Genomic DNA, 451,996 nt, shown 5'->3' with positions numbered 1-451,996 from the left:
GAGATCATGCGGCTGTGCGGCGGGCGGTATGAGCGCGCCAACGTAGCGATGTCGTATCGGGGCTAATCGATGCCCGCCAGCACCGAGCGGATCGTCTCGACGATGCGGTCGATGTGCGCTTTCTCCAGGATCAGCGGCGGCGACAGGGCGATGATGTCGCCTGTCACACGCACCAGCAGGCCCTGGTCGAAGCTGGTCTCGAAGGCTTCCGTCGCGCGGGCGGTCGGCGCGCCGGGGCGGGGCTCCAGCTCGATGCCGCCGATCAGGCCCAGGTTACGGATGTCGATGACGTGGCGCGCGTCGGCCAGGCTGTGCAGGGCGTCCTGCCAGTAGCCTTCGATGCCGGCGGCCCGGGCGAACAGGTCTTCTTCCTGGTAGGTCTCCAGCGTCGCCAGGCCCGCTGCGCAGGCCAGAGGGTGGGCCGAATAGGTATAGCCGTGGAACAGCTCGATCGGCGCGTCGGCGCCGTCGAGCATGGCGTCGTAGATCTTCCGCGAGGCGGCCACGGCGCCGGCGGGGACGGCGGCGTTGGTCAGGCCCTTGGCCATGCAGATCAGGTCGGGCATGATCCCGAAGCGCTCGGCCGCGAACGGCGCGCCCAGGCGGCCAAAGCCGGTGATGACCTCGTCGAAGATCAGCAGGATGTCATGCTTGTCGCAGATCGCCCGCAGGCGTTCGAGATAGCCCTTGGGCGGGACCAGCACGCCGGCCGAACCGGCGACCGGCTCGACGATGACGGCGGCGATGTTGGAGGCGTCGTGCAGGGCGACGATTCGCTCCAGCTCGTCTGCCAGCTGAGCGCCGTGCTCGGGCTGGCCCTTGGCGAAGCTGTTGCCCGGCTGGCCGTGGGTGTGGGGCAGGTGGTCGACGCCGGTCAGCAAGGACCCGAAATACATCCGGTTCTTGGGAATGCCGCCGACCGAAATGCCGCCGAAGCCCACGCCGTGATAGCCGCGCTCGCGGCCGATCAGCCGTGTCTTGGTCCCCTTGCCTCGGGCGCGGTGATAGGCGAGCGCGATCTTCAGGGCGGTGTCGACCGACTCCGAGCCTGAGTTGGTGAAGAAGATGCGGTCCAGGCCTGGCGGGGTGATCTGGGCCAGGCGCGAGGCGAACTGGAAAGCCAGGGGGTGGCCCAGGTTGAAGCTGGGCGCGAAGTCCATGGTCGCGGCCTGCTTCTGGATCGCCTCGCGGATCTTGGGGCGGTCGTGGCCGGCGTTGACGCACCACAGGCCCGAGGTGCCGTCCAGGATCTCGCGGCCTTCGGGCGTGCGGTAGAACATGCCGCTGGCGCTGGCCAGCAGCCGCGGATTGGCCTTGAAACGCCGGTTGGCCGTGAAGGGCATCCAGTAGGCGTCGAGATCGTTGGCGAGCAGGTCGGACATGTCGCGAATTTCCTTACAGCGCCTTGCATTGTGACCGCAGTTGCGCCCCTCTCGTAAAGGGCTCTTCGCCGCCCGTCGCGGCGAAACCCTAGCGCCGAAGTGGAGAAATCTTGGGGTGGGCTCCAGAAGCTTTGTGCGCGTTGTCGTCAGCATCTGACCTTGAAGTGAGCCCGTCATGACCTCCCAAGCGCTAAGCCTCGTCGAAACCGCCGCCTTCATCGACGGCCTGTGGATCGAGGGAGACGACAGCTTCGACGTGACCAATCCGGCCGACGGGACGCTGATCGCCCAGGTCGCCGACCTGGGGGCCAGCGAGACGCGGGTGGCGATAGGGGCCGCGCACCGGGCCTTGCCGGCCTGGTCGGCCAAGACGGCCAAGGAACGCGGGGCGATCCTGCGCCGGTGGAGCGACCTGATGCTGGCCCACGCCGACGACCTGGCGCGGCTGATGACCGCCGAGCAGGGCAAGCCGCTGGCGGAGTCGAAGGGCGAGGTGGCCTATGGCGCGGCGTTCATCGACTGGTTCGCCGACGAGGCCAAGCGCGCCTACGGCCACACCATTCCAACGCCCATGCCGGGCAAGCGGCTGGCGTCGATCAAGCAGCCGATCGGCGTCTGCGCGGCCATTGCGCCGTGGAACTTCCCGATCGCCATGATCACCCGCAAGGTGGGGCCAGCGCTGGCCGCCGGCTGCACCGTGGTGGTCAAGCCGGCCGCCGAGACGCCGCTGTGCGCCCTGGCCATCGCCCGGCTGGCGGTTGAGGCCGGCGTGCCGGCCGGCGTGCTGAACGTCGTCACCGGCAAGGACTCGAGCGCCATCGGCAAGGCCCTGTGCGACGACAGCCGGGTGCGCAAGCTGTCGTTCACTGGCTCCACCCCCGTCGGCAAGATCCTGTACGAACAGTGCGCCGGCACGATGAAGAAGCTCTCTCTCGAGCTGGGCGGCAATGCGCCTTTCATCGTCTTCGACGACGCCGACCTGGAGGCCGCCGTCGACGGCGCGATCGCCAGCAAGTACCGCAATACCGGCCAGACCTGCGTGTGCGCCAACCGCCTGATCGTCCAGGCCGGCATCCACGATGCTTTCGTGGCGCGGCTAAGCGAGAAGGTTGACGTTCTGAAGGTCGGTAACGGTATGACCGAAGGGGTTCAGATCGGTCCCCTTATTAATGCGAAGGCAATGCGGAAGGTCGGAGACCTCGTCAACGAAGCGGTCCTCGCGGGCGCATATGTGACAGTCGGTGGCGGAGACGATCCCTTCGATCCGCAGCGGTTCTTCTCTCCTACGGTGCTTGTCAACGTGACGCCGGACATGCGCCTCTTCCAGGAAGAGATCTTCGGCCCGGTCGCCCCGATCGTGAAATTCACCACCGAGGAGCAAGCCATCGAACTGGCCAACGCCACGCCGTTCGGCCTGGCGGCCTATTTCTACAGCCGCGACGTCGGCCGCTGCTGGCGCGTGGCAGAGGCGATCGAGGCGGGCATGGTCGGCATCAACGAGGGCCTGATCTCGACGGAAGTCGCGCCGTTCGGCGGCGTGAAGGAATCGGGCCTGGGCCGCGAGGGGGCCTCCGAGGGTCTCGATGAGTATCTGGAGACCAAGTATCTGTGTTTCGGCGGGGTGGGATGATCCCAGCCTTCCTCGCCGCCGAACGCGCTCGCTTCCTCGCCGAGCATCCCCGTTCCGTCGCCATGGCCAAGGCCGCCGCTGCGGTCTGGCGCGGCGGAGCGCCGATGCACTGGATGAACGACTGGGCTTCGCCGTCGCCGATCTTCGCGGCGCAGGGCGTCGGCGCGCAGGTCACCGATGTCGATGGGCGGCTCTATGACGACTTCTGCCTGGGCGACACGCCGGCGATGTTCGGGCACGGCGACGCCTCGGTGGCGGCCGCCGTCGCCGACCAGGCCAGGCGCGGCGCGGGGTTCATGCTGCCGACCGCCTCGGCGGTGATCGTCGGCAAGCTCCTGGCCGAGCGGTTCGGCCTGCCGCTGTGGCAGGCGGCGACCACGGCCAGCGACGCCAACCGCGCGGCGATCCGCTGGGCGCGGGCGGTGACGCAGCGACCGGTGATCGTGGTGTTCGACGGCTGCTATCACGGCATGGTCGAGGATGCGTTCGTGGCGCTCAGCGACGGCGTCGCGACGATGAAGCCGGGCCTGCTGGGCCAGGTCCATGACCTGACGGCCACCACGCGCGTCGTGCCGTTCAACGACCTCGAAGCGCTGGAAGCCGCGCTGGCATCCGGCGACGTCGCCGCCGTGCTGGCCGAGCCGGTGATGACCAACTGCGGGATGATCCTGCCCGAGCCCGGCTTCCACGACGCCCTGCGCCGGCTGAGCCGCGACGCCGGGACCCTGCTGGTCATCGACGAGACCCACACCATGTCGACCGGTCCCGGCGGCTATACCAAGGCCCACGGCCTGGAGCCTGACATCTTCGTGCTGGGCAAGGCCGTCGCCGGCGGCGTGCCGGCCGCCGTCTGGGGCGTCACGGCAGAACTCTCGGCGCGGATGGACGAAGCGCAGCAGCAGATAGGCCCGGGCCAGTCCGGCATCGGCACCACGCTGTCGGGCAATGCGCTGGCCATGGCCGCCATGCGGGCCATGCTGTCGGAGGTGATGACCGACGCGGCCTACGCCAGGATGCTGGCCGGCGCCGCGCGGCTGGTGGCGGGCCTGGAAGGCGTCATCGCCGCGCGCGGCCTGCCGTGGTCGGTGGTCCATGTCGGCGCGCGGGTCGAACTGGTGTTCGCAAGCAATCCACCGAAGAACGCCGCCGCGATGCGAAAAGTGCTGGACCACGACCGTGTGGAAGCGCTGCATCTGTGGCTGATCAACCGGGGCGTGCTGATCGCGCCCTTCCACACCATGATGCTGGTCTCGCCCGTCACCGACGACGCGGCGATCGACCGGTTGGTCGCGGCCATTGACGGCTTCGCGATCGCGACGAGGGAAGCATGAGCCAAGTGGCCGACATCCAGGAATGCCGCGACTTCCTGGCCGCCCATCCGCAGGTCAAGTTCGTCGAGGTGTTCTTCACCAGCATGACCGGCGTGCCCCGCGGCAAGCGGCTGCGCGTGCACGAGCTGGAGGCGATCTACGAGTACGGCCGCTTCCTGCCCGGCTCGGTGCTGGTGATCGACACCACCGGAGCCGACTGCGAGGACACCGGTCTGGTCTGGGAAGACGGCGACGCCGACCGCCGCGCGCGGCCCGTGCCCGGGAGCCTGACCCTGGCCCCGTGGCTGGGCCCCGACGTCGCCCAGGTCATGCTGTCGATGTACGAGCTGGACGGGACGCCCAACGACCTGGACCCGCGCCACGTGCTGCAGCGTGTCCTGAACCGCTACGCCGCCGACGGCCTGACGCCCGTCGCGGCCTGCGAGCTGGAATACTACCTCGTCGATCAGCGGCGTGGTCCTGGCGGCCAGCTGATGCCGGCCAAGTCGATGCAGACCGGCCAGCATCCGACCGGCATCCAGGTCTATGGTCTGCCCGAACTGGAGGCCCACGCCCCGTTTCTGCGCGAGTTGTGGGACACCGCCGACATCCTGGGCGTGCCGCTGGAAGGCGCCATCTCGGAATTCGCCCCGGGTCAGGTCGAGCTGACCCTGAAGCACAAGCCCGACGCGCTGCGGGCCGCCGATGACGCCGTGCTGTACAAGCGCGCCGCCAAGGGCGTGGCCCTGCGCCACGGCTGCGAGGCGACCTTCATGGCCAAGCCGTGGAGCGACCGGGCCGGCAACGGCTTCCACGTCCATCTCAGCGTCAATGACGCGGACGGGAACAACCTTTGCGCCGCCGAGGATCTGGAGGGTTCGCCCCTGCTGAAGCAGGCGATCGCCGGCATGAAGGTTCTGCTGGGCGAGGGCATGGCGATCCTGGCGCCGAACGCCAACAGCTATCGCCGCTTCAAGGCCAACTCTTACGCGCCGGTGGCCCCGACCTGGGGCGTCAACAACCGCACCGTATCACTGCGCGTGCCGGCCGGTCCGCCAAAGACGCGTCATGTCGAGCACCGCGTGGCCGGGGCCGACGCCAATCCGTACCTGGTGCTGGCCGTGCTGCTGGCCAGCGCCCACCACGGCATCGCCAGTAAGCTGGATCCCGGCCCGGCGGTGGTCGGCGACGGCTATGCCGCGGCGGCCAAGGAAAACAGCCGGTTGCCGACCCACTGGTTCGCGGCCGTCGACCTGTTCGAGAAGTCCGACGTTCTGCGCGACTATCTGGGCGATCGCTTCGTGGACATGTTCGTGGCGGTAAAGCGTACGGAACAGGCGCGGTTCTTCGAGGTCGTCACCGAGCTGGATTTCGACTGGTACCTGCGCAACGCCTGACAAAAACTAGAACGAAACAGGAGGGAGTTTCGGATGGGTAGCTTTCAGAATGGCGCTTCGCGGCGCTCGCTTCTCACGGCCTTCGGCGCGGCCGCCATTGGCATGACCTTCACCGCCTGCGGCGAGAAGCCCAAGGCGACCCCCGGCGGCGAAGAAGCCAAGCTGAACTTCTACAACTGGGACACCTATATCGGCGAGACGACGCTGGGCGACTTCAAGAAGGCCTCGGGCGTCGACGTGAACATGAGCCTGTTCGCGACCAACGACGAGCTGTTCGCCAAGCTGAAGGCCGGCAATCCCGGCTTCGACGTCATCGTGCCGTCCAACGAGTTCGTGACCCGGATGGGCCAGGCCGGTCTGCTGGAGCCGCTGGACCATGCCAAGATCCCCAACCTGAAGAACGTCGATCCGACCTTCATGAACCCGGACTACGACCCGGGGCGGAAGTTCTCGATGCCCTACACCTGGCTGGCTCTGGGCATCGGCTATCGCAAGAGCAAGGTGAAGGGCGTTCCCGACAGCTGGAAGTGGCTGCTGGACAGCGACCAGTACAAGGGGCGCATCGCCCTGCTGTCGGAAAGCGCCGATCTGGTGCGGCTGTCGGCCAAGTATCTCGGCCACAGCGTCAACGACATCCCTGCCGACATGCTGGTGCGCATCGAGCAGATGCTGATCAAGCAGAAGCCGAACGTGAAGGCCTTCCACGACGACAACGGCCAGGATCTGCTGCTGTCGGGCGAGGTCGACCTGGTGCTGGAGTACAACGGCGACATCGCCCAGGTGATGAAGGAGGATCCGGACCTCGACTTCGTGATCCCCAAGGAGGGCAGCTTGCTGAACTCCGACACCCTGTGCATCCCGAAAGGCGCGCCGCGGCCCAACAACGCCCACGCCTTCATCAACTACCTGCTGGACGCGCAGGCCGGGGCCGAGATCAGCAAGACGATCCTCTACCCGACCCCCAATGCGGCGGCGAAAGCGCTGATGCCCGACGACTACAAGAACAATCCGGTGATCTTCCCGCCGGCCGCCATCCTGGCCAAGTGCGAGTACGGCGCGTTCGAGGGGGCCGAGAAGGCGAGCTTGTACGAGGAAGTCATCACCCGGGTGCGGGCGGCTTGATGCCGACGTAAATGCTCCCCCGCGTTGCGGGGGAGCTGTCGCGGAGCGACTGAGGGGGCAAATGCGGCCTAGGCCGGGCTAGCCCCCTCCGGCCCTCTGGGCCACCTCCCCCGCAACGCGGGGGAGGATCTTGGGAGACGGGGGACCTTGATGGAGCAATCCTGGAAACAGGCCAAGGCCGTCTTCGCCGCGGCGCTGGGACCGCCGCTGGTGTGGCTGGCGCTGTTCTTCCTGGCGCCGCTGGCGATCGTCTGGGCCTACAGCTTCGGCCACAACGATGGCCTGACGGAGATCGCCATCAGCGGCACTTTCGGCAACTACGCCCGGGCGATCGAGCCGCTGTACCTGAAGATCTTCCTGAAATCGGCCTGGGTCGCGGCCCTGACGACGGGCCTGTGCCTGGCAGTCGGTTTTCCGGTGGCGCTGGCCATCACCTTCGCCTCCGACAAGGCCAAGACCTGGCTGCTGCTGCTGATCATGCTGCCGTTCTGGACGAACCTCCTGATCCGGACCTACGCCCTGATCGCCGTGCTGCGCACCGAGGGCTACGTCAATCAGGGCTTTGAGTGGCTGTGGAACCTGGCGAGCGTTTTCGCGCCGCTGGGCGACTTCCAGCCGCTGCAACTGCTGCACAACAATTTCGCGGTGATCCTGGGCCTGGTCTACGTCCACCTGCCGTTCATGGTGCTGCCGCTCTATTCGGCGCTGGACCGGCTGGACAAGTCGCTGCTGGAGGCCAGTCTCGACCTGGGCGCCGGGCACCTGCGGACCCTGTTCAAGGTGGTCGTGCCGCTGGCCCTGCCGGGCATCGCCTCGGGGATCCTGATCACCTTCATCCCGGCGCTGGGCGCCTATCTGACGCCGGACCTGCTGGGCGGCCCCGACAGCCAGATGATAGCAAACGTCATCGAGCGCCAGTTCAAGCGCGCCAACGACTGGCCGTTCGGCGCGGCCATGTCCTTCGTGCTGATGTACCTGACCTTCATCGCCATCGCGATCCAGGCGCTGCTGGCGAAGAAGACGCCGGAGGCCAGGGGATGAGCAAGCGCAGCGCTCCTGGTCCCCTCGAATATCTCCGCCGCTGGCAGATGCAGGCCTGGCTGGCGGCCGTGGCGATATTTCTCTACGCGCCGCTGGTCGCGCTGATGGCGTTCAGCTTCAACGACAGCCGGCGCAACATCGTCTGGAAGGGCTTCACGCTCAAATATTACGACAAGCTGTTCAACGACTCCGCCCTTCTGGAGGCGTTCGGCAACAGCCTGACCATCGCGGCGGTCTCGACGGTGCTGAGCCTATTCCTGGGCGCGGCGGCGGCGCTCGTTTTGTGGCGCTTCCGGTTCCCCGGCAAGACGGCCCTGGACGGGGCGCTGGCCCTGCCGATCGTGGTGCCCGAAATCTGCATGGGCGTGGCCATGTTGGTGTTCTTCGCCCGGGTCATGCCGTGGCCGCAGGGGCTGCCGTGGCCGCTGAACCTCGGGGCGATCATCATCGCCCACGTGTCGTTCTCGTTTCCGTTCGTGGCGGTGGTGGTGCGCGCCCGCATGGCCAGCTTCAACCGCGAGATGGAGGAGGCCGCCCGCGACCTGGGCGCCGGCGAGTTCCGCACCATCAAGGATGTGATCCTGCCGCACATGGCCCCGTCGCTGGTGGCCGGAGCGCTCTTGGCCTTCACGCTCAGCCTGGACGACTTCGTCATCACCTTCTTCACCGCAGGGCCGGACACCGTGACCTTCCCGGTGAAGGTCTATTCGATGGTCCGCTTCTCGGTGACGCCGGAAGTCAATGCGGCCTCGACGGTGCTGATCGTGCTGACCGTGCTGCTGACCGCGGCGGCGCTGAAACTGCAGGGGGACCCGGCCGCAACCGCGGGGCATGGGGCGGGGGACGCTAAATGAGCAAGCCGATCATCACTTTCGAGAACGTCAGCAAACGGTTCGGCAAGATGACCGCCGTCGACGACGTCTCCCTGACCATCCACGAGGGCGAGTTCTTCTCGCTGCTGGGGCCGTCGGGCTGCGGCAAGACCACCCTGCTGCGGATGCTGGCCGGCTTCGAGACGCCCACCGAGGGCCGGATCCTGATCGACGGCCAGGACATCTCCAATACGCCGCCCAACAGGCGGCCGGTGAACATGGTGTTCCAGTCCTACGCCGTGTTTCCGCACATCAGCGTGGCCGACAACGTCGCCTACGGCCTGGTGGTCGACAAGGTCGCCAAGGCCGAACGCGACCGTCGCGTCGAAGAGGCGCTGGAGCTGGTGCAGCTGGGTGGCCTGGGCCACCGCAAGCCTGACCAGCTGTCGGGCGGCCAACGCCAGCGGGTGGCTCTGGCCCGGGCGCTGGTCAAGCGGCCGCGCGTGCTGCTGCTGGACGAGCCGCTGTCGGCCCTGGACGCCAAGCTGCGCGAGCAGATGCGCACCGAGCTGTGCACCCTGCAGGAGAAGGTCGGCATCACCTTCATCATGGTCACTCACGACCAGGACGAGGCCCTGGCCCTGGCGACGCGCTGCGCGGTGATGAGCCGGGGCGTGCTGCAGCAGGTCGCCACGCCCAATGACCTCTACGAATTCCCCGCCAGTCGGTTCGTGGCCGACTTCATCGGCAGCGTGAATCTGTTCGAGGGCGTGCTGGCCGTCGACGAACCCAGCCACGCAGTGATCCGCTCGCCCGATCTGCCGGTCGACATCTTCCTGGACCACGGCGTCACCGGCGCGCGCGGCGGCGCGGTCTGGGCGGCCATCCGGCCCGAGAAGATCGAGCTTCACAAGAAGGACGGCGACGCAGCCCCCAATCTCGGCGACGCGCCGAAGGGGACCAACGCGGTTGCCGGTGTCATCAAGCACGAGGCCTATCTGGGCGGCTCATCCACCTATGAAGTCGAGATCGCCAGCGGGCGCCGTGTGAAAGTCCAGCGCTCGAACCTGACCCGATGGGACCAGGAGGATTTCAAGCTGGGCGAGACGGTGTGGCTGTGCTGGCATGCGTGTTCGCCGGCTGTGCTGCTGAGCTGAGCTTTACGCGTTTCAAGCAAGAAGAAAGTTCGTCAGGAGCCACGATGACCGTCCCGATCCGCAACCACGACATCGCCGAGCTCAAGCGCCTGGATCTCGCCCACCACTTGCCAGCCCAGGCCGACCACAAGGTCATCGCGCAGATGGGCGGCAGCCGGATCATCACCCGCGCCGACGGCGTCTACATCCACGACGGAGAAGGCCACCAGATCCTGGACGGCATGGCCGGCCTGTGGTGCGTCAATGTCGGCTACGGCCGCAAGGAGCTGGCCGACGCGGCGTACGAGCAGATGCTGGAGCTGCCGTACTACAACACCTTCTTCAAGACCGCGACGCCGCCCACTGTGACCCTCGCGGCCAAGATCGCGCAGAAGATGGGCGATCACCTGACCCACGTGTTCTTCAACTCGTCGGGGTCGGAGGCCAACGACACGGTCTTCCGCCTGGTCCGCCACTACTGGAAGCTCAAGGAGCAGCCGCAGCGGAAGGTCTTCATCAGCCGCTGGAACGCCTATCACGGCTCGACCGTGGCCGGCGTCTCGCTAGGCGGCATGAAGCACATGCATGCCCAGGGCGACCTGCCGATCGATGGCGTCGAGCACGTCATGCAGCCCTATCTGTTCGGCGACGGCTTCGGCGAGGACCCGGCCGCCTTCCGCGATCGCGCGGTGCAGGAGATCGAGGACAAGATCCTTGAGGTCGGGCCCGAGAACGTCGCGGCCTTCATCGGCGAGCCGGTGCAGGGCGCGGGCGGGGTGATCATCCCGCCGGACGGCTACTGGCCGGCGGTCGAGGCGCTGTGCCGCAAGTACGGGATCCTGCTGGTCTGCGATGAGGTGATCTGCGGCTTTGGGCGGTTGGGCCAATGGTTCGGCCACCAGCACTACGGCATCAAGCCGGACCTGATCGCCATGGCCAAGGGCCTGTCGTCCGGCTACCTGCCGATCAGCGCCGTGGGCGTGGCGGACCACATCGTCGCCGAGTTGCGCGAAAAGGGCGGCGACTTCATCCACGGCTTTACCTATTCGGGCCACCCGACCTGCGCGGCCGTGGCGCTGAAGAACATCGAGATCCTGGAGCGCGAGGCCCTGGTCGAGCGCACCCGCGACGACACCGGACCCTATCTCGCCAAGGCGCTCGCCACCCTGAACGACCATCCGCTGGTCGGGGAGACCCGCTCGCTGGGCCTGATCGGCGCGGTCGAGATCGTCCGCGAAAAAGGCACGAACCTGCGCTTCCTCGACAAGGAGGGCGAGGCAGGCCCGATCGTCCGCGACCTATGTATCGAGGGTGGCCTGATGGTCCGCGCCATCCGCGACAGCATCGTCTGCTGCCCGCCGCTGATCATCACCCACGCCCAGATCGACGAGCTGGTGGCGATCATCCGCAAGGCGCTGGACGCAGCGGAGCCGGTGCTGCGAGCATTGAAGCCGGAGGTCGTCGCATGAAGCCCAAGCACAACAAGGCCAAGCGCGAGACGACGCTGGATCGGGGCGTCTCGACGCTGGAGGAAGCCCAGGCCTGGTTCGCGCGGCAGAGCATCGAGGAGATCGAGTGCGTCGTGCCCGACCTGGCCGGGGTGGCGCGCGGCAAGATTATGCCGGTGCGCAAGTTCTTAGGGACCCCTTCGATGAACCTGCCGCTGGCCGTGTTCTACCAGACCATCGCCGGCGAGTTTCCCGCCTTCGAAGGCTCGGTGACCGCGGTGCAGGCCGACACCGACATCTTCCTGACCCCGGACTTCGCCACCCTGGCCGCCGTGCCGTGGGCTCAGGACCCGACAGCCCAGGTGATCCACGACGCCTTCCACCCCGACGGCCGCCCCGTCGAGGAGGCTCCGCGCCAGGTGCTGCGCAGGGTGCTGGCGCTTTACGCCGAGAAGGGCTGGAACCCGATCGTCGCGCCGGAGATCGAGTTCTACCTGGTCGAGCGCAACACCGATCCGGACTATCCGCTCAAGCCGCCCATCGGGCGCTCGGGCCGTCCGGAGACGGGCCGCCAGGGCTATTCGATCAGCGCGGTCAACGAGTTCGACGCCCTGTTCGAGGACATGTACGAATATTCCGAGCGCCAGGGCCTGGAGATCGACACCCTGATCCACGAGAGCGGGGTGGCGCAGATGGAGATCAACCTGCGTCACGGCCATCCGCTGGAGCTGGCCGATCAGGTGTTCATGATGAAGCGCACCATCCGCGAGGCGGCGTTGGAGCACGAGATCTACGCCACCTTCATGGCCAAGCCGATGGCGTCGGAGCCGGGCAGCGCCATGCACATCCACCAGTCGATCGTCGACCGGAAGGGCCGTAACCTGTTCTCCGACGAGGACGGCGCCGAGACCGAGCTGTTCCACGGCTTCATCGGCGGCCAGCAGAAATACCTGCCGGCGATCATGGCCATCCTGGCGCCGTACGTGAATTCCTATCGCCGGATCGCGCGCGACAGCGGCGCGCCGGTCAACACCCAGTGGGGCTACGACAACCGCACCTGCGGCCTACGGGTGCCGCCGTCGGATCCGGCCAACCGCCGCCTGGAGAACCGCATCCCCTCGTCGGACGCCAATCCCTATCTGGCGATCGCGGCGGTGCTGGCCAGCGGCTATCTGGGCATGACCCAGAACCTCAAGCCCAGCGCGCCGGTGGCGACCGACGCCGGAGCCGAGGGCGTGCAGCTGCCGCGCAGCCTGTCGGAATCGCTGCATCTGTTCGAAGCCTGCCAGCCGCTGGTCGAGATCCTGGGACCGATCTTCTGCCAGGCCTATGACCGCGTGAAGCAGGCCGAGTACGAGACCTTCATGCGCACGATCAGCCCGTGGGAGCGGGAGTTCCTGCTGCTGAATGTCTGACGTCTACGGACAGGGGAACTGGTACGCGGCCTCCGCGAGCCAGGCTCCGGAGTTTCCGCCGCTGGCGGGGGATGTCTCGGTCGATGTCTGCGTCGTTGGCGCGGGCTTCACCGGCCTGGGCGCGGCCATGGCCTTGGCCGGGCGGGCGAACGTCGTGGTGCTGGAGGCTGGCCGGGTTGGCTGCGCGGCCACGGGGCGTAATGGCGGCCAGCTCCATACCGGCCAGCGGCGTGACCAGGCCTGGCTGGAAAAGGTCGTCGGCCGTGACGACGCCCTGGCCCTTTGGCGGCTGGCCGAGGACGCGCGAGCGCACTTCCGCACCCTGACCGATACGATCGACTGCGACTGGCGGCCGGGCATGATCCATGCCCGCCACAAGCCTGGCGGCGAGGCCGAGGACGCGGCCCACATCGCCCTGATGGCCGAGCGCTATGGCTACGACCAACTCGCGCTGATCGACGAGGCAGACCTCGCCGCCGAGCTGGGGACGAACGTCTATCACGGCGGCATGATCGATCGCGGCGGTGGCCATGTGCATCCGCTGAAGCTGGCGCTGGGCATGGCGCGCGGCCTGACGATCCACGAGAATACCCGGGCCGAGCGCTGGGGGCGTGAGGACGGCAAGATCGTCGTCGAGACGGTTCAAGGCCGGGTGATCTGCGACCAGCTGATCCTCTCCGGCGACGGTTCGCTGAACGCCATGGCCGGCCCGGCCCGCGCCCGGGTCATGCCGATCAACAACTTCATCGCCGTCACCGCGCCGCTGGGGGGGCTGGCCGACGAGATCATCCGCTCCGGCGCGGCGGTGTCGGACAGCCGCTTCGTCGTGAACTACTTCCGCAAGACCCCCGATGGCCGGTTGCTGTTCGGCGGCGGCGAGAACTATCGGCCCGGCTTTCCAAGCGACATCGCAGGGATGGTCCGGAAGAACCTCGCCAAGGTCTATCCGCAGCTGGCCGACATCCCGATCACCCATGCGTGGGGCGGAACCCTGGGCATCACGATGAGTCGCATGCCGTTCGTCGGCGAGATCGCGTCCAATGTCCGCGTGGCGTCCGGCTATTCCGGCCAGGGCGTGATGCTGGCGCCCTATGTCGGCAAGCTGCTGGCGCAGGCGGCGCTGGGCGACACGGCCGGCGTGGATCTGCTCTCCCGCGCGCCGACCCCGTCGTTTCCGGGCGGGCGGTTGCTGCGCTGGCCGCTGACGGTCGCAGGCTTGACCTGGTACGCCTTGAGGGATCGTCTCTAGTCAGGGCAGGGGAGGCCCTTCGACATGACGATCCGATCGCTGATCCTGGGCGCTTGCGCTCTCGTCCTGACCGCCGGCGCCGCCAACGCCCAGGCCGGCAAGAGCTGGCGTGATTTCCCGGGTGTTTCCAACACCAGCTATGTCGACGCCGCAGGCGAGCGGGCCTTGCAGCTGTCGATGGACATTCCCGCTGCGCCGCACGATGTGTTCCAGGCCTTCGCCACCGCCGAGGGCTTCAAACGCTGGGCGGTCGCCGTGGCGCGCGTCGACCTGCGCACCGGCGGCGAGATCGAGGCCAGCTACGACCCCAAGGCCGCGATCGGCGATCCGAACAACATCAAGAACCAGATCGTCACCTTTATCCCCGACCGGCTGCTGGTGATCCGCAACGTCCAGGCGCCCGCGGGCTTTCCAGGGAAGGACGCTTTCCAGAAGACCGTCACGGTGATCGAGTTCGAGGCGATCACGACGGGCACGCGGGTGCGGCTGACCAACACCGGTTACGGGACCGGCCCCGAAGCCGACACAGTCTACGGGCACTTCGAGTGGGGGAACGCCTACACCCTGGCCGAGCTGCGCAAGCGGTTCGCCGGAAACTGAGCGATCAAGGATCGGTCAGCGGTTCTTGGCCTCGTTCATGCATTGTGCATCGCAGCGCATTTCCGTTGTGCGATAGCGAAACAACTGTCATGTCAGCGTGGTTAGAACCATGTTGAGTACGTCCAAGGAGGTCGCCATGACCGAGAATCACTACTACGTCCGCCCGGTCGCCGGCGTGTGGCACGTGACCTGGAACGACTCGGCCGAACTGATCGGCTGCTTCCCCTCGCAACACGAAGCCGAAGGCCTGGCCCAGCTGCTGGCCCGACACATGCGCGCCCAGGGCCGCAAGGGCGAGGTCCATGTCGACGAGCCGGAAGAGCGCGTGCCCGCCTGGCGCCGCAACCGCGTCGCACATCAGATCGCGGCGGCCTAACCCCTTCGCTCATCCCCGCGAAAGCGGGGACCCAAGCGGGCTTTCGGCTCGCGGCAAGGCCCAGGATTTGGACTGCAATCTCAGCTTGGATCCCCGCTTTCGCGGGGATGAGCGGTGGTTGGGTTGCAGCAAGATTGTCACCGCCCCACCACCGACAGCCTGACCGCTGTCACGAAGTCCTTGTCGCGCAGGATCTCCCGCGCGGCGTTGCGGCCCGGATTGCCCGACACGCCGCCGCCAGGATGGGTCCCGGCGCCGCACATATAGAGCCCCTTGATCGGCGCGCGGTGGCTGGCGTGGCCCAGGAACGGCCGCGTCGCCCACAGCTGATCCAGCGACAGCCTTCCGTGCATGATGTCGCCGCCGATCAGGCCGAAGGTCCGCTCCAGATCCAGCGGCGACAGGATCTGGCGACCCAGCACCGAGGCCTTGAAGTTCGGCGCCCAGCGATCGACCGTGGCGATGATCAGGTCGGCCGCCGCCTCGCGCACCTCGTCCCATGAGTGACCGTTCGGCAGCTCCGGCGCGAACTGCTGGCAGAACAGGCTGGCCACGTGCTGGCCAGGCGGGGCCAGGGACGTGTCGATGGTCGAGGGGATCAGCATCTCGACGATCGGGGCCTTGCTCAGGCCCTCGGCCTTCGCGTCGCGATAGGCGGCGTCCATGTAGTCCAGGCTGGGGGCGATCACGATCCCGGCCTGGTGATGCTCAGCGGTCGCGGTTCCGGGCAGGCAGGTGAAGTCCGGCAGCTGCGACAGCGCCACGTTCATGCGGAACGTGCCCGAGCCGTTCTTGTAGCCGTCGACGGCGCGGCGGAAGTCGGCGGTCAGGGCCGAGGGCGGGACCAGCTTGCGGAAGAGCAGGGCCGGATTGACGTTGGCCGCCACGATCGGGGCCATCAGCTGCCGGCCGTCGACGAGCTGGACGCCTACCGCCTTGCCGGCGTCGACATGCACGCCCTCGACCGGGGTGTTCAGCAGGATTTCGACCCCGGCCGCGTCGCACGCTTTGCCCATCGCCTGGGTGATCGCGCCCATGCCGCCGACCGCGTGACCCCAGGCGCCCCTCTTGCCGTTCACCTCGCCGAAGGTGTGATGCAGCAGCACATAGGCCGAGCCCGGCGTGTCGGGACTGGCGAAGGCGCCGACCACGGAATCGAAGCCGAAAGCGGCCTTGACTGGGTCGCTCTCGAACCAGCCGTCCAGCATCTCGCGGGCGCTCTTGGTGAAGAGGTCGATCAGGTCGCGCTTGCGCTCGCGGGGCAGCATGGCCAAGCGCCCGCCCTGGCGTAGTGTGCGCAACAGGCCGGGCAGACCATCGCCCAGGTTCGGCGGCGTCTCTTGCGCCAACGCCCGCAGGACGTCGCCGATCTCGTCCAGCATGGCGTAGTAGGCCGGCAGGATCTCGGCGTCGCGGCGGCTGAACTTGCGGAACTCTTCTTGCGTCCGCTCCAGGCCGCCACCCAGCTTCAGATAGCGGTCGTCGGCCAGCGGCAGGAAGTTCGAGATCGGCCGCTCCAGGAAGGTCAGGCCCAGCTCGCGCAGGCCCATGTCGGCGATGACACGCGGGTTCAGCAGGCTGACCGTGTAGCTGGCCACCGAGTTGCGAAAGCCGGGGTGGAACTCCTCGGTCACCGCCGCGCCGCCGACGATGGGACGGGCTTCGCAGACGGTGACCTTCAGCCCGGCCTTGGCCAGGTAGAAGGCGCAGACGAGACCGTTATGGCCGCCGCCGATGATGACGGCGTCGCGGGAGGTGGGGGATGTCATGATGGGGAGGGTGCGGTGTGGCGAAGGGATGGGCAAGGGCTGCTTGCCCCCTCCGCGCTGACGCGCTCCTCCCCCGGAGGGGGAAGACGGATCACCGTCTGCCCCCCTTCGGGGGCGGACGACCTGCGTAAGCGGGTCAGGTGCGGGCCTGCGGCCGCTCCGCCTTCCCGCGCGCCGTCAGCCAGTACATCACCGGCGTCGCGACCCGGCTCAGCAGCGTGCTGGTGATCAGCCCGCCGATGATCGCGATGGCCAGCGGCGAGTAAAGGCCCGACTGTTCGAGCGCCAGCGGCAGCAGCCCGCCGATCGCCGTGACGCTGGTCAGCAGCACCGGCAGGAAGCGCACCTCGCCGGCCTTCTCGATGGCGTCGTGCAGGTTCATGCCTTCGCGGCGCAGCTGTTCGGTGAAGTCCACCAGCAGGATCGAGTTCTTAATCTCGATGCCGATCAGCGCGATCAGGCCGATGGTCGCCGTGAACGACAGCGAGTGGCCCGTCACGGCTAGCGCCAAGACAGCGCCGAACAGGCCGAACGGGATGATGCCCGCCACCACGAGCGCGGTCTTGAACTTCTGGAACTCCAGGACCAGCACGGCGAGAATGCCGAACACCGCCACCAGCACCGCTGCGCCCAAGCCGGCGAAGCTTTCTTCCTGCGCCTCGGCCTGGCCGCCCAGCGACAGGCGGTAGCCGGGAGGCATGGGGACCTCGCGGGCCAGGCGCGCGACGGCGTCTTCGTTGACCTTGGCGGTGAGGAAGCCCGTCCGCACGAACGAGGTCACTGTCACCGTCCGCTCGCGATCGAAGCGGTCGATGCGGGCGGGGCTGGACTTTAGGGTTGGCGCAGCGATCGCGCCCAGGGGAGCAGCCTCGCCGTCGGCCGTGGGAACATAGACGCCCTTCAGCGCCGAGAGCGGATTGCGGGCCGCGCCGTCGGCCTGGGCCATCGGCAGGCGCACCCGCACGGCATAGTCGTCGCCGTCGGCGTCGCGATAGCGGCTGGTTTCCTCGCCCGACAGCGCCAGTCGGGCCACGCGGCGGGCCGCGCCGGCCGGCACGCCCAAGGCGGCGGCCTTGGCCTCGTCGACGCCGAGGTCGAGGTCGGTGCGGTCCAGGCGGACGGGATTGTTGACGTCGCGCGTACCCGGGGTCGCCTTCAGCACGCCTTCGGTCCGCGCGGCCAGGGCCTTGAGGACTTCCAGGTTCTGGCCGGTGATGCGGATGGCGATCGGCGCATCGATCGGCGGGCCGTTCTCGAAGGCCACCACGCTGATCCGCGCGCCGGGATACTTGGCGAAGTCGCGGCGCAGGCCGTCCAGCATGGCCTCGCTGCGGCCGGGCCGCCAGGCGCCCATGCTGGCATAGACCTCGGCATAGGTCGTGGCGCTCTCACGCTGGCTTTGGTTGTAGAAGATCTGCGGGTTGCCGCGCCCCAGATTGTCAGCGCGCCACAGGATATCGGGCTCCTTGGCCAGGCGGGCGTCGACGAAGCGGAGGGCCTGGTCGGTGCGGGCCAGGGACGAGCCGTCCGGCGTCTCGATGCGGACCAGGAACTCCGGCGTCTCGGCCGAAGGGAATAGCGACGACCCGATCATCTTGGCCAGCGGCACGGTCGTGGCGCACAGGGCCAGCAGCAGGGCGAGCGTCAGCCAGGGCCGCGCCAGGGCCCGGTGCAGCACGGGGCTGTAGACGCGATGGATGAAGCCGTTGACCGCCTGCAACAGGGCGTTGCCCTCGGGATCGGAGTGCTTGTCCAGGATGCGGCTGGCCAGGAACGGGATGATGGTCAGCGACACGAAGAGGGACGCGCCCACCGTGCACAGCACCGTCACCGGCAGCGACTTGATGTAGGCGCCCGAGCCGGCGGGCAGGGCCATCAGCGGCAGGAAGGCCAGCATCAGGGTGGCCGTGCAGCCGATCACCGCCAGGCCGATCTGCTGTGTGCCGTTGATGGCCGCGGCGGTGCGTTCCTCGCCTTCTCGGATGCGGCGGGCGATGTTCTCGGTGATGACGATGCTGTCGTCGACCAGCAGGCCCAGCGACAGCACGAAGCCGGCGATCGACAGCTGGTTCAGGGTGAAGCCGAACGCCTGCAGCATCGTCAGGCCGATCAGCAAGGATAGCGGGATCGACACCATGACCACGATCCCGGCGCGCGGCCCCAGCGGCAGCAGGGTGATCAATACCAGAACCAGCGCAATGCCGAAGTCGCGGAACAGGTTCTGCAGCCGATGGTCGACATTGCGCGACTGGTAGAAGGCTTTCTCCAGCTTCACACCGGCCGGCAAGGTCTTGGCGTAGTCGTCCAGCACCTTGTCGACCGCTTGTGTGATCTTGCCGACGTCCTGGCCGTCTTTCTGGTTGACGGTCAGGAACACGGCGCGGCGGCCGTTGAAGCGGGTCAGATGGTTGGGCTCGGCCTGGGCCCAGGCCACGGTAGCGACGTCGCCGACACGCGTGACCTGGCCGCCGATGGCGCGCACCGGCGTGTTCTTGACCGTCTCGATGTCGCGGAAGGCCCCGCCGGACTTGACGTTGAAGCGTCGTTCTCCGGCCTGGACGGCGCCGATGGGCGCCTCGGCGCCGGCTTGGCGTAGGGCGTCGGCCACGGCCGAGGCCGGCAGGCGCAGGGCGGCCAGGCGGGCCAGGTCCAGGGTCACCTGCACCTCGGAGGCCGGCGCGCCCCAATAGCGGGCCTGGCGCACGCCGGGCACGCGGTCCAGCCGCTCGCGCAGGCGGTCGGCGACCTTCTCCAGGCGGCGCATCGGCAGGATGTCGCTGACCAGGGCGGCCTGGACGATCGACACCTCGGTGGTGCGCACCCGCTCGATCTCCAGCCGCTGGACGCCGGCCGGCAGGGCGCCGCGAATGGCGTTCACCTCGCGCACGACCTGGTCGAACTTGCGCTCGGTGTCGACGTCCCAGGTGAAGTGGATGCGGACGATCGCCGCGCCGTCGACGGCGGTGGACTCGACCTTGTCGATGTCGTCCAGCCCGTCGACCGCATCCTCGATCGGGTCGATGATCAGCTGCTCGACTTCCGAGGGCTCTGCGCCTGGCAGCACAGCGCGGACCAGCACGATCGGCACCGGGAAGTGGGGGTCTTCCGAGCGCGGCACGCTCAGGAAGGCGTTGACGCCCAGCATGACCAAGAGGCCGAAGGCGACCAGGGTGAACTGCCAGCGGCGGACGGCGAAGGCCGAGAGGTCGAACTTCACGACTAACGCCCCGTCGGGGCCGCGAGGGCCTTGGGATCGATGACCCGCACGGCCTCGCCATCGGCCACGAAGCCGGCGCCGGCGGTGATCACCCGCGTCCCGCCGGGCAGGCCGGAGACCAGGGCGTCGTCGCCGTCGAAGCCGCCGAAGGTCACGGCCGTGCGCCGGGCCTTGCCGCCGTCATAGCGCAGGACGAAGGCGCGCTGGCCGCTGGCCTCCAGCACCGCCTCGGCCGGGATGCGGGCGAAGGCGCTCGCCGTACCAGGCGCGGCGCGCACGGCCAGGGTCGCATGCGCCACCTGGCCGCTGCGCAAGGTCGGCGGGGGGGCCGAGATCTCGATCTCGACATTGATCGCGCCGGTGCGGGTGTCGGCGGCCTGGCCCACGCGGGTGACGCGGGCCGAGAGCGCCTGGTCGCCCAGCTCCTCGACGGTCACCTGGGCGGCGTCGCCGACCTGCACGCGGGCGGCGTCGCGGGCGGGCAGGGGCAGGCGCAGGATCAGCGGGCTGGAAAGGTCGGCGACCCGCGCCACCACCTGGCCGGCGGCGACTACCTCGCCGGCCTGGGCCTGGCGGGTTAGCACCACGCCCGAGACCGGCGAGACCAGGCTGGCCCAGCGGCGGTCGAAGCGGGCGGCGTCGTAAGACGCTTGGGCGGCCTTCAGCGCGCTCTGCCGGTCGTCGATGCGCTGGCGGGCGACGAAGCCCTTCTCGAACAGGGTCTTGTCGCGGTCGAGGTCGCGGCGGGCGCGCTCCAGGTCGGCGACGGTCTGTTGCTGGCGGGCGTCGACGCCCGCCGGATCGATGGCGGCGACCAGTTGGCCGGCGCTGACCCGGTCACCGGCCTCGACCTTCATCGCGGTCAGCACGCCGGGGATGCGGAACGACAGCGCCATCTCGCGCCGGCGTTCCAGCGCGCCCGCGCCGCCGACCGAGCCGCTGGTTCCGGGCGCGGCGACCAGCACGGCCTCGACCGGTGTCGGGGCGGCGGCGTCCTCGGTCTTGGGCTTGGCCCCACACGCAGAAAGCGCTGCCGTCGCCAGGACTGCCGCGGAAGCCAGCAACCGGTTGCGCCACATGGTCGGTTCCAAATCGATCGATGATAAGTTATCAGTGATCGATAGTGCGCGCTTGTCAAGCTTCGACAGCGATGCTGAAGGACGTTCGATGCAGTCTCCGAAGCCGCGTTCCCCGCGTAAACCCAAAGGCCAGGGCGCCGAGCGCCGCGAGGAAATCCTCGACGCCGCCCTGACCCTGTTCAGCCAGAAAGGCGTCCACGCCGTTTCGACCCGGCAGATCGCCGAGCTAGCCGGCATCAGCCAGCCGGCGCTCTACGCCTATTTCGCCACCAAGGACCACATTGCGGCTGAGCTGTGCGTCCGGGCCTTCGCGATCCTGCGCCAGCGGATGTCCGATGCGGGCGTCACCTGCCAGCCGACGCCTCAGACCTTCGAGCGCGCCTTGCGGGTCTATATCGATTTCGGCCTGGAGGAGCCCAACGCCTATCGCGTGGCGTTCATGCTGGAAAAGGGGGCTGGCTTCATCGAGCAGACCGACGGTCGTCCCATGGAGGCGGGGCTGGACGTCTTCCAGGTGTTCCACGAGATCGTCAGCGGCTTTCACGCCCAGGGCGTGATGGCGGGCGATGACCCCCTGGCTGTCACCCAAAGCCTGTGGGCTGGCCTGCACGGCTTGGTCGCCCTGCTGATCGCCCGGGCGGACTTCCCCTGGGTCGAACGCGAGACGCTGATCGCGACCCATGTGGCCATGCTGCGAAGAGGGGCGTTGAAGTAGGGGCCGTGCGTCTCTAGATGACGCCCTCGCTTTCTCGGGAAGGATTCCTCATGGCCAAGCTGCTGCCGCTCCAATCGTTCAGCCTGCAGGAAACCGAGGACGGCTACCGCCTGCTGGTCTCGGCCATCGGCGGCGAGTCCATCTATGTCTCGATCACCGCCGACCAGATGGACGACATCATCGACAGCCTCGAGAACGCCATGGGCGGCGAGGGTGAAGGCGACGGCAATGAGGACGACGCCGAGTTCTAGGCGCTCAAGGTCGCCAGCGCCTTCAGCCCCCTGACCAGCGTCCCGCGCTTGCCGGCCGCGCCCAATGAGATCCGCAGGCCTTCGCCGACGGCCCCCGGCGCCCTGAACGCCTCGGCCCCGACCAGGGCCAGGCCGCGTTCGCGGGCGGCGGGGCTGTTCACGGCGCCGGGGAGCCACACGTGCAGGCTCTCGGGCCCGCCGACCGCCGTCGGCAGCAGTTCGGCCGCCAGCGTCCGGCGCGCGACAGCCTCTTCCCGCACGCCCGCCAGAACCTCTGCGGCCACGCCCTCTCGTATCCAGTTCGTCACCACGGCGGCCATCAGCGGCGCCGGCATCTGGGCGATCGTGTGCAGCGCCGCCGCGAAGCCTTCGGCCTTGCCGGGCGGGCAGGCGACATAGGCCAGGCGCAGGCCCGGCGACAGGGTCTTGGCGGTGGTGGCGACATGGAACACCCCTTCCGGCCACAGCGACGCCAGGGCCGGCGGCGGCGCGGCGGGCAGCAGGCCGTAGGCGTCGTCCTCGATGATCGTCACGCCGGCCGTGCGGGCGATCTCGACGACCGCCTGCCGCCGCGCCAGGCCCATGGTCGCCGCCGTCGGGTTCTGGAAGGTCGGGGTGCAGCACAGCAGGCGCGGACGATGCTGGGCGATCAGCCGTTCGAGCGCTTCAGGCGCCAGCCCTTCGGCGTCCATCGGGCAGGCGACGACGGCGACGCCTCGCCGGGCGGCGGTGGCCAGCAGGCCCGGATAGGCGAAGGTCTCGGCCAGGATCATGTCGCCCGGCGCCGTCAGATGATCCAGCAGGGCCGACAACGCCGTCTGGGCCCCGCTGGCCACGACCATTCGCGCCGGATCGATTTCGCCCAATGCCTGCGCCAGCCAGGTCGCGCCGGCCGAGCGCTGAGCCAATGAGCCCGCGCCGGGGTGATAGGCCATCAAGGTCGCCGGATCGGTCCGCGCCAGGATCGCGCCCGTCGTCTCGCGCAGCAGGGCCGCCAGGTTCAGGCCTGCGGGCGGCGGCGGCAGGTTCATCGACAGGTCGACCAGCCCCGCCTCGTCCTCGTTGGTCCGGGAGCGGATGAAAGTTCCGCGCCCGGCCGTCCCCTCGATCAGGCCGCGCTCGCGGGCCAGGGCGTAGGCGCGGGTGACGGTGGTGAAGTCGATCCCGACCAGACGGGCGACCTCGCGTTGGGCGGGGATCTGGTCGCCGGCCTGCAGCTCGCCCTCGGCCACGGCGGTTTCCAAGGCCTGGGCGATGCGGCGATAGGCAGGGCCCTCCAGCGCGGCGATCCGGCGCAGCCACGCGGGCGGGGTTGCTATCATCGGCGTTGATCCATACATTGTATCTGTAATGTATGGATCAATCCTGCGATTGTAGGAAGGGGTCTTCGATGACCGACCCGAATTTCGAGATGTCTTACGACTCCCCGACCCCCATCGAGGCCGGTCTCAAGTGCTGCTGCCCGCGCTGCGGCGAGGGCAAGCTGTATGCCGGCTTTCTGAAGCTGGCGCCGTCGTGCGAGCGCTGCAGCCTGGACTACGGCTTTGCCGACCCGGCCGATGGTCCGGCCTTCTTCGTGATGAGCGGCGTGGGCATCGTCATCGTCTCGATCTTCGCCTGGGTCGAGGTCGCGTTCCATCCGCCGATCTGGGTGCATTTTGCGACGGTCTTCCCGGCCCTGATCATCGGCTGTCTGGCGACCCTGCGACCCGTGAAGGCCTGGCTGGTCGCCTCGCAGTACATCAACAAGGCCGAGGAAGGCCGCTTCGAAAGCCTGGGCCGCCACGACTACGATCCGCGGCGGCTCTAGGCTCCAAGGCTTTAGAACCCCAGCGTGCCCGCGACCTGGTGGGTCGCCGCGTTCAGGCGGTTCCACACGTTGATGGCGCTGATGGATAGCAAGAGGCCCGCCAGCGCCTTCTCGTCGTAGTGTCGGGCCGCCTCGTTCCAGACCTCGTCCGAGACCGGATCGGCCTTGTCGGCGATGCGGGTCACGGCTTCAGCCAAGGCCAAGGCGGCGCGTTCGGCCTCGGTGAAGTAGGGCGTGTCGCGCCAGCCGGCGACCGTGGCCAGGCGCTCGGGCGTCTCGCCGGCCTTCAGCGCGCCGCGGGCGTGCATCTCCAGGCAGACGCCGCAGTTGTTGATCTGGCTGACCCGCAGGTGCAGCAGGTCGTGCAGGCCGGCGGGGACGCCCTCGACATGGGCGGACTTGGACAGGGCCATCATCGCCTTCATGGCTTCGGGAACGAGGAAGGCGGGCTGGGTCATTCTGGCTTGCATCGGGGTCTCCTTGCGGTTTGCTGACGCCGCCGGTCACATCCGGCGATTTCGTTTCGTCGAAGAGCTGACGAAGCCCGACGGAGCGATGTGACCGATGCCCGAGCAGAATTTTCTGGCCGACCGATTCGAGGCCGACCGCGCCCGTCTGCGGGGCGTCGCCTACCGGATGTTGGGCTCGCTGCCCGAGGCCGAGGACGCCGTGCAGGAGGCCTGGCTGCGCCTGTCGCGCGCCGACACCGCCGGCGTCGACAATCTGTCGGCCTGGCTGACCACCGTCACCTCGCGCGTGTGTCTGGACATGCTGCGCAGCAAGAAGGCCCGCCGTGAGGACGCCATCGGCGAAGGCGCGCCTGAGCCGGCCGTCACCGCCGAGGAGGCCATCGAACGCGAGACCATCCTGGCCGATTCCGTGGGTCTGGCGCTGCTGGTCGTGCTGCAGGCCCTGAACCCCGCCGAGCGCATCGCCTTCGTGCTGCACGACCTGTTCGACATGCCGTTCGATACGATCGCGCCGATCGTTGATCGCAGTCCCGAGGCGGCCCGCCAGCTGGCCAGCCGGGCCCGTCGCCGCGTGCGGGGCGGGGAGGCGCTGGATCCTGTCCAGGTCGCGCAGAAGAGCGTGGTCGACGCGTTTCTCACCGCCTCGCGCACCGGCGACCTGGCCGGACTGATGGCGGTGCTGGATCCTGATGTCGTGGTGCGGGCCGATGTCTTCGCCGGCGGCGGCCAGACCCGTGAACTGCGCGGCGCGCCCAAGGTGGCGGCCTTCTATGACGGCCTGGCGGTCAACGCCCGCACGGTGCTCATAAACGGCGCGGTCGGCGCGGTCGTGGTCCCGCGCGGCAAGCTCTACGCCATGCTGGCCATCCGCATCGAGAACGGCAAGGTGGTGGAGATCGAGGTCACGGGCGATCCCGAACGCCTGGCGGCGGTCGAGATCGCGACCCTCTGAGCTACTTCAGCAGGGTCTGGCCGCGGCGGGTCAGCTCGTCCTTGATCTTGCCGGCGGCCATGCCCAGCAGGCCGGGCAAGGTGATGTCGAGGCGGGCGTGGTCCTCCAGCACCTGGACTACGCCGGTGATGGTCGAGCCCATGGCCACGGCCGAGAAGTTCAGCACGTCGCCGGCCCAGCTCTGGGTGAAGCCCTTGGCGTCGCCGCCGGGGATCTGGCTGGCCAGCTGCGCCAGGCCCTGCTCCAGGCGGCGCTTGGCTTCGGCCGCGCCCAGCTGGTGGGGGATGTTGATGCTGACGGTCTTGGCCATGGCGGGTCCTCGCGAAACACTCCCGGCCGAAACGCGATCGACCGGAGCTTGGCTGCATACGTCCGTTTCTGGCGCAAGGCCAGGGCAAGGTGTCTGCATCAGACGAGGACGCCGCCATGACCGACTACGCCATGCCCCTGACCGCCCCGCGCTTTGCCAAGTCGCGCTTCGTGCGTCCTGGTCGTCCGGGCGGCGTGCTCGGGGCCGTTCACTATGCGGGCGTGCTGCTGGTCTGGGCGGTGGTGTTCGTCGTCGACCGTCCTCTGGCGCTGAAGGTGATGGCCGAGCGCCGCGCCGACTCGCCCATTCCCCGCCGCTGGGGCTGGTAGGACACGCCGAACGGCGCCATCCCTTCGGGCATGTCGATCGCCGTCACCGCCCGCCCGGTCTCGCACCTGCTGAAGGCCCCGTTCCGCATCTCGCGCGGGGTCAAGACGGCGGCCGAGGTGGTCGAGGTTCTGGTGTCGGCCGACGGCCATGTCGGGCGCGGCGAGAGCGTGCCCTACGGTCGATACGGCGAGGCGGTCGACAGCGTGCTGGCCCAGTTGGCGCCGGTGCTGGTGACCGGTGATGTCGAGGCCGCTCTGCCGCCCGGCGCGGCGCGCAATGCGCTGGATCTGGCCCTGTGGGACCTGCGGGCTAGGCGCACCGGGGTCAGCGTTTCAGAGGCTACGGGCCTGCCGGTTCCCGCCGACCTGATCACCGCCGTGACTGTCAGCCTGGATGCGCCCGAGGCCATGGGCGCGGCTGCTCGCGCGGTGGCCGACGCGCCGCTGATCAAGATCAAGCTTTCTTCGGACGACCCCGCCGCTCGCCTGCGCGCCGTGGCCGCCGCCGCGCCGGACGCGCGCTTTATCGTCGATCCCAACGAAGGCTGGACCTTCGCGATCCTCAAGGACCTCAAGCCCCTGCTGGCCGATCTGCCGATCGCTCTGGTCGAGCAACCGCTGCCGGCCGACGCGGACCATGAGCTGGAGGGCTGGGATCCGCCGTTCACCGTCTGCGCCGACGAGTCGGTGCATGTCGGCGGCGACTTGGCGGCTCTGCGCGGCCGCTATCAGGCGGTGAACCTCAAGCTGGACAAGACTGGCGGCCTGACCGAGGCCGTGGCCATGCTGAAGGCTGCGCGAGCCCTGGGCTTCCAGGTGATGACCGGCTGCATGGTCGCCTCGTCGCTCGGCGTCGCGCCGGCGCTGCATCTGGGCGGAGCCAGCGACTTCGCCGACCTGGACGGGCCGTGGTGGCTGAAGACGGATCATCCCGGCGGGCTGCGGGTCGAGCGCGGGCGGATCACGCCGCCGAAGGCGGGGTTCTGGGGCGATGGGGGAGAGGCCGAGGGGCTGTGGCTCTGCTGACCCAGTAGATCCTCCCCCGCGATGCGGGGGAGGTGGCCCAGAGGGCCGGAGGGGCTAATGCGGCATGCGTCCAGCTTGCCCCCTCAGTCGCTTCGCGACAGCTCCCCCGCATCGCGGGGGAGCATCAATGACGTCGTGCCCAGATCCGCCTGTTCCCCACATGCGCCGCACACCACCACCGGCTCCAACCTTGCCCCGCAGCTATGTGTCAGGATTTCCGGCGTTCCCTCATCTCCTGCCAGCCACCGATCGCCCCAGGCCATCAGCGCCGCCACCAGCGGGAAGAGGTCGCGGCCCTCCTTGGTCAGCCGATATTCCCACCGCTCCGGCCGTTCCTGGTACCGCACCTTCTCCAGCATCCCGCGCGCCACCAGCCGTTCCAGGCGGTCGGTGAGAATGTTGCTGGCGACCTTCAGTTCGTCCTGCAGGTCCTTGAAGCGCCGCTTGCCGTAGAAGGCGGCGGCCAGGAGGTGAGCGGTCCAGCGGTCGCCCAGCACCTCGACCGAGCGCTCCAGCATCGGGTGCAGGGCCGCGCCGCCGACGTCGTCGGAGCTGGCGCGGCGCGAGTGGCGGGCGCGGGGCGCGGGCTCCAGGCCGGCGCCAGGGCCGGGCGACAGGGCGATGTCGCGCACCTTCACCGCCTCTCCGCAGGCCTTGCACGCCAGCACTGGCCGCAGCGGCTGACCGCACGGCGTGTGGAGGATGCGGTGCGAGGGGCACTCCGGATCCAGCCGCCAGCGCATCTCCCAGCCCAGCAGCACCAGGGCCGAGTCGTAGAGATCGCGGCCCATGGCTGTCAGCCGGTATTCATAGCGCGGCGGGCGATCCTGGTAGAGCCGCTTTTCCAGCACGCCGCCGGCTTCCAGCCGCTTGAGGCGATCGGTCAGCAGCGAGCGGGCCACGCCGGTCATGGCCACGAAGCCGTCGAACCGGGTCACGCCCATGAAGGCGGCGTATAGGGTCAGCAAGGTCCAGCGGTCGCCGATCAGGTTCAGCGCGCGGGCGGCTGAACTCTTGCGGACGAGGGCCGTCCTTTCTTGTGTGGGGACCTTCTGCGGGACCATGCGGCTTGGTGGGGCGCTTCGGTTCGAACTGTCAACGGCGTGGACACGGCGTCAGTCACTTGTATAGTTGGACTCACTAACGGGCGCGAGCGACAGGGAGGTCGGCGCATGGTCTATGTGCTGGGCGGCTGGCAGAGCGATTTCGCCGCCAACTGGAGCCGTGAGGGTCGCGACCTGGCCGACGCCTTCGCCGAGGCGGTGGGCGAGGGGCTGGCGGCTGTCGACCTGGAGCCGTCCGACGTCGAGACCGGCCATGTCGGCAATTTCGCCGCCGAGCTGTTCGCGGGGCAGGGCCTGCTGGGCGGGATGTTCGGCCTGGTTCACCCGGCCTTCGACGGCCTGCCGACCGCGCGGCACGAGGCGGCCTGCGCCTCGGGCAGCGTGGCGATCCTGGCGGCGACGGCCGAGATCGAGGCCGGACGCTACGACCTGGCTTGCGTCGTCGGCGTCGAGCAGATGCGCAACGTCCCTGGCCAGAAAGCCGCCGAGAACCTGGGCAGCGCCGCCTGGGCCGGCCACGAATTTCAGGACGCCCGCTTTCTGTGGCCGCGCGCCTTCTCCGACCTCGCCGACGAGTACGACCGCCGTTACGGGCTGAAGTACGAGCACCTGATGGGCATCGCCGAGGTCAATTTCGCCAACGGCAGGCGCAATCCCAACAGCCAGACGCGGAGCTGGAACTTCGGCCCGGACGCCTTCACCGCCGACGACGTCGCCAATCCAGTGGTCGAGGGGCGCACGCGCAAGCAGGACTGCGGCCAGGTCACCGACGGCAGCGCCGTGGTGTTTCTGGCGTCCGAAAAGCGGGCCCGCGCCTATGCGGCCAAGCGCGGGATCGCGCTGGAGAGCATCCCGCGCATCAAGGGCTGGGGCCATCGCTCGGCTCCGATCAGCTATGCCCGCAAGGTCGAGGCGTCGCGTGACCAGGACTATGTCTTCCCGCAGGTGCGCCGCGCCATCCTCGACGCCCGGTCGCGGGCCGGGATCGCGCCGGATGTCTCGGGCGTCGACGCCGTCGAGACCCACGACTGCTTCACCGCCACCGAATACATGGCCATCGACCACCTGGGTCTGACCGCGCCGGGCGAGAGCTGGAAGGCGGTCGAGGCCGGCGACATCGCCATCGGCGGCAAGCTGCCGATCAATCCGTCCGGCGGGCTGATCGGGACCGGCCATCCCGTCGGCGCGACCGGCGTGCGAATGTTGCTGGACGCCTGGAAACAGACCTCCGATCGCGCTGGCGACTACCAGGTCGAGGGCGCCAAGACCGTCCAGACTCTGAACATAGGCGGCTCGACCACGACGACAGTGAGCTTCGTGGTCGGCGTCTAGAGCCCGAGGGGGCTGCGCCTCTCCTTCGGGGGGAGGAGGACCGTCGCAAGACGGTAGAGGCTGCCGGCGGGGCGGCTTCGGCGCGGCCCCTCGGCATCCATTTCCGTTTCCCGTCCGTATCCCTCGCGACCCATCGCTCAAGGTTCCGAATGCCGATCCTGACTGTCCTGGCGATCAACGCCGCCGTCTCCGCCGTCGCCTTCCTGGCCCTGTGGGCCGTGTCCCTGAAGATCCGCGATGTCAGCTTCATCGACGCCTGGTGGGGACCGAGCATGGCGCTGCTGGCCTGGAGCACGCTGCGGCAAGGTCCGGTCACGCCGCATGGCCTGCTGTTGACGGGGGTCTGCACCCTGTGGGCGGCGCGCCTGGGCGGCTATCTGTTCTGGCGGTGGCGTCAGCACGGCGCGGACCGGCGCTATGTCTCAATGCTGGCCCATGCCGAGAAGCACCGCGGCTGGAGCTTCGCCAAGACCGCGCTGCTGTTCGTGTTCTCGACGCAGTACGCCCTGGGCTTCGTGGTCGCCTTGCCGGTGCAACTGGGCCAGCAGCCGGGCGCGCTGGGACCCTTGGCCATAACCGGCGCAGTGCTGGCGGCGACCGGGATCTTCTTCGAGACCATCGGCGACTGGCAGCTGACCCGCTTCAAGGCCGACCCGGCCAACGCCGGCAAGGTCATGGATCAGGGCCTGTGGCGCTATACCCGCCACCCGAACTATTTCGGCGACGCCTGCGTCTGGTGGGGCCTCTACCTGATCGCCGCCGAGACCGGCCTGGGCGCCTGGAGCCTGCCGGGGCCGGTGCTGATCACCGTGCTGTTGACGCGCTGGAGCGGGGTGCCGACCACGGAAGGCCGGATGAAGAAGAGCAAGCCGGGGTATGAGGCCTATGTGGCGCGGACCAGTGGGTTCGTGCCGTGGTTTCCGAAGAACACCCCTCTCCCATAGGGAGAGGGAGGGGCCCGCCGCTGAAAGCGGTGGGAGGGTGAGGGGTTACAGTGGCAGCCGGAGTGCCGGCACGCCGGCTGACCTCGTAACCCCTCACCCCAACCCTCTCCCTATGGGAGAGGGAGCCTTTAAGCCCCCAACTTCTCGATCAGCGCCATCGCCGCCGCGGGGTTTCTCACCTTCGCGCCGGCGATGAAGTAGGCGAATACGTCACCACGCGCCGCCCAGGCCCGCGTCTGCTGCGCCACCCCGTCCAGCTCGTCCGAGCTCATGCCCGTCGGCTCGTCTTCCTTGCTCGACATCAGGCGAGCATAGGTGAAGTCGGCGGTCGGCTGGTCGATGCAGGGCCAGGTCGGCTCCTCGTCATCGACGGCGTAGACGATGGCCGCGCCATACTTGGCGGCCAGGTCGTAGAACGCCTGGCAGGCGAAGGTCGGGCTGCGAACCTCCAAGGCGTGACGGAGCGGCACGCCCTTCTGCTCCTTTGGCAGTAATTTCAGGAAGCCCTCGAAGTCGACCGGGTCGAATTTCTTGGTCGCCATGAACTGCCAGTTGATGGGACCCAGCTTGGGACCCAGCTCTTCCAGCCCCTGGGACAGGAACTTTTCCAGCGAGTCATTGCCCTCCGACAGCACCTTGCGGTTGGTGCAGTAGCGGCTGGCCTTGACCGCGAACACAAAGTCGTCGGGCGTCTCGTCGCGCCACTTCTGCCAGCTGTTGGGCTTGAAGGTCGAATAATAGGTGCCGTTGATCTCGATGCTGGTCAGCTTGGACGCGGCGTATTTCAGCTCGTCCTTCTGCTTGACGTCATCGCCATAGAAGGTCCCGCGCCAGGGCTCGAAGGTCCAGCCGCCGATGCCTGTCCGGATCACGCCCTTGGCCATGATGTTCCCTTCCTGTTCTCGGCGCGCACCCTAGCATCGCCGCCGGGTTCGGCAAGGGCGACAGGGACGACTGCTGACTCCTGCGGTCAGCACTCCACGCGGTTGACCGACAGACCCACCGCCAAGCCGCCCATCGAGGTTTCCTTGTAGATCTCGTTCATGTCCTCGCCGGTGCGCTTCATCGTGGCGATGACCTTGTCGAGGCTGACCGAATGCTGGCCGTCGCCCAGCAGGGCCAGGCGGGCGGCGTCGATGGCCTTGATGGCGCCCATGGCGTTGCGTTCGATGCAGGGGATCTGCACCAGGCCGCCGATCGGGTCGCAGGTCAGGCCCAGATTGTGCTCCATGCCGATCTCGGCGGCGTTCTCGATCTGGGCGTTGGTGCCGCCCAGGGCCGCGGCGAGGCCCGCCGCCGCCATCGAGCAGGCCACCCCGACCTCGCCTTGGCAGCCGACCTCGGCGCCGCTGATCGAGGCGTTGCGCTTGTAGAGCGCGCCGATCGCCGCCGCCGTCAGCAGGAAGGTGCGGATCTGCTCGGGGCTGCCCTTGTGGAAGCGCACGAAGAACCGCAGCACGGCCGGGACCAGGCCCGCGGCGCCATTGGTCGGGGCGGTGACCACGCGGCCGCCGGCGGCGTTCTCCTCGTTGACCGCCATGGCCCACAGGTTGACGAAGTCCATGGCCGCCAGGGGATCGCTCATCTGGCGCTCCATCCGGCCCTGGATGGTCTGGTGGATCTGGCGGGCGCGGCGCTTGACCGTCAGGCCGCCGGGCAGGACGCCCTCCTGGCGCATGCCGCGGTCGATACAGGCCTCCATGGCCCCGAAGATGCGGTCGATGCCGGCGTTCATCTCGCCTTCGCTCATCCGGGCCAGTTCGTTGGCGGCCATCACTTCGGCGATCGTCAGGCCGGCGTCATGGGCCCGCTGTAGCAGGTCCTCGCCGCTCTCGAACGGGTAGGGGACAGTCGGGCCGTCCTCGGGCGGGGCGTTGCGGCCCATCTCGCTTTCGTCGCGCACGAAGCCGCCGCCGATCGAGAAATAGGTGCGCTCGGCCAGCACGACGCCGGCGGCGTCGAAGGCCGTGAAGGTCAGGCCGTTGGGATGCTGGGGCAGGCGCTCGTGGCCCAGCCAGACGATGTCCTTGGCCTCGTCGAAGGCGATGGCGTGGTCGCCGCCCAGATTCAGGGACTGGGTGGCCTGGCTCTCCAGCAGCGCGGCCTCGCCGGCGTCGGGATCGAGGTCGGCGGGCACGAAGCCCATCAGGCCCAGGATCACGGCGCGGTCGGTGGCGTGGCCGCGGCCGGTCAGGGCCAGGGAGGCGTAGAGCTTGGTCTCGATCCGCGCCACGGCCGGCAGCTTCCCGGCGTCGCGCAGCCGGTCGATGAACATCACCGCGGCCGTCATAGGCCCCATGGTGTGGCTGCTAGACGGGCCGACGCCGAGTTTGAAGAGGTCGAAGACGGAGGCGGTCATGCAAAAACTCCCGCTCATCCCCGCGAAAGCGGGGACCCAAGCGGCACGTCAGAATGGGTCCCCGCTTTCGCGGGGATAGGCGATGGTTCGGTTACTTCCGCTTCGATGCGGTCTGGTCGCGCAGGGCCTTGAACTCCGAGCCCGCCTGCCACTGCGGCCAGACGCGGCTGTTGGCCAGGTCGGCGCCGATCTCGTAGACGAGGCCCAGGTCCATGGCCTGGCCCGAGAGATCCCAGTCCGCCGACCATTCGTCGGCCGGCTGGTGGTAGCGCTTCTCGTTGTAGTCGGCCTCGGCCTTCTCGCCGGCCTCCTTGCCGCCCTTGATCAGGTCATTGCCCGAGCCGATCGAGATGGCCGGCACGCCGCGCTTGGCGAACGGGAAGTGGTCCGAGCGGTAGAAGTGACCCGCTTGCGGGGTCGGGTCAGGCGTGAAGTAGCGGCCGTGCGCCTTGGCCTTGGCGGCCAGCATGTCCTGCAGGTCGACCTTGCCGTCGCCCGAGGTGGTGACGTCCTTGGCCGGACCGGCGGCCGACAGGGCGTCGATATTGATGTCGGCCACGGTTGTGGCGACCGGGAACAGCGGATTGTCCGAATAGTACTCAGAGCCCAGCAGGCCCTTCTCCTCGGCGGTCACGGCCAGGAACAGGATCGAGCGCTGCGGGGCGGGCTGGCTCTTGAAGGCGCGGGCCAGTTCCAGGATGCCGGCGATGCCGTCGGCGTTGTCCACGGCGCCGTTGTAGATCTTGTCGCCCTTCGCATCCGGCGCGCCGATCCCCAGGTGGTCCCAGTGGCCGCTGTAGATGATGGTCTCGTCCGGATATTTCGAGCCGACGATGCGACCGGCGATGTTCTTGGAGACGATGGTCTCGTGCTTGACCTTGAAGTCGGCCGAGAAGGTCGCGCCCTTTAGCTCCACCGGCTTGAAGTCGCGGGTCTGGGCCTGCGTCTTCAGGGCGTCGAAATCCAGGCCGGCCTTCTTGAACAGATCGACGGCGACGTCGCGCTGGATCCAGGCCTCCAGCTTGGGGTGGGTCTTCTCCGGATCCTTGCGGACGATGTCGAACATCGTGTTGGTGTTGGAGTTCTTGACCGTGTTCCAGCCATACGAGGCGGGGGCCGTCTCGTGGACGATCAGCACGCCGGCGGCGCCCAGGCGCGCGGCCTCCTCGAACTTGTAGGTCCAGCGGCCGTAGTAGGTCATGGCCTTGCCGCCGAAGTCACCCTCACCCGTCTCGAAGTCCGGGTCGTTGATCAGCACGACCAGGATCTTGCCCTTGACGTCCAGGCCCTTGAAGTCGTCCCAGTTGCGCTCGGGAGCATTCACGCCATAGCCGGCGAAGACGATGGGCGCGTCCTTGATCGAGACGGCGTCGACATTGGTCATGGCCGCGCGGATGGCGATCTGCTCGCCCTGGTTCAGCATCACGTGCTGGCCGCCGACCATGGCGTGGGCGGTCACCGGACCGGCGATCTCGAACTTGGCCAGCGGCACGTTTTGCGTCCACGAGCGCGAACCGCTCTTCTGGACGTCGCCCGCCGGGGTCAGGCCGATGGCCACCATCTGGTCGACGATGTAGCCGACCGCCTTGGTCTCGCCGGCCGTACCGGGACCGCGGCCCTCGAAGTCGTCGGACGACAGGATCTTGATGTGGTTCGACAGCTTGGCGGGGTCGATCTTGGGCGCGTCCGCGGCGTGAGCCAGCATGGGCGCGGCGATCAGAACGGTGGCGAGCAACAGGCGTTTCATCGGCGGCCCTTTTGAGGAGCAAATCTTGGCGCGGAACCTAGAGGCTCACCCGACGGCCGTCCACCGCCCAGCGCTCCAGCCTTTCGCCGTCCCAGACGTGCAGGGCGTCGTAGAGGTTGATGGTCGGGTCGCAGTGCCCCGGCTGCAGCCAGACGACGTCGCCGACGCGGGGCGCGTCGGCGGGTTCTTCTCGTGAGGGATCGGCGTCGGCGGCGGTCACGGCCTCGGCGAAACCCAGCGGCGCGCGGCCCGCGGCCTTCAGCACATCCAGGGTGGCGGGGTGGGCGATCATGCCGTGCTCGTCGCCCATCGGCCGCCACAGCGAACCTGGCGCGGCGCCAGCGACCACGCGGGCCGGCGGGCCGTCCATCGACATCGCCTTGAAGCCGGCGTCGCAGACGACGTGGCTCTTGTGGCGGGCCGAAACAATGCTGGCGGCGACGTAGAGCGCCGGCTCGAACGGCCAGTCGCCGCCGCCCGGCGCGCCGCAGGCGTCGTACTCGACGTCCATGACCGCGTAGGAGCCGGCCTGAAGCTCGGTGAACACGCCGGACGCCAGGTCGAAGGCGTGGGTTCCGGTGCCGCCGCCCGTCACCACCGGCGGCGGCAGGCCGGCAGCGGTCAGCTCGGCGACCAGGGCCTTCAGCGTGGCGAAGGCGGCCTCGTCGGCGGATTGGCGCAGGGCACCGTCGTCCAGGTGCTGCAGATGGCCGAGATAGGCCTGGACGCCAGCGAAGCGCAGGCCCGGCGAGGCGTCGGCGGCGCGGGCCAGAGCCAGGGCCTCGTGCGGATAGACGCCGGTGCGGTGAGTGCCCAGGTCCAGATCGACGACCAGGTCCAGCATGGTCCCGGCCGCGACGGCGGCGTCGGACAGGCGGTCGATTTGGCCCTCGTCGTCGGCCACGACCCCGACCTTGGCGCCGGCCTTCGCCAAGGCGGCCAGACGCGGACCGGCCCAGGCGGGCGGCGGGGCGGTGACCAGCACGTCCTGGATGCCGCCGGCCACGAAGGCCTCGGCCTCGCCGACCGTCTGGCAGCACAGGCCCACGGCCCCGCCCTCGACGATGAGGCGACCGAGTGTGCTGCACTTGTGGGTCTTGCCGTGAGCGCGGAGGCGCACGCCGGCGGCGTCGCACAGGGCCTGCATCTTGCGGAGATTACGATCGAGCGCGGCGCGGTCGACGACGAGGAGGGGGGTCTGGGGGAGGGCGCTGGCGGGCGGCAGGTTCATTTTGTTTCCTCTTTGCCGCGACCCTAGCGCCCCCTCCGTCACGCGGCTACGCCGCGCGCCACCTCCCCCGCTTCGCGGGTGAGGATGATGCTGTCTTTCCTCCCCCGCGAAGCGGGGGAGGTGGCCCAGAGGGCCGGAGGGGGCGCTCGCGGCGCTAGAGTTCGCCCTGAAGAATCCGCGCAAACAACCCCGGATCCACGTTACCGCCAGACAGCACGATCGCCGCCGTCTTCCCCTTCAGGTCGATCTTGCCGGTCAGAGCCGCGGTGAGGGCGACGCAGCCGCCGGGCTCGACCACCAGCTTCAGGACCGAGAAGGCGTAACGCATCGCTTCGGCGACTTCGGCGTCGGTGACGGCGACGACGCCCGACAGCGTCCTGGAATTGATCGGCCAGGTCAGGTCGCCCGGGATCGGGGTCAGCAGGGCGTCGCAGATCGAGCGCGCGTCCTTGTCGATGGTCTCGCGCTGACCGCTTTCCAGCGAGCGGCGGGTCTCGTCGAAGCCGGCCGGCTCGGCGCCCCACACTTCCGTCGACGGAGAAAGACCCTTTACCGCCGTCGAGGTCCCGGCGATCAGGCCGCCGCCGCCGACGGGCGACAGTACGCGGTCCAGCTCGACGCCCTGGGCGCGAGCCTGCTCAACCAGTTCGATGCCCAGCGTGCCCTGGCCGGCGATGATGTGCGGATCGTCGTAGGACGGCACGACCGTGCAGCCGCGCTCGGCGGCGATCTGGTCGGCGATGGCGACGCGGTCCTCGGTGAAGCGATCGTAGAAGCGGATCTCGGCGCCGAAGCCCTTGGTCGCCTCGACCTTCACGCTGGGCGCGTCGGTCGGCATGACGATCAGCGCCGGCAGACCCAGCAGCTTCGCCGCCAGCGCCACGCCCTGGGCGTGGTTGCCTGACGAGAACGCCACGACGCCGCGCGTCTTTTCTTCGTCGGTCAGCTGGCTGAGACGGTTGTAGGCGCCGCGGAACTTGAAGGCCCCGGCGCGCTGCAGGGTTTCGGGCTTGAGGAACACCCGGCCGCCCAGCCGCGCGTTGAGCGCCGGGCTTTCGATCAGCGGAGTCTCGACGGCCTGTCCCTTGAGGCGTCCGGCGGCGGCTTGGATGTCGGCGAGGGTGATGGTCATGGCGTTGGTTCTAGAGCCGAAGAGCGGCCTTTTGAATACTCCGGACGCGAAGCGAATGTTGCAGTCGCGAAACTCTTTCCGACCTTTGCCGTTAGGCCCATATATGAGCTGGGGGCTCAGCTGTTCAGGACCATTCGATGAAGACCGCCATGTTCGCCGCCGCGGCGTTTGCCGCGCTTGGCTGCGCCGCGCCTGCTTGGGCCGGCGAGGTGTATGCAGGCCTTTTCAAGCATGACGTGACCTTCATCGGCGAGGCGGTTGGTCTGGGCGCGGCCGGTCGCGAGAAGGGCGTCGATGTTCACCTGGGCTATCGCACCGACCGCATCGAGAGCCTGCGCTGGCTGGGGCGTCCGCAAGCCCACGCCATGGTGTCGATCAACAGCAAGAACACCTCCAACTTCGTAGCCGCCGGCCTGAACTGGAAGATCGATCTGGGCCAGCCGGGCGGGTTCTATCTGCGTCCCGGCATGGGTCTGGCCTATACGGACGGCGAGGCGGGCCTGCCGCCCGCCAACGCCCCGAACCTGACGCCGGAAGAGCGCGCGCGCCGCACGCACCTCTACTACACGCGCATCGATTTCGGCTCGAAGGTGCTGTTCGAACCCGAACTGGCTCTGGGCTATCAGGTCAGCGACCGCGTGTCGGTGGAGCTGAGCTACACCCACCTGTCGAATGGCCAGATCTTCCACCGCGGCAAGAACCAGGGGCTTGACGACGCAGGGGTTCGGCTGGTTTACGCCTTCTGACTTCGTGAGGCGCGTTTCGACGCCGCCCGCGACGCCGCCTAAAATCTGCGAAACGTCCTGGGTCGAGTCCTGTCGAAGGACCCTGTGACGTCACCCGGCGGGCGATAAGGCGTATCTCCATCATGGCCAACGTGACCGTCGTCGGCGCCCAGTGGGGCGATGAAGGCAAGGGCAAGATCGTCGACTGGCTCAGCAACCGAGCCGATGTCGTCGTTCGCTTCCAGGGCGGCCACAACGCCGGCCACACGCTGGTGGTGGACGGCAAGGTCTACAAGCTGGCCCTGCTGCCCTCGGGCGTCGTCCAGGGCAAGCTGTCGGTGATCGGCAACGGCGTCGTGGTCGATCCGTGGCACCTGCTGGGCGAGATCGACAAGATCGCCGACCAGGGCGTCAACATTTCGCCCGAGCTGCTGATCCTGGCTGACAACGCCTGCCTGATCCTGCCGCTGCACCGCGACCTGGACCAGGCTCGCGAAGCCGCCTCGACCCAGAAGATCGGCACCACCGGCCGCGGCATCGGTCCGGCCTATGAGGACAAGGTCGGCCGTCGCGCCATCCGCGTCGCCGACCTGGCCGATCCGGAAGCGCTGAAGCCGAAGATCGAGCGCCTGCTCAGCCACCACGGCGCCCTGCGTCGCGGCCTGAACCTGCCGGAGGCCAATGCTCAGGAGCTGTTCGACGCCCTGATGGAGCTGGCCCCGCGCATCCTGCCCTACGCCCAGCCGGCGTGGCGGGTGCTGGACCAGGCCCACAAGGCCGGCCGCAAGATCCTGTTCGAAGGCGCGCAAGGCTCGCTGCTGGACGTCGACCACGGCACCTATCCGTTCGTCACCTCCTCCAACACCGCCGCGGGTCAGGCCTCGGCCGGCTCGGGCATGGGCCCGTCGGCGACCGGTTTCGTGCTGGGCATCGTCAAGGCCTACACGACCCGCGTCGGCGAAGGCCCGTTCCCGGCCGAGCTGTTCGATGAGGTCGGCCAGCACCTGTCGACGGTCGGCCGCGAGGTCGGGGTCAATACCGGCCGCGCCCGCCGCTGCGGCTGGTTCGACTCGGTGCTGGTGCGCCAGTCGGTGGCGATCAACGGCATCCACGGCGTGGCCCTGACCAAGCTGGACGTGCTGGACGGCCTGAAGACGCTGAAGATCTGCGTCGGCTACAAGATCGGCGACAAGGTCGTCGACTACCTCCCGGCCGGCCTGCGCGACCAGGCCGCCGCCACGCCGATCTACGAGGAGATCGAAGGCTGGACGGAAAGCACCGCCGGCGCCCGTTCGTTCAAGGATCTCAACGCCAACGCCATCAAGTATGTGCGCCGCGTCGAGGAGCTGATCGGCGCCCCGGTGGCCCTGCTGTCGACCAGCCCCGAGCGAGACGACACCATCCTGATGCGCGACCCCTTCCAGGGCTGAGCAAAGCGCGCGGCCGGCGTCTAAATCGGCGCCGGTCGGCCATTTGGTAAAGTTTGCTGAACGTTGTGCGCCTAGCGTCCGCCACAACTGTGGTGACGAAAGGTCGGCCGTTGGGTCTGCGTGAGGTTCTGGACGACGGGGCGGATGAGGCGATTCTCATCATGAGCCGCCGTAGCCGCCTGGCGCGCGTCATCGTCATGCTGGTGGCCGCCGGCCTCCTGGCGTTCCACTTCGGTCCGCGCCAGGCCTTGATCTGGGTTCTGGCCAATTTCCTGCTGGAAGGCTGGCTGGTCTATCTGCAGCTGTCGTTCAAGCCGGACGTGGCGGTGCGCCATCCGGTCCTGCGTCTGGGACCTTCGGCGGCGTTCACCACCGTCTGGTCGGTGATGGCCTGTCTGGTGGCGATCCACGGCCCGACCTCGATGAAGTTCGCGGCGCTGATCGTCCTGTTCGGCCTGATGATCGAGGCGATGAAGTACGCCGCCGTCAGCCGGGCGGCGATGCTGGCCATCCTGCCGGGGCCATTCATCGCCCTGACCCTGGCGCCCCTGATGGGGACCAAGTTCAACACTTGGGACAAGACTATCGCCCTGGTCGCCATCGTCGGCCTGGCCGGCTACATGGCCGACGCCGTGCGGCTGATGCGTGACGCCGCCCGGGCGCTGGAGAAGGCCGAGGCCGACGCTCTCGAGGCCAGCCGCGCCAAGTCGGCCTTCCTGGCGATGATGAGCCACGAGCTGCGCACGCCGATGAACGGGGTGCTGGGCCTGGCCCATGCCCTGCGCGGCACGCGCCTGGACCAGCGTCAGGCCGACTATCTGGAGATGATCGAACAGTCGGGCCACGGCCTGCTGACCATCCTCAACGACATTCTGGACCTCTCCAAGGTCGAGGCGGGCAAGCTGGAGCTGGAGAGCGCGCCGTTCGACATCCGCAAGTCGGCCGCCCAGATCCTGCTGGTCTGGGGTGAGACCGCGCGGCTGAAGGGCGTGGACCTGGTCCTGGAAGTGGACCCCGAGACTCCCGCCTGGCTGGCCGGCGACGACGCCCGGGTTCGTCAGATCCTGCGCAATCTGGTCTCGAACGCCCTGAAGTTCACCGAGACCGGCCGCGTGGCCGTCCATATCGTGGCGACGCCCGGCGGCATCCTGCTGGCCGTCTCGGACACCGGCGTCGGCATGAGCGCCGAGCAGTGCTCGCGCCTGTTCATCCCGTTCTCGCAAGGCGATCGCTCGACCGCCCGCCGGTTTGGCGGCACGGGCCTGGGCCTGGCCATCTGCCGGCAGCTGGCGACGATGATGGGTGGCGAGATCGGCGTCGAGAGCACGCCGGGGCAGGGCTCGACCTTCACAGTCCGCCTGGCCCTGCCGACCGCCGCCGCGCCGGGCGAAGGGATCGACGTCGCGCCCAGCCTCGACCTGACGGGCGTGCGGGTGCTGGTGGTCGACGACAATCGCGTCAACCAGATGGTGGCTCGCGCCATTCTCGAGGCCGCCGACGTCTCGGTGGCCACGGTCGATGACGGCCACACCGCCCTGGCCCGCCTGCGCGGCGAGGACTTCGACGTCGTGCTGATGGATGTGCACATGCCGGTGATGGACGGTGTCGAAACCGTCCGCCGCATCCGGGCGGGCGAGGGCGGCCGCGTCGACATGCCGGTGGTGGCCCTGACCGCCGACGCCATGGTCGGCGACGCCGAGCGCCTGCTGAGCCAGGGCTTCGACGACGCCCACCCCAAGCCGATCCAGCCGGCGGGCCTGTTGGCCACGGTGGCCGGCCTGTGCCGGGCCAGCGCGCCGCCCGAAACGCGCTTGACGGCCTGATACCCACTTTCGGTTGCGTACGGACGGTCGGACGCCGCTTGGTTAGCGTTTGTTAGCCGACTTGGCCGTATCCAGGACCCCTTACAGACCTAGGGGGTTCCGTGTCCGCACTCGCGCGTCGTCACAAGCCGAAGCCGCTCAACAAGGCTGATCGGGTGATGCGCAGCCTGCGCGCTCTCGAGCGCACGGCCTCGACCAGTCGCGTGCTGAACCTGATCGCCGTCGAGGCCGACAGCAGCAAGCGTCCCGAATATCTGCAGGCCCCGCTGTTCCGCAACCGCGTGCTGAACACCGCCCTCGTGCTGAAGCACCGCCTGCGCAACGACGACTTCTATCTGTTCGACGAAGCGCGGCCGACGGCGACCAAGATCATCATTCCCTTCGACCGCACCGACCTTGGCCTGGGCGGCCAGTCTGTGTTCGTGGGCCAGCGCGGCTGGACCGACCTCATCATCGAGGCGACTAACGCCTCCAGCGACATGAGCCGGGATCTGGCGACCCTGCGCCTGATCGACATGCTGCCGTCGCTGGATCCGTTCCTGATGCGCGAGCACCTGCGCCAGCACGGCGTGTTGGTGGCCAACTGCTATTTCGCGCTGTCCATGGCCGATCTCGAGGCCATGCAAGGCTTCGTGACGATGGAGATCTCGCGGCTGATCGAGCTGGCCTATCGCGGCTCGCGCGGCGTCGGCCGAGCCCATGCCGCGCGTCTGGTCGAGGCCCTGCTGTCCACCGACGTCGACGAGCGTCTCGAACCTCTGCGCCAGACCCTGGTCATGGAAGGCGAGAGCTTCAAGGAAGGCGTCTTCAGCTGGAAGGGCTTCCTCTACTACAAGTGGATGCTGACCCGCCTTTGGCCTCAGCTGACCGCCGTGGGCCAGGAGCTGGGCCGGGTCATCGTCACCGGTAATCGCGACGCCGAAACCGGCCGCTATGTCGACGACGCCCGCCGCCGCCTGCAAGGCGGGGTGCTGGTCGAGCGCTCGGCGATCATGCGCACGCTCAAGGTCTATGACGACGCCTTCGAGGACCTGATCGAGAACGGCCGCCCTCAGGCCTTCCGCGAGTTCCTGATGCGCGCCCCGGAAATGTTCCTGTCGCTGGGCGAGCGGGTGGGAGTGATCTCACACATCTCCAGCTATTGGCGTTATCGTTTCCCGGCGGGCGAAGCCCTGACCGTCGACGTCGAAGAGGCGATCGACATCTTCCAGGACTTCGAGGCGGGCCTCTCCGTACCGATGGCCAGCTAAGGCAGTTAACGCCCGAAAATCATCAAGGCGTTTTTTACGAACTAGGCCTAAAGCTCTTGGTCTAGATTCGAGGAGCCCCAGGTCCGTGTTCGACGGGAACGTGCGCAATCTTCAGCGTGTCGCCTCTAAGGTGCAGCGGGTGCTGGTCGTGGACCCCAATCCGGCGACCGCGCGCTTGTTGGCCGAGCACCTGCGTCCGCTGGGCGCGGTGCAGATGTTCGCCGCGCCCAGCGCGGAGAAGGGCTACGCCATGGCCCGGGCGACCGATCCGCAGCTGATCTTCATCGAGCACGCCCAGCAGGGCGTCGACGGCCTGGCTTTCACCCGCAAGATCCGCCGCAGCGACCTGAGCTGCCGCGAGGCGCCGATCATCATGTGCACGGCCGAAGCGACGGCCGAGACCATCTTCGGCGCGCGCGATTCGGGCGTGCACGAGTTCATGCGCAAGCCGTTCACGATCAAGGATCTGGAGCGCCGCCTGGAAGCGGTGGCCCTGAAGCCGCGCGACTGGATCGAGGCCGTAGCCTATGTCGGCCCCGATCGCCGTCGCTTCAACTCGGCCGACTACAAGGGTCCGCGCAAGCGCAAGGCCGATGCGGCCGGCACGCCCGCCGCGCGCCTGTCCCAGGCCCTGCGCATCGTCAAGTCGGCCGCCACGGCGCTGGACACCGATCCGGCCCAGGCCCGCCGCGCCCTCGCCGCCCAGGCGGTGGAGCTGCGTCGCGTCGGCGAAGCGGTCAAGGACGCCCGCCTGATCCAGGCCGCCGAGGCGCTGGGAACCTTCATGGGCGCGGATCTGGCCGGCACGAGCGGCCGCGTCGAACTGCTCAAGCGGATCGACGCCCTGATGGGCTTCATGACCGACGAGGGCGGCCGCGCGGCCTAGTTGAGCTTCGCTGTCACGAGTCTGTCGTGGAACTGTCGCGTACTAGCCGCGTCTAGTCGGTAACAGCCCGTCCGAGGCCTTCAATCGCGCAAAGCGAGGGGTTCTCGGGGGTTATTTCATGATCATTCGTCAACAGACGGCGCTGCTGCGCCGTGTGAGCGCGCTCGCGCTCGTCATCGCCGCCACCGCCGTGGGCGCCGCCCGCGCTGAAGTGACCACTGTCGGCGCAGAGGACGACAACACGTCCGTCAGCGACGTCATCGTCACGGGCCGCCGCCCGATGGCCGAGAGCCAGGCCGTGGCGCTGCAGATTCAGAAGAACTCGGACTCGCTGGTCAGCGTCCTGTCGGCCGACGCGGTCGGCGCCCTGCCGGACCAGAACATCGCCTTCGCCGTCGGCCGCCTGCCGGGCGTGGGCGTCGAGCGCGACCAGGGTCAGGCCCGCTACATCAACCTGCGCGGCGCGCCGGTCTACTGGACGACCCTGTCGTTCGACGGCCTCAGCGTCGTCAGCCCGGAAGGCCGTTCGACCCGCTTCGACAACATTCCGTCGGCCATCGCCAGCCTGATCACCGTCGAGAAGGCTATCGTGCCGTCGATGCCGGGCGACACCGTCGCCGGTAACGTCGACATCCGCACGCGCCGTGCGTTCGACTACAACGGCCAGCGCATCAACGGTAAGCTGGGCCTGGGCCGTGTGAAGCTGGGCGGCGGCGACGAGATCGACGCCAATCTGGTCTATTCGAACGTCTTCGCCGACAAGCTGGGCGTCGTGGCCCAGGCTTCGTACTATTCGCGCGAGATGGCGACCGACAACTGGGAAACCGATCCCTACCTGTTCAACGCCTTCGATTCCAACAAGCACTTCGCGCGCGAGCACGAGAACAAGCACTATCGCCTGACCCGCGAGAACATGTCGGCGACGGTCCGCCTGGACTACAAGTTCGACGACAACAATTCGGTCTTCTTCAGCACCGTCAACACCTACTTCCACGACGACGAGCTGCGCGACAATTTCATCTTCCGTCTGGACCAGGGCACGAACGCGGCCGGCGCCGGCTATCTCACTGCCGCCTATGTCAACGGCAATGACCCGACCTTCGGGACCAGCTACGGCGCGCGCATCAACGCCCGCATCGACTATCGCGACACCAAGGAAGCGATGTCGACCAACACGATCGGCGGCGAGCACAAGTGGAACAAGCTCAGCGCCACCTGGCGCCTGAACTACACCTTCACCCAGGACGGCCGCGACACCCCGGTGACGGTGGCCTTCCAGAGCCCGTCCAGCTTCCTGCTGCGCCCGACTGTGGAATATGACTTCCGCAACGGCGACGTGAACACCGTGAAGCTGTTCCAGACCGGCGGCGTCACCGGCGCCCGCACCAAGGGCGCCCAGGTGATGAACATCGAGGACTTCCAGTTCCCGATGAACAGCGCCGGCAACCTCAAGGGCGGCGATTTCACCAACGCCTACACCGCCAAGGCCGACTTCGACTATGAAGCCGAGCTGGGCGGCCACGAGACCAAGTTCGAGTTCGGCGGCCTGTGGACCGACCGCACCAAGAAGTCGCGCGAAAGCAGCTTCACCAACCTTCCCTTCTCAGGCGTGACGCCGACCTGGGCGCAACTGGCCAGCGACATCGACTATCTGGGCAGCCAGAAGCTCAACTACACCTTCCGCTACACCGACAAGGACGTCACCAAGGCGTTCGTGGACAACCTGATCGCAACCGGTGGGGCGCGGAAGAACGACACGACCGGCAACTACTGGCGCGTGGGCGAGACGATCACCGCCGGCTACGCCATGGGCACCACCCGTTTCGACTGGGGTAACGTGGTCTACGGCCTGCGCGTCGAGCACATCCAGAACCACGGCCAAGCCTTTGTCGACTTTACGCCTAACGCGACGACGCGCGACTGGCGTGCGGTCAAGACCAAGAACGACGTGACGCTGTTCTACCCCAGCGCCCACGTGAACTGGAACCTGCGCGAAGACCTCAAGCTGCGCGTCGGCGTCACCACCTCGGCCTCGCGCGCCGACTTCGACGATCTGCGTCCGAACTACACCTTCGTCGACGCCGACGAGGCGATCTCGGGCGGCAACCCGGACGCCAAGCCTGAGCGCCAGATCGGCCTCGACACCTATCTGGAATGGTACGCCGGCCGCGAGACCTTCATCTCGGCGGGTCTGTTCTACAAGGACCTGAAGGATGTGCTGGTCCAGACCACGCGTCCATTCGGCAGCACCGCGCTCAACAGCGGTGGCGTCGATCGCTCCGACTACACGGTCACCCAGATCGGCAACGCCGGCTCGGGTCACCTGAAGGGCCTGGAAGTGTTCTTCAGCGGCACGGCCGAAACCTTCGTCCAGGAGCGCGGCCTGCCCAGCTGGCTGGGCGGCTTCGGCACGCGCCTGTCGGGCACCTGGACCTCGTCGGAAGTCGACCTGGCGGCGGTTGGTCCCGTGCCGGCCCGTACGATCTCGGTGCTGGGCACCTCGGACGCCGTCTACAACGTCCAGGCCATCTACGAAAAGTACGGCATGACCCTGCGTCTGGCCTACCAGTACCGCACGCCGTGGGGCCAGTCGGTGGGCGCGCGCCGCGTCAGCAATGGCGTGTCCTACGCCAGCGACAACGGCGACATCTTCTGGGACAGCGACGAGGAGCTGGACTTCTCGGCCCGCTATCGGGTCAACAAGAACGTCGAAGTGTTCTTCGACGCCAGCAACCTGACCAACCAGGGCTCGCGCCGCTACGGCGACCAGTCGCGCTATCCGATCGAGTACGAGAAGTTCGGTCGCCGCTACGTCGGCGGCGTGCGCTTCAACTTCTAGAGCGCGTCAGGCGAAGTGTGGGCGGTTCGCCGCCCGGACGCGCTCAAAGCAAAAGCGCGGAGCCTTTCTGGAACAGAAAGGCTCTGAGGGCTTGGGGTAGACACCCGGTCTGCAAGAGCCTCCCCGGAGCGATCCGGGGAGGTTTTTTGTTGGCTAGCGGTGGCCGGCAGGACGTGACAGCCAGTGACGCAGGGCGCCGTTGACCGGGCCGGGCGCTTCCATCGGCGTCATGTGGCCGGTGTTCGGGATGACCAGCAGATGCGAGCAGCCGATCGCCCGGGCCATCTCGCGGTGCCCCTCGGCGGGCGTGATCTGGTCGTTCTCGCCGACGACGATCGCCAGCGGCACGCGCAGGGCCTTCAGCGCCGCCTCGCCATCCTCGCGCTCCAGGCTGTTCTGGCGCAGGAACACGTCGCGGCCCAGGCGCTGGGTCATCTCGACGATGCGGCCGGTCAGGTCGGCGTCGTCCAGGCGCGAGGCGTCGACATAGCTCTTCAGGATGGCCTGGCCGATGCCCAGGAACGTCCCGCCCTTGGCGGCGGCCTTGTTCAGCGCCCGGCGCTGGGCGGCGCGTTCAGGGGTGTCGACCCGGATGGCGGTGTCCAGCAGCGCCAGGCGTTCGATGCGCTCGGGCGCCAAGCGGGCGATCTCTTGGGCGACATAGCCGCCCATCGAAAAGCCGGCCAGGGCGAAGGTCGGCTCGGCCTGTTCCAGGACGCTCTGGGCCAGCGCATGGATCGTCTCGCCCTGGGTCAGGTCCGGGACCCAGCAGCGGGCGACATCGGACAGTCCCGCGATCTGGTCGCGCCACAGTTCGGCGTCGTTCAGCAGGCCGGGAAGGAGAATAAGCTGGGGCAGGGCGGTGGTCATGGCCGCGACCATTAGCCGTTTCGCACCGGCGCTCGAAGCGCTAAACCCGCCGCATGACCCTGACTCTCGTGAAAGCCTGGACCGCCGCCAAGGATCGTCTGAAGGACGCCGGCATCGATCAGCCGTCCATCGACGCGCGCCTGATGCTGGAGGTGGCCGCCGACGTCACCCGCACCGAGATCGTCACCGATCCCTATCGCGAACTGACGCCCGAGCAGGAAGCGACTCTGGAAAACTACCTGGATCGCCGCGCCAAGCGCGAGCCGGTCAGCCAGATCATCGGCCGCAAGGGCTTCTGGAAGATCCTGCTGCAGGTCAACAAGAACGTCCTGACCCCGCGTCCCGAGACCGAGGTCATCGTCGACGAGGTGCTGAAGGCCTTCCCCGAGCAGATGGGCTTCTCGATGCTGGACCTGGGCGTCGGCTCGGGCACCATCCTGCTGGCGGTGCTGGCCGAGCGCCCGGCGGCCAAGGGGCTGGGTGTCGACGCCTCGGACGAAGCCCTGGCCGTGGCGCGCGAAAACGCCGCCAGTCTGGACCTGAACAACCGCGCCGCCTTCATGCACGGCGACTGGACCGCCGGTCTGGGCGACGCCAGCTTCGACCTGGTGGTCTCCAACCCGCCCTATATTCCGACCAAGGTCATCGAGACCCTGGAGCCGGAGGTTCGCGACCACGAACCGCGCCTGGCCCTGGATGGCGGCGAGGATGGTCTGGACGCCTATCGCCTGCTGGCCCCGGAGATCCTGCGCGTGCTCAAGCCCGCCGGCATGTTCGCCGTCGAGATCGGCTTCGACCAGTCCAAGGACGTCGAAGCCCTGTTCCGCGAGGCGGGCGCCCAGCAGGTCACGACGATCAAGGATCTGTCCACCCACGACCGTGTTGTCACGGGGGTGAAAAATCCCTTGGAAACCGGGGCGTGAACCGTTAGACGAGTCTTGTCTCCTTCCAGATCGCCGGGTGACGGGAAAGACGAGCGTCGCTGACGTTCGCCAGGCTCCCCCGGCAGGCGCTCCCGGTCCGCCGGTCGTCGCGCCGAACGGCAGGGCGGAGGCTCTACGGAAACCAGTGTCTCTGACGTCTACCAGGGTTCGACCCGCCCAGAGACCAGCAAGGCCGGGTGCGCCAGCACAAGACTGACCTCCGGACAGGTTCAGAAGAAGACCATGAGAGATTTCAAGGGCATGAAGCGCCAGCGCGGCCGCAACAATCGCGGCGGCAGCGGTGGCAAGCCTCAGCAGCACAACGCCAACCGCGCGTTCGATTCGAACGGCCCGGAAGGCATCAAGGTGCGCGGCGCGGCCCAGAGCGTGTACGAAAAGTACCAGCAGCTGGCGCGTGACGCGACGTCGTCCGGCGACCGCGTGCTGGCCGAGAACTATCTGCAGCACGCCGAGCACTATTTCCGCGTCCTGCGCGCCATCCAGCCGAATCGTCCGGTGTCCGACATCATCGGCAAGGACGTCTACGCGGCCTACGAGATCGACTTCGAGGCCGAGCCCGAGGAAGTCGAAGCTGTCGAGACGCCGGCTCCGGCCGAGTCTCAGCAGGGCGAGGCTGGTGAAGGCGGCGAAGGCGGCGAGCAGCGCCGTGATCGTTTCGAAAACCGCGATCGCAACCGTGATCGGGACCGCAATCGCGACAACCGCGATAACCGGGACGGGGGCGAAGGCCGCCGCGACCGCTGGCGCGACCGCGACGACCGCGATCGTGATCGCAACCGCGATGACCGTCCGCGCGATGATCGGCCGCGTGAGGATCGTCCCCGTGATGATCGCCCGCGGGATGACCGTCCTCGCGACGACCGGCCTCGTGAAGACCGTTTCCGCGACCGTGACGACCGTCCGCGCGACGATCGTCCCCGTGAGGATCGGGTGCGTGAAGAGCGCCCCCGTGAAGACCGGGCGGCCGCCGAGGGAGACCAGCCGCAGGCCGAGGGCGAGTTCCGCGAGGGCCGCCGTCCGCGCCGCGAACGCAACCGCGACCGCGATCGTGACTGGCAGCCGCGCGGCGAGCGCGACCCGATGGCCGTGATCGAACCGGAAGCCTCGCCGCTGCCGACCGCCAGCGAAGCCCCGGCCAGCGAGGGTTCGCCCCTGCTGCGTGGCCAGGACGGCACGGTCAGCGAGGCTCCGGCCTTCCTGGGCCGCAAGACCCGCGCCGCGCCCGCCGCTGCTGCTGCTCCGGCCGAGGAGGCTCCGGCCCCCGCCGCGGCCGAAGGCGGCGAAGAGGTCAAGAAGCCCCGCCGTCGCCGCGCTCCGCGCAGCTTCGAGGCGGGCGAGGGGGCCCCGGCTTCGTCGGAGTCCGAAGAGGCCTGAGCCTCGGGAGATTGAAGTTCAAAGGGAGCCGTGAAAGCAGCTCCCTTTTTCTTTGAGCGGCGCCTAAGCTCCCGGCCGAGTTTGGTCGGGGAGTTTCCATGAGACAGGCGATGCGGCTTCTGGCGCTGGCGAGCGTCCTGGTGCTGGCGACGGCAACCCCCTGCGCGGCCGAGCGGCGCGGGCCCTGGGTCAGCGCCTGGTCGACGGCGGTGGTCGCCGCCGAGCCCGACAAGCCCCCGCCGTTCCCGCAAGGCCCGTTCGTGTTGCGCCAGGTCGTGCGCCTGACCGCCGGCGGACCGCGCGTGCGCCTGCGCCTGTCCAACGCCTTTGGGACCACGCCGCTGCGCATCGACGCCGCCCATGTGGCGCTGTCGACGGCGCGGGCCAGCGCCGCCATCGTCGCCGGCAGCGATCGCAAGGTCACCTTTGACGGCCGCGACGGCGTCACCATCCCGGCTGGAGCGGTCTATCTGTCCGATCCGATCGCCCTGCGGGCCAAGGCCCTGGACCGCCTCGCCGTCAGCCTGCAGCTGCCCGCGCCGCCCAGTCTGTCGACCCAGCACCGAGCCTCGCGCACCACCAGCTACCTGGCCGCCGGCGCGGCGCCCGACGCCGCCGACCTGCCGGGGGCGACCAAGACCGTTCAATGGCTGCAACTGGCTGGGATCGAGGTCGAGAACGCCAAGGTCAACGCCATCGCGACCTTCGGCGATTCCATCACGGACGGAGCTGGCACAGGCGTCGACGTCGACGAGCGCTGGCCCGACATCCTGGCCGAACGGCTGCAGGCTGATCCCCGCACCCGAGGTCTGTCGGTGATCAACGCCGGCATCGGCGGCAACCGCCTGCTGACCGACGGCAACAGCCCCAGCGGCCTGGCCCGTCTGGACCGCGATGTGCTGATGCATCCAGGCGTCACCACTCTGATCGTGCTGATCGGCGTCAACGACATCGGCAACCTGTCGCGCGAGGGGCCGGTGACGCCGGAGAAGCGCCAGGCGGTCGTCCAGGGCCTGATTGCCGGCTACCGCCAGGTGATCGAGCGCGCCCACGGGCTGGGGATCCGCGTGATCGGCACGACGATCCTGCCGTTCGGCGGCACCAAGGTCTATCGCTCCGACGCGGACGCCGACGCCGACCGCCAGGCCGTGAACCAGTGGATCCGCACGTCCGGCGCTTTTTACGCGGTAATCGACTTCGACGCCGCCACCCGCGACCCCGCCAACCCCGCGCGCCTGAAGGCCGAGTACGACAGCGGCGACCAACTGCACCCGTCGCCGGCCGGCTATCGGGCCATGGCCGCGGCCGTCCCGCTGTCGCTGCTGGCCCCGCGCAAGTGATCGCGGCCCTGACCCTGGCCCTGACGATCACGGCGGCGCCAGACGTCTACCTTCTGACCGGCCAGTCCAACATGTCCGGCCGTGGCCTGGTCGAGGCGCTGACGGCGGCGGAGCGAACCGCCGATCCGGCCATACAGGTCTATGGCAACGACGAGCAGGTCCGTCCGGCCCTGGACCCGCTGGACGACGCGACCGGGCAGGTCGACGCGGTCTCGTCCGACGCCGGCCTGGCGGCGGTGGGGCCGGGCCTGTTCTTCGCTCGTGCGACGCAGACCTTGAGGCCCAAGCCGATCCTGCTGGTCCCCTGCGCCAAGGGCGGCTCGTCGATGGCGCAATGGACGCCTGGCGGCGGTCGCGACACCTTGTACGGCTCGTGCCTGGCCCGGGCTCGCGCGGTGGGCGGAAAGCCGAAGGGGATCCTCTGGTATCAAGGCGAGACCGACGCCGGCCAGGCGGACTCGGCGCAGGCCTGGCGCGCGGCCTTCGAGACCCTGGTCGCCCGCTTCCGCGCAGACCTGGGCGCTAAGCTTCTGCCGATCGTCATCGTTCAACTGGCCGATCCGCCGTCGCCCGCGATCAGCGCGCCCAAGACCTATCCCGGCTGGGCGGCGATCCAGGCGGTTCAGGCCGGACCGCTGCCGACGTGCGTGGCCATGGTCTCGGCCCAGGGTTTGCCCAAGAAGCCCGACGACCTGCACCTGACCACGGCGGCCCAGCGTGACCTGGGTCCGCGTCTGGCCCAAGCCATGGACAAGCTGCGCCGCGCCGGTTGCCGATAGAACCGCGGGGCGCCTTCGGGAGTTCTTCTCGGACCCGAAACTCCAGGAGCCGCCCATGCGCGTCGCGTCCGTTCTCGCTCTCTCCCTACTGACCGCCGCCCCGGCATTGGCGGCGTCCGGCGACTGGCGCGCCGACGCCAAGCGCGCGGACGTGCGGCGGATCGAGCGGCTGGACGAGGCGTGGACGCAAGCGCTGGCGGAAGTTCGTCGTGATGGCTACGGCCGTGACCTGAAGGCGCTGGGCCCTCTGGCCGATCCGCGCGTCTCCCTGGCCCGCCCGCAGCCGACGCCAGGGACTTATCGCTGCCGGACCATCAAGCTGGGGACGCAGGGCGTCGGCCCGTCCTACATCGCCTACGGCTGGTTCCGCTGCCGGGTCGAGCTGACCCCGGGCGGCGACCTGATCCTGGAGAAGACCACAGGCTCGCAGCGCCAGGCCGGCAACCTCTATCCCGACGCCGCCAAGCGCCTGGTGTTCCTGGGCGCGGTGGCCTGGGGAACCGGCGAGGGCCGGGCTCAGTACGGCCGCAGCCCCGAGCGCGATCAGGTGGGCGTGTTCGAGAGGGTCGGCGCCAATCAGTACCGCCTGGCGATGCCGTGGCCGCAGCAGGAGTCGAAGCTCGACATCCTGGAGCTTCGCCGCTAGCGGCCCAGGTTGCGCAAGGGAAGGTCGGCGCGATAAGGCTGCGTTTCACGTCTGAAACAAAGCCGACGGAGCCCATGGCCTTTCCTAGCCGACTGACCTTGCCCCTCCTGATGGCCGCCGCCTGCGCGATGTCGGGCTGCGCCTACAACGCCGATCTGGGGCGCGACCAACTGCTGATCGTCGGCGACGACAACCTGGCGGCCGAGGGCGAGAAGGCCTGGGCCGAGACCCTGCGCACCGGCAATGTCTCGCGCGAGCCGGTCAAGGTCGGCCGGGTGCGGGCGATCGGCCAGCGGGTGATCCAGGCGGCGGGCCTGGCCGACCGGCCTTGGGACTATGCGGTGTTCCTGGACGAGGCCCCCAACGCCTTCGTGCTGCCGGGCGGCCATGTCGGGGTTACGGTGGGCCTGCTGGCCGTCGTCGAGAACGACGATCAGCTGGCGGCGGTGATCGGCCACGAGGCCGGCCACGTCGTCGCCCGTCACGCCGCCGAGCGGGTCTCCCAGCAGCGCACTTCGCAGATCCTGCTGGGCATCGCCGGGGCGGCGGCTGGCAGCAGCGATTTCGGGCGATTGGTCAAGGATCACGGCGGCGACGCGGCCAAGTTCGGGGTTCTGCTGCCGTTCTCCCGCAAGCAGGAGCTGGAGGCCGACAAGCTGGGCGTCGACTACATGCAGCGGGCCGGCTATCGCCCCCGTGAGGCGGTGACCTTGTGGCGCAACATGCAGGCGCTGGACATCGCCCAAGGCAAGGCTTCCGGCGGCGAGCTGAGCTCGACCCACCCGTCCGACGCGGTGCGGATCCAGGCGCTGGAAGCTTATCTCTCCGGCAAGGGCTGGTAGGCCTTGTGTGGCTCATCAGCCACACCTAAATGCCCCTCTGGAACTCACCGTGCTTCGTGAAGGCGGTGGGTCCAGATCCGCCTAGGAAGGGGACACCATGAACATCGATCTCTATTCGGACCGCGCCAAACAGGCCGTCCAGTCGGCCCAGAGCCTGGCGCTCGCCCGTGGTCACCAGCAATTCGCGCCCGAACACATTCTCAAGGTCCTGCTCGAGGAAAAGGACGGCCTCAGCCGCGCCCTGATCCAGAGCGCCGGCGGCCGCCCCGACCAGCTGGACGGCGGCGTCGAGACCCTGTTGGCCAAGACCCCGCGCGTCGACGGCGCCGGCGGCCAGCTTTACATGAAACCCGACACGGCCCGCGTCTTCGCCGAAGCCGAGAAGGGCGCCAAGACGGCCGGCGACGCCTTCGTCACCACCGAACGCCTGCTGATCGCCATCGCCAAGGAAGGCGCCGAGGCCGCCAAGCTCTTCAAGGAAGCCGGCGTTTCGGCCCAGGCCCTGGAGACCGCCGCCAACGCCCTGCGCAAGGGCCGCACCGCCGACAGCGCCAATGCCGAGGAAGGCTATGAGGCGCTCAAGCGCTACGCACGCGATCTGACCGCCGCCGCCCGCGACGGCAAGCTGGACCCGGTGATCGGCCGCGACGAGGAAATCCGCCGCACGATCCAAGTCCTGTCGCGCCGCACCAAGAACAACCCCGTCCTGATCGGCGAACCCGGCGTCGGCAAGACCGCCATCGTCGAGGGCCTGGCCCTGCGCATCATCAATGGCGACGTGCCGGAAAGCCTGAAGGACAAGAAGCTCCTCTCGCTGGACATGGGCAGCCTGATCGCTGGCGCGAAGTATCGCGGCGAGTTCGAGGAGCGCCTGAAGGCCGTGCTGGCCGAGACCACGGCGGCCGAAGGCTCGATCATCCTGTTCATCGACGAGATGCACACGCTGGTCGGGGCCGGCAAGGGCGATGGGGCGATGGACGCCTCCAACCTGCTGAAGCCCGCCCTGGCGCGCGGCGAGCTGCACTGCGTCGGCGCCACCACGCTGGACGAGTACCGCAAGCACGTCGAGAAGGACGCGGCTCTGGCCCGTCGCTTCCAGCCGGTGTTCGTCGGTGAGCCCACGGTGGAGGACACCGTCTCGATCCTGCGCGGCCTGAAGGAGAAGTACGAGGTCCACCACGGGGTGCGCATCTCGGACTCGGCCCTGGTCGCCGCCGCCACGCTCAGCAATCGCTACATCGCCGACCGTTTCCTGCCCGACAAGGCGATCGACCTGATGGACGAGGCTTCCAGCCGCGTGCGCATGGCGATCGACAGCAAACCCGAGGAACTGGACGAGATCGACCGCCGCCTGGTGCAGCTGAAGATCGAGCGCGAGGCCTTGTCGAGGGAAACCGACGCCGCCTCCAAGCATCGCCTGGAGAACCTGGAGGTCGAGGTCGACGATCTGCAGTTCCGGTCGGACGAGATGACCGCCCGCTGGAAGGCCGAGAAGGACAAGGTCGGCGGCGCTGCGCAAGCGCGTGAAGCGCTCGACCGTCTGCGCGCCGACCTCGCAACCGCGCAGCGCGCCGGCGACTTCGCTCGCGCCGGCCAGATCCAGTACGGCGAGATCCCGGCCCTGGAGCGCCGCCTGGAGGAGGCTGAGGAAGGCGACACTGCCGCCCTGACGCCCGAGGTCGTCGACGCCGAGCAGATCGCCGCTGTCGTCAGCCGCTGGACGGGCGTGCCGGTCGAGAAGATGCTGGAAGGCGAGCGCGAGAAGCTCTTGAAGATGGAGGACGAACTGCGCGGTCGCGTGGTCGGCCAGGACGAGGCCCTGACCGCCGTGTCCGACGCCGTCCGCCGCGCGCGGGCCGGCCTCCAGGATCCGTCCAAGCCGATCGGCTCGTTCCTATTCCTGGGCCCGACGGGCGTGGGCAAGACCGAACTGACCAAGAGCCTGGCCGAGTTCCTGTTCGCTGACGAGCACGCCATCACCCGGATGGACATGTCCGAGTACATGGAGAAGCACTCGGTCAGCCGTCTGATCGGCGCGCCTCCCGGCTATGTCGGCTACGACGAGGGCGGGGCGCTGACCGAGGCCGTTCGTCGCCGTCCATACCAGGTGGTGCTGTTCGACGAGATCGAGAAGGCCCACCCGGATGTCTTCAACGTGCTGCTTCAGGTGCTGGACGACGGTCGCCTGACCGATGGTCAGGGCCGCACGGTCGACTTCCGCAACACGCTGATCATCATGACCAGCAACCTCGGCGCCGAATTCCTGGCCAACCAGGAAGAGGGCCCCAATGGCGAAAGCGCCGACGTGGAAGCCGTCCGCCCGCTGGTGATGAACATGGTGCGGGGCCACTTCCGGCCTGAGTTCCTCAACCGGATCGACGAGGTCATCCTGTTCAAGCGCCTGTCGCGCCCGCACATGGGGGACATCGTCCGCATCCAGCTGCAGCGGGTCGAGAAGCTGCTGACCGACCGTCGCATGGCGCTGTCGATCGACGCCGAGGCCCTGAACTGGATCGCCGACAAGGGCTACGACCCGGTCTATGGCGCGCGTCCCTTGAAGCGCGTGATCCAGAAGGAGCTGGTCGACCCGATCGCCCGCAAGCTGCTGGCCGGCGAGATCGAGGACGGCGGCGTCATCGCCGTCGGGGTCGAGGATGGCGGCCTGTCGTTCGGCAAGGCTACCTTGCAGTAATCAAGGCGAAGGGCCGCTCCGAAAGGGGCGGCCCTTTTTCTTGAGCCCAGGCTGAGGTATTCCCCGGCATGGCCAAAACCACCAAGCTGACCGTTGAGTTCGACATCGAGGTCGACGGCGAATTCTATGTCTGGCGGCTGCACCGTCTGCCGCAATGGAACTACGACCCGTCGGAGCGGCACGGCAAGGTGCTGGCCGTCCGCCACAAGGAGGGCCAGCGCGAGGCCTTGGTGGAGTTCCCGCCTGGCCCCAAGCCCAAGTTCAGCGCCCCGCCGCTGAAGCCTTCGCAGGTCCCCGTGCGCATCGTCGCCAAGGCCATCGCCTCGGCTATCGAAGCCGGCTGGGAGCCGCTGTCGCGCGGCAAGCCCGTGCTGATCTACGTGGATGAGGAAGGGCTATAAGCGACGGACGTAGCGTCCGTTCGCAATGCGCGTGTCTTTGAGATCAATTCTCTTACTGGTTGACTGATGTCTCCTCGCTCGTCCCAATAGCGGTGCTTTGGGGGAAGCCAGTATGGACGCGAGCGCGGCGGGCGGAATCACGATCATCGAGGCGGCGCCGCCGCAGGGCGATGTCATCTTCATGTCGTGCGACTCGGCGGGGACGCCAGGGGCGCTGAATACCGCCGTCCTGGAGAGCCTCAATCTCACGACCCGCGTCATCCCCACCGCCAGGGATCTCGCGCAGGGCTACGCGATCGTCAGCATAGGGGGGAACCTCCTGTGCTTTGTCGTGACCGTCGGCCTGAAGATGGACACGGATGAAGCCCTCTTCGTCAATCTTACGAGCGCCCTGAACGACTTCAGGATCACCAGAGCGAGCAGCCTTTGGCTGCCCTTGATGGGGATGGGCTCCGGCGGGTTGAGCCTGGACCAGAGCCTTCAGGTCACGCGACGCGCGCTGGAGGCGACGAGGTGGGCTGAACGGCCCGGCGTCGGTGTCGTCATTTCGACGCCGGAAGTCGAGGCGCGGCCCTCTCCGCCGCCGCTCGGCGCCAAGGCCCCTGCCGACGGCGGCGCGGCTCCTTCGCGGTCTCGGCCGCCTCGCGATCGCGTGAGCGTCAATGCCTCGGTGTTCTACGCCAATCCCGACCAGCGCAACGCCGACTGGTTGATGGCGCTGGAGACCGGCAAGATCCTGTTCTGGATCAAGAACGGCCAGCCCCATCTCCTGCGATTCAGGCGCGGTCATACCGTCGTGCTCCTGTCCGGTGAGGAAGGCGGTCGCGGGGCGATTGTCGCGGTTGGTGTGCTGGCGGCTGGTCCCGAGCGGGAGTTCACCGACAATCAGGGGCGTCGTCGCTGGCCGGTTCTGATCACGCAAGTCTTCGATCGGAACCTGTTCCCGCGCGCCCGTGTCGAGGCGCAGGCAGGCCCGTTGTTGAAGAGCGCCGGCGGGGGCGTCCATGCGATCGACAGCGCTCAGGCCGCCATCCTGTCGAGGGCTCTGGGGGAGGCCGGTGTCCCAAGCATCCCTCTGTCCGACATCGATGCGGAGGGCGCCCTTGCGGCCGGCGAGACGATCGACGCCGCTCTGCGGCGGCATCCGCATATCGGGCCGCAGCCTCCGCCCGACGCGACCTTCGATGGCGCTTCCGACTACCTGACCGATGCGCCGGCCGAGGAGGTTGATCTGCTGGAGCGGGGAAGCCTGGCCTTGGCGTTGGCGCGGCGGCTGCATCTGATCTGGTGCAAGCGCAACCGCATCGGGTCGAGCGCCGATGACCCGCCGGATGGCCGATCCGGTCGTGGGGGCGGGGGCGATGACACCTTCATCATCCATGTCGACGCGCCGTGGGGCGGGGGCAAGACAACCTTCGCCAATTTCGTCGCTCGGGCGCTGAATCCGCGCGGGGCCAAGGTCGCGGCCGATCACTTCCTGTACGGGCAACTGGGCTTGAAGGCCGGGGACCAGCCGCCCGAGAAGGCCTCGTTCGACGGGATCTTCCTGGGCGACTATTCGGCGACGACGTGGGAGCCGCATCCGCGCGAGGGGCGGCGGCCGTGGATCATCGTGCGCTCCAATGCCTGGCGCTATCAGGATGTCGAGCCGCCCTGGTGGCAGATCTATCTGGACGTCGCCAAGGCGGTGCGCGACGGGATGCTGGAGGACTTCCGCCACTGCGCGAAGGTTCTGATCGCCTCCCGCGCGACGCCCAGCGAGCGCCTTCGTGCGCTCGTTGGCATGACACGGGCTTTGGGCCGATGGGGATGGGCGCTTGTCCTCGGACTGGTCTATCGGATCACCAACACTCGGCTGATCAAGCAACTGGCATGGACCGCCCTTGCTGGGGGCGGCGTGTGGTTTTTGCTGACGATTATCCCTCTGACCGCCAGCGCCTGCCCGACCGCCCTCCCGAACTGTACGCCGGGCCGGGTGCTTGGCGGCATGACGTTGGATGACTTCAAGAAGATGGCCGAGCTGGTGATGCTGGGTCTCACCCTTCTGGGCGGAGGATTGGTGACCTTGGGTTCTGCCCTGTCGCAATCGCTGGCCCCCGATATCGACTTCTCGGGCGAGACGCGGCGTGTCGGCGTCGGCGATCCGATCGCGCGCTTCCGTCGGACGATCCAGGGAATCCTGGCCGTAGGCCGACGACCGATCCTGCTGATCGTCGACGACCTGGATCGTTGCCCGCCTAAGATGGTGGTCGAGATGCTGCGTGGCTTCCAGACCATCCTGCAGTCGCCCCGGATGTTCGTGATGATCCTGGGCGACCGCAACTGGATCGAGACGGCTCACTCGGTGGCCCACGCCGACATGGGCAGCCTGGCGGTCGGGCCGGAGACCAAGCTGGGCGCGCGTTTCGTGGAGAAGATTTTCCAGCTCTCGTTCGTCCTGCCGGCCATGACCCCCGAGAGCCGCGCCCTATTCACCCTCAAACAGGTGGGCGGTCGAAAGCACGACTACCCGCTCCCATCACCGCCGCCCGCACCCAACGCTGCGACCCAGGCCGTGGAGGCGGTGCTGACCGGGGGCGGGTCCGCATCCGAGCAAGAGCAAGTTCTGAAGACTGTTCTGGAGGAGCAGGAAGCGCTAGGCGAAGACATCGAGGCGGCTCGCGTCGCGGCGTCCAGCGGGGTGACCCAGGCCACCAACAGCGACGCCGCCCTGACCCAGCGGGTCGAGAAGGTGCTGGGCGGCCTGGCGCCGCTGCTGCCCAACAACCCTCGGCAGATCAAGCGGGTGATCAACGCCTTCCCGCTGTTCGCCACCGTCGGCGCGCAGTATTTCCAGTACGAACAGCCCGGTCCGCTCTCGACGACCGAGAGCACCTCGCGCTGGCGGCAGCTGGCCCTGTGGGTGGCGCTCTCGACGGAATGGCCCGATACCTGGCGCAAGCTGGCGCGCTCGCCGCTGCTGCTGGACGCTGCCTACGGGTCAAGCGCGGAGGCGAAGGCGGCGATGAAAGCCCTGACCGATGGCGAGGACAAGAACGGCAAGGCTGCGGTCGAGGCCGAGGTCAAACGCCTGCGGGCCGATCCGGCGCTGGCCAGGTTGCTGGGGGTCTGCGAACTGAAGGATCCCACCTCCGCGTCGACCCTGTTCGCCAAGACCCGCGTCGAGCCCGACGCCGTGCGGCAATTCAACCGCATCATCTGGGAGCACGGGTTCGAGTTGGCAGAGTAGGCCTCGACGCCGAGGCGATCGTTTAGCTCGGCCTGGCCCGCAGCCCCGCCATCATCACGCTGAGCAGGCGTCGGGCGCCGGCTTCCCAACCGGGCTGTTCGAAGCCTTGGGACAGGCCGCTCATCATGCGCAGGATGTCCTCGAAGCCGATGTCGGGGCGGATGTCGCCGGCGGCGTGGGCGGCCTCTGTCAGGCGTTGCAGGGTCGAGAGGATAGTCGCGCCGGAGCTGGCGTAAATCCGTGAGCCCTCGCCGGGATCGGCGCGCAGGGCCGGCGCCACCACGCGCTTGGTGGCCATGTAATCGATCAGGAGGTCCAGCCAGGCCCCGAGGGCGTCGCCCGCCGTGCGCTCGGCCAGCAGGCTGTCGGCCGAGGCGGCCAGCTGTTCGATCTCGCGCGCATAGACCGCGGCCACCAGCGCCTCGCGAGTGGGGAAGTGGCGATAGAGCGTGCCGATGCCCACGCCTGCGCGCCGGGCGACATCCTCCAGGGGGGCGTCGGCGCTGGTTTCCGTGAAGGCCGCCTTGGCCGCAGTCAGCAGCAGCTCGCGATTGCGCAGGCTGTCGGCGCGAGGCTTTCGGATCTTGAGCTCGGAATCTTCGGACATCGGCCTTGAAAAGCGGAGGGTGCCTCCGAATATGTATCCGGAGCCTTCCTCCATTTAATCCTCCGGAACGGCTCGGACAACACTTCCTTCAAGGGACGAGAGAGTCATGAGCAATCCATTCGGCGCCCAATCCACCACTGACGACGTCCTGGCCGGCGTCGATCTTTCCGGCAAGCGCGTGCTGGTCACCGGCGTTTCGGCCGGCCTGGGCGTGGAGACCGCCCGCGTCCTGGCCGCCCATGGCGCGGATGTCGTCGGCGCCGCCCGCGACCTGGCCAAGGCCGAAGGCGCGACCGCCGTTGTCCGTGAGGCCGCCGCCGCCCATGGCGGCTCGCTGCAGCTGATCCAACTGGACTTGGCCGATCTCGCCAGCGTCCGGGCCGCCGCCGACGCCCTGGTCGCGGACGGCAAGACCTTCGATCTGGTCATCGCCAACGCCGGCGTCATGGCGCCGCCGTTCGGCAAGACCGCCGACGGCTTCGAGACCCAGTTCGGCACCAATCACCTGGGCCACTTCGTGTTCATCAATCGCATCGCCAGCCTGCTGAAGGCCGGCTCACGCGTGGTGTCCCTGGCCTCGTCGGGCCACCGGTTCGCGGACGTGAACCTGGAAGACCCCACCTTCGAGACCACCGAATACGTGCCGTTCGAGGCTTATGGCCGCTCGAAGACCGCCAACATCCTGTTCGCCGTCGAGTTCGATCGTCGGCACAAGGACCGCGGCGTGCGGGCGACCGCCGTGCATCCGGGCGGCATCCAGACCGAGCTGGCGCGTCACCTGGAGCCGAGCTTCATTCAGCAATGGATCGACCAGCTGAACGCCCAGGCGGCCGCCCAGGGCCAGCCGCCGATCGAGTGGAAGACCATCCCGCAGGGCGCGGCGACCAGCGTCTGGGCCGGGGTCAAGGCGCCGGTGGAAGAGGTCGCGGGGCGCTACTGCGAGGATTGCCACGTCGCGGAACTGGTCGAGGACGCCTCGCAGATCCGCGCCGGCGTGCGCAGCTACGCCCTCGATCCGGCCCGCGCCCAGGCCCTTTGGGCGCTGAGCGAGACCATGGTCGGCGAGACCTTCTAAGGCTGCCAGGCGGGAGTGGATGTCACTCCCGCCGCACACCGTTGACGACGTCGTAGCAGTGGCGGCGGCCTTGGGCGCTGCTGCAGAAGCCCGGCTCGGCCGGGCCCGAATTCAGGGTCACATAAGGATCGCGGCGGCACTCGAACCAGGCGCGCTGGAAGGCGACGTGGTCGGCGTCGCGGTGGAACACCGGCTGTCGGTCGACGGTGTAGAACCGCACCATGCTGGCCAGCCCGCCGAAGCTGCCCCGGCCGTTGACCAGGCCGCAAATCTGGCCGGCGCGGGTGGACCAGACCGCGCCCAGCTCCAGCGGCGTGTTCTGGTCCAGTCGGGCTTCCAGGCGCGGACGTACGATCCGCCATTCCGCCTCGGCCCGGATCCGCGCTGGAGCGATGTCTTCAGGGGAGGCCGGCGGCTTGATGGCGTTGGCCCGCTCGAACCGCACCAGATCCTTGACCGTGAAGGCCAGGGCGCCCAGCAGCCCGACGACCGCAATGGCGGAAATGACTCTGGGCGTCAGCGATCGCCTCGCGCTTGGCGTCCCGAAGTTTCGCAAAGCCATGGCCGCGCCTCCCGTCTCATTCGATGGGAGGTTCGAATCCGGCAGCGAAAATTACAAGTATAAAATTTACGAAAGTAATTTCAGGGCTTGCGAGCGATCACGGCGATCGAGAGTCCGAACGGCAGGCCGCCGCCCACGGCCAGCGGCGCCTCCAGCGAGAAGACGCCGGCCAGGGTCTTGTTCAGCCAGGCGGGCGGCATGGCGTCGTCGGCGCTCTCGTCCTTGAGCAGCTTCTTGGCCGTCCGCCGCACGGCGGCCAGCGGGAACAGCAGGGTGTTGAAGTAGGTCGCGGTCTCGACCTTCAGCCCGGCCTGGTCGAACAGGGCGCGATAGGCCGGCAGTAGATAGCGGCGCTTGTGGTGATGGGCCACGTCGTGGTGGCTCCACATCCACTGATAGGCCGGCACCGTGGTCAGGATCGCGCCGCCCGGCTTGACCAGGCGGGCCAGGGCCTTGACCGAGCCGGCGTCGTCGTCGACGTGCTCGACCACGTCGAAGGCGCAGACGAGGTCGAAGCTTTCGGGCGCATAGGGCAGGCCGTCGGGCAGCAGGCCGGAGTCGATCTTCAGATCCAGGCGCTCGGAGGCGTAGGCGCGCGACTCGTCGTCGGGCTCCAGGGCCGCGACGGAGCCGAACTCGCGCAGCAGCGGGACATTGCCGCCTGCGCCGCAGCCGACTTCCAGGATCCGGGCGCCGGCGGGCGTGCCGATGCGGCGCAGCAGCTGACGCAGGATCTTACGCCGGCCGACGAACCACCAGTGGTCGGTCTCCAGGTCGCGGATGCGGTCGTAGATCAGGCGTTCCATGGCGAGTCCTGGTCTTTAGGCGTCCGGCTGGTGGGCGAAGACCCAGAAGTGGCTCAGCAGGAACAGCGTCGCGGTATAGCTGACCACGGCTGCACCCTGGGCTGCAACATCGAACACCGCGCCCGGCGGAACCACGAAGCGCGCCAGGGTCAGGACGCCTTGGTTGATCGCGAACGCCAGGGCCACGGCGGTGAGGTAGCGCAGCGGCGCGCGGGCCTTGGTCTGCCGGTCCTTGAACACGAAGAGCTTGCTGAGGGCGAAGCTGACACAGATGCCGACCGCATAGCCGACGGCGTTGGCCAGGTGCGCGTCCAGGCCCAGGCCGACGTCCAGGGCGATGATGATCGAGAAGCCGACCAGGGTGTTGATGACGCCCGCCAGGCCGTAGCGCAGCGCGGACAGTAGGAAATCCCGTCGGGCCGGGGTCAGCATCGCGGCCACGCTCAAGCGTCCGCTCCGGGCGTGGCGTCGAAGCCGTAGCGGTCCATGACCACGTACAGCGGGCGGCCTTTCACCTCCTGATAGATGCGGGCGACGTATTCGCCCAGCGAGCCGATGGCCAGCATCTGGATGGCGAAGCCGGTCAGGATCACCACCATCAGCGAGGGGTAGCCGGGGACCTTGTTGCCCTCCAGAAGCGTGCGCAGCACCAGGAACAGCGCAGCCAGGGCGGCCAGCACGCCGGCCACGACGCCGACATAGCTCCACACCCGGATCGGCGCGGTGCTGAACGAGGTGATGCCGTCCAGGGCGAAGTTCCAGAGTTTCCAGTAGCGCCACGAGCTGGAGCCGGCCGCGCGCTCGGGGCGCGCATACGGCACGGCCTCCTGGCGGAAGCCGACCCAGGCGAACAGGCCCTTCATGAAGCGGTTGCGCTCGGGCAGCTGGCGCAACACGTCCACCACCCGCTTGTCCATCAGCCGATAGTCGCCGGCGTTGTAGGGCAGGTCGACGTCCGACAGGCGGTTGAAGGCCTTGTAGAAGCCCTGGGCGGTGAAGCGCTTGAGGGCTGTGTCGCTGCTGCGATCGATGCGAACGCCATAGGCGACGTCGGCGCCGTTCTCCCAGGCGGTGATGAACTGGCCGATCAGCTCGGGCGGGTCCTGCAGGTCGACGTCGATCGGCACGATCATGTCACCGATCACCGCGTCCAGACCGGCCGACAGGGCGGTCTCCTTGCCGAAGTTGCGGGCCAGGTTGATGACCTTGATCTTCGGGTTGCGCTGATGATGGCGCAGCAGCACGGCCAGGGTGTGGTCGCGGCTGCCGTCGTTGACGCAGACGATCTCGTAGTCGACGCCCAGCTGGGCCAGCTCGTCCTCGATGCGGCCGAAGAACAGGTCCAGCACCTCCTGCTCGTTGTAGCAGGGGGCTACGATCGACAGGCGCTTGCCCGCGCGTGAACGGGCGACGACGACGGGCAGGGGCGGAATGGAAACGGGCGATACGACAGGCTGAACCATGGCGATGGTTTAACCGCGTTGCGCGCGAAGGGGGAGGGGGCGCGTGCTAGTCGTTGTCTTCCGGAGGCGACGGAATAGCGTAGACGATCGGGATGACGCAGCCGCGATAGCCGCTGGCCGGCGGACTGGGGCGGGCGGACTGCACGAGGCTGCGAGCCGCATCGCCGAAGGCGGCGCTGGGCTGGGCTTCCAGCACCTCGATGGCCCCGACCTGGCCCCAGGGGGCGACGTCGAACCGCACGATCGCCCAGCCGGAAACGCGCTGCTTGGCGTAGGCCGGCGGGTAGAACTTCGCCGCCGGGATGTTCAGCGCCTCGCGGGTCACCTTGCAAGCGTCGTCGGGGCGATCGAAGCGCTTGGCGTCCGGCCGGGCGGGCGCCTCCGTAGCGCGCGGGGAGGCCTTGAAGGCCGCGTAGCAGCCGGTGCGCGCCGGACCCGGGAAGAACCGGGCCTCTGCAACGGCCGAGGCGGCGGCGTCGGCGAAGGCGGGCTCTCCGTGCTGGGCCGCGACCCGGACATTGCGGACCGCGCCGCTGGCGTCGATGTCGTAGCGTACGCCAGCCCAGGCCGGATCGAGGGTCTTGTTCTCGAAGGGGCGCAGGTCGGGATAGATCACCATCTGCGGGCGACGGCGCGGCGTTGCCTCGCCACAGTCGCCGCCAGCGGCGAGCGCCTTGCGGACGGGGAGCGGCGTATTGCGGCCCTCGGCGGCCAGCAGGGCGAACAGCCGGGCCGGCGAGGCCGCGGTCACCGGGACGTAGGTCGGCGCCAGATCGACGCTGCAGCCGCTGGCGGGCGCGCCCGGCGCGAACCGCCAGCTGACGATGGCGGCAGCCTGTTCCTGGGCCAGCCACTGCGTCGAGGGGGTCGTGCTCTTCAGATCCAGAACCCGGCCCTCGGCGTTGATCGAGAAGGTATGGGCGGCGAGCGTCGGCGGAACGGGGGCGGGCGCGCCCGGCGGCCGCCAGGGCTGCCAGGTCCGTGGCGAGGGCGGTGCGCCCTCGACCAGGCGGGCGGTTCCCTGGGCGCAGGTGACGACTGGTGCGGCGGCGAAGCTGACCAGCTGCATCTCCGCCGCGTTTTCGGTGACGGGCGGCGGTGGGACGCTCGCCAGGGCGGTGACGGGCGACACGACAGCCAGGGCCAGCAGCAAACCGCGCATGGGCGCTCCGCGATCTAAGGTTGAGCTAGCTATCCCCGCCGCCTGCGCGACCGTCAAGTGAACCTTCTACCCCTTGCGGAAAAAGCCGTGAATGCGTTCGGCCAGGGCCTGGCTCACGCCCTCGACCTTGACCAGGTCCTCGACGCTGGCGCGGCCCACGCCCTTGGCCGAGCCGAAGGCGTGCAGCAGGGCCTTCTTGCGGCCGGGCCCGACGCCCTCGATCTCGTCCAGCGGGTTCTTCTTCAGGTCCATGCTGCGGCGGGTGCGATGGGCCCCGATGGCGAAGCGGTGGGCCTCGTCGCGCAGGCGCTGCAGGTAGTAGAGCACCGGCGACTTGGGCTCGAGCATGAACGGCGTCTGGCCGGGGATGAAGAAGCGCTCCAAGCCGGCGTCGCGGTCCGGGCCCTTGGCGACGCCCACGACGGCGATGTCGTCGACGCCAAGATCGGCCATGATCTCCAGCGCCGCGTCCAGCTGGCCCTTGCCGCCGTCGACCAGCACGAGGTCGGGGCGGTTGTCGCTGTCGCCTTCCTCCTCTTCCTTGACCAGGCGGGCGAAGCGGCGCTTCAGCACCTCCTTCATCATGCCGTAGTCGTCGCCGGGGGTGAGCTCGGTGCTCTTGATGTTGAACTTGCGGTACTGGCCTTTCATGAAGCCTTCCGGCCCGGCCACGATCATGCCGCCCACGGCGTTGGTGCCCTGGATGTGGCTGTTGTCGTAGACCTCGATCCGCTCGGGCGGGGCTTCCAGCTTGAACGCTTCGCACACACCGGCCAGCAGCTTGGTCTGGGCCGAGCCCTCGGCCATCTTGCGGCCCAGGGCCTCGCGGGCATTGGTCAGGGCGTGGCCGACCAGATCGGCCTTTTCACCGCGCCTGGGCACGGCGATCTCGACCTTGCGGCCGCTCTTCAGGGCGAAGGCCTCGGACAGCAGCCCGATCTCGGCCGGCTCCAGATTGGCCAGGATCAGGCGCGGGATCGGCTTGTCGTCATAGAACTGGCCCAGGAACGCGGTCAGGATCCGTTGTTCCTCGGTGGTCGTCTCGTCCTCGGACTCGTCGGCTGCGCCGGCGACCCGCGGGAAATAGGCGCGGTTGCCCCAGTTCTGGCCGGCGCGGAAGAAGAACACCTGCACGCAGGCCTGGCCGCCCTCGACGTGCAGGGCCACGACGTCGGCCTCGTCCACGGTCTCGGGATTGATCTGGGTCTCCTGGGCGACGGCCGACAGGGCGCGGATGCGGTCGCGCAGGCGGGCCGCGCGCTCGAATTCCAGCTCCTCGGCCGCCTCTTCCATCTGCTTGGCCATGGACGCCATGACCGCGCGGGACTTTCCTCTCAAGAAAGCCTCGGCCTGGTCGACCAGGGCCTGATAGTCGTCCTTGCCGATCAGGCCGGTGCACGGCGCGGCGCAGCGCTTGATCTGGTGCAGCATGCAGGGCCGGTCGCGAGCGTCGTAGACGCTGTCGCTGCATGAGCGCAGCAGGAAGGCCTTCTGCAGGGTGTTCAGCGTCCGGTTGACCGCCCAGGCGCTGGCGAACGGTCCGAAATAGTCGCCCTTGATCGTGTGCGCGCCGCGATGCTTGCGCAGCTGCGGAGCGTCGTGATCGCGGCGGATAACGATCTCTGGGAAGCTCTTGTCATCGCGCAGCAGCACGTTGAAGCGCGGCTTCAGCTGCTTGATCAGGTTGATCTCGAGCAGCAGGGCGTCGGCTTCGGTGCGGGTGGTGACGAACTCCATGGACCGCGTCGCATCGACCATGTGGGCGATGCGGTTGGTGTGGAAGCGGCCTTGTGCGTACTGCACCACGCGTTTTTTCAGGCTCTTGGCCTTGCCGACGTACAGCACTTCCTCGGCGTCGCCGATCATGCGGTAGACGCCCGGCGCGTCAGGCAGGCGCGTGACCTCGTCCTTGATCAGGGCGGCGCCGATGAGGCGGGGCGGGGTAGGGGAGTCGTCAGTCGTGTCGGTCACGCCCGACATATAGGCGAGTCCGAGGAAGGCGGCGACGGGCGCGATGGGGCAGAGTTGTCTACTCGGCTGCGGGGACCTCGATCAACGCCGTGATCGTATAGGTTTCTCCGGTCTTGACGGCGTCCACCTTGATCGCCTTGCTCAGCCAGAGAATGCGAATCACAGTCGGGCGGCGCTCTTCCGTAACGCCTTCATAGACGACTTGCTTGAGCTTCTTTTCGCTGGCGGGTGTCTCGTGCAGCTCGGACATTCCAGGCTCCTATTGGATGAGGTTCTTGCCCTTGAGGCAGCCGACGATCTCCGCGCGTTCAACAGGGCTCCCGGCTTCGGAGACGCGCAGCGCTTCCAACTGAGCATCCATCGGCGTCATGCGGGCGGCGGAAGATGTGCATTTGACTATTTCACTTAGTCTTGCACCGTCGCCGGGAGTGTTGGCGGCGAAGTAGGCGTATATTTTGTCGGTCTGCGCATCCGCCGTGGACTTGTAACGGAACTCCTTGATTTCGGCCTTCGCCTCTTTGCTCTTCTCTCCGGCGTCGGCGGTGACGGCGGTGATCGCGCTGTTGATGCTGCCGGCCTCATAGAGTTCCTGAAGGTCCAGAAGCGCGGTATCGAGTGAATAGTCGCTGTCGGGTTCGTTCCGGCCGATGATGATGTCGACCATCACGACCTTGCGGGAGGCGTCCATCTGGGCGGTCAGGGCGGTGAGGGTCTTCCCGAGGAAAACCTCTTTGTCGACGCTGCTGCGAAGGCCAAGGATCGTGGTCGCATAGGCCGCCAGGAAGGTCTTGGTTCTGGCGCTCTTCGCCAGGGTCGCGGCCGTCGTGAAGCCCCCCGCGGCCACATCGGTTCCGACATTGAAATACTTCTGATCACCGGTCAGCTCGCGGGCGAACGCGCGATAGCTCGCATTGATCGCGCCCATGCAGCTATCGATGAAGATGTTTCGCAGCCTCCGCCGCTCGGCGTCGCTCGTGCTGGCGCTTTTGCGGGCGGTGTCGTAGTCGGTTCGCTGAAGGGTCGCGAGTGTTCCGGCCGAAACCGGGCACGCCGACACCTCATCCGCGGCCACGCTGTGGGAGGGATATCCCTCGAAACTTGCGCAGCCACCCAGCCCGAGCGCCGCCGCCAGCAAAACCGTCGTCATGAAAGCTGTACGCATTCCCCGCCCCCGCTGGAAGAACACTGATATTCCACTCTCGCATTAATCTTTTTGTGAAACAACTATAAAGTGTCTTTGACATCCTTGAACCGGGTGGACTACGCCGCGCTCCATGACCATGCGCTCGCTCTTCGTCACGCCGCTCTATGAAGCTTCCCTGGCTGGGGAGAAGGGTTTCGACACCTTCATCGACGACCTGCATGACGCGTGCATCGCCATCGCCGAGGACGACGACGCCGGCCAGGCCTGGGCCTACAACAAAGGCTATCTGGGCTATACGTCCTACGCCTCGCTGAACGACTTGGCGCAGCGCGACAGCCTGTTCGACGACCTCAAGCGCAAGCTGGACAAGCACGCCCTGGCCTTCGCCAAGGAGCTGCGCTTCGACCTGGCCGGCGGCAAGCTGGTCATGGACAGCTACTGGATCAACATCCTGGAGCCGGGCGGCCAGCACACCAGCCACATCCACCCGCACAGCGTCATCTCCGGCACGGTCTACATCACCATCCCGCCGGGCGCCTCGGCCTTGAAGCTGGAAGATCCGCGCCTGGCGATGATGATGGCCGCCCCGACCCGCGAGGCCGACGCGCCCGAGGGCCTGCAGCCGTTCGTCTACGTCCAGCCCGCGCCCGGCACGGTGCTGATGTGGGAGAGCTGGCTGCGTCACGAGGTGACGCCCAATCGCGCCGACGAGCAGCGGATCAGCGTCAGCTTCAACTACGCCTGGCGTTAAGGGGGGCGTTAAGCGGTCGCGGCCTCAGGCTCGGCGGTCAGCGACGCCTTCCAGCCCTTCTCCAGGGTCCAGGCGGCGATGGCCAGCCACAGCAGGCCCAGGAAGGCGTGGCCGCGCTGCCAGAAGCCGACGTCGTTGCCGGTGCGCACGTTCCAAACCCCGGTCAGCAGGGCGAAGACCAGCAGCAGGCCGAGGAACCAGCCCAGCGAGAAGCTGGCCAGCCGGCGGTAGCCCGGCTTTCCCCACAGCGCCCACGCCGTGAACAGCGGCGCGAACTGGATGGCCAGGCCCACGCCGCAGGCGCGGTGCATCGGATCGGGCCAGTGGAACACGCCGGCGAAGAAGGCGCCCAGGCCCGTCAGCGCCACGAACAGCCCTGCGAAGGCCGACACCGCGCGGCGGCTGCCGGCCTGTTCCAGCGCATGGGCGAAGCCGGCCCCGGCCAAGAGGCCCGCGATGCCGGCGATCATCATGCCGTAGTTGAAGACCTCGGGCAGGGGCGCGGCTGGGCCGCCCAGCTCGCTGATGAACTGAGCGCCGGCGTCGAAGCCCGGAAACAGCCGCTGCGCCAGCCACACGTCTGCCACCATGATGGCCGGCGCGATCACCCCGATCTTCAGGAAGGCGCCGGTGCGGAGAGTCACGCGAAATCCAGAGGTCCGAAAAGCAAGAGGGCGGCAGAATCCCTTCCGCCGCCCTCCGGGTCAATCAAGCTTTTCAGCGCAGCTTATTTCGCCGCGGACGGATGACCCGCCGGGGCGAAGGCGCCGCCGAAGAAGTCGCCCTTCTTCCACACCGGACGCTCGGGCTGATTGGCCAGTTCGCGGGCGATCTCGTAGTTCACGAGCGCGAACTTGGCGGCCGCCTGGTAGTCGATCGGCTGGTTCAGGTCGTCGCCCGGGTGGTGGTAGTTGGTCTTCAGGAACGTGGTGAAGGCCTTCTCGCCGCCGTTCTGGAAGCCGGTCATCAGGAACACCGACGGCACGCCCTGCTCGACGAAGCGGTAGTGGTCCGAGCGGGTGAACAGGCCTTCTTCCGGCATCGGGTCGCCTGACAGCGCCACGCCCACGCGGCCGGCGGCGCGGCTCACGGTGGCGCCGATGGTCGAGCGGTCGGCGCCGAACGCGATGACGTCGGTGAACGGATACAGCAGCACCGGCATGTCCAGGTTCACGTCGGCGGTGATGTCGGCCTTCTTCACCGTCGGGTTGGTGGCGAAGTAGTCCGAGCCGACCAGGCCCTTTTCCTCGGCGGTCACGGCCAGCAGCACGATCGAGCGCTTGGGGCGCACCTTGCTGTTCTTGAAGCCGCGCGCGACCTCCAGCAGGGTGGCGATGCCCGAGGCGTTATCCAGAGCGCCGTTGTTGATGCGGTCTTCGCCCGGCTTGGCGTTGTCCTTGATCCCGATGTGGTCGAGGTGGGCCGACAGGATGATGGTCTGGGCCTTCAGCGTCGGGTCAGAGCCTTCGATCAGGCCGACCACGTTGCTGCTCTCGCGCTTCTCGATCTCGGTCTTCAGGGCGATCTGGGCCTTGAAGGGCAGGGCGAAGCCCTTGACCGCGCCGGCCGGGGTCTCGGCCTCGGCCAGGACGGTCGCCAGCGGCGTCGGGGCGCCGGCGAACAGCTTCTCGGCGCCGGCCAGGCTGATACTGGCCAGGGCGGGAGCGCCCGGCGCACGGATGGAGCCGACGTCCTGGGCGTTGCGCCACACCACGCGCCATTCCTTCATGCCCGACAGGCCGCGCACGAACGGACGGCGCTTCTCGCCGCTGGTGGTCGGGATGGTGAGAACGCCGATGGCGCCGCGCTTCTGGGCTTCGGTGCGCTTGGTGTTGGGGCTGCTGAGGTGAGCGCGCTCTTCCGTCTGGATCGAGGTCGGGGCGCCGGTCAGCATGACGACGATCTTGCCCTTCACGTCCAGGCCCGCGAAGTCGTCGCGGTTGCGGCTGGGATCAACGACGCCGTAGCCAACGAAGACCAGCGGCGCGTCCAGGTTCAGCTCGGCGGCCTGGGCCTGGCCCGAGGGCAGGTAGTCCTCGCCGTACTTCAGAGCGACCGGCTTGCCGTCGGCGCCGGTGATGGTCAGCACGCCTTCGCCGACCGGGCGGAAGGCCAGCAGCGGCACGGGCTGCAGGTAGGACCCCGCGCCGCCGGCCGGCTTGACGCCGAGCAGGGCGTACTGGGCGGCGACATAGTTGGCGGCGATGTCGTAGCCGCGAGTGCCGGCTTCGCGGCCTTCCATGGCGTCATCGGCCAGGAAGCCCATGTGAGCCTTGATGGCTTCGGCCGACGGGACGAAGTCCGACGTAGCGGTCTTGACCGTCTTCTGAGCGGCAGGCTTGGCCGGAGTGGCCGCGAGGACCGGTTGCGCAACCATGAGCAAGGCTGCGCTGGCGAGCGCGGCGCGACGCGTAAACGACATAGGCAGGGAAACTCCTAGGGCGCGGGCGCCGCCCCTCGGGGCCCGCAGCAGGGGGCGAACCATGTCGGTGTGCTGACGGCTTGTCGAGGGTCGCAACCTGAACGTTTTGTAATGTGGGGCAGGATTTCCCATGCGGAACGTCGTTCCGGCAAGGCGCGGCCAAGGCTTGGCGCTGCAAGGGCTTGAGATGTTCCAAGCAGGTTTCGGTTAGCGACAGATTCACCCTGTTTCCAGCGCCGTTCGGGTGTCCCCGAAAAGGGTTAACGCGCGCTAAAAAAGATGACCAGAGTATGAATTTTACCATTTTTGGTTGCAGCTGCTTAACCCAACCGCCGCGATAACCAACGTCAACAACAGCAACTTTGCTGACGCCAATCTTTGAGGGGGACATCCTCATGCAGGCTCTTTCGATCGCCGCCGCCGGAATGATGGCAGCCGCCGACCGTCTCAGCTCCAGCGCCCAGCGCGTGGCCGCGGCGGGCGCTCAGGCCGACCGGGTCGAGCAGGTGAATGACGTCGACTACGTGAAGGAACGGGTCGGGCAGATCAGTGCGGAGGTCGACTTCAAGGCCAACGCCGCGGTCATCCGCACAGCCGACCAGATGTCCGGCGCGCTGCTGAACCTCAAGGTCTAGCGCGCCGAAGGGAGCGCTCGCGCTCCACCAGGTTTCGACATAACGCCCGACCTGATCGCCGGACCAAGCTGTCCGGCGAAGCGGACGGGTGCGAGCCGCCGGATACCTCCGAAGCGCCCCCCTATTGCCCCGGGGGTGTCCGGCCGCCGCCTCCCGCAAGCGCCCCTAGTCTCGCGGGAGGCGGCACCACGCCTGGAGCTGACATCCGGGAATAACGACGACGAGACCTTTAACTCGCCATTCCGCAGCCGGTGGGGCCGTCGGTAATGGCGAGTCTTTTTGCGTTGGGCGGGTCTTACTTCGCCTTGTCCATCAGGCCGGCGAAGCGCTCGAACAGATAGAGGCTGTCGGTCGGGCCGGGCGAGGCTTCCGGGTGGTGCTGCACCGAGAACACCGGCTTGTCGGCCAGCTGGATGCCGGCGTTGGTGCCGTCGAATAGCGAGACATGGGTCTCCTGCACCGGAGCCGGCAGCGAGGACGAGTCCACGGTGAAGCCGTGGTTCATCGACACGATCTCGACCTTGCCGGTGGTCAGGTCCTTGACCGGGTGGTTGGCGCCATGGTGGCCCTGTTCCATCTTCACGGTCTTGGCGCCCAGAGCCAGGGCCAACATCTGGTGACCCAGGCAGATGCCGAACACCGGCTTTCCGCTCTGCACCAGCTTCTGGATTTCCGGCACGGCGTAGGCGCCGGTCGCGGCCGGGTCGCCCGGGCCGTTGCTCAGCAGCACGCCGTCGGGATTGCGAGCCAGGATGTCCTCGGCCGAAGTCGAGGCCGGCACCACCGTGGCGCGGGCGCCGACATGGGCCAGGGCGCGCAGGATGTTACGCTTGACGCCATAGTCGATGACCACGACGTCGTACTTGGGCTTGTCCAGCTTGGCGTAGCCTTCCGGCCACGACCACAGGCCCTCGTCCCAGGTGAAGGTCTGGGTGGTCGAGGCGTCCTTGGCCAGGTCCAGGCCTTCCAGGCCGGCCCAGGCCTTGGCCTTGGCGACCAGGGCGTCCAGGTCGAACTGGCCGTCGGGCGAATGGGCGATGACGCCGTGCGGCATGCCGGTCTCGCGGATCTTGCGGGTCAGGGCGCGGGTGTCGACGCCGGCCAGGCCGACCATGCCGCGCGCCTTCATCCAGGCGTCGAAGTCGCCGCCGGCGCGCCAGTTGGCCTGCTGCGTCGGGACTTCGCGGAAGAGGGCGCCACGGGCGGCGGTCTCGGCGACGCCGGTGATCTGCTCGACGTCCTCGACGTTCGTGCCGACATTGCCCACGTGCGGGAAGGTGAAGGCGACGATCTGGGCCATGTAGGACGGGTCGGTCAGGATCTCCTGATAGCCCGTCATGGCGGTGTTGAAGCACACCTCGCCGACCGCGTCGCCGACCGCGCCGCAGCCCACGCCTTGCAGGATGGTGCCGTCGGCCAGGGCCAGAACGCCGGTAACGCCGGGGAGAAGGTCTTGGGACATTCTTGGAAGCGCTCCTGGACGCGGTCGGGCCCGGAATTGGGCGGTCTATTTTTGCAAAAAAGCGGGCAGGGAGTAACCCCGGCCCGCCGCGCAAACGGCGCGGTGTCTAGGGGGTATGAGAGGGGGGGTCAACCCCTCGCGATCACGCGGATTTCGCTTGGCTCCACATTCCCGTGATATGCGACCGCGCGGCCTCGCGCGACGGAGCGAAAAGCCCTTATGGTGCGGGGCTTCCAAGCCAAGATCAGACGAACACGGGAGGACGGACCCATGCTCGAACTGCGCCCCAATTGCGAGTCCTGCGACGCCGACCTGCCGCCGGCCAGCGACGCGGCCCGAATCTGCACCTTCGAGCACACCTTCTGCTCGGCATGCGCGGACGAGCGGTTCGATGCGGCCTGTCCCGATTGCGGGGGCGGGCTGGTCGCCAGACCGATCCGGCCCGAGAACCAGCTGCACCGTTTCCCGGCCTCTCTGCGTCGGGTGAGCCGCGGCCACAGACTGCCGCATTAAGCCGAAGAACGCTGGTCTCGGGACAATCTGTCGCAAGGCCAATGTGGCCCATGCTTTCAGGTCATTAACCGCTCCCGGTGCAAGCTCCAGCGTCAAAGGAGCCCCACCGAATGATTCCCGCCCAATCCCAGGCCAAGATTTCCGAGCTGTCGTCCCGCGTCGTGCTCGGCGTCGGCGAGACGCTGCTGAACCTGGCCCTGTCGGCGGCGGTGCCGGTGTCGATCGTGGTGTTCGCCGTCCTCACCTTCTGAAGACGGCGCGCCGGAGCGCAAAACGCCCCGGCGCGAGCATGAACTCTAGCCCTTGATCAGCCGGCGCAGTTGCGCCAGCGCCATGTCGGGCGGGGACTGGTAGCCGATCGGCGCCACGAAGGTCCCCTTGCGGTCGAACAGATAGATCGCCGACGAGTGGTCGATCGTGTACTCGCCGCCGTCCTGCGGGACCTTCTGATAATAGACTCGATAGGCCTTGGCGGTCTTGGCGATCTCGTCCGGCGTGCCGGTCAGCCCGCGGATGTGCGGGTCGAAATTCGACAGATAGAGCTTCAGCTGCTGGGGCGTGTCGCGCTCGGGATCGACCGAGACGAACACGACATTCAGCTTGTCGGCGTCGGGGCCCAGCGCCTTCAGCCACGCCGTCAGGTCGGTCAGGGTGGTGGGACAGACCTCCGGACAATAGGTGAAGCCGAAGAAGACCGCCGTGGGCTTGCCCAGCAGATCCTTCTCGGTGACCGGCTTGCCGTCCTGGTCGACCAGATTGAACGGCCCGCCGATCTGTACCGAGGCCTTGGGCGTTTCGGTCGCGTCCTTGGCTCCGCAGCCCGCCAGCGGCAGCACGCAGAGGCCCAGGGCCAGAACCAGCCCGCGCATCAGTGCGCCATCCCCGGCATGGCGGGCATGCGGACGACGGCGTCCAGCTTGACCGGCGGCGCGTTGCGGAACTTCAGCACCAGCGGAACCTTGGCGCCGGCCGTCAGGGCGATCTTCGGGCCGATGATCATCAGGTGCTCGGCGCCGGGCTTCAGCGCTACGCTCGTACCGGCCGGCAGGGCGATGCCGTCGGCCAGCTTGCGCATGCGCATGACGCCGCCGTCCATCGACATGGTGTGGATCTCGCCACGATCGGCGGCGGCGGTCTCGACCGACACCAGACGGTCGTCGGCGGCGGCCTTCAGGGTGACGTAGCAGCCGCCGGCCAGGGCGCCGGCGGGGGCGGGGCGGCACCAGGCGTCGGTGGCGACCACCTTGGCGGCGGGCGCGGCTTGAGCGCAGGCGGACATGGCGAGGGCGGCCAAGATCGAGGAGGAGAGGGTCGTGAAAGCGAAGGTCTTCATGATCGGGCTCCGGGGATCAGAAACGATAGGCCAGGCTGACGGAGGCATTGCGCCCCTGGGCCGGCAGGATGTAGCGGGCGACATGCACGTGGCTGCCGGCGAAGTAGTCCTGGTCGAGCAGGTTCTCGATATTGAGCTGGACCTCCAGCGGCCGGCCCTGAACCGCGAATTTCACGGCCTGGACCAGGTCGACGCGAACATAGCCCGGCAGGCGCGTGGTGTTGGCGCCATCGGCATAGCGGGCGCCCTGGGCGGCCAGGCCCAGGCCCGTGCGCCAATGGGCGTCCCACCGCATGTTGGCCCAGACGCTGCCGGAGTCGCGGGCGACATTGGGGATATGCCGGCCGGGATAGAGGCTGGCCGCGCGATACTTGGCGTCGGTGTTGGCGTAGGCGAGGTTCAGCGACAGCCGGTCGGTGACCTGGCCGTTGACCGAGACCTCCAGCCCCTGCGAGCGCGCCTCGCCGCCGATCAGGAAGCGGCCGAAGAAGGCGGGATCGCCGGCGATCATGTTGCTGTGGTCCAGGCGGAACAGGGCTGCGTCGGCGCGCAGCCGGCCCTCGCCCAGATCCAGCTTCCAGCCGGCCTCATATTGCTTTGAGTGCCGCATCGGCGCGGACTGGCCAGACGTGGTCATCACCGGCTGGAAGGCGCTGCCGGTGCTGAAGCTGGCATAGAGGCTCTGGTTCGGCGTCAGCGCATAGGTCAGCCCCAGCTTGGGCGACCAGCGCTTCTCGCTGACCGGCTTGACCACCCCGACCACGCCATAGGCCGAGTCCAGGTCGACATACTGGATCCCGGCGACCAGGTTGAAGCGGCCGATCTCGATGCGGTCCTGCACGGTGACCAGCCAGCTCTTCGTGTCCTGGATCGTCAGGCTGCGCGGCAGGACGCCGGTCGGGGCGACGACCAGGCCGTAGACCGGGTTGTAGACATTGATCCGCGGATTGCTGGCGGCCGGCACGGTTAGCGACGGCAGGTTCAGGTCCTCGGCATAGTACTCGGCGCCGACATAGAGGTTGTGGGTCGCGGCGCCGGTCCGGAGGATCGAGGTCGCCCCAAGCGCTAGCGAGTCGATGATCCGCTTGCCGCCGGGCTCGTAGGCCGTGGCGCGGTTGTAGGTCCCGACCGGCTGGCCAGCAGCGATCGAGAACACCGAGTTGCGCACCGACGTCGTCTTGCCGTCGAGGTGGGTATAGTCGAGCGACAGGCGGGTGTTGTCGGTCAGGCGGTAGTCGCCATGCAGGCTGTAGACCCGGTTGTCGGTCGTCGAGTCCGCGAACGGCTCGCCCAGCTGGCGGTCGCGCGGCACGGCGACGACCTTGCCGTTCAGGGCGGGCAGGCCGAAGTCGGGATTGTAGGTCTGGTTGGTGGCTTCGAAATCCAGGGTCAGATGATAGCGGTCGCCGTCGGTCTTGGAGACGCCCAGCTTGACGCCCTGCAGCTCGTCCTTGACGTGGCGCCACTCGCTTTCGGTGGAATGGACCAGCACGACGCGGCCGGCGACGCCGTGGCGCTCGGACAGCACTCGGTTGACGTCGATCCAGGCCTCGCGAGCATTGTGCGCGCCGACCCGGGCATAGGCGGTTCCGAAGTCGCTCATCTGCGGGGCCTTGGTGACCAGGGCCACTGTGCCGCCGGGCTCTGAACGGGTCGAGGCCGCCGCGCCGGGGCCGCGCAGCACCTGCACTTCGTCCACGAAGGCGGGCGTGAACGCGTAGTTCGAGAGGCGCGCGCCGTCACGCAGGATGCGGCTGCTCTGAGTGCCGCTGTCGGCGATCGAGCCGCGCAGCACGACGACCTGCGAATGGCTGCCGCTGAAGCTGAGGTCGGCCTGGGCGCCGGGCACGTTGCGCAGGGCGTCCAGCAGGGTCGTACCGCCTTGGTCCAGCACCAGGTCGGTCGGCACGCTGGAGGTCGACATCGGCGTGTCGAGATAGGCGGCGGGCGCGCCCAGCAGCAGGCTCTGGTCCTTGCGGGCCTGGGTGATGGTCACCGAGGAGACGGTGGAGTCGGCGTCGTCGGCATGGGCGGTGGTCGCGAAGGCAAGCCAGGCGGCGCCCACGAGGAGGGCGCGGCGGGTCGATAGAGAGGACATGAAAAATCCGATCGTCAGACAGCATCTGCCGCTCGCGAGCGCGGGCGGCGGCGAAGGGTCAGGCGATCGAAGGGGGCCCGGTCTTGGGCGGCGGCGGGGCGGCAAGGCCGCGCCCAGGCATGACGGTGCGCGCGAGCGGGGCAGGCGCCTCGACATAGGCGACGGCCAGGGTCTCGCCGACGCTGGCGACGGTCGGTGGCGGCACGACCGCGCCCTGGGTCGCGAACGGACAGGGCTGGTCGTGCGTCGCGCCAGCGGGTTCGTCCGACGTCTTGTGGGCCTCGCCGGGCTCGACGACCTTGGCGCCGTCGGCGGTGCAGAGCACTAGCGCGAAGGGCAAGCCGTTGACCGGCGTCGCGCCCGGCATGAACCCGGCCGGCAACATGATCTTCAGCGCGATCGCCAGGGTCGCGAGCACCAGGAAGGCGTCGCGGGCGATCGGTCTGACGAGGGCGGTCAGGCGGGGCACGAGGGCGATTTAACGCACCGCGCGACGGATGTCTTGAGGCGTGATGTCTCGCCCCATCCTTAAGGGTTGGCGGCCTTAAGGGTCAGCGCCCGCGATAGGCGTCCGCATCCGGCGTCAGGTAGCGCTGCGCCGTCCAGCAGGGCGGATGACCGTTCGTGCGGATCCTCGCCCAGGCCGCGCTATGCCCGACGACCCGTACCCGCTCGCCACGACGCAGCTTGGCGACGACCTGGCCGGCGGGCTCGGGCGTGGCGCGGCATTTCAGGCTGGAGACCCGGACACGGGCGCGTTCCTCGGCATGGGTCGAAGTCGCGGCCATCAGCGCCGTGACGGCCACCGCGACCAGGGCAAATCTCATCTGCATCCGTCCCTAGTAGCAAGTGGACGTGTTCAGTTCGAGGCCGGAGGCATCGCCGCCGCCGCTTGCGGCGGTTCGGCGAGACGATAGAAAGGCCCCATGACTTCGATCACCACCGTCGGCGTGGACGCCGACGACACCCTCTGGCACTGCGAAAGCCTGTTTCGCCTGTCCCATCAGCGCTTCATCGACCTGCTGGCCGAGCATGGCGATACCGACAAGATCGAGGCCCAGCTGACGGCCGTCGAGAAGCGCAACCTGCGAGTCTATGGCTACGGGGCCAAGGGCTTCACCCTGTCGATGATCGAGACGGCGCTGGAGCTGACCGACGGCCGGGTCGACACGCGGGTGATCCGCGAGATCCTGGCCGTGGGCCGCGAGATGCTGACCGAGCCGATCGAGCCGCTGCCGGGCGTCGAGAAGGCGCTGGCGACGCTGTCGGAACGCTATCGTCTGATCCTGGTCACCAAGGGTGACTTGCTGCACCAGGAGCAGAAGCTGGCCTCGTCGGGCTTGGGCGACTTCTTCGTGGCGGTCGAGATCGTGTCCGAGAAGGACGCGGGCACCTATCGCCGGGTGTTCGAGCGTTATGGCACGGGCGCGGAGCAGGCGGTGATGGCCGGCAACTCGATGCGCTCGGACGTGCTGCCGGCGCTGGAGGCCGGCTGCTGGGGCGCGCTGATCCCCTATCCCCTGGTCTGGGCTCACGAGGCCGCCGAGGCGCCCGTGGGGCATGCGCGTTATGCGGAGTTGGGCAGCATCAGCGAGCTGCCGGCCTGGGTGGACAGCCTGCGTTAGGCCTTGCGGCCCAGCTTGGCGATCCAGTCGCGGGCTGGGCGCTCGAAGCCAATCAGCGACAGGTATGCGATCGGGAAGAGGGCGATCACCCAGACGAGGCACCACAGCCGCATGGCGTCGCCGTTCAGATGCCACATCCCGAAGCCGACCCAGTTCAGGGCGATCTTCAGTGCGATCGGGTGCAGCAGGTAGAGGCTGAAGCTGAGTTGCGCCCACGGCGCCAGGGCGCGGCTGATCCCGCCTTGGACGCCGGCGGCGTCGGCTGCGACCGCGGCCAGGCCGACCGCGTAGATCACCAGCAGCAGGCTGGTCCGCGACGCGCCCAGCCCTGAGGCGATGACGAACGCCGCCAGCAGCGCCCACATCACGAACCGCGCCTGCGGGATCTTGGCCAGTACGTCCTTCATCTGGAAGGCCAGCATGCCCAGCATGAAGCCAGGCACGGCGCGGGCGACGCCGAAGTTGAAGGTCCACTGCGAGAAGGTTTCGCCGTCGCGCGAGATCCACAGCAGCACGGCGAGGCTGCCGAACGCCACGGCGGCCGTGGGCCAGCGGCCCAAAGCGGTAATCTTAAAAAGGAGCGGCAGGGCCAGGTACAGCCCCATCTCGGCGCTGATCGCCCAGCTGGCGAAGTTCCAGGTCTGGGCCTTGCAGGTCCCCCAGGCGTGGATGAACAGCACGTTTTGCGGAATGCAGGTCACGTCGTAGCGCGAGGCGTCGCGCTCGTTGATCAGGCCCGCCCAGCCCAGGGCGGCGATGACCACGAAGACCAGCATCGTGGCCCAGTGCAACGGCCCCAGTCTCGCCACGCGCTTCTGCAGGAAGTCGCGATACTTGGCGAAGGTGGTCAGGCGGCCGGTATAGATCGCCGCCATCACGTAGCCGGAGATCAGGAAGAACAGGTCGACGATCAGGCTGAAGCTCTTGATCGTGTCGTCGGCCAGCTGCCAGCGGCCGTCCAGATTGATGAACCGGTTGAAGTGGAACACCACGATCATCACCGCCCCCACGATGCGCAGGGCGTCGAGGTGCAGCATCTGGTCGGAGTCGGGCTTCAGGGGCGGCAGGCGCATGGCGCAAGCTGTGCCACGCGCCGCCGCCGTCTGCCAGGGGCCTCTAGGCGGCCGCGGGTCGCGTCCCCGCAGGCCGGTACTTTTCCGCGTCGCTGGTGAACTCGGCGTGGCCGTAGCGCTTGAGCTGGCGGCGCAGCTTTCCGACCAGGTGGGCGTCCGCCAGGGTCGAGAGCACCGGGACCTCGCGCGCCATGCGGAAGGCCAGAAGCTGGCTGGTGATCAGCGTCGCCACCAGACCGAACAGGGCGAAGTCGCGCGGGCCGATCTCGACGCCCATGCGCCGGGCCGCCGCCATGTCGCCGTTCATGAAGTTGCGCAGGAAGAACACCTTGGAGAAGCCGCGCTCGACCTTGTCGAACAGGCGATTGTCGGGGCGCTCGTCCGGCGGCAGGTAGGCGCTGAGCGTGGCGCGGACCAGCTCGCCGCAGGTCTCGTCGTCGAAGCCGGCGCGCAAGGTGCCGCTGCGGGCGTTCATGGTGTCGACGACCCCTTGCGGGGTGTCGGCCAGCAGGTCCTCGGGCAGGCCCAGGAGGAAGCAGCGATAGCGAGCCAGCTCGACCCGGGCGCGCTCGTCGGCGGTGAAGGTCGTGCGGCCCTTGGCGACGATCTTGTAGCTCATCAGGAAGATCGGGATCAGGCCAGCCGGCATCTGGTCGACCTGGGGGATCGGGATGCCATAGACGCCGACATCCCAACGGTCCGAGCGCTTGAGGGCGTTGAAGCGCACCATCGAGTGCATCAGCCGCACCATGGCCGCGGCCTTGAAGCCGGCGCCGTGCCGCTCCAGCGAACCGGGCAGCAAAGTGGTGGTGAAGAAGGTCGCCGTCTCGTTGACCCGGCGGGCGGCCGTGTCGTTCGACAGGGTCCCCGTCAGGGCCATCGGCAGGGCGGCGTACTTGTTCATGAAGGTGGCGATGAACGCGCCGCGGATCGCGAACGGACCGAGATTGGCGGCGGCGTTGCGGTCCAGCCGCTGGCCCTCGCGGACCAGGTCCATGTCGACCCAGGCCGGCGTGGCCTCCATGTCGGCGATGAAGGCGGCCAGTTCCGGCGGGGCGTCGGGCACAGCCGCAATCCCCTGGTCGCAGGCCTTGGTCAGCATCTGGATCAGCGGCCGGAAGCCGTATTTCGGCATCAGGGCGGCATAGGCGTCGGCCACCCCGTCCCCCAGCATGGTGTAGGCCTTGATCAGGGCGACCTTGTCGGGGTCCAGCGCGGCCTTGCCCAGCTTGGGCGCGACGCTGGCCTTGGGATCGTCTGTGAAGCGCTCGGGCGTGCGGTCGAAGTCGACGTCGCCATAGAGCTCGGGCAGGGCGGTCTTCTGCGACGCGACCTTGGCCCGGACGCGATCCAGCGGCGTTTGCATCTCATCCTCGTGACGTAGCGGACCCATGACGGATCCTTCGATTACGTCTTAGGTTAGAGGGCTGAGCGGCAGGGACTACTCGCCTTGCCATCCAGCGGAGCGGACGCAGGAGCGACGCAACAAGTGACTGAAAAGACGAGGCGAACGCCGCGCCAGTCGCGGTCCGAGGCGACGGTCGAGGCGATTCTCGAAGCGGCCTTTCAACTTCTGGAGCAGGATGGTCCCGACGCCCTGACCACCAACCACGTCGCCGAGCGGGCAGGGGTCAGCATCGGCACGCTCTATCAGTATTTCGGCGGCAAGCAGGCGATCCTGGCGGCCCTGGCCCAGCGCCGGGCCGAGGCGGCGCGGGACCGTATCGCCGATCTCGTCATCACCCGGCCGGAACTGGGCGCGGTGCGTCTGATCGTACGCACCCTGATCACGGCCTTCGAAGGCGCGCCCGCCACCCGTCGGGCCTTGCTGGATGCGCTGTTCCTGGAGGGCGGCGATCAGGTGATCATGCGCCATCACCAGTCGTTTCTGGAGGCCATCGCCGGCAAGGCCAGCCTGGGGTTTGACCTGTCGCCCGAGGCTGGCTTCGTGCTGACCCACGCGGTGGTCGGCCTGCTGCGCGCGGCCACCATCGAAGCCGACCTGCAGCTGGATCCCGAGCGCCTGGAAGACGAACTGGTGCGGCTGATGGAGGCCTATGTCTTCGCCCTGCTGAGCGCCCGGAACGCGCGGGAGTAGAGCGCTGCGTCGACTCGCCGACGGAACCCCCGCCGCAAGGTGACGTTGTTTCTGCAACGGGTGGGGCCCCGACGGAGAGAGAGTGAACATGACCAACAAGATCGCGCTGCTCGCCGCCGCTGCGTCCCTGACGTTCGCTGGCGCTGCTTTCGCCCAGGAAATGACGGCTCCGGCCGCGCCGCAGGCTACGCCGCCCGCTGCGACCACGCCTGACCCGACCGCCCCGGCTTCGCCGACCGCGCCCGCGCAGTCGATGACGCCGGCCCCGACGACCGAGAGTGCGGCTCCGGCCGCTGCGACTCAGCCTTCGGCCACCCCGGCCGAGAGCGCTGCGACGCCGAGCTCGGCCACCGCCGCTGACATCAAGGTCGGCGCGGCCGTGAAGGACGCCCAAGGCGTCTCGGTCGGCCAGATCACCGGCACCAGCACCGGCGCAGACGGCTCGACCAACGTCATCGTCACCAACGGCGGTGTGAAGTTCGCCCTGCCGGGCAACAGCCTCAGTGCGGCCGCCGACGGCAGCGTCTCGACCACCGCCACCAAGGCTCAGATTGACGCCACGGTTGCGGGCGCCAAGCCTCAGTAACCCATCTTCGATCTGATCTAAGACAAACGCGAGCCCGCCCGGCATTGCCGAGCGGGCTTCTCGCTGCTAGCGATGGAGCCTCAAAACGGGGCGGTTCTCGCCGACTTGGGGTTCAGTATGCCTCCGGCCAATAAGACCAAGCGTGCGTCGAACTCGCTGCTTTGGGATCTGCTGACGTTCGACCGCCTGGTGACCGGGCCGGTGATCCACTTCATCTATTGGGCTGGGCTGGGCGTCGTGACGCTGTTCGGCTTCTCGGTCGTCGGCGCCGCCGTCGGCCTGGCGCTCAAGGAGCCGGGCGTGGGCTCGCTGCTGCTGGCCTTCCCGATGTTGATCGCAGGCCTGCTGGTCGCGGGCGCCCTGGTGCTGCTGTGGCGCGCGTTCTGCGAGTTCTACGTCGCCATCTTCCGAATCAGCGAGGATTTGCGGGCCCTGCGTCAGACCAGCGACGCCGATCACGCCGCGCTCCTGGCGCGGCGTCAGCAACCGCAAGCGACTCAACCGCCGCCGCGCCAGCTGTAACGCGGCTTACCGGGCCAGGACCTTCAGGCGCTCGCGCAGGGTCGAGATGGCGTCCATCTGCAGGTCCAGCGCGCAGATCATCTGTTCCGGGATCGCCTTGGCCTGTTCGCGCAGCGCGCGGCCAGCTTCGCTGAGATCGACGATCACCCGGCGCTCGTCCTCGGGATCGCGGTGGCGTTCGACCAGGCCAGCAGCTTCCAGCCGCTTGAGCAGCGGGGTCAAGGTGCTGGAATCCAGATCCAGCGCCTCGCCCAGCGCGCCGACGGTGCGGGGGCTGCTTTCCCACAGCACCAGCATCACCAGATATTGCGGATAGGTCAGGCCCATGGCGTCCAGCAAGGGACGGTAGAGCCGCGTCATCCGATTGGCCGCCCCGTACAGGGCAAAGCACAGCTGGTTGTCGAGCTTGAGGGCTTCGACGGACGGATCGGATGACGCGTTATTCTTGCTCATTACAGTACTAGTTACGCCGCCTTGACGGTGATGGCCACGTCAACATTGCCTCGCGTGGCGTTCGAATACGGACAAACCTGGTGTGCGGTGGCCACCAAGGCTTCGGCGTCGGCCTGGCTGAGGCCTTGGGTCTCGACTTCGAGCGCCACTTCCAACTTGAAGCCGACCTCTTGCGTCGCCAGGCCAACCTGGCCGGTGACGGTCGAGCCGGTCAGGGCGATCTTCTGGGTGCGGGCGACGTGGGCCAGCGCGCTCTGGAAGCAGGCGGCGTAGCCGGCGGCGAACAGCTGCTCGGGATTGGTCCCGGTCTCCTTGCCGCCCAGGGCCTTGGGCATCGACAGTTGCAGATCCAGCAGACCGTCGTCAGTGCGGACATGGCCTTCGCGGCCGCCGACGACCGTGGCGCGGGTGGAGTAGAGAGTGCTCATCGGGAAGCTCCAAGGCTTGAGTTATGAGTGCGATTTAATCGCGCGCAATATAACTTCAAGTGGCGGAGCTTCGAAAAATCGCGCTTGGCGTCGGAATTAGGCGGCCCAGGCCGCCGCGAAGCGCTTCAGCAGCGAGCGGGCTGGGCTTTCGGCGCCGGCTTCGGCGGCTTCCAGGCGCAGGAAGAGGTCGCCGGCCTTGTGCTCAGCGCGGGCCGGCAGGCCCTGACCGGGCAGGCGGACCAGGCCGCGGGCGGCGGCCTTGGTCGAGATCCAGGCCAGGCGCGGACCAAGCGGGGTGTCGGCCTCGACGCGGCCGCCTTCGGCCAGCACGCGCGGATCGACCTTGCCGGTCAGCCACAGGTCCGAGCCGCGCAGCAGGGCGCCGTCCTGGGCGCGGATGCGGGCTTCGAACAGCACGCCGTCGACGCGGACCTTGTCGCCGTCGCGCAGGCCGGCGGGCAGCTTCAGCCGCAGGCGGCGGCCGTCGATATCCAGGTCCTCGGCCCCGCCGGCGAAGGCGGTGGCGATGTCGATGTCCAGAAACACGCGATCGACCAGAGGCGCGGCCTGGGCCACGACCGGCGGAAAGCTCGCGCGGACGATGGGCGTGTCCTGCAGCAGGCGATAGGCGGCCAGCACGTCGCGGAACAGGGCCGCGTCGCCGGTCGGACGATCGGGGTGGGCCCGCTTGGCGGCTTCGCGGTAGGCCTTGCGCAACTCGCGCTCGTCAGCGTCCGGCGTCACGCCCAGGAGGGCGCGGGCGGCCGAGAGCGACAGGGCGGAGGGGCGGGCAGTCATTGTCCGACCCTTGCGCCGGGATGGTCAACGACGGGTTAAGTTAAGACTTTAGGTGATGATCCCGGTGTGGCCCCTGGCGCGGCGGCGGCCTATATCGGTGGCATGAGCGCCGACCCGACCCTGATCCCCGCCTCGCCCAGCGAAGACGACTATGTCCGCCAGGTCACCGAGGCCACGCCGCCGGCCCTGCTGAGCGAGGAAGATCCGTTCGCCCTGTTCGCCGAGTGGCTGGAGGAGGCGGGCAAGAAGGAGCCAAACGATCCCAACGCCATGACGGTCTCGACCGTCGACGCCGAGGGGATGCCGGACTCGCGCATGGTGCTGCTGAAGGACTTCGACGCCCGCGGCTTCGTCTTCTACACCAACACCCACAGCGCCAAGGGTCAGGAACTGACGGGGCAGCCCAAGGCCGCCCTGCTGTTCCATTGGAAGTCGCTGCGCCGCCAGGTGCGGATCCGCGGGATCGTCGAGCCGGTCAGCGAGGTCGAGGCCGACGCCTATTTCGCCAGCCGCGCCCGCCACAGCCAGATCGGCGCCTGGGCCAGCGACCAGTCGCGACCGCTGCCCGACCGCCTGGCGCTGGAGAAACGGGTCGCCGAGATGGGCCTGAAGTTCGGCCTGGGAAAGGTGCCGCGTCCGCCGCACTGGTCGGGCTATCGCATCGTCCCCGTCGCCATCGAGTTCTGGCGCGATCGGCCGTTCCGGCTGCACGAGCGCCTGGTGTTCGATCGCGTGGTCGAGGGCTGGACGACCAAGCGCCTGTTCCCCTAGGGGGCATTTCTAGACCAAAGTCTATGGGTTGAGCGTTTGCGCTCGCCACATCCTTGAGGGGCGATTAACCGTGATGGCCTAGGTTTTCGGGTGAAATCCGGAAGACCCATAAGCAATGCGGCTGAACTCGATTTTCACAGGCCTGGCTGCGGCGTGCGCGCTGCTGTTCGCCGCGTCCGGGGCGTCGGCGGCCTCTTGCGGCGCCGCGGCGACCTCGTCGGTGACGCTCTCCCAGTCGCCCAACGCCGTCTTTACAGACGTTGCGCCCTACACCGGCTTTCCGGGAGGCTTCGGCTGTCCGACGGGCAGTCCGGTTCTCACCCTGCTCGGGGCCAACTTTCTGAAGGCCACGATCAGCAATACGACCTACAAGGTGACCCATACGAATGGGACCAACACCGTCGACTTTCTGCTAGCCGCCCAGTCATCGGGCACGCCGCAGCTGTCGGGCACTACCACCTTTTTCATCAATGGAACGGTCCTGGACTTGCTGGGCCTGACGGGCAGCGCGCCCACCAGCATCCCGATCTACATCAAGCCCCGCCTGACGACCCCCGTGCTCGCGCCTCTGCCGGGAACCTATTCCGGGACCTTCAGGGTGAAGTGGGAGTGGAGCTTCTGCACCGCGATCAGCGTCGCCAATCTCTGCATCCTCGGAAAGACGGAGACAGGCACGGTGAACACCGACGTCACCGTGACCCTGAATGTCGGCGGCGTCGCCCCGACGATTTCGACCGTCACCACCACCACCTGGGACGATTTGAACGGGACCAGCAATCCTAAGGCCATTCCCGCCAGCAAGCGGCGGGTGACGGCGACGGTCGGCAATCCCGACATCGCAGCTCAGGACAGCAATGTGGTGGCCGTGGTGATCGCCACGCCGCCGAACACCACCATCGCGCTGAACGGTGACGGCGCTGGCGGCGCGTTCGCTACCTTCACCGAGGGCAGCCCGACCTCGGGCCTGGCCTTCACCTATAGCGGCAGCACCAGCACGACCGACGATGTCGAGTTCTCCGACACCACCGACCAGGTCTTCACCTTCCAGCCCACGGCGGCGACGCAGAGCCAGGTGAAGTACGTCCGGCTGAAGACCCGCGGGGCCATGGCGGCCAAGTCGAATTTCAAGGTCTCGCTCGCCTACGAAGTGAAGTGAGCCTTCAGGCGTAGGCGATCAACCGGCCCAGCGCCGCCACGGTCAGCCACAGCAGCAGCGACAGCGCCGCCAGGCTGCGCGCCGCTGGCGGCACGGTCTCGCCCCAGCGGTCCAGTCGCGCGCCCCAGGCCCGCCGGAAGGCGACGGCGTTGGTGACGGCCAGGACGATCATCACGATCTTCCAGCGAAACAGCGGCGAGCCGGCCAGCGCCCGGGCGTCGGCGGCGAACATCGTGAAGCCACTGGGAAGCATCAGGATCAGGCCCGTGATGGCCAGCGGCGTCAGGGCCCGCGACAGCGGCGCGACGGGCAGGCTGCGCCAGAGACCGGCGACCCGCAGGTCCAGTACGCCGATACCGCCGACCAACAGCACCAAGCCCAGCAGGTGCGCCAGATTGGCGATGGGGTAGGCATAGGCCGACCCCCGCGCCCAGGTCGCGAACCCGGAATTCTGCAGCATCGTGGCGGCGTCGATCAGTCCGCTCACCTAGCGCAGCTCGACCGTCTTGCCGTCGACGGTGACGCGCTCAATGCGCATTTCCGCCACGCCGTCCTTGCGAGGATAGCCTTCCAGCGTGACCGGCTTGTCGGAGGCGAGCATGGCCCGGGTTAGGCCCCGGGCCTCCATGCGTGTCACCGGCGCCAGGACGACGTCCCAGGTCCTGCCCTCGTGACGCACCTTGGCCGCGCCATGGGGATTGCCCCAGGTGATGTCGCTGACGGGCGCCGTGATCTTGATGACCTTGGTGGCGTCGTAGGCGCTCCAGCCGTGGTGAGCGAGGGTGGCCGCGGGCAGGGCCAGAACCGGCAGGGCAAAGACTATCGCCAAGAGGGGCGGCGGTGCGAACACAGGCCTGAACATGAGCATTACCTCCGTCTACCCCGACGGCCCAGAGGGCCACGAAGCGCGGGCAAGCTCAAGGGGGAGGGGCGGAGGACGTTTCGATTTCCTCCGCCGCGCCCAAGTCGTCGAGCCGCGGCGACGCCTCAGGCCTCGTCCACCGACTTCTTGCCGTTGGACGACAGCAGGTAGGTCTTCGCTGTGCTGGGCTTATTGTTATAGGGCGGCTGACGGACCGCGTAGAGGCGCTCCTTGTCGATGCGGGTGATGCTGACGGCGTCGCCCTGGTTGCCGCCCAGCACGTGGTAGCATTCGCTGTCTTCGCCGATATAGAGGCCGACGTGGCCGCCACCCTTGCGGACGAAGACCAGAACGTCGCCCAGCTCGGGCTGGCCGCCGTCTTCGCCGAACTTCGACCAGTTCAGCGCCCAGAGCGGGTCCTTCGGGAACGCCTTGCCGCTGCTCTTGGCCACGTAGGCCATGAACAGCCCGCACCACGGGATGGCGTCGGCGTTGTACGAGGATCTGAGCCCCGTCTGCGTCGCCCAGGCCATGATCTCGGGCGTATTGCCGGGGCCTTGGGTCTCCTTGACGCCATAGCTCTCGAGAGCGGACGTCACCATCTTGGGCAGCAGATCGAGTTGTTTAAGCCACTGATATTCCTTGGCCAGCGTGGGCATGTGCGTCTCCGAATGAGGATGCATTCATCCTTTCGCCGGGGACGCAAAGTCCGCACGCACACAACTTGAAGGCCCCCCGGCTATCGGCAGGGATTAACTCACGGCGGCGGAAGAAAGAAAAGTATAAATTGTATTGAATGATTAAATCTACCTCAAAGGGTTTTTCCGCGACGCTCCGTACCGCGCCAGGAAGGTCTCTACGGCGTCTTCGGCGATGTCCTGGACCGGGCGGCGGGACTGGATGTCGTCGCCGGCCGAAAGGCCCAGCACCAGGGTGACGTGGTCCAGCATGCCCATCAGCTGGCCGGCGGCCCAGGAAGGCTTGTCGACCTTCAGCTCGCCGGCGCGGATCAGGTCGTTGATCACCGCCAGCATGGCCCCGCCCAGCTCGTCGCGAGCGCTTTGCAGGAAGTATTCCGCCACGTCCTCGAACCGGCGGCGCTCGGCCGTGACCATGCGGAACAGGCCTCGCACGTCGGAGCGGGCGAAGAAGGCGGCGTAGGCGCAGGCGAGCGCCGTCAACCGGGTGCGCGCGTCGCCCTTGGCGCGGGCGGCCTCTCGCACGGGGGCCGCCACGTCGGTCACCGTCTCCATGACGATAGCCTTGAACAGGTCGGCCTTGCTGGGGAAGTAGGCGTACAAGGTCGCGGTCGACACCCCCGCCGTGCGGGCGACCACCTCCATGCCGGCGTCCGAATAGCCGGTGCGCAGGAACAGACTTCGCGCCGAGGCGAGGATCTCCTCTCGCTTGAGGCTAGACCGCTTCAGACCCGCACCGACAAGCATGCGCCCCTCACGCTGATGACCGTGAATACAATCTAACCGCGAAATTGAAGGTGTGGCAAGGAGGGCGTGAGGCGACTTGCGCCGCGGTTTCGGCTATGGAGCGCCCGCGCCGGAATTTCGGGGCGCGAAAGATGGGAACACCAGCGTGATCAAGGACGTGGAAGCCGCGCGCGAGCAGGAAGTGGCCGCCTGGTTCGGCGAGCGGGCGGAAAACACGATCGAGACCTCGTGCGCCCGGGTGTTCCTGATTGGCGGTTCGGCCTTCAAGGTGAAGCGCCCGGTCGACTTCGGTTTCCTGGACTACTCGACGCTGGAGCTGCGTCGCTGGGCGCTGGAGCGCGAGCTGACCTTCAACCGCGCCGCCGCGCCGGACATCTATCGCGAGGTGCGCTGCCTGACGCGCATGGCCGACGGCGGCATCGAGATCGACGGCGAAGGCGAGATCGTCGAGTACCTGCTGGAGATGCGCCGCTTCGACCAGAACGGGGTGCTGGCCACCCAGCCGTGGGCGATCGACGACGCGCTGGAGGATTCGCTGGGCCGGACCGTGGCCCGCTTCCACGCCGGCTCGACCTTGCGCCCGGAAGGCGGCGGCGTCTCTGCCCTGGGCTACACCATCCGCTCGAACGCCAACCTGCTGCGCGGCCTGGCTCCTCGTCTGGGCAAGCAGGCCGTCGAGCGCCTGGTGCACGAGACCGACATTGCGCTGGAACGCCTGGGTCCGCTGCTGGACGGTCGCGCCAAGGACGGCTTCGCCCGCCACTGTCACGGCGACCTGCACCTGGGCAACATCCTGATCGAGGAAGGTCAGCCGATCCTGTTCGACTGCATCGAGTTCAACGACACCCTGTCGGACATCGATGTGCAGTATGATCTGGCCTTCCTGTTGATGGATCTGGACTTCCGTCGCCGCCGCGACGCCGCGGGCCGGGTGCTGAACGCCTATCTGGACGAGGCCGCCCGCACCTTCGGCGAAGGTCTGTGGTCGGGCCTGGCGGCTCTGCCGCTGATGCTCAGCGTCCGCGCCGCCGTGCGCACCCACGTCTGGGCCTACACCGGCGACGACGAGGCCGCGCGGGCCTATCTGCAGACCGCCTTGGAGCACCTGGCGCCGCGCCCGGTCAGCTTGGTGGCGGCCGGCGGTCTGTCGGGCTCGGGCAAGTCGACCTTCTCGCGCGTCTGCGCTCCCGGCCTGGGCTCGGCCCCTGGCGCGGTGGTCCTGCGCACCGACGAGATCCGCAAGCGCCTGTGGGGCGTGCCGTCTCTGCAGCGCCTGCCGCGCGAGGCTTACACGCCGGAAGTCAGCGCCCAGGTCTACGATCGCCTGTTCGGCGACGCAGAGCTGTGCCTGAAGGCTGGCCGGTCGGTGGTGCTGGACGCGGTGTTCCTGAAGGCCGAGGAGCGAGCCCGCGCCGAAGCCCTGGCCGAGCGCGCCGGCGTCGCCTTCCAGGGCGCGTGGCTGGAAGCGCCGCCCGAAGTGTTGCGCGCTCGCGTGGCGGCTCGGGTCAACGACGCCTCGGACGCCGACGTGGCGGTGTTGGAGAACCAGCTGACCCGCGACACCGGCGAGATCACCTGGCGCAAGGTCGACACCGTCAGCGCGTTCGAAGATGAAGCCCGTGCGCTGGCCGAGGCGATGGGCTAGGCCGCCTTCAGCCCGTTCGTCGGCGGTTCCGGACCAACAGCCCGCGCGATCGCCGTGATCAGGTCGATCGGCTTGACCGGCTTGCCGACGTGGTCGTCGAAGCCCAGCCCCAGGAAGCGTTCGCGGTCGCCGGCCATGGCCGAGGCCGTCAGGGCGATGACCGGCAGGGCCGGGTCGCCGGCCTGACCGTTGCGGATCGCCTCCAGCGCGGTGATGCCGTCCATCACCGGCATGTTGATGTCCATCAGCACGCAGTCGTAGCGGCCCTCGGTCATCGCTTTGAGCGCTTCGGCGCCGTTCTCGACCACGGTCAGGTTGACGCCGGCGGGCTCGAGCATGGTGCGTACGACCAGTTGGTTGATGGCGTTGTCTTCAGCCATCAGCACGCGCAACTGCTCCAGCGGCTCTTCTTCGTTCAGATCCGGCTGCGGTTCGGCTCGGACCGGCGCGGCGACTTCGGGAGCCAGCAGGCTGAACTGGAAGCAGGCGCCGTCCGGATCGGGGCGCAGCACCAGGTCGCCGCCCATCTGCCGGGCCAGGGCGCGCGAGATGGCCAGGCCCAGGCCCGCGCCGCCATACCGGCGCGACACCGTCTCGTCGGCCTGGGTGAAGGTGTCGAACACCCGCTCGGCGGCGTCTTCCGGCACGCCCGGCCCGGTGTCGCAGACCGACAGGCGCACCAGCCAGTCGCTCCCCACAGGCTCGGCGTCGACGGCCACGCAGACATGGCCCTGGGGCGTGAACTTGATGGCGTTGGAAATGAGGTTGGCCAACACTTGGCGGATGCGCAGCGGGTCAGCGGCGATGCCGGCGGGCAGCTCGGCGCCGAAGCGGCATTGCAGGGCCAGGCCCCGGGCCTGAGCCGCGTCGCGCCAGGCGTCGACGATGTCTGAGACCACGACGCGCGGATCGATCGGTTCGGGAACCAGCTCGACCTTGCCGGCGTCGATGCGCGACATGTCCAGCACGTCGTTGAGCAGTTGCATCAGGCTGTCGCCCGACTTGATCATCAGCTCCACATGCTCGCGCTGCACCGGGTCGAGGTCCGAGCGGCGCAAGGCGTGGGCCATGCCCAGCAGGCCGTTCATCGGGGTGCGCAGCTCGTGGCTGGTGACGGCGATGAAGGTCGACTTGGCGCGGGCCGCCTCCAGGGCCTTTTCCCGCTCCTCGCGCAGGCGGCGGGTCAGGGTGTCCATCTGCTGGGCGGCGGCGCGGTTTCGCAGCGACACGTTGATGGTCACGCCGATCAGCAGCACCAGCGACCAGCGCGTGGCCAGGGTCACCGGATCGTTGCCGTCGAGGTAGAAGAAGGGGAAGACGATCAGGCACAGCACCGGCGTCAGGCCGCTGATGGCCAGCAGCGCGAGGGGCTGGTGGCGATATTGCTGGGCGAAGACCAGCTGGCCGCACCAGATGGCCACCGCCGCGATCTTCAGCCGGTCGGGGCCGTGAATCCACAGCAGGGTGGCCAGGGCCGCCCAACTGGCGTTGACGGGGATGGCGGCGAGGATGAAACCGGCGCGATCGCGGGCCGAGCCGGGACGACCCTGGCCGAAGTTGCGCGTAGCGAGCGTGGCCAGGCCTTCGGCGGCGATGAAGCTGGCCAGCCAGCCCAGGGCGACGCCGTAACCGAGGCCCAGGCCGATGACGCCGGCGGCCAGGCAGCCGGAGATGAGGCGCGAGACGCCCAGCCGTCGAATGTCGGCTGCAACCTCGTCCAGTCGCTCGTCCGCCAATGTGTCGGCCACCCAACCCAAGCGCTAAGTCTCCACCAACGAACCACTTTCGCCTCGGGTGGGACTATCCTCCCATCGCAACCAAGAGTCTCCTTACAGGCGCTGCGACCGATCACCGCGTGCGGTCAAGGCGGCTGAGGGCCAGGGATTTTCCCGCTTTGGGCGCTGCGCGTTGCGCGTTGGGCCGTGCGCCTTTAGCCTCGCCTGAACGACGATAAGACAGACCGGGAGAGCAGGAAGCCGATGCAAGGCCTGATGCAGCACGGGGCGCTGACCCTCGACAAGATCATCGACCACGCCGCCAAGTGGAACGGCGGCCGCGAGGTGGTCAGTCGCTCGGTCGAGGGGCCGATCGTGCGCACGACCTATGGTGAGATCCGCGACCGGGCCAAGCGCGTGTCCAACGCCTTGCTGGCCATGGGGATCAAGCCTGGCGACCGAGTCGGGACTCTCGCCTGGAACACCGGCCGCCACATGGAGGTGTGGTACGGGATCATGGGCATCGGGGCGGTGTGCCACACGCTGAACCCGCGCCTGTTCCCCGAGCAGATCGCCTGGATCGCCGACCACGCCGGCGACCGCGCCATCTTCACCGACCTGACCTTCCTGCCGATCATCGCCGGCATCCTGCCGCGCCTGCCGCATGTCGAGCATGTGATCGTTCTGACCGACCGCGCCCACATGCCGGCCGACTTCGCGCCCGCCGGCGAGGCGCCGCACTTCAAGGGGCTGCTGGCCTATGAGGATCTGGTCGAGCAGAATAGCGCCGAATGCGCCTGGGGCGGGTTCGACGAGGGCACGGCCGCGGGTCTTTGCTACACCTCCGGCACGACGGGCGACCCCAAGGGCGTGCTCTATTCGCACCGCTCGAACTTCCTGCACACCCTGATCACCATGCAGCCGGACGTGATGGGTCTGTCCCAGAAGGACGTCATTCTGCCCGTGGTGCCGATGTTCCACGCCAACGCCTGGGGCGTGGCGTTCTCGGCCCCAGGGGCCGGGGCCAAGATGGTCATGCCGGGCGCCAAGATGGACGGCGCCTCGATCTTCGAACTTTTGGACACTGAGGGCGTCACCTTCTCGGCCGCCGTGCCCACGGTCTGGCAGATGCTGCTGCAGCACCTGGAGGCCAGCGGCGCCAAGCTGCCGGTGCTGAAGAAGGTGGTGATCGGCGGGGCGGCCTGCCCCGAGAGCATCATCCGCGCCTTCCAGGAGAAGTACGACGTCGAGGTGGTCCATGCCTGGGGCATGACCGAGACTTCGCCGGTCGGGACCCTGTCGGTGATGACCGACGAGCTTTCCAAGCTGCCCTACGACCAGCAGATGCCCTATCGCCTCAAACAGGGGCGGCCCCCGCTCGGCGTCGAAATCTGCCTGAAGGACGACGAGGGCCAGCGCCTGCCGCACGACGGCCAGGCGTTCGGCAATCTGAAGATCCGCGGTCCGATCATCGCCGCCGAATACTTCCGCGGCGCCGGCGGCAAGATCCTCGACGACGAGGGCTTCTTCGACACGGGCGACGTGGCCACGATCGACGACCACGGCTTCATGCAGATCACCGACCGCGCCAAGGACGTCGTGAAGTCCGGCGGCGAGTGGATCAGCACCATCGAGATCGAGAACATCGCCGTCGGCCACCCGAAGGTCGCCCTGGCGGCGGTGGTCGGCGCAGCACATCCCAAGTGGGACGAGCGTCCGGTGCTGTTGATCAAGCTGAAGGACGGCGAGACCGCCAGCAAGGCGGAGTTCATCGACTATCTCCAGGGCAAGATCGCCAAGTGGTGGATGCCCGACGACGTGCTGTTCGTCGACGACATCCCGCTGGGCGCGACCGGCAAGATCGACAAGAAGCTGATCCGCAAGCGCCTGGCCGAGCAGGGCTACACGCTGCCCGAGGCGCCGGTGCAGGGCACGCCCCCGGAAGCGCCCCCCGAAGCGTCAAAGGCCCAGACCCTGGCCGCCGCTGACGGTTCGCACGGCGCGGTGATCTATGCCCCCGAGCCGGTCGAGGCTCCCGAAGACGTCCAGCAGGTCATGGCTCCGGAGCCAGAGCCCCAGATCCAGCCCGAACCCGAGCCGGTGGCGACCGAGGTCGTCCACGCGCCCGAGCCGGTGGTCGAGGTGGAAAAGCCCGTTGAAGACACCAGCCAGGCGGACGCCCTGATCGCCGCGGCAGCCGCCGTTGCGGCCGCAACGCCGGTGATCGCGCCGCCCGAGCCGGAACCGCCCAAGCCTGCGCCCAGGCCCGAACCGGTCGCCGAGACGCCGCTGCGCCTGCATGAGCCCGCTGCGCCCAAGCCGACGCTGATCGTCGATCCCTCGGCCGAGGACGACCTGCCGTTCGCCATGCCGATCACGCCTCGCAAGGGTGGCAAGAAGGCCAAGGCGCGGTCGAAGGCGGAAAGCGCCGAGCCCGCCAAAACCAAGTCGGGCAAGCCGCCGCTCTGGGCTTCGCTCTATGTCGATCTGGCCGTACTGGCGGCGTTGGCGCCGGCCATCCTGGTCGCCGGCGGTGCGCTGGGCGTGAAGCTGGGCTTCCTCGACCTGCCCTTGGGCTACACGGCCATGACCCTGGACTGGGCGCCGAAGGCCGCCTTCGTCAGCGTGGCCACCAGCCTGCTGGCGCTGGTGATCGCGCTGGTTGGCGGTTTTTCCAAGCTGGGCAAGGGCGCGCTGCTGGCTCTGGCTCTGACGGCCGCGAGCTTTGCGGCGATGTTCGGGGCCAAGGCGCTGTCGGGCCAGTCGCCGCCGATCCACGACGTCGCCACCGACTGGAAGACGCCGCTGGCCTTCTCGGACGTGGCCCTGGCCGCGCGCGGCGGTTCGGCCCAGATCGTCGACGATGACCCCAGCCTGCCTGTCGGCTCGGCCGCCTATGCCGGCCGCAGCATCGCCGACGTCAACGCCGAGACCTGCCCGGCCGCCCGTCCGCTGGTCAGCCCCCGCACGCCCGGCGACGCCTACGAGGCGGTCAAGGCCGCGGTCATGGCCGCAGGGCTCACCTTGGTCACCGACGATCCGGCGGACGGCCGCCTGGAAGCCACCGGCAGCAGCTTCTGGTACGGCCTGACCGACGACCTGGTGGTCCGTGTGCGCCCCGACGCCCAAGGCTCGCGCGTCGACATGCGCTCCATCGGCCGCGACGCCGGCCCCGACCAGGGGCGCAACTGCGCGCGGATCGGCGACCTGATCACGGCGGTGCGCGGCGCGTAGAGGTCAGTCCTCGATCGCTTCCACGCCTTGTCGTTTGAGCGTCTCCAGGTGGTCCTGCATCGCCTGGAGCTGCTCGGGCGGATGGCCGGTCCAGTCCGTCACCTCGCCGACGATCCTTAGCGGGTCGCGGGTGCGGTAGGACCGCGTCGGATTGCCCGGGAATTTCTTGTCCGTGAGGTTTGGGTCGTCCTCATAGGGACCGGTGGGCTCGACGACATAGATCCGTCCAGGGGTCTCGCCCTGGGCCAGTTCCGCGCCCCAGGTCGCCGCGTCCAGGGTAGCGCTGAAATAGACGAAGGCCGCGGCTTTGCGCTGACCGTAGTTGGACGCATAGCCCGCGCCGATCAGGTCGCCGGCTTTCAGATCGGCCTTTGTGCCGTGGTAGAAGGGTGTGTCGCTCATGAACGGCATGACGACGCAGAATTCATTCGCCGCCAATTCTTGAACTGAAGTTTTTCGGCCCCAGTTTTCCAGAGGGCGAGGGGCTCACGCCAACCGATATTCCGCGTCCAGTCCCGCTGTTCCCGCGCTAACGACCCGTCCTTCGCGCACCAGCTGCAGCATGTGGGCCAGCACCGAGTGGGCCGCCGCCGGATGCAGGCGCGGATCCACCGCCGCGTAGAGGCTGGGCACCATGGCCTTGATGGTGGTGAGGCCGGCGGCCAGGGCGTCCAGGATCTGGGCCTCACGCGCCCGGCGATGGGCGACATAGGCGTCGATGAACGGCGCGACGTCGCGGATGGGCGCGCCGTGGGTCGGCCACAGGACGTCGAAGTCCCGCGCTCGCACCTTGGCCAGGCTGGCGAAGTAGTCGCCCATGTCGCCGTCCGGCGGCGTGATGACCGTGGTCGACCAGCCCATGATGTGGTCGCCGGCGAACAGGGCGTTCTCTTCCTTCAGCGCAAAGCAGACATGGTTGGACGTGTGGCCGGGGGTGGTGATCGCCTCCAGCGTCCAGCCGGGACCGCTCAGCACGTCGCCGTCGGCCAGGGTGACGTCGGGCCGGAAGCGGTCGTCGCCGCCTTCCTCCAGCGCTGGCGCATCGCTCGCGTAGGGCGAGGGCGCGGGCAGGCCATAGACCTTGGCCCCATGCAGCCGGGCCAGCGGATGGGCGAGGGGAGAGTGGTCCAGGTGATGGTGGGTGACCAGCACATGGGTCACCCGCTCTCCGGACAGAGCCGCCTGCAAGGCTTCCAGGTGCTCGGTCTGGTCGGGGCCGGGGTCGATCACCGCCACCTCGCCGGAGCCCACGATATAGACGCCGGTGCCGGTATAGGTGAACGGTCCCGGATTACGGGCGATCACGCGGCGGATCAGCGGCGAGACCTGGTCGCAGCGGCCATACTCGAACGCGAGCTCGCGGACGAAGGGGATCATCTTGGGCTCCCAGAGCGCGGCGCCAGTCTTGCGATTTAACACTCCAGTAACCCTGGAGGACCGGCCATGGCGGCGGACGCGGCGATTTTTGTCTCAAAACGGCTCCAGCGCGCCGCCTTTGCTGTTCTGTGTATCATCATGGCGCAGTTCGCGCTGGCCAGCTGCCAGCCCGAACCGACGCCGATGGCGGCCCGCCAAGCACTGGGCCAATAGGATCAGCCGGGCAGTACGCCCGACAGATCATAGCCCGCCTGACGGCCCTGGCTGATCAGGGTCTCGCGGTCTTCACCCGCCAGGGCCTGGCCGATCGACCAGGTCACGATCGAGCGCGTGCCCGAGCGGCAGAACGCCAGCACCTTGCCATCGGCCGATTCTATCGCCGCCTTGACGGCGTCGACCTGCTCCTGGGTCGGGCCCCCGCGCACGGGCGCGTGCAGATAGTCCATCCCCGCCGCGCGGACCGCCGACTCGATCGTCGCGCTCGAAGGCTGGCTGGGGTCTTCGCCATCCGGGCGATTGTTGATGACCAGGACGAATCCCTCCGACGCGGCCTGCGCCATGTCGGCCTCGCTCACCTGCGGGGCGACCGAGAAAGAGTCGGTGACGGGGCGGAAGTCGCTCATGGACGGGTCGAGGCTCGTACTGCCGCGGCGCATTTCGCCGCTGACGCATCTTCACGGCCATGCGGCGCCTAGGCAATGGTCAGGGGCGCTCGAATGGCGCCCACAAACCCATCTTTTGAGGGCGGAAAATACTTTCGGTTAGCGGTGTCTTCAAAAAACTTTCACACATGTGAGGGTGTTCGGGGGATCGATTTCTCCCAAGTCAACATGCGGGCGCAATTAATCTTCAGATTTCTGGCCGTGCGCGCTGGTCGGAATCCACGTTCTTTGAATGTGAAATTTACCCGCTAAATCATGGTCCTGGGCAAGATCGTCCTCGCCTGCGTCTGTCTGGCGATCGCCGATCATCGGAAAAGCGGCGACGCTGTGGCGTTTTTGCGACAGCTGAGCGCGATGTCGATTACAAATTTGCAATGACAATTGACCCTGAGCAGCAGGCGCTCCTAACGTCGCCTCAACCGGGGGAAATCTTTTCCGGGACACCAGTGATCTCGTGGCGCACTTCGGCGGATTTCCGCTCCAGGTCGGACAAAGTTTCTAGGGGGACATGTCCGATTTGCCGCCTGCGCCGCGTTCAGAGGGGATATTGATGAATACGAATTCCACCAAGGGTAGCGCGCGCTCGCGCCTGCTGACGTCCACGCTGCTCGCCGGCATCGCCACCGTGGCGGCGCCGATGGCTGCGTTGACGGTCGCTACCTTCGCTCCGGCCGTGGCCAGCGCGCAGGACTATCAAAACGGTACGCTGGTCGGCACCGTCAACGACACCTCGGGCGCTCCGATCGCCGGCGCGACCGTCGTCGTGAAGTCGCTGGCCCAGGGCTTCGAGCGTAACCTGACGACCAACTCGTCGGGCGAATTCCGCGCTGCCCTGATCCCGTCGGGCGGCTACTCGGTTTCGATCAACAAGGGTGGCTTCGTCGCCGCCAACGACGGCAACGTCCGCGTCCGCGCCGGCTCGGCCTCGAACTACAGCTTCACCCTGGCGGGTGAAGGCGAAGCCGTTTCGGAAATCGTCATCACCGGCACCGCCAACCCGCAGCTGGACTTCGCCAACACCACGACCGGCCTCGTCGTCGACGTCGAAACCCTGGCCAAGCAAGTCCCGATCGCCCGGAACGTCACCGCTCTGACGCTGCTGGCTCCGTCGGCCATCCCCGGCGACTCGGCCGCGGCCTTCACGCAGCAGGGCCAGTCGCAAGCCGCCATCGGTGGTTCGTCGCTCGGCGAAAACGTTTTCTACGTCAACGGCCTGAACATCACGAACTTCGTCAACGGCATCGGTGGCGCTACCGTTCCGTTCGAATTCTACAAGTCGGTTGAAGTGAAGACCGGCGGCTTCCCCGCCGAATTCGGCCGCGGCACCGGCGCCATGATCAACGCCGTCACCAAGTCGGGCTCGAACGACTTCACCTTCGCCCTGCACGGCAACTACGAGCCCAACTCGCTGCGCGAGCAGGCTCCGAACGCTCTGACCACGCGCAACTCGATGTCCAAGCGCACGGACAAGAGCCTGATCGTCGAAGCCGGCGGCCCGATCATCCCGGACCACCTGTTCTTCTACGGCCTGGCCTCGTTCAACAGCCTGGAAACCCAGTCGGCCACCAACATCTTCCAGCCGGCCGCTGGCGCTCAAAGCAACGTGAGCAAGTTCCGTACGTCGGACCCGTTCTACGCCTTCAAGCTGGACGGCTACATCACCGACCGTCAGCACCTGGAATTCACCTACTTCGACACCAGCCGTAAGCAAAAGAGCGACGTCTATCGCTACTCGCTGGACACCGACCAGATCGTCGGCGGCCGCACGGCGGCGAACACGCTGTACCAAGGTGGTGAGAACTACGTCGCTCGCTACACCGGCAGCTTCACCGACTGGCTGACCGTTTCGGCCGCCTACGGCCGCAGCGAAGTCGACAACGCCAACGTCGGCAACCTGATCGGCGAACCGCTGGTTCAAGACGCCCGTGGCTCCACGACGACCCTGAGCCGTCAGACCGCCGCCGCCAGCACCTTCCCGTTCATCGCCGAACGTGAATTCTATCGCGGCGACGTCGACCTGTACTTCAAGCTGTTCGGTTCGCACCACATTCGCGCCGGTTACGACCGCGAAAACACCACGCTGACCGAGTTCACCCGTCGTAACGGCGGCTACAACTACATCTATCGTCGCGCTCCGGCCGGCGGCGCTCTCGGCGGTCTGGTTGCTGCGAACCAGGAATATGTCGAGCTGCGTAAGTTCGAAACCGGTGGCGGCTTCGACGGCGTCAACAAGGCGATCTACATCCAGGACGCCTGGGACATCACCGATCGTCTGACCCTGAACCTGGGCGTGCGTCGCGACCAGTTCGCCGTCGCCGACCCGAACGGCCAAGTGTTCTCCAGCTTCGACAACGAAGTTGGTCTGCGCATGGGCTTCGCTTACGACGTCTTCGGCGATCGTAACGACAAGATCTATGGCTCGTACGGCCGCACCTTCGTGCCGGTCGCCTCGAACACCGCGTTCCGCGCGGCTTCGCCGGCCATCGACAACTCGCAGTTCTTCCTGCCGGCTGGCGGCGCTCTGGCGTTCACCAACCTGAGCACCACCACGGGCCTGCCCACCGCGGGTCTCGGCGCTCAGATCATCGGTTCCGCCTCGAACCCCGGCACGCTGCAGCCCTGCGTCGCGGCCGTCGGTTCGATCGCTCCGGTCAACTCGTATGCCTGCGTCACCCGTAACAACGGTCGCTCGCCGGATCCGGAAGCCGTCGCCGCCAAGAACCTGGGTTCGACCTATCAGGACGAATACATCCTGGGTTACGAGCACCGCTTCGGCCCGCTGTGGCGCGCTGGCGTCAACCTGACCTACCGCACCCTGGGCCGCGTGTCGGAAGACGCCCTGCTCGACTACGGCATCCAAAACTGGTGCTTGGCCAACGGTTATCCGTCGGTCCGCGGCGCCAGCGGCGCCGGCGGTACGGGCTGCGCCGCCATCTGGGGTGGTGAGCACCAGTACCTGATCATCAACCCGGGCAAGGACGCTGTGATCACCCTCAGCGACCCGCTGCCGGGCGAGACCCAGATCCGCACCATCACCGTCACGGCCGCCCAACTGGGCTTCCCGAAGGTGAAGCGCGAATACCTCGGCCTCGAGTTCAACTTCGAGCGTTCGTTCGATGGCAAGTGGGGCCTGCAAGGGTCGTACGTCGTCTCGGAATCGAAGGGTAACTTCGAAGGTCAGGCGCGTTCGGACAACGGCCAAGCCGACGCCGGCATCACCGTCGACTTCGACCACCTGGCGTTCGTCCCCGGTTCGTACGGCCTGCTGCCGAACCACCGTGGTCACCAGCTGAAGCTGTTCGGTTCGTATGCTCTGACCGACAACCTGCTGTTCGGTGGCAACCTGTCGGTGATCTCGCCGCGTAAGTACGGCTGCATCGGCTTCGCGCCGGACGGCTCGGCTCCGGACTCGCAAGTGGCTAACTCGAGCTACGGTGCGGCTTCGCGCTACTGCGGCAGCAAGCTCGTGAACCGCGGTACGGCCTTCGACAGCGATTGGGTCACGCGTTTCGACGCTTCGGTGCGCTACACCGTGCCGTCGAAGTTCGTCCCGGGCCTGCCGATGATCGGCTCGGATGACAGCTCGCTGGTCCTGCGCGCCGACATCTTCAACGTCTTCAACCTGAAGGGCGTGTCGGAGCGTAACGAGTTCGGGGAAAGCGCCCTGAACACGGCTCGTTTGGACTACATGGCTCCGACGACCTACCAGACGCCGCGGTCGATCCGCTTCGGCTTCGATCTGCAGTTCTAATCCGCTCCAGCGGAAGCGAACGGAAGGCGGCGGGCTCGCAAGAGCCCGCCGTTTTTCTTTGCGCGTTGATCAGCGAGGCGATGGCCGGCCACGTCCTTGCGCAGAGGCGTAGGCGCAAGCCAGGAGAAGAGCTGGCTGGGTTCCTGCGTCATCTGAAGCCTGGCGAGGCGCACTACACCCCGCGCCTTCGCGCGGGGGCTGAACGGGGCGGGGAGGGGCAGGGGCCGCTCATCCGAACACGACTGCCTCACGCACACGAAAAAGCCGCCCGACGGACGCCGGGCGGCTTTCTGTGGTCTTGGGCTGTGGAGCGCTCTACCGCACCGGCGTATCGGCCAGGACCGCGGCGCCGCCGGGCGCAGCGCGCAGGCGGGCCTTGGCCATCTCGTCGAGGATCGCCTGCGAGCGCGGATCGCCCATCACCCAGGCCGCAGCGGCCAAGGTGCGGGCCGAGGTCTCGCTGACCCCCAGAAACTGCTCGAAGGCCTCGAACGGCGACTTGGCGCCGTCCATGCGCTTGAGGCGCACGTCGTCCTTCAGCTTGGCCAGGGCGCGGGCCTTGTCGACGGCGTCATAGAAGCCGCCCAACTCGTCCACGAGGCCGATCTGCTTGGCCTGCTCGCCGGTCCAGACGCGGCCCTTGGCGATCTCGCGCACACGGGCCGGCGGCAGCTTGCGGCCCTCGGCCACGCGATTGATGAAGCCGGCATAGATATGGTCCATCCAGCCGGCGAACTTGGCGCGCTGTTCGGGCGTGAAGCCCTGACCGGCGGCGAAGGCTTCCGAGTAGTCGCCGCCGACGTGCAGCGGCCGGCTGTCGACGCCGAACCGGGCGAGAGCGTCGCCGACAGCGAACTTGCCGCCGTAGACGCCGATGGAGCCCGTCAGGGTGGAGGGCTGGGCGACGATCGAGTCGGCCGCACTGCTGATCCAGTAGCCGCCCGAGGCCGCATAGGTCCCCATGCTGACGACGACGGGCTTACCGGCCGCCTTGGCCGCCTTGACGGCCGCCAGGATCTGCTCGGAGGCTGTGTCGGAGCCGCCGGGCGAGGAGACGCGAAAGACGATCGCCTTGACGTCCTTGTCCTCGGTCGCGTCGCGGAAGGCCTTGGCCACGTCGTCGGAATAGACGTTGCTGTCGCCGCCGAACGGCGAGCCGCCGCCGCCTGCGCCCGTGACGATCGCGCCCTCGGCCCCGATCACTGCGATGGCAGGGCCCGTCTTGACGGTCGGCGGCTTGGACCGCGAGGCGTAGTCGCCGAAGTCGATCAGCTTGGCGTTCTTGCCGGCCTTTTCCAGCGCCAGGGCCTGGATGTCGCTGACCTGGCCAACCTTGTCGATCAAGCCCTTCTCCACGGCCTCCTCGGCGCTGTAGGGGCCGCTCTCGAGGGTCTTGATCAGTTGGGCGGGCTCGCGCTTGCGATCGATCGCCGCGTGAGTCAGGGCCGAGCCGTAGACCGAGCCCATCCAGGACAGCGTCGATTCCCGGTGGGCCGGGGTGTAGTCGCTGTAGAGATAGGGGTTTACGGCGTTCTTGTACTCGTAGCGCTGCTCGTAGTCGGCCTTGACGCCGTACTTGTCGAAGAAGCGCTTGAAGAACATCGACTCCGACGACACGCCGACGGCCTGGAAGCTGGAATCAGGCTGCATCCAGAATTCGCTGGCGGCCGCGCCGACCATGTAGGTCGAGGTGATCATGCCGGAGGGATAGAGCCCCTGGCTGTGAGCATAGACGGGCTTCTTGCCCGTCTCGCGGAAATGCTTGAGGGCCAGGCGCAGCTCGTCGGCGGCGGCCGGCGCCAGGCCGCCCTCGGGCAGGCGCACCAGGATCGCCTTGACCTTGTCGTCCTTCTCGGCGCGCCGCATCGTCTCGATGATCGACAGCACCGACGTGCCTCCCGAGCCCAGGGCCGCGAACGGGCTCTTAGGCGCCTGGTCGGTCAGGCCGCTGCGGAGGTCCAGCTGCAGCACCGCCTGGGCGGGAACCGGCGTCGGACGTGTCGCGCCCGCGGCCATCACGATCAGCAGGAAGGGAACCCCGACCACAAACAGCAAGAGGCCGACGAAGACGCCGGCGACGGTCAGGAAGAACTGCTTCATCGGGAAACCCGCTCTCGAAAATTCGCGACAAGCTAAACACGGTTCGCGTTGCGACCAAATGAAGAGCGCGCAATGCGAGAGCGTTCCCTGCAGGCGCAGGCAAGGCGCCGCTTTCGCGACGCCTAAGCTTCTGTTTTCTTGGAAAGTTTCCCGCTTCTGGTTAGCGGGGGAAAATGGTCGGAGTGGCAGGATTTGAACCTGCGACCCCTGCGTCCCGAACGCAGTGCTCTACCAGACTGAGCCACACTCCGACTTGGAGGCCGGCCTTATAGGTGTGGGTTTCAGAGGACGCAAGCGCCTTTTTCGACGTTCGTGCGACAGGCCGAAAAAACTTCTGAAATGGCCTGTTGCATCCATCCGAGTCGTGAGCTATTTCCACCGCCTCGCCGGGCCCCACGGGGTTTAGCCGTTCCTGCTGGGGAATGGTGTAATGGTAACACAGCGGTTTTTGGTACCGTCATTCTAGGTTCGAGTCCTAGTTCCCCAGCCACTTCTCTCCGAATAGTCAGCATTCGAAGCGACCTCACCGGAGGCTTCGCTTGCCTTGCGAGAGGCCTGCGCTTGGCTGTGCTGAGGCCGTCCTCGATCCCGTGAATCTGCCAAGGCTACGGGCGGATTTACCGCGCCTCGCTTCAAGTTGAGTTGTGCAATCGTTTAGTCGACGCATGAGTGTATGGCGGCGTTGGGGTTCAACGCTTGCGTGCTCATCGAATTTCGATTCGCATTGCATCGGTATTGGCGCGCGGGAAGCCTGTTCAGGCGTCAGTCGAGTTCGCAGTTGCGAGATAGAGCGGTGTCGCAACGAGGCCCGCTGAGTCGGCGGTGTCTGAAATCAAGATCATCGTGGCTATAGTTGACGGGAAATTTGCCTCGTTGATCGATCTCAATGACAGTCAATTGTTACGATATGTCACGAACTTGGAGAGTTTCTGCCATCGCACTACTTGTTTTTCTGATGAGAGGGTGTAACTCCGGACGAATAGGGGAATGGAGTTGTGATCGTGGAAGACAAAGCGACCCTGATCGAGCTTACGGCTGAAATCGTCGCCAATTATGTGGCCAACAATTCTACGCCGGTGTCGGACCTGCCTGCGCTGATCCGCGCGACGCACGATGCTCTGGCCAATATCGGCGCCCCGCCCGCGCCGACCGTCGAGGCGGTCAGCAAGGCGACGCCGGCTCAGATCCGCAAGAGCATCACGCCCGAAGCCCTGATCAGCTTCGAGGACGGCAAGCCCTACAAGACGCTGAAGCGCCACCTGACCACGCACGGCATGACCGTGGCCGAGTACAAGGCCAAGTGGGGCCTGCCCAACGACTATCCGACCACGGCGCCCGCCTACAGCGAGGCCCGGTCGCAAATGGCCAAGGCCCTCGGCCTGGGCCAGGGCGGCCGCAAGACCAAGGCGCCGCGCGGTCGCAAGGGTTGATCGTTCGATCAATCTCTTGAGAACACGAGAAAGGGGACGCTCTAGGGGCGTCCCCTTTTTTTGTCTGTGGATCAGGTTTGTCGGCGGATCAGGCCGCGCCGGCCTGGTCTTCGGCGGGGCTTTCCTCGACCGCCAGCACCCTGGCGAGGGTCTCGACCAGGCGAGGCACCTCCACAGGCTTGGCGACCAGGGCGTCCATGCCGGCGTCGACATAGAGCTTGCGCTCATGGCTCAGCACGCTGGCGGTGACGGCGATGATCGGGGTGCGAGGGCGTCCGGTCTGGCGCTCGCGCTCTCGGATGATGCGGCTGGCCTGAACGCCGTCCATGACGGGCATGTGGATGTCCATCAGGATCGCGTCCCAATGGCGGCGCTCCCACATGGCGACGGCGTCATGGCCGTCGACCGCGAACTGGCCGACCACGCCCAAATGGCCCAGCAGGGTCAGCAGGACGGCGCGGTTGGTCTGATTGTCGTCCACCACCAGGATCTGCGGCGCGCCGGCCTCGCCCAGGTCGGGGGCGGCGATCTCCGGCTGCGGGGTATCGGTCGACGCGACGCGGGGCAGCGGCAGGCTGACGGTGAAGCGTGCGCCGCCTTCCTGGGGCGCGGAAAAGGCGATCGCGCCGCCCATCAGCTCGGTCAGGGTCTTGCAGATCGCCAGGCCCAGGCCTGAACCCCCGGCCTGGCGGGTGCTGGAGCTGTCCAGCTGGGCGAACTTGGTGAACAGGCGCTCGCGCTGATTTTCCGGGATGCCGGCGCCGGTGTCGGTCACATGCGCGGTCAGGCTGGTTGCGTCGCCCTCGACCAGGACATGGACCCCGCCGAAGCTGGTGAACTTCACGGCGTTGGAGATCAGGTTCGACAGCACTTGGCGCAGGCGCTCGGCGTCGCCCAGCCGCCAGCCTTGGGCCTCGGGAGCGACGTCCAGGCTGAAGCTCAGGTCCTTGTCGCGCGCCAGGCCGTCATAGAGCTGGCGCAGCGCGTCGAGCTGGGCGCACAGGTCGAACGGCTCGGAAACGATCTCGACCTTGCCGGCTTCGATCTTGGAGATGTCCAGGATGGCGTTGATCACGCTGAGCAGCGACTTGCCCGAGGCGGTGATGGTGTCGAGGCGCAGGCGCTGGTCGGAGGCCAGTTCGCCTGAGGCCATGATCTGGGCCATGCCCAGCACGCCGTTCAGCGGCGTGCGAATCTCGTGGCTCATGGTGGCCAGGAACTCGGTCTTGGCGCGGTTGGCGGTCTCGGCCGCCAGGGCCAGCTCCTGAGCCTCGGCCTGCAGGCGGCGGTTGTTGGTCAGTTCGCGCTGCAGGTCCTCGGTCAGGGCCTCGCTGGCCAGGCGCGCGCGCACCTCGCGGCCGACGACGCCGCGCATCAGGCTGGACATGCCGACGGCCGCGAAGGCGCCGGCCAGGCCGATGAACATGTATTGGCCCACGGCGTCGCCCGGGGCGTGACGGCACATCCAGACCAGACTGGCGGTCGCCGCGGCGACGCTGACCATGGCGACGCGGCGCGTGGGGGCCGAGGTCGCGAACACCAGGGCCATCAGCACGAAATAGACCAGCTTGGCCGGTTCGAAATGCAGCAGCTGATAGGCCAGGGTGTTGCCCAGGAAGAGGGCGTTCATGCCCAGGACCAGCAGCTCCAGCCCAGGACCCGCCAGCTTGCCCCGGCCCAGCGCGAACCAGCTGGCGAAGGCGTAGAGCGCCGAGATCGCCGACAGGCCTTCCAGCACGGCAAACGCTGCGCCGGTCTCGTAGTAGGGGTGGGACAGGCTGATCAGGGCGTAGTAAATCGCCGCGGCGATCAGGTAGCCGCGCGCGATCGGCACATAAGCGCGCATCAGCGCAACCTGCGCCGGCCGCGTTTCTTCTGTCCGCGAAGTCGCCAAACCTGTTCCCCGACTGATCTCGGGGCGAGGTCTAGACCCTACAGGTTAAACTTTGCTTGGAACGCCGGTATCTCAAACGCCGCTGAGCGACATCCCCGGGGCGTCGGGCGCGGTTTCACTCCCGCCGTTCAGCGAGCGCTGCATCCAGACCAGATCCACCCAGCGGCCGAACTTGTAGCCCATGGCCGGGAAAACGCCTTGCTTTTCAAAGCCCATGGCGGCGTGCAGGCCGATCGAAGCGGCGTTTTCGCTGTCGCCGATCACCGCGCACATTTGTCGCAGGCCCAAAGCTTCGCAAGACTGGATCAGGGCCGCCAGCAGCGCCTTGCCGACGCCCTTGCCCACGGCGTTGGGCGAGACGTAGACGCTGTCCTCGACCGTGTAGCGATAGGCCGCGCGCAGGCGGAACGGGCCAGCGTAGCAGTAGCCCAGAATCTCTCCGTCCAGTTCGGCGACGAGGTAGGGCAGGCCGCGGTCCAGGAACGCCGCCCGGCGACGGGCCATCTCGGCCTCGTCGGGCGGGATCTCTTCGAACGTGCCGAAGCCGTTCAGGACGTTCCAGGCATAGACGGCGGTGATCGCCGGTACGTCGGCGTCGGCTGACGCCCTGATCACTAAGCTCACGCCTTGGTCCAACCCTTGTCGACCGCCCAGACGGCGAAGGCGTAGTCCAGGGCGATCTCCTTCAGGAAGTCGAAGCGCCCCGACGCGCCGCCGTGGCCGGCGTCCATGTTGATCTTCAGGAGCACCGGATTGCCGCTGGTGGTGGCCGGCCGCAGCTTGGCGACCCACTTCTCGGGCTCCCAGTAGGTGACGCGCGGGTCCGACAGGCCGCCAGTGGCCAGCACGGCCGGATAGGGCTTGGCTGTCACGTTGTCGTAAGGCGAGTAGCTGGCGATGTAGTCGTAGGCCGCCTTGTCCTCCAGTGGATTGCCCCATTCGGGCCATTCCGGCGGGGTGAGCGGCAGGGTGGTGTCGCTCATGGTGTTGACCACGTCGACGAACGGCACGGCGGCGATGATCCCGGCGAACAGGTCCGGCCGCATGTTGGTGATCGCGCCCATCAGCAGGCCGCCGGCCGAGCCGCCATAGGCGACCGTGTTGGCCGGCTTGCCGTAGCCGGCCCCGTGCAGGTGTTCGGCGCAGGCGATGAAGTCGGTGAAGGTGTTCTTCTTCTTGAACTTCTTGCCGTCCAGGAACCAGCCCCAGCCCTTCTCGGAACCGCCGCGCGGGCAGGCCGTGGCCCAGATCCAGCCGCGATCAACCAGGGACAGGTTCCGGATCGAGAAGCTGGGCTCCATGGCGATGCCGTAGCTGCCGTAGCCGTACAGCAGCAGCGGGGCCGTGCCGTCCAGCTTGGTCCCCTTCTTCATCAGGATGAAGATCGGCACGTCGGTCCCGTCGCTGGCCTTGGCGTTCAGGCGGCGGGTTTCGTACTGGGCGGGATCGTGGCCCGAGGGGATCTCCTGCGTCTTGCGCAGGGTTCGGGTTCGGGCGGCCATGTCGTAGTCGAACCACTGCCGGGGCGTGGTCATCGAATTGTAGACGAAGCGCAGGGTGTCGGTGTCGTATTCGTAGCCGCCTTCCAGCGACAGGGCGTAGGCCTGCTCGTCGAAGGCGATGGCGTGTTCGGCGCCGTCCGCGGCGGTGACGGTGACGCGGTTCAGCGCGTCGACCTTCTCCAGGCGCACGAACCATTTCTTGAAGGCCATGGTCCCGGAGATCAGGCGGCCCGGCTTGTGGGCGACCCAGTCCTTCCAGTTGGCCTTGGCGGTGGCGGTCTCAGGCGCCGTGACCAGCTTCCAGTCCACAGCGCCGTCAGCGTTGGTGCGGATCACGAAGTGGTCGTTCCAGTGCTCCACCTCGTAGCGCACGCCCACTTCGCGCGGCTGGAAGACCGCCGGCGTCGCGGTCGGCGTCGCGGCCGGGATGATCAGCGCCTCGCTGGTCTCCTGGTTGCCGCACGAGATGACGACGAACTTGTCCGAGCTGGTGACGCCGACGCCGATGAAGAAGCCTTCGTCCGGCTCGTCATAGATCAGCACGTCGTCCTTGGCCGAACCCTTGGCCGGGCGACGATAGATCTTGGCCGGGCGGCCGTTGTCGTCGCGGAACGTCCAGAACAGCCACTGGCTGTCGGGCGAGAAGCAGAAGTCGCCGGTAGAGCTTTCCACCGGGCTTTCCAGGACCGCGCCGCTGGCCAGATCCTTGACGTGGACGCGGTAGACTTCCGAACCCTGCTCGTCGACGGCATAGGCGTAGAGCTTGTGGTCGGGCGAGTGGCCGGCTGCGCCGACCTGGTAGAAGGCCTTGCCCTTCGACTCTTTCTCTTCGTCCAGCAGCACCGTCTCGGCGCCGCCGCCCATTCCTGTCTTTTGGGCAGGCTTTCGGGCATGGATCGGGTGCTGCGCGCCCTTGTCGTAGCGGGTGTAGTACTCGAACGCGCCGTCAGGCGCCGGCACGGAGGCGTCGTCCTCTTTGATCCGCCCCTTCATTTCTGCAAACATTTTGGCCTGCAGGTCCTCGGTCGAGGCCAGCATCGCCTTGGTGTAGGCATTCTCCTCGGTCAGGTGCGCCTTGATGTCGGCCTTGATCAGGCTGGGGTCGCGCAGGACCTTTTGCCAGTTGTCGTCTTTCATCCAGGCATAGTCGTCGACGCGCGTGCGGCCCAACTGCTCGATGGTCTTGGGGACTTTCTTGGCGACCGGCGGCTTGGGGCGTGCGGCGTCTGAGGACATGGGAAATCCGAAAGCTGTTCCAGAGAGGACTGTGGAGGCAGACGTAAGCGTCGCGGCGGCGCTCGTCATCATTTGGCGGCGGTTCATGCGCAAATTTCCCCCGATCGGACACAACGCGCGACTGCGTCAGAACGACAACTTGCGGCGAGAGAATCCTGTGGTCAAACTCTCCCAAGCGTCGGGTTCGTAGTTCTCCAGTAAGCGTAACAAGGGGGCGACATGGTTTGGGATTTGTCCGTCGACTTGATCAAGGCGACGGTCCAGCTCGAGCAGCCGTTGGGCGATGGTTCGCGCACGGTCGGCACGGGTTTTCTGATTTCCGATCCGACCCCGGACGGCAAGCCGCGCACCATTCTGGTCACCGCCGCCCACGTCTTCGAGAAAATGCCGTCGATGTCGGCTCGGATCGGCTACCGCGTGCAGGGCTCGGAAGGCGCTTGGCGCTATGACCCTGAGACCTTGAAGATCCGCGACGGCGACCATCCGCTGTGGGTCAAGCACCCGACCCGCGACGTCGCGGTCATGGTGGTCGAGGCGCCGGCCGAGTTCGTCAAGGCGGCGATCCCGATCAACTATCTGGCCCAGGACGACACCTTCAACCAGTACAACCTGGGTCCGGGCGACGAGATGATGGCCCTGGGCTTCCCGCGGGGCCTGGCCGCCAATCCGGCCGGCTTCCCGATCCTGCGTTCCGGCCGCGTGGCCAGCTATCCCCTGGCTCCGGCGACCAGCTTCCCCACCTTCCTGATGGACTTCGCGGTGTTCCCCGGCAATTCCGGCGGCCCTGTATTCATGGCCCAGGGCGCGCGCCGACGGCCGGGCGGCAGCGAGAGCCAGGAAGTCCAGTTCGTGGCCGGCCTCTTGACCCAGCAGGTCGAGCTGTCGGGTGAACGGCTGGAGATCGGCATCGTCACCCACGCCAAGTTCATCCGCGAGGCTCTGGCCATTCTCGACAAGATCCCGGGCGCGACCATCACCCAGGCGCGGGCCGCCAAGCCCGAGCCCGTCATGCCGGGCGCGACCCCGGCGGCGGCGGTCTCGGCCCTGGCGATGGGTGCGTCACACTAAGCTCTGCCGGAGGAACAAGTTTCCGGCCAGGCCCGTTCTTTCTGCAACGCAACATCGCGCAGCAAACAGGAGCGAGAGCCATGAGCACCAATCGTGTGGAAGGCGCTATCGACAAGGGCATCGGCGCAGTCAAGGAAGCCGCTGGCAAGGCCACGGGCAACGAACGCCTCGAAGCCGAAGGCGCCGTCCAGAAGGCCAAGGGCGACGTTCAGAACAAGGTCGGCAAGGCCCAGGACAAGATCGGCGACGCGATCAAACACTGAACGCCCAGTTACGACTAACGGAGCGGCCGCCGGAGTGATCTGGCGGCCGTTTTGCTGTTCAGCGTCTACTTGACGATCCCGTCCACGGTCTGCCGCGTCACGGCGTGATAGAGCGGTCGGGTCTTGGCGTAGAGGCGCTTGGCGATCGGCTGGCCCCAGTCGCCCTGCGCCATCAGGTCCTTGAACAGCGGCGCGACAAACTTGCGGCGGCCTTGGTCGGTGAGGAAGGCCTCCAGCGAAGGCGTGGCCGGCGCGTAGCGATTGGCGACGGCCAGCTCCAGCCAGACGAAGCGGATCTCGCTGTTGCCCTGGGCCGAGAGGCCGAAGGCTTTGTCCAGGGTCGCCAGGCGCTCCACCGGCAGAGCGCGCGGCAGGCTGGCGATGAAGCGGGTGCGCTCGGGCGTGCTCCAGGCTTTCCATCGGGCGAGCGGAGCGCCCCCGCCCTTGGCGTAGACAGCAGCCAGGGCGTCCACGGCCGGGAAGGCGGCCGACTGGATATGCACGGCGTTGTTCGGCAGCCCGACCTCATAGACCCATCGGTCGATGCCAATCGCCGCTTCCAGCTTGGTGTCGCCCTTGATCAGGTTCTGGCGCAGGTCGGCGACAAAGCCGGCCGTGGTCTGGCTCTGGAAGGCGTGGCGGGCGAAATAGGCTTTCAGGTAGGCGTCCCAGGCCGGGCGGCCGACGGCCTTCTCGATGGTGCGCAGGAAGGTTGCGCCCTTCTGATAGGCGATGTCGGTCATGCCGTCGTCGGGATCGCGGCCGGTCAGGTCCAGATGCAGGCGGGTATCGGCGCCGGTCAGGCCGCCGGCGTCCTTGATCGCCGCCTGCAGGTCGCTCCAGCCCAGGTCGGCCAGCATGTCGGCGCGCGGCTTGCCGTACAGCCGCTCCATGATCCGGTTCTCGAAATAGTCGGTGAAGCCCTCGTTCAGCCAGAAGTCCGACCATGTGGCGTTGTTCACGAGGTTGCCCGACCACGAATGCGCCAGTTCGTGCGCCACCAGGCTGACCAGCGAGCGGTCGCCGGCGATGATGGTCGGGGTGGCGAAGGTCAGGCGGGGGTTTTCCATGCCGCCGAACGGGAACGACGGCGGCAGCACCAGCAGATCGTAGCGGCCCCAGGCGTAGGGGCCGTACAGGCCCTCGGCGGCCTCGACCATCTTCTCGACATCGACCAGCTCATTGGCCGTCTTCTTCATCACCGACGGCTCGGTATAGACGCCGGTGCGCTTGCCCAGCGGCGTGAACGTCAGGTCGCCGATCGCGATGGCGATCAGGTACGAGGCGACCGGCTTGTCCATCTTGAAGCGATAGGCGCGGCCGCCGCCTGCGACAGGCTCGCCGTCGGGCGTCAGCATCTCTGCGCTCATCACCGCCTTGAGGCCGGCGGGCGCGACGATGCGGGCGGTCCAGGTTTGGCGGATGCCGGGGCTGTCCTGCGTGGGGATCCAGGTGCGGTTCAGGATCGCCTCGCCCTGGCTGAACAGATAGGGACTCTTCTTGCCGGCGGTCTGGGCCGGCGTCAGCCACTGCAAGGCCGCCCCGTCAGGCGCGCTGTCGTAGGACACAACGATGCGGCCCGCGCCATTCAAGGTGATGGTCAGGGGCGCGCCCAGGATCGGGTCGGCTTTGCCCAGGATGTAGGGCAGGGCGGTTCCCTTGGCGTCCGTGACGCCGTGGATGATCAGGCCCTTGGTGTCGAGGACGACGGCCTTGGCGTCCGATGCGGCGGCGATGTCGAGGGCGGCCGTGCCGGTCATCTTCCGGTTGGCGAAATCCGCCGTCAGGTCCAGGTCGACATGCGTGACCCGCGCCACCAGCGGCTGGGCGTAGGAGTGGATGTCGCGCGCCTCGGGCGTGGCCAGGATCGCCGGAACCGGCGGGGTCTGGGCCAGCGCCGGCAAGGCGGCGCCGCAGAGCAGAAGCGACAGCAGGACGGCGCGGCCGCGGGCTTGGAAGGTCATGGGTCATCCCTGTGCGAGGGCCTGGCAAGGGGATGACTCATGCGCCCTTCGGCCGCTAGGCGTCCACCTCTTCATAGGTTGCCGCGTAGTCGACCGGGAAGTTCACCGAGCGGGCAATGAAGCAGACCTTGTGGATCTCGTGGTGGATGGCGTTGGCCTTGGCCAGGTCCGCGCCGCGTTCGACGGCGATGTGCGGCTTCAGGGTCGCGCGAATGAACCGGCCGGCGCCGTCGGGCGTGCTTTCGCCCACCCCGATCGGCTGGTCGCGATAGCCGCGCACCACGATCCCGGCGACCGAGGCCAGATGCAGGTACCACAGCATGTGGCAGGCGCTCAGCGACGAGATCAGCAGGTCTTCGGGATTGTGCAGCGTCGGGTCGCCGCCCAGCAGCGGATCGTTGGAGCAGGGCACCGGCGGCTTGCCCGGCGTGGCGATGGTCCAGGTGCGGTCATAGCCGCGATAGGTGCGCGTGCCGTCGCCACGATCGCCGGTCCACTCGACCAGGCTGGTGTAGTCGTGCTGCTTGGCCATGGTTCAACGCTCCTCTGGTGGTACGCCCTTCAGCCGCGCGGTCATGGCGGCGATCTCGTCCCGACTCCAACGGCTGTGTTTGCGCGTGGCGCCCGCTGGATGGAAGCCCAGGCCCAGTGAAATGTCCGGATGGCGATAGGCGCCGCGCGGCCGGATCGGGCGCCGCGTCAGCCCACCGCCACAGGTGGCGCAGACGTTCTCCAGCACCGTGTCGGCGCAATCCGCGCAATAGGTGCACTCGTAGCTGCAGATGCGCGCGTTCGTGGCGTCGGGCGCCAGGTCAACGTCGCACAGTTCGCAGTTGGGACGCAGTTCGAGCATGCAAAACCCCTGGCGGTAGGCCCGCTCGCTAGCGCGAACGGCCGCCAGGGGAAATGACAGCTATCCCTCGATTTCAGCCGGGGTGGGATCAGGCTCCGTAGATCACCGAGATCGTCTCGGCCACGCAGGCCGGACGTTCCTCGCCCTCGATCTCGATGGTGCACTCGTTCTTCATCTGCAGGCCGCCCGACTTGGGCTCGGCGGAGAGCAGCTTCTGGCGCATGCGCACGCGCTTGCCGACCCGGACCATGCCGGTGAAGCGGACCTTGTCGCAGCCGTAGTTGATGCCGCGCGTGACGCCGGTGACGCGCAGGATGTCGGCTCCCAGCATCGGGATCAGCGACAGGGTCAGATAGCCGTGGGCGATCGGGCCGCCGATCTCCTTGGTGGCGCGCTCGACGTCGACGTGGATCCACTGGTGGTCGCCGGTGGCCTCGGCGAACTGGTTCACGCGCTCCTGGCTCACCTCGACCCAATCGGACACGCCGATTTCCTGGCCGACCAGCGACGCGACGTCGGCATACGCGACTTCCTTCATGATGCTTCTCTCCCTCGAACAGTTGTTTGGATAGAGACCAGCCCAGGCGAGGAAGGTCAACCGGGGACGGCGTGTCTAAACGATCCGGCTCTCGTCCTTGCCCCAGTAGGCGTCCCGGATCAGCCGCTTGTAGAGCTTGCCGGTCGGGTGGCGCGGCAGCTCGGCCATGAAGTCGATGCGGCGGGGCGACTTGACGTGGCTGAGATTGGCGCGGGCGAAGGCCATCAGTTCGGCGGCCAGTTCGTCGTGATCGCCAGTCCAGGCCAGGGGCTGGATCACCGCCACGACCTGCTCGCCCATCTCCTCGTGCGGGGCGCCGACCACGGCGGCGTCGGCGACCTTGGGGTGGGTGATCAGCAGGTTTTCGATCTCCTGCGGATAGATGTTCACCCCGCCGGAGATGATCATGAAGCTCTTGCGGTCGGTCAGGTAGAGGTAGCCCTCTTCGTCGATCCAGCCCACGTCGCCCAGCGTCGTCCAGCCATGCTGGTTGTAGCTCTCGGCGGTCTTGTCCGGGGCGTTGTGATAGTTCACCGCCGGACCGTTGGCGAAGTAGACGGCGCCTTCGGTGCGCGGGGGCAGGGCGTTGCCGTCCTCGTCGCAGATGCGCAGTTCGCCCAGCACCGCCTGGCCGACGCTGCCCTTGTGGGCCAACCAGTTCTCGGAATTGATCCAGCAGAAACCGTTGCCCTCGGTGCCGGCATAGTACTCGTAGATCACCGGGCCCCACCAGGCGATCATCTGTTCCTTGACCGGGACGGGGCAGGGCGCGGCGGCGTGGACCGCCGACTTCATCGACGAGACGTCGTATTTCGCCCGGACTTCCTCAGGCAGTTTCAGCATCCGCACGAAGTGGGTCGGGACGAACTGGCCACGGTCGATTTTGTATTTCTCGATCAGCGCCAGGGCGGCTTCCGGATCGAATTTCTCCATCACGATCACCGTGCCGCCCAGCTTGTGGACGGTCATGCACCAACGCAGCGGGGCGGCGTGATAGAGCGGGGCCGGCGAGAGATAGACGCTGTCGCCCGAGAAGCCGAACAGGCCTTGGGCCATCATCTGCAAGGCGTGCGGAGCGTCGATCGGGCCGCCGCTCAGGGCCGGCTTGACCCCTTTGGGGCGGCCGGTGGTGCCCGACGAATAGAGCATGTCCGAGCCGGCCGTCTCGTCGGCCACCGGCGTGGTCGGGCAGCCGGCGCGGGCCTCCTCGAAGCCGGCATAGGCGCCGTGCGGGCCGCCGACGGCGAACAGGCGAAGGTCCGGAGCCAGGGCGGCGATCTCGTCGATCAGCGGATCCATGGCGGTGGAGGTGATGAACACCTTGGCCCCGCAATCCTGCAGGATGTACTCGGTCTCGCCGGCCGTCAGCTTGGTCGAGACGCAGACGAAATAGAGCCCCGCGCGCTGGGCCGCCCAGGCGACCTCGAAGAAGCGGGCGTTGTTCTCCATCAAGATGGCGATCACGTCGCCGGTCACCAGGCCCAGCGACCGGAAGAGGTGCGCCCCTTGGTTCGAGCGCTGGTCCAGCTGGGCGTAGGTCACGACCTCGCCGGAGCCTGCCATGATGTAGGCCGGCTTGTCGCCCTGGCTCTGGGCGTGGAGGTAGGGGTGCATTTCGATACCTCTCTGGCTTAGGCCGCGACCGGCGCGCGGGCGGCTTCGCGGATCATGTCGCTGGCCTTCTCGGCGATCATGATCGTGGGGGCGTTGGTGTTGCCGGAGACGAGGCGCGGCATGACCGAGGCGTCGACGACGCGTAAGGCTTCCAGGCCCTTCACGCGCAGCTGGGCGTCGACCACGGCCATCGGTCCCTGGCCTATCTGGCAGGTGCCGACCGGGTGATAGATGGTCGAGCCGCTGAGACGGGCGAAGTCCAGCAGCTGCTCGTCGGTGCGGACCTCACCGCCCGGATTCATCTCGCTGTCGATATAGGGCGCCAAGGCCGGGGCCTCGCCGATCTTGCGGCCCCACTTCAGGCCCGCCACCGCCACCTCCTGGTCCAGCGGATCGGCCAGGTAGTTGGCGAAGATGGCCGGATAGGTCGACGGATCGGCCGACTTGATACGCACGTGGCCGCGGCTCTCGGGGCGCAGCTGGCACGGGGCGATGGTCAGGCCAGGCGCGCCCTCCAGCTCCATCTTCTGCTCGTTGACCAGCTTCTCCAGGTCCATGGTCGCCGGCAGGATGTGGAATTGGATGTCCGGCCCCGCGAGATCCGGACGCGACTTACAAAAGGCGGCGATGTGGGCGGCCGACAGGGTCAGCAGGCCCTTGCGCTGGAAGAGGTAGCGCAGCGCCTCGCCGGCCAGGCGGCCGCCCTTGGACAGCTCGTTGACCGAGACGACGCCGGGCTTGAGCCGATAGCGCACGCTCATCACGTAGTGGTCTTGCAGGTTCTCGCCGACGCCGGGCAGGTCGGCGACGACGGGGATGCCGTGACGCGCCAGAAGCTCGGCCGGGCCGACGCCCGACAGCTGCAGCAGCTGCGGCGAGTTGATCGCTCCGCCGGCCAGGATCACCTCGGCGCGGGCCTTGGCCACGCGCTTGACGCCGTTCTGGGTGAACTCGACGCCGACCGCGCGCTTGCCTTCGAACAGGACCTTGCCGGCTAGTGCGTTGGTCACGACCTGCAGGTTCGGGCGGGTCATGGCCGGGTGCAGATAGGCCACGGCGGCCGAGCAGCGCTGGCCGTTCTTGACCGTCAGCTGGTAGTAGGTCGCGCCTTCCTGGGCCGAGCCGTTGACGTCGTCGTTGCGTGGGATGCCGGCCTGGGCGCAGGCCTCGACAACGGCGTCGGAGATCGGGTTCTTCTCGGTGACGTCCGAGACGTTCAGCGGGCCGCCGGTGGCGTGCCACTCGCAGCCGCCGCGTTCCTGGTGCTCGGCGCGGCGGAAGTAGGGGGCCACGTCGTCCCACGCCCAGCCCTCGCAGCCCAGCTGCCGCCAGCCGTCGTAGTCGGCGTGCTGGCCGCGGATGTAGAGCAGACCGTTGATCGAGGACGAGCCGCCCAGCACCTTGCCGCGCGGCCAGACGTGGGTGCGGCCGCCCGTGCCGGGGTCGGGCTCGGTGGTGTACAGCCAGTTGACCTTGGGATCCTTCAGCGTCGACGAATAGCCGACCGGGATGTGGATCATCATGTTCGAGGCGAACTGGCCAAGGTTCTTGGTCGGCCGGTCGTCGCCGCCGGCCTCCAGCAGCACGACCTTGAACTTTCCGCCCTCGGACAGTCGCGCGGCCAGCACGCAGCCGGCCGAGCCTGCGCCCACGATCACGTAGTCGGCCTCGATGATCCCAGCCATCGTTTCTCTCCCTGTCAGTGTCTGCGTGTGGTCCGCATGATCACCGTTCAGTTGAGAGCATGCGCCCAGCTTCCGCGATCGCGCAAGTTGCCGTCGCGGCGCCGTTGGCGGGGCAGGGGGCTTGTCTATCGTCACGTCAACGAACGACGTTCGTGAAAAGCGTGGGAGGAACGCCATGGACCTGATCAGCCAGACGGTGGTGGACGGCATAGCCGGTCCCGGCGCGCCGCCGACCTATCCGACATTGGGCGATATCGACCTCGCCGACATCTTCCGCTTCACCCAGGGCCAGCCCTGGGCCGACTTCGCGCGAATGCGCCACGACGCACCGGTGATGTGGCACCCCGAGCCGTTCGGCGGGCCGGGCTTCTGGGCTCTGACGCGCTATGAGGATGTCCAGCGGGTCAATGGCGATCCGGAGGCCTTTTCGTCCCAGCGCGGCGGCATCCTGATGTCGATGGGGCCGCCGGACAAGCGCCACGCCCTGCTGTTCCGGGCGTCGATGGATACCATGATCAATCTCGACGCGCCGCATCACCTGCAGCTGCGCCGCGAGCACATGCCCTATTTCACGCCCGGCTATCTGCGCGGTCTGACCGACCGGGTGAAGGGCGAGGTCACGCGGCTGCTGGACGGCATGGAGCCGCAGCTCGCCGGCGGCGCGGCGATCGACATGGTCGAGAACTTCAGCTCGATCCTGCCGCTGTTCACCCTGTGCGAGATCCTGAGTGTGCCGCCGGAGGATCGTCCGCGCTTCCTGAAATGGATGCACTATCTGGAGCGCGCCCAGGACTTGGCGGTGCAGAACGCCGCCGCGCCCGTCGCGCCGACGCTGGAGCTGATGCAGTTCGTCCAGGACTTCAACAACGGCGTCGAGGAGATGTTCGACTACGGCCGAACGATGCTGAAGAAGCGGCGCGAGGATCCGAAGGAAGACCTGATGACCGCGATCGCGCGGGCCCAGGTCGACGGTTCTCTGCTGGCTGACGAATATCTGGACGGCTCGTGGCTGCTGATCGTGTTCGCCGGCAACGACACCACCCGCAACACCCTGTCGGGCGCGATGAAGCTGCTGACGCAGTTCCCGGAGCAGAAGCAACGGCTGATCGCCGATCCGTCGCTGCTGGGCGGGGCGGTCGACGAGTTCATCCGCATGGTCAGCCCGGTCATCTACATGCGCCGCACGGCGACCCGCGACGTCGAGGTCAATGGCCAGCTGATCCGCGAGGGCGAGAAGGCCGTGATGTACTACGGCGCGGCCAACCGCGATCCGGCCATGTTCGAGAATCCCGACCAGCTGGATGTTACCCGCGCCAATGCTGGCAAGCACATCGCCTTCGGCTACGGCCCCCATACCTGCATCGGCAAGCGCGTGGCCCAGATCCAGCTGGAGGAGGCCTATCGGCAGATCCTGGCCCGCTTCCCCGATCTGGCCTGGACCGGCGAGATCGAGATCGCGCCGAACAACTTCGTCCACGCGATCAGCAAGCTGGGGGTGCGGCGGGGGTGAGCGCCCCCTCCGTCGGCTTCGCCGCCACCTCCCCCGCAGGCGGGGGAGGAGAAGCTGCCTCTTCCTCACCCGTGAAACGGGGGAGGTGGCGCGGCGCCGATAGGCGACGTGACGGAGGGGGCGCTAAGTCGTTGCCGCCCGTTCATACGCATGTTTGACTGGCCCTAAAGCCAGGAGAGGAAACGTCCCATGTCGCAACCGACCTTCGAGACCCTGCTGTATGATGTCGAGGACGGGATCGCGACGATCACCCTCAACCGCCCGGACCGGATGAACGCCTTCACCGCCCGGATGATGAAGGACATGATCGAGGTGTTCGACGTCACCGACGCCGACGACGCGGTGAAGGCGGTGATCGTCACGGGCGCGGGCCGCGCGTTCTGCGCTGGGGCTGATCTGGGCGGCGGCGGCGGCACCTTCGACCGCTCCTCGCCCCAGGCCGTAGAGCGTGAAGAGGGCAAGGTCGGCGACGTCTATCGCGACGGCGGCGGCCGCGTGACCCTGCGCATGTACGACAGCCTGAAGCCCATCATCGGCGCGATCAACGGCGCAGCCGTGGGCGTGGGCGTGACCATGCAGCTGCCGATGGACATCCGCATGGCCTCGACGGCCGCCAAGTTCGGCTTCGTCTTTGCGCGTCGGGGCATCAATCCCGAGGCCGCGTCCAGCTGGTTCCTGCCGCGCTTGGTCGGCCTGCAGACGGCGCTGGAGTGGTGCTACACCGGCCGGGTGTTCGACGCCCAGGAGGCGCTGGATCGGGGCCTCGTCCGCTCGCTGCACGCGCCGGAAGACCTGCTGCCCGCCGCCCGCGCCCTGGCCCGCGAGATCGCCGACAACACCGCCCCGGTCTCGGTGGCCATCACTCGCCAGCTGCTGTGGCGCATGGCGGGCGCGGCCCATCCGATGGACGCCCACATGGCCGACAGCCGGGCCATTCAGTCGCGCGGCGCGTCGGGCGACGCCAAGGAGGGCGTCACCTCGTTCCTGGAGAAGCGCGCGCCGATTTATCCGAACAAGGTCTCGGCCGACCTTCCGGACATCTGGCCCGAGTGGAAGGAGCCGGAGTTCCGCTGAGGCGAACACTGCGCGGGGGCGCTTTGTCGCGTTCCCGCTCACGGCCCGTTAATCACGATCTGCTCTCTTCCGACGCATGAGCGATCCCGGCCTGACATCGTCGTTCGAAGAGGCCGCCAAGCCCGCGCCGCGCTCACGCACGACCCTGCTCAAGCGCCTGGCCGACGTGGTCTGCCTGCCGACCAGCCGCATCAACGCTTTCGAGCGGTCGATGACCGCCGACCTGCTGGTCGAGATGCTGCGCGACGCCAATGTCACCGAGCGCGAAAAGGTCGCCCGTCGCCTGGCCATGCTCAACGAAATGCCCGGGGTGCTGGTGCGTCTGCTGCTGCGCGACGAGCTGCCGGTGGCCCGTTGTCTGCTGGTCGACGCCGAGAAGCTGTCGGACGCCGACCTGATCAGCTGCCTCTACAACGCTTCGATGGAGCACCGCCGGCTGATCGCCCAGCGACGCGGCGTCAGCGAGGTCGTGGCCGACGCCCTGATCGACATGGCCGAGGCGCCGGTCATCGAGACCCTGCTGCGCAACGAACTGGTCAAGATCAGCCACCAGGGCGTCGAGAACGTCGTCGCCGCCACCCGCGACGCCCAGCACCTGATCCCGCTGCTGCTGCGCAGGGCCGAGCTGCGCCCCAGCCATGCCTATGTCATGTTCTGGTGGGCCGACGCCGAGGCCCGCAAGACCATCCTCCAGCGCTTCGCCGTCTCGCGGGAGATCCTGCAGGACGCCGTCGGCGACGTCTTCGCCCTGGCCTCGGCCGAGGGCTGGCAGGATCCGCTGTCGCGCAAGGCCCTGCAATTCATCGAGCGCCGTCAGCGCAATCGCGCCGCCATCGCCAAGAGCCCGTTCGAGAGCCTGGACGCCGCCGTCGCCGCGGCCGAGGGCGGGGTGACCCGCGAGATCGCCGAAGAGATCTCGTACCTCTCGGGCCTCAAGCCGATGACCGGCGCCAAGATCTTCACCGATCCGGGCGGCGAGCCTCTGGCCATCCTGTGCAAGGCCACCGGCCTGCCGCGCGCTTGCGTGCGCCAGTTGTGGCGTGGCCTGCGCCGGCAGGAGGTCGATCGCAGCGGCGTGATCGACCACGCCCTGGAGCGGGTGCTGACGGTCTACGACACCATCGCCGTCGATCGCGCCCAGACGGTGCTGCGTTACTGGAACTGGTCTCTGACCTCGGCCCTGACCCCCGCGCTGATCAAGGCCATCCGCGAAGGCGACGAGGCGGCGATCGACGAGTACTCGACGCCCCAGCGTGCGGCTATGCTGGCGCTTGCCCGCGACTTCGGGCGATAAATAGGGATATCGCTGATCTTCGAGTTGGTCGGCGGTTTAGGTTCAGGAACTCAACCTCCCTTACTCATCATATGATGGGTTGAGCGTTTGTCGTGAACACTGCACCATTACAGATGATCTCTTGATGCCCGCGTATTGATCGGCGCAGACAATCTTTGTATGCACGCCTCGATTGGTGTCGGAATCAATCCGGATACCCGCAAGATTTTGCGACTGGCGAGGCCTTATGGAAGATCAATCGGATCTCATCGAGATGACGGCGGGTATCGTCTCCGCCTATGTTGGCAACAACGCGGTCTCGACCGCCGACCTGCCGGCCCTGATCAAGCAAGTCCATAGCGCCCTGGCCGCCGTCGGCTCGCCGGTCGCCGAGCCGATCGCGCCGCCGAAGGAGCCCGCGGTTCCGCTGAAGAAGTCGATCACGCCGGACTATCTGATCTGTCTGGAGGACGGCCGGAAGTTCAAGTCGCTGAAGCGCCACCTGCGCACCAAGTACGACATGACCCCCGAAGACTACCGCGCCAAGTGGGGTCTGCCGAAAGATTACCCGATGGTCGCCCCGAACTACGCAGAGGCCCGCTCGAACCTCGCCAAGCAGATGGGCCTGGGCCAGGGCGGACGTAAGCCTGCGCGCAAGGGCAAATAGCCGAGTCTGAACAATAGCTTGGCCGTGTCGCACGGTTCGAGCCGCTAGCGCCCGTCGTCCGAACCCGGACGGCGGGCGTTTCCGTTCTCGGTTGACTCTCCCCGGGAATCTCTCTGTGCGGGCCGTTTTTCGCTGGACGCCGATTCGTTCCTTAAGCGATAGTGAATCGAAGTGATTCCAAAGGCTTGTTAAGGACTCTGAAGATGTCCGCGCAACTGAGCGCATCCGCCACAGCGGCGCGCGCTCACCAGGAGATGTTCGCCTATTGGGCGTCCCTCCGCCGGGGGGCGAGCCTCCCGGCGCGCGTCGACCTGCACCCTTCGAGCATGAAGCGGCTGCTGCCGACGGTGTCGTTGATCGACGTCGTGAACCAGCCGCGCGACTACCGTCTGCGTCTGGCCGGCACGGGTCTCTACGGCGTCTATGGGCGCGAGATCACCGGCCGCATGATCGGCGACGTCTACAACACCGCCGCCTTCGACTACTGGCGCAAGGAGCTGGACAAGGTCGTCGACGAGCGCCGGCCCGGCGTCGGGGTTCACAGCCTGGCCTGGCGCGGCACGCCGCACATGTCGATCCTGTGGCTGCGTCTGCCGCTGGCCAGCAACGGCAAGGACGTCGACATGATCCTGGGCTACGACGCGGTGGTCGGCTCGCAGTCCGAAGGCGTCTCGGGCATCCGCGCGGCTTAAGCGCCGCCCTCTACCCTTCCAGGAACGCTTCCACCTCGCGGCGGCTCGGCATCGAGGGCGCGGCGCCGGCCTTCTGCACCGACAGGGCGGCGGCGGCGTTGGCCATCTCGACCGCTTCGCGCAGGTCCATGTTGGCGGCGAGGGCTGCCGCCAGAGCGCCGCAGAAGCAGTCGCCAGCCCCGACGGTGTCGATCGCCTTGACCTTGCGGCCCTCGACCAGGAAGGCCTCGTCGCGGCGCACGGCGGCCACGCCGGCCGCGCCCAGGGTGACGATGATCGTCTGGTCCGGGCGGCTCATCAGCTTGCGGGCGGCGACCGAGACCTGCTCCAGGCGCACCGGCTCGTGGTCGAGCTTGGCGTAGGTCGCCAGCTCGGTCTGGTTCAGGATCAGGATGTCGGTCAGCGGGAACAGCGCTGCGCCCTGCGGCAGGGCCGGAGCGGTGTTGAGGATGCGTAGCGCCCCCTTGGCCGCGCCCGTGCGGAACAGGGCCTCGATGGCGTGGGCCGGGGTCTCCAGCTGGCAGAGCAGCACGCGCTGGCCCTCCAGCGGCGTGGCCGTGACCTGCTGCGGGGTGACCGTGGCGTTGGCGCCGGCGGTGACCACGATCATGTTCTCGGCGCTGTTGGCGACCCAGACGTGGGCCTGGCCGGTGGGCACGCCCTCAAGTTCGACGACGTCGGCGACCTGCACGCCGTAGCCGGCCAGCTTGGCCTTCAGGCTCTTGCCGCTGTCGTCGCCGCCGACCGCGCCCATCAGGCGGGTGGGCGCGCCCATTCGTGCGGCGGCGACCGCCTGGTTGGCGCCCTTGCCGCCCAGGAACAGCTCCAGGGACAGGCCGGCGACGGTCTCGCCAGGACGTGGCAGGTCATCGACCCGCGCCACAGCGTCCAGATTGATCGAGCCGAGAACGAAAACGGTCATGAGCTTTAGTCTTCTAAGGTCCTGGAGCGGCTAGCCGCCGCCGCCTCCGCGCTGGAAGCTTTCGACGAGGCTGCCGGCGACGAGTCGCCATCCGTCCACTAGCACGAAGAAGATCAGCTTGAATGGCAAGCTGATGGTGGCGGGCGGCAGCATCATCATGCCCATGCTCATCAGCACGCTGGCCACGACGAGGTCGATGACCAGGAACGGGATGAACAGCAGGAAGCCGATCGAGAAGGCGCGCTTCAGCTCCGAGATCATGAAGGCCGGGGTGACCACCTGCAGCGGCAGCTCCTGGGCGTTCTGGGTGCGGGGCGTCTTGGACAGGCGTACGAACAGGGCCAGGTCGTCGCGCCCCACCTGGCTGAGCATGAACTGCTTGACCGGGCCGCCGGCGGCGTCGATCGCGGCGGGCAGCTCCATCTGGTTGTCCAGCAGGGGCTTGATGCCCGCGTCGTACGAGCGCTCGAAGGTCGGGCCCATGACGATGGCGGTCAGGAACAGAGCCAGGCTGATGATCACCGGGTTGGGCGGGCTCTGCTGCACGCCGATGGCGGTGCGCAATAGGCTCAGGACGACCACGATCCGCACGAACGAGGTGGTCATGATCACGATCGACGGGGCTAGCGACAGCACCGTCATCAGGCCGACCAACTGCACGACCCGCTCGGTCAGGCCCGCGCCGGTGCCGAGGTTGACGTTGATCGCCGACTGCCCGGCCTGGGCGAGGGCGACGGCCGGCATGACGGCGCAGGCGAACGCCGCCAGCACCGAGATGATCGCGGCGCGCCGCAGGTCTTCGGCATTGGCGCCGGTCACCGCCTTGAGGAGGTCGCGCATCAGGCCACGGGCTCCGGATCGGAAACGGTTTGAACAGGCGTCTTGGGCGGCTGCGGGATCCAGTCCAGCAGCTTGCCGTCACCCAGCAGCACCATGCGCTCCTCGCCGTCCAGGCTGACGATCAGCAGGCGGCGGGTCGGATCCAGGACCAGGCTCTCGACCACCCGCATGCGGCGGTCCTGCCGCGCGGCGATCATCCGGCCCACGGCGTCGGGGCCGAACTTGCGCAAGGCCCAGGCGGCCAGGCCGATCAGGCCCAGGGTGATCGCCAGCGCCGCCAGGGCGCGGATGAATTCGAGAGGGTCCATGAACGGCCCGAAGCAGCGAGGTGGGTGAGACGAGATGGCGCAGGGGATCGCCCCCACATGCCCTGGTGTGCCTGAGGCTTCTTAATGCGGGATTAACCCTGTTTCTTCACCATGATCGCCATGGGTCCGGACGATCTTCCCCTTTTCGGCATGCTCAAGAGCCGCCTCGGTTATCTGACCGAACGGCAGAAGCTTGTCTCCCAGAACGTGGCCAATGCGGACACGCCTGGCTACCGTCCGGCGGACCTCAAGGCCTACAGCTTCCAGGCCTCGCTGATGAACCAGTCCTCGGGCGCGCCCTATCGTGGCGGCGCAGCGGCCCCGACCGGCGGCGTTCGCATGATGGAGACCTCGGCCTCGCACATGGCGCCGTCCAAGGCGCCCAGCGCCTGGCGCTCGTCGGCCGGCGTCGACTCCGAGGTCACCCTCGACGGCAATGCGGTGTCGCTCGAAGACCAGATGCTGAAGATGACCGACGCGCGGATGAACTACGACGCGGCGATCACCTTCTACCAGAAATCCATGAACATGCTGCGCACCGCCGCGCGCAAGCCCGGCGGCTAAGGAGCTAGGCGATGCCCGAGATCAAATCCAACGCGCTCGCGACCATGGCGGTGGCCTCGTCGGCCCTGCGCGCCCAGCAGGGCCGCATGCGCGTCATCGCGGAAAACATCGCCAACGCCAACTCGACGGCGCGCACCGCCGGCGGCGACCCCTATCGCCGTCAGGTTCCGGTGTTCAAGCCGACCAGAGTGTCGGGCGCCGAGGGCGTGCAGATGCTGCGCGTCGATCCCGACCGCGCCGACTTCAAGACCGAATACGACCCGGGCAACCCGGCCGCCGACGCCAAGGGCTACGTCAAGCTGCCCAACGTCAACACGCTGGTCGAGGCGCTGGACATGAAGGACGCCCAGCGCGCCTACGAAGCCAACCTCAACGTGATCGAGACGGCCCGCGCCATGGAAGCGCGCACCCTCGACATCATCAAGAAGTAGGGGACTAGGCGATGATCACCGCACTGGCGGCCGCCAAGGCCTATGCCTCGCAAGGCGCGATGGGGGTCGGCTCGATCGGCTCGCTCAGCGGCTCGGACAAGAAGGGCGTCGACTTCGGCGACATGCTGAAGTCGGCCATGGAGGGTGCGGCCAAGACCTCGAAGGTCGCCGAGAGCAAGATCGCCGCCCAGGTCGCCGGCAAGGCCGAACTGGTCGACGTCGTCACCGCCATCAGCTCGGCCGAGGCCAGCCTGGAAACGGTGATGGCTGTCCGCGACCAGGTGATCTCGGCCTATCAGGAAATCATGCGGATGCCGATCTGACGGCTGTTTCGCTTCTCCCTTGTAGCGACCAAAGAAAATGGGCCGCGTCCGAAGAGGACGCGGCCCAAGTTGCTTCAGGGGAGGGGATTACGCTTACGCCTACTCAACAAACGGGTGGCTCTGGCGTCGGGGCCTAGAAGTTGAGAAACGTCTTGGCGACCGTGAACAGACCGCCCCACACGACCGCGTTCAGCACGGCGGCCACCAGCACCGCAAAACCCAGCGGCCATTGACGCACGGGGCGACGAACTGGACGGGGATCGAACGGGCGGGCTTGCGTGATGACGGACATGAGGCGCTCCTTGAACCTGCCCTCATGGTCGAGATTGACTCGGCCTTTGCGAACCTGACGACCTGTCGCGCGCCGCCTTGTCGCACCTGGGCGTTGAGTCAACGCTTGGGTTGGCGAACGGTTGATTCTCTCGCCCTTCCGGAGTTCCGATGAGCGCCATCATCCTCGACCAGGTCAGCAAGTCCTACGACGGCCGGATCGTGCTGCGGGAGACCTCGCTCGAGATCGCCAAGGGGCGGTTCGTGGCCCTGGTCGGCGGCTCGGGGGCGGGCAAGACCACGCTGCTGAAGCTGATGAACGGACTGTCGACCCCAAGCTCCGGGCGGGTGCTGATCGAGGGCGCGGACATTGCGCAGAGGCCAGGGGCGCAACTGCGGCGGGGCATCGGCTACGTGTTTCAGGAGATCGGCCTCTTCCCGCACATGACCGTCGCCCAGAACATTGGGATCACGCCGACGCTGCTGGGCTGGCCGCCGGCCGAGATCGCCGCGCGGGTCGACGCGCTTCTGGATCTGGTGGCCTTGCCGCGCGAGGTGGCCGGCCGGGCGCCGTCGCAGCTGTCGGGCGGCCAGCGCCAGCGGGTCGGCGTGGCGAGGGCCCTGGCGGCGCGGCCCTCGATCCTCCTGATGGACGAACCCTTCGGGGCGCTGGACCCGGTGACCCGCGTCGCCCTGGCCGACGATGTCCGGGCGCTGCACGATCAGCTGGGCCTGACCACGGTGATGGTCACCCACGACGTCGGCGAGGCCTTGCTGCTGGCCGATGAGGTGGTGGTCATGGCGGACGGCTGGGCGCTGGCCCATGCGTCGCCGCGAGAGCTGCTGGCGGGGCACCCGGACCCCGTCGTCGCCGATCTGATCGCTGCGCCCAAGGCCCAGGCCGAACGTCTCGCGGAGCTGGCCCGTGGCTGATCGTCTGAACGCCGCCCTCGCGGTCCTGCCCGAGCGCCTGGGCTGGCACGTCGCGCTTTCGGCTTCGGCCTTGGCGCTGGGCCTGGCTGTCGCCCTGCCGCTGGGGATCGCCGCCGCGCGCAACCCGCGCCTGAAATGGATTGCTCTGGGCGCGGCCGGTCTCGTCCAAACGATCCCGAGCCTGGCCTTGCTGGCCCTGTTCTATCCGCTGCTGTTGCTGCTCTCGGGCCTTGCCGTGAAGGCCTTCGGCCACGGCTTCCCCGCCCTGGCTTCCTGCCGTCGCTGCTGGCCCTGACGCTCTACTCGATGCTGCCGATCCTGCGGAACGCGGCGGCGGGCGTGTCCGGTGTCGACCCGGCCGTGGTCGAGGCCGCGCGGGGCGTGGGCATGACCGACCGCCAGCGGCTGTGGCGGGTGGAGCTGCCCCTGGCCGCGCCGGTGATCATGGCCGGCGTGCGCACGGCCGCGGTCTGGACGATTGGCGCCGCGACCCTCTCCACGCCCGTCGGCCAGACCTCGCTGGGCGACCACATCTTTTCAGGGTTACAGACCGAGGACTGGGTGGCGGTGCTGGTCGGCTGCGCGGCCTCTGCGGGTCTGGCTTTGGTCGTCGACGGCCTGCTGGCTCTGATCGAGACCGGTGTGGCCCGAGGCAGGCGTCGGCGCCTGTGGAGCGGTGGCGCGGGCCTGCTGATCGGTCTCCTGGCGGCGCTGGCGCCCCTGGCCGGCCGGGCGCTGTCGCAGGGCCAGGCGGCCTATGTGATCGGCGCCAAGAACTTCTCCGAACAGTACATCCTGGCTGAGCTGATGGCTGGGCGACTGGAGGCCGAAGGGGCGAGCGTGCAGCGCCGCGTCAATCTCGGCTCGGTCATCGCCTACCGCGCCTTGGCCAGCGGCGAGATCGACGCCTATGTCGACTATTCCGGCACCCTGTGGGCCAACATCCTGAACCGCCAGGACAATCCTGGCCGCCAGGCGGTGCTGGAGGGGTTGCGCACCGAACTGAAGGCCCGGGACGGCGTGGTGCTGCTGAACGCCCTGGGCTTCGAGAACGCCTACGCCCTGGCCATGCGCCGCGAGCGCGCCGAGCAACTGGGGATCAAGACCCTGGCCGACCTGGCGGCGAAGGCTCCGCAACTGACCATGGGCGGCGACCTGGAGTTCTTCTCGCGGCCCGAGTGGAAAAGCGTCGAGAGCGCCTACGGCCTGAAGTTCAAGACCAAGCGCCAGTTCCAGCCGACCTTCATGTATCGGGCGCTGGCGGGCCGCGAGGCGGACGTGATCTCGGCCTTTTCCTCGGACGGCCGGATCGCCGCCGACGATCTGGTGCTGCTGGCCGACCCCAAGGGCGCGCTGCCGCCCTATGACGCGGTGATCCTGGTCTCGCCGAAGCGGGCGGACGATCGCCGCTTGCTCGACGCTCTGGGCCCGCTGGGCGGGAGTATCGGCGTGCAGGCAATGCAGGCCGCCAACTATGCCGTCGACCGCGATACAGACAAGAAAAGTCCGACCGAAGCCGCCAGGATGCTGCGTCGATAACACCGCCTAGCGCGGTTTGGGCTTGGCTGTCGCGGTTCAAAAATGGAAACTATAAATTTCTATCATTTCCATTTCTAACGCATTTGATCCCGGTCAAGTTCTTCACATCACAGCAAGCGCGGCGGCCAAAGCGGTTCGCCCAAAGGCCAAGAAGGACATCCGATCATGACCCCGCAAGCCAAGGCCGCTCCCGGCGCCCGCCTCCTGACCCCGACCGACCACACCCTGGTCATGATCGACTTCCAGTCGCAGATGGCCTTCGCCACCAAGTCGATCGACGCCAGCCTGCTGCGCACCAATGCGGCCCTGGTCGCCAACGCCGCCGCCGGTTTCGGCGTCTCGACCATCCTGACGACCGTCGCCGAGAAGAGCTTCTCGGGCCCGATGTTCTCGGAAATCACCGACGCTTTCCCGGGCCAGCCGCTGCTGGACCGCACCTCGATGAACACCTGGGAAGACGAGGCGGTGATCGCTCAGGTCAACGCCCTGGGCAAGCCGCGCATCGTGCTGGCTGGTCTGTGGACCTCGGTCTGCATCGTCGGTCCGGCGCTGTCGGCCATCGACCAGGGCTTCGAGGTCTTCGTGATCACCGACGCCTGCGGTGACATCTCGGACGAGGCGCACGAGCGCGCCGTGACCCGGATGATCCAGGCCGGCGCCCAGCCGATCACTTCGCTGCAATACCTGCTGGAGATGCAGCGCGACTGGGCCCGCGGCGAGACCTACGAGATGACGACCGGTGTGGCCAAGAAGTTCGGCGGCGCCTACGGCCTGGGCATCACCTACGCCAAGACCATGTTCGGCGCGTCCGAAGGCTGAGCCTTCGCCTGACGATCGCTTTCCGGGGCGGGACCTTTCGTCGGTTCCGCCCCGGCTCTCCAGCCCGGAAGACGCCATGAAACCCTATCTGCTCTCGCTGGGGGCCGGCCTGTTGGCGGGCGTCCTCTATTCGCTGCTCAACGTCCGCTCGCCCGCCCCGCCGGCCATCGCGCTACTGGGCCTTCTGGGCATGCTGCTAGGCGAGCAGATGCTCCCGGTCGCCAAGCATCTGGTGGCCAAAACGCCAGTCGAAACCTCCAGCCCCAAGGATCCCGCATGACCCCGCTCAGCCGTCGTCGCGCCCTCGCGCTGGGAGCCTCGCTCCTGCCCAGTTCCGCCTTCGCCGCCCCTTGGAAGCCAGACATGCCCGCTCCGACCGACCTGCTGCTGATCAACGGCAAATTCACCACCCTGGACCGCAGCAATCCGCGCGCCGACGCCGCCCTGATCCGTGACGGCCGCTTCGCCGCGGTCGGCGAGGAGGGCGAGGTCCGCGCCGCCGCCGGTCCGAACCCGACGATCATCGATCTTGCCGGCCGCCGGGTGATCCCGGGCCTGATCGACAGCCACATGCACATCATCCGCGGCGGGCTGAACTACAATATGGAGCTGCGCTGGGACGGGGTGCCGACCCTCGCCGACGCCATGGCCATGCTGAAGAAGCAGGCCCAGAACACGCCGCCGCCGCAGTGGGTGCGCGTCGTGGGCGGCTTCACCGAGCACCAGTTCGTCGAGAAGCGCCTGCCGACCCTGGACGAGATCAACGCCGCCGCGCCCGAGACGCCGGTGTTTATCCTCCACCTCTATGACCGCGCTCTGCTCAACCGCGCCGCCCTGCGCGCCGTCGGCTATACCAAGGACACGCCCAATCCGCCCGGCGGCGAGATCCAGCGCGACGCGTCCGGCGAGCCCACCGGCCTGCTGCTGGCCCAGCCGAACGCGACGATCCTCTACGCCACCCTGGCCAAGGGGCCTAAGTTGCCGGAAGAGTACCAGCTGAACTCCACGCGCCACTTCATGCGCGAGATGAACCGCCTGGGCGTGACCGGCGTGATCGACGCCGGCGGCGGCTTCCAGAACTATCCCGACGACTATGCGATCATCGAGAAGCTGCATGCCGACGACCAGCTGACCCTGCGCATCAGCTACAACCTGTTCACCCAGAAGCCGAAGGCCGAGCTGTCGGACTTCCAGAGTTGGTCCAAGCAGGTCAAGCCGGGTCAGGGCGACGACAAGTACCGCCACAACGGCGCGGGCGAGATGCTGGTCTATAGCGCGGCCGACTTCGAAGACTTCCGGGTCGAGCGTCCCGAAATGCCGGCCAATATGGAGAGCGACCTGGAGCCGGTGATCCGTCACCTGGTCGAGAACCGCTGGCCCTGGCGGCTGCACGCCACCTATGACGAGACCATCACGCGGGCGCTGGACGTCTACGAGAAGGTCAATCGCGACATGCCGTTCGAGGGACTGCACTGGTTCTTCGACCACGCCGAGACGATCAGCGATCGCAACATCGACCGCATCGCGGCCCTGGGCGGCGGTATCGCTGTGCAGCACCGCATGGCGTTCCAGGGCGAGTACTTCATGGAGCGCTACGGGGCCAAGGCCGCCGAGGCCACGCCGCCGATCAACAAGATGCTGAAGGCCGGGATCCCCGTCGGCGCGGGCACCGACGCCACCCGCGTGGCCAGCTACAATCCGTGGGTTTCGCTGAACTGGCTGGTGACCGGCAAGACCGTGGGCGGCACGCGCCTCTATCCGCCAGCCAACCGGCTGGACCGCGAGGAAGCTCTGCGCCTGTGGACCACGGCCAATACCTGGTTCTCCAATGAGGAGGGCAAGAAGGGTCAGATCGCCGTCGGCCAACTGGCCGACCTGGCGGTGCTGTCGGACGACTACATGACCGTGTCCGAGGATCAGATCCCGCACCTGTCGGCGGTGCTGACCATTCTGGGCGGCAAGGTGGTGCATGGCGAGGGTGGCTATTCCAAGCTTGCCCCCAATCTGCCGCCCGCCATGCCCGACTGGTCGCCGGTCCGGACCTTCGGCGGCTATCAGAACCGGTCGAAGAAGACCGCCATGGCGCTGGCCAGCGCATGCGGCTGCGCCAGCAGCTGCAACGTTCACGGCCACGACCACGCCTCGGCCTATGAGCGAGAGGCTCCGACCAGCGATGCGCGCTCCTTCTGGGGCGCCATGGGCTGCGGCTGCTGGGCGGTTTGATCATGAGCAGCCCCAAACCCATCGCGGCGCTGCTGCGCCAGCCGGCCTTTGGCGTCTTCGCCCGCGCGGTCCTGACCTTGCCCTACTGGGCCAGCGGGATCGCCAAGCTGACCGACCTGCCCGACGCCCTGGCCGAGGCCGGCCACTTCGGTCTCAAGCTCGCCGGTTTCGTCGTGGCCGCCACCATCCTGGTCCAGTTGGGCGGTTCGCTGCTGCTGATCCTGGGCCGGCTGAGCTGGCTGGCGGCCGGCGCCCTGGCGACCTTCACCGCCCTGGCCACCGTGATCGCCCACCCGTTCTGGACGGTCGAGGATCCCATGGCGCGCTTCCACGCCACCAACACCTTCCTGGAGCACATCGGCCTGATCGGCGGCTTCATGCTGGCCGCCGCGCTGGTCGAGCGGGAGCGCGCAGGGCGATGAGCGCCGCGGCCGCTCTCATGGCCCTGGGTCTGGCCGGCGCGGGCGCTGTTGCCCCGCCGCCGGCCTTCAAGCCGGTGCGCTCGGACGAGGACTACGGCTATCTGCGCAACGTCGCCGATCGCACGGGTCTGGATCCGCTGCGCTACATCCCGTTGGGCGGGCAGGCCTATCTGAGCCTCGGCGGCGAGGCGCGCCTGCGCGTGGATGCGATCGACGCGCCGCACTTCGGCGTCGACGGCGAGCAGCCCGACACCTTCGCCCTGGGCCGACTGCTGCTCAGCGCTGACGTGCATCTGGCGCCGGCGCTGCGGATCTATGGCGAGGTGGGCTTGCATCGGGATATCGGCAAGCGTGATCCAGCCACGCCGCTGGACCGCAACGGCGTCGACGCCCAGGTGCTGTTCGTCGACGTCGCGCCCGCCGCCGGCTGGCGCGTGCGCCTGGGCCGTCAGGAGCTGCAACTGAACCCGACACAGCGCTTCATCGCCGTGCGGGAGTCGCCTAACATCCGCCAGAGCTTCGACGGGGTGCGGGTCACCCATAACCGCGGCGCGATGAAGCTGGACGCCTTCTACCTGCAACCTGTCACGGTCTCGCCCGGCGCCTTCAACGACACGCGCAACCGCCGGCAGCGCTTCTACGGCCTTTATGCTTCGACCAGGCTGTCGCCGCGCCAGACGCTGGACGTCTACGCCCTGGGCTTCGACCGCGATCGTGTGCGGTTCGGGACGGTGACCGGCGATGAGCGCCGCACCAGCTTTGGCGCGCGCTTGGCCGGGACCGCCGGGGCCTTCGACTACGACACCGAGGGTGTGGTGCAGGGCGGGCGCTTCGCCGGCCGGAAGATCCGCGCCTGGTCGGCTTCGGCGGCCGGCGGCTATACGCTGGACCAGCCGTGGAAACCGCGCCTGGGCCTGCGTCTGGACCTGGGTTCGGGCGACACCGACCCAACCGACGACCGGCTGGAAACCTTCAACCCGCTGTTCCCAAAAGGCGGCTATTTCAACGAGACCACGCTGATGAGCTGGGGCAACCTGGTGTCGCTGCGTCCCAGCCTGGGCGTGACGCCGACGAAGGGCGTCAGCCTGGAGGCCAGCTACACCCTGCATCGCCGGATGAGCGGGGCCGACGCCATCTACATCCAGCCCCTGGCCACCCTGGCGCCTGCCGGGTCGGACCCTTCCAAGGACGTCGGCGGCGCAAGCCAGCTGGACGGAACCTGGCAGGTCAATCGCAACCTGAAGCTCCAGGCTCAGCTGGTCCACCAGGAGGCCGGGCCCGCTGTCCGTGCGCTGGGCGGCAAGCCGGTCGATCTGGCGGTGCTGTTCGCCCAGTTCCGGTTCTGACCGGACGTCAGGGCTGGGCGCGGCGCGGCGTCAGATAGACCCGCGCGCCTTCCGGACGGGCCTGCATGTCCAGCAGCGCAGCGATCATGGTCAGCGACTCCGTCGGCCGATCCAGCTTGAAGCGACCGGTGACTTTCAGCTCGCCAAGAGCGGGGTCGTGCAGAGCCACGTGCTGAGTGGTGTAGCGGTTCAGGCGGGCGACCACGTACTTCAGCGGCAGGCCGTCGGCGTCCAGCCAGTCCGAGCGCCAGGCCGCGTAACTGTCGGCGTCCAGGCGGCCGCCGACTGGGGCCTGGTTGGAGGCCAGCATCAGCCATTGGCCTTTGCCCAGGCGTTGTTCGGACCCGTTGCGAGAGACCCGGACGACGCCTTCGAACACGCGCACTTGCACCGCGTCGCTGACCCGCTCGACCTCGAAGGTCGTGCCGACGGCGGTGACCTGGGTGTCGCCGGCCTGGACGCGGAACGGACGCTTGGCGTCCTTGGTCACGTCGAACACGGCGTCGCCCTTGGTCAAGGCGATGTCGCGGCCGTCGCGGCCGTAGCGAACCGAGACGCCGCTGTCGGCGGCCAGGGTGACGACGGACTTGTCGCTGAGCTGGTGCTCGGCGCGCTGGCCCACGGTCGTGGCCAGTTCGAGCGGCTTCTCGGCCAGATAGGGACGGACCAGGACGACGGCCGACAGTCCGGCAACCAGGGCTACGCCGGCGGCGATCAGGCTCAGGCGGAACGAGCGCTTGGCGGCCGGCGCGGCGCGCACGCGCTCGGCGGCGTCCAGCAGGGCGGTGTCGCGCTGGGTGTCACGCATCAGGGCGAAGGCGGTCGCATGGCGCGGCTTGGCGGCCAGCCAGGCTTCCAGTTCGGCGCGCTGGGTCTCGGTCAGGTCGGGCAGGCGGTCGGCCCAGTCGGCGGCGATCTCGAGTTCTTCGTCTGACGGCAGTCGCCAGTTGTCGTTAGCGCGCATCGCGGCCGTTCCCTTCCCGCGCAGCGTTGACCGCCGCGTCCTGCATCGCGCCGGCCAGTTCGGCCATGGCCCGCACGAGGTGTTTCTTGACGGCCTCGACGTTGATCCGGAGATCGTCGGCGATGGCCTGGCGTGATTGGCCGTCCAGATGACGACGCATGAAGATGTCGCGGCGCAGCGGCGACAGCCGCTGCAGCGCAGCCTCGAACACGGCGGCGCGCTGCTTGTGCTCCAAGACGGCGTCGGGAAGAGGCAGGTCGCAGCCGAAGTCCTCGTCGCCGATCGGCTCCTCGCGCTTGTCGCGGCGCGCCTGGGCGTAGATCAGCGAGTCCGCCACGCGATAGGCATAGGCCAGAGGCTGGGTGATCTCCTGCTTCTGGGCCTGGCGCATGACGGTGAGAAAGGTCTCCTGCAGGATGTCCTCGGCCCGGCCGGGATCCTTGGAGCGTCGCACGATATAGGCCGCCAGCTTGCGCTCATGGGGCCGCAGCACCGCGATCACGTCGGTCATGGCGCTTCCGGTCGGCATGGTCGTGCGCGCGTCCATGGACCGTAGAGACGCAGGTCGGCTGAACGGGGACAGCGACAGCAGCTTTTTTCGCAGGGCGTCAGAACTCATAGGTCACGCCCAGGGTGAAGGTGCGGCCGCTGACGGTGCGGGCCAGCAGTCGCTTGGCCGTCCGGTCGGAGTACTGGGTGATCGGGGCGTCCGTCAGATTGACGCCCTCGACCACGATCTTAAGACCGGCGGCGGTGTTGTAGTGGGCGGCGAAGTCGATGTTGTTGCTGGCCTTGTAGCCCGCGCCGATCGCGCCATTGCCGCCCGCGCCGTCCAGATAGCCCGACCGGTAGGCCGAAGACACCCGAGCGCCCCAGCGCGGCGTCTCGTAGTAGAGCGTGGCGTTTGAGGTCCAGCGCGACAGCTGGAAGAGGTCCATCGCCACCGCGCGGTTCTCGATCAGCACGTTCGAGCGGCCGGCGGCATGGGTGAGATTGCCGACGAAGCCCAGCTTGTCGAATGGGGCGGGCAGGAAGGTGAAGTCGCGCTGCAGGGCCAGCTCCACGCCCTTGATCGCCGCGCCGTCGCCGTTCACCGGCCGCACGAAGTTGTAGATGGTGTTGGGGCCATTGCCCGGCGACAGGAAGGCCAGGGGATAACCCGTGGACCCGTAGGGCACGGCGCTGGTGGCGGTGGTGATGAAGGAGTCCATCCGCTTGTAGAATAGGCTGACGGCGAAGTAGCCGGTGCGGCCCTGATAGACCTCGATCGCCCCTTCGACCGCGTCAGCCAGGAACGGGCGCAGGTTGGGATTGCCCGAGGACACCGTACCGCCGAACGGGGCGGAGTTGACGTTGCCGGCCGCCCGCAGGTCCGACAGGCTGGGCCGACTGATGTTGCGGTTGGCCGAGACCCGGGCCACGACCGACGGCGACAGGTCCATGGCCAGGTTCACGGCCGGCAGCACGCCGTCATAGGAACTGCGGATCACGGCCGGCTCCAGGCGCGTCCCGGTGTTGACCATGCCCGCCGAGGTCAGGTCGGTGGCGTACCAGCGCAGGCCCAGGTCGCCGCGCCAGGACCGTCCTGCAGCGACGCCGGCCATGCGCGCCAGGACGTAGGCCGACCAGGTCTTCTCGTTGATCGAATAGTGCGAGCCAGGCTGGTCGTCGGCGGCGGACAGGTCGCGGGGCAGGCCCAGACGGGCGAAGGCACCGTCGATGTCGGCGACGGCGTAGGGGATCAGCGAGGTCTCGAAGACCGGGATCTTGGGGATCTCAGGACCGCCGGTCGGATAGTCGGTGCGGGCGCGGCGGGTGTAGCCGTCGTTGCGGAACGCCTTGTATTGCGCGCCGCCCAGCACCGAGAGCGTCGGCGCGAGCTTGTAGTCCAGGTCGAGGCGGCCGGTGGAGAAGGCGTTGACCACCCGGTCCTCGCGGACGTCGGCGCGCATCAGGCTCCAGACGGCCGGGTCGGTGGGATCGAAGCCATAGGTGCTGCGGGCGTCCCTGTCGGCGCCGCGCAGATCGTAGGCGAAGGCCTTGTCGCGGGTCTGCAGGAAGATCTTGTCGAAGATCGGCCCTTCGAAATCGGACTTCGAATAGCCTGCCATGCCGCGTACGCGCAGGCGGTCGGTCGCCTGGATCTCGCCGTTCAGCGCGCCCTGCAGGAAGACCGTCGTGTCCTCCGACCGCTTGTGCTCGCTGCGCAGATCGACCCCGCCGGCATAGTCGGCATAGACGAGGCCGCCGTTCCGGATCTCCGCGGCACGCAGGCGCTGGGCGCCGCGGACGTCGCCGGTCAGCGGATTGTCGCCGGCCGCGGCCAGGGAGAACTCCGCGCGGTCGTTGGAGAGGCGGCCGTACAGCAGGTCCGCCCCCAGCTTCAGACGGGCGCCGGGCTCGTACTGCAGGGCCAGGGTTACGCCCAGCCGGGTGCGGTGGTCGAACCAGCTGGAATAGGTGGCGGCCATCGGGGCGACGACGCGGTTGTCGCCCGTGGCGTTGATCAGTCGATCTGCGACATCGCGCGCCACGCCCGGGCCGATATTGGCCGCGCCGAACGTGACCGGCGACCAGCCCCAGTTGCGATAGCCGTACTCGTTGGCGTCGTTCTCGCTGTAGGCCACCGAGACCAGCGCGCCCAGGTCGCCCCAGCGTTTCGAGGCCAGAGCGGCGAAGCGGGGGCTGACCGCGTCGGTGGCGCTGTTGGTCAACGCCTTGGCCGAGAAGGCCAGCTTGTCGCCCGCATAGTCGAACGGCTTGGCGGTGCGCAGCTCGACCGTGCCACCTATGCCGCCCTCGTCCTGGTCGGCGGCGTAGGACTTCCAGACCGTGACCCGGTTGAAGAGCTCGCTGGCGAAGATCGAATAGTCGAAGGCCCGCGTGCGGGTGACCGAGCCGCGATTGTCCATGCCCGAGGCGGTCGAGGCCGAGACCTCCATGCCGTTCAGCTGGGCGCGGGTGAAGTCGGGCCCCAGGCCGCGCAGGGCGATCTGCCGTCCTTCGCCGGTGTCGCGCGAGATGGTCATGCCCGGCACGCGCTGCAGGGACTCCGCCAGGTTCAGGTCCGGGAAGGCGGCGATGTCCTCGGAAAGGATCACTTCCTGGGCGCCGTTGGCCTGACGTTTCAGGTCGCGGGCGCGCAGCAGGCTTTCGCGAAACCCGGTGACGATCACCGTCCCGACCTGGGTCGGCGCCTCGAGCGGCGGGGCGGGGCGGAGAACCGGAGGCGGCGGCGAGGGGATGGGGGAGGCTTCGCGCAGAACGTACCCGCCGCCCGCCGCCACCGCGTGTAATTTCTGACCGGCGATCAGTCGGTTCAGCGCCTCGGTGGGCGTCAGCACGCCACGTACGCCGCGGCTGGTGCGATGGCGGATGTCGGCCAGGGTCATGACCGAGATGTCGGCCTGACGGGAGAAGGTGTTGAGGACCTGAGAGAGCTCGCCGCCCGCGATGGCGAAGCGGCGGGGCGTTTCGGCGCAGGCGGGTGCGGCCGCGATCGTCGCCACGCCCGCGGCGAGGCTCACAATCGCGCCGGATCGCGCCGGCCAGGCGCGCCGTGCCGCCATCAGGATCCCCAAGCGGTCGCCAGACAAGCTTCCGGCGCCTCGTGGCGAACCCCTACAAACGCCGCATGTCACTAATTTGAAGGCCGCAAAAAGAAGGCCGCCATCCGGGGAGGACGGCGGCCGTAAGTTCAGGGGATATCAGGGGAAATTAGAACTCGTAGGTCACGCCCAGCGTGAAGGTCCGGCCGCTCTTGGTGTAGGCCAGGATCCGGTCGGCGACGATGTCGGTGTACTGATCGATCGCCTGGTTGGTCAGGTTGATGCCCTCGAACACCACCTTCAGCCCGCCCGGTGCGTTCCAGTGGGCGGCGAAGTCGATGTTGTTGGTGCTGTGATAGCCCGAGCCGATGTTGCCGTTGCCGCCAGCGCCGTCCAGATAGCCGTCACGATAGGCCGACGAGATGCGCGCGCCCCAGTTGGAGGTCTCGTAGTAGAGCGTGGCGTTCGAGGTCCACTTCGACAGCTGCATCAGGTCCAGCGACACCGAAGCGCCATCGATGATCACGTTAGACTTGCCGGCGGCGTAGGTGACGTTGCCGACGAAGCCGAACTTGTCGAACGGCGCGGGCAGGAAGTCGAAATCGCGCTGCACGGCCAGCTCGACGCCCTTGATCGTGGCGCCGTCGCCGTTCACCGGGCGGTTGAAGCTGTAGATCGTCGAGGCGTCCTGGCCCGGGCCCTGGAACTGGGTCGGATAGCCGGTCTGGCCGTAAGGCACCCGCGAGGTCTCGGCGGTGATGAAGCTGTCCATGTTCTTGTAGAAGGCGCTCAGAGCGATGTAGCCGCTCTTGCCCTGGTAGAATTCCAGCGAGCCCTCGACGGAGTCGGCCAGGAACGGCTCCAGGTTCGGATTGCCGGCCGAGATGTTACCGCCGAACGGGGTGAAGCTGACGCTGCCGGCCGCGCGCAGGTCGGCCAGGCTGGGCCGGCTGATGTTGCGGTTGGCGCTGAAGCGGGCGACCACGCTGTCGCTGACGTCCACGGCCAGGTTGAAGGCCGGCAGGAAGCCGTCGTAGCTGCTCTTGATCACCACCGGCAGCAGCACCGCGCCTTGCGTCGCCGTGCCGGCCGAGGTCAGGTCGGTGGAGTAGTAGCGCACACCGAGGTTGGCGCGGACCGGATAGGAGAAGGCGGTGGTGTTCAGGTCGTACTGCACGAACGCCGAGGTGGTCTTTTCCTCCAGCTGGTAGTTCGAGCCCGGCTGGTCGTTGGCGGTGGTCAGGTCGCGCAGCTGTCCGGTGTTGGCGTAGGTGCCGTCGACGTCGGCGACGATGTAGGGGATCACCGAGTCGCGATCGACGACGTACTTCACCGCCTGCGGCACGACCGGGCGGTTGTACCAGTCGACGCGCAGGAAGCGCTGGAAGCCGTCATTGGCGAAGTTCTTGTATTCGACGCCGGCCTTCAGCACCGAACCGCCGCCGAAGTCGTAGAGACCGTCGAGCTTGGCGGTCTTGTACTCGCTGCTGATGTAGTCCTCGCGGGTGTCGGCCCGCATCAGGCCCCACTGGTTCGGATCGGTCAGGTCGAAGTTGTAGGTGTTGCGGCCCATCCGGCTGTTGCGGAAGTCGTAGCTGATCGACTTGTTGGTCGATTGCAGGAACACCTTGTCGAAGATCGGTTCTTTGAATTCCGACTTCGAATAGCCGATCAGGGTCTTGATCTTGAAGGCGTCGGTGACCTGGTAGCCGCCGTTGAACACCGCCTGGGTGAAGGTGGTCTTGTCGTGCGAGAACTTGTGCTCGCTGCGCATGTCCACGCCGCTGACGTCGGCGGCCACCAGGCTGTCGCCCTGGATCACCACCGAGTTCAGGCGCTGGGTGCCCGTGATGTTGCCGGTCAGGGCGTTGACGCCGGCCGAGGTCATCTGGAACTCGTCACGGTCGTTGGACAGGGTCCCGTACATCAGGTCCAGGTCCATCGTCAGGCGCTCGCCCGGGTGGTACTGGAAGGCCGCCGTCAGGCCCAGGCGCTCACGCTTGTTGAACCAGGTCGAATAGGTCTGGGCCTGCGAGGCGCGGACGCGGTTGTTGCCGGTGGCGTTGATCAGGCGATCGCGATCGGCGGCCGACACGCCCGGGCCGATATTGGCCGCGTTGGCGTTGATCAGCGTCCAGTTCCAGTTGCGGTAGCCGTACTCGTTGATGTCGTTCTGGCTGTAGGCCACCGAGAACAGCGCGCCGAAGTCGCCCCAGCGGTTCGAGATCAGACCCACCGCGCGCGGCGTGACCTTGTCGGTGTTGGCGTTGCGCAGGCCCTTGACCGAGGCCACGGCCTTGAAGCCGGCATAGTCGAACGGCTTGGCGGTGGAGAGGCCGACCGTGCCGCCGATGCCGCCTTCGTCCTGCTCGGCGGCGTAGGACTTCTCGACCACCACGCGGTTGAACAGCTCCGAGGCGAAGATCGAATAGTCGAAGCTGCGCGAGCGGCTGACCGAGCCGCGGTTGTCGAAGCCCGACGAGGTGTTGGTCAGCACCTCCATGCCGTTCAGCTGGGTGCGCGTGAAGTCGGGGCCAAGGCCGCGCAGGGCGATCTGACGGCCTTCGCCGGCGTCGCGCGAGATGGTCACGCCCGAGATGCGCTGCAGGGATTCCGCCAGGTTCAGGTCGGGGAAGGCGGCGATGTCGTCGGCGACGATGACGTCCTGGCTGCCGACCGCGCGGCGCTTGATGTCGCGGGCCTGCAGCAGGCTCTCGCGGAAGCCGGTGACGACGATGGCTTCGATCTCGTCAGCTGCGGGCTCGACGGCCGGCGCGGGAGCATCGGCCGCGTGCGCCTGGGCTGCGCCCAGCAGCGCGACGGACAGCGCCGTCGTGGTCAGAAGGTCGAACTTGATGGCTTTTTTCATGGCCCCGATCCCTTGCGGTGTAGCGACGGGGCAGGGAGGTTTCCCCACCGGCCGTCACGCGGGGGAGGGCTGCGAACGGCCGCCGGGGACAGGTTTGGGGGCGGGTTTTATGTGAAGTGTTTGCGACGATCGGCGACGTTGATCCGTCGTCGGACGAGGTCCTGGCGGGCTAGAGGCGCACGAACGGGGCCAGCAGGCGCCCCAGCATGCCCGGCAGCCTGATCTGTCCGTCCAGCGCGGCGACGCACAGACAAGGCTCCTTCGAGACCACCCTGGGCTGGTGGGTCACGTTAGGGTCGGCGTCCTCGAAGTCGCCGCGTGCGAACACGCCGTCATGGGTCTCGTAGGCGCCGTCGATGACGCAGGTCAGCTCGACGCCCTGGTGCGTGTGGAGAGGCGTGGACTGGCCCGAGGCGATCTTCAGCAGGATGACCCGGCAGTCGCCGACCTTGGTCCCCAGGACGTCGCGAACCTGCACGCCCGGTCCCAGCCAGCGCCACGGACCCAAGGCGAAGCGATCCAGCGGCGCGGGCAGGGCGGCGTCCGCCGTCGGCGGTCGAGCAGCGGCCTGCGGCGCCGCCGGGGCGTCGAGGCGGCTGAGGAGGTCGTCGCGAACGCCGGCGTCGATCGGGCTGGGCGCCTGATCTTCCAGCACGGCCCCGCCGACGGCCGTCGCCAGCTCGGTCCACGCCCGGGTCTCGGGGCGCAGACTCAGGTGGGTGGCGACCACGATCGCTTCGGGGAAGCTCAGCGTGCCGGCGGTGTAGGCGAGGAGCTGCTCCTCGCTGGGCTGTCTGCGAAGGCTCATGCCGCGCCTCCCTTGTCCCTTTCGATGAATACGCGAAGCTTCATCATGCCAAACCGGATGCGGGCCTTGATCGTACCCAGCGGCACGCCCAGGGCCTGCGAGATCTCGGTGTGGGTCTGTTCCTGAAAAAAGGCCATCTCGATGGCCTGTGCCTGATCGGCGTTGAGCGACCGCATCGCGGCCCGGACCTGGGCGGCGTCCTGCACGCCGCTGAGGATCGCGTCGGGCTGAGCGGGATCCTCGGCGCCGAGATTGAGGTCCAGATCGTAGAGCGACGGCGAGCCGCGTCGCAGGCTGTCGATCCGCAGGTTGCGCGCGATGGTGAAGATCCAGGCGGCCGCCGAGGCGCGGGCCGGGTCGAAGAGGTGGGCCTTTCGCCAGACCGCCAGCATCGTCTCCTGGGCCAGTTCCTCGGCCGCCGAAGGGCTGGCGCCGCCGCGGATCAGCAGCGCCTTCACGCGCGGCGCATAGTGGTCGAACAGCGCCACGAAGGCCGTGCGGTCGCGATCCGCCGCAACCTGGGTCACGAGATGGTCGAGCGCGCGCGACGGGGTCACGGCGTGACGGTCTCCGGATCGAACAGACAGGGCGCGAGTCGCATGCATGACCAGGATACGCCCTGGACTTGATAACGGATCACTGGGTTCCACGCGTTTTTTTCGCCGAGCGTGAAAACGTCCTCCATCCGATCGTTTCGTTCGTCCGTAGCAGACATGAACCCGCCGCTGGCGGTCATGCGTTTCGGAGCCGCGATGTCACTTTCTCAGGCCGACCCTTTCTCCGCGCCGCTGAAGATTGCGGTGATCGGCTCCGGCGTGGCGGCGCTATCCTGCGCCTGGCTGCTTTCGGGCCGTCACCGGGTTACGGTCTACGAGAAGGCCCAGCGTCTGGGCGGCCATTCGCATACGGTCGAGGCCGATGGTCGCGCGGTCGACACCGGGTTCATCTGCTTCAACGACGTCACCTATCCCAATCTCAAGGCGCTGTTCGAGCGCCTGGCCGTGCCGACCCAGGCGACGGACATGTCGTTCGCCGTGTCGCTGGAGGAGGGCGGGTTCGAATATGCCGCGCCCGGCCTGTTCGCCCAGCGCCGCAACGCCTTGCGGCCCCGGTTCTGGTCGATGCTGGGCGAGGTGCTGCGCTTCTACCGGCAGGCGCCGGCCGACCTGGCGGGGGCCGTCGATCCTGGCCTGACGCTTGGCGACTACCTGCGTCGCGAGGGCTTCAGCGACGCCTTCCGCGACGATCACCTGCTGCCGATGGCGGCGGCGATCTGGTCGTCGCCGGCCAGCACCCTGCTGGACTATCCCGCCGAGGCCTTCATCCGGTTCTGCGACAATCACGGCCTCCTCAAACTGGTGGGGCGGCCGATCTGGCGCACGGTGGTCGGCGGCAGCCGCGTCTATGTCGAGCGTATGGCCAGCGTCATCGAGGACATCCGCCTGGGCCGCGGCGTGGCCGCCGTGCGCCGGACGCCGGACGGCGTCTTGGTGCGAGACGAGGACGGTCATGAGGAGCGCTTCGACCATGTGGTGATCGGCAGCCATGCCGATCAGGCCCTGGCGATGCTGGCCGAGCCGACCGCCCTTGAGCGCGAGCTGCTGGGCGCATTCGGCTACAGCCGCAATCAGGCCGTGCTGCACACCGACGCCACCCTGATGCCCCGCCGGCGGCGGGCCTGGGCCAGCTGGAACTATATCGGCTCCGACCAGGGACTGTGCGTCACCTACTGGATGAACAAGCTGCAGGGCCTGGAGGGCTCGGACCTGTTCGTCACCCTCAATCCGCCGCGACCGCCTGCGGCTGGCAGCGTGTTGCGCGAGGACACCTACGAGCACCCGATCTTCAACCCGGCCGCCATCCAGGCGCAGAAGCGGCTGTGGAGCCTGCAGGGTGAAGGCGGGGTGTGGTTCTGCGGCGCCCATTTCGGCGCGGGCTTCCATGAGGACGGCCTGCAGTCGGGCCTGGCGGTCGCCGAGCAGCTTGGGGGCGTGCGTCGGCCTTGGTCGGTCGCCAACGAAAGCGGCCGGATCTTCGTCACGCCTGCCTCGCCGGCAAAGCTGGAGCGCGCCGCATGACCCAGGCGTCGGCCCTCTATCGAGGCGCTGTCGCCCACCGGCGCTTTCGGCCGAAAGCCCATCGCCTGCGCTATCGGGTGTTCTGGCTACTGCTGGACCTGGCAGAGCTGGACGGTCTGGGCCGCAGGCTGACGCTGTTCTCGCGCAATCGCTTCAACCTGCTGTCCTTCCACGATCGTGACCATGGAGATGGTTCGCAGACGCCGCTGCGCGTCCAGATCGAGGCCCGGCTCCAAGCCGTCGGCGTCGATCTGCAAGGCGGCGCGATTCGCCTGCTGACCATGCCCAGGATGCTGGGTTTCGTCTTCAATCCGATCAGCCTCTACTACTGTCACCGCCCCGACGGGACGCTGGCGGGGATGGTCTATGAGGTGACCAGTACTTTCGGTCTGCGCCATTTCTACGTCGCGCCGATCCAGCCGAAGGACCAGGCCGTCGGCGTCATTCGTCAGGAAGCGGACAAGGCCCTCTACGTGTCGCCGTTCATGGGCATGAACATGCGTTACGCCTTCCGCGGGCGGGCGCCGGACGCTGGGCTGGGTCTCACCATCGAAGGTCGCGATGCGGAGGGCGTGCTGATCACCGCGACCCTTGCCGGCCGACGACGCGACCTCAGCGATCGCCAGCTGCTGGCCGCCGCCGTTCAATTTCCGTTGCTGACGCTGAAGGTCGTCGCCGCGATTCATTGGGAAGCGTTGAAGCTGTGGCTCAAGGGCGTGCCCCTGACCCGCCAGCCGGCCGCTAGCCTCCAGACCCTGAAGGTCCGCAAGACATGAGCGATATTTCCGTCGAGATGCGCGCCGATGACGCGCCGGCCGCTCCGGCGGTGTTCGGTCTGGTGATGCGGCTGTTGGCGGCCAACTGGACCTGGGGCGAGCTGACCATCATCGCGCCGAATGGCGCGCGCCGTCGTCTGGTCGGCCAACAGCCCGGCCGGGCCGCCAGCCTGACCGTCCGCGACTTCCGCTTCGCCGGCCGGGTGCTCGCCAATGGCGACATCGGCTTTGCCGAGGGTTTCATGGCCGGCGAATGGGATACGCCCGACCTGGCGGCGCTGCTGGAGACCCTGGTCCAGAATTACGACCATATCCGTCGGCTGTTCGATGGCGGTCCGCTGATGAAGGCGGCCAACTGGGCGTTCCACCGTCTGCGGCCCAACAGCAAAGCCGGCGCGCGGCGCAACATCCACGCCCACTACGACCTGGGCAACGCGTTCTACGAGGCGTGGCTGGACGGCTCGATGACCTATTCGTCGGCGCGGTTCGAACATCCGGGCCAGTCGCTGGAGGCCGCCCAGAACGCCAAGTACGCCGCCCTCGCCCGCCTGATGGACCTGCGCGCGGGATATTCGGTGGTCGAGATCGGCTGCGGCTGGGGCGGTTTCGCCCAGTTCGCCGCCGGTGAGGTGGGCGCGACCGTCACCGGGGTGACCATCTCGCGCGAGCAGCACGACTACGCCCGCCGACGGGTGTTCGAGGCGGGGCTGGCCGAACGGGTCGACATCCGCCTGTGCGACTATCGCGACCTGGAGGGCCAGTTCGACCGACTGGCCTCGATCGAGATGTTCGAGGCGGTGGGGCGCGCCTATTGGGGCGTCTATTTCGACAAGGTGCGGGACCTGTTGAAGCCGGGTGGCCGCGCCGGCTTGCAGGTGATCACCATCCAGGAGGCGCTCTTCGAGGAGTACGAGGCGCGCACCGACTTCATCCAGCGCTACGTCTTCCCGGGCGGCAGTCTGCCGTCCGAAGCGCGGCTGGCCCCGTTGATCGCCGCGCGCGGCTTGGCCTGGTCGGACACCGAGCGCTTCGGCGGCGACTATGCCGACACCCTGGCCTGCTGGGCGCGCAGTTTCGAAGCGACTTTCGCGGGCATCACCCAGCGCTTGCCGGGGTTCGACGCCCGCTTCGACCGGCTGTGGCGGTTCTACCTGGCCTATTGCGAGGCTGGCTTCCGCTCGGGGCGGACCGACGTCATCCAGATGGCGCTCGACAAGCCCGGCTGATCTATTTCACCGCGCGCAGGGCTGCGTAGCCGGCGCAGGCCGCCGCGGTGGTCAGCAGCGTGCCCCAGGCGATGTCCACCACTGTCAGGGTCGTGGACCAGGACCTCAATGTCGCCTGGTTGGTCAGGTCGTAGGTGGCGTAGGCGCAGAAGCCGAACACGGCGGCGTTGAACACCAGCCGTCGCCAGCTGTCCTCGCGCGCGGCCGGCAGGATGGCCAGCAGCAGGATGCCAAGGAGGTAGATCAGATAGAACGCCACCGCGGGAGGCAGCGACGGCTTGTCGGCGATCAGGGCGCCCAGTCGCGGCTTGTAGAGCTTGGGAACCATGGTCGTCAGCCAGGTGGCGTCCATGACCAGGAACACCAGGCCGGAGGCTAGGTAGGCGAACACGGGGCCTTTCATCGGGCGGTCTCCTGCGCGGGTCTCGGGCGTGACGGGTCACTGCGATACGCGGCAAGGACGACGCCGGACGTATGGGCCGAACGCGCAGGGCGGCCTTTTAGCGCCCCGTCCATTTCGGCGGCCGCTTCTGGGCGAAGGCCAGGGGGCCCTCGCGCGCATCGGCCGAGCGGAAGAGGGCGCGCACCGCCGGATAGGCTGCCTGGCCCCGGTAGGCGTCGGCCAGGGTCGGCTCGTCCAGGCCCTTCTGGATCGTCTGCTTCGAGGCGCGGATCGACATCGGGCTGTTGGCCAGGATCTCGTCGGCCCAGCGGCGGGCGACGGTCATCACCTCGCTCGGCGCGGCGACCTCGTTGACGAAGCCCAAGCTCTCGCCTTCGCGCGCGGTGACCCGGCGGCCGGTCAGGATCATGCCCATGGCGCGCTTCAGGCCGATCAGGCGCGGCAGGCGGTGCAGCCCGCCGGCCAAAGCGGCCAGGCCGACCTTGGGCTCGGGCAGGGCGAAGACGGCTTCCTCCGAGGCCACGATCAGGTCGCAGGCCAGGGCGATCTCGAAGCCGCCGCCCATGGCCAGACCGTTGACCGCTGCGATTACCGGCTTGTCCAGGTCGAAGCGGGCGGTGAGGCCGGCGAAGCCGGTGACCGGCGGATCGATCGGCTGGCCTTTCGCCATCGCTTGCGCCGTGAACTTCAGGTCGTTGCCGGCCGAGAACGCCTTGTCGCCGGCCCCGGTGATGATCGCCACCCACTGCTGAGGATCGGCGGCGAAGTCGTCGAAGATCTCGGCCAGCTCGGCGTTTGCGGCGGGATGCAGGGAATTCATCACGTCGGGCCGGTCGATGGTGACGATGGTCAGCGGGCCCTCGCGCTCGACCTTGCTGAAGCGGCGCGGACGGTCGGCGAGGGCGCGGGGGGGCCCGGCCTCCCAGGTCAGCTTGCCGAACGGGTCGACGCGCGTATGGCCCTCCGAACCGATCGCCGAGCGTTCGGTCGACAGCAGCAGCGCCATCGAGGCCTCGTCGTCGGGCGCGACGCGGGCCATCAGGCGCTCGCCGGCCGGCGTGCGGCCGATGACGACCCCGTCCAGCGGCGCGCCGTCGCGGCCGAAGCGGACAGTGTAGGTCTCGATCATCGCGGGGCCGGCATGGCGCTCGACCAGGGGCGGCACGGGGCCGCGCAGGGCGTCGGCCTTGTCCTGCACCGAATAGTCCTGGGCCAGGTCATTGGCAGAGGGCTGGGTGCTGACCAGCAGGGCGTGGTGCTTGTTGACGTAGCCGCCCTGGCCATAGAGCAGGCCCAGATCGCCGGGTTGCTCGCGCAGCCGCTTCACCATCGCGACGGCGGCGTGGCCCATATAGTTGTTCAGCGGCGCGCCGAAAAAGGTCAGGCCGCCGGTCACGGTCGGCGCGATGTCGCTGTCCTCCAGCCCCAGGGTGCGCAGGGCCATCTTCGGCACCACCGGGAAGCAGCTGTAGAGCTCCAGATGCTTGAACCGCTCGGCCCCGCCGGCTTGAGCGGCGGCGGTCTCCAGCACTACCTGCTGAGCGGTGGAGTGCGTGTAGGTGTCGCGCAGCAGATAGTCCTCGGGCTCGCGCGCGGCGGCCCCGCCCCAGACGTGGACGATGCGGTCCTCAGGCACGCCGGCCTCGCGGGCCAGGGCCAGGCTGGTGACCAGGATGGCGGCGGCCTGGTTCACCTGCGGATTGGCGACCATCAGCTTCGGGTAGGGCCAGTTGATCATGCGGTTGTCGGCGCTGACCGCGCCGATCGTCGCCGCGTCCGGCGCGGTCTTGATCCAGGCGTTGGGATTGGCCGCTGCGACCTCCGCGTAGCGGGCCCACAGGGCCGAAGACTCGGCCTGGGCTTGCGCGGGCGTCTGGCCCCAGGCGTGCTGGGCGGCCATCTCGTAGAAGGGATAGACCTGGGCCGGGTCGTGCATCCCCAGATCCGTCGCCGGCGGGCTCATGGCGAAGCGGCTGGACGGGAAGCGCGCGGCGTCTTCCTTCGAAGCCATCGGCGTCCACGGCGGCATGATCTTGTCGCGCTGAGCTCGGGTCGCGCTGTGGGTCGCCTCGCCGCCGACGATCGCGGCGGCCTTCTGCTCGCCGCGGGCGATGCGGACGGCAGCCTCGTGGATAAGGCGGATCGGCGTTTCGCCGCCCATGCTGGCGTTGGTTTTGCGGGCCGGGTCGATGTTCAGCTGCGACGCCAACAGGCCGACCGGATCGGCGTAGCGCCAGGAGACCAGGCCGACGAGATCCAAGGTGTCGACCTGGGCCAGAAGGGCGGCGCCGGAATCGCTCTCGGCCTTGCGCAGGGCGGCGGCCATCAGGGCGACGGGTTCCAGGCTCTCGGCGGGGCTGGCGGGACGGTCGATCGCTTCGCCGACGCCGACGATCACGGGGATCCGATGGGGATCACGCATGGGGTCTCTCCCTTTGTCCCACGCCTCTGCGGGCGCTGGTTTCTACGTCTGTTTGAATCCTCTTAGTCGAGCGACCGAAGCGCGGCGAGCGTGCCGCGCCGTCAGGCTGCGCCGCCGGCCAGCAGGCGGCTGACAGGGTCTTCGCGGCGCGGGCTGGAGCGCGTGGCCGTTCGCGGCGCCTCGGCCATCTGCTCCAGCATGCCCTGCAGGCGCGAGACCTGGTCACGCTGGGCTTCCAGGGCCGAGGACAGGGCGTCTCGCAGAGCGCTGGCCTGGGCCTGGGGCTCTTCGCGCAGGTCCAGCACGGTGCGGATGGCGGCGATCGGCAGGCCGACGGCGCGCAGGGCGATCACCGTCTCCAGCCGCTCGACGGCTTCGGCGTCGTAGCCGCGAACATTGCCCGACAGCCGGTGCGAGCGGACCAAGTCCTGGTCCTGATAGTGGCGCAGGGCGCGGGTGGTGACGCCCAGGCGTCGGGCCAGATCGCCGATCGACACCAGGCGCATAGGCGCGCGGGCGGGCGAGCGGAGCGGGAAGGAGACGTGGTTCATCAGGCGAACTCCACCAGGATTTCGTCGGCGGCGACAGGATCGCCGGACTTGGCGTTGACGGCTTTGACGGTTCCATCGCGCTCGGCGCGGATGATGTTCTGCATCTTCATGGCCTCCAGCACGCAGACGACCTCGCCCTCGCGGACCAGCTGGCCGGCGGCGACGTCCATCGAGACGACCAGGCCGGGCATGGGCGAGAGGACGAGCTTGGAGGTGTCGGCGGCCTTCTTCTCGGGCAGCCTGTCGTGCAGCTCGGCGTTGCGGGGCGTCAGGACCAGCACCCGGGCCTTGGCGGCGCGGTGGCGGATGGTGAAGCCCTCGGCGGCCGGCGCGACCTGGACCGTGAAGGCCTGGCCGTCCAGCCGGGCGCGGAACACCGGCTTGCCGGGGCGCCAGTCGATGGCGGTCAGCGACAGGCTGCGGCCCTCGTCGACGAGGTGGATCGTGACGCCGTCGTCGTGTTCGGAAACCTTGACGTTGCGCTTGGCGTGGCCGACGGCGACGACCCAGTCCTCACGCGGCGGGCCGGCCAGGCCTGAGGCGTAGGAGCGGGCGCGGGCGGCATAGACCCGCTGCATGGCCGCGCCGACGGCGGTCAGGATGTCCAGCTGGTCGGGCGTCGGGTTCGTGCCGGCGAAGCCGTCGGGGAACTCGTCCTTGATGTAGTTGGTCGAGATCTTGCCGGACCGGAAGCGTTCCTGGTCCATCACCGCGGCCAGGAACGGGATGTTCTGGCCCAGGCCCTCGATGTGGAAGTCCTCCAGCGCCCGGCCCATGCCGTCGATCGCCGCCAGACGGGTCGGCGCCCAGCTGCACAGCTTGGAGATCATCGGGTCGTAGTACATCGAGATCTCGTCGCCCTCGCGGACCCCGGCGTCGTTGCGAACCGTGTAGCCGTCCTTCTCGCCCTCCTCTGGAGGGGCGTATCGAACCAGGCGACCGATGCTGGGCAGGAACTTGCGGTAGGGATCCTCGGCGTAGATCCGGCTCTCGATGGCCCAGCCGTTGATCTTCAGATCCGATTGCTGGAAGGCCAGCTTCTCGCCCCAGGCGCTGCGGATCATCTGCTCGACCAGATCGAGGCCGGTGATCAGTTCGGTGACTGGGTGCTCGACCTGCAGGCGGGTGTTCATCTCCAGGAAGAAGAAGCTCTTGTCCTGGCCGGCGACGAACTCGACCGTGCCGGCGCTGTCATAGTTCACCGCCTTGGCCAGGGCGACGGCCTGGGCGCCCATGGCCGCGCGGGTCGCCTCGTCCAGCAGCGGGGAGGGGGCCTCCTCGATGACCTTTTGATTGCGGCGCTGGATCGAGCATTCGCGCTCGAACAGGTGGACGACGTTGCCGTGCTTGTCGCCCAGCACCTGGATCTCGATGTGGCGCGGGCTTTCGATGAACTTCTCGATGAAGATCCGGTCGTCGCCGAAGCTGGCCTTGGCCTCGGCGCGCACGGCCGGGAAGCCTTCCTCGACGTCCTGGCGGTTCCAGGCCACGCGGATGCCCTTGCCGCCGCCGCCGGCGCTGGCCTTGATCATCACCGGATAGCCGATCTGCTCGGCGATGGTGACGGCCTCGGCGGTGTCGGCGATCTCGCCGATGTGGCCGGGCACGCACGACACGCCGGCGGCCTGGGCGAACTTCTTGCTCTCGATCTTGTCGCCCATCGCCTGGATGGCGCCGGGGTTGGGACCGATGAACACCAGGCCCTCGTCGGCGCAGCGCTGGGCGAAGCCGGCGTTCTCCGACAGGAAGCCGAAGCCCGGATGGATGGCCTGGGCGCCGGTCTCTTTGCAGGCGGCGATGATCTTGTCGGCGACCAGGTAACTCTGTGCGGCCGGCGAGGCGCCGATGTGCACGGTCTCATCAGCCATTTCGACCGCGAGCGAGCCAGCGTCGGCGTCCGAGTACACGACGACGGTCGCGATCCCCAGGCGGCGGCAGGTCTTGATCACGCGGACTGCGATTTCGCCTCGGTTGGCGATCAGGATCTTGGTGAACATGGTCGCACCTACAGCGGGATGTTGTCGTGTTTTTTCCAGGGGTTGGAGAGTTCCTTCCCCTTGAGGCTCTTGAGGCCTCTGACGATGCGGCGACGCGTGCCGTGCGGCATGATCACGTCGTCGACATAGCCACGCTGAGCGGCGACGAACGGGTTGGCGAAGCGGTCCTTGTACTCGGCCTCGCGCACGGCCAGGGCCTCGGGGTCCTTGGCCTCCTGGCGGAAGATGATCTCGACCGCGCCCTTGGCCCCCATCACCGCGATCTCGGCGGTCGGCCAGGCGTAGTTGAGGTCGCCGCGCAGGTGCTTGGAGCTCATCACGTCATAGGCGCCGCCATAGGCCTTGCGGGTGATGACGGTGATCTTCGGCACGGTGGCCTCGGCATAGGCGAACAAGAGCTTGGCGCCGTGCTTGATCAGGCCGCCGTACTCCTGCTTGGTCCCCGGCATGAAGCCCGGCACGTCGACCAGGGTGATGATCGGGATGCTGAAGGCGTCGCAGAAGCGTACGAAGCGGGCCGCCTTGCGCGAGCTGTCGATGTCCAGCACGCCGGCCAGCACCTGGGGCTGGTTGGCGACGATGCCGACCGTCTCGCCGTCCATGCGGGCGAAGCCGCAGACGATGTTCTTGGCCCACTCGCTGCTGATCTCGAAGAAGTCGGCCTCGTCGACGATCTTCAGGATCAGCTCCTTCATGTCGTAGGGCTTGGTGGCGTCGGCCGGGATCAGGGTGTCGAGGCTGGCCTCCTCGCGATAGGCCTCGTCGAAGCTCTCGCGCTCGGGCGCGGGCTCGCGGTTGGACGAGGGCAGGAAGTCGATCAGGCGGCGCACCTGGGTCAGGGCCTCGAGATCGTTCTCGAACGCGCCTTCGGCCACGCCAGATTTGGCGGCATGAACGCGGGCCCCGCCCAGTTCCTCGGCGGTGACGACCTCGTTGGTGACTGTCTTCACGACGTCCGGGCCGGTCACGAACATGTAGCTCGTATCCTTGACCATGAAGATGAAGTCGGTGATCGCGGGCGAATAGACGTCGCCGCCGGCGCAGGGGCCCATGATCACGCTGATCTGGGGGATGACGCCGCTGGCCAGGGTGTTTTCCAGGAAGATGTCGGCATAGCCGGCCAAGCTGTCGACGCCCTCCTGGATGCGCGCCCCGCCTGCGTCGAACAGGCCGATGATCGGCGCGCCGACCTTCATGGCCTGGCGCTGGACCTTGATGATCTTCTGGGCGTGGGCGTTCGACAGGCTGCCGCCGAACACCGTGAAGTCCTTGGAGAACAGGTAGACGACCTTGCCGTTGATCGTGCCCCAGCCGGTGACGACGCCGTCGCCGGGGACCTTCTGGCTCTCCATGCCGAAGTCGGCGCAGCGGTGCTCGACGAACATGTCGAACTCCTCGAACGAGCCTTCGTCCAGCAGGAGATCGATGCGCTCGCGGGCGGTCAGCTTGCCCTTGGCGTGCTGGGCCGCGACCCGTTTCTCGCCGCCGCCAGCCTTGGCCTGTTCGCGACGACGGTCGAGTTCTTCGAGGATGCGCTGCACCGGATACGATCTCGCAATGGGAAGACAGGGTTCTTCGAGCATGCGGCCTGTGAAGGCGTCCGCAAATTGAAAATTGGCGAAGTTGGAAAACTCGTCCAGATTGACGCCCCAAAATACGCCGTAAATCGGGCGTTCGCAGCGAGGTTGCGACGCTCGGATCTGCAAATTTGCAAAGTTGTGAAGATGCGCGAGAAGCTTTTCATCGGTCCGCGACTGCGGCTGTTGCGCCAGGCGCGCAGCTGGACGCTGGAGGTGTGCGCAGCGCGTCTGGGGCTGTCGCCCAGCTATCTGTCGCAACTGGAAGCCAATCAGCGGCCCGTCACCGCGCGGGTGCTGATCGACGCCATGCGGGTGTTCGAGGTCGACGCCGCGGCCCTGGACGCCGCCGACGACCAGCGCCTGATCGCCGACCTTCGCGAGGCCGCCGCTGATCCGGTCAGCGGCGAGGACGCGCCGGGCCTTGGCGAGATCAAGCAGGTGGTGACCAACGCCCCGCAGTTCGCCCGCGCCTATCTCGCCTTGCACCGCGCCTATCGCCAGCTGGACGAGCGCCTCAAGCAGACGGAAGAGGCGGTGTCGCTGGACGAGCGCGGGGCGGCCAGCGCGCTGCTGCCCTACGAGGAGGTCCGCGACTTCTTCCACTACAAGGACAACTACATTCACGCCCTTGATCTGGCTGCCGAGGCCCTGGCCGGCGAGCTGGGCCTGGAGGAGGGCGCGGGCGTCGAGGCGGCGCTGGAACGGCGGCTCGCGGCCCTGGGGGTCACGACAGAGCGCTCGCGCGAGTTCGATCTGCTTCGCCGCTATGATCCCGAGACTCGGACGCTGCTGTTGGGCGCGTCCCAGCCGGCGGCGACGCGCGCGTTCCAGATGGCCTATCAGATCGCCGCCATGACCCTGTCGCAGGTGGTCGAGGCCGAGCTGACCGCCGCCTCGTTCCGCAGCGAGAGCGCCGCTCAAGTCTGCCGAACAGGCCTCTTGAACTACGCCGCCGGGGCGCTGCTGCTGCCCTATGAGCGCTTTCGCGAAACGGCCCGGCGCGTGCGCCACGACGTCGAGCAGTTGAGCCTGATCTTCCAGACCAGCCTGGAGCAGGTCTTCCACCGTCTCAGCACGCTGCAACGGTCGGGCGCGCGGGGCGTGCCGTTCTACTTCGTGCGGCTGGACCGGGCGGGCAACATCACCAAGCGTCACAGCGCTACGCGCTTCCACTTCGCGCGCTTCGGCGGGGCGTGCCCGATGTGGAACGTCCACGACGCCTTCAGCCGGCCCGACGCCTGGCTGGTGCAGTTGGCGCAGATGCCCGACGGCGTGCGTTACGTCTGCATCGCCAAGGGGGTGGTGAAGCCTTCAGGGGCCTATCTGCAGGCCGACCGCCGCTACGCCCTGGGGCTGGGCTGCGAGGCGCAATATGCCGACCAACTGGTCTATGCCGACGGGCTGGATCTCGCCGGCCCGTCCGCGCCGATCGGCGTCAGCTGCCGGATCTGCGAGCGGGTCGACTGCACCCAGCGCGCCTTCCCGCCGGTCGATCGCAAGTTCGAGGTGCTGGAGAACGATCGCCGCTGGGTGCCCTACAGCCTCTAGAAGAAAGGGCCCGGCGGCTTTCGCCACCGGGCCTCTAAAGTCTCTACGGCTGCCCCCGTAGAGGTCAGGCGGCGACCATGCCGTCGTCATAGGCGGCCGCTTGGCCAACCAGGGCGACCGCCTTGGTCGAGGTCAGCTCGGCGCCGTAGGTCGCCGTGCCGTCATAGGCCTTGGTCAGAAAGGCGCGGGTCGCCTCGTTGTAATGGCCGACATTGGCCTCCATCCCCGCATACATCAGGAAGCCGGCCATCGCCGCCTTAGCGCCCAGGGCGTCGTGGCCAGCAGTTGTGAAGTAGCTCTGCTGCGAGACGATGTAGTCCACCGCAGCATTGACGTTGATCCCGGCCGCCGCGGCCTTGGTGTTGCCGATGATGGCGTCGTAGGCCTTGGTCACGGCGTCGCGGAAGGTCAGGGTGTCGTAAGCGGTCTTGAAGGTCGCCGCGCCCGTGCCGCTCATGGCCTGGTTGATGGCGAAGGCGATGTACTTGTTGCCGGTGTTGTAGATCGCATAGGCGTAGTCGGTCAGGTCGGCCGGATTGGTCGAGCTGTCGATCAGCTCGGTCAGCGCCGCCTGGGTCGGGGTCTTGCCGGTGAAGAAGTTCATCGCCTGCAGCGCCAGGGCTGAGGTGTCGATCGAGTAGCCGATCATCTTGTCGATGAAGACGGCCTTGGTGATCTTGTTGGCGATGACGTCGGCCTGCAGCGCGGCCAGGGCCTTCATCTCGGTGTAGAAGGCGTTGGCGACCTTCTCGCCATTGGGGCCGGTCAGGAATTCCGAAAGCGCCTTGGACGAGTTGGCCGAGATGCCGGCCATGATCTTGTAGACGTCCTGGATCTGGGCTTCGGTCAGGGTGATCGGGTTGGCGACCGTGCCGCCGCCGCCCGTTCCAGCCCCGAATGCGACGCTGATCGGAGTGTCCAGCGGCCACTTGGTCAACGCGTCTTTCAAGGTCTGGACGCCGAGGTTGATCAGGGCTGGATTGGCCTCGACCTGGGCCAGAGCCGCGTCGACGTCGGGCGTCAGCACGTTGAAGCTCTTGAGCAACGCGCGCAGCTCGATGAACTTGAAGCTGGCCTGGATCAGGCCGCTGTCGACCAGCTGGATCAGGAATTGGAAGTCGCGAAGCGTCGGCTCGGCCATGGTTGAGTTCCCTCCGGAGCCTTCCCCTCGCACCACGCGTCACCCTGGGCCCCGAAACGGTTCTACAATCGGGGGTTAAGGCCTCGACATCCCCTGAACTGGGGGTTTGCAAAGGCGCGTCGAGCGCGTCGCCTGCAGAATTTCCCGTTTCAGGCGATCGAAAAGGCGCGAATCACAGCCGTATGACAGCAGCGCTTACGCAAGGTGAGGGTGTGGCGATTGCATGCTTAAGCGGCTGACGGACGTCACGCAGCTGGAAGGCCTGGTGCGCTATTCGCGTGGTGTCGCCTTGTCACGCCTGGCCTTGGTCGCGGGCTTCGTCCTGCTGCTGGTGATGTTCACACCCTGGCGTATCGCCTTACTGGGGGCGGTGGAGCTGGGCCTCTACGTCGCGCTGTTCCTGGCCACCGAGCTGGCCGTACGGCATTCGGACCCGATCAAGGCCCACAGACGACTGGCGCTGCAGTCCGACATCCTGATGCTCCTGCTGGTAACCAACGCCTGCTGGATCGCGGTGCAGATCCGGCTTTACGATCAGCCCGAGACCCTGGTGGAGTCCGCGCTTCTGGCCATCTGCGTCCTGCTGTTCGCGGCGCTGCGGGTGCATCTGACGCGGGTCAGTTACGTCGTGGGTGTGGTCCCGCCGGCCCTGACCCTGATCTGGATCGCCATCGACTGGAGCGCGCCGCTGCAGCCTGGCCCCTACGCCTTGTCGATGACGCTGTTCGTGGCGGCCGTTCTTCTCGTCACCGCGCGCCAGCAGGCGACCGACCGGGCACTGACCCGAGCCATGCGCGAGCTGACCCGCAAGAACGTCGCCCTGACCCAGGCGGTCAACGAGACCCGCGCCGCCAACCGCTCCAAGGACGAGCTGCTGGCGGTGGCCAGTCATGAGATCCGCACGCCCTTGAACGCCATCATCGGCTTTGGTCGGGCGTTGCGGGGCGAGCCGCTTTCGCCGCGCCAGGCCGAGCTGGCCGAGGGCGTGTTGGAAGGCAGCCAGCACCTGAACCGCCTCCTGGGCGGAGTGCTGGACCTGGCGCGCGGTGATCGGTTGCGGGGCGCGCTGGACCTTTCGCCCGTCGACCTGCGCAAGACCGTGCGCGGGGTCGTCCGGGTGTGGAGCGGCCATGCGCGCGCGATCGGCGTGACCCTGACCCTCGACGACGCCGATCCGACGGTGTCGTTCCAGGTCATGGCCGACCTTGTCCGGGTCGAGCAGACCTTGGTGAACCTGGTCTCCAACGCCCTTGCGGTCGTGACGCCCGGCGGAGCGGTGACGGTGCGGTTGGCAGGCGTGATCCAGGATCACGCTGTGCGCGTGCTGATCGATGTGGTCGACACCGGTCCGCCGATCCATCCCGAAGAACGCGCGATGATGTTCGAGGCCTATGAGCAGACCCGCCGTGGCCGCGCCGAAGGCGGTACGGGCCTGAGCCTGAAGATCTGCGCCCAGAACGTGGCCCTGATGGGCGGCGAGATCGGCGTCGATCCGCCCGAGAGGGCGCCGCGTGGTCCGGTGGGGGCGGTGTTCTGGTTCGCTTTCGATGCGCCGCTGGAGGGCGGCTCCGTCCGCCGCGAGCGCCCGCCGAGGCTGGACGCCGCTGATGAGATCCGGGTGTTGGCGGCCGAGGACAACGCCGCGAACCGCCGGGTTCTGGCCCTGGCTCTGGAGGGGGCTCCGGTCGATCTGACCTTCGCCGAGGACGGGGCGCAGGCGCTGGATCTGTGGCGGGCGGGCGGCTTCGACCTCGTCCTGATGGACGTCAACATGCCGGTGCTGGGCGGCCGCGAAGCGGTGCGCGAGATCCGCAAGGCCGAGGGCGGAGGGCGGCGCACGCCGATCTGGATGCTGACCGCCAATGTCTTTCCCGAGGACGTCGAGCGCTATCGCGGCGACGGGGCGGACGGCGCTCTGCGCAAGCCGTTAGACGTCGCGGCGCTCTACGCGCTGCTGGCCGAGGTGGCGCAGGCCAAGCTCGTTCGAAGCTGACGCACGGCGCGGCCACAGGCCGCTAATTCCATCCCCGAAGTTGCACAATTTGAGCGCGATCATGTGCGTCGAGCGCCTAAACGCGGGTCTCGACGGCCTCAATTTGTCCTGAAGACAAAATCTTCAGAAGGGGCAAAAAAGCCCATTGAAAAAGAATGACTGCGCTGTCATTTTGCCATTGCGGCAGTGGCGTACCGGTGTTACCGCTAACTTGTCCCACCTGTTCTGGTTGTCCGGAGCGCGGGGCTGAAAGCGGTCGGAGGCTTCCGGCGCACAACGATAACAGCGCCCCACAGAGGGCTAAAACTTTAGGGGGAAGGCTATGAAGCGGCTCCGTCGCCTCCATGCGTCTGCGTCTTGTCTCGCCATTTCGGCGGCCGTTCTGGCCAGCCCGGCGACGGCTCAGCAGATCCACGACACCACCGTCGACGAGGTGGTCATCACCGGCATTCGCGCCTCGCTCGAGCGGTCGATCGAGATCAAGCGCACCAACAGCGGCGTGGTCGACGCCATCTCCGCCGAGGACATCGGCAAGTTCCCGGACACCAACCTGGCGGAGTCGTTGCAGCGGATCACCGGCGTGTCCATCGACCGCACCAACGGCGAAGGCTCGCAGGTCACGGTCCGCGGCTTCGGCGGCGGCTTCAACCTGGTGACCCTGAACGGCCGCACCATGCCGACGGCGGACGTCGCCACGGTGGGCGGCGACCAGTCCTCGGACGACGCCAAGGGCACCAGCCGCTCCTTCGACTTCTCGAACCTGGCGTCGGAAGGCGTCACGACGCTGGAGGTCTATAAGACCGGCCGCGCGGCCGTGCCGTCGGGCGGCATCGGCGCCGCCATCAACGTCAAGACCCGCCGTCCGCTGGACTCGCGCCAGCACGGCCTGTCGGGCAGCATGGGCGTCAAGGGCGTCTACGACACCAGCATGTCCAAGCGACTGGAGGACGCCTCGAAGATTACGCCGGAAGTCTCGGGCCTGCTGAACTGGCTGGATGACAGCGAGAAGTTCGGCGTGGCGCTGTTTGGCAGCTACCAGAAGCGCAACTTCACCAGCCGCTCGGCGACGTCGAACGACTGGAACATCCGCACCTACAGCGAGTTCCTCGACCCGGCCAACAACTTCGTCCGGGCTGGCGGCGCGACCCAGATCACCAATGCGCCCAAAAGCCTGGACGCCCTGGTCGCGATCCCCAACGACAGCCGCTACCACTTCTCGCAAGGCCAGCGCGAGCGGATCAACGGTCAGTTGACGGCGCAATTCCGTCCGATCGAGACCCTGACGATCACCGCCGACGCCCTCTACGCCCGCAACAAGGCGTTCGAGCGCCGCAACGACAGCTCCAACTGGTTCAACCGGCCGTTCGACAAGGTCACCTTCGACGACAACCCGGTGATCTCGACGGCCGTGCTGCTGCAGGAAACCCTGAGCGGTACAAAGGACATGGGCTTCGAGCAGCAGTATCGCGGCAATGAGGACAGCCTGAAGTCCTTCGGCCTGAACGCCGACTGGGAACTGTCTGACCGCATGCGCCTGAAGGTGGACGGCCATATCTCCAAGGCCGACTCCAAGCCCAACTCGCCGAACGGCGCCAGCTCGACCGCCGTGGCCATCGCCGCGCCGATCATCTCCAGCCACTCGGTCGACTACAGCGGCAAGATCCCGGTCCAGTCGTTCACGATCAACGATGCGGCTCCGCGCGGCAACGCCAACGGCGTGCTGGACGTCGGCGATCTGGGCAGCCAGGTCGGCCGCACCTGGACTCAACGCCAGCAGCACGAGGTCAAGGAGATCCGGGCCGACCTGACTTGGGATCTCGACGACAACGGCAGCCGCCTGGACTTCGGGGCGGACTATCGAACCAGCCAGATGACCCAGTCCAACTCCGCCACCGAGCAGGACCTGGGCAGCTGGGGCGTCTCCAGCCCCGGCGACGTGAAGCAGTACGCCGGCAACCTGGTCCAGGCCTTCTGCATGGCCTGCAAGTTCGACAAGTTCGATCCGCGTCAGAGCGGACCGGGCCTGGTGTCGTTCCGCAGCGACGCGGTCGAGCTCTACAACACCCTGTCGCCGGTCTATGTCGGCCGGGGCAATCCGGTTCGGATCGTCGCCCAGAACAACAACCGCGTCGACGAGGACATCGCCGCCGTCTACGGACAGCTGACCTGGAAGGCGGAGCTGGCCGGCCGTCCGGCGACCCTGGTCACCGGCGTCCGCTACGAGCAGACCAAGGTCACCTCGACCTCGCAGATCCGCACGCCGACCGGCATCGTCTGGACTGCCGACAATGACTTCCGGATCGACACGGCCAGCACCTTCCAGCCGCTTTCGGGCAAGGGCAAGTATAACAACCTGCTGCCGGCCCTGGACTTCAGCGTCGATCTTCGCGACGACCTGATCGGCCGCGTCTCGTTCAGCCGCACCATCGCTCGGCCGGACTACGTCAACCTGTTCGCCGCCCAGACGGTGGAGAAGCCTGCGCGTCCGACCATGAACGGCGCCGTTCCGCTGGGCACGTCGGGCAACCCGGACCTGGAACCGCTGATCTCGGACAACTTCGATGTCTCGCTGGAGTGGTACTACAAGCCCGGCAGCTACATCTCGGCGGGCTTCTTCGAGAAGCGGGTGAACAACTTCATCGGCACCGGCACCGTGATGCAGAACCTGTTTGGCCTGCGTGACGTGACCTCGGGCGCGCCGGGCACCCGCTCGGCCCAGGCCAAGGCGCTGCTGGACTCGATCGGCGCCGGCCAAAGCGACGTGAACCTGTTCACGATGGCGGCCCTGTTGCAGACCACGGGTTCGTCGGCCGCGGCCACCGCGCAGTTCCAGGCCAATCGCGGCGCCGGCGGCGACCTGAACCAGGGCTTCGTCGACGCCATCCTGGCGGCGGTCGATATCTCGCCCAACAGCACCGATCCGCTGCTGAACTTCCAGGTGGCCAAGCCGATCAACAACAAGACCGGCAAGATCCACGGCTTCGAAATCGCCGCCCAGCACTTCTTCGGCGATACGGGCTTCGGCGTCTCGGCGGCCTATACGATGGTGCGCGGCGACGTCGAGTTCGACAACGGCGCGCCGCCCAGTCAGGACCAGTTCGCTCTGCTGGGCCTGTCGGACACCGCCAACGCCACCCTGATCTTCGACAAGTACGGTCTGTCCGCGCGGCTTGCCTACAACTGGCGTGACCGGTTCCTGCAATCGACCAACCGCGGCAACGGGCGTAACCCCGTCTATGTGGAGCCGTTCGGTCAGCTGGATTTCAACGTCAGCTATGACGTGACGGAAAAGCTGGCGGTCTCGCTGGAAGGCATCAACCTGACCAAGGAGAGCCTGCGGACCTACGGCCGCGACCCGAACCAGCTGTGGTTCGCCCAGGAGCTGGACCGCCGCTTCCTGCTCGGCGCCCGCTACCGCTTCTAGATCGGAAGTCCTGGAGGCAGGGGAGGGGATCGCCGCGCTTGCGGCGGTCCCCGTCTTCCTTTGAAGTACGCGTAAAGGGGCGGGAAATGACCAACCGGGTTCTGCTGAACAATGTCGACCACGCCGACCTGCGCGTGATCGCGGGTCACGGCGTCGCGTTCGGCGACGGGATCAACCAGGTCCTGGTCCTGCCGACCGAGTTCGAGGCCGTGCAGCGCGAATATCCGATCCTGATCCGCCAGGACCCGGACGGCGGCTGGCAGGCGGTGGCCCTGCTGGGGCTGGAGCGCGACGAGAACCTGTTTCTGGACGAGACCGGCTGGAACGCCCGCTATGTGCCGGCGGTGCAGCGGCGCGGGCCGTTCTCGATCGCCCTGCAGCGCGCCGGTGAAGCGGCGCGGCCGATGATCCATGTCGATCTCGACCATCCGCGCATCAGCCGCGACGACGGCGAGCGCCTGTTCCTGCCGGCCGGCGGCAACGCGCCTTACCTCCAGGGCGTCAACCAGGCTCTGGCGCAGATCCACAACGGGCTGGAGATCGCCGGCCCGATGTTCGCCGCCTTCGAGGAGCTGGGCCTGATCGAGCCGATCGACATCGAGATCAAGCTGGACGACCAGACGACCTACGACTTGCCCGGGATTTTCACCCTGGCGCCTGATCGCCTGGCGGCGGTGAGCGGCGAGGCGTTGGAGCGGCTGCATCAATCGGGCCTGCTGCGCGCGGCCCAGTGGATCGTGTCGTCCCTGGGTAACGTCGAGGCGTTGGTCGCTCGCAAGACGCAGCGGCTGGCGACGCAATGACCGCAATCACTGCCCGTCGGACGCTGGAAACTAAGGTCGCCTCGGCGGTCGAGATCCCGTTCGACGCGGTGCTGGCGGGGCAGACCCCGATGCTGTTCAAGGGTCTGGCTGGCGATTGGCCGTTAGTGCGGGAAGGTCTTAAATCCAGCCAGGCGGCTCGCGACTATCTCCGCGCCCACGACCAGGGCGGCCGCGTGGTGGGTTACAGCGGGGATCCGTCGATCCAGGGTCGGTTCTTCTACGGCGACACCCTGACGGCCATGAACTTCAAGGCCGAACGCGCGCCGCTGGAGATTTTCCTGCAGCGCCTGGAGGCCGCCGAGGGCCGCGACGACGCTCCGTCGGTCTATGTCGGTTCGGCTGATCTCGACGCCTACTTCCCGACCCTGAAGGCGGCCAACGATCTGGGCTTGGGGGCCGAGGTGTTCGGCCCCGAACCGCCTATGGCCGGCATCTGGATCGGCAATCGCACCACGGCCGCGGCCCATTTCGACATGTCCAACAACATCGCCGTCTGCGCCGTGGGCCGGCGGTGTTTCACCCTGTTCCCGCCGGATCAGGTCGCCAACCTCTATCCCGGCCCGCTGGAGCCGACGCCCGGCGGCCAGGTGGTCAGCCTCGTCGATTTCCAGCGACCCGACTTCGACGCCTATCCCGGCTTTCGCGACGCCATCGGTTCGGCCCAGGTCGCCGAGATGGAGCCCGGCGACGTGCTCGTCTACCCCGCCCTGTGGTGGCACCAGGTCGAGGCGCTGGATCCCTTCAACGTGCTGGTGAACTACTGGTGGAACACGGCGCCCGCCCACATCGACACGCCGATGAACACCCTGCTGCATGGCCTGCTCAGCCTGCGCGATCGGCCCGATTTCGAGAAGCAGGGCTGGAAGGCGCTGTTCGACTACTACGTCTTCGGGCCCGCCGAACGCGCCGGCGCGCATCTGCCGCCAGCGGCGCGCGGACCGCTGGGGACCATGGACGACATGACGGCCCGCCGCCTGCGCGCGCAGCTGCTGGATCGTCTCAACAGATAAGAAACTTGGGGGAAGCGCTATGACCGGTCAGGTCGTGAAGAAGGTGGTCGTCGCCGGCGGCGGCTCGGCCGGCTGGATGGCGGCGGCGGCGCTGTCGCGGCAGCTGGGGCCGCTCTTGGACATCACCCTGGTCGAGTCCGACGAGATCGGCACGGTCGGGGTCGGCGAGTCGACGGTGCCGACCGCGCGGACCTTCAACGCCCTGCTGAACCTCGACGAACGCGAGTTCATGGCGGCCACCCAGGCGACCTTCAAGCTGGGCATCTCGTTCGAGAACTGGGGCGAGATCGGCGACCGCTACATCCACTCGTTCGGCAAGATCGGGAAGGGGACCTGGCTAGGCCATTTCCACCACTTCTGGCTGGAGGCGCGGCGACAAGGGTTCGGCGGCGACCTAGGCGACTACTGTCTGGAGCTGAAGGCGGCCGAGCAGGACAAGTTCTTCACCGACGAGACCTCATCGGTGAACTACGCCTATCACATCGACGCCACGCTCTACGGCCGCTACCTGCGCGGCAAGTGCGAGGACAACGGCGTGCGCCGGGTCGAGGGCAAGATCGTCGAGGTCCGCAAGCACGCCGAAGACGGATCGATCGCCGCTCTGGTGCTGGAGTCGGGCAAGGTGATCGAGGGCGACCTCTTCATCGACTGCACGGGCTTCAAGGGCGTGCTGATCAACGGCGCGCTGGATGTCGGCTTCGAGGACTATGGGAAGTGGCTGCCCAACGACCGCGCCTGGGCGGTGCAGACCAGCACCGACGTGCCGCCCGGCCCCTACACCCGCGCCATCGCTCACAAGGCCGGCTGGCTGTGGGGCATCCCGCTGCAGCAGCGGGTTGGCAACGGTCTGGTGTTCTCCAGCCAGTTCATGAGCGACGAGGAAGGCCTTCAGCTGCTGCACCAGATGGTCGAGGGCGAGATGCTGATCGAGCCCAAGCTGATCAAGTTCCGCGCCGGTCGCCGTCACAAGGCCTGGCACAAGAACGTGGTCTCGCTGGGCCTGGCCGCCGGCTTCATCGAGCCGCTGGAATCGACCTCGATCCACATGATCATGATCGCCATCCACCGGCTGTTGCAGCTGTTCCCGTTCCAGGGCTGCAACGACGCCATCAGCGACCGCTTCAACCATCTCGCCAACGACGAGATCGAGAAGATCCGCGACTTCATCGTGCTGCACTACAAGGTGACCGAGCGCACCGACAGCCCGTTCTGGGACCACTGCCGGACCCAGGAGGTCCCCGACAGCCTGGCCCATCGCCTGGAACTGTTCCGTGACAACGGACACGTGTTCCAGGCCCCGGGCGAGCTCTTCCAGATCGACTCGTGGCTGCAGGTGATGCTGGGCCAGCGGCTGGAGCCGCAGGGGCATCACCACATGGGCCGGCTGATGCCACCGCAGCAGCTGAAGCAGGCGTTGGGCGACCTGGCCCGCAACATCGACGGCGCGATCGCCGGCATGCCGTCTCACCAGGCCTTCATCGACCGTTACTGCCCCGCGCCGCGCTGGGGCGCTTAGGCGTCGAGCGGCGCGAGCAGCTTCTGAAGTGTGGCGCCGATACGGGCTACGGCCGGATCGGTATCCGCCAGACCCATCGCCCGCAGTTCACCGCCGACACGCGCGCCGATGGCCAGCAGCGGACGGCTGGTGACCTGGGCTTGCGCCAAGGCCTCGACGGCTTCCGCGTAGCGGGCGGCGTTGAGGTTTTCCAGCGCCCAGGCGCGGGCGGCCTTGCCGGTGTCGCGGCGCAGGGTCTTGTCGGCGACCAGGCGCTCCAGGGTCTCGCGAAGTTCCTCAACGACGATCTCGCCATCGACCTTGAACACCAGGTCGTCGGGCAGTTCGCCGTAGAAGCCGGCGCGCGCCACCACGGTCGGGCGGCCGCTGAGCATGCCCTCGCAGGCCGAGCCCGAGGCGCCTTCCAGCACCGGCTTACGCAGGGCGACCATGACGTCGGCCTCGTCCAGGCGCTTGTCCAGGGTGTCGTCGTCGACAGCGCCGTCGATGATCAGGTGCGCAAAGCCCACCTCGGCGGCGACGGCCTCCAACTTGGCGCGCTCGTCGTCCGAGATCGGGCCGACCAGGCGGTAGGCGCAGGCCTTCAGGGCGTCCGAGCCGCCGATGGCGCGGATGACGTCGGCGACGCGCTTGTTGGGGTTCATCACCCCGACGGTGGTCAGGGTCAGCTGGCTCTTGGCCTTGGGCGGTCCGGGCGGCGTGGCGCGGTCGGGGCAGCACAGCGGCGTGACGGCTACGGGACCTGGGCAGGCGGCTTCCAGCTTGGGCGCGTAGAAGTGGGCGTGGGCCAGGGCGGCCTCGCAGCGGCCGGCCAGCCACTCGGTCATCGGCAGCTTCGACGCGATCTCGCCCATGTCCAGCATCTGGCCCGAGCGAACGGCGACTGCATGCGGCTCGGCCTGCGGGCCATAGGTGGCGACGATCTCCGCGTCATGCCGGCGATAGTCCAGACCGTTGTAGTGCAGCCAGCCCGAAAACAGGTTGTAGATATAGAAGTCGTGGAAGATCCCCAGGCACGGCGCGGCGTCCAGGATGGCGAACACGCCGGCGTGGAAGGGATAGTTGTCGCCGATATTGACGATGACCACGTCGAACTGGGTCCGCAGGCGCGAGAGGTCGTACGAGCGCCAGTGATGCACCGGCAGGCGCGTCGGGTGCAGCGGCTCGGCCGCGTCGTCCTGCTCCTCGCAACGCAGGATCTCGACCTCGTGGCCGCGCGCGGCCAGGGCCTTGGCGACCTCGGCGCTGACCCGGCCGATCGACGAGCGCAGGACGAAGGGCGTCACCCAGCAGATCTTCATGGGCTTTACGTCCTAGCGCTTCAGGAGACGCTGCTCGGCGTCGCCGCCGGGGCGCACGAAGGCGATGTTGGCCGAGATCACCTTTGCGGCCGCCTTGGCGTTGGTCGGCTCGGCCGCGCTGGTCGCCTCATCGATGATGTAGGCCTTGAAGCCGTGGTCGGTGAAAGCCTTGAACCACTGGGCCGGGGTCTGACCCACGCGCTTGAGGTGCTCGGGACCGAACTCGGCGACGATGGCCAGGTCGGGGTTCCTGGCGATCACGCCGCCCATGCCGGCCAACACGTCCAGCTCGGCGCCCTCGACGTCGATCTTCACGACGTCCATGCGCTTGGCAGGCGCGACGTCATCCAGGCGCACAACCTCGACCTGGATCTCGCGCGAGCCCTCGGTCTCGGGCAGGGCGTACAGCGAGCTGTGGCCGATGATGTCGCTGACGTGGAAAGTCAGCTGGCCGGCCTTCTCGCCCACCGCTTGGTCGCGCACCTCGACCCACGACAGGCCGTTAAGGTGCTTCATCTTCTCGAGGTTCGACCGCGGCACGGCCTCGGGTTCGAAGGCGATGACCTTGCCGCCTGGCCCGGCAGCCGAGGCCATGACCAGGGTCAGCAGGCCGATATTGGCGCCCACATCGGCGACCACCATGCCCGGCTGCACCAGGCGGCGCAGAACATCGGTGGTCCCGGGCTCCAGGCCCTTGCTGGTGGCGTTGGCCAGCATGGTCACGAAGGTGGGCAGGGCGCGCGGGGCCATGACGTAGCCGTCGCGCATGCGGATCGCCATCGACTCCTCGTCATAGGCGATCAGCGGTCGGGCCTTGATCTCCAGCTCATCGAAGCGCGGGCCGAACATCGAGGCCAGCTCGCCGAAGCCCTGCGTGTTGAGCAGCTCGATGCGCTGGGTCGTCGGCTCGATGCGCGCCAGCTGTGCCGACATCGCTTGCATGATCGCGGTCGACGCCTGCTGCTGCTGAAGCACGGCCTGCAGCAGGATCTGGGTGTGGTCCAGCCGGACCTGGGTCGCGTAGAGCTCGGTCGACAGGGCGCCCAGATGCGCGCGCGTCTCGCCCAGCTGGTGCTCGACGCTGGCCTGCAGGTAGCGCCGCGCATAGTTGGCTACGGGTCCGACCAGAGGGCCGATCAGGCGGCGGGCGAAGCCGAAGCGGCGACGCGGAGGCGGCCCGCCCTCAGCGGAAGAGCCGGGCGGCGGCGCGCCAGGCGCTTCAGCGGCGACGGTGGCGTCGGAACGCATGGCGGAGCTGATCGCCATGTCCAGGCGTGCAGGCCTCAAGACGGTTCTTCCCGAAACGTGAGACGGAGCCAGCGCTCCGAAGACGTCTCGTCTAGACCAGAATCCCACCGTGCAGGAAGGACGAAAGATCGCCCACCAGGCTGATCGAGCTGCCATCGTCGAAGTGGAACGACATGCTGTGCAGCTGGGAGATCGTACTCACGTCATAGAGCACGCGCGTGTCGAACATCACGATGTCCGGACCGTTCACCATCGCTTCGATGCGAGTGGTGTGGGCCACGAAGTAATCGATGAATTCCTTGGCGATGTCGTAGGTCGTATGGGCCGGGGCGGTTGGAACCGGCTCCGGCTGCGGCGTCAGCGGCGGGGTGGTCTCGCCATTGCCGCCGACGGGCGGAGTTGTGGTTTCCGGCGTGTCGGTCGGCGGCGTATCCGGCGTCTGATTGTTGTGGTCGCTCGGCGCGACCGTGACGTGCTCGCCCTTGGCGATCAGCTCGGCCAGGATATTCGGAAGCTTGGCGACCTCGATCACCGAGATCTTCTGCGCGCCGGCCTCGCCGACCAGGCCGCGCACCAACTGCACGGCTTCGACCGTCGGCGCGCCGTTCAGGCCCAGGCCCAGACGCACGTCGATGGTCCAGGCAGCGCTCTCGGTCGATAGGATCGGCGAAACCGTGAAATCGTGGCCGACGGCGGCGCCGCTCAGCATGACGGTTTCAGAGGTTCCAGCGCCCTCGGCAGGATGCGGCAGGGTCATCAGCAGGCTGACCAGGGTCAGCACCGATGACACCGTATGCGCCGGGCTGTTGTCGAGGGTGACCGCGTGCGTGCCGACCGTCTGATGCGCGACGCTGTCGCCAGCCTGGAGGGGCGCAGCGTTGACGTCGCCGAAGTCGAGCGCCGCGGCCGCGGCGGCCATCGCCGCACGGGCGGCCGGATCCACGGTCACGGCCGGGCCCGCGCCATCCGACGCGAGCAGGGCGGCGGCCAGGATCAGAACAGCCTGGTTGGCTGGCAGCTGGATGGTGTCGTAGCCGCTCTGCGGCAGGCTCACCCCCGCCACGCCAGCGGTCAGGCCGGCGTTCGAGCTGGACGACAGCAGTACGGGACGGCTGGCCTGTTGCGTGTGATGCGACGCGCCCTTGCCGGCCTCGAGCTCGCCAGCCTTGGCTTCGCCCGTCTTGAAGAAGGCGGTGCCGACCACAGCCACCAGCAGGGCGGCGGGGTGGATCGACAGGTTGCCGCCGCTGTCGTTGCGGCGGATCAGCGGGTGACGCGCCACCATGTTGCGCACCAGGGCCGTGAAATCGAAACCGCGCGCGATCTCTTCATAGGCGGCGCCGGCGATGATGTACTCGCCGTCGATGCGCGCGAAGTGGATCACCACCTCGCCATCGTCCTGGCGGTAGAAGCAGAACCACGGCTCGTTCTCGTCGCTCATCCCGCGATCGGTGCCGACACTGATGCCGGCGCGGATCAGAGCGCCCTCGACCCGATAGAACTCGGCCAGCTCCTGCTGGCTCCAGTCGGCGGGGCGCGGGGTCGCGTGCGGCGTCAGCCGCGGCGAGCGCTGAAAGAACGAAAGGACCTGAGCGGCCATGCGGCGGTAGCTTCCCCCACGCCTGTTGCAACGAGTCTATATATAAGGTCGCCGGCCCCCAGCCGACGGAGCAATCTAGCCGATCTGTTCTTCGCTGACCAGAACCTCGCCAAAGAGGATCTCGTAGGTGATCGGATCATAGAAGCGCATCAGCTCGCGCACGAAGATCTTCTCCGAGACCTCCAGCGCCCGCGCCCAGTCGCGATAGCGGTCGGGCGGGATGCGGCCGCGACCGGTCTCCAGCTGCGAGATGAAGGTGTAGTAGTCGGCGCCGACCTTGGCGGCGAGCTGACGCTGCGACAGGCCGGTGGCCTCACGCTGCTCCTTGAGCCATCGGCCGCCCTCGCGGCGGAGGTCTTGAACCTCCGTAGCGCTGCGGCGTTGTGGATTGCCGTACATAATCAAAGCCCTCGCACTCGTCAGAAGCGGGGAGCGCGACCGCGCGCTCGCCTGAACCGACGCATGATTTCTCATTATATATACCCTGCCAGGCGAGGGGGTACAAGGATCGCGACATAGGAATTTGCTGTACCGGTATGAAAAATGCTGTACAGCTCGAATTCGGCTATTGTCGACGTATGACGTTTGCTCTATAGCCGTCGCTGCTCCCATGCGCGCCGTTTGGCCGCAGGGGGTGTGGGATTACTTTGGGAGACAGAGCCAGATGGCTTATGTAGACACGCTGCTCGCAGCCTATAAGAACGCCAACGGTGGCGTTGAAGCCGATGCCGCCAGCAAGCTGGCGATCGGTTCGTATGCTCAACAGGTCGAACTCGGCAAGGACACGCCGGACGGCGCCCTGTCGAAGACCCTGGCCCTGAACAGCGACACGACCGCTGTCGTTCTGGCCACCTACCAGTTCTTCACGGGCTCGGCCCCGTCGGCGGCTGGCCTGACCTATTTCCTGAATTCGTCGACGAACACGAATGACCTGAACGACACGGGCGGCCTGTACGCCTCGTTCAACCAGGAAAGCCGCTTCATCAACTTCTCGATCAACCTGGCTCTGGGCAGCAGCTCGGCCGCCCAGTTCGCCACCGACTACGGCAGCGTCACGATCGCTCAAACCGTTTCGACGGCCTACAACAAGATCATCGGCAACAGCGTCGCTCAAGCTGCTGGCGTTGACGTTGACGCCGCCGTCGCCTGGCTGTCGCGCCAGTCCAACATCACGGCCCTGACCGGCTTCGTGCGCGCCAACAACCCGACCTTCACGACCGCTCAAGTCGATCTGGCCGTCAAGGCTGCTCTGATCGGCCAGATCCTGAACATCGCCGTTTCGAACAGCCTGGGCGGTTACGCCGAGGCCATCAACGCCGCGATCAAGGACTACAGCGACGACGGCGCCCTGACCGGCAACACCGACGCCGGCATCAACCTGATCGTCGCCTATCCGCCGACCGGCAGCACGGGCGAAACCAAGAACCTGACCGCTGACATCGACACCCTGACGGGCACGTCGGGCAACGACAGCTACACGGGCGTTTGGGACGGCGTTGCCGCTGGCAACAAGACGACCATCAACGCGCTCGACACCATCGGCGGCGCCGGCGGCAATGACTCGCTGACGATCAACGCTCTTCAGAACCTGACCACCGCTGATCTGGCTTCGGTGACCATCACCAGCATCGAAACGATCAACCTCCGCGGCGCTCAGGACATCGGCTTTGACTCGTCGGCTTATGCTGACGTCACCGCCCTGAACGTGAAGCAAGCTGTGAACGTTGACGTTGACGCTGCTGGCACCACGGCCGTTTCGGTTACCAACGCGACCGGCTCGATCCAAGTTGATGGCGGCTCGACCGTCACGGTGGCCGACTCGACCACCAACAACAACATCACCATCGGCGCTAACGAAGCCTCGACCGGCGCTGTCACCGTGACCGACGCCAACCTCGGCAACGGCTCGATCGACGTCAGCGGCGGCACCGACATTTCGGTGACGGCGACGAAGGCGACGAACGGCTCGATCTCGGTCGGTGACACCGGTGATCGTCCGACGGGCGCTGTGGTGATCAACACCACCGGCGTGGCCTACAACGCTACCGGTCAGACGACTGCCGACGTGACCGTGCGCGGTGGCACCACCGTCGTCGTGAACGCGACGGCGACGACCTCGACCGCTGCGGCCGCTACCGCGACCAACGTCGGCAACGAGATCACTCAAGCCAACATCGACATTCACGCTTACGACAGCAACACGTCGGTCACCGTGAACCAGTCGGCCCCGGTCGATGCGGTTAACGCTGTCGCCGCTGCTGGCGCTCAAGAAGTGCAGACCATCACGTTCGCGGCCATCACGGCCGGCCAGACCGTGACCATCAACGGCCTGACCTTCACGGCTGCTGTGAACCTGACGGCTGCTCAAGTCGCGTCGGCCTTCGCCAACGTGAAGAACGGCGGCGTCCAAGGTTCGGCTTCGAACTCGCTGGGCACCTACACTGGCGCGTTCAACGGCCAGGCCGGTTCGACCGGCGCCGTGACCACCACGGGCACGACCAGCACCGTCACCTACACGGGTACGGCCGTTTCGGGCAGCCAGGGCCTGCTGACCCCGACCGGTACGGCGACCACCCTGCCGACCGTTGTCGAAGTCACCGACGGCGTGACCTTCGTTGACGCGGTTACCGGCGTTGCCGGTATCATCGGCGGTGAAGTGTACATCGACAGCCACGCCACGACCGACAAGGTCGCCACGGTTTCGCTGGCCGGTTACGGCGGCACGGGCTCGACGATCGAGTCGAACGCGCTGAAGACGCTGAACCTGAAGGACAGCCACAACAGCACCCTGACCGTGACGAGCACCGCTACGTCGCTGGCTCTGGGCCTGAACAACGTCGGTTATGTGAACGCCGCTGGCGCCAAGGTCTTCTCGACCGTGGACCTGGGCGCGAGCTACACCACGCTGAACGTGGCCGCTTCGGGCGCTAACTCGTACACCACCCTGGCCGCGGGCGGCGTCACCGCTCTGACCGTCTCGGGCGACAAGACTGTCGACTTCGGCACCACCTCGCTGGGCGCTCTGAAGACCGTCGTCGTCACCGGTTCGGCTGGCGTTTCGCTGAACGCCTCGGGCGCCAACGTGACCTCGGTTGACACCACGGGCACCACCGGTTCGAACACCTTCACCATCAACGCCGCGACCGCGACGTATGCTGGTGGCGCTGGTAAGGACACGGTCACCCTGTCGAGCACGACCGTGACCAAGAACGTGACCCTGGGCGCCGGCGACGACGTCCTGAAGCTGGCCACGGGCACCACGAGCGTGACCGGCGTCCTGTCGGGCGGCGACGGCATCGACACCCTGGAAGTGGCTGCTGCTGACGCTGCCACCCTGTCGGCCTCGAACGCTTTCGAAGCCAAGTTCAACGGCTTCGAAAAGCTCGGCGTCCGCGCTCTGGCCTCGAACACCACGAACACCGTGGACATCGCCAACCTGAACGACATCAACTACGTCGTTTCGGCTGGTGGCTTCGCTCAAAACCAGAGCAGCACGGTCACGATCACCCGCGGTACGGTTGAAGCGGGCGATACCTTCGCCTTCACGATCGGCACCACCACGGTGACCTACACCACCAACGGTACGGACACCGCGAACGACGTTGCTACCCAACTGGCCAACCAAATCACGCTGGCCGGTATCGGTGTTACGTCTTCGGTTGCTGGCGGCGTTATCACGCTGACCTCGCCGACCGCGTTCACCATCACCGGCACCACGGCCACGAACGGTGGCGCGACGGCCGACTCGAGCACCGTTGCTGCTACGGCCATCGCGGCTGGCACGCCTGCTGGCACTCTGGCTCTGACCAACTTCGTTGCTGGTGGCACGCTGGAACTCACGGGTGCGGCCGCCAACACGTCGGTCGCTCTGGTTGACGCCACGGGTACCTCGGACGTCCTGAACCTGATCACGAAGAACGGTGGCAACATCAACTTCGGCACCGTGACCGCCGCTGGCGTCGAAACCATCGCCATCACGGCGACGGACTCGACCCCGACGACGATCAACACCCACACGGTCAGCCTGGCCGATGCTGCTCTGAAGACGGTGACCATCGGCGGCAACGCCAAGGTTGTCCTGACGCACAACAGCGACGCCCTGACCTCGATCGACGCCTCGGCCAACACCGGTGGCGTGACCGCGACCACCCTGGCTACGGCCGGCGCTGCCGCCACCATCACCGGTGGTTCGGGCGCTGACACCCTGACGGCTCTGCACTCCAACGACGTCCTGATCGGCGGCGCTGGTGCGGACGTCCTGAAGGTCGGCGCGGGCGCCAACCTCGTCACCCTGACCGGTGGCGCTGGCGCTGACACGTTCCAGATCCTGGGCGCCGCGGCGAACGTCAACAGCTACGCCACCATCACGGACGGCACTGCTGGCGACATCATCAAGTTCGTCGACAGCGCGGGCCCTGAGTCCTTCACCTCGGCCAAGCTGGCCCTGGGCGGCACCGCCGTGTTCCAAGACTTCGCCAACCTGGCGATCGCGAGCACGGACACCGGCGCCATCACCTGGTTCCAGTTCGGCGGCGACACCTACGTGGTCGAGAACATCTCGAACAACGCGTCGGCGTTCGTCAACGGTACGGACATCATCGTGAAGCTGGCTGGTCCGGTCGACCTGTCGACGGCTTCGTTCAGCGCCACGTCGCAGACGCTGGTCCTGGCCTAATCTTCTTCGGAAGAGGACGAGGCGGCTCGCCGCCTCGTCCAGCCTTAGAAACCCCCGTGCGGTTCGCCGCGCGGGGGTTTCTTTTTGTCCGGACTACACGCTAGGCGCTAAGGCTTGCGTGGGCGTACCCGCCATGGTCTACGCCGAGAAGGGGGCGCTCATTTCGGCCATATTTTCATGGTCGAGACGCCACCTCAGTTGTTACTGTACACGACCCGCCCGTTCGAGCGGTTGTCCTGAAGGCCCGCAATGATCTTCACCCGCTCCGGCTCGAAGCCGACCGTTCTCGACCAAGCCGTGCTGGTCGCTAAGCCGGCTGTGATCGCCGCTATGGTCTTCAGCTTCTTCATCAACATCCTGGCCTTGGTCAGCCCGCTGTACATGCTGCAGGTCTATGACCGGGTGCTGTCCAGCCGGAACGTTGCGACCCTGGTGGCGCTGACGGCGATCTGTATCTTCCTGTTCTTGATCTACGGCCTGCTGGAGGCCCTGCGCACCCAGGTGCTGGTGCGGGGCGGCCTGAAGTTCGACAACGCCGTGCGCGATCCAATCTTCAAGTCGGTGCTGGATTCGACGCTCAGCCGTCGCGGCGCGGGCAGCCAGGCGTTCCGCGATATGGATCAGGTCCGCGACTTCATGACCGGCGGCCTGATCGCCTTCTGCGACGCGCCGTGGACGCCAGTGTTCATCATCGTCTCATGGATGCTGCACCCGTTCTTCGGCATCCTGGCGATCATCAGCTGCTTCATCATCTTCGGCCTGGCGGTACTGAACGACAACGCCACCAAGATGCCGGTCCAGATGGCCACCATGGCCTCGATCGCCGCCCAGAACGACGCCGGCGCGACCCTTCGCAACGCCGAGGTCATGAAGGCCATGGGCATGTGGGGCGGCTTGCAGGCGCGCTGGCGCGGTCGCCGCGACGAGCAGGTGGCTTGGCAGGCCTCGGCCAGCGACGCCGGCGGCGCGGTGATGTCGGGCATCAAGGTGTTCCGCCAGGTCGTCCAAACCCTGATCCTGGGCGGCGGCGCCTATCTGGCCATCCAAGGCGACATCTCGGCCGGCTCGATGATCGCAGGCTCGATCCTGGTGGGCCGCGCCCTGGCGCCGATCGAAGGCGCTGTGGGTCAGTGGAAAGGCTTCATCGGCGCTCGCGGGTCTTGGGACCGCTTGCAGGAAATGCTGCGCGCTGAAAAGAACACCGAAGACCACATGTCTCTGCCCGAGCCCAAGGGCGTGCTGTCGGCCGAGGCGGCTTCGATCCTGCCGCCAGGCGCGCAGCAGCCGACCATGCGTCAGGCCAGCTTCCGCATCGAGGCCGGCACGTCCGTGGCGCTTGTCGGCCCCAGCGCCGCGGGCAAGAGCTCGCTGCTGCGTGGCCTCGTCGGCGTGTGGCCCTGCGCGGCTGGCGTGATCCGTCTCGATGGCTACGACATCAAGCAGTGGGATCCCGAAAAGCTGGGCCGTCATATCGGCTACCTGCCGCAGGACATCGAACTGTTCCAAGGCACTGTGGCTCAGAACATCGCCCGCTTCACCGAGTTCGACGCTCAGGAAGTCATCGCTGCGGCGACCCTGGCCGGCGTGCACGAGATGATCCAGGGCCTGCCCGAGGGTTATGACACGCCGATCGGCGAGGGCGGTGCGTCGTTGTCTGGCGGCCAGCGTCAGCGTCTGGCCTTGGCCCGCTCGGTATTCCGCATGCCGGCCCTGCTGGTGCTGGACGAACCGAACGCCAGCCTGGACCAGGTGGGCGAGGTCGCTCTGATGCAGGCCATGAACCAGCTGAAGGCCGCCAAGCGCACGGTGATCTTCGCCACGCACAAGGTCAATATTCTGAGCCAAGCCGACTACATCATGGTCATCAACCAGGGTGTGATCGCCGACTTCGGTCCGCGCGACGCGATGTTGGCCAAGCTGACCGGCGCGGCCGCGCCGCAGAGCCCCCCGCCGGTCGCGCCGACGCCGATCCAGGGCGCGCACTGACGCCGTCGCGCGCCGGTCCGCCATTCCCGTTTCCTGGCCGCCTTCGGGCGCGCCTCTCAGGCTGAAGACATCATGAAGCCCCCGAAGATCCAACGTCCGACGGACAACTACAAAGGCGTGGCCAAGATCGGCTACGGCATCATCGCCTTCACGTTCGTGGGCCTGCTGGGCTGGGCGGCGTTCGCGCCGCTGGACAGCGCGGTGATCGCCAACGGCGTGGTCTCGGCCGAGGGCAACCGCAAGACCGTCCAACACCTGGAAGGCGGCATGCTGCGCCGGATCCTGGTGCGGGAAGGCCAGAAGGTGAAGGCCGGTCAGGTGCTGTTCGAGCTGGACCCGACCCAGGCCGACGCCGCCGCCGGCATCACTCGCAACCAGTACGTGGCCTTGAAGGCCATGGAAGCGCGCCTGCTCGCCGAGCGCGACCAGCGTCCCGCGATCAGCTTTCCCGCGGATCTAAGCGCTCAGCGCGCCGATCCGATGGTCGCGCGCGCGATCGCGGATGAACAGGCTCAATTCATCGAGCGCCGTCAGACCATCCAAGGCCAGACCGACCTCATGAACGCTCAGCGCGAGCAGTTCAAAAGCGAGATCGAAGGCATCGATCGTCAGACCCAGGGTCTGAAGGATCAACTGGGCTTCATCCAGGATGAGCTGACCGACCTGCGCAAGATCTACGACAAGGGCCTGGTGCCGCGGCCGCGTCTGCTGGCGCTGGAACGTGAGCAGGCTTCGCTGTCGGGCTCGATCGGCCGTCTGACCGCCGACCGCGCCAAGGCCGTGCAAGGCATGGCCGAGACCCAGCTGAAGATCCGCCAGATCAAGCAGCAGTTCTTCGAAGAAGTCAGCCAGAGCATCACCGAGACCCGCGTGCGCCTGGCCGAGGTCACCGAAAAGGAGATCGTCGCCTCCGACGCCCAGCGTCGCGTGAAGGTCGTCTCGCCGGTCAGCGGCACCGCCCAGAACCTGCGCTTCTTCACCGAAGGCGCCGTGGTTCGCGCCGCCGAGCCGCTGGTCGACATCGCTCCTGACGACGAGGCCTTCGTGATCCAGGCTCACTTCGCGCCGACCGATGTGGACAATGTTCATCCGGGCCTGGTGACCGAGGTGCGCCTGCCGGCCTTCCACTCGCGCAAGATCCCGATCCTGAACGGCAAGATCGAGTCTTTGTCGCGCGACCGCATCCCTGACCCGGAGAACAAGACGGCCTACTTCCTGGGGATTGTCCGCGTCGATCCCAAGCAGTTGCCGCCGGAAGTCCGCTCGAAGGTCAGCGCCGGCATGCCGGCCCAGGTCATCGTGCCGACGGGCGAGCGCACCGTGCTGCAGTATCTATTCTCGCCGCTGCGCGACACGCTGCGCACCACGATGCGCGAGGAGTAGGAAGAGTTTGATTCCGCTGGGTTTTGGCGAAGCGGCGGATGCTGCTTCCCAATCGCCCGCAATAGTGTAGTCAGGACCCTTCTTTTTAACTGGAGTCGATAGGGCGTATGGCGAAGACGGCGCTGATCACCGGCATTACCGGACAGGACGGGGCGTATCTCGCCAAGCTGCTGCTGGAGAAGGGCTACTCTGTCCACGGTATGCTGCGCCGCTCAGCCTCTGCCGATGTGATCGGGGACCGTCTGCGCTGGATTGGCGTCTATGATGATATCCAGTTCGAGCTGGGTGATCTGCTCGATCAGGGCGGACTGTCGCGCCTCATGCGCCGCCTGCAGCCGGACGAAGTCTATAACCTCGCCGCCCAAAGCTTCGTCGGTGCGTCTTGGGATCAGCCTCACTTGACCGGCGAGGTCACGGGCCTGGGCGCGACCAACATGCTGGAAGCCGTGCGCGAGGAGTGCCCGCAGGCGCGCTTCTATCAGGCCTCGTCGTCGGAAATGTACGGCCTGGTGCAGCACCCGATCCAGTCGGAGACGACGCCGTTCTATCCGCGTTCGCCCTATGCCGTGGCCAAGATGTACGCGCACTGGATGACGGTGAACTACCGCGAGAGCTTCGGCCTGCACGCCTCGGCCGGCATCCTGTTCAACCACGAGAGCCCGCTGCGCGGCATCGAGTTCGTGACCCGCAAGGTCACCGACGCCGTGGCGGCCATCAAGCTGGGCCAGCAGAAGACCGTAGATCTGGGCAATCTCGACGCCAAGCGCGACTGGGGCCACGCCCAGGATTATGTCGAGGCCATGTGGCTGATGCTGCAGCAGGAGATCCCGGACGACTATGTTGTTGCGACCGGCAAGACCTGGACCGTGCGCGAGATGTGCGAGACCGCCTTCGCCACCGTCGGCTTGAACTACCAGGATCACATCACAATTAATCCAAAGTTCCTGCGACCGGCGGAAGTCGACCTGCTGCTGGGTGACCCAAGCAAGGCCAAGGCCAAGCTGGGCTGGGAGCCGAAGATCACAATGCAGGACATGATCGCCGAGATGGTCGAGGCCGACATCACGCGGCGGTCCAAGAGCTGATGAGCCCAACCCTCGCCATCGGGGGCGTCGTCATCATCGGCGGCGGCGGCCACGCCAAGGTGGTCATCGAGAGCCTGCGGGCTGCGGGCGAGACGGTCGCAGCGATCGTCGACGCCGATCCCACGCCACGCACGGTGCTGGGCGTCCCGGTGGTCGGCGACGACCTGGCCCTGGCGGATCTGCACGGGCAGGGGCTTTCAAAGCTGTTCGTGGCGATCGGTGACAATAGCCTGCGCGAGAAGCTGGGCCGGAAGGCTCGCGAGCAGGGATTTGTGCTGGTCAACGCCATCCACCCCTCGGCGGTGATCTCACCCAGCGTTCAGTTTGGCGAAGGCATTGCGGTGATGGCGGGTGTGGCGATCAATGCTGACAGCCGGATTGGCGATCTGGCGATCGTCAACACCGGCGCAGTCGTCGATCATGACTGCGTGCTGGGCGCAGCCTGCCACCTGGGTCCGGCCTCGGCCCTGGCGGGCAACGTCAGCGTTGGCGCGCGCGCTTTCCTCGGCGTCGGCGCGCGGGTCATTCCTGGCGTGCGCATCGGCGCCGACACCATCGTCGGCGCTGGTGGCGTCGTTATACGAGATCTTCCGGACGCCGTTCTTGCGATCGGCGTTCCGGCCAAAATCAAAGGAGACCGGCCATGACCAGCCCGGCGAACACTCTGCCCAGGATTTCCGTCGCCGCTCCGCGTCTGGACGGCAAGGAACGCGAATACGTCCTGGAGTGCATGGATACGACCTGGATCTCGTCGGTCGGCCGCTTCATCTCCGAGTTCGAGAAAGGCTTCGCCGCGTATTGCGGCGTGCGCAACGCCATCGCCTGCAACAACGGCACGACGGCTCTGCATCTGGCGCTGGTGGCGCTGGACATCGGTCCGGGCGATGAGGTGATCGTGCCCAGCCTGACGTACATCGCTTCGGCCAATGCGGTGACGTACTGCGGCGCGACGCCGGTTTTGATCGACAACGATCCTCACACCTTCAATCTCGATCCGGCCAAGCTGGAGACGCTGATCACGCCGCGCACCAAGGCGATCATGCCGGTGCACCTGTATGGCCAGATCTGCGACATGGACCCGATCATCGAGATCGCCCGGAAGCATGGTCTGAAGATTGTTGAGGATGCGGCCGAGGCTGTCGGCGCGACGTACAAGGGCAAGAAGGCCGGCGCGCTGGGCACGTGCGCCACCTTCAGCTTCTTCGGCAACAAGATCATCACCACCGGCGAAGGCGGGATGATCACCACCGATGATGACGAGCTGGCCGCGAAGATGCGATTGCTGCGAGGGCAGGGCATGGATCCCAACCGTCGCTACTGGTTCCCGATCGTTGGCTACAACTACCGCATGACCAATATCCAGGCCGCGATCGGTCTGGCCCAATTGGAGCGGGTGGACGAGCATCTAGACGCGCGTGAGCAGGTCGTGGCCTGGTACAACGACAAACTGCCGCGTCTAGGCGACCGCGTGATCAAGCCGCACGTCGCCGACACCGGCCGCCACGTTTTCTGGATGTACACCGTGCGCTTGGGCGAAGGTCTGTCGACGTCGCGCGACCAGGTGATCAAGGACCTGGACGTCTTGGGTATCGAGAGCCGTCCGGTGTTCCACCCCATGCACATCATGCCGCCTTATGCGCATCTGGCGACCGGCGACCTGAAGCAGGCCGAGGCCTGCGGCGCCGACGGCCTGAACCTGCCGACCCACGCCGGACTCTCGGAGGCTGACATCGACCGGGTCGTGGCCGCGCTCGACCAGGTTCTGGTCTAGCCCATGCGGATCGTCCTGCTTTCCTCGATCGTGCCGTTCATCAACGGCGGCGCGCGCTTCATCGTCGAGTGGCTCGAGGAGAAGCTGATCGAGGCTGGCCACGAGGTCGAGCGGTTCTACCTGCCGTTCACCGACGATCCCAACGAGATCCTGCACCAGATCGCCGCCTGGCGGCTAATCGACCTGACCCAGTGGTGCGACCGGGTGATCTGCTTCCGGCCGCCGGCCTATGTGGTGGACCACCCGAACAAGGTGCTGTGGTTCATCCACCACATCCGCACCTTCTACGACCTGTGGGACACGCCCTATCGCGGTATGCCCGACGATACCCACACCCGCGCCATCCGCGACAATCTGCGGGCGCTGGACACGCGGGCCATCGCCGAGAGCCGGGCCGTGTTCACCAATTCGCAGGTGGTGGCCGATCGCCTGAAGGCGTTCAACGGCCTGGATTCCACGCCGCTGTACCCGCCGATCTACCAACCCGAGCGCTTCACCCACACCGGCTATGGCGATGAGATCGTCGCCATTTCGCGTCTGGAGCCTCACAAGCGCCAGGCGCTGATGATCCAGGCCATGCAGCATGTGAAGACCGGCGTGAAGCTGCGTCTGGCCGGCACGGCGTCCAGCCCCGAGTACGGCCGTCAGTTGGTGCAGATGACCAAGGACCTGGGCGTGCAGGACCGCGTGATCCTCGAAGATCGCTGGATCAGCGAGGACGAGAAGGCTCAGATGCTGAAGGAAGCGCTGGCCATCGCCTACCTGCCCAAGGACGAGGACAGCTACGGCTACCCCTCGCTGGAGGGCGCCCACGCTCGCAAGCCGATCATTACCACCACCGACAGCGGCGGGGTGCTGGAGCTGGTCGAGCACGGCCGCAACGGCCTGATCTCCGAACCGGACGCCAAGGCGCTGGCTCAGCAGTTTGACCGCCTCCACGCCGACAAGCAGCGCGTCGCCAAGATGGGCGAGGCCTCGCTGAACCGCCTGGCCGAGATGAAGATCGACTGGAGCACCGTGGTGGATCGGCTGACCGCATGAAAGTCCTGGTCGTCAACAACGCCGCCCCATTCCAGCGGGGCGGGGCCGAGGAACTGGCCGATCACCTGGTTCGCCGCCTGAACGCCACGCCTGGCGTGCAGTCCGAGCTGGTCCGCATCCCCTTCACCTGGGAACCGGCCGAGCGCCTGATTGAGGAGATGCTGATCTCCAAGGGCATGCGGCTGTACAATGTCGACCGCGTCATCGGCCTGAAGTTCCCCGCCTACCTAGTCCCGCACCACGAGAAGGTATTGTGGCTGCTGCACCAGTTTCGCCAGGCCTATGACCTGTCGGAAGCTGGCCAGAGCCACTTGGACTTCGACGACACGGGCCGGGCGGTGAAGGCGGCGATCAAGGCGGCCGACAACGACTGCTTCGCCCAGTGCCGCAAGATCTTCTGCAACTCGCCGGTGACTCAGAACCGCCTGGCGCGGTTCAACGGCGTGCCCAGCGAAGTGTTGTATCCGCCGCTGAACGACGAAGAGCTGTTCGTCGGCGGCGACTATGGCGACTACGTCTTCGCCGGCGGCCGAGTGGCGGCGGGCAAGCGCCAGCACCTGCTGATCGAGGCCCTGGCGCTGCTGCCCGGCAGCCTGCGCCTGATCATCGCCGGCCCGCCCGAGAACCAGGCCTACGCCGATCGTCTGATCAAGCTGGTCGAGGATCTGGATCTCAAGGATCGCGTCGATCTGCGCTTCGGCTTCCATCCGCGCGAGGATATCGCCCGCTGGGCCAACGACGCCCTGGTGTGCGCCTATCTGCCCTTCGACGAAGACAGCGTAGGCTACGTGACCATGGAGGCCTTCGCCTGTGGCAAGGCCGTGCTGACCGTCACCGACAGCGGCGGCCTTCTGGAGATCGTCAGCCAGGACACGGGCGCCGTCGCCGAGCCAACCCCGCAGGCCCTGGCCGATGCGCTGGATCGTTTGACCTCGGACAGGGGGCGAGCGATATCCCTGGGTGGCGCGGCGCGTAAACTCTGGCGCGACAAGAATGTCACGTGGGAGCAGACGGTTCGCCGTCTTCTTGATTAAGCCATAAATATTGCGTTGAACGCCGGCTGATAGCTGGTCTGCCCAGGTCTAGGAAATGCGAGTGCTGTCGAAGTCCCTGTTCGTCCGGACGTCCGTGATCGCTGTGGCCGTGGCCATGGCGGTGTCGGCTCACGCCGGCCTCGCGCATGCCGAAACCCTGGCCGAGGCGATCACCACCGCCTACCAGAGCAATCCGAACATCCAGGCTCAGCGCGCCGCCATGCGCGCGTTGGATGAGAATTACACCCAGGCGCGGGCGGCCTACGGCCTGCAGGCCAGCGCTGCGGTGTCGGAGAACTACGGTTGGCGGCAGACCAACGTCCAAAGCTCCGGCATTGAGGCCACCCAGCAGACCAGCCAGCTGTCGCTGAGCCAGGCGCTCTACACCAACGGCCGGTACGCCGCGCGCCTGCAGGGCGTGGAGGCTCAGATCAAGGCCGCCCGTGAGAACTTGCGCCGCATCGAGATGGATCTCCTGATCCGCGTGACCAATGGTTACGTGTCGGTCCGCCGCGACCGGGAAGTCCTGCGGATCGCTCAGGGCGGTGAGGCCTGGCTGCGCAAGCAACTGCAGGACACTGAGGACAAGTACAGCGTCCGCCAGGTGACCCTGACCGATGTTCAGCAGGCCAAGGCGCGCCTGGCCTCGGCCAGCACTCAGGTCGCCAACGCCCAGGCCCAGCTGAACGTCAGCATCGCTTTCTATGGCTCGATCATCGGCCGGTTGCCCGAGGCGCTGGAGCCCGAGCCCGATATCGACGATCTGCCCGTCAACCTGGACGAGGCGTTCAACCAGGCTGAACAGACCAATCCGACCCTGCTGGCCGCCGGCTACACCGAAAAGGCTTCGCGCGAAGGCGTCGCCGAGGCGCGCGCCCAGCGGTTGTTCACGGTCAGTGCGCGGGCCGACTACCGCAACGGACCTCAAGTTCCTTATCTGGGGAGCAGCGCGCTTCGCGAGGACACGGTCAATGCGGGCGTCACGCTGAGCCAGCCGTTGTTCACCAGCGGTCAGCTGAACTCGGCGGTTCGCCAGTCAATCGAAGAGAACAATCGCGACAAGCTGCTGATCGAGGACGCGCGCCGCAACATGGTGCTGAGCGTCTCGCAGTACTGGGACCAGCTGGTCGCCGCGCGCCGGTCGCTGGTGACCATCGAGGAGGAGATGAAGGCCAGCACCATCGCCTTCTATGGCGTCCGCGAGGAAGAGCGCTTCGCCCTGCGCAGCACCATCGAGGTGCTGAACGCCCAGGCCGAACTGCAGAACGCCCAGATCGGTTTTGTCCGGGCCCGCGCCAACGAGTATGTCGGGCGCCTGCAGCTGCTGGCCCAGGTCGGTACGCTGGAGGTCGGTAACCTGGCGCCGGGCGTGGCGTCCTACGATCCTGAGCGGCACTTCAAGAAGGTCCGCTACAAGGGCGTGCTGCCGACGGATCTGATCGTCCAGACCCTGGACAAGATCGCCCTGCCGATGGAGCCCAAGAAGCCCGAACCCGGCGACACGACCCCGATCCGTCCGCCGTCAAGCGAGCTGCCGGCCAAGCCGATCTCGGCCGACAAGGTGGAGCCGCCGAAGTCGATCAACGACTTGCCGGCCCTGGACGACTCTCCGGTGATGACCGCCCCTAAGGGGTGATCGGCAGCAACCGGCGCATCAGCGCCAGCCACGCTTCTCGATCGAACGACACGTGACCGTTGCGCGCCGTCGCAACGGCGAGTTCGGCGCGCCAGGCGTCGTCCGACAGCATGCGCGCCAACTTGCCGGCGGCGTCATCGACATCGGCGTCGGCCCAGCGGCCCTCGCGATAGATCGCTCCGTCGCCTTCGACCGGGATCAGGGTGAAGTCCACGCGCTGGCTGGAGGCTGGATCCATGAATTCGACGGTCGAGGACCAGCCCGTGGCCAGGGTCGGCTTGCCCAGCCAGATCGCTTCGGCCAGCAGCAGGCCGTAGCCCTCTGAGCGGTGTAGCGACAGCACGATGTCGACGCTGGCGGTCAGCAGGGCCATGTCGTCCGCCGAGAGGCTGTCGGTCATCAGGCGGATGGTCGGATCGTCCGCAACGCTGGCCGCCAACTGCGCCAGGGTGTCGGGATAGAGATCGGCGCCGACGACCTTGCAGACCAGCAGGGCCGGCGCGCCGCTGATCGCCACGGCCCGCTGGAAGGCGCGCAGGGCCGCGTGGGGGTTCTTGCGCTGAGCCGTCGAGCGAAGATCGAACGCCATCAGCACCACGATCCGGTCTGTCGGTAGATCGAAGCGGGCCCGGTCGGGCGCTGGGCGCGGATTGAGATAGAGCGGGTAGGGGGCGGGCGAGACCTTCACCCGCGCGGGCGCCAGCTTACGGATGGCGTCCGCGGCGAAGGCGGACGGCGTCCAGACCTCGTCGACCAGATCAAAGGCGTCGGCCCACTCCGGAGGCGCGTCTTCCAGCTCCCAGGCCCAGTAGCCGATGTGCCGGCGGCCTTCCAGCAGGCGGCCTTCGGTGTCGCGCGCCCAGCGCAGCAGTTCAGGCGGATTGATGTGCGAGATCACCACCCCGCGCTCGTCGGCTGCTGGTGATGGGTAGGCGGCGGGCAGGTCGACCGCGAAACCGACGTCGGCCGATAGATCAAGGGCGCGCACGGACTGGCCGGCGTCGGCAAAGCCCCGCGCCAGCATCCGCGCGCCTTCGCCCAGGCCGTGGACGGCGCCGTGGAAGCCCACGATCGTCACGGGCAGGGTTGGTGAAAGGCCCTGCCGCCTGGCGCGCCTGAAGGCGCGCGCCAGGCCGATCCGCTCGGCGCGGGCGCGGGCCGCGTCGTCCATCGCCTGTCGCGTGGCGGCGACCATCGCGCCTGGCGACCTGACGACTTGATGGGCAGTCCTGCGCACCGGAACGGGCAGACCGCGCCAGAATGAGAGCAATACGTGCTTCATGGCAGAAAGACCCAGCTTGGGGAGAGGCCGAGGGAACCTCCGGGCGTTCGGGGCGTACATGACCGTTGGGGAAAGGTGTGTCGTCCTTCGGGCCGGCGCAGTGGATGCAGGCGTCTAATTCGTCAATTGGTTCTTAGCAACAATCGTAGGGGGACGCGTGTCCACTGCCTGGAACGCCGGCTACGTCACCGACGTGAACTATACCTTCGGCTATTATGGGGAGCTCAACCCCATGAGAAGCCGCCTTCCGCTTCTGCTCTCCGGTCGCCATGCGCCCAAGATCGAAAATGCCTGTGAGCTGGGCTTCGGCCAAGGCCTCTCGGTCGCCATCCATGCCGCGGCCCAGCCGTCGATCAACTGGTACGGCACCGACTTCAACCCGTCCCAGGCCGCCTTCGCCTCGGAGATGACCCGTCTGGCTGGCGCCGACGCGAAGCTGTTCGACGAGGCCTTCTCGGAATTCTGCGCTCGCCAGGATCTGCCCGACTTCGACTTCATCGGTCTGCACGGCATCTGGACCTGGATCTCGGACGAGAACCGCCAGATCCTGGTGGACTTCATCCGCCGCAAGCTGCGTCCGGGTGGCGTGCTCTACATTTCCTACAACACCCTGCCGGGCTGGTCGTCCTCGGCGCCGATCCGGCATCTGATGAAGCGACATGCTGACGTCATGGGCGCGCCAGGCATGGGACCTGTCGGCCAGACTGACGCCTCGCTGGCCTTTATCGAGCAGTTCCTGGCTCAGGAGCCGCTGTACGCCAAGGCCAACCCGGCGGCGGTGGAGCGCTTCAAGTCTATCAAGGGGCAGGACCGCCAATATCTGGCGCACGAGTACATGAACCGCGACTGGGTCCCGATGTACTTCGCCGACATGGAGGCCTGGCTGGCGGAGGCCAAGGTCGGTTTCGCCGCATCGGCGCACACGATCGACAGTCTCCACGACCTGAACGTGACGCCTGATCAGGCGACCTTCATGCGCAATATCCCCGACGCCTCCCTGCGCGAGACGATCCGCGACTTCTACACCAACCAGCAGTTCCGTCGGGACTACTGGCTGCGGGGCGTTCGCAACATGGTCGGTCACGAGCAGGCAGCTGCCTTGCGCGAGGAGCGGGTGGTGCTGACCGTGGCGCGCGCCGACATTCCGACCAAGGTGCGCGGCACGTTGGGCGAGGCAGGGCTGATGGAGCAGATCTATCACCCGATCTATGACCTGATGCAGGACCACAAGGCGCGGACGATCGGTGAGATCGAGACCGAGGTGGCGACCAAGGGAGTCAGCCTGCAGCAACTGGTTTCGGCCATCACCATCCTGCTGGGTCTGGGCGTGCTGCTTCCGGTCGCGCCGGGTCAGGACCTCAGCAAGGCCAAGACCCGAACCCTGGCCTTGAACCGTGCGATCGCGAAGCGATCGATTTCGGTTGGCGACGTGGCCTATTTCGCTTCGCCCGTTCTTGGGAGCGGGATTATCGCGCCGCGCTTCCAGCAGCTGTTCTGGTTGAGCAAGCAGAATGGCGGCAAGACGCCCGCGGACTGGGCGGCTTTCACCTGGTCGCTACTGCAGGGCCAGAACCAGGCCATCATCAAGGACGGCGCCACCCTGCAGGGCGAGGATAACCTCACTGAACTGAAGGCGCAGGCTGAGGTCTGGGGCGCCAAGATCCTGCCCGTGTGGACGGCCTTGGGGATCTGACGAAGAGCTGGGTGCGCGCTAAACGGGAGTTTGGCGCGCGCCTGGGTCTTGCTCGCCCACAAGATGCTGTGGAGTCACAAGGCTCAGGTTCGCCTCCTTGGAGAGTGAACGCCAAATCTATCCACGCTAATTGGCGTAATCGCATTCTAGGAAGATGAATTTGTTTTTCCGGTGCGTCGTTCGTACCGGTTGTTCAATGTTCACCGCGTTGGATCGATTTGATTTTCGCGAAGTAAACTGACGTTCCAGATCTCTATAATCGAAACGTCGGTCGCGTCTTTCTGACGGGGCGGGTTCTTAATTTCGATATTTCAAACCTTGCTCCGGGAATCTGGAGGCAGCTTGGCAATATCGGAAGTTGAACGTCGAATTCACGGGAAAATGTCGGAATCCCGTAGCAAGCTGGTTGCGAAGCCCGGCTGGTTAAGGTATGAAGAGGTTGTCTACCCACAAGACTTCCCATTAGCCCCGCCGGAGACCGAGTCACCGGCGGGGCTTATTGCATCTGGGGTCTGGATCTCTCGCGGCGAATGAACGCCGCGCATCGGGCGGCGTTCCTAAGGCCAAGTTTCGGTAAAACCTATATCCGGTCTTCCGGCGGCGTCGTGTTCCGCGGAGGCATGTGCGGACCATGCACCACGGGCTGGCGCTCGAGGATATGGCGCACCTTGCGCACCGCCGTGGAGGCGCGGCTGCGGCGCTGGCGCCAGAGCAGCAGGGTCATGGCGCCCAGCGTGGCGATCATGAAGGGTAGGGGCCCCAGCAGCCATACCGCCGCCGCCAGGGCGAAGTAATAGGCCCGCACGCCGGCGTTGAAGGCCGAAAGGGCCGGATTGAGGATGCCGCCGGCCGCTTCGGCATATTCGGCCAGCACGTTCGGCGGCGCCCACATCGGCGTGGCGCCGATGGCGGCCAGGCAATAGTTCATCTGGCGGATCGACCAGATGAAATCCAGCAGGCCGCGGGCCAAGGCCACCAGCACCAGGCCCAGCTTGACCTGGAACATCAGCGGCGTGGTCTTGGCCAGCACCGCCAGGCCTTCGACGCTGCGCAGGGCGTTGTCGCCGCCGAACAGCACGCCGCCCGCCGCGGCGATCAGGATCAGGTTCGACGAGGCGAAGAAGCTGGCCGAATTGATCGCGTGACCCAGCAGCTGGCCGTCCAGCAGGGCGATCTCGCGCACCGCCATCTCCTGCATCCACCGGCGGCGGATGATGGTCATGTCGGTGTTCAGCGCCCCGCCGCTCTCGCCCAGGCGCTTGAGCATGGGCTCGTACAGGAGCCAGCAGGCGGCGAACACGGACAGGACGATGATGTCGATCAAGTGCATGGCGCAAATCTAGACGCAGGCGCAGAGTCGGAAAACCAGGTTCGCCATCATAAAAACTCCCCCTCCCGTCGCCGGAAGGGGGAGCTTGGACAAGCTTCGTGTCGGGTGGGGGTCTAGATCCTGCCGAGCAGGACCAGGATGATCAGGATGATCAGCACCAGGCCCAGGCCGCCGCTGGGGAAATAGCCCCACGAACGGCTGTGGCCCCAGGTGGGCAGCGCGCCGACCAGAGCCAGGATCAGGATGATGATGAGGATTGTGCCGAGCATGATCCGAAAGTCCCTCCGATCCCGCCTTCGCCACTACGGCGCCGCTGGGATCACGCTTTCGGAATACATGGCGGCGCTTGTCGGTTCCGCGTCGCGCCGTTCTGAGGTCGGCGTCGCCTAGCTGACGGCGTCCTGGGCCTTGCGCATGCGCATGGCCCACAGGGCGCCGATCACCGCGCCCTTGACGCGCGGCAGGGTCAGCAGGGTCAGGGTCGCCAGCAGGGTCAGGGTCACGGGCGCCACCGCCAGGGGCGGGGCTTCCCAGATCCAGGGGAAGAACAGCAGCGGCGCGACGACCAGGTGGCCGATCAGCAGGATGGTGAAATAGGCCGGACCATCGTCAGCCGGATAGCCGCCCAGCTCATGGCCGCAGGCTTCGCACTCGGGGTCGACCTTGAGGTAGCGCGTGTACAGCCGGCCATCGCCGCAGTTGGGGCAACGGTGCAGCACGCCGCGCTTGAGGCCGGTGAGCAGAGGATTGGCAGGCTGGGTCTCTGACATGGCGTCCATATGCGCCTTGAGCAGCGCCAAGGAAAGGGCGACCAGCCGTCGCACCTTGCTCATTCCACCATGTGTTGAACAAGTATTGGTGAACGCGTCTTCAGATCCGCATGGGATCCGGTCGTGCAAACTGCCCGCCAGGATGCGTCGAAAGAGCATCGTTCAGCGAAGAATATTCAACGATGGGGCGGGCTTAGGTCGTCAGCGTTCGGTCAATTCGGTCTGGAACGCCCACCGCGCGCTGACGTTGATTGTCCGAGTTGAATATAGCGAGGCGAGCATGGTGTTGAACGTCAAACCAGTGAACCCGCAGCCCCCGCGGGACGGCGCGGCGGCCTCGAAGGCCGAGCACGCCGTCCGCAAGGCGCCCGAAGACGCCGTCGCGCCGCACGAGAAGCGGGCGATCGGCGCTGAGACCTCGCGGGAAGAAGACGCCTAGCGCTTGGCGTCGCTGGCGGTGGTGCTGACCGCGCGGCCGGCGGCCGAGACGTCGCGGCCGACGCCTTCGATGGTGTTGCAGGCCGAAACCAGCAGGGCGGCCGCGGCGGCGGCCAGGACGACGATCTTACGCATGGGTTTCGAACTCCACTTGGAAAGCGCGGGAACTTAACCGTTGGCCATGCGGGGCTTCAAGAGGCCCCGCATGGCTTCCGGCCTAACGGATGCGGCGCAGCGAGCTGTAGCGGTCGTTCTGCTTCTTGGGCAGCACGGGCGCGTCGTAGCTGTAGGTCCAGCAGCGACCGCGATAGTAGGCGTCCTCGCAGAACTCCCACACGCCGCGCATGATCTTCATCGACGAGGTCTGGTCGTTGAAGCCCATGCGGACGAGGTCGGGCTCGTTGCCCCGGATCGGGCGCGACTGGCCGCCGAAATCGCGGTGCTCGAACAGCACCACGTCGACGCCCCCGCCGCGGCGGTCATCCCGACGATCGTCGTATCGGTCATAGCGACCGTCGCGGCGGTCGCCGCCATAGTGGCGGTCCTGAGCCGTGGCGGCGCCGGCCGTCAGCAGGGCCAGGACCCCGCAGGCGATGGTGAAGGCAGTCTTGCGCATCTGGGGCTCTCCTAGCGGACGCGACGGACCGAGCTGATGGCGTCGTTCCACTCGCGCGGCAGAACGGGCTGGTCGGCGTCCAGGCGGCTGCAGCGGCCCTGATAGTTGGCGTGCTCGCAGATCTCCCACTTGCCGCGGACGATCTTGATGGACGACGCCTTGTCGTTGAACCGGACCATGTCGAGGTCGGGGATATCGCCGACGACCTCGTAGACGCGGCCTTGATAGCCGGTGTCCTCGAACATCAGCAGGTCGCCACGATAGCTGTTGCCGGGACGGCCACCGCCACCGCCACCGCCATTGCCGCCATTGTTCCAGCCGCCACCGCCGCCATTCCAGCCGCCGCCGTTACCGCCGCCGTAGCCGACGCACTGAAGGCGGCCGTCGCGGTTCTCCAGACCTTGGCTGCCGCAGTCGCGCGTCCGGGCGCTGCTCCATTCCCAGCCGCCGCGGCGATTCGAACACCGGGCCCAGACCTCGCCGCGGAAGGCGGTGATCTCGCGGCAGGACTGCGTATACGAGCCGCGCGGCGGATCGTCGTACTGACCATTCCAGGACGGCGCCTGGGCTGCGGCTGCGCCGGCCAGGGCGAGAGCGGAAAGGGCCGTGAGGCCGAAAGTCTTGAGCATGTCGTTTTCCCCACCGGAAGGCTTCGTCGTGAAGACAAGCTAGCCGTTCTTTGCCTGAACGGCGCCTGAACACTTCAGCTTCATACAATAACGTCGTTCTTTTGCGGATAGGCGACAGGCGAGATCGGTCAACGGGACTTGCGAGTCGCCCGCCGCCATGGCGGGATCGCGCGACGATCCGAGGGAGGGGAGAGCTATGGACTTCGCCTGGAACCGCCGAGGCCTGCTGGCCGCCGGTCTGGCCCTGACTGCCGCGCCAGCCTGGAGCGCAGAGGCCGCGCCTGAGCACATCCCGCTGTGGCCGGGCCTGGCGCCGGGCGGCGACAAGGTGCGGGTGGTCGAGCGGCTGGACCCCTTCACCATGCCCGACGGCACGATCGACAACAGTGTCCTGGGCGTCACGCGCCCGACCCTGACGATCTATCCGGCCAAGGGCGGCGCACCGAGCAATCTGGCCGTGCTGGTCATCCCCGGGGGCGGCTTCCGCAAGGTGGTGGCCGACAAGGAAGGGCGCGCCATCGCCCGCTGGCTGGCGAGCGAAGGGATTACGGCCGGGGTGCTGGTCTATCGCCTGCCGGGCGACGGCTGGGACGATGGTTTCGACGCGCCGCTGCAGGACGCCCAGCGCGCCCTGCGCCTCCTGCGCGCCCGCAGTGGGGCCGCCAAGGTCGGGGTGCTGGGCTTCTCGGCTGGCGGCACGATCGCTGCAGCTCTGGCCTCGCGCGGCGCCGCGCCGCTTTACCCGCCGATCGACGATCTGGACGAGAAGGACTCGCTGCCGGACTTCGTCGGCCTGGGCTATCCGTATCTGAACATCCCGGCGCCCGCGCGGCCGGCGCTGTCGATGTTCAAGGGCTTCACCGCGCCGACCAAGGCCTTCCTGTTCCACGCCATCGACGACACGCGAGTGCCGGTCGAGAACAGCCGCAAGGGCGCAGCCGCGATCCGCGCGGCGGGCGGGACCGCTGAGGAGCATGAGTACGCCACAGGCGGCCACGGCTTTGCCCTGACCTCACCGTCCGGCGCGCCGGCGGCGGCCTGGCCGGCGGCGTTCCTGAAGTGGGTGCGCGCCCTTTAGGAGGCCCGCGCCTCGGCGCCCATGAAGATCACCTTGGCGCCCTTGCTAACGGCCGAGCCCAGTTCGGCCGCGTCCCAGTTGGTCAGGCGCACGCAGCCGTGCGAGGCGCGCTTGTTGACCAGCTTGGGATCGGGCGTGCCGTGGATGCCGTAGGTGTCCTTGGTCAGGTCGATCCAGGTCGATCCGACCGGGTTGTTGGGGCCCGCCTTGATGGTCAGCTTGCCCTTGGGCTTGCCGAAGGTCAGGCGTGAGGGGTCGTAGGTGTAGGTCGGGGCCGGGGCCAGGGTGCGAACGGCCCACTCGCCGGACGGGGCGGGGCGCTCGGTGCTGCCCACAGTCGCCGGGTAGACCGCCAGCTCCACGCCCTGGGCGTCGAAGACGCGGACCTGGCCCAGGGCCTTGTCGATCTCGATACGTTCGACCTTGCGATCCAGCTTGTCGACGCCCGGCGCGGTGACCACGATCGCCGTCCCGGCCTTGGCGAAGTCGACGCCGGGGTTCAGAGCCTGCAGCAGCGCCTCGTCCATGTGGAAGCGCTCGGCCAGCAGCTCCAGCGGGCTGTGGTAGTTCATGGCCGGCAGCTTCGACATCGCCTCGTAGTCGCCCGGATCCAGCTCCGGCGAGAACGGCCCGCCGACGTCGGCGTCGGAGATCGTGTAGTCGACCAGCACCGCGCCGCTGTCGCCGGCCGCCAGGGCGTCCAGCAGGGCCTGGGTGACCTCGCCGTCGACGGTCAGGCTGCGCGCGGCCTGGAAGGCCTTGATGGCCAGGGTCATGTTCGTGCCGTCGCGGCCGTCAATCACGCCGGGTGAGAAGTGGGCGCGGTCCAGCAGCGTTTGCACGCGGACCAGCACGTCGCGGCGGGCCATGGGATCGGTGGCGGCAGGATCGAACGCCGCGGCGTTGATCGCTTGGGCCATCGGGGTGTTGGCCGCCGTCGCCGGCGGGGCAGGGACCACGGGCGCTTTCTGGACGGTCTTGGCGGGGGCGGGCTTGGCCGGCGGGGCGTCGTCGCAGGCGGTCAGGGCCAGGGCGGCGACGAGGGCGAAGCGGGAAACCAGACCGATCATGCATACTCCGGGGGAACGAGTCAGAGTTCTCAAGGCTTGAGCCATGGCGAAGTTCCACAGCGGATAGGGATCGACTTGAGGGTGCTGCGCCGGCTGCTGTGGGGATTGGGTCTGTTGGCGCTGGCCGTCGGCGGCTTTTGGCTATGGGTGATGTGGCCGCCAATAGGAGGGGGAGGTGGCGCGTCACCGGTCCCGTCGCAGCCGCGTGACGATGTCGCCTACGCCGCCCCGCAACACGTGGCTTCGATCGATCCGCCGGCGCTGAGCGGCGCCACGCCGCTGGCCGGCGCATCCGAGGCCTGCGATGCGACCGACGCGCCGGGCAGCGCCGCCGCCGTCAACGCCGCGTCGCTCTCGACCCTGGTCTGGACGCCGTTCGGCAAACCCGAGACCGGCTGGGAGACCTACGCTCCGCGTATCGCCGCCGAGATCGGCACGACCTGCGCGCCGGGCTCGAACGGCTTCGCCTCGGCCCTGGCGCGCTGGCAAGGCGCGCATGGTCAGGCGCGGACCGGCGTGCTCGATCCCGCCGCCTTCGGCGTGATGCTTACCGGCTGGCACCTGGCCCGCCCGTTCGTGCGCGTGAACCGCGAGGGCATGTGCCCGGGCGCGCCGCTCGAAGCGAACCTGGCCCAGGCCGCGCCCAAGGAGAGCTATGGCGGCAAGGCCATCCGACTGCGGCCCGGGGCGTTGGACGCCTATCGCCGGATGACGGCCGAGGCGAAGGCGGCCGGCGTGCTGCGACGGCCGGAAGCGCTGACCATCTTCTCCGGCTTCCGCGCGCCCGACGCCGACGCCCAGCGCTGCGCGCGCGACAACAACTGCCAGGGCCTGAGCCGAACGATCTGCTCGGCCCACCGCACGGGCCTGGCCATGGACGTGTTCATCGACGCCGCGCCGGGTTTTGGCCCCGACAGCTCGGCGGACGCCAATCGGTTGGCGATGTCACGTTCGCCGCTTTATCGCTGGATGGTGGTCAACGCCGGCCGGTTCGGCTTCGTCAACTACGCCTACGAGCCCTGGCATTGGGAATGGACGGGTGAGGGCATGCTGCCCGGCGTGCCGATCTCCAGCCTGCCGACGGCGGGCTCCGAGCCCGTTACGGAACCTCCGGTAGCGCCCATTTCCGGAAAGCCGGCCGTTGCGACAGTCGCGCGTAATAGTCGTTGAGCGCTGGCCACTCGACGCGCGCGATCGGGCTGTGCAGCCAGCGGTGGGTCGACAGGCCCAGCACGATGTCGGCCAGGGTGAACTGCTCGCCGGTGACATAGGCGCCGGTGTCCACGAGGCGCGCGTCCAGCAGGCCCATGGCCACGTTCCAGGCGTCGACGCTGGCCTGGATCCGCCGCTTGTCGCCAAAGCCGCGGGTCTTGCGCACCAGGCCAGAGAAGGCGAAGCGCCAGGCGGTGTTCAGCTCGGTGGCCTGCCAATCCATCCACTGGTCGACGATGGCGCGCGGACGGCGGGCATCTGGATAGAGCGGCGTGCCGGTCGCCACATAACGGCAGATGGCGTTGCTCTCCCACAGGGAGCCCTCGTCGTCGACCAGCACGGGGACGAGGGCGTTGGGGTTCAGCTTCACGAACTTGGCGTCGTTGGTGGGCGCAAAGCCCTGGCCCCAGTCCTCGCGCTCATAGGCCAGACCAAGTTCGTCGAGGGTCCAGAGCACCTTGCGAACATTGATCGAGCCCGTGCGGCCGAGGACCCTGGGAATCGTCACCGGGTCATCCAGGGCTTGGACTTGCCGGTGGGCGCGGCGGCGCTGGCGCGCTCGACCTTGCCGCTGGAGGCCTTGGGGCCATGGCCGTGCTTGCCCTGGGCGGCCTTTTTCAGGCGCAGGGCGCGTTGCATCGGCGTCTCGTCGGCGGGCGGGATCTGATTATCGGTCATAAGGGCGATGTAGGCCTGCAAAAGCGCCTTGAGAAGGCCGTGCTTGGCGGTCAGTCTGGAAAGATGTCGCGCCGCCGTTCGGTTCCCCTGTCGATTGCCCTCATCCTGGCCGCGTCCGCCGCGCATGCGCAGGAGGCGAACCAGGTTTCGCCGGTGCTGATCCTGCCGCCGACCAACCCGCCGAAGATGGTCTCCACCTACCCGGCGCAGGGGGCGACGGTCGCGCCGGGCGTCCTGATCCTGAAGGTGGCCTTCGACCAGCAGATGTCGCCCAGCGCCTGGAACTACGCCCCCGCGCCGGATGTCACGCCGATGGATTGCGTGAAGACCCCGCGCCTGCTGAGCGACCAGAAGACCTTCGTGCTGCTGTGTCGGGTGCTGGGCAACCGCGACTATGGCGTCACCTTCAACGCCCAGCGCGCCGGCGGCTTCGCCAATCTGGGCGACAATCCCGCCGAGACCGCGGCCCTGACCTTCAAGGTCGGCGCCGACGATCCCGTGACCACCCTGCGCCGCGCCATGGACGCCGCCGGCCTGAAGTCCGACCAGATGCCCGTCCAGGACGCGCCCCGCGCGACCGGCGACGCGGCCAGGGGCTGATCCGCATACCCTAGCTTGTGGCGTCGTCGCCTCGGCTGGCGCATCATTGTCGGATGACGGGGGAATCGGGGCGCGAGTGGACGGGGGCTGACCTCGCGGTGGTGGTGGGCGACTATGTCGTCCAGCTGGAGAAGACGCTTGCCGGCAAGGCCGTCGATCGCGGCGCCCATGACCGCAGCGTCCGGTTCGTCACCGGCAAGGCCGACATGCCGATCCTGTGGAAGCAGGGCGAGATCTCGGCGGTGCTGTCCCTGATCGGCCTGCCGATCCTGCGCGATCAGCCGCCGCGCTGGTCTTATGACACGGCCCTGTTGCAAGCGGTGGAGGAGCACCTGGCCGCAAAGCCCGCCTTGCTGGCCGCCGCGGTTCGCCCGCATGCCCTGTTCGCCGCGCCGCCGGCCGTGCCGCTGATCGAGGCCGCCCCCCCACAACCGATGCCGATGGACGAGCGCGTGGTCCGCGTGATCCAGCGCTTCGACATGGCCAGTCGCGAGGCCGAGGACCGCTTCCTGCGGGGGCTGGGCGTGGCCAGCATCATCGCCCATGAAGCCCGCCGCCTGTCTGATCGCGGCCGTCCGGACCTGGCCGCCCGCGTGCGTCCCTCGCGTGAAGGCGATCCCGAGGGTTGCGACGTCATCGCCTTCGGTCTGGACGAGAGCCCGCGCCTGATCGTCGTGAAGACCACCTTGTCGGGCGATGTCTCGCCGTTCGGCTTGAGCCAGGCCGAGTTCGCCCTGTCGGAAAAGCGCCCGGAGGCTTTCCGCATTCGACGGGTTTACGACCTGCTGGGCGAGGCGCGATTCTACCGGATCAAACCGCCGTTCTGAGCGCCTTAACCATGCGGCGATGCGCCACAGCGGCCAAGGTCTCCGATTCAGAGATTTTGAACCTGTGAGGCCGTCTTCTCCCTTTGCGGCCGCGTACTCGGCCAACGGAGGGCGTCTTGGGCAACTCAGCTACCGATCTCTCGAAAGGACGCGTCGAAGGCGGCCTGGGTTCGCTGATCTATGTCGTTGACGACGACCCGATCCAGATCGCCTTCCTGGAAGCCAGCCTGGCGCGCTGCGGCCACGTGGTCGTGGGCTTTGCAGACGGCGAGGCGGCGCTGGCCGCCGCCATGCAGTCGCCGCCGGACGTCTGGGTGGTCGATATCCGCATGCCGCGCATCGACGGCCTGGAAATGCTGAACCGCATCAAGGCCGCCTCGGAGGGCAAGGCTCGGGTGATGATGATCACCGGCGGCGGGCGCCTGGACCGCATCGCCCAGGCGATCAGCGCCGGCGCCGACGACTATCTGATGAAGCCCTTCGCTCCGCTGGAAGCGGCCCAGAAGATCCACACCCTGGCCACTCGAACGTCTGTCGCCCCGCCCGCGAACGATACGGACGCGACCCGGTGAACCCAGACATCGAGGCCGCCCGCCTGGCGGCCCTGAAATCGTACCGCGTGCTGGACACCGGGGCCGAGGACGTCTTTGACGAGATCACGGCTCGGGCGGCGGCGCTGTTCGGCACGCCGATTTCGCTGGTCTCGCTGGTCGATGACCATCGACAGTGGTTCAAGTCCCGTCACGGCCTGGCGGTCTGCTCGACCCCGCGAGAGCTGGCGTTCTGCGACCATGCCCTGCGCCTGGAGCCGCACGGCGTCCTGATCGTCGAGGACTCGGCCAAGGATCCGCGCTTCGCGGAAAATCCGCTGGCGGTCGGCGAGCCCTTCGTGAAGTTCTATGTCGGCGCGGTCCTGACCAGCGACGACGGCTACAATCTGGGCACGCTATGCGTGATCGACCACACGCCGCGTGAGCGTCCGGCCCAGCACCTGATCGACCAGCTCAAGATGCTGGCCGACCTGGTTGTGGCGCGTCTTGAAGCCCGTCGCGCCAAGCACCAGAGCGGCGAGCAAAGCCGCTTGCTGGCCATGACAGAGACCATTTCCGGCGTTGGCCACTGGCGCGCCGACCTGGTCGAGCGGACGGTGATCTGGTCCGACGAGGTCTATCGCATCTACGGCCGCGAGCCGGGATCCTTCAGGCCTGGCTTCGAGCACTGGCTGGAACTGGTTCATCCAGACGACCAGGACTTGCTGCGCGAATGTCTGCGAGACGCCCTGGCCGGCGCGCCGCAGAGCTACAAGATCCGCATCGTGCGCGGCGATGGGGTCTTCCGCACCTGCTTTGGCCGCGCCACTTGCGAATTCGACGCCGACGGCAAGCCGATCGGCGTGTTTGGCGTTCTGGAGGACATCACCAACCGCGAGGCCGCGACGATCGCCCTCAAGCGCAGTCGCTCCGGCTACAAGCTGCTGGCCGCCAGCATGGCCGATACGGTGGCGCGCATCCGCTTCAACGGCGCCAGCGACTACGTCTCGCCGGCGGTCCAGAGCCTGATCGGCTGGACGCCCGAAGAGATGGCGGGGCGTGGAGCCCTTGAGTTCATCCACGCCGACGACCGCTGGCTGGTGTCCGCCGCCTTGCAGCGCCTGGCCAACGGTCAGGACGTCGCGACTGTCCGCCACCGCGCCCTGCACCGCGAAGGTCACGCCGTCTGGGTCGAAACCCGTTTCCGTCTGGCCCAGAACGATGAAGACGGGCGCTTCGACACGGTCGCCGTGATCCGCGACATCAGCGACCGCAAGGCGCTGGAGGATCAGCTGCAGGCCAGCGAGGCCCGCTCTCGCAAGATCCTCGCCAACGCCCACCAGGCCATCGTCACCACGGACGCCCAAGGTTTGGTGACGGGCTGGAACCGCTTTGCCGAGCAGACCTTCGGCTGGTCCAGCAGCGACGTGTTCGGCAAGCCGCTGACCGACTTCATCACTCCGCCGCATCGCCGCCAGGCGCAGTTGGACGACATGGCGGGCTTTATCCGCACCGGACACAGCGCCTTCGTCGACCAGCGCGTCGAGGTTCCGGCTCTGCGCAAGTCCGGCGAAGCCTTCACGATCGAGTTGGCGATCAGCGCCGAGCGCGGCCCCGATGGCTGGAGCTTCACGGCCCTGATGCACGACATCTCGGCGCGGAAGGCTCAAGCGGCCCTGTTCGAGACGGCGTTCCACAACGCGGCCGTCGGCATCGCCCTGGTGTCGCCGGAGGGCGGCTTCGCCCGGGTGAACAGCGCCTATTGCGACATCGTCGGCTACAGCGCCCAGGAGATGCTGGCGGTCGACTTCCAGACGATCACGCACCCGGACGACCTCGACAAGGATCTGGGCCTGCTTCAGCAACTGGTGGCCGGCGCGATCCCGAACTACCACATGGACAAGCGCTATATCCGCAAGGACGGCGCGATCGTCTGGGTGCGTCTGTCGGTGTCGATGGTGGCCAATTCCGACGGCAGCCCCAAGCACTTCATCGCCCAGGTCCAGGACCTGACCGCTCGCGTCGAGGCCCAGGAAGCCCTGGAGCGCCAGACCGAGCATCTGGCCAGCATGGCCGTGCAGCTGGCCGCCGCCAAGGACGACGCCGAAGCCGCCACCCTGGCCAAGGCCGAATTCCTGGCCAACATGTCCCACGAGCTGCGCACGCCGTTGAACGGCGTGGTCGGCTTCTCGCGCCTGCTGGCCGAGGAGGCGCTGACGCCGTCGGCCCGCCGCAAGGTGGACCGCATCCGCTCGGCCGGCGAGACGCTGAGCAGCTTGATCAACGACATCCTCGACTTCTCCAAGCTGGAGGCCGGAGCCGTCGAGCTGGAGGCCGGGGCCTTCAACTTCGACGACTTCGTCGCCGACAGCATCGCCTTCGTCGAACCTCAGGCCGGAGAGCGGCGGGTGACCCTGACCGCCAGCGGCGATTCCGTCGGCTGGGTGATCGGCGACCAACTGCGCCTGCGCCAGATCCTGCTGAACCTGCTGTCCAACGCCGTGAAGTTCACCCGCGAGGGGGCGGTCACGGTGCGCACCGACGTGATCCAGGTCGGCGGCGTCGTCCGCCTGCGGCTGGAGGTCGTCGACGAGGGCGTGGGCATCGCGCCCGAGGCCATCGAGCGCCTGTTCACCCGTTTCGCTCAAGCCGATGGCTCGATCACCCGCGTGTTCGGCGGCACGGGCCTGGGCCTGGCGATCTGCAGTGAGCTGGTCGAGCTTATGGGCGGCCGTATCGGCGTCCAGAGCGAGATCGGCAAGGGCTCGACCTTCTGGGTCGAACTCGTCCTGTTCACCGCCGATCCGATCGCCCAGCCGCTGCGGGTCGATGTGGAGCACGGCGACTATGTCGGCCGGGTCCTGCTGGTCGACGACGTCGAGCTGAACCGTGAACTGGCCGAGGAACTGCTGAAGCGCCGTGGCCTGATGGTCGACGTCGCCTGCGACGGGGCCGAAGCCGTGCAGGCTGTGGCCCAGCAACGCTACGACCTCGTCCTGATGGATCTGCACATGCCGGTGCTGGACGGTCTGGCCGCCACCCGAGAGATCGTCGCTCTGGGCCTGGACTGCGGTCCGATCGTCGCCCTGACCGCCAGCAACACCGAAGCCCAGGTCGCCGCCTGTCGCGAGGCGGGGATGGTGGGCCATCTGCTCAAGCCATTCCACGAGCGCGAGCTGGACAAGCTGCTGACCGACCATCTGCGGCCCGACCTGGCCCGCATCGGCGGCGTCGCCGAGTCGGCGATCCCTGACCTGTCCGGCGAGGCGCGCGCCCGCGAGGACTTCATCGAGACCATGGGCAAGGACGCCGCCGTGAAGCTGGGCGGCCTGCTGCTGGTCCAGTTGGATGGCAAGTTCCAGTCCGATGACCTCGAGATCCTGGAATCCGACGGCCACTCCCTGGCCGGCTCGGCGGGACTGCTGGGCTTCGACACTCTGGGCGCCGACGCTCGCAAGGTCGAAAGCGCCTGCGTCGCCGGCCAAGGCGTCCAGGAAGCCGTCGCTCAGGCCCGCGCCAGCGCCCAGGCCGCTCGCGAAGTGCTGAAGGCGTGGCTGGAGACGCTGGGAGGTCGGTAGCCGCCGGCTCCCATCCCGAAAAGACAAACGCCCCGCCGGTTGGACCGGCGGGGCGTTTTTGTTTGTTCGAGAGGACGGCGGGGGCCGATCAATCCTCGTCCATCTTCAGCGCGGCGATGAAGGCTTCCTGCGGGATCTCGACCTTGCCGAACTGGCGCATGCGCTTCTTGCCGGCCTTCTGCTTGTCCAGCAGCTTGCGCTTACGCGAGGCGTCGCCGCCGTAGCACTTGGCGGTCACGTCCTTGCGCAGGGCGCGGACAGTCTCGCGGGCGATGATCCGGCCGCCGATCGCCGCCTGGATGGGGATGACGAACATGTGCTGCGGGATGAGCTCCTTCATCTTCTCGCACATGCCCCGGCCGCGGCTTTCGGCGCGGTCGCGGTGGACCAGCATCGACAGGGCGTCGACCGGCTCGGCATTGACCAGGATCGACATCTTCACCAAGTCGCCGACGCGGTAGTCCTCGAGCTGGTAGTCGAAGCTGGCATAGCCCTTCGAGATCGACTTCAGGCGGTCGTAGAAGTCGAACACTACTTCGTTCAGCGGCAGGTCGTAGATGACCATGGCGCGGTTGCCGACGTAGCTGAGTTCACGCTGCATGCCGCGGCGGTCCTGGCACAGCTTGATCACGCCGCCCAGATACTCGTCCGGGGTGAAGATCGTCGCCTTGATCCACGGCTCGGAGATGTTCTCGATCTGCATCACGTCCGGCAGATCGGCCGGATTGTGCAGCTCCATCTCGTCGCCATTGCGCATGTGGATCTTGTAGACGACCGACGGCGCCGTCGCGATCAGGTCGAGGTCGAACTCGCGGCTCAGGCGCTCCTGGATGATCTCCAGGTGCAGCAGACCCAGGAAGCCGCAGCGGAAGCCGAAGCCCAGCGCGGCGCTGCTCTCCATCTCGTAGGTGAAGCTGCCGTCGTTCAGGCGCAGCTTGCCGACGGCGGCGCGCAGGTCCTCGAAGTCGGCGGCGTCGACCGGGAACAGACCGCAGAACACCACCGGCTGGACGTCCTTGAAGCCTTTCAGCGGCTCGGCCGTCTGCTTCTTCTCGTCAGTGATGGTGTCGCCGACGGCGGCGTCGGCCACTTCCTTGATCGAGGCGGTGAAGAAGCCGACCTCACCCGGACCCAGTTCCGCGACGTCGGTGGCCTTGGGCGTGAACACGCCGACCTTGTCGATGCGGTGGGTGGCGCCGGTCTGCATCATGCGGACCTGCTGGCCGGCCTTCAGCGTGCCGTCGAAGATGCGCACGAGAACGACCACGCCCAGATAGGCGTCGTACCAGGCGTCGACCAGCAGCGCCTTCAGCGGGGCGTCGCGGTCTCCCTTGGGGGCGGGCAGGCGGGTGACGATGGCTTCCAGCACGTCGTGGATTCCCAGGCCCGACTTGGCGCTGGCCAGGACGGCGTCGCTGGCGTCCAGGCCGATCAGATCCTCGATCTGGGCGCGCACACGCTCGGGCTCGGCGGCCGGCAGATCGATCTTGTTCAGGACCGGGACGATTTCGTGATTGTTGTCGATCGCCGAATAGACATTGGCCAGGGTCTGGGCTTCCACGCCTTGCGAGGCGTCGACGACCAGGATCGAGCCTTCGCAGGCGGCCAGCGAGCGACTGACCTCATAGGCGAAGTCGACGTGCCCGGGGGTGTCCATCAGGTTGAGGATGTAGTCCTCGCCGTCGTCGGCACGGTACTTCAGGCGCACGGTCTGCGCCTTGATGGTGATGCCGCGCTCTTTCTCGATGTCCATGTTATCGAGAACCTGGGCGCTCATCTCGCGCGCAGTCAGGCCGCCGGTCTCCTGGATCAGACGATCCGAGAGCGTCGATTTGCCGTGGTCGATGTGGGCAACGATGGAAAAGTTGCGGATCTTGTCGAGAGGCGTCGAAGTCATGGGCGTGCGCATAGCACATTTGACCCGCTTCGCGAGGGGGCGTTGCGGCGCAGCGCGCCCGTCATGCTTAACCGGTCGTTAAGTTTGGAGCCCCAAACCGGTCTCAATGACTTGCAACAACGTTGCAATGAAATCGATCTGGAGGGCTCCCATGGACCGTCGCAAGCTGATCCTCTCGGGCGCCGCCGCCGGCCTTAGCGCCGCGGCCACCGAGGCCCTGGCGCGCCAGAGCAACTACAGCGAACAACTGCCGCCGCCTCAGCCGATCGGCCCGGCGCGCGCGGCCGATCCCTACACGCCGCCGCCGCCTCCCGCTCAGGACACCTACGGCGCCTATCCGTCGCCGCCGCCGTCGAACTCGGGTGGTCCTACTCCAGCCTATGACACGGGGCGCGCCCAGACCTATTCGGCCGACGAAATGGTGCGGGCCACGTCCGACTTCCTGGGCGTGACGGCCGAGAGCGCCGGCTCGGCGATCGAACGGATCTTCAAGGACAAGGGGCAGCCGACCGCCTATATCGCTGGCGAAGAGGGCTCGGGCGCGTTCATCGCCGGCCTGCGCTATGGCCGCGGCCTGCTCTACATGAAGGGGCGCCCGACCCAGGAAGTGTTCTGGCAGGGGCCGACGGTGGGCTGGGACTGGGGCGGCAACGCCAGCCGCGTCTTCACCCTCTGCTATAACCTGCAATATCCCGACGCCATCTTCCGCCGCTTCCCCGGCGTGGAGGGCACGGCCTATCTCGTGGGCGGTCTGGGCGTGAACTACCAGAAGGCCGACGAGATCACCCTGGCCCCGATCCGCGCCGGCGTCGGCCTGCGCCTGGGGGCCAATGTCGGTTACCTCGGCTACAGCCGCCAGCGCCGCTGGCTGCCGTTCTAGGAACGGCTAGCCCGCCCGGCTGATCGCGTAGCGGAAGGTGCGGCGCTCGCCCGGTCCCAGGGTGACGCGCCACGCCACCTGGCCGTTGCGGATGTCGTGCTTCTGCGGCTCGGCCACCACCTTGAACAGCGACGCGCTGGGGTCCTGCCGGATCTCGACGGTCACCGGGATGGTCTTGGCGTTGGCGAGGTCGACCTCGTAGCTCCGGCGTACCCGACCCTTGCCTTGCCTGGCTTCCTCGACGAGGCGCGGACGGGCTGTCACGTCCATGGCCTGGCCGATCACCAGGTCCAGCGGCTCGCCCACCGCCACGTCGCGCACGGCCTGCTCGCCGGCGAAGGTCGGGCGGCCGTCGACCGTCTCGATGGCCGACAACGCGCCGGACGGCAGCGGCTTGCCCAAGCCGTCGGCGGCCTTGTTCTCAAGTCTCAGCACGACGTCGGGCGCCAGCATTCCCTGGGCGTGGTAGTCGTCATAGGCGCTGACCGGGACGGCATAGAGCCGCTGGAAGGCGACGCCTTTCTGGTCGAGGAAGGCCACCTGCTTGGTCTGGCGGGCGTTCAGGGTGACCGGCTCGGGCAGGGTGTAGAGCTTGTAGTCGCCCAGGTCCGACTGCTCGGCCAGCTTGGCGCGGGCGCCGGTGACCATGACCTCGGCGCGCATGGCCACGGCCGGGATCGGCAGGGGCGGCGGCGGGGGCGCCGCCATCGGCGCGCGGTCGTACAGCGCCATGCCGCCTTCGGGCGAGGCGATGGTGTGGGTGGTGTCCATCGGCCAGCAGGCGCGGACAACCGATCGGGCGCGACCCTTGTCCACACGGACGTACTGGCGCGACAGCTTGCCGGCGACGGCCTGGGTCCTGGCGTCCGCGAACCGGCTGCCGCCGCTGTTGACCAGGGTCAGCCAGCCGGTCAGGTCCAGTCGCTTGCCGTCCGGATAGATGCGGGCGACGTAGTCGGCCTGCCAGTTCACGCCCAGCGCCAGGTAAGAGAGTGTCAGCTTGGCCCGTGTGGGCCGCTCGACGTCCACGACAGTCGAGAGGCTGGGCTTGTCGGTCAGGCCCTCGGGCGCGCGATCCATGACCAGCCGCTCGGGGCCGCCGGAGCAGCCCAGAGCCTCGACGCCCTCGGCGGTCCGGACCATCAGCCCGTAGGGGCCTTGGACCAGCGTGGCGTCGACCGTCTGCTGGCGACCGGTGGTGCGGTTGGTGCGCACGACCTTGATCGGCTGGCCCAGCGACCGCTCGACCAGGGTTCCGGGGCTGAGCAGGGCGTAGTCGTAATTGCGCTCGACCGCCTTGCCGGGCAGGCCCTCGACCGCCGCGCTCTGCGGGATCAGGCCCTCGGCGACGCCGTCGAAGCGCACGACGTGGCGGCCGGCGGGCAAGTCGACCGTGCGGGTCTCGGTGACCAGGATCAGGCCCTTTTCACGGGCCTGCTGGCGCTGCCAGTCGGGCATGGCCTGGAACGGCCCGTCGCCATCGCGGTACAGCGTCACGGCAACCTTTTCAGGCGCGGCCGAGGGGATCGTGGCGGCGGTGGCGGGAATGGCGGCGGCCAGGGCGAGCGCGCCGATCAAGGCGCGCATGGTCACCACCCCGTCTCGACCGTGAAGGTCAGGGTCGTCTCGCCATTGGCCGGCACCGGCACAGACCAGCCCAACGTCCGCGCGTCGATGCGGCGGCTCTTGAGGCTCTCGGCCTTGACCTCGCCGTCGCGCCACAGGCCGCCTTGGCGCAGCTCGATCGTCACGGGCTCGTTGCGGGCGTTGCGCAGCAGGTAGCGCATCTCGTAGCGCGAGCGGGTGCGCGAGACCTTGGTCTCGGCCACCAGGGTCGCCTGGCTGGAGACGTCGAAGGCGTCGCCGGTCTTGATCGACAGCTCCGAGCCGCCTGGCGTGTGGCCGATGGCGTTCTCGCCGACAAACTTGGGATCGCCGTTCGCGTCGCGCATGTAGATCCGCATGGTCCCGGCCGGCAGCTGGCTGCCCAGGCCGGCCAGGCGCGCATTACTGAACTGGATGGCGACCGAGGCCTTTTCCGGCTCGCCCTGGCTGGCGAAACCACCCTCGCGGATCTCGTAGACCTTTTTCGCCGCCACGCCTTGGGCCGACAGGAAGCCGACCTGCTTGTTCTGGTTGGCGGCGATCGTGGTGCGCTCGGGAAGGGGATAGACGTAATAGTCGGCCACGCGCTCGCCGGTCCCGCTCTCGGTCCCGGCGCTGATCACGCCGGGCGTGCCACGCCGATTGGGACGATAGACATTGGCCTGGTTCAACTGGTTGACGTCGCCGGCCACCAGCTGGGTGCGGGCGTTCTCGAACGGCGTGCCCGACTGGTTGGACAGGGTGATCCAGCCCTGCAGGTCCAGCGCGCCCTTGGCCTCGTCGAACAGGGCGACATAGTCGGCCTTCCACGACAGGCCCGAGGTCAGGTAGCTGAGCTTGGCCTGTCGTGCGCCGGCGCTCGCTGCGTCAACGGACACTGAGAGTGTCGGCCTGGCGCGCAGGGTCTCTGGCACCTTGTCGAAGATCACCCGGGTCGGAACGCCGTCGTCGCGCAGCACCTCGATGCGGTCGCCGATCTTCAGCACCACGCCTTGGTTCGCGGCCAGGACGGTGGCGACCTCGGTGGTCTCCTTGCCGTCGCCGGGGTTGGTGCGGACGATCTTGATCTGCTGGCCGACCGCCTTCTCCATCAGCTTGTCGGGCGTCAGCAGATCGTAGTCGAAGTTCTGCTCCAGGATGGTCACCCCGGGGGCCGACAGGCTGACCGTCTCGGGGCGGATTTGGGCCGAGACGTCCTTGAACTCCAGCGTCTGGCGGCCGGACTTCAGGTCCAGCGACCGGGCGTCCTCGACCAGGGCGAGGTCGGCATTGTAGATGGTGACCGAGACGTCGCGGCTCTGCGCGTGCGCGGAGAGGGGCATCAACAGCAGGCCGGCCGTAGCCAGCAGCGCGCGACGGTTCATCGATGTCCTCCCGTGTATTTACAGAGGTAAGCTACACGGGATTGAGGCGGAGTCGAGGCTAGGTTGAGCTAGCCGCCCCACACCTGTTTCAGCGTGGCGTCGCGGCCGCAGCCCTGGCGGTAGGCGAAGTAGCGCAGCTTGTTCCGCTTGGCGTAGTCGCGGTGGTATTCCTCGGCGGGCCAGAAGGTCTGCGCGTTCAGGATCGGGGCCTTCATCGTGCCACTCTTCAGGCGCTTGGCAGCCTCGGCGCGGGACTTCTCGGCGATCGGGCGCTGCTGCGGCGTGACGAAGACGGCAGGGCGATACGACGGGCCGCGGTCGCAGAACTGACCGCCGTCGTCGGTGGGGTCGACCAGCTTCCAGTAGCGAAACAGCAGGAAGCCGTAGTCCAGCTTGGCCGGGTCATAGGTGACGCGCACGGCCTCGTAGTGACCGGAGGTTTCGCTGGTGACGTCGCGATAGCTGGGGTTCTTCAAATGGCCGCCGGTGTAGCCGCTCTCGACTTTCAGAACGCCGGGCACGCCCTGCATATCGTGCTCCATGCACCAGAAGCAGCCGCCGGCGAAGATGGCGGTTTCGGTCTTCTTGGGCGGAGCGGCGGCGAGGGCCGCGCTCACGCCCAGCATGGCGAACAGGGCGGCGAAGGCGATGATCAGGCGGCGCATGGGAGGAGATCCTGGACGGGCTAGATCATCAAATGGGGATGGGAGGCGAAAAGTTCAGGCCCGCCAGCCGAAACCGACGCCGCGCACGGCCGGACAGGCGGCCAGACGGGAAGCGAGAATGGCGGCGCGGTCGTCGCCCTGGTCGTCGATCTCGAGCCTAATGGTCATGTTGGGACCCTCGGGAGCGGCGGACAGGGCGCGCAGGCGGGCCTGCTGGACCGAAGCCACGCCCAGCACCCGCATCAGGGCGTCAGGCGTGTCTTCTGCAGTGACGAGGAAGAGGCGGCGCCTAAGGGAAGCAAAGGCGCCTTCCTCGCATTTAAGCGGCTCTACGAGACTGCTCACGGGCGAAACCATTGATGCTCGACCGAAGCCGAATTGACGCCCGGCCAGGCGGCGAGGTCACGGGCCAGCAGGCGGGCGGCCTGGTCGCCCAGGTGGCGGACGCGCAAGCTGGCTTCGACGATCTGGCCGACCGGCTTCATCGACAGGCCGCACAGTTCGGCGCCGCTGTCGGCGAGGCCCTGGCGCACGGCCTCGAGGGCGCTGGGAGCATCCTGTGCGGCCAGCAGCAGCTGGTGAACGGTGACGCCTTCATGGTCGGAGTTGAAGGCCGGTGGAGAGGGCAGGTAGCTCATTGGGGTTGGTCCTGTGCATGAGAGAGACTGGGAGGACCGAGGAACCGCGCAACAAAAAACCCCGCTCGTGGGAGCGGGGCTTTTGGAGATCTTGCGATCCTTCGGTTTTCTGGCGGGTAGGTTCCTACCGCTGCCTGCGCCGATTTTGCCCCGTCCGGATAGGTACGGTTTTAATCTTGGTGTTAATCATATTCCACATCGCCACCGCGCACGACATCGCGACGCCAGCGGTGAGGCCGGTCGCGATAAAGGCGGTAAAGGCGAAATGCGATTGCATGTGGAAGTGATGAATCCAGTTAGCGCCACTTACAGGTAGCGTGGCGTCGGCCATTGCGCAAGGTCTTGCCTGCGAGATGCGCGATCGGTCGCGGAGAGGGGCAGGAATTGGCGGTGGGCGCCTGGAAACTCAGCACTGGCCCCCACCTGACCTGCTTATGCAGGTCGTCCGCCCCCTGAGGGGGCAGACGTATGCCCGTCTTCCCCCTCAGGGGGAGGAGCGCCGAAGGCGCGGAGGGGGCAAGTGACGAACCTGCCCCCATAGTCTTTACGACCGCAGCTTCCCGCCGGCCTTCTCGGCCGCCGCGACGACCTTGGCCGACAGGGCCTCGATCTCGGCGTCCGTCAGGGTAGCGTCACGCGGCTGGACCACGACCTCGAGGGCGACCGACTTGAAGCCCTCCGGCACGCCGGGGCCCTCATAGACGTCGAACACGCGCGCAGCGGTGATCAGCGCCTTGTCAGCGCCCGCCGCGGCCTTCACCAGATCGCCGGCGGCCTTGGATTTCTCGACCACGAAGGCGAAGTCGCGGGTCAGCGGCATCAGCACCGAGGGCGAGAAGGCTGGCTTGGTCTTGACCGCCTTCTTCTTCGGCTCGGGGATCGCCTCCAGGGTGATCTCGAAGCCGTAGACCGGGCCGGCCACGTCGAGGGCCTTCAGCACGGCCGGGTGGATCTCGCCGAACTCGGCCATCACCGCCTTGGGACCCAGCTGCAGGCGCGCCGAGCGACCCGGGTGCCACCAGGACGAGGCCGAGCCTTGCGCGGTCTGCAGCGAGGCCACCGGCGCGCCCAGCTCTTCCAGCAGGGCCAGCAGGTCGGCCTTGACGGTGAAGACGTCGCCTTGCGCAGCCTTGTCCCAGCCGCGCGGGGCCTTGGGCGCCAGGATGGCGGCGACGACCGTGCGCTGGTCGTTCGGACGATCGCCGTGGAAGGTCGGGCCGACCTCGAACAGCGCCGCATCTGGGAAGCCGCGACGGGCGTTGCGGCCGGCCGCGTCGATCAGGTTGGGCAGCAGCGACGGGCGCATGCAGTCCAGTTCCGCGGCGATCGGGTTGGCGAGCATCAGCTCAGGCTGACCGCCACCGAACAGCTGGGCGGTCTTGCCGCTGGTGAAGCTGAAGGTCACCGCCTCGGCATAGCCGGCCGCGGCGAGGGCGCGACGGGCCGTGCGGGCGCGGGCCTGCTTGGCGGTCAGGATACCGCCGACGGCGCGCGCGGCTTCGGGCAGCGGCGTCGAGGGCAGGGCGCCGTAGCCGGCGATGCGGGCGACTTCCTCGACCAGGTCGGCCTTGCCGTCCACGTCGCGGCGGAAGGTCGGCGGGGTGACGCAGACCAGGCTCTCGGCGTGGGTGACGAAGGCGGTCGCCGACACGTCCTTGGGCGGCTCGACCGTGAAGCCCAGGTCGCGCAGGATGGCCAGCGAGCGTTCCGGCTCGATCTCCAGGCCCGACAGCTGGCCGACATAGGCCGGGTCGAACAGGATCGCGCCGGGCGCGGCCGGAGCCTCGCCGGCGACGACGATGTTCGACGGCTCGCCGCCGCACAGCTCCAGGATCAACTTGGTGGCCAGCTCGATGCCGGGCACGACCGAACCAGTGTCGACCGTGCGGGCGAAGCGGTACTGGGCGTCGCTGGCGATGCCGGTGGCGCGGCCCGTCTGGGCGATGCGGATCGGCTCGAACCAGGCGCTCTCGACGAAGACGTCCGTGGTCTCGTCCGAGCAGCCGGTGCTTTCGCCGCCCATCACGCCGCCCAGACCGATCGGGCGCTCGCCCTCGGCATCGGCGATCACGCACATCTCGGGCGTCAGCTCGTAGGTCTTGCCGTCCAGGGCGATCAGGTGCTCGTCGCCGTTGACGCCGTGACGGCCCAGGCGCGTCGAGATCACGCCACCCGACAGCTTGGCGGCGTCATAGACGTGCAGCGGGCGGGCGCGGTCGTACGAGATCAGGTTGGTGATATCCACCAGGGCGTTGATCGGGCGCAGGCCGATGGCGGTCAGGCGGTCCTGAAGCCACTTGGGCGAGGAGCCGTTCTTGACGCCGCGGATGAAGCGGCCGGCGAACACCGGGCAGGCTTCGCCGTCAACCGTCACGGTGATCGGGCTGTCGAAGGTCCCGGCGATCGGCGCGATCGACACGTCCTTCAGCTTGCCCACGCCGGCGGCGGCCAGGTCGCGGGCGATGCCCACGACGCCCAGCCAGTCGGGGCGGTTGGGGGTGACTTCGAAATCGATGACGGCTTCCAGGCCCAGGGCGTCGACGGCCGAGGTCCCGACCGGCAGGGCGTCGGGCAGCTCCATGATGCCGTCGCTCTCGGTGGCGTATTCCAGCTCGGCGGCCGAGCAGAGCATGCCGTTCGAGACGACGCCGCGCACCGGCTTCTCGACCAGGGTCACGTCCAGGCCCGGCACATAGGCGCCGATCGGGGCGTAGATGGTGGTCAGGCCCGGGCGGGCGTTGGGCGCGCCGCAGACGATCTCCTTGCGGCCGTCGACGGTGTCGACCTGGCAGACCTGCAGGCGGTCGGCGTTGGGGTGACGGGCGGCCTCGACGATCTTGCAGACCGTGAACGGGGCCAGCTTGGTCGCCGGATCGATGACGTGCTCGACCTCGAGCCCGGCCATGGTCATGGCCGCGACGATCTCAGGGACGGTGGCGGTGGTCTCAAGGTGGTCCTTGAGCCAGGACAGGGTGAATTTCATCAGAAGGTTTCCAGAGCCAGGACCTGCTTCAGGAACAGCTCGGCGCCGGTGAAGCCGACGCCCATGAATTGGCAGTTTTCGAACGCGCAGTCCGCGACGGGGATGGCTCCGATCACCCGGTCCGGACTCGCTGGGTGCAGGACCAGATTGCGGATGTCGCCCTCGGTCGGACCGAAGTTGGTGCGATTGAACGTCGTGCCGGGCTGCACCAGCATCACCACCGGGCCTTCGATCTGGCAGCCGCGGAAAGTGCGATTGCGGATCACGCTTTCGTTCTTGGCCATGACCGTCCGGTAGAGATCGAACAGCGAGATGTCGACGTTCTCGAACACCAGGGCGTCGGCGTCGAGCGGGATGCGGCCAGGACGGCCGCCGGGTTGGAAGGGGCCGGTCATCAGCTGAGCCCCGAGGCGGGGTTCGGCGCGGCGAAGGCGCTGAAGCCGTAGTGCGACAGCCAGCGGACGTCCGACGACCACATGTCGCGCAGGTCCGGCATGCCGTATTTCAGCATGCCCAGGCGATCGACGCCCATGCCGAAGGCGAAGCCCTGGTACTCGTCCGGATCGATGCCGCAGGCGCGCAGCACGTTCGGGTGAACCATGCCGCAGCCCAGGATCTCGAGCCACGACGTGCCCTGGCCGATCTTGATCTCGCCGCCCGAGCGGTCGCACTGCACGTCCATCTCGGCCGAGGGCTCGGTGAACGGGAAGTGGTGCGGGCGGAACTGGGTGGTGACCGCGTCGGTCTCGAAGAACCGGGCCAGGAAGGTCTCCAGGGTCCACTTCAGGTGGCCCATGTGGATGGCTTTGTCGATCACCAGGCCCTCGACCTGGTGGAACACCGGCGTGTGGGTGGCGTCGTTGTCCACCCGATAGGTGCGGCCCGGCGCGATGATTCGGATCGGCGGCTTCTGCGACACCATGGTCCGCACCTGCACGGGGCTGGTGTGGGTGCGCAGCAGCATGCGTTCGCCCGTCTCCTTCGTGTTGAAGAAGAAGGTGTCGTGCATCTCGCGGGCCGGATGCTTCTCGGGGAAGTTCAGGGCCGTGAAGTTGTGGAAGTCGTCTTCGATGTCCGGACCTTCGGCCACGGCGAAGCCCATCTCGGCGAAGATGGCGATCACCTCGTCCATGGTCTGCATGGTCGGGTGGACGCTGCCCTTGCGGCGGTGCGGAGCGGGCAGGGACAGGTCCAGCGTCTCGCTGGCCAGGCGCGCGTCCAGTTCGGCGGTTTCCAGCGCGGCCTTCCTTTCGGTGATCGCGGTGGCGACCTTGTCGCGGAGCGCGTTGATGGCCGCGCCGCGGTCCTTGCGCTCTTCGGGGCTCATCGCGCCGAGGGTCTTGAGCAGGCCCGAGATCGAGCCGGTCTTGCCGACGGCGGCCACGCGGACGGCGTCGAGCGCTTGGAGGTCCGCAGCGCCGGCCACCTGGGCCAGGACGTCGGATTCGAGGGTGTTGAGATCGGTCATGACGGGCATCCGTCTAGAGGATTTGATCGCGGGGGAGTAGGGGAGCGCGCAGCAAAAAGCCCTCCGGCTCGCGCCGAAGGGCTTTTCAGGATCGATTGAGCTGATGACAGCTCAGATGTCCTTAGGCCAGGGCAGCGCGAACCTTGTCGGCGATGGCCTTGAACGCAGCCGGGTCGTTGCCCGCGATATCGGCGAGAACCTTACGGTCCATCTCGATACCCGCCACGTCGAGGCCGTGGATAAACTGCGAGTAGGTGAAGCCTTCCAGACGGGCGCCAGCGTTGATGCGCTGGATCCAGAGCGAGCGGAAGGCGCGCTTGCGCACCTTGCGGTCGCGGTAGGCGTACTGACCGGCCTTGTCGACAGCGGCCTTGGCCGTGCGGATGGTGTTCTTGCGGCGGCCGTAGAAGCCTTTCGCCTGTTCAAGAACCTTCTTGTGCTTGGCGTGAGCAACGACGCCACGTTTAACGCGAGCCATGTGTCAGCGCTCCTCTTAAAGGCCGTAGGGCAGGTACGAACGGATGGTCTTGGCGTCAGCCTCGCTCATCACCTTCGTTCCGCGGTTTTGGCGGATGTACTTGCCGTTGTGGCCGATCAGACGGTGGCGCTTGCCGGCGACGCCGGCTTTCAGCTTACCCGTGGCCGTGATCTTGAAGCGCTTTTTGGCGCCAGACTTGGTCTTCAACTTAGGCATTTCGCGTCGGAGCTTGCGCCCCGTCCTCTGGAAGCATGACGAACCGCCATGGCATGCCAATGGCCAGGCGGTTCCGGAAAGGCGGGGTTACTAATTGAAATGGGGAGCGAAGGCAAGCTTCGTCTCCCTTACGAGGGGCGAGGGTCAGTTCGGCGGGTTGTTCTTCTCGAGGAAGGCCACGGTCGCGTCCAGCATCTGCAGTCGCGTGACGCTGGTCGAGAGCCAATGATCCTCCCCGGGCAGCACGACGAGTTCGTACGGTTTGTCGGCGGTCTTGAGGGCGTCGGCCATCCGCTGGCTTTGGGCGAACGGCACGACGGTGTCGTCCTTGCCGTGGATGATCAGGACAGGCGCGCCGGCTTTGGAGGCATGCATCGCTGGCGAGATGGAATCGAGCTTGGGGTCCGAAGCGCTTTCGACGCCGTAGAGACGCTTGCGATCGCGAATCCCTGCGTTGCGTTCGCCGTACTTGATGATCTCGTCACGCAGGCGGCCTCCCAGATCGCTCGGTCCGGCGATCGAGACGGCGCAGCGATAGATGTCTTTCTGGAGGGTGACGCCGGCCAAGGCGGCATAGCCGCCGTAGCTGGCGCCGAGGATGCAGACGCGCTTGGGGTCGACAACGCCTTGGCGAACCAGATCCGACACGCCGTCCGACAGGTCGGTCTGCATCTTGGCGCCCCATTGGCCATAGCCCGCCTCCTTGAAGGCGTGCCCATAGCCGCTCGAGCCGCGGAAATTGGGCTGGAGCACCGCGTAGCCGCGCGACGCCAGGGCCTGGGCCCACCAATCGAACGTGATGTCGTCGTAGGCGCGGGGACCGCCATGGGGCAGGACGATCAGTGGAAGCGCCGTCTCAGGCTTGCCTTTCGGCGTCGTCAGCACGGCCTCGATCTCAAGGCCGTCAGTCGCCGCGTAACGGACGAAGCGCGTGGGGGCGACATCGCTGGGCGGAACCTTCGGATAGGGCGCGCCGATGGGCTCCACGCGCTTGGTGACGGTGTCGGCGAGGTAGTAGCCGCCCGATGAGGGACCGCCGTTGACGAACAGGACCAGCTTGCGGAAGTCCGGCGTCCAGGACGACAGCGTCACCTGCTGGTTCTTGAAGGCGCCGCGGAACGCCGGCCAGATCGCCCTCAGGCGCGGTTCCATGAAGTCGTACTCGTGAAACTGCTGCCGATAGCGAAAGCCCAGGACCACGCCATCTGCGCCGATGACGCCCTGCTGCTCGCGGGCGGGGCCGATAAAGGCGCCGAGCTTTCCGTCGGCCAGGGAGACCGACGTAGGGCGCCACAGTTGCTCTTTGGCGTCCCAGGTGTCGATGATCACCGACTGGCTGTCGACGGACTGGCCCCACAGGCTGGGAGCCTCAACCGCGCTGGAGGTCTGATAGGCCGTGAGCCACGAGGAGCCCTTGCGGACCGAGAGGGTCCAGAGCGCATCGTTGTTGTTCCGACGCTCGCGATAGCTGGCCTTGGCCAGCACCTCGCCGTCCGAGCGCGCCAGATAGTCGTAGGTTTCGCTGTCGCCCATCTGCAGGCGTCGGGCGACGCCGCTGGTCAGATCGATCCGGAACAGATCCAGGTGTCCGCCGCGATGCTGCATGTTGCCGGCGACCGTCACGTAGAGCGGCGTGTAGATGACGGCTTCCTTGCCATCCACGCCGGGTTGAACGCGCCCTTGCAGGATGTTCAGGAACGAATCGAGCGCCTTGGCCGGGAGCTGCTTGTATTCGCCGGTCGCCACATTGAGGCTCACGGCCTGCCAGTGCTCGCCGGCGTAGGTGGTGTTGTCGATCGCGGTGGTCGAGGAGGCCTCGATCACGATGTGGCCAGGGCCCGCCCATTGGACGGCGCGCACCTTGCGAAAGCCGATGGAGGCCGACGCCAGCACCTGGCCCGCCAGAGAGCGGACGATCACGTGGCGTTCGTCGTTGACCGCGGCGATGAGGGCGATCGCCGAGCCGTCGGGCGAGATCTGCACGCTCTCGATGGCGGGAAGGCGTCCGTAAGCCTCGAGCGGTGCGGCCTTGGCCGATCCAAGGCAAAGCGCCAGCGTCATCGACGCAGCCGTCAGAAATCTCAACATGAGCGCATCCCCAGATTGCGGGCTCCACGCTAGGGTTGAAGCTTGGCTGTGTCGAGGGCGCGTAGGGCTCAGGCCGCTGCTTTGGTCCTTTGGACGATCACCATCGCCAGGCCGACGGCCGGGATCATCAGGGCTGCGCCGACCCAGAACGGTCCGCCTGTGGCCAGGCCGAACAACGGGCCGGCCAGCAGGGGGCCGCCGATACGGGCCAGGGAGCCGGCGGCCATGTTCAGGCCCAGCATCTGGCCCTGGCGGTCGGGCGGGCTGGCGCGCGACATCAGAGCGGCGACGCAGGGGAAGACCAGAGACTGGCCGAAGGCGGTGAAGCCGACGGCGGCAGTGGCCAGGGCGGCGGTCGGCGCGAGCGGGGTCAGGAACAGGCTCACGGCTATGATCGCCAGGCCCGCGGCCAGCACGCGACCCTCGCCGAAGCGTCGGGCCAGGCGGCCGGTCAGGAAGCCCTGGCCGATCGAGGCGATGACGCCGATGACCGCGAAGCACAGTCCGACCTGCCGTGGTCCCCACTCGAAGCGGGCGTGAGCCCACAGGCCAAAGATCGACTCCATGCCGGCGAAGGCGGCGGTCGAGACCAGGGTGACCAGCAGCACGCGCGACAGCACAGGATGGGCGCGCGCCTCGGTCAGGGCTTCGAGGCGGCTGACCTGGGGCGCGCCAGGGGCCGAACGGGCGCGACTCTCGGCCACGAACAGCATGACCCCGATGGCGGCCAGCCCCGCCATGCCGGCGGCGACGAACAGGGGGATCTGGAAGCCCAACTGGCCGGCGTCGGGGTGGGCCAGCAGGCCGCCCAGCGACGGACCGATCACGAACCCCGCCCCGAATGCTGCGCCCAAGAGGCCCATGCGACCGGCGCGCTTCTCAGGCGGGGTGACGTCGGCCATGTAGCCTTGGATGGTCGAGATGTTGCCGCTGCCGAAACCGCCGACCAGTCGGATGGCCATGGCGATCCAGATGTTCGGGGCGAAGGCCAAGGCCAGATAGGCCAGGGCATTGGCGATGATCGTGACGATCAGCACCGGCCGCCGCCCGATCCTGTCCGACAGCCGACCCCAGAACGGCTCGCCGAAGAACTGACCCAGGCTGTAGGCGGCGAACATGGTCGTCACCTGCCAAGGGGCGGCGTCCATCGCCGTGGCGTAGAAGGGCAGCAAGGGAATGACGACGCCAAAGCCCACCAGGTTGATGAAGACAACCAGGAGAAGGACGAGTAGGGCGCGGGCGCTGTGGGCGGGTTCGGGCATCAGGACGCGGGGTTTACGCCCGAACCATGGGCTTGGCGACTAGGGTCTGACGGCGACGTTGTTTCGGCGGATTGTACTGTTCGACGAAAGCGACGGTTTGGATCAGCATCTTCAACCGTGTGGCGCCGCCGAACTCCAGGGTAATCGACAAAACAAAACGCCCCGACCGCGAGGGTCGGGGCGTCTGTCATGTCTACCCGATGAAGAAGCCTAGCGCGGGGCCAGGATCATGATCATCTGACGGCCTTCCATGCGCGGCTCGTATTCGACCTTGGCGACCTCGTCGAAGTCGGCCTTGACCTTGAGCAGCAGCTTCATGCCGAGTTCCGGGTGCGCCATTTCACGACCGCGGAAGCGCAGGGTCACCTTGACCTTGTCGCCTTCCTCGAAGAAGCGAGTCATGGCTTTCGCCTTCACTTCATAGTCGTGGATGTCGATGTTCGGGCGGAGCTTGATCTCCTTGAGCTCGACCACCTTTTGCCGCTTGCGCGCCTCGTTCTTCTTCTTCTGCTCCTGGAACTTGAACTTGCCGTAGTCCAGGATCTTGCAGACGGGAGGATTGGCGTTCGGAACGATTTCAACCAGGTCCAGGCCGGCTTCCTCGGCCGCTTCCATAGCGGACGCGGTCGGCATCTCGCCTTGCTTCTCGCCATGTTGGTCGATCAGCAGGACGCGCGGGACGCGGATGTCTTCGTTGATACGCGGCCCGTCCTTGACGGGCGGCGTTTGCATAGGACGGCGAATAGGGGCGGCTCCGGAGCAGTTAATGGGAATAGGGCTGAACGCGTACGCGCCGCGCTGGGCGCGCCGCGAGAAACTGATATATGACGCGCGGATGGCGCTCTATCAAGCGAGGGCGATCAATAGAGACGCCGGCCGGTCGAGTTTTTTCGACGGTGAACGGCCATCGGGGCGGAAATGACAGGTCGGGAGACGGTTCTTCCCTCCATCAAGACGCCTGCCCGACACCTTATGAGCACCCATCGTCACACCGCCATCGAGGACGTCCACGCCCTCCTGATCGGCTCCAGCTTCTGCGCCGTGGGCCTGACCCTGCTGAAGGCCGCGGGTCTCGTCACCGGCGGTGTCGCCGGCATCGCACTGATCATCTCCTATATGGGCGACTGGCCGGTCGGGACGGTGTTCCTTGTCCTGAACCTGCCGTTCTACATCCTGGCCCAGCGCACCCTGGGCTGGCTGTTCACCGCCAAGACCCTGGCCACCAACCTGCTGCTGGCGGGCTTGGCCTGGGGTTTGCCCTTCTGGCTCAAGGTCGAGCGGGTGGACCCGATCTTCGCGGCGGTGTTCGGCGGCACGATCATCGGCATGGGGATTCTGGCCCTGGCGCGCCACCGCTCCAGCGTCGGCGGGGTCGGGGTGCTGGCGCTCTATCTGCAGGAACGCCGCGGCATCAGCGCCGGCAAGGTGCAGATGGCCACCGATTGCCTGATCGTCGGCGCGGCCTTCTTCACGCTCAGCTTCGACAAGCTGCTGCTCTCGATCGTCAGCGCCGTGGCGCTCAGCGCCGTGCTGATCGCCAACCACAAGCCGGGACGGTACGCGGGGTACTAGCGCGGCAGGAGGGCCATCGCCGCGCTGGCGACGGTGCTGACGGGCAGGGCCTTGAGGTCTGGCGAGCGGATCACCGCCACGTGGCCGCGCGGGCCGCACAGCTCGGGATCCGAGGCGTCGGAGAACAGGGCGATGGTCGGGGCGCCGGCGGCCGCCAGCAGGTGCGTCGGGCCGGTGTCGTTGCCGACCGCCAAGGCCGCCTTGGCGCCGAGCACGGCGAGTTGCGCAAAATCGGTGCGGCCGGTCAGGTCGCGAGCGCCGCCCACGGCCTTCTGGATGTGGCGGGCCATGGCGCTTTCCTGCGGGCCGCCGATGATCACGATGTCCAGGCCGCGCGCCTTCAGCAGCGTGCCCAGCTGGGCGTAGTACTCGACGGGCCAGCGTTTCTCGAGCCGGTGAGCCGAGCCGCCGGGCACGAACAGCACATAGGGCTTGGGCGTAGCGGCGCCGGCGACCGGGCGCGGCTCCTTGTGCTTGCGCAGGATCCAGGTCAGGTCCGGTGGCGGGGCGCTCCCGTGCTCGGTCGGGGCGTCGGGCCAGATGCCGGCGGCGCGGAGTTGGTCGGCCTGGCGCTCCAGCGTGTGCATGTGCAGTCGGGCCTTGCCCTTCTGCGGCAGCGAGGCGCCGAAGGCGACGCCGCTCCATTGCGGCGGGAAGGGGCGCAGCAGCTGGAAGTACCAGTTGGTCCGGCTGTTGGTCTGCAGGTCATAGACCCGGTCGTAGCGCGCCTTGCGGATCCGACCGATCATGGCCAGGGTCTCGCCGAAGTCGGCTGTGCGGCCGTCAGTCTCGACCGTGTTGAAATAGGGGCTGAGCTTGGCCAGCGCCTCGAAGGGCGGCGTGGTCAGGAGGGTGATCTTGGCCTTGGGGTGAGCCTCGCGGATCTTGCGCATGGCCGCCAGCGCCAGGACGAAGTCGCCCAGGGCGCCCAGCTTGATCACCAGGACCTTCTTGATCTCCTTGCTCAAGACGAACGCTCCGAACCGAATACACGCGCCCGCAATATGTGGGCATAGACCTTGAGGGTCGCTTCGCACATCGCGTCCACCGAATACAACCGGCGGGCTCGTAAACGCGCAGCCATGCCCATGGTGTGGCGACGGGCGGCGCCGGCCTCGCAGGCTTCCAGCAGGGCGTCGGCCCAGGCCTTGGCGTCGCCGGCCTTGACCAGCCAGCCCGTCTCGCCGGGGACGACCGTCTCGCAGGTGGCGCCGTGGTCCGAGGCCAGGACGGGGCGACCCATGACCTGGGGCTCGACCGCCGTGCGGCCGAAGGCCTCCGGCTCCAGCGACGGGGCGATGGCCAGGTCGGCCAGCAGATAGGCGGCTGGCATGTCGTCGCAGTGGCCGACCAGCTTGACGGCGTCCTGCAGGCCGGCGCTGGCGATCGCCGCCTCCAGCTCGGCGCGATAGCCCTTGCGGCCCTGGTCGTCGCCGACCAACAGCAGCAGGATCTTGTCCTCGCCGCGGGCCTTCAGCAGGGTCATGGCCTCGACCAGCAGGCCCTGGCCCTTCCAGCGGGTCAGGCGGCCGGCCAGCAGCACCTTCAGGCGACGCTCGCCCGGCTCGACGCCCCAGGCCTTGCGCAGGGCCTCGATGCGCTCGGCGCCGACGACGCCGGGCTCGAAGCGCGCCAGGTCGACGCCGCGTGGAATGGCCACCACCTTTTCGGGGGCGATGCCGTGTTCCTTGATGACGTGCTGACGGGTGTACTCCGAATTGGCGATGACCAGGTCGCCCTTGGTCATCACCGCGTTGTACCAGCGCTTGAGATTGGACTTGGCGTTGTAGACGCCATGATAGGTGGCGACGAAGGGGGTCTTGGTGGCGTGGGCGGCCCAGAGCGCGCTGAAGGCCGGAGCGCGCGAGCGGGCGTGGACCAGGCTGACCTTCTCGCGCCGGATCAGATCGATCAGTCGCGCGGCGTTGCCCAACATGACCAGGGGGTTCTTGGACTGAGCCGGCATGTGGGCCAGTCGACCGCCGTCGGCCTCAAGGCGCGAGGCCATGCGGCCGCCCTTGGTGGCGACCAAGGCCTTGCCGCCTTGCGCGACCACGGCGTGGGCGACATCAATCGTCGTCTGCTCGGCGCCGCCCGTTTCCAGCTCGGGGGTCACTTGCAGCAGGGTGAAGTCGGCGGGTAGGTCGGGCACGCGACTCTCGGCGAAACAACTCAGGTTTTAGTTAGCGAAAGGATCGAGGCGACGCCATGACCGAATCCCGGGGCGCCCTTGCGCGTGAAGACGGCTCGAAACTGGCCTGGCGGCGCGTCCAGGGCGAAGGTGCAACGGTCGTGTGGCTGGGTGGTTTCCATTCCGACATGACAGGCACGAAGGCCGAGGTGCTGGCCGAGCAGGCCCAGGCGACCGGCGGCGGCTATATTCGCTTCGACTATTTCGGCCATGGCGAGTCGGATGGTCAGTTCGCGGACGGAACTATCAGCCGCTGGCGCACAGACGCCCTGGCGGTGATCGACGAGCTGACCGATGGTCCGCTGGTGTTGGTCGGTTCGTCCATGGGCGGCTGGCTGGCCTGCCTGGCCGCGATCGCCAGACCCGACCGCGTGAAGGCCCTCGTGCTGATCGCGCCCGCACCCGATTTCACCGAGAAGCTGATGGAGCCGGAGCTCTCCGACGAGGCCAGGGCGGACATCGCTCGCGACGGCTTCTGGATCCGGCCTTCGGAATACGACGACGGCGGCTACGCCATCACCCGCGAACTGCTGGAAGATGGCGCGCGGTGGTCGATCCTGCCGGGGCCCGTGCCGATCGACATCCCGGTGCGCGTGCTGCAGGGGGGCGCTGATCCGGACGTGCCGTGGACGCACGCGCTGGAGCTGGCCAACGCGGTGACCAGCCAGAACGTGGTCTTCACCCTGATCAAGGATGGCGATCACCGCCTGTCGCGCCCGCAGGATCTCGAGCGTCTGGTCGCCGCCGTCAACGAGGCCAAGGCCCTGGCTGAACCGGAGGAGGGCGACCTCGTCTCCCGCCGCCTGGCCCGTGCGGCGCGATTGCGCAACGCGGCAGGCCTGGAGGCGGTGGGGATCACGCCCCGCGCGCCGTCGATCGACGACGAGTAGCGCTCAGCCGCCCGCTGCCAGGATCGCCGCGAGGCCCTCGCGATAGGTCGCGTATTTGGGCCGCCAGCCCAGTTCGGCCTTGGCCAGGGCGTTCGAGACGCGCTTGTTCTCGGCGTAGAAGCGGCGGGTGGCGGGGGACATGCCCAGTTCGTTGAAGGGCAGATCCGGCGGGACCGGAACGCCCAGGAGGCGGGCGGCATGTTCCATGACGTCCTGCGGCGGCGCCGGCTCGTCGTCGACCAGATTGTACACTCCGCCAGCGCGCGGACGGTCCAGCGAGGCCAGCAGCCCCGTGACGATGTCCTCGACGTGGATGCGGCTGAACACCTGGCCGGTCTTGACGATGCGGCGGCCTTCGCCGGCGCGCAGGCGATCCAGGGCGCTGCGACCGGGGCCGTAGATGCCCGGCAGGCGGAAGGCGGTGACGGTCAGGCCCATGCCGCGGCCGACCTGGCGCCAGTCGCGCTCGGCCCCGACCCGGCGGGCGCCTTCGACCGACTGGGCCTTGAGGGGCGAGCTTTCGAACACCCAGCGGCCGTCGAAGTCGCCATAGACCCCCGTCGTCGACAGATAGCCGATCCAGTCCGGGAAGGCCTGGGCCTGGGCGAGGGCGGGGATGATCGCCTCCAGCGCCGGACAGCCGTCGGGGCCGGGCGGGGCGGTGACGAGAATCGCGCTCACGCCCGTGAGGGCCGCGGCCATGGCGTCGCGGTCGGCCGGATCGGCGGGCGTGATTCCCTGGGCGCGAAGTTTTTCCGCCTGAGTCGCGTCGCGCGCCGTGGCGGCGACTTCCCAACCCCGGGCGCGCAAAGCGTCGGCGAAAGCATCGCCGACATAGCCCAGACCAAACACGAACAGACGCAACACTGGAACTCCGCCCCCGGAAAACCTGCTGTAATCAAGCCTCTGAAAATTCCCTCTTCGCAACCCCTCAAGGGCGCTTGCAAAGCGCCGAACGCTCTGCCATAAGCCGCCTCCTCGTCGCGGGGCGCTCTTCTGAGCCTCGCCGATGCGGGCGTAGCTCAGTGGTAGAGCACAACCTTGCCAAGGTTGGGGTCGAGAGTTCGAATCTCTTCGCCCGCTCCATTCTTCCGGTCTTTCCGGGTGAATTGGGCGATTTACATATCTCGCGAATGGGCGGGCGTAGCTCAGTGGTAGAGCACAACCTTGCCAAGGTTGGGGTCGAGAGTTCGAATCTCTTCGCCCGCTCCATTCTCGAATTTCCTCCGAAAATCTAAAGTCTTCGCCGGTCCGGGTCGGCCGAGCGATTCGCGTGTCGCGAGGCTGGCGCTGTTCGCCTAAGCTTGGGCCATGACTCGCTCCGCACCCTGGCGCGCCGCTTTCGCCGGCGTCTATCTCGTCGCGCTGACGGCGCCGGCCGCCTGGGCGAACCCGTCCAGCAACCTGACCAGTCTGGTCCTGCGCTACGAGATGCTCGGCGATCCGGGAGAGGACCCCGACTCCGGCGGTTCGGCCGACCTGCGCTGGCGTCTGCCGGACGTCTCGCCGGCCGCCGACGCCGACCGCGCCGCCAAGCTGAAGACGATCCAGGCCGAATTGAAGGCCATGGGCGCAAAGGGCCTATCGGAACAGGAGCGCCTGACCCGCGATCTTCTGCTGTTCAGCCTGGCCGACCGCATAGAGGCGGCGGGCTTCGACGAAGCGCGGATGCCGTTCAGCAGCGATGGCGGCTTCGACGTGATGATGCTGTATCGGGCCAGCGGCATGACCCTGCGGACCGAGGACGAGGCCCGACGCTGGATTGCCCTCTTGAACGGCATGCCCGGCTGGTACGCTGTCAATATCGACAACGCCAGGCGCGGTGTCGCCAGCGGCTTCGTCCAGGCCGCGCCGACGGCTCAGGCGGTGCTGGAGCGCGCCCGCCGCACGGCCGCCACGCCAAGGGCGGACGACCCGCTGCTGGCGCCTCTCCGCGCGCTGCCGACCGATCTGACAGGCCGCGACGCCCTGATCGCCGAGGGGGAAAAGGCCGTCGTCGAAAAGGTCGCGCCAGCGCGCGCCGGCTTCGTGACGTTCATGGAAACCGAATACGTGCCGCATGCGGCCACGAGCCTGGCGGCCTCCGACCTTCCCGACGGCAAGCGCTACTATGCGTTCCTGGCGCGTCGACATACGACGACCGACCTGACGCCTGACCAGATTCACGACATCGGCCAGGCCGAAGTGGCCCGCATCCGCGCCCGCATGGAAGCGGCGATGAAGGCCGCCGGCTTCAAGGGCGATCTGCCGGCCTTCATTGCCATGCTGCGCCAGGATCCGCGCTTCTATGCGACCAGCCGCCAGCAGCTGCTGGAGAAGTCCAGCGAGATCGCCAAGCGCGCCGACGATCAGCTGCCGGCCCATTTCGGCGTGCTGCCGCGCCTGACCTATGGCGTGCGCGCCGTGCCGGCCAGCATCGAGCAGGGCTACACGACCGGCCGCTACTTCGGCGGCGACCCCAAGGTCGGTCGCGCCGGCGGCTTGATGATCAACACCTCGGAGCTCAACCAGCGGCCCCTCTACGAGCTGCCGGCCCTGGTGTTGCATGAGGGCGCGCCCGGCCACCACATCCAGACCTCGCTGGCCCAGGAACAGGCCGACGTCCCCGAGTTCCGCCGCAATCTCTACTTCACCGCCTATGGCGAGGGCTGGGGGCTCTATTCGGAGTGGCTGGGCGAAGAGATGGGGATCTATCGCGACCCCTATGAGCTGTTCGGCCGGCTGTCCTACGAGATGTGGCGGGCTTGCCGTCTGGTGGCCGACACCGGCATGCACTGGAAGGGCTGGAGCCTGGACCAGGCCCGCGCCTGCTTCACCGACAACACCGCGCTGTCGCCGGTCAATATCGAGGTCGAGCTGAAACGCTATGTCTCGTGGCCGGGACAGGCGCTCGCCTACAAGGTCGGCGAACTGAAGCTGCTGGAGCTGCGCCAGCGCGCCGAGACCAAACTCGGCGCCCGGTTCGATGAACGTGGCTTCCACGACGCGGTGCTGCTACGCGGCTCGCTGCCGCTGTCGGTGCTGGAGACCCGCATCGACGCCTGGATCGATGTGCAGAAAAAGAAGAAGGGCTGACCATGGCCAAGATCACCGTCCTCGGCGAATGCATGGTCGAGCTGTCGCCTGAAGCGTCCGATGGCGGCGCGCCGCTGTACCGGATGGGCTATGCCGGCGACACCTTCAACACCGCCATCTACATGGCGCGGCTGAACGACGAGGTCGCCTACTGCACGGCGCTGGGGCAGGGGGATCCCTTCAGCGAGGGCGTGCTGGCCACCATGCGTCGCGAGGCCATGGACACCCGTCTGGTGCGCCAAGTCGAGAACCGCCTGCCGGGCCTCTACGCCATCGTGCTGGACGACGCCGGCGAGCGGAAGTTCCACTACTGGCGCGAGCGCGCCCCGATCCGCGACCTGTTCTCGGCCCACACCGCCGACCAGCTGATCGAGGCGGCCAAGGCCAGCGACCTGGTCTATCTCTCGGGCGTCACCCTGGCGGTGATCGGCGACATCGGCCGGGCGCGCCTCAAGGATATCCTGGCTTACGTCCACTCGCTGGGTATCGCCGTGGCGCTGGACTTCAACTACCGCCCGGCCCTGTGGCCCAGCCCCGAAGCCGCCCGCGCGGCCCTGGACGGCGTCGTGCCCTCATGTCGTTACGTCTCGCTGAGCAGCGAGGACAGCCGCCCTCTCTATGGCCGCGAGGCCGAAGACCTGGCCGGCGAGTGGGCCGCGGCCGGCGCCGAGGTGGTGGCCCGCGACGAGAGCCACGCCGTCAACGTCCACCGCCCCGAAGGCCGCACCGCCACGCCGCCGCCCGGGCGGGTCAAGGCGGTCGATACGACGGGGGCCGGAGACAGCTTCAACGCCGCCTATCTGTCGGCGCGGCTGGCGGGTCTGTCGATCGAAGACGCTGTCGCGCGCGCCCACGCCTTGGCCGCCCTGGTGGTCTCGCACCGTGGCGCGATCCTGCCGCACGGCGTGGCCCTAGCGTCTTGAGAGGGGCGTCCTAGTGCTGACGCCGCCGGACGATCTGAGCACAGATGCGACCCAGGCGGCGCTGACGGAGCGGTTCCTGCTGCCCGCCCTCGCAGAGATCGAGGCGGCGCTGCTGGAGCTGCGCGTCGACACCGACCAGGCGCTGGCGGGAAAGGTCCCGACCTACAAGGGCAAGCCCTATCCCTACGGCTGCTGCCACGAGATCACGCTGGACGTCATGGGCCGGGTGGCCGCCTTCGCCGCCCAGCGCCGCTCGCCGGGTCAGCTGGCGCTGAACGATTTCTTCCGGCGCGGCGGGCGCGGCAAGCTCATCTGGGGCGTGCTGCGTGACAGCTATTTCCAGAACGCCATGCATCTGGGCGGGCTGTATGTCGATGTCTCCAACGACACGGTCGACGTCACCAAGCCCAAGGTCGAGATCCTGCCAATGGACCGGTCGGGCCTGGTGCTGATCCAGGACGCGGTCCATTTCGCACGGGTCGCCGAGCGCTACTGGGACGCCCGAGCCTACGCCAACACCCTGCTGCCATCGCTGGCGCCGTTGTTCCCGGTGGTGTTGGTCGACTCCAGGGGGCAGATCACGATCCAGTCGAACGCCGGCTATATGAAGCGGCTGCTGGGCACGGACAGCTTTGTGCGGTCCCAACAGTGGCTGCGGACGGCACCCCGTCTGCCGGACACGCTTGCGGCGGCTTTCCGAAGCGCCTGCCCACCGGATCTCCAGGCGGCCAATCCTGAGGTCGGGCTCGCGGCGGCCGTCACGGCCTGCGAGGCGCTGCGGAGCACGGTCATCGACGCGGCTTGGGTGCAGCGGATGAGCGAGGCGTTCGTGCGAGTTCCGGCGATGACGGTTTCGCGGACGCCGGCAGCCTGAACGCTCGTCCTGCCGTGGGTGTTGAGCAGACCTCGCCCTAGCAAATTCAACAACTTGGCTGCCTCAAGCTTGAGTGCAATAGGAATATCTTCCTCTCATTGGGAAAATAAACCTATAGTGGTGTTCGCCGGTCGCGCTCGCGGCCGGGGAGGAGGACGCCATGCTGGTTCAAGCCCTTGAGGACATCTGGGCGATCACGCCCGATCCGCGCCGTGACCGCCTGACGGTCGGTTTCGTCACCCATCTCGTTTCCCTGGCCACCGGCGTGTCGGCGGCCGAAATCTCCGCGCCCAGGCGCGCGTCGCAGGCTGCAGTCCGCGCCCGGCAGCTGTGCATCTACCTGACCCACATCACCTTCCATTGGCCGCTCAACCGCGTGGCCTATGCGTTTGGGCGCGACCGCACGACCTGTGGCCACGCCTGTCGCAAGATCGAGGATATGCGCGAGGACGCCGCCTTCGACCGCCGGCTGTCGGACCTGGAGGCCTGTCTGCGCCAGGCGCCGGCCCACGCCGAGGAGATCCCGCAGTGAGCGCGGCTTTCGACGGGGAGATCGAGGCGTGCCGGCTGGCCGAGCGCGCCATGCGATTGCTCGCGCGGCCCGGCGCGGTGATCGAGGCCGAAGGCGTCGGTTACGCCGTGCGGCTAGGAGCCAGTCGCCGGCGGCCGGTGATGTTGCGCCTGGACGAGGCGGCGTTCCAAGCCTTGGCGCGGGCGGCGAGCTTGAAGCCGCGCGCCCAGGGGGGCTGGTTCATGGCCGAGCGCCTTGCGCCTGTCCCTGCGCCGCCCGCCGGAAGGCCGGGTATCGTCGAGACCGAGGTGACCCTGCTGGGCGCGTCGGGCGCTGTTCGGCGCAATCTGGGCGAGTCGCCGATCGCCTGGCTGGCCCGCCGTCGCGATCGCAATGGCCAGCCCTGGCTGACCCCGATCGAGGCGGCCGCTGGCGAGCGGCTGCGTGACGAGTTCGAGAGCCTCGGGACCCAGGGTCGCCTGACGATGAACTGGAGCGCCGGCCCGCGTGTCGACGGCGGCCAGCCAGGTCTGGCGCCGGCCGAGCGAGACCACGCCGCCCGGGCCCGGATCGCCAAGGCCCTGGCGGAGGTCGGTCCCGGCCTGCGCGAGATCCTGGAGCGGGTCTGCCTGCTGGGCTCGGCCCTGGAGCAGGCCGAGGTGGCGTTGAAGCTGCCGCGCCGGGCGGGCAAGACGATCCTGAAGCTCGCCTTGCAGCGCCTGGCGCGGCACTACCGCATGGTCTGACGTCTAGCGATTGCCACCGGCCGCCGCGATGATCTCGCCGGTGATCCAGTAGCTCTCGGGCGAGGCCAGGAAGGTCGCCACCGGCGCGATGTCAGACGGCTGACCGATGCGGCCCAGCGGGGTGATGGCCACCAGCTGGTTCTCGAAATCGCTGCCGGCGATGCCCGCCGCGTGGGTGCCCTCGGTCTCGACGCCGCCGGGCGAGATGGCGTTGACCCGGATCTTGCGCGGTCCCAGCTCCTTGGCCAGCACGCGGGTGATCGAGTCCACCGCCGCCTTGCTGGCCGTATAGATCGAGCTGGTCGGCAGGTCGGCAGTCACCGCAGCCGAGCTGATGTTGATGATGCTGCCGCCCTCGGGGCTGAAGCGCCGGGCCGCCTCGCGGCTGGCCAGCAGCACGCCCAGAACGTTGGTGTCGAACTGGCGGCGGTACTCGGCCTCGGCGAAGTCGTCGATCGGCGCGAAGGCGTAGACGCCCGCGTTGTTGACCACGATGTCGACGCCGCCGAACGCCTGCACGGTCTCGTCGAACAGGCGGACCACGTCGGCCTCCTGGGCCACCGACGCCTGAACGGCGACGGCCTTGCCGCCCGCCGCGACGATCTCGGCCACGACCTTGTCTGCGCCCTCGCGGCTGGAGGCGTAGTTGACCGCCACCGCCGCACCCTCCGCGGCCAGGGCCTTGGCGATGGCCGCCCCGATCCCCTTCGATGCGCCCGTGACGATCGCGGTCTTGCCTGCAAGCTTGCTCATAATGTCTCTCCGGTCGCCTCAAGCGGCGAACGTTTCGACATTTAGATAATTATCGAAATGATTCAATGAGCGCCCGGGCGAGAATTTCTCGCGCGGGTGTCAGGGTCCGTCGGTTCAGAGGATCCCCGGCAGGTCCAGGCCCTTGTCCCGCGCGCAGTCGAGGGCGATGTCGTAGCCGGCGTCGGCGTGGCGCATCACGCCGGTGGCTGGGTCGTTCCACAGCACGCGTTCGATGCGCCTGGCCGCGGCGTCTGTGCCGTCGCAGACGATGACCATGCCCGAGTGCTGCGAGAAGCCCATGCCGACCCCGCCGCCGTGGTGCAGCGACACCCAGGTGGCGCCCGAAGCGGTGTTGAGCAGGGCGTTCAGCAGCGGCCAGTCCGACACCGCGTCCGAGCCGTCCTGCATCGCCTCGGTCTCGCGGTTGGGCGAGGCGACCGAGCCTGAGTCCAGGTGGTCGCGGCCGATGACGATCGGGGCCTTCAGCTCGCCGCTAGCGACCATGGCGTTGAAGGCCAGGCCCAGGCGGTGACGGTCGCCCAGGCCGACCCAGCAGATGCGCGCCGGCAGGCCTTGGAACTTGATCTTCTGGCCCGCCATGTCGAGCCAGTTGTGCAGGTGCGGATTGTCCGGGATCAGCTCTTTGACCTTGGCGTCGGTCTTGGCGATGTCCTCAGGGTCGCCCGAGAGAGCCGCCCAGCGGAAGGGGCCGACGCCGCGGCAGAACAGCGGGCGGATATAGGCCGGCACGAAGCCCGGGAAGTCGAAGGCGTTGGCGACGCCTTCTTCCAGCGCCATCTGGCGGATGTTGTTGCCGTAGTCGACGGTCGGGACGCCGGCGGCCTGGAAGTCGAGCATGGCCTGGACGTGAACAGCCATCGAGGCGCGGGCGGCTTTGTCGACGGAAGCCGGGTCGCGCTCGCGGGCGTCGGCCCACTGGTCCAGCGTCCAGCCCGCCGGCAGGTAGCCGTTGATCGGGTCGTGGGCGCTGGTCTGGTCGGTCAGCAGGTCGGGCCGGACGCCGCGCTTGAAGAGCTCGGGCAGCAGCTGCGCGGCGTTGCCCAGCAGGCCGACCGAGATCGGGCTCTTGGCGGCGCAGGAGTCCGCGATCCAGGCCAGGGCCTCGTCGACGCTGTCGGTGGACTTGTCGAGATAGCCGGTGCGCAGGCGCATCTCGATCCGGGAGGGCTGGCACTCGATGGCCAGGCACGAGGCCCCGGCCATCACGGCCGCCAGCGGCTGCGCCCCGCCCATGCCGCCCAGGCCGGCGGTCAGCAGCCACTTGCCCGACAGGTCGCCGGCATAGTGCTGGCGGCCCATCTCGACGAAGGTCTCGTAGGTGCCCTGCACGATGCCCTGGGCGCCGATGTAGATCCACGAGCCGGCGGTCATCTGGCCGTACATGGCCAGGCCCTTCTTATCGAGCTCGTTGAAGTGCTCCCAATTGGCCCAGCGCGGCACCAGGTTGGAGTTGGCGATCAGCACCCGCGGCGCGTCGGCGTGGGTGCGGAAGACGCCAACCGGTTTGCCGGACTGGACCAAGAGCGTCTGGTCGTCCTCCAGCCGACGCAGGGTCTCGACGATCTTGTCGTAGCTCTCCCAGTCGCGGGCGGCGCGGCCGATGCCGCCGTAGACGACCAGCTCCTCCGGTCGCTCTGCGACGTCGGGGTGCAGGTTGTTCATCAGCATCCGCAGCGGGGCCTCGGTCAGCCATGACTTGGCGGAGAGCTGCGTCCCGGTGGCGGGGCGGATGACGCGGGTGTTGTCGCGGCGGGTCATGCTTTGCTCCGGGCAAAGGTAAGGCAGGCGTTGAGGACGTCTTCCAGCACCAGGCGCAGCGGCTCGGCGCGGTCGGCGTGGAAGGGCGTGGGCCAGGCAGCTTCGGTCGGCGGTGTGGCCGGGTCGTCCATGTAGCCCCGGCAGGCCAGCTCCATCTGCAAGGCGTGGACGCCCGTCGCGGGCTGACCGTAGCGCCGCGTCGTCCAGCCGCCCTTGAAGCGGCCGTTGGTGACGCGGCTGAGCCCCGAGGCGTCGCAGGCGGCCTCGACGGCGATGGTCAGGGCCTCGTCGCAGGACGCGCCGCTGTTGGTCCCGAGATTGAACTGCGGCAGCTCGCCGTCGAACAGGCGCGGCACGCGCGAGCGGATGGAGTGAGCCTCGTACAGCACCACCGTCGGATGGATGGCGCGCAAGCGGTCGATCTCGGCGCGCAGGGCGGCGTGGTAGGGCTCGAAATAGGCCGCCCGCCGGCGGTCGATCTCAGCGGCGTCCGGTCCGCCGTCGCGATAGAGCGGCTCGCCATCGAAGGTCGTAGTCGGGCACAGCTCGGTTGTCGCCTGGCCCGGATAGAGCGAAGCGCCGGACGGGTCGCGATTGACGTCGATGACCGTCCGCGAGATCGCCGTCCGCACGATCGTCGCGCCCATCCGCTCGGCGAAGGCGTAGAGCCGGTCGATCCACCAGTCGGCGTCCTTGAGGCCCAGCCACGGCCAGACCAAGTGCGCGGCGATCTCCGGCGGGATCTCGGTTCCGGTGTGCGGCAGGCTGACGATCAGCGGCGCGTCGCCGCGCGTGACCTGCAGCCAGGGTTCGAATCCCACCCTGTCCGCCATATCAGCTAAGCCCTGGCAAGCTACCCGCCGCCGCGATCACCGCACCACTACGCACCAGCGCGTTGGCGGCTTCCATGTCCGGATGGAAGTGGCGGTCGTCGTCCAGGTGCGGGACCTGGGCGCGAGTCAGGGCGCGGACCGCTTCCAGGGCGTCGCTCGACTTCAGTGGTGCATGGAAGTCGCAGCCCTGGGCAGCGGCCAGCAGTTCGATGCCCAGCACCGCCATGGCGTTCTCGACCATGCCCGCGAGGCGCCGGGCGCCGTGGGCGGCCATCGAGACGTGGTCCTCCTGGTTGGCCGAGGTCGGGATCGAGTCGACGCTGGCCGGATAGGCCTTCTGCTTGTTCTCCGAGACCAGGGCGGCGGCCGTGACCTGCGGGATCATGAAGCCGGAGTTCAGGCCCGGCTTCGGCGTCAGGAACGCCGGCAGGCCCGACAGCGCCGGATCGACCAGCATGGCGATGCGGCGCTCGGCGATCGAGCCGATCTCGCAGACGGCCAGGGCGATCATGTCGGCGGCGAAGGCTACCGGCTCGGCGTGGAAGTTACCGCCCGACAGCGCCTCGTCGGCTTCCGGGAAGATGAGGGGATTGTCCGAGACGCCGTTGGCCTCGGTCGCCAGCGTGGTCGCAGCCTGGCGCAGCACGTCCAGCGCCGCGCCCATCACCTGGGGCTGGCAGCGCAGGCAGTAGGGGTCCTGGACGCGCTCGTCCTCCTTCAGGTGCGAGGCGCGGATGGCGGAAGCTGCCATCAGGCTGCGCAGGGCGGCGGCGGTCTCGATCTGGCCGGCGTGGCGGCGCAGGGCGTGGATGCGCGGATCGAACGGGGTGTCAGAGCCCTTGGCGGCTTCGGTGGAGAGCGCGCCGGTGACCAGGGCCGACTGGAACAATCGCTCGGCGTCGAACAGGCCAGCCAGGGCGTTGGCGGTCGAGAACTGGGTGCCGTTCAGCAGAGCCAGGCCTTCCTTGGGCCCCAGCGTCAGCGGCGACAGCCCGGCCTTCTTCAGCGCCTTGGCTGCTGGCTTGCGCTCGCCGTCGACGAAGATCTCGCCGACCCCGATCATGGTCGCGGCCATGTGCGACAGCGGGGCGAGATCCCCGGAAGCGCCGACCGAGCCCTGGCACGGCACGACCGGAGTCAGGCCCTGCTTCAGCATAAGCTCCAGCATCCGCACCGTCTCGACCCGCACGCCCGAGGCGCCTTGGGCCAGGCTGGCCAGTTTCAGGGCCATCATCAGGCGGATGACCGGGACGGGCGAGGGCTCGCCGACCCCAGCCGCGTGCGACAGGACGATGTTGCGCTGCAGGGTCTCGAGGTCTGCGTCACCGATGCGGACGCTGGCCAGTTTCCCGAAGCCGGTGTTGATGCCGTAGACCGGCTCGCCCTTGGCCAGGATACGCTCGACGGCGGCGGCGCTGGCGGCGATCACCGGCCAGGCGTCTTCGGCGAGAGTCGCCTTGGCCCCGCGATAGATTGCCTTCCAGTCGGCCAGGGCGACGTCGCCGGGGTTCAGAACAAGGTCGATCACTGGCCTCTCCACACGCGCGCATGGAGCGGATTGAAGCCCATGCGATAGACAAGTTCGGCGGGACGCTCGATGTCCCAGATGGCGAGATCGCAGGCCTTGCCGGCCTCCAGAGTCCCGCAGGTGTTCAGCAGGCCCAGCGCCCGCGCGGCCTCGCGCGTCACGCCGGCCAGGCACTCCTCGACGGTCATCCGAAAGAGGGTGGCTGCCATGTTCATGACCAGCAGCGGCGAGGTCAGGGGCGAGGTGCCGGGGTTGCAGTCGGTAGCCAGGGCCATCGGCACGCCGGCCGCCCGCAGCGCCGCGATCGGCGGCGCCTTGTGCTCGCGGGTGAAGTAGTAGGCGCCGGGCAGCAGGGTGGCGACCGTGCCCGAGGCGGCCATCGCCGCGACGCCGGCTTCGTCCAGGTGCTCCAGGTGGTCGGCCGACAGCGCGCCGAACTCGGCGGCGAGCGACGCGCCTTGCAGGTTCGACAGCTGCTCGGCGTGCAGCTTGACCGGCAGGCCATTGGCTCGCGCGGCCTCGAACACTCGGCGGATCTGGTCGGGCGAGAAGCCGATGCCCTCGCAGAAGCCGTCGACCGCGTCGGCCAGGCCGCGCGCGGCGACGGCCGGGATCATCGTCTGGCAGACCAGATCGACATAGCCGTCCTTGTCGTCGCGATACTCCGGCGGCAGCGCGTGGGCGCCCAGGAACGTGGTGCTGACCCCGACGCGGCGGATTTCGGAGAGGGTGCGGGCGGCGCGAAGGCTTTTGATCTCGTCGTCCAGCGACAGGCCGTAGCCGGACTTGATCTCGACGGTGGTGACGCCCTGCGCGATCAGGGCGTCCAGGCGGGGCAGGGCGGCCTGGATCAGGTCGTCCTCAGACGCCGCGCGGGTGGCGCGCATGGTCGAGACGATGCCGCCGCCGGCCCGGGCGATCTCCTCGTAGGAGGCCCCGGCCAGGCGCAGCTCGAACTCGTGAGCACGGTCGCCGGCGTAAACGAGGTGGGTGTGCGGATCGATCAGGCCGGGAGTGATCCAGCGGCCTTCGCAGTCGATGGTCTGGGCCGCCTCGAAGGCAGGCGCGTCTTCGACCGAACCGGCGTAGACGATGCGCCCGTCGCGGGCGGCGATCGCGCCGTTCTCGACGATTCCAAGACCCGGCCGTGTCGGATCGAGGGTGGCGAGACGGCAAGTTATCCACAGGGTGTCGCAGCGCATCCTGTCCGTCTCCCTCGCTTGCAGTCGGCTTCAATATGTATAGACATATTTGCGAACCATGAGGCTTGTCCAGTGACCGACGCGCAAAATCCGCCCGAAGCTTCGACCGTGGTCTGGTGCGAGAGCGCCTTGCTGGCCGACGGCTGGGCGCGGGGCGTGAAGTTCACCATCGCCGAGGGCCGCATTGGGCGCATCGACACCGACACCAGCGCGGGCGACGCCCAGCGCCTGGGTCCCGCCCTGCCGGGGCTGGGCAACGTCCACAGCCACGCCTTCCAGCGGGCCATGGCGGGCCTGGCCGAGACACGCGGCGAGACCGGCGACAACTTCTGGACCTGGCGCGAGGTCATGTACCGCTTCCTGGAGCGGCTGGACCCCGACATGGCCCAGGCCATCGCCGCCATGAGTCAGGTCGAGATGCTGGAGGGCGGCTTCACGCGGGTGGGCGAGTTCCACTACCTGCACCACGCGCCGGATGGCGGGTTCTACGACAACCCGGCCGAGATGGCGGCGCGGATGGCGGCGGCGGCGGAAGAGACCGGGATCGGCCTGACCCTGCTGCCGGTCTTCTACGCCCATTCCAACTTCGGCGGTTTGCCGCCCACCGACGGCCAGAAACGCTTCATCCACGATGTCGACGGCTTCGCGCGACTGGTTGAGGCTTGCCGAGAGATCGTCTCAGCCCTGCCCGAGGCGGTGGTCGGGATCGCGCCGCACAGCCTGCGCGCGGTGACCGGCGAAGAGCTGACCGCCATCCTGCCGCTGGCGGCTGGCGGGCCGATCCACATGCATGTGGCCGAGCAGACCAAGGAGGTCGACGACTGCCTGGCCGCCACCGGCGCGCGGCCCGTCCGCTGGCTGATGAACCATGCCGAGGTCACCAAGCAGTGGTGCCTGATCCACGCCACCCACATCAACGCCACCGAGACCGAACGCCTGGCCAAGAGCGGCGCGGTCGCTGGTCTATGCCCGGTGACCGAGGCCAATCTGGGCGACGGGATCTTCCCGACGCCGGACTATCTGTCGGCTGGCGGAAGCTTTGGAATCGGGACGGACTCCAACATAGTCATCGACGCCGCCCAGGAGCTGCGGACCATGGAATACGCCCAGCGCCTGAGCCGGCGGGCCCGCAATGTGCTGGCGGGCGGCGCCAAGCGTTCGACCGGCGGCGACCTGTGGCGCGCGGCGACGGTCGGCGGCGCGCAGGCCCTGGGCGTCGGACGCGGCGGCCTGCGTCGCGGCGCACCGGCCGACTTCATCACGCTGGACGCCAACCATCCGAACCTGGTCGGCCGCTCCGGCGACACGCTGATCGACAGCCTGGTGTTCGCCGGCGGCGGCATCGACACCGTCTGGCGCCACGGCAAGCAGCTGGTTACCGGCGGTCGCCACCACGCGCGCGAAGCGATCCAGGCGCGCTATGTCGAGACCCTGAAGGCCCTGCTGGCGTGACGGGACCGCTGCACCAGCGCATTCGTTCGGACATCGAGGCCCGCATCCGCTCGGGCGAGTGGGAGCCCGGTCATCGGGTGCCGTTCGAGACCGAGCTGATGACCCAGTACGGCTGCGCCCGCATGACGGTCAGCAAGGCCATGGCCGCCCTGGTCGAAGCCGGGCTGATCGTGCGCCGCAAGCGGGCGGGCTCTTTCGTGGCCCGGCCACGCGTGCACGCGCCGGTGCTGAACATCCCCGATATCCAGTCCGAGATCGTGGCGCGCGGCGAGACCTACGCCTTCCGCCTGCTGTCGCGAACGGTGCGGGCCGCCGATCGCGACAACGCCGAGGAAGTCGAACTGGCGGCGGGCGGCAGGCTGCTGGCGCTGGACGGCGTGCACGACGCCGGTGGCCGGCCGTTCGCGCTGGAGCGACGGCTGGTGTCGCTGAAGGCCGCGCCCGAGATGGCTGACGCCGACTTCGAGGCCGTCGCACCGGGTGTCTGGCTGCTGGAGAACGTCGCCTGGACCGAGGCCGAAAGCCGGATCAGCGCCGTCAACGCCGACGCCGATGACGCCCGCCTGCTGGCCCTCGACGAAGGCGCGGCCTGCCTGGTCGTCGACCGCCGCACCTGGCGCGAGGGCCAGCACGTCACTCGCGTCCGCCAGGTGTTCCCCGGCGAGGCCTATGATCTGGTGGCGCGGTTCGGACCCGGAGCATGAGCATGGACGAGACCTTCAAGGACCTGGAGCGCTTTCAGTTCGGTGACGGACCCGAGCTGGCCGACGAACTGCTGGCGTTGGTCATGTCCGGTCGCAAGACGGCCACCTGCTGGGCGGCGCGCGACGGGCTGCTGACGGAAGTCGGCAAGCGCATGATCGCCTGCGACGGCCGCAATGAGCCCCGTGTGGTCATCGAGACGGTCGAGCTGGTCCGCCGACGCTTCCGCGACGTCGACGCCGACTTCGCGCGGGACGAAGGCGAGGGCGACCGGTCCCTGGCCCATTGGCGCGAGGGGCATCAACGCTACTTCGAGCGCAACGGCGGCTTCGCCGACGACATGGACCTGTGGTGCGAACGCTTTAGGGTCGTGGCGCGACTCGGCCCGACCGAGTGACCGATCATGGAGTTTGCCCGATGGACCTGCACGCGCTGACCGTCCCGACCTACGTCCAGATGCTCAAGGGCCTGTCGGCTCAGCTGACCAAGGGCGAGACCCTGGTCGCCGAGGAGGGCGGCGCCGCGCAGGATCTGCTGGGCGCGCGCCTGGCGCCGGACATGTTCCCGCTGTCGACTCAGGTCCGCTACTGCTGCACCCAGGCCAGCGAGCTGCTGCGCTACCTGACGGGCACCGAGCCATTCGCGCCCACGGAAGACGCCGCCGATTTCGATGGGCTTCGCGCCCAGCTGGTCGACGCCATCGCTCGCCTGGAGGCTACCCCGATCTCGGTCTTCGAAGGCGTGGCGACCCGCGAGCTCACGGTGACGCTGCCCAACGGCATCGTCTTCGACGTGACCGGCGAGCAGTTCGTCCGCGACTGGGCGCTGCCGCAGTTCTACTTCCACCTCGGGATGGCCTACGCGATCCTGCGCCACAAGGGCGTGGCCCTGGGCAAGCCCGACTGGGTCAGCCACATGTTCGCCTATATCCGGCCGGGCTCGCTGCCCGGTGGCTGAGGCGGGCGGCCATCCCGCCCATGGCGCGGTGCTGCTGCTGATCGATCTGCAGAAGGCGATCGACCATCCGTCGTGGGGCGTGCGCAACAACCCGGACGCCGAGGCCAATCTGGCCGCGCTGCTGGCCTTATGGCGGCGCGAGGGCTGGCCAGTCTGGCACGTGCGCCACGACTCGGTCCACGCGACATCGCACTACCGGCCAGGCCAGCCGCTCCACGCCTTCCGCCCGGGCGCGGAGCCTCTGGCTGGCGAGCCGGTCATCGCCAAGCAGACCAACAGCGCCTTCATCGGCGCCACACTGGAAGCCGATCTTAAAGCGCGAGGCGAAACGCGTCTGGTCGTCGCCGGTGTGATCACCAACAACTCGGTCGAGGCGACCGTTCGGATGGCTGGCAATCTTGGCTTCGCGACCTGGCTGGTCGAGGACGCAGGCTTCACCTTCGGGCGCACCGATTTCCGCGGCGTCGAACGCACCGCAGACGAGGTCCACGCCATGAGCCTGGCCAATCTGGATGGGGAATATTGCGCGGTGATCCGCACGCGCGATCTGCTCGTCTAGGAGCGAAATCCCTGGTGGTTGGAGGCGGGATCGAACCGCCGACCTGTGGGTTATGAATCCACCGCTCTAACCATCTGAGCTACCCAACCGAGCCAGGAGGCGCGGCTTATAGGCGAGAACTGCGCGGGATTTCAAGCCCGCCTATTCTGCGACGATCGCCGCCGTCACCGCGCCCAGCGCCTTCGCCGCATCGGCCGGGGCCAGCTTTACCTGCAGGCCGCGCTGGCCGCCGTTGAGGAAGACATAGGGCTCGGCGAGAGCGGCCTCCTCCATCACGGTCGGCAGGCGCTTCTTCTGTCCGAATGGGCTGACGCCGCCGACCTTGTAGCCGGTGATGCGTTCGGCGTCGGGGACGGGGGCCATGGTGGCGGACTTGCCCTTCAGGGCGGCGGCCAGCTTCTTCATGCTGACCTCCTGGTCCGAGGGCAGGATGGCGCAGGCGGGTTTGCCGTCCAGCATCACGATCAGGGTCTTGAGCACGCGAGCGGGAGGTTCGCCCAGAGCTTCAGCGGCCTGCAGGCCAACACGCTCCGAACCCGGATCGTAGTCATACGTATGCAGGTCGAAGGCGACGCCGGCCTTCTGCAATGCGATCGTGGCGGGCGTGCTTCTGGACATGGGCGGCGTGATAGCCCAAGTCCGGCCCGGCTTGGAATACGGATCAGTGATGACGGCTTTCGATCGACGGACCCTGTTGCGCGGCGCTTTTGGTTTGGGCGCGGCGGGACTGCTGCCCGCCTGGGCGCGGGCGGCGGACCCGGGGCGATCGCCGGCGGCGCTGACCGGCGAGGAGATCAAGCTGACCATCGGTCACGCGGCGGCGCGGATCGACGGAAAGGCCGGCCACGCGGTGACGGCCAATGGCACCGTTCCCGGCCCTCTGATCCGCCTGAAGGAAGGCCAGCGCGCGCGCATCGCGGTGACCAACACCTTGGATGAAGAGAGTTCGATCCACTGGCATGGCCTGCTGGTGCCGTTCCAGATGGACGGCGTGCCGGGTGTCAGCTTCCCGGGCATCAAGCCGGGCGAGACCTTCACCTACGACTTCCCGGTCCGGCAGTCGGGCACCTACTGGTGGCACAGCCATTCGGGCCTGCAGGAGCAGGTTGGCCTCTATGCGCCAATGATCATCGACCCGGCCGGCGAGGACCCTATTCTCTACGACCGTGAGCACGTGGTGGTGCTGTCGGACTGGAGCTTCCTGCATCCGCACGAGCTGTTCCGGAAGCTGAAGGTCAATGCCGGCCACTTCAACATGCAGCGCCAGACGGTCGCCGGCCTGCTGGCGGGGCAGGACCAGTCGCTGAAAGACCGCGTCGAGTGGGCGAAGATGCGGATGGACCCCACCGACATCGCCGACGTCACGGGCTCGGTCTACACCTACCTCGTCAATGGCCACGGGCCGGGCGACAACTGGACGGGTCTGTTTTCGCCGGGCGAGCGGGTGCGGCTGCGCTTTATCAACGCCGCGGCCATGACGATCTTCAACGTGCGCATTCCGGGCCTGGGCCTCGATGTCGTGGCCACGGATGGCCAGCCGGTGTCGCCCGTGCGGGTCGACGAGTTCCAGATCGCGCCGGCCGAGACCTTCGACGTCATCGTGCGGCCGGCGGAGGATCGCGCCTTCACCCTGGTGGCCGAGGCCTCGGACCGCTCGGGTCTGGCGCGAGCCACCCTGGCGCCGCGCGCGGGCATGTCCGCCGCCGTCCCGCCGCTGCGCAAGCGGCCGGTCGCTACGATGAAGGACATGGGCATGGGCGACATGCATCACGGCATGGATATGCCGGCCATGGACATGTCGATGCGCGCCCAGAGCAATGCGCCGACCGTGCCGCTGACGCCGGGCGTGCAGACCCTTTCGCCAATGCCGGCCGACCGCATGGCCGAGCCGCCGCAGGGTCTGGCCGACGTGGGCCACAAGGTGCTGCGCTACGCAGATCTCGCCAATCTCAATCCGCCCGACGATCCACGGCCGCCCGAGCGGACGGTCGAGATCCACCTGACCGGAAACATGGAGCGCTTCATGTGGGCGTTCGATGGCGAGGCCTATGGGCCGGTCAAGAAGCCCATCCCGTTCCGGCGCGGCGAGCGAGCGCGGGTGGTGCTGATCAACGACACCATGATGGCCCACCCGATCCACCTGCACGGCCACTTCTTCGAACTGGTCAACGGCCAGGACCGCCAGCCGCTGAAGCACACGGTCAATGTCGCGCCGGGCGGCAAGGTCGCTTTCGACTTCACGGCTACCGAGCCGGGGGACTGGGCCTTCCACTGCCACCTGCTGCTGCACATGCATGCGGGGATGTTCAACGTCGTCACCGTGCGGCCCCTGGAAGGCCAGACGGAAGGGGAGGTCGCGTGATGCTGCTGCTGCTTCTCCTCGCCGCCGGTCAGCATGAGCATCACCAGGCCGCGCCGACGCCGGCGCCCGATCCGCACGCCGGTCACCACATGCCCGCGCCGGCCGTCGATCCTCATGCCGGACACCACATGCCGGCGGCCAACCCTCACGCGGGCCACACCATGGCGGCGCCCGTCGCCAATGGCGGCCCGCCGCCGGTCCCGACCGACCACGCCGCCGAGCGGTTCTACACGCCGCAGGCGATGGCCGCCGCCCGCGCCCAGTTGGCCAAGGAGCACGGCGGCGGGGGCTTCTGGACCGTTCGAGCCGACCAGGCCGAGCACCGCTTCCGCAAGGGCGCGGACGCGCAAGCGTTCGAGGGCGAGGCCTGGTGGGGCAACGACTTCGACAAGTGGGTGGTCAAGGCGCGCGGCGAGCGTGTTGACGGCAGCGGCTGGGAGAGCGGCGAGTTCGAGGCCCTGAAGGCCTGGACCATCGGCCCCTATTTCGACCTGCAGGCTGGCGTCCGCTACGACCTGGCGCCGCCAAGCCTTGGGAACGGGGGCCGCACCTATGCCAGCCTTGGCTTCGAGGGGCTGGCGCCGTACTGGTTCGAGGTCCAGGGCGCGGCCTATGTCTCCGATCAGGGCGATGTCTCGGCGCGGGCCGAGGCCTCGTACGACCTGCGCCTGACCCAGCGGCTGATCCTGCAGCCGCGCGTCGAGGCCGATGTCGCCGAAGCCGGTGCGGCGCGGCTGGAGGGCGGTCTTCGCCTGCGCTACGAGTTCAAGCGCGAGTTCGCGCCCTATGTCGGCATCGTCCGTGAGCGGGCTTTTGGGCCGGCGGTCGTCGCCGGCGAGCGGGCCGGAAGCACGGCGGTGGTGGTCGGCGTCCGCGCCTGGCGCTGAGTCACCCTATCGTAACGGATAGCTTGCCGCTGGCGTAAGCCTGGCCCAACATTCGTTTGACCGGGCGTCAGACCCGAAAAACGAGGGAGCCGGCATGGCCGACGCGATCGACTTCGACCGCATGAAGACCCTGGGCGACGTCGCCCGCTATCATGCGGAGGCGCGGCCAGGAGAGACGGCCTTCAGCTTCGAGGGGCGCGACACCGACTTCGCCGCCTTCGACCGGCATGTGAACCAGGTCGCCAACGCCTTGCTGGCGGCAGGCCTCAAGACCGGCGACCGCATCGCCTATGTCGGCAAGAACAGCGACTGGTACTTCGAGCTGCTGATCGGGGCGGCCAAGGCCGGGGTCGTGACCACGCCGATCGGCTGGCGCCTGGCCGCGCCCGAGATCGCCTATATCGTCGGTGATAGCGACGCCAAGATGGTCTTCGTCGGTCCTGAGCTGATCGACCACGTCGAGGCGGTCGCCGGCGAGCTTTCCTGTCGTCCCACCGTGATCGCTATGGAGGACGGCAGCGACTATCAGACCTTCGAGACCTGGCGGGACATGCAGCCCGAGAGCGATCCGGCCAAGCCGGTCGCGACCTCGGATATCGCCATCCAGCTCTATACCTCGGGCACGACGGGGCGGCCCAAGGGCGCGATGCTGACGCACGACAACCTGCTGGCCATGCGCCGCGAGGCCGCCAAGACGCCGCTCGCCTGGAACCAGTGGGGGCCGGAGGACGTCAGCCTGGTTGCCATGCCCGTCGCTCATATCGGCGGCACCGGCTGGGGGCTGGTCGGCCTGCTGAACGGCGCCAAGGGCGTGGTGGCGCGCGAGTTCGATCCGTTCAAGGTGCTGGACTATATCGAGAAGGACCGCGTCTCGAAGATGTTCATGGTGCCGGCCGCGCTGCAGATCGTGGTGCGTCAGCCCCGGGCCCGCGAGGTCGACTATTCGCGGCTTTCCCACATCCTCTATGGCGCGGCGCCTATTCCGCTCGACTTGCTGCGCGAGTGCATGGAGGTGTTCGGCTGCGGCTTCGTCCAGCAGTACGGCATGACCGAGACGACCGGCACGGTGGTCTATCTGCCGCCCGAGGACCACGACCCGGCCGGCAACAAGCGCATGCGGGCGGCGGGCCTGCCGATGCCGGGCGTCGAGATCAAGGTCATCGACGAAGCCGGCGCCAGCGTTCCAGCCAATACGGTCGGCGAGGTCGCGGTGCGCTCGCGCGCCAACATGGCTGGCTACTGGAAGCTGGGCGACGCGACGGCCAAGACCATCGACGCCGATGGCTGGCTGCGGACGGGCGACGCCGGCTATCTCGACGAGGACGGCTATCTGTTCATCCACGACCGGGTGAAGGACATGATCATCTCCGGCGGTGAGAACATCTATCCGGCCGAGGTCGAAAGCGCCGTCTACGGCCACCCGCACGTGGCCGAGGTGGCGGTGATCGGCGTGCCCGACGAGAAATGGGGCGAGGCCGTCAAGGCGGTGGTCGCCGCCAAGCCCGGCGTGACGCCCGACGCCGAAGACATCATCGCCTTCGCCCGGACGCGGATCGCGCACTTCAAGGCGCCCAAGAGCGTGGACTTCGTGGCGGCGCTGCCAAGGAACGCCTCGGGGAAGATCCTGCGCCGGGAGCTGCGGGCGCCGTATTGGGAAGGGCGCGAGCGGCAGGTGAACTGAGGCTCAGCACAGGCCCCTACCTGACCACGCGCCAGCGCGTGGTCGTCCGCCCCTGGAGGGGGCAGACGTCACCCGTCTTCCCCCTCCGGGGGAGGAGCGCCGCAGGCGCGGAGGGGGCAAGTGTCGGGCCCTACTTCCCCGCCACCGACAGCGCCTTCGCGGCCAGAGTCACTTCCACCGTCGACGCGATCACCCGCGACGAGGCCCCCAACGACACGTCATAGGCCCCCGCGGCGATCGACCACCCATGGGCCTTGCCATCCCACGTCGCCAGCAGCCGCGGATCCACCGTCAGGCTCACGCGCTGGGTCGCGCCCGGCGCCAGCGACACCTTCTTGAAACCGGCCAGGCGCTTGGGCGCTTCCCAGCCTCCGGCCTTCGGGCCCACATAGACCTGCGGCACGTCCTTGCCGGCGCGGGCGCCGGTGTTCTTGACGTCGAAGCTGACCGTGACCTTGTCGCCGGCCGCGCTGGCCTTGAGGTTCGAATAGGCGAAGGTCGTGTACGAGAGGCCGTGGCCGAAGGCGAACAGCGGCTCGATCTTCTTGGCGTCGTACCACTTGTAGCCGACCGCGGCGCCTTCGATGTCGTAGTCGATATCGAACAGCTCTTCGGGCTTCTTGGGATCGCCGTCCAGCTTCGGGCGCGGCAGGTCGGCCACGCTCTTGGGGAAGCTGACGGGCAGGCGGCCCGTGGCGTCGACCTCGCCGGTCAGGACCCTGGCGATGGCCTCGCCGCCGGCCGTGCCCGGGAACCAAGCCTCGACCACGGCCCCGACCTTGTCCAGCCACGGCATCAGCACCGGACCGCCGGTGATCAGCACGACCACGGTCTTCTTGTTGGCGGCGGCCACCGCCTCGATCGTGGCGTCCTGGTTCTTCGGCAGGTCCAGGGTCGCAACATCCCATGACTCAGTGGTCCACTGGTCGGCGAAGACCAAGGCCAGCTCGCTCTCGGCGGCCAGCTTGGCGGCGCGCGCCGGGTCCGTGCCGTCGTCATAGACGACCTTGGCGCCCGGATAGCGCTTGGCCAGCGCCTTCAGCGGCGAGGACGGATAGTAGATCATCGGGCCTGGCCAAGTCGCCGGCTCCAGGCCCTGCACCGCGCGGCCGCCGGCCGGATAGACCTGCGACGAGCCGCCGCCCGACAGCACGCCGACATCGGCATGGCCGCCGATCACCGCGATGGTCTTGGCGGTCTTGGCCAGCGGCAGAAGACCGCTGTCGTTCTTCAGCAGGACGATGCCTTCCTCGGCGTCGGCCTGGGTGATCTTGGCGTGGGCGGCCAGGGTGGTGGCGGGCAGGCTATCGGGTGCGCCGGCCAGCGGGTGATCGACCGCGCCGCTGGCGAACAGGGCGCGCAGCACCCGGCGGGCCATGTCGTCGATGCGGGCCTGGCTGACGCGGCCGGCGGCCAGATCCGCCTTCAGCGGCGCACCGAACCAGGGCTGCTTGTCAAAGGCCTCGCCGGCCGACTGCTGGTCGAGGCCGGCGTTCGCCGCCTTGGCTGACGAATGGTCGGCGCCCCAGTCGGACATGACGTAGCCCTTGTAGCCCCAGTCCTTCTTCAGGACGGTGTTCAGCAGCCAGTCGTTCTCGCAGGCGTAGACGCTGTTCACGCGGTTGTAGGCGCACATCACCGAGTGCGGGTCCGACTGCTCGATGGCGAACTGGAAGGCCAGCAGGTCCGAGGTGCGGGCCGCCGCGTCACTGATGTTGGTGCTGTGGAAGAAGCGGCCGGTCTCCTGGCCGTTCAGGGCGTAGTGCTTGATCGTCGAGACGATGTGGTTGGACTGGATGCCGCGGATCTGGGCCGCGACCATCACGCCGGCCAGCCAGGGGTCCTCGCCGCCATATTCGAAGTTCCGGCCATTGCGGGGTTCGCGCATCAGGTTGATGCCGCCGGCCAGCTGGACATTGAAGCCCGAGTCGCGGGCTTCCTTGCCGATCATCGCGCCGCCCTGCTGGGCCAGCTCGGGGTTCCAGGTCGCGGCGGTGGCGATGCCGGCGGGCAGGGCGGTGCGCTCGCGCAGGCCCTGGCGTGTGCCTTGCGTGGCCACCCCGACGCCGGCGTCGGTCTGCCACTGGCCCGGAATGCCCAGGCGCGGAACGCCGGCGATGTAGCCGGCCGAGGCGTCGCGCGAGTCGGGGTGGCGATCGTACTTCGGCTTCATGTCGGCGCCGAAGTAGCCGAAGATCACGGTGAACTTCTCGTCGCTGGTCATGGCCGCCAGGGCCAGGTCCGCGCGCTTGTCAGCGTCCAGCTTGGCGTTCAGCCAGGGTTGCGCGGGCTTGGCGGCGGGAACAGCCTGAGCCAAGGCGGGCGCGGTTGTCAGGGCCGGGATCGCGGCGCCGATCATCAAGGCGAGCGTCAGGCTCTTCCAGGTCGTCCGTTGCATGTTTCCTCCGTCGTGGTTTTCGGTCCCGCGCGGCGTTCCGCGTCGGAACGGGATGTCAGGGTCTTCGGCTTCGCGCCGGACCGGTGGACTCGCGCACCACCAGGCTGTGCTGTGCGAGGAAGGGGGTGTTGGAGCGGCCCGCGCCCTCGTTGGCGCTCCATGCTGCGAAGGTCTGCATCGCGCGAAGGGCCATCTGGTCGAAGGGCTGGCGAATGGTGGTCAGGGTCGGCCAGATGACCGCCGCGATCGGGGCGTCGTCGAAGCCGACCACCGAAACGTCATCGGGAATGCGCAGGCCGCGACGCTGCACTTCCATGCAGGTGGCGGCGGCCATGTCGTCATTGGCGGCGAAGATCGCGGTCGGCGGATTGTCGATGTCCAGCAGGACCTTGGCCGCATCCAGGCCGGTCTTGAAGGTGAACTCGCCCTGCACGATCAGCTCAGGCGGCGGACGTGGCAGGCCGCGCGCGGCATAGGCCTCGAAGAAGCCGTTGCGGCGATGGGTGCTGGCGGCGTGGTCGGGATGGCCGGCGATATGGCCGATCCGCGTGTGGCCCAGCGAGAACAGGTGCTCGACCACCTCGCGCGCGGCGGCGCGGTCGTCCATGCCGATGGCCGGGAACTGTGGGTCGGGCGTCGTGGGCGTGATCAGCACGCAGCGCACGTCGAGCTCGCGCATCAGCTCCTTCATGGGGCCGAAGTCACACTCTGGCGGCAGCAGGATCATCTCGCGGATGCCGCTGTCGCGCACGAAGGCGCGGACGCGGTCGGCCCAGCCGGGAATCGGCCCTTCGCTGAGGTCGACCGACAGGTGGCGGCCGGTCTCGACACAGGCCAGCAGCAAGGCGTGGTGGATGCGGGTGTGGTAGCCGCCGGACGGGTCGCCCATCAGCACGCCGACTGAGCCCGAACCTTGCGAGCGCAGGCTGCGAGCTACGGCGCTGGGCTGATAGCCGAGGGCCTTCATGGCCGCACGGACACGGTCGCGCGTCTTGGCGCTGACGCTCTCGTGATCGTTGAGCACGCGGGAAACGGTCTTGGGCGAAACGTCCGCCCGTTCCGCCACGTCGTTAATCGTCGTCATGGGTCCCCGTGTCCGCTCCACTGCCAAGCTTGCCGGCCAGCCGATCAGGGAAAGGCGGCTGCGACAAGGCGATGGATGTCGCGAGCTGTAACGGGTTTTGTCTTTCCTGTCATCTGTCGGGACAAAAATGGGCCATTTGTGGTCATTTATCGAGACATTTTCAGGACATTTCTTGACTATCTACGAGGCTGACAGGGTTTCGGGCGGCTTGGACTGTCCCTGGCCTGTGAAGCTGTGAAGCCAGGAGAGGGCTTATCGGCGCCACCGGTGGCGCCAGTGTAAAATCTCTTTAAATACAATGAGAGTTGTGTTTTTCGGTTGAAGCGAGCCGGCAAATTCAGCCCTTGCCGCCCTGTTCTCCAGCGCCGGTCGTCATCGCCAAAAGCCTTGCAGTTCAGGAATGACAACGTTGACATTCTTGTTGACTTGTCCGGGACAATTGCGCGAGTGTCACAGTGTTCGGTGAAGGCGCGGGGCCAGAATCGGATGTCCGGACGCCGGGGCCTCGAGCCTCAACGTTCCTCGAGAGCTTCCGACAAAGAGCGGCGGCGCGGGGCGCGGGCGATCCACAAGAACGAGATAAATTGGGGAGCGAGGAATTGTCACAGGAAGCAAGGAAAGCCGTGCTTGCGCGCGGCCTGACGCTGGCGCTGGTCGCCGGTGCGTCACAACTGGCGCTGGCCACCGGGGCCTTCGCCCAGCAGGCCGGCGACACGCAGGTCGAAGAGATCGTCGTCACCGGCGTCCGCGGCTCGCAGATCAAGTCGGTGGACGTCAAGCGCCGTGAAGCCGCCATCGTCGACGCCATCTCGTCGGAAGACATCGGCAAGCTGCCCGACGTCACCATCGCCGACTCGCTGCAGCGCATCTCGGGCATCCAGATCCAGCGCGACGCGGGCGAGGGCAAGACCGTCAACATCCGGGGTCTTCGCCAAGTCATCACCCTGCTGAATGGCGAGCAGTATCTCAGCGCCGGCAATATGGGCGAGGCCCAGCCGAACCTGCTGGACGTGCCGTCGCAGCTGATGAACCAGGTGCTGGTCTACAAGTCGACCGATCCGAAGAACGCGCTGTCGGGCATTTCGGGCACCATCGACCTGCGCACCCGTCGTCCGTTCCAGTTCGGCGAAGGCCTGACCTTCACCGGCGCGGCCGAAGCCCAGCGCGGCGACCGCACCAAGAAGGACGACTATCTGGTCAATGGCGTCGTCAACTGGCGCAATGACCGCGTGGGCGTGATGGTCGGCGCGGCGCTCAGCGAGTCCAACCTGGGCAACAACTATTCGGGCGCGGTCGCCCTGTCGGGCAACAACGACTGGGGCGGCGGCTTCGCCAACAACTACATCTCGCCGCACGGCTACGAGAGCTTCAACCGCGTGGTCGAACGCAAGCGTCTGGGCCTGAACGCCGCGGTCGAGTTCGACCTGGGCGAGGGCTTCACGCTGGTCGCCGAAGGCTTCTACGCCAAGCTCGACGAGTACAACCGCGCCATCGGCATCAACATCTCCAACCGCTGGGACGGCGGGGCGTTCGGCGCCTGGACCAAGCCAACGGCGTCCACGTCGGTCGGCAGCGGCAACTGGCTGGCGGTCGACGAGTACGACATCGACGCGTGGTGGGTGAACTCCTTCAGCGTCAACCGCACCACCAAGTCGAAGACCAAGAACTTCAACCTCGAGCTCAACTACGACAACGGCGGTCCGTTCACCTTCGAGGCCCGGGCCATCCGCGCCGACGGCGACCGTCTCAGCATGAACGGCCAGGCCCAGGGCGACCTGAGCAACTGGCGCTACGCGCCGGGCCGGTTCAACCTGTTCCGCGACGCCAACGACCGCACGCGCGGCACGTTCTATCCCAAGGCCATCTGCGACAAGTTCTCGGCCGCGCGCCGCACCAACGCCGTCACCGGCAGCGCCGGCGGCTGCTATCTGGATCCCAACCCGCAAGGGTACGGCCAGAACCCGCAGCTGCATTACAACATCGCCGGCGATCATCCGGTGTGGAGCGGCTTCGATCGTCCGATCACGGGCGGCCTTGGCGCCGGCAAGTCCCTCAAGGACTACATGGCCAACAAGGACAGCTACGCCATCGGGGCCTTCTCGTCGGAGGGCAACAACGAAGTCGAGTCGGACATGAACGTGTTCCGCGCCGACGGCCACTACAAGTTCGACGACAAGCTGCTGGGCTTCATCACCAAGGTCGATGGCGGCGTGCGCCAGAGCCAGCGTTCAGTCGAGGTCGAGCAGTTCCACCTGTTCTCGGGCTTCTACGGCAACACGCCGGGCGCGGTGCAGGCCAACGGTTCGCCCGTTCCGGCCGGCGGCTGCGAGGCCCAGTGGAAGGCCATCGACGTCGTCATGAACCAGAACCAGTGTCAGGCTGGCGAGTTCGTGCCCGATCCGATCACCGGCCTGCCGGTGTTCCAGGGCTATACGATCAACGCCCCGACCGGTCTGTCGACCTACAACAACGTGCTTTGGGTCGATGACCTGGGCGGCGTCACAAGCGGCATTCCGGGCTTCTGGGCCATCGATCCGCGCGACTTCGACGACGCCAAGGCCTTCCACGAGAAGGTGTTCGGCGGCGCCGTCCGCGTCACGGTTCCGGGCCAGACGTTCGACGTCACCCTGCGCGAGCAGAGCGCCTATGGCGCGGCCAATTTCGAGATCGGCCGCCTGTCGGGTAATGTCGGCCTGCGCGTGATCGAGACCGAACTGACGGTGAAGCAGAACCTCACCGGCGAAGTGCGTAACTACGGCGACACCAACGCCGACGCGGGCGATCAGCTGACCAAGCGCAAGTACACCGACTGGCTGCCGTCGCTGAACGCCAGCTACGACGTCACCGACAACCTGAAACTGCGCTTCGCCTACAGCAAGACCATGCAACCGCTGGATCTGGAGCGCTATGGCGGCGGTCTGAAGATCAACACCTCCGACTGCGGCGCGTCGCTGCCGAACGTTCGTTGCGTCACCAGCGCCGAGGCCCGGGGCAACCCGATGCTGAACCCGTGGCGGTCCAACAACTTCGACGGGGCGGTGGAGTACTACTTCGGTCGCGCCTCGATGCTGAACGTCTCGGCCTTCCTGCTGAAGATCAACAGCTTCGTCACCGATGGCGTGACCACCGGTCGTTTCCCCGACCAGGACGGGGTCATCCGCCGCACGGTCAACGTCAATCTGCCGATCCAGGGCGACGGCGGCGAGGTCAAGGGTCTGGAAGTCGGCGCCAAGCTGGCGGTCAGCGACTTCATGCCGAACGCGGGCATCCTGTCGAACTTCGGCGTCGACACCAACTACACCTACTCGCCCAGCAAAGAGTCGCGCCTCGGGTTCGACGGCAAGGAACTGCCGTTCACCGACAACTCCAAGCACCAGTACAACCTGGTCGGCTGGTATCAGGACGACAAGCTGCAGGTGCGCGTCGCCTACAACTATCGCACCGACCGTCTGGCCGAGGTGATGAGCAGCGCGATCCCGATCTACCAGAAGAGCACGGGCTATGTGGACGTGAACGTCAGCTACAATGTTCGCGACAACATGACCGTCTACTTCAACGGCTCGAACGTCACCGGCGAGATCGAGGATTATTACGCTCGCTTCGGCGACGGTAAGACCCAGTACATCAAGCAGAACGAGTTCGAGCCCCGCTACACGGTGGGCGTCCGCGCGCGTTGGTAGCCTTCATCTAGTACCCTCTCACCTCCTGCGGCCGCCGTGGATATCCGCGGCGGCCACCTTTTTCGGCGGGTGAGAGCTGATAGTCTTCGAATCCAACCGGGTCCGTCAGAGGTCCGGATACTTCAACGGCCGGGGAGGGTCGCATGCGGGACAACAGGATCCGCAAGCTGGTGATCGTCGGCGGGGGAACCGCCGGCTGGATGGCGGCCGCGGCGCTGCGCCGGCATTTCCAGGGCGGACCGCTGGAGATCACCCTGGTCGAGAGCTCCGAGATCGGCACGATCGGCGTGGGCGAAGCGACCATCCCGACCATCCGCGGCTTCTATCAGCAGCTGGGCCTGACCGACATCGAGGTGATGCAGGCCACGCAGGCCACCTGCAAGCTGGGCATCCGCTTCAACGGCTGGGTGCGTGAGGGTCAATCGTTCATCCATCCCTTCGGCCTGTTCGGCCAGGACCTGCGTGGCGTCCCGTTCCATCACTACTGGCGCAAGCTGGCGGAGGCGGGCGAGCCGACCGACATCGCCGACTATTCGCTGGGCGCGTCTCTGGCCAAGGCCGGCAAGTTCATGGCCCCGCCGCGCAATCCGGCCTCCAGCCTGTCGATCTTCGACTGGGCCCTGCACTTCGACGCGGCCCTGTTCGCCCAGCTGATGCGCCGAGTCGCCGAAGACAACGGCGTGCGCCGCATCGACGCCAAGATCACCCAGGTCAATCTGAACCCCGAGACCGGCCACGTCGCCTCGCTGGACCTGCATACCGGCGACACCGTCGAGGGCGACCTCTTCATCGACTGCTCGGGCTTCCGGGGGCTGCTGATCGAGGAGGCGCTGCAGACTGGCTACGAGCCCTGGAACGACGTGCTGTTCTGCGACCGCGCCTATGCGGTGCAGAGCGAAGGTGTCGGCGATCCTGCGCCCTACACCGACGTCACGGCCCACAGCGCCGGCTGGCGCTGGCGCATCCCGCTGCAGCACCGCTACGGCAATGGCTACGTCTTCTCCTCGCGCCACATCAGCGACGAGGACGCCCTGGCCGAGCTGAAGGCCGCTGTGCCCGATCCCTTGTTGTTCGAGCCTCGCCTGATCCGCTTCAATCCCGGCCGTCGCAAGCAGGTGTGGAACAAGAACGTCATCGCCTTGGGCTTGGCCTCGGGCTTCCTGGAACCGCTGGAGAGCACCTCGATCGCCCTGATCGAGACGGGCATCGAGAAGATCAAGGCGCTGTTCCCGGACAAGGACTTCGCGCCCGAACTGGTCGACGAGTTCAACGACTGGTCCAAGCGCGAGATGGAGCGCGTGCGCGACTTCATCATCCTGCACTACTGGGCCAACAAGCGGGGCGACACGCCGTTTTGGCGCGACTGCAACGCCGTGACCCTGCCCGATACGCTGCAGCGCAAGGTCGACCTGTTCCGCCAGCGCGGCCACTTCGTCCGCTACCGCTGGGAGATGTTCCAGCCGGCCAGCTGGATGGCGATCTATGCCGGCTTCGAACTCTTGCCGCAGACGATCGACCCTGCCCTGGACGGCATCGACCCGGCGACGCTCAGCGCGCCGCTGGCCGAAATGCGCAAGGCCATCGCCGAGGTCGTGGCTTCGGCCCCGCCGCACGGCGCCTTCCTCGAACAATACTGCCGGCCCGTCCCCATGGCGGCTCAGTAGGAGCAGACCGATGACCGACACCAATCCCAACGCCATCCGCAAGGTCGTCATCGTCGGCGGCGGCTCGGCCGGCTGGATCTGCGCTTCGATGCTGTCGCACTTCTTCGACCGGGGCGGCGGGCAAAAAGGCGCGTGCGAGATCGAGCTGATCGAGAGTGAACAGATCGGCACGGTCGGCGTGGGCGAGTCGACCATCCCGCCCTTCCTGCAGCTGATCGCCAGCCTGGGCCTGGACGAGCGCGAGTTCATCCAGGCCACGCAGGCCGGCTTCAAGCTGGCCATCCGCTTCGAAAACTGGCGCAAGAAGGACGACGTCTACTACCATCCGTTCGGGGCCATCGGTGGTCCGATCGGTCCGCATGAGTTCTATCAGTGCTGGCTGCGCGCCAAGGCCAACGGTCATCCGTCGGCCCTGCAGGACTTCGCCCCAGCCACGGTCATGGCCGATCAGTGGAAGTTCATGCTGCCGGGCAAGATGCCCAAGAGCCTGCTGTCCAACGCCAACTACGCCCTTCACATCGACGCCAACCTGGTCGCCAAGTTCCTGCGCAAGTTCTCGGAGGACCGCGGCGTCAAGCGCGTCGAGGGCATCGTCGATCAGGTCGTCACCCGCAATGACGGCTCGATCGAGAAGGTGGTTTTGCAGAACGGCCACGAGGCCTCGGGGGATCTCTTCATTGACTGCTCGGGCTTCCGCTCGATCCTGAACGGCAAGGCGATGGACACCCCGTTCCTGGATTGGTCGGACGTTCTGCTGAACGACCGCGCCATCACCGTGCAGACCGAAAACATCCAGCAGCCGCACCCCTACACCCTGGCCTGCGCCCAGGACTTCGGCTGGCGCTGGCGCATCCCGCTGCAGCACCGGGCTGGCAACGGCTATGTGTTCTGCTCGAAATACATCAGCGACGACGAGGCCCGTCATGTGCTGCTGAGCCAGGTCGAGGGGACGCCAATCACCGACACCTGGCTGGTGCCGTTCAAGACCGGCATGCGTCAGAAGCTCTGGAACAAGAACTGCGTCGCCATCGGCCTGGCCGGCGGCTTCATCGAGCCGCTGGAGTCGACGGCCCTGCACCTGATCTATCGCGGCATGGACTATCTGCTGCGGTTCTTCCCTGACCGTGATCTGGCCCCGTCGCTACAGGCCGAATACAATCGCCGCATGGCCGCGGACTACGAGGAGATCCGCGACTTCATCGTGCTGCACTATCAGACCACCCAACGCGACGACACGCCGTTCTGGCGCGAGTACCAGAAGGTCGAGCCGCCCCAGAGCCTGAAGGAGCGGATAGAGCTTTTCCGCGAGACGGGCACGTTGCGTGACGGCGTCGACGACATGTTCCGCGCTCCGTCCTGGCAGTCGGTCATGGAAGGCATGGGCATTCGACCCAAACGCTACCAGCAGCTGGCTGACGTCGTGCCCTACGAGCTGATCCGCCAGACCCTGGACGCCTCGGCGCCGATCATCCGCCAGCAGGTGGAGAGCCTGCCTGACCATGGCGAGTTCCTGGCCAAGCATTGCCCGGCTCCGCCGCCCCCGCCGCCGCCGGAGCATCGCCGCCCGAAGACAGCGGCGCCGGTCAGCGCCTAGACCCGCTTCATCGACAGGATCTTCACCGGCGGGTTCAGGATCTGGCCCTTCATGGACGGCACGTTGGTGACGCCGTCGGTGCGGCCGGCCAGGATCTTCTTCACGACGTCCATGCCCTGGACGACATAGCCGAACACCGCGTAGCCCTGGGCGGCGTCGGACTTGCCCGGCTTGGCGTCCAGATAGGGCTGGGCGCTGGCGCAGATGAAGAAGTCGGCGGTGGCCGAGCCGGGCGCGTCGCGGCCCATCGAGATCGCGCCGGCCTTGTGCTTGAGGCCGGTCTTCAGCGTGCTCTCGTGGGCGATCGGCGGGGCGCGGCGCGAATAGAGCTTGGGCTGTCCCTGGATCGACCCCGCGCCCGGCGCGCCCTTGGCCCGGTTGGCGCGGAAGAACTGCCCGGCGTCGAACCGGTGCTTGTCGACATAATAGAGGAAGTTGGTCGCCGTGATCGGGGCCTTCTTGTCCTCCAGCTCGACGACGATCATGCCCTTGTCGGTGACGATCGCCACGCGCGGCTTGCCGGCCGCCAGCGTGGGCGAGGCGGCGAAGGCGGCGAGGGCGCCGAGCACGGCGCGGCGGGCGATCGCGGGAAGGGACATGGCGGGCTCCTGAATTTCGACCGTTATGGCGCGACCGGCGCAGCGCCGCCAGCGTCGCCCGCCATCGCCTCGGCGCGCACCCGGGTCTGCAGCACGTCCAGTTGGGCGTCGAGCATCGTGCGATTGGGGTCGTGGCCCGTGCGGGCCAAGGGGATGAATTCCTTCTTCGGCGCGGCGATGTCGTCGAAATAGGCGCGGCTCACCTCCAGCGGCGTGACCAGATCGACCTCGCCCTGCAGCAGATAGACGGGCATGGCGAACCGCGTGCCCAGCTGGCGCAGGTCGATCTTCGGACCCATGCCGTCGCCGGCCAGGCCGACGAACTGCAGGAACGAGTAGTCTTCGCCCGCCTCGTAGTTCGCCTCATAGGCGGGAGTATCGTAGCCCGGGGCGGGGGCGAACCAGCCCTTGGGCGGCGGCTCGGTCGCCAGCGCCTCGTACTTGCGGCCCACACGGCGCAGGATCCCGAAGGCGCGCGGGTTGGTCCACGGCGGCGCGCCCAGCGCTTCGAGCTTGCCGACCGAGTCGGCGTCGCCCGCGGCCCGCGCCAGATCCAGGGTCTTGGCGTAACCGACCCGCACGTCGTCCTGATAGTTCGCCAGCTGGCCCGTGCCGACGTAGGCGTGGAACAGGTCCGGCGCGGCCATCGCCATATTGACGGCCAGGGCTGAACCCCACGAGCCGCCCATCAGGATGACCTTGCGCTTGCCCAGGTGCGCGCGGACATAGCGCGCGACCTCGACGCCGTCCTGCGTCAGGCGGTCCATGGTCAGGGCCTCGCCCTCGGCCGGCTTGTTGGCGCCGTAGGTCTTGCCCGAACCGCGCTGGTCCCACTGGATGACGGTGAAATCCTTGGTCCAGTCGCCGAACAGGCTCTGGGCGAACGGGGTGTTGGGGTTGCCCGGACCGCCGTGCACGATCAGCAACACGGGGTTGGCGCAGTCGCGGCCTGAGATCGTCATCCACTGTTGGATGCCGCCGATCTGGACGAAGCGGGCTTCATCGACCGCCTGTCCCGCGCGGCAGGCGAGGCTGGGCGATGCGGTCTCTGCGGCGAAAGCCGCGGCCGGCGACGACAGCGCGATGAGCGCCGCCGCGATGATTCCGAAACGCTTCATGTCATTCCCCCGATTACTGAGTTCAGGCGGTACCACCTCAGGTGCGCATCGCGCAGTGGAAAAGCGGCGCATTCCCTTGCTCAGCAGGAAAAGTGACCGGTACCCAGAATTCCGAGGTCGCAAGAGTGACGTTCGGTGAGCTAGGCTTTGCGAAGACTGGAGCGACCGCGGCCAACGCGGCGTCGACGTGAGAGAAGTAGGGAAGGGTTCGTTTTATGGGGGCTGACAGCCAAGCTGCGCCTGTACCGCACGAAAAGGGCGGCAGGCGCGATGTGCTGGTGATCGGGGCGTCTTCGCTCGGCACCGTGTTCGAGTGGTACGACTTCTATCTCTACGGCTCGCTGGCCGCGATCATCACCGGCCACTTCTTCTCGGGCGTCAACGAGACGACCGGCTTCATCCTGGCCTTGCTGGCCTTCGCCGCCGGCTTCGCGATCCGGCCGCTGGGGGCGGTGGTGTTCGGACGCCTGGGCGACATCTGGGGCCGCAAGAACACCTTCCTGATCACCATGCTGCTGATGGGCGTCTCGACCTTCGTCGTCGGCCTGCTGCCGTCCTACGCCCAGATCGGCGTGGCGGCGCCGATCGCCCTCGTTCTGATGCGCCTGGTCCAGGGCCTGGCCTTGGGCGGCGAGTATGGCGGCGCGGCCACCTACGTCGCCGAGCACGCGCCGGACGGCAAGCGCGGCTTCTATACCAGCTGGATCCAGACCACGGCGACGGTGGGCCTGTTCCTGTCGCTGGCCGTGATCCTGATCACCCGCACCACCCTGGGCGAGGCCGCCTTCAAGGAGTGGGGCTGGCGCATCCCGTTCCTGGTCTCGATGCTGCTGCTGGGCGTGTCCCTGTGGATCCGCCTGAAGCTGCACGAGAGCCCGACCTTCCAGAAAATGATCGCGGAAGGGAAGGGGACCAAGAAGCCGCTCGCCGAGGCCTTCGGCGAGTGGAAGAACCTCAAGGTCGTGCTGCTGTCGCTGGTGGGCCTGACCATGGGCCAGGCGGTGGTCTGGTACACCGGCCAGTTCTACGCCCTGTTCTTCCTGGAAAAGACCCTGAAGCTGGACGGGGCGCAGGCCAACACGCTGGTGGCCCTGGGGCTGCTGATCGGCACGCCGTTCTTCGTGATCTTCGGCTGGCTGTCGGACAAGATCGGCCGCAAGCCGATTATCCTGCTCGGCTGCCTGCTGGCGGCGGCGACCTATTTCCCGATCTTCAAGGGCATTACGACCTACGCCAACCCGGCCCTGGCCCATGCGGAGGCCTCGGCCCCCGTGGTGGTGTCGACGGATCCCTCGACCTGCGCTTTCCAGTTCGACCTGATCGGCAAGGCCCAGTTCAACACCCCGTGCGACGTGGCCAAGGCCTATCTGGCCAAGGCGGGCGTCAGTTACAGCGTCCAGGCCGCGCCGGCTGGCGCAGGCACGTCGGTTCAGGTCGGCGGCGTGACGCTGCAGGGCATGGCCGCCGGCGCCGACCGCAAGGCGTGGGAAGCCGACCTGGGCGAGCAGCTTGCCGCCGCCGGCTATCCGGCCAAGGCCGACCCGGCCCAGGTGAACAAGCCCGCCGTCGTCGGCCTGCTGGCGCTGCTGGTGATCTATGTGACCATGGTCTACGGCCCGATCGCGGCCATGCTGGTCGAGCTGTTCCCGACCCGCATCCGCTACACGGCGATGTCGCTGCCCTATCACATCGGCAACGGCTGGTTCGGCGGCTTCCTGCCGACCACGGCCTTCGCCATCGTGGCGGCGACGGGCAACATCTATTCTGGCCTCTGGTACCCGGTGATCATCGCCGGGATCACGGCGGTGGTCGGGGCGCTGTTCCTGAAGGACACCCGCCACAACGTGATCGACGATTAGGCAATAGAGCCTTGGACCCGGCGGCGGAGGCGTCGCCGGGTTGCCATTGCCGCCTCAATCGGTTTGGTTGCGCCTCGGGGAGGCGTTTATGACGCATGAGGATGAACACAGGCGCGCCTGGTTCCGGCGGGAGATCCTGCCATTGGAGCCGGACCTGCTGGCCTATGCGCGGCAGTTCTGCCGTGACGGCCAGAGCGATCCTGAAGACTTGGTCCACGAGACCTTCGCCCGGGCGATCGCCTGCAAGACCTGGCGCGAGATCAGCAATCCCGGCGCTTTCGCCACCCGCATCCTGCGCAACTGCGCCCTCGACGCCCTGCGCCGCCGCAAGGTGCTGACCATCACCGCCGTCGCCGATTTCGAACGTATCGAGCCGATCGACGAAGCCCCGGGCGTCCATGCGGTGCTCGAATCACGCGAAGAGCTTCAGGCCCTGGCCGACGCCATCGCCGAACTCCCGACGCAATGTCGGCGCGTCTTCACGATGCGAAAAGTCTACAGCCTGTCGCCGGACGAGATAGCGGTTCGGCTGGGACTATCCGTCTCTACTGTTGAGAAGCATCTGGCAAAGGGCCTTCGGTACTGTTCCGACAAGCTGGGACGGCGTATCGGTCGCAGGAACAAGGTCGACGAAGGACGCTCATGGAGCGCGAGACGGGATCAAGACGCGAAGCGGTAAGGCAGGCCGCCGCCCAATGGGTGGTCCGGCTTGACGATGCTTCGTGTTCGGACGCCGACCGCGCCGCCTTCGAGGTCTGGCGTGGCGAGAGTTTCGAGAACGAAGCCGCCTATGAGCGCGAAGCGGCTGCCTGGACGCGGCTGGAGCGCGTGCGCGTCTATCGCCCCGCCGATGTGCGCATCGACGCCGACCTGCTGGCCCCGGTGCGCCGTCCGAAACTGAAGAGCCTGAGCGGTTCGTCGTGGGCTCGCGGCCTTGCGGCCTGCGCTATGGCCGGCCTGGTCGCCGCCGGAGCTCTGTCGTTCGGGACGTCCACCGCCTACGCCACCGCGATCGGCGAGCGCCGGGTCGTGGTGCTCAGCGACAACAGCCGTATCGAGCTGAACACCGACAGCAAGGTCGTGGTGCGCTATCGCAAGGGCGTGCGCGAGGTGCGGCTCATGCGCGGGGAGGCCGTGTTCGAGGCGGCTCGCGACGCGCGGCCGTTCGTGGTCAAGGCCGCCGACGCGGTGCTGTCCGCCGACGGCGTGTCGGAAATGGCCGTGCGCCTGCGCTCGGACGGCGCGATCGTCACGGTCAAGAAGGGGGCGGTGGAGCTGGACCCCACACCCAACCGCCAGCAGGCCGAGCTGCGTCTGAAGGCCGGCGTGGCGGCGATCTACGATTCCGCCGGCAGCCGGTCCCGCGAGATTTCCGACAGCGAGATCGACCGCAGCCTGGCCTGGCGCCAGGGCGCGATCGCGCTGAACGGCCAGTCGCTGGAACAGGCCGTGGCCGAGTTCAACCGCTACAATCGCCAGCAGATCCGCATCGCCGATCCGTCGATCTCGAGCTTGCGCCTGGCCGGCTATTTCCAGACCACCGAGCCCCAGAGCTTCGTCTCGGCCGTGACCCACGCTTTCTCGGTCCGCGCCGCCGAAGGCCAGGACGGGACCATCCGGCTGTCGCGGCGCAGCTGATCCCCCAGGGGAAGGGGGGGCAAAAAAAGTTCCACATGTCGCATGGCGGAAACCACGGTTTCGCCCGTCGGACGTGTAGGGCGCACCTCCCAAAGGGGATGGAGGGCGCTATGAGGGGTTACTAGAAACGATGTCGATCGACACTCGCCGCACGGTTCGCGGCTTCCTGATGGCGTCTGCCGCCGTGCTGGTTCTGGCCGGTCCGGCCTTGGCGCAAGACGCTCGCCACAGCTTCAACATTCCGGCCGGTGACGCGGTCACCGCGCTGCAGACCTTCGCCAAGCAATCGGGCAAGCAGGTCCTGTTCCCGTTCGAGGCCGCCTCGGGCAAGCGCACGCCGGCCGTGACCGGTGATGTCGCCGACGCCGACGCCCTGGCCCGTCTGGCCGCCGCCGCGGGCCTGGTGGTCCAGTCGGACGACGGCAAGACCATCACGCTGCGCCAGGCCCAATCCGCAGGTTCTGGGGCCGTCCGCCCCCAGTCCGTCAGCGCGGAGGCCGGCGCGAGCATTGAAGAGGCCCAGCTGGTCGAGGCCATCGTGGTCGTCGGCTCGCAGATCGAAGGCGCTCGCACCACTGAAGCCCTGCCCGTGACCGTGGTCGGTGAAGACGACATCATCGCCACCGGCGCGGTGTCGGGCGACGAGCTGTTCCGCTCGATCCCGCAGGCCGGCGACGTGCAGTTCCAGGAAGCCCGCACGACGGGCAACCTGAACGACGCGCGGGGCGACATCGCCTCGCTGAACCTGCGCAGCCTGGGCACCGGCAACACCCTGGCCCTGCTGAACGGCCGCCGGGCCGTGATGGCGCCCGGCACCCAGACCGAGAACTTCGTCCCGGTCCAGACGGTCAACACCAACTCGTTCCCGGTCGCGGGCGTCAAGCGCCTGGAAGTCCTGCGCGACGGCGCCGCGGCCATCTACGGCACCGACGCCGTGGCCGGCGTGGTCAATACCGTGCTGGACACCAAGTTCCGCGGCCTGCGCATGGAAGCCCAGATCGGCGGCTCGGAAGGCACCGGCTATCGTGAAGGCTCGGTCAATGTGAAGGCCGGCACGCGTCTGGAAGACGGCACGCGCCTGACCTTCTTCGGCAACTACACCGGCCGCAGCCGAATGATGGCCACCGAGCGCGATTATGCGTCCAGCGAGGATCACCGCTATCAGGTCGAGGGTACGCCCTGGGCGGGCAACACCACTTTCGACAGCCGCACGACGTCCAGCCCCTGGGGCTCGTTCACCCTCATCCCGTCCTCGACGGTGGTCCGCCAGGGCGCGACGGCGCTGACGACTTCGGGCGTGTTCCACATCGAGCCGGCGGCCAACACCGCGGCCGGTTGCTCCAGCGCGGTCCTCACCGGCAGCCTCTGCATCAAGTCGGGCACCATCACCGGCGCCGCCGACCGCGAGCTGCGCTATGACGAGAACCGCGACCGCACCCTGCGTGGCGGCGTCGAGCGGACCAACCTGTTCTCGACGGTCGAGCACGATTTCGGCGACATCACCGCCTATGGCGAGGCGGGCTACTACCACGCCCTGTTCACCGGCAGCCGCGAGCAGTCGGCCCCGCTCAGCACCGCGCCGATCAGCATCGCGGCCAACGCCTACTGGAACCCCTTCGGGGCGATCACCAGCCCCAACCGCATCGCTGGCCTGACCGGCGTTCCGACCGGCGGCCTGGCGATGAACATCACCACCTACCGTCCGGTCGACACCGGCCCGCGCACCTACACGGTGACCGATGACAGCTTCCGCCTGCTGGGCGGGCTGAAGGGCTCGTGGAATGGCTGGAAGTGGGATTCGGCCATGCTGTACTCGGCCGCCCGCACCAAGGACATGACCCACAATGCGATCAGCAACACGCTGTTCCAGCAGGCGGTCAACCGTACGGACGCCTCGGCCTACAACCCGTTCAACGGCGGCAACCTGGCCAACTGGTCGGGTCCGGACACCACGCCCAGCGACCGCGCGACGATCGACTCGTTCCTGATCAACGTCTACCGGATCGGCGAGACCTCGCTGGCCCTGGCCGACTTCAAGGTGTCCAAGAAGGACCTGTTCAAGCTGCCGGGCGGCGACGTCGGCTTCGCGGCGGGCGTCGAGTACCGTCGCGAGACCTACAAGGACGATCGTGACGACCGCCTGGACGGCACGATCAAGTATACCAACAGCGTCACCGGCACGACGTACAGCACCGACGTCATGGGCGCCTCGGGCGCGCCGGACATCAAGGGTGATCGCTCGATCGTCTCGGCGTTCTTCGAGTTCGCCATCCCGGTGATCTCGCCCGAAATGAACATCCCGTTCGTTGAGGAAATCAGCCTGCAGATCGCCGCCCGCGACGAGGAGTATTCCGACTTCGGCAACGTGCTGAAGCCCAAGGGCGCGATCTACTGGAAGGTCGGCCAGGGCTTCGCCCTGCGCGGTTCGGTCTCGCAGAGCTTCCGCGCGCCGAACCTGCCGCAGTTCTACAGCGACGGCACGACGGTCTCGAACAGCCGCAGCGACTTCGCGGCCTGCCGGATCAACAACCCGACGGCGACCACCTGCGCCAGCATCAGCACCATCGAAATCCGCAGCGGCAACAAGGACCTGAAGCCGGAAGAGGCCGATAACGCCACCGTCGGCTTCGTGTATCAGCCGACCTTCATTCCGGCGGACTATGGTCGCCTGACCCTGACGACCGACTTCTGGTCGATCCGTCAAAAGGGCGTCATCGGCATCCTGGGCGGCTACAACCAGATCGCCTATGACTGGCTGCTGCGCCAGCAGGGCTCGTCCAACCCGAACGTCGTCCGCGACGCACCGGTCGGCACGGCCACGGTCGGCAACATCGCCTACATCAACGATGTCTATCAGAACCTGCAGCCGCGCATGGTTCAGGGCGTCGACTTCACGATCGACTACGACCTGGACGACACCCCCTGGGGCGATTTTGGCCTGACCGTGAACGTGGCCAAGCTGACCAAGTTCGACCAGTCGCCCAGCCCGATCGAGTCGCTGCTGGCCCAAGCCGTTGCGTCCGGCGCCCTGCCGGGCGTCACGATCTTCAGCGCCGGCGACCAGATCAAGATGGACGGCTTCCCGGAGTTCCGCGGCACCGCCAGCCTGACCTGGCGCAACAAGGGCTGGGGCGCGGGCGCGTTCGTCAACTATGTCGGCGGCGCCTACGATACCGGCCCGGCGCAGGTGAACGGCGAGTACTTCCCGATCAGCGACTGGACCACGGTCAACCTGTACGGCCAGTACGCCTTCAAGGACGGCCGGATGGACGGCTCCACCGTTCGCGTCGGCGTGCGCAACGTCGGCGACAAGGCCCCGCCGCTGACGGCGTCGAACTTCGGCTACTCGGGCGCCATGCACAACGCCACGGGCCGCTACTGGTACATGAACTTCAGCAAGCGCTTCTAGCGCCTGCTGCGAGACCTCGGCCAAGGGCTGGACGACGCGTGAGTATGTCGTCCGGCCGGTCGAGCCGATCGCGCCGCGAGGCTGATCCACCCACCGGATGGGTCTCAAGACACGATCATCGGTGCCGGGGCTGCCCCCTCGGCGCCGATTTCGTTTGTGGAGTTTGCGTGAGGTCAAAGTCGCCGGGAAACGCCTGAGGCACCTTGCGTCTCAGGGTTCTCCAGTTTGCGGTCCAGACGGGAACCTCGGCCGATCGACGTCCTCGCCAGTCGGCGTCGAAAGGCAAGCTCCGGGATCCCAACCCCCTTGAGATCCCGGAGCGCTTCTTCGGCCCCGGAGCTTTTCTCCGAGGCTGCCTGCTACTCTCAAACTACGTCATCCCGGGGCCCCTGCGGTCCGGGATGACGTCCTTCTGGTGGTCGGCCTTACTTCGCCGCCGGCCCGTACAGCAGCCCGTTGAACAGGAACTTGAAAGTACCCCACGACTGGGCGCGCTGGGTGATCTCGGGCCCGAAGGCGAAGATCTTGCCCTTGCCCAGGTCGATGTCGAGCATCGCCGTCGAGCCGTTCAGCTTCTCCTGACCGACGGCCCAGCCGCTGCGCAGCGGCTTGTCGGTGTCGAACCACGAGACCTTCGCCACGCCCTGCGCGCCGGCCTTCAAGGTGAAGGTCGGGCTGCGGTCGAAGAACACGTCGATGTCGGCCGGCGCGCCGTAGGCCAGCGGCTGCTTGGGATCGACCTTGGCGCGCAGCACCGAGCCGGGGATGTAGAACTCCCGGTTGGTGTAGGGCTTCACCTGGCCGTTCTCGGTCTTGGCGGTGGCGACGTCGACCGGCGCGCCCAAGGCGGTGGCCAGGCGGGTCGAGGCGCCGATGGCCACGACCGTGCCGCCGCCCTTCACGAAGTCGGCGATCTGCGGGAGGGTCTTCTCGTCGCTGATCTTGCCCAACCAGGCGCGGTACTCGGCCGGGATCTCTTCCGGCTTGGGTTGGGTCGACGGGCGGCCGGTCTTGAAGGCGCCGCCTTGCGGAGCGGGGACCACGCCGTCGGGGAACACCAGCACGTCGAAGTCCTTGGCGATGTCGCCGGCGTCCAGGCGCTGGGGATAGACGACCTGGAAGGGCGCTTCGAACTGCTCGAACATCCAGCGGTTCCAGCCCGACGGCATCGACCCGCCATAGACGTCGACCAGGCCGACGCGGATCGGCTTTAGGGCGATGGTCGCGCCAGCGGGCTTGGCGCCAACGGCCCAGGCGTCGACGCCCAACTCCTTGACGCCCTGTTCCAGAACGCCTTGCGCGGCCGGCGAGGCCGGGACCCAGATCGCGCCCGGACCGAAGGCGGTCTTGCCGGACTTCGCGCCGTCCTTGATCCATTGCACCTGAGCGCCGGCCTTCAGCAGGCGGTTGGTCAGGGTGAAGCTGGCGTTGGTCTCGTGGCTGATCAACCAGCCGGCCTTGCCCGAACCCTTGATGGCGCCCGGCGTGACGGCGATCAGGTCGGGCACGCGCGCCGTGGGGGCGGTGAAGCCGTCCAGGATGCGGTCGAACTTCATCCCCATCTGGTAGGCCAGGGTGTAGCCCGTGACGTCGTACGGCGCCTTGGGCGGGCCGCCCGGATATTCCAGATCGTGCGGGTGGTCCTGCGGCTCGAACATGTCCAGCACGTGCGGACGATAGGCCTGGGCCGTGCGCACCACGTACGAGCCGGCCGGATAGGTCTTGCCGCCGATCGTGAAGGCCTTGGTCGCCTTCTCGACATCGACGCCGGTCTTGATCAGGGCGTTGAGGAAGGCCGTGACGGTCGGCATGTCGGCCTGGTCGGACGGGATGACGTAGCCGCGCGGGTCACGGGCTTCCGGGGTCTCCAGCACGGCCTTGTACAGGGTAGGGTCGACGGCGGCGCCGAACGGGCCCGGCTTGCCCTTGCCGGCTTCTTCCAGGGCCTCGACGCGGGTCGGGGTCATGGTCCAGCTGTCCTGGCTGCCGCGCTTGATGCTGTTGTCGCCCATCTTCCAGATGTTGAAGAGCAGGCGCTCGCGGTTGCGGGCGGCGTAGTCGATGACCGACAGGTTCATGGTCATCTGGTAGTCGAGCGAGTCCTGAAGGCGCCAGACGCGCGGCGCGATGGGGGCGGGGCGGTCGTTGTTGGGCAGCTGCAGCTCGGGGACCAGGTTCACCGTGGTCGGGGTCGGGCCGCCGATGATCTCGGTCAGCAGGCCGATGGCGTTGTGGAAGTATGCGACCGAGCGTTCCATGCCGTTGTGCCAGGTCGAGTAGGAAGCGGCGCTGCGGGCGCCCGAGCCGCGCTTGTCCTCAGCCACCAGGCGGCTGTGCATGGCCATGCCGACTTCCTGCAGCTCGGTCATGACCAGCGGGTCGTAGTTGAAGTTGAACGGGTCGCGGAACGGCGGCACGAACACCACCATGCCGTTGGGGCCGGTCTGGTGCTGGTTGTAGACGATCTGCGGGAACCACTCGCGGAACAGCTGCTTGTTGACGTTGGTGGTCTCGGCCATGGCCGAGAAGAAGCTGTCGCGGTTGTTATCGTGGCCGACGTACTTCTGATACAGGCGCGGGATCGAGTTGAACTCGCGCTTCTTCGGGTCCTCGTTGCGCATGTACCAGTCGCTGACCAGCTCCATGCCGTCGGGATTGTCGTGTGCGAACAGGATGATGGTCTCGTCCAGCAGGCGCTTGGTCTCGGCGTCCTGAGCGGTCAGCATGCGATGCAGGACTTGGATCTGGCCTTGCGAGGTGATGGTCTCGGTGGCGTGCAGGCCTGCGTCGATCCAGACGATCGCTTTGCCCTCGGCGGCCAGCTTTGCGGCCTCTTCCTTGGTGACGCCCTCGGCCTTGGCCAGCTGGCGCGAGATCTCCTTGTAGCGGTCCAGCTTGGCCAGATTGGCTGGCGACGAGACGATCGCCATCCACTGGGTGCGGCCTTCCTCGGACTTGCCGATGTCGACCAGCTTCATGCGGTCGGACGCGGCGGCCAGGCTCTTCAGATAGGTTTCGTAGGCGGTGTAGTCGGCCAGGAAGTAGTCGCTGCCGACCGGCTGGGCGAAGGCCTTGTCGGGAGACGGGATGTCCGCGGCGAACGCCAGGCCCCCGCTGAAGGCCAGCACAAGGCCCACGGCCGCACCGGCCATTGCTCCGCTACGCGTCATCGAATTCCCCTTACACTCCCCGCGGACACGAGCAGCGTCCGCCTTATGTAAAGAATGACGGGAGGCGAGGGGTTTTCCGCAAGTCGATCGGGCGCTGAAATGACGTTTTTTCAACGTGCGGCGGCGTTTTTTACGAGAAGCATTCCGGGGTCTGATCGGATCGACCAGATGTCGGAATGGACTAGAGCGACGAGCGCCTGGCCAGCTCGGTGCGGCGTGCGGCGACCTCGCTGCGAGCGCGCTCCAGAGCGTCGATCTCGGTGGCGGTCAGCAGGTTGTCGATCACCTGGCCCAGGTGCTCGCGCATGGCGTTGCGGGCCTGGGCCGGATCGCGCTCGCGCAGGGCCGAGAGAATGGCCTGGTGGTCGTGGATCAGGGGCCGAGCGACCATCTGGCGGGCGCGGGACAGCATGGCCCGGCACAGCGGCGACTTGTAGCGCAGGTCCCACAGGTTCTCGACGACGGTGACCAGGGCGGCGTTGCGGCTGGCGCCGGCGATGGCGATGTGGAAGCGGCGGTCGGCCTGCTCGCCCTTGTCGGTGTTGTCGCCGGCCACCAGCATCTCGTCCAGGATCGAGGCCAGTTCGGTCAGCTCTTCCTCGGTGATGGTGGCGGCGGCCAGGGCGGCGACCTCGCCCTCGATCAGGCGACGAGCCTCGGTCAGCTCGAAGGCGCCGATGTCGAGGTCGGGGGCGGGCGCCTCCGGGCGCGGGGCCTCGGTAACATAGATGCCCGAGCCATGACGGGCCTCGACCAGGCCGCGGATTTCCAGGGCGATCATCGCTTCACGCACGGTCGGACGGCTGACCTTGTAGTCCTCGGCCAGGTCGCGCTCGGACGGCAGGCGTTGGCCGGGCTTGTGCAGGCCGTCGCGGATCGCATCGGCGATCGAGCTGGCGACCTGCTGGTAGAGCTTGCGGGTTTCGGCCGTCGAAATCGTCATAAACACAGGTCCATCCGACCGGCTCGTCGGCGCATTCAAGCCTATTGCATCGCCCTCCGGAGCGCCACAGCGGTTGCGGAGCCTCAGCATAGACATTCGCAATCGAGCTCTATCGAATGAAAACCAGAACCTTTTCAGGTCTCTCCAATATCTTTCAAAGCATTTCGTCGGGTTGTCGACAAAGTTAAGTGATCAAGCGGAGATTTGCGTGGTCGCGCTGCCGAGGTGAAGGTGTTAGTCTGCGGGCATTGTCGGCAGCATCTTCCTTCGAGCGCCGGCGACTGAGAGATGAAGCCTTGGCTTCTGCTCCCGCTCGAAAAGCAGGAGCGAAAACATTGCCTACGTTTTTGTTCTACCCAAGGCGCGCCGACGGCGTGTCCCTGACGTTTATTGCCGATGCTGCGGCTGACGATCGCGACGCGCTCGATCGGGCTGAGGACATTGCCGGAGCTCACGGCTGCGCCAGCGTGTTCGTCTACGAGTCGCTGCCGACCGGCGAGGAGCGTCTGGTGGGAGAGGTGCGCCGCAAGGGCGCCGCCAGGGTGAAGTCGAACGCTGAATCGCTCAGCGCCTGAAGCGCTGGTTAGATTATCTGGATTGAGAGAACGGTGGTCGGTCGTAGGGTGGCTGCATAGCCGCCCGCGAAGGGGCGTGTCCCGGGAGGACGCCATGAACGCGCCTGTTTCCATATCGCAGCCCATTCCCGTTCCTCAGGAAGGCGCCGTCGACTATGCCGGCCTGACCGTGACCCCGTCGGGGCCGGTGCTGGGCGCCGAGATTTCCGGGGTCGACCTGACCCAGGACCTGAAGCCCGAGATCGTCGCGGCGATCCGCGCGGCGCTGTTGCGCCACAAGGTGGTGTTCTTCCGCGACCAGGACATCAGCCACGAGGACCATGTCCGCTTCGGCCGCCATTTCGGCGACCTGGAGGGGCACCCGGTCACCGCCCATGTGCCGGGCTTCCCGGAGATCCTGCACATCGAGGCCGCTGACGGCATGAAGCTGCGCGAAGACATCGTGCCGATCGTGCGGGCGGCCAACAAGTGGCACACCGACGTCACCTTCCGCGAAGCGCCGTCGATGGGCGGGGTGCTGCGGATGCGGCACATGCCGCCGCTGGGCGGCGACACCCTGTTCGCCGACACGGCCGCCATCTATCGCGACCTGCCCCAGAAGCTGAAGGACCAGTTGGCGAGCCTCACGGCCGAGCACGACATCATCCAGAGCTACGGCTATCGCGTCGATGAGGCCAAGCGCCAGGAGCTACGGGCCGCCTATCCGCCGATGGTCCATCCGGTGGTGCGCACGCACCCGGAGACCGGCGACAAGCACCTGTTCGTCAACAAGGTCTTCACGACGAGGATCCTGGGCCTGCCCGAGGACGAGGCCAAGCTTCTGCTGGCGGATCTGCTGGATCGGGTGAAGGCGCCGGAATACCAGGTGCGCTTCCGCTGGACGCCCAACGCCATCGTCTTCTGGGACAACCGGGCGACCCAGCACTACGCTATCCTGGATTACTGGCCCCAGGAGCGGATCGTCGAGCGCGTGACGATCAAGGGCGACAAGCCCTTCTAGAGCGCTTGTGCGACCAGGCGGGCGGCGTCGATCAGGGCCGCCCACAGCAGCACCGTCGCGGCCAGCGGCAGCACGCGGCGCTCAAGCGTGGCGCGGGCGTCGAAGCTCAGTGCGGTGCTCTTGGTCAACGTCATGGTCGTAGCGCCTGTGCGGGGGTTGCGAGCGGCTGTTGTGGTCGTGTCCATGAAGCGTTGAAGGGCAGCGCTTCACCAGGGATTTAAAGTTGCACGATTAGATCGCGTACAATGTTTTACGTTTGGTCGAGCTTTCGTTTTGGGCTGGCCGTGGATGGAAGACGGTTGCCGGGAAAAGGAGCCGGCTGGGTCATGTCCAGCCGGCCCATACAAAAAAGTTGTCGGACGCGGTGGGGTGCGCCGAGTTCCTGACACATCGACGAGTCCGGCCCTCAAGGCAACGCTCCTCTCTGTCACATGTCTGCGACAAAGGCGCACACGCGCTCCGGGCGTAGGTAACCAGAGCAAGAAAAAGGCGGTCCGCGAAGTGCGAACCGCCTGCAGGTGGGGTCTCGAATGCGCTTGGCGGCGGCCGTCGCGAGGACGGCCGCCGGTCCGTTTTAGAAGCTCTTGCGGACCGTCACGCCGTAAGTGCGCGGGGCGCTCGGATAGCCGCTGTAGCTGCCGTCCTGAGCCACGGTCGGGAAGGTCGAGATCAGGTACTTGTCGTTGGTCAGGTTCCGCGCCCAGACCATGACTTCCAGCTGACGGGGCGTGTTGGTCACGCCCAGCGAGGCGTTGATGACGTTCTGGTCGAAGCTGGACAGGTTCGGCGGAGTCGTCTCGGTCAGGTGCGTCTTGCTGGTGTAGTTGTACTCGACCCGCAGGAAGCCCTGATAGTCGGCGCTCAGCTCCTTGTTGATCGTCGCCGAGGTCGAGAACGACCACTTCGGGATGCCGGCCGGGGTGTCGCCGGTCAGGTTGCGGAAGTTCGGACGCAGGCCGGTGAGCGGGTTCACCGGGCAGCGGGCGGTGTCGTAGTTCACGCAGGCCGCGCCGGTGAAGCTGTCGTACTGCGCGTCCAGATAGGTGACCGAGGCCGCCAGGTTCAGCCACTGGACCGGGCGCCAGGCGCTGTCGATCTCGAAGCCCTTCACCGACTGCTCGCCGGCGTTGACCAGGCTGTAGCCCAGGCCGGTGAAGGCGTTGGACTGGAAGCCCTTGATCGACTGCTTGAAGGCCGCGAGGTTGGCGTAGCCGCCCGGGAAGTTGGCCTTCAGGCCCACTTCATAGACGTCGACGTCTTCCGGATTGGCGGTTCGGCCCACGCCGTTGGCGTTCGGCGGACGGCTGTCGGACGACAGGTTGTAGGCGCCCGCCTTCCAGCCCGTGGAGTAGCTGACATAGGCGTTGATCGCGCCGAAGTCGTAGGCGGCGCGAACGGCGTAGGTGACCTTGTCGCCCTTCAGGTTCCCGGACTCCGTGGCGTTCGGATAGTTGACCGGGGCGTGGTTGGTCGTGTTGCCGTAGAAGAATTGCAGCGCCCCCAGGGCGTTGTAGATGTTGCCGGGCAGGCCCAGGGCCGGGAACTGCGGCACGGCCGCCAGGTTCAGCGACGAGAACGGGTCGTTCAGGACGACGTTCGAACGCGCCTTCTTCTCGTCGTTCAGATAGGCGAGGCCGCCGGTCAGGGTCAGCTTGTCGGTGACCGCGTAGTCCACCTGACCGAACAGCGAGTACGACTTCTGGTTCATGTTGTAGAAGTCGTTGATGCCCTGGCCGGCCTGGAAGTAGGTCGAACCGGGACGCACCAGGGTCGGCGTGGCCAGGCTCTGCAGGAACTCCAGCGCATAGATGTTCGACCGGCCGGTCAGGGCCGGGCGGATCGCGGCGGGCAGGGCGCCCAGCAGAGCGGCCGGCACCGGACCCGAGAGGGCGTCGGCGAAGGCGCGGATGTCGCTGCCGTAGGTGATGGTGCGGCCGGTATCGAGCTTTTCGTCCTGATAGAACGCGCCGGCCAGCCAGCTGACGGGCCCGTCGCCGCTGGACGCCAGGCGGATTTCCTGGGTGAAGGTCTTGATGGTGTTGGCCGTGCGGTTGTTGGAGATGTCCGCGCCGGTGAAGTCGATGTCCTGGAACGAAGCGCTCTTCTGGTTCCGGTAGGCGGTGATCGCCGTCAGCTTGGCGAAGCCCAGGTCGTGATCGATCTGGCCCGAGATCCCCTTGCCCGACAGGGTGTTGTTGGGGTCGGTGTTGAAGATGACGTTGCGGTCGAAGATCTTGGACGGATCGCCGATCGGCTTGCCCAGCACGCCGCCGATGGCCAGGGTGGCCGGACCGTTCAGGATCGAGCCGACGGCGCAGCAGGTTTCGTCGATCTTGTTGTAGTCGGCGATGATCCGCACCGAGGTCTTGTCGGTCGGCTCCCACAGCACGTCGCCGCGCACCGACCAGCGGTTGCGGTCGTTGACGTCGTTGCCGGTCGTCAGGTTGGTGAACATGCCGTCGCGCTTGTTCAGGCTGCCCGAGACGCGGACGGCCAGCGTGTCGCTGACCGGGCCGGTGAACGTGCCGCGCAACTGCCTGGTGTTGAAGTTGCCGAGGCTGGCTTCGATCTTGCCGCCGGTTTCGAACTGCGGGCGCTTGGTGACGATGCTGATCGCGCCGGCCGACACGTTCTTGCCGAACAGGGTCGACTGAGGACCGCGCAGCACTTCGACGCGCTCGATTTCCGGCAGGTCGTCGAGGGCGGCGGCCGAGCGGCTGCGATAGACGCCGTCGATGAAGACGCCAACCGAGCTTTCGATGCCGTCGTTGCCGTTGCCGTTGCCGAAGCCGCGGATGATGAAGTTGGTCTGGCCGGTCGCATTGAACTGCGAGACCTTCAGCGAGGGTACGACCGTCTGCAGGTCGATCAGGTCGCGGACCTGGGCTTGTTCGATGGTCTTCTGGCCCGTGACGGCGACCGAGATCGGCACGTCCTGCAGGGTCTGTTCGCGTTTGGTGGCGGTGACGACGATTTCGTCGATGAGGCTATTGCCGGTGGTTTGCTGTGCGTAGGCGGGCGCGGCGATGGCGAGCGCCAGGGCTGACGCCCCCAGCAGGTGGACGTTTCTCATGTTCAACTCCCTGTATTTTTTTATGCGCCGCGTTCTTCCCCGCCTCAGCTCGAGCGTACTGAGGTTTCCTGGTGGGGAGCGCGGTCGTGTTGACGTTGGGGAACTGCGATCCTGGCCGTGCGTCCGACGCGCGCGAGGCGGTTGGGGAAGCCTGGCCGAGGATAGTGACGCTTTGCGTCATCGTTCGCCCCTAGCACACCCGGTCTTGCATCCCGGATGTGGCTGGGGCGATTTTAATATGAACTCGATATTCTAGCGCAAGTTAGAATTTATCGGATTGATCCAAATCACGTTCAGGGCGAGCCTCTCGCCTCGGCTTTTCGCTCGACGCTAGAATCGAGCGCGCCGAACGGGAGAGAGCGCGATTGCCGAAGGGTTCGGACCCCGCGGCCTTGGCGGATGACGTCAGGCCCTTGGCGCAGAGCCGCAAGTCGGAGCTCAAGCGCGAGGCGATCCTGCACGCGGCCATCAAGGTCATCAACGTCAAGGGGTTCGCCGCGGCGACCATGACGGAGATCGGCGCGGCGCTGGGGCTGCGCGACGCGGCGCTCTACTACTACTTTCCCAACAAGCAGGCCCTGGCCTTTGCCGGTCACCAGCGCTCGCTGGAGCGCTTCGAGGCCATCCTGACGCAGGTGGAGGCCGACGGCGGCACGGGGCTGTGCAAGCTGCGGCGGTTTCTGAAAGCGCTGCTGGACGACGGGGTCGAGAACGGCCCCCAGCTGCATTTCGGCGACCACTCCTATCTCGAGCCCGCCCAGCAGGAGGCCATCGAAGGCTGGACCCAGCGCCTGAGGCTGCGGCTCGAGCGGTTCCTGGAAGAGGGCGTGGCCGACGGCACGATCGCGCCGTGCGAGCCGGCCTTGGTGGTCCAGTTGCTGGTCGGCATGCTGATCTGGCTGACCAAGTGGACCCGCGGCACCCCGGGGCTGACCAACGAACGCCTGCTGGAGGCGATCGAGACGACCGCGCTCCAGGGACTGGCGAGGGCCTAGAGGCCCACTTCGGCCCGGACCTTCCTGGTCAGCTTGGCGGCGACCAGGTCATGGGCGGTCTTGACCCAGTCGGCGACCTCGTCGGCGTCCAGGTCTGCGAGGTCGGGGAAATGCACCCACCTGGCGCGGGCGAGGTAGGGGGCCGGCGCAGCGCGACCGCTCTCGGTCAGAACCTCGAACGCGACGTCCGAGGCCTTGAACGAGATCCCGCCGCCCAGGGTGACGCCCGTGCCGCGGACGGCGAACATCTTGCCGCCGACCTTGAACACGTGGTCGTCGCCCCACTGGATCGACAAGGTCGCGCCCGGCAGGGCCAGGCACGCCGCGTCGAAGGCTTCGGGGCTCATCAGGCCTCGACGCTCCCCTCGACGCCCAAGCCGATCGGGCAGACGACGCCGGTGCCGCCGATGCCGCAATAGCCGTTCGGGTTCTTGGCCAGGTACTGCTGGTGATAGTCCTCGGCGAAGTAGAACGGGCCGGCGGCCTCGATCTCGGTGCTGATGTCGCCAAGACCCTTGGCCGACAGCGCCTGCTGGTAGGCCTCCTTCGACGCGACGGCCGCGGCGGCCTGTGCGTCGTTGGTGACATAGATGCCCGAGCGGTACTGGGTGCCGATGTCGTTGCCCTGGCGCATGCCCTGGGTCGGGTCGTGGTTCTCCCAGAAGGTCTTCAGCAGGGCCTCATAGGTGACGACCTTCGGGTCGAACACCACCAGCACCACCTCGGTGTGGCCCGTGCGGCCGGTGCAGGTCTCTTCATAGGTCGGGTTGGGCGTGATCCCGCCTGCATAGCCGGCGGCAGTGACATAGACGCCCGGGATTTTCCAGAAGATCCGCTCGACGCCCCAGAAGCAGCCCATGGCGAAGATCGCCGTCTCCAGGCCGTCGGGAAAGGGACCCTTCAGCGGGTGGCCGTTGATGAAGTGGATGTCGGCCGTGGGGATCGGCGCGGACCGGCCGGGCAGGGCGGTGTCGGCGGTCGGCAGGTCGAGGGTTTTCTGCAGCAGCATGGCGGGCCTTTCGGAGCCGGGAATTCTTCGCCGACTGATATAGTTCGCCCTGCGATCAGTTTCATCCCGCAACGCGCTTGCTACCGGCCGGCCGCTGAGTATATTGCGCGCCTTCCCGCGCCGGGGGTCTCAACCACCCCCGACTCGAGTGCGCTGGTGAGGTGGCCGAGTGGTTGAAGGCGCACGCCTGGAACGCGTGTATAGGGGAAACTCTATCGAGGGTTCGAATCCCTCTCTCACCGCCACCACCCCGATTAAGGGGTTGATTTTAAACGGAAATCTCCAGCCTCACAACTTCGGCCCCACTCCGGGCCCCACTTACCCTGGGCGCTCGCTAGGTGATTGCTAAATTATTTTCTCATGCGTGGGCGCCGCCTTCGGAGCGACTCGCCCCGCTTGACCATCTCTGCAGAATGCCAAATTTGGCGGGTAGGGTGGAGGTAGGTCGAGATCATGGACCCGGAAGAGGACCCAAGCGACCACGACGCGCCCGACCAAGGGCGCGATTGGGTAGATGCCGCTGATATCCATCCGGGAGCCCTGCCGGCTGCGCTTAGGCGCCTGACGCTGCTGGGGGATGACCCCTTCCTCAGCATGCAAGCCACCAATCTTGGGCTCGTCGATGTCTTCCTCAATCAGCTGGAAAGCCAGTTGATGCGTGCGCGGATGGTGGAAGATGGCACGCCACTCGACACCGCGTTTGTCGCTGCCCAATCGCAGATGTGGATTTTCGCTGCCTATGAGCTCCTCCGTACTTGGAAGCAGCGGGCCAAGGATACAATGAAGCTGATTAAGGGCGGACGGGTCGAGGCGCGGTTGGCTCAATTGGAGAGGCCGCTCGGTTATCGCCACACGGCACGAGAAATAAGAGCGCACCAACTGCGCACCGCTGCCGCCCTACCCGACGCGCTGGAAACTCTCGACGCAGACCTGCGCCGCATCCATGTGACATTTGGCATGATGGAGGCGTTGCGCATGGCGCTAGCTAAACACGAGGTGCCAAAGGTCAGGGATTCAGTGGCTTTTGCGCCTGGCTATGGTCGGATCAACATGTGGAACGGCTCGATCGACTTCAAGATCTCTGTTGACGCAGGTATATTGGGAGCAACAAGTCACCGGGATTTAGCTGATGGCTTTCGCGCCATGTTCGATGGCTCTCCACGAACGTGGAGCGAGCTAGCGGATTTTGACGAGTACCTGAAGGGGCCGCCAGCAACGCCATCCTAGTCATCACGGCATGTCAGCGACCTCCGCCAATGCCGCTTTCGCCAGCGATCAGTCGCCGCTTAAGGAAGGGCCGTGAGCCGAAATGCTAAAGCCGCCAACGTGATCAGCAGAATTGGCGTCGTCAGCACAACCCCGACCTTGAAGTAATAGCCCCAGGATATCTTGATCCCCTTGGTTCCGAGGACGTGCAGCCACAGCAGGGTCGCCAGAGAGCCGATCGGGGTGATCTTCGGCCCGAGATCGCTGCCGATGACGTTGGCGTAGATCATCGCCTCCTTCACCACGCCGGAGGCGCCACTGGCGTCGATCGACAAAGCGCCGACGAGAACGGTGGGCATGTTGTTCATCACTGACGACAACAGGGCCGTGAGGACGCCTGTGCCAAACGCCGCGCCCCAGACGCCGCCCTTGGCGAAGTGGTTGAGCAGGCCGGCGACCTGGTCTGTCAGGCCAGCGTTCCGCAGTCCGTAGACGACCAGATACATGCCGAGGGAAAAGACCACGACTTGCCAGGGCGCGCCCTTCAGCACCTTGCGCGTGCTGATGACATGACCCCGGCCGGCTATCGCGAGCAAAACGACGGCGCCCACCGCCGCCGTGGCGCTTACCGGGACGCCTAGCGGCTCCAGGCCAAAGAACCCGACAAGCAGCAGGGCCAGGACTACCCAGCCGGCCTTGAAGGTCGCCGGATCGCGTATGGCCTCGCGCGGGACCTTCAACTGGCCGACATCGTAGCCGCGCGGGATGTCCCGCCGGAAGTAGAGCAACAGCGCACCGAGGGTCGCGGCGATGGCGGCCAGATCGACCGGGACCATGACGGCGGCATAGCGCGCAAAGCCGATCTTGAAGAAGTCTGCCGAGACAATGTTGACGAGGTTGGAAACCACTAGCGGCAGGCTCGCCATGTCGGCGATGAAGCCGGCGGCCATGACGAAGGCCAGGGTCGCTTTGTCCTTGAAGCCCAGCGCCATCAGCATGGCGATGACGATCGGCGTCAGGATCAAGGCCGCGCCGTCATTGGCGAACAGCGAGGATACCGCAGCGCCCAACAGTACGATCGAAGTAAACAGCAAGCGCCCCTTGCCACCGCCCCAGCGCGCCACATGCAGGGCCGCCCATTCGAAAAAGCCCGCCTCGTCGAGCAGAAGGCTGATGATGATGACGGCGATGAACGCGGCCGTAGCGTTCCAGACGATCTGCCAGACCGTGGCGATGTCGCCCAGGTGGACCACGCCCGTCGCCAACGCCAGGATGGCGCCGATCGTTGCGCTCCAGCCAATGCTCAGCCCTTTGGGCTGCCAGATCACCAGGGTGATGGTGAGGAGGAAGATGAGAAGAGCTGGGATCACAGGACGACGACTTCGCCGTCTTCCTTCGTGAAGCTCGTCGGCTTGCGATCCAGCAAGTCTAGGACGACCTCGGAGGGGCGGCAGAGCTTGACGCCCTTCGGCGTCACCACCAGCGGCCGGTTGACCAGGATCGGATGGGCGATCATCGCCTCAAGGATTTGGTCTTCGGTGGCGCTGTCGTCGAGAAGTCCCAACTCGGCGGCGGGCGTGCCCTTTTCCCGCATCAACTGGCGGAACGTCAGGCCCGCCTCGCCGGCCAGTTCGCGCAACTGATCGTGCCGCCAGCCGGCGATCAGATACTCGACGATCTTCGGCGTGTAGCCGGCGGCCTCGATCATCGCCACGACGTTGCGCGATGTGCCGCAGGCAGGGTTGTGGAAGACCACGATCGGGAAATCGGTGTCAGACATTCGGTGTCACCAGTGCAGGAAGCGAGAAGGGTTAGGCGGCGGACGTGTCCGGCGCGCTCGACTTGCCGATTTCGTCCAGGCGCCGTTGCAGCGACAGGCGGTCCAGCGAGGTCATCGGCAGGGCGCAGAAAAGCGTGATGCGGCTGTTAAGCTGGCGGTAGGCCTCGGCGAAGGCCTGGGCGCTCTCGGCGTCGGTCCCTTTGATCGCGCCCGGATTGGGAATGCCCCAATGGGCCGTCATCGGCTGGCCGGGCCAGATCGGACACACTTCGCCAGCGGCGTTGTCGCAAACCGTAAAGACGAAATCGAGGTCTGGGGCGTCTGGATTGGTCAGGGGCGCGAACTCATCCCAGCCCTTCGAGCGAAGGTCGTCGGTCTTGTAGCTCAGGTGTTGCAGCAGACTGATTGCGCGGGGATCGAGGACCCCGCTGGGCATCGAGCCGGCGGAGTAGGCCTTGAAGCGCCCTGCGCCGACCCGGTTCATGATCGACTCAGCGAGGACCGAGCGCGCTGAGTTGTGGGTGCAAAGGAACAGGACATTGAACGGGCGGTGGTTGGTGTCGTCGGTCATGCCGTCTCCAATCCGGTAAGGCAGGTTCCATCGCAGTCGGCGGCTTTGGCGACGATCTCGCCCAAAGGCGCGCAAATCTCAGGGGCGCCGTTGCAGCAGTCTTCCATGAGGAAACCCAGCAGGCCGCTCATGGCCGCGTAGTCCGCCGAGTAGATGATCGACCGTCCGTCTCGGCGCGACGTGATCAATCTGGCGTGGGACAGCACGTTGAGGTTGGCCGACAATGTGTTCGGTATCACTTCCAGCCGGCGCGCGATTTCGCCGGCAGCGATACCAACCGGGCCGGCTTTCACGAGCAGGCGGAAGATCGCCAGTCGCCCCTCATGACCGAGGGCGGACAGGCTAGTTGCGGCGGCTTTCTGTTCCATATTTCCAATATGCCGGAAATATGGGATGGATCAATCGCGAAGTTGGAGTCGCTTGCATGACCGAGTTTCCTGCCCTCGAACGGAAGTTCTTGGCGTCGATCGACCAAAGGCGGTTGGAAGCCGCAAAGCCCTCAACCCATCCGCCGCGTATCCTGCTGTTGTACGGATCGTTGCGAGAGCGCTCGTTTAGCCGACTGCTGGTGGAGGAGGCCGCCCGCATCCTTGACGTTCTAGGCTGCGAAACCCGCATCTTCGATCCGCGCGATTTGCCCTTGCCCGACGCAACAGGGCCAGATCACCCTAAGGTCCAGGAACTGCGGACACTGTCACAATGGTCCGAGGGCCAGGTCTGGTGCAGCCCAGAGCGTCACGGCGCGATCAGCGGCATCATGAAGGCTCAGATCGACTGGATACCCCTGGAAATCGGCAGTGTGCGTCCGACACAGGGCCGGACGTTGGCGGTGATGCAGGTCAGCGGCGGCTCGCAATCGTTCAACGCGGTCAACACCCTGCGACTGCTCGGCCGCTGGATGCGGATGATCACCATCCCTAACCAGTCGTCGGTCGCCATGGCCTACAAGGAGTTCGACGACAACGATCGGATGAAGCCGTCCAGCTACTACGAGCGGGTCGTCGATGTCATGGAGGAGCTGGTGAAGTTCACCCTGCTGACCCGGGATCGAGCCGACTACCTCGTTGACCGCTACAGCGAGCGGAAGGCCAATGGTCGGATCGCCGAGCACGTCGAACTTGGAGCAGCGGCGATGAACCACGAGATCCAGCAAGCCAAATGACCGCGCATCACCTGACCACCCGCCCTGCCACGCTGGCCGATGCGTCTGCGATGGCCGACATTTACAACGAAGGCATCGCCGACCGGGTCGCGACTTTCGAAACAACGCCGCGTACAGCCGAGCAGCTTTCGGGTTGGTTTGATGGGCGCCATCCAGTCGTTGTCGTCATTGACGACGCCGGTCAGGTCGCTGGCTATGCCGCGACCTTCTCCTACGCGGATCGCTGCTGCTACGCGGGCATTGCCGAGTTCTCTGTTTACGTCCGTCGCTCAAGTCGCGGCCAGGGCGCGGGCGCCGTCGCGATGAAGGCGTTGATCGAGGCCGCCACGGGTGCCGGGTTCTGGAAGCTGCTCTCGCGGGTGTTCGTTGAGAACAAGGCCAGCTTGGCGCTTCTGCGCTCAGCCGGCTTTCGAGAGGTCGGAGTCCATGAGAAGCATGGAAAGCTGGATGGAGTCTGGCGCGACGTCGTCGCAGTCGAGCGCATTCTAGAGGTCAATCTCGACTAGTCCCGCATTACGGCGTTGACCGCCTGGAGGGCTGACATCCGATAGTAGGCGTCATGGATGACAAGCCGCATACGCCATTTAACTTTAGCTCGGACCAGTGTCCGGTTCTCTACCATTACACGTCGGTCGCGGCGGCGCTTGCGATGATCGAAAGCCAAACCTTCTGGCTATCCGAGTACACGGCGATGAACGACACGTCGGAGTTTGCGTTCGCCCGCGAACTCTACCTTCGCCTCCTTCCAACGGTTGAAGGCGGCTTGTCGCTTGTGCCTCGGGTAATCGCATTGACGGCGCTAGAGGACGTTCAGCGTAACATGACGATGTTGATCGGTTCGCTGACCGAACGTCGCGACGACCTGAACCAGTGGCGCCTGTACGCCGATAACGGGGGTGGCTGTGTCGTGGGGATCGATGCTTCGTATCTTGAGCATGACGCCGGTGTCGCCATTCGGACGGTCCTCTATGACGAAGAGCGCGTGTCGAGACTTCTGAGGGCCAGCATGACGGTCCTTCAGGAAGCCTACGAGGAGGACCCCTTAGATTTTGAAGTAAGCTACGACTATGCGCGACGGGCGATAGTCGATCTCTTTACGATCAAGCACCCTGCCTTCGCCGATGAGCGAGAGGTTCGGGTTTCCCGCATGTTGGTCGTCGGCGCTCAGGGCATCACAGATGTCGGCGGCAATCGAACTGATGGGTCTGAAACACCGCCCATTCCGCCATTCGAACGGACTGGCGCGTTTGGTCTAACGCGGTCCATGTCTTTGCCATTGAGCAAGCCGAGTGGAGGAAGCGCGATCGTCTCAGTGGGAATTGGGCCTGCTGCAACAGAAGCTGACGCTCTGGAAATCACGCAGCGGCTGCAAGCTTCGGGCGTGGACGCTTGGCGATCGACACTACCGTTTAGGCGATAGCGATACGGCAGAAGCGCGGGGTTTGTGAGTCATCGCTTCCGGTTTTGTGTGAGGCGCGAGCGCTTAGCCGCGAGGCTTTGATCAACGGCTATCTCAGCTTTGCGAGGAGACGCGGCTTGCGACGATAGCCGCCGCCACCGTTCCGGATCCGCGACCGAAAGCAGGCGCTCACCTGCCGACCACATGTCGCGGTCGAGAACGTGTGCCGCCCTCTTCTCCGGCCAAGCCCAACGGGTTGGCGCAGCATTGACGATAATGGTCGACACACTGACGTAGAGCACCACCCCGCCGACGACGCCGAAGGCCGCCGCCTGCATAAGCCGCCAGTTCTGCACGCTGGCCAGCCGCGCACGGTCGATCCACCCGTCGAGATCGCGAACGGCGCGCTGAAGCGCTTCCTGGGCTTGCTGCATCGCCGCCCAGTCCTGTCGCCGGGCCTCATCACCGGCCGCCGCAATCTGCCGGGCCATCTCCACGGGGCTCATCGCCAGCGCCGGGCTCGCCATCACCTTCCCCAACCGCGCGACCGCGCCGGAGACGCCTTTAGTGATCTCGCCCAGCGTCTCGCTGTAGTCCGGCGCCGGCGACCGCTCAGCCGCCAATCCAGCGACGGCGACGTTTAGCAACGCCACCTCGCGGCGCAACGCCTCGAAGGCCACCGCCGCATCGGCTGGCTCTCCGGCTCCAACATCCTGTTCCATTTTCTTTCCTCCTAGATGCCAAGCCCGCGCCCCCGGCCGATGCCGAGGTACTGGGACAACCCCTGCCCGACGCTGCGTCCCATGTCGGAAGGCAGGCCAAGCTCGGCCCGCCGCCCGCGCAGCAACGACTCCATCTGCGGGTCGCGCTCCAGGCTCTTGGCCATGGCGCCCATGCGGTCCTTGACCTGGCCGGCGCCAGTCATGTCGCCCGCGCGGTGAAGAGCCGAGCGCTGACGCTCCAGGCCCTGCCAGCGTTCGACAAAGTGATCGGCCCGTAGACGCGGATCGGCCCGAACCTCCGCCTCAAGCTGAAGGACGCGGATCGCCCGCTGGGTACGGCCCGAAGCGGTCTCGCTGGCCAGACCCGGCTCACGCGCGTAGGCCCGTTCAAGATCCTTGGCCCCATGCGGGCTTATCTTCCCCAGCGCCTCGCGCGTTTCCTCCAGCGCCCGCCGCTGATGGGCGAGCACCGGCAGACCGCGGTCGTTCATCCGCAGGACGTCGGCCGCGGCGCGGGCGTGACGCTCCATCGCGCGGTGCTGATCAAGCTGGCTGACCTCCCGCGCCGGCGCCGTCGGCTGACGCGTCGGATTGGCGGGCTTGAACCCGGCGAACATCCCGCGCTGGCGCTGCTGAGGCGGCTTCGTCCGCATCGACGGAGGTACGTGGATGTCGCGGCGCTCCGCGAAGTCGCTGGCCATGTCCTTGGCCCGCTCGCGCGACAGCACGCGGGTCAGCTTGCCGAGATCCTCGAACTCGTCGCGGCCGTAGTGGATCTGCACGCTGTCGCGGTGCCGCGACAGGGCCACATAGGCGCCGTGACGATCCATGCCCGGCGTCGCCAGGACGTGCGTCCGATCAACGGTGACGCCCTGGCTCTTGTGAATGGTGGCGGCATAGCCGTGATCAACCTGGGCGTAGTCCTTCAGGTCGAAGACGACCGATCGCCCCGCGTCGAGCCGCACGGTCATCTGGGTGGGCGAGACTTGCTCGATTTCGCCGAGCATGCCGTTCTTCACGCCCAGCCCACGGTCGTTCTTCAGGAACATCAGCCGATCGCCGGCCGCGAATTGCCGCTCGCCACGCTCGGCCTTGACCTTCACGTTGTCACCCAAGGCGCCAGCTTGGCGCAGCCGATCGCGGGCGGTCAGATTGAGATCGCGCACCTCGTCATTGGTGTGGGTGAGGATGATCCGGTTCTTGCCCGGTTCGGCGATGCGTGCGCGGTCCCAGCGCTCGACCAGATCCTCCCGCGCTTGGTCGCGCGTCTCGGCGGCGTGGACCATGCCGCGCGCCTCGTAAGACGCCAACGCCTCGCCAGTCCGGCCGGTGGCCAACTGCCGCGTGGCGTCGCGCTGCCAGTCCTCGCGTTGGCGCCGAACCTGGGTGATCTCGACGTGGCTATGGCGCTCGGCGATCGACCGGAACGCCGCGCCGGCCTCGATGGCCTGGAGTTGTTCAGGATCGCCGACCAGCACCACCTTGGCGCCCGCCTTCTCAGCAGCCGACAGCAGCCGCTCCATCTGCCGCGAGCCGATCATGCCGGCCTCGTCGATCACCAGCACGTCGCGGGCGTCCAGCAACTGGCGGTCTGTCGCCCACTGATGCTCGAGGCTAGCGATGGTGCGCGAGCCAATGCCCGACCCGCCCTCCAGGTTCTCAGCGGCGATGCCCGACAGCGCCAGGCCCTGGACGCGATAGCCGGCGTCCTCCCAAGCTTCGCGCGCCACACCCAAGAGCGCTGACTTGCCGGTGCCGGCATAGCCGACGACGACGCTGAGATCGCGCCCCTCGGTGACGTGTTCGAACGCGGCCTTCTGCTCGCCGGACAGAACGAGACCACGCTGCTCGGCGTGCGACAGGGCGCGCCGTTGCTGCGACGCGCTGACGCCGTGCGCCCTACGTTCCGCCATCACTTCGCTAGCGCGATGCAGCCGCCCCTCGACAGCGATCATATCGCGGCTGGTGAAACGGTCCTGGCCGCGCCCGTCCTGGCCCAGCGCCACCAACTCGGGCGAGGTCCGCACCGCGCTCATGGCCCGGTCGAACTGATCCTTGCCGTCCGAGTGGCGGTGGATGAACTTCGCTAGGTCGTAGCGGGTGAAGGTCGCCTGCTGGCGGGTGATGGCGTCCAGCGCGATGCGCGGATCGGCGATGATCTTGTCGCCATTCTCGCGGGCGATGCGGTGATGATCTTCGAGCCGCTCGGTCTCGACGCCTTCGCCGGCCATGCGTCCGGCGGCCGGGCCGATCTTATGCTGCGGCTCCAGGTCGATGCCCTGGTCTTCCAGGCTGCGGTGATCGATCCGCGCGTCGATGTCGAGCTGCGCCAGCCGCTCGTTGACGTGGTCGGCCCAGGCCTCACGCCAGCGCTCCACCAGTTCGGTGCGGTTCCAGTCGCGGACCTTGGCGCCGAAGCCATCCTCGCTGATTTCGCGCATGCTGAGCATGACGTGGGCGTGGGGTTTGGCCAGACCGTCAGGGCCGATGTCCCAATGCACATTGAGATCGGCGACCATGCCGCGATCGACCATTTCGCGCTGGACGAAATCGCGGGCCAGGTCGATGCCCTGCGCCTGGTCCATCTCACGGGGAATGGCGAACTCGACCTCGCGCGAAAGCTGGGCGTCCTTGCGCTTTTCGCCGGCCTCGACGGTGTTCCACAACTTGGCTCGGTCGCAGAGCTGCTCAGGGGCACCCTCTGGCAGCATGATATCGGAATGGACGACGCCGCTCTTGTTGGTGAAGTCGTGGTCGCGATCCAGCCGCTCATCGTGCAGCCGCGAAGCCGAGCGATAGGCAGCCGAGGCCACGGCGCTGGCCCCGGTGGCGCGGCTGATGGCTTTGACGGAGAAGTGGTAGATCGCCATGGCGACAGACCACCTACTACTCTGAGCGCACGTCGGCACGACGTATAAGCGCGCCCTCCCAAGAAAGAATCTCGGGAGGGACCGGCCCGTCCCAGTGCGTTCCGGCGACCTTACAGCATTCCCGGGCGCCCTGTTTTACGATTGGTGCATCATCGAAACCTGGAGACTTGGGATGCGCAAACCACGAGACTTCGACGCCGAACTGAAGAGCCTCGAAGACAAGGCCAAAACCCTGAAGGATCGCAAGGTTCGGCAGCTTGGCGAGCTGGTGATCGCCACCGGCGCCGACGCTCTCGACATCGACACCCTGGCCGGCGGACTGTTGGATCTGGCCGACGCCGGAAACGCCGCGCGCAAGGAAGCCTGGAGGAAGCGCGGCTCCGGGTTCTTTCGTGGCGGGTCGAGCAGCTCTGCGTCAAGCACTGGTGGCGATCAATGACGCCGACCATCGGGCAAAAGCAATGCGCCATCGCCTGGAAGCCCGTCGAGCTCGCATGGACACGCGGGCCTGGGTGGTGAAGCGGCGCGAGCGCACCCGCCACCTGATCGAGCTGGGCGGCCTAGTGCAGAAGGCCGGCCTGGTTGAGCTGACCCGCGATGATCGCGCCGCGCTCTACGGCGCCTTCACGTTTCTGGCGGCCATGCTCAAAGCGGACGACGCCGAGCACACCCTGGCGCTCTGGCGACGCGGCGGAAAGCGGGCGTTCGAGGCTGAGTCCCGCCCGGCGGAGGGCCGCTAAAGAGATCGTCAGGCCTTATCGCGGCCTTCGTCGTCAGCCATGGCGCGGACGAGGTCGAGAACCTGGCGACGGACGCGACCACGGCCAATCTTGGGGAACGTCTCCGCCAATTCCATGCCCTCGGGGGTGTTGAGGAAGTCGGTGACGATCCGATCAGCGGCGGCGCCAACGTCATCGCTTTCGTTGGTCACCGGGTCCGCCAAGCCGTCGAAGAAGAACGACACCGGGACCTGGAGCGTCTTGGCGATCTCATAGAGCTTGCTGGCGCTGACGCGGTTGGCGCCGCGCTCGTACTTCTGGACCTGCTGGAAGGTGAGCTTCAGCGCGTCGGCGAGATGCTCCTGGCTCATGTTCAGCATCTTTCGGCGCATGCGAACGCGACCGCCGACGTGGAGATCAACGAGATTGGGCGTGCGAGCTTCAGTCGTATCGGTCACGAAAGTCTCCATGCGGCGGATAGGCGGCAGGCCGCCGATCCAGGAATGTTCTTGGGGGAGCAGAAACGCTCGCAAGCGTGGCTTTTCAAGGTCGTTCGCCGCTCGCGCTAGTCGTGTGCGGATTCGACGTACCAAGATCAATCGGCGATGCTGCGGGATGTCCAAGTACGATCCCCTGTCGGGTCATCTGCGTCGCCAGCGTCAAGACGAACTCGAACTGACCTTCGCCGAGATCGAACGCATCCTCGGCGCCATGCTTCCCAAGAGCGCCGCCCGGCAACAGTGGTGGGCCAACACCACCGATCCCTACACGAGCCAAGTGCAACTTAAGGCCTGGGATGACGCCGGCTTTGACGCCTTTCTCATCGCTGGCAAGGACCGTGTCCGCTTCAGGCGCGTGCGCTGACGGGGCCGCTTGGCTGGGCCTATCCGGCCGACCACAGAGCGCGCGGCCGTTGCCGACCTTCGCTCGGAGACAAGACACCCTGGATCGCTTGGTGGAACAAGGGCCGGACGGGCTGGCGCGCGTCAAGGGTGCGCCCTGCGGGCGCATCGCGGAGCGACGGCGAAGCCGCCCTTGACCCGCACCATCCCGCCCGGCAGAGGCTCTCCAAGCGCTCCAGGGCGAGCACCGACCGTTCCGGTCCTGGCTCCCGCAGGTTGGGGTGGGCAGGGCGGTTGCCGCAGGTGGCGCGGCTAGCGCTTGCAAACGGTCGCCCCGCAGTTTGGGCAGCGCGCTGTGCGTAGCTCCTCCATCGTCGCCTTGAAAAGATCGTAGCCGTCGCCTTGCTGGTGGACCATGATGCGCAGCGCCACTTCCAGCTTGGCGACGACGCCGTGGATGTCGGTGGCGCGGACAGCGGGAAGAGCCTCCAGCCACGCCTCCCGCTGCTCGAACAGCGGTTCCATCTGCTTGTCGATGGCGTCCATCTCCTCGGACGGCAACAGCTCCCCGCGCTCCTCGGGCGTCATGCGCTCCCACCGCTTCTGCCGCACAAGGATTGTCTCTAGGTCCGACCAGCGCAGGCCCAGCCGATCAATCTCCGCGTCGAGCGCCAGCCACTCGGCGCAGCGCGCCACGGCGGGGTCTGACGGTGCGCTGCCGCCGGCGCCACCGACCACGGGCGCGGCGCTGGCAGCGCCGATTACGACACGCCGGGACACGGCGAATGGCCCCTTGTCGTCAGACATCGGGATACTCCGCTTTGGACAGTTTGGGTTGAGGACGGACGCGCTCGATCAGATCGATCGTGCGCGAGATCTCGAAGAGCGCCTCGGCGAACCGAGCCTGGACATCGGCGACAGACAGACCGAGGTGACGCGCTATCAGCGCGTAGTCGAGCGCCTTGATGTGATTGAGCAGGAAAACGTCTCGCATCTCCTGGCAAAGCCGCAAGACCGCGTAGGACATGACCTGCTGAGTGTTGTCCGGATCGAAGGCCCGGCCTCGCCAGAGACCAGGATGTCGCCAGCGCCACCACTGGCTGACGACAAGCGGCCAAGGCAGGCGAAGGCAGGCCATCACGCTGCGCCTTCTCGACAACCATCCGCTCCGGCAACCTCAATGACGGCGCCGATGAGCGCTCCGACAGTTTCGCAAGCCTCCACCCAGCAGACCGATCCGATAGCTTGCGGCGACATCTCTGAGATGGCGTGGACGCTATAGTAAGGGCTGAGGAGCGCGGCTAGTTCGGGGAGCTTGGCGGGGACATCGGCGAAGCCCGCGCGGCGCGCGAACCGGAGCGCCTTGACCAGATCGTGCCGGAGATAGAGGCGGTTCCAGTCGTCGCAGATCCCTCGGTCCAGCAAGTAAGCCTTCAGTGCCAGTTCGATGGCGATGGCCAGGAAGTAGCGGGCGCCTTCGGGGTGTCGCGTCAGCACCGCCTCGGCGCCTTGGTGGAAGCCAGCGGCGTTACGGCTAAACGTCGCCGCTAGGGGGCGGTCGGCGCCGTCCCGTCGTCGCGGGACACGGCGGGTCACTTTCCACCGGAGAAAGCGGCGAGGTCGCGGACGGCGCGGGTGATCAAGCCGTGCGCTTCGGGGTGGTCTTCCACGAAGATCAGGCGCGCCGCTACCGACAGGTTGGCGATGACGGCCTCGACGCTCTTGGCTGGCTTCGGCCGCATGTCCTTGAGGAGGGCGTGTCCCTCGACTTCGAGCACATCGAGCCGCGCGTCGATCTCAGGGAGCCTGGCGCCTTCGGGGATTTCGGACTGCTGGGCGGGCGTGAGCTTGTACCAACTGCGGTGGGTGATCAGCCAGCCTTCCAGCGTGCCCCATTCAAGTTGGAGGCGGCGCTGTTCGGCGTCGACGGCGAGCCAACGCTTAGAGACTTCAATGGATCGATCTGCGGAAGCGGGAACTTGATCTGGGCTAGGTGCCAGCGGCGCCGCCGTTACTCCCGCGAGGATGCTTCGGCGAGAGACTTGGATATGCCCTCCATCGCCAGCCTGATCAGTTTGCGAACACCGAACGTGCGTGGTTGCCTCCATAACCGATATCGCTTATACATAAGCGGTATCGGTTATGTCAATTTTCCGAAGATGGCGGCAGTGATTGGGTTGGAAGGCGCTTCGTCACCCGATAGGCATGAGCCTATGGGACGTCCCGCGCTTGGATTGAAGCAGACAACGGTCAGGTTGCCGGTGGAAACCGTGCGCCGTATCGAGGCGCTACTAGGTCCTCACCAGCTTGCCGCCTTCATTCGCGAAGCCGTCGAGAACGAACTGCGGCGGCGCGAGGAGCGCAGCTAGTCCGGAACCCAGGGCGAAACGGGCGGCACCAGGGCGCGACGAGCGTCCTGAAGGTACGGTCTCACCTTCGCTAGAGGCGCCTAGGGCCTGTCTTTGTTTCCCAGAGTACGATCTGGTCCCGCGAGGCCTTGCCGCCCGAGGCAAGCAATCCAATTCTGGCCCATCGAATGCCTTCAGATCCCAGTCTGTGGAGCTTTAAACGATGGCCGACCTCGACCGCATAGTCCGCCTCAAGACCGTGCTGGCGCGCACGGGGCTTAGCCGATCCACGCTCTATCGGAAGATCGGCGAAGGAACGTTTCCTCGCCAGGTCCCGATCAGTGTCCACGGTGCGGGATGGCATGAGTCTGCGATCAACCGTTGGATCAACGATCCTGCCGGATATCGTGCCGAATAGCCTAGGACGACTCCAGCAGAGGCATCTAGCTAGTGGACCATCAGCGCTAGGCTGTTGGCCGGCTATAGACGGACGTCGCCAGTTTCTCAGATAGGGCATTGCGGATCCACTGATCCCCGCGCCGAACAACAAGTCCTGGCAAGGCATATTCTGGCGCAACTGCGTCGCCACGTCGATCTTGTCGGCTGAGCCTTACGGCGAGTAACCATCCAGTTCGAGCCACGTGAGGGGCGTGTCCCGTGAATGGATGCCTTAGGCTTGTTCGTCCCGGCGCCTGATGCGATAGACATGGCTGGGTGGTCGGCCGTGTTGGTCGGTCAGGGTTTAACGTTGGTCGGGCCGCCAGCGCGGAGACCCGCGCCATGCCTCAACGCACCCGCAAACCGTCCGTCCTGAGAGAACTACTGGACAGTGGAGCGGCCGGCGGCCTGCTTCTGATGGCCTCGGCGGTGCTTGCGCTGTTCGTCGCCAATTCCGCGTTGGCGGACGGATATTTCAACGCCCTCCACATGTCGTTCGCCGGGCTCGACCTGCTCCATTGGATCAACGATGGCCTGATGGCGATCTTCTTCCTTTTCGTCGGCCTGGAGATCAAGCGGGAGTTCCTAGACGGCCAGTTGGCCACCTGGTCGAACAGGGCGCTGCCGTGCATCGCCGCCGCCGGCGGCGTCATCGTCCCCGGCCTCATCTATGCCAGCTTGAACGTCGGAGGCGCCGAAACGCTGCGGGGCTGGGCCATTCCGACCGCAACGGACATCGCCTTTGCGCTCGGCGTGCTCTCGCTCCTGGGGCCTCGGGTTCCCACGAGCCTGAAGGTCTTCCTGGCGACGCTGGCCATCGTCGATGACCTCGTGGCCGTGCTGGTCATCGCCGTGTTCTACACTGCGGAGTTGAACGTCGCGGCCCTCGTGGGCGCGGTGATCGCCAGTCTCTTGCTGGTGGGCCTCAACCGAATGAAGGTCACGCGGCTCGCACCCTATCTCGTCCTGGGCCTGGCGCTCTGGTGGCTTGTCCTCATGTCGGGCATCCACGCCACGATCGCCGGTGTGGTCCTGGCTATGACCATTCCCCTGCGGGCCTCGAAGGCGGCGCCGGACGATGCGACCTCGCCGTTGCACCGCCTGGAGCACGCTCTGTCGCCGTGGGTGGCGTTCCTAGTCGTTCCCATCTTCGGCTTCGCCAACGCGGGCGTCTCCTTCGCCGGCATGACGCCTTCGGTCCTGGCTGAGCCCGTAACCTTGGGCGTGGCCCTGGGCCTGTTCATGGGCAAGCAGCTAGGTGTCTTCGGGGCGGCATGGCTCGCCATTCGACTGCGCGTCGCATGCTTGCCGGTCGCGGCCTCTTGGCTGCAGCTCTATGGGGTCAGCCTGTTGTGCGGCATCGGCTTCACGATGAGTCTCTTCATCGGTCTGTTGGCGTTCAGGGACGCGGCCCTCCAAGACGAAGTGAAGGTGGGGGTTCTTGTCGGGTCACTGGTTTCGGCCTTGCTCGGCGCCGCCCTGTTGAGCCTCGCCAAACGGCGGCTGCCAGCTAAGGTCGAAAGCGCTCCAGATCTCACGCCCCAGAGCAATAAGCCCGAAGGGTCACAGGCGCGCGACTGAATCTTGGCGTGGAAGTGGGGGCGTCACATCCTCGCCGCGTCGAGATCGACATGACCGACGCTCACCTCTGGGACCTGACCGGGGCGGGTGCGGTCGACAAGGTCGTGTTCCGCTATCGCCGTCAGGGCGCTGAGGTGAACTTGATCGGCATGAATGAGGCGACCAGAACATTGATCGCCCGTGTCGGCCAGCATGACAAAACGCACCTGCCACAGGGCGGGTCGCGCACTAGCGCGCAAACATCCGCCGGCCATTGACCTCTCTACGACTTGGGAAGCTTAGCTTCCCGAAGCGTAGAGAGGTTCGAACGGCTTTTGGCCGCAGCTCCACGTTTGTCGGCAAACGTCTAGGCTCGAAGCAAAGGAACGATCTTCTGTGGCCAAGCGGCACAATAGCCGGCCCATGCATCCATGAGCTTGCGGCGCTTATCGAATAGATCGCCGCGCCGGTAGGCCGCCTCGGCCTTGTTGGCGATCGTGTGAGCCAACGCCATTTCGCACACCTCGTGCGAAAAGCCGGTCGTCTCCGACGCCCAGTCGCGGAAGGTGGAGCGGAAGCCGTGGACGGTGATGTCCGACTTCATACGCCGAAGGAGCATCGCCATTGCCATCGATGACAAGGGCTTACCTGGCTTCGGCCCGGCGAACACGTAACCCGTGCCGTCGTCAAATTGAGCTTCGATAATCTCCATTGCACGAGCCGAAAGAGGCGCGCGGTGTTCCCGTCCGGCCTTCATCCGGGTTGCTGGTATGACCCAAAGCTTCTTGTCCAGATCGATCTCGTTCCAAGTCGCGCCCAACACCTCGCCAGAGCGGGAAGCCGTGAGGATCGCGAACTCCAGCGCGCGCGCCGCCACGGCGCTGCGTGTGCGCAGATTGGCCATGAAGTCGGGGACAAGATCGTAGGCCAGCGCAGCATGGTGCCCCCGCGCCAACCTTTGACGCTTAGGCAGGAGCTGGTTGAGGTGGCCACGCCAGCGAGCTGGGTTCTCGCCCGTGCGTAATCCTTTGGCCTTCGCCGCATCCAAGACATTCTCAATCCGCCCCCGTAGGCGCTCGGCGGTCTCGGGCGTGCGTGTCCATAGCGGTTGAAGGACGTCCAGGACGTCCTGGGTGGTGATGTCGTCAACAGGGCGCTCGCGGATCGGCGCAGCGTACTTGGTGAGCGTCATTTTCCATTGTGCAGCGTGCTTGGCGTTGCGCCACGAAGGCTGCATGGCTTCGACATAAGCGTCGGCGCAGGTGCCGAAGGTCTGGACCTTGTCATCCCTGGCACGCTCGACCTTGGGGTCGGTGCCCGACGCCAGCATCGCACGTAAAGTTGCCGCTTCAGCGCGCGCGTCCGCCAGGGAAAGGTCGCGGCGGCCCCCAAGCCCAAGTTCAACGCGCTTACCGCCTCGCGTGTACATGAACACCCACCGCCGGCGCCCTCTTTCATCGATCGACAAATAGAGGCCGCCGCCGTCGGAATGGCGGCCCGGCTTGTTGAGCTTCGCGGCTTGAATCGCGGTCAGCTTGTGAAGTGAACGTCCCATGCCAAGCCTCCAGCTTAGTTCGGCCCCACTTTTCGAAAGCCGCTCGGTCCCACTTCCGGCAGCCCCGGCCTGTCGGTCCGGCGAAATTCGCCGACTCTCATTTTCGGCCCCACTTTGGGCCCCACTTTCGGTCCCATTTTGTACTCAGGATCGGGTGGGCGGCCGACGGACAGAGTGACACAAGAGAGGGAATTAATCCATTATAATCAACGTGATATTGGGACATTGCGGAACGTCATGATGCGGTATGGGAATACTGGTTTGGCGGACTCTCTCACCGCCACGCATTCTCAATGAAATCAATAATTTGAGAGTTTGTCGGTTCGTTGGCCTCTTGGGGGCCGCCGCTAGTACACCGAGCTTGTCGTGGCGGGGGCGCGTCCGGTTTCGCGGAAGGCGCCCAGGAGTTCGTCGGTCGCCTTGACGAACAGGCCGACGTCGCTGCCGACCGCCACGAAGGTGAAGCCCATCTCGATATAGCCTTGGGCGAGGCTGCGGTCGGCGGTCAGGATGCCGACGGCCTTGCCGGCCGCGCGCACCTGCTGGAAGGCGTCGGCGATGGCGGTCTGCACCTCTGGCGCGCCGGGCTTGCCCAGGAAACCCATGGCGCCGGACAGGTCGGCCGGGCCGATGAATACGCCGTCAACGCCCTCGGTATTGGCGATGGCGTCCAGGTTCTTCAGGCCCTCCAGCGTCTCGACCTGGACCAGCACGCAGATCTGCGCGTCGGCCTTGCCCAGATAGCCCGGCGTGCGGTTGAAGGCCGAGGCGCGGACGATGCCGCTGCCGACGCCACGCACCCCGTTCGGCGGATAGCGGCAGGCGCGCACGATCTGGGCCGCCTGCTCGGCGGTGTCGACCATCGGCACCAGCAGGGTGGTGAAGCCGATGTCCAGGTACTGCTTGATGATCCAGGTCTCGCCGACCGGCACGCGGCCGACGGCGTGGACGTTCTGACCCGAGATCGCCTGCAGCTGGGCCAGCTGGCTCGTGATCGTGTTGGGGCCGTGTTCGCCATCCAGCAGCAGCCAGTCGAAGCCGGCGCCGGCGCACAGTTCGGCGACCAGAGGGCTGGCCAGGGCCTGCCAGAAGCCCAGTTGCAGCTGGCCCTCGCGCAGGGCGGCTTTGAAAGTGTTGGGGGTCACGAGAACCTCACGCTGATCGCGCCCAACGGGCCGTAGTCGGCATGGAAGGTGTCGCCGGCGCGGGCGGGGACGGGGGCGGTGAACGAACCGCCCAGGATGATCTCGCCGGCTTCCAGCCGCTCGCCATGCGGGGCCAGCTTGCGGGCCAGCCAGGCCGGGCCGTTCCAGGGATTGTTCAGCACCGCCACGGCGACGCCGGACTCCTCGACCACGCCATTGCGATAGAGCGCAGCCGAGACGCGGCTGAGGTCGAAGTCCATGGGGCGCACGGCGCGCCCGCCCATGATCACGGCGGCGTTGGCGGCGTTGTCGGAGATGGTGTCGAACACCTTGCGGGTGGTCTTGGTGGCCGGATCGACCTGCTGGATACGGGCGTCGATCAGCTCCAGGGCCGGCACCACGTAGTCGGTGGCGTCCATGACGTCGAAGATCGAGCAGTTGGGGCCTTCCAGCGGCTTGCCCAGGATGAAGGCCAGCTCGACCTCGATGCGCGGGACGATGAAGCGGCTGACGGGCGTCTCGGCCCCGTCGTCGATGAACATGTCGTCCAGCAGCACGCCGAAGTCGGGCTCGCTGATGTTGGACGAGCGCTGCATGGCCTTGGACGTCAGGCCGATCTTGTGGCCCTTGACCGTGCGGCCGCGGGCCAGCTTCAGCGCCACCCAGGCCTTCTGGATGGCGTAGGCGTCGTCCAGGGTGATGTCGGGCTGGGCCAGCGAGATCTGCGCGATCTGCTGGCCGCTGATCTCGGCCGCGTCCAGGCGGCGGGCGTAGTCTTCGATGAGGCTCTGGCTGAGCATGGGCGGCCCTCCTAGGCGAGTCCGCCGAAGCAGACATATTTGACGGACTGGTATTCGGCGAGGCCCTCGGCGGCGCCCTCGCGGCCGTAGCCGGACTGCTTGACGCCTCCGAACGGCGCGGCCTCGCTGGAGATCGCGCCCTCGTTGACGCCGACCATGCCGACCTCCAGCCCCTGGGCCATGCGCCACATGCGGGCGTGGTCGCGGGTGCAGACATAGGCCGCCAGGCCATAGTCGGTGTCGTTGGCCAGCTGCAGGGCCTCAGCCTCGTCGGCGAAGGTCTGCAGCGCGACGACGGGGCCGAAGATCTCCTCGCGGGCGAGGGCCATGGACGGACGCACGGCGTCGACCAGGGTCGGCGGGTAGAAGCAGCCGGACCGCTCAAGGCGTTGGCCGCCCAGCAGCACGCGCGCCCCCTCGGCGACGGCGTCGGCCACCAGGCTCTCGACCTTCTCCAGCGCGCGAGCGTTGATCAGTGGGCCGATGTCGGCGGGGCCGTCGGCGGGCGCGCCGACGGTGAGGGCTTCGAGGGCGGTGGTCAGGCGCGGGGTCAGCGCCTCGCGCACGCCGGCCTGCACATAGACGCGGTTGGCGGCGACGCAGGCCTGGCCGGCGTTGCGGAACTTGGCCTTCATCAGCGCGCGGACGGCGAGGTCGAGGTCCGCGTCGTCGAAGACGATGAACGGCGCGTCGCCGCCCAGCTCCAGCGACACGCGCTTCAGCGAGGCCGCGGCGCGGTGGGCCAGCAGGCGGCCGACCTGGGTCGAGCCGGTGAAAGAGATCTTGCGCACCCGGCGGTCGTCCATCCAGGCTTGGCTGAGGGCTGGCGTGCTGGCGCGCGAGGCCGGGCAGACGTTCAGCACGCCCGGCGGCAGGCCGGCTTCCAGCGCCAGCGCCGCGGCGGCCAGGGTGGTCAGCGGGGTGTCCTCGGCCGGCTTGGCCACCACCGTGCAGCCGGCGGCGAGGGCCGGGGCGGCCTTGCGGGCGATCATGGCGAACGGGAAGTTCCACGGCGTGACCAGGGCCACGACGCCGACCGGCTCGCGGGTGGTCACGGCCTGGCGGTCGGTCGCGGCGGGCGTCAGGACCTGGCCGGAAGGGCGTTTGATCTCCTCGGCGTACCACTCGATGTACGACCCGCCATAGGCGACCTCGTCGCGAGCCTCCTGCAGGGGCTTGCCGCTCTCCCAGGCGATGATCTTGGCCAGGTCCTCGCGATGCAGGACGATGGCGTCGAACCAGGCGCGCAACAGAGCCGAGCGCCGACGGGGCGGGGTGGTGCGCCACGTCTGGAACGCGGCCTCGGCGGCGTCCACTGCTGTTCGCGCGGTGTCGGGGTCGACATCAGAGACCTCGCCCGCGGGCAGGCCGGTGGCCGGATCGGTCGGGATGAAGGCCGCGATGGTTTCGATGCGCACGCCGCCGACCAGCGCGCGGCCGTCCAACAGTTCGGGGCGATCCAGCGTCAGGGCGTTCATCGCCCGAACCGCTTGTGGATGGTGTTGTGGCGATAGGCGCCTTGCTCGTCGACTTCCTCGACGTACATCGACAGGGCCGTCCCGCGCTCGTCGAAGACCGAGGCGAGGTGGTCCTTGGCGATGGCGAAGAAGCTGTCGAAAAACGCCTTCCTGAACGCTTCCGGACGGCCCTGGCCGATCTTGACCGTGATGTGGACGAAGGCGTCGTCGGCCGCGCCGTCGGCGATCACGTACTCGTCCAGGCGGATGGCGCGCACGCGGATCGCGCCGATCGGGAAGACCCCGTCGCTGTCGCGGAACTTCGCCGCCAGCTTGGCCAGCAGGCCGGGGATGTCGGCCCCGGGGTCCAGGTTGCGGGTGTATTCGACCGTGCAGTGAGGCATGTCAGGGCTCGACGATGTCCATGACGCCGACGGTGCAGCCGACCGCGAACTGCGGGATCGGGCCGTAGAACTGCACGTCGCCTTGCCCGCCAGCGCAGGCCGCCAGGGCGATGAAGGTGCGGATCTCGAACCCGCCCTGGCCGCCGTCGCGATAGGTCTCGGCGTCGGTATAGGCGGTCAGCGCCGCGCGGTCGTTGCGCGACCAGCGATCCAGGAAGTCGCGGTCCCAGGCCTCGTTGATCTTTCCGGAGTCCGGCGTGGCCGGCCAGTGCGAGATGCCGCCGGTGGCGATCACCGCGATGCGCTCGGGGACCTTGTCGCAGGCCCGGCGCAGGGCCTCGCCGAACGCCCAGGCCCGGTGCAGCGGCGTCAGGGGCGGACCCTGGCAGTTGATGTTCACCGGGATGATCTTCAGCCCGTAGTCGGGCGTCAGGAAGTGCAGCGGCACCGAGATGCCGTGGTCGAAGCGCCACTCTTCGGCGAAGGCCACGTCGACCGTCTGCATGATCTCGGTGATCAGCCGCTTGGAGAGATCCGCGTCGCCGGGGATGTCGTCGCGACGCTTGATCTTCAGCCAGGCCTCGTCCTCGATCGGCCCCTCATAGACATCGGCCATGCCCATCGCGAAGGCCGGCATGTTGTTCATGAAGAAGTTGGCGAAGTGCTCGGCGGCGATCACCACCAGGGCGTCCGGTTTGGCCGCCTCCAGCTGCTGGCGCATGCTTCCCAGCGCCGCGAAGAAGGCGTCGCGCACCACCGGATCGGCGGTCTCGGGACGGGCGGTGATGCCCGGGCCGTGGCTGGTCACGCCGGCGAAGACAAGGCTCATAGTCCGGCGACCTTTTCATCGAGAGAGCTGGTCAGGGCGTAGACGCCGGCCCGCACGGGGCCGTGGCGGCGCACGCCCTCGCGCATGGCTTCCAGATAGTCGGGCCAGGCGAAGCCGCAGAAGGCGGCGAAGTGCATCAGGATCTGGCCGTTGACGCCCAGCACGTACAGCAGGCCCACGTCGTGGGCGGTCATCGCGCCGCGCTCTTCGTCGGTCAGGCGGTAGCCGTCCAGCACCGGTGCGGGATCAGCCTTGAACGCCGCCTGCAGCGCCGGGTCGCGGTTGAGGGTGAACAGCAATTTCTGCAGGGCGTACAGGCTCATGGCGCGATCCTTCAGACGCCCCATTTCGGAATGGGGTGCGAGCCCAGCGAGACGCAGATGTTCTTGATCTCGCAGAAGGTCTCGAAGCTGTACTCGCCGCCTTCGCGGGCCACGCCGGAGTCCTTCACACCGCCGAACGGCTGGCGCAGGTCGCGGACGTTCTGGCTGTTGATGAACACCATGCCGGCCTGGATGCCGGCGGCCAGGCGGTGGGCGCGGCCGATGTCCTGGGTCCAGATGTAGGAGGCGAGGCCATAGCGCACGTCATTGGCCTGGCGCAGGCCGTCGGCCTCGTCCTTGAACGGGATCAGGCACACGGCGGGGCCGAAGATCTCCTCCTGGGCCACGCGCATGGCGTTGTCGACGTCGGCGAAGACGGTCGGCTGGATGAAGTTGCCGTTGGCCACCCGCTCGGGCAGGCCGGCCGGACGCTCCAGGCCGCCGGCGACGATGCGCGCGCCTTCCTGCTCGGCCAAGGCGATGTAGCCGGTGACCTTCTCCCAGTGCTGGCGGGTGATCATCGCGCCGACCTGGGTGTGGTGGTCCTGCGGATCGCCGACGCGGATCTTCTTGGCGCGTTCAGCGAACTCGGCCACGAACTTGTCGTAGATCGTCTCCTGGATGAAGATCCGCGAGCCGGCCGTGCAGCGCTCGCCGTTCAGCGAGAAGATCGTGAACAGGGCCGCGTCCAGGGCCCGCTCCAGGTCGGCGTCGTCGAAGATCAGCACCGGCGACTTGCCGCCCAGCTCCAGCGACAGCTTCTTCATGCCCGCCGTCTCGGCGATGCGATAGCCGGTCGAGGTGCCGCCGGTGAACGACAGGGTGCGGATGTCCTTGTGGCGGACCAGGGCCTCACCCGCCGTGCGGCCATAGCCGTGGACCAGGTTGAAGACGCCCTTCGGCACGCCGGCTTCCAGCAGGATCTGACCCAGGCGGTCGGCGGTCAGCGGCGACAGCTCGCTCATCTTCATCACGGCGGTGTTGCCCAGGGCCAGGCACGGCGCGGTCTTCCAGGTCGCCGTCATGAACGGCACGTTCCAGGGCGAGATCAGGCCGCACACGCCGACCGGCTGGTACAGCGTGTAGTTCAGCATCTGGTTGTCGACGGGATAGCTGCGCCCGTCCATCCGCGTAGCCACTTCGGCGAAGAAGTGGAAGTTGTCGGCCGCGCGGGGGATCAGCTGGGCGCTGGTCTGGTGGATCGGCAGGCCGGTGTCCTCGGTCTCCAGCCGGGCCAGCTCGTCGCTATGGGCGGTGATCAGGTCGCCGACCTTGCGCATGATCGCCGCGCGCTGCTTGGCGGGCGTGCCGGCCCACTTGGGGAAGGCTTCCTTGGCTGCCTCGACCGCGGCCGCGATCTCGGCGGCGTCGCCGGCCGCGACCTCGGCGATGGCTTCTTGCGTGGCCGGATTGTAGGTGACGAAGCGCTCGGCGCTTTCGACGGCCTTGCCGTCGATCAGGTGCTTGATCGTGCTCATGCGCTCTTCAGGTCTTCTGCGACGAGGGAATTGGTGAGGGCGCCCACGCCCTCGACCTCGGTGGTCACCACGTCGCCGGGCTGCAGGTAGACGACGCCGTGCGGCGTGCCGGTGAGGATCAGGTCGCCGGGATTGAGCGTCATGAAGCTGCTCAGAAAGGCGATCAGGTCGGGGATGGCGAAGATCATGTCGTTGGTCCGGCCGCTCTGGACCTCGACGCCGTTGACCAGGGTGCGCAGGGCCAGATCCATCGGATCGGCGACGTCGTCGCGGTCGACCATCCAGGGGCCGATTGGCGTGCAGCCGTCGCGGTTCTTCACCCGCAGGTTCGGCCGGTAGTAGTTCTCCAGATACTCCCGGATCGCATAGTCGTTGGCCACGGTGTAGCCAGCGACATGGTCGTGGGCGTCCTCGGCTCGGATGCCCCGGCCGCCGCGGCCGATCACGACGGCCAGCTCGCACTCGTAGTGCATCTGGTTGGCGTCGGCGGGCCGGCGGGTCGTGGCGTTGTGACCGATCAGGGCGTTGGGGCCCTTCAGGAAGACCAGCGGCTCCTTCGGCGGCGCGAAGGCCAGCTCGGCGGCGTGGTCGGCATAGTTCAGGCCCAGGGCGAAGATGGTCTTGGGAACCACCGGCGGCAGCCAGGTCACGGCGTCGGCGGCGACCTCGCGACCATCGGCCAGGCGCAGGCTCTGGGCGTCGGCGCTGACGACGGCCTCATGCACGCCGCCGTTCCAGGCGATGCGGGCGCGCCTCATTGGCCTTCTCCCTTGAAGGTGACGTCGAGTTCGCCCAGGCCTTCGGCGGAAGCGCGGACGACGTCGCCGGCCCGGACGAAGGCCGGATCGGGGTTGAGGCCGACCAGCAGGGTGTCGCCGGCGGCGAAGGTCATGAACTGGCTGATCTCGGCGACCAACGCGAACACTGGGCGTTTCAGGTCGGCCAGCGACCAGCGTGCGGCTTCGGCGCCGTTGACCTGGGTGACGATCTCCACGGCGTCGGGATCGGCGACCGGCGCGATCCACGGACCAACCGGCAGGAAGCCGTCGCGGCAGCGAGCGGTGATCGCTGGGCGGTGCAGGTTGTCGTGCGGGATGCAGACGTCGATAGCGATCGCGTAACCCCGGATGGCGGCGGCGACGGCGCCCGGCGCGGTTTTGGCGAGGTCACGTTCGAACACCACGGCCAGGGTGGCGTTGGCCTCCAGCGCCTCGACGCCGGCCGGGAGCTCGACCACGCCGCCGCTGCGGTTGAAGGTGTTGACGGGCTTTACGTACAGGACCGGCGCGACCGGCGGCTTGACGTAAGGCGCCTGCTCCAGGGCCGCACCCAGCCGCTCCAGATGACGGCGTGAGTTCAGCGCCACACCGTAGACGGTTCCGTCCAGCGGGCAGGCGAGGCGGCCTTGCGCGGCCAAGTTTTCGGCCTGTGACGCCGCCAGCCACTCCAGATTTCGACTTCCTTCGCGAACCGCGAAAACCCTGTGCATTCCTCGCCCCTGTGTTCGTCAGGGACGATTGTTTAACATGATAAATAAGTCAACCTCTTGTCATGACAATTATTCGCGTGACAAGGAGGAGGGCCGCAAAATACGCGCGATGCGATCGGAACTCATTTGACGGACCAGACGACAAGGTCGGCCATCGGGCTGGCGCCCTACACCCAGTCGCTGGCGCTGGCCCTGCTGCGCACGCGCGAAAGCGTGATGTCGCGCTTCCGTCCGATCCTGCGCGAGCATGACGTCACCGAGCAGCAATGGCGGGTGCTGCGCACCTTGGCCGAGGTCGGAGAGATCGAGGTCACGGCCCTGGCCGAGCGCATCTGCCTCCTGCCGTCCAGCCTGTCGCGAATCCTCAAGGACCTGGTGGCGCGCGGCCTGATCCAGCGCCGCTCGGTGGTCGAGGACCTGCGCCGAGGTCTCGTCAGCATTCAGCCGGCCGGGATCGCGCTGATCTTGGAGGTCGTGCCGCACAGCAAGCGCGCCAACGCCGAGATCGAGGAAGCCTTCGGCGTGGCGCGCATCGCGGCGCTGAAGACCGAGCTGAACGCCCTGTCTGAAGCGCTGAACGGCCCGCCGATCTTCGAGGACTAGTCCAGCGCGCCGGGGTTAAGCGTACGCAGCAGCACTTCCAGTTCGTGCGTGAGTCGGGCCAGGTTTTCCGCATCCAGACGCGTCGCCAGATCGGTGTAGATCGGGTCGAAGTTCGGCGCGACTTCGTCGATCAGGGCCGCGCCCTTGGGCGTCAGTTCGTGGAAGGCGCGGCGGGCGTCCTCCGGATCGGGGCGGCGCAGGATCAGGCCGCGTTCGGCCAGGCTGCGCAGGATCCGGGTCAGGCTGGGGCCCAGCAGGAACGAGCGGCGGCCCAGGTCGGAAATGTCCGACGACGGGTCGCTGCGGATCAGCAGCAGGATTCGCCACTGCTGGTCCGTCAGATCGTGCTCCTGGAACACGTCGCGGAAGCGCACCGAGAATGCTTCGCGGGCGCGGTGCAGCAGGACGGGCAGGCGCCGCAGGTCCGACGGTCTGTCTTCGAGTAGGCCTGGCACCCGTTCGCTCCTGATCGCCATATCACCGTCGCACCGTTTGGCTGCGCGCAGCCGTCAATCCTTGGGCCAGTTGCGATCTTTCGCAAGCCGGCCCGTCGAGAAGCCCGTCACAACACGGTTTGGGACCGCTTGCACAGAGAAATATAACACGTTAAGTAACTTGCGACGTCATGATCACGTCATGATCAGAAAGCGGTCTGCGGGGAGGCAGAGTGGCTGTCGGCGCAACACAACAGACGGAATCGATGGCTGGTACGCCCGAGGCGGCGGCGCGCGACGTCCTGGTCCGCGCCGTGCGGCTGGAGAGCGAGGGGGTGCTGTCCTTCGTGCTGGAGGCCTGCGACGGCCAGCCGCTGCCGGCGTTCGAGCCCGGCGCCCATATCGATCTGCATCTGCCCGTGGGTGTGCGGCAATATTCGCTGATCAACGACGGCGGGGCGGGGGTCTACGAGATCGCCGTGGGCCTGGACCGCGCCGGACGCGGCGGTTCGGCCTGGCTGCACAAGGAACTGCGGCCAGGGATGATCCTGAAGGCCAGCCCGCCGCGCAACACCTTTCCCCTGGACGAGGCCGCGCCCTACACGGCGCTGTTCGCCGGCGGCGTCGGGGTCACGCCGATCCGCGCCATGGCCGTGCGCCTGGCCGCCCTGGGCCGGCCGTTCTCGTTGCTGTACGCGGCCCGCTCCAAGACCAACGCCGCCTTCGCCGCCGAACTGGGAAGCTTGAACGGCGCACGGCTGCATTTCGACGCCGAGGCCGGCGGTCCGGCCGATCTGGCCGCGGCGATCGCCGCCGTTCCGGCCGGCGCCAAGCTCTATTGCTGCGGTCCGGTCTCGATGATCGAGGCCTTTACCGCCGCGACCGCGGGCCGTCCCGCCGAACTGGTCAGTGTCGAGCGCTTCGGCGCCGCGCCGATCCAGGGCGAAGCCGGCAGCTTCGTCGTCGAACTGGCCCGCTCGGGCCGGTCGATCGAGGTGGGGCCGACGGAGACTATTCTCGACGCGCTGGCGGCGGCCGGGATCGCCGCGCCGTCGTCGTGCCGCAACGGGGTCTGCGGGACCTGCGAGACCACCGTCCTGGCCGGCGAACCGGACCACCGGGACATGATCCTCAGCGAGGCCGAACGCGCGGCGGGCGGCTCGATGATGATCTGCTGCTCGCGGGCCAAGAGCCCGAAACTGACACTGGATCTGTAGGGGGTAGGGGAAACATATGAGCTCGATCACCGTGGACGCGCCGACCGCCTACGGTCGCCCGGAGCCGACGTTCTTCGAGGAGCTGACCCGCGTGGGTCAGGGGACCCCGATGGGCGAGCTGCTGCGTCGCTACTGGCATCCCATTGGCGTGACCGCCGACGCCGGCGACAAGCCGCGCCAGGTGCGCGTGCTGGGCGAGGACCTGATCCTGTTCCGCGACGGGCGCGGCCAGGCGGGCCTGCTGCATCCCCGCTGCGCCCACCGCGGCGCCTCGCTGTACTATGGCCGGGTCGAGGAAGACGGCCTGCGCTGCTGCTATCACGGCTGGAAGTTCGCCGTGGACGGCCGCTGCCTGGAGCAGCCCTGCGAGCCTGACCTGGGCGCGGCGACCTGCGACAAGGTCCGCCAGCCGCACTATCCGGTCGAGGAGCGCTACGGCCTGATCTTCGCCTATCTGGGTCCGGCGCACCTGAAGCCGGCCTTGCCGCGCTACGACGTGCTGGAGAACCTGAACCCCGGCGAGTTCATCGAGGCCGACGACAGCAGCATCGGCAGCGGCGGTCCCGTGGTGGTGCCCTGCAACTGGCTGCAGCACTTCGAGAACGTAATGGACCCGTTCCACGTGCCGATCCTGCACGGCTCGTTCAGCGGCAACCAGTTCATCGCCAAGATGGCGCTGATGCCCAAGGTGACCTTCGAATACACCGAGCGCGGCGTGCGCTCGATCCAGCTGCGCGACCTGGATCACGGCACGCACCGCCGCATCACCGAGGCCGTGCTGCCGACGGTCCGCGCCGTGGCCAGCCCGCGCGCCGAGACCGACGGGCCGTGCTCGCTGCTGGGCTGGGTGCTGCCGATCGACGACACCAGCTTCCGCATCTATTCGGCCGGCCGCGTCACTGAAGCGGGTGCGCTGTCGAAGATCCGCTCGCACTTCAATGGCAAGCTCTGGCACGAGCTGACCGAGGAAGAGCACCAGGCCTTCCCGGGCGACTACGAGGCCCAGGTCAGCCAGGGCGCGATCACCTATCACTCGGAAGAGAACCTGACCTCGACCGACCAGGGCCTGGCCATGCTGCGCCGGGTCTATCGCCGCCAGCTGGCCGAGATCGCCGCCGGCCGCAATCCGATGGGCGTGGCCTTCGACGAAGAGAGCGCTCTGGTCCGTCTGGACGCCGGCACCGCCGTGGTCGCCAAGGATGCTGTCGCATGACCCAAGGCAACCATCACTTCATCGGCGGCGCCTGGACGCCGGCTAGCGACCCGGACGCCCTGGTGGCGATCAATCCGGCCAGCGGCGAACGGGTCGCGCGCTTCGCTCAGGCCGACACGGGCGAGGTCGACGCGGCGGTAAACGCTGCGCGCAGGGCCTTCCCGGCTTGGGCCGACACTCCCCTTGAGGACCGCCTGGCGCTGCTGAAGCGCGTAGCCGACGGCATTGGCGCCGCCGGCGACGAGCTGGCGGCGCTGATCACCGCCCAGATGGGCTGCCCGACCAGCTTCTGCCGCGCCGCCCAGATCGGCCTGCCGATCGGCGATATCCACACCACGATCGCCGCCGCCGAGCGGCTGCACGACGAGACCCTGGGCCGTTCGCTGGTCCAGAAGGATCCGGTCGGGGTGGTCGTGGCCATCACGCCGTGGAATTTCCCGCTGCACCAGATCATGGCCAAGGTCGGCCCGGCCCTGGCCGCCGGCTGCACCGTGGTGCTCAAGCCCAGCGAGGTCACGCCCCTGGATGCGGCCGTCATGGCCCGGATCTTCGACGCGGCCGGCGCGCCGGCGGGCGTGTTCAACGTGGTCTTTGGCGGTCGCGAGACCGGGGCGGCGCTGGTCTCCCATCCCGAGGTCGACATGATCTCGTTCACCGGCTCGACCCGCGGCGGGCGCGCCGTGGCCGCCTCGGCGGCCGGCGACCTGAAGAAGCTGTCGCTGGAGCTGGGCGGCAAGTCGGCCAACCTGATTCTGGATGACGCCGACCTGGAGACGGTGATCCCCGCCGCCCTGGGTCAGGCCTTCATCAATTCCGGCCAGGTCTGCGCGGCCCTGTCGCGCCTGATCGTGCCGGCCAGCCACAAGGCGCGGGTCGAGGCGATCGCCGCCGAGGCCGCCAAGGGCTGGATCCTGGGCGATCCCACCGATCCGGCCACGCGGCTGGGTCCGCTGGCCACACACATCCAGCAGGCCAGCGTGCGCCAGGCCGTGAAGGACGCGATCGGGCAGGGCGCCCGGGTCGTCGCTGGCGGCCTGGACATTCCCAAGGACCTGGCCGCCGGGGCCTATGTCGCCGCCACAGTGTTGAGCGACGTCACCTCCGACGCCGCCATCGCCCAGCACGAGACCTTCGGCCCGGTGCTGACCCTCCTGACCTATGAGGGCGAGGACGAGGCCGTGCGCATCGCCAACGACACGCGCTATGGCCTTTCGGGCGGCGTCTGGTCGGCCGACGAGGCGCGCGCCGTCGCCGTCGCCCGCCGCCTGCGCACCGGCCAGGTGGTCATCAATGGCGCGGGCCTGGACCTGGCCGCGCCGTTCGGCGGCGTCAAGCAATCGGGTCTGGGTCGCGAGAACGGGGCCTATGGCCTGGAAGAGTTCGTCGCGCCCAAGGCCATCACCCGTCCGCAGGCCTGAAGGCCCGCAAGCTCCATTCGAAGGTAGTTCCCATGTCCGACGCTTACGCCACGACCGCGCTCGCCCACGTCAACGCCATCCCGCCGTATCCGCCCGGCCGTCCGATCTCGGCGGTGGCGCGCGAGTTCGGGCTGGACCCGGCCAAGATCGTCAAGCTGGCCAGCAACGAGAACCCGATGGGCTGCTCGCCCAAGGCCCTGGAGGCGATCGCCCAGTGCGCCGCCGACACGCGGTTCTATCCCGACTTCGACAACTACAGCCTGCGCGAGGCGCTGGCGGCCGCCAATGGCGTCAGCTTCGACCAGGTGCTGCCGGGCGCCGGCTCCAGCGACCTGATCCTGCAGGTCTCGCGCGGCTGGCTGAACGCCGAGCGCCACGCGATCGTCCCGCAGTACTCGTTCGCCGCCTATGAGAGCACCGCCGCCGCCCAAGGCGCTCAGACCATCGTCGTGCCGGCCAAGGGCTGGGATCACGACTTGGTCGCCCTGGCCGCCGCGGTGACCGACGCGACGGCGGTGATCTTCCTGGCCACGCCGAACAACCCGATCGGCACCGCCGTCGCGCCCGCCGACCTGGAAGCCTTCCTGGCCGCCGTGCCGGCCCATGTGCTGGTGGTGCTGGACGAGGCCTATCGCGAGTTCCTGCCGGCCGCCGAACAGCCCGACCTCAAGCGCCTGTTGGCGATCCGCGAGAACCTGCTGGTCCTGCGGACCTTCTCCAAGATCCACGGCCTGGCCGCCCTGCGCGTCGGCTACGGCATCGCGCGTCCGGAGATCCTGAGCATTCTCAAGCGCCTGCAGATGCCTTTCGCCGTGTCGACGGCCGGCCAGGCCGCCGCTGAGGCCGCCCTGGCCGACACCGACTTCGCCCAGGCCTATCATGACCTGAACGCCCGCGAGCGCGATCGCCTGCAGGCCGCCTTCGCCAGCTTCGGCCTGGACTATGTGCCGTCCAAGGCCAACTTCATCCTGTTCGAGGTCGGCGACGGTCCGGCTGTAGCGCAGGCCCTAATGCGCCGCGGCGTCATTACCCGCCCCGTGGCCAACTATGGCCTGAAGACCTGGCTGCGCGTCTCGATCGGCCTGCCGGAAGAGAACGACGTCTTCCTGTCGAACCTGGGCGAAGTCCTGGCGCAGCGGGCCGCCTGACCATGCTGGCCGGCGATACGCTCTCGATCCTCGAACAGCTGATCGCCTTCCAGACGGTCAGCCGCGACAGCAATCTCGACCTGATCGACGCCGCCGAGGCCTATCTGACCGGCCTCGGCGCGCGTTGCCGGCGCGCCTATGACGCGGCCGGCCGCAAGGCCAATCTGCTGGCGTCGTTCGGAGACGGGGAGGGCGGCATCGTCTTCTCCGGCCACACCGACGTGGTGCCGGTCGACGGCCAGGACTGGGCGACCGATCCTTTCGTCATGACCCTCGACGGCGGCCGGGCCTATGGCCGCGGCGTCGCCGACATGAAGGGCTTCATCGCTGTGGCGCTGGCCGCCGCACCGGCCATGGCGGCCAGCGGTCGACCGTTCCACATCGCCCTGTCCTATGACGAGGAAGTCGGGTGCCTGGGCGCGCCGACCCTGGTCGCTGATCTGGTCGCGGCGGGCCTGAAGCCCTCGGGCTGCGTCATCGGCGAGCCGACCGGCATGCGCCCGATCGTCGGCCATAAGGGCGCGGCGGCCTATGCCGTCGAGGTGCGCGGCCTGGCCGTCCACTCGTCATTGGCTCCGCACGGGGTCAACGCCATCGCCTACGCCGCCCGTGTGCTGGAGCGCCTGCGCCAGATGGGCGAGGCCCTGAAGGCCGAAGAGCCGCGCGACGACGGCTATGACGTGCCGTATTCGACCATCAGTCCCGGCGTCATCACCGGCGGCGCGGCGACGAACATCGTGCCCGAGCACTGCGCTTTCCGCTTCGACCTGCGCCATCTGCCCGTCACTCGGCCCGAGATCCTGGTCGACGAGCTGGGCCGCTGGTGTCGCGACACCCTGGAGCCCGAGATGCGCGAGACCTCGGCCCAGCCGGGGATCGCGATCCGGCGACTGGGCGTGGTCCCTGCCTTCCAGGCCGACCGCGGCGATCCGTTCATCCGCCGCGTCGAGCGGGCCTGCGCCAGCAACGGCGCGCCGGCCTATGTCGCGTTCGGCACCGAGGCGGGGATCTTCCAGGCGGCCGGCGTGCCGACCATCGTCTGTGGGCCCGGCCATATCGAGCAGGCTCACAAGCCGGACGAGTTCGTCGATCTGGCCCAGCTGACGCTTTGCGAGGCTTTCGTCGCCCACTTGATCGGCGCCGAGAAAAATACCGGCGCCTGAGGCCCAAAAAAGCTCTGGCGCTCGATAATTAACGAGTTAAGTTGTTTTTCGAAGCGGTCGTCGGGGGCCGCCACAGGGGGAGTATCAGAGTATGGCCGTCACCGGAGGGCAAGCGCTCGTCGAGCAGCTGAAGCGCGAAGGCGTCGAAGTGATTTTCGGCATCCCCGGCGTGCAACTGGATTGGGCGGTGGACGCGTTGTGCGACGCCGCCGAGGACATCGACTTCATCGTTCCGCGCCACGAACAGGCGACCTCGTACATGGCCGACGGCTATGCGCGGGCCACCGGCAAGGAGGGCGTCTGCATGATGGTCCCCGGGCCGGGCATGCTGAACGCCCTGGCGGGCCTGTCGACGGCCCTGGCCTGCAACTCGCGCGTCCTGTTCATCAGCGGCCAGATCCCGTCGGCGACGATCGGCAAGGGTCACGGCATGCTGCACGAGATCCCCGACCAGACCGGCATCCTGAAGTCGCTGACCAAGTGGAGCGGCATCGCCCTGAAGCCCGAAGAGGTTCCGGCCCTGGTGCACGAGGCCTTTGTCCAGCTGCGCTCGGGCCGTCCGCGCCCGGTGGCCATCGAGGTGCCGCCGGACGTGCTGCAGGCGACGATGGACGCCGTGGCCTATTTCGACGCCGCGCCCTATGCGCCGGACGCGGTCGACGCCGCCCTGGTCGCCAAGGCCGCCGAGCTGCTGGCCGGCGCCCGCTTCCCGGTGATCTGCGCCGGTGGCGGCGTGGGCGCGGCCGATGCGGGCGAGGCCCTGCGTGAACTGGCTGAGGCGCTCCAGGCCCCGATCGTGATGACTGAAGGCGCGCGCGGCGCCGTGGCGGCCGACCACGACCTGGCCCTGACCACCCTGGGCGGCCGCTGCGTGCTGCCGCATGCCGATGTCGTGCTGGTGGCCGGCTCGCGCTTCCTGAACGCCCTGGCCCAGCCGACCCATGCGGCCGAAGGCTGCCAGTACATCTATCTGAACATCGACGAGGCCGCCCTGGGCGCGCCGCGCAAGGCAGGGATCGCGCTGAAGGGCGACGTCACCCTTGGCTTGGAGGCGATCAAGGCCGCGCTGCCGGTCCAGTCGCGCGCCTCGCGCGCCGCCGAGGTCGCTCAGGTCAAGGCCTGGGAGGCCGGGCAGTTCGACGAGATCAAGCCGCAGGCCGACTATCTGGCCGTGCTGCGCGACCACATCGGCGACAAGGGCGTGCTGGTCGGCGAGCTGACCCAGGTCGGCTACTTCGCCAGCGTCGCCTATCCGGTCCGCGCGCCGCGCACCTATCTGACGCCGGGCTATCAGGGCACCCTGGGCTATGGCTTCCCGACGGCGCTGGGCGTGGCGGTCGGTAATCCCGACGAGCGCACCGTCTCGATCACCGGCGACGGCGGCTTCGGCTGGGGCCTGAACGATCTGGCGACCGCCGCCAAGTACGGCCTGAACCTGACCACCGTGGTGTTCGCCGACAACCGCTTCGGCAACGTCCAGCGCATCCAGCGCCGCACGTTCGGCCGCGAGTTCGCCGTTGAGCTGCACAATCCCGACTTCGACCTGCTGGCCAAGGCGTTCGGCGTCCGCGCCGCGCGGGTCAGTGATCCGCAGGGCCTGGCCAAGGCGCTGGAAGAGGCCAAGGCCGCCGGCGGTCCGGCGCTGATCGAGGTGCAGGTGTCTGAGATGCCCAGCCCGTGGGCTCTGATCCACCCGTTCGTGCCGCCGGCCTCGCCGCCGCCGGCCAATCCGCTCGGCGATCCCAAGGCCATCTGATAATGAGCACCGACGTCAAACCCGCCTCCGGATCGGCCCGCTGGTATCCCTGGTACGTCACGGGCGTCCTGATGGTCGCCTATGTGCTGTCGTTCCTGGATCGCCAGATCCTTTATCTGATGGTTGAGCCGATCAAGGCCGACCTGAAGATCAGCGACTTCCAGTTCTCGCTGCTGACCGGCGGCGCCTTCGGGATCTTCTACACCCTGATGGGCCTGCCGATCGGCTGGCTGGCCGACCGCTACAATCGCAAGACCCTGATCGCCGCCGGCATCGCCGCCTGGAGCGTGATGACCGCCTTCTGCGGCCTGTCGCGCAGCTATATCGAGCTGTTCCTGGCTCGGGTGGGCGTCGGGGTGGGGGAGGCGACCCTGTCGCCCTCGGCCTATTCGATGCTGTCGGACTCGTTCGACAAGGCCCGCCTGCCCAAGGCGATGAGCTTCTATACCTTCGGCATCTTCATCGGCTCGGGCCTGGCCATGATCATCGGCGGCCAGGTCATCGCCGCGGTCGCCCAGACGCCCGACATCGTGCTGCCGATCTTCGGCGCGATGCGCTCGTGGCACATGGTGTTCATCATCGTCGGCCTGCCGGGCCTGCTGGTCAGCCTGTGGATGCTGACCCTGAAGGAGCCGGCCCGCACCGGCGTCGTCGCCAAGAAGGCCAAGGGTTCGTTCCCGTTCTCGGAAGTCCTGACCTTCATCCGCAGCCACCCGCTGATGTCGGTGTCGCTGTTCCTGGGTTCGGCCTTCTTCTCGGTGCTGGCCTATGCCGACAGCTGGTACCCGGAGCTGTTCATCCGCCTGTGGGGCTGGGACGTCGGGGCCAGTGGCCGGATCAACGGCGCCTCGTCGCTGATCGGCGGCCCGCTAGGCCTGCTGTTCGCCGGCTGGTGCTCCAGCCGCTGGCTGGCCCAGGGCAAGACCGACGCCTGCCTGCGCCTCACCGCCCTGGCGGCGGTGGGCATCACCATCCCGGCCGTCGCCCTGCCGCTGATGCCGAACGCCCAGGCCATGGCCGTCATGCTGTTTCCGTTCAAGTTCTTCATCGGCTTCACGCCGGTGCTGATCCCCTCGGCCCTGCAGATGGTCGCGCCCAATCACCTGCGCGCCCAACTCGGCGCCGTCTTCCTGTTCACCACCGGCATCATCGGCATCAGCATGGGTCCGATCCTGCCGGCCTTCCTCAGCGACTTCGTGTTCCAGGGGCCCCGCGCGCTACCGCACGCCCTGGCCTCGGCCGCGGTGGTCATCGGACCGCTGACCTTCGCCCTGCTGTGGGTGGGCCTGCGCCAGTACCGAGACCGCTTCGAACAAGCCGCCGCTGAAACCACCGCCGCCTAGCGTCCGCGAAAAGGACAACGACAATGCGCATCAACTTCGCCGCCGCCGCTCTCTGTCTCCTGATGGCCTCGGCCGCGCCGGCCGCTCTGGCCCAGGACGCCGCCAAGGCTCCGCCGAAGGGTCCCGCCGCCCTGGACCCGATGTCGGGCCGCGCCACCTCCGAGGAGCTGTCCAGCGTCACGCGCCACAGCACCGTGATCAACGGCGCCAAGATCGCCTACACGGCCACGGCCGGCACGCTGACGATCCAGAGCCATGACGGCGATCCCAACGCCAGCATGTTCTATGTCGCCTATGTCGCCGACCGTCCGGCTGGCGCTCCGCCGCGCCCGGTGACCTTCCTGTTCAACGGCGGTCCGGGCTCGGCCAGCCACTGGCTGAACATCGGCGGTATCGGTCCCGTCCAGGCGGTGGTCCATGCGCCCAAGGCCACCGGCCCCGCGCCCTACGTCCTGCAGAACAGCCACGGCAGCATCCTCGACAAGAGCGACCTAGTCTTCGTCGACGCCGTCGGCACCGGCTATTCGCGCCCGATCGGCGACACCCCGGCCAAGACCTTCTGGGGCACCGAGCAGGACATGGACAGCTTCGCGCGGTTCATCACCCGCTACGTGACTGTCAACGAGCGCTGGGGTTCGCCCAAGTACCTGTTCGGCGAGTCGTACGGCACCACCCGCGCCGCCGGCCTGGTCTATCGCCTGCAGAACCAGGGCATGCAGTTCAACGGCGTCGTGCTGCTGTCGCTGGTCGTCAACGGCGACGGCGGTCAGGACAACGACTACGCCGTCCTGGTCCCGACCTATGCGGCGACCGCCTGGTACCATAACCGCCTGCAGAACCGTCCCGCCGACCTCAAGGCCTACATGGCCGAGGTGCGCGAGTTCGCCCGCGGGCCCTACACTCTGGCCCTGGGCCGCGGCCACGCCCTGCCGCTGGAGGAAAAGCGCAAGGTCGCCGAGCAGCTGTCGGCCTATGTCGGCCTGCCGGTCGACTATCTGATGAGCCGCAACCTGCGGGTCGATCTGGAGTCCTATCGCCGCGAGCTGCTGCGCGCCGACGCCAAGATCACCGGCCGCTTCGACGCCCGCTTCACCGCGCCCCACGCCTATGGCGCGATGAGCGGCAGCTTCGATCCGGCAACCGACGACCCGGCGACCGCCGGCGTTTCCAGCGCCTATCTGTCGACCTATCGCGACTATCTGAGCCGCGATCTGAAGTGGCGCTCGCCGATGAACTTCCGGTCGCTGAACAACATGGAAGTCTCGAGCGCGTGGGATAACCATCACCGCGCGCCGGGCAACAAGATGCTGGACTCGCCCAACGTGGCGCTCGACCTCGCGGCGGCCATGCGCAGCAATCCGCAGCTGCAGGTCCTGGCCATGAGCGGCTATTACGACATGTCGACGCCGTTCTTCTCCGGTGAATACGGCATGGATCACATGCTGCTGGAGCCGTCGCTGATCGGCAACGTGGACTACAAGATCTACGAGACCGGCCACATGGCCTTCAACGACAAGCTGGCGCTTGAGAAGATGAAGCGCGACCTGGACGCCTTCTACGATCGCTCGTCCAAGCCGTCGCAGCCTCAGTAGTCGATGCGGCGGCGACCGGGCCCCGGTCCGGTCGGCGCGTGCGTCTCAAGTATTGCCGAGTAAGTCGAAGTGTAGGCGCCGCCCCGGGCTTTTCCGCCCGTGGGCGCGTTTTTGCGTCTGGCGCGGGCGAGGGGAAACGAGCCGTCGATACCCAAAACGCCACTCGGCGAACAGGCAAGCCTAAAAATCAAACAGAACGATAAGGGCCTGTAATCATGAAGTTTTCGCACGATTTGTGGCGTGTCTGAATGGCTGCTCGCTCCTTTTTTCATCATGTCAGGAAAAACAAATTAACTTGACAAATTTCTGTCGGCGCAAAACACATAACATGTGAAATAAATAGCGCGTCCCCGGGAAACACCCTTCCTGGAATGGCCGGCCCAAGAACAAGGGGGAATAAAATGCGTCCGAGTCTCAAACTCATTCTGTTGGCGTCGTCGATCGTCACGCCCGCCTTCGCGCAGAGCGCCGCTCAGCCGGAATCGGCGATCGAGGAAATCATCGTCACGGCGACCCGCCAGGCGACGTCGATCAACCGCACGCCGCTCAGCATCACCGCCGTCACCCAAGAGAGCCTGGACCGCCAGGGCATCGAAGACGCCGCCGACCTGGCGCGCAGCGTGCCCGGCCTGTCGGTCAGCAATGTCGGCTCCAATAGCGCCGTTCAGACCATCTCGATCCGCGGCGTCGTGCCCCAGGCCGGCGCGGCCACCACCGGCGTCTATCTGGACGACAGCCCGCTGACCAAGCGCGGCGGCCCTGCCGGCAGCGGCACGCCCATCCCGCTGTTGTTCGACCTGGAGCGCGTCGAAGTGCTGCGCGGTCCGCAGGGCACGCTGTACGGCGGCGGCTCGCAGGGCGGCACGGTCCGCTTCATCACCCCCAAGCCCAGCCTGACGACGATGTCGGGCCACGCCCGCACCAATGTCTCCAAGACCAAGTCGGGCGACTGGAACTATGACGGCGGCATCGCCATGGGCGGCCCGATCATCGAGGACAAGCTGGGCTTCCGCGCCAGCGTCATCGGCCGTCACACCGGCGGCTATATCGACTATGTCGATCGCCTGAGCGGCAAGACCTTCAAGAAGGACGCCAACTCGTCCGACGCCGCGGCCGCCCGCATCTCGTTCCTGCTGCAGGCCAACGACAAGCTGACGATCAATCCGTCGCTGTACTGGTCGATGCAGAAGACCCGCCAGGACGACTACTACTGGCGCAATGTGGCGCAGCACACGGCGCCGGCCCGTCCGAACAATCCGGCCACGACCTACGGTCCCTACAACTACTACGGCAAGGGCAACTATAACTCGGGCGACGTCTGCAACGTCGGCGATAACTTCGCGGGCCAGTTCGGCAACTGCATGCCCAATGTCGGGGTGCGCAACGAGCTGCTCCTGCCGTCGGTTTCGGCCGAATACGCGTTCGAGCACATGACCGTGCTGGGCGTCCTGACCTATGTGAAGGACAACAGCCGCGGCAACATGAACTTCTCCTACCAAGAGCCGCAGAACCACCAGGGCGGCTATCCGTTCATCGCCAAGCTGCCGATCTACGAGTCCTATCCCTGGTACGACAACAAGCGCGACGGCTTCACCGGCGAACTGCGCTTCTCCTCGGCCAATCCGGACTCGCGTCTCAGCTGGGTGGCGGGCGTCTACTACAGCGACATCACCATCAAGGCCCTGACCGAGTACCGCGCCAACGTCGCCGACCTGACCCAGGCCATCTATGGCCTGCCGCCGGAAGGCATCTTCGGCGTGCCTCTGCTGCCGGGTAACCTCGAATACTACCGCGACCACGACATGACCGACAACGAAGTGGCCGCCTATGGCGAGGCCACCTTCAGCGTCACAGACAAGTTCAAGCTGATCGGCGGCCTGCGTCTGTCGCGCACCGATCTGGACTACTCGCAGCTGACCGCCGGCCCGATCGCCGGCATCAGCACGCCGACCGTCGCCAACGGCGGCGTGATCCTGGGCCAGATCGCCGAAAAGCAGGTCTCGCCCAAGATCGGCTTCCAGTACTTCTACGACGGCTCGAACTCGATCTTCGGCACCATCTCCAGCGGCTATCGCGTCGGCGGCGTCAACCAGCGTCCGCCCGTGCGCTGCGCCACGGACCTGGCCTCGCTGGGCATCACCGGCACGCCGGACACCTATGACAGCGACACGGTCTGGAACTACGAGCTGGGCGCCAAGGTCAATCTCTTCGGGGCCCAGATCAACGGCAGCGTCTATCGCCTGGAATGGGATCAGACCCAGACCAACTACGGCCTGCCGACCTGCGGCTTCACCTATACGGTCAACGCCGGTAAGGCGATCAGCCAGGGCGTCGACCTGGATATCAAGGCTAACCTGGGCGCCGGTTTCACCGTCAACGCGGCCATCGGCTACAGCGACGCCGAATATGTCGAGGGCGTCGTCGGCCCGGCCCCGAACAACACGGTCTATCTGAAGAAGGGCGACCCGCTGCCGGTGCCGGACTGGAAGCTGGCCCTGGGCCTGCAGTACGCCTTCAGCCTGGGCGGCCGCGACGGCTACATCCGCGCCGACTACCAGTACGCCTCGTCCTACTGGAGCGGTGTGACCTTTGGCTCGGCCGGCTATTCCGCCCGACGTCAACGGCCAGCGTGAGGCGACCCACTTCGTCACCGCACGCGCCGGCCTGGACCTGACCGACAAGGTCGAACTGGCGCTGTTTGCGGACAACCTGTTCAATTCGCAGGACGTCCTGGCGGTGCACAACTCCAACGGCCGCTCGGGCTGCGTGGCGACTTCTGGCCCTTCGTGCTCGGTCTACCGCCAGTTCAACCCGGTCTATCGCGAGGTCACGTTCCGGCCGCGCACGGTCGGGGTCTCGGCCAGCTACCGCTTCTAAGCGGATCTTCCGCGGGCCCGGCCACTGGTCGGGCCCGCTTCTTTTTCAAAGTCATATCGGGAGCCGAGATGGACCGCCCGCATCGCCGTCTGCGCCTCGGCGCGGCCCTGGCTGCTCTGACCTTGGCCGCTGCGCCGGCCGCCTTCGCTCAAATTCCCTCCGCCAAATTTGCGGCTATGGACGTCTTCAAGCTGGAGAGCGCGCACGATCCGCAGCTCTCGCCGGACGGGGCGCAGATCGCCTATGTCCGCCGCGCGGCCGACGTCATGACCGACCGCTATCGCTCGTCGATCTGGGTGATCGACGCCAAGACCGGCGAGCAGCGGGCCCTGGTCGCCGGCGCCGCCTCGGCCTCGGCCCCACGCTGGTCGCCCGACGGCCAGCGGCTGCTCTACAGCGCCGGACCCGAGCTGCGCGTGCTCGACCTGGCCACCCGCGCCGACTGGTCGCTGGGCAAGCTGGGCGGCGGCGCGCGCGGCGCGATCTGGTCGCCCGACGGCGCCAGCATCGCCTATCTGCGCTTCGTCGACGCCAAGCCGCCCAGCTTCGCGACCCCGCCGGCCCCGCCGCCGGGCGCCGAGTGGGGGCCGCCGGCCAAGATCTATGACCGGCTGGACGTCCACGCCGATGGCGCGGGGTTCCTGAAGCCCGGCGCGACCCAGGTCTTCGTCCTGCCCGTCGAGGGCGGGACCGAACGCCAGGTCACCCAAGGGGCCGTCAGCTACGGCGACATCGCCTGGCTGGGGCAGGGGGCTCTGGTCGCCAGCGCCAACGCCAATCCCGACGCCGATCTGGATCCGCGCGAGAGTGATCTCTTCCGCATCGATCTCGCCAGCGGCGAGGCTGTGGCCCTGACCACGCGCAAGGGGCCCGACGCCCAGCCGGCCGTGTCGCCGGACGGCCGCCGCATCGCCTATGTCGGCTATGACGACCGCAAGGTTTCGTGGCAGACCAACCAGCTCTACGTGATGAACGCCGACGGCTCGGGCGCGCGCAGCCTGACCGCCGGGCTGGACCGCTCGCTGTCCTCGCCCACCTTCACGCCTGACGGCGCGGCGATCCTGGCCACGGCGATGTCGGAGGGCCGCATCGAACTGCTGCGGATCACGCTGGACGGCAAGATCACCACCCTGGCCAGCGACCTCAACGAAGGCGCGGGCGGCCGGCCCTATGTCGGCGGCTCCTACAGCCTGGCCAGGCGCAAGGACGGCGGCCTGTCGATCGCCTACACGCAGGGCCGCCCCGATCGGCCGTCCGACATCGCCCTGATGACCTCGGGCGCGGCGGCCAAGCGGCTGACCGACCTGAACCAGGACGCCCTGGGCGGGGTGGCCATGGGCCAGGTCCGCAAGTTGCCGGTGAAGAGCAGCGCCGACGGCCGGGCGATCGACGCCTGGATGCTGCTGCCGCCCGACTACCAGCCCGGCAAGCGCTATCCGACCATCCTGGAGATCCACGGCGGGCCGGCGATCATGTACGGCCCGACCTTCGCCGCCGAGCTGCAGCGCTTCGCCGCCGAGGGCTTCGTGGTGCTGTTCGCCAACCAGCGCGGCTCGCTGGGCTATGGCGAGGCTTTCGCCCTGACCATCGACCGCACCTATCCCGGCAAGGATGACCTGGCCGACCTGATGAGCGTGGTCGACGCCGCCGTGGCGGTCGAGGTCGCCGATCCCCAGCGCCTGTTCGTCACCGGCGGTTCAGCCGGCGGGGCGATGACGGCCTGGATCGTCGGCAACACCGATCGCTTCGCCGCCGCCGTGGTGGTCAATCCGGTGATCAACTGGGTCAGCACCATGCTGGCCGGCGACACCGCCGCCCATGTCGCCCGCCACCAGATCCGCGCCATGCCGTGGGACGACCTCGAGCTCTTCTGGAAGCTGTCGCCGCTGTCGCGCGCCGGCCACGTCAAGACGCCCACCATGGTCATGGTCGGCGAGGAGGACTGGCGCACGCCGCCGGCCGAGGCCGAGCAATTCTACACCGCCCTGAAGCTGCGCGGCGTCGACAGCGCCCTGGCCCGCATCCCGGGCTCGGGCCACAACATCGGCGCGAGGCCCACCCAGTTCATCGCCAAGACCGACAACATCATCGGCTGGTTCCGCGCCCACGATCCGGCGCGCACCCAGCAAGGAGCCGCCAAGCCATGACCCGCCGTAAGTTCCGTCTGGCTGCTGTCGCGGCCAGCGTCCTGGCCCTGTCGACCGCCGCTCAGGCCGCCGACGCCCCGCCGGCCAAGCCGCCCGCCGCGGCTTCGACCAGCGCCGCCGGTCCTGTCAGTGTCACACGCGGCGCCGTGACCATCGAGGGCAAGAAGGTCGCCTACACCGCCAAGGCCGGCCGCCTGACCCTGACCAGCGGCGACAACACGCCCGCGGCTTACATGTTCTACGTCGCCTATGTCGCCGACCGCGCGCCGGGCGCGCCCGAACGGCCGGTGACCTTCGTCTATAACGGCGGCCCGGGCTCCTCGACGGTGTGGCTGCACATGGGCGGCCTGTCGCCGGTCTATGCCCGCACCGACAGCCCGGCCCCGACCCGGCCGTCGGGCAACCCGCTCGTCGAGAACGACCAGTCGATCCTGGACCGCACCGACCTCGTGTTCCTGGACGCCATCGGCACCGGCTATTCGCGCCTGGCCTCGCCCGACATGGCCAAGGAATTCTACGGCATCGACAAGGACGCCGCCGCGTTCGCCCAGGCGATCAAGCGCTATGTCGGCGAGAATGGCCGCTGGGATGCGCCCAAGTACGTGCTGGGCGAGTCCTATGGATCCCCGCGCTCGGCGGTGCTCGCCCACAAGCTGGCGGCGTCGAACATCAACCTGAACGGCGTCGTGCTGATGTCGTCGATCCTGAACTTTGGCCAGCACGCCTCGGGCCTGGACCGCGAGCCGGTCAACCTGATCCCGACCTATGCCGCCTCGGCCTGGTACCACCAGCGCGTGCCGCGCGGCGAAGGGCTGGAGGCCCACGTCCAGCAGGCCCGCGAATTCGCCCTCGGCCCTTATGCGGCGGCGCTATCCAAGGGCCACAAGCTGCCGGCTCCCGAGCGTGCGGCGGTCGCCCAGCGGCTGGAGGCCCTGACCGGCGTCTCGGCTCAATACTGGGACCGCGCCAACCTGCGGGTGCTGTCGCCGCGCTTCACCGCCGAGCTGCTGCGCGACCAGGGCAAGATCCTGGGCTCGTCCGACACCCGCTTCACTGGTACGCCGGCCGACGGGGTGCAGGAGCGAGCGGGGGCCGACCCGGCCGGCGGCATCGGCGCGGCCTATGTCTCCGGCTTCAACCGTCACGTGGCCGGGACGCTGAAATATGCGCCGGAGATGGACTACATCGTCGTTGACGGGGCGATGATGGACCGCTGGACCTGGAGCCACCAGCCGCCCGGCGGCGCGCCGTTCCAGTATTCGGGGGCCAACACCACCGTCGACCTAGCCGTGGCCATGCGCGCCAACCCGCATCTGAAGGTGCTGTCGCTGAGCGGCTATTACGACCTGACCACGCCGTTCTTCGCCACCGAGTGGGACCTGGCGCACATGAACCTGCCGCCGGCCCTGGCGGCCAACATCACCGAGCGCTACCTGCCCGGCGGCCACATGCCCTATCTGGACCAGCCGGGCCTTGTGGCCATGCGCCGCGAGCTGGTCAGCTTCTACGACCAGGCGGCCGCCCGATGATCGCGCGCGCCGTCAGCCTTGTCGCCCTGGCGCTGGTCGCCTTCGGCGGCGCCAACGCGGCCGAGCGGACCTATGTCCATGCCGGCAAGCTGCTGGCCGATCCGGCCACGGGAAAGGTCGCCAGCAACCAGACCCTGGTCGTCGAGGACGGTCGCGTGGTCGAGATCCGTGACGGCTTCGTGGGCGAGGGCAGGGTGGTCGATCTGCGCCAGCGGTTCGTGCTGCCGGGCCTTATCGACAGCCACGTCCACCTGACCAACCAACCGGGACCCGACAGCCGCTACAACAAGTTCGCCCGCAGCGACTCCGCCGCCGCGATCCAGGGCGCGGCCAATGCGAAGAAGACGCTGGAGGCGGGCTTCACCACCGTGGCCGACCTGGGCGCGCCCAGCGACGCGATCGTGGCCCTGCGCAACGGCATCGCCTCGGGCCAGGTCAGCGGGCCGCGCATCGTGGCCTCGGCCGGAATGATCTCGCCGCACGGCGGTCATGGCGACGTCAACGGCGTCAAGTCTGACCTGATCCCGCACATGCGCTCGGGCGGGGTCTGCTCGGGTCCCGACGACTGCCGCCGCGCCGTGCGCGAGCGCATCCAGGCCGGCGCCGACATCATCAAGATCACCGCCACGGGCGGGGTGACCTCCGACGCCAATACCGGCTTGGGCCAGCACTTCTCGAAGGGCGAGCTGGAAGCCATCGTCGAGACGGCGCACTTCATGAACCGCACCGTCACCGGCCACGCCCATGGCACGGACGGCATCAACAGCTTCCTGGCGGCCGGCGGCGACAGCGTCGAGCACGGCACGTTCCAGAACGACGAGTCCGTGCGCCTGTTCGTGCAGACCAAGGCCTGGTTCATCCCCACCCTGCTGGTCGGCGACTATGTGGCGCGCCAGGCCGAGAAGGCTGATTCCGGCATGACCGACAACCAGCGGGCCAAGTCGCGCTCGTCCGGCCACGACATGAAGGCCATCGTCCGCCGCGCCCACAGGGCCGGGGTGCGCATCGCCTTCGGCACCGACACCGGGGTGTCGCCGCACGGCGAGAACGCCCGCGAGTTCGCCCTGCTGGTCCAGTCGGGCCTGACGCCGCTAGAGGCCATCCGCACCGCCACGGTCAACGCCGCCGAGCACTTCCGCCTGGACAAGGAGATCGGCCGCCTGTCGCCGGGCTTCGCAGCCGACTTGGTGGCCGTCGACGGCGATCCGCTGGCCGATGTCACGGTCCTGGAGCGGCCTGTTCTGGTGATGAAGGGCGGACTGGTCCTGACGCGCTAGCGGGGGCTTGAGGCCCCACCGGTTCAAACGAACGTCACACGAAGCCGCTAACGCGCCGGCTTTCGGATCTGGTGGCGACGGTGTCGGGCAAAGGCGAACATGAGGCTGAGACGGGGGCGGCGCGCCGACCTCTGAACTACTGGCTCGGCCGCTATGGCGTCGAGATCCGGACGGCCTTGACGCGCCGGTTCGGCCCCGACCAGGACGGCGTCGACGATGCGATCCAGAGCGCGCTCTTGAAGTTCTGCCGGCTGGACGATCGCGAGGCGATCGCCGATCCGCGCGCATTCCTGTTCGTCATGGCCCGCAACGCGCTGCGGGACTCGATCCGTCGCGCCAACAGCCAGAAACGCCGGTGGGCGGCCTTCTCGCAAGCGCCGTCTCTGACGCCGCCGGAATTGACCCCGGAAGAGGTTCTGATGCAGCAGGAGCAACAGCAGGCCCTGGAGCGGGCGCTCGAAAGCCTGTCGCCGGACGCCCGTGAGCTGTTGCGGATGAGCCGGATCGATGGACTGACCTATGCCGAGATCTCCCGCATGACCAACCGTTCCCCCGCCGACATCAGCCGAAAGATCGCCGCCGCCCTGGTCGAGCTGCGCACGCGTCTGCGGGCTGTCGGGGCGGAGGCGGCATGACGGCCCTCGAGACGGATATCGCCGAACAGGCCATGCAGTGGCTGGCCCTGAAGGCCGGCGGCGACTTCGACGCCAAGCAGCAGAAGACCCTGGACGCCTGGCTGGCGGCCTCTCCGGACCATGCGGCGGCCTATGCCGAAGGCGAGGCGCTGTGGGCGCAACTAGCCTGGTCGCCGTCGCTGAACGCCAGGAGCCTGGACCTGGCCGCCGCGCCGCCGATCGCGACGCCCGCCCGCCGGCAGAAGGCGAGGAGCGTTCCGCATTGGGCTGCCGTCGCCGCCTGCCTGGCCGTGGTCTGCCTGGCGCCGTTCGCGATCCAGCGCCTGACCGCGGGCCGGGCCCTGGCCACCGAGGTCGGTGAGATCCGCCACCTGGCCCTGGAGGACGGCTCGAGGGTCTCCCTGGCCGGCGCGACGCGGATGAAGACCCTGATCACCGATCGCGCGCGGACGGTGACCCTGGCCGAGGGCGACGCCTATTTCGACGTCGCCCACGACACCGCGCGGGTGTTCACGGTCAATCTGGAAGGCTTGAAGGCCGAGGCGGTCGGCACCGCCTTCGAAGTCCGCGCCACGCCGGCCGGACCGCAGGTTCTGGTGACCGAAGGCAAGGTGCGGATCAGCGCCCGCGGCGCGCGGGAGGTGCTGCTGGCCGGTCCGGGCGAGCGGGTGACCCTGGTGGGCCACGACCTGCGCCGCGCGCGTTTCGACCTGACCAGCGCGGCGGCGTGGCGGCGACAGCGGCTGGTCTTTGTCGACGCGCCGTTCTCCGACGTGGTTGTCGAGCTCAATCGCTACTACGCCCCGGGCGTGGTGGTCGAACGACCGGCGCTGGATGGGCGGCGGGTGACGGCCAGCTTCGCGGTCGATCAGATTCCCCAGGCCCTGGAGAGCATGACGCGGGAGATGGGCGCGCATCTGGAGCGGTCCCCGGGCAAGCCCGACGTGGTCGACTGAGCCCCGGCTTTTGAAGTTTTAGTGAAATCGTCGTCTCGGCTGGAAGGGGCGCGGGCGAGCGACGTCTAGGCGGTGTTTGAAGCTGTCGGGGCCACAGAGGCCACGGACGTCATCGTCTAGGGGATCGAGTTGACCAGCCACCGTATGGGCCTGCGGGCCGCTTTCTCGGCGTCCGCCGCCGTTCTCGTCCTGGCCTGCGCGGCGACGCCCGCGCTCGCCGCTCAAGCCTCGGCGCCACGCGCCGCCGTCGCCGCGACGCACCAGGTGCGGATCGAGGCCCAGTCGCTGGACCGCGCCGTCATCGCGCTGTCGGAGCAGACCAACACCGTGATCCTGGCGACCGAGGTGTCGCTGGAGCATCGCCGCGCCTCGACCCTGGTCGGCTCGATGACCGTGGCCCAGGCGCTGTCGCGTCTGCTGGAAGGCTCGAACCTGACCTATCGCCGCGACGCCAACGGCGTGTTCGTGATCATGCCGGGTGAGGTCCGCGCCGAGCCGGCGATGTTCGACGACGTCATCGTCACCGCCCGCTTCGACCCGCTGAGCCGCCTGCAGAAGAGCGCCACGGATGGCTTTCTGGGCCTGGATCGCTCGCTGCTGGAAACCCCGCGCGCCGCCTCGCGGGTCAGCGCCGACACCATCGCGCGCTATGGGATGCAGAACGTCGACGACCTGGTGACCGCCGTTCCCGGCGCCTTCACGGCCAGCTTTTTCGGCGTTCCCGGCAATCTGAATGTCCGCGGCACCCTGGCCGACACCTATTTCCAGGGCTTCAAGCGCATCGAGAACCGCGGCAGCGCCTCGTCCAACCTGGGCGCGGCGGCCTATGTGGAGGTGCTGCGCGGTCCGTCCTCGCCGATCTATGGTCCGGGCAAGGTCGGCGGCCTGCTGAACTTCATCCCGAAGTCGGCGCGCGGCGCCAATGCCCGCTATGCCGATGAACTGGGCGGCGGGGTGAACCTGACCGTCGGCTCGTACGGCCGCCGCAACGCTGCCGCCGACCTGGTCGTGCCGACCGGCGCCGGGGGCTTTGCGTTCTATGTCGAGCGCGAGGATTCCGACTCCTACTACCGCAACATCCACCCCAAGCACTGGAACCTGCAGGCCAGCTATGTGGGCGACTTCGGCGGCGGCTGGTCGACCGAGGTCAACCTGATGCGCTTCAAGGAGTCGGGCCGCATCCAGTCGCCGGGCTGGAACCGCGTAAGCCAGAACCTGATCGACAACGGCGTCTACATCACCGGCCGCGACACCGATCTGAAGGATCTCAACGGTTCGGGCATGATCGAGTACAGCGAGATCGACGCGGCGTTCGGCGCCTCGGGCGGCACCTCGAACATCCGTCAGATCATGGAATATGGCGGCCGCAACAACGCCAAGTTCGCGCTGGACGAGGGCGTCGGCACGACCAGGCTCAGCCGCCGCAACGTCATGGCCGACAGGGCCGACCACAACAACAGCGAGACCTTCACCGCTTATGGCGCGCTGAAGAAGGAGATGTCGAACGGTTCGGTGCTGACCCTCGCGGGCTTCGCCGACGAGTTCAACAACGAGCGCTTCAACAGCTTCGGCTTCGCGGCCGACTACTATGCCAAGGCCTATGAGGGTCGGCTGACCTACAAGTTCCCGACCCGGATCGGCGACCATGTCCGCGCCGACACCATCGTCGGAGCCGGCTATCGCGACCACAAGGCCAAGCAGTACGAGTCGTTCCTGTCGGGCTATATCGGCCTGAACCGCCGCGACCTGTCGTTCGGCTCCACGGCCGGCGACCGCATCGCCACGCCCCGCGTCGCCGCCAGCGGCCTGGAGATGTGGGACTCGCGTCATCACATGAACTGGAACAGCCGCTCGGTCTTCGGGATGAGCGACATCACGATCTTCGACCGGTTCAGCATCTTGGCCGGCCTGCGCTGGGACCGCTACGAGGTCAACGCCATCAACAAGGGCGAGACCGTCTTCGGGACCAAGAACCGCTGGGTGTCCAACAAGGACGACGCCATCACCTGGTCGCTCTCGGCGCGCTACGAGACGCCGTGGGGCCTGACGCCGTATGTCACCTACGCCAAGCCGCGCTCGCTGGAATCGACCCAGACCGGCGGCGTGTCGGTCGGCTCCGTGCAGAACCAGCTGTTCATCTCGCCCTCGGAGCTGAAGGAAGCAGGCGTCAAGTTCTCGCTGCTGAACGGCTCGCTGGTCGGCAGCGCGGCCTATTACGAGCAGTTCCGGCGTTCGACCGACGTGCTGGGCAATGTCAGCGGCAACACCTCGGAAGGCTTCGAGGTCGAGGCCCACTGGCTGGCGACCAGCAACCTCAGCTTCACCACGGCCCTGACCCTGCAGGAGACCAAGGTCGACGCGCCCGGCAAGGGCAAGGGGGAGTATCTGGAGCTGCGCCCCGAGCAGTTCGGCATTACCAACCCGGCCCTGGCCTATGGCGGCACCTTCGCCGTCAACAACGCCGGCTCGATCGCCGAACTGACCAACGGCTATGTCGTGCGCACCATGCCCGACACCGTGCTCAGCGTGTTCGGGACCTACACGACCGATCCGTTCCAGGTCATGGGGGGCGAGGCGACCGCGGGCGTCACGGCCGGCGCGACCTATGTGTCGGAGACCGGCGGCATCCTGAAGAGCAGCCTGCGCCTGCCGGAATACACTCTGGCGAGGCTGGCGGCCTTCGTGAAGGTCAAGGAGATGACCCTGTCGGTGAACGTCGACAACCTGTTCAACGAGACCTACTTCACGCCCGCCGCCGAAGTGTACAAGGAAGTCTCGGTCATGCCGGGCCTGCCGCGGATGTTCCGCGTCAACCTGGCCTATCGCTTCTGATGTCCTGGGCCCCGGCGAAGGACGCCGGGGCCTTTCTCCAAGGTTTGGCGGCTTTCATGACTGATCCCGTTCGTCCCTCGCGGCGTGGCTTGCTGGCCCTGTTCGGCGCCGGCGCGACCCTGTCGTCCACGCCGGTCCTGGCGCAGGACAAGCTGAGCACCGCCGTCTTCACCCACGGTGTGGCCTGCGGCGACCCCACGCCGAGCGGCCTGCTGCTCTGGACCCGCGCCGTCGGGGAGGGGGGCGAGATCCGCCTGGCCTGGGAGGTCGCGACGGACGAAGGCTTCGTCAAGATCATCCGATCGGGCGTCGCCACGACCGGTCCTGCTCGTGACTACACCTGCAAGGTCGAGGTCGAAGGCCTCAAGCCCGGCGCGACCTACCACTATCGCTTCCGCAGCGCCGACGCGGTGTCGCGCGTCGGTCGCGGCAGGACCTTGCCGGCCAAGGGCGTCAAGGCGGCGCGGCTGGCGGTGGTGTCGTGCTCGCACTACGGCTTCGGCTATTTCAACGCCTATCGCGCCATCGCCGACCTGACCTCGCCGATCGACGCCGTCGTGCACCTGGGCGACTACATCTACGAGTACGGCGTCGACGGCTATGGCGGCGCCGAGAGCAAGATCTTGGGCCGTCAGCACCAGCCGGCGCACGAGATCGTCACCCTGGCCGACTACCGTCAGCGCTTCGCCCAGTACCGCACCGACCCGGACCTGCAGGACCTGCATGCGCGAGCGGCCTTCATCACTATCTGGGACGACCACGAGACCGCCAACAATGCCTGGATGGGCGGCTCGCCGGCTCATGACGAGAAGACCGAAGGGGCCTGGGAAGCGCGCCGGGACGCCGCCATCCAGGCCTATTTCGAATGGCTGCCGATGCGCGATCCGCCCGCGGGCCAGCCGCGTCACGCCTTGAACCGCGTCTATGACTACGGCGACCTGGTTTCGCTGATCGTCATCGAGACCCGCCTGACCGGCCGCACCAAGGCCCCTAGCGCCTCGCGCGACATGATTCGCGACGCCGCGGGGCGTCCCGATCCTGTCCGCTTCGAGAAGGAGGTTCTGGATGCGCCCCAGCGCTCGATGATGGGGGCGAGGCAGGAGGCCTGGCTGGACCAGGCGCTGACGGCGTCGGTCAAGCGCGGCGCTGCGTGGCAGATGCTGGCCAACCAGGTCATCGTCGCCCGGATGCGCGCGCCCGACTTCATGTCGCTGCTGCCCAAGGACCTGCTGGACGACGCCCTGACCCGGCCCGGCGCCAAGCGCTGGCTGGAGAGCACGCGTCTGGGGCTGCCGATCAATCTGGACGCCTGGGACGGCTATTCCGCCGCGCGCCTGCGCCTTTACGACACCGTGCGCAAGACCAAGGCCAATCTGGCGGTCCTGACCGGCGACACGCACATGTTCTGGGGTAATCGCCTGCACGACCCGCGCGACGAGACCCCGGTGGGCGTGGAATTCGGTGTGGGCAGCATCACCTCGCCCGGCGGCTACGAGACCATCAGTCCCGACCCCCGCATCTATGCGGTGGCGGAGAAGGCGTTGGTCGATCGCAATCCGGACGTCCGCTTCGCCCACGCGCGCGACCACGGCTTCTTGCTGGTCGAGATCGGCCGTCAGGCCATCACCTGCGACTATTTCAAGGTGGCCAACATTGCGGTGCGCGGCGGGAGCGCCGAACGTTTCTGCCGGATCAGCGCGACGCGGGCAGGCGCGATGACGGTTACGCCGACAAGCGCCTAGCCCAGGCGGCCGCGGCGGAGCTTGGCGACGATCCGCGCGCCGTTGCGGTGGAAGGCGTCCGCGCCGAACTGGGTCAGGATCCGCTCGCGCGAGACCTGGCCCATCGCGGCCAGGCGCTCGGGAGCCTTCAACATGTCGGCGAGGGCGGACGCCAGCTCCCGGGAGTCGCTGGGCGGCACGACGACCCCGCTGATGGTGTCGGCGATGCTGTAGGGCATTTCGCCGACCGCGGTGGCGATGACCGGCAGGCCCGCCTGCATCGCCTCGTGCGCGGCGATGCACAGGCCTTCCCGCCGTGAGGGTTGGACATAGAGGTGCAGACCGGCCAGGAAGTCGCGCGGCCTGGGCTCGTAGCCCGTCAGAACGACATGGGTAAGGCCCGCCGCATCGATCGCCGCCTGCAGGGCCGATCGCTGCTGGCCCTGGCCGCCGATCGCCACCTCGAACGGGACGGGAGGCGAGAAGCCCTGGAGCTTCAGCCGGGCCAGCGCCTTGATCAGCAGGTCATAGCCCTTGGCCGGGTGCAGTCGGCCCAGGCTGCCGATCCGCACCGGCTGGCCGGGACGCCAGGGCGGAGCGACCGGGGCGGTGGGATCGGCCGAGAACAGGGGCCAGGTGGTCAGGCGATCGGGCGGGGCGCCCAGGCGACGCGCGGTGAGGGTGGTGACGGACTGAGAGTCGCCGATCCACAGGCGCGACAGGCGCTGGCCGGTGCGCAGCAGGAAGGCGTTCGACGGCTTGAGATAGGCGTTGTGCTGCCAGCTCACCACGGGAACGCTCCGATGCGCGCCGATCATCTGGCCCAGCACGGTGGCGCGGCTCAGCGAGGTCCAGATCACGTCCGGCGCGAAGCCTTCCATGGCCTTGTCCAGCCAGAGGAGCGCCGAGATATGGTCGCCCTCGGCGCCGTCGCGCACGTGAACCGTGACGCCGTCCCGCTGCAGGGCGGGCAGACCCAGTCCGTCGCGGCGCAGCAGGGCGAAGACCTCGACCGTGGCGCCCTCGATCTCCAGCACGCGAACCACGGCGGGAAGCGGTGCGCAGGCCCCGCCGCCCTCCATCGAATTGATCACATAGGCGATGCGCATGGTCGGTCTCAGGCGCTGGCGCGGCGCAGCGGCGCCTCGGCGTGGGAGAGGCCGGCGAACCGGGCGACGGCGGTGGCGGCGCGTTCGGAAGACGGCTGGTCGGTCAGGTCGAAGCTCTCGGCGAACATCGCCTCCTGCACCGGTCGCCAGACGCTCTCATGTCCGGCTTGGGCCTGGTGAAGCGCGGCTTCCAGCTGGTCTGGACCCTCGATGACCGGGCCGTTGCGCCAGTGCGCGAAACTGGGATCGCCCCGCCAGGACAGGCGGTGCGGATTGAGAAACACGCACGGCCTGGGGTTCAGCAGGAACTCGTAGATCTGGCTCGAGACGTCGCCCAGATAGATGTCGGCGCGGCGCGTATAGGCCATGGTCGTGGACGCACGGCTGCCCAGGTCGATGTGAACGTTCGGCGCACGCAGATAGCGTTCTTCGATGCGACCCGGGCGGTCGATCCGCAGCTTGTCGATGGTCACGACGAACGACCGCTCGAACAGCATGACGTGCGGCGCGAAGATCAGGTGGTAGTCGTCGTGCTCGACGAACCAGTCCAGCACCTGCCGGCCGATCTCGTACCAGGACGACAGGTGCGGCGAGAGGTGGGGATTGTAGAGCACGACCGGACGACCGTCCTCGATCAGCGGATGCACGTTTGCGCCTTGGCCGGCGACGTCGAACTTCGGATAGCCCACCATCGAGATCTTGCTGGGGGCGACCTGCGCCTCGGCGATCAACCGGTCGCGGATCTTGGGGCCGGAGACCAGCACATGGTCGAAATCGGCGCTGACCTTGTCGAAGCCGATCGCCCGGTCGCCCGCGCCGTGGCGGGTATGGACGATCTTCAGGTCCTTCAGGCCATGACGCGACTTGAGGATCAGGGAGGTCTTCTCGGCGACCACCAGCACGTCCAGCGACCGGAAGAAGTCGAGATTGTCGCTGTAGACCAGCAGCTTGGCGGCCGGCAGCAGGGCGTCCAGCGACGCGGCCAGGATCTTCGAGCCGACCGTGTTCAGCGCCAGTTCGACATGCTCGACGGACTGGCCGATCGCCGGGCCACCCAGGCGACGCACCTCGGCCGCAAGCCGCGGATTGGTGGTCGCCACGATGACCTCCGCATCTGCCCACTGCGCCAGCGCTATGGCGATGGGCAGGCTGTGAGCGACCTGGTGGATCTGATCGTGATTGAAGAGGAAGCCGATGCGCATGCGCCGACGACGTCGGCGCGGGCGGCGACCCACATCGATTTCTAGAAGCGCGCGCTCAGACGCATCCCGACCGTGCGCGGACGCAATGGCGTGATCTGACGATCCTGGGCCAGACGGAAGGGGTTGCCGAAGGTGAAGCTGTTGGCGGTGAGGTCGAACGGGTTGTCGACATAGGCGTCCAGCGTCCAGCGCGCGTTTTCCAGCGAGGCGCTCAGTCGCGCGGTCACGTAGTCGCCCATGGTGTGCTTGTTGTCGGCGTCGAAGGTCAGGTGGGAAGGCCCGACATAGGCCGCGCGGCCCTGCAGGCGCAGGGTCCAGTCGCCGACCAGCGGCCGGTGGTAGTCGGCGGCGAGGCTGAACGAGGTCTTGGGCACGCCGGGCAGGCCCGCGTCGATGCGGGCGTTGAAATGGTCGGCGAGGGCCGTGACTTCCGGCTCGTTGACGAGGCCAGCCGCTTTGAGGTCCAGCCGCTCGCTGGCGCGCCAGGCCGCCTCGACCTCCAGGCCGCGATTGGTGCCCGAGCCGACATTGACGGTGTAGAGCAGACCGTCAGGCAGGTACTGATCGCTCTGGATGGCTTCCCAGGTGGCGTAGAAGGCCGCGATCCGCACCTGCAGCCGGTCGTCGAGCCAGCGGGTCTTGGCGCCGAGTTCGTAGTTCCAGAGCTCGTCGGCGCCATAACGACGCTGCGGGGCGTCGGGGACATCATAGGGTTGGCCGATCTGGCCGCTGGTGTTGAAACCGCCCGGGCGATAGCCCTCGGCGGTCTGGGCGTACAGGGTCAGGTCCGGCGTCGGCGTGTAGCGCAGCATGAACTTCGGCGACAGGCCGGTGGCGTTGGCCGAACCCCGGAAAGGCCGGACCCCGGCGCCCTGCTCGACGGTCGAGCGCGTGTTGAGATTGAAGCGGAACAGGCGCAGGCCCATCCTGGCCGACAGCGCCTCGGTGAGGTTGTAGCTGGCCTCGCCATAGATCGCGGTTTCGTTGATCCGGTCGGTGCGCAGCTCGCCATAGAGCGCCGTTTCGGCGGTCGGCTGCCTCAGCAGTTCCGTCTCCAGGCTGGTCCTTCCTGACGAGGCGAAAGCACCGGCCAGCCAGTGGAAACGGCGCCCGGCCGGCGACGAGTAGGTGACCTCCGCCACGGTCAGATTGATCTCCTTGGACTCGTCGAAGGCGGCCAATCCTGCCGACGCGCCAAAGCGGGGAAGCGCCGAGGAGGCGTCGTAGCGGCTCTCGAAATGATGGTTCAGGCGAGCGGCGGAGGCGACGACCCGTCCCCATTCGCCTTCACCGGCGAGGGTCGCATAGACCTGGTTGAAGTCGTTGTCGTGCGGCTCGCGAATGCGGTTGTCGCGGGTGAACGGACCCAGGCGGCGCAAGCCATACTGGGTGTCGGCGGTGTCGATGGACTGGAAATTGAAGCCGGCGGCAGCCGTCCAGTTCGGGGTGACAGCCGCGCGCAAGGCCAGCCTCACACCATCGCGCCGGGAGACGTTGCTGTCGTCCGCGGCGAGGGTGGGATTGTCGATATAGCCGCTGAAGCGCTCGCGATAGATGACCCCCCGCAGTGCGACCCTTCCCGGGATCAGCGGCAGGTTGCCGACCGCTTCCAGCTCGTGGTTCAGGCCGCCGCGGCGCGTGGCGGACAGGCCCGCCAGCAGCGTTGCGGAATAGTCGTCGAGGTCGGGTTTGCGGGTCTGCAGGCGTACGACGCCGCCGATCGAGCCGCCGCCGTACAGCGTCCCCTGCGGCCCGCGCAGGATCTCGACCCGCTCGAGATCGGCCAGGCGCAAGTCGGGATCGGGCGCGTTGTAGGTGATCGGGACGTCGTCCAGATAAAGCGCCACGGTCGACTGGGTCTCGCCGGTGAACGCGCCGTCGGACAGGCCGCGCAGCAGGATCTTGTCGCGACCCGGACCCAGGTTGGTGACCACCATGCCGGCCACCTGGCCCGTCAGGTCGGCCAGGCCCACCGAACGGGTGCGCGCCAGGGCGGCGCCCGAGAAGGACGAGATCATGTACGGCGTGCGGCCCAGCAGCTCGGGGCTCTTGGGCGCGGTGATCACGACCTCGCCGAGCGCCAGCGGGGAAGGTGGGGGCGCCGGCGGCAAGGCGATCAGCTTCTGGAGCGAAAACCGCGGCTTGGGCTTGGCGGTGATCACCACCGTCAAGGCGTCGTGGATGGTGTAGTCGCAGCCGGACTTGGCCAGGATGCGTCGCAGGGCTTCGGACAGCGGCATGCGTCCGGACACCGCGTCGCTGCGCCCCTGGCAGGCGAACAGGTCGCCGCCCAACGAGACTTGGGTCTGCAGCGCCAGATCGATCAGTGCGGCGTGCACCGGCTTGGCCGGAACGTTCACCCGCACCTTTGCCGGGGCCGCACTGGCCGTCGACGGCGCCAGGGCGGCCGTCAGGCCGAGCGCCAGGGCGCCGGCATGCAGAGGGTGGACAGGACGCATGCGCGGATCAGTAGCTCGGCGCGCGAGCCTTGAGCACGATCTCCGTCCCGGTGTTCTCGGCCGTGACGGGAGCGAACAGTTCCAGGTGCCGCAGCATCGCTGCTTCCTTGTCGATCAACAGGACGCCGCTGACCTTGACCTGTATCGCGCCGGGATCAACCCGGATCGGCGTCGGGACGTAGCGATTGAGGTCGGCGACGACCTCGGACAGCGGGGCGTTCTCGTAGGTCAGGCGGCCCTTCTTCCAGGCGAAGGCCCGATCGGGCTGGACCTTGCGGACCGTCGAGCGGCTCTCGCCGACCCGATGCAGCAACTGGTCGCCATAGGTCAGCTGATGGACGTCGGCTTGACCGGCGTCCGAAACCCGCACGACGCCTCGCCGCACCGTCACGGCCAAGGTCTGGTCCGAGCGCAGGATGTTGAACTCGGTGCCCAGCACGCGCACGTCGCGATCGCCGGCCTGGACGGTGAAGGGGCGGCTTTCGTCGCGCGCCACGTCGAAGCTGGCTTCGCCGCGCGCCAGGACGACATCGCGCTGCTTGCGCGCCAGGCGGACTTCCAGCCGGGTGTCGCTGCTGAGGCTCAGGCGCGAGCCGTCCGCCAAGGTGATGTCGCGCACCTCGCCCTTGGCGGTGGTGAAGGTCTGGGTCTGGGGGGCGGTCAAGGTCGGCAGGACGGCCAGGGTGACGACCGCCGCCGCCGCCGTCAGGGCCGCGACGCCCCAGGTCCAGGCGGGCGGCCGGCGCGAAGGCTTGCGAAAGGGCACGACGGTCTGGGGCGCGGGCTCCGCAGCCGGAGTCTCGTCCGTCTCGTCGAGATCAAGCCAGGTCGCCTCGACCTCGTCATAGGCCAGGCGATGGCGTTCGTCGGCTTCGAGCCAGGCCTGGAAGGCCGTCCAGTCCTCGACCTCGGGTTCGCCCTGCAGTCGGATGAACCATTCGACAGCCGCCTCCCGATGGACCGGATCTAGGGCAGGGGTGGCGGTCATGGTTTCGTTGCGGCTCCGGTTGTGGCGGCGGCCGAAGGGGGCGCCTGGATCTCCGACGCCGCACGATGGGCGAGGCCACCTCGGTTGTGGGTCCGGTGGTGCGAAAATGCAACAATCATCGGCCGACCCGGATGACGAGATGCTTTAGGGCCAGGGCGATGTGCTTCTCGACGGCGCTGCGCGAAATGCCCATGCGTTCGGCGGCCTCGGCTTGGGACAGGCCGTCGAACTTGTGCAGCCGGAACGCGCGCTGGGTGGCCGGCGCCAGGGTCTCCAGGGCGGTCACCAGTTTCTGCAGGCGCTGGCGGGCGATCACCGCGCTCTCGGCGTCGGGGGCGTCGACGACGTCGATAACCCCGATGCTGGCCTGGTTGTTGCGCCGCCATTCGGCGTCGCGCGCGCCCGCCCGCCGCTTGGCGCGCAGTCGATCCAGCATCAGGTTCTGCGCCAGGCGGTACAGGAACGCTTCCGGCTTCAGGATCATCTCGTCCGCGGGCACGGCGCAGACCTTCAGATACAGTTCCTGAACGAGATCCTCGACGTCGGCCGAAGGTCCCAGGCGCGCCTGGAAGAACCGACGCATCTCCGCCGTGCGTTCCAGGTAGCTCTCCAGAAGCGGCGTCTCAGCGGCCAAGGCTGGGTCCTTCAGCGGGACGAATGCGGCGCCGCGATCGTGCGGACTGTAGGGAATCGGCATTGATTTAGCCCGGCCCCGTACAGGAGGCCAAGCCCCGCAGCTTATTCCCGCAGCGACGCCGGCCCGGCGTCCAGATAGGGGCGATACAGCGCCTGCGCCTTGGTGATGACGGTCGGGCCTTGCACGCCAGCGACCAGCAGGAGCGCGGCGACGAAGACCAGCCCGTCGAACGCTGGACCTACGCGCGGGGAGGGCGGCTGCGCGGCCGTCGCGCCGTAGGCCATCGCCAGACTGGCGAGCGCGCCGCCCAGCGCCATTCCGGCGACGACGTCCGAGGGCCAGTGCGCGCCGATATAGACGCGCGAGATCGCCGTCAGCAGTACGATCGCGGCGGCGCCCGTCCAGACTAGCGGACGCCAGGGGCGCGGAAGGCCGCGTCCGGCCATCCAGGCGAGGGTCAGGTAGAGCGCCGCCGCCGAGCTCGCGTGGCCGCTGGGGAAGCTGAAGGCGTCGACGCCGGAATAGAGAACCGAGGGGCGCGCGACGTGAAACGCGGCCTTGATGGCGGCCGTGGCCAGGGCGGCGCCGGCCATGACGCTGACCAGAGCGACGGCCCATCGCCAGCGTTGGCTCCACAGCAGATATGACGCGACGAGCACCGTGGCGGCTGTGCGCTGGCTGCCGTCGCCCAGCGCCGAGGCCGCGACCATGAGGCCGTCGAGAGACGGTGTCCGCAGGCTGAAGACCCAACGCGCCGCGACGATATCGGCTTGGCTCACCCACGGTCGACTGACGACGATGACGCCCAAGGCGAGGACGAAGATGACCAGCAGGCCGGCGGCGGTCAGACCGGCCAGCCGCCATTGGCCGGCCGCCTTCTCCGGCGCCAACTTCACGCGGCGCAGCAGCACGGCGCCGCCGATCAGCGCCGCTGTGAGCGCCAGAAGGATGAACGCCGAGCCGCCCCCGACGGCCTCGGCGGTGAGGCCCGCCAGCGCGCCCGGCAGGATGAAGGCCGGCGCCCACAGCAGCACCGACAGGATGTTGACGCGATGGAAGCGGCGCGGCTCCAGGCCAAAGCCTCCGGCGATCATCGGGACCATAGGGCGCATGACGGGCAGAAAGCGGCCGATCGCCACGCTGGCTGCGCCATGGCGGTGGAACAGGGCTTCGCCGGCGGCCAGCATCTTTGGGCGGGACTGGAAGACGCGAGCCTGATCCAGCCGGCCGGCATATTGCCGGCCGACTTCATAGGAGATCCATGTCCCCAGGACCGCGCCGACCGCGGCGGCGGCGAGGATCTGCGCCAGGGAGCCGCCGCTCATCGCCGTCGCCGCGCCCAGGCCCAGAAGCAGCGAGGTTCCGGGCACGAACAGCCCGATGAAGGGCAGGCTTTCCAGAAAGGCGACCGCAAAGGCGAAGGCCGGGGCCCAGGCGATATGTCGGCGAATGACGTCCCCGGCGAGGTCGAGATATGCGTTCACGGTGAGGGCGGCGCCTTGGCGATCGATGATCTTGGGTGGCGATCACGACGCCGCGTCGGCGGCTTGATGCGCGCGCGACGATGCCGCCCGCGACCTTCGCGCGCGATGTCGGCGGCTATACAAAACCCCAAGGTTCAGGGGGCTCAGATCTCGGCGAGCTGGGCCAGATAGGCGTTCAGGACATCGCGCTGCAACACCAGGAAGGCGAACTTGCCCTGGCGGCAGATGCGGATCAGCCCGGCCGTCTCGAGCTCCTTCATGTGGTGCGAGAAGGTGGCGGCGCTGACCGGCATATGGGCGGCGACCGCGCCGCAGGCCGTGGGCTCGCTGGCCGCGCCGATCTCCTTGAGGATCTGGCGGCGGCGCGGCTCGGCCAGGGCCTTGGCGATCAGGGTCACCTGGCGCTCGTCGAGCACGATCGGCGGGGCGTCTTCCATCGCTCTCATATGCGGTGGGCGACGCTCAGAAGCAAACGGGCAGCAGAAAGGGCGGGACCTTTCGACCCCGCCCTTCGGAAGTCTCTAGAGCCGAAACTAGTGTTTCAGCGCCAGCTTGATGTCACGCATCTGATCGTGGCCGGTCTTGACCGAGGCCCAGGCCTTTTCGATCACGGCGCGGGTCTGGGGCTCGACGTCGGTGTCCTGCAGGGCCTTCTCGTACTTGCCCTTGATGTAGTCCTCGCCGGACTCAACCTCGTTGACCACGGCTTCATCGCCCTTGGTCAGTGAGTCCTTGAGGTTGACGAAGGCGCGGTGGGCGGCGGCCAGGATGGTGCCGTCGTCCTTGGCCTCGCCGCCCAGACGGCGAACCTCGTCCTGCAGTTCCGAGGCGATCGAGCGGCGCTCTTGGGCGCGGCGGGTGAAGAGGTCCTTGTAGCGGGCGCTGTCGGCGTCCTTGGCGGCCTCTTCATAGCCGTCGGCGCTATCGATGGTGGTCTCGACCAGGCCGTTGACGAGCTTGATGTGGTCTTCGTTCGTATGCATGGGGCGACTCCACTTTGGAAGGTGAGCCGGGTCAACGCAGGGCGGGCGCTTAGGGTTCAGCCCGTAATCTTCGCGCCGACATGATCGATGCCGAGGACTTCGCAATGCAGGGCCTGGCGATGGCGTTCGGCGGCGCGGGCCTTCTGGTCGTCACTGCGCTGGTCGTGGCAGGCGGGGCAGGAGACGCCCTCGATATACAGCGGCGAGGCGCGATCCTGCGGACTGACCGGCATGCGACAGCCGCGGCACGAAGCGTGGGTCCCCTGGGTCAGACCATGACCGACCGCGACCCGCTCGTCGAACACGAAGCATTCGCCACGCCACAGGCTTTCGGGCTCTGGGACCTGCTCCAGATAGTCGAGAATGCCGCCCTGCAGGTGGAAGACGTCGGCGACGCCCTCGGCCTTGAGGAAGGCGGTCGACTTCTCGCAGCGGATGCCGCCGGTGCAGTACATGGCGACTTTCAGCGGGGCGGCGTCCGGGCCGCGTTCGGCCTCCACGCCCTGGCGCCAGTCGCGGAACCAGGTCGGGAAGTCCGAGAAACTGGCGGTCTTGGGATCGACGGCGCCTTCGAACTGGCCGACGGCGACTTCGTAGTCGTTGCGGGTGTCGATGACGAAGACGTCGGGATCGCTGATCAAGGCGTTCCAGTCGGCGGGCGCGACATAGGTCCCGGCGTCGGTCGGGTCCAGGTCCGGCTCGCCCAGGGTGACGATCTCTTTCTTGAGCCGGACCTTCATCCGGTAGAACGGCATCCGTTCGGCCCAGGCGGTCTTGGGCTTCAGATCGGCGCAGCCGGGGAGGGCGCGGATGTGGTCCAGCACCGTCTCGATGGCGGCGTCTTCGCCGGCGATGGTGCCGTTGATGCCTTCGGGAGCCAGCAGCAGGGTGCCCTTGACGCCGAGGCCGCAGCATAGGGCCGCCAGCGGGCCCTGAATGGCCGCCGGGTCGTCGAACCGCGTAAAGCGGTAAAGCGCGGCGACGCGGATATCAGGCGAGGCGGACATTGGCGTCGTGCTGGATGCGGGCGACCATCGATTTCAGGCCGTTGGAGCGCTGCGAAGACAGGGCTTCGGACAAACCGAGCTTGTCCAGCGCGGCCTTGGCGTCGAAGGCGGCGATGTCGGCCGGCGTGTTGCCCGAATAGAGCCGCAGCATGATGGCCACCAGGCCGCTGACGATGTGGGCGTCGCTGTCGCCGCGGAACTTCAGCGTGCCGTCTTCCTGCGGTTCGGTGACCAGCCACACCTGGCTGGCGCAGCCGCGCACCTTGTTGTCTTCCGAGCGCTCGGCGTCGGTCAGGGGCGCAAGATCCTTGCCCAGCTCGATCACGTAGCGATAGCGCTCTTCCCAGTCGCCCAGGAGCTCGAACTCGTCGGCGAGGTCGGTGAGGGCGGTGTCGATCGGGCTGGTCATGGGGCGCCAATTAGGGGGAGCGACCCCACAAGGCAAGCCAAGAGCCTGTCCGTTTCTGATGTCCATCAGAAACGGATAAAACAGGCTCGACCATCAAGGACTACCCGGCGGGCAGGATCAGTCGGGCCAGGAAGCCGGCGCCCAGGCTGGACGACAGCTTCAGCCGTCCGCCCATGGCGCGCGACAGCAGGTCGACGATCGGCAGGCCCAGGCCGACGCCTTCGCTGGTGCGGGTCAGGGCCGAGCCGGCCTGCTCGAACGGCTGCAGCAGACGGGGCAGTTCGGCGCTCTCGACGCCGGGGCCCTGGTCGCGGATCGAGATCTCGACCTCGTCGCCGATGCGGCTGGCGGCGACATGGACCACGCCGCCGGCCGGCGAGTGGGCGACGGCGTTCTGGATCAGGTTCGACAGCATGGTGCGCAGGCCGCGGCTGTCGGCGACGACCAGCGGCAAGTCGCCCTGGCCCAGGACATGGACGACGACCTCGCGACGGGCGATCTCGCCGCGCAGGGTGTCGAGCACGTCTTCCAGCGCCTCGTCCAGCGGCTCGGGCGTCATCTCGATGTCGGTGACGTGGCCTTCCAGGCGGGCGATCTCGACGATCTGATTGACCAGCTTCAGCAGCTTGAGGCCGCTGTCGTGCACGATCGTGGCGTATTCCCGGTACTGCTCGTTGCCCAGGGGGCCGTACAGTTCCTGGGACAGGATCTCGGAGAAGCCGATCACGGCGTTCAGCGGCGTGCGCAGCTCGTGGCTGACCATGCGCAGGAACGAGCGCTTGCGGTCGTCCAGAGCCAGGCGTCGACGTTCCTGCGCGGCCGCGCGGCGATCGGCCGGCGCTGGGGCTGCGAAAGGCGTGACGATGGACGGGTCTTTTTGGGACGCCGCTTCTGGCATGGTGAACTCCCGGACGTTCTGTCCGTACGACTCTAAGGTCGTGATCATGCCTGACGGCGCTTACGAATCCGTTTCCGTCCACAACAACCCGACATGGAAAGATCGCTTAACGATTGTGCGCGCTTGGCCGGACCCGGCGCCAGGCGTTAAGGTTTGAAGACAGCGGCGGTCCTGCCGCGCCTGAAGTCATTGGCCTTTGGAATTCGAGACGCTTCCAGACCCGATCAGACGCCCCGCTCGCGCGGCGGGGTTTGATCCTGCGCACGCGTGGCGCCTGGGCTGGCTGGCGGCGATCTGTCTGGCGGCGGCGGCGGCTCTGTTCGCCCAGAACCCCGGCGGCTGGCCGATCTGGGCGGCGCTGGGCGCGGGCGCGGTTCCGGCCCTGGTCTCCCTGCTGCTGCCCGGAGAGGACGAGCGCACCCAGTCGGTGCTGCTGGTGCTGTGGGCTGTGGGCGGCGCGCTGGCGGCGGTGCTGACCGGCGGCGTCTCGGGCGCCATGGCCGCCTGGTGTCTGGCCCCGGTCGCGGCAGCCTCGATCCTGGATCAGCCCAAGCGTTTGGCCGAGGGCGCGGCCCTGGCTCTGATCGGCGGCTGCGTGGCCGCCCTCAGCCAGCTTTCGGGCCTGGCCCCGCCGACCCCTGCGGGGGCGCTGGCCTTTGTCCTGGGCTTTCTCGCGCTCGTGACCACGGGCCTTGGTCTGGCCGCGGGCCTGCTGATCGGCCGTCGCCGCCAGGGTGCGCGCGACGATCGCTACGCCGCCGAGATCATCGGCCTGGAGACCTTGCTGGACGGCCTGCCGCACCTGGCCATCTCCATTCGCGGCCATGGCACGGTCACCGCCGTGCGCGGCGCGCCGCCGGCCGGGATCACGACGACCGACCTGGTCAATCGCGGCCTTGCCGGCGCGGCGGCGCCGAACGACCGCCAGCGGGTGACCGCGGCCATCGCTGCGGCCCATCGCGACGGCGCGGCCAGCCTGGCCTTCAATCCCGCGCTGGGTATCGAGCGCATCGTCGCCCTGGATCTGCAACGGGTCGGCCCCAATCAGCTGGTCGGTCTGCTGCGCGACGTCACGGTCGAACGCAATCGCGAAACCAGCCTGGACCAGGCCCGCGCCGACGCAGAGGCCCTGGCTGCAGGTCGCGCCCGCTTCCTGGCCAATATGAGCCACGAGCTGCGCACGCCGCTGAACGCCATCATGGGCTTCTCGGACATCATGCGCGGCCGGATGTTCGGCCCGCTGAGCGACCGCTACGGCGAGTATGCCGAGCTGATCCACGAAAGTGGCGGCCACCTTCTGGACCTGATCAACGACGTGCTGGACATGTCGAAGATCGAGGCCGAGCGCTTCGAGCTGCAGCGCGGCATCTTCGACGCCCGCGAGGCCGTGCAGGCGGCCATGCGCCTGCTGCGCGTCCAGGCCGACACGGCCAGCGTCCAGCTGCGCGGCGTGCTGCCCCCGGGCGAGCTGGAGGTCGACGCCGACCGCCGCGCCCTGAAGCAGATCGTCCTGAACCTCGTCTCCAACGCCCTGAAGTTCACCCCGCGCGGCGGCCAGGTGACCGTCACCGTGCATGGCTATGACGGCGTGCTGGAGATCGTCGTCGCCGACACCGGCGTCGGCATCAGTCCCGAGGACCTGGAACGCCTGGGCCGCCCCTACGAGCAGGCCGGCGGCGTCGAGCAGCGAGCGCGCGGCACGGGTCTGGGCCTGTCGCTTGTCCGCGCCTTCGCCAAGCTGCACGGCGGCGAGATGATCATCGAAAGCCGCCTGGGCGCGGGCACCACCGTCTCGGTGCGTATGCCCGTGCTGCTGCAGCCGGTGCGTCCGGCCGCGGCTCCGGAGCTGGCTGGCGACGCTGTGCCCGAAGAGATTTTCGCCGAGCAGGAGGTCGCCGATGCGCCATCCAATCTGGGCGACAACGTGATCGCCTTCGCTCCGCGCTAGTCCGGTCTAGCGCAGGAACGCCCGTCCGGCGGCGAAATCCCCGACCTCGATATAGGCCTTGCGAGTCTGCTCGAGGCCGCTGCCCGGCAGGGTGAATTCCACGGTCACCGCCTCGCGCGGATCCAGCTGCGCGATGGCGTCCGCCGCCGCCGTGGGAAAGCGGAAGGCCAGGCCGGTCTTGGCGTCCTTCGGCAGCAGCGAGGGCGGCGCCTCGTCCCGGCCTTCGGCGTTGAACACCAAGCTGGCGTTGCGCGGCGGCACCTTGGCGGCCAGGTTTCGGCCCGCGCCATTGGCGATGTAGGGACCTGAGGTGCGCCGAGTGTCGCGAACGATGATCCGCGCCGCATAGGGGCGCTGGCCGTTCGGGAAGGTCGAGACCGCCATCAGCGCCTTGGAGCTGCCGGCCAGGCCGAAGATCATGCGGTCGCCGCCGAAGTTGGCGGGTTGCGACAGGCGCCAGACAGGGATCAGCGCCGAGACCGGCCGGTCGGCGCGCCAGGACGCGACGTCGCCCGGATAGACCATGACCAGCAGCTTGGAATAGCCCTCGAAGCCTGTCCGGACACGCGCGGCGGCGGTGGTCAGGTCCTTGGCGTTGCAGGCCACGTTCGCCGCCTTGCTCCGCGCGCGCTGCTCCAGGGCGATGACCTGGTCCTGGCTGGCGCCGGCGCGCAGCGTCGCGCCGCGCGCCTGGGCTCGGGAGGCGTCCAGGGCTGCGGCCAGGTCGGACGAGAACAGCCGGCAGCGGCCGTCTGCCGCCGTCATCAGCGTGCGTTCGTAGAGCTGGTCGGCGGCGTTGGCGGCAAGTAGCGCGGTGGGGACGGCCATGGCGACCAGCCCGATCGACACCCCGATCCATCGCGCCCCGCGACCTTTCTGGTGCGTCATCAGCGGAAAATTCTCGTATGCTTCGAGACTTGAGGGGCGATCTGTACGCCTCGTGGGGTTTCGGTTCGGTTATCGCATGCAGCTTTCGACGGATATCTGGGTGGGCGCGTTGATCCGACGCGCCGAGCTGGGCGGCGCCTTCGCGACGGTTGCGCGCAAGGGCGATGCGCGGGCCGGGGTTGTGCTGGTCAAGGTGGTGGATCGTCGGGCCGGCGTGTCGCGGCTGTATAGCGAAGCGACCCGCGGCGACGGCGAGCGGTTCTGGATGCAACCGGTGCGATCCGATTTCGAGCCCGACCTGGACGCCTATGCCGAGCGCGCCGCCCGCATCGACCCGGACGTCTGGGTGGTCGAGATCGAGGACCGCGAGGGGCGCCATTTCCTGACGGAAGCCGTCGAGGCTGAGACCAAAACAGCGGACGGACTGTAGTCCGATCCCCGGCGACGCTTGCGGAGTGTCCCCAACAGGCCTTTCAAGCTGTGGAGAAGGCCGGTTCGGTCCGACGTTAACCGTGCTGCTAAACCTGAACTAAACCCCGTTTCGGGTACTTCTCTGGCGTCCGATCACCTGCGAAACCGCATCCGGAAGGTGCCATGCTTTTTCTGCTGAACGATGTCGTCCTGAACTTTGACGCGGCCGATATGGCGCCGCCGATGTCGGCCGACCGTTTCGCGAAGCTGTCGCTGAACTATGTGGGAGAGCTGGGCAAGGAGCTGTTCGCTCAGGAGCCGCTTCTGCACCACAAGGATCTCGATCGAGCGCACCGCCTGGCCGCCCTGATCATCGCCAAGGCGCCGGACGTCAACGCGGCCCTGTTCATCGCGCCGGGCCGTGGCTGTCGCGTCGAAGACGTTCAGGTGCGTTATGCGCAGCTGAACTTCGATGTCATGGGCGCGCTACTGCAACGCCAGAAGGCGGGCTCTTTGACCAACCTGGAAGCCGATCGTCAGGTCTGGCGGCGTCTGGCCGCCTGATCCTCAGATTGATCCTCAGACCAGGGTCATCAACCAGCTAATGGTCACCGCCAGGACGACGAGTCCGGCAAGCGTGACGCCAAAGCACAGAGCGCTGCCGGCGGGGTGTTGCCGGCCGTGAGCGCGATCGTGGTCGAGCAGGGCCATCTTTCGATATCCTCCATAAGCCCGACGATCTTGACGCCGTCGGTGCGGGATTTGGAAAGCATGCCTCCAAACCCTTTCTTCGAATAGGGTCTTTTTGTCCTTATGTGGAGCATAACCGCGCGCCGATTGCCGCGGTTCCGCTCAGCGCGCGCGCCAAAGTCCGCCAGGGTTGTTCTTTTCGGCTCTCCAATGTCAGATCGCATCGTGGCTTTGTGGGTTCGGTTAGAGGTCCTGATGCGTCGATCCATTTCGCGGCGGGCGCTTGTCGCGGCCGCTGCGACGTTCGCCGCGGCGCCAGCGATTGCGAAGTCTCAGGCTGAGACGCCCCAGGCCGTTACGCCCCTGACCGTGACGGCCACGGCTCGCGGCCGCGAAGCGTGGTTGCACACCCAGACACCGGCCTTTTCGCTCTACGGGCGGGTGGGCGAAAAGGCGCTTCTCCAGACCGCACGAGAGCTGCAGGACTTCGACGGTCTTCTGCGGACCGTGCACAATGTGGACGGGCAGATGGCCGGCAAGCCGCTGCCCATCTACCTGGTCCCGCGCCTGTTCGACCTGCAGAAGGTGACGCCCGGCCTGAAAGCTGGCGGCTTCTATAGCGCCTCGGTCGGGGACGTCTTCGCGGTCGTGACCTTGGACGGAGACCCGGACGACAGCCGCCGAGTGCTGTTCCACGAGTACACCCACCACTTCATGGCCCAGTACGCGCCGGCCGCCTATCCGTCATGGTTGGTGGAGGGCTATGCCGAGTATTTCGAGACCGCTCGCTTCAAGCCGGATTCCGTCGAGCTGGGCGTCACCAACCGCAGCATCGCCTGGCTGCGCGGCCAGGCCTGGCTGCCGTTCGACCAGATTCTGGGGCGGCGGGCGCGGGCCGCCAGTCGAGAGTACGACGTCCAGGCGTTCTATTCGCAGTCCTGGTTGTTGACGCACTACATGATGCTGGACCCCGAACGGTTCGCGCGCCTGACCCGCTACACCCAGGCCGTGGCCGCCGGCGGCGATCCGGTGGCGTTGATGCCCGAAGCCGCGGGTGTTGCGTTGGACGCGTTGCCGCGTGTGCTCCGCAGCTATATGGGCTCCTTGCCGGCGCGGCGGATCGCACGTCCGCCGTCGACCTTGGGGCCATTGAGGGTCAGCTCCCTGTCAGCCTCGGCCGACGACCTGATCTTGGAGAACCAGCGTCTGAAACGAGGCGTGCCGCGGGACGAGCGAGCCCAGGTGCTGGCGATGATCCGCGAGCGCGCCGCGCGCTATCCCGGCGATCGTTTGGCCGAGATGACCCTGGCTCGGGCCGAGAACGACTACGGCGATCGCGCGAAGGCCCAGGCCTTGCTGAAGGCGCGGATCGAGGCCGACCCGCGCGACGTCGAGGCCCTGCAGACCCTGGGCTATTCCTACATGCTGCAGGCCCGCGCCGACCGCGCTCGGGCCCCCGAGCTGCTTCGACTGGCTCGCGAGCAGTTCGGCAAGGGCTTCGCCGTCGATCCCGACAACGCCCGGCTGCTGTACGACTTCGGCATCAGCCGGCGCGGCGAGCCCGGCTTTCCCAGCGACAACGTCCTCAACGTGCTGCTGAAGGCTCAGCGACTGGCGCCGCAAGTTGGTCAGTTCCGCATCGCCGCCGCCGACGCTCTGATGCGCCGCGAGCGCTTCGACGAGGCCGTCGCCATGGTCGAGCCGGTGTTGAACGACCCGCACGGTGGCCCGGGCCTCGCCGAGGCCCGGCAGCGTTTTGAGCAGGCCATCGCCCGTCGACGACCTGCGCAAGCGGTCGAGGAAGATGACAAAAGCGGCTGATGGGGCTAGTCCCGCCCCATGAGCACTTCTCCCGTCGTTGAAGCCGCCCGCCGGCGCACCTTCGCCATCATCAGCCACCCCGATGCGGGCAAGACCACGCTGACGGAAAACCTGCTGCTGGCCGGTGGGGCGATCCGCGCGGCCGGCGCCGTGCGCGCCCGTGGCCAGGCCCGCCGCACACAGTCGGACTGGATGAAGATCGAGCGCGAGCGCGGCATCTCGGTCAGCGCCTCGGTCATGACCTTCGACCACGACGGCCTGATGTTCAATCTCCTGGACACCCCGGGCCACGAAGACTTCTCGGAAGACACCTACCGCACTCTGACGGCCGCCGACGCCGCGGTCATGGTGCTGGACGCCGCCAAGGGCATCGAGCCCCAGACCCTGAAGCTGTTCGAGGTGTGCCGCCTGCGCGACATCCCGATCATCACCTTCATCAACAAGATGGACCGCGAGGCCCAGGACCCGTTCGAGCTGCTGGACGAGGTGTCGTCCAAGCTGGCCTTGGATCCGGCGCCGCTGTTCTGGCCGGCCGGTTCGGGCGGACGCTTCAAGGGCATGCTGGACCTGCGCAGCCAGCAGTTCATTCCCTACGCCAAGAAGAGCTCGAACGACGACGAGGGGCATCCCGACCCGATCGCCTTCAACGGCAATGCGGTGGTCCAGTATCTGGACCCCGACGAGAAGGCCGAGCTGGAAGACAACGCCATGCTGGTCACCGAGGCCGGCAAGCCGTTCGACGTCCAGAGCTTCCTGGAAGGCCACATGACGCCGGTGTTCTTCGGCTCGGCCCTACGCCACTTCGGCGTAGATCAGCTCTTGGCCGGCATCGGCGCCTACGCCCCGCCGCCGCATCCGGCCAAGGTGACCAAGGCCGGGGCCGAGACCCACGTCGCCCCGGGCGACAGCGAGGTGTCGGGCTTCGTGTTCAAGGTCCAGGCGAACATGGACCCCAATCACCGCGACCGGATCGCCTTCCTGCGCCTGACCAGCGGCCGCTTCACCCGCGGCATGAAGCTGAAGGCCCAGAACACCGGCAAGGCCATGAGCGTCAATGCGCCGATCATGTTCTTCGCCTCCGACCGAGAACTGGCCGAGGACGCCTTCGCCGGCGACGTGATCGGCATCCCCAACCACGGCGTCCTGCGGGTGGGTGACAGCCTGTCGGAAACCGGGACCCTGCGCTTCGCCGGCCTGCCCAACTTCGCGCCGGAAATCCTGCGCCGCGTGCGGGTCAAGGATCCGCTGAAGGCCAAGCACCTGAAGAAGGCGCTGGAAGGCCTGGCCGAGGAGGGCGTCACTCAGCTCTTCCGCCCGCTGATCGGCAGCGACTTCATCGTCGGCGCCGTCGGCCAGCTGCAGTTCGAGGTCATGGCCGACCGCCTGGCCAATGAGTACCAGCTGGACTGTATCTTCGAGGCCAGCCCCTATGCCGAGGCCCGCTGGCTGTCGGGCGCGCGCGCCGACGTCGAGGACTTCGTCGACAAGCACAAGTCGGCCATGGGCCAGGACATCGACGAGCAGCCGGTGTTCCTGGGCAAGTCGTCCTGGGAAATCGGCTACGTCGCCGAGCGCTATCCGAAGGTGCGCTTCGAGCGGACCAAGGAGCGCGCCTAGCGCTCCTGGGCCGCCCGGAGGCGATCATAGACCGCCTTGATCTCCGGATCGGTCGTATTGATGGCGTAGGCCCTGGCCGCGGCGCGGCGGGCCTCGACCAGATCGGGCGGGGCGCCGCCCTTGCGCTCGAAGCGATCGATCCACGAGGCGGCTTCCACCGTGGCCAACATGGCGATCTCGGTCTGGGACGCCGCGGCTTTCGACAGCAAAAAGTCGCGCACGGTTTCGATCGCGCGGTTCGGGTGGCCAGCGTGACGCTGGAACCAGGCCAGGTGCAGGGCGATGTCCGACCACGGCGCGCCTAGGGCGTTGGCCTGCTGACGCCAGGCCTGGGCCAGGTCGGCGCCCTGACGATGCAGGTCGTTGCGCTTGAGGGCGCGCACCCACGGCCCGCGCAGGGCGCGTTCGGGCAGCTTGCCTTCGCGGCGGGCCATCTCCGCAGCATGGACGGCCTCCAGGTCTTCGACCGTGGCGAACGGCTTGGGATAGAGCTCGCCAAGCTCCGCTTTCATGCGTTGGTGCGCCTGTTCCTGCGGTGACACGCAAGCCTGGACGGCGACGACGACGGCATGGCCGGCGGGCGCGATCAGCAGGCAGTCGGGGAGGCGGGCGAAGGCGACGCGGACGCGCGCCTTGTCGCCGGCGCAGACGATGGCCTGTCGGGTCGTGTCGACCTCGATGATCGTCAGCGGGTCGTCGCAGTCGCCATCGTCCAGGGCGCAGCCGACCAGTTGGCCGGGCTGAGCCGCGTCGGTGCGCAGCCAGCGCTGAAGTAGGCGGCCGTCGATCTCGATCTCACTCATGAGGCGCAGATAGCCGGTCGGCGCGGCGGCCGTCGACGATGATCTTGAGCGAGACTATATCGGGCGGGTATCGGCTCAGGATCTTGCGCATGACCGTCGCTCCGCTCGCCATCGGCCTCGTGGCTCACGATGAGAAGAAGGCCGCCCTGGTCGAATGGGCGCTCGCACACGCGGACTTCCTGAAGGACAAGGCGTTGTTCGCCACCGGCACGACCGGCGGACGGATCCTGGAGGCGCTGCCGCAGCTTCACCTGGTGCGGCTGAAGAGCGGTCCGCTGGGCGGCGACCAGCAGTTGGGCGCGATGATCGCCGAGGGGCGGCTGGACGTGCTGGTGTTCTTCGTCGACCCGCTGTCGCCCCAGCCGCACGATGTCGACGTGAAGGCGCTGATCCGTCTGGCGACCCTGGCCAACATCCCGTTCGCCTGCAATCCGGCGACGGCGGATCTGATCGTCGCCCGCTAACCCGGGAATTTCAGCAGGTTCGGCCTGGGGATCGCGGCCTTGAAGCTGCCCCGGGTCTTGCTGGTGTCCAGGCCGAACTCGGCCCAGGCGGCGAGGAAGCCGACGGCGCTGTCGCCGGGCGAGGCGGGGACGAGGTTCAGCGTGGGGCGAGTCGCCAGAGCCTTGCGCGCCGCGTTCCAGGCGTCAGGCTCGGCGGAGGCATAGTCGCTGTCCGAGGCGACCAGTTGCGCGGCCAGGTTCGGATCGGAGAAGCGCAGCGTCACCGCCGCGTCTGCGGGCAAGTCGGAAAGACTGCTCAGCGCCTCGGTCAGCGCCGTCAGGCTCATTCTGGCGCCGCTCGCGCGCCGCTCGCCGCCGGCTGCGCCCTTGATCGTCGCCGCACCGGTCTCGCCGTCCATCCGACGCACCCATGACCAGCCGCCATAGCCCGGATCAGGACGGCAAAGGCTGGCGATCCACAGGGTGACGGCGGCCATGATGACACCTTCGAAAATGACTCGAGGGCGGTTCTTCTAGCCTGCTTCGGCGCGGAAAGGGGAGGGCGATGGTGAACGAAAGGTAAACCGATCTCTAAAACTTATAGTTAACGTCATTTTTAGTTCAGTGAACAAAGTTCTAATAAATCAGCATGATCACCAGCTACGCTTGTATTCGACAAAGCAAGAAGTGTGCCAACTTCATACATATTCAACCATATTGGTTGAAATTTGGAACAAGGTGTAAAAATATGGAAAATATTTATGGTTAACGCTGCATAAACATTCGTTAACCACTTGTTAAGCGCGTTGGCTCCGGTTTTGCTGCTCTGGCGTTGAAACCTTCGTCGGGCGTCCCGGCGTGGGACATCCGTGGACGGAGTGCGCGAGGCATGTTCGAGTTCGGGCGAGATCTGAAGCGTCTGTTCGGCGTCGATACCGACGGCGGCTTCAAGGGCGCGTGGCGCGAGGGACTGACCGGCGGCGACACGTCGCTGCTGGAGCTTCTGGACGTTCACCTGCTGACCAACGAGGCGCGTTCGGCCGATGTCGCCGCCAGCCGCCTTGGGGCCAAGGATCGCGGCGCCCGTCTTCTGGAAGCCGCCGTCGTGTGGCGCGAACTGGCGCGTCGTAGCGGCGACGCCACGGCCTTGCGCAAGGGCGCGGCCCAGGCCGAGGCCGCCGCCAAGATCTTCGAAGCCGAACGTCGCCACGACGCCTTGGCCACCGCGCGCTGCGAGCAGGCCGTATTGGCGGTGCTGGGCGCGGATCTCTTCGGCGACGAAGGGCTGGTCGCAGCCGCGTCGGCGACCCTGGCGCGCACGCCGGCTGGCCACAGGACGGCTTTCTGCGGTGCTCTGAACGCCGGCCTCGAAGGCCGCGCCGCCCTGGCCGCCAGCGATCTTGATCGCGCCCTGACCGCCGTCCAGGCCTATGAGGCGCCGCTGCGCGCCCTGGCCGCCGCCAAGCGCGTCAAGGGCGGTCCTGCGCGTCTGCAACTGGCCGACCAGCGGGCCGCCCGTATCGAATTGATCCTGGCCTGCGCCGAGCGCCTGAAAGATCGCACCCTGGCCGAGCTGGCCGCTTCGGAAGCCAAGCTGGCTGCCGGCGTGCTGGATCCGGACTTTGAACCCTTGGCCTGGGCGCGGCTGGAAGGTCTGCGCGGCCAGGCCCTGTGCCAGCTGGGCGATCTGGACGGCGAGCTGTCCTGCATCGCCGACGGGGTCGAAGCCCTGACCGCGGCGGTCGAGGTGCTGAGCGCCGATCACAGCCCGATGGATTGGGCGCGGGTTCAGTCGGCCTTGGGCGCGGCCCTGCAGACCATGGGCGAGGCCTCGACCAGCGAGCGCGCCTTCGAGCAGGCGGTCTCGGCCTATGATCGCGCCACCCAGGTGCTGAAGGTCCAGCCGGCCCTGGCTCTTCGCGCCGTGGTCGCCAACAACCGCGCTCTCTGCCTGGCGCGCTGCGCCGAGCTGACCGCCGACCTGGCGGTGCTGGACGCCGCCGAGCTGGCCTTCAAGGCCGAGCTGGCCGCCGTGTCGGGCGCTCGCGATCCCGCCAGCTGGGCGGTGGCGCAGATGAACCTGGCTCGCCTCTACGAAGCCCGGGTCGAGATCACTGGCCGTGACGATGGTCGCCTGGCCCGGGCCGGCATGGCTCTGGCCGCGGCCTTCGACATCTTCTCGGAACTGGGCCTGCGCTCGCTGACCGACCTGGCGGCACAAGGCCTGCAGAGAGTCCAGCAGGCCCACGCCGTCTGATCCGAATTGGAACAGGCCGGCGCCGGACCCGCCAAAAACGAATAAGTACAAGGGATGAACTCGTGATCGTTTCGCTCGCTCTCGCCGCCGTCGTCGCCAACGCCGCTCCGGCCAAGACCTCGTCGGACCTGCTGACCCCCGTGTCCGAGCCGCGCGTCGCCGTCGCCCTCTTGAACTGCCTCGTGAAGAACGACGGCCACCTGACCGCCTGCACCGTCCAGCAGGAGAGCCATGCGGACCTCGGCGTCGGCCAGGCCGCCCTTTCGATGGCCTCGCAGTTCCAGATCGACCTGCTGGGCCCGGACGGCAAGAGCCGCGCCGGCACGTACATCCAGGTCCCGGTCAGCATCCGCATCCGCTAGGGCGCGGGCAGGGGGGGCGCTGGTCCTCTCCCATTGTCAGCCTTCAAGCGGGGACTCGTCGTAGCTGGGCCCCTGCAGAGGCTGGCCAAGTGGTCGCTCTGAAAGTCGTGTGCATGGCCAGCGCCTGGGAGCGCAATGGCCCGCCCGCGACCCACCGTCGCGCCCCCGGTTTAAGGCCTTCTCGGTAACAACCCCTAACGGCCTGTTAACCATATTCGCCGCATCTTCCGCCTCGAAGACAACACGGCCAGTACGGCCGATTCCGACGAGGCTTTGCATGACGGGCGCCGAGGTTCTGGATGTGGGCCGTGACGCGATCTGGCTGACGCTGCAGCTGTGCGCACCGGTGCTGATCGTCGGTCTGGTGGTCGGTGTCGCCATCGGCCTGTTCCAGGCCCTGACCCAGATCCAGGAACAGACCCTGGTCTACGCGCCGAAGATCGTCGCCATCTTCCTGTCTCTGCTGCTGTTCCTGCCGCTGATGGGCTCGCTGATGAGCGGGTTCATGCGCCAGATCGCCGCCCGCATCGCGGGCATGTAGGTCAGAGCGGGGCAGGGGCCTTCCGGTGAACTCATTCGCCACGGCGTTTCAGGTCTATGTCGCCGCCCTCGTGTTCGCACGGGTGGGTGCCATGGTCATGACGATGCCGGGCATCGGCGATCAGTCGGTGCCGCCGCGCATCCGCCTGTCGTTCGCCCTGCTGATGGCGCTGCTGGTCGGGCCGCTGGTCCAGAACACCGTGCCGCCGATCCCCACCACCCTGGGCGGCCTGGTCGGGGCGGTGATCCACGAGCTGCTGATCGGCCTGATGGTCGGTTCGGTGCTGCGCCTGTTCATGATCTCGCTGACGACCGCGGGGGAGATCATCTCGTTGCAGACCACCCTGTCGTTCGCCCAGACCACCAACCCCTCGATGCAGGGCTCGAGCACGGCCGTGGCCACCTTCCTGTCGATGCTGGGCCTGACCCTGGTGATGGCCACCGACCTGCATCACCTGTTCATCGGGGCCATCGTCAAGTCGTACACGATCTTCCCGTTCACCCGCGCCATTCCGCTCAACGACTCGGTCACCCTGGCGGTGCGGACGGTGGCGGAGTCGTTCTCGCTGGGCGTCCAGCTGGCCGCGCCGGTGATCGTGTTCTCGCTGGTCTTCAACCTCGCCACGGGCCTGGTTGGTCGGGTCATGCCCGCCTTCCAGATCTTCTTCGTGGCCTCGCCGCTCAGCGTGATCCTGGGCCTGTCCCTGCTGGCGCTGTCCCTGGGTGGGATCGCCATGGTCTGGACCGAGCGTTACCGCGACCTTCTCGCCGTGTTCAACTAGGGGCGAGCCATGGCGGACGATGCGGATCCCGAGTCGAAAACAGAAGACCCCTCAGCCAAAAAGCTGTCGGACGCCCGCGCCAAGGGCGACGTCGTCAAGTCGATGGACATCCCGCAGCTGGCCTCGCTGGCCGGCGCGATCTCGGTGATCCTGATCGCCGGCGGCTGGTTGACGCGCGACCTTGCGGCGGCCCTCTATCCGTTCATCGCCCACGCCGGCACCACCGAGATCTCCAGCGGCGGGGCCATGGTGGTGATGAAGCAGGCGGTGATGGCGGCCATGCCGCCGCTGCTGCTGGTGATGATCGTCACCGCCGTGATGGGCGTGGTCGCCAATGTCGCCCAGACCGGCTTCATGCTGACGCCGGAGAAGATCAAGCCCGACTTCAAGAAGCTGGACCTGCTGAAGGGCCTGGGCCGGATCTTCGGCATGGACGGCATGGTCCAGTTCGCCAAGTCGACCATCAAGTTCCTGGTCACCGGCTTCATCGCCTACATGGTGTTGAAGCCGCACGTGGGCGAAGTCCGCAATCTGGTCGGCATGGATGTCGCCGCTTTGCTGCCCGAGGCGATGAAGCTGTCCAAGTCGCTGATGCTGGCGGTGCTGCTGCTGCTGATCGCCATGGCCGCCATCGACTGGTTCTGGCAGCGCCAGCGCTTCATGAAGCGCATGCGCATGACCCTCCAGGAGGTCAAGGACGAGTTCAAGCAGTCGGACGGCGACCCTCACATCAAGGGCAAGCGCCGCCAGATCCAGATGCAGCGTTCGCGCCAGCGGATGATGCAGGCCGTGCCCAAGGCGACCGTCGTCGTCATGAACCCGACCCACTACGCCGTGGCGCTGAAGTACGAGCCTGGCGAGACGCCCGCGCCGCTCTGTGTGGCCAAGGGCGTCGACGAGCTGGCCCTGAAGATCCGCGCCGTCGCCGAGGAGCATGGCGTCATGGTGCTGGAAGACCCGCCCCTGGCGCGCGCCCTCTATGCCAGCGTCGAGATCGACGAGGAGATCCCCGTCGAGCACTTCGAAGCGGTGGCCAAGGTCATCAGCTTTATCATGAACGGCAAGAAGCCCCAGGCGCGCGGATAGGCGAACCAAGGCTGGGTTTTCCAAGAACTGACCTAGCGCGCGGGAAAGGCTATCCTTTCTCCGTCTACTGGTGAGTCGCAGCCTCACCATAACCAGGGTAACCACGCCGCCGATGGCCGATTTTCAGCTCCAGGACAAAGCCGCGAGCGGTGCGTCGCGCCGGCGCTTCGATCCGTGGCTGGCCGGTGCGGCGATATTCTTCGTGGCCGCCGCGGCCCTGTCCGCCGCCCCCGCGCTGAAGGCCGGTCCGACGACGCTGGCGGGGCTGTTGCTGCTGTTGGGCGTGGCTGGCGTCGCCGTGCTGGGCCTGGTGGCGATCAAGGGTTCCAACGCCGCCTCGGCCGCCGGTGACGTAGATCAGACCGAAGGCTTCATCGAGGCGCTGAGCGAGCCGGCCGCCCTGGCCGCGCCCGACGGCCGCCTGCTCTCGGCCAACTCCGCCTGGCGGATCCTGATGGGCGAGCAGCGTCGTTTGCCCAGCGGTCCGGCGGGCGCTGGCCTGTTCGGCGCTCTGGTCCAGGCTCGCAAGGGCGAGATGGCCGAAGGCGCGCTGAAGGCTGGCGGTTCCGACCACATCGCCAAGGTCTCGCGCCTGGCCGGCGGTCGGCTGCTGATCCGCCTGGCGCCGATCATCGTCGCCACGCCGGTCGCCGAAACCCTGGCCCCCGCACCGGTGGTCGAGCAGGCCGCCGTCTCGCCGACCAATTCGCTGGACGCCTTCGCCGGCGCTTCGCCGTTCGGCGCGGCGCTGCTGGAAGGGCTGGAACCGTTCAAGTCCCGGGTCCTGGAGACGAACCCGGCCATGACGGCCATGACCGGATCCAAGGCCGGCGTGATGTTCGGCGACCTGATCGACGCGGCCTCTCGCGCCGACGCCGAGACGCGCCTCAACGAAGGCAAGGCTGGTCCGTTCGAGGTGCGCCTGGCGCGCGACGCGACCCGCATCGTTCACCTTTATCTCTACCGCGCCGAGGGCCGCCTGGTGGCCTACATGATCGACGTGTCGGAGCAGAAGCAGATCGAGCTGCAGCTGGCCCAGGCCCAGAAGATGCAGGCCATCGGCCAGCTGGCCGGCGGCGTCGCCCACGACTTCAACAACCTGCTGACCGCCATCCAGCTGCGCCTGGACGAACTGCTGCACCGCCACCCGGTCGGCGATCCGTCGTATGAGGGCCTGAACGAAATCCGCCAGACGGGCGTGCGCGCCGCCGACTTGGTCCGCAAGCTGCTGGCCTTCTCGCGCAAGCAGACCGTCCAGCGCGAAGTGCTGGACCTGGGCGAGCTGATCTCCGAGTTCGAGGTCCTGCTGCGCCGCCTGTTGCGCGAAGACGTCAAGCTGATCACCGACTACGGTCGCGACCTGCCGCAGGTTCGGGCCGACAAGAGCCAGCTCGAGACGGCGGTCATGAACCTGGCCGTCAACGCTCGCGACGCCGTGCGCGCGGCCAAGGGCGGCGGCATCGTGCGCATTCGCACCGCTCGCCTGACCCGCGACGAGGCCATCGGCCTGGGCTTCCCGGCCGCCGAGGGCGACACCGCCTTCATCGAGGTCAGCGACGACGGCCCCGGCATTCCGCCCGACGTGATGGGCAAGATCTTCGATCCGTTCTTCACCACCAAGCCGGTGGGCGAGGGCACGGGTCTGGGCCTGGCCACGGTCTATGGCATCGTCAAGCAGAGCGACGGTTGGATCCACGTCCACAGCCGTCCGGGCGAGGGCGCGGCGTTCCGCATCTTCCTGCCGATCTACGACGCCCCGGCCGGCGTGATCGCCGCCCAGAAGGCCGCCGCCGCCGAGCCGGCCAAGCCGCGCGCCGCCCGCGACCTGTCGGGCGCCGGCCGCATTCTGTTCGTCGAGGACGAGGACGCCGTGCGCATCGTCGCCGCCCGCCTGCTGCGCGCCCGCGGCTACGAGGTGCTGGAGGCGGCCGACGGCGAGGAGGCCCTGATCATCGCCGAGGAAAACGCCGGCACGATCGACCTGCTGATCAGCGACGTGATCATGCCGGGCATCGACGGTCCCACCCTGCTCAAGAAGGCCCGTGGCTATCTGGGCAATGCGCCGGTGATGTTCATCTCCGGCTATGCCGAGGCCGAGTTCAGCGACCTGCTGGAAGGCGAGACCGGCGTGACCTTCCTGCCCAAGCCGATCGACATCAAGACGCTGGCCGAGCGGGTCAAGCAGCAGTTGCAGGCGGCTTAGCGACTGCGCGCCGGCAGGAATCTTGGGTTGCGCAGCAGGGCGGCGCTGACCAGGGCGACCAGCAGGCCGACCGGGAAGATCTCGATGAAGGTCATCGGCATCCGATACAGCGGATTGGCGTAGTTCCGCCGCATTGTCTCCAGCTCCGCCGCCAGCTTGTCATAGGCTGCGCCGGACAGCCCGGCCGCCTTCTTGGCGGCCAGGGCGCCGGCCGTGTAGTCGTCCATGAAGCGGTAGTGGGTGAGGGCCAGATAGGCCTCCCAGATCAGGACGTAGGCTACGCCGGCGATCGCCGCGACGGCCAGGCCGATCAGGAAGGCGGGCCAGAACCGGATCACGCCGCCCAGGACCGTGTCGCGGTGCGACTTGACGGCCAGCAGCACGGCGGACAGCCCCACCAGCATGATCAGATAGCCAAGCCACAGGCTGTGCGGGGCTGAGAAGACGATCGTGAAAATGATGCCCAGGATGATGATGACGCCCGAAGCCTGGCCATGGGTCAGGATGGTGCGTTGCATGGTGGTCCTCCTCCGCGCCGCCCCCTGCGACGCAGCCCCAAGCTGCCGTTCTCGTCGTCGGAACGGTATCGCCCGAAAGGGTGAGTTCGACCGTTTCGCCCTATCGGCGCCGGGTCAAGGGATCAGGATCAGGTCGCGCGCCTTGCCGACGGCCTGGGTGCGCCGGCTGACGTCCAGCTTGCCGTAAAGGTTGGCGACGTGCGTCTTGACCGTGTTCGGCGACAGGCCGAGGTCGCGGGCGATTTCCTTGTTGGAAAGGCCGGCGGCCAGGCGCTCCAGCACCTTCATTTCCTGGCCGGTGAGGCCCAGGGCGGCGAGGGCCGCATCGTTTCGCCGGAAGCTCTCGGGCCGCGCCCGCGCCGCCAGCCTCCAGCCGACCCAGGCGCCGCCGACCGCGCACGCGGTCCCGATCAGGCCCACATAGACCTGCCAGGAAAAGGCGCGGACGACAAAGCGGTACTCCAGCCATTGAAGCGCGAAGGCGCCCACGGCCAGGACGAGCGCCCAGAGAACGATCGTGCGGATCATGGGCGGAAGGGTGCGCGATCCGCTCAAGCCGTCAATATCAGCCCAGCCGCGCTTTAGCCTCGGCCGGCGCGACCTGGTCGAACAGGATCTTCAGATGCTGATCCTTGGCGTGGTCGTTATGCAGTTCCCACGACAGCGATACGGGCAAGCGCAGGCGGCCGCCGTCTGGCAGGCGGGCGATCAGCACGCGCCAGGAAAAGCCCTCGCCGGGCTCGCCCAGCGGGTCCTTGAACTCCACGGGCGCGGGATCGCGCAGGCGGAAGCGCCGCTCGGGGTTGGCTTCGAACCAGGCGCGGTCGGCCTCGACGGTGGGATCGGTGATGACTTTGGCGGTGAGTTTGCGGGCCATGGCCGCCTCCTAGCACCGTTGGCCCGGACTTCCCATCTTCAGCGCATGAGTGAGAAGCCGATCAAGCGCGTGAAGGCCGACTGGAGCGAGGTGGTGCTGGTGTGCCGCAAATGCTCGAAGAAGCTGGACGGCGGCTTTGGCGCAGACGGCGACCAAAAGCTGTCCAAGGCCCTTCGCAAGGCCATCGGCGCCAAGAGCAAGGGCCGCAAAGCGAAGGCCGCTGTCATCGAGGTCGATTGCCTGGATGTCTGCCCCAAGGGCGCGGTGGTGGCTGTGCGCGCCTCGGCGCCGAAGGACTGGGCCGTCATCCCGCGCGGGGCGTCGATGACGGCGGTGGTCGAGAGGCTGGGGCTGGGCGGCGTGGAGCCGCCCGCCGGATAATCAGCCGATCATCTCGATGACATGGTCGCGCAGTTGGGCGCGGGTCAGGCCAGGCCAGGCCCATTCAGTCTGGGCAGGCTTGGAGGTCTTGGCGCGGGTGGGCGCCGTGAAGCGAGGGTCGCGCCGGGTGGCGGTCTCGCGGGTAGCAGTGGTTTTCATAAAGTTCCAAACAGAGCTCGAGCGTATTGCCAAGCTCAACAGATTTAAGCGTGGAAGGTTGCGCCCTGGGCCGCCGTCATCGGCGAAAGCGGGCGAGGGGAGCAGTCGGCGTTCGGCCGCGAACGGCGGGCCGTCCTGCTGATCCCTGGTTACCATATGGTGGCCCGTCTGTCGCGTTCAACCCCTGCGGCCCGACAGCGCAGGGGCCGGCGTCTTCCGCTCCATCACCACGATCGCCGCGCCCTTGTAGGTGGTGTGGGTCTGCAGGGTGAAACCGACCTTGGTCGCGAGGGCGATCGAGGCGGTGTTCTCGACGTCGATGATGCAGGGCACGAGCGGCGGCGCCAGGGTCTGGTCGATCCAGGAGAGGCCGGCGCGGACGGCCTCGGTCCCGAAGCCTTGGCCGTGCGACCAGGCCGCCAGCACCCAGCCCATCTCCGGCAGGCCAAACAGATTGGGCTCCAGGGCGCGGCGCAGGTCGGCGAAGCCGACCTCGCCGACATAGCGGCCCGTCGAGGTCTCACGCACGGCCCAGTAGCCATAGCCCAGCAGGTCCCAAAGGCCCCGGGCTCGCATCAGCCGTGTCCAGCTTTCCTCTTCGGTAAAGGCGCGGCCGCCCACATGGCGGACCACCACGGGATCGGCCCACATGGCGCGGCTGTCCTCGAAGTCGGCCAGAACGGGCGGACTCAGGGTCAGGCGCGGGGTGACCAGGATCGGGGGAAACGATGTCGGTGCGGACATGACGCTCGAATTTGCGGTGAAGTCGCCGAGCAAGCTACACGGACGGGGCGCTCAGGAAAGACCGATGACCACCAAGCCCGAAGATGCGATCGCCGCCCGTCGCAAGCTGACCAACAAGCTGATCGCCGCAAAGGACGCCGCGCGCCTGCGGCCGTTCTTCGACCCGCGCGTCACGCTGATCGCCGGCGACGGCTCGCTGCTGCTGGGCGCCGAGGACGTGCTGGCCGCTTTTGCCGGTCAGATGGCCGACAAGGGCTTCGTCGCCTATGTCCGCACCACCGAGACCATCACTTTGGACGCCGAAGGCCAGCGCGCCGCCGAGCATGGCCGCTGGGTCGGCGCGTGGAAGGACGCTCCCGAGCAGACCGGGACCTACCTCGCCACCTGGAAGAAGGTCACCGGCCAGTGGGTGATCGAGAACGAGCTCTTCGTTTCGCTGACCTGAGCGATCGCTGCTAGCGCGGCTCGATGACTCGGAATTAAGTTGCCGCCACTCAGGAGGCGGCTACGGCTTTCGTCCTCCAACAGGCTCCGGGGAGGAAAAGCCTTGCTCAATCGTCGTCACATGATGTTCGCCACGGCCGCTGCGGGTTTCGCCGCGACCGGCGGCATGCCGACCATGGCTCTGGCTCAAGGCGGTGAGGCCGCCAAGATGAACGCGTTCTTCGACGTGGCCATGGCCAAGCTGCTGCGCCAGGCGCCGGAGCTGGCGACCAGCCTCGGTCTGGACAAGGACGATCTGGCCTGGACCAAGGGCCTGCTGAGCGACCGCTCGTTCGAGGCCATCGCCGCCGGCGCCGCCCAGACCAGCGCTCAACTGGCCGAGCTGCGCAGCATCGATCGCAAGGCTCTGAAGGGCATGGACGCGGTCAATTACGACACCGTCGAGTTCACCCTGGCGGTGCAGGACGAGGGCAATCGCAAGTTTACCTATGCCGGTGGCGGCTCTGGCGCGCCCTACGTGCTGAGCCAGCTGACCGGCAGCTATCAGTCGATGCCCGACTTCCTGGACACCCAGCACAGCATCGAGACCAAGGCCGACGCCGACGCCTATCTGCAGCGCATGGAGGGCTTCGCGCGCCTGATGGATCAGGAGACCCTGATCGCCAAGCGCGACATCGAAGGCGGCGTCATCCCGCCCGACTTCATCATCGACAAGGCCTTGGTGCAGATGAAGGCCTTCGCCGACACGCCCACGGCCGATGCGCCACTGGTCAAGTCGGTGGCCCGCCGCACGGCTGAGAAGAAGATCGCCGGCGACTGGGCCGGTGAAGCGTCCAAGGTCTACGAGAACTCGGTGCTGCCGGCGCTGAAGCGCCAGATCGCCCTGCTGGAAAGCGTGCGGTCGAAGGCCACCCACGACGCCGGCGTCTGGCGTTTGAAGGACGGGGCCGACTACTACGCCGTGTCGCTGAAGAACTACACGACCTCGACCATCGGTCCCGACGAGATCCACCAGCTGGGCCTGGATTTGGTGAAGTCGATCTCGGCCGAGGCCGACAAGATCTTCAAGACCATGGGCATGTCCAAGGGCACGGTCGGCGAGCGCATGGCCGAGCTGGGCAAGGATGTCTACGACAACACCGACCCGGCCAAGGAACAGCTGATCGCTGACCTGAACACCAAGGCCAAGTGGATCGAGAAGCAGCTGCCGGCCTATTTCGGCCAGCTGCCGAAAGCGCCTCTGGAAATCCGCCGCGTGCCCAAGGCCATCGAGGCTGGCGCGCCGGGCGGCTATTACAACTCGCCCTCGCTGGATGGGAAGCGGCCGGGGATCTACTGGATCAACCTGCGCGACACCAAGGAGCAGGCCAAGTACACCCTGACCACGCTGACGGTGCATGAAGGTGTTCCTGGCCACCACCTGCAGCTCTCCTTGTCGAACGAGGCGCAGGGCCTGCCGTTGATCCGCAAGGTGATCGGCTTCTCGGGCTATGCCGAGGGCTGGGCGCTCTATTCCGAGCAGCTGGCCGTCGAGATGGGCATCTACAAGACCGACCCGCGCGGCCATATCGGCATGCTGCACGACGCCCTGTTCCGCGCCGTGCGCCTGGTCGTCGACAGCGGCATGCACCACAAGAAGTGGAGCCGCGAGCAGGCGGTGAAGTACATGGCCGAGACCATGGGCGACGAGGAAAGCGGTTCGGTCACCGAGATCGAGCGCTACGTCGTGTGGCCGGGCCAGGCCTGCAGCTACATGATCGGCAAGATCACCTGGCTGCGCGCCCGGGCCAAGGCGCAGAAGGCGCTCGGCAAGAAGTTCGACCTTCGCCAGTTCCACGATGCGGGCCTGCTCTCGGGCATGACCCCGTTGACCACCCTGGAACGGGTGATCGACGACTACATCGTCAGCAAGGGCGGCAAGGCGTAGTTCGCTCCAGCAACAAAGATCATCGTCATCCCGCGCTTTATGCGCGGGACCCATGGGTCAGCTTTCACGTGAGAATGTGAGCTTCGTCCGCACGTGCGGCGGACAAATGGGTCCCGCGAACAAGTCGCGGGATGACGATGTGATTTTGCTGAGATGCGGGTAGGGATTACCCCCAGCTCTCCGACGCCCCCGCCCGCCGCGCCACAGCTACGACCGGCGCGCTCGGCCGCAGAGCCGGCAGGGGCTTGTCAGCCGGCTTACCGTAGAGCCAGCCTTGCGCGAAGTCGACGCCGGCCCCGCGGACGATCTCCTCGACCTCGACCGTCTCGACCATCTCGGCCACGGTGCGGATCTTCAGGTCGCGACAGAGTTCGACCAGCCGCCGGACCATGGCCCCGTCGCGGCCGTTGTCGGCCAGTTCGCGCACGTAACGGCCGTCGATCTTGACGATGTCGAGCGACAGCTGCTGCAGATAGGCGAACGACGAGGAGCCGGCCCCGAAATCGTCCAGGCACACGGCCGAGCCGAGGGCGCGCAGGCCCTGGATGTTCTGGTTGGCGCGGGGCAGGTCGTCGATCGCCGCCGTCTCTGTGACTTCGAAGATGACCCGGCCCTTGGCCTCGTCGTGCTTCTTCAGCAGGCGCGAAACGTGGTCGACGAAGCTCTCGCTGACGATCGTGCGGCCCGAGACGTTCACGGCCAGCTTCAGCTTGCGTTCCTGGTCGTTGGCCAGCTTCTTGACCGCCTGCTCGACGATCGCGTGGTCCAGTTCTTCGATCAGGTCGAATTCCTCGGCCATGCGGATCAGAGCGAACGGACTGGCCCCGTCCTCGAAGCGCACCAGCACCTCGTGGTGATGCGCCAGGCCGGTCGACAGGCTCACTACCGGCTGGAAGGCCAGGTTGAAGCGGCGCTGGCTGACGGCCACGCCCAGAGCGCCGGCGCGGGCCAGGGTGCGCTTGACCGAGCGGTTCATCGCTTCGGACAGGGTCATCGGCGCGGCGTCCTTCAGGCCCTCGCGAATGAAGTCGTCCAGGGCGTAGCGCAGGGCCCGCAGCGCGCGGGTCGAGCCGCCGCCGGCCTCCAGCGGCACCATGTGGGCGGCGGCTTCGGCGCTGACCATCTTCGTCAGGCGCTTGAGCATGTTGTCGGGCTGGTCGTCGCGCTGGCGCAGCAGAGCGAAGCGTTCAGCGGACAGGCGGGTGGCCGCGCAGCCGCCGTGCGACTCGGCGCGGATGGCGCTGGCCACCTGGACGTCCAGAGCGGCGGCCTCCTGCGGGGCCATGCCTTGGCGCAGGTCGGTCAGGCCGGTGAACTCGACCATGGCCAGTTCCAGCTCCAGCCCGGTGACGCGGGCGGCCTCGAACAGGCCCTTGGCGATGTCGTCGAAGGTTTCGCGCGGCTGCAGTTCGCCGGCCGCCAGGCGTGGGCCGGCTGGCTGGGCGGCGGTAACCGCGCACGAGATGCGGCCTTCGTTCTCGGGCAGGGCGCGCAGGATCACCCGCACATGGCGCGGCTCCGCGCCCGCCAGGCGCAGGACGACAGGACCTCGCCGCACGCCGTCGTCGGCGCAGGCCAGCATGGTCTCGACCATCGGCTGGTCGTCGACGGCGAAGAGCTGGGTCCAGCCCTTGCCCGTCAGGCCTGCCTCGTTCTGACCCATCACCTTCTGCGCCGCGCCCAGCGCCAGACGCACACGGCCGTCGCGCAGTTCGACGAGCAGGTCGGCGCTGGCGAACGCCAGACCCAGTAGGCGACGTGGATCGATCGACAAGACGGTAGGCCCCCGAATAGCGGGAGACGGTGACATAGCGTGGCTTAAGGACCGGTTTCGGTCGGACGCCAAAGACCCAAATCCAGTTTGCGTAAGGGTTCTGCGGGTGCGTCAGAAACGGTCGTTTCTGGTGATGAGAACATCTTGCGAACTCAGAACAAAGCATGTACGCATTAAGGGTGTTCCACAGGTCGCTGGGGCGCAGCGCGGGAAGCGCCGATCAGGCGACCGGAATCATGGGATAGAGGGCGGATCAACAATGAGCAGTCAGGCGGCTTTGAAACTCGTGGCCAAGGAAGAAGGCGATAAGCAACGTGCGCTAGAGGCGGCTCTCGCCCAGATCGACCGCGCGTTCGGCAAGGGCTCGGTGATGAAGCTGGGCGAAAAGGGCAAGGTCGAGATGGAGTCCGTCTCCACCGGCTCGCTCGGCCTGGACATCGCGCTCGGCATCGGCGGCCTGCCCAAGGGCCGGATCATCGAGGTCTACGGCCCGGAAAGCTCGGGCAAGACCACCCTGGCCCTGCACGTGGTGGCCGAGGTCCAGAAGGCCGGCGGCACCGCCGCCTTCGTCGACGCCGAACACGCGCTCGACCCGTCCTACGCCTTCAAGCTGGGCGTCAATCTCGACAACCTGCTGGTCTCGCAGCCCGACAACGGCGAGCAGGCCCTGGAAATCACCGACACCCTGGTGCGCTCGGGCGCCGTCGACATCGTGGTCATCGACTCGGTCGCTGCCCTGACGCCGAAGGCCGAAATCGAAGGCGAGATGGGCGACAGCCTGCCAGGCCTGCAGGCCCGTCTGATGAGCCAGGCGCTGCGCAAGCTGACCGCCTCGATCAACAAGGCCAACACCATCGTCATCTTCATCAACCAGATCCGTCACAAGATCGGCGTGATGTACGGTAGCCCGGAAACCACCACGGGCGGTAACGCTCTGAAGTTCTACGCCTCGGTGCGCCTGGACATCCGCCGCACCGGTTCGGTCAAGGTCCGTGACGAGATCATCGGCAACAACGTCCGCGTCAAGGTGGTCAAGAACAAGGTGGCCCCGCCGTTCCGTGAGGTCGAGTTCGACATCATGTACGGCGAGGGCATCTCCAAGCTGGGCGAAGTCATCGACCTGGGCGTCAAGGCCGGGATCATCGACAAGGCCGGCTCGTGGTTCTCCTACGGCAGCCAGCGCATCGGCCAGGGCCGCGACAACGTCCGTGAGTTCCTGAAGAACAACAAGGACGTCGCCGCCTCGATCGAAGCGGCCGTCCGCAAGTCGTCGCAGAAGATCGAGGAAGAGCTCCTGGTCGGCGGCCCGGAAGAGGGCGAGGAAGAGTAGTCCTCCTCAAAGGTTTCGCGGCCTTCGCCCGACCCCGGGCGTCCCCGCCTTCAACACGCCCGCGGCCGGACCGCCGCGAGGGCCGCGATCGCAGGCCGCCTGGACCCCATGCCAGGCGGCCTCATTTCGTTGAGATCCTACCCCGCTCGCGGGGGAGGAGGCCCAGAGGGCCGGAGGGGGCTAGCTCGGCCTTCGCAGCACTTGCCCCCTCAGTCGCTGAGTTCATCCTCGGGCGCGCGCTTCGCGCGACCCGGGGGCGACAGCTTCCCCGCATCGCGGGGGAGCATCCGCCTCCAACCCCACCCTTTCCCTGGCTGCACAAAGCCCCCATCTCCACCAAGGTTTCCCCTTCGCCTAAAACCGCGCTATGAGCGCGCGACTCCCGGCCGCTCGCCGGCCGACAGACCTGAGACGCGAATGCCCAGCCTGAACGAGATCCGCAGCACCTTCCTCGACTACTTCGGCAAGGCCGATCACGCCGTGACGCCGTCGGCGCCGCTGGTGCCGCAGAACGATCCGACCCTGCTGTTCGTCAATGCCGGCATGGTGCCGTTCAAGAACGTGTTCACCGGCGCCGAGACGCCGGCCCATCCGCGCGCGGCCAGTTCGCAAAAGTGCGTCCGCGCCGGCGGCAAGCACAACGACCTGGACAATGTCGGCTACACCGCCCGCCACCACACCTTCTTCGAGATGCTGGGCAACTTCTCGTTCGGCGACTACTTCAAGGAACAGGCGATCCACCACGCCTGGACCCTGCTGACCGGCGAGTTCAAGCTGCCCAAGGAAAAGCTGCTGGTCACGGTGTACCACACCGATGACGAGGCCGCGGATCTCTGGAAGAAGATCGCCGGCCTGTCGGACGACCGCATCATCCGCATCCCGACCAGCGACAACTTCTGGTCCATGGGTGACACCGGCCCTTGCGGTCCGTGCTCGGAAATCTTCTTCGACCACGGCGAAGGCATTCCCGGTGGCCCCCCGGGCAGCCCCGATGAGGACGGCGACCGCTTCATCGAGATCTGGAACCTCGTGTTCATGCAGTTCGAGCAGATGGCCGGCGGCGAGCGCGTCTCGCTGCCCAAGCCCTCGATCGACACCGGCATGGGCCTGGAACGCGTCGCGGCCGTGCTGCAGGGCGTGCACAACAACTACGACGTCGACCTGTTCAAGAGCCTGATCGCGGCCAGCGTCGAGCTGACCGGCGTCAAGGCCGAGGGCGACCAGGCCCCGTCGCACCGCGTCATCGCCGACCACCTGCGCTCGTCGTCGTTCCTGCTGGCCGATGGCGTCACGCCCTCGAACGAAGGCCGCGGCTACGTCCTGCGCCGGATCATGCGCCGGGCCATGCGCCACGCCTATCTGCTGGGCGCCAACGAACCCCTGATGCACCGCCTGGCCCCGACCCTGGTGGCCGAGATGGGCCAGGCCTATCCGGAACTGCGCCGCGCCGAGGCCTCGATCGTCGAGACCCTGCGCCAGGAGGAAGAGCGCTTCCGCGTCACCCTGGGCCGCGGCATGGGCCTGCTGGACGAGGCCACCGCCAACCTGTCGAGCGGCGGCGTGCTGGATGGCGAGACCGCCTTCAAGCTCTATGACACCTACGGCTTCCCGCTGGACCTGACCCAGGACGCCGTGCGCGCCAAGGGCCTGACCGTCGACACCGACGCCTTCGACGCGGCCATGGAAAAGCAGCGCCAGATGGCGCGCGCCAACTGGGCCGGCTCGGGCCAGCAGGCCGGCGCCGCCGCCTGGTTCGCGATCAAGGAAAAGGCCGGCGCCACCGCCTTCGTCGGCTATGAGACCACCGAGACCACCGGCGTCGTGAAGGCGATCGTCGTCGACGGCGCCGAAGTCGAGTCGGCCCGCGCCGGCACGACTGTCGAGGTTCTGCTGGACCGCACCAGCTTCTACGCCGAGAGCGGCGGCCAGGCCGGCGACACTGGCGCGATCGAGGCCAATGGCCGCGAGAGCCGCGTGATCGACACCCAGAAGCAGGCCGGTGAGCTCTATGTCCACCGCGTCGAGCTGGCCGGCGACCTCAAGGTCGGCGACAGCGTCGTGGCCTCGGTCGACGCCGACCGTCGCCACACCACCCGCTCCAACCACTCGGCCGCCCACCTGGTGCACGCCGCCCTGCACCATGTGCTGGGCCCGCACGTCGCCCAGAAGGGCCAGATGGTCGACGGCGAGCGCATGCGCTTCGACTTCAGCCACGGCGGTCCGTTGACCGCCGAGGAGCTCGACAAGATCGAGGCCGAGGTCAACGAAGTCATCCGCCAGAACGTCCCGGCCGAGACCAAGGAAATGGCCCCGCAGGAGGCCATCGAGGCCGGCGCCGTCGCTCTGTTCGGCGAGAAGTACGGCGATAGCGTCCGCGTCCTTACGCTTGGCAAGTCGCTGAGCGATGAGGCCAAGGCCTATTCGGTCGAACTGTGCGGCGGCACCCACGTGGCCCGCACCGGCGACATCGCCCTGTTCAAGATCGTCTCGGAACAAGGCGTCGCCGCCGGCGTGCGTCGCATCGAGGCCCTGACCGGCGAGGCGGCCCGCCGCTTCCTGCTGGACCAGGCGGGCGTGGCCAAGTCGTTGGCCGACCAGTTCAAGACCCCGGTGCTGGAAGTCGGCGCCCGCGTCGACGCCCTGATCGCCGACCGCAAGCGCCTCGAGAAGGAACTGGCCGACGCCAAGAAGCAGCTGGCCCTGGGCGGCGGCGGCGGGGCTGGCGCCGGTCCTGAGGACGTCAACGGTACGGCTCTGATTGCCCGCGTCCTGGACGGCGTCGGCGGCAAGGAGCTGCGCGGCGTCGCCGAGGAGTTCAAGAAGCAGCTGAACAACGGCGGCGTCGTCGCCCTGGTCGGCACGTCGGACGGCAAGGCCGCGGTCACCGTGGCGGTCACCGCCGACCTGACGGCCAAGTTCAGCGCCGCCGACCTGGCCAAGGCCGCCGTGATCGCCATGGGCGGCCAGGGCGCGGGCGGCAAGGCCGACTTCGCCCAGGGCGGCGCTCCGGACGACAGCAAGGCCCAGGACGGCCTCGCTGCGATCAAGGCGCTGCTGGCCGGCTGATGCGCCGACCGCGGCTTGGAATGGCAAAGGGGACGCTGAAAGGCGTCCCCTTTTTCGTGCCTGGCCCGGGCGCCGCGCCGCGCAAGGACGTTGTGTGTCGCCGATAAGCTGACGGTGACGGTTCGGGGGCGTTACTTGTCGGTAGAAGACGGGCCGTTCGCCAGGCCTGCGGCTTCATGGTCGTGATATCTCCAGATCAAGGCCCAGAGCCCGTACGATAGAGCCGCCAACACTGCGCCGTCCGCGAACCGGCCTATGGGGTCCAAGGCCGTCAGGGCGAACAAACCGATCAGCACCAAGATCGACAGCAGGGCCACCGCTACAGGACGCGCCCAGTTCGCTGACGCCTTCAGACCCTGCCCTACAAGACCGACCATCACTGCAAACAACGCAGCGGCCAGGGCCGAAACGGCCAGCAACACGAGTATCCCCACAAACACGCCGTTCAAGAACGAAAACGCAGCGCCGAGACCGGTGGCGGCGTTCGCCAGCAGCCCAACCAACCCATAGGTCTGCACGTCGAGATACTGTGATGGCTTCGCAGCATGATCGGATCCCATCACGAACGCGGTTCCCCCGAGGAAAAGCGCCATGAGAAATGAGGGGACGCCGATCAGCCAGGCTGAGATCTGGAAGCCACGAGTGACGATCCGCTTATGGGTCAATCGGGGGGCAGAACGGCTGAGCAATTTCGACGCCCTGATCCGAGTTGGGAAGGAAATCCGCGCCACTATACCGCGATCGCAGCGATGACCCTTACCGCGAAGTCGACCCGTGCGTCGTGGTCAGCGTGACCCGTATCCTCACTCAGCCATGCGGCATCTTGCAGATCGACAGCTTGTTGCCGTCCGGGTCGCGCACATAGGCCAGGTAGTAGCCCTCGCCATAGACGGGACGCGGACCCGGCTCGCCTTCACTGGACCCGCCGTGGGCCAGGGCGGCGGCGTGGGCGGCGCAAACCTGCTCCTCGGTCTCGGCGCGCAGGCCGATCATGATCCCGTTGCCGGCCTTGGTCGGTTGGCCGTTCTCGGGCTTGCAAAGCAGGATCGTCGCGTGCTCGGGATTGGGGCCATAGCCGATCCAGTGGTCCTGCCGCCACAGCCGCGCATGGCCCAGCGCGCCCAGTACGGCGTCGTAGAAATCGCCGGCGCGGTCGGGATCGCTGGCGCCGATGGTGACGTAACTGATCATGGGGCTGGTCATGAAAATCTCCTCTGGCCCCTTCCTAACCCCGCCGCTGACGATCGGTGTCAGCAGCGAGCGCCGAGGTGTCAGGCGGGACCCAGCAGCAATGCGGCCAGCGCCAGGGTCAGGGCCGACAGCGCCGTGCTCAGCGCCACGGCCCGCGCCGCGCCGCGCGGGAAGACGCCATAGGCGCGAGTCTGGATGAAGACATTGACCGCCGTCGGGGCGGCGGCCAGCAGGGTCGCGCCGACGCGGAAAGCGGGCGGGGCGGGGGTCAGACCGACCGCGAACCAGACCAGCACCGGAAACACCGCCAACTTGGCGACGGCGGCCAGGATCACGGGCGCGGCGGCAGGCGTGGCCTCGTCCTCGGCCTGGCGCAGGCCCAGGGCCGCGCCCAGGGCGACCAAGCCGACGGGACTGCCCGAGGCGGCGGCCATGCCGACGGCGCGATCCAGCGGTTCGGGCAGGGCGATGTCCAGCAGGGCCAGGCCGATGCCGGTCAGGGCGGCGGCGACGACCGGGTTGCGAAAGGCCTGGGTCGTCGAGCGCCAGACCGAGCGGCCCGCCGCCCAGCCCAAGAGCGCCACACCGGCGGCGGTCAGGATCACGAAGTCGACGGCGACGATCCCGGCCACGAGGCGGGCGGTCTCGACCCCCAGCACCGCCGCGGCGATCGGCAGGGCCAGGAAGGCGCTGTTGCCGACGCCTGACGCCATGGCTGCGCCCGCCCGCTCGGCCTTGCTCCAGCCCAGCGCGCGCCCCGCGACGGCGACGACGGCGATGATCGCCAGGCCCACCCCGGCATAGGCGGCCAGGCCCGCGACCAATTCCGGACCCGGTCGGCCGGTGCGCGACAGCGAGTGGACGAGCAGGGCCGGGAAGCCGACCCAGTACACATAGGCCGACAGGCCTTGCGCCATTCTGGCGTCCAGCAGCCGCAGTCGGGTCAGGGCCAGTCCCGCGCCGACCAGCAGGAAGAATGGCCAGACGCGCGTCAGGACATCGAGAACGAGAGGCAGCACCGGTCCGGGTTAGCCTTGGCGCTCGTCGCCGGGCAGGCGGATATGCACCAGCTTCCAGGTGAACAGCGCCTTGCGCTCGAAGGTGAAGATCGTGGTCTTGCCGCTGTCGTCCGGGCGCCGGATCGAGATGCGCACGCGGTTGGGGTCCCAATAGGCGATGCCCGGATAGGGGCCCTTCACGGCATGGTTCAGCTTGCCCAGCACCGTGTCGTCCTGCGCCGAGGCGGGCGGGGCCTTGCCGGGCGCATAGCCGCGGGTCAGGGCCGAGACTCCGGCCACGGTCAGATAGCGGTCGACCTTGGGCTCGGGCGGGGTGATCGGCTCGATGGCCTTCTTGAAGACGCTCAGCGGATCGCGCCAGATCGAAGGGTTCTCGGGCTGAGCGGCGGGAGCGTTGGCGACCAGTTGGCCGGTCAGGCTGCGGCGCACGGCGGGGAAGTCGACCAGCTGACCGATCGCCTGGACATCCTCATACTGTGCGGCGGCCTTCAGCGCCCGGAACGCGAACCAGGGCGCCGTCGCAAAGGCGGCGGCGAAGACGAAGATCGCCAGCACGATCAGGTCCCAGATCCGCTTCTGCAGGGTCATGCCGCCTCCCAAAGGGTTAACGCGGATAGATCACAGCTATCGACGTTCACCGCAAGGGCGCTCGCGTGCGACGGGCGCGTCCTTGCGGCAGTTCGGCATGCTTAGGGTTTCACTCGCTGACGCCGTCCAGCTCCTTGAGCCGCGTCGCGATCTGGTCGGCGAATTGGTAGATGTCGGTCAGGTCGCTGATGTTGTGCCGCGTCTCGTCCTTGCCGGCGAAGGTCCCGAAGTACTTCGTCGTGATGCCGTTGAAGTGCAGGCGCGCCAGGCTCTTGCGATTGTTGTCGTCCAGCAGGATCGCGCAGTACGACTTGGCGTCGCGCATCACCACGCGCTTCGGATTGACGTGCTTGGCGGCGATGGCCTGGACGATGTGGAATCCGGAGATCTCCTCAGGCGTCGTGATGATCTCCGCCTCGTTCTCCTCGATCGAAGCGGTGGGCGCTTCCTCGGGGATGGTCGATGCGTTCAGGGCCGAGGACAGGCGCTCGTTGACGAGGTCTCGGATCAACGACGAGATCGAGTTGGTCAGCAGCTTGGAGAAGTTCTCGCGTACCTGAGACGTGATGCGGCCTTCGTGAACGCGACTTGCCATCATGCGGACGAACTCCTCGGAAGGTTCCGAGAATTCCTTCTCGAGCTCCTTCCTGAGCAGGGATTGCAGCTTCAGGAAGCCAGCCTCCTGCACGATCTTCTCGATGTCGAACGCGTGCTTGGAAAACTTCTCGATCGTCCGGACATCGGTGGGCTTCAGCGCGTCCATGCTGAAGGAGAAGAATGGCTTGTCGTCCATCTTGTTGGGCGCTTCGACGTCTGAATAGAACTGGAAGACGACGCCATTGGTCAGGATCGCCAGCCGTGCGTCGGTGACGCTGAAATAGCGAAAGAGCTGGCTGGCGTGGTTGAGATTCAGGGCCGAGGACGCTGGCTTGCACTCCAGCAGGATCTTGACCTTGCCGCTGTCACAGATCGCGTAGTCGACCTTCTCGCCCTTCTTGGTGCCGACGTCGCAGGTGTACTCGGGGATCACTTCTGACGGGTTGAAGACGTCATAGCCCAACGCCTGAATGAACGGCATGACCAAAGCCGTTTTGGCGGCTTCCTCCGTCAACAGGACTTCCCGGTGTTCGATGGTTCGTTTCTGGAGTTCCGCCAGCCGCGTCGCCAGATCCATAGTGCGCCCTCCCGTGCACGTTTTGAGGGCATGATGACTCTGGTTCTCGCAAAGGTCCATTGGCCTCCTGCAAGCTTCACCGCTTGTGGGTGCTGTGCGACAACGCGGGCGCTGTTGATGGCTTTCTGCATCGTGCTACGTCTCGCTTCAGGGGACTTCCAGTATCGCGAGTAACGACACGTGTTGTGCCGTCCTTTGGCGCGCGTCTGCGCCGTCGTCGCCGTCCTCCTCCCAGCTATGGCCCATTCCGCAGATCTCGACGCCGCGGTGCTGGGCGAGCTGAACTATGTCCGGGCCAATCCGGGCGAGTATGCGCGCGAGCTGCGGGGGGCGTCGGCGTGGGTGTTCGAACAGGAGGAGCCGGGGGCGGTGGCCGAGGCGATCGCGTTCCTGGAACGCCAGGCGCCGCTGCCGGCGCTGAAGGCCGATCGCCGATTGGACGCGGCGGCGCGGGAGCATGCGCAGGCGCAGGGGCCGCGCGGTGATGTCGGTCATGGGGCGGTGGGCGGGCTGGGTGCGCGGCTGCGGGCCGCTGGCGTGTTCGCCGGGATGAGCGCCGAGAACATCTCGTACGGCCATGACGACGCGCGCGCCATCGTGCGACAGTTGGTGATCGACAGCCGGGTGGCCGGGCGTGGCCACCGGCGCAACATCTTCTCGTCGGGCTACAGCGCCGTCGGGGTCGCCTGTGGCGGTCACCGGCAATGGGGCGCGATGTGCGTGATCGACTTCGCCGGCGCCATCGTCCAGCGCGACTAGGCCCCAAACGAAAAACGCCCCCGGATTGCTCCGGGGGCGTTCTCGTTCAGGCCGAAGCCTTAAGTCTTAGGCCATGGCCTTCTGGAGGTTCTCGTCGATCTTGTCGAGGAAGCCTTCCGTGGTCAGCCAGCCTTGCTTGTCGCCGACCAGCAGAGCCAGGTCCTTGGTCATGAAGCCGCTTTCGACGGTGTCGATGCAGACCTTTTCCAGGGTGGCGGCGAAGTTGGCCAGTTCCTGGTTGTCGTCCAGCTTGGCGCGGTGGGCCAGGCCACGCGTCCAGGCGAAGATCGAGGCGATCGAGTTGGTCGAGGTGCTCTCGCCCTTCTGATGCTGGCGATAGTGACGGGTCACCGTGCCGTGGGCGGCTTCGGCTTCCACCGTCTTGCCGTCCGGCGTCATCAGCACCGAGGTCATCAGGCCCAGCGAGCCGAAGCCCTGGGCGACGATGTCCGACTGCACGTCGCCGTCGTAGTTCTTGCAGGCCCAGACGTAGCCGCCCGACCACTTCAGCGCCGAGGCGACCATGTCGTCGATCAGGCGGTGCTCGTAGTGGATGCCCTTGGCCTTGAACTGGTCGGCGTATTCGGCGTCGAAGATCTCTTGGAAGATGTCCTTGAAGCGGCCGTCATAGGCTTTCAGGATGGTGTTCTTCGTCGAGAGATAGACCGGATAGCCGCGGCCCAGGCCGTAGGCGAACGAGGCGCGGGCGAAGTCGCGGATCGAGTCGTCGAGGTTGTACATGCCCATGGCCACGCCGGCCGACGGGCTCTTGAACACTTCGTGCTCGATGGTTTCGCCGTCTTCGCCGACGAACTTGATCGACAGCGTGCCCTTGCCCGGGAACAGGAAGTCGGTGGCCTTGTACTGGTCGCCGAAGGCGTGACGGCCGACGATGATCGGCTGGGTCCAGCCCGGCACCAGGCGCGGCACGTTCTGGCAGATGATCGGTTCGCGGAAGATCACGCCGCCCAGGATGTTGCGGATCGTGCCGTTCGGCGACTTCCACATCTTCTTCAGGCTGAACTCCTCGACGCGCTGCTCGTCGGGGGTGATGGTCGCGCACTTGACGGCGACGCCGTGCTTCTTGGTCGCCTCGGCGGCGTCGATCGTCACCTGGTCGTTGGTGGCGTCGCGGTTCTCGACCGACAGGTCGTAGTAGTCCAGTTCCAGATCCAGGTACGGGAAGATCAGCTTATCCTTGATGAGCTTCCAGATAATCCGGGTCATTTCATCGCCGTCCATGTCGACGACGGGGTTGGCGACTTTAATCTTGGCCATTGCGGGGATGTTCCTCTGGCGGTGGCGCGCTTGCGGCGATCTGGCGCACAGGGCCAGGAAGCGGCGCGGACGGGGAGGCTATAGACTGTTGCGTCGCCAGGGAAAAGCCGGACGGCGCCACCTGGGGCCAGTTCGCGGCGAGAGCCTGTGTTTTGGGGACGCCAGCCCCGATGCGGACTGGAGCGCGTGGCGAAGATGCGCTCTACTTCCGGAAGGGGCGGGGCGCCAGACGGGGCCTGGGGATTGGCGTTGAATACAGATCAGGGCGCGACCGCAGAGGTCCGTACGCCGTTGGCGCGGCGTCTGTTGACCATGGTGGCGATCCTGTCGATCGCGGTGACGGGCGTGGCGACCGCGGCGGCGTTCGTGTTCGTGCGCGAGAGTGCGGTCGACACTCAAAAACGGCACCTGACCGAGTATGTCAGCGAGCGGGTCAAGACCGAGGATCGCCTGTTCTCGGACCTGGTGAAGGTGCATGCCGCAGCGGGCGGAGCCCTGACCCGGCGGCTGGACCAGGGCGAGGGCCCCGGCGCCGGGACGCGTTTCGAGCGGCTGTTCCCGGACCATGGCGACGGTACGCGGCGCTCGGCGCCGGGCTTGTTCGACGGCGCGCGCCTGGGTGACCAGTTCGTCTACGGCGTCGGGGCGTTTCTCTCGCGCGCCGACAGCCTGACGACGTTCGAGCGGTCGTTGTACCTGTCGGCGCTGGACGTGGTGTCGGGCACGGGCGAGGCCGAGATCGGCCACTACGACAACTTCTACTTCTTCTCGCCCGACATGCGTCTGCTGATGTTCGGGCCGCAGCGCCCGGACCGACTGACCTTTTACCGCCAGACCGCGCCGGCTGACCTCAGCATCGTCAACGAGGAGATCGCCCAGCTGATCCTGCCGGAGCACAACCCCGAAGGGGTGATGAAGTGCACGAAGCTGCGGCGCATGATCACCGATCCGACGGGCAACAGCCTGAACGCCGCTTGCGTGACCCCCTTCTACTACAAGGACCGCTTCCTGGGTGCGTTCGGCACCAGTCTGTCGCTGGACTCCTACCTGCTGCGCGCGGTGGCCGACGCCTTGCCTGGCGCGCGCAACATGATCGTCACCGACAGCGGCGAGCTGGTGGCGGCTCAGGGGCTGGCGCGAAACGGCGTGGTCGACGCAGAGGCGCTGCGTCGGTTCGAGGCCGGCAACAACCTCAATCCGCTCGTGGCGCATATCCGCGCGCAGCATCATTCGGTCGGCACGCTCCTGTCGCCGAACGGCGACCGGCTGATCGCCTATGGCCGCATGGCGGAGCCGGGGTGGTGGTTCCTGATGAGCTTCCCGTCGGAGGAGATCGTCTGGTCGTCGCTGAAGACCGCCTCCTGGGTGCTGCTGTTCGGCTTTATCGGCGTAGCGATCCAGGTGCTGCTGCTCTATCGCCTGACCAACCAGATGGTCGCCGCGCCGCTGGGCGCCCTGGCGTGCTCAGCGTCTCAACGGCGGCGATGGAACCGAGGCGATCGAGGCCCGCGACGACGAGATCGGCGCTCTTGCCCGCACGCTGCGGGGAGAGCGCGATCGCAATGTCGAGCTGCGTCGCTCGCTGGAAGACCGAGTCGCCGCCCGCACCGTTGAGCTGGAGCGGGCCAACCAGGCCAAGTCGGTGTTCCTGGCCAACATGTCCCATGAGCTGCGCACGCCGCTGAACGGGGTGATCGCCATCGGCGACCGTCTGGCCGACGAGGAGGATCCGGCCGTCCGCCGCGAGATGGCCGCCCTGGTGTCCTCGTCGGGTCGGCTGCTGGAGCAGGTTCTGGGCGACATCCTGGACGTCTCGAAGATCGAGGCCGGCGAGTTCCAGCTGACCCCGGCGCCGTTCGACCTGGTCCAGCTGGTGCGCGGCATGGCCGAGCTGCACGCCGCCGCCGCCGAAGCCAAGGCCCTGACCCTGCGCTGGTCGGTCTCGCCCGAGGCGGCCGGGACCTATGAGGGCGACGCCGCGCGGATCAGCCAGATCCTGTCGAACCTGCTGGCCAACGCCGTGAAGTTCACCGGCGAAGGTGAGGTGTCGCTGGAGGTCGATTGCGTCGACGGCGCCCTGCGCTTCGTCGTGCGCGACACCGGCGTGGGCTTCGACGGCGACGTGCGCGAGCGTCTGTTCAAGCGCTTCGTCCAGGCCGACCAGTCGATCACCCGCCAGTTCGGCGGCACCGGCCTGGGCCTCTCCATCTGCGCGGCTCTGGCCGAGATGATGGGCGGCGGGATCGATGCGGAATCGGTGACAGGCCAGGGCGCGCGCTTCGAGGTCGTGCTGCCTCTGCCGCGCTTGGCGGACGCCGCGCCTGAGGTGGAGGCGGAAGTTCAGGACGAGGTCTCGCTGGAAGGCCTGCGTGTGCTGGTCGCCGAGGACCATCCGACCAACCGAAAGGTCGTCGAGATCGTGCTGGAGCCGTTTGGCGTCGACCTGACCATGGTCGAGGACGGCCAGGCGGCGCTGGATGCGCTGGATGAGGACCGTTTCGACGCGGTGCTGATGGACATGCAGATGCCGGTCATGGACGGCCTGACCGCCACCCGGGCGATCCGGGCTCGCGAGGCCGCGTCGCACGGTCCTCGGATGCTGATCATCATGCTGACCGCCAACGCCATGGAAGAGCACGTCGCGGCCGCGCAGGCCGCGGGAGCCGATCTGCACCTGGCCAAGCCGCTGCACCCCGCGCAGTTGCTGGAGGCCTTGGCGCAGGTCCGGCGCGGTTAGAATTCCTTGAACACTGCACGCCCGACGTCGGCGACGATGGCTTCGCGCGCCGCGGCGTCCTGGGTCGAGGCGGTGAGGAAGATCACGAAGGCGATGCGCTGGCCGCCCTTCAGCTCGGCCACGGCGATGCTGTGGATCGACGGCGAGACGCCCAGATTGATCGGCGAGGTCCCGGCGCTCTGGATCAGCCGCGCGCCCTTGGGCAGGGCGGCGGTCAGATAGCCCGGATCGCGGCCCAGCAGGCGGGCGGCGTCGGGACGGCTGACCAGCTCGCGGTTCAGGAACGCTTCCAGCAGGCGGATCATGCCGATCGGCGTGGCGGTGTCGCGCTGGTCGGCGCCGCGTTCGCGGCCGGCCTCGGCGCGCTCGGCGGTTGGGACGGAGTCGATGGCCTTTTGCCAGGCTTCCTCGGTCTTCCAGTCGGCGCGGAACGAGGCGAGGCCGCGGGCGTCGGTGGCGACCTGGCGGCGATAGCGATCGACGCTGACGTGGTCCAGCCGCTCGACCTGCAGCCAGCCATTGACGCCGCCGGGGCCGCCGATGCGCTTGGTCAGGACGTCCAGGGCCGTGGTGTCGCCGGCCCGGCCCAAAGCTTCCAGCTCGGCGACGGTGTAGTCCTGACGGCTAGGCCAGGCGTCGGCCACGGCGCTGGGCGGCGGCGACAGGTCGACGTCGCGGATGGTGATGGTCTCCGTCGGCTGAAGGTGTCCGGCCTCCATCTCGCCCATCACGGCCGCCAGGATCGGGATGCGGGACGCAGCCCCCAGCGGGAAAGGTCGCTCGCCGTTGAACGCCCACAGCTGGCGGGTGCCCAGGTCGATGACCGCCACGCCCAGAGTGGCCGGCGCGGCGCGGGCGGCGATCTCCTCCATCCGCTTCTGCAACGCCTTGGGATCGATGGCGGGCTCTTCCTGGCCCAGCATCGGTTTCTCGCCACAGGCTGCCAGCAGCGGCAGGACGGCGAGGGCGGTCAGGAGGGCGCGGCGCGACATGCGGGCTAAACGCGGCTGTAGCGGTTCGGCTGCGCGCTAAAGCTTGCAAGAGGCGTGTGGTCGGCGGCAAAGGGTGCGGATGACCGACGAACTCCAGCCCGTCCCGCCCAAAGTCACGCCGCCTTGCGTCATCCTCAACGAGCCCCAGCTGGCTGAGAACATCGGTGCGGTGGCTCGGGTAATGGCCAATTTCGGGCTGTACGACCTGCGTCTGGTGCGGCCTCGCGATGGCTGGCCGCAGGAGCGGGCCTGGCCCAGCGCCTCGGGCGCCAGCTGGCCTCTGGACGACGCCAAGGTCTTCGACACGCTGGAAGAGGCCATCGCCGACCTCAAGCTGGTCTACGCCACCACGGCCCGGCCGCGCGAGACGCGCCTGCCAGTCTATACGCCGCGTGAGAGCGCCAACCACCTGGCCGAGGATGTTGCGTTGGGCCGCGCCGTCGGCCTGCTGTTCGGTGGCGAGCGCGCGGGCCTGGAGACCCACGACATCGCCCTGTGCCAGGCCATCGTCTCGATCCCGATCGACGAGCGCTTCCGGTCGCTGAACCTGGCCCAGGCCGTGTCGATCAACGCCTACGAATGGAAGATGACCCAGGACGACCGGCCCTGGAAGAAGTTCGAGCAGAACGTCGAAGAGCCCGCCGACCAGTCGGCGCTGCTGGGCCTGTACGAACATCTGGAAGGCGAGCTGGACAAGGCCGGCTTCTATCATCCGCCGGAGAAGAAGCCGTCGATGGTGCGCAACCTGCGCGCCCCGCTGGCGCGCGCGCGGCTCAGCGACCAGGAGGTCCGCACCTTCCGCGGCGTGGTCACCGCGCTCAGCAAGGGCCGTGGCCGCGTGCTGGCCAAGCTGGCCGAGAAGACCAAGAAGGACGAAGCTCCTTAAGGAGCTGGTCCGGCGGCGGAATTGACGCCGATCATCCGCCGACGGAGCGGGCGGGCGCAGGGTTCAGGCGTGGTCGACGCAAGGAGCCTTCATGACCCCCGACGCAAGAACTCTGGTGGTGGTCGCCGACGGCCATCGCGCCCGCCTGCTGGAGCAGGCCCGCATCGATGGTCCGCTGCATGACCGTCCGGAATGGCTGCCGGGGATGCGCGAGCATCACGAGCACGAGGGGCCGACCCACATCGTCCATTCAGGCGACGTGCGTGACCGCGCCGAGAAGGCGTTCCTACGCACCTTGGGCAAGAAGCTGGACGACCTGATCTGCCGGCAGTCGTTCGACCATGTGATCCTGGTGGCGCCGCCGCGCGCCCTCGGTCATCTGCGCGGCGCGCTGTCGTCGCCGGTCGCCCGAAAGGTGGTCGGTTCGGACCCGCATGAGCGCGTCGACGCCACCATCATCACCCTGCAGGAAGTGGTTCACGCCGCACGTCACGCCCGGGCAGCGTAGCGCGCAGCGTGTGGGGGCGGACCGGAGGTCGACCTCATCCCCCGATCTTCGGTCCAGCTCCCGACTTGCCTCCTGGGTCGATCGCGCGTTCACTGCCTCTCAAACAAATGTTGGGGAGGGGCGGCATGAACCGTCGGGAACTGCTGGCGGCGGCCGGCGTGCTGGGCTTCGCGCCCGTGTTTGCGAACGCCGCAGAGGGGGACGCGACGGCCGCGCGCGACGCCTATCTCTATGCCTTGCCATTGATCGAGATGGCCACGACCCGGGCTCGGACGCTGAAGGCGCCCGGCGCGGCGATCAACACGCTGACCCACACCCGGACCCTGGCCGACCACACCAGCCGCGCGGTCACCACGCCCAACAACGACACGCTCTATTCGACGGCTTTCCTGGATCTCTCCGAGGGGCCCGTCACCTTGACCATCCCGCCACTGGGCGCGCGCTACTACAGCGTGGCGGTGATGGACATGTTCACCAACAACAACGTGGTGCTGGGGACGCGCACTATCGGCGGGCAGGGCGGAACCTTCACCCTGTGCGGACCGGGCCAGGCCTCCAGCGGTCCGAACCCGGTGCGGATCGCCACGCCGCATGCCTGGCTGCTGGTCCGCACCCTAGTTGATGGCGACGCCGATCTGGCCGCCGCCCACAAGGCCCAGGACGGCTTCGTGGTGAAGGGCCCGCCTGCCGCTCCGGTCCCGGCCTTCGCCGCCCGCGATGCCGCGCCGAGCGACTACTTCGCCGCCGCCCGGGCGCTGCTGGCCAGCGATCCCGCGCCGGCGACGGACGGCAAGATCCTGGCTCGCTCCGCCGCCTTCCTGGGCGCGGGGCCGTTCGACGCCGCCACCGCGACGGCCGGGATCGAGCAGGCCAAGATGATCGCCGTCTTCGCGCGCGGCCGGCAGGTGTTCACCAGCGGCTGGTCGTATCCGCGGCCGAACCTGGGCGACTACGGTCAGGACTATCTCTATCGCGCCATCGTCGCCCTGCAGGGCCTGGGCGCGCTGCCCGTGGCCGAGGCTTCGTACCTGAAGGTGGCCGGCGACGACGGGGCGGGGACCTTCACGGGCGATGGCCTCTATCGCCTCAGCCTGCCGGCTCAATTGCCGCTGGACGGCTTCTGGTCGCTGTCGATGTACGAGGCCCTGCCGGACGGGCAGTTCTTCTTCACCGACAATCCGATCAAGCGCTACACGATCGGCGACCGCACGCCGGGCCTCAAGCGCAACGCCGACGGCGGGCTGGATATCTGGATCGGCCGCAGCGACCCCGGCGGCGAGCGCAGCGCCAACTGGCTGCCGGCTCCGAAGGCAGGGCCCTTCGCGCTCTATCTGCGGGCCTATCTGCCGCGCGCCGAACTGCTGGGCGGCCGCTTCCGCGTGCCGGCGATCGTCAAGGCCTAACCGGCGACGGCTAGGCTGCGCTCGAGGTGCTCGACCAGCAGACGCACCTTGGCGGGCAGCAGGCGCAGATGCGGATAGACGGCCCAGACGCCCTCGTCGGCCGGGCGCGCGTCTTCCAGCACCGCCACCAGCCGGCCGTCGGCGATGGCGGCGTCGACATAGAAGTTGGGCAGCTGGCAGATCCCCAGCCCTTGCAGCGCCGCGTCCAGCACCGCCTGACCGCTGTTGCAGCGCCAACGCCCCTGCGGCTTGAAGGCGATCTCGCGCTCGCCGTCGGCGCCAGAAAAGGAGGGAGTTTCGCGCAGCGGCCAGGTGTCGGATGCGCCCAGCACGCAGGCGTGCAACGACAGGTCGGCGATGGTCTGGGGCGCACCGGTCCGGGCCAGATAGGCGGGCGATGCGGTGAGGCGGCGCGTGCGCGAGGCCAGGCGCTTGGCGATCAGCCGGCTGTCGGTCAGTCGGCCGAAGCGGATGGCCAGGTCGAAGCCCTCGGAAACGATGTCGCGCACCGCGTCGTCCAGGGCCAGTTCGATCGATAGCTTGGGATGGGCCAGCAGGAACCCGTTGACCGCCGGGGCCACGAACCGCTCGCCATAGGCGGTCGAACAGGTCAGCCGCAGCAGGCCCTTCAGCTCGGCGTCCTCTTCACCGACGGCGGCCAGGGCCTCGTCACGGTCCAGGATCAACTGGCGGCAGCGGGCCAGGAAGGCGCGGCCGGCGTCGGTCAGGCTGACGCGGCGGGTGGTGCGATAGAGCAGGCGGGTTTGCAGCCGCTCTTCCAGCCCCGCCACGGCGCGGCTGACGCCCGAGGTCGATAGGCTTAAGCGGCGCGCGCCTTCGGAGAAGCTCTCGGCCTCGGCCGTGGCCACGAATTCGTCGATCCCGTCCCAGCGGCTCATGGCGTGGGCATGCGCGCATTATCCTGCATGAGCAACAATGTTTTGCGCTGACAGGGATTATCGACGCGCGCCACACGGCGTACCAAGATCGCGCAAATCAAGGAGCCTCCCCGATGAAGACCCGCGCCGCCGTCGCCTTCGAAGCCAAGAAGCCGCTGGAGATCGTCGAGGTCGATCTGGAAGGGCCCAAGGCCGGCGAGGTCCTGGTCGAGATCAAGGCCACCGGCGTCTGCCACACCGACGCCTACACGCTGGACGGCCTGGACAGCGAAGGCCTGTTCCCGTCGATCCTGGGCCACGAAGGCGCAGGCGTGGTGGTCGAGGTCGGCGCGGGCGTCACCTCGGTGGCGGTCGGCGACCACGTGATCCCGCTCTACACGCCCGAATGCCGCCAGTGCAAAAGCTGCCTCAGCGGCAAGAGCAACCTCTGCACGGCCATCCGCGCCACCCAGGGCAAGGGCCTGATGCCCGATGGTACGAGCCGCTTCTCGTACAAGGGGCAGACCATCCATCACTACATGGGCTGCTCGACCTTCTCGAACTACACGGTCCTGCCCGAGATCGCGGTGGCCAAGATCCGCAAGGACGCGCCGTTCAAGAGCGCCTGCTACTGCGGTTGCGGCGTGACCACCGGCGTGGGCGCCGTCACCAACACCGCCAAGGTCGAGCCGGGCTCGAACGTCATCGTCTTCGGTCTGGGCGGCATCGGCCTGAACGTCATTCAAGGCGCCAAGCTGGTCGGCGCCAACATGATCATCGGCGTCGACATCAACCCGGACCGCGAGGAATGGGGCCGTAAGTTCGGCATGACCCACTTCGTGAACCCGAAGGACGTGCAGGGCGATCTGGTGGCCCACCTGGTGGCCCTGACCGACGGCGGCGCGGACTACACCTTCGACGCCACCGGCAACACGGGCGTCATGCGCACGGCGCTGGAAGCCTGCCATCGCGGTTGGGGCGAGAGCATCATCATCGGCGTGGCCGAGGCCGGCAAGGAGATCGCCACCCGTCCGTTCCAGCTGGTCACCGGCCGGGTCTGGAAGGGCACGGCCTTCGGCGGCGCGCGCGGCCGCACCGACACGCCCAAGATCGTCGACTGGTACATGGACGGCAAGATCCAGATCGACCCGATGATCACCCACGTCCTGCCGCTGGAGGACATCAACAAGGCCTTCGACCTGATGCACGCGGGCGAAAGCATCCGCACCGTGGTGACGTTCTAGGATGACCGTCGAAACCCTCGCCACCCATCGCGTCCACGGCGGCACGCTGCGCTACGCCAAGCACGCCAGCGCCAGGACCGGCACGCCGATGAAGTTCACGGTGTGGACGCCGGATGGCGAGGGGCCGTTTCCCTATCTCGTCTGGTTGTCGGGCCTGACCTGCACCGAGGACAATTTCACGGTGAAGTCGGGGGTCTACGAATACGCGGCCCAGCACGGGATCGCGATCGTCGCGCCCGACACCTCGCCCCGCGGTGAAGGCGTGGCCGACGACCCGGCCTACGACCTGGGGCAGGGCGCGGGCTTCTATGTCGACGCCACGCAGGCCCCGTGGGCGTCGCACTTCCAGATGTATTCGTATGTGACCAAAGATCTGCTGGAGGCCGTCGACGGCGCTTTCCCGTTGGATCCGGCGCGGCGCGGGATCTTCGGCCACTCGATGGGCGGCCATGGCGCCCTGACGATCGCTCTGCGCAATCCGGAGCTCTTCAAGTCGGTCAGCGCGTTCTCGCCGATCGTCTCGCCGCTGAACTGCCCGTGGGGCGACAAGGCGATGACGGCGTATCTGGGCTCGGATCGCGCCGCGTGGCGGGCGCATGACGCCTGCGCCCTGATCGAGGACGGCTATGGCCAGGCCTTTGACGAGATCCTGGTCGATCAGGGCCTGGCCGACAGCTTCCTGGAGACCCAGCTGAAGCCCGAATTGCTGGAAGAGGCCGGCGCCGAGGCTCGCCTGAAGGTCACGGTGCGTCGCCAGGACGGCTACGACCACAGCTACTTCTTCATCTCGACCTTCATCGGCGACCACGTCGCCTTCCACGCGGCTAGGCTCTAGCCTCCTTCAGGCCCTTCTCCGAAGTCAGGCAGGGGGCGTGGAACAGCGCCCCGCTCCAGGCGCCTTGCAAGGTGCGGGCGGCGACGATCAGCCAGACGCCGGTCAACGCCGCCGCCAGCAGATGACCGAAGGTCATGAGGCTGGGGATCGGCAACAGCCCGGCCAGTCGCAGCGTCGCCAGGGTGAAGGCGCCCAGCGGGAAGGTGTAGCCCCACCAGCCGAGATTGAACGGCAGGCCCAGCTTCACCTGGCGCAGCGTCGCCAGGGTCGCGGTGGCCAGCCACCACAGGCCATAGCCCCACAGCATCACCGCACCCAGCAGGCTGGCCCCCCGGAAGGCGTCGGCATAGGCGCCCAGGCCTGCGCCGGCCAGCGCGCCCGGCGCGGCCTCGCCCAGCATCAAAAGGGCCAGCGCTCCGGTGCCCAACGGCCCCAGCGCCAGCCAGCTGGTGGCCGCCATGCTGGCCTCGGGCAGCTTGTGCAGCGCCATGCGCAGCACCAGGATCACCAAGACGCCCAGGGCCAGCGGCACGGACAGAGCCCACAGGGCGTAGCTGGAGACCAGCACCTCCAGCTTCAGGGCGGGATCGGCCAGGTGCGGGATCAGAAGACCGCCGCTGGCCGCGGCAACCTCGGCCGGCACGATCGGCAGCAGCCAGACGGCGGTCATCCGGTCGATGCCGTGATCGTGGCGGGTGAACATCAGGAACGGCACCAGCAGGCCGCAGCCGACCGACAGCGCCACATCGATCCGCCACAGGGTCGCGGCGATCTCGACCGCTTTCGGGCCCATCAGGTCGACGCCGAACACCAGGAAGCCGTTGACGATCGTGGCCAGGGCCATCGGCGCGCAGCCCAGGAACATCGACATCACCGGGTGGTCGAAGATCCGTCGGGCTCCGTGCGGAAACAGGATCCACCGCGCGGCGTAGAGGCCGGTGAACAGCATGAACAGGCCGATATTGGCCAGCCACAGGCCTTGTCCGGCCAGCTTCAGCGGCGTCTGGGCCAGAACGAGGGCGACGATGCCGGTGCCCATGCTGGCGGCGAACCAGTTGGGGGTGAACTGGCGGACGATCTCGCGGGGGCTGTCGAGGTGTGTGAAGGGCAGAGCGGTCATGCCGCCGTGATGCGCTCGACGGATCGTTCGATCCAACGCGTTCTTTCGCTTTTAATGTTCGTTTTTGTCGAACGATTGCGCGATCGCCAGAAAAGCTTCCCCGGCCTTGCCGCGCCAGCGCGCCTTGTGGCGCACCAGCCAATAGGCGCGGGGCGGCAGGTCGAAGGCGACCTCGACCAGGGTTCCGGCGGCCAGGCTGGCGGCGGCGACGCTGCGCGACAGCACGCCTGCGCCCATGCCGGCCTCGATCGCTCCCCGCACCGGCTCGTTGTCGGGCAGGGTGACGGCGATGGTCAGGGCCGAGGGGGCGAGACCGGACCGCGCCAGCAGCAGATCGAACACCGTGCGGGTGCCCGAGCCCGGCTCGCGCAGCACCCAGGGCGTGGCGGCCAGATCCGTCAGCGTCGGGCGACTGGTAGCCCAAGGATGGTCCGGCGACACCAGTACGGCCGGCTGGTCATGGTCGACCACGCCGACCTCCAGCGTCGGGCCCTGGACCTCGCCCTCGACAAAGCCCAGCTCGGCCAGGCCCTCGGCGACGGCTTCAGCCACCTGGCGGGTGTTGCCGATGGTGACGTCCAGCTCGATCCCCGGCCAGGCGCGGCGGAAGGCGGCCAGACGGCGGGGGAGCCAGTAGCTGGCGATGGTCTGGCTGGCGTGGATCGTCAGGCGTCCGCGCGACAGGTCGCCCAGATTGCTCAGCGCCGCCTCGGCCGCCTCGGCGCGGGCTAGCACCGCCTTGGCCTCAGTCAGGAACACCTGGCCGGCGGGATTGAGCACGACATTGCGCCCGACCCGGTCCAGCAAGCTGACCCCGTGCCGCGCCTCCAACGCCGCCACCGCGCTCGACACTGCCGACTGGGTCAGGTTCAGCTCGCGCGCCGCCTGGGTCACGTGCTGGCGCTCGGCCACGGCCACGAAGATGCGAAGCTGCTCCAGGGTCATGGGAGGAGGTGTAGGCCAAGTCGCCGGTCCTGGCGAACGGGCCCGCCCACATTGACTCCCCGACCCCGTTCCCTCATAAGCCACCCCTTCACGCCGCCGGCTCGCCGGACGGCGCGAAAACCGCATACGGATTGACCCGAAGCCGCCGTTGAGATCGCACCTCTTTTCCAGGGGAGCCGGCCCGGATCGAATAGAAGAGTGACTTATGTCCAAGCGCCATAGCGCCAAGTACAAAATCGACCGCCGTATGGGTGAAAACCTGTGGGGCCGTCCCAAGTCCCCGGTCAACCAACGCTCGTACGGCCCCGGCCAGCACGGCCAACGCCGCAAGCAGAAGGTCTCGGACTTCGGCCTGCAGCTGCGCGCCAAGCAAAAGCTGAAGGGCTACTACGGCAACCTGACCGAGAAGCAATTCTCGCGCACCTACGAGGAAGCTGCTCGCCGCAAGGGCAATACCTCGGAGAACCTGATCTCGCTGCTCGAGTCGCGCCTGGACGCCATCGTCTATCGCGCCAAGTTCGTGCCGACCGTGTTCGCCGCCCGCCAGTTCGTGAACCACGGCCACGTGACCGTGAACGGCAAGCGCGTGAACATCCCGTCGTACCGCTGCAAGCCGGGCGACGTGATCGCGGTCCGCGAAAAGTCGCGCAACATGGCTCTGGTCCTGGAAGCGGTCGCCTCGAACGAGCGTGACTTCGCCGAGTACGTCTCGGTCGACGCCAAGGGCCTGTCGGCCACCTTCGTCCGCGCTCCGGAACTGTCGGAAGTTCCGTATCCGGTGAAGATGGAACCGAACCTGGTCGTCGAATTCTACGCTTCGTAAGCGTCGGATCCGAACCAATACGGAAAAGGCCCCGGAGCAATCCGGGGCCTTTTTTGCATGTTTTGTCACAGGCTCCCTTAAGGGAAGCCCGCCCCTTGAAAGCCCTTCGACCTGCTCCCAGCTTAATAGGGCGGGACCGGGCCCCTCTGGCGAGCGAATGCAAGCGCTCGTGATGTCGGACCGCATCGGGTGTTCTCGATGACTGGGTCCGGCTGCCCCCCTCTCCCCCCAAAGGCGCCGCCAGCATCGAGGACATCCGATCCAACCCTTTGGACCGGAGGTCTACCGAATGCCGCTTCTGATGTGCCCCAACTGCGATGGCTCGATGCAGGCCGTGCAGCGCGCCGGCGTCGAGTTCGACATGTGCCCGCGCTGCCGGGGCGTCTGGCTGGACCGCGGCGAGCTCGAGAAGCTGATGGCGTTCGAGCGCGAGGAGACGCAGGCGACCTACAACGCGCCGCGGCCCTATGTGCGGCCTGACCATCACCACGACCAGGGCTACAAGAAGCGCGACGATGATGACGACGACCGTTATCGCCGTCACGGCCAGTACGGCCACGGCAAGAAGAAGCGCTTCGACCTCTTCGACATCTTCGACTGACCAACAGGCAAACGACAAACAGGCCGATGAACCACTTCAAGACCTACATGCTGCTGGCGGGCATGACCGCCCTGTTCGCGGGCGTCGGCTACCTGATCGGCGGCCCGACCGGCATGATGATCGCCCTGGTGCTCGCCCTGGCGATGAACGCCTTCTCGTACTGGAACGCCGACAAGATCGTGCTGCGGACCTATGGCGCGCAGGAGGTGGACGAGAGTCACCCCGAGCCGCTGATCCGCCACTACGCCTCGGACGTGGCCGAGATGGCGCAGGCCGCCGGCCTGCCGCGTCCGCGCATCACCATCATCGAGAGCGATCAGCCGAACGCCTTCGCCACGGGCCGCGACCCGGACCACGCGGCGGTGGCGGCCACGACGGGCCTGCTGCGCCTGCTGACCCGCGACGAGATCCGCGGCGTCATGGCCCACGAACTGGCCCACGTGAAGAACCGCGACACCCTGGTGATGACCGTGACGGCGACCATCGCCGGCGCGATCTCGGCCCTGGCCAATTTCGCGTTCTTCTTCGGCGGCTCGCGCGACGAGGAAGGCAACGGCGGCGGCGTCGGCGGGATGATCGGCGCGATCGCCATCGCCATCCTGGCCCCGATCGCGGCCATGCTGGTGCAGATGGCCATCAGCCGGGCCCGCGAATACGAAGCCGACCGCATCGGCGCGGCGATCGGCGGCGACCCCGCCGCCCTGGCTCGCGCGCTGGAGAAGATCGAGGCCTATGCCCGCAGCGGCTACGAGAACCACGCCGCCGAGCGCAATCCGGCCACGGCTCACATGTTCATCATCAACCCCCTTTCGGGAAAGGGCGCGGACAACCTGTTCTCGACCCACCCGGCCACCCATAACCGCGTAGAGGCCCTGATGCGTCTGGGCGTCGGCCAACAGGCCCGCCGCCCTGCGCCAACCATCGTCCCATCCGTTCCGCCGTCGTCCCCCCGCGGCGGAGCCAGCAGCCCGGGACCGTGGGGCTAGGTAACTCTTCGCGTCCCTCGCGCGTCCCCCCAACCCCAACGCGAGGGTCCTGGCGGCGTCGGGTCTTTGACAGACCTGGCGCCGTTTTTCTTTATGGCGCCTCGACCGGTAGCAGGCGGCTGTACTCCCACGGCCAGGGCATGCCGGTCTCGCCTAGCGCCGCCTTGACCAGCGGCGGGAAGATCCGCTGGCCGACGCCGCTGTTGGACAGCGCCACCACGCAGCGGCGGCCTTTCTCGACGCAGACCAGCATGTTGTCGGTGATGTCGTTGTGGCCGCCCTTGAAGAGCGCGTGACCCGCCGGGCCGTCGAAGGTCACCACGCCGATGCCGGCCGCCAGCCTGATCCGGGCGTTGTCGGGGTTGTCGTCCAGCGACAGGGTCGGGAACTGCTGCTTGCTGGTGATCGGCAGGCTGGCCTTGGCGAAGTCGGCCCGGGCCTTGGGCGACAGGCCCCAGCCCGAGGCGATGGCCGCCGCCAGCTTGCCCATGTCGGCGATGGTTGTGTCCAGCGATCCGGCGGCCTTTACGCTGGAGCGGTCGTCGTGGGCTTCCCAGGTCCCGTCGTCCTTCCGGCCGTCTGCCAGGTTGCCGGCGAAGTCGCCCCGCCAGGTCATGCTGGAGCGGGTCATGCCCAGCGGCTGGAACAGGCGGCGGTTCATCTCTTCGCCGACCTTCAGGCCAAGGCCTTGCTCCAGCACGAACTGCATCAGGTTGATGCCCTCGCCGGCATAGGCGTAGCGCGTGCCGGGATCGAACTTGATGTCCAGCTTCTCGTCGGGGTTCAGCCAGCGGAAGTTGGGAAAGCCCGCCGAGTGGGTCATCAGGATACGCGGCGTGATCGCTTTCCAGCGGGGGTCATTGGCCAGGTCGGCATATTGCGGATAGTCGGGCAGAGGCCTCTGCAGATAGGCGCTGATCGGCGTGTCGAGGTCGATCTTCTCCTCGTCGACCAGCATCATCAGATAGTAGGCGAAGGCCGTCTTGGTCAGCGAGGCGGCGTACATGATCGTGTCGGACGTCAGCGGGTCGCCCTTGGCGTTGCGCGCGCCCCTGGCGACGACATGGGCGACCCTGCCGTCCTCGATCACGGCCACCGCGACGCCGGGGATCTTGCCCACGGCCATCAGCCGGTCGAGCTCGGCGTCCAACTTGCCGTGGTCGGCGGCGACGGCGGGCAGGGCGAGGGCGCTGGCCATGGCGGCGGCCAGGGAAGAAGGACTGAGACGCACAGGAACTTTCCCCCTACAGGCTGGCCATGTCGCCAGCGGTGGGCGATCTTCAGCCTAGTTCGGGCGGTTCGTACAGAGGTCGATGAACGTCGTTTTTTCGCGCAGAGGTTTTGTGCTCGCCGGCTCGGCCGTGGTCCTGGCCGGCTGCGCGACGACGGGGCGGCCCGTGCTGCTGTCCGCGGCGCCGAGTGAGACCTGGGCGGAGCTGGAGCCAGTGGCGATCGTCGAGACAGGCACGGACGCGCTGACCATCGGCGTGCGGTCCAGAGGCTGCGCCGCCAAGGCCGACTTCGTGTTCCGCGTCGATCGGCGGGGTAGCCATGCGGTGGTGGCGTTCGCACGGCGACGGCTTGAGACCTGCAAGGGGCCGGTGGGCCAGGCCAGCCTTCGGTTCGGCTACGAAGAACTGGGATTGCAGCCGGGCGAGGCGGTGGTCATCGCCAATCCGCTCACCCCTTCGGCGTAAACCGCTCGACCATCCACGGCAGCACCCGCGCCGGACGCTTGGCGGCGATGTCGATCAGGACCCAGTCGGTGCGGCTCTGGGCGCACATCTCGCCGTCGGGGCCGTCGATGCGGACATAGCGCTCGAAGCGCGGGCCTTTGAGCTCCCCAACCCAGGTGTAGCCCGTGGCGATCTCGTTCGGCAGCAGTTCGCGGCGGTAGTCGATCTCGTGGCGGCGCGCGACCCAGCTCCAGGGCGCGCGCTGCTCGTCGCTGGCCCAGGCTTCCCAGTGGGCGATGGCCAGGTCCTGGGCCCAGGCCAGGTAGACCACGTTGTTGACGTGGCCGTTGGCGTCGATGTCCGACGCCTTGGGCTCGAAAGTCAGGGAATAGGCGTCCGAAGGCGGGACGAAGAGCCTACTCACGCGGCGATGAGGCCCTGCTCGGTGAAGAGGGTCTTCAGCTCGCCCGACTGGAACATCTCGCGGATGATGTCGCTGCCGCCCAGGAACTCGCCCTTGACGTACAGCTGCGGAATGGTCGGCCAGTCGGTGAAGGTCTTGATGCCCTGGCGCAGGTCGTCGTCCTGCAGGACGTCGACGCCGACGAACTCGACGCCCAGATGGTCGAGGATCTGCACGACGACCGACGAGAAACCGCAGCGCGGCTGGTCCGGCACGCCCTTCATGAACACCACGACCGGATGCTCGGCGATGGTCTTGGCGATGAAGTCGGTGGCGGGGGTGGAGGCGACGTCAGTCATGTTCAACAGTCCTAGGAGAGTTCTGTCAGCTAGGCGCCGTGTGACGCCTGGTCAAGTGCGGCCGTCAATTGCGGCTGGATCAGGAGCGATTGGCGGCCTTCTCACGTTCCTGGGCCGAGAAGCGGGCCATCTCGATCTGAGCGCAGACATTGGTGGGCATGTCGCGCTCGACAACGGCGGCCAGGCGCTCGACCTCGGCGCGGGTGTCGGCGGTGACGCGCAGGGTCGACAGCGAAGGCTCGGTCAGGGCGTAGCCCAGGCAGATCTCCTCGCCATTCCAGCCCAGGGTGTTGTGCAGGAAATCGTAGCCGCCGACATCGGATAGCGGGTCGGTGCGGCGTCGCCACAGAGACGGCTTGGGCGGGGCCTTCTCGCCGCCTTCGCGCAGGGCCTGGGGCCAGAAGTCCTCGCCGATGACCGCGAAATTGGCCTGCGAGGCGTGGCGGATGCGATGGCGCTCGGCCCAGCCCGACGAGAGGTTGAACGGCGAGGACACAGCCGTGACCAGGCCGTTCTTCAAAAGTTGAGGACTGATGTCGCCGCGGCTGGCGATGCCCAGGCCGCGCAGGGCCCGGGCCTGATGCAGAGAGCGCAGGCCGGCCTCGAAGGCGGCCGGCAGCTGCGGGGCCAGAGGGTCGTTGATCAGGACGAGATCCAGATACTCCAGGCCCAGGCCGTCGAAGGCCGAGCCCAGCAAGCTGTCGACCGCCTGCTGGCCCAGGGCGGCCGCGTCGCCGCGCACGCGCCAGGTCAGGAACAGTAGGTGGCGCTCCACGGACGCGAAGGCCTCGCCCGCACCCTTCAGCAACTCCGGCGAGTCGCCGTCGACCTGGAAGCTGTTGATGCCGTTTTCCAGCGCCGTGAACACCAGAGCGCGCCAGTCATTGGCCCGAAGGCGCGAGCTGTCGGCCAGGCGCAGGGTGAGCGCCGAGACCGCCATGCTCGATTTGCCGAAGGGCCGATAGCGCAAGGACTGGGCTCCTATTCCGCGGGGGCGGCGGTTTCGAGGGCCAGGGCGTGCAGCGTGCCGCCCAGGACGTCGGCCAGGGCCTTGTTGACCAGCTGGTGCTGGCGCACGCGCGGCAGGCCCTTGAAGGCGGGCGAAACGATGCGGGCCTTCCAATGGTCGTTGTCGCCGGCCAGGTCGGTCAGCACGATCTCGGAATCGGGGAAGGCCGTGGTGAGGCGGGCCTCGAGTTCGGCGTGAGACATGGGCACGGGGAAGGGCTCCGATCCTTGGAGAGGCTACGCGTTCCGCGAGAGTACGTCGCGAGGTGTTGCAGATTTAATTGAATTCGCGCCCCAGCGCACGGCATGTAGCCGTCATGACCTGTCTTTATCGTCGCACCCTGCTGCTGACCGCCGCCTTCCTGTCGCTGGCCGCCGCTGCGCCGGCCTTCGCCGATCCCGGCGACAAGGCGTTGGACGATGTGCGCATCCTGTCGGCCGACGACATGCAGGGCCGCGCGCCAGGCACGCCGGGTTCGGAGAAGGCGCGGGCCTATATCCTGTCGCGGTTCGCGCAGATCGGCCTTTCGCCGGTGACGGATAGCTTCGAGCAGCCGTTCAGCTTCGCCAAGCGCGATGGGACCAGCGTGCAGGGGATCAACCTGATCGCGCGGATCAAGGGAACGGAGACTGGCGGCAAGGCCATGGTTGTGTCGGCCCACTACGACCACCTGGGCGTCCGCGACGGCCAGATCTACAACGGCGCCGATGACAACGCCTCGGGCGTGGCGGGCCTGCTGGCCGTGGCCGAGGCGTTCAAGGCGAAGGCGCCGAAGCACGACGTCATCTTCGCGGTGGTCGACGCAGAGGAGGGCGGCCTGCGCGGCGCCCGCGCCTTCGTGGCTGCGCCGCCCGTGCCGCTGGAGACCATCGCGCTGAACGTGAATTTCGACATGCTCAGCAAGAACGCCAAGAACGAGCTGTACGTCGCCGGGACCGGGCCGTTCCCTGCGCTGAAGCCGATCCTGGTCAAGGTGGCGATGACCGCGCCGGTTTCCCTGAAGCTGGGCCACGACACCGACGCCGACGGCAAGGAGAACAACTGGAGCAACCAGTCCGACCACTACGCCTTCGGCGAGAAGGGCGTGCCGTGGGTCTATTTCGGCGTCGAGGACCACCCCGAGTACCACAAGCCCACCGACGACTTCGCCACGGTGCCGCAGGACTTCTTCAAGCGTTCGGTCGCCACCGTGGTTCAGGCCAGCATCGCGCTAGAACGCGATTTGAGTACAGCGGCGGCGCGATAGGTCTTGCGCTTTAAACGCATGGTTTTGTTACAATTCATTCCGCGACGAAATGTCGCCTAGTCGTCGCGGTACGGTTATCACTCCTTAAGCGTGACCGGGCAACGTGACTCGGCCCACGCGAGGAGTTCGAGATCATTTCCGCCCGACTGCGAGACCGGCTTCCCAGAGCCGCGCCGGCCGCGGTGCTTATCGTGGCGGCGGCCGTGGCGATGGACTTCATCGTCAACGTCCTGATCCTGGGCTCGCCAAGCACCTTTACGCCCCTGATGACGACGCTGATCTCGTCGATCATCGCCGTGCCGCTGTCCCTGTGGGTGGTGGGCCAGACCCTCAGTCTGGAGCGCCTGCGAGACGCGCTTTCGGCCAGTGTCGCGGCCAAGGACGCCCGTCAGGCCGAGGCCGAGGCGGCGCTCGAACGGCTCGGCGAAACCAAGCGTCTCTATCGCCTTCTGGCCGACAACCTGACCGACCACGTGGCTCTGTGGTCGCCCAAGGGCGAGCGGATCTACAGCTCGCCCAGCATCGAGCGTATCACCGGCTATACGCTGGAGGAGTTCATGGTCCTGCCGCCGACCGCCATGGTCAGCGAGGCGGACTTCGCGCGGGTGGCCGCGCTGATCAGAACGCTGCAGGCGGGCGGTCCCCCGGCGGTGGCCACGTATGAGAGCTTCCGCAAGGACGGCGCTTCTATCTGGCTGGAGAGCACCTATTCACGCCTCGGCGATGGCTCCAACATCCTGATCGTGGCCTCGCGCGACATCACCGAGCGCAAGCAGCTGGAGCTGGAACTGGTCAAGGCGCTGGAGATGGCCGAGGGCGCCTCGGCGGCCAAGTCCGACTTCCTGGCCAACATGACCCACGAGCTACGCACGCCGCTGACGGCGATCATCGGCTTTGCCGAAGTGCTGCGCCGCTCGCGTGACCTCAGCAAGACCGCCGGCCGCCAGGTCGGCCACATCCTGGACGCCAGCCACACCCTGCTCAGCGTCGTCAACGACGTGCTGGACTTCTCGCGCCTGGAGGCCGGTGGTTTGGAGCTGGACCCGGGCCCGTTCGACCCGGCGGCCATGGCCTCGTCCTGCGCGGCGCTGGTCGAGGAACGCGCCGTCGCCAAGGGGCTGGCGGTGCGGGTGAAGGCGCCCAAGAGCCTGCAGCCGATGAACCTGGACGGGCCGCGCCTGTCGCAGGTGCTGCTGAATTTCCTGTCCAACGCCGTGAAGTTCACCGCCCACGGCTCGATCACGGTCGCTCTGAGCCAGACTGTAGACGGCGAGACGGCCGTGCTGCGCGGCGAGGTGATCGACACCGGCATCGGCATCGCGGCCGAGCATCGCGACAACATCTTCGACCGTTTCTCGCAGGCCGACGCGGCGGTGTCGCGGCGGTTCGGCGGCACGGGTCTGGGCCTGGCCATCTCGCGCCGGATCATCGAGCGCATGGACGGCCGGATCGGCGTCGACAGCGTCGAAGGCAAGGGCTCGACCTTCTGGTTCGAGGTGCGGGGCCCGCTGGCCGAGCTGACGGCGCCAGAGGAGGAGCCCGCCGTGGAGGCCCTGGGCGCCGACGCTGGGGTGCGGCTGCTGCTGGTCGAGGACAACGCCGTCAATCGCGAGCTGGTCCGCACCATGCTGGAGCCGTTCGGCGTCGCGCTGGAGACCGCCAATGACGGCGTCGCCGGCGTCGAGGCCATGCGCCAGGGGCACTACGATCTCGTCCTGATGGATGTGCAGATGCCGGTGATGGACGGTCTGACCGCCACGCGCGAAATCCGCGCCATGGAGGGGGCCCGAGGGGCCTCGACCCCGATCGTGGGCCTGACCGCCAACGTCCTGCCGGAACAGATCGCCACCTGCCTGGCGGCGGGCATGGACGATCACCTGGGCAAGCCGATCAATCCGACCAAGCTGCTGGAAACGGTGGCCAGGTGGTCGGGGCGGACGCACGCGGCTTAGGGGGAGATCAGATAGATGCTCCCCCGTGATACGGGGGAGCTGTCGCGGAGCGACTGAGGGGGCCAATGCGGCTTAGGCCGAGCCCGCCCTCTCCGGCCCTCTGGGCCACCTCCCCCGCAGCGCGGGGGAGGATTAAGTCATCAATCCACGCAGAGCGTCGCGGTCGCCTTGCCGTTCTCGATCCGCGCGAAGCAGCCGAACTGGCGGTTGGTCTTCTGGCATTGGCCCGAGACCGCGCCCTGGCTTTCCAGGTTGCCCTCGGCGATGCAGGCGCCTTCGCACTGGCTCTTGTCGGTGCAGGCCTTGCCGGCGTCGGCATAGGGGATGACGCAGGTCGGGATCTGGGCCCGGCCGACGGGCTGGATCGTCCCGCCCTTGGCCGCGCAGGCGCTGGCCTGGGCCGCCGCCGACGGGGGATTGCCAGCCTCCGGCGCGCCAGTGGGTGCGCAGGCGGCGAGGATCAGGGCGGCGGCGGTAGCCAGGACAGCGATGCGCATGAAGATCCTCTAAGCCTTGGGGGCGTTCATGTAGCCCGGCAGCCAGGCCTCGTGAGCCGTGCGCAGGGTTTCCAGGTCGACGCTGAAAAGGTCGGTCGAGGCGAAAGCGTTCCCGCCGGCGACACCGGCCAGGTTGGCGTGGACGCCGGCTTCCTTGGCCGCTTCGAGCACCGCATCGGGATCCGGCGTGGCGATCAGGTAGCGGGCCTGGTCCTCGCCCAGCAGGTACGGGTGAGCATGGGCCGCGCTGGTGGCGTTCAGGGTGACGCCGATCTTGCTGGCCAGGGCGATGTCGGCCGCGGCGATCAACAGGCCGCCATCCGACAGGTCGTGGACGCCCGCGACCAAGCCCGAGGCGATTAGGCCGCGCACGAAGTCGCCGTTCTTGCGCTCCAGGGCCAGATCGACCGGCGGCGGGGCGCCGTCCTCGCGGCCCAGAATCTCGCGCAGATAGATCGAGGCGCCCAGCTCGCCGTGGGTCTCGCCGATCAGCACCAGCGTGTCGCCCTCGGCCACGTTGCCGAAGCCCGTACGCAGGTCGAAGTCTTCCAGCAGGCCCACGGCGCCGACGGTCGGGGTCGGCGGAATGGCGACGCCGTTGGTCTCATTGTAGAGGCTGACGTTGCCCGACACGACCGGGAAGTCCAGCGCGCGGCAGGCCTCGGCCATGCCGTCGGTGGCGCGCACGATCTGGCCCATGGTCTCGGGCTTTTCGGGGCTGCCGAAGTTGAGGTTGTCGGTGATGGCGATCGGCAGGGCGCCAGCGGCCGTCAGGTTGCGCCAGGCTTCTGCAACGGCTTGCTTACCGCCCTCGTAGGGATCGGCCTGGACGTAGCGCGGGGTGCAGTCGCTGGTGACCGCGATGGCCTTGCCGGTGCCGTGGATGCGCACGATGCCGGCGTCGCAGCCGGTGGCGCTGTCTTCCAGGGTGTCGGCCATGACGTGGCGGTCGTACTGCTCCCACAGCCAGCGCTTGGAGGCCATGTCGGGGCAGCCGACGATCTTCAGGACGGCTTCGTTCCAGTCGATCGGGGCGGGGATGGTCGCCGGGTCGAGGCGCGCGTCCAGCTTGGGCTGGACCCACGGACGGTCATACAGCGGCGCGTCGTCGAACAGCGGGGCCAGCGGCACGTCGCAGACGGTCTCGCCGTGATGCTTCAAGACAAGGCGGCCGGTGTCGGTGGTGTAGCCGATGACGGCGGCGTCCAGGCCCCACTTCTCGAAGATGGCGTGGCCGTCCTGCTCGCGGCCGGGCTTCAGGACCGCCAGCATACGCTCCTGGCTCTCCGACAGCATCATCTCGTAGGCCGACATGCCGGTCTCGCGCTGCGGGACCATGTCCATGTTCAGCTCGATGCCGACGCCGCCCTTGCCGGCCATCTCGACCGACGACGAGGTCAGGCCCGCCGCGCCCATGTCCTGGATGGCGGCGACCGCGCCCGTGGCCATCAGCTCCAGCGTGGCTTCGATCAGCAGCTTCTCGGCGAAGGGGTCGCCGACTTGGACCGTGGGGCGCTTCTCCTCGGAGTCCTCGGTGAACTCGGTCGAGGACATGGTCGCGCCGTGGATGCCGTCGCGGCCAGTCTTGGAGCCGAAATAGACGACCGCAAGACCCGGACCCGGCGCGGCCGAGTAGAAGATGCTGTCGGCCTTGGCCAGGCCGACGCACATGGCGTTGACCAGGATGTTGCCGTTGTAGCCCTTGTGGAAGTTGGTCTCGCCCGCGACGGTGGGAACACCGACGCAGTTGCCGTAGCCGGCGATGCCGGCGACCACGCCGTCCACCAGGCGCTTGGTCTTCGGGTGCTCCGGATCGCCGAAGCGCAGGGCGTTCAACAGAGCGATCGGCCGGGCGCCCATCGTGAAGACGTCGCGCATGATGCCGCCCACGCCCGTCGCCGCGCCCTGATAGGGCTCGATGTACGAGGGGTGGTTGTGGCTCTCCATCTTGAAGATGATCGCGTCGCCGTCGCCGATGTCGATGACGCCGGCGTTCTCGCCAGGACCGCAGATGACGCGCGGCCCGTCGATCGGGAACTTCTTCAGCTGGTTCTTCGAGGACTTGTACGAGCAGTGCTCGGACCACATGACCGAGAACACGCCCAGCTCCACGAGGTTGGGCTCGCGGCCCAGCCGCTGCAGGACGACGTCATATTCGGCGGGTTTCAGGCCGAACTCGGCGGCCAATTCGGCCATGGGCTTTTGGGGCGTGCTCATGGGCGCGCCTTCTACCTTGGTCGTCCAGATTCCGCTACAGGCTGTGACGGCTTTAAGGTCCGGGAGGCGCTGTCGGCGCGCCGGCGGCCTCGTTCCACTTGGCCGCGGCCAGGGCGATCCACTGGTCGATGACCGCGCCGCCCTTCTCGACCGAGCCCGTGCGCAGCGACACGCCGGCTACGACCCCGCCGAACAGGGCCAGCAGCACGATCAGGGTGTTGAGCAGCGGGTTCAGGCCCGAGCGCTTGCGACGGCGCTTGGCCCAGACGGGCACGCCGCTGACATAGGTCTCTGGAAACCGAACTTCGGGGTCGGCCATGTTGGTTTAGCTCTGTGCGTCTCGTGAAGGCTCCACCGACGCCTTCTGGTTAGTTCCCTTGAGCGAACAATGGTCGATGTGCTTGGCGCGTTCCAGAGCGCTCGCCCGGGGCGGGGCGGCTTAACCCTGTTTCTCTAGCGACAGGCGAAGCGTGACAGGAAAGTCGTGAAAAATCCGAAGCTTGGCGGGAATTAAGGCGACTCCGCCGTAGGAACGGCGTGAGTCCGAGGTCGTTTTGTCCTTGTGCGTCCGAGAGAGCGCGCGGAACCAAGGAGAAAGCCCGATGGCTGACAACAACCGTAATCCGCAGCAACAACCGAACGACCAGCAACGCCGAGCGCCCGACCAGCAGCAGCGGCAGGCCGAGACCAGGCCCAACGAGAAGGGCCGCGAAGAGCAGGGTCGAAACCCCGGCGGGCAGGCCAATCAGCAGGATGACCAGGTCAGGCGCGGCGAGCGCTGACCTTTAGAATACTCTCCGTAGAGGGAAGGGCCGGCGCTGACACGCCGGCCCTTTCTCTTATTTGGCGTCGACCACCGGCAGCTCGATGAAGCTGGCCGTGTCGCCGGCGTGGAACACCCGCTGCGTGGCCTTCACATAGTCCTCGGGCTTGGCGAAGAAGATGTTGGGCACGAAGGTCTGCGGGTTGCGGTCGTAGAGCGGGAACCAGCTGGACTGCACCTGCACCATGATCCGGTGTCCCGGCTGGAAGGTGTAGTTCGCGGTCGGCAGGATGAACTGGTATTTCAGCGGCTTGTTGGGCGTCAGGGCCTTGGGCGCGCTGAAGCTCTCGCGATAACGACCGCGGAAGATGGTCATGCCGACCGGCAGCTCGTAGCCGCCCAATTCCGGCTGGCTGGTGACCTCGTCCGGATAGACGTCGATCAGCTTGACGACCCAGTCGCTGTCGCTGCCGCTGGTCGAGGCCGTCAGATTGACCTTGGGCACGCCGGCGATCTTCAGCGGCTCGGTCAGGGGCTCGGTGACATAGGTCAGGACGTCGGGACGGCCATCGACGGTGCGCTGGTCGCTGACCAGCCACGGCGTCCAGCGGCTGCGGTCGGAGAACTGCAGCGGACGGGCGATGTAGGGCACCGGCTTGGCCGGGTCGGAGACATACTCGTCATAGGCGCCCGCGCCCTTGGCCGCCGCCGGGGCGTTGAAGGACAGGCCGCCCTTGGGCTCCAGATAAAGGTTCTTGGTCGCCTTACTTTGCGGCCAGCTGGTGTAGCGGTTCCACTTGTTCTGGCCGGGATCGTAGATCAGCACCGGCGGGGTGTCGGCCTTGGCGCTGTCCTTCAGATGCTGGTCGAAGAAGGGCTTGAGCACGTCGCGGCGGAACTGCAGGGCGGTGTCGCCATCCCACTTGAAGGGACCCAGGTTGTAGCCGTCGTAGTTGACCTGGCTGTGCCGCCACGGACCCAGCACCAGGTAGTTCATGTCGTTGTTCTTATCCTTGGACTCTAGGGCCGGATACGCGTGCACCGCGCCCCAGATGTCCTCCTGGTCCCACAGGCCCTGGATCCACATGGTCGGCACCTTGAGCGGCGTCTTCTCCATGGTCTTGTCGAGGGCCTGCTCGCTCCAGAAGCTGTCATAGGCCGTGTGGGCGAACAGCTTCTGCACCCAGGGCAGCTTGTCCAGGCCATGGTTCTTGGCGTAGTCGCCGGCCGAACCCTCGCGCAGGAAGTTGGCGTAGTCGTCGTAGCCCTGGCGCTGCACGCCGTCGCCCGCGCCGCGGACCGAGGTCTGGCCCGCGAAGTAGTCGAAATTGTTCTGGCGGAAGGCCCCGTGCTGGAACCAGTCGTCGCCCATCCAGCCGTCGACCATCGGGCTCATCGGCGCGGCGGCTTTCAGCGCCGGGTGCGGATTGACCAGGGCCATCACTACGGTGAAGCCCTCGTAGGACGACCCCAGCATGCCGACCTTGCCGTTGGTTTCGGGCACGTTCTTCACCAGCCAGTCGATGGTGTCGTAGGCGTCGGTGGAATGATCGACCTCGGATGAGTTCAGCGGCCCCTTCAGCGGCCGGGTCATCACATAGTCACCCTCCGAGCCGTACTTGCCGCGGATGTCCTGGAAGACGCGGATGTAGTCGTGGTCGGCCACGAACACCTCGTCGCCCTGGGCCAGCAGGCCCAGCATCTTGGGGCTGTCGGCGCGGGCGGCGCGCTTGGCGGCGTTGTAGGGCGTGCGGGTCAGCAGGATCGGCAGATTCTTGCCGCCCTTGGGAATGACGATGACGGTGTAGAGCTTGGTCCCATCGCGCATCGGCGTCATGACCACGCGCTTTTCGTAGTCCTGATTGACCTTGGTCGCGACGTACTTGCCGTCGATGTCCGGCGTCATCGCCGTGACCTGGGCGACAGCGACGCCCGCGAAGATGGTGACGGCCGAAGCGGCCAACAGACCGGCGCGCAGCGTGGAAACGAGACTCATGGTGGGCCCTCCTGCAATTGAGGGGCACCTTAAGAGCCGTTTTCGGCGAGTGCTATAGTGTAACGCTGAAGTTCCTGCCGTCCATGAACGGCAATGGAAGGCGCGTCAGGCGCTCTGGAAGATGCTGCGGAACAGCACCGCGCCGTCTTCCGAGCCGAGGTCGGCGTCGAAGGCGCGGTCGGGGTGGGGCATCAGGCCCAGGACGTTGCCGCCCTTGTTGACGATGCCGGCGATGTTGCGGGCCGAACCGTTGGGGTTTTCCTGGTAGCGGAACACCACCTGGCCTTCGCCTTCGAGGCGGTCGAGGGTCTCTTCGTCGGCGAAGTAATTGCCCTCGCCGTTGCCGACGGTCATGACCGCCTGGCGCTGCTCGCCGTAGCCGGCGGTGAAACGGGTCTGGCCGTTGACGATGTCCAGGCCGACCGGCTTGCAGACGTATTTCAGGCCAGCGTTGCGCAGCAGGGCGCCGGGCAGCAGGCCGACTTCGGTCAGGACCTGGAAGCCGTTGCAGATGCCGACGACGGCGACGCCCTTTTCGGCGGCCGAGACGACTTCCTTCATCACCGGGCTCTGGGCCGCCATCGCGCCGCAGCGCAGATAGTCGCCGTACGAGAAACCGCCGGGCAGGACGATCAGGTCCAGGTCGTCCGGCAGCGCCGTCTCCTGGTGCCAGACCATTTCGACGCGGGCGCCCGCAGAGCGCTCGATGGCGACCTTGCAATCACGATCGCAGTTGGAACCGGGGAAGACGACGACGGCGGCTTTCATGGCGCGGGCCTGTAGCACCGTTCGAAGCGGTTGTCAGGGTCTTCAGGCGCACTCGTCCAGTTCTGGCGCCACGACCTGGCCGGACGGGGCGGGGAAGGGGGTCTTGAACGTGAAGGCGGCGGGGGTCGGGCCGTGGGCCTCCAGCAAGGCCAGCTTCTCCAGCGCCTCCTCGACGGTCGGTTCGTGGCCAACGGGGACCCACCACAGAGCCTGGTACAGGTCCATGTGCTCGAACCATTCCCGCCGCCTGCGCATGACGCCGACATGGTCGCTGCGATAGACGAAGGCCCCCAGCGAGGGGATGTCGGTCCAGACCGACATGTTGGGAATGAACAGCGGGTCGGCCGCGATCGCCAGGTCGGTGGCGTTGTTGCCGTCGCCCTTCAACCGCCAGACGAAGCCCGGCGAGGATTCGGCCAGGGCGTTGATCCGGTCCAGATTGTCGGCGAAGTCCTTGATCGACGGATGGTCGATCGGCGCCTTCAGGCGGCCGACATTGACCTGGGCCAGGTGAAACTGTGAGCTCATCGACGCTCTCCCTACGTCCGGGGAACATCGTGTGGCGAAGCCCGGAGCGAAAGGGGCTCAGAGCTCCACCATGTCGAAATCCGACTTCGGCGTTCCGCACAGCGGGCAGATCCAGCTGGCGGGGATGTCGGCCCAGCGCGTGCCGGGCGTCAGGCCTTCGCCCGGATCGCCCTCGGCCTCGTCGTAGAGATAACCGCAGGTGCGGCACTGCCAGACCTTGTAGGGCGCGCTCATCGTCGCCTCAGCGCATCTTGAAGCGGATCGGCACCGACTTGGGGCCGCAGACGAAGTTGGCGGTCATCCGCGTCGGCGCGCCGTCCAGTTCGACGCTGTCCAGGCGCGCCAGCAGCTCCTCCCACAGCACCCGCATCTCCATCCGCGCCAGGTGCTGGCCCAGGCACACATGCGCGCCGTAGCCGAAGGCGACGTGCTTGTTGGGCGTGCGGTCGACCTTGAAGGCGAACGGATCGTCGAACACCGCCTCGTCGCGGTTGCCGGACGGATAGGACAGGAACAGCCAGTCGCCCTTGGCGATCTTCTTGCCCGCCAGTTCGGTGTCGGCGGTGGCGGTGCGCATGAAATGCTTCACCGGCGTGACCCAGCGGATCGACTCCTCGATCAGGCCGGGGATCAGCGACGGATCGGCTTTGACCTTGGCGAACTGCTCGGGGTTTTCGGCCAGGGCCCACAGCGCGCCGGCGGTGGTCGAGGACGTGGTGTCGTGGCCGGCCGTGGCGGTGATGATGTAGTAGCTCATCGCCTCCAGGTGACCCATCGGCTGGCCGTCGACCTTGCCGTTGGCGATGATGCTGGCCAGGTCCTCGCGCGGCGCTGCGCGGCGGTCCTCGGTGATGGCGTTGAAGTACAGCATGAAGTCCATGACCACCGACTGGATGCTGTCGACGCCTTCCTTGACGTCGGTGATCGACTTGCCGGTGCGGTTCAGCTCCGGGTCGGCGTTGCCGAACAGTTCCTGGGTCAGTTTCAGCATGCGGGGCTCGTCGGCCTCGGGCACGCCCAGCACCTCCATGATCACGTGCAGCGGATAGAGGAACGCCACGTCGCGGGCGAAGTCGCAGCGGTCGCCGTGCTGGGCCATGCGGTCGATGAAGCCGCGCGCGATCTCGCGAATGCGGGCCTCCAGCGCCCGCAGGTTCTGCGGCATCAAGGACGGCTGGGTCACGCGGCGGTAGGCGAAGTGGTCGGGGTTGTCCATCTGCACCAGCGAGCGGACCAGATGCGGCGAGCCGCCCATCATCTCGCGCACCTTCTGGTCGGCCTCGATGGTGGTCAGCACCGTGGCGCGGTCGCCGTTGTGGAAGAGCTCGTTCTGGCGCTCGACCTCCAGGATGTCGGCATGGCGGGTGACGACCCAGAACGGATCGAAGCCCTCGGGCTGGGCCACGTCCAGCGGCGCTTCGCGGCGCAGCCAGGCGAAGGCCTGGTCGACACGGTCGCCGTCGGCATAAGCGGCAGGGTCGACGATATCGCGCGCGATCTGGGCCGGAATCGGCATGTCCTGGACTCCCTGTCAGAGCGACATCGGGGTCGCTTCTCTTATTTGCTTGTTGTTCAACAAATAACTAGGTTCTGCAAGATGACGTCCGCCCTTAAGGCCCCGCCCGTACGCCGCACCCAGTCCGATCGGCGCCAGCAGTCCGAGAGCGAGCTGCTGCGTGCGGCGGCCGAGCTGATCGCGCAGCAGGGGACGGCGGCGGCGACCTTCGAGGCGATCGGGGCGCGGGCCGGCTACAGCCGCGGTCTGGCGACCCAGCGGTTCGGCTCCAAGCAGGGTCTGATCGAGGCGCTCATCGCGCGCTTGCAGGCGCGGATCGAGGGGCTGCTGGACGATCGGCGACTGGACGATCTCAATGGCCTGGAGGCGATCCTGGCCTTCGTCGACATCTTCCTGCGCAACCTGGCTCAGGACCAGGAGATGCGGGCCTATTTCGTGATGATGGCCGGTGCGGTGGCCGAGGTCTCGGGCCTGCGTGGGCCCTTTGCCGAGGCGCACAAGACGGTGGAGCTGCGGCTGGAGGCGCTGGTGCTGCGCGGCCAGGAAGAGGGCGTGGTGCGGACCGGGCTGAACGCCGACGCGGCCGCACTCATGGTCGGCTCGCTGCTGCTGGGACTGTCGACCCAGCTGTTGATCGACCCTGCCATGGACCTGGAGCCGATCCGCGAGATCAGTCTCACGACGCTTCGGGCCAGCTTCGCGGCATAGCCAAATGAAAAGCCCTCAAGCAGGGCTTGAGGGCTTTCATCAGCTTGATCTTGCAGAGGGGCTTACGCCACCTCGATGCGGTAGCTTTCGATGACCGTGTTGGCCAGCAGCTTCTCGCACATGCTCTTGACCTCGGCCTTGGCGGCTTCGGCATCCGTGCCGTCGAGGTCGAACTCGATCACGCGGCCGACGCGGGCGTCCTTGACCGACGGCCAGCCCAGGCCGTGCAGAGCGTTTTCGACAGCCTTGCCCTGAACGTCGAGAACGCCGGGCTTCAGGAACACGTGGACGGTGGCTTTCACTGACAAAATCTCCCCTCGCGACACGGCCGGTCGCGGCAAATTCGGAACCGAAGGCTTAGTGCACGCCGCCTTGGATGACGGTCGGCATTTCCTTCATGATCCCCAGGCGGCGGGCCACCTCGGTATAGCTTTCGATGACGTTGCCCAGGTCGCGACGGAAGCGGTCCTTGTCCAGCTTCTCGTTGGTGACGCTGTCCCACAGACGGCAGCTGTCGGGGCTGATCTCGTCGGCCAGGATGATCCGCGAGAAGTCGCCCTCGTAGATGCGGCCGAACTCGATCTTGAAGTCCACCAGCGTGATGCCGACGGCGCTGAACAGGCCCGACAGATAGTCGTTCACCCGCAGCGCCATGGCCATCATGTCGTCGATCTCCTGGGTCGCGGCCCAGTTGAACGCGGTGATGTGCTCTTCGGACACCATCGGGTCGCCCAGCTTGTCGTCCTTGTAGTAGAATTCGATGATCGAGCGGGGCAGGGGCTGACCTTCCGTCAGGCCCAGGCGCGTGGCGATCGAGCCGGCGGCGATGTTGCGCACCACGACCTCGAGCGGGACGATCTCGACTTCCTTGATCAGCTGCTCGCGCAGGTTCAGGCGGCGGATGAAGTGGTTCTGGACGCCGATCCCGTTCAGGCGAGTCATGATGTACTCGCTGATGCGGTTATTGATGACGCCCTTGCCTTCCAGGACCGCCTTCTTCTGGGCGTTGAAGGCCGTCGCATCGTCCTTGAAGTACTGGATCAGCGTACCGGGCTCGGGCCCCTCGTACAGGATCTTCGCCTTGCCTTCGTAAATCTTCTTGCGGCGGGTGGTCATGGCTCTCGTCGAGGCCCTTCTGGAAGCGCGCGCTCGGCCAAGGTCCGGAAACTTTCTCCGGAGAAACGAAAAGCGCGCGCGGCGGATAGCTGCGCGCGGCGTTCGACTCAAGGCCGCTCACTGAAAATGTCCTGTGGAACCTACCTGAAGGGGCGTTATGGCGCAAACACGGGTGGGTCTTTTTGGTCTAAGAGGCCACCGAAACGTCGCCTGCGGCTTCAGGGCCGATTGCGGTGGAGACCGCCACGGGATATGCAGCCGGCGGAAGAGCATGATAGCCGAAAGTGGACGCCGGTTTCGGCGACCATCATGCTCTAAACGTTTAGAATTGGAGCCTGTCGGGACCCGACAGGCTCTTGGCGACTTTGGGGCCCTCATGACCACCTTCGACGAACGCGAACAGGGCTTCGAACGCAAGTTCGCGCACGACAACGAACTGGAATTCAAGGCGACCGCGCGCCGCAACCGCCTGCTGGGCGAATGGGCCGCCGGCCTGATGGGCCTGGCGACGGTCGAGGAGTACGCACGCGCCGTGGTGAAGTCCGACTTCGAACAGCCGGGCGACGAAGACGTGTTCCGCAAGGTCTCGGAAGACCTGAAGGGCTCGGGCGTGTCGGTTTCGGACAGCGAAGTGCGCATGAAGATGGCCGAGCTGCTGGCCCAGGCCCGCGAGCAGATCAAGGCTGGCGAGTAAGCTTCGTCACAAGCCGAGACGAACAAGGCCGCTCCTTCGGGGGCGGCCTTTTTGTTTGGCCGGACGTCAGGTTCTCAGGGAATCGCGCAGCGCGTTCCACGCCTGCGCCTTCTGCTCGAAGGTCCGCGCCGCGTGGGCCGGGCTGGAGGAGGGCAGGGCCAGGGTGAGGATGCGGTCGCCGATCAGCCGGCCGCCGAGCTTGGCCGCTGTCCCACCGTTGAAGGCCACCAACCGCAGCGCGGGCAGGGTGTCTATCAAGGCCAGGAGGTCGTTGGCTGCGGGATCGCGGATGGCGGCGTCGAGGCTGCCGGGGCGTTCGGCTTCGGCGATGACGTCCCACAGGCCCACGCGATGCGCCAGCAGGGTCGCCAGGCGGTCCTCGTAGGCCAACGGGACCAGGGACGTGCCCAACACGCCCTCGATTAGCCGCCAGAAGGCGTTCCTGGGATTGCCGTAGTACTGCTGTACGGCCAGCGAGGCCTCGCCCGGCAGGCTGCCCAGGATCAGGACGCGAGTGCTTGCGTCGACGACCGCCGGGAAGCCTGCCTTGCGGATCAGCCCTGAACCCCGAACACGCGGTCGAAGATCACGTCGACGTTCTTGGTGTGGTAGCCGAGGTCGAACAGGCTCTCGAGCGCCTCGTCCGACAGGGCCTTGGAGACGGTCTCGTCGGCCTTCAAGAGGTCGAGGAAGCGGCCTTCGCCGCGCCAGACCTTCATGGCGTTGCCCTGGACGGCGGCGTAGGCGTCCTCACGCGACACGCCTTCCTGGGTCAGGGCCAGCATGACGCGCTGCGAGAACACCAGGCCCCCCAGCTTGTCCAGGTTCTTGGCCATGTTGTCGGGATAGATGTTGAAGCGCTCGATGACGCCGGCCAGGCGGCGCAGGGCGAAGTCGAGGTGGATGGTGGCGTCGGGACCGATGCCGCGCTCGACCGACGAGTGGCTGATGTCGCGCTCGTGCCAGAGGGCGACGTTCTCCATCGCCGGGACCACGGCCGAGCGGACCAGGCGGGCCAGGCCCGTCAGGTTCTCGGTCAGGATCGGGTTGCGCTTGTGCGGCATGGCCGACGAACCCTTTTGGCCGACCTCGAAGGGCTCTTCGGCTTCCAGGACCTCGGTGCGCTGCAGGTGGCGGATCTCGGTGGCCAGGCGCTCGACCGACGAGGCCACGACGCCCAGGGCTGCGAAATAGGCCGCATGGCGGTCGCGCGGGATGACCTGGGTCGAGACCGGCTCGACGGCCAGGCCCATCTTGTCGGCCACGTGCTGTTCGACGCGCGGATCGACATTGGCGAAGGTGCCGACGGCGCCCGAGATCGCGCAGGTGGCGATCTCGAACTTGGCCATGGCCAGGCGCTCCTTGGCGCGCTGGAACTCGGCGTAGTAGCCGGCCAGCTTCAGGCCGAAGGTGATCGGTTCGGCGTGGATGCCGTGGCTGCGGCCGACGCAGACGGTCATCTTGTGCTCGAGCGCGCGGCGCTTCAGGGCGGCCAGGACGAGGTCGACGTCTTCCAGCAGCAGGTCGGTGGCCTTGCTGAGCTGCACGGCGAAGCAGGTGTCCAGCACGTCGCTGCTGGTCATGCCCTGGTGCAGGAAGCGGGCTTCCGGACCGACGATTTCCGACACGTGGGTCAGGAAGGCGATGACGTCGTGCTTGGTGACGCGTTCGATCTCGTCGATGCGGTCGCTGTCCCAGACCGCGTCGCGGCCCTTTTCCCAGATCGTCTCGGCGGCGAGCTTCGGGATGGTCCCGATCTCGGCCATGGCGTCGGCGGCGTGGGCCTCGATCTCGAACCAGATCTTGTACTTGGTCTGGCTGGACCAGATGGCGGCGGCTTCGGGGCGGGCGTAGCGGCTGATCATGGGCGGCGTTTCGGCCGGGAGGGCCGGGGAGTCAAGGGAAGAGGCTTATTACTTAGCGCGAGACGAAGCCCTGATCGGTGATGGCTAGCTTGCGCATGTCCAGGCCCAGGCTGACCATGTGGCCGTGGGCGGCGTCGGCCAGGGCGCGCTGTTGGGCGGTGTCCTTCTGGTTCTGGGCGCGCTCGATGGCGGCGTCCATCAGCAGCGCCTGATAGACCAGACTGTCTGCGTAGCGTTGGCGGGCGGCGGGGGTGTTCAGGCCCATGCCGGCGAAGTTCACCGTGCGGGCGACGTGGGCCCGGGCCCCGCGGGCCTGGGTCGGGCTCATCTGGGCCTCGACGTTGTTGGCCACGCCCCACATGCCCATGAAGTAGATCGCCGTGGCGTCGACGACATTGCCGGTGTCGAGGCCAAAGCGGCGGAATACCGGCGTGGCGACGGTGATGGGATCCTGGCGGGCCAGATCCTGTGACAGCGCGCGACCGGCGACGGCGTCGCGCTTGGAGACCCGCTGGACGAGGTCGGCCTGCACCGCGCGAGTGACGGCTGGATCCCGGCGGAAGGTCAGTTGGTTGGCCGGGAGGGCGGTCGACGGGGTCGGACGCGCGGCGGGGCGCCGGCCAGCGGCCCTGTCGCGACGCTCCTGAGCGGCCTCGTTCGTGCGGTTTAGCAGGTTGTGGTGCAGCGTGTTCATGGCGTCCGCCGCTGCGAACCCCTGCCAAGCATAGTCCTGCCGCGCCAGGGCGGGCGAGGCGGCGATCATCAGCGTCAGGCAGGCGAGGGGTGCGGTGAAGCGGGGGGCGGACATGACGTCTCCAGGCTGGACCGTCGGTCCAACGGTCCAGCCTGGCGTTCGGTTGCGCTTAGGCGCCTGCGCGTTCCTTCATGTGCTTGACCATGCCGATGCTGGCCAGGGCGTAGTGGACGCCCGCCCAGGCGTAGAAGCACAGCGAGATGATGATCCCCTGCTGGCTCGACAGCGCCAGGGTCGTGCGGCACTGCGCGGCCAGTTCGGCTGGGGAACCGGCCGGCGCAACGCCGCCGGGGCAGGCCGCCGCGAAGCTGGTCGCGCCGGTCTGGCCGAAGGAGGCCAGCAGACTGTGGACCACGCCGCCAGCGTCCGGAACATTGAAGTGGTACTGCGCCAGGTGGTCGATCAGCCAGCCGGTGAAGACCGGCCCGCCGCCCAGGGCGATCAGGTTCAGGAAGAAGAACAGCAAGGCCGTCGCGGTGGCGCGGCGGTGCGGCTCGACCGAGTTCTGGACGACGCCGAAGGTCGGGGCCAGGTAGACATAGTGGAAGATGCCCGGGATCAGCAGGATCGCCGCCGTCGCCTTCCAGTCGGTCTGCAGGTAGGCGAGGATATAGATCGGCGTGCAGACGATCAGGCCGATGGCCGGGGTCCAGGCGTACCACTTGACGCTGCGCTTGGCGGCCCAGTCGCTCAAGAAGCCGCCGACCAGGGTGCCGACGCCGGCCGAGAAGCCGCCGATCAGGCCGACGATCAGCCCGACCTCAGCCAGGTTCAGCCCGAAGGCCCGCACGAAATACGAGGGCACGAAGGCGCCCGAGCCGTAGGAGCCGAACGAGGCGATGGTCACGCCCAGCACCATGTGCAGCACCGGCCATTTGCCGAACAGCACCTTGGAGACGGCCCACAGTTCCTTGAACTCGTTGGCCAGCGAGAAGGCGGGCTTGGCCGGCGCCTCGACGACCACGTCCTCGGCCTCCAGCGGCGTCTCGACAAGCTCGGAGTGGCCGCGCGGCGGCTCCTTGATCACCAGCTTGACGATCAGGGCCAGGATGATGCCGGGCAGGCCGACAATGACGAAAGCCACGCGCCAGCTGAACTCGGTGGCCAGCCAGCCGCCGGCGACCGCGCCGAACATCGTGCCCAGCGGGATGCCGAACGAATAGATCGACAGGGCCGAGGCGCGCTTCTTGGGCTCGTAATAGTCACTGATCAGCGAGTGGCTGGGCGGCGAGCAGCCGGCCTCGCCGACGCCGACGCCGAAGCGGAACAGAGCCAGCTGGGCGAAGCTGCTGGCCGCGCCGCACAGGGCGGTGAAGCCCGACCAGATGACCAGCGACACCGAGATGATCGTCACCCGGTTGAACCGCTCGGCCAAGCGGGCGATCGGAATGCCCAGCAGAGTGTAGAGGAGGGCGAAGTAGAGGCCGCCCAGCAGGCCCAGCTGGGTGTCGGTCAGCTTCAGGTCGACCTTGATGGCCTGACCGATGGTGGCGATGATCGTCCGGTCGATGAAGTTGAAGGTGTAGGTGGCCAGAAGCAGCCCCAGCACCGCGGCTTTGTAGCCATTCGTATAGACGGGCGAACTCCCGCCGGACGCACGCGCGTCGGCCATCCTGACTCTCCCTTCAAACATTTGTTCTAATTCTTGAAGGGACTGTAGACGCAGCGGAAGCCAAAGCGCCAGAGGCTATTTTACAAGGCCTCCGGCGCCTCCAGATCGCTAGGCCACCATGTCCTCGGCGATAGTCTTGCGGGCCCGCCAGAACAGCCAGAACGACACCAGGCCCATGCCGGCCGAGACCATCAGCGCCCATCGCACGCCCTCGGCTGAGCCCAGGCCCAGCGGGCCGGCGAAGAAGTCGCTCATCAGGCCTACGCCGACAGGACCCAGGCCCAGGCCGATCAGGTTGATGATGAACAGCAGCACCGCCGAGGTGGTGGCGCGCATGGTCGGGTCGACGATGCTCTGGGCGGTGGCGTAGACGGGGCCGTACCACAGGGTGCCCAGCAGGATCGGGATGGCCAGCAGCGCCATGGCCGGCACAGCCTGGGGCAGGTTGATCGCCACCAGGTAGAACGGAATGGCCAGCAGCGAGGCGATGGCCGGCACCACGACATAGGCGCGGATGTCCTTGGAGCCGTAGCGGTCGGCGATCACCCCGCCCAGCCAGGCCCCGATCACGCCGGCCGTGCCGCCGATCAGGCCCAGGGCCAGGCCCAGGAAGCCCGTCGATTTCAGGCCGAACATCGCCGCCAGGCTGGCCAGTTCGGCCGTGTGGTTGCGGAAGAAGAACGAGGCGGCGAACGGCGCTTGGCCATAGCCGATGAAGGCCTTGATCGCCGCGGCGAAGGCCACCAGCCAGAAGGTCTTCTTGGCCATCAGCACGGCGAGAGCGGCGCCGAAGGTGATCTGCGGCGTGGCGCGGGCGGCGAGATCCGCCATCAGGCGCTTGCGGGGCTCGACCAGGGTGAAGGCGGCGATCAGGGCGAAGATCACGCCGGGCGCGCCAGCGACCATGAACGCCACGCGCCAGCCATAGGCGTCCGCCACAAGCCCGCCCATGGCCATGCCCAGCAGCGAGCCCAGCGGGGTGCCGATCGAATAGAAGGCGATCGCGCTGGCCCGCTTCTCCTTTGGCACGTAGTCGGTGATCAGTGAGTGGGCGGGCGGGGTGCAGCCGGCCTCGCCGACGCCCACGCCGATGCGGGCCAGGATCAGGTGCCAGAAGTTCTGGGCGAAGCCGCACAGCACCGTGAAGAAGCTCCAGGCCGCCACCGAGACGCCGATAATCACCGGTCGGTTCTTGCGTTCTGCCAGGCGAGCGATCGGGATGCCCAGGATGGTGTAGAAGATGGCGAAGGCCAGGCCGGTCATCATGCCCAGCTGCCAGTCGGCCAGGCCCAATTCCTGCTTGATCGGCTCAGCCAGGATGTTGACCACCTGCCGATCCAGGAAGTTCAGGGTGTAGATGATCAGCAGGATCCACAGCGCGTATCGTCGGTAGGCGGTGGAGACGGGCGTGATCAGCGGGGAGGGGACCGCTGTGGCGGGCGGCTCCGCGGCTGGTGCTGCAGGCGCAGTCGCGGCGTCTTTCGCCATGGTCTCACTCCCTCGAACAGTTGTTCTAATTGTTGAGGCCACCCTAGGCTTACGTTAGGGGCGATGACAAACCCGAAACCGGAAAAAGGGCGTGAGCGCATGGAAATCGTGATCGGCACCAAGCGGTGGTCCACCTGGTCGTTACGGCCGTGGCTGGTGCTGAAGCGCCTGGGCGTTCCATTCGAGGAGATCCTGGTCGAACTGCGCCAGGGCGAGGTGACGACGGCGGAGATCGGCAAGATCTCGCCCAGCAAGCTGGCCCCGGCCCTGAAGGATGGCGAGCTGGTGGTCTGGGACTCGCTGGCGATCTGCGAGTACCTGCACGAGACGTTCCCTGAGGCGAAGCTGTGGCCGGACGACCCCGCTCTGCGGGCTGTGGGTCGTTCAGTGGCGGCCGAGATGCATTCGGGCTTCCAGGCGCTGCGCGGCGAATGCCCGATGGCGCTGGACGCGGCGCCAAGCAAGCCGGACCTCTCCGAAGCCACCCAGAAGGACGTGCGCAAGATCGTCGAGCGCTGGAGCCAGCTGCTCCAGCGCTCGGGCGGTCCATTCCTGCTGGGCGAATGGTCGATCGCCGACGCCTTCTTCACGCCGGTGGCGTCGCGCTTCCGCACCTATGGCGTCGACCTGTCAGGCGACGCCAAGGCCTATGCCGAGCGCCTGCTGGCGACACCCGAGTTCCTGGAGTGGGAGCGCGACGCGATCGCCGAAGCGAAGGCCTAGAGGCCGGTCGGCACGCCGTTCTCGGCCGGCGGCGGCTTGCAGCGGCCGGCGCGCGCCTGGACCACGTAGAGCAGGGCGCGGCCCTCGGCGAAGGCGCTGTGCTCGGCCAGGGGGTTGGTCGGCTGGCCGGTGCGCAGGCTCAGCGCCTGGTCGCCGCTCGCGCCGGGCGCCTGGCCCAGCGAGGCCTGGTTCCAGCGGCTGAGCGCCGGGGCGCAGGCGGCCACGACCGCCTCGGCCACGACCTCGGCGCTGTCCTTGGAACCGGCCAGGCTGTAGGCCCAGCGGCGCGTACATTCGTCGACCGGCGTGGCCGGATCGGCGGCGGCGCTGGCGCTGGGCGTGGCGGTCTTGAAGTCGGTGCAGATCTTGGCGTTGGCCATGGTGGCGTCATGCTCTCCGCACGCCGCCAGCCCGAGGGCGGTCAGCGCGAGGACGGCGATCACGGGCGTGCGGATCATGGTCTGGGATTTCCTCGTCAAGGCTTGTTATCGGGCGCAGATCTGGACCGGACGCTCGGTCAGGCGGCCGCGCTCGTCGTAATAGGACCGCGTCTCGGTGCGGCAGGCCGCGTTCGAGCCGGTGGACACCGTCTGGAAGGTCCCGTTGCGCACCTCGCCGCGCGCGACCGGATTGCCCATGTGGTCGTAATAGACCGTCTGGACCGGCGCGGGCTGTGCTGCGCGCGCCGCCCGAGGACCGGAGTCGTAATAGGTGGTGGTGACGCGCTTGCGGCAGCCGCTCTTGCCGATCTGACGGCCGATCAAGGCGCCGCCGACGCCGCCGACGATCAGGCCGCCGCCGCCATCCGAGATGGCGTTGCCGACCAGGGCGCCGCCCAGGCCGCCCAGCACGGTGCCGGTGGCCTTGCGGCTGGAACAGGAGGCGGCGTTGGCCTCGACGGGCGCGAGCGCGGCGGGTAGGGCCAGGGCCCCGACGACCAGGCTGATGACGGCTAGACGAGCCATGTTTGCGAATTCCTCGCCAGTGAAGGTCCCTCGATCTCCACAACGTCGCTGGTCGTCAGAAGGATGCGTCCGAAGTGTCGGCTGGACGACGTGCGGCTAACAGGCGGGCGATCAAGCCGCACGCCAGGCCGAAGACCAGCGGGAAAAGATGCCCGACCTTGAGCGCGCCGTGGCCGCTGACGAAGACGTCCAAAGCGACGCCGACCGCCACACCCGCCCAGGCCATGCCCAGGCCGATCCGTCCGATCCCGCCGGCCGTCAGCGCAAAGCCGCACAGCGCCATGTAGGCCTGCGAAGCGCCTGAGAGGAATGCTTGCGGTTCCAGCCGCACCAGCAGCGCCTGGCTTAGCGTCCCGCCGGTCAAGGCGACCAGGGCCGGCCAAAGGCCTCCCCAGCGCCGCTCGACGCACAGGCCGACCCCGCCCAGGATCACGGCGTTGAGCAGCATGTGTGGCGGCTTGACGTGCAGCCATTGCGAGGCGACCAGCCGCCAGGCCTGGGCTGGCTCGAAGTAGATCCCCTTGATCACGCCGAACGGAAGCAGGTCGCGCGAAGCCTGCTGGACCCAGGGCGGCTGATGCAGCGCAGCCGCCGTCGCGCACCAGACCGCGACAAGGCTGGCTGCCCAGATCAATAACGGAGACAGCGCGCCTCGCGATGCGGATCGCGGCATTCTCACCCTCCGAAGCCCCGCGCGAACAGTCCCCGACGTTGGCTGGGATCGCAATGGCTGTGCTTTGGAAAACGCGCTCGGATGTTGTGTCGGGGCGGCCAAGCGGCGCCGGTGCGGCCAAACGTCCCGTCTTCACGATTAACCGGGATTCACCACGCCTGTGGATCCCGGCGTTAACCATCTCAGCCTCATCGTGCAGGGGAAACGGACCTTCGGAGGGGCGCATGGCCCAGCACGTGGAAACCCTGGTGATCGGCGGCGGCCCGGCGGGCCTGACGAGCGCCTATGTCCTGGCCAAGGCCGGACGCGCCGTGACCGTGCTGGAGATGGACCCGACGTCGGTCGGCGGTCTCGTGCGCGACGGCTTCACCGTCTCGTCGAAGAACCAGGAGGTCGTCGCCCTCTGGGACGAGATCCTGCCGGACGGCTTCGTCGAGCGATCGCGGGCGTCGCGCCTCTATCACGGCCGCAAGTTCTACGCCTATCCGCTGAAGGCCTTCGAGGCCCTGTCCCATCTGGGCGTCTGGAAGGCCGCAAAGGGCGCCGCCTCGCTGGGCTGGGCCCGGCTGAACCCGATCGCCGCGCCCGCCACCGTGCAGCAACACGGACGCAACCGCTTCGGCGAGAGCCTGTTCTCCACCTTCTTCAAGACCCATGCCGAGAAGGTGTGGGGCATGCCGTGCGACGCCATCCCGGCCGATGGCTTGGTTCAGCCAGCCGCGCGCGACGAGACCGTCCGCTGTCCTCGCGACGGCGCCGGAGCGCTGTGGAAGGCCTGCGCGCAGAAGATCGTCGCTTTTGGCGGCGAGGTGCGTCTGGGCCGCAAGGTCGACGGCCTGCACTACGACAAGCTGGCTCGCATCTGGACCGTGTCGGTCGCCTGCGCCGATGGCCGCAAGGAGATCTACACGGCCGAGAACGTCGTCTCCTCGGCCCCGCTGCGCGCGCTGATGCAGTCGATCTGCCCGACCCCTATCAGCCTCTTCCACGCTGGCGAGCTGATGTACCGCGACCTGATCACCGTGACGCTGACCGCGACCAAGACGTCGGCGGATGCGACGATCCATGTTCACGACCCGGCGGTGAAGGCCGCTCGCGTCGAGACCCGAGGCGCGGTGACCAGCCTGGAATACTACTGCTTCGAAGGCGATGGCCTTTGGGTCTCGTCGGACCAGGAGCTGATCGCTCAGGCCAAGCACGAGGCCGCCGTCATGGGCCTGTCGGTGGACGGGCTCGGCGCCCAGGTCTCGCGACAGCGCAAGGCCGCGCCGATCCATGACGAGGACAGCGCCGAGCATCTGAAGATGATCCGCCTGGACCTGAAGATGGGCTTCCCGGGGCTGCACCTGGTCGGCCGCAATGGCCTGCATCGCGCCGGTCAGCAGGAGCATGCGGTGATGACGGGCATCCTGACGGCCGAGAACATCGTCGCCGGCGAGATCCTGCATGACGTGTGGGCGGTCGACGCCGACGCGGGCTACACGGGCGCACGTACGGCGATGCGCGATGTTCAGGTGATCGACCGCAAGGCGGCCTGACCTCACTGAAGCTAGGCTGTAATTCCCTGAGCCGGCGCGCCAGCCGGTTCGGCCGCCTCTTCGCGCGCGATCGCCTTGCCGGCGACCCAGCAGACGAAGTGCACGAACGCGTCCGCCAGGCCGACGATGGCTGCGATCACGAAGACGCTGGAAATCAGAAGGATCGCCACGACGGACATGCTGCACTCCCGTTTGCTGATGAAGCGGGGAAATCGGCGTTAAGTTCCCGCGTCAGGCGATGACGAAATCGAAAAGTCGGAGTAATAGGCGAAGAAGGTTTACCACAGGCCTTGACAACGTTGTCAAGGTTCCGGTGAATGATGGGGTCCGCGCCAAGACGGACTCGAAAACATCGTCACTTAGGGAGTGGTCAGTGATTGGGTTGAACTTCGAACGCGAGGGCGTCGCCCGATGACCGACGCCGCGATCGCAAAATCCTCTGCCTCTGGAGCCGCCCCGAAGGGCAGCGGGCTCAAGTTGGCCGTCGTCTATGTGACGTGCCTGTTCTTCATCTGGGCGCTGGTCACCAACCTGCTGGACCCGCTGCTGAAGACCATGAAGACGGTCTTCACCCTCAGCCCGGTCGAAGCCAACCTGACCGGCTTCGCCTTCTTCATCGCCTATGGCGTCATGTCGATGCCCTCGGCCGCCTTCCTGTCCAAGGCCGGCTACGCCAAGTCCGTGATGGTCGGCTTGGGCGGCATCGTGCTGGGCTGCTTCATCGCTATCGCCGCAGCCAAGCTGCACACCTTTGCCCTGGTGCTGACGGCGCTGTTCGTCATGGCCTCGGGCATCACCCTGCTGCAGGTCGCCGCCAACCCGCTGATCGCCTCGATGGGCAAGCCCGAGGACAGCTCGTTCCGCCTGAACCTGTCGCAGGCTTTCAACTCGCTGGGCGCGGCCTGTGGCCTGTGGTTCGGCGCCAACTTCCTGCTGAAGGGCGAGATCTTCGAGAAGGGGATCACGATCACCCAGCCGATGCGGGAGCAGGCTCTGGGCTTCGTCTCGAACGTCTATTTCGCCATCGGCGTCGGCCTGGCCCTGTTCATCCTCGCCATCTTCTTCGTGCGCCACAAGATTACCCAGGCCGCGCCGCAGACCGGCCAGTTCGTCAACCCGCTGACCGCCCTGTCGTCCAAATGGGCCAATCTGGGCGCAATCGGCATCTTCCTCTATGTCGGCGCCGAGGTGGCGGTGTCGCTGAACCTGTTGCTGTTCATCGAGCAGGCCCACGTGCTGAACATCGCCGCCGAGCAGGCCGGCAAGATGACCACCTTCTTCATGCTGTTCGCCATGATCGGCCGCTTCGCCGGCTCCGCCTTGCTGAAATCGATCAAGGACTATGTGCTGCTGACCGTGGTAGCCGTAGGCGCCATCGCCCTGTGCCTGGTGGTGATCCTGACCAAGGACATGACCCCCAGCGCCCATGACGGCGCGCTGAACCTGCTGCTGGCCACGGTTCCCGTGACGACGGGTCTGATCCCCGCCTTCGCGGCTCTGCTGATCGGGCTGTTCAACTCGATCATGTTCCCGACCATCTTCACCCTAACCCTGCAGCGCTCGTCGGCCCCGGCGTCGGCGACCTCGGGTCTGCTGTGCATGGCTATCGTCGGCGGCGCCTTCCTGCCGCTGGTGTTCGGCAAGATCGAGGAGATGACCGGCTCCAAGGCCCTGGCCTTCGTCGCGCCGATGGCCTGCTACCTCTACGTCCTGTGGTTCGCGCTGGTCGCCAAGAAGGCTCCGACCCACGTCATCGAGGAAGGCGTGGCCGCCGGCCACTGACCGCTCGAAAGATTTACCTGCAAGCGCCCCGGGAAGCCTGTCTTTCCGGGGTTCTTTTTTGCCGGATCTGCCGCCTCTTTAGGCAGATCAGTTTTCCTGCAAGGGCTTCGAAGAAAACCTCGGTCGTAATTCCCAGTGCGCGGCACGACATTAATGGCGCAGGTACTAAAGGGGATCGTCCATGGCCGCGCAGAAGAGCAGCCGCTTCATCAGTGGGTTCGGGATTCAGGTCCTGGCCGCCATGGTCCTGGGCCTGGCCCTGGGTCTGGTCGCGCGCAACCTCGGGCCGGCCGAAGGGCAGGCGGGTTACGCCCTGGCCGAGACGCTGCACCAGATCGGCGTGATCTTCATCCAGCTGCTTCGCGTCCTGGTGCCGCCGCTGGTGTTCACGGCCATCGTCGCCAGCATCGCCAACATCGCCCAGCTTCAGAACGCCGCGCGCCTCGTCTGGCGCACGCTCTTCTGGTTCGCCGTCACCGCCCTGATCGCCGTGGTCATCGGCATCGCCCTCGGGTTGATCCTGCAGCCGGGCCTGCACACCACGGTCGAGGCCGCCGCTGCCGTGGCCCCCAAGACCCGCGGATCGTGGCTCGACTTCCTGACCAGCCTGGTGCCGCTGAATATCCTGGGCATCGCCGCCTCGACCAAGGTGACGGACGGCGGGGCCTCGACCTCGCTTTCGTTCAACGTGCTGCAGATCGTGGTGATCTCGCTGGTCACCGGCGTCGCGGCCCTGAAGGTCGGCGAGGCGGGCGAGGCCTTCCTGAAGTTCAACGCCTCGGCCCTGGCGATCGTGCGCAAGGTGCTGTGGTGGGTGATCCGCCTGACCCCGATCGGCACCATCGGCCTGTTCGGCAACGCCGTGGCGCAATACGGCTGGACCACGCTCGGCCAGCTGGGCGCGTTCACCGGCGCGATCTATGTCGGCCTGGCTCTGGTGCTGCTGGTCGTCTACCCGACGATCCTGGCGCTGAACGGCCTCAACCCCATCCGCTTCTTCCAGGGCGCCTGGCCCGCGATCCAGCTGGCCTTCGTCTCGCGCTCGTCGATCGGCACTCTGCCGGTGACCGAGGCCGTGACCGAGAGCAGCCTGGGCGTGCCGCGCGCTTACGCCGCCTTCGCCGTGCCGCTGGGCGCGACCACCAAGATGGACGGCTGCGCGGCGATCTATCCGGCCATCGCCGCGATCTTCGTGGCCCAGTTCTTCGGCGTGCATCTGGCGTGGTCCGACTACTTCCTGATCGTCTTCGTGTCGGTGATCGGCTCGGCGGCGACGGCGGGCCTGACGGGCGCGGTGGTCATGCTGACCCTGACCCTGTCGACCCTGGGCCTGCCTCTGGAAGGCGTGGGTCTGCTCTTGGCCATCGACCCGATCCTGGACATGGGCCGCACCGCCGTGAACGTCGCCGGCCAGGCCCTGGTCCCGACCATCGTGGCCAAGCGCGAAGGCATCCTGGACCTGGACGTCTACAACGCCGGCCGGGTGCCGGTTGAAGCCGCCCTGCACGCCGCGGAATAGGCGAGTGCGGTTGCTTCCCGACGCTTTAGCGGCGAGTTTGCGCGCCTCGTAAGCGTCCGGGGGATTTCCATGGGTCTGAAGACGTCGAACGGCGCTCCTTCCGGAGCGAGCCGTCGGGCCTTCCTGTCTGGCGCCGCCGCCCTGACGGGCCTGGCCGTGACCGCCCCGCGCGCCTTCGCCAATCTCACTTCGGGGGGCGCCTCGGATCGGGTCGAGCGCCTGCTGGCCCAGATGACCCTCGAGGAAAAGGCCGGCCAGCTGTCGTGCTTCGCCGACATGGTTCGGCCGCCGATCGCCGACATGAACCCGGTGGTCAATGTCCGCAACGCCGAGACCGTGATCGCCGAGGTCAAGGCTGGCCGGGTCGGCATCCTGTTCAACGGCGTCGGCGCCCAGGCCGCTTTTGAAACCCAGAAGGCTGCGGTCGAAGGCTCGCGCCTGAAGATCCCGCTGCTGTTCGCCGCCGACGTGGTGCACGGCTTCCGCACCGTGTTCCCGATCCCGCTGGGCGAGTCCGCCAGCTTCGACCCGCACCTGGCCGAGCGCACGGCCCGCGCCGCCGCCAGCGAGGCCACCGCCTCGGGCCTGCACTGGACCTTCGCGCCGATGGTCGACGTCGCCCGCGACCAGCGCTGGGGCCGCGTCGCCGAAGGGGCGGGGGAGGACACGTTCCTGGGCGAGGTCATGGCCGCCGCCCGGGTGCGCGGCTTCCAGGGGCGGGACCTGAAGGCCGACGACAGCATGCTGGCCACGCCCAAGCACTTCGCCGCCTACGGCGCGGTGGCGGCCGGCATGGAGTACAATTCGGTCGAGCTCTCCGAGGCGACCCTGCGCGAGGTGCACCTGCCGCCTTTCCAGGCCTCGTTCGACGCCGGCGCCCTGACGGTGATGACGGCCTTCAACGACATCAACGGCGTTCCGGCCACGGCCAACAAGCCTCTGCTGACCGGCATCCTGCGCGAGGAGTGGGGCTTCAAGGGCGTGGTCATCTCCGACTACACGTCCGACCAGGAGCTGGTGGCCCACGGCTTTGCCGCCGACGACCGCGACGCCGCGCGCCTGTCCATCCTGGCCGGACTGGACGTCAGCATGCAGAGCGGCCTCTACATCCGCTACCTGCCCGAGCTGGTGACCTCGGGCGCGGTGCCGATGGCGGTGGTCGACGCCTCGGTGCGCCGGGTGCTGGCGCTGAAGGAGGCGATCGGCCTCTTCGACGATCCCTATCGCTCGCTGGACCCCAAGGCCGAGGCGATCCGCACCGCAACCCCGGCCCTGCGCGCCCTGAGCCGCGAGTCTGGCGCCCGCTCGATCGTGCTGCTGAAGAACGAGCGCAATCTGTTGCCGCTGCCCAAGGCCGGAAAGCGCCTGGCCCTGATCGGTCCGTTCGCCGACGACCGCGACAACGTGCTGGGCGCCTGGGGCGGGTTCTTCGCCGACCGCAATCTCAATGTCGACCTGGCGACGGGCGTCCGCGCCCAGCTGGCTGATCCGGCCAGCCTGATCGTCGAGCACGGCTGCGAGGTCGAGACCACCATCGCCGGCGGCTTCGAGCGCGCCGTGGCGGCCGCGCAGGCCGCCGACATCGTCCTGCTGGCCGTGGGCGAGAGCCAGGACATGACCGGCGAGGCCAAGTCGCGCACCGACATCCGCATCCCGCCTGTGCAGCAGCGCCTGGCCGAGGCGATCGCCGCGACCGGCAAGCCGGTCGTCGTCCTGCTGCGCCACGGCCGCGCCATCGCTCTGGAAGGGGTTGTCCGCGACGCCCCTGCGATCCTGGCCACCTGGTTCCTGGGCAGCGAGATGGGCAACGCCGTCGCCGACGTGCTGTTCGGCGTCGTCAATCCGTCTGGCCGCCTGCCCATCAGCTTCCCGATCGAGAGCGGTCAGGAGCCGTTCTTCTATAACAGCCGCACCACGGGTCGCCCGGCGTCGACCGATCCCAACGCCCAGGAGTACAAGGCCCGCTGGCGCTCAATCCGCAACGAGGCGCTGTATCCGTTCGGCTTTGGCCTCAGCTACACGCGTTTCTCGGTTTCGGATGTGAAGCTGTCGACCGACAAGCTGGGCTGGAACGAGGCGCTGCGGATCACCGCCAAGGTGCGCAACGAGGGGACGGTCCATGGCGACCACGTCGTGCAGCTCTACATCCGTGACCGCGTGGCCAGCCGCACCCGGCCGGTGCGTGAGCTGAAAGGCTTCCACCGCGTGTCGCTGGCCCCCGGCGCCGAGCGCGAGGTGCGTTTCGAGCTGAAGCGCGAGAACCTGATGTTCGTGGGCGACGGCGACCGCTGGCTGGCGGAGCCGGGCATGTTCGATCTGTGGATCGCCAATTCGGCGGTCGACGGCCTGAGCGCCAGTTTCGAGCTTATGGCGAGTAGCCGACCCTGAACCCGAATCGGGTGTGTTGACGCCGAGGTGGCTCGGCCTGTGGATAAGGCTGTGCGTATCGGGCCGTTGTTAGGCTTTGGGTAAGTCGTCAGACCATTCGAGGGCGGCATGCGACGCGCCGTCGCACGCGCCTCTAAGCCTTACAATCAAAGGGATTGCGCCATGATCCCTAATTCGGGTTTCACCTTAAGGGTGTGTGTCGGCGTATGGTTTATCTGCGGCGGTATGGCATGTTGAAAGGAGTTGGAAAGGAAATACGGTTACCGGAATCGGGCCATAGTTTGGCGTAGTTGGGGAGCCTGCGTTTGGGGGGCGTCTCCGATGCTCGGGTACGTGTAAGGGCGCGCCCAAAAGCAGGATGGATGTAATGGCGATCTCGAGCCTTTCGACCGCGCAGATTTCTGCCCTGACGGTCACGGCCATTCAGGGTCTCAGCACGACTGATATCCAGTCGCTGAGCGGCGCGCAGGTCGCGGCCCTCAGCGCGACGGGGATTGGTGCGCTCGCCAACACCCAGGTCGAGGCGCTCAGCACAACCCAGGTCAAGGCGCTCACCACGACCCAGATCCCGAAGTTCGCCGCTTCGGTGGGCTTCAACGTCACCCAGCTTACGACGCTCTCCACCCAGCAGGTCTCGGCCCTTACCTCGACCCAGCTGGCTTCGCTCGACACCTCGCGCATGTCGGCCCTTGCGGCCACCCAGGTCGCGGTGCTGTCGGCCACCAACTTCTCCGCCCTGACCGGGACCCAGGTGGGAGCGCTCAGCGCCACCCAGATCAAGGGCGTCACGGCGTCCCAGCTGAAGGGCCTGTCGGCCGCCGACATGGGCGAGTTCACGGCGACCCAGGTCGGCGCCCTGGCCAGCGATCGTCTCGCCGCGCTCAGCGCCACCAACTTCTCGGCCCTCAACGCCACCCAGATGGGCGGCCTGACCGACACCCAGATCAAGGGTCTCAGCGCCAGCCAGGTGAAGGGCCTGTCGACGACGGACGTTGGCGAGCTTTCCGCCGCCCAGCTCGGCGTGTTCTCGGCCGCCCAGATCGGTGCCCTGACGCCTGAAGCTTTCTCGGCCCTGAGCCAGACCCAGACCGAAGCCCTGACCGCGACCCAGATCAAGGGCGTGACGGCCAGCCAGATCAAGGCTCTGACCTCCACGGATGTCGCTCAGCTCTCGACCACGCAGGTCGGCGCTCTGAGCGTCGCCCAGGTCGGCGCCATGGGCACGACCCAGGTCGCGGGCCTCGCCACCACCCAGGTGTCGGCGATGGCGACGACGCAGCTGGCGGCCCTCGGCACGACCAACTTCACGGCCCTGAACAGCACCCAGGTCGGCGCCCTGAGCGCCACCCAGGTCAAGGGCCTGACCAATGCGCAGATCACCGCCATGTCCTCGACGGACGTCGGCGAGCTGACGGCGACGCAGGTCGGCGGCCTGAGCGCCAGCCAGATCAGCGCCATGACCACGACGGCGTTCTCGGCGCTGAACACCACTCAGGTCGGGGCGCTGGACGCGACCCAGATGAAGGGTGTGACCGCCAACCAGCTGAAGGCTCTGTCCGCAACGGACATGGGCGAGCTGACCACCACCCAGGTCGCCGGTCTGCAGGCCGCCCAGATGTCCGCCCTGGCGGGCACCCAGGTTTCGGCCCTGACCAGCACCCAGGTCGGCGCCCTGACGACGACCCAGATCCGGGGGCTGACGAACGCCCAGGTGTCGGGCCTGTCGACCACCGACATCGGCGAGCTGAGCACGACGCAGGTCGGCGCCCTGACGGCCGATCAGGTCAAGAACCTGTCGGTCACCAACCTCTCGGCCCTGAACAGCACCCAGATGGGTGCGCTGTCGAACTCGCAGATGGCGGCGCTGACGGCGACCCAGATCAAGGGCCTGTCGACCACCGATATCGGCGAACTGAGCGAGACCCAGGTCGGCCGCCTGACCACGGCCCAGGTCGCGGCGCTGGTCACGACCCAGGTTCAGCAGCTGTCGACGACCCAGGTCGGCGGCCTGACCTCCAGCCAGGTCGCGGCGCTGTCGTCGACGAACCTGAACCAGCTGAACTCGACCCAGGTCGGCGCTCTGACGACCACCCAGGTCAAGGGCCTGAGCACCAGCCAACTGGCCGGTCTGAGCACCACCAGCGTCGGCAATCTGGCCACCACCCAACTCGGCGCGCTGTCGGCCAGCCAGCTGGCCGGCATGGGCTCGACCAACTTCGCGGCCCTGAACAGCACCCAGGTGGGCGCGCTGTCGACCGACCAGATCAAGGGCCTGACCGCCAACCAGCTGAAGGCCCTGACCGCGACGGACATGGGCGAGCTGACCACCACCCAGGTCTCGGCCCTGACGCCGGCCCAGATGGGCGCGCTGGCCGCGACCCAGGTCTCGGCCCTGACCTCGACCCAGACCGGCGCCCTGACGACCAGCCAGATCAGGGGTCTGACCGCCGACCAGATCAAGGGTCTCAGCACCACAGACGTGGGTGAGCTGACGACGACGCAGGTCGGCGCCCTGACGGCCGACCAGATCAAGAACCTGTCGGTCACCAACATCTCGGCGCTCAACGCCACCCAGACCGGCGCTCTGACGGCGACCCAGGTCAAGGGGCTGACGAACACGCAGCTGTCGGGCCTGTCGTCCACCGACGTGCAGGAACTGACCGGGACCCAGCTGGGCGCCCTGTCGAACGCCCAGATCGGCGCGCTGAACCAGACCGGCCTGAAGGCCCTGACGACCACCCAGCTGCAGGGCCTGAGCGCCTCGCAGGTGGGCGCGCTGTCGCCGACCAACTTCGCGGCCCTGGACGGCACGCAGGTGGGTTCGCTCAGCACGACCCAGGTCAAGGGTCTGACCGCCAGCCAGCTGTCGGGCCTGTCGGCCACCGACGTCGGCGAGCTGACCGCCACCCAGATCGGCGCCCTGGCCGCAACCCAGGTCAGCGCCCTGACGCCCACCGCGCTGTCGGGCCTGAACGCCACCCAGAGCGCGGCTCTGACGACCTCGCAGATCAAGGGCCTGTCGGTCGCTCAGGTGAAGGGCTTGTCGGCCACCGACCTGAACGACCTGTCGTCGACCCAGCTCGGCGCGCTCTCGACCGCGCAGCTGAACGCCCTGACGCCGACGGCCTTTTCGGGCATGAACAGCACCCAGATGGGCGCGTTGAGCACGACCCAGATCCGGAGCCTGACCAACGCCCAGCTGGGCAGCCTGAACGCCACCGACATGGGCGAGCTGGCGACGACCCAGGTCGCGGCCTTGACAGCCGACCAACTGAAGAGCCTGACGGTCACCAACCTGTCGGCCCTGAACGCCACCCAGGTCGGCGCCCTGACCAACACCCAGGTTCAGGCCCTGACCACCTCCCAGCTGAAGGGGTTGGGCACCACCGACATCGGTGAGCTGACCGCCACTCAGGTGGGGGCTCTGTCGGCCGCCCAGATCGGCGCCCTGGCCACGACCCAGGTCCAGAACCTGTCGACCACGCAGATCGGCGGCCTCAGCGCCTCGCAGATCAGCGCGATCACGACCGGCAACATCTCGCAGCTGAACGGCACGCAACTGGGCGCGCTGAGCACCACCCAGCTGAAGGGCCTGACCGCCAACCAGATGGGCGCTCTCGTCACCACCCAGGCCTCGGCCTTGGCGACGACCCAGGTCAGCGCCCTGGCCACGACCCAGGTCGCCGCCCTCGGCGCGTCCAACTTCTCGGCCCTGACCAGCACCCAGGTCGGCGCGCTGAGCGCCACCCAGATCGCAGGCGTGACCGCCTCGCAGCTAAAGGGTCTCTCCACCACCGATATCGGCGAGCTGACCTCCACGCAGGTCGGCGCGCTGTCGACCGCCCAGCTGGGCGCGCTGTCGACCACCAACTTCTCGGCGCTGAACAGCACCCAGGTCGGCGGTCTGACCGCGACCCAGATCAAGGGTCTGTCGAACGACGTGATGAAGAGCCTGTCGACCACCGACATCGGTGAGCTGTCGGCCACGCAGGTCGGCGCGCTGTCGGCCGACCAGATCAAGAACCTGTCGGCGACGAACATCTCGGCGCTGACCAGCACCCAGACGGCGGCGCTGACGGCCACCCAGATCAAGGGTCTGACCAACACCCAGATCGCCGGCCTGAGCACGACCGACGTCGGCGACCTGTCGGAGACCCAGATCGGCGCCCTGTCGGTCGGCCAGATCACGGCGCTGAACGTCGACGAACTGACCTCCACCCAGATGAAGGGGCTCAGCTCCAGCCAGCTGGGCGCGCTGGGCACGACCAAGTTCGCCGCCTTCGACACCACCCAGGTCCAGGCGCTGAGCGCGACGCAACTGAAGGGCCTGACCACCCTGCAAATGGGCGCGCTGTCGGCCACTGACGCGGGCGAGTTCACGACCACCCAGATCGCCGCCCTGGCGGCGACCCAGCTGGGTGCGATGACGGCGACCGGCTTCTCGGGCCTGACCGGCACTCAGGTCGCGGCGCTGAGCACCACTCAGATCAAGGGCGTCACCATCGCCCAGCTGAAGGGTCTGACGTCGACCGACGTCACCGAGTTCACAACGACCCAGATCCAGGCTCTGGCGCCCAGCCAGCTGGCCGCCCTGACGGCGACCGGCTTCTCGGCTCTGGCCTCGACCCAGGTGGCGGCGCTGACCACCACCCAGATCAAGAGCGTCACCACCTCGCAGTTGGCGGGCCTGACCACCACCGACATCGGTGAGCTGGCCACGACCCAGATCTCGGCCCTGAGCGCCGAGCAGCTGAAGAGCCTGTCGGCGACCGGCATCTCGGCGATGTCGACGACCCAGGTGAATGCGCTGAGCAACAGCCAGATCCAGTCGCTGACCGCATCCCAGCTGAAGGGTATGACGACCACCGACATCGGCGAACTGACCGCCACCCAGGTCGGCGCGCTGTCGAACATCCAGATCGGCACCCTGGTGGCCACTCAGGTCCAGGGCCTGACGACCACCCAGATCGGCGGCCTCACGGCGTCGCAGGTCGGCGTGCTGTCGACGACCAGCCTCAACCAGCTGAGCACCACGCAGGTCGAGGCGCTGAGCGGCGCGCAGATCAAGGCCCTGAAGGCCGATCAGCTGAAGGATCTGTCGACCACCAATATCGGCGCCCTGACCACCACCCAGGTCGGCGCCCTGGCTTCGACCCAGGTCGGCGCGCTCGGAACCGCCTTCTCGGCGCTGAACAGCACCCAGGTGGCGGCCCTGGCCACCACCCAGATCGCGGGTCTGACCGCTTCGCAGGTCAAGGGTCTGACCACCACCGACATCGGTGAGCTGACCTCGACCCAGGTTGCGGCGCTGACGACCCAGCAAGTGGGCGCGCTGACGACCACCGGCCTGTCGGCGCTGACCTCGACCCAGATGGGCGCGCTGACGACCAGCCAGATCAAGGGCCTGACCGCCGACCACGTGAAGAACCTGAGCACGACCGACATCGGCGAGCTCACGGCGACCCAGGTGGCGGCCCTGTCGGTCGATCAGGTCAAGAACCTGTCGGCGACGAACATCTCGGCGCTGAACAGCACCCAGAGCGCGTCCCTGACCAACGCCCAGATCGCGGCCTTGACCATCACCCAGGTCCAGGGTCTGTCGACCACGGACATCGGCGACCTGAGCTCGACGCAGGTCGGGGCCCTGGCGGCCTCCCAGATCAAGGCTCTGGCCACGACCCAGGCCGGTCAGCTGTCGACCACCCAGATCGGCGGCCTCAGCGCCACCCAGCTGGGCTCGCTGTCGACCACCGCGTTCGGGGCTCTGAACAGCACCCAGGTCGGCGCCCTGACCGCGACCCAGCTGAAGGGCCTGACGACCCTGCACATGGGCGCCCTGTCGACGACCGATGTCGGCGAACTGACCTCGACCCAGGTCGGCGCTCTGGCGGGCACTCAGCTCGCCGCCCTGACGCCTTCGGCCCTGTCGGCGATGAGCTCGACGCAGATGGGCGCGCTGAACGCGACCCAGGTGAAGAGCATCACCAACTCGCAGCTGGCAGGCCTGACGACCACCGGCGTGAGCCAGCTGGGGACCACCCAGCTCGGCGCGCTGTCGGCTCCGCAGATCGCCGCGCTCACCACCACCGGCCTGTCGGCGCTGAGCTCGACCCAGGTCGGCGCCTTCAACGCGACCCAGATGAAGGCCCTGACCAGCTCGCAACTGAAGGGGCTGTCGAGCACCGACATCACCGAGTTCGCGACGACCCAGATCCAGGCCTTGACCGCCGAACAGCTGAAGAGCCTGGCCTCCACCCAGGTCTCGGCCCTGACCAGCACGCAGGTGGGGGCTCTGGCCAACACCCAGGTGCAGGCGCTGAGCGCCAGCCAGCTGGCCGGTCTGTCGACGACCGATGTCGGCGAGCTGACCTCGACCCAGGTCGGCGCCCTGTCGCTGGCCCAGGTCGGCGCCCTGGCCGGAACCCAGGTGCAGCAGCTGTCGACCACTCAGATCGGCGGCCTCAGCTCGACCCAGCTGGGCGTGATCTCGTCGACCAACTTCTCGCAGCTGAACGCCACCCAGCTGGGCGCGCTCACCACGACCCAACTGAAGGGTCTGTCGAACGTCCAGATGGCTGGCCTGACCACCACCAACGTCGCGGCCCTGGCCACGACCCAGGTCGGCGCGCTGTCCTCGACCCAGCTGGGCGCGATGACCTCGACCGGCTTCTCCAGCCTGAGCAGCACGCAGGTCGGCGAGCTGAGCGCCACCCAGCTGAAGGGTCTGACGGCCAATCAGCTGAAGGGCCTGACGACGACCGACATCGGCGAGCTGAACGCCACGCAGATCGGTTCGCTGTCGGTCGCCCAGATCGGTGCCTTGGCCACGACCCAGCTGTCGGCGCTGACCAGCACCCAGATGGGCGCCCTGAACGCGACCCAGATCAAGGGCCTGACCAACAGCCAGCTGTCGGGTCTGTCGGCCACGGATGTCGGCGAGTTCACGACGACCCAGATCGGCATCCTCAGCACCGCCCAGCTGGGCGCGCTGTCGACCAAGATCTCGGGCTTCGACGCCACCCAGATGGCCTCGCTGACTACCAGCCAGGTCAAGGGCCTGACGCTCGACCAGGTGAAGAGCCTGTCGACCACCGACATCGGCGAGCTGACCAGCACGCAGGTCGGGGCCCTGACCACGGCGCAGATCGCCGCCTTGGCCACGACCCAGGCGGCGCAGCTGAGCACCACTCAGGTGGGCGGCCTGGCCAGCACCCAGATCAGCGCGATGTCGACCACGGCGTTCGCGGCTCTGAACGCCACCCAGGTCGGCGCGCTGAGCGCCACGCAGATCAAGGGTCTGACCACCGGCCAACTGACCGCGATGTCGACCACCGACGTTGGCGAGCTGAACGCGACCCACATCGGAGCCCTGGCCGTCAGCCAGCTGTCGGCGCTGTCGGCGACCAACATCTCGGCCCTGACCAGCACCCAGTCGGCCGGTCTGAACGCGACCCAGGTTCGTGGCCTGACCGCCTCTCAGGTCCGCGGGCTCTCGCAGACCGATCTCGGCGAGCTGACGGCGACCCAGGTGGGAACCCTGACCACCAGCCAGCTGGGCCAGCTGACCACTACGGTCATCGGCGCCCTGACGACGACGCAGATCGGCCAGTTGCAGCCCTCGCAGCTCTCGGGCCTGTCGACCACGCAGCTGGACCACCTGACGACCACCAACATCAAGGCGCTGACCAGCACCCAGGCCTCCGCCCTGACCACCGCCCAGGTGCAGAGCCTGGATCCGGATCAGGTCGCCGCCTACGTGTCGGTCATCTAGGAAATCACCGCCGCCCGCGCATAGCGTGGGCGGCGGATCCGGCTCGGCCATTGGTCGACGTTATCCCGCCATGGCATGATCGCGCTCGGCCGAGTCGCACGCAGGTTGCGCGTGCGGACGCCCACCGCTTTTTGTCTCCGGGAAGATCATGGCCGACGTCGATACGCTGGACCTCATCAGCACCCTGACCGCGGACGCCTGTCCGCTGGGCGACGCGATCGCCCTGGCGATCCAGCTGGGGCAGGGCGACAAGCCCGCCTTGGCCGACCAGGCCTACAACATCTGGATCCGCTTCCACCCCGATCACCCACAGCTGTGCGTGGCGCACTTCAACCGCGCGGTCCTGCAGTCAGGTCTGGGCGACAACGTCGCGGCGGTGGCGTCCTTGGAGGCAGCGATCGCGCTGAACGCCGACTTCCTGCCGGCCTATGTCAATCTGGGCGGCCTGCAGGAACGCCTGGGCCTGCACGAACTGGCCATCGCCACCTGGGAGACGGGCGCCAATCGGCCGGCGGTGATGAACGGCATGGGCGTCAGCTACGCCTTCACCTGCCTCAAGCAGATCGCCCGCGTGCTGGGCGAGATGCAGCAGCCCTCGCGCGCCGAGCTGGCCCTGCAGCGCGCCGCCGATCTCGATCCCCACGCCATGGACGTGATCGGCCAGCTGGTCGCCACGCGCCTGTCGCAGTGCAAGTGGCCGGCCGTCCTGCCCGGCGAACGCCTCAGCCGCGAGACCCTGCTGTCAGGCGTCAATCCGCTGTCGGTGGCCGCCTATACCGACGACGCCTTGCTGCAGTTGGGCGCCGCCAATCGGTTCAGCGAGCGCGAGGCCAAGGTCACCGCCGAGCAGATCCGCACCGATCGCCGCGACGCCCCCATTGATCTGGCCGGCCGCCGCCCGCGCATCGGCTACATCTCGTCGGATCTGCGCGACCACGCCGTCGGCTATCTGATGGCCGAGCTGTTCGAGGTGCACGACAAGTCCAAGGTCGAGGTCTTCGCCTATTACTGCGGTCAGGAATCCAGCGACGGCCTCAACACCCGTATCCGCGCCGCCGCCGAGCATTTCACCGACATCCGTCCGATGTCCGACGACGAAGCGGCCCAGCGCATCGTCGATGACGGCATCGACATCCTGGTGGACGTCAACGGCCACACGCGCGACGCCCGCACTTCGGTCTTCGCCCGCCGACCGGCGCCGATCCTCGTCAACTGGCTGGGCTATCCCGGCACCATGGGCAGCGACTACCACCACTACATCATCGGCGATCCCGCGGTGATCCCGCCGGAGATGGAGCACTACTACTCCGAAGCCGTGCGGCGCCTTCCCTGCTACCAGCCCAATGACCGCCGCCGGAAGGTGGCCGACGAGCACCCGACCCGCGCCGAGGCCGGCCTGCCCGAGGACGGCTTCGTGTTCTGCTGCTTCAACGGCACGCAGAAGATCACGCCGCACGTCTTCGACCGCTGGATGGAGATCCTGAAGCGCACACCGGGCTCGGTGCTGTGGCTGTTGGACAGTACGCCCGAGACCAACGCCCGCCTGCGCGACTCCGCCGAGGCTCGCGGCGTCGATCGCATGCGCCTGGTCTTCGCCCCGAAGATGCAGAACGCCTATCACCTGGCGCGCTATCGCCTGGCGGACCTGTTCCTGGACACCACCCCGTACGGCGCCCATACCACGGCCTCTGACGCGTTGTGGATGGCCGTGCCGGTCCTGACGTGGCCGGGCCGCAGCTTCGCCTCGCGCGTCTGCGGCAGCCTGGTCTCCGCCGCCGGCCTGCCCGAACTGGTGGTCGACAGCGGCGAGGCCTATGTCGAGAAGGCCGTCGAGATCGGCGCCGATCGCGGCAAGGCCGACGCCCTGCGTGCGACACTGGCGGCCAACCGCGACACCTGCGTGCTGTTCGACATGGACCTGCTGGCCGGCAAGCTGGAAGCGCTCTACGGCGAGATGATCGCCGAGTATCAGGCCGGCCAGCGGCCGCGTCCGAACCTGACCAATCTGCCGGTCTATATGGAGATCGGCCTGGCCCTGGATCAGGACCATCGCGAGATGCAGGCCGAGCCCGATCTGGACGGCCTCTATCGTCACGAACTGGCCCGCCGCCATGCGCTCAAGGCGCTGCCCGCCGACGGTCGCCTCTGGGACGGTGGTCAATGAACCGCCAGCAGCTGGAGGCGCTGAAGTTCGACGGCTATGCGCCGCGCACCCTGCTGGACGTCGGCGCCCATGTCGGCAGTTTTTCGGCCGCCTTCGTCCAGGCGTTCCCCGATTGCGCCCCGACGATGGTCGAGCCCAATCCGTTCTGCGAGGAGGCGCTGGCCAAGCTGCCGTTCGAGCGCCACATGGCCGCCGCCTCGGACGAGAACGGGGAGGCCGAGCTGTTCCTGACCAAGGAATGGCTGCAGTCGACCGGCACATCGCTCTATCGCGAGAACACCGACTTCTTCCGCGACGAGGTGACGATCCGCCAGCCGGTGCGCAAGGCGCGTCTCGACGACCTGTTTCCGGGCCGCCGCTTCGACTTCGTCAAGATCGACACTCAAGGCTCCGAACTGGACGTCTTGCGCGGCGGCGAGGCCGTGCTGCGCCAGGCCGACTACATCCTGATCGAGATCTCGCTGGTGAACTACAACGCCGGCGCGGCCCCGGCCGAGGCGGTGTTCGCCCAACTGGCGGCCTTGGGCTTCGTCCCTGTCGACGTCACCGACTTCCACCGCCTGCGTGGCGTGCAGGACGGCGGCTTGCTGCAGATGGACCTGCTGTTCCGTCGGCGCACGGCGCGGCCCTCGCAGTTTGGCAGGCTGACGGCGCTGAACGACCTTTCCGGCCTCGTCGCCCACCTGCGCGACCGCAAGGCCCAGAGCCCGGACTTCCGCGTGCTGCTGCTGGACGGCGGACCCGCGGGCTGGCCGGCGGACCTGTCTGACGCGGTCCTGGGGGGCGACCTCTCGGACCCTGACAGCTATCGCGCTATCCTGGCCCAAGTCGCCCGCCATGGCCGCTTCGACTACTGCGTCGCGCCGCATGTGCTGCAGACCCTGGCGCGGCCGTCGGTGCTGCTGGAGCGCCTTCCGCTGATCGCGCAGGCCGGCTGGATCACGACGCCCTCGCGCTATCTGGAAGCGCTCAAGCCCGAGGGGGCGCATCGCGGCTACGCCCATCACCGTTGGGCCGCAGACCATGCCAGCGCCGTTCTCGCCCTGGCGCCCAAGACGCCGCTGATCGAGCACCTGACCTTCCCCGGCGAGGCCGTCTGGTCCCAGGCGCCGGAGCGGTTCGAACTGCAGGTCGGCTGGCGCGGCGGGCTGGCTTTCGAGATCGTCGGCGGGGAGGGGGCCTTGCCGCCCCGTGAGCAGGCCCTGGCCATGTTGGGCCGCTTCTACGAGGGCGTATCCAGCGATGCGCCGCCGTCCGACGCCGAGACTCCTGCCGACATCGACAGCGGGCTGGCCCAGGCGGTCGCCACCGCACGCGACCTGCACAGCGGCCTGCATCCGCTGGGCCGGCTGAAATATTACCACGACGCAGCCAGCCTGATCCTGTGCCAGCCGATGACGCCAGAGCGTCTGGCGCTGTTTGAGGCCCTGCTGTCCGAAGCCCTGGCCCTGAAGGTCGAGGCGCCCGACGCCGACTGGACCGACTGGGTGATCCACTATCGCGTGGTGACCGAGGCGATGTCCGGCGCCGCCATCGACGCGCCGACCCCGGTCGCTCGCGACGACGGTCCGCAGACCTTCATGACCGGCGACGGCCAGATCCTCGACGCGGCTGGCCTGCAGGTCCATGCCGACGGGCAGGGCGCCCAGGTGGTGTTCTTCGCCGCCGCCGACCTGCGCTATGTCGAGCTCTATGCCCGCCTGCTGGCGCTGTCGGTGATCAAGTATTCCGACGCGCCCTTCCTGGTGGTCATTCACGTCATCGGCGGCGCCGATCGCCTAGCCGAGGCCGTGGCGGCGGTGGGGATCGACGATCCGCGGGTGATCTTCACCGGCGACGCCTTCGACGCCGCCTCGGTGACCACCAAGTGCTACGAGGCGCCGCCCAAAGGCCTTATCGACATCCCGGTCGCTCACTACCAGTCGGTGCGCTTCCAGCGCCTGGGCGCGCTGCTGGACCTGCTCCAGCGGCCGGTGTTCGTCTCCGACATCGACCTGCTGCTGCAACGCGGGGTGGCCGACTTGCTGGACCAATGGGCCGACGCCGATCTCGTGATCAACGAGAACGAACGCAATGTGCAGGCCGGCTCGCGCATCACCGCCAACCTGCTGCTGGCTCGGCCGACGGACGCGACGGCGATCCTGCTGCGCTGGCTGCGGGCCTATCTGGACGAGCGGCTGTCGCGCGAGACGGTTACGCGCTGGATCGATCAGGTGGCTCTGAACCTGGCTCGCCATCACCTGGCCTTGCACGCGCCGGACGCCAGGATCGGGACCTTCGACACCGAGAGCGACATCAACAACGTGATGTTCGACGCGTATGTCCCCGGCCACCCGTTCCGGTTCCTGTCGCTGTATCACGGGTTCGATATGTCGACGCTGGAGGGGTGACGGCGGGCAAATAATCTCTCCTCCCCCGACTGGGGGAGGTGGATCGCCGCGAAGCGCGGCGAGACGGAGGCGGCTTGTACGGCTTAGGCGGCGCTGGCCCCTCCACCGCCGTTCGGCGGTCCCCCTCCCCCAAAAGGGGGAGGAGAGTTTTCAGAACTCGGCGCGCGCTTTCATCAGCACCGCGTTGTCGCAGGTCGCCCACAGCTCCGCGCCGCTTTCGACCCAGCGGCCCTGCGCCGCGATGGTTTCCCCCGCGAAGGCCGGCTTCAGCGCTCGGAAGCTGAAGCGCTTCAGCGGACGCTTGGGCATCGCTTCCAGGAGCAACAGCGCGATCAGCGGCCCATGGACCACCAGGCCCGGATAGCCCTCGACCCCCGTCGCATAGGCCTGATCGTAGTGGATCCTGTGCGTGTTGGACGTCGCCGCCGAGAAGGCCGCCAGCAGCACCGGGCCAGTAGGGGTCTCGACACTCCAGTCGGCCACGGGCGAGGGCCCGTCCGGCGTGCGCGGCGCGGGCGGGGCGGCGGTGTAGACGATCGTCTGGCGCTCGGTGACGCAGACTTCGCCGGCTTGGCTGAACATTCGGTCCAGAGTGACGAAGGTCAGAGGGCCGCTGCTCCCGGCCTTCTCCTCAACGGCGGCGACGGTCTCGACGAGCTCGGTCTCGAGGCCCGCGTGCAGCGGTTTTGTAAACCGAAGGTCCGCCGCCGCGAACATCCGCCGAGGCGGCAAGGACGGATCGCGCAGGGGATGACCATCGGGACCTAGGTCGGCGCGCCGCACGGGCTTGGCCAGGCACGCCCAGTGCCAGGCGGGCGGGACCTCCGTCGGCGTCTCGGCACGATCAAGCACCGCCGCCAGCCGCGCCAGGTCGCTGGCCGCCAGGATCATCAGTACGACCGCGGCAGGCCGAGCACGTGCTCGGCGACATAGGCCAGGATAAGGTTCGTCGAGATCGGGGCCACCTGATAGAGGCGCGTCTCACGGAACTTGCGCTCGATGTCGTACTCCTCGGCGAAGCCGAAGCCGCCGTGGGTCTGCAGGCACATGTCGGCCGCCGCCCACGAGGCCTCCGAGGCCAGCATCTTGCCGATATTGGCCTGCTCGCCGCACGGCAGCCCGGCGTCATAGCGGGCGGCGGCGTCATAGACGGTCAGGCGCGCGGCGTGGGTCTGGGCGTAGGCGCGGGCGATCGGGAACTGCACGCCCTGGTTCTGGCCGATCGGCCGGCCGAACACGACGCGGCCGTTGGCGTAGTCGCGGGCCTTGCCGATCAGCCAGGCCGCATCGCCCAGGCACTCGGCCCCGATCAGGATCCGCTCGGCGTTCATGCCGTCGAGAATGTAGCGGAAGCCCTTGCCCGCCTCGCCGATCAGGCTGTCGGCGGGGATGACCAGATTGTCGAAGAAGATCTCGGTGGTGGCGTGGTTCAGCATGGTGGCGATCGGCTTGATCGTCAGGCCGTTCCCCTTGGCCGCGCGCATATCGACCAGGAACACCGACAAGCCCTCAGCTTTGCGGGGCACCTGGTCCTTGGGCGTGGTGCGGGCCAGCAGCACCATCAGGTCGGAATGCTCGGCCCGGCTGGTCCAGACCTTCTGACCGTTGATGACATACGTATCCCCTTCGCGGCGGGCGAAGGTCGAGATCGAGGTGGTGTCGGTGCCGGCCGTGGGCTCGGTGACGCCGAACGCCTGCAAGCGGATCGAGCCGTCGGCGATCTTCGGCAACCACAGGTCCTTCTGCGTCTGCGAGCCGTGCCGCAGCACCGTGCCCATGGTGTACATCTGGGCGTGCAGGGCCGCGGCGTTGCCGCCGCTGGCGTGGACCTCCTCCAGGATCGTCGCCGCCGCGGCGAGTCCCAGGCCGCCGCCGCCGTACGCTTCCGGGATCAGCACGCCCAGCAGGCCGGCCTTGGTCATGGCCGCCACGAAGTCGGTCGGATAGGCCTTCTCGCGATCCAGGCCGCGCCAGTAGGCCGGCGGGAAGTCGCGGCACAGGGCGCGAACCGTGCTGCGCAAGGCCTCGATCAGTTCGGCGTCCACTAGACGCGCTCGAAGGCCAGCGCCGCGCCCTGGCCGACGCCGATGCACAGGGTGGCGAGGCCGCGCTTGCCGCCGGTGGCTTCCAGCTGGCGCAGCGCCGTCAGCACCAGCCGGGCGCCGGATGCGCCCAGCGGATGGCCCAGGGCGATAGCGCCGCCGTTGGCGTTCACGTGCGCCCCATCGTCGGGCAGGCCCAGCTGACGCAGCACCGCCAGCCCCTGGGCGGCGAAGGCCTCGTTCAGCTCGACCGTGTCGAAGTCGCCGATGGCCAGACCGGTCTTGGCCAGCAGCTTCTGGACGGCCGGGACAGGGCCGATGCCCATGACGCGCGGCTCGACGCCGGCGGTGGCGTAGCCGGTGATGCGGGCGCGGGGCGTCAGGCCGTGGCGCTTCACGGCATCCTCCGAGGCGACGATCAGGGCCACCGCGCCGTCATTGACGCCCGAGGCGTTGCCGGCCGTCACCGTGCCGCCCTCGCGGACGATAGGCTTCAGCTTGGCCAGGGCCTCGATCGTCGTTTCGCGCGGATGCTCGTCGCTGTCGACGATGGTCGGGCCGCTTCGGCCGGGGATCTCGACCGGGGTGATCTCGCCGGCCAGGAAACCGTTGGCCTGAGCGGCCGCCGCCCGCTGCTGGCTGCGCAGGGCGAAGGCGTCCTGGTCCGCGCGGTTCACCCCATAGTCGGCGGCGACGTTCTCGGCCGTCTCGGGCATGCTGTCGACGCCGTACAGCTTCCGCATGGCCGGGTTGATGAAGCGCCAGCCGATGGTGGTGTCGAAGATCTCGGCGTTGCGCGAGAAGGCGCTGTCGGCCTTGCCCATCACGAACGGGGCGCGGCTCATGCTCTCGACGCCGCCGGCGATCACCAGATCGTTGTGGCCCGACAGGATGGCGCGGGCGGCGTAGCCGACGGCTTCCAGGCCCGAGGCGCACAGGCGGTTTACGGTGACGCCGGGCACGCTGACCGGATAGCCCGCCAGCAACAGGCCCATGCGGGCGACGTTGCGGTTGTCCTCGCCGGCCTGGTTGGCGCTGCCCAGCACCACCTCGTCGATGGCGGCCAGGTCCAGGCCGGCGTTGCGGGCGGCAAGGGCCTTCAGCGGGATGGCGGCCAGGTCGTCGGCGCGGACCTTGGCCAGCGCTCCGCCGTAGCGCCCGAACGGCGTGCGGATCCCGTCACACAGATAGGCGGTCGTCATCCCGAGGCTCTCCCGTCTTCGCACTCAAACAAACGTTAGAGTCGCGGGAGGTCGGCCTCAACCGGTTTCTGATGGGAGCCGGACCACCCCAATCCGAGTTTCCCCGCGAAGGCGGGGACCCAAGCTGCGCCTGAAGAAGGTTCGAGGCGGCGCCACATCTGGAAAGTCAGCTTGGATCCCCGCCTTCGCGGGGAAACTCGGGGATGGGGGGCGTTGAGTGGGCGGAGTTCAGACAGCCCTAGCGCCAGCCGCCGCCCAGGGCCTGGACCAGGGCCACCGCCGTCGTCTGACGGGAGACCACCGTGGTCAGCAGGGTGCGCCGGGCCGACAGGGCCGAGGCCTGGGCGTTGACCACGTCGGTGAACACCACCTGGCCGGCGCGGTACTGGTTCAGCAGCATCTGCTCGGTCTGGTCGGCGGCCTGCGAGGCTTCCAGTTGCAGGGCGTATTGCCGTTCCAGGGTGCGGGCGGCCGTCAGCTGGTTCTCGACATCCTCGAAGGCGGTCAGCGCGGTTTGGCGATAGTTGGCGGCCGTGGCGTCATAGGCCGCGCGGCTCTGGGCGACCTGTGCCCGGCGCGCGCCGGCGTCGAACAGGGTCTGGGCGACCGACAGGCCCAGCGACCAGGTGTTGGCCGTCGCAGTGAGCAGATTGCCCAGCTCGCTGGAGGTCGAGCTGCCCCGGGCGCTGAGGCTGAAGGTCGGGAAATAGGCGGCGCGGGCCACGCCGATGTCGGCGTTGGCGGCGGCGACCCGGCGCTCGGCGGCGGCCACATCGGGGCGGCGCTCCAGCAGGGTCGAGGGCACGCCGACGGGGATCTCCAGCGGGGCCGGCTGCCACGTCGTGTCGGCGGCCAGGCGGAAGGTGCTGGCCGGCTCGCCGACCAGGACGGCGATGGCGTTCTCGAAGGTGGTGCGGTCCTGGGTCAGGCCTTCCAGGGTCGAGCGGGCGGTGGCCAGCGTGCTCTGGGCCTGCAGCACGTCCGAGCGCGGGGCGATGCCGGCGTCGTAGCGGTTCTGGGTGATCTGGACGACGCGCTGATAGCCCTCGACCGTGGCGGCGATCATGGCGATCTCGGCGTCGGCGCGGCGCAGGCCGAGGTAGCTGGTGGCCAGCTCGCCCTGGGCCGACAACTGGGCGGCGGCGAGGTCTGCCGCGCTGGCTTCGGCCGAGGCCTTGGCCCCGCTGATATTGGCGCGGATGCGGCCCCAGACGTCCGGCTCCCAGCTGGCGCCGATGCCGACCTGATAGCGCTGGGTGTCGCCGGCCCGGGTGCTGCCGCCCGCGCCCGGCGCGCTGGTCGTGCCGCCGCCGCCCGAGCGGGTGCCCGAGCCCGAGAGGTCGATGGTCGGGAACAGGCCGGCGCGCTGCTGGCGCACGAGCGCTCTGGCCTGGCGGTAGTTGGCTTCGGCGGCGGCGATGGTCTGGTTGTCCACCTTCACCCGCTCGGCCAGGGCGTTCAGCTGCGCGTCGCCCAGCAGGGTCCACCAGTCGCCGCGGTCCAGGTGGTCGGACGGTGTGGCGATCTTCCAGCCCTTCATGGCCTTGAACTGGGCGGGAGCCGCGGTCTTCAGGGCGGGGGTCTCATAGGCCGGCGTCAGCGAGCAGGCGCTCAGCACGGCCAGGAGGGAAACGGCGCCGATGGGGCGGAGCAGGCTGGTCATCAGGCGGGTTCCGGGGCGTTCGTCGAATGGGTCGTCAGATGCCGCTCGTCCTTGCGCTTTTTTCCGCGCAGGCGGTCGAGATAGACATAGACGACGGGGGTGGTGATCAGGGTCAGGACCTGGCTGGCGATCAGGCCGCCGATGATGGCCACGCCCAGCGGCCGACGTAGCTCGGCGCCTTCACCAAAGCCGATGGCCAGGGGCAGGGCGCCCAGGGCGGCGGCCAGGGTGGTCATCAGGATCGGGCGGAAGCGCAGCAGGCTGGCCTCGCGCACGGCGTCCTGGGCGGACAGGCCCCGGCTGCGCTGGGCGTCCAGGGCGAAGTCGATGATCAGGATGGCGTTCTTCTTGACGATGCCCAGCAGGAGGAAGACCCCGATCAGGGCGATGACCGAGAACTCCATCTTGAAGATCAGCAGGGCGATGACCGCCCCGACGCCGGCGGCGGGCAGGGTGGACAGCACCGTGATCGGGTGGACGTAGCTCTCGTAGAGAATGCCCAGCACGATGTAGATCGCCACGATCGCGGCCAGGATCAGGATCGGCTGCTGCTTCATCTGGTCGTCGGCGGCGCGGGCGCTGCCCTGGAAGCTGCCGCGCACGCTGGTGGGCATGCCGATCTGCGCTTCGGCCTCGGCGATGGCGGCCCGGGCGTCGGTCAGGGCCTTGCCCTCGGCGAGGTTGAACGAGACCGTCGTGGCCAGCTCGCCGTTCTGGTGGTTGACCGAGGTCGGGGTGGCGTTCTGCGAGACGCTGGCGATGGCCGGCAGCGGGGTCATGGCCGTGGCGGCGGTGTTCAGGGCTGAGCCCGTCGAGGCGTCGCGCAGGGCCGGATTGACGGCGACCTGGGTGGTCTCGGCGGTCTCGGTCGCAGCGGGCCGGGTCGGCACGCGGACGTCGTTCAAGGCCTCGGGACCTTGAGCGAACTTCTGGTTCCACTCCAGGATCACGGCATACTGGTTGACGTCCTCGTAGATCGTCGCGACCTGGCGCTGGCCGAAGGCGTTGTAGAGCGCGTTGTCGACGTCGCGCGGCGTGATCCCCATGCGCGAGGCGCTGTCGCGGTCGATGGTCACCAGGGTCTCGACGCCGTTCTCCTGCTGGTCGGAGTCGACGTCGGTCATCACGTCGCTGCGGGCCTTCATGGCCTCGGCCAGCTTGGCGGCCCACTCCTTGAGGTCAGCGCTGCTGTCGCTGGTCAGGGTATATTGGTAGGTCGAATTGCTCTGCCGCCCGCCCATGCGCAGGTCCTGCGTCGGGTTGAGGAAGACGTTCAGGCCGGTGACCTTCTGCAGCTGCGGTCGCAGGCGGGCGATGACGACCGAGCCCTTTTCCTTGCGTTCCTTGATCGGCTTCAGATTGACGAACATGAAGCCGCCGCCGGCGCGACCGCCGCCGGTGAAGCCGACCACGGTGTCGACGGCCTTGTCCTTGCGGATGATGTCGACCACCTGGCGCAGCTTCTGCTGCATGGCCTGGGAGGAGACCGACTGGTCGGCGCGGATGCCGGCCATCAGCTGGCCGCTGTCCTGCTGCGGGAAGAAGCCCTTGGGCACGGCGATATAGAGCCAGGCGGTCATGCCGATCACGGCGATCAGGATGGCGATGACCAGCGGCTTGGCGTGCAGCGCCCAGTCCAGGCAGCCCTCGTAGAAGCGGTGGATGCGGTCGAAGGCGCGCTCGAACGCCCGGCCGACGGGGCCTTCCTTCTTCTGGTGCGGACGCAGCAGATAGGCGCACATCATCGGCGTGGTGGTCAGGGAGATGACCAGCGAGATCAGCACCGCCGCCGACAGGGTGACGGCGAACTCGCGGAAGAGGCGTCCCACCTGGCCGCCCATGAAGAGGAGGGGGATGAAGACGGCGACCAGCGAGACGCTGATCGACAGCACCGTGAACCCGACCTCGCGCGCGCCCAGCAGGGCGGCGGCGAAGCGGTCCATGCCCTTCTCCATGTGGCGGGCGGTGTTCTCCAGCACCACGATGGCGTCGTCGACCACGAAGCCGGTGGCGACCGTGATGGCCATCAGGGACAGGTTGTTGAGCGAGAAGCCCAGCATGTACATCACGCCGAACGTGCCCAGCAGCGAGACGATGGTCGCCGCCGCCGGGATGAAGGTCGCCCGGGCGCTGCGCAGGAAGGCGCTGACCACCAGGATGACCAGCACGATGGTGATCAGCAGGGTGAACTCGATCTCGTGCAGCGAGGCGCGGATCGAGTTGGTGCGGTCGCTGGCGACGCTGACCTGGATGTCGCTGGGCAGCTGGGCGCGCAGCTCGGGCAGGACGGCGCGGACGCTGTCGACAGTCTGGATGATGTTGGCGCCCGGCTGGGCGGTCAGCAACACGATGATGGCCGGCTGGCCGTTGAAGAGGCCCAGGGTCCGGGTGTCGGCGACGCTGTCGGTGACGTCGGCGACGTCCGACAGCTTGACCCCGACGTCGCCGCGCCAGGCCACGACCAGGCCGGCATAGTCGGCGGCCTTGCGACCGGCGCCCGAGGTGTAGATCTGGTAGCGCTGACCGCTGCCCTCCAGCGCGCCCTTGGGGCGGTTGGCGTTGGCCGACTGGATGGAGGCGCGGACGTCCTCCATGCTGACGCCGTACTGGTTCAGCAGGAACGGATTGGCCGAGATGCGCACGGCCGGCAGCGAGCCGCCGCCGATCTCGACCTCGCCCACGCCGGTCACCTGGGCCAGGCGCTGGGCCACGACGTTGGAGACGGAGTCATAGATCTGGCCGGGGGTCTTGGTGTCCGAGGTCAGGGCCAGGATGATCACCGGCGAGTCCGACGGGTTGGCCTTGCGATAGGTCGGGTTGCTGCGCAGCGTGGCGGGCAGGTCGGCGCGGGCGGCGCTGATGGCGGCCTGCACCTCGCGCGCGGCGCCGTCGATCTTGCGGTTGAGGTCGAACTGCAGGGTGACCCGGGTCGAGCCGGTCGAGCTCTGCGAGGTCATCTCGTTGACGCCCGAGATCGTGCCCAGGCGGCGTTCCAGCGGCGTGGCGACGCTGGAGGCCATGGTCTGGGGGCTGGCCCCGGACAGGCTGGCCTGGACCGAGACCGTCGGATAGTCCACCTGCGGCAGGGGCGAGACCGGCAGCACCAGGAAGGCGGCGATGCCCGCCAGCGCAATGCCGATGGTCAGGAGGACCGTGGCGACCGGCCGCTTGATGAAGGGCCCCGACAGGTTCACGACGGCGCCCCCGGCAGGGCTTCGGGCTCGGCGCTGTCGGGCTCGTCCTTGCGCTCGCGACGGACGCTGGGCGCCAGGCGGTCGAAGGCCAGATAGACGACGGGCGTCGTGAAGATGGTCAGCAACTGGCTCAGCAGCAGGCCACCGAAGATGGCGATGCCCAGCGGCCGGCGCAGCTCGGCGCCTTCGCCGAAGCCCAGCATCAGCGGCACGGCGGCGAACAGGGCCGCCAGCGTCGTCATCAGGATCGGGCGGAAGCGCAGCACGGCGGCCTGGAAGATGGCGTCGTGCGGGCTCATGCCCTCGTTGCGCTCGGCGTCGATGGCGAAGTCGATCATCATGATCGCGTTCTTCTTGACGATGCCGATCAGCAGGATGATGCCGATGATCCCGATGACGCCCAGGTCGTTGCCGGTGATCCACAGGGCCAACAGCGCCCCGACGCCGGCCGAGGGCAGGGTCGACAGGATGGTCATCGGGTGGATGTAGCTCTCGTACAGCACACCCAGCACGATGTAGACGCAGACCACGGCCGCCAGGATCAGCCACAGCTGATTGGACAGCGAGCTCTCATAGGCCCCCGCCGCGCCCAGGAAGGTGTGGGTGACGGCCACCGGCATGTCGATGGCCTTCATCGCCTTGCGGATTTCGCCGACCGCGTGGCCCAGCGACACGCCGGGGGCGGTGTCGAAGCCGATGGTCGTGGCCGGGAACTGGGCGACGTGGGTCACCTGCAGCGGGGCCTGTTGCGTCTTGATGGTCGAGAACGCCGTCAGCGGGGCGGGCGCGCCGCCGCCAGTCTTCAGGTTCAGCGACCCCAGGCTGGCCGGATCGGTCAGCAGGCCCGGCTTGGCCTCCAGGATCACCCGGTACTGGTTAGTCTCGGTGAAGATGGTCGAGACGATCCGCTGGCCGAAGGCGCTGTAGAGGGCGTCGTCGACGTCCGAGGCGGTGATCGACAGGCGCGCGGCGGTGTCGCGGTCGATGTCGACGAACGCCGCCTGGCCGGTGGCCGAGGCGTCCGAATAGACGTTGCGGACGGCTTTGACCTTGGCCAGCTCGGCGGTCAGTTTGCCGGCCCATTCCTTGATCGTGGCGGTGTCGGCGCCTTCCAGCGACAGGCGGTACTGGGTCGGGCCGCTTTCGGCGTCGATGGTCAGGTCCTGGGTCGGCTGCAGGTACAGCGTCACGCCCGGCACCTCGGCCACGCGCTCGCGCAGCCGCTGCATGATCTTCTCCTGCGAGCCCGAGCGGTCGGCCTTCAGGTTGATCTGCATCTGGCCCGTGTGGAGCATGGCGTTGTTGGCGCCGTCGACGCCGATGAACGAGGCGACGTTCTCGACCGCCGGATCGTCCAGGATCGCCTCGGCGGCCTGCTGCTGCAGATCCGCCATGCGGGTGTAGGACACCGATTGCGACATTTCGGTGCGAGCCTGAAGCTGGCCGGTGTCCTGGGTCGGGAACAGGCCCTTCGGGATGACCATGTAGAGCAGGGCGGTCAGGACGAGGGTCAGCACCGCGACCACCAGGGTGGCTTTCTGGCGTTGCAGCACCCACTCCAGCGCCTTCTCGTATCGAGCCTCGACCCGTTCGAAGCTGTCCTGGATCTTCTTGCTGAAGCCCTTGGTCTGCTGCTCGGGGTGCGCCGTCAGCCAGCGCGCGGCCAGCATCGGCGTCAGGGTCAGGGAGACCACGGCCGAGATCAGGATGGTGATCGACAGGCTGATGGCGAACTCGCGGAACAGCCGCCCCACCACGTCGCCCATGAACAGCAGCGGGATCAGCACGGCGATCAGCGAGATGGTCAGCGAGATGATCGTGAAGCCGATCTCCTTCGCGCCCTTCAGCGCCGCCTCCATGGGCTTTTCGCCCTTTTCCAGGTGGCGGCTGATGTTCTCGATCATGACGATGGCGTCGTCGACGACGAAGCCGGTCGCGATGGTCAGGGCCATCAGGCTGAGGTTGTTGAGCGAGAAGCCCAGCAGGTACATCACCCCGCACGAGCCGATCAGCGAGATCGGCACGGCCAGGCTGGCGATCACCGTGGCGCGCAGGCTGTGCAGGAAGAAGAAGATCACCAGCACGACCATGATCACGGCCAGCAGCAGCTCGAGTTCCACATGGTGGACCGAGGCGCGGATGCCGGCGGTGCGGTCGGCCAGCACCTGGACGTCCAGGGTAGCGGGCAGGCCCGCTTGCAGCTCGGGCAGCTTGGCCTTGATGGCGTCGACGGTCTTGATGACGTTGGCGCCCGGCTGGCGCTGGACGTTGACGATGATGGCCGGGGTCTTGCCGGCCCAGGCGCCCAGGCGGGTGTTTTCGGCGCTCTCGACGACCTGGGCGATGTCAGAGAGGCGGACCGGGGCGTTGTTCTTCCAGGTGACGACCAAGTTCCTGTAGTCGTCGACGCTGAGCAACTGGTCGTTGGCGTTGATGGTGTAGCTGCGGGTCGGGCCGTCGAAGCTGCCCTTGGCGCTGTTGGCGTTGCTGGCGCTGATGGCGCTCTGCACGTCGGCCAGGGTCAGGCCGTAGCTGGCCATGGCTTGGGTGTCGGCCTGGATGCGCATGGCCGGGCGCTGGCCGCCCGACAGGCTGACGAGGCCCACGCCCGAGACCTGGCTGATCTTCTGGGCCAGGCGGGTGTTGACCAGGTTCTGCACCTCGGTCAGTGGCAGGGTGTCGGACGTGATGGCCAGGGTCAGCACCGGAGCGTCGGCCGGATTGACCTTGGCGTAGACCGGCGGGGCGGGCAGGTCGGCCGGCAGCAGGGCGTTGCCGGCGTTGATGGCGGCTTGCACCTCCTGCTCGGCGACGTCCAGCGTCTCACCGAGGTTGAATTGCAGGGTGATGACCGAGGCCCCGGCCGTGCTGACCGAGCTCATCCGGGCCAGGCCCGACATCTCGCCCAGCTGGCGTTCCAGCGGCGCGGTGACGGTCTGGCTCATCACCTCGGGGCTGGCCCCAGGGTACAGGGTCTGGACCTGGATGGTGGGATAGTCGACCTGCGGCAGGGCCGACAGCGGCAGCAGCCGGAAGCCGACCAGGCCGGCCAGCACGATGGCCGCCATGAACAGGGCCGTGGCGACCGGCCGCAGGATGAAGGGACGCGAGGGGTTCATCGGTCGGGACTATTCCGGACGCTGACGACGACGCTCGCCGCCCTGACCGGCCTGCCCTTGACGCTGGCCTTGCGGCTTGGCGCCCGGCAGCTGGACCTTGCCGCCGTCGCGCAGGCGGTCGCCGCCTTCGGTGATGACCTTGTCGCCGGCCTTCAGGCCCTCGGTGATCTGCACCTGGACGCCGGTGGCCTGGCCGGTCTTCACGCCGCGGCGCGAGACGGTCTGGTCCTGGTTCAGCAGCCAGACGAACGAACCGTCGCTGCTCTGGCGCACGGCGGTGGCCGGCACGACGACCGCGCCCTTCACGCTGTCCAGCTCCATGCGGACATTGACGAACTGGCTGGGGAACAGCGCGCCCGAGGCGTTGGGGAAGCGGGCCTTGGCGCGGACGGTGCCGGTGCCGGTGTCGACCAGGTTATCCAGGGTCGAGAAGGTCCCGCGGTCGAGGGTGTTGGTGCGGGTGCGGTCCAGGGCGATGACCGGCAGGGCGGCGCGGCCCTGGCGGGCGGCGACGCGCGGCACGTCGTCCTGGGGCACGGTGAACTCGACGTCGATCGGCGACAGGGTGGTGATCACCGCCACGCCGGTCGCATCGCCCGCGCCGACATAGTTGCCGACGTCGACGACGCGCAGGCCGACGCGACCCGAGACCGGGGCGACGATGCGGGCGAAGCCGACGTTCAGGCGGGCGGTGCCGACGGCGGCGCGGTCGGCCATCACGGTGCCTTCCAGCTGCTTGACCGTGGCGGCCTGGGTGTCGACCTCCTGGCGGGCGATCGAGTCTTGCGCCAGCAGGGTCTGGTAGCGGGACAGGATAAGCTTGGCGGCCGACAGCTGGGCTTCGTCGCGGGTCAGGTTCCCCTGCGCCTGCAGCAGCGCCATCTGGTAGGGGCGGGCGTCGATCTGCACCAGCGGCTGGCCGCGCTGGACGGTCTGGCCTTCGCGGAAGAGGACTTCGGTGATGACGCCCGAGACCTGCGGGCGCACGGTGACGGTCGCCGCCGGGGTCACGGTGCCCAGGGCCTCGATGATGATCGGCAGGTCGGTGCTGGACGCGGTGGCCACCGCGACCGTGCTGGCCGGACCGCGACGACCGCCGCCGAAGCCGCCGCCCGGACCGCCGGCCTGGTCGCCGCCGCCCTTCAGCAGGCTCCAGCCCAGCCAACCCACGCCGACCAGGGCCGCCACGGCGATCAGGCCGCCGATGATCAGCGTCCGGCGGCGCGGAGGCGTGCGCGGGGCGGTGGTCTGGAAGTCGGTCATCGTCAGCCTTCGAGCGGCCGCATGCTGCGGCGAGAGCGGGAGGCGGCGGGTCACTCCGGAGAGCGCCGTTCGCACGTCGATGCACCCCTAAAGGGCCAACGTGTTCGCCAGTTTGCAGGGCTGAAATGTTCGAACGCCGATATGGCTCCGCTTGAGAGGACCCGATATGGCGCCGCTTCATGGGACGGCGTGGGAACTGCGGGGCCAATGTCCTCAAAGTCAGTTATTTTGGTATAGACCAGATAATCTTATCTGGTGTAGTCCAATTATCATCTCAAGTTAGCGGTTTCGCCGCCTGGGCTAACGGTCCAAAGGTCTGCGACTGCCAGCTTTACCGGCAGTGTGGAGTCATGGCCGTGCATGTGATCGAGCAGATCTTCGACCTCTTCGAGCGCTCCGGTGCGCAGCACTATGGCGAGAACGCCTCCCAGCTGCAGCATGCTCTTCAGTGTGCGGATCTAGCGCGCGACAGCGGCTGCTCCGACACGCTGACAGCCGCGGCGCTGCTGCACGACATCGGCCAGCTGATGGGCGGCGCCGGCGAGGCCGCCGAGCAGCTGGGTATCGACGCGCGGCACGAGGTTACGGGCGCGCGCTTCCTCGCCAAGCACTTTCCGCCCGCCGTCTGTGAGCCCGTGCGCCTGCACGTGGCCGCCAAGCGCTATCTGTGCGCGGTGGATCAGGCCTATGCGGCGACCCTCAGCGCCGCCTCGATCCTGAGCCTTCGCTTGCAGGGCGGCCCGATGTCGGACGCCGAGATCGCGGTCTTCGAGGCCGAGCCGTTCTTCGCGGATGCGGTCACGCTGCGGCGTTTCGACGACGAGGGCAAGCGGCCCGAACGGGTGTCGCCAGGGCTGGCCAGCCATCGCTCGCTGCTCGAGGGACTGCTGGTGTCGGTCGGGAACTAGACAAATTTCCACTCCGCAGCGGCGACTGTCACGGAGGTGTCGCCGCAAGCTGCTTAAAGCTCTTGGTCCATACCAGTTGGGACCAAGGGGGAACCTATGTCGAAGCGATATCCCGTTCGGACCACACGCCCGAACCACAAGAACATTTTGCTGGCCACCGTCTCTGTGATGGCCGCCGGCGCGACGTCATCGGCCGCGCTGGCGCAACAGGCCTCGGCCGACTCGGTCGACGAAATCGTCGTCACCGGCTTCCGCAAGTCGCTGAGCGACGCCCGCGCCCTCAAGCGCGACTCGGTGATCCTGAAGGACGCCATCGTCGCCGAGGACATGGCCAAGTTCCCGGAACTGAACCTGGCGGAGTCGCTGCAGCGCCTGCCGGGCGTGCAGATCAACCGCGAGGCCGGCGAAGGCCGCCGCATCTCGCTGCGCGGCCTGGGTCCCGACTTCGCCCGCGTCCAGCTGAACGGCATGGAAGTGCTGGGCAATGTCGACTCGGCCCAGGACAGCCGCGGCCAGCGCTCGCGCGACCGCGCCTTCGACTTCAACATCTTCGCTTCGGAACTGTTCTCGAAGGTCGAGGTCGAGAAAACCTTCCAGGCAGCCCAGAACGAAGGCGGCATGGCCGGCACGGTCGGCCTGTTCACCGGCAAGCCGTTCGACTACGCGCCAGGTTCCAAGGGCGCGGTGTCGATCAAGGTCGGCACCAACCAGTACACCAAGGATGCGCAGCCGCGCGTCGCCGGCCTGTTCAGCCACAACTGGGACAACAAGTTCGGCGCGCTGGTCTCGGTCGCCTACGGCAAGCGCGAGACCACCGAGCAGGGCCACAACACCTACAACTACAACCAGCCCGGCGCCGACCGCCTGCAGGAGATGGTCGACGACGGCCTGGACATCTCGAAGCTGAGCGCGGCGCAACGGGCCAAGTTCCTGTCCGGCGACCTGATCTTCGCCGACGGCAACCGTCTGTCGTCCTGGAACTCCAAGATGGAACGTCTGGGTGTGACCACGGCGCTGCAATGGCAGCCGACCGACAACCTGCTGCTGACCCTGGACGCCCTGCACGGCCGCTTCACGACCCATCGTAACGAGCTGCATCTGGCGACCCGCCCGCTGAACTCGGACGGCTCCGTGGCCTTCGACGCGCCGGCGGGCGGCGTCTGGCCGGCGGCCTTCCAGAAGGGCTCAGCGATCAACAACCTGGCCTGGGACGGCAACGACTACGTCACCATGACCGACGTCACCGGCGTGACGTTCGGCAGCGAGAACCGCCGCTCGCTGAACAAGAACCGCTTCAATCAACTGGCCCTGACCGGCAAGTGGGACGCCACCGAGCGCCTCTCGTTCGACGGTCATGTCGGCTACGAGAAGTCGACCTACAAGACGCCGTACGACGACAAGCTGTACATGCGCGCCAAGGGCAACATGATCGCCAACTACGGCGACGACGGCCGCTCGGCGTCGTTCCAGTATCCGGGCTCGGATATGACCAACGCCGCCAACTACGCGATGGACTCGTTCTACTACCGCGCCTTCAACAACCAGTCCGAGCTGAAGGAAGGCGTGCTGAACGCCCGCTATGAGCTGAACGACGTCTTCACCCTGCGCGCCGGCGTGGCCTATCACCGCTTCCGCCAGGACGGCATCGACAAGTTCTACGACGACAACGTCAACGGCACGCGCTCGAAGATGCGCGGCACCTCGGCCGGCGACGTCACCTCGGTGTTCAAGAACAGCTTCGGCTCGTGGCTGATCGGCGACTACGACAAGGCCTTCGCCAAGTACAAGGAATACCACCGCCTGGAGGCCAACAAGGACGGCACCGGCGGCGTCATCCAGGACATCGAGAACGTCTACACCACGACTGAAGAGACGATCTCCGAGTACGTCCAGGTCGATTGGGACACCGATCTGTTTGGCAAGCGCTTCCGCGGCAATATCGGTCTGCGCGGCTACCAGACCGACACTCACAGCACCGGCTGGATCCAGGGCGACGCCTACGCCTATCTGGGCACCACCGACGTGAAGGGCAGCTATTCGGGCGTCCTGCCGGCCATGAACTCGGTGCTGGAGCTGACGCCGGAAGTGCTGGTGCGCTTCTCAGCCACGCAGAACCTGAACCGTCCGGGCCTGGGCTCGATGGCGGCCGAGGGCGGCGCGCGGGAGGAGGACGGCAGGATCACCGCCTCGCGCGGCAATCCGAACCTGAAGCCCTACAAGGACACCTCGCTGGACTTCTCGCTGGAGTACTATTTCGGCCAGGTCGGCCTGCTGTCGGCCAGCGTCTTCCACAAGAGCATCGACAACTTCATCGGCACGCTGACCCTGGAAGACGTGCCGTTCAGCCAGACGGGCGTGCCGCACACCAGCATTCCCGGCGCGACGCCCAACACGATCGTCGACGAGTTCTCGATGCCGATCAACATCGCCGGCAAGCGCAAGCTGACGGGCGTGGAACTGGCCGCCCAGGCTCAGTTCTCGTTCCTGCCGGCGCCGTTCGACAAGCTGGGCGCGGTGGCCAACTACACCTATGTCGACACCGACAAGGCGCTGACGGGCATCTCCAAGACCAGCTACAACGCCACGCTCTACTACGAGACCGACGTCTGGGGCCTGCGCGGCTCGATGAGCCATCGCACCCGCTGGTACACCGGCCGCAGCGACTCGCCGATGAGCGCCAGCACCCGCGGCTTCGAGGGCTCGACCTATGTCGACGCCTCGGCGTTCTGGAACATCACCGACAAGCTGCAGGCCTCGCTGAACGCGATCAACCTGACCAACCAGAAGGACACCCAGTTCTGGGGTCAGAACCGCTACCTCTATAACCAGAACCAAAGCGGCACGACCTACATGATGGGTCTGGCCTACAAGTTCTAAGACACGACCTGAACGGGGCGCCTCTCCTTCGCGGAGGGGCGCCTTTTCCGTGCGACCGGACGCCCATGATCGTTTCCCACGACCACCAGTTCATCTTCGCCGCGGTGCCCAAGACCGGCACCCACGCGGTGCGCCAGGCCCTGCGCGAACACCTGGGCCAGAACGACGTCGAGCAGGTGGGGCTGTTCGTCGACAAGCGCTTCCCCTGGGAGGACCTGGCGGCGATCCGGCACGGCCACCTGGCCCTGCGGCAGGTGCGGCCGCATCTCGGCGAGGAGGCCTTCGCCGCCTATTTCAAGTTCGCCTTCGTGCGTAATCCGTTTGACCGCTTCGTCTCGTACTGCGCCTTCATGCTGCGCGGCGGCGACCTGTTCGAGCGCCAGCCGCGCGAGGCCATGCATCACTTCCTGTTCGTCGAACCACCCGAGCAGCACATCCTGTTCCAGCCGCAGGCCTCGCTGCTGGTCGACGACGACGGCAAGACCCTGCTCACCGATGCGGTCGGTCGCGTGGAAGACATGCAAGCCTCGTATGACGCGATCTGCCAGCGGATCGGCATCGCGTCGCGCCCGCTGGATCGCGTCAACGGCAGCCAGCATGCTGACTATCGCCGCTACTACGACCAGGCCCTGATCGACGGCGTCGCCAAGCGCTACGCGCAGGACCTGGCGCTGTTCGGCTACACGTTCGAAGGCCAGGCATGAGCGGCAATCCCCGCAAGACCACGAGCGTTCGTCCGCTGGGGCCGGTCGACATCGAGGCCCTGCGCGCGGCGGTGCTGGCGACGCCCGAGGACGTCTGGGCGGCGGAGAACGCGGCCAAGCCCAACAGGTTCGAGGCCCTGGGGACGACGCGCCACATCGTGTTCCGCTTCATCGACAGCCCCCGCGACTGGCGCAGCTCGCACGATCGTCCGGCCTGGGCCAGCTGGCGCGGCCTGCTGGCGCCGGTGCTGGACGGGGCCGTCCGCGACTATGGCTACGCGCAGGGCGTCTTTCCGCGCGTGATGCTGGCCCGCATGCCGCCGGGCGGGGTGATCCATCCGCATATCGACGCCAATCCGGCCGCCAAGTGGCCGCACAAGATCCACGTGCCGCTGACCACCAATCCCGGCGTCGTCTCCTTCTTCGGCGGCGCCGAGCGCAGCTTCCCGATCGGCGAGGCGGTCGAGGTCGACAATCTGGGCCCGCACTGGGTGCGCAACGACGGCGAGACCGACCGCATCCACCTGATCTTCGAATATTACGACGCCGACCAGCCGGACCCCGATTGGCTGGCCCCCTCGCTGGCGGCGGCCCGATGAGCGACCGCGACACCCTTCTGAAGGAAGCCCAGGCTCTGCGCGCCAGCCAGCGCCCGACCGAGGCCCTGGCCGTCCTGGCGCGGCTGGAGGCGCAGCACCCGCGCTTCAGCCGCCTGCACCAGGAGCGCGGCCACTGCCACATCCTGCTGGGCGACGGCCCGGCGGCGCTCGCGGCCCTGGGCGAGGCGGTGCGCCTGAACCCGACCCTGCCGGCCAGCTGGGACATGCTGGAACAGCTCTATCGGATGCAGGGCGACGCCGGCCAGGCGGCGACGGCGGGCCAGCATCTGGCGACGCTGAAGCAACTGCCGCCGCAGATCGTGGTGGCCAGCAGCCTGCTGGCCGACGGCGACCTCGACCCCGCCGAAGACATCGTCCGCGACTTCCTGGACGACGACGCCGGCCATGTCGGCGCCCTGAGACTGCTGGCGCGGATCCGCGGCGAGCAGGGGGCGCTGGATGAGGCCCAGGCGCTGCTGGAAGCGGTGCTGGAGCGCGATCCGGACTATCACGCGGCCCGCTTCGACTACGGCATGCTGCTGTTGCAGCGGCAGAAGCCGGTCCTGGCCCGCCAGCAGGCCGAGCGTCTCCTCAAGCACGTCCCCGGCCATCGCGACTATCTCAAGCAGTTCGGCGCGGCCTGTGTCGCCATGGGCGACCATGAGCCGGTCGTCGATCTCTACGCCCTGCTATTGGCGGCCGGGACCTCATCGGGCGAAGAGGTCGCCGACCTGCGCCTGTGGCGCGCCAACGCCCTGAAGGTCACCGGCCGGCAGGCCGAGGCCATCGCCGACTACCGCGCCTCGCTGGAGGCGCGACCGGACAACGGCGTGGCCTGGTTCAGCCTGGCCAACCTCAAGACCTACCGCTTCACCGACGAGGATCTGGCCCGCCTGCGTGCGGCCCAGGCCCGATCGGGCCTCCAAGCCATGGACCGGGTCTATCTGGCCTTCGCTCTCGGCAAGGCGCTGGAGGATCGTGGCGCGTACGAGGCTTCGTGGGCGCAGTACACGCAGGGCAACGCCGTGCGCCGCACCCTCAGCCATTGGCGGCCGGAGACGGCCGAGGCCTGCGCCGAGCGCCTGAAGTCGGTGTTTACCGCCGAGGTGTTCGCCGAGCGATCCGGCTGGGGGGCGAGCGATCCGGATCCGATCTTCATCCTGGGTCTGCCGCGCTCGGGCTCGACCCTGTTCGAGCAGATCCTGGCCTCACACGCCAATGTCGAGGGCACGCAGGAACTGACCGAGATCGGCCGCTATGCCGGAGAGCTGTGCGGTCTGGATCCGGACTGTGGTCTGCCGCTGGACCCTGAGGCCTTGCTGCGCCTGACGGCCGGGCAGGCGAGGGCGCTGGGCGAGCGCTTCCTGGCCGAAACCCAGGTCCATCGTCGGCTGGGACGGCCCTATTTCATCGACAAGATGCCCAACAACTTCTGGCACATCGGCCTGATCCACCTGATCCTGCCGCGCGCGACGATCATCGACGTGCGGCGCGAGCCGATGAGCTGCGGCTTCTCCAACCTCAAGCAGCTGTTCGGCACGACCAACCAGGAATTCGCCTACGGCGTCGAGGACATCGCCCGCTATTACCGCACCTATCTGGACCTGATGGCGCACTGGGAGGCGGTGCTGCCCGACCGGGTGCTGCGGGTCCACTACGAGGACGTCATCGACGACCTGGAGGGCGGGGTGGGCCGCCTGTTGGCTCATTGCCGGCTGCGGTTCGATCCGGCCTGTCTGAGCTTCCACCAGACCCGGCGCAGTATCCGCACGCCCAGCTCCGAGCAGGTGCGTCAGCCGCTCGGTCGTGACGGCCTGACCCAGTGGACGCACTACGCGCCCTGGCTGGAGCCGCTACGCGCCGCCTTGGGCGACGCCGTGACCCGCTACAGGGACTGATCGATGCGCCTGTCCCAGCCGTTCTTCCAGTTGCCCGTGCTGTTCGATGTCGCGCGCCTGCAGGCTGAGGTCGCCGCCTTGCCCGCCGAGGCCTGGGTCGAGCACCCCGATCGGGTGGCCGGCAACAGCGCCGCGCGGCTGATCAGCTCGGGCGGGGGTGAGGCCGACGCCGTCCACGGCCGGATGCTGCCGACGCGGTGGCTGGAGGCCATGCCCTACGCCCAGCAGGTGCTGGCCAGTTTCGGCGTGGTGTGGAGCCGCTCGCGGCTGATGCGCCTGGCGCCCGGGTCCGACGTGCCCGAGCACGCCGACATCAACTACCACTGGCATACGCGGGTGCGGCTGCACATCCCGGTGTTCACGCAAGCTGCGGTGCGCTTCCACTGTGACGGCGAGGCCGTGCACATGGCCGCCGGCGAAGCCTGGATCTTCGACAACTGGCGGCGGCATCACGTGGAGAACCGGGCCGACGCGGACCGTATCCATCTCGTGGCCGACACCACCGGCACGGCGGCGTTCTGGCGGACGGCCTGCGGGCCGAAGCCGCCGCGCGCGCAATGGCCGACGGTGGGCTGGCAGCTGGAGGCGCGGCCGGACCTGCTGACCGAGGACGATCAGCGCTCGCCGATCATGCCCGCCGCCGAGGTGCAGTGGTTGGTCGACGACCTGCGAAGCGAGCTGACGCCGGCCGTGGACACCGCCGAGACCAAGGCCCGCGCCATGCGGCTGGATAAGGTGCTGGAGAGCTTCGTCTTCGACTGGCGCCAGCTCTGCGCGCTGCATGGGACGGGAGGCCGGGGCCGCGAGGATTTCCGGCGGCTGGAAGGCACCGTGCGCCAGATCGCCTGCCCGCTTTCCGAGGGCCTGGTCATGCGCACCAACGCCGCCAGCGCGCTGCTCGTGCTGGAAAAGCGGGTGCTGCAGCATCTGGTCGCCGACCAGGCTTGAGCGCTTTCAGGCGTCCAGCCGCATGGCGCCGATACCGGGATCGGTGCGGCTGATCCGTCCCGTCTCCAGGTGCCCGGCCAGGCGCTGCACGAACGAGGGATCGTCGGCCAGCGTCAAGGTCAGGTCGTACCAGTGGTCGCTGCCGCGCAGGTCCCAGGTCGAGCGCACCACGCCGCGGGACTTCAAGGTCAGGACCTGGCGGGCTACGCCCTCCATCGGCGGATAGGCCTCGTCCATTGCAGCCGTGACCAGGCCGGCGTGACGGCTGGCCAGGCTGACGACCAAGCGCGCGCGGGCGTCCGCCGAGACCGTGACCAGCGGCTGGACCTTGGTCACGTCGCCGGCGAAACGGCGATAGAAGCCGTTGGGGCCGTGGACGGTCAGGTCGTAGGGACCAAGGCCCGGCTTGTTCCAGTGGCCGGCGGCGTACTTCTCGCCGGCAGCCAAGGTGAAGCGCCAGGGGCCGTCGCGATCGGTGTTGTCGAACACCTGGAACACCGCGCCGGCGCGGCCGGCGTTGACCAGGTCGATCCACAAGGCGCCGTCCTTGACCCGGGCGTCGGCCGACAGGGCGTAGGGCAGGGGGCGCGCGCCGCGTTGCGGCCCGTCCTGCGCCGAGGCGGCTTGCACCGCTGGGATCTTCAGGGTCGGGGCGGCCTTGGAGCGGGCGACCCGCTGCATGTAGTCGGCGGTGGCCGGCAAGGTCAGGGCCGCCCAGTCCTGGTTGGGCGTGGCGAAGTCGAAGGCCGAGGTCAGGTCGCCGCACACGGCGCGGCGCCAGTCGCTGATGTTCTCCTCGCGCACGCCGAAGCGCCGCTCCAGGAACTTCAGGGTCGAGGTGTGGTCGAACACCTCCGAGCAGACGAAGCCGCCGCGGCTCCAGGGCGAGACGACGATGGCCGGCACGCGGATGCCCAGGCCCAGCGGATGGGCGCCCTTGTTGGCGCCCTCGGCGTCGGGACCGTAGGTCTTGATCTCGCCGGCCACCGGCACCGAGCTCCAGCCCTGCTCGGCGGTCAGCGGCGGCATCGGCGGCTGCATGTGGTCGTAGAAGCCGCCGGCCTCGTCGTAATTGACGATGAAGACGGTCTTGGCGAACACGTCGGGATGGTCGACCAGGGCCTTGATCAGCTCGGCGCAGACGTGTTCGCCCTTCGAGGGTTCCGCCGAGGGGTGTTCGGACAGGTCCTCGGCGGTGACGATCCACGACACCTGCGGCAGGCGATCGGCGGCGACGTCGGCGCGGAAAGCCTCGACCAACTGCTGGCCGTCGGCGCGGGTGCGATCGGGGCCGGTCTTGTGCTCCGACACCCAGGAGCGGCCGCGCTGATAGAGCTCGGAGTCCTTGGCGCAGGGGCGGAACGGCTTGAACACCGACAGGATGTTGTCGCCGTAGTTGTCGTGCTCCTGGTAGACTTTCCAGCTGATCCCGGCGTCCTGCAGGCGCTCGGCATAGGTGGTCCAGTCGTGCGGACCGTGGGCCATGACCTTGTCGTCGGCCATGTCGGCGCTGGGGGTCTCGTCCTCCCCGTAGTTGCTCATTTCCGGATCGCCGCCGACCTTGCCGCCGCCGTTGCAGCCCGTCCACAGGTGCAGGCGGTTGGGATAGGTCTGGGTCAGGGTCGAGCAGTGATAGGCGTCGCAGACCGTGAAGGCGCTGGCCAGGGCGTGGTAGAACGGCAGGTCGCTGGCCTTGTAATAGACCATCCGCTTGTGCAGCTCGCCGGTGTGGCCCCACTGGTCGTAGCGGCCGCCGTTGACGATGGTGATCGCCGCTTGGTGGCCCTGGTCCGAGCCGTCGACGGTGTAGGCGTTGGTGGCCGAGGCGTCGCCGTGGAACGGGACCACGAAGCCGTCGGGATGTTCCTGGCTGGGCTGGCGCCAGACCGAGCCGCCGCCGGGCAGGCGCTGCGGTCGCGGATCGCCCAGGCCGCGCACGCCGTTCAGCGCCCCGAAATAGTGATCGAACGCCCGGTTCTCCTGCATGAAGATCACGACGTGCTCGACGTCCATGATCGTGCCGGTGCGATGGCGCGCGGGGATGGCCATGGCGCGCGCGACCGTCGCCGGCAGCAGGCCGAGGGCCGCGCCAGCCGTGGCGGCGGAGCGCAGGAACGCGCGGCGGTCGGTCGTCATGGTCATCTCCCGTCTTGATTTTTGGTATAGACCAAATTGACGAGCGTTCAGGCGAAACTTTCGTGACGGCCTGAGCGGACGAACCGTTCCTTGACCCTGGGAAAGCGGCCTCCCATCCTCGCGCATTGGCGGGATTCGACCGCTGGCCGGATCTCCCATGCAGCAGTCCGAGAGTCTCCAGTATCTGGGCGTGCGCGACGACATCGCCGCCCGCATCGCCGGCGGCGAGCTCAAGCCCGGCGAGCGCCTGCCGTCCGAGCGCCAGCTTCAGGTCGAGGGCGGGGTCGCCCGCGGCACCGTCCGCGAGGCGCTGTTCCAGCTGGAGGTCGAGGGCGTCATCTACCGCAAGGACCGCAGCGGCTGGTACGTGTCGCCGCCGCCGGTGGTCTACGACCCGACCCGCTGGGAAGGCTTCATGTCGTATGTCGAGGCCCAGGGGCGGCGGCCGCTGACCGAGACCCTGAGCAAGACAGAGATCGTCTGCGACGCCATGATGGCCCAGATCTTCTCGCGGCCGATCGGCGCGCCGCTGTACTGGATCCGCCGCCGGCGCTCGATCGACGACCGGGCCGTGCTGATCGAGAGCATCGTCGTCGACGCCTCGCTGGCGCCCGGTCTGATCGATCACGACCTGGACGGGTCTCTGACCAGCGTGCTGAAGACCGACTACGGCATCGGCGTCGCGCGCAACAAGGTCGACATGCGCCCTTGCGCGCTGCTGGGCCAGGAGGCCGAGGACCTGCGCATCAAGTCGGGCCTGCCGGGCCTCAGCGTCGAGCGCACCTGCTACAACGCTCAGGGGCGGGTGGTGGAGTTCGACCGCGAGTACTGGCGTCACGACTCCCTCAAGGTCAGCGTCGACATCCGCGTGCGCTAGGCCGTTCGGACCGTCATCGAAACGCCATGCGTTTGGTATAGTCCAAAGCCCCTTACGGAGGGGCGTTCCCATGACTGCAGGTCCTCGGCGCTGGCTGGAACGCGCCAACCCGCTGGTGTTCACCCTGTTCGCCGGCCTGGCTGGCTTCTGCGCCTATTTCTCGATGTACGCCTTTCGCAAGCCGTTCGCGGCGGCGACCTTCGGCGCGGTCGAGGGCTGGAGCTTCGCGGTCGACTACAAGATCGCCCTCGTGGTGGCCCAGGTGGCCGGCTACGCCATTTCCAAGTTGATCGGGGTCAAGGTGATCTCCGAGGTCGCCCCCGGGCAGCGCGGCGCGGCGATCCTGGGGCTGATCGGCGTGTCGTGGCTGGCCCTGCTGGCCTTTGCGGTGGTTCCCGCGCCCTGGAACATCGCGGCCCTATTCCTGAACGGCCTGCCGCTGGGCATGATCTGGGGCCTGGTGTTCGGCTTCATGGAAGGCCGCCGCACGTCGGAAGTTCTGGGCGCGATCCTGTGCGCCAGCTTCATCCTGTCGTCGGGCGTGGTCAAATCGGTCGGCAAGTGGCTGATGGTCGACTTGGACGTCTCGCCGTTCTGGATGCCCGCCGCCACGGGCGCGATCTTCATGCCGCTGCTGGCCGTCTCGGTCTGGGCCCTGATGCAGCTGCCGCCGCCCAACGCCGCCGACGAGGCCGCTCGCGTGCGCCGCCAGCCGATGGACCTGGCCCAGCGCCGCGCTTTCCTGGCCGCCTATGCGCCGGGCGTGGCGCTGCTGGTGCTGTCCTATGTCCTGCTGACGGCCCTGCGCGATTTCCGCGACAACTTCGCCGCCGAGATCTGGACCGCGCTAGGCTTTGGCGAGGCCTCGGGCGTGTTCACCGCCAGCGAGCTGCCGGTCGCCGCGGTCTCCCTGGCGGTGATGGGGGCGGTGATGCTGGTGCGCGACAACCTGCGAGCGCTGATGGTGACCCACGGCGTGATCCTGGCCGGCTTCCTGGTGCTGGGCGCCGCGACCCTGGCCTTCCAGGCTCATCTGTTGTCGCCCCTGGTCTGGATGATCCTGACCGGTGCGGGTCTCTACATGGCCTACACGCCGTTCAACGCCATGCTGTTCGACCGGATGATCGCCTTCAGCGGCCGGGTCGGCACGGCGGGCTTCCTGATCTATGTCGCGGACGCCTCGGGCTATCTGGGCAGCGTCGCGCTTCTGGTCTGGCGCAACTTCGCGATGGTCGACCTGGACTGGCTGGGCTTCTTCATGGCCAGCGCCTACGCCACCAGCATCGTCGGCGCCGTCTGCACCGTCCTGGCCGGCGCCTATTTCCTGCGCCGCCGCGAGAGCGCTGGCGACAGGCGAGAAGCCGTCGTGTCTGCTGTGGATCCCATTCTCGAGCGCTAGGCGAACATCATCTTGCAGCAGTCCTTCGATCTCGCGGTGGTCGGGGCCGGCATCGTCGGCCTGGCCCATGCCCTGGCCGCCGCCCGCCTGGGCAAGCGCGTGGTGGTCGTCGACCGCGACGCCCAGGCCAATGGCGCCTCGGTCCGCAACTTCGGCTTCGTGACCGTCACCGGCCAGGCCCGCGGTCAGGTCTGGCGGCGCGCGCGGCGCTCGGCTCAGGTCTGGGACGAGGTCGCGGGGCCGGCCGGCATCGCGGTGCTGCAGCGCGGCCTGACCATGGTGGCCCGCCGGCCAGAGGCGCAGGCCGTGCTGGAGGCTTTCCTGGAGACCGAGATGGCCGAGGGTTGCGCCTGGCGCGGCGCCGGCGACCTTGGCGAGCGGCTGCCCGGGCGGCGCGGCGTGCTGGGCGCCCTGACCAGCACAGTGGACCTTCGCGTGGAGTCCCGCACCGCCATCCCACGCCTGGCCGCCTGGCTGGAGGCCGCCCACGGCGTGACCTTCCTGCGCGGCGTGGCCGTGCGGGGCGTGGAGAGCGGCCGGCTGGAGACCTTGATCGGCGACATCCGCGCCGAGAGCATCGTGGTCTGCCCTGGCGACGATCTCGTCACCCTGTTTCCAGACAGCTTCGTTCGCGGTGAGGTCACCCGTTGCAAGCTGCAGATGCTGCGCCTGGCCGCTCCGGGTTGGCGCCTGCCCGCGCCGGTGATGTCGGACCTCGGTTTGATCCGCTACGAGGGCTATGCCGACCTGCCGCAGGCCGCGCCGCTGCTGGCGCGCCTGCAGGCCGAGCAGGCCGCCCATCTGGAGCATGGCGTCCATCTGATCGTGGCGCAGAGCGCCGATGGCTCGCTGGTGGTCGGCGACAGCCACCACTATGCCGCCACCCCCGATCCCTTCGCCCGAGACGACGTCGACGCTCTGATCCTGGACGAGTTCGCCCAGGTGTTCGGCCAGGCGCCGCCGCCCGTGCTTGAGCGCTGGACCGGCACCTATGCCTCGGCTCGCGGGCACAGCCTTGTCGAGGCCCCCATGCCGAACGTGCGCCTGGTCACCGTGACCGGCGGCACCGGCGCCTCGACCGCGTTCGGCCTGGCCGAAGAGGTGATCGCCGACCTTCTGGGAGACGCAGCATGACCAACAGCCCTATCCAGGCCGTCGTCTTCGACTGGGCTGGCACGACGATCGACTTCGGCTCGCGCGCGCCGGTCGTGGCCCTGCTGGAAGCCTTCGCTGAGGCCGGGATCGCGATCACCCAGGCAGAGGCGCGCATCGACATGGGGCGAGCCAAGCGCGACCACGTGCGCGCCTTGCTGGCCTTGCCGCGCATCGCCGCCCTCTGGCAGGCGAAGATGGGGACGGCGTCGACCGAGGCCGATGTCGACCGTCTGCACGACGCCGTCGAGCCGAAGATGCGCGCGGCCGCCCGCGATTGCGCCCAACTGATCCCGGGCGCGGCAGAGCTGGTCGCCGACCTGCGGGCGCGGGGTGTGAAGATCGGCTCCACCACGGGCTACACCCGGCCGATGATGGCCGACATCCTGCCGCTGGCGGCCGATCAGGGCTATGCGCCCGATGCGGTGGTCTGCGCCGGCGAGACGGTGGCGGGCCGACCATCGCCCCTGATGATGTGGAAGGCCCTGGTCGAGCTGGGCGCGTGGCCGGCGCGCGCTTGCGTCAAGGTCGACGACGCGGCCGTCGGGATCGGGGAGGGGCTGGAAGTCGGCGCCTGGACCGTGGGGCTCTCGGCGTCGGGCAATGGCGTCGGCCTGGCGCCGGAAGCCTTGGCGGGCCTGCCCCCTGCCGAGCGCGCCGAGCGCGTCGAAACGGCCGCCAGGGCGCTGCGCGAGGCGGGGGCTCACTACGTGATCGAAAGCGTCGCCGACCTCGCGCCGGTGCTGGCCGAGATCGAAAGCCGGATCACGCGCGGCGAGCGGCCCTAGCCGACTAGCCGCTGCTGGTCAGCGGCGGCTACGACGCCGAGTTTGGGCGCTGAAGGCAGCGATATCGGTCTTGATCCGCCGCCAGCCGATCACCACGCCGCTGATCGAAATGATCAGGCCCAGCGCGCTGAGCAGCCAGACCACGATGTCCCACACCGGTCGGTTCGCCAGCAGGAACTTGAAATCCAGGCTGTGCAGGGCCGAGAAGGTCCAGCGGTACAGGCGCAGAGACCGATCAGCCACGCCCACCATGCGACCGGTTGTCGGGTCGATGTAGAACCAGCTGCGTTCAGGATCGTCGAAGGCGGCGCGCAGCACCGGCAGCGGTGCGGGATCGTGATGGGCGTACCAGTAGGCGTCGTCCTGGATCAGGCGATCACCTCTGATGAGGCGGGCTCCGGGAACGAGGTCGGCGGCGCGGGCGAAGAGTTCGTCGTCGGTGAAGCGGACGGGGCGGCCGTTGACGGGGTCGAGCACCGCCTTGGCCTGTCCGGTGTCGACCAGCATCAGCGGCCGTTCCCCCAGCCAATAGAAGCGCGCCAGTCGATCGGCGGATCGGTCCCTCAAGCCCGTGCTGTCGAGAGGATAGGCCGCCTGGGACGCGGCCATCCATTGCTTGCGGCCACGCAGGACCGCTTCGCCCGGTCCGCCCCAGCCGTTGGGACCCATCGACATCCAGCCGCTGAACACCCAGGTCAGGACGAACAGGCCGCCGACCAGGCCGGCCAGATGGTGCCAGGTCATCCAGCCGCGGTAGGGCGACATCCGGCCGCCGGCGTAGCGGCGCTTGATCCGCACGCGCAGCAGGCCGATCCAGATGCCGGTGACGGCGCTGACCATGGCCAGGCCCGAGGTCCACAGCACCACCTGGGTCCAGACGCCGGGCATATCCCGCAGAGCGGTGAAGTAGAGCCAGTGCGGCACCGCGCCCAGCCAGTTCCAGAACCGCTCGGTGCGGTTGGTGTCGAGCACGATCTCGCCACCCTTCGCCCCAACATAGATCTGGGTCCCGGCCGGGTCGTCCAGCGCGAACAGGTGCAGCGGTCGCGCGGCGTCAAAGGCCTGAGCCACGGTCCACTGGTCGCGGCGCAACGTGCGCAGGAAGCGGGGCGAGGTGTCCGGCCAGGCCGCGGCGACCACGCTG

402 protein-coding genes, 6 tRNA genes and 6 pseudogenes (2 of these 414 running past the window's edge) are annotated in these 451,996 nt (G+C 67.6%); 208 read left to right on the top strand and 206 right to left on the bottom strand.

Annotation, left to right across the window (positions count from 1 at the left end):
• Positions 1-66, top strand: partial view of a bifunctional helix-turn-helix transcriptional regulator/GNAT family N-acetyltransferase gene (locus E1H18_RS03625; protein WP_172263716.1) — the 3' portion only. The gene continues 885 nt to the left of window position 1, outside the view; the window shows 66 of its 951 coding nt (coding positions 886-951); its start codon lies off the left edge, out of view; the stop codon is at positions 64-66.
• On the opposite strand, the gene E1H18_RS03620 is transcribed toward E1H18_RS03625, so the two are convergent.
• Positions 63-1,382, bottom strand: coding sequence for an aspartate aminotransferase family protein (locus E1H18_RS03620; RefSeq protein ID WP_172263715.1), 1,320 nt, complete (start codon positions 1,380-1,382; stop codon positions 63-65). The genes E1H18_RS03625 and E1H18_RS03620 overlap by 4 nt on opposite strands.
• A gap of 175 nt (positions 1,383-1,557) precedes the next feature.
• Here E1H18_RS03620 and E1H18_RS03615 point away from each other — a divergent pair, with 175 nt between their 5' ends.
• The 12 genes from E1H18_RS03615 (at position 1,558) to E1H18_RS03560 (ending at position 14,918) form a co-directional block, all read left to right on the top strand.
• A complete protein-coding gene (locus tag E1H18_RS03615) occupies positions 1,558-3,012 on the top strand; it encodes an NAD-dependent succinate-semialdehyde dehydrogenase (protein WP_172263714.1) in 1,455 nt (484 codons plus the stop codon).
• The gene (locus E1H18_RS03610) at positions 3,009-4,343 is read left to right on the top strand and encodes an aspartate aminotransferase family protein (RefSeq protein ID WP_172263713.1); all 1,335 of its coding nucleotides are present in this window, start codon (positions 3,009-3,011) and stop codon (positions 4,341-4,343) included. Before E1H18_RS03615 ends, E1H18_RS03610 begins: the two co-directional genes overlap by 4 nt.
• Positions 4,340-5,719, top strand: a complete 1,380-nt coding sequence (locus tag E1H18_RS03605; RefSeq protein WP_172263712.1) for a glutamine synthetase family protein — start codon at positions 4,340-4,342, stop codon at positions 5,717-5,719. Before E1H18_RS03610 ends, E1H18_RS03605 begins: the two co-directional genes overlap by 4 nt.
• A gap of 33 nt (positions 5,720-5,752) precedes the next feature.
• Complete coding sequence (locus tag E1H18_RS03600) at positions 5,753-6,841, top strand: PotD/PotF family extracellular solute-binding protein (RefSeq protein WP_172263711.1); 1,089 nt, start codon at positions 5,753-5,755, stop codon at positions 6,839-6,841.
• A 150-nt stretch (positions 6,842-6,991) separates the two neighbouring features.
• On the top strand, positions 6,992-7,882 hold the full coding sequence (locus E1H18_RS03595) for an ABC transporter permease (RefSeq protein ID WP_172263906.1): 891 nt from the start codon (positions 6,992-6,994) through the stop codon (positions 7,880-7,882).
• Positions 7,879-8,736 (top strand): ABC transporter permease, encoded by an 858-nt coding sequence (locus E1H18_RS03590; protein ID WP_172263710.1) that lies wholly within the window; start codon positions 7,879-7,881, stop codon positions 8,734-8,736. Before E1H18_RS03595 ends, E1H18_RS03590 begins: the two co-directional genes overlap by 4 nt.
• The gene (locus E1H18_RS03585) at positions 8,733-9,851 is read left to right on the top strand and encodes an ABC transporter ATP-binding protein (protein ID WP_172263709.1); all 1,119 of its coding nucleotides are present in this window, start codon (positions 8,733-8,735) and stop codon (positions 9,849-9,851) included. The genes E1H18_RS03590 and E1H18_RS03585 overlap by 4 nt, the downstream gene beginning before the upstream one ends.
• A gap of 44 nt (positions 9,852-9,895) precedes the next feature.
• Entirely contained in the window at positions 9,896-11,299 is a 1,404-nt protein-coding gene (locus tag E1H18_RS03580) for an aspartate aminotransferase family protein (protein WP_172263708.1), read from the top strand.
• Positions 11,296-12,693, top strand: a complete 1,398-nt coding sequence (locus tag E1H18_RS03575) for a glutamine synthetase family protein (protein ID WP_172263706.1) — start codon at positions 11,296-11,298, stop codon at positions 12,691-12,693. The genes E1H18_RS03580 and E1H18_RS03575 overlap by 4 nt, the downstream gene beginning before the upstream one ends.
• Positions 12,686-13,942, top strand: coding sequence for an FAD-binding oxidoreductase (locus E1H18_RS03570; RefSeq protein ID WP_172263704.1), 1,257 nt, complete (start codon positions 12,686-12,688; stop codon positions 13,940-13,942). Before E1H18_RS03575 ends, E1H18_RS03570 begins: the two co-directional genes overlap by 8 nt.
• 24 nt (positions 13,943-13,966) lie before the next feature.
• The gene (locus E1H18_RS03565; RefSeq protein WP_172263702.1) at positions 13,967-14,542 is read left to right on the top strand and encodes an SRPBCC domain-containing protein; all 576 of its coding nucleotides are present in this window, start codon (positions 13,967-13,969) and stop codon (positions 14,540-14,542) included.
• 136 nt (positions 14,543-14,678) lie between these two features.
• Entirely contained in the window at positions 14,679-14,918 is a 240-nt protein-coding gene (locus E1H18_RS03560) for a hypothetical protein (RefSeq protein WP_172263700.1), read from the top strand.
• A gap of 137 nt (positions 14,919-15,055) precedes the next feature.
• Here the strand turns inward: E1H18_RS03560 and E1H18_RS03555 are convergent, their stop codons facing one another.
• The 3 genes from E1H18_RS03555 to E1H18_RS03545 form a co-directional block, all read right to left on the bottom strand.
• Positions 15,056-16,687, bottom strand: coding sequence for an NAD(P)/FAD-dependent oxidoreductase (locus E1H18_RS03555; RefSeq protein WP_172263698.1), 1,632 nt, complete (start codon positions 16,685-16,687; stop codon positions 15,056-15,058).
• Between the two features lie 136 nt (positions 16,688-16,823).
• The gene (locus E1H18_RS03550; protein WP_172263696.1) at positions 16,824-19,904 is read right to left on the bottom strand and encodes an efflux RND transporter permease subunit; all 3,081 of its coding nucleotides are present in this window, start codon (positions 19,902-19,904) and stop codon (positions 16,824-16,826) included.
• A gap of 2 nt (positions 19,905-19,906) precedes the next feature.
• Positions 19,907-20,995 carry an efflux RND transporter periplasmic adaptor subunit gene (locus E1H18_RS03545; RefSeq protein ID WP_370526406.1) on the bottom strand — a complete coding sequence of 363 codons (1,089 nt, stop codon included), beginning with the start codon at positions 20,993-20,995 and terminating at the stop codon, positions 19,907-19,909.
• A gap of 76 nt (positions 20,996-21,071) precedes the next feature.
• Between E1H18_RS03545 and E1H18_RS03540 the strand changes: the two genes are divergently transcribed.
• Complete coding sequence (locus tag E1H18_RS03540) at positions 21,072-21,698, top strand: TetR/AcrR family transcriptional regulator (RefSeq protein ID WP_172263692.1); 627 nt, start codon at positions 21,072-21,074, stop codon at positions 21,696-21,698.
• 50 nt (positions 21,699-21,748) lie between these two features.
• Complete coding sequence (locus E1H18_RS03535; RefSeq protein ID WP_172263690.1) at positions 21,749-21,949, top strand: hypothetical protein; 201 nt, start codon at positions 21,749-21,751, stop codon at positions 21,947-21,949.
• Here E1H18_RS03535 and E1H18_RS03530 read toward each other — a convergent pair.
• Complete coding sequence (locus E1H18_RS03530) at positions 21,946-23,289, bottom strand: PLP-dependent aminotransferase family protein (protein WP_172263688.1); 1,344 nt, start codon at positions 23,287-23,289, stop codon at positions 21,946-21,948. The genes E1H18_RS03535 and E1H18_RS03530 overlap by 4 nt on opposite strands.
• A 71-nt stretch (positions 23,290-23,360) precedes the next feature.
• On the opposite strand from E1H18_RS03530, the gene E1H18_RS03525 reads away from it, so the two are divergent.
• Positions 23,361-23,759 carry a DUF983 domain-containing protein gene (locus E1H18_RS03525; RefSeq protein ID WP_172263904.1) on the top strand — a complete coding sequence of 133 codons (399 nt, stop codon included), beginning with the start codon at positions 23,361-23,363 and terminating at the stop codon, positions 23,757-23,759.
• An 11-nt stretch (positions 23,760-23,770) separates the two neighbouring features.
• Here the strand turns inward: E1H18_RS03525 and E1H18_RS03520 are convergent, their stop codons facing one another.
• Complete coding sequence (locus E1H18_RS03520) at positions 23,771-24,229, bottom strand: carboxymuconolactone decarboxylase family protein (RefSeq protein WP_172263686.1); 459 nt, start codon at positions 24,227-24,229, stop codon at positions 23,771-23,773.
• A gap of 94 nt (positions 24,230-24,323) precedes the next feature.
• Here E1H18_RS03520 and E1H18_RS03515 point away from each other — a divergent pair, with 94 nt between their 5' ends.
• Entirely contained in the window at positions 24,324-25,181 is an 858-nt protein-coding gene (locus tag E1H18_RS03515) for a sigma-70 family RNA polymerase sigma factor (protein WP_172263684.1), read from the top strand.
• A 1-nt stretch (position 25,182) separates the two neighbouring features.
• On the opposite strand, the gene E1H18_RS03510 is transcribed toward E1H18_RS03515, so the two are convergent.
• A complete protein-coding gene (locus E1H18_RS03510) occupies positions 25,183-25,491 on the bottom strand; it encodes a polyhydroxyalkanoic acid system family protein (protein ID WP_172263682.1) in 309 nt (102 codons plus the stop codon).
• Positions 25,492-25,607: 116 nt separating this feature from the next.
• Between E1H18_RS03510 and didA the strand changes: the two genes are divergently transcribed.
• Together didA and E1H18_RS03500 are read left to right on the top strand one after the other, a co-directional pair.
• Complete coding sequence (gene didA, locus E1H18_RS03505) at positions 25,608-25,820, top strand: DNA damage-induced SOS-independent cell division inhibitor A (RefSeq protein ID WP_172263681.1); 213 nt, start codon at positions 25,608-25,610, stop codon at positions 25,818-25,820.
• 30 nt (positions 25,821-25,850) lie between these two features.
• Positions 25,851-26,846: a dipeptide epimerase gene (locus tag E1H18_RS03500; protein ID WP_172263680.1), complete on the top strand. Its 996-nt coding sequence runs from the start codon at positions 25,851-25,853 to the stop codon at positions 26,844-26,846.
• 83 nt (positions 26,847-26,929) lie between these two features.
• Here E1H18_RS03500 and E1H18_RS03495 read toward each other — a convergent pair whose 3' ends face one another.
• On the bottom strand, positions 26,930-27,910 hold the full coding sequence (locus E1H18_RS03495) for a helix-turn-helix domain-containing protein (RefSeq protein ID WP_172263679.1): 981 nt from the start codon (positions 27,908-27,910) through the stop codon (positions 26,930-26,932).
• Positions 27,911-28,018: 108 nt separating this feature from the next.
• On the opposite strand from E1H18_RS03495, the gene E1H18_RS03490 reads away from it, so the two are divergent.
• Positions 28,019-29,242, top strand: coding sequence for an acetyl-CoA acetyltransferase (locus E1H18_RS03490; protein WP_172263678.1), 1,224 nt, complete (start codon positions 28,019-28,021; stop codon positions 29,240-29,242).
• 149 nt (positions 29,243-29,391) lie between these two features.
• Positions 29,392-30,186, top strand: coding sequence for a DUF1295 domain-containing protein (locus E1H18_RS03485; RefSeq protein WP_172263677.1), 795 nt, complete (start codon positions 29,392-29,394; stop codon positions 30,184-30,186).
• A 128-nt stretch (positions 30,187-30,314) separates the two neighbouring features.
• On the opposite strand, the pseudogene E1H18_RS03480 reads toward E1H18_RS03485, so the two are convergent.
• The 5 genes and pseudogenes from E1H18_RS03480 to E1H18_RS03460 all read right to left on the bottom strand — a co-directional run bounded on the left by E1H18_RS03480 (position 30,315) and on the right by E1H18_RS03460 (position 36,655).
• Positions 30,315-31,107, bottom strand: a pseudogene (locus E1H18_RS03480) (DUF72 domain-containing protein).
• Positions 31,108-31,156: 49 nt separating this feature from the next.
• The gene (locus E1H18_RS03475) at positions 31,157-32,545 is read right to left on the bottom strand and encodes an L-serine ammonia-lyase (protein WP_172263675.1); all 1,389 of its coding nucleotides are present in this window, start codon (positions 32,543-32,545) and stop codon (positions 31,157-31,159) included.
• 91 nt (positions 32,546-32,636) lie between these two features.
• Positions 32,637-34,292 (bottom strand): M28 family metallopeptidase, encoded by a 1,656-nt coding sequence (locus E1H18_RS03470; RefSeq protein WP_172263673.1) that lies wholly within the window; start codon positions 34,290-34,292, stop codon positions 32,637-32,639.
• 37 nt (positions 34,293-34,329) lie between these two features.
• Entirely contained in the window at positions 34,330-35,523 is a 1,194-nt protein-coding gene (locus tag E1H18_RS03465; protein WP_172263670.1) for an alanine racemase, read from the bottom strand.
• A gap of 154 nt (positions 35,524-35,677) precedes the next feature.
• A complete protein-coding gene (locus E1H18_RS03460; protein ID WP_172263668.1) occupies positions 35,678-36,655 on the bottom strand; it encodes a threonine/serine dehydratase in 978 nt (325 codons plus the stop codon).
• Positions 36,656-36,792: 137 nt separating this feature from the next.
• On the opposite strand from E1H18_RS03460, the gene E1H18_RS03455 reads away from it, so the two are divergent.
• The 6 genes from E1H18_RS03455 to E1H18_RS03430 all read left to right on the top strand — a co-directional run bounded on the left by E1H18_RS03455 (position 36,793) and on the right by E1H18_RS03430 (position 45,608).
• Positions 36,793-37,401, top strand: coding sequence for an acyloxyacyl hydrolase (locus E1H18_RS03455; protein ID WP_172263666.1), 609 nt, complete (start codon positions 36,793-36,795; stop codon positions 37,399-37,401).
• A gap of 122 nt (positions 37,402-37,523) precedes the next feature.
• Positions 37,524-38,810, top strand: a complete 1,287-nt coding sequence (locus E1H18_RS03450; RefSeq protein ID WP_172263664.1) for an adenylosuccinate synthase — start codon at positions 37,524-37,526, stop codon at positions 38,808-38,810.
• Positions 38,811-38,971: 161 nt separating this feature from the next.
• Entirely contained in the window at positions 38,972-40,633 is a 1,662-nt protein-coding gene (locus tag E1H18_RS03445) for an ATP-binding protein (protein WP_241735864.1), read from the top strand.
• Positions 40,634-40,734: 101 nt separating this feature from the next.
• Complete coding sequence (locus E1H18_RS03440) at positions 40,735-41,883, top strand: hypothetical protein (RefSeq protein WP_370526405.1); 1,149 nt, start codon at positions 40,735-40,737, stop codon at positions 41,881-41,883.
• 85 nt (positions 41,884-41,968) lie between these two features.
• Positions 41,969-42,769, top strand: coding sequence for a response regulator (locus tag E1H18_RS03435; RefSeq protein ID WP_172263660.1), 801 nt, complete (start codon positions 41,969-41,971; stop codon positions 42,767-42,769).
• Between the two features lie 118 nt (positions 42,770-42,887).
• Entirely contained in the window at positions 42,888-45,608 is a 2,721-nt protein-coding gene (locus E1H18_RS03430) for a TonB-dependent receptor (protein ID WP_172263658.1), read from the top strand.
• A gap of 153 nt (positions 45,609-45,761) precedes the next feature.
• Here E1H18_RS03430 and E1H18_RS03425 read toward each other — a convergent pair whose 3' ends face one another.
• Positions 45,762-46,490, bottom strand: coding sequence for an alpha/beta fold hydrolase (locus E1H18_RS03425; RefSeq protein WP_206679019.1), 729 nt, complete (start codon positions 46,488-46,490; stop codon positions 45,762-45,764).
• A 41-nt stretch (positions 46,491-46,531) separates the two neighbouring features.
• Here E1H18_RS03425 and prmC point away from each other — a divergent pair, with 41 nt between their 5' ends.
• From prmC to E1H18_RS03375, 10 genes and pseudogenes are all read left to right on the top strand, one after another.
• Positions 46,532-47,401 carry a peptide chain release factor N(5)-glutamine methyltransferase gene (gene prmC / locus E1H18_RS03420; RefSeq protein WP_172263656.1) on the top strand — a complete coding sequence of 290 codons (870 nt, stop codon included), beginning with the start codon at positions 46,532-46,534 and terminating at the stop codon, positions 47,399-47,401.
• A gap of 37 nt (positions 47,402-47,438) precedes the next feature.
• Positions 47,439-47,644: pseudogene (locus tag E1H18_RS03415) on the top strand (hypothetical protein); the annotation flags it as partial.
• On the top strand, positions 47,645-48,796 hold the full coding sequence (locus E1H18_RS03410; protein ID WP_172263898.1) for a DUF4167 domain-containing protein: 1,152 nt from the start codon (positions 47,645-47,647) through the stop codon (positions 48,794-48,796). It abuts the pseudogene before it with no gap.
• Between the two features lie 98 nt (positions 48,797-48,894).
• On the top strand, positions 48,895-50,136 hold the full coding sequence (locus E1H18_RS03405; protein ID WP_172263654.1) for an SGNH/GDSL hydrolase family protein: 1,242 nt from the start codon (positions 48,895-48,897) through the stop codon (positions 50,134-50,136).
• A complete protein-coding gene (locus tag E1H18_RS03400) occupies positions 50,133-50,915 on the top strand; it encodes a sialate O-acetylesterase (protein WP_172263652.1) in 783 nt (260 codons plus the stop codon). Before E1H18_RS03405 ends, E1H18_RS03400 begins: the two co-directional genes overlap by 4 nt.
• A 55-nt stretch (positions 50,916-50,970) precedes the next feature.
• A complete protein-coding gene (locus tag E1H18_RS03395) occupies positions 50,971-51,561 on the top strand; it encodes a DUF4893 domain-containing protein (RefSeq protein WP_172263650.1) in 591 nt (196 codons plus the stop codon).
• Positions 51,562-51,635: 74 nt separating this feature from the next.
• Complete coding sequence (locus tag E1H18_RS03390; protein WP_172263648.1) at positions 51,636-52,403, top strand: M48 family metallopeptidase; 768 nt, start codon at positions 51,636-51,638, stop codon at positions 52,401-52,403.
• Positions 52,404-52,500: 97 nt separating this feature from the next.
• On the top strand, positions 52,501-55,095 hold the full coding sequence (gene clpB / locus E1H18_RS03385) for an ATP-dependent chaperone ClpB (RefSeq protein ID WP_172263646.1): 2,595 nt from the start codon (positions 52,501-52,503) through the stop codon (positions 55,093-55,095).
• Between the two features lie 68 nt (positions 55,096-55,163).
• Entirely contained in the window at positions 55,164-55,496 is a 333-nt protein-coding gene (locus tag E1H18_RS03380; RefSeq protein ID WP_172263644.1) for a hypothetical protein, read from the top strand.
• 112 nt (positions 55,497-55,608) lie between these two features.
• A complete protein-coding gene (locus E1H18_RS03375; protein WP_172263642.1) occupies positions 55,609-58,725 on the top strand; it encodes a P-loop NTPase fold protein in 3,117 nt (1,038 codons plus the stop codon).
• Between the two features lie 22 nt (positions 58,726-58,747).
• On the opposite strand, the gene E1H18_RS03370 is transcribed toward E1H18_RS03375, so the two are convergent.
• On the bottom strand, positions 58,748-59,332 hold the full coding sequence (locus E1H18_RS03370; RefSeq protein WP_172263640.1) for a TetR/AcrR family transcriptional regulator: 585 nt from the start codon (positions 59,330-59,332) through the stop codon (positions 58,748-58,750).
• Between the two features lie 106 nt (positions 59,333-59,438).
• Here E1H18_RS03370 and E1H18_RS03365 point away from each other — a divergent pair, with 106 nt between their 5' ends.
• Positions 59,439-60,407, top strand: a complete 969-nt coding sequence (locus E1H18_RS03365; protein ID WP_172263639.1) for an SDR family NAD(P)-dependent oxidoreductase — start codon at positions 59,439-59,441, stop codon at positions 60,405-60,407.
• Between the two features lie 22 nt (positions 60,408-60,429).
• Here E1H18_RS03365 and E1H18_RS03360 read toward each other — a convergent pair whose 3' ends face one another.
• The 8 genes from E1H18_RS03360 to E1H18_RS03325 all read right to left on the bottom strand — a co-directional run bounded on the left by E1H18_RS03360 (position 60,430) and on the right by E1H18_RS03325 (position 67,533).
• Positions 60,430-60,969 carry a hypothetical protein gene (locus tag E1H18_RS03360; RefSeq protein ID WP_172263638.1) on the bottom strand — a complete coding sequence of 180 codons (540 nt, stop codon included), beginning with the start codon at positions 60,967-60,969 and terminating at the stop codon, positions 60,430-60,432.
• A gap of 80 nt (positions 60,970-61,049) precedes the next feature.
• Complete coding sequence (locus tag E1H18_RS03355) at positions 61,050-61,775, bottom strand: bifunctional 2-polyprenyl-6-hydroxyphenol methylase/3-demethylubiquinol 3-O-methyltransferase UbiG (RefSeq protein ID WP_172263637.1); 726 nt, start codon at positions 61,773-61,775, stop codon at positions 61,050-61,052.
• A gap of 15 nt (positions 61,776-61,790) precedes the next feature.
• Positions 61,791-62,216 (bottom strand): GtrA family protein, encoded by a 426-nt coding sequence (locus tag E1H18_RS03350; RefSeq protein WP_370526414.1) that lies wholly within the window; start codon positions 62,214-62,216, stop codon positions 61,791-61,793.
• A gap of 2 nt (positions 62,217-62,218) precedes the next feature.
• Positions 62,219-63,238 (bottom strand): glycosyltransferase family 2 protein, encoded by a 1,020-nt coding sequence (locus tag E1H18_RS03345; protein ID WP_172263635.1) that lies wholly within the window; start codon positions 63,236-63,238, stop codon positions 62,219-62,221.
• Between the two features lie 46 nt (positions 63,239-63,284).
• Positions 63,285-64,400 (bottom strand): energy transducer TonB, encoded by a 1,116-nt coding sequence (locus E1H18_RS03340; RefSeq protein ID WP_172263634.1) that lies wholly within the window; start codon positions 64,398-64,400, stop codon positions 63,285-63,287.
• Between the two features lie 66 nt (positions 64,401-64,466).
• Positions 64,467-66,380, bottom strand: coding sequence for an excinuclease ABC subunit UvrC (uvrC, locus tag E1H18_RS03335; RefSeq protein WP_172263633.1), 1,914 nt, complete (start codon positions 66,378-66,380; stop codon positions 64,467-64,469).
• 49 nt (positions 66,381-66,429) lie between these two features.
• A complete protein-coding gene (locus E1H18_RS03330; protein WP_172263632.1) occupies positions 66,430-66,621 on the bottom strand; it encodes a hypothetical protein in 192 nt (63 codons plus the stop codon).
• Between the two features lie 9 nt (positions 66,622-66,630).
• The gene (locus E1H18_RS03325) at positions 66,631-67,533 is read right to left on the bottom strand and encodes a hypothetical protein (RefSeq protein WP_172263631.1); all 903 of its coding nucleotides are present in this window, start codon (positions 67,531-67,533) and stop codon (positions 66,631-66,633) included.
• Positions 67,534-67,645: 112 nt separating this feature from the next.
• Here E1H18_RS03325 and E1H18_RS03320 point away from each other — a divergent pair, with 112 nt between their 5' ends.
• Positions 67,646-68,266, top strand: a complete 621-nt coding sequence (locus tag E1H18_RS03320; RefSeq protein WP_172263630.1) for a TIGR02466 family protein — start codon at positions 67,646-67,648, stop codon at positions 68,264-68,266.
• Positions 68,267-68,274: 8 nt separating this feature from the next.
• Here E1H18_RS03320 and E1H18_RS03315 read toward each other — a convergent pair.
• Positions 68,275-68,974 (bottom strand): annotated as a pseudogene (locus E1H18_RS03315) (DUF998 domain-containing protein).
• Positions 68,975-68,993: 19 nt separating this feature from the next.
• Positions 68,994-70,688, bottom strand: coding sequence for a M20/M25/M40 family metallo-hydrolase (locus tag E1H18_RS03310; protein WP_172263629.1), 1,695 nt, complete (start codon positions 70,686-70,688; stop codon positions 68,994-68,996).
• 395 nt (positions 70,689-71,083) lie between these two features.
• Here E1H18_RS03310 and E1H18_RS03305 point away from each other — a divergent pair, with 395 nt between their 5' ends.
• A complete protein-coding gene (locus tag E1H18_RS03305; protein WP_172263628.1) occupies positions 71,084-71,323 on the top strand; it encodes a flagellar basal body rod C-terminal domain-containing protein in 240 nt (79 codons plus the stop codon).
• A 295-nt stretch (positions 71,324-71,618) separates the two neighbouring features.
• On the opposite strand, the gene carA is transcribed toward E1H18_RS03305, so the two are convergent.
• Entirely contained in the window at positions 71,619-72,785 is a 1,167-nt protein-coding gene (carA, locus tag E1H18_RS03300) for a glutamine-hydrolyzing carbamoyl-phosphate synthase small subunit (RefSeq protein WP_172263627.1), read from the bottom strand.
• 270 nt (positions 72,786-73,055) lie between these two features.
• Between carA and E1H18_RS03295 the strand changes: the two genes are divergently transcribed.
• Both E1H18_RS03295 and E1H18_RS03290 read left to right on the top strand, forming a co-directional pair.
• Positions 73,056-73,298, top strand: a complete 243-nt coding sequence (locus E1H18_RS03295; protein ID WP_172263626.1) for a DUF1272 domain-containing protein — start codon at positions 73,056-73,058, stop codon at positions 73,296-73,298.
• A 110-nt stretch (positions 73,299-73,408) separates the two neighbouring features.
• Positions 73,409-73,549 (top strand): hypothetical protein, encoded by a 141-nt coding sequence (locus E1H18_RS03290; RefSeq protein WP_172263625.1) that lies wholly within the window; start codon positions 73,409-73,411, stop codon positions 73,547-73,549.
• Positions 73,550-73,594: 45 nt separating this feature from the next.
• On the opposite strand, the gene E1H18_RS03285 is transcribed toward E1H18_RS03290, so the two are convergent.
• The 5 genes from E1H18_RS03285 to E1H18_RS03265 all read right to left on the bottom strand — a co-directional run bounded on the left by E1H18_RS03285 (position 73,595) and on the right by E1H18_RS03265 (position 77,562).
• Entirely contained in the window at positions 73,595-74,167 is a 573-nt protein-coding gene (locus E1H18_RS03285) for an SCO family protein (RefSeq protein ID WP_172263624.1), read from the bottom strand.
• Complete coding sequence (locus E1H18_RS03280) at positions 74,167-74,631, bottom strand: copper chaperone PCu(A)C (RefSeq protein WP_172263623.1); 465 nt, start codon at positions 74,629-74,631, stop codon at positions 74,167-74,169. The genes E1H18_RS03285 and E1H18_RS03280 overlap by 1 nt, the downstream gene beginning before the upstream one ends.
• 16 nt (positions 74,632-74,647) lie before the next feature.
• On the bottom strand, positions 74,648-76,729 hold the full coding sequence (locus tag E1H18_RS03275) for a TonB-dependent siderophore receptor (protein WP_172263622.1): 2,082 nt from the start codon (positions 76,727-76,729) through the stop codon (positions 74,648-74,650).
• 58 nt (positions 76,730-76,787) lie between these two features.
• A complete protein-coding gene (locus E1H18_RS03270; protein WP_172263621.1) occupies positions 76,788-77,198 on the bottom strand; it encodes a hypothetical protein in 411 nt (136 codons plus the stop codon).
• 82 nt (positions 77,199-77,280) lie between these two features.
• Positions 77,281-77,562: an SH3 domain-containing protein gene (locus E1H18_RS03265; RefSeq protein WP_172263620.1), complete on the bottom strand. Its 282-nt coding sequence runs from the start codon at positions 77,560-77,562 to the stop codon at positions 77,281-77,283.
• A 93-nt stretch (positions 77,563-77,655) separates the two neighbouring features.
• On the opposite strand from E1H18_RS03265, the gene E1H18_RS03260 reads away from it, so the two are divergent.
• Entirely contained in the window at positions 77,656-78,354 is a 699-nt protein-coding gene (locus tag E1H18_RS03260; protein WP_172263619.1) for an HAD family hydrolase, read from the top strand.
• Here E1H18_RS03260 and E1H18_RS03255 read toward each other — a convergent pair.
• Both E1H18_RS03255 and E1H18_RS03250 read right to left on the bottom strand, forming a co-directional pair.
• Positions 78,351-79,427 (bottom strand): acyltransferase, encoded by a 1,077-nt coding sequence (locus tag E1H18_RS03255; protein ID WP_172263617.1) that lies wholly within the window; start codon positions 79,425-79,427, stop codon positions 78,351-78,353. The two genes, E1H18_RS03260 and E1H18_RS03255, sit on opposite strands and share 4 nt — an antisense overlap.
• A gap of 43 nt (positions 79,428-79,470) precedes the next feature.
• Positions 79,471-80,793 (bottom strand): oxygenase MpaB family protein, encoded by a 1,323-nt coding sequence (locus E1H18_RS03250; RefSeq protein ID WP_172263615.1) that lies wholly within the window; start codon positions 80,791-80,793, stop codon positions 79,471-79,473.
• Between the two features lie 123 nt (positions 80,794-80,916).
• Here E1H18_RS03250 and E1H18_RS03245 point away from each other — a divergent pair, with 123 nt between their 5' ends.
• The 3 genes from E1H18_RS03245 to E1H18_RS03235 all read left to right on the top strand — a co-directional run bounded on the left by E1H18_RS03245 (position 80,917) and on the right by E1H18_RS03235 (position 82,633).
• Positions 80,917-81,525, top strand: coding sequence for a TetR family transcriptional regulator (locus E1H18_RS03245; RefSeq protein WP_172263613.1), 609 nt, complete (start codon positions 80,917-80,919; stop codon positions 81,523-81,525).
• Positions 81,526-81,613: 88 nt separating this feature from the next.
• Positions 81,614-82,111 (top strand): hypothetical protein, encoded by a 498-nt coding sequence (locus E1H18_RS03240; protein WP_172263611.1) that lies wholly within the window; start codon positions 81,614-81,616, stop codon positions 82,109-82,111.
• A 105-nt stretch (positions 82,112-82,216) separates the two neighbouring features.
• Positions 82,217-82,633 (top strand): DUF4282 domain-containing protein, encoded by a 417-nt coding sequence (locus E1H18_RS03235; protein WP_172263609.1) that lies wholly within the window; start codon positions 82,217-82,219, stop codon positions 82,631-82,633.
• A gap of 6 nt (positions 82,634-82,639) precedes the next feature.
• Here E1H18_RS03235 and E1H18_RS03230 read toward each other — a convergent pair whose 3' ends face one another.
• The 3 genes from E1H18_RS03230 to E1H18_RS03220 all read right to left on the bottom strand — a co-directional run bounded on the left by E1H18_RS03230 (position 82,640) and on the right by E1H18_RS03220 (position 84,312).
• The gene (locus E1H18_RS03230) at positions 82,640-83,086 is read right to left on the bottom strand and encodes a MarR family winged helix-turn-helix transcriptional regulator (protein ID WP_172263607.1); all 447 of its coding nucleotides are present in this window, start codon (positions 83,084-83,086) and stop codon (positions 82,640-82,642) included.
• An 11-nt stretch (positions 83,087-83,097) separates the two neighbouring features.
• Positions 83,098-83,514 (bottom strand): organic hydroperoxide resistance protein, encoded by a 417-nt coding sequence (locus E1H18_RS03225; RefSeq protein WP_172263605.1) that lies wholly within the window; start codon positions 83,512-83,514, stop codon positions 83,098-83,100.
• Between the two features lie 96 nt (positions 83,515-83,610).
• Entirely contained in the window at positions 83,611-84,312 is a 702-nt protein-coding gene (locus tag E1H18_RS03220; RefSeq protein WP_172263603.1) for a DnaJ domain-containing protein, read from the bottom strand.
• Positions 84,313-84,414: 102 nt separating this feature from the next.
• Between E1H18_RS03220 and pdxH the strand changes: the two genes are divergently transcribed.
• Together pdxH and E1H18_RS03210 are read left to right on the top strand one after the other, a co-directional pair.
• Positions 84,415-85,083 carry a pyridoxamine 5'-phosphate oxidase gene (gene pdxH / locus E1H18_RS03215; protein ID WP_172263896.1) on the top strand — a complete coding sequence of 223 codons (669 nt, stop codon included), beginning with the start codon at positions 84,415-84,417 and terminating at the stop codon, positions 85,081-85,083.
• A 115-nt stretch (positions 85,084-85,198) separates the two neighbouring features.
• Complete coding sequence (locus tag E1H18_RS03210; RefSeq protein ID WP_172263601.1) at positions 85,199-86,239, top strand: hypothetical protein; 1,041 nt, start codon at positions 85,199-85,201, stop codon at positions 86,237-86,239.
• A 4-nt stretch (positions 86,240-86,243) separates the two neighbouring features.
• On the opposite strand, the gene E1H18_RS03205 is transcribed toward E1H18_RS03210, so the two are convergent.
• The 4 genes from E1H18_RS03205 to E1H18_RS03190 form a co-directional block, all read right to left on the bottom strand.
• Positions 86,244-86,726, bottom strand: a complete 483-nt coding sequence (locus E1H18_RS03205; RefSeq protein ID WP_206679018.1) for a hypothetical protein — start codon at positions 86,724-86,726, stop codon at positions 86,244-86,246.
• Positions 86,727-87,101 (bottom strand): DUF6152 family protein, encoded by a 375-nt coding sequence (locus tag E1H18_RS03200; RefSeq protein WP_172263599.1) that lies wholly within the window; start codon positions 87,099-87,101, stop codon positions 86,727-86,729.
• 125 nt (positions 87,102-87,226) lie between these two features.
• Positions 87,227-87,760 carry a TIGR02594 family protein gene (locus E1H18_RS03195; RefSeq protein ID WP_172263597.1) on the bottom strand — a complete coding sequence of 178 codons (534 nt, stop codon included), beginning with the start codon at positions 87,758-87,760 and terminating at the stop codon, positions 87,227-87,229.
• 147 nt (positions 87,761-87,907) lie between these two features.
• Complete coding sequence (locus tag E1H18_RS03190) at positions 87,908-88,546, bottom strand: TetR/AcrR family transcriptional regulator (RefSeq protein WP_172263595.1); 639 nt, start codon at positions 88,544-88,546, stop codon at positions 87,908-87,910.
• A gap of 145 nt (positions 88,547-88,691) precedes the next feature.
• On the opposite strand from E1H18_RS03190, the gene E1H18_RS03185 reads away from it, so the two are divergent.
• Positions 88,692-90,191, top strand: coding sequence for an AAA family ATPase (locus E1H18_RS03185; RefSeq protein ID WP_172263593.1), 1,500 nt, complete (start codon positions 88,692-88,694; stop codon positions 90,189-90,191).
• Here E1H18_RS03185 and E1H18_RS03180 read toward each other — a convergent pair.
• The gene (locus E1H18_RS03180; RefSeq protein ID WP_370526403.1) at positions 90,188-91,939 is read right to left on the bottom strand and encodes a response regulator; all 1,752 of its coding nucleotides are present in this window, start codon (positions 91,937-91,939) and stop codon (positions 90,188-90,190) included. The two genes, E1H18_RS03185 and E1H18_RS03180, sit on opposite strands and share 4 nt — an antisense overlap.
• A gap of 231 nt (positions 91,940-92,170) precedes the next feature.
• On the opposite strand from E1H18_RS03180, the gene E1H18_RS03175 reads away from it, so the two are divergent.
• Positions 92,171-95,140 (top strand): long-chain-fatty-acid--CoA ligase, encoded by a 2,970-nt coding sequence (locus E1H18_RS03175; protein WP_172263589.1) that lies wholly within the window; start codon positions 92,171-92,173, stop codon positions 95,138-95,140.
• A gap of 3 nt (positions 95,141-95,143) precedes the next feature.
• On the opposite strand, the gene arr is transcribed toward E1H18_RS03175, so the two are convergent.
• Entirely contained in the window at positions 95,144-95,542 is a 399-nt protein-coding gene (arr, locus tag E1H18_RS03170; protein ID WP_241735863.1) for an NAD(+)--rifampin ADP-ribosyltransferase, read from the bottom strand.
• 84 nt (positions 95,543-95,626) lie between these two features.
• The gene (locus E1H18_RS03165) at positions 95,627-96,517 is read right to left on the bottom strand and encodes an MBL fold metallo-hydrolase (RefSeq protein ID WP_172263585.1); all 891 of its coding nucleotides are present in this window, start codon (positions 96,515-96,517) and stop codon (positions 95,627-95,629) included.
• A gap of 66 nt (positions 96,518-96,583) precedes the next feature.
• Here E1H18_RS03165 and E1H18_RS03160 point away from each other — a divergent pair, with 66 nt between their 5' ends.
• Positions 96,584-96,730 carry a hypothetical protein gene (locus E1H18_RS03160; protein ID WP_172263583.1) on the top strand — a complete coding sequence of 49 codons (147 nt, stop codon included), beginning with the start codon at positions 96,584-96,586 and terminating at the stop codon, positions 96,728-96,730.
• Between the two features lie 2 nt (positions 96,731-96,732).
• Here E1H18_RS03160 and E1H18_RS03155 read toward each other — a convergent pair whose 3' ends face one another.
• Entirely contained in the window at positions 96,733-97,140 is a 408-nt protein-coding gene (locus E1H18_RS03155) for a TIGR01244 family sulfur transferase (RefSeq protein WP_172263581.1), read from the bottom strand.
• A gap of 589 nt (positions 97,141-97,729) precedes the next feature.
• Here E1H18_RS03155 and E1H18_RS03150 point away from each other — a divergent pair.
• Positions 97,730-100,930 carry a TonB-dependent receptor gene (locus E1H18_RS03150; protein WP_172263579.1) on the top strand — a complete coding sequence of 1,067 codons (3,201 nt, stop codon included), beginning with the start codon at positions 97,730-97,732 and terminating at the stop codon, positions 100,928-100,930.
• A gap of 315 nt (positions 100,931-101,245) precedes the next feature.
• Here the strand turns inward: E1H18_RS03150 and sppA are convergent, their stop codons facing one another.
• Both sppA and E1H18_RS03140 read right to left on the bottom strand, forming a co-directional pair.
• A complete protein-coding gene (gene sppA / locus E1H18_RS03145) occupies positions 101,246-103,030 on the bottom strand; it encodes a signal peptide peptidase SppA (protein WP_172263577.1) in 1,785 nt (594 codons plus the stop codon).
• A 174-nt stretch (positions 103,031-103,204) separates the two neighbouring features.
• Positions 103,205-103,281 (bottom strand) — tRNA-Pro (locus E1H18_RS03140).
• A gap of 165 nt (positions 103,282-103,446) precedes the next feature.
• On the opposite strand from E1H18_RS03140, the gene E1H18_RS03135 reads away from it, so the two are divergent.
• Together E1H18_RS03135 and E1H18_RS03130 are read left to right on the top strand one after the other, a co-directional pair.
• A tRNA-Gln gene (locus tag E1H18_RS03135) sits at positions 103,447-103,520 on the top strand.
• Between the two features lie 511 nt (positions 103,521-104,031).
• Positions 104,032-104,460 carry a MucR family transcriptional regulator gene (locus tag E1H18_RS03130; RefSeq protein WP_172263575.1) on the top strand — a complete coding sequence of 143 codons (429 nt, stop codon included), beginning with the start codon at positions 104,032-104,034 and terminating at the stop codon, positions 104,458-104,460.
• An 88-nt stretch (positions 104,461-104,548) separates the two neighbouring features.
• Here the strand turns inward: E1H18_RS03130 and E1H18_RS03125 are convergent, their stop codons facing one another.
• The 3 genes from E1H18_RS03125 to E1H18_RS03115 all read right to left on the bottom strand — a co-directional run bounded on the left by E1H18_RS03125 (position 104,549) and on the right by E1H18_RS03115 (position 109,179).
• Entirely contained in the window at positions 104,549-106,306 is a 1,758-nt protein-coding gene (locus E1H18_RS03125) for an ATP-binding protein (protein ID WP_172263573.1), read from the bottom strand.
• Positions 106,307-106,426: 120 nt separating this feature from the next.
• Positions 106,427-106,978 carry a GNAT family N-acetyltransferase gene (locus E1H18_RS03120; protein WP_172263571.1) on the bottom strand — a complete coding sequence of 184 codons (552 nt, stop codon included), beginning with the start codon at positions 106,976-106,978 and terminating at the stop codon, positions 106,427-106,429.
• Positions 106,975-109,179, bottom strand: coding sequence for a S9 family peptidase (locus E1H18_RS03115; RefSeq protein WP_172263569.1), 2,205 nt, complete (start codon positions 109,177-109,179; stop codon positions 106,975-106,977). Before E1H18_RS03115 ends, E1H18_RS03120 begins: the two co-directional genes overlap by 4 nt.
• On the opposite strand from E1H18_RS03115, the pseudogene E1H18_RS03110 reads away from it, so the two are divergent.
• A pseudogene (locus tag E1H18_RS03110) lies at positions 109,178-110,160 on the top strand (serine protease). The gene E1H18_RS03115 and the pseudogene E1H18_RS03110 sit on opposite strands and share 2 nt — an antisense overlap.
• 80 nt (positions 110,161-110,240) lie before the next feature.
• Positions 110,241-110,461, top strand: a pseudogene (locus E1H18_RS03105) (CsbD family protein).
• Between the two features lie 27 nt (positions 110,462-110,488).
• On the opposite strand, the gene E1H18_RS03100 reads toward E1H18_RS03105, so the two are convergent.
• The 6 genes from E1H18_RS03100 to E1H18_RS03075 all read right to left on the bottom strand — a co-directional run bounded on the left by E1H18_RS03100 (position 110,489) and on the right by E1H18_RS03075 (position 117,077).
• The gene (locus E1H18_RS03100) at positions 110,489-112,387 is read right to left on the bottom strand and encodes a M1 family metallopeptidase (protein WP_172263566.1); all 1,899 of its coding nucleotides are present in this window, start codon (positions 112,385-112,387) and stop codon (positions 110,489-110,491) included.
• Positions 112,388-112,442: 55 nt separating this feature from the next.
• Positions 112,443-112,919 carry an OsmC family protein gene (locus E1H18_RS03095; protein WP_172263565.1) on the bottom strand — a complete coding sequence of 159 codons (477 nt, stop codon included), beginning with the start codon at positions 112,917-112,919 and terminating at the stop codon, positions 112,443-112,445.
• A 3-nt stretch (positions 112,920-112,922) separates the two neighbouring features.
• Complete coding sequence (locus E1H18_RS03090) at positions 112,923-113,240, bottom strand: DUF1272 domain-containing protein (protein ID WP_172263564.1); 318 nt, start codon at positions 113,238-113,240, stop codon at positions 112,923-112,925.
• A gap of 88 nt (positions 113,241-113,328) precedes the next feature.
• Entirely contained in the window at positions 113,329-113,778 is a 450-nt protein-coding gene (locus E1H18_RS03085; protein ID WP_172263563.1) for a MaoC family dehydratase, read from the bottom strand.
• Positions 113,779-113,853: 75 nt separating this feature from the next.
• The gene (locus E1H18_RS03080) at positions 113,854-115,392 is read right to left on the bottom strand and encodes an acyl-CoA synthetase (protein ID WP_172263562.1); all 1,539 of its coding nucleotides are present in this window, start codon (positions 115,390-115,392) and stop codon (positions 113,854-113,856) included.
• A gap of 17 nt (positions 115,393-115,409) precedes the next feature.
• Entirely contained in the window at positions 115,410-117,077 is a 1,668-nt protein-coding gene (locus E1H18_RS03075) for a GMC family oxidoreductase (RefSeq protein ID WP_172263561.1), read from the bottom strand.
• A 175-nt stretch (positions 117,078-117,252) separates the two neighbouring features.
• Here E1H18_RS03075 and E1H18_RS03070 point away from each other — a divergent pair, with 175 nt between their 5' ends.
• The 5 genes from E1H18_RS03070 to E1H18_RS03050 all read left to right on the top strand — a co-directional run bounded on the left by E1H18_RS03070 (position 117,253) and on the right by E1H18_RS03050 (position 122,293).
• Positions 117,253-118,587, top strand: a complete 1,335-nt coding sequence (locus E1H18_RS03070; protein ID WP_172263560.1) for a cytochrome P450 — start codon at positions 117,253-117,255, stop codon at positions 118,585-118,587.
• 189 nt (positions 118,588-118,776) lie between these two features.
• Complete coding sequence (locus E1H18_RS03065; RefSeq protein WP_172263558.1) at positions 118,777-119,661, top strand: crotonase/enoyl-CoA hydratase family protein; 885 nt, start codon at positions 118,777-118,779, stop codon at positions 119,659-119,661.
• A 76-nt stretch (positions 119,662-119,737) separates the two neighbouring features.
• A complete protein-coding gene (locus tag E1H18_RS03060; protein WP_172263556.1) occupies positions 119,738-120,955 on the top strand; it encodes a DUF2336 domain-containing protein in 1,218 nt (405 codons plus the stop codon).
• Positions 120,956-121,181: 226 nt separating this feature from the next.
• Positions 121,182-121,601, top strand: coding sequence for a MucR family transcriptional regulator (locus E1H18_RS03055; protein WP_172263554.1), 420 nt, complete (start codon positions 121,182-121,184; stop codon positions 121,599-121,601).
• A 197-nt stretch (positions 121,602-121,798) separates the two neighbouring features.
• A complete protein-coding gene (locus tag E1H18_RS03050; RefSeq protein ID WP_172263892.1) occupies positions 121,799-122,293 on the top strand; it encodes a PAS domain-containing protein in 495 nt (164 codons plus the stop codon).
• 10 nt (positions 122,294-122,303) lie between these two features.
• Here the strand turns inward: E1H18_RS03050 and E1H18_RS03045 are convergent, their stop codons facing one another.
• The 3 genes from E1H18_RS03045 to E1H18_RS03035 are packed head-to-tail and all read right to left on the bottom strand — an operon-like array spanning position 122,304 to position 124,363.
• Complete coding sequence (locus E1H18_RS03045; RefSeq protein WP_172263552.1) at positions 122,304-123,215, bottom strand: ribokinase; 912 nt, start codon at positions 123,213-123,215, stop codon at positions 122,304-122,306.
• A 30-nt stretch (positions 123,216-123,245) separates the two neighbouring features.
• Entirely contained in the window at positions 123,246-124,058 is an 813-nt protein-coding gene (fliP, locus tag E1H18_RS03040; protein WP_172263890.1) for a flagellar type III secretion system pore protein FliP, read from the bottom strand.
• The gene (locus E1H18_RS03035) at positions 124,055-124,363 is read right to left on the bottom strand and encodes a flagellar biosynthetic protein FliO (protein ID WP_172263550.1); all 309 of its coding nucleotides are present in this window, start codon (positions 124,361-124,363) and stop codon (positions 124,055-124,057) included. Before E1H18_RS03035 ends, fliP begins: the two co-directional genes overlap by 4 nt.
• Positions 124,364-124,483: 120 nt before the next feature.
• On the opposite strand from E1H18_RS03035, the gene flgB reads away from it, so the two are divergent.
• Genes flgB through fliE form a run of 3 tightly spaced genes read left to right on the top strand, consistent with a single transcriptional unit; the run spans position 124,484 to position 125,681 of the window.
• Positions 124,484-124,927, top strand: a complete 444-nt coding sequence (flgB, locus tag E1H18_RS03030; protein ID WP_172263888.1) for a flagellar basal body rod protein FlgB — start codon at positions 124,484-124,486, stop codon at positions 124,925-124,927.
• 11 nt (positions 124,928-124,938) lie between these two features.
• Positions 124,939-125,358: a flagellar basal body rod protein FlgC gene (gene flgC / locus E1H18_RS03025; RefSeq protein ID WP_172263548.1), complete on the top strand. Its 420-nt coding sequence runs from the start codon at positions 124,939-124,941 to the stop codon at positions 125,356-125,358.
• 11 nt (positions 125,359-125,369) lie between these two features.
• Positions 125,370-125,681 (top strand): flagellar hook-basal body complex protein FliE, encoded by a 312-nt coding sequence (gene fliE, locus E1H18_RS03020; protein WP_172263546.1) that lies wholly within the window; start codon positions 125,370-125,372, stop codon positions 125,679-125,681.
• Between the two features lie 133 nt (positions 125,682-125,814).
• Here the strand turns inward: fliE and E1H18_RS03015 are convergent, their stop codons facing one another.
• The gene (locus E1H18_RS03015) at positions 125,815-125,973 is read right to left on the bottom strand and encodes a hypothetical protein (protein ID WP_172263544.1); all 159 of its coding nucleotides are present in this window, start codon (positions 125,971-125,973) and stop codon (positions 125,815-125,817) included.
• 149 nt (positions 125,974-126,122) lie between these two features.
• On the opposite strand from E1H18_RS03015, the gene E1H18_RS03010 reads away from it, so the two are divergent.
• From E1H18_RS03010 to E1H18_RS02980, 8 genes are all read left to right on the top strand, one after another.
• Positions 126,123-126,884, top strand: a complete 762-nt coding sequence (locus E1H18_RS03010) for an ABC transporter ATP-binding protein (RefSeq protein WP_172263542.1) — start codon at positions 126,123-126,125, stop codon at positions 126,882-126,884.
• On the top strand, positions 126,877-127,179 hold the full coding sequence (locus tag E1H18_RS26610) for a hypothetical protein (protein ID WP_241735862.1): 303 nt from the start codon (positions 126,877-126,879) through the stop codon (positions 127,177-127,179). Before E1H18_RS03010 ends, E1H18_RS26610 begins: the two co-directional genes overlap by 8 nt.
• A gap of 11 nt (positions 127,180-127,190) precedes the next feature.
• On the top strand, positions 127,191-128,423 hold the full coding sequence (locus E1H18_RS03005) for an ABC transporter permease/substrate-binding protein (RefSeq protein ID WP_241735861.1): 1,233 nt from the start codon (positions 127,191-127,193) through the stop codon (positions 128,421-128,423).
• Positions 128,424-128,588: 165 nt separating this feature from the next.
• Positions 128,589-129,242, top strand: coding sequence for a hydrolase (locus tag E1H18_RS03000; RefSeq protein ID WP_172263540.1), 654 nt, complete (start codon positions 128,589-128,591; stop codon positions 129,240-129,242).
• 76 nt (positions 129,243-129,318) lie between these two features.
• Positions 129,319-129,522: a DUF1427 family protein gene (locus E1H18_RS02995; protein ID WP_172263538.1), complete on the top strand. Its 204-nt coding sequence runs from the start codon at positions 129,319-129,321 to the stop codon at positions 129,520-129,522.
• An 83-nt stretch (positions 129,523-129,605) separates the two neighbouring features.
• Positions 129,606-131,465 (top strand): amidohydrolase, encoded by a 1,860-nt coding sequence (locus E1H18_RS02990; protein WP_206679017.1) that lies wholly within the window; start codon positions 129,606-129,608, stop codon positions 131,463-131,465.
• A gap of 2 nt (positions 131,466-131,467) precedes the next feature.
• Positions 131,468-131,887, top strand: coding sequence for a DoxX family protein (locus tag E1H18_RS02985; protein ID WP_172263534.1), 420 nt, complete (start codon positions 131,468-131,470; stop codon positions 131,885-131,887).
• Positions 131,884-133,233, top strand: coding sequence for an alginate export family protein (locus tag E1H18_RS02980; protein ID WP_172263532.1), 1,350 nt, complete (start codon positions 131,884-131,886; stop codon positions 133,231-133,233). The genes E1H18_RS02985 and E1H18_RS02980 overlap by 4 nt, the downstream gene beginning before the upstream one ends.
• A gap of 7 nt (positions 133,234-133,240) precedes the next feature.
• Here the strand turns inward: E1H18_RS02980 and E1H18_RS02975 are convergent, their stop codons facing one another.
• From E1H18_RS02975 to E1H18_RS02950, 6 genes are all read right to left on the bottom strand, one after another.
• A complete protein-coding gene (locus tag E1H18_RS02975) occupies positions 133,241-134,197 on the bottom strand; it encodes a FecR domain-containing protein (RefSeq protein WP_172263530.1) in 957 nt (318 codons plus the stop codon).
• Positions 134,187-134,708 carry an RNA polymerase sigma factor gene (locus tag E1H18_RS02970; protein WP_241735860.1) on the bottom strand — a complete coding sequence of 174 codons (522 nt, stop codon included), beginning with the start codon at positions 134,706-134,708 and terminating at the stop codon, positions 134,187-134,189. Before E1H18_RS02970 ends, E1H18_RS02975 begins: the two co-directional genes overlap by 11 nt.
• Positions 134,709-134,805: 97 nt before the next feature.
• Positions 134,806-137,724, bottom strand: a complete 2,919-nt coding sequence (locus tag E1H18_RS02965) for a TonB-dependent receptor (RefSeq protein WP_370526402.1) — start codon at positions 137,722-137,724, stop codon at positions 134,806-134,808.
• Positions 137,725-137,914: 190 nt separating this feature from the next.
• Complete coding sequence (locus E1H18_RS02960) at positions 137,915-140,614, bottom strand: TonB-dependent receptor (RefSeq protein WP_172263526.1); 2,700 nt, start codon at positions 140,612-140,614, stop codon at positions 137,915-137,917.
• 169 nt (positions 140,615-140,783) lie between these two features.
• Complete coding sequence (locus E1H18_RS02955; protein ID WP_172263524.1) at positions 140,784-141,422, bottom strand: ChrR family anti-sigma-E factor; 639 nt, start codon at positions 141,420-141,422, stop codon at positions 140,784-140,786.
• On the bottom strand, positions 141,419-141,979 hold the full coding sequence (locus tag E1H18_RS02950) for a sigma-70 family RNA polymerase sigma factor (protein ID WP_370526401.1): 561 nt from the start codon (positions 141,977-141,979) through the stop codon (positions 141,419-141,421). The genes E1H18_RS02955 and E1H18_RS02950 overlap by 4 nt, the downstream gene beginning before the upstream one ends.
• A gap of 195 nt (positions 141,980-142,174) precedes the next feature.
• Between E1H18_RS02950 and E1H18_RS02945 the strand changes: the two genes are divergently transcribed.
• Genes E1H18_RS02945 through E1H18_RS02935 form a run of 3 tightly spaced genes read left to right on the top strand, consistent with a single transcriptional unit; the run spans position 142,175 to position 145,502 of the window.
• The gene (locus E1H18_RS02945) at positions 142,175-143,500 is read left to right on the top strand and encodes an NAD(P)/FAD-dependent oxidoreductase (RefSeq protein WP_172263520.1); all 1,326 of its coding nucleotides are present in this window, start codon (positions 142,175-142,177) and stop codon (positions 143,498-143,500) included.
• Positions 143,497-144,276, top strand: coding sequence for a DUF1365 domain-containing protein (locus E1H18_RS02940; protein ID WP_172263518.1), 780 nt, complete (start codon positions 143,497-143,499; stop codon positions 144,274-144,276). Before E1H18_RS02945 ends, E1H18_RS02940 begins: the two co-directional genes overlap by 4 nt.
• A complete protein-coding gene (locus E1H18_RS02935; protein WP_172263516.1) occupies positions 144,273-145,502 on the top strand; it encodes a cyclopropane-fatty-acyl-phospholipid synthase family protein in 1,230 nt (409 codons plus the stop codon). Before E1H18_RS02940 ends, E1H18_RS02935 begins: the two co-directional genes overlap by 4 nt.
• Position 145,503: 1 nt before the next feature.
• Here E1H18_RS02935 and E1H18_RS02930 read toward each other — a convergent pair whose 3' ends face one another.
• From E1H18_RS02930 to E1H18_RS02910, 5 genes are all read right to left on the bottom strand, one after another.
• Complete coding sequence (locus E1H18_RS02930; RefSeq protein ID WP_172263514.1) at positions 145,504-145,905, bottom strand: DUF2177 family protein; 402 nt, start codon at positions 145,903-145,905, stop codon at positions 145,504-145,506.
• 97 nt (positions 145,906-146,002) lie between these two features.
• Positions 146,003-148,327, bottom strand: coding sequence for an enoyl-CoA hydratase-related protein (locus tag E1H18_RS02925; RefSeq protein WP_172263512.1), 2,325 nt, complete (start codon positions 148,325-148,327; stop codon positions 146,003-146,005).
• A gap of 101 nt (positions 148,328-148,428) precedes the next feature.
• Positions 148,429-148,878, bottom strand: a complete 450-nt coding sequence (locus tag E1H18_RS02920) for a MerR family transcriptional regulator (RefSeq protein WP_172263510.1) — start codon at positions 148,876-148,878, stop codon at positions 148,429-148,431.
• Entirely contained in the window at positions 148,878-150,875 is a 1,998-nt protein-coding gene (locus E1H18_RS02915; protein WP_172263508.1) for an acetyl/propionyl/methylcrotonyl-CoA carboxylase subunit alpha, read from the bottom strand. Before E1H18_RS02915 ends, E1H18_RS02920 begins: the two co-directional genes overlap by 1 nt.
• Before the next feature lie 8 nt (positions 150,876-150,883).
• On the bottom strand, positions 150,884-152,416 hold the full coding sequence (locus E1H18_RS02910; protein WP_172263506.1) for an acyl-CoA carboxylase subunit beta: 1,533 nt from the start codon (positions 152,414-152,416) through the stop codon (positions 150,884-150,886).
• A 183-nt stretch (positions 152,417-152,599) separates the two neighbouring features.
• On the opposite strand from E1H18_RS02910, the gene E1H18_RS02905 reads away from it, so the two are divergent.
• A complete protein-coding gene (locus E1H18_RS02905; protein ID WP_172263504.1) occupies positions 152,600-154,003 on the top strand; it encodes a short-chain fatty acyl-CoA regulator family protein in 1,404 nt (467 codons plus the stop codon).
• Between the two features lie 64 nt (positions 154,004-154,067).
• Here the strand turns inward: E1H18_RS02905 and E1H18_RS02900 are convergent, their stop codons facing one another.
• Positions 154,068-155,144 (bottom strand): hypothetical protein, encoded by a 1,077-nt coding sequence (locus tag E1H18_RS02900; RefSeq protein ID WP_172263502.1) that lies wholly within the window; start codon positions 155,142-155,144, stop codon positions 154,068-154,070.
• Positions 155,145-155,367: 223 nt separating this feature from the next.
• On the opposite strand from E1H18_RS02900, the gene E1H18_RS02895 reads away from it, so the two are divergent.
• The 5 genes from E1H18_RS02895 (at position 155,368) to E1H18_RS02875 (ending at position 163,911) form a co-directional block, all read left to right on the top strand.
• Positions 155,368-157,137, top strand: coding sequence for a response regulator (locus E1H18_RS02895; protein ID WP_172263500.1), 1,770 nt, complete (start codon positions 155,368-155,370; stop codon positions 157,135-157,137).
• Positions 157,138-157,459: 322 nt separating this feature from the next.
• A complete protein-coding gene (locus E1H18_RS02890) occupies positions 157,460-160,561 on the top strand; it encodes a TonB-dependent receptor (protein ID WP_172263498.1) in 3,102 nt (1,033 codons plus the stop codon).
• Positions 160,562-160,647: 86 nt separating this feature from the next.
• The gene (locus E1H18_RS02885; RefSeq protein ID WP_172263496.1) at positions 160,648-161,364 is read left to right on the top strand and encodes a SapC family protein; all 717 of its coding nucleotides are present in this window, start codon (positions 160,648-160,650) and stop codon (positions 161,362-161,364) included.
• Positions 161,361-162,395: a cupin-like domain-containing protein gene (locus E1H18_RS02880; RefSeq protein ID WP_172263494.1), complete on the top strand. Its 1,035-nt coding sequence runs from the start codon at positions 161,361-161,363 to the stop codon at positions 162,393-162,395. Before E1H18_RS02885 ends, E1H18_RS02880 begins: the two co-directional genes overlap by 4 nt.
• A gap of 19 nt (positions 162,396-162,414) precedes the next feature.
• The gene (locus E1H18_RS02875; RefSeq protein ID WP_172263492.1) at positions 162,415-163,911 is read left to right on the top strand and encodes a tryptophan halogenase family protein; all 1,497 of its coding nucleotides are present in this window, start codon (positions 162,415-162,417) and stop codon (positions 163,909-163,911) included.
• Here the strand turns inward: E1H18_RS02875 and E1H18_RS02870 are convergent.
• From E1H18_RS02870 to E1H18_RS02855, 4 genes are all read right to left on the bottom strand, one after another.
• The gene (locus E1H18_RS02870) at positions 163,908-165,212 is read right to left on the bottom strand and encodes a glycosyltransferase family 4 protein (RefSeq protein WP_172263490.1); all 1,305 of its coding nucleotides are present in this window, start codon (positions 165,210-165,212) and stop codon (positions 163,908-163,910) included. The two genes, E1H18_RS02875 and E1H18_RS02870, sit on opposite strands and share 4 nt — an antisense overlap.
• 12 nt (positions 165,213-165,224) lie before the next feature.
• Positions 165,225-166,499: an FkbM family methyltransferase gene (locus E1H18_RS02865; protein WP_172263488.1), complete on the bottom strand. Its 1,275-nt coding sequence runs from the start codon at positions 166,497-166,499 to the stop codon at positions 165,225-165,227.
• Between the two features lie 52 nt (positions 166,500-166,551).
• Positions 166,552-168,060 (bottom strand): hypothetical protein, encoded by a 1,509-nt coding sequence (locus tag E1H18_RS02860; protein WP_172263486.1) that lies wholly within the window; start codon positions 168,058-168,060, stop codon positions 166,552-166,554.
• Positions 168,061-168,135: 75 nt separating this feature from the next.
• Complete coding sequence (locus E1H18_RS02855) at positions 168,136-168,459, bottom strand: helix-turn-helix transcriptional regulator (protein ID WP_172263484.1); 324 nt, start codon at positions 168,457-168,459, stop codon at positions 168,136-168,138.
• 265 nt (positions 168,460-168,724) lie between these two features.
• Between E1H18_RS02855 and E1H18_RS02850 the strand changes: the two genes are divergently transcribed.
• The 9 genes from E1H18_RS02850 (at position 168,725) to E1H18_RS02810 (ending at position 182,671) form a co-directional block, all read left to right on the top strand.
• Positions 168,725-172,735, top strand: coding sequence for a hypothetical protein (locus E1H18_RS02850; protein WP_172263482.1), 4,011 nt, complete (start codon positions 168,725-168,727; stop codon positions 172,733-172,735).
• Between the two features lie 252 nt (positions 172,736-172,987).
• Positions 172,988-174,721, top strand: coding sequence for a type I secretion system permease/ATPase (locus E1H18_RS02845; RefSeq protein WP_172263884.1), 1,734 nt, complete (start codon positions 172,988-172,990; stop codon positions 174,719-174,721).
• Between the two features lie 72 nt (positions 174,722-174,793).
• A complete protein-coding gene (locus E1H18_RS02840; RefSeq protein WP_172263480.1) occupies positions 174,794-176,104 on the top strand; it encodes an HlyD family type I secretion periplasmic adaptor subunit in 1,311 nt (436 codons plus the stop codon).
• A 107-nt stretch (positions 176,105-176,211) separates the two neighbouring features.
• Positions 176,212-177,189, top strand: a complete 978-nt coding sequence (gmd, locus tag E1H18_RS02835) for a GDP-mannose 4,6-dehydratase (RefSeq protein ID WP_172263478.1) — start codon at positions 176,212-176,214, stop codon at positions 177,187-177,189.
• Positions 177,189-177,836: an acetyltransferase gene (locus E1H18_RS02830; RefSeq protein WP_172263476.1), complete on the top strand. Its 648-nt coding sequence runs from the start codon at positions 177,189-177,191 to the stop codon at positions 177,834-177,836. Before gmd ends, E1H18_RS02830 begins: the two co-directional genes overlap by 1 nt.
• The gene (locus E1H18_RS02825; protein WP_172263474.1) at positions 177,833-178,960 is read left to right on the top strand and encodes a DegT/DnrJ/EryC1/StrS aminotransferase family protein; all 1,128 of its coding nucleotides are present in this window, start codon (positions 177,833-177,835) and stop codon (positions 178,958-178,960) included. Before E1H18_RS02830 ends, E1H18_RS02825 begins: the two co-directional genes overlap by 4 nt.
• 3 nt (positions 178,961-178,963) lie before the next feature.
• On the top strand, positions 178,964-180,001 hold the full coding sequence (locus E1H18_RS02820) for a glycosyltransferase family 4 protein (protein ID WP_172263472.1): 1,038 nt from the start codon (positions 178,964-178,966) through the stop codon (positions 179,999-180,001).
• Positions 179,998-181,035 carry a glycosyltransferase family 4 protein gene (locus E1H18_RS02815; protein ID WP_172263470.1) on the top strand — a complete coding sequence of 346 codons (1,038 nt, stop codon included), beginning with the start codon at positions 179,998-180,000 and terminating at the stop codon, positions 181,033-181,035. The genes E1H18_RS02820 and E1H18_RS02815 overlap by 4 nt, the downstream gene beginning before the upstream one ends.
• Positions 181,036-181,090: 55 nt before the next feature.
• The gene (locus tag E1H18_RS02810) at positions 181,091-182,671 is read left to right on the top strand and encodes a TolC family outer membrane protein (RefSeq protein WP_172263468.1); all 1,581 of its coding nucleotides are present in this window, start codon (positions 181,091-181,093) and stop codon (positions 182,669-182,671) included.
• On the opposite strand, the gene E1H18_RS02805 is transcribed toward E1H18_RS02810, so the two are convergent.
• Positions 182,661-183,866, bottom strand: coding sequence for a glycosyltransferase (locus E1H18_RS02805; RefSeq protein ID WP_241735859.1), 1,206 nt, complete (start codon positions 183,864-183,866; stop codon positions 182,661-182,663). The genes E1H18_RS02810 and E1H18_RS02805 overlap by 11 nt on opposite strands.
• Before the next feature lie 244 nt (positions 183,867-184,110).
• Here E1H18_RS02805 and E1H18_RS26605 point away from each other — a divergent pair, with 244 nt between their 5' ends.
• Positions 184,111-185,646 (top strand): methyltransferase regulatory domain-containing protein, encoded by a 1,536-nt coding sequence (locus E1H18_RS26605; protein ID WP_370526399.1) that lies wholly within the window; start codon positions 184,111-184,113, stop codon positions 185,644-185,646.
• A 580-nt stretch (positions 185,647-186,226) separates the two neighbouring features.
• On the opposite strand, the gene E1H18_RS02795 is transcribed toward E1H18_RS26605, so the two are convergent.
• From E1H18_RS02795 to E1H18_RS02785, 3 genes are all read right to left on the bottom strand, one after another.
• Entirely contained in the window at positions 186,227-186,976 is a 750-nt protein-coding gene (locus E1H18_RS02795; protein WP_172263464.1) for a DUF599 domain-containing protein, read from the bottom strand.
• 113 nt (positions 186,977-187,089) lie between these two features.
• Positions 187,090-187,245, bottom strand: a complete 156-nt coding sequence (locus E1H18_RS02790; RefSeq protein ID WP_172263462.1) for a DUF3309 family protein — start codon at positions 187,243-187,245, stop codon at positions 187,090-187,092.
• 117 nt (positions 187,246-187,362) lie between these two features.
• Positions 187,363-187,755: a DUF983 domain-containing protein gene (locus E1H18_RS02785; protein ID WP_172263460.1), complete on the bottom strand. Its 393-nt coding sequence runs from the start codon at positions 187,753-187,755 to the stop codon at positions 187,363-187,365.
• A gap of 7 nt (positions 187,756-187,762) precedes the next feature.
• Here E1H18_RS02785 and E1H18_RS02780 point away from each other — a divergent pair, with 7 nt between their 5' ends.
• Positions 187,763-188,185: a hypothetical protein gene (locus E1H18_RS02780; protein ID WP_172263458.1), complete on the top strand. Its 423-nt coding sequence runs from the start codon at positions 187,763-187,765 to the stop codon at positions 188,183-188,185.
• On the opposite strand, the gene E1H18_RS02775 is transcribed toward E1H18_RS02780, so the two are convergent.
• The 3 genes from E1H18_RS02775 to E1H18_RS02765 all read right to left on the bottom strand — a co-directional run bounded on the left by E1H18_RS02775 (position 188,182) and on the right by E1H18_RS02765 (position 189,429).
• The gene (locus tag E1H18_RS02775; protein WP_172263456.1) at positions 188,182-188,319 is read right to left on the bottom strand and encodes an entericidin A/B family lipoprotein; all 138 of its coding nucleotides are present in this window, start codon (positions 188,317-188,319) and stop codon (positions 188,182-188,184) included. The two genes, E1H18_RS02780 and E1H18_RS02775, sit on opposite strands and share 4 nt — an antisense overlap.
• 82 nt (positions 188,320-188,401) lie before the next feature.
• Complete coding sequence (locus E1H18_RS02770; RefSeq protein WP_172263454.1) at positions 188,402-188,800, bottom strand: beta/gamma crystallin-related protein; 399 nt, start codon at positions 188,798-188,800, stop codon at positions 188,402-188,404.
• An 11-nt stretch (positions 188,801-188,811) separates the two neighbouring features.
• Positions 188,812-189,429, bottom strand: coding sequence for a beta/gamma crystallin family protein (locus tag E1H18_RS02765; protein ID WP_172263452.1), 618 nt, complete (start codon positions 189,427-189,429; stop codon positions 188,812-188,814).
• Positions 189,430-189,625: 196 nt separating this feature from the next.
• On the opposite strand from E1H18_RS02765, the gene E1H18_RS02760 reads away from it, so the two are divergent.
• Positions 189,626-190,507, top strand: a complete 882-nt coding sequence (locus E1H18_RS02760) for an alpha/beta hydrolase (protein ID WP_172263450.1) — start codon at positions 189,626-189,628, stop codon at positions 190,505-190,507.
• Here E1H18_RS02760 and E1H18_RS02755 read toward each other — a convergent pair.
• Positions 190,504-191,577, bottom strand: a complete 1,074-nt coding sequence (locus tag E1H18_RS02755; RefSeq protein WP_172263448.1) for a L,D-transpeptidase — start codon at positions 191,575-191,577, stop codon at positions 190,504-190,506. The genes E1H18_RS02760 and E1H18_RS02755 overlap by 4 nt on opposite strands.
• 81 nt (positions 191,578-191,658) lie before the next feature.
• Between E1H18_RS02755 and E1H18_RS02750 the strand changes: the two genes are divergently transcribed.
• Complete coding sequence (locus E1H18_RS02750; protein WP_370526413.1) at positions 191,659-192,747, top strand: D-alanyl-D-alanine carboxypeptidase family protein; 1,089 nt, start codon at positions 191,659-191,661, stop codon at positions 192,745-192,747.
• On the opposite strand, the gene E1H18_RS02745 is transcribed toward E1H18_RS02750, so the two are convergent.
• Positions 192,677-193,297 carry a glutathione S-transferase N-terminal domain-containing protein gene (locus E1H18_RS02745; protein WP_172263444.1) on the bottom strand — a complete coding sequence of 207 codons (621 nt, stop codon included), beginning with the start codon at positions 193,295-193,297 and terminating at the stop codon, positions 192,677-192,679. The genes E1H18_RS02750 and E1H18_RS02745 overlap by 71 nt on opposite strands.
• The gene (locus tag E1H18_RS02740) at positions 193,294-193,467 is read right to left on the bottom strand and encodes a hypothetical protein (protein WP_172263442.1); all 174 of its coding nucleotides are present in this window, start codon (positions 193,465-193,467) and stop codon (positions 193,294-193,296) included. The genes E1H18_RS02745 and E1H18_RS02740 overlap by 4 nt, the downstream gene beginning before the upstream one ends.
• Before the next feature lie 63 nt (positions 193,468-193,530).
• Here E1H18_RS02740 and E1H18_RS02735 point away from each other — a divergent pair, with 63 nt between their 5' ends.
• The 4 genes from E1H18_RS02735 to E1H18_RS02720 all read left to right on the top strand — a co-directional run bounded on the left by E1H18_RS02735 (position 193,531) and on the right by E1H18_RS02720 (position 199,002).
• On the top strand, positions 193,531-194,067 hold the full coding sequence (locus E1H18_RS02735) for an Ig-like domain-containing protein (RefSeq protein ID WP_172263440.1): 537 nt from the start codon (positions 193,531-193,533) through the stop codon (positions 194,065-194,067).
• A 53-nt stretch (positions 194,068-194,120) separates the two neighbouring features.
• Positions 194,121-194,894: a protein NO VEIN domain-containing protein gene (locus tag E1H18_RS02730; protein WP_172263438.1), complete on the top strand. Its 774-nt coding sequence runs from the start codon at positions 194,121-194,123 to the stop codon at positions 194,892-194,894.
• A gap of 116 nt (positions 194,895-195,010) precedes the next feature.
• Positions 195,011-195,466, top strand: coding sequence for a response regulator transcription factor (locus tag E1H18_RS02725; protein WP_172263436.1), 456 nt, complete (start codon positions 195,011-195,013; stop codon positions 195,464-195,466).
• Complete coding sequence (locus tag E1H18_RS02720; RefSeq protein WP_172263434.1) at positions 195,463-199,002, top strand: PAS domain S-box protein; 3,540 nt, start codon at positions 195,463-195,465, stop codon at positions 199,000-199,002. Before E1H18_RS02725 ends, E1H18_RS02720 begins: the two co-directional genes overlap by 4 nt.
• Positions 199,003-199,090: 88 nt before the next feature.
• Here E1H18_RS02720 and lepA read toward each other — a convergent pair whose 3' ends face one another.
• Positions 199,091-200,899, bottom strand: a complete 1,809-nt coding sequence (gene lepA, locus E1H18_RS02715; protein WP_172263432.1) for a translation elongation factor 4 — start codon at positions 200,897-200,899, stop codon at positions 199,091-199,093.
• Positions 200,900-201,050: 151 nt separating this feature from the next.
• Here lepA and E1H18_RS02710 point away from each other — a divergent pair, with 151 nt between their 5' ends.
• Positions 201,051-201,779, top strand: coding sequence for a DUF1134 domain-containing protein (locus tag E1H18_RS02710; protein ID WP_172263431.1), 729 nt, complete (start codon positions 201,051-201,053; stop codon positions 201,777-201,779).
• A 6-nt stretch (positions 201,780-201,785) separates the two neighbouring features.
• On the opposite strand, the gene E1H18_RS02705 is transcribed toward E1H18_RS02710, so the two are convergent.
• The 14 genes from E1H18_RS02705 to infC form a co-directional block, all read right to left on the bottom strand.
• The gene (locus E1H18_RS02705; RefSeq protein WP_172263430.1) at positions 201,786-203,366 is read right to left on the bottom strand and encodes a hypothetical protein; all 1,581 of its coding nucleotides are present in this window, start codon (positions 203,364-203,366) and stop codon (positions 201,786-201,788) included.
• A 2-nt stretch (positions 203,367-203,368) separates the two neighbouring features.
• Complete coding sequence (locus E1H18_RS02700) at positions 203,369-204,748, bottom strand: DUF4139 domain-containing protein (RefSeq protein WP_172263429.1); 1,380 nt, start codon at positions 204,746-204,748, stop codon at positions 203,369-203,371.
• A 68-nt stretch (positions 204,749-204,816) separates the two neighbouring features.
• Complete coding sequence (msrA, locus tag E1H18_RS02695) at positions 204,817-205,413, bottom strand: peptide-methionine (S)-S-oxide reductase MsrA (RefSeq protein WP_172263428.1); 597 nt, start codon at positions 205,411-205,413, stop codon at positions 204,817-204,819.
• A 54-nt stretch (positions 205,414-205,467) separates the two neighbouring features.
• Positions 205,468-205,770 (bottom strand): hypothetical protein, encoded by a 303-nt coding sequence (locus tag E1H18_RS02690; RefSeq protein WP_172263427.1) that lies wholly within the window; start codon positions 205,768-205,770, stop codon positions 205,468-205,470.
• Positions 205,755-206,051, bottom strand: a complete 297-nt coding sequence (locus tag E1H18_RS02685) for a hypothetical protein (RefSeq protein ID WP_172263426.1) — start codon at positions 206,049-206,051, stop codon at positions 205,755-205,757. Before E1H18_RS02685 ends, E1H18_RS02690 begins: the two co-directional genes overlap by 16 nt.
• A 124-nt stretch (positions 206,052-206,175) precedes the next feature.
• The gene (locus E1H18_RS02680) at positions 206,176-206,328 is read right to left on the bottom strand and encodes a hypothetical protein (protein ID WP_172263880.1); all 153 of its coding nucleotides are present in this window, start codon (positions 206,326-206,328) and stop codon (positions 206,176-206,178) included.
• 267 nt (positions 206,329-206,595) lie between these two features.
• On the bottom strand, positions 206,596-209,034 hold the full coding sequence (gene pheT / locus E1H18_RS02675) for a phenylalanine--tRNA ligase subunit beta (protein ID WP_172263425.1): 2,439 nt from the start codon (positions 209,032-209,034) through the stop codon (positions 206,596-206,598).
• A complete protein-coding gene (locus tag E1H18_RS02670; RefSeq protein WP_172263424.1) occupies positions 209,034-209,429 on the bottom strand; it encodes a hypothetical protein in 396 nt (131 codons plus the stop codon). The genes pheT and E1H18_RS02670 overlap by 1 nt, the downstream gene beginning before the upstream one ends.
• Complete coding sequence (gene pheS, locus E1H18_RS02665; RefSeq protein WP_172263423.1) at positions 209,429-210,502, bottom strand: phenylalanine--tRNA ligase subunit alpha; 1,074 nt, start codon at positions 210,500-210,502, stop codon at positions 209,429-209,431. Before pheS ends, E1H18_RS02670 begins: the two co-directional genes overlap by 1 nt.
• Before the next feature lie 121 nt (positions 210,503-210,623).
• A complete protein-coding gene (rplT, locus tag E1H18_RS02660) occupies positions 210,624-210,980 on the bottom strand; it encodes a 50S ribosomal protein L20 (RefSeq protein ID WP_172263421.1) in 357 nt (118 codons plus the stop codon).
• Between the two features lie 15 nt (positions 210,981-210,995).
• Entirely contained in the window at positions 210,996-211,196 is a 201-nt protein-coding gene (rpmI, locus tag E1H18_RS02655; RefSeq protein WP_018061454.1) for a 50S ribosomal protein L35, read from the bottom strand.
• A gap of 144 nt (positions 211,197-211,340) precedes the next feature.
• Positions 211,341-213,284, bottom strand: coding sequence for a S9 family peptidase (locus tag E1H18_RS02650; protein ID WP_172263419.1), 1,944 nt, complete (start codon positions 213,282-213,284; stop codon positions 211,341-211,343).
• Positions 213,285-213,352: 68 nt separating this feature from the next.
• A complete protein-coding gene (locus E1H18_RS02645; protein ID WP_172263417.1) occupies positions 213,353-214,546 on the bottom strand; it encodes an MFS transporter in 1,194 nt (397 codons plus the stop codon).
• Between the two features lie 210 nt (positions 214,547-214,756).
• On the bottom strand, positions 214,757-215,278 hold the full coding sequence (gene infC, locus E1H18_RS02640) for a translation initiation factor IF-3 (RefSeq protein WP_172263415.1): 522 nt from the start codon (positions 215,276-215,278) through the stop codon (positions 214,757-214,759).
• Positions 215,279-215,518: 240 nt separating this feature from the next.
• On the opposite strand from infC, the gene E1H18_RS02635 reads away from it, so the two are divergent.
• Positions 215,519-216,118, top strand: coding sequence for a YitT family protein (locus tag E1H18_RS02635; RefSeq protein WP_172263413.1), 600 nt, complete (start codon positions 215,519-215,521; stop codon positions 216,116-216,118).
• On the opposite strand, the gene E1H18_RS02630 is transcribed toward E1H18_RS02635, so the two are convergent.
• Both E1H18_RS02630 and E1H18_RS02625 read right to left on the bottom strand, forming a co-directional pair.
• On the bottom strand, positions 216,115-217,086 hold the full coding sequence (locus tag E1H18_RS02630; protein ID WP_172263411.1) for a glycosyltransferase family 9 protein: 972 nt from the start codon (positions 217,084-217,086) through the stop codon (positions 216,115-216,117). The two genes, E1H18_RS02635 and E1H18_RS02630, sit on opposite strands and share 4 nt — an antisense overlap.
• Positions 217,083-218,270, bottom strand: coding sequence for a glycosyltransferase (locus E1H18_RS02625; RefSeq protein ID WP_172263409.1), 1,188 nt, complete (start codon positions 218,268-218,270; stop codon positions 217,083-217,085). The genes E1H18_RS02630 and E1H18_RS02625 overlap by 4 nt, the downstream gene beginning before the upstream one ends.
• Positions 218,271-218,326: 56 nt before the next feature.
• Between E1H18_RS02625 and E1H18_RS02620 the strand changes: the two genes are divergently transcribed.
• On the top strand, positions 218,327-219,199 hold the full coding sequence (locus tag E1H18_RS02620) for an alpha/beta fold hydrolase (RefSeq protein ID WP_172263407.1): 873 nt from the start codon (positions 218,327-218,329) through the stop codon (positions 219,197-219,199).
• Positions 219,200-219,202: 3 nt separating this feature from the next.
• On the opposite strand, the gene E1H18_RS02615 is transcribed toward E1H18_RS02620, so the two are convergent.
• Positions 219,203-220,063 (bottom strand): SDR family oxidoreductase, encoded by an 861-nt coding sequence (locus E1H18_RS02615; protein ID WP_172263878.1) that lies wholly within the window; start codon positions 220,061-220,063, stop codon positions 219,203-219,205.
• Positions 220,064-220,210: 147 nt separating this feature from the next.
• Here E1H18_RS02615 and E1H18_RS02610 point away from each other — a divergent pair.
• The 7 genes from E1H18_RS02610 (at position 220,211) to E1H18_RS02580 (ending at position 225,328) form a co-directional block, all read left to right on the top strand.
• Positions 220,211-220,285: transfer RNA gene (locus E1H18_RS02610), tRNA-Gly, on the top strand.
• Between the two features lie 51 nt (positions 220,286-220,336).
• Positions 220,337-220,411: transfer RNA gene (locus E1H18_RS02605), tRNA-Gly, on the top strand.
• Between the two features lie 99 nt (positions 220,412-220,510).
• On the top strand, positions 220,511-222,274 hold the full coding sequence (locus E1H18_RS02600) for a DUF885 family protein (RefSeq protein WP_172263405.1): 1,764 nt from the start codon (positions 220,511-220,513) through the stop codon (positions 222,272-222,274).
• Between the two features lie 2 nt (positions 222,275-222,276).
• Positions 222,277-223,197 (top strand): sugar kinase, encoded by a 921-nt coding sequence (locus E1H18_RS02595; RefSeq protein WP_172263403.1) that lies wholly within the window; start codon positions 222,277-222,279, stop codon positions 223,195-223,197.
• Between the two features lie 13 nt (positions 223,198-223,210).
• Complete coding sequence (locus E1H18_RS02590) at positions 223,211-224,071, top strand: hypothetical protein (RefSeq protein ID WP_172263401.1); 861 nt, start codon at positions 223,211-223,213, stop codon at positions 224,069-224,071.
• A gap of 160 nt (positions 224,072-224,231) precedes the next feature.
• Positions 224,232-224,603, top strand: a complete 372-nt coding sequence (locus tag E1H18_RS02585; protein WP_172263399.1) for a helix-turn-helix domain-containing protein — start codon at positions 224,232-224,234, stop codon at positions 224,601-224,603.
• Positions 224,600-225,328, top strand: coding sequence for a DUF6456 domain-containing protein (locus E1H18_RS02580; protein ID WP_172263397.1), 729 nt, complete (start codon positions 224,600-224,602; stop codon positions 225,326-225,328). Before E1H18_RS02585 ends, E1H18_RS02580 begins: the two co-directional genes overlap by 4 nt.
• A 3-nt stretch (positions 225,329-225,331) precedes the next feature.
• Here the strand turns inward: E1H18_RS02580 and E1H18_RS02575 are convergent, their stop codons facing one another.
• From E1H18_RS02575 to hutI, 5 genes are all read right to left on the bottom strand, one after another.
• Positions 225,332-226,081: a glucose 1-dehydrogenase gene (locus E1H18_RS02575; RefSeq protein ID WP_172263395.1), complete on the bottom strand. Its 750-nt coding sequence runs from the start codon at positions 226,079-226,081 to the stop codon at positions 225,332-225,334.
• 114 nt (positions 226,082-226,195) lie between these two features.
• Entirely contained in the window at positions 226,196-227,860 is a 1,665-nt protein-coding gene (hutU, locus tag E1H18_RS02570) for a urocanate hydratase (protein ID WP_172263393.1), read from the bottom strand.
• Complete coding sequence (gene hutG / locus E1H18_RS02565; protein WP_370526396.1) at positions 227,857-228,681, bottom strand: N-formylglutamate deformylase; 825 nt, start codon at positions 228,679-228,681, stop codon at positions 227,857-227,859. Before hutG ends, hutU begins: the two co-directional genes overlap by 4 nt.
• A gap of 13 nt (positions 228,682-228,694) precedes the next feature.
• Positions 228,695-230,233: a histidine ammonia-lyase gene (gene hutH, locus E1H18_RS02560; protein ID WP_172263389.1), complete on the bottom strand. Its 1,539-nt coding sequence runs from the start codon at positions 230,231-230,233 to the stop codon at positions 228,695-228,697.
• Positions 230,218-231,423, bottom strand: a complete 1,206-nt coding sequence (gene hutI, locus E1H18_RS02555) for an imidazolonepropionase (RefSeq protein ID WP_172263387.1) — start codon at positions 231,421-231,423, stop codon at positions 230,218-230,220. Before hutI ends, hutH begins: the two co-directional genes overlap by 16 nt.
• A 72-nt stretch (positions 231,424-231,495) precedes the next feature.
• Between hutI and E1H18_RS02550 the strand changes: the two genes are divergently transcribed.
• The 5 genes from E1H18_RS02550 to E1H18_RS02530 are packed head-to-tail and all read left to right on the top strand — an operon-like array spanning position 231,496 to position 235,093.
• The gene (locus tag E1H18_RS02550) at positions 231,496-232,875 is read left to right on the top strand and encodes a formimidoylglutamate deiminase (RefSeq protein WP_172263385.1); all 1,380 of its coding nucleotides are present in this window, start codon (positions 231,496-231,498) and stop codon (positions 232,873-232,875) included.
• Positions 232,872-233,579 carry a histidine utilization repressor gene (gene hutC, locus E1H18_RS02545; RefSeq protein WP_172263383.1) on the top strand — a complete coding sequence of 236 codons (708 nt, stop codon included), beginning with the start codon at positions 232,872-232,874 and terminating at the stop codon, positions 233,577-233,579. The genes E1H18_RS02550 and hutC overlap by 4 nt, the downstream gene beginning before the upstream one ends.
• Positions 233,580-233,581: 2 nt before the next feature.
• Entirely contained in the window at positions 233,582-233,974 is a 393-nt protein-coding gene (locus E1H18_RS02540; protein ID WP_241735858.1) for an ASCH domain-containing protein, read from the top strand.
• A 20-nt stretch (positions 233,975-233,994) separates the two neighbouring features.
• A complete protein-coding gene (locus E1H18_RS02535) occupies positions 233,995-234,534 on the top strand; it encodes a DUF1993 family protein (protein WP_172263379.1) in 540 nt (179 codons plus the stop codon).
• Complete coding sequence (locus E1H18_RS02530) at positions 234,527-235,093, top strand: isochorismatase family protein (RefSeq protein ID WP_206679016.1); 567 nt, start codon at positions 234,527-234,529, stop codon at positions 235,091-235,093. Before E1H18_RS02535 ends, E1H18_RS02530 begins: the two co-directional genes overlap by 8 nt.
• Before the next feature lie 12 nt (positions 235,094-235,105).
• Here the strand turns inward: E1H18_RS02530 and E1H18_RS02525 are convergent.
• Together E1H18_RS02525 and ybaK are read right to left on the bottom strand one after the other, a co-directional pair.
• Positions 235,106-235,182: transfer RNA gene (locus tag E1H18_RS02525), tRNA-Met, on the bottom strand.
• A gap of 52 nt (positions 235,183-235,234) precedes the next feature.
• On the bottom strand, positions 235,235-235,711 hold the full coding sequence (gene ybaK, locus E1H18_RS02520; protein ID WP_172263377.1) for a Cys-tRNA(Pro) deacylase: 477 nt from the start codon (positions 235,709-235,711) through the stop codon (positions 235,235-235,237).
• 46 nt (positions 235,712-235,757) lie between these two features.
• Here ybaK and E1H18_RS02515 point away from each other — a divergent pair, with 46 nt between their 5' ends.
• The 3 genes from E1H18_RS02515 to E1H18_RS02505 all read left to right on the top strand — a co-directional run bounded on the left by E1H18_RS02515 (position 235,758) and on the right by E1H18_RS02505 (position 240,023).
• Entirely contained in the window at positions 235,758-237,455 is a 1,698-nt protein-coding gene (locus E1H18_RS02515; RefSeq protein WP_172263375.1) for a copper resistance system multicopper oxidase, read from the top strand.
• On the top strand, positions 237,455-238,342 hold the full coding sequence (locus E1H18_RS02510) for a copper resistance protein B (RefSeq protein WP_172263373.1): 888 nt from the start codon (positions 237,455-237,457) through the stop codon (positions 238,340-238,342). Before E1H18_RS02515 ends, E1H18_RS02510 begins: the two co-directional genes overlap by 1 nt.
• Positions 238,343-238,436: 94 nt before the next feature.
• A complete protein-coding gene (locus E1H18_RS02505) occupies positions 238,437-240,023 on the top strand; it encodes a fatty acid--CoA ligase (RefSeq protein WP_172263371.1) in 1,587 nt (528 codons plus the stop codon).
• A gap of 130 nt (positions 240,024-240,153) precedes the next feature.
• On the opposite strand, the gene E1H18_RS02500 is transcribed toward E1H18_RS02505, so the two are convergent.
• Positions 240,154-242,421 carry a beta-glucosidase gene (locus E1H18_RS02500; RefSeq protein WP_172263369.1) on the bottom strand — a complete coding sequence of 756 codons (2,268 nt, stop codon included), beginning with the start codon at positions 242,419-242,421 and terminating at the stop codon, positions 240,154-240,156.
• A gap of 55 nt (positions 242,422-242,476) precedes the next feature.
• Complete coding sequence (locus tag E1H18_RS02495; RefSeq protein WP_172263367.1) at positions 242,477-243,505, bottom strand: LacI family DNA-binding transcriptional regulator; 1,029 nt, start codon at positions 243,503-243,505, stop codon at positions 242,477-242,479.
• 599 nt (positions 243,506-244,104) lie between these two features.
• Here E1H18_RS02495 and E1H18_RS02490 point away from each other — a divergent pair.
• The 3 genes from E1H18_RS02490 (at position 244,105) to E1H18_RS02480 (ending at position 250,443) form a co-directional block, all read left to right on the top strand.
• Entirely contained in the window at positions 244,105-247,185 is a 3,081-nt protein-coding gene (locus tag E1H18_RS02490; protein ID WP_172263365.1) for a TonB-dependent receptor, read from the top strand.
• Between the two features lie 143 nt (positions 247,186-247,328).
• Complete coding sequence (locus E1H18_RS02485; RefSeq protein WP_172263363.1) at positions 247,329-248,849, top strand: tryptophan halogenase family protein; 1,521 nt, start codon at positions 247,329-247,331, stop codon at positions 248,847-248,849.
• Positions 248,850-248,859: 10 nt separating this feature from the next.
• A complete protein-coding gene (locus E1H18_RS02480) occupies positions 248,860-250,443 on the top strand; it encodes a tryptophan halogenase family protein (protein WP_172263361.1) in 1,584 nt (527 codons plus the stop codon).
• Here E1H18_RS02480 and E1H18_RS02475 read toward each other — a convergent pair.
• Together E1H18_RS02475 and E1H18_RS02470 are read right to left on the bottom strand one after the other, a co-directional pair.
• Positions 250,440-251,042 carry a peptidylprolyl isomerase gene (locus E1H18_RS02475; protein WP_172263359.1) on the bottom strand — a complete coding sequence of 201 codons (603 nt, stop codon included), beginning with the start codon at positions 251,040-251,042 and terminating at the stop codon, positions 250,440-250,442. The genes E1H18_RS02480 and E1H18_RS02475 overlap by 4 nt on opposite strands.
• A gap of 23 nt (positions 251,043-251,065) precedes the next feature.
• Positions 251,066-252,160, bottom strand: coding sequence for an alpha/beta fold hydrolase (locus E1H18_RS02470; RefSeq protein WP_172263357.1), 1,095 nt, complete (start codon positions 252,158-252,160; stop codon positions 251,066-251,068).
• Between the two features lie 215 nt (positions 252,161-252,375).
• On the opposite strand from E1H18_RS02470, the gene E1H18_RS02465 reads away from it, so the two are divergent.
• From E1H18_RS02465 to E1H18_RS02450, 4 genes are all read left to right on the top strand, one after another.
• The gene (locus E1H18_RS02465; RefSeq protein WP_172263355.1) at positions 252,376-254,019 is read left to right on the top strand and encodes an MFS transporter; all 1,644 of its coding nucleotides are present in this window, start codon (positions 252,376-252,378) and stop codon (positions 254,017-254,019) included.
• A gap of 88 nt (positions 254,020-254,107) precedes the next feature.
• The gene (locus E1H18_RS02460) at positions 254,108-254,698 is read left to right on the top strand and encodes an RNA polymerase sigma factor (RefSeq protein WP_172263874.1); all 591 of its coding nucleotides are present in this window, start codon (positions 254,108-254,110) and stop codon (positions 254,696-254,698) included.
• A complete protein-coding gene (locus E1H18_RS02455; RefSeq protein ID WP_172263353.1) occupies positions 254,662-255,657 on the top strand; it encodes a FecR domain-containing protein in 996 nt (331 codons plus the stop codon). The genes E1H18_RS02460 and E1H18_RS02455 overlap by 37 nt, the downstream gene beginning before the upstream one ends.
• Positions 255,658-255,787: 130 nt before the next feature.
• Positions 255,788-259,066, top strand: a complete 3,279-nt coding sequence (locus E1H18_RS02450) for a TonB-dependent receptor domain-containing protein (RefSeq protein WP_172263351.1) — start codon at positions 255,788-255,790, stop codon at positions 259,064-259,066.
• Between the two features lie 425 nt (positions 259,067-259,491).
• On the opposite strand, the pseudogene E1H18_RS02445 reads toward E1H18_RS02450, so the two are convergent.
• Positions 259,492-262,239, bottom strand: a pseudogene (locus E1H18_RS02445) (M14 metallopeptidase family protein); the annotation flags it as partial.
• Between the two features lie 178 nt (positions 262,240-262,417).
• The gene (locus E1H18_RS02440; protein WP_172263347.1) at positions 262,418-263,179 is read right to left on the bottom strand and encodes a FadR/GntR family transcriptional regulator; all 762 of its coding nucleotides are present in this window, start codon (positions 263,177-263,179) and stop codon (positions 262,418-262,420) included.
• 296 nt (positions 263,180-263,475) lie between these two features.
• Between E1H18_RS02440 and E1H18_RS02435 the strand changes: the two genes are divergently transcribed.
• Both E1H18_RS02435 and E1H18_RS02430 read left to right on the top strand, forming a co-directional pair.
• On the top strand, positions 263,476-263,754 hold the full coding sequence (locus E1H18_RS02435; RefSeq protein WP_172263345.1) for a hypothetical protein: 279 nt from the start codon (positions 263,476-263,478) through the stop codon (positions 263,752-263,754).
• 94 nt (positions 263,755-263,848) lie between these two features.
• A complete protein-coding gene (locus E1H18_RS02430) occupies positions 263,849-264,754 on the top strand; it encodes a TauD/TfdA family dioxygenase (protein WP_172263343.1) in 906 nt (301 codons plus the stop codon).
• On the opposite strand, the gene E1H18_RS02425 is transcribed toward E1H18_RS02430, so the two are convergent.
• Together E1H18_RS02425 and E1H18_RS02420 are read right to left on the bottom strand one after the other, a co-directional pair.
• Entirely contained in the window at positions 264,751-264,888 is a 138-nt protein-coding gene (locus E1H18_RS02425) for a hypothetical protein (protein WP_172263341.1), read from the bottom strand. The genes E1H18_RS02430 and E1H18_RS02425 overlap by 4 nt on opposite strands.
• A 440-nt stretch (positions 264,889-265,328) precedes the next feature.
• Positions 265,329-267,827 (bottom strand): TonB-dependent receptor, encoded by a 2,499-nt coding sequence (locus tag E1H18_RS02420; RefSeq protein WP_172263339.1) that lies wholly within the window; start codon positions 267,825-267,827, stop codon positions 265,329-265,331.
• Between the two features lie 365 nt (positions 267,828-268,192).
• On the opposite strand from E1H18_RS02420, the gene E1H18_RS02415 reads away from it, so the two are divergent.
• Positions 268,193-268,822: a TetR/AcrR family transcriptional regulator gene (locus tag E1H18_RS02415; protein WP_172263337.1), complete on the top strand. Its 630-nt coding sequence runs from the start codon at positions 268,193-268,195 to the stop codon at positions 268,820-268,822.
• Here the strand turns inward: E1H18_RS02415 and E1H18_RS02410 are convergent.
• Positions 268,819-269,169, bottom strand: a complete 351-nt coding sequence (locus E1H18_RS02410; protein WP_172263335.1) for an MmcQ/YjbR family DNA-binding protein — start codon at positions 269,167-269,169, stop codon at positions 268,819-268,821. The two genes, E1H18_RS02415 and E1H18_RS02410, sit on opposite strands and share 4 nt — an antisense overlap.
• The gene (gene msrA / locus E1H18_RS02405; protein ID WP_172263333.1) at positions 269,169-269,831 is read right to left on the bottom strand and encodes a peptide-methionine (S)-S-oxide reductase MsrA; all 663 of its coding nucleotides are present in this window, start codon (positions 269,829-269,831) and stop codon (positions 269,169-269,171) included. The genes E1H18_RS02410 and msrA (E1H18_RS02405) overlap by 1 nt, the downstream gene beginning before the upstream one ends.
• A gap of 155 nt (positions 269,832-269,986) precedes the next feature.
• On the opposite strand from msrA (E1H18_RS02405), the gene E1H18_RS02400 reads away from it, so the two are divergent.
• Positions 269,987-270,076, top strand: a tRNA-Ser gene (locus tag E1H18_RS02400).
• A 208-nt stretch (positions 270,077-270,284) separates the two neighbouring features.
• Complete coding sequence (locus E1H18_RS02395; RefSeq protein WP_172263331.1) at positions 270,285-271,058, top strand: hypothetical protein; 774 nt, start codon at positions 270,285-270,287, stop codon at positions 271,056-271,058.
• Between the two features lie 59 nt (positions 271,059-271,117).
• Here E1H18_RS02395 and E1H18_RS02390 read toward each other — a convergent pair whose 3' ends face one another.
• The 4 genes from E1H18_RS02390 to E1H18_RS02375 are packed head-to-tail and all read right to left on the bottom strand — an operon-like array spanning position 271,118 to position 273,756.
• Positions 271,118-272,407, bottom strand: coding sequence for an arsenite/antimonite efflux transporter (locus E1H18_RS02390; protein ID WP_172263329.1), 1,290 nt, complete (start codon positions 272,405-272,407; stop codon positions 271,118-271,120).
• Positions 272,404-272,817: an arsenate reductase (glutaredoxin) gene (gene arsC / locus E1H18_RS02385; protein ID WP_172263327.1), complete on the bottom strand. Its 414-nt coding sequence runs from the start codon at positions 272,815-272,817 to the stop codon at positions 272,404-272,406. Before arsC ends, E1H18_RS02390 begins: the two co-directional genes overlap by 4 nt.
• A 31-nt stretch (positions 272,818-272,848) precedes the next feature.
• A complete protein-coding gene (locus E1H18_RS02380) occupies positions 272,849-273,388 on the bottom strand; it encodes an arsenate reductase ArsC (RefSeq protein ID WP_172263325.1) in 540 nt (179 codons plus the stop codon).
• Entirely contained in the window at positions 273,385-273,756 is a 372-nt protein-coding gene (locus E1H18_RS02375) for a helix-turn-helix transcriptional regulator (RefSeq protein ID WP_172263323.1), read from the bottom strand. The genes E1H18_RS02380 and E1H18_RS02375 overlap by 4 nt, the downstream gene beginning before the upstream one ends.
• Before the next feature lie 56 nt (positions 273,757-273,812).
• Between E1H18_RS02375 and arsH the strand changes: the two genes are divergently transcribed.
• The 3 genes from arsH to E1H18_RS02360 are packed head-to-tail and all read left to right on the top strand — an operon-like array spanning position 273,813 to position 275,970.
• Positions 273,813-274,550, top strand: a complete 738-nt coding sequence (arsH, locus tag E1H18_RS02370) for an arsenical resistance protein ArsH (protein ID WP_172263321.1) — start codon at positions 273,813-273,815, stop codon at positions 274,548-274,550.
• Positions 274,547-275,056, top strand: a complete 510-nt coding sequence (locus E1H18_RS02365; RefSeq protein ID WP_172263319.1) for an arsinothricin resistance N-acetyltransferase ArsN1 family A — start codon at positions 274,547-274,549, stop codon at positions 275,054-275,056. Before arsH ends, E1H18_RS02365 begins: the two co-directional genes overlap by 4 nt.
• A gap of 53 nt (positions 275,057-275,109) precedes the next feature.
• Positions 275,110-275,970 (top strand): DUF2971 domain-containing protein, encoded by an 861-nt coding sequence (locus tag E1H18_RS02360; RefSeq protein ID WP_172263317.1) that lies wholly within the window; start codon positions 275,110-275,112, stop codon positions 275,968-275,970.
• 29 nt (positions 275,971-275,999) lie between these two features.
• On the opposite strand, the gene E1H18_RS02355 is transcribed toward E1H18_RS02360, so the two are convergent.
• Entirely contained in the window at positions 276,000-276,671 is a 672-nt protein-coding gene (locus E1H18_RS02355) for a DUF6118 family protein (RefSeq protein WP_172263315.1), read from the bottom strand.
• Between the two features lie 11 nt (positions 276,672-276,682).
• Positions 276,683-279,541, bottom strand: coding sequence for a Ti-type conjugative transfer relaxase TraA (gene traA, locus E1H18_RS02350; RefSeq protein ID WP_172263313.1), 2,859 nt, complete (start codon positions 279,539-279,541; stop codon positions 276,683-276,685).
• Between the two features lie 94 nt (positions 279,542-279,635).
• On the opposite strand from traA, the gene E1H18_RS02345 reads away from it, so the two are divergent.
• Together E1H18_RS02345 and E1H18_RS02340 are read left to right on the top strand one after the other, a co-directional pair.
• Positions 279,636-279,980: a conjugal transfer protein TraD gene (locus E1H18_RS02345; RefSeq protein ID WP_370526395.1), complete on the top strand. Its 345-nt coding sequence runs from the start codon at positions 279,636-279,638 to the stop codon at positions 279,978-279,980.
• A 55-nt stretch (positions 279,981-280,035) separates the two neighbouring features.
• Positions 280,036-280,281, top strand: coding sequence for a conjugal transfer protein TraD (locus E1H18_RS02340; RefSeq protein WP_241735857.1), 246 nt, complete (start codon positions 280,036-280,038; stop codon positions 280,279-280,281).
• An 8-nt stretch (positions 280,282-280,289) separates the two neighbouring features.
• Here E1H18_RS02340 and E1H18_RS02335 read toward each other — a convergent pair whose 3' ends face one another.
• Positions 280,290-280,652: a helix-turn-helix domain-containing protein gene (locus tag E1H18_RS02335; protein WP_370526412.1), complete on the bottom strand. Its 363-nt coding sequence runs from the start codon at positions 280,650-280,652 to the stop codon at positions 280,290-280,292.
• A 223-nt stretch (positions 280,653-280,875) separates the two neighbouring features.
• Here E1H18_RS02335 and E1H18_RS02330 point away from each other — a divergent pair, with 223 nt between their 5' ends.
• A complete protein-coding gene (locus tag E1H18_RS02330) occupies positions 280,876-281,124 on the top strand; it encodes a hypothetical protein (RefSeq protein WP_172263305.1) in 249 nt (82 codons plus the stop codon).
• Between the two features lie 290 nt (positions 281,125-281,414).
• On the opposite strand, the gene E1H18_RS02325 is transcribed toward E1H18_RS02330, so the two are convergent.
• The 4 genes from E1H18_RS02325 to E1H18_RS02310 all read right to left on the bottom strand — a co-directional run bounded on the left by E1H18_RS02325 (position 281,415) and on the right by E1H18_RS02310 (position 283,210).
• The gene (locus tag E1H18_RS02325; protein ID WP_172263303.1) at positions 281,415-281,909 is read right to left on the bottom strand and encodes a hypothetical protein; all 495 of its coding nucleotides are present in this window, start codon (positions 281,907-281,909) and stop codon (positions 281,415-281,417) included.
• Positions 281,902-282,240: an RNA polymerase subunit sigma-24 gene (locus tag E1H18_RS02320; RefSeq protein WP_172263301.1), complete on the bottom strand. Its 339-nt coding sequence runs from the start codon at positions 282,238-282,240 to the stop codon at positions 281,902-281,904. The genes E1H18_RS02325 and E1H18_RS02320 overlap by 8 nt, the downstream gene beginning before the upstream one ends.
• Positions 282,240-282,599, bottom strand: coding sequence for a hypothetical protein (locus E1H18_RS02315; protein WP_241735856.1), 360 nt, complete (start codon positions 282,597-282,599; stop codon positions 282,240-282,242). Before E1H18_RS02315 ends, E1H18_RS02320 begins: the two co-directional genes overlap by 1 nt.
• Positions 282,600-282,694: 95 nt before the next feature.
• The gene (locus tag E1H18_RS02310; RefSeq protein ID WP_194247829.1) at positions 282,695-283,210 is read right to left on the bottom strand and encodes a hypothetical protein; all 516 of its coding nucleotides are present in this window, start codon (positions 283,208-283,210) and stop codon (positions 282,695-282,697) included.
• 105 nt (positions 283,211-283,315) lie between these two features.
• Here E1H18_RS02310 and E1H18_RS02305 point away from each other — a divergent pair, with 105 nt between their 5' ends.
• The 4 genes from E1H18_RS02305 (at position 283,316) to E1H18_RS02290 (ending at position 285,726) form a co-directional block, all read left to right on the top strand.
• Positions 283,316-283,471, top strand: a complete 156-nt coding sequence (locus E1H18_RS02305) for a hypothetical protein (RefSeq protein ID WP_172263297.1) — start codon at positions 283,316-283,318, stop codon at positions 283,469-283,471.
• Positions 283,472-283,673: 202 nt separating this feature from the next.
• Positions 283,674-283,868, top strand: a complete 195-nt coding sequence (locus E1H18_RS02300; protein ID WP_172263295.1) for an AlpA family transcriptional regulator — start codon at positions 283,674-283,676, stop codon at positions 283,866-283,868.
• A gap of 362 nt (positions 283,869-284,230) precedes the next feature.
• On the top strand, positions 284,231-285,469 hold the full coding sequence (gene nhaA, locus E1H18_RS02295; RefSeq protein ID WP_172263293.1) for a Na+/H+ antiporter NhaA: 1,239 nt from the start codon (positions 284,231-284,233) through the stop codon (positions 285,467-285,469).
• A gap of 8 nt (positions 285,470-285,477) precedes the next feature.
• Complete coding sequence (locus E1H18_RS02290; protein WP_370526394.1) at positions 285,478-285,726, top strand: STAS domain-containing protein; 249 nt, start codon at positions 285,478-285,480, stop codon at positions 285,724-285,726.
• A gap of 89 nt (positions 285,727-285,815) precedes the next feature.
• On the opposite strand, the gene E1H18_RS02285 is transcribed toward E1H18_RS02290, so the two are convergent.
• From E1H18_RS02285 to E1H18_RS02240, 10 genes are all read right to left on the bottom strand, one after another.
• A complete protein-coding gene (locus tag E1H18_RS02285; protein ID WP_172263289.1) occupies positions 285,816-287,003 on the bottom strand; it encodes a site-specific integrase in 1,188 nt (395 codons plus the stop codon).
• Between the two features lie 347 nt (positions 287,004-287,350).
• A complete protein-coding gene (locus E1H18_RS02280; protein WP_172263287.1) occupies positions 287,351-288,148 on the bottom strand; it encodes an aldolase/citrate lyase family protein in 798 nt (265 codons plus the stop codon).
• Positions 288,145-288,948 (bottom strand): 2-oxo-hept-4-ene-1,7-dioate hydratase, encoded by an 804-nt coding sequence (gene hpaH / locus E1H18_RS02275; RefSeq protein WP_172263285.1) that lies wholly within the window; start codon positions 288,946-288,948, stop codon positions 288,145-288,147. The genes E1H18_RS02280 and hpaH overlap by 4 nt, the downstream gene beginning before the upstream one ends.
• 11 nt (positions 288,949-288,959) lie before the next feature.
• Complete coding sequence (locus E1H18_RS02270) at positions 288,960-290,426, bottom strand: NAD-dependent succinate-semialdehyde dehydrogenase (RefSeq protein ID WP_172263283.1); 1,467 nt, start codon at positions 290,424-290,426, stop codon at positions 288,960-288,962.
• A complete protein-coding gene (locus E1H18_RS02265; protein ID WP_172263281.1) occupies positions 290,423-290,809 on the bottom strand; it encodes a 5-carboxymethyl-2-hydroxymuconate Delta-isomerase in 387 nt (128 codons plus the stop codon). The genes E1H18_RS02270 and E1H18_RS02265 overlap by 4 nt, the downstream gene beginning before the upstream one ends.
• Before the next feature lies 1 nt (position 290,810).
• The gene (locus E1H18_RS02260; RefSeq protein WP_172263279.1) at positions 290,811-291,638 is read right to left on the bottom strand and encodes an extradiol ring-cleavage dioxygenase; all 828 of its coding nucleotides are present in this window, start codon (positions 291,636-291,638) and stop codon (positions 290,811-290,813) included.
• Complete coding sequence (locus E1H18_RS02255; protein WP_172263277.1) at positions 291,635-291,961, bottom strand: aromatic ring-opening dioxygenase subunit LigA; 327 nt, start codon at positions 291,959-291,961, stop codon at positions 291,635-291,637. The genes E1H18_RS02260 and E1H18_RS02255 overlap by 4 nt, the downstream gene beginning before the upstream one ends.
• An 11-nt stretch (positions 291,962-291,972) precedes the next feature.
• Positions 291,973-293,439 carry a 5-carboxymethyl-2-hydroxymuconate semialdehyde dehydrogenase gene (hpaE, locus tag E1H18_RS02250; protein WP_172263275.1) on the bottom strand — a complete coding sequence of 489 codons (1,467 nt, stop codon included), beginning with the start codon at positions 293,437-293,439 and terminating at the stop codon, positions 291,973-291,975.
• A complete protein-coding gene (locus tag E1H18_RS02245; RefSeq protein WP_172263273.1) occupies positions 293,436-294,197 on the bottom strand; it encodes a fumarylacetoacetate hydrolase family protein in 762 nt (253 codons plus the stop codon). Before E1H18_RS02245 ends, hpaE begins: the two co-directional genes overlap by 4 nt.
• On the bottom strand, positions 294,194-294,928 hold the full coding sequence (locus tag E1H18_RS02240) for a fumarylacetoacetate hydrolase family protein (RefSeq protein WP_172263271.1): 735 nt from the start codon (positions 294,926-294,928) through the stop codon (positions 294,194-294,196). Before E1H18_RS02240 ends, E1H18_RS02245 begins: the two co-directional genes overlap by 4 nt.
• Positions 294,929-295,054: 126 nt before the next feature.
• Between E1H18_RS02240 and hpaR the strand changes: the two genes are divergently transcribed.
• Positions 295,055-295,531: a homoprotocatechuate degradation operon regulator HpaR gene (gene hpaR / locus E1H18_RS02235; RefSeq protein ID WP_206679015.1), complete on the top strand. Its 477-nt coding sequence runs from the start codon at positions 295,055-295,057 to the stop codon at positions 295,529-295,531.
• On the opposite strand, the gene E1H18_RS02230 is transcribed toward hpaR, so the two are convergent.
• Entirely contained in the window at positions 295,528-295,986 is a 459-nt protein-coding gene (locus tag E1H18_RS02230; protein ID WP_172263269.1) for a MarR family transcriptional regulator, read from the bottom strand. The two genes, hpaR and E1H18_RS02230, sit on opposite strands and share 4 nt — an antisense overlap.
• 245 nt (positions 295,987-296,231) lie before the next feature.
• On the opposite strand from E1H18_RS02230, the gene E1H18_RS02225 reads away from it, so the two are divergent.
• The 17 genes from E1H18_RS02225 (at position 296,232) to E1H18_RS02145 (ending at position 320,810) form a co-directional block, all read left to right on the top strand.
• A complete protein-coding gene (locus E1H18_RS02225) occupies positions 296,232-297,182 on the top strand; it encodes a PDR/VanB family oxidoreductase (RefSeq protein WP_172263267.1) in 951 nt (316 codons plus the stop codon).
• Positions 297,183-297,198: 16 nt separating this feature from the next.
• Positions 297,199-298,395, top strand: a complete 1,197-nt coding sequence (locus E1H18_RS02220; RefSeq protein ID WP_172263265.1) for an aromatic ring-hydroxylating dioxygenase subunit alpha — start codon at positions 297,199-297,201, stop codon at positions 298,393-298,395.
• Complete coding sequence (locus tag E1H18_RS02215; protein ID WP_172263263.1) at positions 298,392-299,813, top strand: aldehyde dehydrogenase family protein; 1,422 nt, start codon at positions 298,392-298,394, stop codon at positions 299,811-299,813. The genes E1H18_RS02220 and E1H18_RS02215 overlap by 4 nt, the downstream gene beginning before the upstream one ends.
• Before the next feature lie 32 nt (positions 299,814-299,845).
• Positions 299,846-300,961: a histidinol-phosphate transaminase gene (hisC, locus tag E1H18_RS02210; protein WP_172263261.1), complete on the top strand. Its 1,116-nt coding sequence runs from the start codon at positions 299,846-299,848 to the stop codon at positions 300,959-300,961.
• A 2-nt stretch (positions 300,962-300,963) separates the two neighbouring features.
• The gene (gene argE / locus E1H18_RS02205; RefSeq protein ID WP_172263259.1) at positions 300,964-302,124 is read left to right on the top strand and encodes an acetylornithine deacetylase; all 1,161 of its coding nucleotides are present in this window, start codon (positions 300,964-300,966) and stop codon (positions 302,122-302,124) included.
• Between the two features lie 91 nt (positions 302,125-302,215).
• Positions 302,216-303,880, top strand: coding sequence for a thiamine pyrophosphate-dependent enzyme (locus E1H18_RS02200; protein WP_172263257.1), 1,665 nt, complete (start codon positions 302,216-302,218; stop codon positions 303,878-303,880).
• A gap of 2 nt (positions 303,881-303,882) precedes the next feature.
• Positions 303,883-305,223 (top strand): MFS transporter, encoded by a 1,341-nt coding sequence (locus E1H18_RS02195; protein WP_172263255.1) that lies wholly within the window; start codon positions 303,883-303,885, stop codon positions 305,221-305,223.
• Between the two features lie 23 nt (positions 305,224-305,246).
• Positions 305,247-306,815, top strand: coding sequence for a S10 family peptidase (locus E1H18_RS02190; RefSeq protein WP_172263253.1), 1,569 nt, complete (start codon positions 305,247-305,249; stop codon positions 306,813-306,815).
• Between the two features lie 401 nt (positions 306,816-307,216).
• Complete coding sequence (locus tag E1H18_RS02185; RefSeq protein WP_172263251.1) at positions 307,217-309,448, top strand: TonB-dependent receptor; 2,232 nt, start codon at positions 307,217-307,219, stop codon at positions 309,446-309,448.
• Positions 309,405-309,692 carry a hypothetical protein gene (locus E1H18_RS02180; RefSeq protein WP_172263249.1) on the top strand — a complete coding sequence of 96 codons (288 nt, stop codon included), beginning with the start codon at positions 309,405-309,407 and terminating at the stop codon, positions 309,690-309,692. The genes E1H18_RS02185 and E1H18_RS02180 overlap by 44 nt, the downstream gene beginning before the upstream one ends.
• Positions 309,693-309,760: 68 nt before the next feature.
• Positions 309,761-311,839, top strand: coding sequence for a S9 family peptidase (locus tag E1H18_RS02175; protein WP_172263247.1), 2,079 nt, complete (start codon positions 309,761-309,763; stop codon positions 311,837-311,839).
• A complete protein-coding gene (locus E1H18_RS02170; RefSeq protein WP_172263245.1) occupies positions 311,836-313,368 on the top strand; it encodes a S10 family peptidase in 1,533 nt (510 codons plus the stop codon). The genes E1H18_RS02175 and E1H18_RS02170 overlap by 4 nt, the downstream gene beginning before the upstream one ends.
• The gene (locus E1H18_RS02165) at positions 313,365-314,645 is read left to right on the top strand and encodes an amidohydrolase family protein (protein ID WP_172263243.1); all 1,281 of its coding nucleotides are present in this window, start codon (positions 313,365-313,367) and stop codon (positions 314,643-314,645) included. The genes E1H18_RS02170 and E1H18_RS02165 overlap by 4 nt, the downstream gene beginning before the upstream one ends.
• A 71-nt stretch (positions 314,646-314,716) precedes the next feature.
• On the top strand, positions 314,717-315,280 hold the full coding sequence (locus tag E1H18_RS02160; protein ID WP_172263241.1) for a sigma-70 family RNA polymerase sigma factor: 564 nt from the start codon (positions 314,717-314,719) through the stop codon (positions 315,278-315,280).
• On the top strand, positions 315,277-316,236 hold the full coding sequence (locus E1H18_RS02155; RefSeq protein WP_172263239.1) for a FecR domain-containing protein: 960 nt from the start codon (positions 315,277-315,279) through the stop codon (positions 316,234-316,236). Before E1H18_RS02160 ends, E1H18_RS02155 begins: the two co-directional genes overlap by 4 nt.
• A gap of 129 nt (positions 316,237-316,365) precedes the next feature.
• Positions 316,366-319,068, top strand: coding sequence for a TonB-dependent receptor (locus E1H18_RS02150; protein ID WP_172263237.1), 2,703 nt, complete (start codon positions 316,366-316,368; stop codon positions 319,066-319,068).
• Positions 319,069-319,124: 56 nt separating this feature from the next.
• Positions 319,125-320,810, top strand: coding sequence for an alkaline phosphatase (locus E1H18_RS02145; RefSeq protein WP_172263235.1), 1,686 nt, complete (start codon positions 319,125-319,127; stop codon positions 320,808-320,810).
• On the opposite strand, the gene E1H18_RS02140 is transcribed toward E1H18_RS02145, so the two are convergent.
• From E1H18_RS02140 to E1H18_RS02090, 11 genes are all read right to left on the bottom strand, one after another.
• Positions 320,807-321,898 carry a glycosyltransferase family 4 protein gene (locus E1H18_RS02140; RefSeq protein ID WP_172263233.1) on the bottom strand — a complete coding sequence of 364 codons (1,092 nt, stop codon included), beginning with the start codon at positions 321,896-321,898 and terminating at the stop codon, positions 320,807-320,809. The genes E1H18_RS02145 and E1H18_RS02140 overlap by 4 nt on opposite strands.
• Before the next feature lie 8 nt (positions 321,899-321,906).
• Positions 321,907-323,100, bottom strand: a complete 1,194-nt coding sequence (locus E1H18_RS02135; protein WP_172263231.1) for a hypothetical protein — start codon at positions 323,098-323,100, stop codon at positions 321,907-321,909.
• Between the two features lie 41 nt (positions 323,101-323,141).
• A complete protein-coding gene (locus E1H18_RS02130) occupies positions 323,142-325,559 on the bottom strand; it encodes a TonB-dependent receptor domain-containing protein (protein ID WP_172263229.1) in 2,418 nt (805 codons plus the stop codon).
• 7 nt (positions 325,560-325,566) lie between these two features.
• Positions 325,567-326,547 carry a FecR domain-containing protein gene (locus E1H18_RS02125; protein WP_172263227.1) on the bottom strand — a complete coding sequence of 327 codons (981 nt, stop codon included), beginning with the start codon at positions 326,545-326,547 and terminating at the stop codon, positions 325,567-325,569.
• A 115-nt stretch (positions 326,548-326,662) separates the two neighbouring features.
• Positions 326,663-327,244, bottom strand: coding sequence for an RNA polymerase sigma factor (locus tag E1H18_RS02120; RefSeq protein ID WP_172263225.1), 582 nt, complete (start codon positions 327,242-327,244; stop codon positions 326,663-326,665).
• Positions 327,245-327,285: 41 nt separating this feature from the next.
• The gene (locus E1H18_RS02115) at positions 327,286-328,668 is read right to left on the bottom strand and encodes a bifunctional DedA family/phosphatase PAP2 family protein (protein ID WP_172263223.1); all 1,383 of its coding nucleotides are present in this window, start codon (positions 328,666-328,668) and stop codon (positions 327,286-327,288) included.
• A gap of 143 nt (positions 328,669-328,811) precedes the next feature.
• Complete coding sequence (locus E1H18_RS02110; RefSeq protein ID WP_206679014.1) at positions 328,812-329,114, bottom strand: helix-turn-helix transcriptional regulator; 303 nt, start codon at positions 329,112-329,114, stop codon at positions 328,812-328,814.
• A gap of 87 nt (positions 329,115-329,201) precedes the next feature.
• On the bottom strand, positions 329,202-329,651 hold the full coding sequence (locus E1H18_RS02105) for a PA2169 family four-helix-bundle protein (protein ID WP_172263219.1): 450 nt from the start codon (positions 329,649-329,651) through the stop codon (positions 329,202-329,204).
• Positions 329,652-329,707: 56 nt separating this feature from the next.
• Positions 329,708-330,658: a rhodanese-related sulfurtransferase gene (locus E1H18_RS02100; protein WP_172263217.1), complete on the bottom strand. Its 951-nt coding sequence runs from the start codon at positions 330,656-330,658 to the stop codon at positions 329,708-329,710.
• Complete coding sequence (locus E1H18_RS02095) at positions 330,642-331,067, bottom strand: SufE family protein (protein WP_172263215.1); 426 nt, start codon at positions 331,065-331,067, stop codon at positions 330,642-330,644. The genes E1H18_RS02100 and E1H18_RS02095 overlap by 17 nt, the downstream gene beginning before the upstream one ends.
• 100 nt (positions 331,068-331,167) lie before the next feature.
• Positions 331,168-331,965, bottom strand: coding sequence for a sensor histidine kinase KdpD (locus E1H18_RS02090; RefSeq protein ID WP_172263213.1), 798 nt, complete (start codon positions 331,963-331,965; stop codon positions 331,168-331,170).
• A gap of 196 nt (positions 331,966-332,161) precedes the next feature.
• Between E1H18_RS02090 and E1H18_RS02085 the strand changes: the two genes are divergently transcribed.
• Positions 332,162-333,913, top strand: a complete 1,752-nt coding sequence (locus E1H18_RS02085) for a HAMP domain-containing sensor histidine kinase (protein ID WP_172263211.1) — start codon at positions 332,162-332,164, stop codon at positions 333,911-333,913.
• Between the two features lie 6 nt (positions 333,914-333,919).
• On the opposite strand, the gene E1H18_RS02080 is transcribed toward E1H18_RS02085, so the two are convergent.
• Complete coding sequence (locus tag E1H18_RS02080) at positions 333,920-334,801, bottom strand: hypothetical protein (protein WP_172263209.1); 882 nt, start codon at positions 334,799-334,801, stop codon at positions 333,920-333,922.
• A 76-nt stretch (positions 334,802-334,877) separates the two neighbouring features.
• Here E1H18_RS02080 and E1H18_RS02075 point away from each other — a divergent pair, with 76 nt between their 5' ends.
• Entirely contained in the window at positions 334,878-335,231 is a 354-nt protein-coding gene (locus E1H18_RS02075; RefSeq protein WP_172263207.1) for a DUF1491 family protein, read from the top strand.
• A 164-nt stretch (positions 335,232-335,395) separates the two neighbouring features.
• Entirely contained in the window at positions 335,396-335,776 is a 381-nt protein-coding gene (locus E1H18_RS02070) for a hypothetical protein (RefSeq protein ID WP_172263205.1), read from the top strand.
• A gap of 15 nt (positions 335,777-335,791) precedes the next feature.
• Here the strand turns inward: E1H18_RS02070 and E1H18_RS26600 are convergent, their stop codons facing one another.
• Positions 335,792-335,923, bottom strand: a complete 132-nt coding sequence (locus E1H18_RS26600) for a hypothetical protein (RefSeq protein WP_241735854.1) — start codon at positions 335,921-335,923, stop codon at positions 335,792-335,794.
• 234 nt (positions 335,924-336,157) lie between these two features.
• On the opposite strand from E1H18_RS26600, the gene E1H18_RS02065 reads away from it, so the two are divergent.
• Positions 336,158-337,723 carry a hypothetical protein gene (locus E1H18_RS02065; protein WP_172263203.1) on the top strand — a complete coding sequence of 522 codons (1,566 nt, stop codon included), beginning with the start codon at positions 336,158-336,160 and terminating at the stop codon, positions 337,721-337,723.
• An 18-nt stretch (positions 337,724-337,741) separates the two neighbouring features.
• Positions 337,742-339,340 carry a peptide chain release factor 3 gene (locus tag E1H18_RS02060; RefSeq protein WP_172263201.1) on the top strand — a complete coding sequence of 533 codons (1,599 nt, stop codon included), beginning with the start codon at positions 337,742-337,744 and terminating at the stop codon, positions 339,338-339,340.
• On the opposite strand, the gene E1H18_RS02055 is transcribed toward E1H18_RS02060, so the two are convergent.
• Positions 339,337-340,143 carry a hypothetical protein gene (locus E1H18_RS02055; RefSeq protein ID WP_172263199.1) on the bottom strand — a complete coding sequence of 269 codons (807 nt, stop codon included), beginning with the start codon at positions 340,141-340,143 and terminating at the stop codon, positions 339,337-339,339. The genes E1H18_RS02060 and E1H18_RS02055 overlap by 4 nt on opposite strands.
• A gap of 89 nt (positions 340,144-340,232) precedes the next feature.
• Here E1H18_RS02055 and E1H18_RS02050 point away from each other — a divergent pair, with 89 nt between their 5' ends.
• Positions 340,233-340,607, top strand: a complete 375-nt coding sequence (locus tag E1H18_RS02050) for a methylglyoxal synthase (protein WP_172263197.1) — start codon at positions 340,233-340,235, stop codon at positions 340,605-340,607.
• Here the strand turns inward: E1H18_RS02050 and E1H18_RS02045 are convergent.
• Positions 340,604-341,083: a ribonuclease H gene (locus E1H18_RS02045; RefSeq protein WP_172263195.1), complete on the bottom strand. Its 480-nt coding sequence runs from the start codon at positions 341,081-341,083 to the stop codon at positions 340,604-340,606. The two genes, E1H18_RS02050 and E1H18_RS02045, sit on opposite strands and share 4 nt — an antisense overlap.
• Positions 341,084-341,475: 392 nt before the next feature.
• Between E1H18_RS02045 and E1H18_RS02040 the strand changes: the two genes are divergently transcribed.
• The 6 genes from E1H18_RS02040 to cckA all read left to right on the top strand — a co-directional run bounded on the left by E1H18_RS02040 (position 341,476) and on the right by cckA (position 347,816).
• Positions 341,476-342,843, top strand: a complete 1,368-nt coding sequence (locus tag E1H18_RS02040) for a hypothetical protein (RefSeq protein WP_172263193.1) — start codon at positions 341,476-341,478, stop codon at positions 342,841-342,843.
• A gap of 62 nt (positions 342,844-342,905) precedes the next feature.
• Positions 342,906-343,205 carry a hypothetical protein gene (locus E1H18_RS02035; RefSeq protein WP_172263191.1) on the top strand — a complete coding sequence of 100 codons (300 nt, stop codon included), beginning with the start codon at positions 342,906-342,908 and terminating at the stop codon, positions 343,203-343,205.
• A gap of 277 nt (positions 343,206-343,482) precedes the next feature.
• A complete protein-coding gene (gene fliQ, locus E1H18_RS02030; RefSeq protein ID WP_172263189.1) occupies positions 343,483-343,746 on the top strand; it encodes a flagellar biosynthesis protein FliQ in 264 nt (87 codons plus the stop codon).
• 25 nt (positions 343,747-343,771) lie between these two features.
• A complete protein-coding gene (gene fliR, locus E1H18_RS02025; protein WP_172263187.1) occupies positions 343,772-344,527 on the top strand; it encodes a flagellar biosynthetic protein FliR in 756 nt (251 codons plus the stop codon).
• A gap of 9 nt (positions 344,528-344,536) precedes the next feature.
• A complete protein-coding gene (flhB, locus tag E1H18_RS02020; protein WP_172263185.1) occupies positions 344,537-345,613 on the top strand; it encodes a flagellar biosynthesis protein FlhB in 1,077 nt (358 codons plus the stop codon).
• 112 nt (positions 345,614-345,725) lie between these two features.
• A complete protein-coding gene (gene cckA, locus E1H18_RS02015) occupies positions 345,726-347,816 on the top strand; it encodes a cell cycle histidine kinase CckA (protein ID WP_172263183.1) in 2,091 nt (696 codons plus the stop codon).
• On the opposite strand, the gene E1H18_RS02010 is transcribed toward cckA, so the two are convergent.
• From E1H18_RS02010 to E1H18_RS02000, 3 genes are all read right to left on the bottom strand, one after another.
• Positions 347,813-348,334 carry a DUF4199 domain-containing protein gene (locus E1H18_RS02010; protein ID WP_172263181.1) on the bottom strand — a complete coding sequence of 174 codons (522 nt, stop codon included), beginning with the start codon at positions 348,332-348,334 and terminating at the stop codon, positions 347,813-347,815. The genes cckA and E1H18_RS02010 overlap by 4 nt on opposite strands.
• A gap of 114 nt (positions 348,335-348,448) precedes the next feature.
• The gene (locus E1H18_RS02005; RefSeq protein WP_172263179.1) at positions 348,449-348,862 is read right to left on the bottom strand and encodes a response regulator transcription factor; all 414 of its coding nucleotides are present in this window, start codon (positions 348,860-348,862) and stop codon (positions 348,449-348,451) included.
• Between the two features lie 37 nt (positions 348,863-348,899).
• Positions 348,900-349,211: a hypothetical protein gene (locus E1H18_RS02000; RefSeq protein WP_172263177.1), complete on the bottom strand. Its 312-nt coding sequence runs from the start codon at positions 349,209-349,211 to the stop codon at positions 348,900-348,902.
• A gap of 45 nt (positions 349,212-349,256) precedes the next feature.
• Between E1H18_RS02000 and E1H18_RS01995 the strand changes: the two genes are divergently transcribed.
• Entirely contained in the window at positions 349,257-349,592 is a 336-nt protein-coding gene (locus tag E1H18_RS01995) for a (2Fe-2S) ferredoxin domain-containing protein (protein WP_172263175.1), read from the top strand.
• Here the strand turns inward: E1H18_RS01995 and E1H18_RS01990 are convergent, their stop codons facing one another.
• Together E1H18_RS01990 and E1H18_RS01985 are read right to left on the bottom strand one after the other, a co-directional pair.
• Complete coding sequence (locus tag E1H18_RS01990; RefSeq protein WP_172263173.1) at positions 349,593-349,751, bottom strand: hypothetical protein; 159 nt, start codon at positions 349,749-349,751, stop codon at positions 349,593-349,595.
• Between the two features lie 177 nt (positions 349,752-349,928).
• Positions 349,929-350,495, bottom strand: coding sequence for a GNAT family N-acetyltransferase (locus E1H18_RS01985; protein WP_172263171.1), 567 nt, complete (start codon positions 350,493-350,495; stop codon positions 349,929-349,931).
• A gap of 64 nt (positions 350,496-350,559) precedes the next feature.
• Between E1H18_RS01985 and E1H18_RS01980 the strand changes: the two genes are divergently transcribed.
• Positions 350,560-350,940 (top strand): nuclear transport factor 2 family protein, encoded by a 381-nt coding sequence (locus E1H18_RS01980; RefSeq protein ID WP_172263169.1) that lies wholly within the window; start codon positions 350,560-350,562, stop codon positions 350,938-350,940.
• Between the two features lie 102 nt (positions 350,941-351,042).
• Positions 351,043-352,866, top strand: coding sequence for a DUF885 family protein (locus tag E1H18_RS01975; RefSeq protein WP_172263167.1), 1,824 nt, complete (start codon positions 351,043-351,045; stop codon positions 352,864-352,866).
• 166 nt (positions 352,867-353,032) lie between these two features.
• Here E1H18_RS01975 and E1H18_RS01970 read toward each other — a convergent pair whose 3' ends face one another.
• Positions 353,033-354,640 (bottom strand): EAL domain-containing protein, encoded by a 1,608-nt coding sequence (locus E1H18_RS01970; protein WP_172263165.1) that lies wholly within the window; start codon positions 354,638-354,640, stop codon positions 353,033-353,035.
• Between the two features lie 259 nt (positions 354,641-354,899).
• On the opposite strand from E1H18_RS01970, the gene recA reads away from it, so the two are divergent.
• Positions 354,900-355,970, top strand: coding sequence for a recombinase RecA (gene recA, locus E1H18_RS01965; protein WP_172263163.1), 1,071 nt, complete (start codon positions 354,900-354,902; stop codon positions 355,968-355,970).
• Between the two features lie 417 nt (positions 355,971-356,387).
• Complete coding sequence (gene alaS / locus E1H18_RS01960) at positions 356,388-359,036, top strand: alanine--tRNA ligase (RefSeq protein WP_172263161.1); 2,649 nt, start codon at positions 356,388-356,390, stop codon at positions 359,034-359,036.
• A 131-nt stretch (positions 359,037-359,167) separates the two neighbouring features.
• On the opposite strand, the gene E1H18_RS01955 is transcribed toward alaS, so the two are convergent.
• The 5 genes from E1H18_RS01955 to E1H18_RS01935 form a co-directional block, all read right to left on the bottom strand.
• Entirely contained in the window at positions 359,168-359,725 is a 558-nt protein-coding gene (locus E1H18_RS01955; protein WP_172263159.1) for a hypothetical protein, read from the bottom strand.
• 118 nt (positions 359,726-359,843) lie between these two features.
• Entirely contained in the window at positions 359,844-360,227 is a 384-nt protein-coding gene (locus tag E1H18_RS01950) for a VOC family protein (protein WP_172263868.1), read from the bottom strand.
• Between the two features lie 80 nt (positions 360,228-360,307).
• Positions 360,308-361,243, bottom strand: a complete 936-nt coding sequence (locus E1H18_RS01945) for an AEC family transporter (RefSeq protein WP_194247854.1) — start codon at positions 361,241-361,243, stop codon at positions 360,308-360,310.
• A 12-nt stretch (positions 361,244-361,255) separates the two neighbouring features.
• A complete protein-coding gene (locus E1H18_RS01940; protein WP_172263157.1) occupies positions 361,256-361,834 on the bottom strand; it encodes a DUF2939 domain-containing protein in 579 nt (192 codons plus the stop codon).
• 109 nt (positions 361,835-361,943) lie between these two features.
• Positions 361,944-362,945 carry a type I restriction endonuclease gene (locus E1H18_RS01935; RefSeq protein ID WP_241735853.1) on the bottom strand — a complete coding sequence of 334 codons (1,002 nt, stop codon included), beginning with the start codon at positions 362,943-362,945 and terminating at the stop codon, positions 361,944-361,946.
• Positions 362,946-363,188: 243 nt separating this feature from the next.
• Here E1H18_RS01935 and E1H18_RS01930 point away from each other — a divergent pair, with 243 nt between their 5' ends.
• On the top strand, positions 363,189-363,767 hold the full coding sequence (locus tag E1H18_RS01930; protein ID WP_206679013.1) for a CAP domain-containing protein: 579 nt from the start codon (positions 363,189-363,191) through the stop codon (positions 363,765-363,767).
• Between the two features lie 66 nt (positions 363,768-363,833).
• On the opposite strand, the gene E1H18_RS01925 is transcribed toward E1H18_RS01930, so the two are convergent.
• Complete coding sequence (locus E1H18_RS01925; RefSeq protein WP_172263154.1) at positions 363,834-365,045, bottom strand: NADP-dependent isocitrate dehydrogenase; 1,212 nt, start codon at positions 365,043-365,045, stop codon at positions 363,834-363,836.
• A 249-nt stretch (positions 365,046-365,294) separates the two neighbouring features.
• Here E1H18_RS01925 and E1H18_RS27215 point away from each other — a divergent pair, with 249 nt between their 5' ends.
• Both E1H18_RS27215 and E1H18_RS27210 read left to right on the top strand, forming a co-directional pair.
• Positions 365,295-366,659, top strand: coding sequence for a hypothetical protein (locus E1H18_RS27215; protein ID WP_370526392.1), 1,365 nt, complete (start codon positions 365,295-365,297; stop codon positions 366,657-366,659).
• A 28-nt stretch (positions 366,660-366,687) separates the two neighbouring features.
• On the top strand, positions 366,688-367,782 hold the full coding sequence (locus tag E1H18_RS27210) for an ATP-binding protein (RefSeq protein ID WP_370526391.1): 1,095 nt from the start codon (positions 366,688-366,690) through the stop codon (positions 367,780-367,782).
• On the opposite strand, the gene E1H18_RS01915 is transcribed toward E1H18_RS27210, so the two are convergent.
• Entirely contained in the window at positions 367,779-368,774 is a 996-nt protein-coding gene (locus E1H18_RS01915; protein WP_172263153.1) for a serine hydrolase, read from the bottom strand. The two genes, E1H18_RS27210 and E1H18_RS01915, sit on opposite strands and share 4 nt — an antisense overlap.
• Before the next feature lie 79 nt (positions 368,775-368,853).
• Between E1H18_RS01915 and E1H18_RS01910 the strand changes: the two genes are divergently transcribed.
• The 3 genes from E1H18_RS01910 to E1H18_RS01900 all read left to right on the top strand — a co-directional run bounded on the left by E1H18_RS01910 (position 368,854) and on the right by E1H18_RS01900 (position 371,571).
• Positions 368,854-369,660, top strand: a complete 807-nt coding sequence (locus tag E1H18_RS01910) for an RNA methyltransferase (RefSeq protein ID WP_172263152.1) — start codon at positions 368,854-368,856, stop codon at positions 369,658-369,660.
• A 91-nt stretch (positions 369,661-369,751) separates the two neighbouring features.
• Positions 369,752-370,168: a host attachment protein gene (locus E1H18_RS01905; protein WP_172263151.1), complete on the top strand. Its 417-nt coding sequence runs from the start codon at positions 369,752-369,754 to the stop codon at positions 370,166-370,168.
• A gap of 125 nt (positions 370,169-370,293) precedes the next feature.
• Positions 370,294-371,571: a DUF1254 domain-containing protein gene (locus E1H18_RS01900; RefSeq protein ID WP_172263150.1), complete on the top strand. Its 1,278-nt coding sequence runs from the start codon at positions 370,294-370,296 to the stop codon at positions 371,569-371,571.
• Here E1H18_RS01900 and E1H18_RS01895 read toward each other — a convergent pair.
• On the bottom strand, positions 371,568-372,470 hold the full coding sequence (locus E1H18_RS01895; protein ID WP_172263149.1) for a LysR family transcriptional regulator: 903 nt from the start codon (positions 372,468-372,470) through the stop codon (positions 371,568-371,570). The genes E1H18_RS01900 and E1H18_RS01895 overlap by 4 nt on opposite strands.
• A gap of 113 nt (positions 372,471-372,583) precedes the next feature.
• Here E1H18_RS01895 and E1H18_RS01890 point away from each other — a divergent pair, with 113 nt between their 5' ends.
• Both E1H18_RS01890 and fghA read left to right on the top strand, forming a co-directional pair.
• Positions 372,584-373,693 (top strand): S-(hydroxymethyl)glutathione dehydrogenase/class III alcohol dehydrogenase, encoded by a 1,110-nt coding sequence (locus E1H18_RS01890; protein WP_172263147.1) that lies wholly within the window; start codon positions 372,584-372,586, stop codon positions 373,691-373,693.
• Between the two features lies 1 nt (position 373,694).
• Positions 373,695-374,528 (top strand): S-formylglutathione hydrolase, encoded by an 834-nt coding sequence (fghA, locus tag E1H18_RS01885; RefSeq protein WP_172263145.1) that lies wholly within the window; start codon positions 373,695-373,697, stop codon positions 374,526-374,528.
• On the opposite strand, the gene E1H18_RS01880 is transcribed toward fghA, so the two are convergent.
• Together E1H18_RS01880 and E1H18_RS01875 are read right to left on the bottom strand one after the other, a co-directional pair.
• On the bottom strand, positions 374,518-375,648 hold the full coding sequence (locus E1H18_RS01880) for a TDT family transporter (protein WP_172263143.1): 1,131 nt from the start codon (positions 375,646-375,648) through the stop codon (positions 374,518-374,520). The two genes, fghA and E1H18_RS01880, sit on opposite strands and share 11 nt — an antisense overlap.
• 51 nt (positions 375,649-375,699) lie before the next feature.
• Positions 375,700-376,593 carry a LysR family transcriptional regulator gene (locus E1H18_RS01875; protein WP_172263141.1) on the bottom strand — a complete coding sequence of 298 codons (894 nt, stop codon included), beginning with the start codon at positions 376,591-376,593 and terminating at the stop codon, positions 375,700-375,702.
• A 205-nt stretch (positions 376,594-376,798) separates the two neighbouring features.
• On the opposite strand from E1H18_RS01875, the gene rpsD reads away from it, so the two are divergent.
• The 3 genes from rpsD to htpX all read left to right on the top strand — a co-directional run bounded on the left by rpsD (position 376,799) and on the right by htpX (position 379,003).
• Positions 376,799-377,416 (top strand): 30S ribosomal protein S4, encoded by a 618-nt coding sequence (gene rpsD / locus E1H18_RS01870; protein WP_172263139.1) that lies wholly within the window; start codon positions 376,799-376,801, stop codon positions 377,414-377,416.
• Positions 377,417-377,705: 289 nt separating this feature from the next.
• Positions 377,706-378,017, top strand: coding sequence for a zf-TFIIB domain-containing protein (locus E1H18_RS01865; protein ID WP_172263137.1), 312 nt, complete (start codon positions 377,706-377,708; stop codon positions 378,015-378,017).
• Positions 378,018-378,043: 26 nt separating this feature from the next.
• Entirely contained in the window at positions 378,044-379,003 is a 960-nt protein-coding gene (htpX, locus tag E1H18_RS01860) for a zinc metalloprotease HtpX (RefSeq protein WP_172263135.1), read from the top strand.
• A gap of 91 nt (positions 379,004-379,094) precedes the next feature.
• Here the strand turns inward: htpX and E1H18_RS01855 are convergent, their stop codons facing one another.
• The gene (locus E1H18_RS01855; RefSeq protein WP_370526390.1) at positions 379,095-380,234 is read right to left on the bottom strand and encodes a serine hydrolase domain-containing protein; all 1,140 of its coding nucleotides are present in this window, start codon (positions 380,232-380,234) and stop codon (positions 379,095-379,097) included.
• Positions 380,235-380,316: 82 nt separating this feature from the next.
• Here E1H18_RS01855 and E1H18_RS01850 point away from each other — a divergent pair, with 82 nt between their 5' ends.
• Entirely contained in the window at positions 380,317-380,700 is a 384-nt protein-coding gene (locus tag E1H18_RS01850; RefSeq protein ID WP_172263133.1) for a hypothetical protein, read from the top strand.
• On the opposite strand, the gene E1H18_RS01845 is transcribed toward E1H18_RS01850, so the two are convergent.
• The 4 genes from E1H18_RS01845 to E1H18_RS01830 form a co-directional block, all read right to left on the bottom strand.
• Positions 380,684-381,103, bottom strand: a complete 420-nt coding sequence (locus E1H18_RS01845; RefSeq protein ID WP_172263131.1) for a thioesterase family protein — start codon at positions 381,101-381,103, stop codon at positions 380,684-380,686. The two genes, E1H18_RS01850 and E1H18_RS01845, sit on opposite strands and share 17 nt — an antisense overlap.
• Positions 381,100-381,441, bottom strand: coding sequence for a Grx4 family monothiol glutaredoxin (gene grxD / locus E1H18_RS01840; protein ID WP_172263129.1), 342 nt, complete (start codon positions 381,439-381,441; stop codon positions 381,100-381,102). The genes E1H18_RS01845 and grxD overlap by 4 nt, the downstream gene beginning before the upstream one ends.
• 79 nt (positions 381,442-381,520) lie before the next feature.
• The gene (locus tag E1H18_RS01835) at positions 381,521-382,411 is read right to left on the bottom strand and encodes a hypothetical protein (RefSeq protein WP_172263127.1); all 891 of its coding nucleotides are present in this window, start codon (positions 382,409-382,411) and stop codon (positions 381,521-381,523) included.
• Between the two features lie 11 nt (positions 382,412-382,422).
• A complete protein-coding gene (locus E1H18_RS01830) occupies positions 382,423-382,659 on the bottom strand; it encodes a BolA/IbaG family iron-sulfur metabolism protein (RefSeq protein WP_172263125.1) in 237 nt (78 codons plus the stop codon).
• Positions 382,660-382,766: 107 nt separating this feature from the next.
• Here E1H18_RS01830 and E1H18_RS01825 point away from each other — a divergent pair, with 107 nt between their 5' ends.
• Together E1H18_RS01825 and E1H18_RS01820 are read left to right on the top strand one after the other, a co-directional pair.
• A complete protein-coding gene (locus E1H18_RS01825) occupies positions 382,767-383,696 on the top strand; it encodes a M20/M25/M40 family metallo-hydrolase (protein WP_172263123.1) in 930 nt (309 codons plus the stop codon).
• Between the two features lie 131 nt (positions 383,697-383,827).
• Positions 383,828-385,648, top strand: coding sequence for an ATP-binding protein (locus E1H18_RS01820; protein WP_172263864.1), 1,821 nt, complete (start codon positions 383,828-383,830; stop codon positions 385,646-385,648).
• A gap of 140 nt (positions 385,649-385,788) precedes the next feature.
• Here the strand turns inward: E1H18_RS01820 and E1H18_RS01815 are convergent, their stop codons facing one another.
• The 3 genes from E1H18_RS01815 to E1H18_RS01805 are packed head-to-tail and all read right to left on the bottom strand — an operon-like array spanning position 385,789 to position 388,681.
• Complete coding sequence (locus tag E1H18_RS01815; RefSeq protein WP_172263121.1) at positions 385,789-386,145, bottom strand: hypothetical protein; 357 nt, start codon at positions 386,143-386,145, stop codon at positions 385,789-385,791.
• A gap of 9 nt (positions 386,146-386,154) precedes the next feature.
• Complete coding sequence (gene purL / locus E1H18_RS01810) at positions 386,155-388,362, bottom strand: phosphoribosylformylglycinamidine synthase subunit PurL (RefSeq protein WP_172263119.1); 2,208 nt, start codon at positions 388,360-388,362, stop codon at positions 386,155-386,157.
• Positions 388,363-388,414: 52 nt separating this feature from the next.
• On the bottom strand, positions 388,415-388,681 hold the full coding sequence (locus tag E1H18_RS01805) for a hypothetical protein (RefSeq protein WP_172263117.1): 267 nt from the start codon (positions 388,679-388,681) through the stop codon (positions 388,415-388,417).
• Positions 388,682-388,964: 283 nt separating this feature from the next.
• Here E1H18_RS01805 and E1H18_RS01800 point away from each other — a divergent pair, with 283 nt between their 5' ends.
• Positions 388,965-389,144 (top strand): hypothetical protein, encoded by a 180-nt coding sequence (locus E1H18_RS01800; RefSeq protein ID WP_172263115.1) that lies wholly within the window; start codon positions 388,965-388,967, stop codon positions 389,142-389,144.
• A 57-nt stretch (positions 389,145-389,201) separates the two neighbouring features.
• Here E1H18_RS01800 and E1H18_RS01795 read toward each other — a convergent pair whose 3' ends face one another.
• The 5 genes from E1H18_RS01795 to E1H18_RS01775 all read right to left on the bottom strand — a co-directional run bounded on the left by E1H18_RS01795 (position 389,202) and on the right by E1H18_RS01775 (position 393,933).
• The gene (locus tag E1H18_RS01795; RefSeq protein ID WP_172263113.1) at positions 389,202-391,121 is read right to left on the bottom strand and encodes a CocE/NonD family hydrolase; all 1,920 of its coding nucleotides are present in this window, start codon (positions 391,119-391,121) and stop codon (positions 389,202-389,204) included.
• Positions 391,122-391,226: 105 nt separating this feature from the next.
• A complete protein-coding gene (purQ, locus tag E1H18_RS01790; RefSeq protein WP_172263111.1) occupies positions 391,227-391,889 on the bottom strand; it encodes a phosphoribosylformylglycinamidine synthase subunit PurQ in 663 nt (220 codons plus the stop codon).
• Between the two features lie 42 nt (positions 391,890-391,931).
• Complete coding sequence (locus E1H18_RS01785; protein WP_172263109.1) at positions 391,932-392,417, bottom strand: DUF3291 domain-containing protein; 486 nt, start codon at positions 392,415-392,417, stop codon at positions 391,932-391,934.
• A gap of 57 nt (positions 392,418-392,474) precedes the next feature.
• On the bottom strand, positions 392,475-392,651 hold the full coding sequence (locus E1H18_RS01780; RefSeq protein ID WP_172263107.1) for a rubredoxin: 177 nt from the start codon (positions 392,649-392,651) through the stop codon (positions 392,475-392,477).
• A 7-nt stretch (positions 392,652-392,658) separates the two neighbouring features.
• The gene (locus E1H18_RS01775) at positions 392,659-393,933 is read right to left on the bottom strand and encodes a cytochrome P450 (RefSeq protein ID WP_172263105.1); all 1,275 of its coding nucleotides are present in this window, start codon (positions 393,931-393,933) and stop codon (positions 392,659-392,661) included.
• 81 nt (positions 393,934-394,014) lie between these two features.
• Between E1H18_RS01775 and E1H18_RS01770 the strand changes: the two genes are divergently transcribed.
• On the top strand, positions 394,015-394,641 hold the full coding sequence (locus E1H18_RS01770) for a TetR/AcrR family transcriptional regulator (protein ID WP_172263103.1): 627 nt from the start codon (positions 394,015-394,017) through the stop codon (positions 394,639-394,641).
• A gap of 62 nt (positions 394,642-394,703) precedes the next feature.
• On the opposite strand, the gene purS is transcribed toward E1H18_RS01770, so the two are convergent.
• Together purS and purC are read right to left on the bottom strand one after the other, a co-directional pair.
• Entirely contained in the window at positions 394,704-394,943 is a 240-nt protein-coding gene (gene purS, locus E1H18_RS01765) for a phosphoribosylformylglycinamidine synthase subunit PurS (RefSeq protein WP_172263101.1), read from the bottom strand.
• Positions 394,944-394,998: 55 nt separating this feature from the next.
• Positions 394,999-395,757, bottom strand: a complete 759-nt coding sequence (gene purC, locus E1H18_RS01760; RefSeq protein ID WP_172263099.1) for a phosphoribosylaminoimidazolesuccinocarboxamide synthase — start codon at positions 395,755-395,757, stop codon at positions 394,999-395,001.
• Between the two features lie 376 nt (positions 395,758-396,133).
• Between purC and E1H18_RS01755 the strand changes: the two genes are divergently transcribed.
• Positions 396,134-396,451: a DUF1476 domain-containing protein gene (locus tag E1H18_RS01755; protein ID WP_172263097.1), complete on the top strand. Its 318-nt coding sequence runs from the start codon at positions 396,134-396,136 to the stop codon at positions 396,449-396,451.
• A 66-nt stretch (positions 396,452-396,517) separates the two neighbouring features.
• Here the strand turns inward: E1H18_RS01755 and E1H18_RS01750 are convergent, their stop codons facing one another.
• The 5 genes from E1H18_RS01750 to E1H18_RS01730 all read right to left on the bottom strand — a co-directional run bounded on the left by E1H18_RS01750 (position 396,518) and on the right by E1H18_RS01730 (position 402,170).
• Positions 396,518-397,009: a DNA-deoxyinosine glycosylase gene (locus E1H18_RS01750; RefSeq protein ID WP_172263862.1), complete on the bottom strand. Its 492-nt coding sequence runs from the start codon at positions 397,007-397,009 to the stop codon at positions 396,518-396,520.
• Positions 397,006-398,316 carry an adenylosuccinate lyase gene (purB, locus tag E1H18_RS01745; protein ID WP_172263095.1) on the bottom strand — a complete coding sequence of 437 codons (1,311 nt, stop codon included), beginning with the start codon at positions 398,314-398,316 and terminating at the stop codon, positions 397,006-397,008. Before purB ends, E1H18_RS01750 begins: the two co-directional genes overlap by 4 nt.
• 52 nt (positions 398,317-398,368) lie before the next feature.
• Positions 398,369-399,124, bottom strand: coding sequence for a DUF6683 family protein (locus E1H18_RS01740; protein ID WP_172263093.1), 756 nt, complete (start codon positions 399,122-399,124; stop codon positions 398,369-398,371).
• Positions 399,125-399,179: 55 nt separating this feature from the next.
• Positions 399,180-400,682 carry an MFS transporter gene (locus E1H18_RS01735; RefSeq protein ID WP_172263091.1) on the bottom strand — a complete coding sequence of 501 codons (1,503 nt, stop codon included), beginning with the start codon at positions 400,680-400,682 and terminating at the stop codon, positions 399,180-399,182.
• A 108-nt stretch (positions 400,683-400,790) separates the two neighbouring features.
• The gene (locus E1H18_RS01730; protein WP_172263089.1) at positions 400,791-402,170 is read right to left on the bottom strand and encodes an MFS transporter; all 1,380 of its coding nucleotides are present in this window, start codon (positions 402,168-402,170) and stop codon (positions 400,791-400,793) included.
• 99 nt (positions 402,171-402,269) lie between these two features.
• Here E1H18_RS01730 and E1H18_RS01725 point away from each other — a divergent pair, with 99 nt between their 5' ends.
• Positions 402,270-402,893: a glutathione S-transferase family protein gene (locus E1H18_RS01725; RefSeq protein ID WP_172263087.1), complete on the top strand. Its 624-nt coding sequence runs from the start codon at positions 402,270-402,272 to the stop codon at positions 402,891-402,893.
• On the opposite strand, the gene E1H18_RS01720 is transcribed toward E1H18_RS01725, so the two are convergent.
• The 3 genes from E1H18_RS01720 to E1H18_RS01710 are packed head-to-tail and all read right to left on the bottom strand — an operon-like array spanning position 402,890 to position 404,492.
• Complete coding sequence (locus tag E1H18_RS01720; protein WP_172263085.1) at positions 402,890-403,351, bottom strand: hypothetical protein; 462 nt, start codon at positions 403,349-403,351, stop codon at positions 402,890-402,892. The genes E1H18_RS01725 and E1H18_RS01720 overlap by 4 nt on opposite strands.
• 27 nt (positions 403,352-403,378) lie before the next feature.
• Positions 403,379-403,858 carry a hypothetical protein gene (locus E1H18_RS01715; protein WP_172263083.1) on the bottom strand — a complete coding sequence of 160 codons (480 nt, stop codon included), beginning with the start codon at positions 403,856-403,858 and terminating at the stop codon, positions 403,379-403,381.
• A gap of 55 nt (positions 403,859-403,913) precedes the next feature.
• Positions 403,914-404,492, bottom strand: a complete 579-nt coding sequence (locus tag E1H18_RS01710; protein ID WP_172263081.1) for a rhomboid family intramembrane serine protease — start codon at positions 404,490-404,492, stop codon at positions 403,914-403,916.
• 263 nt (positions 404,493-404,755) lie between these two features.
• Here E1H18_RS01710 and E1H18_RS01705 point away from each other — a divergent pair, with 263 nt between their 5' ends.
• Positions 404,756-406,069, top strand: a complete 1,314-nt coding sequence (locus E1H18_RS01705; RefSeq protein ID WP_172263079.1) for an FAD-dependent oxidoreductase — start codon at positions 404,756-404,758, stop codon at positions 406,067-406,069.
• Between the two features lie 11 nt (positions 406,070-406,080).
• Here E1H18_RS01705 and E1H18_RS01700 read toward each other — a convergent pair whose 3' ends face one another.
• On the bottom strand, positions 406,081-406,248 hold the full coding sequence (locus E1H18_RS01700; RefSeq protein ID WP_172263077.1) for a hypothetical protein: 168 nt from the start codon (positions 406,246-406,248) through the stop codon (positions 406,081-406,083).
• Positions 406,249-406,480: 232 nt separating this feature from the next.
• Between E1H18_RS01700 and E1H18_RS01695 the strand changes: the two genes are divergently transcribed.
• The 6 genes from E1H18_RS01695 (at position 406,481) to E1H18_RS01670 (ending at position 424,083) form a co-directional block, all read left to right on the top strand.
• Positions 406,481-407,851 carry a sugar MFS transporter gene (locus E1H18_RS01695; protein WP_172263075.1) on the top strand — a complete coding sequence of 457 codons (1,371 nt, stop codon included), beginning with the start codon at positions 406,481-406,483 and terminating at the stop codon, positions 407,849-407,851.
• A 181-nt stretch (positions 407,852-408,032) separates the two neighbouring features.
• A complete protein-coding gene (locus E1H18_RS01690; RefSeq protein ID WP_172263073.1) occupies positions 408,033-409,370 on the top strand; it encodes a dicarboxylate/amino acid:cation symporter in 1,338 nt (445 codons plus the stop codon).
• A gap of 69 nt (positions 409,371-409,439) precedes the next feature.
• Positions 409,440-411,758, top strand: coding sequence for a glycoside hydrolase family 3 N-terminal domain-containing protein (locus E1H18_RS01685; protein WP_172263071.1), 2,319 nt, complete (start codon positions 409,440-409,442; stop codon positions 411,756-411,758).
• Between the two features lie 367 nt (positions 411,759-412,125).
• Positions 412,126-419,529, top strand: coding sequence for an ice nucleation protein (locus E1H18_RS01680; RefSeq protein ID WP_172263069.1), 7,404 nt, complete (start codon positions 412,126-412,128; stop codon positions 419,527-419,529).
• 148 nt (positions 419,530-419,677) lie between these two features.
• Positions 419,678-421,693: an N-acetylglucosamine transferase gene (locus E1H18_RS01675; RefSeq protein ID WP_172263067.1), complete on the top strand. Its 2,016-nt coding sequence runs from the start codon at positions 419,678-419,680 to the stop codon at positions 421,691-421,693.
• The gene (locus tag E1H18_RS01670; RefSeq protein WP_172263065.1) at positions 421,690-424,083 is read left to right on the top strand and encodes an FkbM family methyltransferase; all 2,394 of its coding nucleotides are present in this window, start codon (positions 421,690-421,692) and stop codon (positions 424,081-424,083) included. The genes E1H18_RS01675 and E1H18_RS01670 overlap by 4 nt, the downstream gene beginning before the upstream one ends.
• Positions 424,084-424,233: 150 nt before the next feature.
• Here the strand turns inward: E1H18_RS01670 and E1H18_RS01665 are convergent, their stop codons facing one another.
• From E1H18_RS01665 to E1H18_RS01635, 7 genes are all read right to left on the bottom strand, one after another.
• Positions 424,234-424,974 (bottom strand): hypothetical protein, encoded by a 741-nt coding sequence (locus tag E1H18_RS01665; protein WP_172263063.1) that lies wholly within the window; start codon positions 424,972-424,974, stop codon positions 424,234-424,236.
• Positions 424,974-426,176: an acyl-CoA dehydrogenase family protein gene (locus E1H18_RS01660; RefSeq protein WP_370526389.1), complete on the bottom strand. Its 1,203-nt coding sequence runs from the start codon at positions 426,174-426,176 to the stop codon at positions 424,974-424,976. Before E1H18_RS01660 ends, E1H18_RS01665 begins: the two co-directional genes overlap by 1 nt.
• A complete protein-coding gene (pcaF, locus tag E1H18_RS01655) occupies positions 426,128-427,327 on the bottom strand; it encodes a 3-oxoadipyl-CoA thiolase (RefSeq protein ID WP_172263059.1) in 1,200 nt (399 codons plus the stop codon). The genes E1H18_RS01660 and pcaF overlap by 49 nt, the downstream gene beginning before the upstream one ends.
• 238 nt (positions 427,328-427,565) lie before the next feature.
• Entirely contained in the window at positions 427,566-428,990 is a 1,425-nt protein-coding gene (locus E1H18_RS01650; RefSeq protein ID WP_172263057.1) for an efflux transporter outer membrane subunit, read from the bottom strand.
• Complete coding sequence (locus E1H18_RS01645; protein WP_172263055.1) at positions 428,990-432,184, bottom strand: efflux RND transporter permease subunit; 3,195 nt, start codon at positions 432,182-432,184, stop codon at positions 428,990-428,992. Before E1H18_RS01645 ends, E1H18_RS01650 begins: the two co-directional genes overlap by 1 nt.
• Positions 432,181-435,303: a multidrug efflux RND transporter permease subunit gene (locus E1H18_RS01640; RefSeq protein ID WP_172263053.1), complete on the bottom strand. Its 3,123-nt coding sequence runs from the start codon at positions 435,301-435,303 to the stop codon at positions 432,181-432,183. Before E1H18_RS01640 ends, E1H18_RS01645 begins: the two co-directional genes overlap by 4 nt.
• A 9-nt stretch (positions 435,304-435,312) precedes the next feature.
• On the bottom strand, positions 435,313-436,566 hold the full coding sequence (locus tag E1H18_RS01635; RefSeq protein ID WP_172263051.1) for an efflux RND transporter periplasmic adaptor subunit: 1,254 nt from the start codon (positions 436,564-436,566) through the stop codon (positions 435,313-435,315).
• Positions 436,567-436,916: 350 nt separating this feature from the next.
• Here E1H18_RS01635 and E1H18_RS01630 point away from each other — a divergent pair, with 350 nt between their 5' ends.
• The 6 genes from E1H18_RS01630 to E1H18_RS01605 all read left to right on the top strand — a co-directional run bounded on the left by E1H18_RS01630 (position 436,917) and on the right by E1H18_RS01605 (position 444,500).
• Positions 436,917-437,474, top strand: coding sequence for an HD domain-containing protein (locus tag E1H18_RS01630; RefSeq protein ID WP_172263049.1), 558 nt, complete (start codon positions 436,917-436,919; stop codon positions 437,472-437,474).
• Between the two features lie 96 nt (positions 437,475-437,570).
• Positions 437,571-440,351: a TonB-dependent receptor gene (locus tag E1H18_RS01625; protein WP_172263047.1), complete on the top strand. Its 2,781-nt coding sequence runs from the start codon at positions 437,571-437,573 to the stop codon at positions 440,349-440,351.
• A 65-nt stretch (positions 440,352-440,416) separates the two neighbouring features.
• Positions 440,417-441,055 carry a sulfotransferase family 2 domain-containing protein gene (locus E1H18_RS01620; RefSeq protein WP_172263045.1) on the top strand — a complete coding sequence of 213 codons (639 nt, stop codon included), beginning with the start codon at positions 440,417-440,419 and terminating at the stop codon, positions 441,053-441,055.
• The gene (locus tag E1H18_RS01615) at positions 441,052-441,654 is read left to right on the top strand and encodes an aspartyl/asparaginyl beta-hydroxylase domain-containing protein (RefSeq protein WP_172263043.1); all 603 of its coding nucleotides are present in this window, start codon (positions 441,052-441,054) and stop codon (positions 441,652-441,654) included. The genes E1H18_RS01620 and E1H18_RS01615 overlap by 4 nt, the downstream gene beginning before the upstream one ends.
• Positions 441,651-443,552, top strand: a complete 1,902-nt coding sequence (locus tag E1H18_RS01610) for a tetratricopeptide repeat-containing sulfotransferase family protein (protein WP_172263041.1) — start codon at positions 441,651-441,653, stop codon at positions 443,550-443,552. The genes E1H18_RS01615 and E1H18_RS01610 overlap by 4 nt, the downstream gene beginning before the upstream one ends.
• Before the next feature lie 3 nt (positions 443,553-443,555).
• A complete protein-coding gene (locus E1H18_RS01605; RefSeq protein WP_172263039.1) occupies positions 443,556-444,500 on the top strand; it encodes an aspartyl/asparaginyl beta-hydroxylase domain-containing protein in 945 nt (314 codons plus the stop codon).
• A 6-nt stretch (positions 444,501-444,506) separates the two neighbouring features.
• On the opposite strand, the gene E1H18_RS01600 is transcribed toward E1H18_RS01605, so the two are convergent.
• On the bottom strand, positions 444,507-446,636 hold the full coding sequence (locus E1H18_RS01600; RefSeq protein WP_172263037.1) for a phosphocholine-specific phospholipase C: 2,130 nt from the start codon (positions 446,634-446,636) through the stop codon (positions 444,507-444,509).
• A 157-nt stretch (positions 446,637-446,793) separates the two neighbouring features.
• Between E1H18_RS01600 and E1H18_RS01595 the strand changes: the two genes are divergently transcribed.
• The 4 genes from E1H18_RS01595 to phnX all read left to right on the top strand — a co-directional run bounded on the left by E1H18_RS01595 (position 446,794) and on the right by phnX (position 450,852).
• Positions 446,794-447,513, top strand: coding sequence for a UTRA domain-containing protein (locus E1H18_RS01595; RefSeq protein WP_172263035.1), 720 nt, complete (start codon positions 446,794-446,796; stop codon positions 447,511-447,513).
• Between the two features lie 70 nt (positions 447,514-447,583).
• Positions 447,584-448,912, top strand: a complete 1,329-nt coding sequence (locus E1H18_RS01590; protein ID WP_172263033.1) for a DUF5690 family protein — start codon at positions 447,584-447,586, stop codon at positions 448,910-448,912.
• A 12-nt stretch (positions 448,913-448,924) separates the two neighbouring features.
• Positions 448,925-450,046, top strand: coding sequence for a TIGR03364 family FAD-dependent oxidoreductase (locus tag E1H18_RS01585; RefSeq protein ID WP_194247827.1), 1,122 nt, complete (start codon positions 448,925-448,927; stop codon positions 450,044-450,046).
• Positions 450,043-450,852 (top strand): phosphonoacetaldehyde hydrolase, encoded by an 810-nt coding sequence (phnX, locus tag E1H18_RS01580; RefSeq protein WP_172263031.1) that lies wholly within the window; start codon positions 450,043-450,045, stop codon positions 450,850-450,852. Before E1H18_RS01585 ends, phnX begins: the two co-directional genes overlap by 4 nt.
• 18 nt (positions 450,853-450,870) lie before the next feature.
• On the opposite strand, the gene E1H18_RS01575 is transcribed toward phnX, so the two are convergent.
• A protein-coding gene (locus E1H18_RS01575; protein ID WP_172263029.1) for a PepSY-associated TM helix domain-containing protein crosses the window boundary here: on the bottom strand, positions 450,871-451,996 show its 3' portion. The gene runs 383 nt beyond the window's last position; the window shows 1,126 of its 1,509 coding nt (coding positions 384-1,509); its start codon lies beyond the right edge, outside the window — the gene reads right to left on this strand; its stop codon occupies positions 450,871-450,873.

It is taken from the genome of Caulobacter sp. RHG1 (genome assembly GCF_013181195.1).
Classification (GTDB): domain Bacteria; phylum Pseudomonadota; class Alphaproteobacteria; order Caulobacterales; family Caulobacteraceae; genus Caulobacter.
This window is presented reverse-complemented; position numbering and strand designations above follow the sequence as displayed.

What these genes read in the sequence shown, in the direction of transcription:
- E1H18_RS02710 (WP_172263431.1), top strand. Translation starts at nt 201,051, where the DNA reads ATGGACCGTCGCAAGCTGATCCTCTCGGGCGCCGCCGCCGGCCTTAGC.
- infC (WP_172263415.1), bottom strand. Translation starts at nt 215,278, where the DNA reads ATGCAAACGCCGCCCGTCAAGGACGGGCCGCGTATCAACGAAGACATC.
- E1H18_RS03370 (WP_172263640.1), bottom strand. Translation starts at nt 59,332, where the DNA reads ATGTCCGAAGATTCCGAGCTCAAGATCCGAAAGCCTCGCGCCGACAGC.
- E1H18_RS03005 (WP_241735861.1), top strand. Translation starts at nt 127,191, where the DNA reads ATGCTGCCGATCCTGCGGAACGCGGCGGCGGGCGTGTCCGGTGTCGAC.
- E1H18_RS03230 (WP_172263607.1), bottom strand. Translation starts at nt 83,086, where the DNA reads ATGAGCAAGAATAACGCGTCATCCGATCCGTCCGTCGAAGCCCTCAAG.
- E1H18_RS02875 (WP_172263492.1), top strand. Translation starts at nt 162,415, where the DNA reads ATGACCGGTCAGGTCGTGAAGAAGGTGGTCGTCGCCGGCGGCGGCTCG.
- E1H18_RS01720 (WP_172263085.1), bottom strand. Translation starts at nt 403,351, where the DNA reads ATGATCCGCACGCCCGTGATCGCCGTCCTCGCGCTGACCGCCCTCGGG.
- E1H18_RS02760 (WP_172263450.1), top strand. Translation starts at nt 189,626, where the DNA reads ATGGACTTCGCCTGGAACCGCCGAGGCCTGCTGGCCGCCGGTCTGGCC.
- E1H18_RS02895 (WP_172263500.1), top strand. Translation starts at nt 155,368, where the DNA reads ATGCTTAAGCGGCTGACGGACGTCACGCAGCTGGAAGGCCTGGTGCGC.
- E1H18_RS02060 (WP_172263201.1), top strand. Translation starts at nt 337,742, where the DNA reads ATGAGCACTTCTCCCGTCGTTGAAGCCGCCCGCCGGCGCACCTTCGCC.
- E1H18_RS02935 (WP_172263516.1), top strand. Translation starts at nt 144,273, where the DNA reads ATGAGCGATATTTCCGTCGAGATGCGCGCCGATGACGCGCCGGCCGCT.
- E1H18_RS03365 (WP_172263639.1), top strand. Translation starts at nt 59,439, where the DNA reads ATGAGCAATCCATTCGGCGCCCAATCCACCACTGACGACGTCCTGGCC.
- E1H18_RS01910 (WP_172263152.1), top strand. Translation starts at nt 368,854, where the DNA reads ATGACCGACGAACTCCAGCCCGTCCCGCCCAAAGTCACGCCGCCTTGC.
- E1H18_RS03255 (WP_172263617.1), bottom strand. Translation starts at nt 79,427, where the DNA reads ATGCGCCTGCCGCCCCTGAAGCCCGACTCCGACCAGATGCTGCACCTC.
- E1H18_RS02080 (WP_172263209.1), bottom strand. Translation starts at nt 334,801, where the DNA reads ATGACGCACCAGAAAGGTCGCGGGGCGCGATGGATCGGGGTGTCGATC.
- E1H18_RS02890 (WP_172263498.1), top strand. Translation starts at nt 157,460, where the DNA reads ATGAAGCGGCTCCGTCGCCTCCATGCGTCTGCGTCTTGTCTCGCCATT.
- E1H18_RS02820 (WP_172263472.1), top strand. Translation starts at nt 178,964, where the DNA reads ATGCGGATCGTCCTGCTTTCCTCGATCGTGCCGTTCATCAACGGCGGC.
- E1H18_RS03320 (WP_172263630.1), top strand. Translation starts at nt 67,646, where the DNA reads ATGACCATGCGCTCGCTCTTCGTCACGCCGCTCTATGAAGCTTCCCTG.
- E1H18_RS03380 (WP_172263644.1), top strand. Translation starts at nt 55,164, where the DNA reads ATGGCCAAAACCACCAAGCTGACCGTTGAGTTCGACATCGAGGTCGAC.
- E1H18_RS01635 (WP_172263051.1), bottom strand. Translation starts at nt 436,566, where the DNA reads ATGACCGACTTCCAGACCACCGCCCCGCGCACGCCTCCGCGCCGCCGG.
- E1H18_RS02535 (WP_172263379.1), top strand. Translation starts at nt 233,995, where the DNA reads ATGGACCTGCACGCGCTGACCGTCCCGACCTACGTCCAGATGCTCAAG.
- E1H18_RS02960 (WP_172263526.1), bottom strand. Translation starts at nt 140,614, where the DNA reads ATGAAAAAAGCCATCAAGTTCGACCTTCTGACCACGACGGCGCTGTCC.
- E1H18_RS01715 (WP_172263083.1), bottom strand. Translation starts at nt 403,858, where the DNA reads ATGGCTCGTCTAGCCGTCATCAGCCTGGTCGTCGGGGCCCTGGCCCTA.
- E1H18_RS03265 (WP_172263620.1), bottom strand. Translation starts at nt 77,562, where the DNA reads ATGCAGATGAGATTTGCCCTGGTCGCGGTGGCCGTCACGGCGCTGATG.
- E1H18_RS01595 (WP_172263035.1), top strand. Translation starts at nt 446,794, where the DNA reads ATGCAGCAGTCCGAGAGTCTCCAGTATCTGGGCGTGCGCGACGACATC.
- nhaA (WP_172263293.1), top strand. Translation starts at nt 284,231, where the DNA reads ATGCCTCAACGCACCCGCAAACCGTCCGTCCTGAGAGAACTACTGGAC.
- E1H18_RS03285 (WP_172263624.1), bottom strand. Translation starts at nt 74,167, where the DNA reads ATGCGCGGGCTGGTTCTGGCCCTGGGCCTCTGCGTGCTGCCGCTGGCG.
- E1H18_RS01640 (WP_172263053.1), bottom strand. Translation starts at nt 435,303, where the DNA reads ATGAACCCCTCGCGTCCCTTCATCCTGCGGCCGGTCGCCACGGCCCTG.
- E1H18_RS01925 (WP_172263154.1), bottom strand. Translation starts at nt 365,045, where the DNA reads ATGGCCAAGATTAAAGTCGCCAACCCCGTCGTCGACATGGACGGCGAT.
- cckA (WP_172263183.1), top strand. Translation starts at nt 345,726, where the DNA reads ATGGCCGATTTTCAGCTCCAGGACAAAGCCGCGAGCGGTGCGTCGCGC.
- carA (WP_172263627.1), bottom strand. Translation starts at nt 72,785, where the DNA reads ATGTCCCAAGACCTTCTCCCCGGCGTTACCGGCGTTCTGGCCCTGGCC.
- E1H18_RS02355 (WP_172263315.1), bottom strand. Translation starts at nt 276,671, where the DNA reads ATGGAACAGGATGTTGGAGCCGGAGAGCCAGCCGATGCGGCGGTGGCC.
- hutU (WP_172263393.1), bottom strand. Translation starts at nt 227,860, where the DNA reads ATGACCCGCCGCGACAACACCCGCGTCATCCGCCCCGCCACCGGGACG.
- E1H18_RS01775 (WP_172263105.1), bottom strand. Translation starts at nt 393,933, where the DNA reads ATGCCGATTCCGGCCCAGATCGCGCGCGATATCGTCGACCCTGCCGCT.
- E1H18_RS03465 (WP_172263670.1), bottom strand. Translation starts at nt 35,523, where the DNA reads ATGAACCTGCCGCCCGCCAGCGCCCTCCCCCAGACCCCCCTCCTCGTC.
- E1H18_RS02670 (WP_172263424.1), bottom strand. Translation starts at nt 209,429, where the DNA reads ATGACCGGCCCCTTCCAACCCGGCGGCCGTCCTGGCCGCATCCCGCTC.
- hisC (WP_172263261.1), top strand. Translation starts at nt 299,846, where the DNA reads ATGTCCGACGCTTACGCCACGACCGCGCTCGCCCACGTCAACGCCATC.
- E1H18_RS01900 (WP_172263150.1), top strand. Translation starts at nt 370,294, where the DNA reads ATGAACCGTCGGGAACTGCTGGCGGCGGCCGGCGTGCTGGGCTTCGCG.
- E1H18_RS02255 (WP_172263277.1), bottom strand. Translation starts at nt 291,961, where the DNA reads ATGAGCCTGTACGCCCTGCAGAAATTGCTGTTCACCCTCAACCGCGAC.
- pdxH (WP_172263896.1), top strand. Translation starts at nt 84,415, where the DNA reads ATGAGCGCCGACCCGACCCTGATCCCCGCCTCGCCCAGCGAAGACGAC.
- E1H18_RS02650 (WP_172263419.1), bottom strand. Translation starts at nt 213,284, where the DNA reads ATGTTGAGATTTCTGACGGCTGCGTCGATGACGCTGGCGCTTTGCCTT.
- didA (WP_172263681.1), top strand. Translation starts at nt 25,608, where the DNA reads ATGACCGACTACGCCATGCCCCTGACCGCCCCGCGCTTTGCCAAGTCG.
- E1H18_RS03450 (WP_172263664.1), top strand. Translation starts at nt 37,524, where the DNA reads ATGGCCAACGTGACCGTCGTCGGCGCCCAGTGGGGCGATGAAGGCAAG.
- E1H18_RS03580 (WP_172263708.1), top strand. Translation starts at nt 9,896, where the DNA reads ATGACCGTCCCGATCCGCAACCACGACATCGCCGAGCTCAAGCGCCTG.
- E1H18_RS02540 (WP_241735858.1), top strand. Translation starts at nt 233,582, where the DNA reads ATGGACGAGACCTTCAAGGACCTGGAGCGCTTTCAGTTCGGTGACGGA.
- E1H18_RS02485 (WP_172263363.1), top strand. Translation starts at nt 247,329, where the DNA reads ATGCGGGACAACAGGATCCGCAAGCTGGTGATCGTCGGCGGGGGAACC.
- arsH (WP_172263321.1), top strand. Translation starts at nt 273,813, where the DNA reads ATGACCGAGTTTCCTGCCCTCGAACGGAAGTTCTTGGCGTCGATCGAC.
- E1H18_RS01600 (WP_172263037.1), bottom strand. Translation starts at nt 446,636, where the DNA reads ATGACGACCGACCGCCGCGCGTTCCTGCGCTCCGCCGCCACGGCTGGC.
- pheS (WP_172263423.1), bottom strand. Translation starts at nt 210,502, where the DNA reads ATGACCGATCTCAACACCCTCGAATCCGACGTCCTGGCCCAGGTGGCC.
- E1H18_RS02260 (WP_172263279.1), bottom strand. Translation starts at nt 291,638, where the DNA reads ATGAGCCTTGTCTTCGCCGGCGTGACCAGCCACGGCCCGGGCATCACC.
- E1H18_RS02905 (WP_172263504.1), top strand. Translation starts at nt 152,600, where the DNA reads ATGCGCGAGAAGCTTTTCATCGGTCCGCGACTGCGGCTGTTGCGCCAG.
- E1H18_RS03605 (WP_172263712.1), top strand. Translation starts at nt 4,340, where the DNA reads ATGAGCCAAGTGGCCGACATCCAGGAATGCCGCGACTTCCTGGCCGCC.
- E1H18_RS02645 (WP_172263417.1), bottom strand. Translation starts at nt 214,546, where the DNA reads ATGCCCGAACCCGCCCACAGCGCCCGCGCCCTACTCGTCCTTCTCCTG.
- E1H18_RS03525 (WP_172263904.1), top strand. Translation starts at nt 23,361, where the DNA reads ATGTCTTACGACTCCCCGACCCCCATCGAGGCCGGTCTCAAGTGCTGC.
- htpX (WP_172263135.1), top strand. Translation starts at nt 378,044, where the DNA reads ATGAACCACTTCAAGACCTACATGCTGCTGGCGGGCATGACCGCCCTG.
- E1H18_RS01805 (WP_172263117.1), bottom strand. Translation starts at nt 388,681, where the DNA reads ATGGCCGACCCCGAAGTTCGGTTTCCAGAGACCTATGTCAGCGGCGTG.
- E1H18_RS02955 (WP_172263524.1), bottom strand. Translation starts at nt 141,422, where the DNA reads ATGAGCCTTCGCAGACAGCCCAGCGAGGAGCAGCTCCTCGCCTACACC.
- E1H18_RS02285 (WP_172263289.1), bottom strand. Translation starts at nt 287,003, where the DNA reads ATGGGACGTTCACTTCACAAGCTGACCGCGATTCAAGCCGCGAAGCTC.
- E1H18_RS02095 (WP_172263215.1), bottom strand. Translation starts at nt 331,067, where the DNA reads ATGACCAGCCCGATCGACACCGCCCTCACCGACCTCGCCGACGAGTTC.
- E1H18_RS01705 (WP_172263079.1), top strand. Translation starts at nt 404,756, where the DNA reads ATGGCCCAGCACGTGGAAACCCTGGTGATCGGCGGCGGCCCGGCGGGC.
- E1H18_RS02770 (WP_172263454.1), bottom strand. Translation starts at nt 188,800, where the DNA reads ATGCGCAAGACTGCCTTCACCATCGCCTGCGGGGTCCTGGCCCTGCTG.
- E1H18_RS01890 (WP_172263147.1), top strand. Translation starts at nt 372,584, where the DNA reads ATGAAGACCCGCGCCGCCGTCGCCTTCGAAGCCAAGAAGCCGCTGGAG.
- E1H18_RS02880 (WP_172263494.1), top strand. Translation starts at nt 161,361, where the DNA reads ATGACCGCAATCACTGCCCGTCGGACGCTGGAAACTAAGGTCGCCTCG.
- E1H18_RS01615 (WP_172263043.1), top strand. Translation starts at nt 441,052, where the DNA reads ATGAGCGGCAATCCCCGCAAGACCACGAGCGTTCGTCCGCTGGGGCCG.
- E1H18_RS02470 (WP_172263357.1), bottom strand. Translation starts at nt 252,160, where the DNA reads ATGAAGCGTTTCGGAATCATCGCGGCGGCGCTCATCGCGCTGTCGTCG.
- E1H18_RS02330 (WP_172263305.1), top strand. Translation starts at nt 280,876, where the DNA reads ATGTCCAAGTACGATCCCCTGTCGGGTCATCTGCGTCGCCAGCGTCAA.
- E1H18_RS03220 (WP_172263603.1), bottom strand. Translation starts at nt 84,312, where the DNA reads ATGACTGCCCGCCCCTCCGCCCTGTCGCTCTCGGCCGCCCGCGCCCTC.
- E1H18_RS02065 (WP_172263203.1), top strand. Translation starts at nt 336,158, where the DNA reads ATGCGTCGATCCATTTCGCGGCGGGCGCTTGTCGCGGCCGCTGCGACG.
- E1H18_RS03620 (WP_172263715.1), bottom strand. Translation starts at nt 1,382, where the DNA reads ATGTCCGACCTGCTCGCCAACGATCTCGACGCCTACTGGATGCCCTTC.
- E1H18_RS02680 (WP_172263880.1), bottom strand. Translation starts at nt 206,328, where the DNA reads ATGCAATCGCATTTCGCCTTTACCGCCTTTATCGCGACCGGCCTCACC.
- E1H18_RS02815 (WP_172263470.1), top strand. Translation starts at nt 179,998, where the DNA reads ATGAAAGTCCTGGTCGTCAACAACGCCGCCCCATTCCAGCGGGGCGGG.
- E1H18_RS02360 (WP_172263317.1), top strand. Translation starts at nt 275,110, where the DNA reads ATGGATGACAAGCCGCATACGCCATTTAACTTTAGCTCGGACCAGTGT.
- E1H18_RS02425 (WP_172263341.1), bottom strand. Translation starts at nt 264,888, where the DNA reads ATGACGTTGACCAAGAGCACCGCACTGAGCTTCGACGCCCGCGCCACG.
- E1H18_RS01895 (WP_172263149.1), bottom strand. Translation starts at nt 372,470, where the DNA reads ATGAGCCGCTGGGACGGGATCGACGAATTCGTGGCCACGGCCGAGGCC.
- E1H18_RS03555 (WP_172263698.1), bottom strand. Translation starts at nt 16,687, where the DNA reads ATGACATCCCCCACCTCCCGCGACGCCGTCATCATCGGCGGCGGCCAT.
- E1H18_RS03485 (WP_172263677.1), top strand. Translation starts at nt 29,392, where the DNA reads ATGCCGATCCTGACTGTCCTGGCGATCAACGCCGCCGTCTCCGCCGTC.
- E1H18_RS03510 (WP_172263682.1), bottom strand. Translation starts at nt 25,491, where the DNA reads ATGGCCAAGACCGTCAGCATCAACATCCCCCACCAGCTGGGCGCGGCC.
- E1H18_RS03410 (WP_172263898.1), top strand. Translation starts at nt 47,645, where the DNA reads ATGAGAGATTTCAAGGGCATGAAGCGCCAGCGCGGCCGCAACAATCGC.
- E1H18_RS02795 (WP_172263464.1), bottom strand. Translation starts at nt 186,976, where the DNA reads ATGCACTTGATCGACATCATCGTCCTGTCCGTGTTCGCCGCCTGCTGG.
- E1H18_RS01685 (WP_172263071.1), top strand. Translation starts at nt 409,440, where the DNA reads ATGGGTCTGAAGACGTCGAACGGCGCTCCTTCCGGAGCGAGCCGTCGG.
- E1H18_RS02945 (WP_172263520.1), top strand. Translation starts at nt 142,175, where the DNA reads ATGTCACTTTCTCAGGCCGACCCTTTCTCCGCGCCGCTGAAGATTGCG.
- E1H18_RS02785 (WP_172263460.1), bottom strand. Translation starts at nt 187,755, where the DNA reads ATGGACGCCATGTCAGAGACCCAGCCTGCCAATCCTCTGCTCACCGGC.
- E1H18_RS02105 (WP_172263219.1), bottom strand. Translation starts at nt 329,651, where the DNA reads ATGCATACGAACGAAGACCACATCAAGCTCGTCAACGGCCTGGTCGAG.
- E1H18_RS03295 (WP_172263626.1), top strand. Translation starts at nt 73,056, where the DNA reads ATGCTCGAACTGCGCCCCAATTGCGAGTCCTGCGACGCCGACCTGCCG.
- E1H18_RS02860 (WP_172263486.1), bottom strand. Translation starts at nt 168,060, where the DNA reads ATGGCCGCTCAGGTCCTTTCGTTCTTTCAGCGCTCGCCGCGGCTGACG.
- arr (WP_241735863.1), bottom strand. Translation starts at nt 95,542, where the DNA reads ATGAGCGACACACCCTTCTACCACGGCACAAAGGCCGATCTGAAAGCC.
- E1H18_RS01650 (WP_172263057.1), bottom strand. Translation starts at nt 428,990, where the DNA reads ATGACCAGCCTGCTCCGCCCCATCGGCGCCGTTTCCCTCCTGGCCGTG.
- E1H18_RS03345 (WP_172263635.1), bottom strand. Translation starts at nt 63,238, where the DNA reads ATGGTTCAGCCTGTCGTATCGCCCGTTTCCATTCCGCCCCTGCCCGTC.
- E1H18_RS03445 (WP_241735864.1), top strand. Translation starts at nt 38,972, where the DNA reads ATGAGCCGCCGTAGCCGCCTGGCGCGCGTCATCGTCATGCTGGTGGCC.
- E1H18_RS03225 (WP_172263605.1), bottom strand. Translation starts at nt 83,514, where the DNA reads ATGAGCACTCTCTACTCCACCCGCGCCACGGTCGTCGGCGGCCGCGAA.
- E1H18_RS03280 (WP_172263623.1), bottom strand. Translation starts at nt 74,631, where the DNA reads ATGAAGACCTTCGCTTTCACGACCCTCTCCTCCTCGATCTTGGCCGCC.
- E1H18_RS02685 (WP_172263426.1), bottom strand. Translation starts at nt 206,051, where the DNA reads ATGAGCTACCTGCCCTCTCCACCGGCCTTCAACTCCGACCATGAAGGC.
- E1H18_RS02365 (WP_172263319.1), top strand. Translation starts at nt 274,547, where the DNA reads ATGACCGCGCATCACCTGACCACCCGCCCTGCCACGCTGGCCGATGCG.
- E1H18_RS02135 (WP_172263231.1), bottom strand. Translation starts at nt 323,100, where the DNA reads ATGCGCATCGGCTTCCTCTTCAATCACGATCAGATCCACCAGGTCGCT.
- E1H18_RS02070 (WP_172263205.1), top strand. Translation starts at nt 335,396, where the DNA reads ATGCTTTTTCTGCTGAACGATGTCGTCCTGAACTTTGACGCGGCCGAT.
- E1H18_RS01725 (WP_172263087.1), top strand. Translation starts at nt 402,270, where the DNA reads ATGGAAATCGTGATCGGCACCAAGCGGTGGTCCACCTGGTCGTTACGG.
- E1H18_RS03585 (WP_172263709.1), top strand. Translation starts at nt 8,733, where the DNA reads ATGAGCAAGCCGATCATCACTTTCGAGAACGTCAGCAAACGGTTCGGC.
- purC (WP_172263099.1), bottom strand. Translation starts at nt 395,757, where the DNA reads ATGACCACCCGCCGCAAGAAGATTTACGAAGGCAAGGCGAAGATCCTG.
- E1H18_RS03375 (WP_172263642.1), top strand. Translation starts at nt 55,609, where the DNA reads ATGGACGCGAGCGCGGCGGGCGGAATCACGATCATCGAGGCGGCGCCG.
- E1H18_RS02170 (WP_172263245.1), top strand. Translation starts at nt 311,836, where the DNA reads ATGACCCGCCGTAAGTTCCGTCTGGCTGCTGTCGCGGCCAGCGTCCTG.
- E1H18_RS02010 (WP_172263181.1), bottom strand. Translation starts at nt 348,334, where the DNA reads ATGCAACGCACCATCCTGACCCATGGCCAGGCTTCGGGCGTCATCATC.
- E1H18_RS03290 (WP_172263625.1), top strand. Translation starts at nt 73,409, where the DNA reads ATGATTCCCGCCCAATCCCAGGCCAAGATTTCCGAGCTGTCGTCCCGC.
- hpaE (WP_172263275.1), bottom strand. Translation starts at nt 293,439, where the DNA reads ATGAGCACGATCAAGCACCTGATCGACGGCAAGGCCGTCGAAAGCGCC.
- E1H18_RS03210 (WP_172263601.1), top strand. Translation starts at nt 85,199, where the DNA reads ATGCGGCTGAACTCGATTTTCACAGGCCTGGCTGCGGCGTGCGCGCTG.
- E1H18_RS01680 (WP_172263069.1), top strand. Translation starts at nt 412,126, where the DNA reads ATGGCGATCTCGAGCCTTTCGACCGCGCAGATTTCTGCCCTGACGGTC.
- E1H18_RS03535 (WP_172263690.1), top strand. Translation starts at nt 21,749, where the DNA reads ATGGCCAAGCTGCTGCCGCTCCAATCGTTCAGCCTGCAGGAAACCGAG.
- E1H18_RS02165 (WP_172263243.1), top strand. Translation starts at nt 313,365, where the DNA reads ATGATCGCGCGCGCCGTCAGCCTTGTCGCCCTGGCGCTGGTCGCCTTC.
- E1H18_RS03395 (WP_172263650.1), top strand. Translation starts at nt 50,971, where the DNA reads ATGCGCGTCGCGTCCGTTCTCGCTCTCTCCCTACTGACCGCCGCCCCG.
- E1H18_RS02215 (WP_172263263.1), top strand. Translation starts at nt 298,392, where the DNA reads ATGACCCAAGGCAACCATCACTTCATCGGCGGCGCCTGGACGCCGGCT.
- E1H18_RS02855 (WP_172263484.1), bottom strand. Translation starts at nt 168,459, where the DNA reads ATGTACGGCAATCCACAACGCCGCAGCGCTACGGAGGTTCAAGACCTC.
- E1H18_RS02225 (WP_172263267.1), top strand. Translation starts at nt 296,232, where the DNA reads ATGGCTGGTACGCCCGAGGCGGCGGCGCGCGACGTCCTGGTCCGCGCC.
- E1H18_RS02125 (WP_172263227.1), bottom strand. Translation starts at nt 326,547, where the DNA reads ATGACCGCCACCCCTGCCCTAGATCCGGTCCATCGGGAGGCGGCTGTC.
- E1H18_RS01915 (WP_172263153.1), bottom strand. Translation starts at nt 368,774, where the DNA reads ATGTCGCGCCGCGCCCTCCTGACCGCCCTCGCCGTCCTGCCGCTGCTG.
- E1H18_RS02195 (WP_172263255.1), top strand. Translation starts at nt 303,883, where the DNA reads ATGAGCACCGACGTCAAACCCGCCTCCGGATCGGCCCGCTGGTATCCC.
- recA (WP_172263163.1), top strand. Translation starts at nt 354,900, where the DNA reads ATGAGCAGTCAGGCGGCTTTGAAACTCGTGGCCAAGGAAGAAGGCGAT.
- E1H18_RS03190 (WP_172263595.1), bottom strand. Translation starts at nt 88,546, where the DNA reads ATGCTTGTCGGTGCGGGTCTGAAGCGGTCTAGCCTCAAGCGAGAGGAG.
- E1H18_RS02970 (WP_241735860.1), bottom strand. Translation starts at nt 134,708, where the DNA reads ATGACCGACGTGATCGCGGTGCTGCGGCCCCATGAGCGCAAGCTGGCG.
- E1H18_RS03165 (WP_172263585.1), bottom strand. Translation starts at nt 96,517, where the DNA reads ATGATCCCCTTCGTCCGCGAGCTCGCGTTCGAGTATGGCCGCTGCGAC.
- E1H18_RS02480 (WP_172263361.1), top strand. Translation starts at nt 248,860, where the DNA reads ATGACCGACACCAATCCCAACGCCATCCGCAAGGTCGTCATCGTCGGC.
- E1H18_RS01825 (WP_172263123.1), top strand. Translation starts at nt 382,767, where the DNA reads ATGACCTGTCTTTATCGTCGCACCCTGCTGCTGACCGCCGCCTTCCTG.
- E1H18_RS02185 (WP_172263251.1), top strand. Translation starts at nt 307,217, where the DNA reads ATGCGTCCGAGTCTCAAACTCATTCTGTTGGCGTCGTCGATCGTCACG.
- E1H18_RS01770 (WP_172263103.1), top strand. Translation starts at nt 394,015, where the DNA reads ATGACGTCCGCCCTTAAGGCCCCGCCCGTACGCCGCACCCAGTCCGAT.
- E1H18_RS03490 (WP_172263678.1), top strand. Translation starts at nt 28,019, where the DNA reads ATGGTCTATGTGCTGGGCGGCTGGCAGAGCGATTTCGCCGCCAACTGG.
- E1H18_RS02155 (WP_172263239.1), top strand. Translation starts at nt 315,277, where the DNA reads ATGACGGCCCTCGAGACGGATATCGCCGAACAGGCCATGCAGTGGCTG.
- E1H18_RS03330 (WP_172263632.1), bottom strand. Translation starts at nt 66,621, where the DNA reads ATGTCCGAGCTGCACGAGACACCCGCCAGCGAAAAGAAGCTCAAGCAA.
- E1H18_RS02055 (WP_172263199.1), bottom strand. Translation starts at nt 340,143, where the DNA reads ATGAGTGAGATCGAGATCGACGGCCGCCTACTTCAGCGCTGGCTGCGC.
- E1H18_RS01610 (WP_172263041.1), top strand. Translation starts at nt 441,651, where the DNA reads ATGAGCGACCGCGACACCCTTCTGAAGGAAGCCCAGGCTCTGCGCGCC.
- argE (WP_172263259.1), top strand. Translation starts at nt 300,964, where the DNA reads ATGCTGGCCGGCGATACGCTCTCGATCCTCGAACAGCTGATCGCCTTC.
- msrA (WP_172263428.1), bottom strand. Translation starts at nt 205,413, where the DNA reads ATGCGCCGCCTGATCATCGCCTTCGCCGCCCTGTTCGCCATGCTGGGC.
- E1H18_RS02075 (WP_172263207.1), top strand. Translation starts at nt 334,878, where the DNA reads ATGCAGCTTTCGACGGATATCTGGGTGGGCGCGTTGATCCGACGCGCC.
- E1H18_RS03470 (WP_172263673.1), bottom strand. Translation starts at nt 34,292, where the DNA reads ATGAAACGCCTGTTGCTCGCCACCGTTCTGATCGCCGCGCCCATGCTG.
- E1H18_RS02765 (WP_172263452.1), bottom strand. Translation starts at nt 189,429, where the DNA reads ATGCTCAAGACTTTCGGCCTCACGGCCCTTTCCGCTCTCGCCCTGGCC.
- E1H18_RS03200 (WP_172263599.1), bottom strand. Translation starts at nt 87,101, where the DNA reads ATGTTCAGGCCTGTGTTCGCACCGCCGCCCCTCTTGGCGATAGTCTTT.
- E1H18_RS02700 (WP_172263429.1), bottom strand. Translation starts at nt 204,748, where the DNA reads ATGAACCGTCGCGCGCTGCTGGCTACGGCCGGCCTGCTGTTGATGCCC.
- E1H18_RS02220 (WP_172263265.1), top strand. Translation starts at nt 297,199, where the DNA reads ATGAGCTCGATCACCGTGGACGCGCCGACCGCCTACGGTCGCCCGGAG.
- msrA (WP_172263333.1), bottom strand. Translation starts at nt 269,831, where the DNA reads ATGCTGCTGCAGAAAACCCTCGACCTGCCGACCGCCGACACCGCCCTG.
- ybaK (WP_172263377.1), bottom strand. Translation starts at nt 235,711, where the DNA reads ATGTCCAGAAGCACGCCCGCCACGATCGCATTGCAGAAGGCCGGCGTC.
- E1H18_RS02920 (WP_172263510.1), bottom strand. Translation starts at nt 148,878, where the DNA reads ATGAACCACGTCTCCTTCCCGCTCCGCTCGCCCGCCCGCGCGCCTATG.
- E1H18_RS02475 (WP_172263359.1), bottom strand. Translation starts at nt 251,042, where the DNA reads ATGTCCCTTCCCGCGATCGCCCGCCGCGCCGTGCTCGGCGCCCTCGCC.
- E1H18_RS02120 (WP_172263225.1), bottom strand. Translation starts at nt 327,244, where the DNA reads ATGCCGATTCCCTACAGTCCGCACGATCGCGGCGCCGCATTCGTCCCG.
- E1H18_RS03520 (WP_172263686.1), bottom strand. Translation starts at nt 24,229, where the DNA reads ATGCAAGCCAGAATGACCCAGCCCGCCTTCCTCGTTCCCGAAGCCATG.
- E1H18_RS03560 (WP_172263700.1), top strand. Translation starts at nt 14,679, where the DNA reads ATGACCGAGAATCACTACTACGTCCGCCCGGTCGCCGGCGTGTGGCAC.
- E1H18_RS03195 (WP_172263597.1), bottom strand. Translation starts at nt 87,760, where the DNA reads ATGCCCACGCTGGCCAAGGAATATCAGTGGCTTAAACAACTCGATCTG.
- E1H18_RS01985 (WP_172263171.1), bottom strand. Translation starts at nt 350,495, where the DNA reads ATGTCCGCACCGACATCGTTTCCCCCGATCCTGGTCACCCCGCGCCTG.
- E1H18_RS02575 (WP_172263395.1), bottom strand. Translation starts at nt 226,081, where the DNA reads ATGAGCAAGCTTGCAGGCAAGACCGCGATCGTCACGGGCGCATCGAAG.
- E1H18_RS02175 (WP_172263247.1), top strand. Translation starts at nt 309,761, where the DNA reads ATGGACCGCCCGCATCGCCGTCTGCGCCTCGGCGCGGCCCTGGCTGCT.
- E1H18_RS03100 (WP_172263566.1), bottom strand. Translation starts at nt 112,387, where the DNA reads ATGACCTTCCAAGCCCGCGGCCGCGCCGTCCTGCTGTCGCTTCTGCTC.
- E1H18_RS03340 (WP_172263634.1), bottom strand. Translation starts at nt 64,400, where the DNA reads ATGCGCGGTTTGCTGCTGGCCCTGGCTGTCGTGTCGCCCGTCACCGCC.
- E1H18_RS02730 (WP_172263438.1), top strand. Translation starts at nt 194,121, where the DNA reads ATGACGGGGGAATCGGGGCGCGAGTGGACGGGGGCTGACCTCGCGGTG.
- E1H18_RS03115 (WP_172263569.1), bottom strand. Translation starts at nt 109,179, where the DNA reads ATGAACCGCCGCCAAATGATGACGAGCGCCGCCGCGACGCTTACGTCT.
- E1H18_RS01740 (WP_172263093.1), bottom strand. Translation starts at nt 399,124, where the DNA reads ATGTCCGCCCCCCGCTTCACCGCACCCCTCGCCTGCCTGACGCTGATG.
- E1H18_RS02110 (WP_206679014.1), bottom strand. Translation starts at nt 329,114, where the DNA reads ATGAGAGCGATGGAAGACGCCCCGCCGATCGTGCTCGACGAGCGCCAG.
- E1H18_RS02410 (WP_172263335.1), bottom strand. Translation starts at nt 269,169, where the DNA reads ATGAGCCCCGAAGCCTTCGACGCGGCGTGCCTGGCCCTGCCGGGCGCG.
- E1H18_RS02395 (WP_172263331.1), top strand. Translation starts at nt 270,285, where the DNA reads ATGGACCCGGAAGAGGACCCAAGCGACCACGACGCGCCCGACCAAGGG.
- E1H18_RS02430 (WP_172263343.1), top strand. Translation starts at nt 263,849, where the DNA reads ATGAACGCGCCTGTTTCCATATCGCAGCCCATTCCCGTTCCTCAGGAA.
- E1H18_RS01590 (WP_172263033.1), top strand. Translation starts at nt 447,584, where the DNA reads ATGACTGCAGGTCCTCGGCGCTGGCTGGAACGCGCCAACCCGCTGGTG.
- E1H18_RS03430 (WP_172263658.1), top strand. Translation starts at nt 42,888, where the DNA reads ATGATCATTCGTCAACAGACGGCGCTGCTGCGCCGTGTGAGCGCGCTC.
- E1H18_RS03035 (WP_172263550.1), bottom strand. Translation starts at nt 124,363, where the DNA reads ATGGACCCTCTCGAATTCATCCGCGCCCTGGCGGCGCTGGCGATCACC.
- E1H18_RS01665 (WP_172263063.1), bottom strand. Translation starts at nt 424,974, where the DNA reads ATGATCCTGGCGGCCAGCGACCTGGCGCGGCTGGCGGCGGTGCTTGAT.
- pcaF (WP_172263059.1), bottom strand. Translation starts at nt 427,327, where the DNA reads ATGACGACCGCCTATCTGTGTGACGGGATCCGCACGCCGTTCGGGCGC.
- E1H18_RS03160 (WP_172263583.1), top strand. Translation starts at nt 96,584, where the DNA reads ATGGCGGCGGACGCGGCGATTTTTGTCTCAAAACGGCTCCAGCGCGCC.
- E1H18_RS02005 (WP_172263179.1), bottom strand. Translation starts at nt 348,862, where the DNA reads ATGATCCGCACGATCGTTCTCTGGGCGCTCGTCCTGGCCGTGGGCGCC.
- E1H18_RS01695 (WP_172263075.1), top strand. Translation starts at nt 406,481, where the DNA reads ATGACCGACGCCGCGATCGCAAAATCCTCTGCCTCTGGAGCCGCCCCG.
- E1H18_RS03065 (WP_172263558.1), top strand. Translation starts at nt 118,777, where the DNA reads ATGTCGCAACCGACCTTCGAGACCCTGCTGTATGATGTCGAGGACGGG.
- E1H18_RS01755 (WP_172263097.1), top strand. Translation starts at nt 396,134, where the DNA reads ATGACCACCTTCGACGAACGCGAACAGGGCTTCGAACGCAAGTTCGCG.
- E1H18_RS02885 (WP_172263496.1), top strand. Translation starts at nt 160,648, where the DNA reads ATGACCAACCGGGTTCTGCTGAACAATGTCGACCACGCCGACCTGCGC.
- E1H18_RS01815 (WP_172263121.1), bottom strand. Translation starts at nt 386,145, where the DNA reads ATGCGCATCGCTGTCCTGGCTACCGCCGCCGCCCTGATCCTCGCCGCC.
- E1H18_RS02265 (WP_172263281.1), bottom strand. Translation starts at nt 290,809, where the DNA reads ATGCCTCACTGCACGGTCGAATACACCCGCAACCTGGACCCCGGGGCC.
- E1H18_RS03155 (WP_172263581.1), bottom strand. Translation starts at nt 97,140, where the DNA reads ATGAGCGACTTCCGCCCCGTCACCGACTCTTTCTCGGTCGCCCCGCAG.
- E1H18_RS02305 (WP_172263297.1), top strand. Translation starts at nt 283,316, where the DNA reads ATGGGACGTCCCGCGCTTGGATTGAAGCAGACAACGGTCAGGTTGCCG.
- E1H18_RS02465 (WP_172263355.1), top strand. Translation starts at nt 252,376, where the DNA reads ATGGGGGCTGACAGCCAAGCTGCGCCTGTACCGCACGAAAAGGGCGGC.
- E1H18_RS03015 (WP_172263544.1), bottom strand. Translation starts at nt 125,973, where the DNA reads ATGTCCGTCATCACGCAAGCCCGCCCGTTCGATCCCCGTCCAGTTCGT.
- E1H18_RS02320 (WP_172263301.1), bottom strand. Translation starts at nt 282,240, where the DNA reads ATGGCCTGCCTTCGCCTGCCTTGGCCGCTTGTCGTCAGCCAGTGGTGG.
- E1H18_RS03070 (WP_172263560.1), top strand. Translation starts at nt 117,253, where the DNA reads ATGGACCTGATCAGCCAGACGGTGGTGGACGGCATAGCCGGTCCCGGC.
- uvrC (WP_172263633.1), bottom strand. Translation starts at nt 66,380, where the DNA reads ATGTCGGGCGTGACCGACACGACTGACGACTCCCCTACCCCGCCCCGC.
- E1H18_RS01675 (WP_172263067.1), top strand. Translation starts at nt 419,678, where the DNA reads ATGGCCGACGTCGATACGCTGGACCTCATCAGCACCCTGACCGCGGAC.
- E1H18_RS01980 (WP_172263169.1), top strand. Translation starts at nt 350,560, where the DNA reads ATGACCACCAAGCCCGAAGATGCGATCGCCGCCCGTCGCAAGCTGACC.
- alaS (WP_172263161.1), top strand. Translation starts at nt 356,388, where the DNA reads ATGCCCAGCCTGAACGAGATCCGCAGCACCTTCCTCGACTACTTCGGC.
- E1H18_RS02460 (WP_172263874.1), top strand. Translation starts at nt 254,108, where the DNA reads ATGACGCATGAGGATGAACACAGGCGCGCCTGGTTCCGGCGGGAGATC.
- E1H18_RS01730 (WP_172263089.1), bottom strand. Translation starts at nt 402,170, where the DNA reads ATGGCGAAAGACGCCGCGACTGCGCCTGCAGCACCAGCCGCGGAGCCG.
- E1H18_RS02995 (WP_172263538.1), top strand. Translation starts at nt 129,319, where the DNA reads ATGAAACCCTATCTGCTCTCGCTGGGGGCCGGCCTGTTGGCGGGCGTC.
- E1H18_RS01865 (WP_172263137.1), top strand. Translation starts at nt 377,706, where the DNA reads ATGCCGCTTCTGATGTGCCCCAACTGCGATGGCTCGATGCAGGCCGTG.
- E1H18_RS03175 (WP_172263589.1), top strand. Translation starts at nt 92,171, where the DNA reads ATGCAAGGCCTGATGCAGCACGGGGCGCTGACCCTCGACAAGATCATC.
- E1H18_RS02100 (WP_172263217.1), bottom strand. Translation starts at nt 330,658, where the DNA reads ATGTCCGCCTCGCCTGATATCCGCGTCGCCGCGCTTTACCGCTTTACG.
- E1H18_RS03310 (WP_172263629.1), bottom strand. Translation starts at nt 70,688, where the DNA reads ATGTCGTTTACGCGTCGCGCCGCGCTCGCCAGCGCAGCCTTGCTCATG.
- E1H18_RS01875 (WP_172263141.1), bottom strand. Translation starts at nt 376,593, where the DNA reads ATGACCCTGGAGCAGCTTCGCATCTTCGTGGCCGTGGCCGAGCGCCAG.
- E1H18_RS01850 (WP_172263133.1), top strand. Translation starts at nt 380,317, where the DNA reads ATGAACGTCGTTTTTTCGCGCAGAGGTTTTGTGCTCGCCGGCTCGGCC.
- E1H18_RS02600 (WP_172263405.1), top strand. Translation starts at nt 220,511, where the DNA reads ATGACTCGCTCCGCACCCTGGCGCGCCGCTTTCGCCGGCGTCTATCTC.
- E1H18_RS03600 (WP_172263711.1), top strand. Translation starts at nt 5,753, where the DNA reads ATGGGTAGCTTTCAGAATGGCGCTTCGCGGCGCTCGCTTCTCACGGCC.
- E1H18_RS02735 (WP_172263440.1), top strand. Translation starts at nt 193,531, where the DNA reads ATGTCGCGCCGCCGTTCGGTTCCCCTGTCGATTGCCCTCATCCTGGCC.
- flgC (WP_172263548.1), top strand. Translation starts at nt 124,939, where the DNA reads ATGCCCGAGATCAAATCCAACGCGCTCGCGACCATGGCGGTGGCCTCG.
- E1H18_RS02145 (WP_172263235.1), top strand. Translation starts at nt 319,125, where the DNA reads ATGACTGATCCCGTTCGTCCCTCGCGGCGTGGCTTGCTGGCCCTGTTC.
- E1H18_RS02090 (WP_172263213.1), bottom strand. Translation starts at nt 331,965, where the DNA reads ATGCCAGAAGCGGCGTCCCAAAAAGACCCGTCCATCGTCACGCCTTTC.
- E1H18_RS03080 (WP_172263562.1), bottom strand. Translation starts at nt 115,392, where the DNA reads ATGCACCCCTACCTCCACGCCCAGAGCCAGGGCGACAAGCCGGCCTAC.
- E1H18_RS03125 (WP_172263573.1), bottom strand. Translation starts at nt 106,306, where the DNA reads ATGCGCGCTTATGTGCCGATCGCGCGCGGCTACCTGATCGCCGCGGCG.
- E1H18_RS03360 (WP_172263638.1), bottom strand. Translation starts at nt 60,969, where the DNA reads ATGGCTTTGCGAAACTTCGGGACGCCAAGCGCGAGGCGATCGCTGACG.
- E1H18_RS03495 (WP_172263679.1), bottom strand. Translation starts at nt 27,910, where the DNA reads ATGGTCCCGCAGAAGGTCCCCACACAAGAAAGGACGGCCCTCGTCCGC.
- E1H18_RS03150 (WP_172263579.1), top strand. Translation starts at nt 97,730, where the DNA reads ATGAATACGAATTCCACCAAGGGTAGCGCGCGCTCGCGCCTGCTGACG.
- E1H18_RS02755 (WP_172263448.1), bottom strand. Translation starts at nt 191,577, where the DNA reads ATGATCGGTCTGGTTTCCCGCTTCGCCCTCGTCGCCGCCCTGGCCCTG.
- hpaH (WP_172263285.1), bottom strand. Translation starts at nt 288,948, where the DNA reads ATGCTCAGCCAGAGCCTCATCGAAGACTACGCCCGCCGCCTGGACGCG.
- E1H18_RS01990 (WP_172263173.1), bottom strand. Translation starts at nt 349,751, where the DNA reads ATGAAAACCACTGCTACCCGCGAGACCGCCACCCGGCGCGACCCTCGC.
- fghA (WP_172263145.1), top strand. Translation starts at nt 373,695, where the DNA reads ATGACCGTCGAAACCCTCGCCACCCATCGCGTCCACGGCGGCACGCTG.
- E1H18_RS02805 (WP_241735859.1), bottom strand. Translation starts at nt 183,866, where the DNA reads ATGGTCGCCGCCACGCGACAGGCGATGGACGACGCGGCCCGCGCCCGC.
- E1H18_RS01630 (WP_172263049.1), top strand. Translation starts at nt 436,917, where the DNA reads ATGGCCGTGCATGTGATCGAGCAGATCTTCGACCTCTTCGAGCGCTCC.
- E1H18_RS02930 (WP_172263514.1), bottom strand. Translation starts at nt 145,905, where the DNA reads ATGAAAGGCCCCGTGTTCGCCTACCTAGCCTCCGGCCTGGTGTTCCTG.
- E1H18_RS02190 (WP_172263253.1), top strand. Translation starts at nt 305,247, where the DNA reads ATGCGCATCAACTTCGCCGCCGCCGCTCTCTGTCTCCTGATGGCCTCG.
- E1H18_RS03615 (WP_172263714.1), top strand. Translation starts at nt 1,558, where the DNA reads ATGACCTCCCAAGCGCTAAGCCTCGTCGAAACCGCCGCCTTCATCGAC.
- E1H18_RS01735 (WP_172263091.1), bottom strand. Translation starts at nt 400,682, where the DNA reads ATGGCCGACGCGCGTGCGTCCGGCGGGAGTTCGCCCGTCTATACGAAT.
- E1H18_RS03455 (WP_172263666.1), top strand. Translation starts at nt 36,793, where the DNA reads ATGAAGACCGCCATGTTCGCCGCCGCGGCGTTTGCCGCGCTTGGCTGC.
- E1H18_RS01670 (WP_172263065.1), top strand. Translation starts at nt 421,690, where the DNA reads ATGAACCGCCAGCAGCTGGAGGCGCTGAAGTTCGACGGCTATGCGCCG.
- E1H18_RS02900 (WP_172263502.1), bottom strand. Translation starts at nt 155,144, where the DNA reads ATGGCCGAGCCGACGCTTCGCGACTTCCAATTCCTGATCCAGCTGGTC.
- E1H18_RS02705 (WP_172263430.1), bottom strand. Translation starts at nt 203,366, where the DNA reads ATGCGCGCCTTGATCGGCGCGCTCGCCCTGGCCGCCGCCATTCCCGCC.
- E1H18_RS03090 (WP_172263564.1), bottom strand. Translation starts at nt 113,240, where the DNA reads ATGCTCGAACTGCGTCCCAACTGCGAACTGTGCGACGTTGACCTGGCG.
- E1H18_RS02870 (WP_172263490.1), bottom strand. Translation starts at nt 165,212, where the DNA reads ATGAAGATCTGCTGGGTGACGCCCTTCGTCCTGCGCTCGTCGATCGGC.
- E1H18_RS01795 (WP_172263113.1), bottom strand. Translation starts at nt 391,121, where the DNA reads ATGAGTCTCGTTTCCACGCTGCGCGCCGGTCTGTTGGCCGCTTCGGCC.
- E1H18_RS02850 (WP_172263482.1), top strand. Translation starts at nt 168,725, where the DNA reads ATGGCTTATGTAGACACGCTGCTCGCAGCCTATAAGAACGCCAACGGT.
- E1H18_RS03000 (WP_172263540.1), top strand. Translation starts at nt 128,589, where the DNA reads ATGACCCCGCAAGCCAAGGCCGCTCCCGGCGCCCGCCTCCTGACCCCG.
- E1H18_RS02130 (WP_172263229.1), bottom strand. Translation starts at nt 325,559, where the DNA reads ATGCGTCCTGTCCACCCTCTGCATGCCGGCGCCCTGGCGCTCGGCCTG.
- E1H18_RS03305 (WP_172263628.1), top strand. Translation starts at nt 71,084, where the DNA reads ATGCAGGCTCTTTCGATCGCCGCCGCCGGAATGATGGCAGCCGCCGAC.
- E1H18_RS02500 (WP_172263369.1), bottom strand. Translation starts at nt 242,421, where the DNA reads ATGCAACGGACGACCTGGAAGAGCCTGACGCTCGCCTTGATGATCGGC.
- E1H18_RS03610 (WP_172263713.1), top strand. Translation starts at nt 3,009, where the DNA reads ATGATCCCAGCCTTCCTCGCCGCCGAACGCGCTCGCTTCCTCGCCGAG.
- E1H18_RS03475 (WP_172263675.1), bottom strand. Translation starts at nt 32,545, where the DNA reads ATGACCGCCTCCGTCTTCGACCTCTTCAAACTCGGCGTCGGCCCGTCT.
- E1H18_RS02450 (WP_172263351.1), top strand. Translation starts at nt 255,788, where the DNA reads ATGTCGATCGACACTCGCCGCACGGTTCGCGGCTTCCTGATGGCGTCT.
- E1H18_RS02240 (WP_172263271.1), bottom strand. Translation starts at nt 294,928, where the DNA reads ATGCACAGGGTTTTCGCGGTTCGCGAAGGAAGTCGAAATCTGGAGTGG.
- E1H18_RS02985 (WP_172263534.1), top strand. Translation starts at nt 131,468, where the DNA reads ATGAGCAGCCCCAAACCCATCGCGGCGCTGCTGCGCCAGCCGGCCTTT.
- rpsD (WP_172263139.1), top strand. Translation starts at nt 376,799, where the DNA reads ATGTCCAAGCGCCATAGCGCCAAGTACAAAATCGACCGCCGTATGGGT.
- E1H18_RS03010 (WP_172263542.1), top strand. Translation starts at nt 126,123, where the DNA reads ATGAGCGCCATCATCCTCGACCAGGTCAGCAAGTCCTACGACGGCCGG.
- E1H18_RS02840 (WP_172263480.1), top strand. Translation starts at nt 174,794, where the DNA reads ATGAAGCCCCCGAAGATCCAACGTCCGACGGACAACTACAAAGGCGTG.
- E1H18_RS02420 (WP_172263339.1), bottom strand. Translation starts at nt 267,827, where the DNA reads ATGAGAAACGTCCACCTGCTGGGGGCGTCAGCCCTGGCGCTCGCCATC.
- E1H18_RS03355 (WP_172263637.1), bottom strand. Translation starts at nt 61,775, where the DNA reads ATGGAACGCCTGATCTACGACCGCATCCGCGACCTGGAGACCGACCAC.
- E1H18_RS03325 (WP_172263631.1), bottom strand. Translation starts at nt 67,533, where the DNA reads ATGCGTACAGCTTTCATGACGACGGTTTTGCTGGCGGCGGCGCTCGGG.
- E1H18_RS02505 (WP_172263371.1), top strand. Translation starts at nt 238,437, where the DNA reads ATGGCCGACGCGATCGACTTCGACCGCATGAAGACCCTGGGCGACGTC.
- E1H18_RS02200 (WP_172263257.1), top strand. Translation starts at nt 302,216, where the DNA reads ATGGCCGTCACCGGAGGGCAAGCGCTCGTCGAGCAGCTGAAGCGCGAA.
- E1H18_RS02585 (WP_172263399.1), top strand. Translation starts at nt 224,232, where the DNA reads ATGCTGGTTCAAGCCCTTGAGGACATCTGGGCGATCACGCCCGATCCG.
- E1H18_RS02790 (WP_172263462.1), bottom strand. Translation starts at nt 187,245, where the DNA reads ATGCTCGGCACAATCCTCATCATCATCCTGATCCTGGCTCTGGTCGGC.
- E1H18_RS02325 (WP_172263303.1), bottom strand. Translation starts at nt 281,909, where the DNA reads ATGTCTGACGACAAGGGGCCATTCGCCGTGTCCCGGCGTGTCGTAATC.
- fliE (WP_172263546.1), top strand. Translation starts at nt 125,370, where the DNA reads ATGATCACCGCACTGGCGGCCGCCAAGGCCTATGCCTCGCAAGGCGCG.
- E1H18_RS02825 (WP_172263474.1), top strand. Translation starts at nt 177,833, where the DNA reads ATGACCAGCCCGGCGAACACTCTGCCCAGGATTTCCGTCGCCGCTCCG.
- E1H18_RS26600 (WP_241735854.1), bottom strand. Translation starts at nt 335,923, where the DNA reads ATGGCCCTGCTCGACCACGATCGCGCTCACGGCCGGCAACACCCCGCC.
- E1H18_RS01880 (WP_172263143.1), bottom strand. Translation starts at nt 375,648, where the DNA reads ATGACCGCTCTGCCCTTCACACACCTCGACAGCCCCCGCGAGATCGTC.
- E1H18_RS02775 (WP_172263456.1), bottom strand. Translation starts at nt 188,319, where the DNA reads ATGCGTAAGATCGTCGTCCTGGCCGCCGCCGCGGCCGCCCTGCTGGTT.
- E1H18_RS03540 (WP_172263692.1), top strand. Translation starts at nt 21,072, where the DNA reads ATGCAGTCTCCGAAGCCGCGTTCCCCGCGTAAACCCAAAGGCCAGGGC.
- clpB (WP_172263646.1), top strand. Translation starts at nt 52,501, where the DNA reads ATGAACATCGATCTCTATTCGGACCGCGCCAAACAGGCCGTCCAGTCG.
- E1H18_RS03275 (WP_172263622.1), bottom strand. Translation starts at nt 76,729, where the DNA reads ATGTCCTCTCTATCGACCCGCCGCGCCCTCCTCGTGGGCGCCGCCTGG.
- E1H18_RS01905 (WP_172263151.1), top strand. Translation starts at nt 369,752, where the DNA reads ATGACCCCCGACGCAAGAACTCTGGTGGTGGTCGCCGACGGCCATCGC.
- E1H18_RS02495 (WP_172263367.1), bottom strand. Translation starts at nt 243,505, where the DNA reads ATGACGACGATTAACGACGTGGCGGAACGGGCGGACGTTTCGCCCAAG.
- E1H18_RS02380 (WP_172263325.1), bottom strand. Translation starts at nt 273,388, where the DNA reads ATGACCGACGACACCAACCACCGCCCGTTCAATGTCCTGTTCCTTTGC.
- rpmI (WP_018061454.1), bottom strand. Translation starts at nt 211,196, where the DNA reads ATGCCTAAGTTGAAGACCAAGTCTGGCGCCAAAAAGCGCTTCAAGATC.
- E1H18_RS02925 (WP_172263512.1), bottom strand. Translation starts at nt 148,327, where the DNA reads ATGCGTGATCCCCATCGGATCCCCGTGATCGTCGGCGTCGGCGAAGCG.
- E1H18_RS01940 (WP_172263157.1), bottom strand. Translation starts at nt 361,834, where the DNA reads ATGACCCTGCAGAAGCGGATCTGGGACCTGATCGTGCTGGCGATCTTC.
- pheT (WP_172263425.1), bottom strand. Translation starts at nt 209,034, where the DNA reads ATGAAATTCACCCTGTCCTGGCTCAAGGACCACCTTGAGACCACCGCC.
- E1H18_RS03060 (WP_172263556.1), top strand. Translation starts at nt 119,738, where the DNA reads ATGAGCGATCCCGGCCTGACATCGTCGTTCGAAGAGGCCGCCAAGCCC.
- E1H18_RS02620 (WP_172263407.1), top strand. Translation starts at nt 218,327, where the DNA reads ATGACCGAATCCCGGGGCGCCCTTGCGCGTGAAGACGGCTCGAAACTG.
- E1H18_RS02990 (WP_206679017.1), top strand. Translation starts at nt 129,606, where the DNA reads ATGCCCGCTCCGACCGACCTGCTGCTGATCAACGGCAAATTCACCACC.
- prmC (WP_172263656.1), top strand. Translation starts at nt 46,532, where the DNA reads ATGACCCTGACTCTCGTGAAAGCCTGGACCGCCGCCAAGGATCGTCTG.
- E1H18_RS01605 (WP_172263039.1), top strand. Translation starts at nt 443,556, where the DNA reads ATGCGCCTGTCCCAGCCGTTCTTCCAGTTGCCCGTGCTGTTCGATGTC.
- E1H18_RS02980 (WP_172263532.1), top strand. Translation starts at nt 131,884, where the DNA reads ATGAGCGCCGCGGCCGCTCTCATGGCCCTGGGTCTGGCCGGCGCGGGC.
- E1H18_RS01800 (WP_172263115.1), top strand. Translation starts at nt 388,965, where the DNA reads ATGGCTGACAACAACCGTAATCCGCAGCAACAACCGAACGACCAGCAA.
- E1H18_RS03515 (WP_172263684.1), top strand. Translation starts at nt 24,324, where the DNA reads ATGCCCGAGCAGAATTTTCTGGCCGACCGATTCGAGGCCGACCGCGCC.
- purL (WP_172263119.1), bottom strand. Translation starts at nt 388,362, where the DNA reads ATGAGCACGCCCCAAAAGCCCATGGCCGAATTGGCCGCCGAGTTCGGC.
- E1H18_RS02940 (WP_172263518.1), top strand. Translation starts at nt 143,497, where the DNA reads ATGACCCAGGCGTCGGCCCTCTATCGAGGCGCTGTCGCCCACCGGCGC.
- E1H18_RS01780 (WP_172263107.1), bottom strand. Translation starts at nt 392,651, where the DNA reads ATGAGCGCGCCCTACAAGGTCTGGCAGTGCCGCACCTGCGGTTATCTC.
- E1H18_RS01700 (WP_172263077.1), bottom strand. Translation starts at nt 406,248, where the DNA reads ATGTCCGTCGTGGCGATCCTTCTGATTTCCAGCGTCTTCGTGATCGCA.
- E1H18_RS03260 (WP_172263619.1), top strand. Translation starts at nt 77,656, where the DNA reads ATGACTTCGATCACCACCGTCGGCGTGGACGCCGACGACACCCTCTGG.
- E1H18_RS01995 (WP_172263175.1), top strand. Translation starts at nt 349,257, where the DNA reads ATGAGTGAGAAGCCGATCAAGCGCGTGAAGGCCGACTGGAGCGAGGTG.
- E1H18_RS03595 (WP_172263906.1), top strand. Translation starts at nt 6,992, where the DNA reads ATGGAGCAATCCTGGAAACAGGCCAAGGCCGTCTTCGCCGCGGCGCTG.
- arsC (WP_172263327.1), bottom strand. Translation starts at nt 272,817, where the DNA reads ATGTCTGACACCGATTTCCCGATCGTGGTCTTCCACAACCCTGCCTGC.
- E1H18_RS03570 (WP_172263704.1), top strand. Translation starts at nt 12,686, where the DNA reads ATGTCTGACGTCTACGGACAGGGGAACTGGTACGCGGCCTCCGCGAGC.
- E1H18_RS01620 (WP_172263045.1), top strand. Translation starts at nt 440,417, where the DNA reads ATGATCGTTTCCCACGACCACCAGTTCATCTTCGCCGCGGTGCCCAAG.
- E1H18_RS02045 (WP_172263195.1), bottom strand. Translation starts at nt 341,083, where the DNA reads ATGGCCGCCGTCACCCTGTGGATCGCCAGCCTTTGCCGTCCTGATCCG.
- E1H18_RS02335 (WP_370526412.1), bottom strand. Translation starts at nt 280,652, where the DNA reads ATGCGCCGAAAGATGCTGAACATGAGCCAGGAGCATCTCGCCGACGCG.
- purB (WP_172263095.1), bottom strand. Translation starts at nt 398,316, where the DNA reads ATGATCAGCCGCTACGCCCGCCCCGAAGCCGCCGCCATCTGGTCCAGC.
- rplT (WP_172263421.1), bottom strand. Translation starts at nt 210,980, where the DNA reads ATGGCTCGCGTTAAACGTGGCGTCGTTGCTCACGCCAAGCACAAGAAG.
- E1H18_RS03095 (WP_172263565.1), bottom strand. Translation starts at nt 112,919, where the DNA reads ATGGCCAAGCAGCACGACTACACCAGCCTGGTCGAGTGGACCGGCGAT.
- E1H18_RS02510 (WP_172263373.1), top strand. Translation starts at nt 237,455, where the DNA reads ATGCTGCTGCTGCTTCTCCTCGCCGCCGGTCAGCATGAGCATCACCAG.
- lepA (WP_172263432.1), bottom strand. Translation starts at nt 200,899, where the DNA reads ATGACTTCGACGCCTCTCGACAAGATCCGCAACTTTTCCATCGTTGCC.
- E1H18_RS02040 (WP_172263193.1), top strand. Translation starts at nt 341,476, where the DNA reads ATGTTCGAGTTCGGGCGAGATCTGAAGCGTCTGTTCGGCGTCGATACC.
- E1H18_RS01950 (WP_172263868.1), bottom strand. Translation starts at nt 360,227, where the DNA reads ATGATCAGTTACGTCACCATCGGCGCCAGCGATCCCGACCGCGCCGGC.
- fliQ (WP_172263189.1), top strand. Translation starts at nt 343,483, where the DNA reads ATGACGGGCGCCGAGGTTCTGGATGTGGGCCGTGACGCGATCTGGCTG.
- E1H18_RS03575 (WP_172263706.1), top strand. Translation starts at nt 11,296, where the DNA reads ATGAAGCCCAAGCACAACAAGGCCAAGCGCGAGACGACGCTGGATCGG.
- E1H18_RS03590 (WP_172263710.1), top strand. Translation starts at nt 7,879, where the DNA reads ATGAGCAAGCGCAGCGCTCCTGGTCCCCTCGAATATCTCCGCCGCTGG.
- E1H18_RS03460 (WP_172263668.1), bottom strand. Translation starts at nt 36,655, where the DNA reads ATGACCATCACCCTCGCCGACATCCAAGCCGCCGCCGGACGCCTCAAG.
- flhB (WP_172263185.1), top strand. Translation starts at nt 344,537, where the DNA reads ATGGCGGACGATGCGGATCCCGAGTCGAAAACAGAAGACCCCTCAGCC.
- phnX (WP_172263031.1), top strand. Translation starts at nt 450,043, where the DNA reads ATGACCAACAGCCCTATCCAGGCCGTCGTCTTCGACTGGGCTGGCACG.
- hutI (WP_172263387.1), bottom strand. Translation starts at nt 231,423, where the DNA reads ATGCGCTGCGACACCCTGTGGATAACTTGCCGTCTCGCCACCCTCGAT.
- sppA (WP_172263577.1), bottom strand. Translation starts at nt 103,030, where the DNA reads ATGAAGCAGTTCTTCCTGACCGTCGCCGGCGTCTTCGTCGGCCTCTTG.
- purQ (WP_172263111.1), bottom strand. Translation starts at nt 391,889, where the DNA reads ATGAAAGCCGCCGTCGTCGTCTTCCCCGGTTCCAACTGCGATCGTGAT.
- E1H18_RS03390 (WP_172263648.1), top strand. Translation starts at nt 51,636, where the DNA reads ATGGCCTTTCCTAGCCGACTGACCTTGCCCCTCCTGATGGCCGCCGCC.
- E1H18_RS02140 (WP_172263233.1), bottom strand. Translation starts at nt 321,898, where the DNA reads ATGCGCATCGCCTATGTGATCAATTCGATGGAGGGCGGCGGGGCCTGC.
- E1H18_RS02050 (WP_172263197.1), top strand. Translation starts at nt 340,233, where the DNA reads ATGACCGTCGCTCCGCTCGCCATCGGCCTCGTGGCTCACGATGAGAAG.
- flgB (WP_172263888.1), top strand. Translation starts at nt 124,484, where the DNA reads ATGGGTCCGGACGATCTTCCCCTTTTCGGCATGCTCAAGAGCCGCCTC.
- E1H18_RS02455 (WP_172263353.1), top strand. Translation starts at nt 254,662, where the DNA reads ATGGAGCGCGAGACGGGATCAAGACGCGAAGCGGTAAGGCAGGCCGCC.
- E1H18_RS03045 (WP_172263552.1), bottom strand. Translation starts at nt 123,215, where the DNA reads ATGACCGTTTTCGTTCTCGGCTCGATCAATCTGGACGCTGTGGCGCGG.
- grxD (WP_172263129.1), bottom strand. Translation starts at nt 381,441, where the DNA reads ATGACTGACGTCGCCTCCACCCCCGCCACCGACTTCATCGCCAAGACC.
- E1H18_RS03530 (WP_172263688.1), bottom strand. Translation starts at nt 23,289, where the DNA reads ATGTATGGATCAACGCCGATGATAGCAACCCCGCCCGCGTGGCTGCGC.
- E1H18_RS01785 (WP_172263109.1), bottom strand. Translation starts at nt 392,417, where the DNA reads ATGAGCTCACAGTTTCACCTGGCCCAGGTCAATGTCGGCCGCCTGAAG.
- E1H18_RS02310 (WP_194247829.1), bottom strand. Translation starts at nt 283,210, where the DNA reads ATGGAGGCAACCACGCACGTTCGGTGTTCGCAAACTGATCAGGCTGGC.
- E1H18_RS02915 (WP_172263508.1), bottom strand. Translation starts at nt 150,875, where the DNA reads ATGTTCACCAAGATCCTGATCGCCAACCGAGGCGAAATCGCAGTCCGC.
- E1H18_RS03405 (WP_172263654.1), top strand. Translation starts at nt 48,895, where the DNA reads ATGAGACAGGCGATGCGGCTTCTGGCGCTGGCGAGCGTCCTGGTGCTG.
- E1H18_RS03500 (WP_172263680.1), top strand. Translation starts at nt 25,851, where the DNA reads ATGTCGATCGCCGTCACCGCCCGCCCGGTCTCGCACCTGCTGAAGGCC.
- E1H18_RS02270 (WP_172263283.1), bottom strand. Translation starts at nt 290,426, where the DNA reads ATGAACGCCCTGACGCTGGATCGCCCCGAACTGTTGGACGGCCGCGCG.
- E1H18_RS02830 (WP_172263476.1), top strand. Translation starts at nt 177,189, where the DNA reads ATGAGCCCAACCCTCGCCATCGGGGGCGTCGTCATCATCGGCGGCGGC.
- E1H18_RS03425 (WP_206679019.1), bottom strand. Translation starts at nt 46,490, where the DNA reads ATGGTCGCGGCCATGACCACCGCCCTGCCCCAGCTTATTCTCCTTCCC.
- E1H18_RS02740 (WP_172263442.1), bottom strand. Translation starts at nt 193,467, where the DNA reads ATGACCGATAATCAGATCCCGCCCGCCGACGAGACGCCGATGCAACGC.
- E1H18_RS03055 (WP_172263554.1), top strand. Translation starts at nt 121,182, where the DNA reads ATGGAAGATCAATCGGATCTCATCGAGATGACGGCGGGTATCGTCTCC.
- E1H18_RS02440 (WP_172263347.1), bottom strand. Translation starts at nt 263,179, where the DNA reads ATGACGATTTCGACGGCCGAAACCCGCAAGCTCTACCAGCAGGTCGCC.
- E1H18_RS02975 (WP_172263530.1), bottom strand. Translation starts at nt 134,197, where the DNA reads ATGCGCGCTAACGACAACTGGCGACTGCCGTCAGACGAAGAACTCGAG.
- gmd (WP_172263478.1), top strand. Translation starts at nt 176,212, where the DNA reads ATGGCGAAGACGGCGCTGATCACCGGCATTACCGGACAGGACGGGGCG.
- E1H18_RS03250 (WP_172263615.1), bottom strand. Translation starts at nt 80,793, where the DNA reads ATGCAAACGCCGCTGGATCGCGTCCGGGCCAAGGTCGCGTCGCAGAAG.
- E1H18_RS02595 (WP_172263403.1), top strand. Translation starts at nt 222,277, where the DNA reads ATGGCCAAGATCACCGTCCTCGGCGAATGCATGGTCGAGCTGTCGCCT.
- E1H18_RS01690 (WP_172263073.1), top strand. Translation starts at nt 408,033, where the DNA reads ATGGCCGCGCAGAAGAGCAGCCGCTTCATCAGTGGGTTCGGGATTCAG.
- E1H18_RS02245 (WP_172263273.1), bottom strand. Translation starts at nt 294,197, where the DNA reads ATGAGGCGCGCCCGCATCGCCTGGAACGGCGGCGTGCATGAGGCCGTC.
- E1H18_RS01625 (WP_172263047.1), top strand. Translation starts at nt 437,571, where the DNA reads ATGTCGAAGCGATATCCCGTTCGGACCACACGCCCGAACCACAAGAAC.
- E1H18_RS02635 (WP_172263413.1), top strand. Translation starts at nt 215,519, where the DNA reads ATGAGCACCCATCGTCACACCGCCATCGAGGACGTCCACGCCCTCCTG.
- traA (WP_172263313.1), bottom strand. Translation starts at nt 279,541, where the DNA reads ATGGCGATCTACCACTTCTCCGTCAAAGCCATCAGCCGCGCCACCGGG.
- E1H18_RS03075 (WP_172263561.1), bottom strand. Translation starts at nt 117,077, where the DNA reads ATGGCTGGGATCATCGAGGCCGACTACGTGATCGTGGGCGCAGGCTCG.
- E1H18_RS02810 (WP_172263468.1), top strand. Translation starts at nt 181,091, where the DNA reads ATGCGAGTGCTGTCGAAGTCCCTGTTCGTCCGGACGTCCGTGATCGCT.
- E1H18_RS02375 (WP_172263323.1), bottom strand. Translation starts at nt 273,756, where the DNA reads ATGGAACAGAAAGCCGCCGCAACTAGCCTGTCCGCCCTCGGTCATGAG.
- E1H18_RS02300 (WP_172263295.1), top strand. Translation starts at nt 283,674, where the DNA reads ATGGCCGACCTCGACCGCATAGTCCGCCTCAAGACCGTGCTGGCGCGC.
- E1H18_RS03085 (WP_172263563.1), bottom strand. Translation starts at nt 113,778, where the DNA reads ATGAAGGAAGTCGCGTATGCCGACGTCGCGTCGCTGGTCGGCCAGGAA.
- E1H18_RS02690 (WP_172263427.1), bottom strand. Translation starts at nt 205,770, where the DNA reads ATGGTTTCGCCCGTGAGCAGTCTCGTAGAGCCGCTTAAATGCGAGGAA.
- E1H18_RS03565 (WP_172263702.1), top strand. Translation starts at nt 13,967, where the DNA reads ATGACGATCCGATCGCTGATCCTGGGCGCTTGCGCTCTCGTCCTGACC.
- E1H18_RS02000 (WP_172263177.1), bottom strand. Translation starts at nt 349,211, where the DNA reads ATGGCCCGCAAACTCACCGCCAAAGTCATCACCGATCCCACCGTCGAG.
- E1H18_RS02340 (WP_241735857.1), top strand. Translation starts at nt 280,036, where the DNA reads ATGGACACGCGGGCCTGGGTGGTGAAGCGGCGCGAGCGCACCCGCCAC.
- E1H18_RS03240 (WP_172263611.1), top strand. Translation starts at nt 81,614, where the DNA reads ATGACCAACAAGATCGCGCTGCTCGCCGCCGCTGCGTCCCTGACGTTC.